Source organism: Streptomyces sp. Je 1-332, from assembly GCF_040730185.1.
Classification (GTDB): domain Bacteria; phylum Actinomycetota; class Actinomycetes; order Streptomycetales; family Streptomycetaceae; genus Streptomyces.
In genome coordinates, this window is record NZ_CP160402.1 from 3860159 (window position 1) to 4321531 (window position 461373).

General features: G+C 70.0%; 407 protein-coding genes, 19 tRNA genes, 2 rRNA genes, 1 other RNA gene, 7 pseudogenes and 2 riboswitches (2 of these 438 only partly in view). Of the genes and pseudogenes, 239 read left to right on the forward strand and 197 right to left on the reverse strand.

Annotation, left to right across the window (positions count from 1 at the left end; translation table 11 throughout):
- The 3 genes from ABXJ52_RS17390 to ABXJ52_RS17400 form a co-directional block, all read right to left on the reverse strand.
- Positions 1-790 (reverse strand): 23S ribosomal RNA (locus ABXJ52_RS17390) (it extends 2334 nt beyond the left edge of the window).
- Between the two features lie 296 nt (positions 791-1086).
- Positions 1087-2612, reverse strand: a 16S ribosomal RNA gene (locus ABXJ52_RS17395).
- Together the 16S and 23S rRNA genes form the textbook arrangement of a ribosomal RNA operon.
- Positions 2613-3276: 664 nt before the next feature.
- Positions 3277-3825, reverse strand: coding sequence for a MarR family transcriptional regulator (locus tag ABXJ52_RS17400; protein ID WP_367043520.1), 549 nt, complete (start codon positions 3823-3825; stop codon positions 3277-3279).
- Positions 3826-3947: 122 nt separating this feature from the next.
- Between ABXJ52_RS17400 and ABXJ52_RS17405 the strand changes: the two genes are divergently transcribed.
- A complete protein-coding gene (locus ABXJ52_RS17405) occupies positions 3948-5234 on the forward strand; it encodes an MFS transporter (protein ID WP_367043522.1) in 1287 nt (428 codons plus the stop codon).
- Between the two features lie 3 nt (positions 5235-5237).
- On the opposite strand, the gene ABXJ52_RS17410 is transcribed toward ABXJ52_RS17405, so the two are convergent.
- Positions 5238-6911, reverse strand: a complete 1674-nt coding sequence (locus ABXJ52_RS17410) for a SpoIIE family protein phosphatase (protein ID WP_367043523.1) — start codon at positions 6909-6911, stop codon at positions 5238-5240.
- A 142-nt stretch (positions 6912-7053) separates the two neighbouring features.
- Positions 7054-8412: an NAD(P)/FAD-dependent oxidoreductase gene (locus tag ABXJ52_RS17415; protein ID WP_367043525.1), complete on the reverse strand. Its 1359-nt coding sequence runs from the start codon at positions 8410-8412 to the stop codon at positions 7054-7056.
- A gap of 373 nt (positions 8413-8785) precedes the next feature.
- Here ABXJ52_RS17415 and ABXJ52_RS17420 point away from each other — a divergent pair, with 373 nt between their 5' ends.
- Complete coding sequence (locus ABXJ52_RS17420; RefSeq protein WP_367043527.1) at positions 8786-9559, forward strand: helix-turn-helix domain-containing protein; 774 nt, start codon at positions 8786-8788, stop codon at positions 9557-9559.
- A gap of 237 nt (positions 9560-9796) precedes the next feature.
- Positions 9797-11770, forward strand: coding sequence for a sigma-70 family RNA polymerase sigma factor (locus ABXJ52_RS17425; protein ID WP_367043528.1), 1974 nt, complete (start codon positions 9797-9799; stop codon positions 11768-11770).
- Between the two features lie 94 nt (positions 11771-11864).
- On the opposite strand, the gene ABXJ52_RS17430 is transcribed toward ABXJ52_RS17425, so the two are convergent.
- Positions 11865-15122: a BTAD domain-containing putative transcriptional regulator gene (locus ABXJ52_RS17430; RefSeq protein WP_367043529.1), complete on the reverse strand. Its 3258-nt coding sequence runs from the start codon at positions 15120-15122 to the stop codon at positions 11865-11867.
- A gap of 153 nt (positions 15123-15275) precedes the next feature.
- Complete coding sequence (locus ABXJ52_RS17435) at positions 15276-17375, reverse strand: asparagine synthase-related protein (protein ID WP_367043530.1); 2100 nt, start codon at positions 17373-17375, stop codon at positions 15276-15278.
- A gap of 700 nt (positions 17376-18075) precedes the next feature.
- Here ABXJ52_RS17435 and ABXJ52_RS17440 point away from each other — a divergent pair.
- The 4 genes from ABXJ52_RS17440 to ABXJ52_RS17455 all read left to right on the forward strand — a co-directional run bounded on the left by ABXJ52_RS17440 (position 18076) and on the right by ABXJ52_RS17455 (position 23412).
- The gene (locus ABXJ52_RS17440; protein ID WP_367043531.1) at positions 18076-19533 is read left to right on the forward strand and encodes an MFS transporter; all 1458 of its coding nucleotides are present in this window, start codon (positions 18076-18078) and stop codon (positions 19531-19533) included.
- A gap of 143 nt (positions 19534-19676) precedes the next feature.
- Positions 19677-20879, forward strand: a complete 1203-nt coding sequence (lhgO, locus tag ABXJ52_RS17445) for an L-2-hydroxyglutarate oxidase (RefSeq protein WP_367043532.1) — start codon at positions 19677-19679, stop codon at positions 20877-20879.
- A 260-nt stretch (positions 20880-21139) separates the two neighbouring features.
- Positions 21140-21925: a tRNA (guanosine(46)-N7)-methyltransferase TrmB gene (gene trmB, locus ABXJ52_RS17450; RefSeq protein ID WP_367043533.1), complete on the forward strand. Its 786-nt coding sequence runs from the start codon at positions 21140-21142 to the stop codon at positions 21923-21925.
- Positions 21926-22035: 110 nt separating this feature from the next.
- Positions 22036-23412, forward strand: a complete 1377-nt coding sequence (locus ABXJ52_RS17455) for a PrsW family glutamic-type intramembrane protease (protein WP_367043534.1) — start codon at positions 22036-22038, stop codon at positions 23410-23412.
- Here ABXJ52_RS17455 and ABXJ52_RS17460 read toward each other — a convergent pair.
- From ABXJ52_RS17460 to ABXJ52_RS17485, 6 genes are all read right to left on the reverse strand, one after another.
- On the reverse strand, positions 23409-24353 hold the full coding sequence (locus ABXJ52_RS17460; protein ID WP_367043535.1) for an aldo/keto reductase: 945 nt from the start codon (positions 24351-24353) through the stop codon (positions 23409-23411). The genes ABXJ52_RS17455 and ABXJ52_RS17460 overlap by 4 nt on opposite strands.
- 177 nt (positions 24354-24530) lie before the next feature.
- Entirely contained in the window at positions 24531-25595 is a 1065-nt protein-coding gene (locus ABXJ52_RS17465) for a M23 family metallopeptidase (protein ID WP_367043536.1), read from the reverse strand.
- A gap of 11 nt (positions 25596-25606) precedes the next feature.
- A riboswitch (cyclic di-AMP (ydaO/yuaA leader) is annotated at positions 25607-25753 on the reverse strand.
- A gap of 202 nt (positions 25754-25955) precedes the next feature.
- Entirely contained in the window at positions 25956-27110 is a 1155-nt protein-coding gene (locus ABXJ52_RS17470) for a PP2C family protein-serine/threonine phosphatase (RefSeq protein WP_367043537.1), read from the reverse strand.
- Positions 27111-27220: 110 nt separating this feature from the next.
- A tRNA-Met gene (locus ABXJ52_RS17475) sits at positions 27221-27294 on the reverse strand.
- A 75-nt stretch (positions 27295-27369) separates the two neighbouring features.
- Positions 27370-28581: an alginate lyase family protein gene (locus ABXJ52_RS17480; RefSeq protein WP_367043538.1), complete on the reverse strand. Its 1212-nt coding sequence runs from the start codon at positions 28579-28581 to the stop codon at positions 27370-27372.
- A 67-nt stretch (positions 28582-28648) separates the two neighbouring features.
- Positions 28649-28957: a hypothetical protein gene (locus ABXJ52_RS17485; RefSeq protein WP_367043539.1), complete on the reverse strand. Its 309-nt coding sequence runs from the start codon at positions 28955-28957 to the stop codon at positions 28649-28651.
- A gap of 369 nt (positions 28958-29326) precedes the next feature.
- Here ABXJ52_RS17485 and ABXJ52_RS17490 point away from each other — a divergent pair, with 369 nt between their 5' ends.
- Positions 29327-29575 (forward strand): type II toxin-antitoxin system prevent-host-death family antitoxin, encoded by a 249-nt coding sequence (locus ABXJ52_RS17490; protein ID WP_367043540.1) that lies wholly within the window; start codon positions 29327-29329, stop codon positions 29573-29575.
- Positions 29572-30015 (forward strand): PIN domain-containing protein, encoded by a 444-nt coding sequence (locus ABXJ52_RS17495; RefSeq protein WP_367043541.1) that lies wholly within the window; start codon positions 29572-29574, stop codon positions 30013-30015. Before ABXJ52_RS17490 ends, ABXJ52_RS17495 begins: the two co-directional genes overlap by 4 nt.
- A 49-nt stretch (positions 30016-30064) precedes the next feature.
- Here the strand turns inward: ABXJ52_RS17495 and ABXJ52_RS17500 are convergent, their stop codons facing one another.
- The 6 genes from ABXJ52_RS17500 to ABXJ52_RS17525 form a co-directional block, all read right to left on the reverse strand.
- Positions 30065-30223 (reverse strand): hypothetical protein, encoded by a 159-nt coding sequence (locus ABXJ52_RS17500; RefSeq protein WP_367043542.1) that lies wholly within the window; start codon positions 30221-30223, stop codon positions 30065-30067.
- Positions 30224-30720: 497 nt separating this feature from the next.
- Positions 30721-30796: transfer RNA gene (locus ABXJ52_RS17505), tRNA-Lys, on the reverse strand.
- Between the two features lie 110 nt (positions 30797-30906).
- Positions 30907-32454 carry an amino acid permease gene (locus ABXJ52_RS17510; RefSeq protein WP_367043543.1) on the reverse strand — a complete coding sequence of 516 codons (1548 nt, stop codon included), beginning with the start codon at positions 32452-32454 and terminating at the stop codon, positions 30907-30909.
- Positions 32455-32614: 160 nt separating this feature from the next.
- On the reverse strand, positions 32615-34948 hold the full coding sequence (locus tag ABXJ52_RS17515) for a DEAD/DEAH box helicase (RefSeq protein ID WP_367043544.1): 2334 nt from the start codon (positions 34946-34948) through the stop codon (positions 32615-32617).
- A gap of 290 nt (positions 34949-35238) precedes the next feature.
- Positions 35239-35814 (reverse strand): hypothetical protein, encoded by a 576-nt coding sequence (locus ABXJ52_RS17520; protein ID WP_367043545.1) that lies wholly within the window; start codon positions 35812-35814, stop codon positions 35239-35241.
- Between the two features lie 99 nt (positions 35815-35913).
- On the reverse strand, positions 35914-36264 hold the full coding sequence (locus ABXJ52_RS17525; protein WP_367043546.1) for a metallopeptidase family protein: 351 nt from the start codon (positions 36262-36264) through the stop codon (positions 35914-35916).
- 59 nt (positions 36265-36323) lie between these two features.
- On the opposite strand from ABXJ52_RS17525, the gene ABXJ52_RS17530 reads away from it, so the two are divergent.
- From ABXJ52_RS17530 to ABXJ52_RS17545, 4 genes are all read left to right on the forward strand, one after another.
- On the forward strand, positions 36324-37880 hold the full coding sequence (locus tag ABXJ52_RS17530; RefSeq protein WP_367043547.1) for a metallophosphoesterase: 1557 nt from the start codon (positions 36324-36326) through the stop codon (positions 37878-37880).
- Positions 37881-37959: 79 nt separating this feature from the next.
- Positions 37960-38032 (forward strand) — tRNA-Glu (locus tag ABXJ52_RS17535).
- A gap of 39 nt (positions 38033-38071) precedes the next feature.
- Positions 38072-38146, forward strand: a tRNA-Asp gene (locus tag ABXJ52_RS17540).
- A 27-nt stretch (positions 38147-38173) separates the two neighbouring features.
- Positions 38174-38247, forward strand: a tRNA-Phe gene (locus ABXJ52_RS17545).
- 66 nt (positions 38248-38313) lie between these two features.
- Here the strand turns inward: ABXJ52_RS17545 and ABXJ52_RS17550 are convergent.
- The 4 genes from ABXJ52_RS17550 to ABXJ52_RS17565 form a co-directional block, all read right to left on the reverse strand.
- Entirely contained in the window at positions 38314-39426 is a 1113-nt protein-coding gene (locus ABXJ52_RS17550) for an ABC transporter permease (protein ID WP_367043548.1), read from the reverse strand.
- A gap of 30 nt (positions 39427-39456) precedes the next feature.
- A complete protein-coding gene (locus ABXJ52_RS17555) occupies positions 39457-40314 on the reverse strand; it encodes a cytochrome c biogenesis CcdA family protein (RefSeq protein ID WP_367043549.1) in 858 nt (285 codons plus the stop codon).
- Positions 40311-41096, reverse strand: coding sequence for a DsbA family protein (locus ABXJ52_RS17560; RefSeq protein WP_367043550.1), 786 nt, complete (start codon positions 41094-41096; stop codon positions 40311-40313). The genes ABXJ52_RS17555 and ABXJ52_RS17560 overlap by 4 nt, the downstream gene beginning before the upstream one ends.
- A 61-nt stretch (positions 41097-41157) precedes the next feature.
- Positions 41158-41520, reverse strand: coding sequence for a hypothetical protein (locus tag ABXJ52_RS17565; protein ID WP_367043551.1), 363 nt, complete (start codon positions 41518-41520; stop codon positions 41158-41160).
- Positions 41521-41604: 84 nt separating this feature from the next.
- On the opposite strand from ABXJ52_RS17565, the gene hrpA reads away from it, so the two are divergent.
- The 3 genes from hrpA to ABXJ52_RS17580 all read left to right on the forward strand — a co-directional run bounded on the left by hrpA (position 41605) and on the right by ABXJ52_RS17580 (position 46071).
- Positions 41605-45558 carry an ATP-dependent RNA helicase HrpA gene (gene hrpA / locus ABXJ52_RS17570; RefSeq protein ID WP_367043552.1) on the forward strand — a complete coding sequence of 1318 codons (3954 nt, stop codon included), beginning with the start codon at positions 41605-41607 and terminating at the stop codon, positions 45556-45558.
- A 95-nt stretch (positions 45559-45653) separates the two neighbouring features.
- A tRNA-Asp gene (locus tag ABXJ52_RS17575) sits at positions 45654-45728 on the forward strand.
- Positions 45729-45861: 133 nt separating this feature from the next.
- Positions 45862-46071 carry a DUF6274 family protein gene (locus ABXJ52_RS17580; protein ID WP_367043553.1) on the forward strand — a complete coding sequence of 70 codons (210 nt, stop codon included), beginning with the start codon at positions 45862-45864 and terminating at the stop codon, positions 46069-46071.
- A gap of 523 nt (positions 46072-46594) precedes the next feature.
- Here ABXJ52_RS17580 and bldC read toward each other — a convergent pair.
- Together bldC and ABXJ52_RS17590 are read right to left on the reverse strand one after the other, a co-directional pair.
- Positions 46595-46801, reverse strand: a complete 207-nt coding sequence (gene bldC / locus ABXJ52_RS17585; RefSeq protein WP_003949541.1) for a developmental transcriptional regulator BldC — start codon at positions 46799-46801, stop codon at positions 46595-46597.
- A gap of 488 nt (positions 46802-47289) precedes the next feature.
- A complete protein-coding gene (locus ABXJ52_RS17590) occupies positions 47290-48168 on the reverse strand; it encodes a hypothetical protein (protein WP_367043554.1) in 879 nt (292 codons plus the stop codon).
- A 209-nt stretch (positions 48169-48377) separates the two neighbouring features.
- On the opposite strand from ABXJ52_RS17590, the gene ABXJ52_RS17595 reads away from it, so the two are divergent.
- Both ABXJ52_RS17595 and ABXJ52_RS17600 read left to right on the forward strand, forming a co-directional pair.
- Entirely contained in the window at positions 48378-49460 is a 1083-nt protein-coding gene (locus ABXJ52_RS17595) for a Glu/Leu/Phe/Val dehydrogenase dimerization domain-containing protein (protein ID WP_367043555.1), read from the forward strand.
- A gap of 290 nt (positions 49461-49750) precedes the next feature.
- Complete coding sequence (locus tag ABXJ52_RS17600) at positions 49751-50008, forward strand: DUF3073 domain-containing protein (RefSeq protein ID WP_367043556.1); 258 nt, start codon at positions 49751-49753, stop codon at positions 50006-50008.
- 150 nt (positions 50009-50158) lie between these two features.
- Here ABXJ52_RS17600 and purM read toward each other — a convergent pair whose 3' ends face one another.
- Both purM and purF read right to left on the reverse strand, forming a co-directional pair.
- On the reverse strand, positions 50159-51259 hold the full coding sequence (purM, locus tag ABXJ52_RS17605) for a phosphoribosylformylglycinamidine cyclo-ligase (RefSeq protein WP_367043557.1): 1101 nt from the start codon (positions 51257-51259) through the stop codon (positions 50159-50161).
- 37 nt (positions 51260-51296) lie between these two features.
- On the reverse strand, positions 51297-52823 hold the full coding sequence (gene purF, locus ABXJ52_RS17610; protein ID WP_363210150.1) for an amidophosphoribosyltransferase: 1527 nt from the start codon (positions 52821-52823) through the stop codon (positions 51297-51299).
- A gap of 173 nt (positions 52824-52996) precedes the next feature.
- Between purF and ABXJ52_RS17615 the strand changes: the two genes are divergently transcribed.
- The 3 genes from ABXJ52_RS17615 to ABXJ52_RS17625 all read left to right on the forward strand — a co-directional run bounded on the left by ABXJ52_RS17615 (position 52997) and on the right by ABXJ52_RS17625 (position 56016).
- Entirely contained in the window at positions 52997-53098 is a 102-nt protein-coding gene (locus tag ABXJ52_RS17615; RefSeq protein ID WP_367043558.1) for a putative leader peptide, read from the forward strand.
- A gap of 40 nt (positions 53099-53138) precedes the next feature.
- Positions 53139-54539 carry a sulfatase-like hydrolase/transferase gene (locus ABXJ52_RS17620; RefSeq protein ID WP_367043559.1) on the forward strand — a complete coding sequence of 467 codons (1401 nt, stop codon included), beginning with the start codon at positions 53139-53141 and terminating at the stop codon, positions 54537-54539.
- Between the two features lie 157 nt (positions 54540-54696).
- The gene (locus tag ABXJ52_RS17625) at positions 54697-56016 is read left to right on the forward strand and encodes an LPXTG cell wall anchor domain-containing protein (RefSeq protein ID WP_367043560.1); all 1320 of its coding nucleotides are present in this window, start codon (positions 54697-54699) and stop codon (positions 56014-56016) included.
- Here ABXJ52_RS17625 and ABXJ52_RS17630 read toward each other — a convergent pair.
- The 8 genes from ABXJ52_RS17630 to purS all read right to left on the reverse strand — a co-directional run bounded on the left by ABXJ52_RS17630 (position 55976) and on the right by purS (position 63057).
- Positions 55976-56785 (reverse strand): META domain-containing protein, encoded by an 810-nt coding sequence (locus tag ABXJ52_RS17630; RefSeq protein WP_367043561.1) that lies wholly within the window; start codon positions 56783-56785, stop codon positions 55976-55978. The two genes, ABXJ52_RS17625 and ABXJ52_RS17630, sit on opposite strands and share 41 nt — an antisense overlap.
- A 95-nt stretch (positions 56786-56880) precedes the next feature.
- Positions 56881-57675: a sterol carrier family protein gene (locus ABXJ52_RS17635; protein ID WP_367043562.1), complete on the reverse strand. Its 795-nt coding sequence runs from the start codon at positions 57673-57675 to the stop codon at positions 56881-56883.
- A 9-nt stretch (positions 57676-57684) separates the two neighbouring features.
- On the reverse strand, positions 57685-58347 hold the full coding sequence (locus ABXJ52_RS17640; RefSeq protein ID WP_367043563.1) for a TetR/AcrR family transcriptional regulator: 663 nt from the start codon (positions 58345-58347) through the stop codon (positions 57685-57687).
- Between the two features lie 5 nt (positions 58348-58352).
- Positions 58353-59192: a M23 family metallopeptidase gene (locus ABXJ52_RS17645; protein WP_367043564.1), complete on the reverse strand. Its 840-nt coding sequence runs from the start codon at positions 59190-59192 to the stop codon at positions 58353-58355.
- 82 nt (positions 59193-59274) lie between these two features.
- On the reverse strand, positions 59275-59775 hold the full coding sequence (locus ABXJ52_RS17650; protein WP_367043565.1) for a winged helix-turn-helix domain-containing protein: 501 nt from the start codon (positions 59773-59775) through the stop codon (positions 59275-59277).
- A gap of 107 nt (positions 59776-59882) precedes the next feature.
- A complete protein-coding gene (gene purL / locus ABXJ52_RS17655) occupies positions 59883-62132 on the reverse strand; it encodes a phosphoribosylformylglycinamidine synthase subunit PurL (RefSeq protein WP_367043566.1) in 2250 nt (749 codons plus the stop codon).
- Complete coding sequence (purQ, locus tag ABXJ52_RS17660) at positions 62129-62809, reverse strand: phosphoribosylformylglycinamidine synthase subunit PurQ (protein ID WP_367043567.1); 681 nt, start codon at positions 62807-62809, stop codon at positions 62129-62131. Before purQ ends, purL begins: the two co-directional genes overlap by 4 nt.
- Positions 62806-63057: a phosphoribosylformylglycinamidine synthase subunit PurS gene (gene purS / locus ABXJ52_RS17665; protein WP_135332092.1), complete on the reverse strand. Its 252-nt coding sequence runs from the start codon at positions 63055-63057 to the stop codon at positions 62806-62808. Before purS ends, purQ begins: the two co-directional genes overlap by 4 nt.
- A 344-nt stretch (positions 63058-63401) precedes the next feature.
- On the opposite strand from purS, the gene ABXJ52_RS17670 reads away from it, so the two are divergent.
- From ABXJ52_RS17670 to ABXJ52_RS17705, 8 genes are all read left to right on the forward strand, one after another.
- Complete coding sequence (locus tag ABXJ52_RS17670; protein ID WP_344522189.1) at positions 63402-63719, forward strand: Lsr2 family protein; 318 nt, start codon at positions 63402-63404, stop codon at positions 63717-63719.
- 124 nt (positions 63720-63843) lie between these two features.
- A tRNA-Gly gene (locus ABXJ52_RS17675) sits at positions 63844-63915 on the forward strand.
- Between the two features lie 79 nt (positions 63916-63994).
- Positions 63995-64070 (forward strand) — tRNA-Gly (locus tag ABXJ52_RS17680).
- Positions 64071-64222: 152 nt separating this feature from the next.
- Positions 64223-65176, forward strand: a complete 954-nt coding sequence (locus tag ABXJ52_RS17685) for an ABC transporter ATP-binding protein (protein WP_367043568.1) — start codon at positions 64223-64225, stop codon at positions 65174-65176.
- Positions 65173-65967 carry an ABC transporter permease gene (locus tag ABXJ52_RS17690; protein WP_367043569.1) on the forward strand — a complete coding sequence of 265 codons (795 nt, stop codon included), beginning with the start codon at positions 65173-65175 and terminating at the stop codon, positions 65965-65967. Before ABXJ52_RS17685 ends, ABXJ52_RS17690 begins: the two co-directional genes overlap by 4 nt.
- 14 nt (positions 65968-65981) lie before the next feature.
- Positions 65982-67274: a sensor histidine kinase gene (locus ABXJ52_RS17695; RefSeq protein ID WP_367043570.1), complete on the forward strand. Its 1293-nt coding sequence runs from the start codon at positions 65982-65984 to the stop codon at positions 67272-67274.
- The gene (locus ABXJ52_RS17700; RefSeq protein WP_367043571.1) at positions 67271-67879 is read left to right on the forward strand and encodes a response regulator transcription factor; all 609 of its coding nucleotides are present in this window, start codon (positions 67271-67273) and stop codon (positions 67877-67879) included. The genes ABXJ52_RS17695 and ABXJ52_RS17700 overlap by 4 nt, the downstream gene beginning before the upstream one ends.
- 23 nt (positions 67880-67902) lie before the next feature.
- Positions 67903-67978, forward strand: a tRNA-Gly gene (locus ABXJ52_RS17705).
- Positions 67979-68055: 77 nt separating this feature from the next.
- Here ABXJ52_RS17705 and ABXJ52_RS17710 read toward each other — a convergent pair.
- The 6 genes from ABXJ52_RS17710 to ffs all read right to left on the reverse strand — a co-directional run bounded on the left by ABXJ52_RS17710 (position 68056) and on the right by ffs (position 77787).
- Positions 68056-68952, reverse strand: coding sequence for a phosphoribosylaminoimidazolesuccinocarboxamide synthase (locus tag ABXJ52_RS17710; RefSeq protein WP_367043572.1), 897 nt, complete (start codon positions 68950-68952; stop codon positions 68056-68058).
- Positions 68953-69070: 118 nt separating this feature from the next.
- The gene (locus tag ABXJ52_RS17715; RefSeq protein ID WP_367043573.1) at positions 69071-70564 is read right to left on the reverse strand and encodes a N,N-dimethylformamidase beta subunit family domain-containing protein; all 1494 of its coding nucleotides are present in this window, start codon (positions 70562-70564) and stop codon (positions 69071-69073) included.
- Positions 70565-70849: 285 nt separating this feature from the next.
- The gene (locus ABXJ52_RS17720; RefSeq protein WP_367043574.1) at positions 70850-73084 is read right to left on the reverse strand and encodes a hypothetical protein; all 2235 of its coding nucleotides are present in this window, start codon (positions 73082-73084) and stop codon (positions 70850-70852) included.
- A gap of 409 nt (positions 73085-73493) precedes the next feature.
- On the reverse strand, positions 73494-74747 hold the full coding sequence (purD, locus tag ABXJ52_RS17725) for a phosphoribosylamine--glycine ligase (protein ID WP_367049104.1): 1254 nt from the start codon (positions 74745-74747) through the stop codon (positions 73494-73496).
- Positions 74748-75297: 550 nt separating this feature from the next.
- Entirely contained in the window at positions 75298-77646 is a 2349-nt protein-coding gene (locus tag ABXJ52_RS17730) for a DNA polymerase III subunit gamma and tau (protein ID WP_367043575.1), read from the reverse strand.
- A 42-nt stretch (positions 77647-77688) separates the two neighbouring features.
- Positions 77689-77787: signal recognition particle sRNA small type (ffs, locus tag ABXJ52_RS17735), an RNA gene on the reverse strand.
- A 142-nt stretch (positions 77788-77929) separates the two neighbouring features.
- Here ffs and ABXJ52_RS17740 point away from each other — a divergent pair.
- Positions 77930-78017: transfer RNA gene (locus tag ABXJ52_RS17740), tRNA-Ser, on the forward strand.
- Positions 78018-78130: 113 nt separating this feature from the next.
- Here ABXJ52_RS17740 and ABXJ52_RS17745 read toward each other — a convergent pair.
- Entirely contained in the window at positions 78131-78616 is a 486-nt protein-coding gene (locus tag ABXJ52_RS17745; RefSeq protein ID WP_367043576.1) for a cupin domain-containing protein, read from the reverse strand.
- A gap of 140 nt (positions 78617-78756) precedes the next feature.
- Here ABXJ52_RS17745 and ABXJ52_RS17750 point away from each other — a divergent pair, with 140 nt between their 5' ends.
- The gene (locus tag ABXJ52_RS17750) at positions 78757-79680 is read left to right on the forward strand and encodes a LysR family transcriptional regulator (protein WP_367043577.1); all 924 of its coding nucleotides are present in this window, start codon (positions 78757-78759) and stop codon (positions 79678-79680) included.
- Here the strand turns inward: ABXJ52_RS17750 and ABXJ52_RS17755 are convergent.
- Positions 79644-80195: a GNAT family N-acetyltransferase gene (locus tag ABXJ52_RS17755; protein WP_367043578.1), complete on the reverse strand. Its 552-nt coding sequence runs from the start codon at positions 80193-80195 to the stop codon at positions 79644-79646. The genes ABXJ52_RS17750 and ABXJ52_RS17755 overlap by 37 nt on opposite strands.
- A gap of 105 nt (positions 80196-80300) precedes the next feature.
- Between ABXJ52_RS17755 and ABXJ52_RS17760 the strand changes: the two genes are divergently transcribed.
- The 3 genes from ABXJ52_RS17760 (at position 80301) to ABXJ52_RS17770 (ending at position 83351) form a co-directional block, all read left to right on the forward strand.
- The gene (locus ABXJ52_RS17760; protein WP_367043579.1) at positions 80301-80555 is read left to right on the forward strand and encodes a hypothetical protein; all 255 of its coding nucleotides are present in this window, start codon (positions 80301-80303) and stop codon (positions 80553-80555) included.
- Between the two features lie 11 nt (positions 80556-80566).
- A complete protein-coding gene (locus ABXJ52_RS17765) occupies positions 80567-81805 on the forward strand; it encodes an SPFH domain-containing protein (protein ID WP_367043580.1) in 1239 nt (412 codons plus the stop codon).
- A 346-nt stretch (positions 81806-82151) separates the two neighbouring features.
- Positions 82152-83351 (forward strand): cation:proton antiporter, encoded by a 1200-nt coding sequence (locus ABXJ52_RS17770; protein ID WP_367043581.1) that lies wholly within the window; start codon positions 82152-82154, stop codon positions 83349-83351.
- Here ABXJ52_RS17770 and ABXJ52_RS17775 read toward each other — a convergent pair.
- Entirely contained in the window at positions 83348-84949 is a 1602-nt protein-coding gene (locus ABXJ52_RS17775; RefSeq protein WP_367043582.1) for an ABC-F family ATP-binding cassette domain-containing protein, read from the reverse strand. The two genes, ABXJ52_RS17770 and ABXJ52_RS17775, sit on opposite strands and share 4 nt — an antisense overlap.
- A 180-nt stretch (positions 84950-85129) precedes the next feature.
- Between ABXJ52_RS17775 and ABXJ52_RS17780 the strand changes: the two genes are divergently transcribed.
- The 3 genes from ABXJ52_RS17780 to ABXJ52_RS17790 all read left to right on the forward strand — a co-directional run bounded on the left by ABXJ52_RS17780 (position 85130) and on the right by ABXJ52_RS17790 (position 86649).
- A complete protein-coding gene (locus tag ABXJ52_RS17780) occupies positions 85130-85714 on the forward strand; it encodes an HhH-GPD-type base excision DNA repair protein (RefSeq protein ID WP_367043583.1) in 585 nt (194 codons plus the stop codon).
- A 400-nt stretch (positions 85715-86114) separates the two neighbouring features.
- The gene (locus ABXJ52_RS17785) at positions 86115-86426 is read left to right on the forward strand and encodes a hypothetical protein (RefSeq protein ID WP_367043584.1); all 312 of its coding nucleotides are present in this window, start codon (positions 86115-86117) and stop codon (positions 86424-86426) included.
- A gap of 64 nt (positions 86427-86490) precedes the next feature.
- On the forward strand, positions 86491-86649 hold the full coding sequence (locus ABXJ52_RS17790; protein WP_367043585.1) for a hypothetical protein: 159 nt from the start codon (positions 86491-86493) through the stop codon (positions 86647-86649).
- Between the two features lie 42 nt (positions 86650-86691).
- On the opposite strand, the gene ABXJ52_RS17795 is transcribed toward ABXJ52_RS17790, so the two are convergent.
- Positions 86692-88236, reverse strand: coding sequence for a helicase HerA-like domain-containing protein (locus tag ABXJ52_RS17795; protein ID WP_367049105.1), 1545 nt, complete (start codon positions 88234-88236; stop codon positions 86692-86694).
- 309 nt (positions 88237-88545) lie between these two features.
- Here ABXJ52_RS17795 and ABXJ52_RS17800 point away from each other — a divergent pair, with 309 nt between their 5' ends.
- Together ABXJ52_RS17800 and ABXJ52_RS17805 are read left to right on the forward strand one after the other, a co-directional pair.
- Positions 88546-88842: a type II toxin-antitoxin system VapB family antitoxin gene (locus ABXJ52_RS17800; RefSeq protein ID WP_003955420.1), complete on the forward strand. Its 297-nt coding sequence runs from the start codon at positions 88546-88548 to the stop codon at positions 88840-88842.
- Positions 88843-89048: 206 nt separating this feature from the next.
- Positions 89049-89696, forward strand: coding sequence for a LytR C-terminal domain-containing protein (locus tag ABXJ52_RS17805; protein WP_367043586.1), 648 nt, complete (start codon positions 89049-89051; stop codon positions 89694-89696).
- A gap of 73 nt (positions 89697-89769) precedes the next feature.
- On the opposite strand, the gene upp is transcribed toward ABXJ52_RS17805, so the two are convergent.
- The gene (gene upp / locus ABXJ52_RS17810; RefSeq protein ID WP_367043587.1) at positions 89770-90405 is read right to left on the reverse strand and encodes a uracil phosphoribosyltransferase; all 636 of its coding nucleotides are present in this window, start codon (positions 90403-90405) and stop codon (positions 89770-89772) included.
- Between the two features lie 179 nt (positions 90406-90584).
- On the opposite strand from upp, the gene ABXJ52_RS17815 reads away from it, so the two are divergent.
- The 9 genes from ABXJ52_RS17815 to ABXJ52_RS17855 all read left to right on the forward strand — a co-directional run bounded on the left by ABXJ52_RS17815 (position 90585) and on the right by ABXJ52_RS17855 (position 96352).
- Positions 90585-90770, forward strand: a complete 186-nt coding sequence (locus ABXJ52_RS17815) for a hypothetical protein (RefSeq protein ID WP_367043588.1) — start codon at positions 90585-90587, stop codon at positions 90768-90770.
- A 184-nt stretch (positions 90771-90954) separates the two neighbouring features.
- Entirely contained in the window at positions 90955-91548 is a 594-nt protein-coding gene (locus tag ABXJ52_RS17820) for a hypothetical protein (protein ID WP_367043589.1), read from the forward strand.
- A gap of 90 nt (positions 91549-91638) precedes the next feature.
- Positions 91639-92070: a tRNA adenosine(34) deaminase TadA gene (gene tadA, locus ABXJ52_RS17825; RefSeq protein WP_367049107.1), complete on the forward strand. Its 432-nt coding sequence runs from the start codon at positions 91639-91641 to the stop codon at positions 92068-92070.
- A 91-nt stretch (positions 92071-92161) separates the two neighbouring features.
- Positions 92162-92246 (forward strand) — tRNA-Ser (locus ABXJ52_RS17830).
- Between the two features lie 432 nt (positions 92247-92678).
- Positions 92679-92858 carry a hypothetical protein gene (locus ABXJ52_RS17835; protein ID WP_367043590.1) on the forward strand — a complete coding sequence of 60 codons (180 nt, stop codon included), beginning with the start codon at positions 92679-92681 and terminating at the stop codon, positions 92856-92858.
- Positions 92859-92911: 53 nt separating this feature from the next.
- Positions 92912-93205, forward strand: a complete 294-nt coding sequence (locus ABXJ52_RS17840) for a Dabb family protein (RefSeq protein ID WP_160505982.1) — start codon at positions 92912-92914, stop codon at positions 93203-93205.
- A gap of 252 nt (positions 93206-93457) precedes the next feature.
- Positions 93458-94381 carry an RNA polymerase sigma factor SigF gene (locus tag ABXJ52_RS17845; RefSeq protein ID WP_367043591.1) on the forward strand — a complete coding sequence of 308 codons (924 nt, stop codon included), beginning with the start codon at positions 93458-93460 and terminating at the stop codon, positions 94379-94381.
- A gap of 244 nt (positions 94382-94625) precedes the next feature.
- A complete protein-coding gene (locus tag ABXJ52_RS17850; RefSeq protein ID WP_367043592.1) occupies positions 94626-95501 on the forward strand; it encodes an RNA polymerase sigma factor SigF in 876 nt (291 codons plus the stop codon).
- 110 nt (positions 95502-95611) lie between these two features.
- Entirely contained in the window at positions 95612-96352 is a 741-nt protein-coding gene (locus tag ABXJ52_RS17855; protein WP_367043593.1) for a hypothetical protein, read from the forward strand.
- A 126-nt stretch (positions 96353-96478) separates the two neighbouring features.
- On the opposite strand, the gene ABXJ52_RS17860 is transcribed toward ABXJ52_RS17855, so the two are convergent.
- Entirely contained in the window at positions 96479-96685 is a 207-nt protein-coding gene (locus tag ABXJ52_RS17860; protein WP_367043594.1) for a hypothetical protein, read from the reverse strand.
- Between the two features lie 172 nt (positions 96686-96857).
- On the opposite strand from ABXJ52_RS17860, the gene ABXJ52_RS17865 reads away from it, so the two are divergent.
- From ABXJ52_RS17865 to ABXJ52_RS17875, 3 genes are all read left to right on the forward strand, one after another.
- Positions 96858-97337, forward strand: a complete 480-nt coding sequence (locus ABXJ52_RS17865; protein ID WP_367043595.1) for a MarR family transcriptional regulator — start codon at positions 96858-96860, stop codon at positions 97335-97337.
- A 14-nt stretch (positions 97338-97351) separates the two neighbouring features.
- Positions 97352-99880: an MFS transporter gene (locus tag ABXJ52_RS17870; protein WP_367043596.1), complete on the forward strand. Its 2529-nt coding sequence runs from the start codon at positions 97352-97354 to the stop codon at positions 99878-99880.
- A 185-nt stretch (positions 99881-100065) separates the two neighbouring features.
- The gene (locus ABXJ52_RS17875) at positions 100066-100884 is read left to right on the forward strand and encodes a YceI family protein (protein WP_367043597.1); all 819 of its coding nucleotides are present in this window, start codon (positions 100066-100068) and stop codon (positions 100882-100884) included.
- Between the two features lie 246 nt (positions 100885-101130).
- Here ABXJ52_RS17875 and ABXJ52_RS17880 read toward each other — a convergent pair whose 3' ends face one another.
- The 7 genes from ABXJ52_RS17880 to ABXJ52_RS17910 form a co-directional block, all read right to left on the reverse strand.
- Entirely contained in the window at positions 101131-101913 is a 783-nt protein-coding gene (locus ABXJ52_RS17880; RefSeq protein WP_367043598.1) for a TetR/AcrR family transcriptional regulator, read from the reverse strand.
- Between the two features lie 111 nt (positions 101914-102024).
- Positions 102025-103542 carry an MFS transporter gene (locus ABXJ52_RS17885; RefSeq protein ID WP_367043599.1) on the reverse strand — a complete coding sequence of 506 codons (1518 nt, stop codon included), beginning with the start codon at positions 103540-103542 and terminating at the stop codon, positions 102025-102027.
- 200 nt (positions 103543-103742) lie between these two features.
- Positions 103743-105947, reverse strand: coding sequence for a glycosyltransferase family 39 protein (locus ABXJ52_RS17890; RefSeq protein ID WP_367043600.1), 2205 nt, complete (start codon positions 105945-105947; stop codon positions 103743-103745).
- Entirely contained in the window at positions 105944-107275 is a 1332-nt protein-coding gene (locus ABXJ52_RS17895; protein WP_367043601.1) for a bifunctional glycosyltransferase family 2/GtrA family protein, read from the reverse strand. Before ABXJ52_RS17895 ends, ABXJ52_RS17890 begins: the two co-directional genes overlap by 4 nt.
- A gap of 26 nt (positions 107276-107301) precedes the next feature.
- Positions 107302-108948, reverse strand: coding sequence for a HAMP domain-containing sensor histidine kinase (locus ABXJ52_RS17900; RefSeq protein WP_367043602.1), 1647 nt, complete (start codon positions 108946-108948; stop codon positions 107302-107304).
- Positions 108949-108975: 27 nt separating this feature from the next.
- Positions 108976-109737, reverse strand: a complete 762-nt coding sequence (locus tag ABXJ52_RS17905; RefSeq protein WP_367043603.1) for a response regulator transcription factor — start codon at positions 109735-109737, stop codon at positions 108976-108978.
- Positions 109738-109935: 198 nt separating this feature from the next.
- Entirely contained in the window at positions 109936-110424 is a 489-nt protein-coding gene (locus ABXJ52_RS17910) for a winged helix-turn-helix domain-containing protein (protein ID WP_367049108.1), read from the reverse strand.
- A 168-nt stretch (positions 110425-110592) separates the two neighbouring features.
- On the opposite strand from ABXJ52_RS17910, the gene ABXJ52_RS17915 reads away from it, so the two are divergent.
- From ABXJ52_RS17915 to ABXJ52_RS17925, 3 genes are all read left to right on the forward strand, one after another.
- A complete protein-coding gene (locus tag ABXJ52_RS17915) occupies positions 110593-110886 on the forward strand; it encodes a hypothetical protein (RefSeq protein ID WP_367043604.1) in 294 nt (97 codons plus the stop codon).
- Positions 110886-111170: a hypothetical protein gene (locus ABXJ52_RS17920; RefSeq protein WP_367043605.1), complete on the forward strand. Its 285-nt coding sequence runs from the start codon at positions 110886-110888 to the stop codon at positions 111168-111170. Before ABXJ52_RS17915 ends, ABXJ52_RS17920 begins: the two co-directional genes overlap by 1 nt.
- Before the next feature lie 115 nt (positions 111171-111285).
- Complete coding sequence (locus ABXJ52_RS17925) at positions 111286-111573, forward strand: hypothetical protein (protein WP_367043606.1); 288 nt, start codon at positions 111286-111288, stop codon at positions 111571-111573.
- 153 nt (positions 111574-111726) lie between these two features.
- Here ABXJ52_RS17925 and ABXJ52_RS17930 read toward each other — a convergent pair whose 3' ends face one another.
- Positions 111727-112599: a DUF2797 domain-containing protein gene (locus tag ABXJ52_RS17930; RefSeq protein ID WP_367043607.1), complete on the reverse strand. Its 873-nt coding sequence runs from the start codon at positions 112597-112599 to the stop codon at positions 111727-111729.
- Between the two features lie 353 nt (positions 112600-112952).
- Between ABXJ52_RS17930 and sigJ the strand changes: the two genes are divergently transcribed.
- Both sigJ and ABXJ52_RS17940 read left to right on the forward strand, forming a co-directional pair.
- The gene (gene sigJ / locus ABXJ52_RS17935) at positions 112953-113897 is read left to right on the forward strand and encodes an RNA polymerase sigma factor SigJ (protein ID WP_367043608.1); all 945 of its coding nucleotides are present in this window, start codon (positions 112953-112955) and stop codon (positions 113895-113897) included.
- A 121-nt stretch (positions 113898-114018) separates the two neighbouring features.
- Positions 114019-115257: an FAD-dependent oxidoreductase gene (locus ABXJ52_RS17940; RefSeq protein WP_367043609.1), complete on the forward strand. Its 1239-nt coding sequence runs from the start codon at positions 114019-114021 to the stop codon at positions 115255-115257.
- 393 nt (positions 115258-115650) lie between these two features.
- Here the strand turns inward: ABXJ52_RS17940 and ABXJ52_RS17945 are convergent.
- From ABXJ52_RS17945 to ABXJ52_RS17960, 4 genes and pseudogenes are all read right to left on the reverse strand, one after another.
- Positions 115651-116067 (reverse strand): annotated as a pseudogene (locus tag ABXJ52_RS17945) (transcriptional regulator); the annotation flags it as partial.
- A 55-nt stretch (positions 116068-116122) separates the two neighbouring features.
- A complete protein-coding gene (locus ABXJ52_RS17950) occupies positions 116123-116881 on the reverse strand; it encodes an ANTAR domain-containing protein (protein WP_367043610.1) in 759 nt (252 codons plus the stop codon).
- A 151-nt stretch (positions 116882-117032) separates the two neighbouring features.
- A tRNA-OTHER gene (locus tag ABXJ52_RS17955) sits at positions 117033-117131 on the reverse strand.
- A gap of 54 nt (positions 117132-117185) precedes the next feature.
- Positions 117186-117917, reverse strand: coding sequence for a hypothetical protein (locus tag ABXJ52_RS17960; RefSeq protein ID WP_367043611.1), 732 nt, complete (start codon positions 117915-117917; stop codon positions 117186-117188).
- 575 nt (positions 117918-118492) lie between these two features.
- Between ABXJ52_RS17960 and ABXJ52_RS17965 the strand changes: the two genes are divergently transcribed.
- Positions 118493-118633, forward strand: a complete 141-nt coding sequence (locus tag ABXJ52_RS17965; protein ID WP_367043612.1) for a hypothetical protein — start codon at positions 118493-118495, stop codon at positions 118631-118633.
- Positions 118634-119882: 1249 nt separating this feature from the next.
- Entirely contained in the window at positions 119883-120674 is a 792-nt protein-coding gene (locus ABXJ52_RS17970; RefSeq protein WP_367043613.1) for an NUDIX domain-containing protein, read from the forward strand.
- Here the strand turns inward: ABXJ52_RS17970 and ABXJ52_RS17975 are convergent.
- Positions 120658-121791, reverse strand: a complete 1134-nt coding sequence (locus tag ABXJ52_RS17975) for a helix-turn-helix transcriptional regulator (RefSeq protein WP_367049110.1) — start codon at positions 121789-121791, stop codon at positions 120658-120660. The two genes, ABXJ52_RS17970 and ABXJ52_RS17975, sit on opposite strands and share 17 nt — an antisense overlap.
- Positions 121792-122129: 338 nt before the next feature.
- Here ABXJ52_RS17975 and ABXJ52_RS17980 point away from each other — a divergent pair, with 338 nt between their 5' ends.
- The 11 genes from ABXJ52_RS17980 (at position 122130) to ABXJ52_RS18030 (ending at position 128888) form a co-directional block, all read left to right on the forward strand.
- Entirely contained in the window at positions 122130-122489 is a 360-nt protein-coding gene (locus tag ABXJ52_RS17980) for a hypothetical protein (RefSeq protein WP_367049111.1), read from the forward strand.
- A gap of 2 nt (positions 122490-122491) precedes the next feature.
- On the forward strand, positions 122492-123847 hold the full coding sequence (locus ABXJ52_RS17985) for an FtsK/SpoIIIE domain-containing protein (protein ID WP_367043614.1): 1356 nt from the start codon (positions 122492-122494) through the stop codon (positions 123845-123847).
- 86 nt (positions 123848-123933) lie between these two features.
- Positions 123934-124101: a hypothetical protein gene (locus ABXJ52_RS17990; protein WP_367043615.1), complete on the forward strand. Its 168-nt coding sequence runs from the start codon at positions 123934-123936 to the stop codon at positions 124099-124101.
- A 251-nt stretch (positions 124102-124352) separates the two neighbouring features.
- The gene (locus tag ABXJ52_RS17995) at positions 124353-125012 is read left to right on the forward strand and encodes a DUF2637 domain-containing protein (protein WP_367043616.1); all 660 of its coding nucleotides are present in this window, start codon (positions 124353-124355) and stop codon (positions 125010-125012) included.
- Positions 125013-125033: 21 nt separating this feature from the next.
- Entirely contained in the window at positions 125034-125228 is a 195-nt protein-coding gene (locus tag ABXJ52_RS18000) for a mobile element transfer protein (RefSeq protein WP_367043617.1), read from the forward strand.
- Between the two features lie 29 nt (positions 125229-125257).
- The gene (locus ABXJ52_RS18005) at positions 125258-125413 is read left to right on the forward strand and encodes a hypothetical protein (protein ID WP_367043618.1); all 156 of its coding nucleotides are present in this window, start codon (positions 125258-125260) and stop codon (positions 125411-125413) included.
- A gap of 26 nt (positions 125414-125439) precedes the next feature.
- The gene (locus ABXJ52_RS18010) at positions 125440-125778 is read left to right on the forward strand and encodes a SpdD-like protein (RefSeq protein WP_367043619.1); all 339 of its coding nucleotides are present in this window, start codon (positions 125440-125442) and stop codon (positions 125776-125778) included.
- Positions 125779-125870: 92 nt separating this feature from the next.
- Positions 125871-126065, forward strand: coding sequence for a hypothetical protein (locus ABXJ52_RS18015; RefSeq protein WP_367043620.1), 195 nt, complete (start codon positions 125871-125873; stop codon positions 126063-126065).
- A complete protein-coding gene (gene repSA, locus ABXJ52_RS18020) occupies positions 126062-127462 on the forward strand; it encodes a replication initiator protein RepSA (protein WP_367043621.1) in 1401 nt (466 codons plus the stop codon). The genes ABXJ52_RS18015 and repSA overlap by 4 nt, the downstream gene beginning before the upstream one ends.
- Positions 127459-127665 (forward strand): helix-turn-helix domain-containing protein, encoded by a 207-nt coding sequence (locus ABXJ52_RS18025; RefSeq protein ID WP_367043622.1) that lies wholly within the window; start codon positions 127459-127461, stop codon positions 127663-127665. The genes repSA and ABXJ52_RS18025 overlap by 4 nt, the downstream gene beginning before the upstream one ends.
- A complete protein-coding gene (locus tag ABXJ52_RS18030) occupies positions 127662-128888 on the forward strand; it encodes a tyrosine-type recombinase/integrase (RefSeq protein ID WP_367043623.1) in 1227 nt (408 codons plus the stop codon). Before ABXJ52_RS18025 ends, ABXJ52_RS18030 begins: the two co-directional genes overlap by 4 nt.
- A gap of 76 nt (positions 128889-128964) precedes the next feature.
- Here ABXJ52_RS18030 and ABXJ52_RS18035 read toward each other — a convergent pair.
- Positions 128965-129037, reverse strand: a tRNA-Arg gene (locus ABXJ52_RS18035).
- A gap of 192 nt (positions 129038-129229) precedes the next feature.
- Positions 129230-129320 (reverse strand) — tRNA-Ser (locus ABXJ52_RS18040).
- 229 nt (positions 129321-129549) lie between these two features.
- On the opposite strand from ABXJ52_RS18040, the gene ABXJ52_RS18045 reads away from it, so the two are divergent.
- Both ABXJ52_RS18045 and ABXJ52_RS18050 read left to right on the forward strand, forming a co-directional pair.
- Positions 129550-129993: an SSI family serine proteinase inhibitor gene (locus tag ABXJ52_RS18045; protein ID WP_367043624.1), complete on the forward strand. Its 444-nt coding sequence runs from the start codon at positions 129550-129552 to the stop codon at positions 129991-129993.
- 391 nt (positions 129994-130384) lie between these two features.
- Positions 130385-135226 (forward strand): PAS domain-containing protein, encoded by a 4842-nt coding sequence (locus tag ABXJ52_RS18050; RefSeq protein WP_367043625.1) that lies wholly within the window; start codon positions 130385-130387, stop codon positions 135224-135226.
- Positions 135227-135298: 72 nt separating this feature from the next.
- Here ABXJ52_RS18050 and ABXJ52_RS18055 read toward each other — a convergent pair whose 3' ends face one another.
- From ABXJ52_RS18055 to ABXJ52_RS18095, 9 genes and pseudogenes are all read right to left on the reverse strand, one after another.
- On the reverse strand, positions 135299-136948 hold the full coding sequence (locus tag ABXJ52_RS18055) for a long-chain fatty acid--CoA ligase (protein WP_367043626.1): 1650 nt from the start codon (positions 136946-136948) through the stop codon (positions 135299-135301).
- Between the two features lie 234 nt (positions 136949-137182).
- On the reverse strand, positions 137183-137746 hold the full coding sequence (locus ABXJ52_RS18060; RefSeq protein WP_367043627.1) for a SigE family RNA polymerase sigma factor: 564 nt from the start codon (positions 137744-137746) through the stop codon (positions 137183-137185).
- Between the two features lie 217 nt (positions 137747-137963).
- On the reverse strand, positions 137964-138836 hold the full coding sequence (locus ABXJ52_RS18065) for a DUF1906 domain-containing protein (protein ID WP_367049112.1): 873 nt from the start codon (positions 138834-138836) through the stop codon (positions 137964-137966).
- Positions 138837-138903: 67 nt separating this feature from the next.
- Positions 138904-140070 (reverse strand): lipid-transfer protein, encoded by a 1167-nt coding sequence (locus tag ABXJ52_RS18070; RefSeq protein WP_367043628.1) that lies wholly within the window; start codon positions 140068-140070, stop codon positions 138904-138906.
- Between the two features lie 116 nt (positions 140071-140186).
- Positions 140187-140564 (reverse strand): annotated as a pseudogene (locus ABXJ52_RS18075) (MaoC family dehydratase); the annotation flags it as partial.
- A 68-nt stretch (positions 140565-140632) separates the two neighbouring features.
- Positions 140633-141712 (reverse strand): acyl-CoA dehydrogenase family protein, encoded by a 1080-nt coding sequence (locus ABXJ52_RS18080; RefSeq protein WP_367043629.1) that lies wholly within the window; start codon positions 141710-141712, stop codon positions 140633-140635.
- Between the two features lies 1 nt (position 141713).
- Entirely contained in the window at positions 141714-142622 is a 909-nt protein-coding gene (locus tag ABXJ52_RS18085; protein WP_367043630.1) for an OB-fold domain-containing protein, read from the reverse strand.
- Positions 142619-143821: an acyl-CoA dehydrogenase family protein gene (locus ABXJ52_RS18090; RefSeq protein ID WP_367043631.1), complete on the reverse strand. Its 1203-nt coding sequence runs from the start codon at positions 143819-143821 to the stop codon at positions 142619-142621. Before ABXJ52_RS18090 ends, ABXJ52_RS18085 begins: the two co-directional genes overlap by 4 nt.
- A gap of 274 nt (positions 143822-144095) precedes the next feature.
- Positions 144096-144407 (reverse strand): hypothetical protein, encoded by a 312-nt coding sequence (locus ABXJ52_RS18095; protein ID WP_160506015.1) that lies wholly within the window; start codon positions 144405-144407, stop codon positions 144096-144098.
- Between the two features lie 371 nt (positions 144408-144778).
- Here ABXJ52_RS18095 and ABXJ52_RS18100 point away from each other — a divergent pair, with 371 nt between their 5' ends.
- Positions 144779-145651: a bifunctional DNA primase/polymerase gene (locus ABXJ52_RS18100; RefSeq protein WP_367043632.1), complete on the forward strand. Its 873-nt coding sequence runs from the start codon at positions 144779-144781 to the stop codon at positions 145649-145651.
- Positions 145652-145748: 97 nt separating this feature from the next.
- Here ABXJ52_RS18100 and ABXJ52_RS18105 read toward each other — a convergent pair whose 3' ends face one another.
- The 4 genes from ABXJ52_RS18105 to ABXJ52_RS18120 form a co-directional block, all read right to left on the reverse strand.
- A complete protein-coding gene (locus ABXJ52_RS18105) occupies positions 145749-146471 on the reverse strand; it encodes a sensor domain-containing protein (RefSeq protein ID WP_367043633.1) in 723 nt (240 codons plus the stop codon).
- Between the two features lie 190 nt (positions 146472-146661).
- The gene (locus ABXJ52_RS18110; protein WP_367043634.1) at positions 146662-146886 is read right to left on the reverse strand and encodes a hypothetical protein; all 225 of its coding nucleotides are present in this window, start codon (positions 146884-146886) and stop codon (positions 146662-146664) included.
- A gap of 171 nt (positions 146887-147057) precedes the next feature.
- Positions 147058-147142: transfer RNA gene (locus tag ABXJ52_RS18115), tRNA-Ser, on the reverse strand.
- A gap of 42 nt (positions 147143-147184) precedes the next feature.
- Positions 147185-148654 (reverse strand): trypsin-like peptidase domain-containing protein, encoded by a 1470-nt coding sequence (locus ABXJ52_RS18120; protein ID WP_367043635.1) that lies wholly within the window; start codon positions 148652-148654, stop codon positions 147185-147187.
- 184 nt (positions 148655-148838) lie between these two features.
- On the opposite strand from ABXJ52_RS18120, the gene ABXJ52_RS18125 reads away from it, so the two are divergent.
- From ABXJ52_RS18125 to ABXJ52_RS18135, 3 genes are all read left to right on the forward strand, one after another.
- Positions 148839-149651, forward strand: coding sequence for a glycerophosphodiester phosphodiesterase (locus ABXJ52_RS18125; protein ID WP_367043636.1), 813 nt, complete (start codon positions 148839-148841; stop codon positions 149649-149651).
- Between the two features lie 62 nt (positions 149652-149713).
- Positions 149714-150331 (forward strand): ATP-binding protein, encoded by a 618-nt coding sequence (locus ABXJ52_RS18130; RefSeq protein ID WP_367043637.1) that lies wholly within the window; start codon positions 149714-149716, stop codon positions 150329-150331.
- A 199-nt stretch (positions 150332-150530) separates the two neighbouring features.
- The gene (locus ABXJ52_RS18135) at positions 150531-151496 is read left to right on the forward strand and encodes a DUF5926 family protein (RefSeq protein ID WP_367043638.1); all 966 of its coding nucleotides are present in this window, start codon (positions 150531-150533) and stop codon (positions 151494-151496) included.
- A gap of 204 nt (positions 151497-151700) precedes the next feature.
- On the opposite strand, the gene ABXJ52_RS18140 is transcribed toward ABXJ52_RS18135, so the two are convergent.
- Positions 151701-152345: a hypothetical protein gene (locus ABXJ52_RS18140; RefSeq protein WP_367043639.1), complete on the reverse strand. Its 645-nt coding sequence runs from the start codon at positions 152343-152345 to the stop codon at positions 151701-151703.
- Positions 152346-152402: 57 nt separating this feature from the next.
- Entirely contained in the window at positions 152403-153080 is a 678-nt protein-coding gene (locus ABXJ52_RS18145; protein WP_367043640.1) for a bifunctional DNA primase/polymerase, read from the reverse strand.
- 539 nt (positions 153081-153619) lie between these two features.
- On the opposite strand from ABXJ52_RS18145, the gene ABXJ52_RS18150 reads away from it, so the two are divergent.
- Together ABXJ52_RS18150 and ABXJ52_RS18155 are read left to right on the forward strand one after the other, a co-directional pair.
- Entirely contained in the window at positions 153620-155050 is a 1431-nt protein-coding gene (locus ABXJ52_RS18150) for a PP2C family protein-serine/threonine phosphatase (protein WP_367043641.1), read from the forward strand.
- 99 nt (positions 155051-155149) lie between these two features.
- Positions 155150-156646 carry an aminopeptidase P family protein gene (locus tag ABXJ52_RS18155; protein WP_367043642.1) on the forward strand — a complete coding sequence of 499 codons (1497 nt, stop codon included), beginning with the start codon at positions 155150-155152 and terminating at the stop codon, positions 156644-156646.
- Positions 156647-156718: 72 nt separating this feature from the next.
- Here ABXJ52_RS18155 and ABXJ52_RS18160 read toward each other — a convergent pair whose 3' ends face one another.
- Positions 156719-157258 (reverse strand): carboxymuconolactone decarboxylase family protein, encoded by a 540-nt coding sequence (locus tag ABXJ52_RS18160; protein ID WP_367043643.1) that lies wholly within the window; start codon positions 157256-157258, stop codon positions 156719-156721.
- Between the two features lie 41 nt (positions 157259-157299).
- Here ABXJ52_RS18160 and ABXJ52_RS18165 point away from each other — a divergent pair.
- Positions 157300-158735, forward strand: a pseudogene (locus ABXJ52_RS18165) (PLP-dependent aminotransferase family protein).
- A gap of 54 nt (positions 158736-158789) precedes the next feature.
- Here the strand turns inward: ABXJ52_RS18165 and ABXJ52_RS18170 are convergent.
- A complete protein-coding gene (locus ABXJ52_RS18170; protein ID WP_367043644.1) occupies positions 158790-159236 on the reverse strand; it encodes an ATP-binding protein in 447 nt (148 codons plus the stop codon).
- Positions 159237-159505: 269 nt separating this feature from the next.
- On the opposite strand from ABXJ52_RS18170, the gene ABXJ52_RS18175 reads away from it, so the two are divergent.
- From ABXJ52_RS18175 to ABXJ52_RS18215, 9 genes are all read left to right on the forward strand, one after another.
- On the forward strand, positions 159506-160336 hold the full coding sequence (locus ABXJ52_RS18175; RefSeq protein WP_367043645.1) for a hypothetical protein: 831 nt from the start codon (positions 159506-159508) through the stop codon (positions 160334-160336).
- Positions 160337-160542: 206 nt separating this feature from the next.
- Positions 160543-161268, forward strand: coding sequence for a YcnI family protein (locus tag ABXJ52_RS18180; protein ID WP_367049114.1), 726 nt, complete (start codon positions 160543-160545; stop codon positions 161266-161268).
- A 104-nt stretch (positions 161269-161372) separates the two neighbouring features.
- On the forward strand, positions 161373-162023 hold the full coding sequence (locus ABXJ52_RS18185; RefSeq protein ID WP_367043646.1) for an SCO family protein: 651 nt from the start codon (positions 161373-161375) through the stop codon (positions 162021-162023).
- On the forward strand, positions 162020-162511 hold the full coding sequence (locus tag ABXJ52_RS18190; RefSeq protein ID WP_367043647.1) for a copper chaperone PCu(A)C: 492 nt from the start codon (positions 162020-162022) through the stop codon (positions 162509-162511). The genes ABXJ52_RS18185 and ABXJ52_RS18190 overlap by 4 nt, the downstream gene beginning before the upstream one ends.
- 14 nt (positions 162512-162525) lie before the next feature.
- Complete coding sequence (locus tag ABXJ52_RS18195; RefSeq protein WP_367043648.1) at positions 162526-164529, forward strand: copper resistance protein CopC; 2004 nt, start codon at positions 162526-162528, stop codon at positions 164527-164529.
- 11 nt (positions 164530-164540) lie between these two features.
- Positions 164541-165773, forward strand: coding sequence for an iron uptake transporter deferrochelatase/peroxidase subunit (gene efeB / locus ABXJ52_RS18200; RefSeq protein WP_367043649.1), 1233 nt, complete (start codon positions 164541-164543; stop codon positions 165771-165773).
- Between the two features lie 107 nt (positions 165774-165880).
- Complete coding sequence (pheA, locus tag ABXJ52_RS18205; RefSeq protein WP_367043650.1) at positions 165881-166816, forward strand: prephenate dehydratase; 936 nt, start codon at positions 165881-165883, stop codon at positions 166814-166816.
- 572 nt (positions 166817-167388) lie between these two features.
- Positions 167389-168678: a serine--tRNA ligase gene (serS, locus tag ABXJ52_RS18210; RefSeq protein ID WP_367043651.1), complete on the forward strand. Its 1290-nt coding sequence runs from the start codon at positions 167389-167391 to the stop codon at positions 168676-168678.
- A complete protein-coding gene (locus ABXJ52_RS18215) occupies positions 168675-169499 on the forward strand; it encodes an HAD family hydrolase (protein WP_367043652.1) in 825 nt (274 codons plus the stop codon). The genes serS and ABXJ52_RS18215 overlap by 4 nt, the downstream gene beginning before the upstream one ends.
- A gap of 323 nt (positions 169500-169822) precedes the next feature.
- Here ABXJ52_RS18215 and ABXJ52_RS18220 read toward each other — a convergent pair whose 3' ends face one another.
- The 4 genes from ABXJ52_RS18220 to ABXJ52_RS18235 are packed head-to-tail and all read right to left on the reverse strand — an operon-like array spanning position 169823 to position 173367.
- Positions 169823-170542, reverse strand: coding sequence for an ABC transporter permease subunit (locus tag ABXJ52_RS18220; protein WP_367043653.1), 720 nt, complete (start codon positions 170540-170542; stop codon positions 169823-169825).
- Between the two features lie 11 nt (positions 170543-170553).
- Positions 170554-171465, reverse strand: a complete 912-nt coding sequence (locus ABXJ52_RS18225) for an ABC transporter ATP-binding protein (RefSeq protein ID WP_249588953.1) — start codon at positions 171463-171465, stop codon at positions 170554-170556.
- Positions 171462-172367 (reverse strand): ABC transporter permease, encoded by a 906-nt coding sequence (locus tag ABXJ52_RS18230; protein ID WP_367043654.1) that lies wholly within the window; start codon positions 172365-172367, stop codon positions 171462-171464. The genes ABXJ52_RS18225 and ABXJ52_RS18230 overlap by 4 nt, the downstream gene beginning before the upstream one ends.
- Positions 172357-173367, reverse strand: coding sequence for an ABC transporter ATP-binding protein (locus tag ABXJ52_RS18235; RefSeq protein ID WP_367049115.1), 1011 nt, complete (start codon positions 173365-173367; stop codon positions 172357-172359). The genes ABXJ52_RS18230 and ABXJ52_RS18235 overlap by 11 nt, the downstream gene beginning before the upstream one ends.
- Positions 173368-173641: 274 nt before the next feature.
- Here ABXJ52_RS18235 and ABXJ52_RS18240 point away from each other — a divergent pair, with 274 nt between their 5' ends.
- The 7 genes from ABXJ52_RS18240 (at position 173642) to ABXJ52_RS18270 (ending at position 181013) form a co-directional block, all read left to right on the forward strand.
- A complete protein-coding gene (locus tag ABXJ52_RS18240) occupies positions 173642-174493 on the forward strand; it encodes a M24 family metallopeptidase (RefSeq protein ID WP_367043655.1) in 852 nt (283 codons plus the stop codon).
- Positions 174490-176271, forward strand: coding sequence for an SDR family oxidoreductase (locus ABXJ52_RS18245; RefSeq protein ID WP_367043656.1), 1782 nt, complete (start codon positions 174490-174492; stop codon positions 176269-176271). The genes ABXJ52_RS18240 and ABXJ52_RS18245 overlap by 4 nt, the downstream gene beginning before the upstream one ends.
- Positions 176268-177215 carry a metal-dependent hydrolase gene (locus ABXJ52_RS18250; RefSeq protein WP_367043657.1) on the forward strand — a complete coding sequence of 316 codons (948 nt, stop codon included), beginning with the start codon at positions 176268-176270 and terminating at the stop codon, positions 177213-177215. The genes ABXJ52_RS18245 and ABXJ52_RS18250 overlap by 4 nt, the downstream gene beginning before the upstream one ends.
- Positions 177216-177446: 231 nt before the next feature.
- Positions 177447-178358 carry a MerR family transcriptional regulator gene (locus tag ABXJ52_RS18255; RefSeq protein ID WP_367049116.1) on the forward strand — a complete coding sequence of 304 codons (912 nt, stop codon included), beginning with the start codon at positions 177447-177449 and terminating at the stop codon, positions 178356-178358.
- 150 nt (positions 178359-178508) lie between these two features.
- Positions 178509-179087, forward strand: coding sequence for an RNA 2'-phosphotransferase (locus ABXJ52_RS18260; protein ID WP_367043658.1), 579 nt, complete (start codon positions 178509-178511; stop codon positions 179085-179087).
- Positions 179088-179140: 53 nt separating this feature from the next.
- On the forward strand, positions 179141-180064 hold the full coding sequence (locus ABXJ52_RS18265; RefSeq protein ID WP_367043659.1) for an LLM class flavin-dependent oxidoreductase: 924 nt from the start codon (positions 179141-179143) through the stop codon (positions 180062-180064).
- Between the two features lie 61 nt (positions 180065-180125).
- Entirely contained in the window at positions 180126-181013 is an 888-nt protein-coding gene (locus ABXJ52_RS18270; protein ID WP_367043660.1) for a Cof-type HAD-IIB family hydrolase, read from the forward strand.
- An 86-nt stretch (positions 181014-181099) separates the two neighbouring features.
- On the opposite strand, the gene ABXJ52_RS18275 is transcribed toward ABXJ52_RS18270, so the two are convergent.
- The 6 genes from ABXJ52_RS18275 to hisC form a co-directional block, all read right to left on the reverse strand.
- Positions 181100-182164 (reverse strand): M23 family metallopeptidase, encoded by a 1065-nt coding sequence (locus ABXJ52_RS18275; protein WP_367043661.1) that lies wholly within the window; start codon positions 182162-182164, stop codon positions 181100-181102.
- Between the two features lie 114 nt (positions 182165-182278).
- On the reverse strand, positions 182279-184015 hold the full coding sequence (locus tag ABXJ52_RS18280; RefSeq protein ID WP_367043662.1) for a GAF domain-containing protein: 1737 nt from the start codon (positions 184013-184015) through the stop codon (positions 182279-182281).
- A 76-nt stretch (positions 184016-184091) separates the two neighbouring features.
- Positions 184092-187634, reverse strand: coding sequence for a thiol reductant ABC exporter subunit CydD (gene cydD, locus ABXJ52_RS18285; RefSeq protein ID WP_367043663.1), 3543 nt, complete (start codon positions 187632-187634; stop codon positions 184092-184094).
- Between the two features lie 55 nt (positions 187635-187689).
- Complete coding sequence (gene cydB / locus ABXJ52_RS18290; RefSeq protein ID WP_367043664.1) at positions 187690-188694, reverse strand: cytochrome d ubiquinol oxidase subunit II; 1005 nt, start codon at positions 188692-188694, stop codon at positions 187690-187692.
- A 14-nt stretch (positions 188695-188708) separates the two neighbouring features.
- The gene (locus ABXJ52_RS18295) at positions 188709-190247 is read right to left on the reverse strand and encodes a cytochrome ubiquinol oxidase subunit I (RefSeq protein WP_367043665.1); all 1539 of its coding nucleotides are present in this window, start codon (positions 190245-190247) and stop codon (positions 188709-188711) included.
- 250 nt (positions 190248-190497) lie between these two features.
- On the reverse strand, positions 190498-191577 hold the full coding sequence (gene hisC / locus ABXJ52_RS18300) for a histidinol-phosphate transaminase (RefSeq protein ID WP_367043666.1): 1080 nt from the start codon (positions 191575-191577) through the stop codon (positions 190498-190500).
- A 385-nt stretch (positions 191578-191962) separates the two neighbouring features.
- On the opposite strand from hisC, the gene ABXJ52_RS18305 reads away from it, so the two are divergent.
- The 3 genes from ABXJ52_RS18305 (at position 191963) to ABXJ52_RS18315 (ending at position 195569) form a co-directional block, all read left to right on the forward strand.
- Positions 191963-193084 carry a LacI family DNA-binding transcriptional regulator gene (locus ABXJ52_RS18305; RefSeq protein ID WP_367043667.1) on the forward strand — a complete coding sequence of 374 codons (1122 nt, stop codon included), beginning with the start codon at positions 191963-191965 and terminating at the stop codon, positions 193082-193084.
- Positions 193085-193411: 327 nt separating this feature from the next.
- Positions 193412-194515: a metallophosphoesterase gene (locus tag ABXJ52_RS18310; protein ID WP_367043668.1), complete on the forward strand. Its 1104-nt coding sequence runs from the start codon at positions 193412-193414 to the stop codon at positions 194513-194515.
- Positions 194516-194696: 181 nt separating this feature from the next.
- Complete coding sequence (locus tag ABXJ52_RS18315) at positions 194697-195569, forward strand: hypothetical protein (protein ID WP_367043669.1); 873 nt, start codon at positions 194697-194699, stop codon at positions 195567-195569.
- A 59-nt stretch (positions 195570-195628) separates the two neighbouring features.
- Here ABXJ52_RS18315 and thiC read toward each other — a convergent pair whose 3' ends face one another.
- Complete coding sequence (gene thiC / locus ABXJ52_RS18320) at positions 195629-197437, reverse strand: phosphomethylpyrimidine synthase ThiC (protein WP_367043670.1); 1809 nt, start codon at positions 197435-197437, stop codon at positions 195629-195631.
- A riboswitch (TPP riboswitch) is annotated at positions 197430-197584 on the reverse strand. Its footprint overlaps the gene before it by 8 nt.
- A gap of 71 nt (positions 197585-197655) precedes the next feature.
- Here thiC and ABXJ52_RS18325 point away from each other — a divergent pair.
- Positions 197656-199071 carry a YibE/F family protein gene (locus ABXJ52_RS18325; protein WP_367043671.1) on the forward strand — a complete coding sequence of 472 codons (1416 nt, stop codon included), beginning with the start codon at positions 197656-197658 and terminating at the stop codon, positions 199069-199071.
- Between the two features lie 175 nt (positions 199072-199246).
- Here ABXJ52_RS18325 and ABXJ52_RS18330 read toward each other — a convergent pair whose 3' ends face one another.
- The 4 genes from ABXJ52_RS18330 to ABXJ52_RS18345 form a co-directional block, all read right to left on the reverse strand.
- Complete coding sequence (locus tag ABXJ52_RS18330; protein ID WP_367043672.1) at positions 199247-199684, reverse strand: SsgA family sporulation/cell division regulator; 438 nt, start codon at positions 199682-199684, stop codon at positions 199247-199249.
- A gap of 103 nt (positions 199685-199787) precedes the next feature.
- Positions 199788-200513, reverse strand: a complete 726-nt coding sequence (locus ABXJ52_RS18335; RefSeq protein WP_367049117.1) for an IclR family transcriptional regulator C-terminal domain-containing protein — start codon at positions 200511-200513, stop codon at positions 199788-199790.
- 289 nt (positions 200514-200802) lie between these two features.
- Positions 200803-201024 carry a DUF5326 family protein gene (locus ABXJ52_RS18340; protein ID WP_367043673.1) on the reverse strand — a complete coding sequence of 74 codons (222 nt, stop codon included), beginning with the start codon at positions 201022-201024 and terminating at the stop codon, positions 200803-200805.
- Between the two features lie 209 nt (positions 201025-201233).
- On the reverse strand, positions 201234-201551 hold the full coding sequence (locus ABXJ52_RS18345) for a cupin domain-containing protein (RefSeq protein WP_160506069.1): 318 nt from the start codon (positions 201549-201551) through the stop codon (positions 201234-201236).
- Positions 201552-201622: 71 nt separating this feature from the next.
- Here ABXJ52_RS18345 and ABXJ52_RS18350 point away from each other — a divergent pair, with 71 nt between their 5' ends.
- From ABXJ52_RS18350 to ABXJ52_RS18370, 5 genes are all read left to right on the forward strand, one after another.
- The gene (locus tag ABXJ52_RS18350; protein WP_367043674.1) at positions 201623-202003 is read left to right on the forward strand and encodes a phage holin family protein; all 381 of its coding nucleotides are present in this window, start codon (positions 201623-201625) and stop codon (positions 202001-202003) included.
- 9 nt (positions 202004-202012) lie between these two features.
- Positions 202013-202522, forward strand: coding sequence for a low molecular weight protein-tyrosine-phosphatase (locus ABXJ52_RS18355; RefSeq protein ID WP_367043675.1), 510 nt, complete (start codon positions 202013-202015; stop codon positions 202520-202522).
- Complete coding sequence (locus tag ABXJ52_RS18360; RefSeq protein ID WP_367043676.1) at positions 202519-203706, forward strand: cystathionine gamma-lyase; 1188 nt, start codon at positions 202519-202521, stop codon at positions 203704-203706. Before ABXJ52_RS18355 ends, ABXJ52_RS18360 begins: the two co-directional genes overlap by 4 nt.
- Before the next feature lie 226 nt (positions 203707-203932).
- Entirely contained in the window at positions 203933-204838 is a 906-nt protein-coding gene (locus ABXJ52_RS18365) for a LysR family transcriptional regulator (protein WP_367043677.1), read from the forward strand.
- A gap of 59 nt (positions 204839-204897) precedes the next feature.
- Positions 204898-205380, forward strand: coding sequence for an NUDIX hydrolase (locus ABXJ52_RS18370; RefSeq protein ID WP_367043678.1), 483 nt, complete (start codon positions 204898-204900; stop codon positions 205378-205380).
- 82 nt (positions 205381-205462) lie between these two features.
- Here the strand turns inward: ABXJ52_RS18370 and ABXJ52_RS18375 are convergent, their stop codons facing one another.
- On the reverse strand, positions 205463-207040 hold the full coding sequence (locus ABXJ52_RS18375) for a globin domain-containing protein (protein ID WP_367043679.1): 1578 nt from the start codon (positions 207038-207040) through the stop codon (positions 205463-205465).
- A 394-nt stretch (positions 207041-207434) separates the two neighbouring features.
- Positions 207435-208068: pseudogene (locus ABXJ52_RS18380) on the reverse strand (HAD-IB family phosphatase).
- Between the two features lie 77 nt (positions 208069-208145).
- Between ABXJ52_RS18380 and ABXJ52_RS18385 the strand changes: the two are divergent.
- Together ABXJ52_RS18385 and ABXJ52_RS18390 are read left to right on the forward strand one after the other, a co-directional pair.
- A complete protein-coding gene (locus ABXJ52_RS18385) occupies positions 208146-208697 on the forward strand; it encodes a DUF2269 domain-containing protein (protein ID WP_367043680.1) in 552 nt (183 codons plus the stop codon).
- Between the two features lie 5 nt (positions 208698-208702).
- Positions 208703-209572 carry a GNAT family N-acetyltransferase gene (locus ABXJ52_RS18390; RefSeq protein ID WP_367043681.1) on the forward strand — a complete coding sequence of 290 codons (870 nt, stop codon included), beginning with the start codon at positions 208703-208705 and terminating at the stop codon, positions 209570-209572.
- A 112-nt stretch (positions 209573-209684) separates the two neighbouring features.
- Here the strand turns inward: ABXJ52_RS18390 and ABXJ52_RS18395 are convergent, their stop codons facing one another.
- Together ABXJ52_RS18395 and ABXJ52_RS18400 are read right to left on the reverse strand one after the other, a co-directional pair.
- Positions 209685-210110 carry a heme-binding protein gene (locus ABXJ52_RS18395; RefSeq protein ID WP_367043682.1) on the reverse strand — a complete coding sequence of 142 codons (426 nt, stop codon included), beginning with the start codon at positions 210108-210110 and terminating at the stop codon, positions 209685-209687.
- 67 nt (positions 210111-210177) lie between these two features.
- Positions 210178-211386, reverse strand: a complete 1209-nt coding sequence (locus ABXJ52_RS18400) for an MFS transporter (protein WP_367043683.1) — start codon at positions 211384-211386, stop codon at positions 210178-210180.
- A 141-nt stretch (positions 211387-211527) separates the two neighbouring features.
- On the opposite strand from ABXJ52_RS18400, the gene ABXJ52_RS18405 reads away from it, so the two are divergent.
- Positions 211528-211986 carry a MarR family transcriptional regulator gene (locus ABXJ52_RS18405; RefSeq protein ID WP_367043684.1) on the forward strand — a complete coding sequence of 153 codons (459 nt, stop codon included), beginning with the start codon at positions 211528-211530 and terminating at the stop codon, positions 211984-211986.
- A 63-nt stretch (positions 211987-212049) separates the two neighbouring features.
- Positions 212050-212502, forward strand: coding sequence for a GNAT family N-acetyltransferase (locus ABXJ52_RS18410; RefSeq protein ID WP_367043685.1), 453 nt, complete (start codon positions 212050-212052; stop codon positions 212500-212502).
- A 79-nt stretch (positions 212503-212581) separates the two neighbouring features.
- Here ABXJ52_RS18410 and ABXJ52_RS18415 read toward each other — a convergent pair whose 3' ends face one another.
- Together ABXJ52_RS18415 and ABXJ52_RS18420 are read right to left on the reverse strand one after the other, a co-directional pair.
- Positions 212582-213964, reverse strand: coding sequence for a serine hydrolase domain-containing protein (locus ABXJ52_RS18415; RefSeq protein ID WP_367043686.1), 1383 nt, complete (start codon positions 213962-213964; stop codon positions 212582-212584).
- 54 nt (positions 213965-214018) lie between these two features.
- Complete coding sequence (locus ABXJ52_RS18420; protein ID WP_367043687.1) at positions 214019-214891, reverse strand: methyltransferase domain-containing protein; 873 nt, start codon at positions 214889-214891, stop codon at positions 214019-214021.
- Between the two features lie 28 nt (positions 214892-214919).
- Here ABXJ52_RS18420 and ABXJ52_RS18425 point away from each other — a divergent pair, with 28 nt between their 5' ends.
- Positions 214920-216482, forward strand: a complete 1563-nt coding sequence (locus ABXJ52_RS18425) for a PLP-dependent aminotransferase family protein (RefSeq protein ID WP_367043688.1) — start codon at positions 214920-214922, stop codon at positions 216480-216482.
- A gap of 44 nt (positions 216483-216526) precedes the next feature.
- Here ABXJ52_RS18425 and dnaB read toward each other — a convergent pair whose 3' ends face one another.
- Positions 216527-218008: a replicative DNA helicase gene (gene dnaB / locus ABXJ52_RS18430; protein WP_367043689.1), complete on the reverse strand. Its 1482-nt coding sequence runs from the start codon at positions 218006-218008 to the stop codon at positions 216527-216529.
- Between the two features lie 460 nt (positions 218009-218468).
- On the opposite strand from dnaB, the gene ABXJ52_RS18435 reads away from it, so the two are divergent.
- Positions 218469-219806: an MATE family efflux transporter gene (locus ABXJ52_RS18435; protein ID WP_367043690.1), complete on the forward strand. Its 1338-nt coding sequence runs from the start codon at positions 218469-218471 to the stop codon at positions 219804-219806.
- A 149-nt stretch (positions 219807-219955) separates the two neighbouring features.
- Here ABXJ52_RS18435 and rplI read toward each other — a convergent pair whose 3' ends face one another.
- From rplI to rpsF, 4 genes are all read right to left on the reverse strand, one after another.
- On the reverse strand, positions 219956-220402 hold the full coding sequence (gene rplI, locus ABXJ52_RS18440) for a 50S ribosomal protein L9 (RefSeq protein ID WP_190082966.1): 447 nt from the start codon (positions 220400-220402) through the stop codon (positions 219956-219958).
- Positions 220403-220420: 18 nt separating this feature from the next.
- On the reverse strand, positions 220421-220657 hold the full coding sequence (rpsR, locus tag ABXJ52_RS18445) for a 30S ribosomal protein S18 (protein WP_003949403.1): 237 nt from the start codon (positions 220655-220657) through the stop codon (positions 220421-220423).
- Positions 220658-220714: 57 nt separating this feature from the next.
- Entirely contained in the window at positions 220715-221323 is a 609-nt protein-coding gene (locus ABXJ52_RS18450; RefSeq protein ID WP_367043691.1) for a single-stranded DNA-binding protein, read from the reverse strand.
- A gap of 80 nt (positions 221324-221403) precedes the next feature.
- On the reverse strand, positions 221404-221694 hold the full coding sequence (gene rpsF / locus ABXJ52_RS18455; RefSeq protein WP_280887590.1) for a 30S ribosomal protein S6: 291 nt from the start codon (positions 221692-221694) through the stop codon (positions 221404-221406).
- 276 nt (positions 221695-221970) lie between these two features.
- On the opposite strand from rpsF, the gene ABXJ52_RS18460 reads away from it, so the two are divergent.
- The 3 genes from ABXJ52_RS18460 (at position 221971) to ABXJ52_RS18470 (ending at position 224672) form a co-directional block, all read left to right on the forward strand.
- The gene (locus ABXJ52_RS18460; RefSeq protein ID WP_367043692.1) at positions 221971-222282 is read left to right on the forward strand and encodes a hypothetical protein; all 312 of its coding nucleotides are present in this window, start codon (positions 221971-221973) and stop codon (positions 222280-222282) included.
- A 146-nt stretch (positions 222283-222428) separates the two neighbouring features.
- Positions 222429-223550, forward strand: coding sequence for a peptidoglycan bridge formation glycyltransferase FemA/FemB family protein (locus ABXJ52_RS18465; protein WP_367043693.1), 1122 nt, complete (start codon positions 222429-222431; stop codon positions 223548-223550).
- A 90-nt stretch (positions 223551-223640) separates the two neighbouring features.
- Positions 223641-224672 carry an alanine racemase gene (locus ABXJ52_RS18470; RefSeq protein ID WP_160506093.1) on the forward strand — a complete coding sequence of 344 codons (1032 nt, stop codon included), beginning with the start codon at positions 223641-223643 and terminating at the stop codon, positions 224670-224672.
- 100 nt (positions 224673-224772) lie between these two features.
- Here ABXJ52_RS18470 and ABXJ52_RS18475 read toward each other — a convergent pair whose 3' ends face one another.
- Both ABXJ52_RS18475 and ABXJ52_RS18480 read right to left on the reverse strand, forming a co-directional pair.
- The gene (locus ABXJ52_RS18475; RefSeq protein ID WP_367043694.1) at positions 224773-226320 is read right to left on the reverse strand and encodes a glycosyltransferase 87 family protein; all 1548 of its coding nucleotides are present in this window, start codon (positions 226318-226320) and stop codon (positions 224773-224775) included.
- A 134-nt stretch (positions 226321-226454) separates the two neighbouring features.
- The gene (locus tag ABXJ52_RS18480) at positions 226455-229205 is read right to left on the reverse strand and encodes a transglycosylase domain-containing protein (protein WP_367043695.1); all 2751 of its coding nucleotides are present in this window, start codon (positions 229203-229205) and stop codon (positions 226455-226457) included.
- A 373-nt stretch (positions 229206-229578) separates the two neighbouring features.
- On the opposite strand from ABXJ52_RS18480, the gene ABXJ52_RS18485 reads away from it, so the two are divergent.
- From ABXJ52_RS18485 to ABXJ52_RS18500, 4 genes are all read left to right on the forward strand, one after another.
- Positions 229579-230265, forward strand: coding sequence for a PadR family transcriptional regulator (locus ABXJ52_RS18485; RefSeq protein ID WP_367043696.1), 687 nt, complete (start codon positions 229579-229581; stop codon positions 230263-230265).
- Between the two features lie 59 nt (positions 230266-230324).
- On the forward strand, positions 230325-231407 hold the full coding sequence (locus tag ABXJ52_RS18490; protein WP_367043697.1) for an inositol-3-phosphate synthase: 1083 nt from the start codon (positions 230325-230327) through the stop codon (positions 231405-231407).
- A 78-nt stretch (positions 231408-231485) separates the two neighbouring features.
- Complete coding sequence (locus ABXJ52_RS18495) at positions 231486-232742, forward strand: MFS transporter (RefSeq protein ID WP_367043698.1); 1257 nt, start codon at positions 231486-231488, stop codon at positions 232740-232742.
- A gap of 156 nt (positions 232743-232898) precedes the next feature.
- A complete protein-coding gene (locus ABXJ52_RS18500; protein ID WP_367043699.1) occupies positions 232899-233333 on the forward strand; it encodes a hypothetical protein in 435 nt (144 codons plus the stop codon).
- Positions 233334-233444: 111 nt separating this feature from the next.
- On the opposite strand, the gene ABXJ52_RS18505 is transcribed toward ABXJ52_RS18500, so the two are convergent.
- Positions 233445-234911 (reverse strand): CCA tRNA nucleotidyltransferase, encoded by a 1467-nt coding sequence (locus ABXJ52_RS18505; protein ID WP_367043700.1) that lies wholly within the window; start codon positions 234909-234911, stop codon positions 233445-233447.
- A 192-nt stretch (positions 234912-235103) separates the two neighbouring features.
- Between ABXJ52_RS18505 and ABXJ52_RS18510 the strand changes: the two genes are divergently transcribed.
- The 7 genes from ABXJ52_RS18510 (at position 235104) to trxA (ending at position 244796) form a co-directional block, all read left to right on the forward strand.
- Positions 235104-237449, forward strand: a complete 2346-nt coding sequence (locus tag ABXJ52_RS18510; protein ID WP_367049119.1) for a DUF6049 family protein — start codon at positions 235104-235106, stop codon at positions 237447-237449.
- Between the two features lie 47 nt (positions 237450-237496).
- Positions 237497-239749, forward strand: coding sequence for a murein biosynthesis integral membrane protein MurJ (murJ, locus tag ABXJ52_RS18515; protein ID WP_367043701.1), 2253 nt, complete (start codon positions 237497-237499; stop codon positions 239747-239749).
- 118 nt (positions 239750-239867) lie between these two features.
- Positions 239868-241580 (forward strand): protein kinase family protein, encoded by a 1713-nt coding sequence (locus tag ABXJ52_RS18520; RefSeq protein WP_367043702.1) that lies wholly within the window; start codon positions 239868-239870, stop codon positions 241578-241580.
- A 33-nt stretch (positions 241581-241613) separates the two neighbouring features.
- Positions 241614-242348: an RNA polymerase sigma factor SigM gene (sigM, locus tag ABXJ52_RS18525; protein ID WP_367043703.1), complete on the forward strand. Its 735-nt coding sequence runs from the start codon at positions 241614-241616 to the stop codon at positions 242346-242348.
- Positions 242345-243277 (forward strand): hypothetical protein, encoded by a 933-nt coding sequence (locus ABXJ52_RS18530; RefSeq protein WP_367043704.1) that lies wholly within the window; start codon positions 242345-242347, stop codon positions 243275-243277. Before sigM ends, ABXJ52_RS18530 begins: the two co-directional genes overlap by 4 nt.
- Before the next feature lie 183 nt (positions 243278-243460).
- Positions 243461-244420, forward strand: a complete 960-nt coding sequence (gene trxB, locus ABXJ52_RS18535; RefSeq protein WP_367043705.1) for a thioredoxin-disulfide reductase — start codon at positions 243461-243463, stop codon at positions 244418-244420.
- 43 nt (positions 244421-244463) lie between these two features.
- Positions 244464-244796, forward strand: coding sequence for a thioredoxin (trxA, locus tag ABXJ52_RS18540; RefSeq protein WP_363210328.1), 333 nt, complete (start codon positions 244464-244466; stop codon positions 244794-244796).
- A gap of 104 nt (positions 244797-244900) precedes the next feature.
- On the opposite strand, the gene ABXJ52_RS18545 is transcribed toward trxA, so the two are convergent.
- From ABXJ52_RS18545 to rpmH, 9 genes are all read right to left on the reverse strand, one after another.
- Positions 244901-245518, reverse strand: coding sequence for a GNAT family N-acetyltransferase (locus ABXJ52_RS18545; RefSeq protein WP_367043706.1), 618 nt, complete (start codon positions 245516-245518; stop codon positions 244901-244903).
- 307 nt (positions 245519-245825) lie between these two features.
- Entirely contained in the window at positions 245826-246959 is a 1134-nt protein-coding gene (locus ABXJ52_RS18550) for a ParB/RepB/Spo0J family partition protein (RefSeq protein WP_367043707.1), read from the reverse strand.
- On the reverse strand, positions 246956-248032 hold the full coding sequence (locus tag ABXJ52_RS18555; protein WP_367043708.1) for a ParA family protein: 1077 nt from the start codon (positions 248030-248032) through the stop codon (positions 246956-246958). Before ABXJ52_RS18555 ends, ABXJ52_RS18550 begins: the two co-directional genes overlap by 4 nt.
- Positions 248033-248294: 262 nt before the next feature.
- The gene (gene rsmG, locus ABXJ52_RS18560; RefSeq protein ID WP_367043709.1) at positions 248295-249011 is read right to left on the reverse strand and encodes a 16S rRNA (guanine(527)-N(7))-methyltransferase RsmG; all 717 of its coding nucleotides are present in this window, start codon (positions 249009-249011) and stop codon (positions 248295-248297) included.
- Between the two features lie 99 nt (positions 249012-249110).
- Positions 249111-249638, reverse strand: a complete 528-nt coding sequence (locus tag ABXJ52_RS18565) for a R3H domain-containing nucleic acid-binding protein (RefSeq protein WP_367043710.1) — start codon at positions 249636-249638, stop codon at positions 249111-249113.
- Positions 249639-249652: 14 nt separating this feature from the next.
- Positions 249653-250951, reverse strand: a complete 1299-nt coding sequence (yidC, locus tag ABXJ52_RS18570) for a membrane protein insertase YidC (protein ID WP_367043711.1) — start codon at positions 250949-250951, stop codon at positions 249653-249655.
- 3 nt (positions 250952-250954) lie between these two features.
- Positions 250955-251314, reverse strand: a complete 360-nt coding sequence (gene yidD, locus ABXJ52_RS18575) for a membrane protein insertion efficiency factor YidD (protein ID WP_367043712.1) — start codon at positions 251312-251314, stop codon at positions 250955-250957.
- The gene (gene rnpA, locus ABXJ52_RS18580) at positions 251311-251682 is read right to left on the reverse strand and encodes a ribonuclease P protein component (protein ID WP_361193810.1); all 372 of its coding nucleotides are present in this window, start codon (positions 251680-251682) and stop codon (positions 251311-251313) included. The genes yidD and rnpA overlap by 4 nt, the downstream gene beginning before the upstream one ends.
- 21 nt (positions 251683-251703) lie before the next feature.
- Positions 251704-251841, reverse strand: coding sequence for a 50S ribosomal protein L34 (gene rpmH / locus ABXJ52_RS18585; protein ID WP_006381191.1), 138 nt, complete (start codon positions 251839-251841; stop codon positions 251704-251706).
- 367 nt (positions 251842-252208) lie between these two features.
- On the opposite strand from rpmH, the gene dnaA reads away from it, so the two are divergent.
- From dnaA to ABXJ52_RS18630, 9 genes are all read left to right on the forward strand, one after another.
- A complete protein-coding gene (dnaA, locus tag ABXJ52_RS18590; RefSeq protein ID WP_367043713.1) occupies positions 252209-254134 on the forward strand; it encodes a chromosomal replication initiator protein DnaA in 1926 nt (641 codons plus the stop codon).
- Positions 254135-254951: 817 nt separating this feature from the next.
- Positions 254952-256082 carry a DNA polymerase III subunit beta gene (gene dnaN, locus ABXJ52_RS18595; protein ID WP_367043714.1) on the forward strand — a complete coding sequence of 377 codons (1131 nt, stop codon included), beginning with the start codon at positions 254952-254954 and terminating at the stop codon, positions 256080-256082.
- A gap of 89 nt (positions 256083-256171) precedes the next feature.
- Positions 256172-257056, forward strand: coding sequence for a phosphogluconate dehydrogenase (NAD(+)-dependent, decarboxylating) (gene gnd, locus ABXJ52_RS18600; protein WP_367043715.1), 885 nt, complete (start codon positions 256172-256174; stop codon positions 257054-257056).
- 82 nt (positions 257057-257138) lie between these two features.
- Entirely contained in the window at positions 257139-258260 is a 1122-nt protein-coding gene (gene recF / locus ABXJ52_RS18605; RefSeq protein WP_367043716.1) for a DNA replication/repair protein RecF, read from the forward strand.
- Positions 258261-258309: 49 nt separating this feature from the next.
- A complete protein-coding gene (locus tag ABXJ52_RS18610; protein WP_367049120.1) occupies positions 258310-258846 on the forward strand; it encodes a DciA family protein in 537 nt (178 codons plus the stop codon).
- Positions 258847-259111: 265 nt separating this feature from the next.
- A complete protein-coding gene (gene gyrB, locus ABXJ52_RS18615; RefSeq protein WP_367043717.1) occupies positions 259112-261184 on the forward strand; it encodes a DNA topoisomerase (ATP-hydrolyzing) subunit B in 2073 nt (690 codons plus the stop codon).
- A 43-nt stretch (positions 261185-261227) separates the two neighbouring features.
- Positions 261228-263828, forward strand: coding sequence for a DNA gyrase subunit A (gene gyrA, locus ABXJ52_RS18620; RefSeq protein ID WP_367043718.1), 2601 nt, complete (start codon positions 261228-261230; stop codon positions 263826-263828).
- A gap of 18 nt (positions 263829-263846) precedes the next feature.
- A complete protein-coding gene (locus ABXJ52_RS18625; protein ID WP_367043719.1) occupies positions 263847-264593 on the forward strand; it encodes a DUF3566 domain-containing protein in 747 nt (248 codons plus the stop codon).
- 84 nt (positions 264594-264677) lie between these two features.
- Positions 264678-264754 (forward strand) — tRNA-Ile (locus tag ABXJ52_RS18630).
- Between the two features lie 120 nt (positions 264755-264874).
- Here the strand turns inward: ABXJ52_RS18630 and ABXJ52_RS18635 are convergent.
- Positions 264875-265285, reverse strand: coding sequence for a VOC family protein (locus tag ABXJ52_RS18635; RefSeq protein ID WP_367043720.1), 411 nt, complete (start codon positions 265283-265285; stop codon positions 264875-264877).
- A gap of 91 nt (positions 265286-265376) precedes the next feature.
- Positions 265377-265706 (reverse strand): DUF6344 domain-containing protein, encoded by a 330-nt coding sequence (locus ABXJ52_RS18640; RefSeq protein WP_367043721.1) that lies wholly within the window; start codon positions 265704-265706, stop codon positions 265377-265379.
- A gap of 336 nt (positions 265707-266042) precedes the next feature.
- Here ABXJ52_RS18640 and ABXJ52_RS18645 point away from each other — a divergent pair, with 336 nt between their 5' ends.
- Positions 266043-266171, forward strand: a complete 129-nt coding sequence (locus ABXJ52_RS18645) for a DLW-39 family protein (RefSeq protein WP_351638128.1) — start codon at positions 266043-266045, stop codon at positions 266169-266171.
- A 152-nt stretch (positions 266172-266323) separates the two neighbouring features.
- The gene (locus ABXJ52_RS18650; protein ID WP_367043722.1) at positions 266324-267697 is read left to right on the forward strand and encodes a hypothetical protein; all 1374 of its coding nucleotides are present in this window, start codon (positions 266324-266326) and stop codon (positions 267695-267697) included.
- A gap of 42 nt (positions 267698-267739) precedes the next feature.
- Here the strand turns inward: ABXJ52_RS18650 and ABXJ52_RS18655 are convergent, their stop codons facing one another.
- Together ABXJ52_RS18655 and ABXJ52_RS18660 are read right to left on the reverse strand one after the other, a co-directional pair.
- Positions 267740-269098 carry a serine/threonine-protein kinase gene (locus ABXJ52_RS18655; RefSeq protein WP_367043723.1) on the reverse strand — a complete coding sequence of 453 codons (1359 nt, stop codon included), beginning with the start codon at positions 269096-269098 and terminating at the stop codon, positions 267740-267742.
- A gap of 49 nt (positions 269099-269147) precedes the next feature.
- Entirely contained in the window at positions 269148-269696 is a 549-nt protein-coding gene (locus ABXJ52_RS18660; protein ID WP_160506124.1) for a DNA-binding protein, read from the reverse strand.
- Positions 269697-269878: 182 nt separating this feature from the next.
- On the opposite strand from ABXJ52_RS18660, the gene ABXJ52_RS18665 reads away from it, so the two are divergent.
- Positions 269879-269951, forward strand: a tRNA-Ala gene (locus ABXJ52_RS18665).
- A gap of 92 nt (positions 269952-270043) precedes the next feature.
- Here ABXJ52_RS18665 and ABXJ52_RS18670 read toward each other — a convergent pair.
- Positions 270044-270790, reverse strand: coding sequence for a 4'-phosphopantetheinyl transferase superfamily protein (locus tag ABXJ52_RS18670; RefSeq protein ID WP_367043724.1), 747 nt, complete (start codon positions 270788-270790; stop codon positions 270044-270046).
- 111 nt (positions 270791-270901) lie between these two features.
- Positions 270902-271702 (reverse strand): AfsR/SARP family transcriptional regulator, encoded by an 801-nt coding sequence (locus ABXJ52_RS18675; RefSeq protein ID WP_367043725.1) that lies wholly within the window; start codon positions 271700-271702, stop codon positions 270902-270904.
- 101 nt (positions 271703-271803) lie between these two features.
- Here ABXJ52_RS18675 and ABXJ52_RS18680 point away from each other — a divergent pair, with 101 nt between their 5' ends.
- Genes ABXJ52_RS18680 through ABXJ52_RS18690 form a run of 3 tightly spaced genes read left to right on the forward strand, consistent with a single transcriptional unit; the run spans position 271804 to position 275292 of the window.
- Entirely contained in the window at positions 271804-273336 is a 1533-nt protein-coding gene (locus ABXJ52_RS18680) for an FAD-dependent monooxygenase (RefSeq protein ID WP_367043726.1), read from the forward strand.
- A 13-nt stretch (positions 273337-273349) separates the two neighbouring features.
- Entirely contained in the window at positions 273350-274456 is a 1107-nt protein-coding gene (locus ABXJ52_RS18685) for a DUF1611 domain-containing protein (protein WP_367043727.1), read from the forward strand.
- Entirely contained in the window at positions 274453-275292 is an 840-nt protein-coding gene (locus tag ABXJ52_RS18690; protein WP_367043728.1) for an SMP-30/gluconolactonase/LRE family protein, read from the forward strand. Before ABXJ52_RS18685 ends, ABXJ52_RS18690 begins: the two co-directional genes overlap by 4 nt.
- A 10-nt stretch (positions 275293-275302) precedes the next feature.
- Here the strand turns inward: ABXJ52_RS18690 and ABXJ52_RS18695 are convergent, their stop codons facing one another.
- Genes ABXJ52_RS18695 through ABXJ52_RS18705 form a run of 3 tightly spaced genes read right to left on the reverse strand, consistent with a single transcriptional unit; the run spans position 275303 to position 277528 of the window.
- Positions 275303-276499 carry an MAB_1171c family putative transporter gene (locus tag ABXJ52_RS18695; RefSeq protein ID WP_367043729.1) on the reverse strand — a complete coding sequence of 399 codons (1197 nt, stop codon included), beginning with the start codon at positions 276497-276499 and terminating at the stop codon, positions 275303-275305.
- Complete coding sequence (locus tag ABXJ52_RS18700; protein WP_367043730.1) at positions 276496-277041, reverse strand: toxin; 546 nt, start codon at positions 277039-277041, stop codon at positions 276496-276498. The genes ABXJ52_RS18695 and ABXJ52_RS18700 overlap by 4 nt, the downstream gene beginning before the upstream one ends.
- A gap of 7 nt (positions 277042-277048) precedes the next feature.
- The gene (locus ABXJ52_RS18705) at positions 277049-277528 is read right to left on the reverse strand and encodes an XRE family transcriptional regulator (protein WP_367043731.1); all 480 of its coding nucleotides are present in this window, start codon (positions 277526-277528) and stop codon (positions 277049-277051) included.
- A gap of 329 nt (positions 277529-277857) precedes the next feature.
- Here ABXJ52_RS18705 and ABXJ52_RS18710 point away from each other — a divergent pair, with 329 nt between their 5' ends.
- Positions 277858-278892: an ATP-binding protein gene (locus tag ABXJ52_RS18710; protein WP_367043732.1), complete on the forward strand. Its 1035-nt coding sequence runs from the start codon at positions 277858-277860 to the stop codon at positions 278890-278892.
- Positions 278871-279620 carry a response regulator transcription factor gene (locus ABXJ52_RS18715; protein ID WP_367043733.1) on the forward strand — a complete coding sequence of 250 codons (750 nt, stop codon included), beginning with the start codon at positions 278871-278873 and terminating at the stop codon, positions 279618-279620. The genes ABXJ52_RS18710 and ABXJ52_RS18715 overlap by 22 nt, the downstream gene beginning before the upstream one ends.
- A 41-nt stretch (positions 279621-279661) precedes the next feature.
- Here the strand turns inward: ABXJ52_RS18715 and fabG are convergent, their stop codons facing one another.
- Both fabG and ABXJ52_RS18725 read right to left on the reverse strand, forming a co-directional pair.
- Positions 279662-280366: a 3-oxoacyl-ACP reductase FabG gene (gene fabG / locus ABXJ52_RS18720; protein ID WP_367043734.1), complete on the reverse strand. Its 705-nt coding sequence runs from the start codon at positions 280364-280366 to the stop codon at positions 279662-279664.
- A gap of 62 nt (positions 280367-280428) precedes the next feature.
- Positions 280429-281484 (reverse strand): ketoacyl-ACP synthase III family protein, encoded by a 1056-nt coding sequence (locus tag ABXJ52_RS18725; protein ID WP_367043735.1) that lies wholly within the window; start codon positions 281482-281484, stop codon positions 280429-280431.
- A gap of 278 nt (positions 281485-281762) precedes the next feature.
- Between ABXJ52_RS18725 and ABXJ52_RS18730 the strand changes: the two genes are divergently transcribed.
- The 11 genes from ABXJ52_RS18730 (at position 281763) to ABXJ52_RS18780 (ending at position 293201) form a co-directional block, all read left to right on the forward strand.
- Positions 281763-282035, forward strand: a complete 273-nt coding sequence (locus ABXJ52_RS18730; protein ID WP_367043736.1) for a phosphopantetheine-binding protein — start codon at positions 281763-281765, stop codon at positions 282033-282035.
- Positions 282028-283263 carry a beta-ketoacyl-[acyl-carrier-protein] synthase family protein gene (locus tag ABXJ52_RS18735; RefSeq protein WP_367043737.1) on the forward strand — a complete coding sequence of 412 codons (1236 nt, stop codon included), beginning with the start codon at positions 282028-282030 and terminating at the stop codon, positions 283261-283263. The genes ABXJ52_RS18730 and ABXJ52_RS18735 overlap by 8 nt, the downstream gene beginning before the upstream one ends.
- Complete coding sequence (locus ABXJ52_RS18740) at positions 283260-284402, forward strand: beta-ketoacyl synthase N-terminal-like domain-containing protein (protein WP_367043738.1); 1143 nt, start codon at positions 283260-283262, stop codon at positions 284400-284402. The genes ABXJ52_RS18735 and ABXJ52_RS18740 overlap by 4 nt, the downstream gene beginning before the upstream one ends.
- Before the next feature lie 63 nt (positions 284403-284465).
- A complete protein-coding gene (locus ABXJ52_RS18745; RefSeq protein ID WP_367043739.1) occupies positions 284466-285533 on the forward strand; it encodes an aldo/keto reductase in 1068 nt (355 codons plus the stop codon).
- 52 nt (positions 285534-285585) lie between these two features.
- On the forward strand, positions 285586-286782 hold the full coding sequence (locus ABXJ52_RS18750; protein ID WP_367043740.1) for an MFS transporter: 1197 nt from the start codon (positions 285586-285588) through the stop codon (positions 286780-286782).
- Positions 286783-286836: 54 nt separating this feature from the next.
- Positions 286837-287826, forward strand: a complete 990-nt coding sequence (locus tag ABXJ52_RS18755; protein WP_367043741.1) for an AfsA-related hotdog domain-containing protein — start codon at positions 286837-286839, stop codon at positions 287824-287826.
- An 86-nt stretch (positions 287827-287912) separates the two neighbouring features.
- Positions 287913-288611 carry an HAD family hydrolase gene (locus tag ABXJ52_RS18760; protein WP_367043742.1) on the forward strand — a complete coding sequence of 233 codons (699 nt, stop codon included), beginning with the start codon at positions 287913-287915 and terminating at the stop codon, positions 288609-288611.
- On the forward strand, positions 288608-289852 hold the full coding sequence (locus tag ABXJ52_RS18765) for a hypothetical protein (RefSeq protein WP_367043743.1): 1245 nt from the start codon (positions 288608-288610) through the stop codon (positions 289850-289852). Before ABXJ52_RS18760 ends, ABXJ52_RS18765 begins: the two co-directional genes overlap by 4 nt.
- Positions 289849-291555, forward strand: a complete 1707-nt coding sequence (locus ABXJ52_RS18770; protein WP_367043744.1) for an FAD-binding protein — start codon at positions 289849-289851, stop codon at positions 291553-291555. The genes ABXJ52_RS18765 and ABXJ52_RS18770 overlap by 4 nt, the downstream gene beginning before the upstream one ends.
- Positions 291552-292628, forward strand: coding sequence for a hypothetical protein (locus ABXJ52_RS18775; RefSeq protein ID WP_367043745.1), 1077 nt, complete (start codon positions 291552-291554; stop codon positions 292626-292628). The genes ABXJ52_RS18770 and ABXJ52_RS18775 overlap by 4 nt, the downstream gene beginning before the upstream one ends.
- Positions 292629-292787: 159 nt before the next feature.
- The gene (locus ABXJ52_RS18780) at positions 292788-293201 is read left to right on the forward strand and encodes a RidA family protein (protein WP_367049122.1); all 414 of its coding nucleotides are present in this window, start codon (positions 292788-292790) and stop codon (positions 293199-293201) included.
- A gap of 130 nt (positions 293202-293331) precedes the next feature.
- Here the strand turns inward: ABXJ52_RS18780 and ABXJ52_RS18785 are convergent, their stop codons facing one another.
- Positions 293332-294054 carry a DUF5324 family protein gene (locus ABXJ52_RS18785; protein ID WP_367043746.1) on the reverse strand — a complete coding sequence of 241 codons (723 nt, stop codon included), beginning with the start codon at positions 294052-294054 and terminating at the stop codon, positions 293332-293334.
- Positions 294055-294306: 252 nt separating this feature from the next.
- On the opposite strand from ABXJ52_RS18785, the gene ABXJ52_RS18790 reads away from it, so the two are divergent.
- Both ABXJ52_RS18790 and ABXJ52_RS18795 read left to right on the forward strand, forming a co-directional pair.
- Positions 294307-294840, forward strand: coding sequence for a peptidylprolyl isomerase (locus tag ABXJ52_RS18790; protein WP_367043747.1), 534 nt, complete (start codon positions 294307-294309; stop codon positions 294838-294840).
- 138 nt (positions 294841-294978) lie between these two features.
- Positions 294979-295875 carry a rhomboid family intramembrane serine protease gene (locus ABXJ52_RS18795; protein ID WP_367043748.1) on the forward strand — a complete coding sequence of 299 codons (897 nt, stop codon included), beginning with the start codon at positions 294979-294981 and terminating at the stop codon, positions 295873-295875.
- Between the two features lie 332 nt (positions 295876-296207).
- On the opposite strand, the gene crgA is transcribed toward ABXJ52_RS18795, so the two are convergent.
- Positions 296208-296462 (reverse strand): cell division protein CrgA, encoded by a 255-nt coding sequence (gene crgA, locus ABXJ52_RS18800; protein ID WP_160506128.1) that lies wholly within the window; start codon positions 296460-296462, stop codon positions 296208-296210.
- Between the two features lie 92 nt (positions 296463-296554).
- Between crgA and ABXJ52_RS18805 the strand changes: the two genes are divergently transcribed.
- Genes ABXJ52_RS18805 through ABXJ52_RS18830 form a run of 6 tightly spaced genes read left to right on the forward strand, consistent with a single transcriptional unit; the run spans position 296555 to position 301037 of the window.
- Positions 296555-297325: a DUF881 domain-containing protein gene (locus tag ABXJ52_RS18805; protein ID WP_367043749.1), complete on the forward strand. Its 771-nt coding sequence runs from the start codon at positions 296555-296557 to the stop codon at positions 297323-297325.
- Positions 297326-297363: 38 nt separating this feature from the next.
- On the forward strand, positions 297364-298053 hold the full coding sequence (locus ABXJ52_RS18810; protein WP_367043750.1) for a class E sortase: 690 nt from the start codon (positions 297364-297366) through the stop codon (positions 298051-298053).
- Positions 298004-298246, forward strand: coding sequence for a hypothetical protein (locus ABXJ52_RS18815; protein WP_367043751.1), 243 nt, complete (start codon positions 298004-298006; stop codon positions 298244-298246). The genes ABXJ52_RS18810 and ABXJ52_RS18815 overlap by 50 nt, the downstream gene beginning before the upstream one ends.
- A 2-nt stretch (positions 298247-298248) precedes the next feature.
- Positions 298249-298896 carry an aminodeoxychorismate/anthranilate synthase component II gene (locus tag ABXJ52_RS18820; RefSeq protein ID WP_367049124.1) on the forward strand — a complete coding sequence of 216 codons (648 nt, stop codon included), beginning with the start codon at positions 298249-298251 and terminating at the stop codon, positions 298894-298896.
- Positions 298893-300218, forward strand: coding sequence for a class E sortase (locus tag ABXJ52_RS18825; protein WP_367043752.1), 1326 nt, complete (start codon positions 298893-298895; stop codon positions 300216-300218). The genes ABXJ52_RS18820 and ABXJ52_RS18825 overlap by 4 nt, the downstream gene beginning before the upstream one ends.
- A gap of 24 nt (positions 300219-300242) precedes the next feature.
- Complete coding sequence (locus ABXJ52_RS18830; protein ID WP_367043753.1) at positions 300243-301037, forward strand: class E sortase; 795 nt, start codon at positions 300243-300245, stop codon at positions 301035-301037.
- 114 nt (positions 301038-301151) lie between these two features.
- On the opposite strand, the gene pknB is transcribed toward ABXJ52_RS18830, so the two are convergent.
- From pknB to ABXJ52_RS18860, 6 genes are all read right to left on the reverse strand, one after another.
- Positions 301152-303158, reverse strand: a complete 2007-nt coding sequence (pknB, locus tag ABXJ52_RS18835) for a Stk1 family PASTA domain-containing Ser/Thr kinase (protein ID WP_367043754.1) — start codon at positions 303156-303158, stop codon at positions 301152-301154.
- A gap of 168 nt (positions 303159-303326) precedes the next feature.
- Positions 303327-304790: a penicillin-binding protein 2 gene (locus tag ABXJ52_RS18840; protein ID WP_367043755.1), complete on the reverse strand. Its 1464-nt coding sequence runs from the start codon at positions 304788-304790 to the stop codon at positions 303327-303329.
- The gene (locus ABXJ52_RS18845) at positions 304787-306214 is read right to left on the reverse strand and encodes an FtsW/RodA/SpoVE family cell cycle protein (protein ID WP_367043756.1); all 1428 of its coding nucleotides are present in this window, start codon (positions 306212-306214) and stop codon (positions 304787-304789) included. The genes ABXJ52_RS18840 and ABXJ52_RS18845 overlap by 4 nt, the downstream gene beginning before the upstream one ends.
- Positions 306215-306240: 26 nt before the next feature.
- Positions 306241-307854 (reverse strand): Stp1/IreP family PP2C-type Ser/Thr phosphatase, encoded by a 1614-nt coding sequence (locus tag ABXJ52_RS18850; RefSeq protein WP_367043757.1) that lies wholly within the window; start codon positions 307852-307854, stop codon positions 306241-306243.
- Positions 307855-307940: 86 nt separating this feature from the next.
- On the reverse strand, positions 307941-308468 hold the full coding sequence (locus tag ABXJ52_RS18855; protein WP_367043758.1) for an FHA domain-containing protein: 528 nt from the start codon (positions 308466-308468) through the stop codon (positions 307941-307943).
- A gap of 10 nt (positions 308469-308478) precedes the next feature.
- Entirely contained in the window at positions 308479-309369 is an 891-nt protein-coding gene (locus ABXJ52_RS18860; protein ID WP_367043759.1) for a DUF3662 and FHA domain-containing protein, read from the reverse strand.
- A 457-nt stretch (positions 309370-309826) separates the two neighbouring features.
- Between ABXJ52_RS18860 and ABXJ52_RS18865 the strand changes: the two genes are divergently transcribed.
- A tRNA-Leu gene (locus ABXJ52_RS18865) sits at positions 309827-309913 on the forward strand.
- Positions 309914-310171: 258 nt separating this feature from the next.
- On the opposite strand, the gene ABXJ52_RS18870 is transcribed toward ABXJ52_RS18865, so the two are convergent.
- Complete coding sequence (locus ABXJ52_RS18870) at positions 310172-311389, reverse strand: MFS transporter (protein WP_367049126.1); 1218 nt, start codon at positions 311387-311389, stop codon at positions 310172-310174.
- Positions 311390-311622: 233 nt separating this feature from the next.
- Here ABXJ52_RS18870 and ABXJ52_RS18875 point away from each other — a divergent pair, with 233 nt between their 5' ends.
- The 4 genes from ABXJ52_RS18875 to ABXJ52_RS18890 all read left to right on the forward strand — a co-directional run bounded on the left by ABXJ52_RS18875 (position 311623) and on the right by ABXJ52_RS18890 (position 315145).
- A complete protein-coding gene (locus tag ABXJ52_RS18875) occupies positions 311623-312000 on the forward strand; it encodes an ArsR family transcriptional regulator (protein ID WP_367043760.1) in 378 nt (125 codons plus the stop codon).
- Positions 312001-312167: 167 nt separating this feature from the next.
- A complete protein-coding gene (locus ABXJ52_RS18880; protein WP_367043761.1) occupies positions 312168-313691 on the forward strand; it encodes a DUF2252 domain-containing protein in 1524 nt (507 codons plus the stop codon).
- Positions 313692-313887: 196 nt separating this feature from the next.
- A complete protein-coding gene (locus ABXJ52_RS18885; protein ID WP_367043762.1) occupies positions 313888-314775 on the forward strand; it encodes a J domain-containing protein in 888 nt (295 codons plus the stop codon).
- A 22-nt stretch (positions 314776-314797) separates the two neighbouring features.
- Complete coding sequence (locus ABXJ52_RS18890; RefSeq protein ID WP_367043763.1) at positions 314798-315145, forward strand: rhodanese-like domain-containing protein; 348 nt, start codon at positions 314798-314800, stop codon at positions 315143-315145.
- A 158-nt stretch (positions 315146-315303) separates the two neighbouring features.
- Here the strand turns inward: ABXJ52_RS18890 and ABXJ52_RS18895 are convergent, their stop codons facing one another.
- The 6 genes from ABXJ52_RS18895 to paaA form a co-directional block, all read right to left on the reverse strand.
- The gene (locus ABXJ52_RS18895) at positions 315304-316437 is read right to left on the reverse strand and encodes an acyl-CoA dehydrogenase family protein (RefSeq protein WP_367043764.1); all 1134 of its coding nucleotides are present in this window, start codon (positions 316435-316437) and stop codon (positions 315304-315306) included.
- Between the two features lie 154 nt (positions 316438-316591).
- A complete protein-coding gene (locus tag ABXJ52_RS18900) occupies positions 316592-317668 on the reverse strand; it encodes a 2Fe-2S iron-sulfur cluster-binding protein (protein WP_367043765.1) in 1077 nt (358 codons plus the stop codon).
- Positions 317668-318159, reverse strand: coding sequence for a 1,2-phenylacetyl-CoA epoxidase subunit PaaD (gene paaD, locus ABXJ52_RS18905; RefSeq protein ID WP_367043766.1), 492 nt, complete (start codon positions 318157-318159; stop codon positions 317668-317670). Before paaD ends, ABXJ52_RS18900 begins: the two co-directional genes overlap by 1 nt.
- Positions 318153-318920 (reverse strand): 1,2-phenylacetyl-CoA epoxidase subunit PaaC, encoded by a 768-nt coding sequence (gene paaC / locus ABXJ52_RS18910; protein ID WP_367043767.1) that lies wholly within the window; start codon positions 318918-318920, stop codon positions 318153-318155. Before paaC ends, paaD begins: the two co-directional genes overlap by 7 nt.
- The gene (paaB, locus tag ABXJ52_RS18915) at positions 318917-319207 is read right to left on the reverse strand and encodes a 1,2-phenylacetyl-CoA epoxidase subunit PaaB (RefSeq protein ID WP_160506146.1); all 291 of its coding nucleotides are present in this window, start codon (positions 319205-319207) and stop codon (positions 318917-318919) included. Before paaB ends, paaC begins: the two co-directional genes overlap by 4 nt.
- Positions 319204-320202: a 1,2-phenylacetyl-CoA epoxidase subunit PaaA gene (paaA, locus tag ABXJ52_RS18920; protein WP_367043768.1), complete on the reverse strand. Its 999-nt coding sequence runs from the start codon at positions 320200-320202 to the stop codon at positions 319204-319206. The genes paaB and paaA overlap by 4 nt, the downstream gene beginning before the upstream one ends.
- A 223-nt stretch (positions 320203-320425) precedes the next feature.
- On the opposite strand from paaA, the gene ABXJ52_RS18925 reads away from it, so the two are divergent.
- The 3 genes from ABXJ52_RS18925 (at position 320426) to ABXJ52_RS18935 (ending at position 323332) form a co-directional block, all read left to right on the forward strand.
- Positions 320426-321172 carry a DUF5819 family protein gene (locus ABXJ52_RS18925; RefSeq protein ID WP_367043769.1) on the forward strand — a complete coding sequence of 249 codons (747 nt, stop codon included), beginning with the start codon at positions 320426-320428 and terminating at the stop codon, positions 321170-321172.
- Entirely contained in the window at positions 321169-322446 is a 1278-nt protein-coding gene (locus ABXJ52_RS18930) for an HTTM domain-containing protein (RefSeq protein WP_367043770.1), read from the forward strand. The genes ABXJ52_RS18925 and ABXJ52_RS18930 overlap by 4 nt, the downstream gene beginning before the upstream one ends.
- A 97-nt stretch (positions 322447-322543) precedes the next feature.
- Complete coding sequence (locus ABXJ52_RS18935; RefSeq protein WP_367043771.1) at positions 322544-323332, forward strand: RNA methyltransferase; 789 nt, start codon at positions 322544-322546, stop codon at positions 323330-323332.
- Between the two features lie 15 nt (positions 323333-323347).
- Here the strand turns inward: ABXJ52_RS18935 and paaN are convergent, their stop codons facing one another.
- Complete coding sequence (gene paaN / locus ABXJ52_RS18940; protein ID WP_367043772.1) at positions 323348-325039, reverse strand: phenylacetic acid degradation protein PaaN; 1692 nt, start codon at positions 325037-325039, stop codon at positions 323348-323350.
- A gap of 195 nt (positions 325040-325234) precedes the next feature.
- Between paaN and ABXJ52_RS18945 the strand changes: the two genes are divergently transcribed.
- Positions 325235-326752 (forward strand): 3-hydroxyacyl-CoA dehydrogenase, encoded by a 1518-nt coding sequence (locus ABXJ52_RS18945; protein WP_367043773.1) that lies wholly within the window; start codon positions 325235-325237, stop codon positions 326750-326752.
- A complete protein-coding gene (locus ABXJ52_RS18950) occupies positions 326749-327342 on the forward strand; it encodes a TetR/AcrR family transcriptional regulator (protein WP_367043774.1) in 594 nt (197 codons plus the stop codon). The genes ABXJ52_RS18945 and ABXJ52_RS18950 overlap by 4 nt, the downstream gene beginning before the upstream one ends.
- A gap of 21 nt (positions 327343-327363) precedes the next feature.
- Here the strand turns inward: ABXJ52_RS18950 and ABXJ52_RS18955 are convergent, their stop codons facing one another.
- On the reverse strand, positions 327364-327930 hold the full coding sequence (locus ABXJ52_RS18955) for an Lrp/AsnC family transcriptional regulator (RefSeq protein ID WP_367043775.1): 567 nt from the start codon (positions 327928-327930) through the stop codon (positions 327364-327366).
- Between the two features lie 190 nt (positions 327931-328120).
- On the opposite strand from ABXJ52_RS18955, the gene pdhA (ABXJ52_RS18960) reads away from it, so the two are divergent.
- The 9 genes from pdhA (ABXJ52_RS18960) to ABXJ52_RS19000 all read left to right on the forward strand — a co-directional run bounded on the left by pdhA (ABXJ52_RS18960) (position 328121) and on the right by ABXJ52_RS19000 (position 338017).
- Positions 328121-329275, forward strand: coding sequence for a pyruvate dehydrogenase (acetyl-transferring) E1 component subunit alpha (gene pdhA / locus ABXJ52_RS18960; protein WP_367043776.1), 1155 nt, complete (start codon positions 328121-328123; stop codon positions 329273-329275).
- Positions 329272-330300, forward strand: coding sequence for an alpha-ketoacid dehydrogenase subunit beta (locus ABXJ52_RS18965; RefSeq protein WP_367043777.1), 1029 nt, complete (start codon positions 329272-329274; stop codon positions 330298-330300). Before pdhA (ABXJ52_RS18960) ends, ABXJ52_RS18965 begins: the two co-directional genes overlap by 4 nt.
- Positions 330300-331862, forward strand: coding sequence for a dihydrolipoamide acetyltransferase family protein (locus ABXJ52_RS18970; protein WP_367043778.1), 1563 nt, complete (start codon positions 330300-330302; stop codon positions 331860-331862). The genes ABXJ52_RS18965 and ABXJ52_RS18970 overlap by 1 nt, the downstream gene beginning before the upstream one ends.
- Positions 331863-331956: 94 nt before the next feature.
- Positions 331957-333243: an NTP transferase domain-containing protein gene (locus tag ABXJ52_RS18975; RefSeq protein ID WP_367043779.1), complete on the forward strand. Its 1287-nt coding sequence runs from the start codon at positions 331957-331959 to the stop codon at positions 333241-333243.
- A complete protein-coding gene (locus ABXJ52_RS18980) occupies positions 333240-334715 on the forward strand; it encodes a molybdopterin molybdotransferase MoeA (protein ID WP_367043780.1) in 1476 nt (491 codons plus the stop codon). The genes ABXJ52_RS18975 and ABXJ52_RS18980 overlap by 4 nt, the downstream gene beginning before the upstream one ends.
- A complete protein-coding gene (locus ABXJ52_RS18985; protein ID WP_367043781.1) occupies positions 334703-335824 on the forward strand; it encodes a potassium channel family protein in 1122 nt (373 codons plus the stop codon). Before ABXJ52_RS18980 ends, ABXJ52_RS18985 begins: the two co-directional genes overlap by 13 nt.
- Before the next feature lie 39 nt (positions 335825-335863).
- Positions 335864-336841: an NAD(P)H-quinone oxidoreductase gene (locus tag ABXJ52_RS18990; protein ID WP_367043782.1), complete on the forward strand. Its 978-nt coding sequence runs from the start codon at positions 335864-335866 to the stop codon at positions 336839-336841.
- Positions 336842-336938: 97 nt separating this feature from the next.
- Entirely contained in the window at positions 336939-337361 is a 423-nt protein-coding gene (locus tag ABXJ52_RS18995; protein WP_367043783.1) for a hypothetical protein, read from the forward strand.
- Positions 337362-337474: 113 nt separating this feature from the next.
- Positions 337475-338017, forward strand: a complete 543-nt coding sequence (locus tag ABXJ52_RS19000; protein ID WP_367043784.1) for a bacterial proteasome activator family protein — start codon at positions 337475-337477, stop codon at positions 338015-338017.
- Between the two features lie 83 nt (positions 338018-338100).
- Here ABXJ52_RS19000 and ABXJ52_RS19005 read toward each other — a convergent pair whose 3' ends face one another.
- Positions 338101-339732, reverse strand: a complete 1632-nt coding sequence (locus ABXJ52_RS19005; RefSeq protein ID WP_367043785.1) for a protein kinase — start codon at positions 339730-339732, stop codon at positions 338101-338103.
- Between the two features lie 295 nt (positions 339733-340027).
- On the opposite strand from ABXJ52_RS19005, the gene ABXJ52_RS19010 reads away from it, so the two are divergent.
- Complete coding sequence (locus tag ABXJ52_RS19010; protein ID WP_367043786.1) at positions 340028-341611, forward strand: protein kinase; 1584 nt, start codon at positions 340028-340030, stop codon at positions 341609-341611.
- 119 nt (positions 341612-341730) lie between these two features.
- Here ABXJ52_RS19010 and ABXJ52_RS19015 read toward each other — a convergent pair whose 3' ends face one another.
- On the reverse strand, positions 341731-342168 hold the full coding sequence (locus ABXJ52_RS19015) for a pyridoxamine 5'-phosphate oxidase family protein (protein WP_367043787.1): 438 nt from the start codon (positions 342166-342168) through the stop codon (positions 341731-341733).
- Positions 342169-342281: 113 nt separating this feature from the next.
- Positions 342282-342944: a response regulator transcription factor gene (locus ABXJ52_RS19020; protein WP_367043788.1), complete on the reverse strand. Its 663-nt coding sequence runs from the start codon at positions 342942-342944 to the stop codon at positions 342282-342284.
- Between the two features lie 382 nt (positions 342945-343326).
- Between ABXJ52_RS19020 and pdhA (ABXJ52_RS19025) the strand changes: the two genes are divergently transcribed.
- From pdhA (ABXJ52_RS19025) to ABXJ52_RS19035, 3 genes are read left to right on the forward strand one after another with little or no spacing between them, the layout of a single operon-like run.
- The gene (gene pdhA / locus ABXJ52_RS19025; protein WP_367043789.1) at positions 343327-344514 is read left to right on the forward strand and encodes a pyruvate dehydrogenase (acetyl-transferring) E1 component subunit alpha; all 1188 of its coding nucleotides are present in this window, start codon (positions 343327-343329) and stop codon (positions 344512-344514) included.
- 2 nt (positions 344515-344516) lie between these two features.
- Positions 344517-345497 carry an alpha-ketoacid dehydrogenase subunit beta gene (locus ABXJ52_RS19030; protein WP_367043790.1) on the forward strand — a complete coding sequence of 327 codons (981 nt, stop codon included), beginning with the start codon at positions 344517-344519 and terminating at the stop codon, positions 345495-345497.
- Positions 345498-345508: 11 nt separating this feature from the next.
- Positions 345509-347029 (forward strand): dihydrolipoamide acetyltransferase family protein, encoded by a 1521-nt coding sequence (locus ABXJ52_RS19035; protein WP_367043791.1) that lies wholly within the window; start codon positions 345509-345511, stop codon positions 347027-347029.
- Between the two features lie 85 nt (positions 347030-347114).
- Here ABXJ52_RS19035 and ABXJ52_RS19040 read toward each other — a convergent pair whose 3' ends face one another.
- Positions 347115-348005 carry a D-alanyl-D-alanine carboxypeptidase gene (locus ABXJ52_RS19040; RefSeq protein WP_367043792.1) on the reverse strand — a complete coding sequence of 297 codons (891 nt, stop codon included), beginning with the start codon at positions 348003-348005 and terminating at the stop codon, positions 347115-347117.
- Positions 348006-348163: 158 nt separating this feature from the next.
- Between ABXJ52_RS19040 and ABXJ52_RS19045 the strand changes: the two genes are divergently transcribed.
- On the forward strand, positions 348164-348850 hold the full coding sequence (locus tag ABXJ52_RS19045; RefSeq protein WP_367043793.1) for a GntR family transcriptional regulator: 687 nt from the start codon (positions 348164-348166) through the stop codon (positions 348848-348850).
- Positions 348847-350160, forward strand: a complete 1314-nt coding sequence (locus ABXJ52_RS19050; protein ID WP_367043794.1) for an MFS transporter — start codon at positions 348847-348849, stop codon at positions 350158-350160. Before ABXJ52_RS19045 ends, ABXJ52_RS19050 begins: the two co-directional genes overlap by 4 nt.
- A gap of 17 nt (positions 350161-350177) precedes the next feature.
- On the opposite strand, the gene ABXJ52_RS19055 is transcribed toward ABXJ52_RS19050, so the two are convergent.
- Positions 350178-351002 (reverse strand): maleylpyruvate isomerase family mycothiol-dependent enzyme, encoded by an 825-nt coding sequence (locus tag ABXJ52_RS19055; protein ID WP_367043795.1) that lies wholly within the window; start codon positions 351000-351002, stop codon positions 350178-350180.
- A 136-nt stretch (positions 351003-351138) separates the two neighbouring features.
- On the opposite strand from ABXJ52_RS19055, the gene ABXJ52_RS19060 reads away from it, so the two are divergent.
- Positions 351139-351966 carry a carbon-nitrogen family hydrolase gene (locus ABXJ52_RS19060; RefSeq protein ID WP_367043796.1) on the forward strand — a complete coding sequence of 276 codons (828 nt, stop codon included), beginning with the start codon at positions 351139-351141 and terminating at the stop codon, positions 351964-351966.
- 17 nt (positions 351967-351983) lie between these two features.
- On the opposite strand, the gene ABXJ52_RS19065 is transcribed toward ABXJ52_RS19060, so the two are convergent.
- The 5 genes from ABXJ52_RS19065 to ABXJ52_RS19085 all read right to left on the reverse strand — a co-directional run bounded on the left by ABXJ52_RS19065 (position 351984) and on the right by ABXJ52_RS19085 (position 359245).
- Entirely contained in the window at positions 351984-352481 is a 498-nt protein-coding gene (locus tag ABXJ52_RS19065) for an LURP-one-related family protein (RefSeq protein WP_367043797.1), read from the reverse strand.
- 314 nt (positions 352482-352795) lie between these two features.
- Positions 352796-354967, reverse strand: coding sequence for a BTAD domain-containing putative transcriptional regulator (locus tag ABXJ52_RS19070; RefSeq protein WP_367043798.1), 2172 nt, complete (start codon positions 354965-354967; stop codon positions 352796-352798).
- Positions 354968-355135: 168 nt separating this feature from the next.
- Positions 355136-355357, reverse strand: coding sequence for a DUF6458 family protein (locus tag ABXJ52_RS19075; RefSeq protein ID WP_367043799.1), 222 nt, complete (start codon positions 355355-355357; stop codon positions 355136-355138).
- 115 nt (positions 355358-355472) lie between these two features.
- Positions 355473-356777, reverse strand: coding sequence for a M18 family aminopeptidase (locus tag ABXJ52_RS19080; RefSeq protein WP_367043800.1), 1305 nt, complete (start codon positions 356775-356777; stop codon positions 355473-355475).
- 635 nt (positions 356778-357412) lie between these two features.
- Entirely contained in the window at positions 357413-359245 is a 1833-nt protein-coding gene (locus ABXJ52_RS19085) for an acyl-CoA dehydrogenase (RefSeq protein ID WP_367043801.1), read from the reverse strand.
- Between the two features lie 144 nt (positions 359246-359389).
- Here ABXJ52_RS19085 and ABXJ52_RS19090 point away from each other — a divergent pair, with 144 nt between their 5' ends.
- The 3 genes from ABXJ52_RS19090 (at position 359390) to ABXJ52_RS19100 (ending at position 362072) form a co-directional block, all read left to right on the forward strand.
- Positions 359390-359878 carry an SseB family protein gene (locus ABXJ52_RS19090; RefSeq protein WP_363210398.1) on the forward strand — a complete coding sequence of 163 codons (489 nt, stop codon included), beginning with the start codon at positions 359390-359392 and terminating at the stop codon, positions 359876-359878.
- A gap of 123 nt (positions 359879-360001) precedes the next feature.
- Positions 360002-360958 carry a pirin family protein gene (locus ABXJ52_RS19095; protein ID WP_367043802.1) on the forward strand — a complete coding sequence of 319 codons (957 nt, stop codon included), beginning with the start codon at positions 360002-360004 and terminating at the stop codon, positions 360956-360958.
- Positions 360959-361004: 46 nt separating this feature from the next.
- Positions 361005-362072 (forward strand): AI-2E family transporter, encoded by a 1068-nt coding sequence (locus tag ABXJ52_RS19100; protein ID WP_367043803.1) that lies wholly within the window; start codon positions 361005-361007, stop codon positions 362070-362072.
- A gap of 56 nt (positions 362073-362128) precedes the next feature.
- Here ABXJ52_RS19100 and ABXJ52_RS19105 read toward each other — a convergent pair whose 3' ends face one another.
- On the reverse strand, positions 362129-364297 hold the full coding sequence (locus tag ABXJ52_RS19105; protein WP_367043804.1) for a SpoIIE family protein phosphatase: 2169 nt from the start codon (positions 364295-364297) through the stop codon (positions 362129-362131).
- Positions 364298-364460: 163 nt separating this feature from the next.
- On the opposite strand from ABXJ52_RS19105, the gene aspS reads away from it, so the two are divergent.
- Entirely contained in the window at positions 364461-366245 is a 1785-nt protein-coding gene (gene aspS / locus ABXJ52_RS19110; protein WP_367043805.1) for an aspartate--tRNA ligase, read from the forward strand.
- A gap of 86 nt (positions 366246-366331) precedes the next feature.
- Here the strand turns inward: aspS and ABXJ52_RS19115 are convergent, their stop codons facing one another.
- The 5 genes from ABXJ52_RS19115 to ABXJ52_RS19135 all read right to left on the reverse strand — a co-directional run bounded on the left by ABXJ52_RS19115 (position 366332) and on the right by ABXJ52_RS19135 (position 371879).
- A complete protein-coding gene (locus tag ABXJ52_RS19115; RefSeq protein ID WP_367043807.1) occupies positions 366332-367246 on the reverse strand; it encodes a hypothetical protein in 915 nt (304 codons plus the stop codon).
- A 213-nt stretch (positions 367247-367459) separates the two neighbouring features.
- The gene (locus ABXJ52_RS19120) at positions 367460-368026 is read right to left on the reverse strand and encodes a DinB family protein (protein WP_367043808.1); all 567 of its coding nucleotides are present in this window, start codon (positions 368024-368026) and stop codon (positions 367460-367462) included.
- Positions 368027-368148: 122 nt separating this feature from the next.
- On the reverse strand, positions 368149-368334 hold the full coding sequence (locus tag ABXJ52_RS19125) for a hypothetical protein (RefSeq protein ID WP_367043809.1): 186 nt from the start codon (positions 368332-368334) through the stop codon (positions 368149-368151).
- 210 nt (positions 368335-368544) lie between these two features.
- Positions 368545-370179, reverse strand: a complete 1635-nt coding sequence (gene metG, locus ABXJ52_RS19130; protein ID WP_367043810.1) for a methionine--tRNA ligase — start codon at positions 370177-370179, stop codon at positions 368545-368547.
- Positions 370180-370259: 80 nt separating this feature from the next.
- A complete protein-coding gene (locus tag ABXJ52_RS19135) occupies positions 370260-371879 on the reverse strand; it encodes a VWA domain-containing protein (RefSeq protein ID WP_367043811.1) in 1620 nt (539 codons plus the stop codon).
- A 286-nt stretch (positions 371880-372165) separates the two neighbouring features.
- Between ABXJ52_RS19135 and ABXJ52_RS19140 the strand changes: the two genes are divergently transcribed.
- Complete coding sequence (locus ABXJ52_RS19140; RefSeq protein ID WP_367043812.1) at positions 372166-374256, forward strand: PhoX family protein; 2091 nt, start codon at positions 372166-372168, stop codon at positions 374254-374256.
- Positions 374257-374341: 85 nt separating this feature from the next.
- On the opposite strand, the gene ABXJ52_RS19145 is transcribed toward ABXJ52_RS19140, so the two are convergent.
- Both ABXJ52_RS19145 and ABXJ52_RS19150 read right to left on the reverse strand, forming a co-directional pair.
- Positions 374342-375502 carry a hypothetical protein gene (locus ABXJ52_RS19145; RefSeq protein ID WP_367043813.1) on the reverse strand — a complete coding sequence of 387 codons (1161 nt, stop codon included), beginning with the start codon at positions 375500-375502 and terminating at the stop codon, positions 374342-374344.
- A 233-nt stretch (positions 375503-375735) separates the two neighbouring features.
- On the reverse strand, positions 375736-376674 hold the full coding sequence (locus ABXJ52_RS19150) for a LysR family transcriptional regulator (protein ID WP_367043814.1): 939 nt from the start codon (positions 376672-376674) through the stop codon (positions 375736-375738).
- Between the two features lie 220 nt (positions 376675-376894).
- On the opposite strand from ABXJ52_RS19150, the gene snpA reads away from it, so the two are divergent.
- On the forward strand, positions 376895-377560 hold the full coding sequence (snpA, locus tag ABXJ52_RS19155) for a snapalysin (protein WP_367043815.1): 666 nt from the start codon (positions 376895-376897) through the stop codon (positions 377558-377560).
- Positions 377561-377668: 108 nt separating this feature from the next.
- On the opposite strand, the gene ABXJ52_RS19160 is transcribed toward snpA, so the two are convergent.
- Together ABXJ52_RS19160 and ABXJ52_RS19165 are read right to left on the reverse strand one after the other, a co-directional pair.
- Positions 377669-378061: a hypothetical protein gene (locus ABXJ52_RS19160; RefSeq protein ID WP_367043817.1), complete on the reverse strand. Its 393-nt coding sequence runs from the start codon at positions 378059-378061 to the stop codon at positions 377669-377671.
- A 121-nt stretch (positions 378062-378182) separates the two neighbouring features.
- Positions 378183-378626, reverse strand: a complete 444-nt coding sequence (locus tag ABXJ52_RS19165) for an SH3 domain-containing protein (protein ID WP_367043818.1) — start codon at positions 378624-378626, stop codon at positions 378183-378185.
- 155 nt (positions 378627-378781) lie between these two features.
- Between ABXJ52_RS19165 and ABXJ52_RS19170 the strand changes: the two genes are divergently transcribed.
- From ABXJ52_RS19170 to ABXJ52_RS19190, 5 genes are all read left to right on the forward strand, one after another.
- The gene (locus tag ABXJ52_RS19170) at positions 378782-379786 is read left to right on the forward strand and encodes an ATP-binding cassette domain-containing protein (protein WP_367049127.1); all 1005 of its coding nucleotides are present in this window, start codon (positions 378782-378784) and stop codon (positions 379784-379786) included.
- Positions 379783-380634 (forward strand): ABC transporter permease, encoded by an 852-nt coding sequence (locus ABXJ52_RS19175; RefSeq protein WP_367043820.1) that lies wholly within the window; start codon positions 379783-379785, stop codon positions 380632-380634. The genes ABXJ52_RS19170 and ABXJ52_RS19175 overlap by 4 nt, the downstream gene beginning before the upstream one ends.
- A 103-nt stretch (positions 380635-380737) precedes the next feature.
- Complete coding sequence (locus ABXJ52_RS19180) at positions 380738-381628, forward strand: hypothetical protein (protein WP_367043821.1); 891 nt, start codon at positions 380738-380740, stop codon at positions 381626-381628.
- Positions 381629-381767: 139 nt separating this feature from the next.
- On the forward strand, positions 381768-382802 hold the full coding sequence (locus tag ABXJ52_RS19185) for an endonuclease/exonuclease/phosphatase family protein (RefSeq protein WP_367043823.1): 1035 nt from the start codon (positions 381768-381770) through the stop codon (positions 382800-382802).
- A gap of 54 nt (positions 382803-382856) precedes the next feature.
- Complete coding sequence (locus tag ABXJ52_RS19190) at positions 382857-384824, forward strand: FUSC family protein (protein ID WP_367043824.1); 1968 nt, start codon at positions 382857-382859, stop codon at positions 384822-384824.
- A gap of 254 nt (positions 384825-385078) precedes the next feature.
- On the opposite strand, the gene ABXJ52_RS19195 is transcribed toward ABXJ52_RS19190, so the two are convergent.
- Positions 385079-386425 carry an SGNH/GDSL hydrolase family protein gene (locus ABXJ52_RS19195; RefSeq protein WP_367043825.1) on the reverse strand — a complete coding sequence of 449 codons (1347 nt, stop codon included), beginning with the start codon at positions 386423-386425 and terminating at the stop codon, positions 385079-385081.
- A 153-nt stretch (positions 386426-386578) separates the two neighbouring features.
- Between ABXJ52_RS19195 and ABXJ52_RS19200 the strand changes: the two genes are divergently transcribed.
- Entirely contained in the window at positions 386579-387490 is a 912-nt protein-coding gene (locus tag ABXJ52_RS19200; protein WP_367043826.1) for a LysR substrate-binding domain-containing protein, read from the forward strand.
- Positions 387491-387517: 27 nt separating this feature from the next.
- Positions 387518-388147, forward strand: coding sequence for a MarC family protein (locus ABXJ52_RS19205; RefSeq protein WP_367043827.1), 630 nt, complete (start codon positions 387518-387520; stop codon positions 388145-388147).
- Here ABXJ52_RS19205 and ABXJ52_RS19210 read toward each other — a convergent pair.
- The 3 genes and pseudogenes from ABXJ52_RS19210 to ABXJ52_RS19220 all read right to left on the reverse strand — a co-directional run bounded on the left by ABXJ52_RS19210 (position 388115) and on the right by ABXJ52_RS19220 (position 391054).
- Complete coding sequence (locus ABXJ52_RS19210; protein ID WP_367043828.1) at positions 388115-389377, reverse strand: ion channel protein; 1263 nt, start codon at positions 389375-389377, stop codon at positions 388115-388117. The two genes, ABXJ52_RS19205 and ABXJ52_RS19210, sit on opposite strands and share 33 nt — an antisense overlap.
- A 209-nt stretch (positions 389378-389586) precedes the next feature.
- A pseudogene (locus ABXJ52_RS19215) lies at positions 389587-389982 on the reverse strand (hypothetical protein); the annotation flags it as partial.
- Positions 389983-390088: 106 nt separating this feature from the next.
- Complete coding sequence (locus ABXJ52_RS19220) at positions 390089-391054, reverse strand: SGNH/GDSL hydrolase family protein (protein ID WP_367043829.1); 966 nt, start codon at positions 391052-391054, stop codon at positions 390089-390091.
- A gap of 209 nt (positions 391055-391263) precedes the next feature.
- On the opposite strand from ABXJ52_RS19220, the pseudogene ABXJ52_RS19225 reads away from it, so the two are divergent.
- Positions 391264-391398: pseudogene (locus tag ABXJ52_RS19225) on the forward strand (nuclear transport factor 2 family protein); the annotation flags it as partial.
- A 30-nt stretch (positions 391399-391428) separates the two neighbouring features.
- Here ABXJ52_RS19225 and ABXJ52_RS19230 read toward each other — a convergent pair.
- Complete coding sequence (locus ABXJ52_RS19230; RefSeq protein WP_160506205.1) at positions 391429-391794, reverse strand: PH domain-containing protein; 366 nt, start codon at positions 391792-391794, stop codon at positions 391429-391431.
- 158 nt (positions 391795-391952) lie between these two features.
- Between ABXJ52_RS19230 and ABXJ52_RS19235 the strand changes: the two genes are divergently transcribed.
- Positions 391953-392426, forward strand: coding sequence for a carboxymuconolactone decarboxylase family protein (locus ABXJ52_RS19235; RefSeq protein WP_367043830.1), 474 nt, complete (start codon positions 391953-391955; stop codon positions 392424-392426).
- Positions 392427-392462: 36 nt separating this feature from the next.
- On the opposite strand, the gene ABXJ52_RS19240 is transcribed toward ABXJ52_RS19235, so the two are convergent.
- The gene (locus ABXJ52_RS19240; RefSeq protein WP_367043831.1) at positions 392463-393293 is read right to left on the reverse strand and encodes a patatin-like phospholipase family protein; all 831 of its coding nucleotides are present in this window, start codon (positions 393291-393293) and stop codon (positions 392463-392465) included.
- Between the two features lie 105 nt (positions 393294-393398).
- Here ABXJ52_RS19240 and ABXJ52_RS19245 point away from each other — a divergent pair, with 105 nt between their 5' ends.
- Positions 393399-394064: a helix-turn-helix domain-containing protein gene (locus tag ABXJ52_RS19245; protein ID WP_367043832.1), complete on the forward strand. Its 666-nt coding sequence runs from the start codon at positions 393399-393401 to the stop codon at positions 394062-394064.
- On the opposite strand, the gene ABXJ52_RS19250 is transcribed toward ABXJ52_RS19245, so the two are convergent.
- Positions 394061-394360 carry a hypothetical protein gene (locus tag ABXJ52_RS19250; protein WP_367043833.1) on the reverse strand — a complete coding sequence of 100 codons (300 nt, stop codon included), beginning with the start codon at positions 394358-394360 and terminating at the stop codon, positions 394061-394063. The two genes, ABXJ52_RS19245 and ABXJ52_RS19250, sit on opposite strands and share 4 nt — an antisense overlap.
- A gap of 141 nt (positions 394361-394501) precedes the next feature.
- Positions 394502-394575, reverse strand: a tRNA-Gly gene (locus ABXJ52_RS19255).
- A 513-nt stretch (positions 394576-395088) separates the two neighbouring features.
- On the opposite strand from ABXJ52_RS19255, the gene dcd reads away from it, so the two are divergent.
- Together dcd and ABXJ52_RS19265 are read left to right on the forward strand one after the other, a co-directional pair.
- Complete coding sequence (dcd, locus tag ABXJ52_RS19260) at positions 395089-395664, forward strand: dCTP deaminase (protein ID WP_363210436.1); 576 nt, start codon at positions 395089-395091, stop codon at positions 395662-395664.
- 8 nt (positions 395665-395672) lie between these two features.
- On the forward strand, positions 395673-396170 hold the full coding sequence (locus ABXJ52_RS19265) for a phosphoribosyltransferase (protein ID WP_367043834.1): 498 nt from the start codon (positions 395673-395675) through the stop codon (positions 396168-396170).
- Positions 396171-396263: 93 nt separating this feature from the next.
- On the opposite strand, the gene ABXJ52_RS19270 is transcribed toward ABXJ52_RS19265, so the two are convergent.
- The 6 genes from ABXJ52_RS19270 to ABXJ52_RS19295 form a co-directional block, all read right to left on the reverse strand.
- On the reverse strand, positions 396264-397232 hold the full coding sequence (locus tag ABXJ52_RS19270) for a Yip1 family protein (RefSeq protein WP_367043835.1): 969 nt from the start codon (positions 397230-397232) through the stop codon (positions 396264-396266).
- A 136-nt stretch (positions 397233-397368) separates the two neighbouring features.
- Positions 397369-398862: an FG-GAP-like repeat-containing protein gene (locus tag ABXJ52_RS19275; RefSeq protein WP_367043836.1), complete on the reverse strand. Its 1494-nt coding sequence runs from the start codon at positions 398860-398862 to the stop codon at positions 397369-397371.
- A gap of 207 nt (positions 398863-399069) precedes the next feature.
- Positions 399070-399396, reverse strand: coding sequence for a hypothetical protein (locus tag ABXJ52_RS19280; protein ID WP_367043837.1), 327 nt, complete (start codon positions 399394-399396; stop codon positions 399070-399072).
- A 150-nt stretch (positions 399397-399546) separates the two neighbouring features.
- Positions 399547-400920 carry an FG-GAP repeat protein gene (locus tag ABXJ52_RS19285; RefSeq protein WP_367043838.1) on the reverse strand — a complete coding sequence of 458 codons (1374 nt, stop codon included), beginning with the start codon at positions 400918-400920 and terminating at the stop codon, positions 399547-399549.
- Between the two features lie 128 nt (positions 400921-401048).
- Positions 401049-402386, reverse strand: coding sequence for a VCBS repeat-containing protein (locus ABXJ52_RS19290; protein ID WP_367043839.1), 1338 nt, complete (start codon positions 402384-402386; stop codon positions 401049-401051).
- A gap of 202 nt (positions 402387-402588) precedes the next feature.
- Entirely contained in the window at positions 402589-404871 is a 2283-nt protein-coding gene (locus ABXJ52_RS19295) for a (Fe-S)-binding protein (protein WP_367043840.1), read from the reverse strand.
- A gap of 346 nt (positions 404872-405217) precedes the next feature.
- Between ABXJ52_RS19295 and dnaK the strand changes: the two genes are divergently transcribed.
- From dnaK to ABXJ52_RS19325, 6 genes are all read left to right on the forward strand, one after another.
- On the forward strand, positions 405218-407092 hold the full coding sequence (gene dnaK, locus ABXJ52_RS19300) for a molecular chaperone DnaK (protein ID WP_367043841.1): 1875 nt from the start codon (positions 405218-405220) through the stop codon (positions 407090-407092).
- Positions 407089-407805, forward strand: a complete 717-nt coding sequence (gene grpE, locus ABXJ52_RS19305; protein WP_367043842.1) for a nucleotide exchange factor GrpE — start codon at positions 407089-407091, stop codon at positions 407803-407805. The genes dnaK and grpE overlap by 4 nt, the downstream gene beginning before the upstream one ends.
- 41 nt (positions 407806-407846) lie before the next feature.
- Entirely contained in the window at positions 407847-409052 is a 1206-nt protein-coding gene (dnaJ, locus tag ABXJ52_RS19310) for a molecular chaperone DnaJ (protein ID WP_367043843.1), read from the forward strand.
- Between the two features lies 1 nt (position 409053).
- A complete protein-coding gene (locus ABXJ52_RS19315; RefSeq protein WP_367043844.1) occupies positions 409054-409518 on the forward strand; it encodes a helix-turn-helix domain-containing protein in 465 nt (154 codons plus the stop codon).
- A 100-nt stretch (positions 409519-409618) separates the two neighbouring features.
- Entirely contained in the window at positions 409619-410122 is a 504-nt protein-coding gene (locus ABXJ52_RS19320; protein WP_367043845.1) for a hypothetical protein, read from the forward strand.
- Positions 410116-410598 (forward strand): nucleoside deaminase, encoded by a 483-nt coding sequence (locus ABXJ52_RS19325; RefSeq protein ID WP_367049128.1) that lies wholly within the window; start codon positions 410116-410118, stop codon positions 410596-410598. The genes ABXJ52_RS19320 and ABXJ52_RS19325 overlap by 7 nt, the downstream gene beginning before the upstream one ends.
- A 19-nt stretch (positions 410599-410617) precedes the next feature.
- Here ABXJ52_RS19325 and ABXJ52_RS19330 read toward each other — a convergent pair whose 3' ends face one another.
- Complete coding sequence (locus ABXJ52_RS19330) at positions 410618-411277, reverse strand: helix-turn-helix transcriptional regulator (RefSeq protein ID WP_367043846.1); 660 nt, start codon at positions 411275-411277, stop codon at positions 410618-410620.
- Positions 411278-411299: 22 nt separating this feature from the next.
- Positions 411300-412283, reverse strand: coding sequence for a helix-turn-helix transcriptional regulator (locus tag ABXJ52_RS19335; RefSeq protein WP_367043847.1), 984 nt, complete (start codon positions 412281-412283; stop codon positions 411300-411302).
- 310 nt (positions 412284-412593) lie between these two features.
- Here ABXJ52_RS19335 and ABXJ52_RS19340 point away from each other — a divergent pair, with 310 nt between their 5' ends.
- Complete coding sequence (locus tag ABXJ52_RS19340; protein WP_367043848.1) at positions 412594-412965, forward strand: hypothetical protein; 372 nt, start codon at positions 412594-412596, stop codon at positions 412963-412965.
- A gap of 120 nt (positions 412966-413085) precedes the next feature.
- Here the strand turns inward: ABXJ52_RS19340 and ABXJ52_RS19345 are convergent, their stop codons facing one another.
- Positions 413086-413520 (reverse strand): pyridoxamine 5'-phosphate oxidase family protein, encoded by a 435-nt coding sequence (locus ABXJ52_RS19345; protein ID WP_367043849.1) that lies wholly within the window; start codon positions 413518-413520, stop codon positions 413086-413088.
- Between the two features lie 181 nt (positions 413521-413701).
- Here ABXJ52_RS19345 and clpB point away from each other — a divergent pair, with 181 nt between their 5' ends.
- Positions 413702-416299 (forward strand): ATP-dependent chaperone ClpB, encoded by a 2598-nt coding sequence (gene clpB / locus ABXJ52_RS19350; RefSeq protein ID WP_367043850.1) that lies wholly within the window; start codon positions 413702-413704, stop codon positions 416297-416299.
- An 83-nt stretch (positions 416300-416382) separates the two neighbouring features.
- Positions 416383-416925 carry a YbjN domain-containing protein gene (locus tag ABXJ52_RS19355; RefSeq protein ID WP_367043851.1) on the forward strand — a complete coding sequence of 181 codons (543 nt, stop codon included), beginning with the start codon at positions 416383-416385 and terminating at the stop codon, positions 416923-416925.
- A gap of 84 nt (positions 416926-417009) precedes the next feature.
- Here ABXJ52_RS19355 and ABXJ52_RS19360 read toward each other — a convergent pair whose 3' ends face one another.
- Positions 417010-418218, reverse strand: coding sequence for a pyridoxal phosphate-dependent aminotransferase (locus ABXJ52_RS19360; RefSeq protein WP_367043852.1), 1209 nt, complete (start codon positions 418216-418218; stop codon positions 417010-417012).
- Between the two features lie 725 nt (positions 418219-418943).
- Between ABXJ52_RS19360 and ABXJ52_RS19365 the strand changes: the two genes are divergently transcribed.
- The 10 genes from ABXJ52_RS19365 to ABXJ52_RS19410 all read left to right on the forward strand — a co-directional run bounded on the left by ABXJ52_RS19365 (position 418944) and on the right by ABXJ52_RS19410 (position 428388).
- A complete protein-coding gene (locus ABXJ52_RS19365) occupies positions 418944-419462 on the forward strand; it encodes a DUF2617 family protein (protein WP_367043853.1) in 519 nt (172 codons plus the stop codon).
- Positions 419463-419572: 110 nt separating this feature from the next.
- Complete coding sequence (locus ABXJ52_RS19370; RefSeq protein ID WP_367049130.1) at positions 419573-421138, forward strand: polyamine aminopropyltransferase; 1566 nt, start codon at positions 419573-419575, stop codon at positions 421136-421138.
- 46 nt (positions 421139-421184) lie between these two features.
- Positions 421185-421955, forward strand: a complete 771-nt coding sequence (locus ABXJ52_RS19375) for an SRPBCC domain-containing protein (protein ID WP_367043854.1) — start codon at positions 421185-421187, stop codon at positions 421953-421955.
- Between the two features lie 201 nt (positions 421956-422156).
- Positions 422157-422945, forward strand: a complete 789-nt coding sequence (locus ABXJ52_RS19380) for an aldose 1-epimerase (RefSeq protein ID WP_367043855.1) — start codon at positions 422157-422159, stop codon at positions 422943-422945.
- A 30-nt stretch (positions 422946-422975) separates the two neighbouring features.
- A complete protein-coding gene (gene pyrE, locus ABXJ52_RS19385) occupies positions 422976-423530 on the forward strand; it encodes an orotate phosphoribosyltransferase (protein ID WP_249588748.1) in 555 nt (184 codons plus the stop codon).
- Between the two features lie 130 nt (positions 423531-423660).
- Complete coding sequence (fbaA, locus tag ABXJ52_RS19390; RefSeq protein WP_367043856.1) at positions 423661-424692, forward strand: class II fructose-bisphosphate aldolase; 1032 nt, start codon at positions 423661-423663, stop codon at positions 424690-424692.
- Between the two features lie 78 nt (positions 424693-424770).
- The gene (locus tag ABXJ52_RS19395) at positions 424771-425184 is read left to right on the forward strand and encodes a DUF3151 domain-containing protein (protein WP_361829148.1); all 414 of its coding nucleotides are present in this window, start codon (positions 424771-424773) and stop codon (positions 425182-425184) included.
- A gap of 177 nt (positions 425185-425361) precedes the next feature.
- Complete coding sequence (locus ABXJ52_RS19400) at positions 425362-426183, forward strand: tryptophan 2,3-dioxygenase family protein (RefSeq protein WP_367043857.1); 822 nt, start codon at positions 425362-425364, stop codon at positions 426181-426183.
- A complete protein-coding gene (gene kynU, locus ABXJ52_RS19405) occupies positions 426176-427387 on the forward strand; it encodes a kynureninase (protein ID WP_367043858.1) in 1212 nt (403 codons plus the stop codon). Before ABXJ52_RS19400 ends, kynU begins: the two co-directional genes overlap by 8 nt.
- A 122-nt stretch (positions 427388-427509) precedes the next feature.
- Entirely contained in the window at positions 427510-428388 is an 879-nt protein-coding gene (locus ABXJ52_RS19410) for an alpha/beta hydrolase (protein ID WP_367043859.1), read from the forward strand.
- Between the two features lie 13 nt (positions 428389-428401).
- Here the strand turns inward: ABXJ52_RS19410 and ABXJ52_RS19415 are convergent, their stop codons facing one another.
- The 5 genes from ABXJ52_RS19415 to ABXJ52_RS19435 form a co-directional block, all read right to left on the reverse strand.
- Positions 428402-429619 carry a cytochrome P450 gene (locus tag ABXJ52_RS19415; RefSeq protein WP_367043860.1) on the reverse strand — a complete coding sequence of 406 codons (1218 nt, stop codon included), beginning with the start codon at positions 429617-429619 and terminating at the stop codon, positions 428402-428404.
- A gap of 40 nt (positions 429620-429659) precedes the next feature.
- The gene (locus ABXJ52_RS19420; RefSeq protein ID WP_367043861.1) at positions 429660-430328 is read right to left on the reverse strand and encodes a response regulator transcription factor; all 669 of its coding nucleotides are present in this window, start codon (positions 430326-430328) and stop codon (positions 429660-429662) included.
- Complete coding sequence (locus ABXJ52_RS19425; RefSeq protein WP_367043862.1) at positions 430325-431653, reverse strand: histidine kinase; 1329 nt, start codon at positions 431651-431653, stop codon at positions 430325-430327. Before ABXJ52_RS19425 ends, ABXJ52_RS19420 begins: the two co-directional genes overlap by 4 nt.
- An 84-nt stretch (positions 431654-431737) precedes the next feature.
- Positions 431738-433348 (reverse strand): ABC transporter permease, encoded by a 1611-nt coding sequence (locus ABXJ52_RS19430; RefSeq protein ID WP_367043863.1) that lies wholly within the window; start codon positions 433346-433348, stop codon positions 431738-431740.
- A complete protein-coding gene (locus tag ABXJ52_RS19435) occupies positions 433345-434265 on the reverse strand; it encodes an ABC transporter ATP-binding protein (protein ID WP_367043864.1) in 921 nt (306 codons plus the stop codon). The genes ABXJ52_RS19430 and ABXJ52_RS19435 overlap by 4 nt, the downstream gene beginning before the upstream one ends.
- Before the next feature lie 119 nt (positions 434266-434384).
- On the opposite strand from ABXJ52_RS19435, the gene ABXJ52_RS19440 reads away from it, so the two are divergent.
- Positions 434385-434912, forward strand: a complete 528-nt coding sequence (locus ABXJ52_RS19440; protein ID WP_367043865.1) for a MarR family transcriptional regulator — start codon at positions 434385-434387, stop codon at positions 434910-434912.
- Positions 434913-434955: 43 nt separating this feature from the next.
- Here the strand turns inward: ABXJ52_RS19440 and ABXJ52_RS19445 are convergent, their stop codons facing one another.
- Positions 434956-435783, reverse strand: a complete 828-nt coding sequence (locus ABXJ52_RS19445; RefSeq protein WP_367043866.1) for a diacylglycerol kinase family protein — start codon at positions 435781-435783, stop codon at positions 434956-434958.
- Between the two features lie 164 nt (positions 435784-435947).
- Between ABXJ52_RS19445 and ABXJ52_RS19450 the strand changes: the two genes are divergently transcribed.
- The gene (locus ABXJ52_RS19450) at positions 435948-437231 is read left to right on the forward strand and encodes an adenylosuccinate synthase (RefSeq protein ID WP_367043867.1); all 1284 of its coding nucleotides are present in this window, start codon (positions 435948-435950) and stop codon (positions 437229-437231) included.
- On the opposite strand, the gene ABXJ52_RS19455 is transcribed toward ABXJ52_RS19450, so the two are convergent.
- The 4 genes from ABXJ52_RS19455 to ABXJ52_RS19470 form a co-directional block, all read right to left on the reverse strand.
- A complete protein-coding gene (locus ABXJ52_RS19455; RefSeq protein WP_367043868.1) occupies positions 437228-438766 on the reverse strand; it encodes a substrate-binding domain-containing protein in 1539 nt (512 codons plus the stop codon). The two genes, ABXJ52_RS19450 and ABXJ52_RS19455, sit on opposite strands and share 4 nt — an antisense overlap.
- A 101-nt stretch (positions 438767-438867) precedes the next feature.
- Complete coding sequence (locus ABXJ52_RS19460) at positions 438868-440787, reverse strand: serine/threonine-protein kinase (protein WP_367043869.1); 1920 nt, start codon at positions 440785-440787, stop codon at positions 438868-438870.
- A gap of 79 nt (positions 440788-440866) precedes the next feature.
- Positions 440867-441364, reverse strand: coding sequence for a helix-turn-helix domain-containing protein (locus ABXJ52_RS19465; protein ID WP_367043870.1), 498 nt, complete (start codon positions 441362-441364; stop codon positions 440867-440869).
- Entirely contained in the window at positions 441361-441957 is a 597-nt protein-coding gene (locus ABXJ52_RS19470) for a DJ-1/PfpI family protein (RefSeq protein ID WP_367043871.1), read from the reverse strand. Before ABXJ52_RS19470 ends, ABXJ52_RS19465 begins: the two co-directional genes overlap by 4 nt.
- A 164-nt stretch (positions 441958-442121) precedes the next feature.
- Here ABXJ52_RS19470 and ABXJ52_RS19475 point away from each other — a divergent pair, with 164 nt between their 5' ends.
- Both ABXJ52_RS19475 and ABXJ52_RS19480 read left to right on the forward strand, forming a co-directional pair.
- Positions 442122-442787, forward strand: coding sequence for a DUF4956 domain-containing protein (locus ABXJ52_RS19475; protein ID WP_367043872.1), 666 nt, complete (start codon positions 442122-442124; stop codon positions 442785-442787).
- Positions 442784-443587 carry a VTC domain-containing protein gene (locus ABXJ52_RS19480; RefSeq protein WP_367043873.1) on the forward strand — a complete coding sequence of 268 codons (804 nt, stop codon included), beginning with the start codon at positions 442784-442786 and terminating at the stop codon, positions 443585-443587. The genes ABXJ52_RS19475 and ABXJ52_RS19480 overlap by 4 nt, the downstream gene beginning before the upstream one ends.
- On the opposite strand, the gene ABXJ52_RS19485 is transcribed toward ABXJ52_RS19480, so the two are convergent.
- Positions 443529-444869 carry a HAMP domain-containing sensor histidine kinase gene (locus ABXJ52_RS19485; RefSeq protein WP_367043874.1) on the reverse strand — a complete coding sequence of 447 codons (1341 nt, stop codon included), beginning with the start codon at positions 444867-444869 and terminating at the stop codon, positions 443529-443531. The two genes, ABXJ52_RS19480 and ABXJ52_RS19485, sit on opposite strands and share 59 nt — an antisense overlap.
- Before the next feature lie 647 nt (positions 444870-445516).
- A pseudogene (locus tag ABXJ52_RS19490) lies at positions 445517-446194 on the reverse strand (response regulator transcription factor); the annotation flags it as partial.
- Positions 446195-446266: 72 nt separating this feature from the next.
- Between ABXJ52_RS19490 and ABXJ52_RS19495 the strand changes: the two are divergent.
- The 6 genes from ABXJ52_RS19495 (at position 446267) to ABXJ52_RS19520 (ending at position 453008) form a co-directional block, all read left to right on the forward strand.
- Positions 446267-446782: a hypothetical protein gene (locus ABXJ52_RS19495; RefSeq protein ID WP_367043875.1), complete on the forward strand. Its 516-nt coding sequence runs from the start codon at positions 446267-446269 to the stop codon at positions 446780-446782.
- Between the two features lie 188 nt (positions 446783-446970).
- Positions 446971-448338 (forward strand): aspartate aminotransferase family protein, encoded by a 1368-nt coding sequence (locus ABXJ52_RS19500; RefSeq protein ID WP_367043876.1) that lies wholly within the window; start codon positions 446971-446973, stop codon positions 448336-448338.
- Positions 448339-448480: 142 nt separating this feature from the next.
- Complete coding sequence (locus ABXJ52_RS19505; RefSeq protein WP_367043877.1) at positions 448481-449194, forward strand: GntR family transcriptional regulator; 714 nt, start codon at positions 448481-448483, stop codon at positions 449192-449194.
- Positions 449191-451638 carry a dolichyl-phosphate beta-glucosyltransferase gene (locus tag ABXJ52_RS19510; RefSeq protein ID WP_367043878.1) on the forward strand — a complete coding sequence of 816 codons (2448 nt, stop codon included), beginning with the start codon at positions 449191-449193 and terminating at the stop codon, positions 451636-451638. Before ABXJ52_RS19505 ends, ABXJ52_RS19510 begins: the two co-directional genes overlap by 4 nt.
- Positions 451639-451740: 102 nt before the next feature.
- Positions 451741-452391 (forward strand): hypothetical protein, encoded by a 651-nt coding sequence (locus ABXJ52_RS19515; protein WP_367043879.1) that lies wholly within the window; start codon positions 451741-451743, stop codon positions 452389-452391.
- Positions 452392-452435: 44 nt separating this feature from the next.
- On the forward strand, positions 452436-453008 hold the full coding sequence (locus ABXJ52_RS19520) for a class I SAM-dependent methyltransferase (protein WP_367049131.1): 573 nt from the start codon (positions 452436-452438) through the stop codon (positions 453006-453008).
- Positions 453009-453034: 26 nt separating this feature from the next.
- On the opposite strand, the gene ABXJ52_RS19525 is transcribed toward ABXJ52_RS19520, so the two are convergent.
- Positions 453035-453841, reverse strand: coding sequence for an SLATT domain-containing protein (locus tag ABXJ52_RS19525; RefSeq protein ID WP_367043880.1), 807 nt, complete (start codon positions 453839-453841; stop codon positions 453035-453037).
- A 351-nt stretch (positions 453842-454192) separates the two neighbouring features.
- Here ABXJ52_RS19525 and ABXJ52_RS19530 point away from each other — a divergent pair, with 351 nt between their 5' ends.
- The 7 genes from ABXJ52_RS19530 to ABXJ52_RS19560 all read left to right on the forward strand — a co-directional run bounded on the left by ABXJ52_RS19530 (position 454193) and on the right by ABXJ52_RS19560 (position 460869).
- On the forward strand, positions 454193-454534 hold the full coding sequence (locus tag ABXJ52_RS19530; protein ID WP_367043881.1) for a YbaB/EbfC family nucleoid-associated protein: 342 nt from the start codon (positions 454193-454195) through the stop codon (positions 454532-454534).
- 67 nt (positions 454535-454601) lie between these two features.
- Positions 454602-455201 (forward strand): recombination mediator RecR, encoded by a 600-nt coding sequence (gene recR / locus ABXJ52_RS19535; RefSeq protein WP_367043882.1) that lies wholly within the window; start codon positions 454602-454604, stop codon positions 455199-455201.
- A complete protein-coding gene (locus ABXJ52_RS19540) occupies positions 455194-455997 on the forward strand; it encodes a DUF5063 domain-containing protein (RefSeq protein WP_367043883.1) in 804 nt (267 codons plus the stop codon). The genes recR and ABXJ52_RS19540 overlap by 8 nt, the downstream gene beginning before the upstream one ends.
- 271 nt (positions 455998-456268) lie before the next feature.
- Positions 456269-457540, forward strand: a complete 1272-nt coding sequence (locus ABXJ52_RS19545; protein ID WP_249588720.1) for an aspartate kinase — start codon at positions 456269-456271, stop codon at positions 457538-457540.
- A complete protein-coding gene (locus ABXJ52_RS19550; RefSeq protein ID WP_367043884.1) occupies positions 457537-458598 on the forward strand; it encodes an aspartate-semialdehyde dehydrogenase in 1062 nt (353 codons plus the stop codon). The genes ABXJ52_RS19545 and ABXJ52_RS19550 overlap by 4 nt, the downstream gene beginning before the upstream one ends.
- Before the next feature lie 376 nt (positions 458599-458974).
- Positions 458975-459634, forward strand: a complete 660-nt coding sequence (locus tag ABXJ52_RS19555; protein ID WP_367043885.1) for a SigE family RNA polymerase sigma factor — start codon at positions 458975-458977, stop codon at positions 459632-459634.
- Positions 459631-460869, forward strand: coding sequence for a hypothetical protein (locus ABXJ52_RS19560; RefSeq protein WP_367043886.1), 1239 nt, complete (start codon positions 459631-459633; stop codon positions 460867-460869). Before ABXJ52_RS19555 ends, ABXJ52_RS19560 begins: the two co-directional genes overlap by 4 nt.
- A gap of 82 nt (positions 460870-460951) precedes the next feature.
- Here the strand turns inward: ABXJ52_RS19560 and ABXJ52_RS19565 are convergent, their stop codons facing one another.
- Positions 460952-461373 carry the 3' portion of an SURF1 family protein gene (locus tag ABXJ52_RS19565; protein ID WP_367043887.1) on the reverse strand. The gene runs 358 nt beyond the window's last position, so 422 of the gene's 780 nt are visible here — the last part of the coding sequence; the start codon falls outside the window, past its right edge — the gene reads right to left on this strand; it ends in the stop codon at positions 460952-460954.

Consider the following 461373-nt stretch of genomic DNA (forward strand, 5'->3'; position numbering starts at 1 on the left):
TCACTCCGCTTCGGGTCTTGAGCGCGCTACTGAATCGCCCTATTCGGACTCGCTTTCGCTACGGCTTCCCCACACGGGTTAACCTCGCAACGCACCGCAAACTCGCAGGCTCATTCTTCAAAAGGCACGCAGTCACGACGTACAGCACAAGTGCTGCACGCGACGCTCCCACGGCTTGTAGGCACACGGTTTCAGGTACTATTTCACTCCGCTCCCGCGGTACTTTTCACCATTCCCTCACGGTACTATCCGCTATCGGTCACCAGGGAATATTTAGGCTTAACGGGTGGTCCCGCCAGATTCACACGGGATTTCTCGGGCCCCGTGCTACTTGGGTGTCTCTCAAACGAGCCGCTGATGTTTCGACTACGGGGGTCTTACCCTCTACGCCGGACCTTTCGCATGTCCTTCGCCTACATCAACGGTTTCTGACTCGCCTCACAGCCGGCAGACTGTGAAAGAGAGATCCCACAACCCCGCACACGCAACCCCTGCCGGGTCTCACACGTATACGGTTTGGCCTCATCCGGTTTCGCTCGCCACTACTCCCGGAATCACGGTTGTTTTCTCTTCCTGCGGGTACTGAGATGTTTCACTTCCCCGCGTTCCCTCCACACTGCCTATGTGTTCAGCAGCGGGTGACAGCCCATGACGACTGCCGGGTTTCCCCATTCGGAAACCCCCGGATCAAAGCCTGGTTGACGACTCCCCGGGGACTATCGTGGCCTCCCACGTCCTTCATCGGTTCCTGGTGCCAAGGCATCCACCGTGCGCCCTTAAAAACTTGGCCACAGATGCTCGCGTCCACTGTGCAGTTCTCAAACAACGACCAACCACCCGTCACACACCCTTACTTGGATGCTTCACCGGGGTCGGCATTGAAGGCAGCCATACGGCCATACCTTCAGATACCCAACAGCGTGCCCGGCCCGATCCCCTGACTTTCACGTTCCACGCCGAAGCAGTACTAGTGAAGCCAAACGATCGTGCCGAATAGTCAACGTTCCACCCATGAGCAACCAGCATCAGACATTCACTGATGAACTGGCCTCTGACCAACCGGAGTTGGTGAGAAGTGCTCCTTAGAAAGGAGGTGATCCAGCCGCACCTTCCGGTACGGCTACCTTGTTACGACTTCGTCCCAATCGCCAGTCCCACCTTCGACAGCTCCCTCCCACAAGGGGTTGGGCCACCGGCTTCGGGTGTTACCGACTTTCGTGACGTGACGGGCGGTGTGTACAAGGCCCGGGAACGTATTCACCGCAGCAATGCTGATCTGCGATTACTAGCAACTCCGACTTCATGGGGTCGAGTTGCAGACCCCAATCCGAACTGAGACAGGCTTTTTGAGATTCGCTCCGCCTTGCGGCTTCGCAGCTCATTGTACCTGCCATTGTAGCACGTGTGCAGCCCAAGACATAAGGGGCATGATGACTTGACGTCGTCCCCACCTTCCTCCGAGTTGACCCCGGCAGTCTCCTGTGAGTCCCCATCACCCCGAAGGGCATGCTGGCAACACAGAACAAGGGTTGCGCTCGTTGCGGGACTTAACCCAACATCTCACGACACGAGCTGACGACAGCCATGCACCACCTGTATACCGACCACAAGGGGGGCACCATCTCTGATGCTTTCCGGTATATGTCAAGCCTTGGTAAGGTTCTTCGCGTTGCGTCGAATTAAGCCACATGCTCCGCTGCTTGTGCGGGCCCCCGTCAATTCCTTTGAGTTTTAGCCTTGCGGCCGTACTCCCCAGGCGGGGAACTTAATGCGTTAGCTGCGGCACCGACGACGTGGAATGTCGCCAACACCTAGTTCCCACCGTTTACGGCGTGGACTACCAGGGTATCTAATCCTGTTCGCTCCCCACGCTTTCGCTCCTCAGCGTCAGTAATGGCCCAGAGATCCGCCTTCGCCACCGGTGTTCCTCCTGATATCTGCGCATTTCACCGCTACACCAGGAATTCCGATCTCCCCTACCACACTCTAGCCTGCCCGTATCGACTGCAGACCCGGGGTTAAGCCCCGGGCTTTCACAACCGACGTGACAAGCCGCCTACGAGCTCTTTACGCCCAATAATTCCGGACAACGCTTGCGCCCTACGTATTACCGCGGCTGCTGGCACGTAGTTAGCCGGCGCTTCTTCTGCAGGTACCGTCACTTTCGCTTCTTCCCTGCTGAAAGAGGTTTACAACCCGAAGGCCGTCATCCCTCACGCGGCGTCGCTGCATCAGGCTTTCGCCCATTGTGCAATATTCCCCACTGCTGCCTCCCGTAGGAGTCTGGGCCGTGTCTCAGTCCCAGTGTGGCCGGTCGCCCTCTCAGGCCGGCTACCCGTCGTCGCCTTGGTGAGCTTCTACCTCACCAACTAGCTGATAGGCCGCGGGCTCATCCTGCACCGCCGGAGCTTTCAACCCCCTCCCATGCGAGAGGGGATATCATCCGGTATTAGACCCCGTTTCCAGGGCTTGTCCCAGAGTGCAGGGCAGATTGCCCACGTGTTACTCACCCGTTCGCCACTAATCCACCCCGAAGGGCTTCATCGTTCGACTTGCATGTGTTAAGCACGCCGCCAGCGTTCGTCCTGAGCCAGGATCAAACTCTCCGTGAATGTTTACCCGTTATCGGGTGCACATCCGCGTTGAGCGGAACCAGGAAGAGGAATAATCTTCCGGTTCACAGCGTCCTCGCTGATGTTTTCTTCAAAGGAACCTCGTCCCGACCATGACGGCCGAAGACGGGGTATCAACATATCTGGCGTTGACTTTTGGCACGCTGTTGAGTTCTCAAGGAACGGACGCTTCCTTTGTACTCACCCTCTCGGGCTTTCCTCCGGGCGCTTCCCTTCGGTGTTTCATTTTATTTTGCTGTTCTTGCTGTCTTGCGTTTCCGACTCTATCAGACTCTTTCGTGTCCGATTTTCTCGGCGCCTTTCTGGTTCCCGCTCCGGCCTTTCGGCTTTCGCGTTTCCCTTTCCGGCGAGTCCGACTCTACCAGATCCTTTCGGGCCTGATTCCCAGTCAGCGGGGCTTGTCTTCGCGGCTGTTGGGCCGTTCCGACGTCTCAAACTCTAGCGGTTCGTCCCGGTTACTCATAATCGAGTCCTGGAATTGAATTCGGGCATGCCGAAATCGTTCCCGGTGGGATGTCGTGCGGAGTTTGTTTTGCCGCGTCTCAGCGGCGGGAGGTGCTGTCTCAGAACCGTTACGGCTCCGTGGCAACCCGAAGAACCTTACGGATCCACCGGGTGACTGTCAAACGCCGTGGTGGGGCGCTCAGTCCAGGTCGGTGAGGCGTCCGCCCGCGTCCGGCTGGGCGTGCTCCACCCTGCGTAGAAGACGAGTCAGTACCTCCCCGAGGGCGCCGCGCTCCTCCTGGGACAGGTCCTGGAGGAGGTCCTCCTCGAAGACCGTGGCCAGGCGCATCGCCTCCAGCCACTTCTCGCGGCCCTCGGCGGTGAGCTCGACGATGACGCGGACGCGGTTGGTCTCGTCGCGGTCCCGGGTCACCAGGCCCTCCGCCACCATGCGGTCGATGCGATGGGTCATGGCGGCCGGTGTGAGGCCGAGTCCCTTGGCGAGCTCGCCGGGGCCCATTTGGTACGGGGCGCCGGAGAGGACCAGCGCCTTGAGGACCTCCCACTCGGCGTTGCTGATGCCGAGGGTCGCGGTCTGGCGCCCGTAGGCGACGCTCATGCGCCGGTTGAGGCGGCCGAGGGCCGAGACGATCTCCTCGACCTGGGGGTCGAGGTCCTGGAACTCCCGCTGGTAGGCGGCGATCTGCTCTTCGAGAGTCGGCTCACTGGGGCCGGGAGTGTCACCCATGGCCGCAGTATGGCACGCCCTCACTTGGCGTCGAAGTCCTTCTGTGTGTACTGTTTAGACTCTAACTTTATCTTCGAAGTCTTCATACCTAACTCCTAAGGCAGGTGAAAGTGACCAGGGCGATGGGCGCAGCGATGCGTCGTATTCAGGTCGGCAGCGCGCTCAGCGCGTTCGGCGTCGGGTTCACGGTTCCGTTCCTCTACGTCTACGTGGCGCAGGTGCGCGATCTCGGGTCCAGTACGGCGGGCATCGTGCTCGCCGCCTTTGCCATGGCCGCGCTCGTCGTCCTGCCCGTCACCGGACGCGTCATCGACCGCCGCGGCCCGCTCCCCGTACTCGTGGGAGCGGCGCTGACCGCCTCGGCGGGTGCCCTCGCCCTGGGCTTCTCGAACAGTGAGCCGACGGCGATCGTCTCGGCGGCCCTCCTGGGCGCGGGCACCGCGGTGATGCAGCCGGCGCTCGCCACGATGATCGTCTGGTGCTCGACGCCCACCACGCGCACGCGTGCCTTCGCGATGCAGTTCTTCCTGCAGAACCTGGGCCTCGGCATCGGTGGGCTCTTCGGCGGTCAGATCGTCGACGAGCACGACCCGGGCAGCTTCATCACGCTCTTCTCCATCGAGGCCGTGATGTTCCTGGTGCTCGCCGCGATCGCCGTCACCGTGCGGCTTCCGCACGCGCCGTCCTTCCAGGACGCCGTGCCCAAGGACGGGTCCGCGCCGCAGCGCGGCCTGCGGGCACTGCTCCGGCACAAGGCGATGGTGCAGCTGTGCGTGCTCGGCTTCGTGCTGTTCTTCGCCTGCTACGGCCAGTTCGAGTCGGGCCTGTCCGCGTACGGCGTGGAGGCGGCCGGGATCTCGCCGTCGACGCTCGGTATCGCGCTGGCCGCCAACACGGCGGTGATCGTCATCGCGCAGTTCGCCGTCCTGAAGTTCGTCGAGCGGCGCAAGCGGTCCCGGGTGATCGCGGCCGTCGGTCTCATCTGGGCCGTCGCGTGGATCGCGGCCGGGTACGCGGGGCTCGGGCACGGCAGCCAGGCCATGGCGACCGCCGCGTTCATCTCCACGTACGCCCTCTTCGGGCTCGGGGAGGCGATGCTGTCGCCGACCGTCGCCCCGCTGGTCGCCGATCTGGCGCCGGCCGGGATGGTCGGTCAGTACAACTCGGCCTTCGCCCTGGTGAAGCAGCTGGCGCTCGCGGTCGGTCCCGCGGTCGGCGGTCCGATGGGCGCCGCGCTGCACGGGCCGTACATCGTGACGTTCCTGCTGTTCTCGCTGGGCATCACGGTGCTCGCCGTACGTCTGGGCAAGCGGCTCACCCCGCTGCAGAACCAGCCGTACGTCGCCAGGAGCCGGGTCGTCGCGCAGGGCGCCCCGGAGTCCGCGGAGCCCCAGCCCGCCAACTCCTAGGCGCTAACCGCGCGGCAGGGCGAACTCGCACCAGACCGCCTTGCCGCCGCCCGGTGTGCGCCGTGAGCCCCAGTTCGAGGCGATCGTGGCGACGATGGCGATGCCGCGTCCCGCCTCGTCCGCGGGCTCGGCGCGGCGGCGGCGCGGCAGGTGGTCGTCCCCGTCGGTGACCTCGATGATCAGTCGGCGGTCCGTGCGGCGCAGGCGCAGGCGCATGGGTGGCGTGCCGTGCTGGAGGGAGTTCGCCACCAGTTCGCTGGCCGCTAGGACCCCCAGGTCGTGCAGTTCGGGTGGGAAGCGCCAGCTGGCCAGGACGCCGGTCGCGAAGGCACGCGCGCGTGGCGCCGCTTCCACGCCACCGAGCAGCTCCAGGGCGGCGTTGCGGAACAGCTCGGCGTCCAGGCCCTTGCGTGCGGGGTGCTGGAGGACGAGGACCGCGACGTCGTCGTCATGGTCCGCCGTCACCCCCAGGGCGCGGATCAGCCGGTCGCACACCACCTGGGGTGTGCCGGTGGCGCCCGCGAGGGCGCGCTCCAGGGAGGCGACGCCTTCGTCGATGTCCTCGCTGCGCCGCTCGACCAGGCCGTCCGTGTAGAGGACGGCGGTCGAGCCGGGACCGAGCGGGACCGAACCCGAGGTGTGCAGCCAGCCGCCGGTGCCGAGCGGTGGGCCCGTGGGCTCCTCCGCGCGGTGGATCGTCCCGCCCTGGTCCCGTACGAGGATCGGCAGGTGCCCGGCGGAGGCGTACACGAGGCTGCCTTCGTTCGGGTCGTGCACGGCGTAGACCATGGTGGCGATCTGGCTGGCGTCGATCTCCGCGGCGAGGCCGTCCAGGAGCTGGAGGACCTCGTGCGGGGGCAGGTCGAGGCGGGCGTAGGCGCGCACGGCCGTGCGCAGCTGGCCCATGACGGCCGCCGCGCGGACTCCGCGGCCCATGACGTCGCCGATGACCAGGGCGGTGCGGCCGCCGCCGAGGGTGATCACGTCGTACCAGTCGCCGCCGACCGCGGCCTCCGTGCCGCCCGGTTGGTACGTGGCGGCGATGCGCAGGTCGTCCGGCTGCTCCAACTCCTGCGGCAGCAGCGAGCGTTGCAGGGTGACGGCCGTCTCGCGCTGGGAGCGCTCGCTGGCCCGCAGCCGCTCGGCGGCCTCCGCGTGGTCGGTGACGTCGGCGGCGAAGACGAGAATCCCCTCGTCCTTGAGCCCGGCGACGGAGCCGCTCACGGGGAGCGTCACCGGGGTGCAGGTGAAGGTGTACGACCGGCCGCTCGCCGCCTTGCGGGACTTGACCGTGCGCGGCTTGGAGCTGCGCAGGACCTGGTCGAGGAGCGGCAGCAGACCGAGCTCGTCGAGCTCGGGCAGCGCGTCGCGGGCGGGCTCGCCAAGGGGGCGGTCGCCGAAGGCGGTGGCGTACGCGTCGTTGACGTACGCGATGCGGTGCTCGGGTCCGTGCACCAGTGCGACGAGGGCCGGAATGCGGTCGAGCACCTCGCGGGTCGGCAGTTCGTCCACGCCTTCGGCGGCCGGGGTGAGGGTGATGTCCTCCTGGCCTCCCTCGGCGCGGGCCGCAGGGACGGAGCTTTCTGATCGCTGTGGCGGGGAGATCCCCAGGTCGGTGCGCGCCGCGGCGCGGCGCTGCGTTCCGGGGAGCCGGGCGCTCCAGCGCGTGAAGTTCACTGCGGTAGGCCTCGTGATGTCGCTTCTGGATCGGGCGGGGATTTCCGGCGGTCCTGGCCCGCCCATGGTCACACGAACAGTCTGGCCGACCGGACTGACATCCGTCAGACGCCGGTGTGGTGCGGGGAGTTCCTGCCTCCGGTCAGGAGGACTCCTTCGGGCTGCCGCCCCCGGCCGCGAGTTCGAACTCCGCACGCGGATGTTCGAGCGACCCTAGGGAGACGATCTCGCGTTTGAACAGGCCGGACAGGACCCATTCGGCGAGCACCCGGGACTTGCGGTTGACGGTGGGCACGCGGCTCAGGTGGTAGACGCGGTGCATGAACCAGGCAGGGTAGCCCTTCAGTTTCCGTCCGTAGACATGTGCGACACCTTTGTGCAGCCCCAGGGACGCGACCGAGCCCACGTATTTGTGCGTGTACTCCTTGAGGGGCTGTTCGCGCAGGGACGCGGCGATGTTGTCGCCGAGTGTCCTGGCCTGGCGTACGGCGTGCTGGGCGTTGGGGGCGCATTCCCTGCCGGGCTCGTCGGCCGTGACGTCCGGGACGGCTGCCGCGTCTCCCGCGCCCCACGCGTGCGCGTGGCCGTTCACCCGCAGCTGTGCGGTGCAGTCGAGGCGGCCGCGTTCGTTCAGCGGCAGGTCGGTCGCGGCGAGCACCGGGTGCGGTTTGACGCCCGCGGTCCACACGACCGTGCGGGTGGGGAAGCGCGAGCCGTCGCTCAGGACGGCGACCCGGTCCTCGCACGAGTCGAGACGGGTCTCCAGGCGTACGTCGATGTTGCGGCGCCGCAGCTCACTGACCGTGTACTTGCCCATCTCCTCGCCGACCTCGGGGAGGATCCGCCCGGAGGCCTCGACGAGGATCCACTTCATGTCCTCGGCCTTGACGTTGTGGTAGTACCGCGCGGCATAGCGGGCCATGTCCTCCAGCTCGCCGAGAGCCTCCACGCCCGCGTAACCACCGCCGACGAAGACGAAGGTGAGGGCCGCGTCGCGGACCGCGGGGTCGCGGGTCGACGAGGCGATGTCCATCTGTTCGATGACGTGGTTGCGCAGCCCGATGGCCTCTTCGACGGTCTTGAAGCCGACACCGTGGTCGGCGAGACCCGGGACGGGCAGGGTGCGCGAGATGGACCCGGGGGCGAGGACGATCTCGTCGTACGTGATCTCGACGGCGCCCGAGCCCTCGTCCGCGGTGGCGAGCGTGGTGAAGGAGGCCGTGCGCTTGGCGTGGTCGACCGTCTTGACCTCGCCGATGACGATCCGGCATCTGTCAAGGACGCGACGGAGGGGGACCACGACGTGGCGCGGCGAGATGGAGCCGGCGGCGGCTTCGGGCAGGAACGGCTGATAGGTCATATAGGGATCGGGCGTCACCACCACGATCTCCGCTTCGCCCCGCTTCAGCTCCGGCTTCAGCTTCCGCTGGAGGCGCAGCGCGGTGTACATGCCGACGTATCCGCCGCCCACAACGAGAATGCGCACAGGTTCCTTCACCATCCCATGACGCACGCAGCTCTTGAGTTTGTCCACAGGCTCGACAATTTGTGTGACCGGTCGTGGTGCGCGACGCGCCGTCCAGGCCTGGCCGCCGCTCGGGCCTGAACCGCAGGTCAGGAGGGGGGAAAGGGGGAAAGCACAGGGGTGCAATCGGGTCGGAATCGGTGCGTACTCCGATCGGGGGGCGGTCCGTGCGGAACCCGCCTCTTCTGAATTGACTCTGGCTCAACTATGTTCGTGTGTCGTCGGGGTGTCGGGGGATGCGCTCGTCGGGTCCAGCTACGGGACCCGGAATCGGGCTCGCTCCTCACGCTCCGGTTGCCAATGGCGGGGAGTGTCTCCGGGGGGAGACGTCATTACCGGGGGAACGCGTATGCATATTCAGGAATCTCACTGGACTTCGACTACGGCGTCGGCTTCAGCCATCGCCACCAGCGGGAACGGACGCGACATGGGGGACGGACCGCGTTCGACGCCGCTGCGGGTGGACGCACAGCGCAATCTCGAGCACGTGCTCCGCGCGGCGCGCGAGGTCTTCGGCGAGCTGGGTTACGGCGCGCCGATGGAGGACGTGGCCCGGCGCGCACGGGTCGGCGTCGGCACGGTCTACCGCCGCTTCCCCAGCAAGGACGTGCTGGTGCGGCGCATAGCCGAGGAGGAGACCTCCCGGCTGACCGACCAGGCGCGCTCGGCGCTCGGGCAGGAGGACGAACCGTGGTCGGCGCTCTCGCGCTTCCTGCGGACGTCCGTCGCGTCGGGTGCGGGGCGGCTCCTGCCGCCCCAGGTGCTGCGGGTGGGCGTCGCCGACGAGATCGCGGGCGGACGGGACGAAGAGGCGCGCGTGCCGCAGCAGCGGCAGGCGGCTCAGGCCGGCCCCGAGCTGCGGCTCGTTGAGCAGCGCTCGGCCCCGGCGCAGGAGTCGGCGGCCGTCGACCCGGGGGCGGTCGCGCTCCTGGACGTCGTCGGGCGCCTCGTGGAGCGGGCGCGCGCCGCGGGCGAGCTGCGCGCGGACGTGACCGTGTCGGACGTGCTCCTGGTGATAGCCACGGCGGCGCCCTCGCTGCCGGACGCGGCGCAGCAGGCGGCGGCGTCCTCGCGGCTGCTCGACATCCTGCTGGAAGGGCTGCGCTCGCGCCCCTCGGCCTGAGCCGGCACGGCACGGCACGCAGAGGCACACGGTCTGCACAAGTTCGTCACGGAGGGGGCTCAACTGCCGCGAGAAACACGGCGGTTGAGCCTTCCCCGAATGGGTGAACGGTAGTGCTCGGTTACGGGAAATCACCCCGGAAGGGTGGTTGCCCGTCATCGCCGTCCGTCGTGGCAAAACCGTGTGGCACTCTTTCCCGGATGGCCGGGTCCGAGTGTGCAAGCGGGGGCTTCCGCGATGAGTGGTGACGGGCGGGACGAGTCGTCCTCCGCCTTGGGCGAGGACGCCGCGGGGCTGTCTCCCCGTCAGGTTCCGAATCAGGGCGGGCCCGTGCCCGGCGACGGTCCCAACGGTGTGGGCAGCGGTCCCGGCGGCGCGGATCCGAGCGTTCCGCCACAGCGGGAGGGCTCCCGGACCGAAGCCGCGGCGCCCCTCCCGCCGACCGAGGCCGCAGCTCTCGTACCCGGCGACGGTCCGCCGGCCGACAGCGACCTGATCACCCGGATGCGGGCGGGCGACGACACCGCGTACGAGGAGCTGTACCGACGGCACGCCGAAGCCGTCCGCCGGTATGCCCGCACGTGCTGCCGGGACGCGCACACCGCCGACGACCTCACGGCCGAGGTCTTCGCGCGGATGCTGCAGGCGGTGCGCGGCGGCAGCGGACCCGAGTACGCGGTGCGCGCCTATCTGCTCACCACGGTGCGCCGCGTCGCCGCGGGATGGACGAAGTCGGCGAAGCGCGAGCAACTGGTCGAGGACTTCGCGGTGTTCGCGGCGCAGGCCTCGCGCAGCTCCGAGGTCTCCGATGACACCGCGTCCATCAGCTCCTTCGGAGCGGGCCTGGATCTGGGCGCGGACGTGCGCGCGATGCACGAGGCCGAGCAGTCCATGGCCATGCAGGCGTTCCGGAGCCTTCCGGAGCGCTGGCAGGCCGTGTTGTGGCACACGGAGATCGAGGACGAGTCCCCGAGCGACGTCGCGACGCTCTTCGGGCTCGACGCCAACGGCACCCGCGTGCTCGCCAAGCGGGCGCGCGAGGGCCTGAAGGAGGCGTATCTCCAGGCCCATGTGAGCACCACCCTCACCGAGAACGGGGAGTGCGCGCGGTACGCAGACCGCCTCGGTGCCTACGCGCGCGGCAGTCTGCGCACCCGGGCCGAGCGCGGCCTGCGCAAGCACTTGGAGGAGTGCGCCAAGTGCCGCCTTGCCGCAGGCCAGATCAAGGAAGTGGCCAGCGGTATTCCCGGCGTCGTGCCGATCGCCGTCATCGGTTGGTTCGGCGCCGCCGGGTACGCGAAGGTGGCCGCCCTCGTCGGCGGTGGTGCCGCGGGCGCCGGAGCGGCGGGCGCGGCGGCGGCCGGCGGTGGCTCGTCCGGTGGCGCGGCGGGCGGTGCGGCCGCGTCCGAGGGGCTCGGCGCGCCCGCGAAGGCCGGTATCGCGGCTGCCGTGGTCGTCGCCGCCGCGGCCGCCGCGCTCGCCCTCACCGCGGGCGGCGGGGACAAGCCCAAGGATCTGCCGAGCGCCGAGAAGCCCCCGCCGGCCGCCGAACCCGCCGAGCCGGACAAGCCGCCGCCCCCGAAGCCCAAACCGAAGCCGCCGCCCGAGCAGCCGGTCTCCGAGCCGAAGCCGAAGCCGCCGCCGAAGCCCGCTCCCGAAAAGCCGAAGCCGAAGCCGACGCCCACTCCGGAGCCCGAGCCGCCCGCCCCGAAGCCGACGCCGACTCCCACGCCGTCCGAGCCGAAGCCGAAGCCGCCTCCTCCGCCGCCGCCCGCCCCGGCCGACTACCAGTGGAGCGAGTTGCAGTACGGCATCGTCGGCGACGGCACCAAGCCCGAGATGCGGCTCGGCGAGAGCAGCTGGGTCTGGCAGCGGTCCGGCATGTCCATCGCCGACAGGCGGTACGGCCACGGCGTGACCGTCCACGGCCAGTCCTCCGTCACCATCGACCTGAACCGCGCGTGCTCGTCGTACGACGCGGTCGTCGGCGTCGATGACATGACGATGGGCCTCGGCAAGGTGCGGTTCTCGGTCTTCGGCGACAGTGCGCGGCTGTGGCGTTCGCCGCTCATCGAGGGCGGGGACCCGGCGGTGCCGGTGCAGGTGAACCTGACCGGGCGCAAGACGATCCGCCTGGTCGTCGAACCGCACACGCCGTTCCACTCGGCCGCGCTCGCGGACTGGGCGCAGTCACGCTTCCGCTGTACGTAGGCGCGGTTCGGCTGTACGGCTGTACGTAACCGCGGTTCGGCTGTTCGGCTGTACGTAACCGTGGTTCGGCTCGGTTCACACACGCACGCGCGGTTCAGCTCAGCTCCACGAGCGCGTCGGCGGCGGTGAGTTCGGCTCCCGCCGCGCGCTCGGTCTCGTACCGCGTCGGACCGAGGGCGACGAGCGCGGCCGTCTCGACCCGCTCGGCGTCGGCCAGTTCCGGCATCGGGCGTGGGTTGCCGCTCCGCAGCCGGGTGCTCAGGGCGAGCAGGCGAACCGCACGGGGATGGTCACCGAGCCTGCTCACCAGGGCGGCTCCTCCCTCCACCAACGCCGCGATGACCAGCTCCGCGCACCGGCTGTCGAGCGCCCCCCGCAGGCCGCCGGCGAGCAGCGGCAGTGCCTGCGCCGGGCCCGACTCGGCGGCCACGACCTTGGCCTCGAGGCCCCGCAGCGCCGCGATGAACTGCGGTGGCGGCGTGCCACGCTCGGCGTCGACGCGTGCCGCCTCGAACAGCGCGCGGGCCTTGGCGGCTTCGCCGTCGTCCAACGCCATCAGGGCCTGAAGCGTCCGGATGAACGCCCATGAGTCCGACACCCCGTACCGGTCGGCCTCGATGCCCGCCTCGTGGAGGGCCTTCGCCGCCAGGTCGCGGTCGCCGTCGCGGTACGCGATCTCGGCGAGGCGGGCGATCAGGAAGGGCGTCTCGGCGTAGGCGCCCACCTCGTAGGCGAGCCGCAGCGCTTCGTCGTACTCGACGCGTGCCTCCGCGTGCAGACAGCGTGCCATCGCGGCCTCGCCCGCCGCGCTGGACACCTGGGCGCGCATCCAGCGGTCGCCCGCGCGACTGCTCAGCTCCCGCAGCTCCGCGAGATCCTCGTCGACACCGGAGAGGTTGCCCGGGGCGTCGACGGCCTGATGCGTGCGGAACATCAGGCCGACGCCGATCTCCCAGTCACCGCCGTACCTCCGGCAGTTGGCGACCACGTCGTCCAGGCCGGGCCTCGCCGCGTCGGGTCCCTCCAGGAAGTACGCGGTGAACGGCCAGATCAGCCCGGGGAAGCGGGCCGCCGCCGGCACCGGCTGTGCGAAGGCGTTCCGCAGCCGCCGGACGCTCGCGCGGTCGTCCTCACTCGTCAGAGCCTCCGTCGGTTTCGACTCCGCGATCAGGAAGAAGTGCAGCAGCCGCAGGCTCATCCAGGGCCAGTGGAGCGGGTCGCCCGTGTCCTCGGGGATGCCGTCGGGCCCGTCGGGCGGCATCGGCGGTGCGAGGCGCAGGATGCCGGCGACCCAGCTCGCGCCCTCTCTGCGGTAGTTCCGCATGGACCAGAACCAGCCCACACTCAAGGCGATGGCCAGGGCGTCCTCGCCCTCACGGGACTCGATGGCGCGCTGCAGAGCCGCACGGATGTTGTCCAGCTCCGTCTCCAGGCGCTGGATCCACGGGAGTTGTTCCGCCGATCGCAGCAGCGGCTCGGCCTCTTCGACCAGCGCACGGACGTACGCGGTGTGGTGGCGGCCCGCGGCGGCGCGGAGCTCGGGGGTCTCGGCGGCTCGCTCGGTGGCGTACTCGTGGATGGTCTCCAGCATGCGGTAGCGCATGTCGCCCCTGGACGTGGGCTCGGCGATGAGCAGCGACTTGTCCACGAGGGCGCCGATGAGGTCGGCGGCGGGTCCGGTGCAGACCGCTTCGGCCGCCTCGATGTCCCAGCCGCCCGCGAAGACGGACACCTCGCGCAGCACCGTCCGCTCGGGCTCGTCGAGCAGCTCCCAGGACCAGTCGACGACGGCCCGCAGGGTCTGCTGGCGGGGCAGGACCGTGCGGCTGCCGCTGGTGAGGAGGCGGAAGCGGTCGTCGAGACGGTCGGCGATCTGCCGGGGGGAGAGCAGGCGCAGGCGGGCCGCGGCCAGCTCGATGGCGAGCGGGAGGCCGTCGAGTCGGCGGCAGATCTCGGCGACGGCCTCGGCGTCCTCCTCCGGGCTGAAGTCCGGGCGCACGGCCGTGGCGCGCTCGGTGAAGAGGCGGTGCGCCGGGTCCGGTGGCAGGGGCTCGACGGGGCGGACGAACTCGCCCGGTACGCCGAGGGGTTCGCGGCTGGTGGCGATGACCGTGAGGTCCGGGCAGTGCGTGAGGAGGGTCTGGGCCAGCTCGGCCGCGGCGCCGATGACATGTTCGCAGTTGTCAAGGAGCAGGAGCAGGCTGCGCGGGGCGCAGTACTCGACGAGCAGGGCGGCAGGGTCGTCCTGCGTGACCGTCATCTCGCTGGTCATCAGCGCGGTCTCGCGCAGACCCAGGGCGCTGACGACAGCTCCCGGAACCGCCTCGGGCCGGTCGAGCGGGGCGAGCTCGGCCAGCCATGCCTGTGGATGCCCGGCGGCGGCTTCCTCGGCGAGGCGGGTCTTGCCGGAGCCGCCCGGTCCGGTGAGGGTGACCAGGCGGGCTCGTCTCATGTCTGAACGGATGGCGGCGAGTTCGGGTTCCCGGCCGACGAAGGAGGTCAGACGGGGCCGGAGGTTGCCTCTCCGCTCCGGACGCGCGTCCCCGTCGGTGATGAGCGCGGCTGCTCCGGCTGCCCCGGCTGCCCCGGCCGGTTCGCCGGGGTCGCCCGGGTCGCCCCGGTCGCCTTGGCCGCCCGGGTCCAGCAACTCCGCGTGCAGCGCCCGCAGTTCCCGCCCCGGGTCGGCGCCGAGCCCATCGGCGAGCGTGCGGCGCGCGTTCTCGTAGGCGGCGAGGGCGTCGCCGCCGCGGCCCGCGTCACGCAGGGCGCGGATCAGCAGGGCGTGCAGCGCCTCGTCGTACGGCTGCGCGGCGGTGAGCCCTCGCAGCTCCGGTACGAGGTCGGAGGCGTGGCCCAGGAGCAGCCGCGCCTCGATGCGGGCGCGGGTCGCCTCGGCGCGCAGCGCTTCGGGGCGGGTGGCCGCGCTGCGGTCGGGCAGATCGGCGAGGGCGGGGCCGTGCCACAGGGAGAGTGCCTCACCGAGGGTGTTGGCGGCTGACTCCGGGTCGTGCTGTTCGAGGGCCGACCTCCCCTCGCGTACGAGACGTTCGAAGCGGTGCAGGTCGATGTCCTCGGGGGTGGCGGTGAGGCGGTAGCCGCCGGGGGCCGAGGAGATGGCTGCCTTGCCGAGAGCGCGTCGGAGGCGGCCGATGAGGGCCTGGAGGGCGGCGGGGGCGTCGGCCGGGGGTTCGTCCTCGGCCCACACCTCGGCGATGAGGGTCTCCACGGGGGCGGTGCGGTCGGCCCGGAGCGCGAGGGCCGCCAGCAGCGCGCGGAGTCTTCGGCCCCCCACGGGCAGGGGCACCCCTTGTTCGTCGTACGCCTCGGTGGCGCCCAGGATTCTGTACCGCACGGGGCCATTCTCGCCGGTGGGCCGGGGTGGGGCGCGGGGGTTTTCATTTCCCCAACCCCGCCCCTTCCCGAAAACCCGCTGCGCGGGGGCCTTGGGCGCCGTCATCACCGGCTCCGCCGAGTTAGTCCTCAAACGCCGGACGGGCTGAACTTCCTACCGCCCCGCCCCCAGAGCCCCCCTCTGCGGCGCGACGCTCCCCGTAGGGACAGCTCTCTGCCGCGCGGGCGTGCCCGTCCAGCACGTCCCCCGGCGGGACAGCAGGCGGCGCAGCCACAGCTCCGTGGAGACCAGGTCCGCCAGGCCGTCCAGGGGCAGTGGTTCTCCCTCTGCCGCCGCCCGCAGCGCCTTGCGGACCACGCGGGCCTCCACCAGGCCCGCCTGGGCGAGCAGGGGCGTGTCGAAGAGGGACAGCAGGTCGTCCACCGCCACTCGCAGGCCCGTCCGCGCCGCCGCCTGGGACGACGCGTGGGACGGAGCGCCCCAGCCGGACGGCAGTTCGGCCACTCCGGCGCCTTCGAGGACCGTACGCAGGATCGCCGCGCGCGCCCCCGGCTGGACGCGCAGGGCGACGGGGAGTGCGCGGCAGGCCCGGACCACCTGGTTGTCCAGGAAGGGCGCGTGCAGGCGCTGGAAGCGGACCTCGGCGGCCTGTTCCAGGACGCGCAGGTCGGCCGCGTGCCGGGCGAGTGCCGCGCGGGCACGGAACTCCCCGGGGCGCTGACCGGGCCCCGCGCCGGGACGCCCGGTCATGTCCTGGAGACGAACCGATACTTCAGCGAGGGCCTCGCCCGTGAGCCACCGCGCCGCGGGCCCCGGTCTCGCCCACGCGAGAGCGGCGAGGGACGCCCCCACCGCCCCGCCCGGCTCGTCGAAGCGGCGCTGGAGGAGACGCTCGGCGAGCGAGTCGACGCCCGCGCGGTAGGACATCCGGGAGAGCTTGCGCGCGGCGCCGTACACGCGCGCGGGGACCATGACGGAGCCCGGGGAGCCGTCCGCCTTCGCCAACGCAGCGACAGGACGCACCAGATGGCGCCGTCTGCGGTCCATCAGGAGGTCGGCGAGGCGCGCCGGATGCGCGTCGAGCACCTGCCGCGCGCCATACCCCGTGAAGTGGTCCGCGCTGCCCGAGGAGAGCCGCGCACGGTGGCGCTGGGCCGTGACGAGGGTGGCGCTCGGCTCGTCCGTCAGAGGGCCGTCCAAGTCCGCGTACGGGAGGGCCTCTTCACCGGCGGCGACCACCACGTGATGCAGGCGGGGATTGGCCGCGATGGCGCCCGCACGCTCCAGCTCGGCCTCGCGGCCGTTGATCGCGAGGTCGTTGAACGTGACGGCGAGGAGCCGCTCCCCCGCGCCCGTGCCGTGCCCGAGGACCGTACCGGGCATCCCCGGGAGGCCCGCCGCGAGCAGCGCGAGCGTGCCGGACGCGGGCCCCCCGGAGAGGTCGGCGCCGATGCCGGGCACCGGCATCCCGCGCGCCGCGCGCCGTTCGGCGGGACCCATGCCGGGCACGGGCCCGGGGTCGACCTCCGAGGCTCCGGGGACGTGCCGCGGTGCGCCGAGCCGTGCGCGTACGGCCTCCACGAGGGCGTCACGGACGCCGTCCACCGCGGCGGTGGCATCGGCGGCGGGCGCGGCGACCGCGAGGGACGCCACGTGCTCGTACCCGGCGATCTCCCTGGCGCCCGCGCGCAGGATCAGCGCGTGCCCCGGTGGCACACGGCGCACGCCCTGGTAGGGCGTCGAGTCCTGCAGCGCCTCCGGCACATCGGGCGCCGCCAGGAGCGCCGCGAGGTGGCCGATGTCCAGGTGGGCCTCGATGAGGTCGGCGAGCGGCAGCGCGGCCGTCGCGTAGGCGGTGCCCGCGGCCCAGGGGGTGTAGAAGACGGGGCGCGCGCCCGCGAGGTCGCCGGCGACCATGACGCGCCGCCCGATCTGGACCACCGCGGTGTAGCTCCCGGACCACGCGGTCAGGTGCCGCAGGGCGCCGCCCCGGGCAGCGAACAGACCGACCCTGAGCTCCTCGTCGCTCGCCCCGCAGGTGCCGAGCACCGCGATGCGCGTCTGCGCGTCGGCCTGCACCGTGCGCACCTCGTCCGCGCGCCAGTCACCCACCGCCCACAGCGGATCCGGGTCACCCCAGAGGAGTTGGGAGCCCACGGGGTGAACGGTCTCGCCGTTCTCACCGGTGGCCCCGGCCGAGCCCACCACCGAAGGCTTCGCGGCAGTGCTGCTCCACCCCACCAACCACCGCATCGTTGCCTCCACAGGCTGTGGACAACCAGTGCATCGAAGAACTGGGGTCCCATGCTGCCACGAAGGAGGCGCGCGGGAGTGGCTACGGGGGTGCTCACGCTCCCGTTGATCTGCCCCGGGGGAGCGGTACTTGAAGGGCGCGACCATGCCCTATTCGTCCTGCGGGGGCGCACTGCCCCGGCCTCCAAGGAGGCGATTTTCGGCCAAATCGGCGGATGAAGCTCGCGTGCCGGAACCGTAAAAGGCAACACACAGTCCGGGAGGCGGCGTTCGCCCCCCGGACCGGTCCGCCGCCCGCGGGGATGAAGGCGGCGGTGTCCCCCAGCCCGCTGACTCCAGCGCAGCGGGCCGACCCACGCATCGTCAATGGAAGCGCTCCCCTTATGGCCGGTGAAGAGCGCACACGCAGGCGCACGGCCACACACCCGGAGCACACCTGGCCACTCACCCGCTCCCCTACCGGCAACAATCTCGCCATACGGAACTACGCCTCTTAACGCTTGGGATTCGGCGAACTACGCTGTGTGTGCTGATGTTTTCGCGGAGGCATATACCTGGGGGCTCGGCCAAATGCTCTTGCGGCCGAGGTTCCGGGCCACGGCGGTCGTAGTCGCGGACGCCGCTGCCCCTGGGGGAACGCAGCACGAATGCCGCGCGGTCAAGCCATCGCACGGCAGCCGTCTGTGTCGAGGGGTGGCGCATGTCCAGGGAGCAACGCGGGCCGAACGAAAAACTCGGCACCGTTCTCGCCCTCGCGGGAATCAGCAATGCGGGACTCGCCCGCCGGGTCAACGACCTCGGCGCACAACGCGGGTTGACGCTTCGATACGACAAGACGTCGGTGGCCCGGTGGGTGTCCAAGGGCATGGTGCCGCAGGGCGCCGCCCCGCACCTCATCGCCGCGGCCATCGGGCAGAAGCTCGGCCGCCCCGTTCCGCTGCACGAGATCGGGCTCGCCGACGCCGATCCCGCGCCTGAGGTGGGCCTCGCCTTCCCGCGCGACGTGGGCGCCGCGGTGAAGTCGGCGACCGAGCTCTACCGCCTCGACCTGGCGGGCAGGCGCGCGGGCACCGGCGGCATCTGGCAGTCGCTCGCCGGCTCCTTCGCGGTGAGCGCGTACGCGACCCCGGCCTCGCGCTGGCTGATAACCCCGGCCGACAGCTCGGTCGCCCGCGACGTCATCCTGGACGAGCCCCGCGAGCTGGTCCATCCCGATGACGGCGCGAACAGCGGGCACCCGATGAAGGTCGGCCACAGTGACGTGGTGAAACTGCGGGAGGCCGCCGAGGACGCCCGGCGCTGGGACTCCAAGTACGGGGGCGGCGACTGGCGTTCGTCGATGGTCCCGGAGTGCCTGCGGGTCGAGGCGGCGCCCCTGCTGCTCGGTTCGTACTCGGACGAGGTGGGCCGCTCGCTCTTCGGGGCGTCGGCCGAACTGACCCGCCTGGCAGGGTGGATGGCCTTCGACACCGGCCAGCAGGAGGCCGCCCAGCGGTACTACATCCAGGCCCTGCGCCTGGCCCGCGCGGCGGCCGACGTCCCCTTAGGGGGGTACGTCCTTGCTTCCATGTCCCTCCAGGCGACCTACCGCGGCTTCGGCGACGAGGGCGTCGACCTCGCGCAGGCGGCCCTGGAGCGCAACCGCGGTCTGGCCACCGCACGCACGATGAGCTTCTTCCGCCTCGTCGAGGCACGCGCACACGCGCGCGCCAACGACGCGCAGGCGGCGGGAGCCGCACTCCGGGCGGCCGAGGGCTGGCTGGAGCGGGCCAGGGAGGGTGACAACGACCCCTCATGGCTCGGTTTCTACGGATACGACCGCTTCGCGGCGGACGCCGCCGAGTGCTATCGCGACCTCAAGGCACCCCGCCAGGTGCGGCGCTTCACGGAGCAGGCGCTGTCCCGGCCGACGGAGGAGTACGTGCGCTCGCACGGCCTGCGGCTCGTGGTGTCGGCGGTCGCGGAGCTGGAGTCGGGGAACCTCGACGCGGCCTGCGAACAGGGCACACGCGCCCTGGAGGTCGCGGGACGCATCTCGTCCGCGCGGACCACGGAGTACGTGAAGGACCTGCTGCACCGCCTGGAGCCGTACGGGGACGAGCCGCGGGTGGTGGAGCTGCGCGAGCGGGCCCGGCCGCTGCTCGTGGCCCCCGCGTAGCCCGCCCCCTCCATGCTCCACGGGCCTCCGCGCACCGCCGGATCGGCAACGGCATTTACGCCCCTTGTAACCCTGCGGTCCTCGCCGGGTTTGAGGGCGTTGTCAGTGGCGCAGTGCACTATCGGGGTGGGAGGTGATGCGGGATGGTCCGAGCCGTGGCGTACGACTGCGATGTGCTGGTGATCGGCGGCGGGATCGTCGGTCTGTCGACGGCGTATGCCATCACGCGCGCGGCGCCGGGGACGCGGGTCACCGTCCTGGAGAAGGAGTCCGGCCCCGCGAGGCACCAGACGGGCCGCAACAGCGGGGTGATCCACAGCGGGATCTACTACCGCCCCGGCTCCCTGAAGGCGCGGTACGCGGTGCGGGGCGCCGCCGAGATGGTCAAGTTCTGCGCGGAGTACGGCATCGCGCACGAGGTCACCGGCAAGCTCATCGTCGCCACGGAGCGCTCCGAGCTGCCCCGCCTGCACGCACTCGTCCAGCGCGGCAGGGAGAACGGCATTCCGGTGCGGGAGCTGGGCCCCGCCCAGATCGCGGAGTACGAACCGGAGGTGCGGGGCCTCGCCGCGATCCAGGTCGGCACGACGGGGATCTGTGACTACGGCTCGGTGGCGGAGCACCTGGCGGACGCCTCCGGGGCGGATGTGCGGTACGGGGCGGAGGTCGTCCGCATCGACCGGCGCGCGACGCTCGGGGTGGCCGTCCGCACGGCCGACGGCTCGGTGGTGCGGGGAAAGGTCCTGGTCAACTGCGCGGGACTGCACTGCGACCGGGTGGCGATGCTGGCCGGTGACGACCCCGGGATGCGGATCGTGCCCTTCCGGGGGGAGTACTTCGACCTGGCGCGGCCCGATCTGGTGCGGGGCCTGGTGTATCCGGTCCCGGACCCGGCCTTCCCCTTCCTCGGGGTGCATCTGACGCGGGGCATCGGCGGCGGGGTCCACGTGGGTCCGAACGCCGTGCCGGCGCTGGCCCGCGAGGGGTACGGCTGGGGTGTGGTGCGGCCACTGGAGGTGGCGGGCACGCTGGGCTGGCCGGGGGCCTGGCGGATGGCCTCGCGGCACTGGCGGTACGGGGCGGGGGAGCTGCGGCGCTCCTTCTCCAAGGAGGCGTTCACCACGGCCGTGCGGAGGCTGCTGCCCGCGGTGACCTCGGATGATCTTGTGCCGGTGGCGGCGGGGGTGCGGGCGCAGGCCGTCTTGCGTGACGGGACGCTGGTGGACGATTTCCTCATCCGGGAGGGTGCGCGTGCCGTGCACGTCCTGAACGCCCCTTCGCCTGCGGCGACGGCCTCGCTCCCTATCGGGCGGGCGGTGGCTCGGCGGGTGCTGGCGCTGCTGTAGGGGCGGGCCCTGCGGGGCATTCCCCAATCCCGCCCCTTCCCGAAACTGGGGGCTCCGCCCCCAGACCCCCGCTCCTCAAACGCCGGAGGGGCTAATTTTCCCGCCCACCCACCCGATTGCCCCGCAGCGGAATTCGTTCTCAGCCCGTCCGGCGTTTGAGGACGAACTCGGCGGAGCCGGTGATGACGGCCACCGAGGCCCTCGCGCCGAGCGAGTTTTCGGGAAGGGGTGGGGTTGGGGACAGATAAAATCCCCCCACTGTGTCTGACTCACCCACCACCCCCAGCGCCCCCCGCCCGAAGGGCGAGCCCCGCTTCCCCGACGGGCCCTCGCCCGACCCCGCGGGCTCACACTTCGAGCGAAGGATCCGCAGCTTCCAGCCCCGCAGGAGCCGCGTCACCACAAGCCAGGCGGACGCGCTCCAGCGGCTGTGGCCCAAGTGGGGCCTGGACATCGACGGACAGCGCATGCTCGACCTCGTCGAGCTGTTCGGCACCGAGCAAGCCGAGCTCCCCGTCGTACTGGAGATCGGCTTCGGCATGGGCGAGGCCACCGCCCAGATGGCCGCCGACGACCCCGACACCGGCATCCTCGCCGTGGACGTGCACACCCCGGGCCAGGGAAACCTCCTCGGCCTCGCCGAGCGGAACAACCTCACCAACATCCGCGTCGCGAACGGCGACGCCGTCATCCTGCTCCGCGAAATGCTCCCGCCCGGCTCCCTCGACGGCCTCCGCGTCTACTTCCCCGACCCCTGGCCCAAGGCCCGCCACCACAAGCGCCGCATCATCCAGCCCGACTTCCTCGACCTCGCCGCACCCCGCCTCAAGCCCGGCGCCCTGCTGCACTGCGCGACCGACTGGGAGCCGTACGCCGAGCAGATGCTGGACGTGCTCACCGCGCACCCCGCGTTCGAGAACACCCAGCCCGACGGCGGGTACGCGCCCCGCCCCTCCTTCCGCCCCCTCACCCGCTTCGAGGGCCAGGGCCTGGACAAGGGACACGTCGTCCACGACCTGCTGTTCCGCCGGACATCCGGCAGGTAAGGCCGAGACGCCCGACAGCAGGACTGAGATACCCGGCCAGGACTGAGATACCGGCCACCTGGCCCGAGGCACCGTCGCGGCCCACCCCCGTCCCTCGTTAGGGTCAACGGGTGGCCACCCCTTCTCCGCTCCCGCACCCGACGCCCCCCGCAGGGCCCGCCGGGCTGCGGCACGCGCGCTGGTGGCAACGCCGGGCGATACGCGCGGCCGCCCTGGTCACCCTGCTCGCCCTGTCGGGCCTCGTCATCCTGGCCCTGGTCAGGGAACAGACCGGCACCGAAGGCTTCCTGGTCGGGCTCGGCCTCGCGACGCTGCCCGTGCCGCTCCTGGTGGCCGCCTTCCGCTGGCTGCAACGGGTCCAGCCGGGCCCCTGGCGGAATCTGCTCTTCGCCTTCGCCTGGGGGGCCTGCGCCGCCGCCCTCATAGCCATCGTCGCGAACAGCTTCGCGACCCGCTGGATAGCCACCGCCACGGCTGACCCCACCAGCGCGGACACCCTCGGCGCCACGGTCATAGCGCCGATCGTCGAGGAGAGCGCGAAAGCAGCGGCCGTCCTGCTCGTCTTCCTCTTCCGCAGACGCGAGTTCACCGGCATCGTCGACGGCGTGGTGATCGCCGGAGTGACCGCGACCGGCTTCGCGTTCACCGAGAACATCCTTTATCTCGGCAGCGCCTTCGGCGCCGACCAGCTCAACGGCGGCACCGGGCTCGCGTCCGTGACGGCGGCGACCTTCTTCGTGCGCGTCGTGATGTCGCCCTTCGCGCACCCGCTGTTCACGGTGCTCACCGGCATCGGCTTCGGTGTCGCCGCCCTCAGCGCCGACCGGCAGAACTGGCGCCGCGTCGTGCTCCCCCTCGGCGGACTGCTCCTCGCGATGGGCCTGCACGCCCTGTGGAACGGCTCGGCCGGCTTCGGGGACTACGGCTTCTTCGCCGTGTACGCGACGTTCATGCTCCCCGCGTTCGGACTGCTCACCTGGCTGGTGATCTGGATCAGGCAGCGCGGCCTGCGCATCGTGCGCGCCGAACTGCCCGCGTACGCCATCGCCGGCTGGCTCACCGCGCCCGAGCCCTACGCCCTCGGCACGATGCGCGCCCGCACCCTCGCCCGCGACTACGCCTCGTACACCCAGGGCAAGGCGGCGGCGCGCACGGTCGCGCAGTACGAGACGTACGCGACGTCTCTCGCGCTCCTGCGCCACCGCGGGCGCCGGGGCAAGGCGGGCGCCGACTTCGTCGTGCGGGAGCGGGAGTTGCTGCACGCGCTGTGGGAGCGCCGCGAGGCCGCCCGGCCCGCCCTGGCCTACGCGGCGCAGGCGACGGCACCGGTGCTCGTACCGATGCCGCCTCCCTACGGATACCGGCAGCCACACGGACACCAGCAGCCGTACGGATACCAACAGCCCCACCCCCAGCAGCACCCGTACGGATATCCGTACGCCCAGCCGGCGATGCCCTACCCCGCGTACAACCCCTATCGCGGCTAGGCGGAAGCCGCCGTGAGCGCCGAGACCTCGGCCTCCGTCAGTTCGAGCTCTCCCACCGCGAGCAGCGCGGGCAGCTGTTCGACCGTACGGGCCGAGGCGATCGGCGCCGCCACCGTCGGCTGCGCGGCGAGCCACGCGAGGGCCACGGTCGCGAGCTCGGCGCCGCGCGCCTGGGCGATCTCGTCGAGGGCGGCGAGCACGCGCAGACCACGGTCGGTGTCCAGGTGCTTGCCCGCGCCCTCGGCCCGCGCGCTGTCGACCTGCGCTCCCGGGCGGTACTTGCCGGTCAGGAAGCCGGAGGCGAGCGCGTAGTACGGGACGGCGGCCAGGCCGGAGCGCGAGGCGACCTGCTCCAGCGGGCCCTCGTACGTGTCGCGCGAGACGAGGTTGTAGTGCGGCTGAAGGACGGAGTAGCGCGCGAGGCCCTCGCGGTCGGAGAAGTCGAGGAACTCCTGGAGCCGCTCGGGGGTCACGTTCGACGCGGCGATGGCGCGCACCTTGCCGGACGTCACCAGCTCGTCGAGGGCGCCGATGATCTCCTCGACGGAGACGGCCGGGTCGTCGTAGTGCGTGTAGAAGAGGTCGATGTAGTCGGTGCGCAGGCGGCGCAGCGACTCCTCGACTCCGGACTTGATGGTCTTCGCGGACAGGCCCTTGTAGTCGGGGTGTGCGCCGACCTTGGTGGCGAGCACGACGTCGGAGCGGTTGCCGCGCGCGGCGAGCCAGTTGCCGATGACCGTCTCGGACTCGCCGCCCTCGTTGCCGGGCACCCAGGCCGAGTAGACGTCGGCGGTGTCGACGAAGTTGCCGCCCGCGGCGGTGTACGCGTCGAGCACGGAGAAGGACTGCGCCTCGTCGGCCGTCCAGCCGAAGACGTTGCCGCCCAGGGCGAGCGGGAAGACCTCGAGGTCGGACGAGCCAAGCTTGCGGAGAGAAGTCATACGGGGCTCAACGCCTGTACGGACCACGGAATTCCGCCCACCGGGACGCCGATTCCATCCGTGCACGGGCAGCGGGCACGCCGAACCGGCAGCCCTGACGTCGGGGGGTTGTCGCCAGGACCGCCGGGGTTCCGGATTACCTCAGAGAGATCAGAGGGATCAGAGGGGTCAGAGGAATCAGAGGGACTGGCCCTTGCCGCGCAGCCACGCCGCCGGGTCGACCCCGGTGGCGTCGCCGCCCGGGTGGACCTCCATGTGGAGGTGCGCGCCGGTGACGTTGCCGGTGGCTCCGACACGGCCGATGGTCTCGCCGGTGGTGACCTTCTGGCCCGCGCTGACGTTCATCGAGGACTGGTGGCAGAACCAGACCTCGGTGCCGTCGTCGAGTTCGAGGACCGTGCGGTAGCCGTACGCCCCCGCCCAGCCGGCCTCCTTGATGGTGCCGGAGTGGACGGCCTTGATGGGCGTGCCCGTCGGAGCCGCGAAGTCCAGGCCGGTGTGGTAGCCGGAGGACCACATGGAGCCGGGCTGACCGAAGGTACCGGTGAGCGTGTACGAGGCGACGGGAAGGGTGTAGCTCTTCGCGAGCTTGGCCAGGCGCTCCGCCTCGGCCTTCTTCTTCGCGGCTGCCTTCTCGGCGGCGATCTTCTTCTCGGCCGCGGTCTGCTTGGCGGCGGCCTGCGCGGCGGCCTCCTTGACGGCAGCCTCTTCGGCCGCCTTCTGGACCGCGTCGTCCGCCTGGTCCTGCTGGTTCTCGGCCTGCTCCATGATGCGGGCCCGCAGTGCCTCGCCCGCGTCCGTGGTGCCCTGCTCGGCGTCGGTGGTGCTGACACCGGCGGCGCTGAGAGGCGCTGCGGCCACGGCCACGTTCTGGCCCGCGGCGGCGGAGTCGTCGGAGCCATCGGATATCAAGGCCCCCACGCCCGGAAGCGACTTGGCCTCCGGCAGCGAGTCCGTGACGGCCGAGACGTCCGGCATCTCGATGGCCACCGGGGGCTTGCCGCCCTGCGCGGTGGCCATGCCGCCCGCGCCGACGGCGGCGATGACGCCTACGCCGAGAACCGTGGAGCTGCGGGCGAGCCCGCCGCCGCCCCGCTTGTGGACGCGGTGCCTGCCGCGGACGGGACGGATGGACTCCTCGGTGGGGTTCCATTCCTCCCAGGAAGAATCATCGTCGTACCCACCGAAATCGTCATCATTCGGTACGTACACGCCTTGGGGGGCAGGGCGGTTGGACGCCACTGGGGCGCACTCCTTTCCTTCCTTCTCGCCTACCGGGTTAGCTGACGGGTTCGGAGCAGGAAGGTCTCCTACGAACATCTGGCACGGATGCACAGATGCCCGATTCACCCCAATTAGTGGTTCCCCGGCTCCCTTTCGGGATTAGGCGCGTGCGCACGGAGCCGACTCGAGTGACGGCTGGGACGACCGCGCTGCGTTATCGAACGTTAATAGACAGCAGGGCCGTATTCCAAGCTGTTCCGGCTGATCGTTAGCGGCTTCGGCCCGTACTTATCGGGACACCGGGGTCCGGAACGGGGCGAGTTGCCCTCACTTCTTCACACACCGGAGCTTCACATTTCCTTGACAGTGCGTCAGTTGTTATGCGGAGTGGTGTCCTTCGGTCACGGCTGGTGACATCGGCCGCCGCACCGCGAGCAGCGCCATGTCGTCGGTCCCTCCGCCGCCGGTGTGCCGCCGCACTTCCTCGACGAGTGTCGCCAGGAGCGCGTCGGGGCCGTGCGGCCCCGGGAAGATCCGGCCGCCGAGCCGAGCGGCGGGGTTGTAGAACTCGCCGCGGGCGTCACGCGCCTCGGAGAGCCCGTCGGTGTAGAGCAGCAGCATCGCCCCCGGCGGGAACTCCGTCTCGTCCGCGCGGTCCGGCCAGGCGCCCAGTTCTCCCATACCGAGCGGCAGCGCGGGCTCGGTGGCGGACAGGACGCACAGCCGGCCGTCACCGCGCAGGAGCAGCGGCCCCGGGTGCCCGCGGTTGATCAGGCGCACCAGACCGTCGCCGTGCGGGATCTCGGCGAGCACGGCGGTGGTGAACCCCTCGAAGGCGTCGAGCCCGTCGCGCCGCGTGCCCTCCCGCGCGAGTGCGCGCTCCAGGCGCTGTGCCACGGCTTCCAGCGTCGCCTCCTGCTCGGCGGCCTCCCGGAACGCCCCGATCACGACGGCGACGGCCGCCACCGCGCCCATGCCCTTTCCCCGCACGTCGCCGACGATGACGCGTACGCCGTGCGGTGTGTCCTGCACGGCGTACAGGTCACCGCCGATGAAGGCGTCGGCCTCCGCCGCCTCGTACCGCGCCGCGACGTCGAGACCGCCGATCCGTGGGTCCGGCTGCGGCAGTACGGCGCGCTGGGCGACCTCGGCGATGGAGCGGGCGGAGGCGAGCTGCTTGTCGCTGCGGCGCACGACGCGGTTGATGACGACGGCGAGGACGGCGACGGTCGCCACCGTGATCAGTTCGGTGACGGCCTCGACGTCGGTGGTGGTGCTGGTCTTGAAGTGCAGGGCGAGCACCGCGGCGCAGGAGCCGACGCCGATGAGGGCGGTGCTGATCAGCGAGTAGAAGGGCGCCGCGACGAGCGGGGCGGCCGTGAAGAGGGGCACGGCGGTGAACCTGGGCGGGGTCGACGCGTCGTAGACGATCCCGACGACGATGAGCAGCAGGGGGAGAGCCCGCACGAGCGCCCGCTCGTGCCGGACATCGGGACGCTTACCGCCCCCGCCGTTTCCTCCTCGCTGCCCCACTCACTCAGGGTTCCCGGCGCGGCGGCTCGGGGCGACCGGTGTGGGCCGAGCGGGTCATGAAAAGACCGAAGGCCCGGATCCATTTCTGGATCCGGGCCTTCGGTTTTTAGTAGCGGGGACAGGATTTGAACCTGCGACCTCTGGGTTATGAGCCCAGCGAGCTACCGAGCTGCTCCACCCCGCGCCGTTGAATGCAACTCTACGCCATCAGAGGGAGTGAAAGCGAACCGGCTGCGCGGCGGTCGCTCACCCAGCCCGCTCAGGCGTTCTCCGCGTGCGTCAGCGTCTCCCAGGCGACGAACAGGTCGTCCGTCCCCTCGGGCCGCTGCTCGACCGTGAGCCTCTGCGTCTGGGGCAGGTCCAGCTTCAGCCGCTCGCGCAGGTGGTTGAGGCCGACCTCCGTGTCGGGCCCCATGTCACGCTGCACCCGGCCGCCGCACAGCCAGTCGGGCGCCTTGGCGCCCAGCTGGTACGTGGAGTGGAATTCCAGCGCGGCCCGTAGCCGCTCCTTGACCTCGCCGTACAGGTCGACGCCCTGATGCCAGGCGGTCTCCGCGATGTGCGCGGTGGCCGCGAGCGAGTAGCTGGCGTGCTTGAAGTTCCGGCACGTCTCCTGGGAGAGCCCGTCGGCGAAGGTCTTCTGCCCGAACCAGTACTTCTGGAGCTTCTCCGGAGTGTTGATGCCGCTGCCCGCGGGCGAGACGGGAAGCGGGCCGTCCGACTCCAGGTAGAAGTAGGCGGGCACCCGGGTCCTGAAGTGCGTCACCGCCTTCTCGAAGGACTCGTGGTCGTCGAGGAAGACCGCCATGCTGATGGTCGCGTCCGCCATCAGGAGATCCCAGTTGCCGTTGAAATCGACGGCGCCTTCGCGCACTTGGGGCAGATAGGCGTTGCGCAGCATCCGCTCGAAGCGCAGGAGTTCGCCGTCGGTCCAGCCGTCGTAGGTGTAACGCACGGCTTCGGCGGCGCGTGCCCACGAGGAGGCTGCCCAGGCCGTCTGGAGGCCCGCGTTCGCCTCGGTGTGCCGGGTGATCACCCGCGCCCAGGCGTCCATGATCTGCACGGCCTTCCGGGCGTGCGCGCGGTCGCCGGTGACGTTGAAGAGCAGGGCCTGCGTGTACGCGGCGATGGCGTCCTCGCGCTCTTCGACGCAGCCCCGGCCGGCGCGGGCCCCGGGCGGGCACTCGACGACGGCGTACGGCTTGGCCTGGTAGTCGTCCGCGCCGTACTTGCTGTCCCGCATCCGCTCGAACGCCGTCAGCCAGGGCTGCTCGCGCGCCGCGACATGGGCGCGCACGCGGTCCAGCTGCGCCTTGCTGACGAGGACTCCGGGGTGCGCGAAGGCCAACTCCGCGGGCCGCGCCCGCGCGGTCGCCTCACCGGTCCCGCTACCGGACCCACCACAGGCCGCCGAGACTCCGACGAGCAACGGCACCAGCACCATCACGAGAGCCCGTCGTACGGAACCCATGCTGAACCTCCGGATCGGCCACCTGGCAGGCTCAGCGTCACTCGGGTCCCACGGGGGCGCAAACCGGTCACTCCTGCCAATCGAGCTGATTCACTCCCTCAATGTCTCCTCGGGAGAGCTTGAGGAGGGTTTCGACGACCTCGTCCCAGGATTCGAGCGTGACGCGACGAGGAGTGACCGAGGAATCCTCGACGTTTTCCCACCACAGCGTCCGGTCTGCGAAAACACTGAGGCACCATCCCACCTCGTGCTGCAGCGAAACGTCTGTGTGTTCGTCATCAGCCGCCGTTTCCAGACTTGCGACGAGGCCCCGAATTTGCTTCTCACTGGGATCGTCAATGTCTGACCCCATGACATCGCGCACAAAAAAGGACACCAATTCACCTTCTGCGTCGGTTTGGAGGATGTCCAGGGGGTATCGCCCACTTCGCCTCCGCCTCCCACTCCTCGTGCAGACCCTTGGTGAGCTTGGCGATGCCCTGGGTGGTCCGTGGCCAGCCCAGCCCCCGAAAACGAAGCAGCGCCCGAGCCGACTGAAGCCGACCCGGACGCTGCGTAGCAGGCCCTCGCAGTTCAAAGGCTATGTCCAGTCCATCCGGGGCAGTCTCGGGGAGCGCGCGAGGGGCCGGTCCAAGGCGGTCCGCTCCCGCAATGCTCCCGCGTCATGTGTCCCTCGACCTGCGCTTAAGGACAGATTCCCACGGGAAGTCCGCCCACCTGCCGACCATGTAGTACTCTGTAGTACATGGAGACCACCGCCCGCGAGTTCAACCAGAAGTCCTCGCAGATCCTTGCCGCCGCCGAACGCGGCGAGACGATCACCGTCACCAAGAACGGCCGCCCCGTCGCCACCATCACCCCCTACCGCGAAGCCGAGATCCCGCCCTATCCCATCGGCCCCATCGGAGACAGCATCGACATCCCCGAACTGGACCTCGGCGGCGACCTCACCAACGACGAGATGGAGGAAATCCTGAAGGGCATGGGCTCTTGAACATCGTCATCGCCGACACCAACGCCCTCGTCCGCCTCCTGGACCCGAGGATGACCGGTCACACCGAACACAAACATGCCTTCACCACCGTCGAGCATCTGGTGGTCTCTCCACTCGTCCTCGCCGAACTGGACTACATGATCACCGCACGCTCCGGCGCCCAACAGGCACTCACAGCAGCCCGGTTCGTCGAGGCCAACACCGCACGGCGCCGTTTCGAGATCCCCGACATCGCCCCCCACCTGAACACCGCCATCGCCGTCGCCGACGGCTATCAGGACGCGGACAGCGGCAAGGGCATCGGCCTGACGGACGCCATGAACGTGGCCCTCGCCGCCGCGTACCGCACAGACCTCATGTTCACCACGGACAAGCACTTCCGAATGATCCGACCCCTGACCGGGCACACGGCGTTCCGACTCTTGCCCGACGATATGTAGGTGTCGCGTCGCGCTGGTTCGATGGCGGGACGAAGTAGCCGCACTCGTGTCATACCTCCGGTCCCGCCTGCTCCTCCTGGACGTCAAAGGTGAAGGTGCGTCCGATGTGCGCCAGCCGTGCGCAGTAGGAGTCGAGGAGGTAGACCGAAGGCGTGGCGATGGTGACGTACACGCAGTAGTCATGTGGCGCCGGGATGACGAGCTGCATCGAGGCCACTGGGATCGCGAAAGGTTGCCCTGCGGGGTCGCCGGTCGGCAGGGTGAGTGACGCCGTACAGGCGGACAGTGGCACCGCCGAGACGTGCCTGGCGCTGATCGACCAGCATCGGCCGGCCGCTGCCACGCTGGTGGACTTCGGATGCGGGACCGGGCGAGACCTGGAGATCCTGGCGAAGCGGTTCGAGTGCATCGGCGTGGACCTACAGATACGCCCCTGCCCGCCGTTCGGGTGGCGCTCTGCATACGCTGCCACCGCAACACCACGGCCCCGATTCCTGTCCGATGGATCGAGAGCACCAGCGGCCCCGGAACGACGCTCTACGCCTGCCCGGACTGCGCGCCGAGCCTGGGCGCCGGGCCGACCCCGGAGGACGCGCAGACCGCTTGACCGCAATCACTCGGGCCAGCAGCGGGCCAGCAAACGATCACTGACAACAGATCAGCCCCTACCCTCCGGCTTCCGCCGCAGGTCAGGGGCTGATTGTTTGGTAGACCGTGTGGGACTCGAACCCACAACCAATGGATTAAAAGTCCACTGCTCTGCCAATTGAGCTAACGGTCCGTGCGGATGCACCCCCCGAGCATAGCCGCAGAGGTCCGGTCGTCCGATCGGGTATCGCCTCCCAGGCCCGTCGCGCGGTCGGCGCGGGGCCTGGGAGGCGCGGGCCGCGCTCAGGGATCGGCCGGGTCCGGCGCCCCTTTCCGGGCCGCGTCACGGGCCGCCGTGCGCTCGTGGTCCGGGTTGAGGAACCAGTGTCTGGCCGAGGCGAACCACCAGGTCGCGGCGAAGCCGAGGACGACCAGGACCGCGATCGGGGCGTAGTTGAAGGTCTCCCAGGTGACCGGCGAGACCTGCGGCAGCATGAAGAGCACCGTGATCACGCCGACCCAGGCCACCGCGACGATGCCGATCGGGCGTGACCAGCGGCCCAAGTGCCAGGGCCCGCGCTCGAACTGCTCCCCCTTGCGCAGCCGCAGGAGGGTCGGGATGACGTAGGCGATGTAGAGCCCGATGACGGCGATGGACGTCACCGCCGCGTACGCCGTGACATTGATCAGATACGGCAGCCCGAGGGCGAGCGCGCCGAGCGCCGCGAGCCAGACCGCCGCCACGGGGGTCCGCGTACGCGGGTTGACCGAGTGCCACACGTGCGAGAACGGCAGTGCTCCGTCCCGCGAGAAGGCGTAGATCATGCGGGAGTTGGCGGTCACGGACGCCATGCCGCAGAAGAGCTGCGCGCCGATCACGACCAGCAGGAGCAGCTTGCCCGCGGTCGCCCCGAGCGCGTCGAGCAGGATCTGCGCGGGCGGCGCCCCCGTCGCCGACTCGCGGGCCCCGTCGTACGACTGGATGGCGAACGTGAAGCCCAACAACAGTACGAAGCCCGCGATCCAGGACGTCCAGATGGACCGGACGATGCCCTTGGGCCCTGCGGTGGACGCGTCGTGGGTCTCCTCGGTCATGTGGGCGGAGGCGTCGTACCCGGTGAAGGTGTACTGGGCCATGAGCAGCCCGATGAGCACGACGTACACCCCGCTCCCCCACCCGGTGTTGTTGACGAACTCGGTGAAGACGAAGGAAGCCGACTGGTGCGAGTCGGGCGAGAAGGCGAGCGCCCCGACGATCACGGCGACCCCGACCACGTGCCACCACACACTGACGCTGTTCAGCAGCCCGACGATGCGCACACCGAAGGTGTTGAGCAGGCCGTGCAGGACGAGGATCGCGGCGAACAACAGAATCGTCCGCTCCTCGGTGACCTGGAAGTCGAACTGCAGATTCAGATACGCGCCGAGGAACGAGGCCGCCCCGAAGTCGATCCCCGCGGTGACGGCGACCTGCCCGAGCACGTTGAACCACCCCGTGAACCACGCCCAAGCGGCCGCACTGCGCGAGGGAGCAAGCCGGTGCGCCCAGAAGTAGAGCCCGGCGGAGGTCGGATAGGCGGAACAGATCTCCGCCATGGCGAGCCCCACGAACAAGGTCATGAGCCCGACCGCGACCCACCCCCAGGTGATCAGGGCGGGCCCACCGGTGTTCATGCCGAACAGATACATGGTGAGGCAGCCGGAAAGCACCGAGATGATCGTGAACGAGACCGCGTAGTTGGAGAACGCGGACATCCGACGCGCCAGAACCTGCGTGTAGCCGAGCTGGGCGAGACGTTCCTCGTCCGCGCTTGTCGCGGGGGCGGGCGGTGAGCCCGGTGGTGGTTTCATGCACGAGCGTTGCCCACGGCAGGGACATGACATGCGTCACGTTTCGCTAAAGGAGACGCGTGCGGCTGAGGAAGACGTGTGCGGGAAGACGTGTGCGGGTACGCCGACGGGCCCGCCCCAACAAAGGGGCGGGCCCGTCGGTTCAGCTGTTCAGCCGGTGTCAGCCGTTGCGCTTCCAGCGCGGCTTGTCGTCACGGCGGCCGAAGGAGCCGGTGCCGGTTCCGGTGCCGGACGTGCCCGAGTTGCGGTTGTACGACGGGCGGTCGTGGCCGCCGGAGCGGAAGCCGCCCGAGGGACGGTCGTCGCGGCGGTCGCGGTTGAACGGGCGGTCGCTGCCGCGGTGGCCGCCCGAGGGGCGGTCGTCGCGACGGAAGCCGGAGCCACCGCGGTCGTTGCGGTCACGGTTGAAGCCACCGCGGTCGCCCGAGGGGCGGTCGTCGCGACGGAAGCCGGAGCCGCCGCCACGGCTGTCGTTGCCGCGGTCGCGGTTGAAGCCGCCACCCTCACGACGGTCGCCGCCACGGAAGCCGCCACGGTCACCCGACGCACGGTCGTTGCGGTCACGGTTGAAGCCGCCGCCACCCTCACGACGGTCGCCACCGCGGAAACCACCACGGTCGCCGCCACCCTCGCGACGGTCGCCGCCACGGAAGCCGCCCGAGGGACGGTCGTTGCGGTCACGGTTGAAGCCGCCGCCACGGCTGTCGTTACCGCGGTCGCGGTTGAAGCCGCCACCCTCACGACGGTCGCCGCCACGGAAACCGCCACGGTCACCCGAGGAACGGTCGTCGCGGCGCTCGAAGGAACGGCCACCGCGGTCGTCACGGCGCTCACGCTCGTAGTTGCCGCGCTCGTCACGCTGCGGGCGGCGCTCCTCGCGGGCGGCCGGGGCAGCGGACTGCTCCGGCACGGAGACGGCGGCCGCGACCTCGGCCTCGGCGGCGGCGGTGGCCTCGGCGACCGCGGTCTCCGGGTCGTCGCCACGCTCGCGGGCGGCACGCGCGGTGAGACGCGAGGCCTCCTCGCGCAGCTCCGTCGCGCGACGGGTCGCGCGCTCCAGCTCCTTGGTGAGGTCCTTGACCTCACGCTCGGCCTGGGTCGCGGCGTTGCCCGCGGAGTCGGCCTGCACCTCGGTCATCGAACGGGCGCCGGTGATCTCGGCGACCTCCGGGTCGAAGGTGCCGCCGCCGTTGATGATGTGGCGCGTGGCGTCGACGCCCGCGTCCTCCATCAGGCGGAAGATCTGGCGGCGCTGGTGCGGCAGGGAGAGGGACACGACCGTGCCGGAGCGGCCCGCGCGAGCGGTACGGCCGGAGCGGTGCAGGTAGTCCTTGTGGTCGCCGGCCGGGTCCACGTTCAGGACCAGGTCGATGCCGTCGACGTGGATGCCGCGCGCGGCGACGTCGGTGGCGACGAGCGCGTTGACGTAGCCCTTCTTGAAGTCCTCAAGAACGCGCGTACGAGCGCCCTGCGTCATGCCGCCGTGCAGCGCGTCGGCCTTCACGCCGGACTCGCAGAGCTGTTCGGCGATGCGGTCCGCGCCCAGCTGGGTGCGGACGAAGATGATCGTGCGGCCCTTGCGGGAGGCGATGGCGGCCGTGACGGGCGCCTTGTCGCGGGGCTTCACGATCAGGATGTGGTGGGTCATGGTCGTGACGTTGCCCTGGGCGCTGTCGACCTCGTGCGTGACCGGGTTGTTCAGGTAGCGCTTGACCAGCGTGGAGATCTCGTTCTCCATCGTGGCCGAGAACAGCATGCGCTGGCCGCCGGACGGAACCTGGTCGAGCAGCTCGGTGACCTCGGGCAGGAAGCCCAGGTCGGACATCTGGTCGGCCTCGTCGAGCACCGCGATCTGGGTGTTCTCGAGCGAGCAGGCGCCACGGCTGATGATGTCGCGCAGACGGCCCGGCGTGGCGACGAGGATGTCGACGCCGCGCTCCAGCGCGTAGATCTGGTTGCCCATCGACGTACCGCCGCAGACGACCTTCATCTTCAGGCCGAGCACGTCGCCGTACGGCTGGAGCGCGTCCGCGACCTGCATCGCGAGCTCACGCGTCGGGGTCAGGATGACGCCGCGGGGCTTCTTCTTCTCCGTGCGGCCCTCGGAGGCCAGCGTGGCCAGCATCGGGAGGCCGAAGGAGAGGGTCTTGCCGGAGCCGGTGCGGCCACGGCCGAGGATGTCCTTGCCGGCCAGGGCGTCCGGGATGGTCGCGGCCTGGATCGGGAAGGGGGCGGTCACGCCGTTCTGGGCGAGCTTGCGGACGATGCCCTCGGGCAGCCCGAGGTCACCGAAGGTGGGGCCGGCCGGAGCTTCTTCGGCAGCTGCGTCGGCCTCGTCGGCCGCCTCGGTCTCGATGACCTGCTCGGCGGCTTCCACGACGTCCGCGGCCTGGACGGTCTCGACAACCTCGGCGACGGCCTCGGCCGTCAGCTCGTCGGTGCCGGTCGTCTCGTTCTCGGGCAGGACGGCGTGGTCAGAATGAGAAATGGACATGCGAAATGCGAAACCTTCCGGAGTCTCGGCACGCGCCCGTCAACTCCGTGATTTCGCAATGGACCGCCTCGATGCGGTCAGCCACGGCAAGGGAGAGTACGCGCCACGCGGCGCTCTTCTTTTTCGGCGCCGGGCAAATGGGATCAAACGATCTACCACCATACGCACCCACCCCCCCAGAAGGCAAACCGCACCCTCCGGGGCGCCTTCGATTCCACCCCTTACAGCTCGTCTCACCTGCGACGAAGTGGGTTTTCGGACAGGGCGGCCGAACTCGGCCCAACCCCGCCCTAAGCGGGCCCCGCCTCCGGTGACGGTTCACGCGACCTGAGCCCCTCCGACCGCTCCCCCAGCTGTGCGTCCTGCTTCGGCGGCTCGTGCGCCGACGACGAGGGCTCCGGAGTGGGCTCGGGAGTCGGCGTGGGCGTCGGCTTCGGGGGGTCGGGCGTCGGCGTGGGGCGCGGCGGGGCGGGCTTCGTGCGCGTGGGGGTGGGCCGCCCGTCCTTCGTCGGCGGGGCGGGGTCGCCGCCACCGCCGGACGCGGAGGCGGAAGCCCGGGCGGCGCCGGAACCGGACTCGCCCTGCTGGTCCGCGCCGCCCTTGCCCTTGCCCTTCCCCTTGCCCTTCTTGCCGCCCTTGCCGCCCTTGCCGCCCTTGGCGTCGTTACGGTCACCTCCGCCGCCGGCGGAACCGGCGCCCGGCGCGTGGCTCCCGCCGTCCGGAGCGGCCGCCGCGCTGCGGTCGCCCGCGGACCGCGCGGGCCCCGGCTCACCGCCCCCGTCGTCGCCGATGCTCATGCAGCCCGCGGTCGCCAGGACGGCCACTGCCGCCGCGGTCCACCGGACAGGAACGTACAACTGGCGCACGGCCGAGCACCTCCGAGGCGCTGAGAAGCGGGGACGCCCTACCCAACTCCCTTGCCCCGCAAGAGGACACGGACCGGTGAACGGAGCCGCCGCCTGCCGTCAGCCGTACCCCAGGGCGTGCAGGCGCTCGTCGTCGATCCCGAAGTGATGTGCGACTTCGTGCACCACGGTGATCTCGGTCTCCGCGACCACGCCCTCGCGCGACTCGCACATGCGCAGCGTCGGCCCGCGGTAGATGGTGATCCGGTCCGGCAGCACTCCCGCGTACCACTCGCCCCGGTCCGTCAGGGGCGTTCCCTCGTAGAGCCCGAGAAGCTCCGGGTCCTCGGCCGGCGGTTCGTCCTCCACGAAGACCGCCACGTTGTCCATCAACCGCGTCAACTCGGGAGGAATCCGGTCGAGCGCCTCGGCGACCAGTTCCTCGAACTCTTCCCTCGTCATCTCCAGCACGCCCCCATTGTCAGCCACGGCCCCGCATAGCCGCCCCTCCCCATGGGCATACGGCCCCAATGGTCCGGCTTCGCGACGTCCGTGCGCCCGCCGCCCTCCTGCGCCACTACCGATCCCGCCACCCTCGCCCGGTCGGCGAGCTCATCCACCCTCCCCATCCCTACGGCCGCGCCGTAGGCCTGGTCGCGGTCGTCCTGTTCGGCGCCTGGCTCGGCCTGCTGATCGTCGGCAGCGTGCACGCGCCGGTGGGGCCGATGGACACCCGGATGACGCTGCGCCCCTCGCTCACCGGCGGCACGAAGATCGACGTCTCGCCGCTCGGCGCCCTCGAACTGCGCTCGCACGTCGCGCCCATCCGCCTGGACGTGGACGTGAACCGCCTGGACCCGGTCCGCGCCCAGGCCCTGGTCGACCACCCGGAGCGGATCTCCGGCCTCCAGGACGAGGTGGCGAAGGACGTCGGGCACGGCACCCTCGACCTGGCCGTACGCTCCTGCGCCGCCGTCGTCGCGGGCGCCACGGCCCTCGGCCTCGCGGTCTACCGGCGCCCGCGCCGGGCCCTCGCGGCAGGCGGTCTCGCCCTGGCCCTGCTCGCGGCGTCGGGCGCGGCGGCGTACGCGACGTGGAACCCGAAGTCGGTCCTGGAGCCGAAGTTCTCCGGCCTCCTCAGCAGCGCACCCTCGGTGGTCGGCAACGCCCGCAGCATCGTGAGCGAATTCGACGTGTACCAGCAGGAGTTGGCACGCCTCGTCACCAACGTGACGAAGCTGTACGACGCGACGTCGACGCTTCCCGCGTACCAGCCGGACCCGTCCACGATCCGCGTCCTGCACGTCTCGGACATCCACCTCAACCCGGCGAGCTGGAAGATCATCGCCTCGCTGGTCGAGCAGTACGACATCAACGTCATCGTCGACTCCGGCGACACGATGGACCACGGAAGCGCCGCCGAGAACGCCTTCCTGGACCCGATCGAGGACCTGGGCGCTCCCTACGTCTGGGTCCGTGGCAACCACGACTCGGCCACCACCCAGCGCTACCTCCAGCGCATGAAGAACGTCCACGTCCTGGACGAGGGCAGGGCCGTGTCGGTCGCGGGCCTGCGGTTCGCCGGCACGGGCGATCCGCAGTACACCCCGGACCGCTCGGTCGCGGCGGAGGGCAAGCCCGTCGAGGAGATGGCTGGCGTCCGCCTCGCGTCGGCCCTGCGCGACCAGCAGAGCGCGGGCACTCCCGTGGACATCGCCGTGGCGCACAACCCCGACGCCGCGCGCGAGACGGACGGCGAGGTGCCGCTCGTCCTCGCGGGCCACGTCCACCGTTCGGAGATGGAGGTCATGGACCGCGGGACCCGCCTGCGCATCGAGGGCTCGACGGGCGGCAGCGGGCTGCGGGCGGTGGAGGGCAAGTACCCCGACCCGGTCGAGACGTCCGTCCTCTACCTGGACCGCGACACCCGGCGCCTCCAAGCCTGGGACGAGATCAAACTGGGCGGCCTCGGCCTGACGAAGGCGGAGGTCAGCCGCCATCTGCCGAAGGAGAACCAGCCGGGAGCGACGCCCTCGCCGCCCTCCACCGACCGCTCACCAGGGAGCGGTTCCCGGGCCCCCCGATAACCGTTTTGGCGATAGCTCCCCGCATCCCATATGCTTCTCACGTCCCCGACGCGCTGCAAAGCGCCCAGGTGGGCCCTTAGCCCTCATCGTCTAGTGGCCCAGGACGCCGCCCTTTCAAGGCGGTAGCACGGGTTCGAATCCCGTTGGGGGCACGCAACACCTTGTGCGAGACTAGTGCTCGCACAACGCTTGGTCCTGTGGAGCAGTTTGGAGTGCTCGCCACCCTGTCAAGGTGGAGGCCGCGGGTTCAAATCCCGTCAGGACCGCTTGCAGATCACTCCGGTGAACTGCGTGGCTGGGTAGCTCAGTTGGTACGAGCGATCGCCTGAAAAGCGATAGGTCGCCGGTTCGATCCCGGCCCCAGCCACTTCCCCGAAGGCCCCGTCCAGTGGACGGGGCCTTCGCCGTTCCCCAAGGGCTCCCGGACTCCGGCTCACCCGGCCGGCGCCGCCGCATGAGCCGCCGGCTTCTCGCGGCCTCCCGGGTGGCGGTGGCGCCAGAGCCAGAACACCGCGGACGCCACCACCGCCCACGCCGCCAGGACCAGGAACGGGAACGCGTGCTGGTGGCTGCCGAAGTACACCGCCGTGTGCTGCGCGTTCACCGACGCCCCGGGTGGGAGCCAGCGTCCGATGTGGCCGAGGGCCGACGGGAGCAGGGGCCAGGAGACCGCGCCGCCCGACGACGGGTTGCCGAGCAGGACCATCAGGCCCCACGTCGGGATCATCGCCCAGCGTCCGAACAGGGTGTTGAACATCGTGAAGACCATGCCCGACGCGAACATCGTCAGCGCCAGGATCAGCCACGACTCGACGAACGGCAGGTCCACCGCCCCCAGCCACCAGTCCACCACCGCCGCGATGACGAACCCGCCGAGCAGCGCGTAGAGGATGGTGAAGGCGATCCGCTCCGCCGGGTTCAGCCCACGCGCGTGCACGCTCAGCTGGATCGCCCCGACGAAGCCGATGATCACCGCGGCCAGCGAGATGTAGAAGATCGCGAGGCCCCGCGGGTCGCCCTCCTGGAGGGGCTTGATGTCCTGCACGGTCACCGGCACCCCCACCTTCTTGCCCACCTTCGGCGCCGTCTCCGCCAGGACCTGCGCGACCGACGCCCCGGACGCGCCCGAGACGTCGAACGTCACCTTGTCCCCCGACCTCGCAGCGAGGATCGCGAAGACCTTCTGCTCCTCCACGCCGCCCCGAGCCGCGGCCACGCTGTCGTACTCGTGCAGCTCCAGCGACGCGTTCAGCGCCTTTTCCATGCCGTCGAGGAACGCCTTGCCCCGCGTGGCCTCCTGGGCGCCGACCACCGCGGTGGGGATGCGGTGCGGGGTCGGGTTCGCCATGGAGAAGGTGTACGAACCCGCGAAGAGCCCCGCGGCCGCCGCCAGGATGAACACCAGGACGACCGCGGGCAGGAAGGGCGAGTCCTTGAACGCCCCCCACCGCTCGCGCCCACTGGGCGCCCTTCCGTGGGCCCCATGGGCGCCGTGGGAGCCGTGCGAGCCGTGCCGGTGTTCTTCGAGATCAGCCGGTTCAGACATACGAACCAGGCTAAAACACCGAAAACGGACTCACCCCTGCTCGGCCTCGACCGGCCCACTCCCCCCACCGGACCTCTTGCGCCACGCCCGCACCGCGAACCCCACGCCCACCAGCGCCACCACACCCACGAGCAGCACCGAGTCCGGCACAGCCCGGCCCACGTTCCCGGCCCACCGCTCCACGGCGAACGAGTCGTCCACGTCGAGCAGACCCGGCAGCGCGGTGGTCCCGTCGTACGCAAGGAAGAGGGCGCCCAGGGCCACGAAGAAGAGGCCCGACAGGAGCGAGGTCGTGTGCAGCTCGAAGCGGCCGAGACGGTAGGCGCGCCCCCGCAGCCACCTGCGCCGCCCAAGGTCGAACCGCTCCCAGAGCAACGCGAGGACGAACAGCGGAACGGCCATCCCCAGGGCGTAGACGGCGAGCAGCAGTCCCCCGTAGACGGGGCTTCCGCTCACCGCCGCCACGGTCAGGACGCTGCCGAGGATCGGCCCCGCGCAGAACCCCGCGAGCCCGTACACCGCGCCCAGGGCGTACACGGACACCGCCGTCGTCGGCCGGATGCGGCCCGACAGCTCGGCCATCTTCCGCGAGGCGAAGCCCATGCCCACGACCTGCAGCACGCCGAGCGCGATGATCAGCCACCCGGCGACGAGCACCAGCTGGTCCCGGTGCCCGAAGAAGAACCGCCCGGCGACCGAGCCCGCGGCCCCCAGCGGCACCAGGGTCGTCGCGAGACCGGCGTAGAAGATGCCGGTGCGCGCGAGCAGCCGTGAGGTCGAGTCGATCGAGTACGCGAAGAAGGCGGGAAGCAGCAGCGCGCTGCACGGGCTGATCAGGGCGAGGAGACCGCCGAGGAACGCCGCGAAGTACCCGACGTCGGCGGTCACTTGGCACCCGCCCCGGACGGCTTCGCGCTCTTCGCGGCCTGCTCGATCGCCTGGTCGAAGACCTCGTCCGGCTGCGCCCCGGAGATGGGACGCCCGTTGACCAGGAAGGACGGGGTCGACGTGGCGCCCAGGCCGTACGCCTCCTCCTGGTCCTTCTTCACGGCCGCCTTGGCCGCGGCGCTGCCCGCGTCGTCCGAGAAGCGGCCGATGTCCTTGACGCCGGCCTGCCTCGCGAGCGCCTTCAAGCGGTCGCCGCCGAAGCCCTTCTCCTTGGCGCCGTCGGCGTACGCCGCCGCGTGGAACTGCCAGAAGCGCCCCTGCTGCCCGGCGGCCCACGCGCCCCGCGCCGCCGACTCGGAGTCCGCGCCGAAGATGGGGAAGTTGCGCCACTCGATGCGCAGGGTGCCGTCCTCCACGTACTTCTTCACGAGTCCCGGCTCGGTGTCGCGGGCGAACTTCCCGCAGTAGCCGCACTTGAAGTCGGCGTACTCGATGAGCACGACCGGCGCGTCCTTGCGCCCCTGGGCGAGGGGGTCCTTGGCGTCGCGCCGGGCGAGCTCGGCCAGCTCGGGGTAGACCCCGGCCTGCGGGTCGGCGGAGACGTCCGCGGCCGGCTCCTCCTTCGCGGTGACGGAAGAAGGCTCGTCGGGCTTGGTGGCGCTGTAGGAGGCGGCGCCGAGCAGCAGCGCGGCGAGTGCCACCCCGGCCCCGATAGCGATGTTCCTCTTGCTGGATTTGCTGGACTTGCTGGACGTGCTGGATTTGCTGGGCGTCTTGGACATGGCTGTGCGTTTCTCCTGTTGCGTACGTCGATCAAGGGACCCCTGCTGAGACAGGGGCCTCCTACACGCGCAGAACGGAGAGTTCTATCGGGGAGGGCGGCGCGAGCGCAGGTGGCGCGCGGCCCGGGGCGACGGAGAGCACGGCTTGGTCGGCGCCCCAGGAGCCGGTCGCCGCGTGGGCCTCGTACAGAGCGGGGAGCAGTTCATGTGCCGAACTGGGGCGCGGCGGCGACGCCGGACGGCCCCCACTGTCCTGCTGCTCGCCCTTGCCGCAGCCGGGCACGCTGTCGGTCTCGTGGACGAAGGCGGTCGCCGCAGCTCGCGGGTGCTGCGCCGAAGCGGCGGCGGGCCCGCAGAACGCTCCGAACACGACGAGCAGCACCCCGAGGAGGGGGCACCACGACAGACGCGCACGGGACGACATGCCCAAAATCGTACGTCCCCGGGCGCCCCGCCGGAGAAATCGGTTCGCCACCTCCGAGCGGCGGGTGAGATCCTGGACGCCGTTATGTCTACGCAGCCTGCCCTCACCCTCGACACCCTCGCCCCGCGTCTGTCCGAGCTGTCGCTGCGCGACGAGCACCGGATCGGCCGCCGCCTCGAGGGTGCACGCCGGATCCGCAAGCCCGACGCCCGGGCCGCCGTACTCGCCGAGATCGCGGCGGACGTCGACAAGGCCGCGGCGCGGATGGCCGAGCGGGGCAGCCGGCTGCCCGAGATCACGTATCCGCAGGAACTCCCGGTCAGCCAGAAGAAGGACGACATCGCCGCGGCGATACGCGACCACCAGGTCGTGATCGTCGCGGGCGAGACGGGCTCCGGCAAGACGACGCAGATCCCCAAGATCTGCATGGAGCTCGGCCGTGGCGTCCGCGGCATGATCGGCCATACGCAGCCGCGCCGTATCGCCGCCCGCACGGTCGCCGAGCGCGTGGCCGACGAGCTGAAGACCCCGCTCGGCGAGGCCGTCGGCTGGAAGGTCCGCTTCACGGACCAGGTCAATCCGGACGCCACGTACGTGAAGCTGATGACGGACGGCATCCTGCTGGCCGAGATCCAGACGGACCGCGAGCTGCGCGCGTACGACACGATCATCATCGACGAGGCCCACGAGCGGTCCCTGAACATCGACTTCCTGCTCGGCTATCTCGCCCAGCTGCTGCCCAAGCGGCCGGACCTGAAGGTCGTCATCACCTCGGCGACCATCGACCCCGAGCGGTTCTCCAGACACTTCGGGGACGCCCCGATCGTCGAGGTCAGCGGCCGTACGTACCCCGTCGAGGTGCGTTATCGCCCGCTTCTCGAAGAGGACTCCGAGGACTCCGACCGCGACCAGATCACCGCGATCACGGACGCCGTCGAGGAACTCCAGGGCGAGGGCAAGGGCGACATCCTCGTCTTCCTCTCCGGAGAGCGCGAGATCCGCGACACGGCGGACGCGCTCAACAAGAAGAACTACCGCTTCACGGAAGTCCTCCCGCTCTACGCCCGCCTCTCGCACGCCGAGCAGCACCGCGTGTTCCAGCAGCACACAGGGCGCAGGATCGTTCTCGCGACGAACGTCGCCGAGACCTCCCTGACCGTCCCGGGCATCAAGTACGTCATCGACCCGGGCACGGCCCGCATCTCCCGCTACAGCCACCGTACGAAGGTGCAGCGCCTGCCCATCGAGGCGATCAGCCAGGCGAGCGCCAACCAGCGCAAGGGCCGCTGCGGGCGTACGTCGGACGGCATCTGCATCCGCCTGTACTCGGAGGACGACTTCGTCGCACGCCCCGAGTTCACCGACGCGGAGATCCTCCGTACGAACCTGGCGAGCGTCATCCTGCAGATGACCGCGGCCGGGCTCGGCGAGATCGAGAAGTTCCCGTTCATCGACCCGCCGGACCACCGCAACATCCGCGACGGCGTCCAGCTCCTCCAGGAACTGGGCGCGCTGGACCCCTCGCAGAAGGACCCGAAGAAGCGCCTCACCGAGCAGGGCCGCAAGCTCAGCCAGCTCCCCGTCGACCCGCGCCTGGCCCGCATGGTCCTGGAGGCCGACAAGAACGGCTGCGTACGCGAGGTCATGGTGATCGCCGCGGCCCTGTCCATCCAGGACCCGCGCGAGCGCCCCGCGGAGAAGCAGACGCAGGCCGACCAGCAGCATGCCCGCTTCAAGGACGAGACCTCCGACTTCCTGGCCTTCCTCAACCTGTGGCGGTACGTCCGCGAGCAGCAAAAAGAGCGCGGCTCGTCCTCGTTCCGCCGGATGTGCAAGGCGGAGTACCTCAACTTCCTGCGCATCCGCGAGTGGCAGGACATCTACACGCAGCTGCGTACGGTCGCCAAGCAGATGGGCATCCATCTCAACGAGGACGACGCCCCCGAGCAGCAGGTGCATGTCTCCCTGCTCGCCGGGCTGCTCTCCCACATCGGGATGAAGGACGTGAAGGAGGGCGCGAAGAACGAGTATCTGGGCGCCCGTTCGGCGAAGTTCGCCGTCTTCCCCGGCTCGGCCCTCTTCAAGAAACCCCCGCGTTTCATCATGTCCGCGGAGCTGGTGGAGACCTCGCGCCTGTGGGCCCGGGTCAACGCGAAGATCGAGCCCGAGTGGGTCGAGCCGCTGGCCCAGCATCTGCTCAAGCGCACGTACAGCGAGCCGCACTGGGAGAAGGACGCGGCGGCCGTGATGGCGTACGAGAAGGTGACGCTGTACGGCGTCCCGATCATCGCCCAGCGCAAGGTGAACTACGGCCGCATCGACGCCGAGGTCTCCCGCGACCTGTTCATCCGCAACGCGCTCGTCGAGGGCGACTGGCGCACGCACCACAAGTTCTTCGCCGCCAACCGCCGCCTCCTGACCGAGGTGGAGGAGCTCGAACACCGCGCGCGGCGCCGCGACATCCTCGTCGACGACGAGACGCTCTTCGACTTCTACGACCAGCGGGTGCCCGAGGACGTCGTGTCCGGCGCGCACTTCGACTCGTGGTGGAAGAAGAAGCAGCGCGAGGAGCCCGAACTGCTCGACTTCGAGCGCTCGATGCTCATCAACGAGCGCGCGGGCGACGTCTCGAAGGACGACTACCCCGACACGTGGCGCCAGGGGCCGCTCAAGTTCAAGGTGACGTACCAGTTCGAGCCGGGCGCGGACGCGGACGGCGTCACGGTCCACGTGCCGCTCCAGGTCCTGAACCAGGTCACCGCCGACGGCTTCGACTGGCAGATCCCCGGCCTGCGCGAGGAGGTCGTGATCGAGCTGATCCGCTCCCTGCCCAAGCCGATCCGCCGGCATTACGTCCCCGCCCCGAACTACGCGAAGGCGTTCCTGGAGCGGGCCGTGCCCCTCCAGGAGCCGCTGCACGTGACGCTCGCGCGGGAGCTCCAGCGGATGGTCGGCGTCCCCGTCTCACCGGACGACTTCGACCTCACGCGCGTACCGGACCACCTGAAGATCACCTTCCGGATCACCGACGAGCGGCGCAAAAAGCTCTCCGAGGACAAGGACCTGGAGGCGCTCAAGCTCCAACTGCGGCCCAAGGCCCGCAAGGCGCTCTCCCAGGCGGCCGCCGCGACGGCGGAGAAGTCGGGCGGCTCGGCGGTCGAGCGCTCCGGGCTCACGGACTGGTCCATCGGCTCCCTCAGCCGCGTCTTCGAGACGCGTCGCGCGGGCCAGCCGGTGAGGGCCTATCCGGCGCTGGTGGACGACGGCTCCGAGGCGAACACCGTCTCCGTACGCCTCTTCGACACCGAGGCCGAGCAGCAGCAGGCGATGTGGAAGGGAACGCGCCGCCTGATCCTGCGCAACATCCCGGTGAATCCGGCCAAGTTCGCCTCGGACAAGCTGACCAACGCCCAGAAGATCGCCCTGTCCGCGAATCCGCACGGGTCCATCCAGGCGCTCTTCGCGGACTGCGCGATGGCGGCGGCCGACAAGCTGATCGGCGACTTCGGCGGCCCCGCCTGGGACGAGGAGTCGTACCGCAAGCTGTACGAGAAGGTGCGCGCCGAGATCGTGGACACCACGGTCCGCACGGTGAGCCAGGTCCAGCAGGTCCTCGCCGCCTGGCAGGCCTGCGAGCGCCGCCTGAAGTCGACGAAGAGCCCGACGCTCCTGGCCAACCTCACGGACGTACGGGCGCAGTTGGACGCCCTCGTCGGCCCCGGCTTCGTCACGGCCACCGGGATCCGCCGCCTGGCGGACCTGATGCGCTACATGGTGGCCGCCGACCGCCGGCTCCAGCAGATGCCGACGAACGTCCAGCGGGACACGGCGCGCATGGAGAAGGTCCACGAGATGCAGGACGAGTACGCCTGGCTCCTGGAACAGCTCCCGCAGGGCCGCCCGGTCCCCCAAGAGGTCCTGGACATCCGGTGGATGCTGGAGGAGCTCCGGGTCAGCTACTTCGCGCACGCGCTCGGCACGGCGTACCCCGTCTCGGACAAGCGGATCGTGAAGGCAATCGACGCGGCCGCGCCGTGACGGCCTATACACCCTGGGTGAGTTCGACCGCCGGGCCTGCGCTGCTGTAGAGTCCTGTCTCGCAGCGCAACGCAGCACTGAGCGCAGCGAAACAAGGTCCTGTGGAGCAGTTTGGAGTGCTCGCCACCCTGTCAAGGTGGAGGCCGCGGGTTCAAATCCCGTCAGGACCGCAGTTGATGACAACGGGCCGCATCCCTTGGGGATGCGGCCCGTTGTCGTTCCCCGCATCTTGACTCCGTCACATTCCGCCGGTACCTAGACATCAGGGAACGGGCGGGACCGCTCCCCAGCGGGAGGTGGCGTATGACGGCTTCGGCGGCGTCCGCACGGCACGAGATACGCGCTCTGCTGCGCGCCCACCTCTCCGCGGCGACCAGCTATCGCCACGTGACCCGGCACTGCCCGATCTGCCACCGCCTCGAGCGGCTCGCCCTGGAGGCCCCGTCCGCCGCCCAGAGTGGCTGCGAGGGCGGCTGCGAGGCGAGCGAGGACGAAAGTCCCCCCGACGCATGACCAAAGCCGACCCGCGACCCACCTCCGGGGTGGGAGGCTGAACTCGTGGGCGCGGAACGCGATTCCGGCGGCTTCTCTAGCCCAGCGACATCGGCGGCAACAAGAGTGTCGTCGTGTGACGGGTGTCACCGAAGGACTTTTTGAAACCCCGGAACTTACACCCGTCCTACAACAGGTCAATTTAATATGTGCAATTGCACCATCGGGAGAGGCTCCCCCCAAGAGACGGGAGAGGCGCCTCCCAGAGAGTGGAGAGGCTCCCCCCAGAGACCAACAAGCCCGCTCACAGCTGCGCTCACCAGTGCCTTCGGAGCGCACAAAAAAGATCGCGCTGGACCCGGCGGAGTCCAGCGCGATCGAGACGACTCACCCATGAGGCTCAGGCGTGGGGCCCGTTGGGGCGGGACCCGCGTCGTGTGGAGCTAGAGGTCGGACGTTGCGGACGGGTTGGGGGACCCGGCAGCGGTCGTGCTCTTCGTCCGAGTACTGCGGTTACTGCGGATTACTGCGGTTTTGCGGTAGATCAGGCCTCGCTGCGCTGCTGCGGGATACCCGCGAGCAGTGCGCGGACCTCGGCCTCGCGGTAACGGCGATGCCCGCCGAGCGTGCGAATCGACGTGAGCTTGCCAGCCTTGGCCCAGCGCGTCACCGTCTTCGGGTCGACGCGGAACATCGTGGCAACCTCAGCCGGGGTCAGCAGCGGCTCGGCATCAGGGGTGCGAGCGGTCATGAGCGGCCTCCTCGGAGAACCGAACCTTCTCGGTTCATTCCTCTAAATTCTGCACCTTGACCCGCGTTGCCCGAAATGGCGGACGCGGGTCGAGTCGGTTATAGGACGAACGGCTTGTCCTCGGCACTACAACTACACCATCCGTCCAGCCACGTCGGCCAAACCGATGGAATTGCCCTCCCAGGTGTCTATCAGCGACGGAAGCCGATGGACCATGCCATAGCGGACAGTCACGCCACAGTGACGATCAGTCACAGAGCGATCAGGAGTCAACAGACCCCCCATAGCGTGCAATGCTGAGTATTCCGCCCTTACATGGACGGAAGGAGCCCTCCCCGGACTCCTTGTCCTATTTTGGCACGAGGAGGGGTGATGGGCGCAAGGGCCCAGTAAGTGCGGTCCGTCACGCTTGACACAAAAGCCCGGATCGGGACCTACGTCCCGTGTAGGCGCCGCGTAGGGATGACCCACCGGCAGCCTGTTGACGCTCAGTTCGAGAACTGTCGGCCCCGGACCGCCCTCCATCGCTCCATGAGCCTCGCATACGCCTCGCCGGCACCCGCGCCGTCGCCGTTGCGCAGCGCCTCGATTCCCTCCGCCACGTCCGCCGCCGAGTGGTCCTCGTCGAGCTGCTCCTCGGACAGCGCGTGCACGAGCCCGCCGTAGTCGAGCTCGACCAGGGAGCGCGGATGGAACTCCTCCAGCCACCGGCCCACGTCCGTGAGCCCCTCCACGAGCGGCCCGTCGTCCAGGGTGGCCCGCAGCGTCCTGAGCCCGCGGGCCACGCGGCGCCGCGCCTGCACCATCGGCGTCCGGTAGCGCAGCACGGGCGCGCAGGCCGCCGCGTCGGCTTCCTCGGTGCCATCGCCCCGCTTCTCGTACCCCTTCTCGAACTGCCGTTCCTCGTCCGAGACGAGCACGAACCAGTTCAGCGGCACCTGCCACGTCGACGTACGGATCCAGGGGCGCGCGTCGGGGTTCCTTGCGAGCCACTGCTCGTAGTCCGCGGCCGTCTGGCGGCGCAGCACCGGCGGCAGGACCGCGTCGAGGACCGGCGTCGGCAGCTGCCCCGGCAACTCCCCCAGAGCCTGCCAGCCGCGCAGCCGGGTGCGCCAAGGGCAGACGCACACCACTCCGTCGGCCTCCACCACGAACGCGTCGCTGCTCTCGTGCACCGGGACGGGCACCGGCGGCGTGGGCAGCAAGTCCGCCAGGGAGCGCCTCAGTTCGTCCTGGTACGAGGGGCGGTCGGCGCGACGCGCGTAGCGCGCCCAGTGGCCGCGCTCGGGCTCCGGGAAAGCGGCGAGAGGCTCATAGACGCGCAAGTAGGACGCGTAGGGGACGACCAACGAAGACACCTTGGGCACGGCTGCTCCCTCCCCCGCGTACCGGCTGGAAAACACTGCAAATCGTGCCATGGCCGAACTCAGCCGTCCTTCTAGTGCGCCAGGAGAGGGTGATCCTCGGCACTGCGCGGCCACCGGGTTCTCACAGGCTCTAGTCTCATGCCCATCGGACCCCCGCCACCCGCACGGGAGCCCGCCCCACCGCCGCCACTTGACCGGGAGTCACCACAGTGACCGAAGCAGACAACGGCGTCCTGCACACCCTGTTCCACTCGGAGCAGGGAGGCCATGAGCAAGTAGTGCTCTGCCAGGACCGTGCCAGCGGCCTCAAGGCCGTCATCGCCATCCACTCCACCGCCCTGGGCCCCGCCCTCGGCGGCACCCGCTTCTATCCGTACGCGAGCGAGGAAGCGGCCGTCGCGGACGCGCTGAACCTCGCGCGCGGGATGTCGTACAAGAACGCCATGGCCGGTCTCGACCACGGCGGCGGCAAGGCCGTGATCATCGGCGACCCGGAGCGGATCAAGAGCGAGGAGCTGCTCCTCGCCTACGGCCGCTTCGTGGCTTCGCTCGGCGGCCGCTACGTGACCGCGTGCGACGTCGGTACGTACGTCGCGGACATGGACGTCGTCGCACGCGAGTGCCGCTGGACGACCGGACGCTCCCCGGAGAACGGCGGCGCCGGCGACTCCTCCGTGCTCACCGCCTACGGCGTCTTCCAGGGCATGCGCGCCTCCGCCATGCACCTGTGGGACGTCTCGACGCTGCGCGGCCGCAAGGTCGGTGTCGCGGGCGTCGGCAAGGTCGGCCACCACCTCGTGGAGCACCTCCTGGAGGACGGCGCCGAGGTCGTGATCACCGATGTGCGCGAGGAGTCCGTGAACCGGATCATCCACAAGCACCCCTCCGTGACGGCAGTCGCCGACACCGAGGCGCTGATCCGGGTCGAGGGCCTCGACGTGTACGCCCCCTGCGCGCTGGGCGGCGCCCTGAACGACGCCTCCGTGCCGGTGCTCACCGCGAAGGTGGTCTGCGGCGCGGCCAACAACCAGCTCGAACACCCCGGTGTGGAGAAGGACCTCGCCGACCGCGGGATCCTCTACGCGCCCGACTACGTGGTGAACGCCGGCGGCGTGATCCAGGTCGCCGACGAGCTGCACGGCTTCGACTTCGACCGGTGCAAGGCGAAGGCGTCGAAGATCTTCGACACCACTTTTGCCATATTCGCTCGTGCGAAGGAAGACGGCATTCCGCCGGCCGCGGCGGCCGACAGGATCGCCGAGCAGCGAATGGCGGAGGCCCGCCTCCGCTGACCTTTCGGGCGCCGTGAAAGGGCCCCGCCGACGTGCGCGGGAGACAAGACTCACCCCCGTCGGCGGGTCGCCCGGCAAGAAGAGGTTAAAATCGCAGTTGACCAGCGAGGACAGGGCTCCTCGCGGGTTCTGCGCCGAGGCGCGTCCTGCGGGCGACGTACCGTATGGCCGCAGGAGCAGGTACCGTGGAAGCCCTACGGACCGGCCTCTCCATGGAGAGCCCGTTCCTGATCATGAACGCGTGTCAAGACTCTGGGGTCACCAAGCCCCATATCCGAGGGGGTCGAGCCATGGGGCGCGGCCGGGCAAAGGCCAAGCAGACGAAGGTCGCCCGCCAGCTGAAGTACAGCAGCGGCGGGACTGACCTCTCGCGTCTGGCCAATGAGCTGGGCGCTTCGACTTCGCAACAGCCGCCGAATGGCGAGCCGTTCGAGGACGACGACGAGGAAGACGACCCGTACGCCCAGTACGCGGATCTGTATAACGACGACGAGGACGAGGACTCCACCGACGAGTCCGGTCCTTCGTCGCAGCGCCGCGGCGCTTGACCTCGTTGCATTCGCAGCACCTGCAGTATTCGCAGTTCTCGTAGCAACTGCACCTCACCCGGTCCGGGGTGGTCACCACGCCGGACCGGGTTTTGTGCTGCTCGGAGGAGCGCCGCACGGGCGCTCTCACCGGCCTACTTGGCGGCGCATTTAATTTGAATACGTACCGATCAGCGCCGCGCCCTCGGCGTGGTCGCCCCGCTCAGTGATCTCACCGGCGATCCAGGCGTCCACACCGCGGTCCGCGAGGGTCGCGAGGGCCGCGTCGGCGGACTCCTCGGGGACGATCGCCATCATGCCGACGCCCATGTTCAGCGTCTTCTCCAGCTCCAGGCGCTCGACCTGACCGGCCTTGCCGACGAGGTCGAAGACCGCGCCGGGCGTCCACGTCTCGCGGTCGACGATCGCGTGCAGACCGTCCGGGATGACCCGGCCCAGGTTCGCCGCGAGGCCGCCGCCCGTGATGTGGCTGAAGGCGTGGACGTCCGTGGTGCGGGTGAGCGCCAGGCAGTCCAGGGAGTAGATCTTGGTGGGCTCCAGGAGCTCCTCGCCGAGCGTGCGGCCGAACTCCTCGACCTGGCGGTCCAGGGACCAGCCCGCGCGGTCGAAGACCACATGCCGGACGAGCGAGTACCCGTTCGAGTGAAGGCCGGAGGCCGCCATGGCGATGACCGCGTCACCCTTACGGATGCGATCGGGGCCAAGGACACGGTCGGCCTCGACCGCGCCGGTGCCGGCGCCCGCGACGTCGAAGTCGTCCGGGCCGAGCAGGCCCGGGTGCTCGGCGGTCTCGCCGCCGATGAGGGCGCAGCCCGCGAGCACACAGCCTTCGGCGATGCCCTTCACGATGGCCGCGACACGCTCGGGGTGGACCTTGCCGACACAGATGTAGTCGGTCATGAAGAGCGGCTCGGCGCCGCACACCACGATGTCGTCCATGACCATGGCGACCAGGTCGTGCCCGATGGTGTCGTACACGCCGAGCTGGCGGGCGATGTCGACCTTCGTGCCGACGCCGTCGGTGGCGGAGGCGAGCAGGGGGCGCTCGAAGCGCTTGAGGGCGGAGGCGTCGAAGAGTCCGGCGAAGCCGCCGAGGCCGCCAAGGCCCTCTGTTTCAGCGCGCTTCGTCTTCTTCACCCACTCCTTCATCAGCTCGACGGCGCGGTCTCCCGCGTCGATGTCGACGCCTGCGGAGGCGTAGCTGGCACCGGTGCCCGTGTGCGGAGCACGCTCAAAAGACTCAGAAGGCATGGGGGATGAGAGCTTTCGTGTCGTTACTACGGGTGGCTTACGGGCGACGGATCGCGTCGGCCGCTGCCGTGGACGCCGGACCGGCGGCCAGCTCCGTCTCCAGGAGCTGCTTGCCGAGCAGCTCGGGGTCGGGGAGGTCCATCGGGTACACGCCGTCGAAGCAGGCGCGGCAGAGGTTCGGCTTGTCGATGGTCGTGGCCTCGATCATGCCGTCGATGGAGATGTACGAGAGCGAGTCGGCGCCCATGGACTTGGCGATCTCGTCGATCGTCATGCCGTTGGCGATGAGCTCGGCGCGGGTCGCGAAGTCGATGCCGAAGAAGCAGGGCCACTTCACGGGCGGCGAGGAGATCCGGATGTGGATCTCGGCGGCGCCGGCCTCGCGGAGCATCTTGACCAGGGCGCGCTGGGTGTTGCCGCGGACGATCGAGTCGTCGACGACGACCAGACGCTTGCCCTTGATGACTTCCTTCAAGGGGTTCAGCTTGAGACGAATGCCGAGCTGGCGGATCGTCTGCGAGGGCTGGATGAAGGTCCGGCCCACATAGGCGTTCTTGACGAGGCCGACACCGAAGGGGATGCCGGAGGCTTCCGCGTAACCGACCGCGGCGGGTGTCCCGGACTCCGGCGTCGCTATGACGAGGTCGGCCTCGACCGGAGCTTCCTCGGCGAGTTTCCGGCCCATCTCGACGCGCGAGAGATAGACGTTCCGGCCGGCGATGTCGGTGTCGGGGCGCGCCAGGTAGACGTACTCGAAGACACAGCCCTTGGGCTTCGCTTCCGCGAATCGGGACGTTCGCAGTCCGTTCTCGTCGATCGCGATGAACTCACCGGGCTCGACCTCGCGGACGAAGCTGGCGCCGCAGATGTCGAGCGCCGCGGACTCCGACGCGACGACCCAGCCGCGCTCCAGGCGGCCGAGGACCAGCGGGCGGATGCCCTGCGGGTCGCGGGCCGCGTACAGCGTGTGCTCGTTCATGAAGACGAGGGAGAAGGCGCCCTGCACGTCCGGGAGGACCTTGGTGGCGGCTTCCTCGATGGTCATCGGCTTGCCGTCGTCGTCCACCTGGCCCGCGAGGAGAGCCGTCACCAGGTCGGTGTCGTTGGTCGCCGCGACCTGGGTCGCGCGGCCGTTCTCCTTGGGCAGGGCGGCCACGAGCTCGGCGAGCTGGGCCGTGTTGACGAGGTTGCCGTTGTGCCCGAGCGCGATGGAGCCGTGCGCGGTGGCACGGAACGTCGGCTGGGCGTTCTCCCATACGGAGGCCCCGGTGGTCGAGTAGCGGGCGTGACCGACCGCGATATGACCCTGGAGCGAGCTGAGAGAGGTTTCGTCAAAGACCTGGGAAACGAGCCCCATGTCCTTGAAGACAAGGATCTGGGAGCCGTTGCTGACCGCGATTCCCGCGGACTCCTGGCCTCGATGCTGTAGGGCGTACAGCCCGAAGTAAGTGAGCTTGGCGACCTCTTCACCCGGAGCCCAGACACCGAAGACGCCGCAAGCGTCCTGGGGGCCCTTCTCGCCGGGGAGCAGATCATGATTGAGTCGACCGTCACCACGTGGCACGTCTTCGAGTGTAGGCGAGATCGACCACTGGTCCGAATTGGGGATACGGGGCCTGTACGGAGCGTGATTACGGCCCTGACGCACCCCTGTGCGTACGGGGAGTACGAAGCCCGTGTGAACAGATGAGCCGGAGCGTTGACGGGGGTGGCCGGAGCCCGTGAAGCTCCTGGTCCATGCCCCCGCAGTCCCTCGGTGACCCGTCGGTCACCCTTGTGGAGCGCCGCCACGTCGACCTGGTCCGTGTCGCGAGCGCGATCTGTCGCAGCGCTGTCTGAACTCACCCTCCGTCTTCCGTGCCTGTTCAGGAGCGCAGCCATGCCCTCGTACGAAAAGTCCCCTCTGTCCCGACGTGCCTTCACCGGCGCCGTGGGAGCCGGTGCCGCCGCCGCGGTGGGGCTGCCCGCCGCCGCCGAGGCCCGGGAACAGCCCTTCCGTGCCGCCCCGCGCCCGAGCGGCCGGCGGCCGAACATCCTGTTCATCCTGGGCGACGACCTGGGGTGGGCCGACCTCTCCTCCTACGGGTCGCCGCACATCAAGACCCCGAACCTGGACCGCCTCGCGCGCCAGGGCGTGCGCTTCACCGATGCCTACGCCGGCTCCGCGACCTGCTCGCCGACCCGCTTCAGCCTCTACACCGGGCGCTTCCCCGGCCGCACGGAGGGCGGGCTCGCCGAGCCGATAGCGGACAGGTCCGTGGGCCTGGAGCCGACACATCCGACGCTGGCCTCGCTGCTGCGGGACGCGGGTTACGCGACCGCGCTCATCGGCAAGTGGCACGCGGGCTACCTGCCGGACTACTCACCGACCAGATCGGGCTGGGACGAGTTCTTCGGGAACTTCGGCGGGGCCCTGGAGTACTACTCGAAGCTGGGGCTCGGCGGTGAGTACGACCTCTACGAGGGCGACGCCGCGTACAAGGACCTGCGTTATTACACGCGCATCCTGACCGAGCGGGCGAGCGAGTACGTGCGGCGGGACCACGGCGCCAAGCCCTGGCTGCTCAACCTGAACTTCACCACCCCGCACTGGCCGTGGATCGCCGACGGCGACAAGGAGGAGAGCGCCGAGATCGTACGGAGGATCAAGGCGGGCGAGAAGGGTGCGCTCTGGCATCGGGACGGAGGCTCCGTCGAGAAGTACACGGAGATGGTGCAGGACCTGGACCGGTCGGTCGGTGAGGTCTTCAAGGCCCTGAAGAAGTCCGGTCAGGAGCGGGACACCCTGGTCTTCTTCGCCTCCGACAACGGCGGCGAGCGCTTCTCGTACAACTGGCCCCTGTCGGGCAACAAGGCCTCGCTGCAGGAGGGCGGCATCCGGGTGCCGACCATCGTGCGGTGGCCCGCGCGGATCGACGGCGGGCAGGTCAGCCACGAGCCCGTGTTCACCCCGGACTGGACGGCCACGCTCCTGGAGATCGGCGGGGCCAGGCCCAGCCCCGCGTACCTGCTGGACGGGACCAGCCTCGCGCCCTACCTCCTCAAGGGTGAGGAGCTCGCGGAGCGGGAGCTGTTCTGGCGCGTGCGCGGGGAACGGGCCCTGCGGCGCGGGGACTGGAAGTACTACCGGGGCAAGGGCGGCGAGGACCAGCTCTTCGACCTCGCGTCGGATCAGCGCGAGCAGGCCGACCTGGCGGCGCGCGAGCCGCGGCTCCTTGCCGAGCTGAAGGCGGCCTGGGAGAAGACAAACAAGGGGCTGCTTCCGTACCCGGCCGCCTGACACCGCTGTCCGGGACGAGCCGCCGCCTGAACTGAGCCTTAAGCGCGGCTCAAGAAGCCCTCCGAGGGGTTCGCGCGGGCCCGAGTGATCGCTAGCGTGCCTGGCACGCACCCGAGTTGATCTTCGGCCCGCGCGCTCCCCCACTCGGAAGGTCCCCATGAAACCGTCCCCGCGCCTCTGCCTCATACCGGCCGCCGTGGCCGCCGTCCTGACCGCTGCCGCCGCCGCGCCCGCGCCCGCCGCCGACGAGCCGGAGCGGCGCGTACAGGTCGCCATGGTCAACTTCACGGACAGCCGGATCCCGGACGCGGGCAAGCTTCAGACCGCCCTGAAGGACAACTACTTCGGCTCCGAAGGCTCCCTCACCTCGTACTACAACGAGGTCACCGGCGGCGCGACCACCTTCAAGGCAGCCGAGGGCGACGGTGTCAGCGGGCCCGTCGACATCGACCTCGCGGCCACCGGCTGCGACACCGGCAAGATCAACGACCTGACGCGGAAGGCGCTCGCCGCGAAGGGCGTACCCGAGGAGAGCTACGACCACCTGTCCCTCGTCTTCCCCTCCGAGAAGGCGGGCTGCGACTGGCTCGCCCTCGGAACCGTCGGCGGTGGCACCACCTGGATGCCGATCGGCGCCGACGGCAAGATGTCGATGACGGCCCTGGTGCACGAGTTCGGCCACAACTTCGGCTACAGCCACCACATGCGCCTGCGCTGCCCCGACGGCGACCTCGGCGCGGGCTGCGAGGAGGACGGCACCAGTCACAAGACCCCGATGGGCGGCGGCGGTTGGGAGGCCGGGCTCACCTCGCCCGAGCTCCTGCACAACAAGTGGCTGACGGGCGGGGAGCTCGCGAAGGTCGGCAAGTCCGGCACGTACGACCTGCGACCGCTGTACGGGAGCGGCGGCGGGGTACGCGCGCTCGACATTCCGCTGGGCGACGACCGCCTGGTCGTGGAGCTGCGGCACGAGTCCGGCACCGTCGACGGCGGGCTCCAGGGAGTGCACGCCTACCGGGTGCCCGACGGGGACTACACGAAGTCGGCGCTCATCGACCCGACCCCGGACGCCGACCAGGGCACCGGCGACGACGCCCCGGCCGACGCGGACGCGCTCAAGGCGGGCGCGAAGCTGACGGACGAGGCCAGGAAGGTCGAGGTCGAGGTCGTGCAGGCGGGGGCCGACACGGCGACTGTCCGGGTGAGCCTGGACGGGGTCGCGGCGCCCGCGAAAGCCGCCGAGCCCGTGCGGGAACAGCCCGTACAGGAACGGCCCGCGGCCGCCCCCAACGACGCGCGCCCCGAAGGCGACTCCACCGAACTCGCCGAGACCGGTGGCGACTCGGACACCACGCTCGCCTACTCGATCGGCGGCGGCCTGATGCTCGCCTTCGGCGGCGCGTTCCTGCTGAAGTCCCGCACCCGCCGCGCCGGAGCTACCGCTCCTTCGTCTGCTTCAGGTCGGCATTCGCGCTGACGACCGTGCCGTCGTCGGTGGTGAGCGAGAGCCCCTGGTGGGTGAGCTTGTAGGTCACCTTGCCGTCGAAGAGCTTCAGGAGCTTCTTCTCGGTCTCCGCCGCGGCTCCCTCGCACATCATCCGGGTGGTCCGCGGAGCACCCAGGGTGATGCTGTCGCCGCTGACCTCGGCCTTGGCCGAGACGTTGTTGCAGCCGAGCTTGCCGCGGACCATGCCGTCCTTGCCGAAGGTCAGATGGGCCTTGCCTGCCACCTCCTTCGGCAGGGACGCCGTGGTCCTGCCGTCGCCGACGGCGTTCACGTCCCACTTGGTGCCGGTGAGCGGGAGGTCCGGCTCCGAGGTGAGGGCCACGCGGTCTCCCTTGTCGGTGGTGAGCGTCATCCTGTCGCCGTCCACCGCGGCCTTCAGCTCGCCGTTGCCGAGGGCGCGCTTGAAGGCGTTCTCGAAGTCCTGCTTCTCGCAGGCCCGCTTGGTGGAGATGGCGTTGGCGAAGTCGACGGTGTCGCCGTCGGCCGACACGTCCGCGGTGAAGCCGTTGCAGCCGTAGTTGCCCTCGGCCTTGCCCTTGCCGATCTTGACGTAGGCATCGCCCGGGGCCTGCTGCTTCTTGCCGTTCACCGTGACGCTCTCGACGCTCCAGTGGACGCCGGTGAGCCGCGGTTGAGACCCGACGGACCCGCTGCCTGAGCCGGTCTCGGTGCCGCACGCGGTGAGCATGCCCGCGGCGGCCAGGGCCATGACGGTCGGAGTCAGTCGTTGCGTCTGCATGCCGCTGTGACGGGACAAGTGGGGGTTCTGGTTCCCCTCGGCACCCGAACGTCCCCCTCGGCACCCGAACGGCGGATCAACTCATGACCGGCGGATCAGCTCATGACCGGCAGCAGCTCCGAGAGGTCGGCCCGCTCCCCGCTCGCCCCGACCTTCGCCGCGTCGAGGGCCGTCTTCCAGTCCGTGCGCCCGGTCGCGAGGCGGATCCAGGTGAGCGGGTCGGTCTCGACGACGTTCGGCGGGGTGCCGCGGGTGTGCCGAGGGCCTGCCACGCACTGGACCACGGCGAACGGCGGAATCCTGACCTCGACGGCGCCGCCGGGGGCCTCCACCGCGAGAGCGTCGGCGAGCAGCCGGGTGCAGGCGGCCAGGGCCTGGCGGTCGTACGGGACGTCGAGGCCCGGCACGGCGTCGTTCAGGTCGTCGGTATGGACGATGAGTTCGACGGTACGGGTGACCAGGAAGTCGTCGAGGCTCATCGCCCCGAACCGGGTCGGCATGAGCCGCCCCGCCGTGACATCGGGCAGCGCGTCCTCGAAGCCGGTGAGCGTACGCGCGTACAGCTCGCCCAGGTCCTCCTGCGCGGCGAGGGCCCGCGAGGCCTCGTCGACCTGCGTCGCGGCCGACGCGGTGCCGAACGCCCAGTCGAGCAGGGCCACTTCACGGGCCGGGGGCTCCGGCATGGCGAGGAAGCGGGTGGCGCCGCCGAGCGCCGTCGTGAGGTGCGCGACCAGCTCGCGGACGGTCCAGCTGCCGAGCCTGGTCGGCAGGGCCAGCTGCTCGGGCTCCAGGGCGACGACCGCTTCCCGTACGTTCCCGAACTGGGCGAGCACGGCGGTGCGGATCTTGACGGGGTCGTAGGTGCGCGTGCGCTTCTTGGCCGGTGGCATGGGCCGAGCCTAATTCTTCCCGGGATACCCCTGGAGATTCTTCTCGGGATACCCCTGGAGACCCGTTTCCACCTGGCCGAAGACGCGCTCGGCGGACGCGGCGCAGTCTTCGGCGATCTCGTCGAGCGGGTCACCGACGAGGGTCCGCCGGTGGTTCTCCACGATGAGCGCGTTACGGGCGCCGATCAGCTGGGCGGCGGCGACGCGGGCGAGGAGCGCGTCGTCCGTCTCCTCGGCGAGCGCGTCCGCGAGCAGCTGGATGCTGCGCATGTGGAAGCTGACCACGCGGAGCGTGAGGGTCGGCGTCTCGCTGATGAGCTGGCGCAGCCTGAGGGCGCGCGGGTCGCCGCTGAGGCCGATCGACGGGTCGCGCCCGGCGATCTGCTCCAGGAACTGGCCGCGCATCGCGACGACCGCGGACTCGCCGGGCTGCCGTTCGCGCACCGCGCGGGCCGGATCACCGACGTGCTCCTCCATCGGGCCGACGATCGCGCCTTCTTTGGTGCCGAAGTAGTTGAAGACGGTCATCTTCGACACCTCGGCGGCCTCGGCGATCTCCGCCACGGAGACGTGGTCGAAGCCCCGCTCGGAGCAGAGGTCCACGGCCGCCTGCCAGATGCGCGACGCGGTCTGCTTCTTCTTGCGCGCGCGCAGCCCCAGCTCCTCAGTCATGCAGGTCACGGTACCGGGGCGGCCTCTTCCCGCACCGTGAACGTCTCGCCGTTCGCGGGCACCCCGATCCCCCGCCAGCGGAACGGCACGCCCCGCGCGGTGTCCAGATCAGGGCCGTCCATCAGCTGGAAGTGCACATGCGGTTCGGTGGAGTTCCCGGAGTTCCCACAGCGGGCCATGACCTGCCCGGCCCGCACCTTGTCCCCGGTGCGGACGGCGAGCGATCCCTGCTGGACGTGCGCGTACACGGCGTACGTGCCTTCACCGAGGTCGAGCGTGATGTGGTTGCCGACTACGCGGCGGGCGCCGCCGAGGGTCCTGCCCAAGCCCTCGGCCACGACCAAGTAGACATACGCGAGCAGGGAGTTGCGGCTGAGGTGGTCGCGCTGAGCGTCCTCCGCGTGGACGACGGTCGCGTCGGCGACCGCGAGGAGCGGCGCCCCGAACGCGGGGAAGGCCTTGTTGCCCCGCGCGATGGGCCAGAGCCAGGCGAAGGCGGGGCGGGCCCCGTCCTGCGGCTCGGCCACGATGTCGATGGCGTAGGTCTGCCCGAGGCCGTGGGTGCCGTGGCTCGGCACCTTGTCCGCGGGGCTGTTCACCGCGGACCAGCGGCCGGTGACGGGCGGGGCGATCTCCAGGGGGGCCGGGGGCTCCCTCCGGCTCCTGTCACGGCGGGCGGCCTGGCCGAGCACGATGCTGAGGGCGACGAAGCCACCGACCGGGACGAGGCCCAGCCAGGACGGGTAGGGCCGGTCCACGAAGAACCCGGTGATCACGTGGACGAGGACGATGAGCAACAGCAGCCGCTGAAGCAGCACCGCGAACTTGCGCTGACGTACAGACATGATCGTTCCCCCAGTGGTTGATTTCCCGGTGCTTGATTTCCCGGTGCTTGATTTCCCGGTGCTTGATTTCCCAGTGGCCGGTTCAGGGCCGCGAGGCGGACAGCACCACGAGCAGCGGGACCACGCGCCCCGCGGGCACTTCGTGACGGCCACGCCCCGTCGTGTGCAGCCAGCCCGCGCCGGTCAGTTGGCGCAGGTGGTGGTAGATCTGGCCGGTGGTGCCGATGTCGTCGAGCGCGGCCAGTTCGGCGGCGGTGCGGCGGCCGCCGAGGATCTCCCGCAGCAGCCGGAGCCGGACGGGGCTCCCGAGCGCGGCGAAGGACTCGGCGGCCTCGGACCAGTCGTCGCCGAGCAGCTGCTCGGTGGTGTGGCCGTACTGCCACTCGTACCGCTCGCCCGTCGGCACCCGCACCGCTCCGGTGAACACGACGGCGCCGTCCGGGAGTTGGGCTTCGGGCAGTCGCGCCTTCAGCGCCTCCAGGGCCCAGAAGTCACCTCCGTCGACCGCGGGCGCGGGGCTCCCCGCGCTCTCCAGTACGTCCATCCGCCGCTCGAGCTCGGCGACGCGCTCTTCCAGCTCCATGGGAACATCATTACGTAATTACGTAATATCTGCAAGAGGTGAGCGCGGACACGACGAAGCCCCCGCCCGGATCAACGGATCCGAACGGGGGCGGCGGCAGGAGAATCTCAGGCGAAGAGCCCCGGAAGGGTCCCCTCGTGCGCCTCGCGGATCTCGGTCAGCGGAAGCGTGAACTCGCCCTGGAGTTCCACCGCGTCGCCGTCGACCACACCGATGCGTGTCGCGGGCAGGCCCCGCGCCCCGCACATGTCGGTGAAGCGCAGCTCCTCGGAGCGGGGGACGGAGACGACCGCCCGCCCCGCCGACTCGCTGAACAGCAGGGTGAACGCGTCCAGGCCGTCCGGGACGATCAGGCGCGCGCCCTTCCCGCCACGGAGGCAGGACTCGGCGACGGCCTGCGCGAGGCCACCGTCGGAGAGGTCGTGCGCGGCGTCGATCATGCCGTCGCGCGAGCCCGAGATGAGGATGTCGGCCAGCAGCCGCTCGCGCTCCAGGTCGACCTTCGGGGGAAGCCCGCCGAGGTGGTCGTGAACGACCTGCGACCAGGCCGAGCCGCCGAACTCCTCGGTGGTGTCACCGAGCAGGTAGAGCAGCTGGCCCTCTTCGGCGAACGCGATCGGCGTGCGGCGCGCCACGTCGTCGATCACTCCGAGGACGGAGACGACGGGCGTCGGGTGGATCGCCGCCTCACCGGTCTGGTTGTAGAGCGAGACGTTGCCGCCGGTCACCGGGGTGCCCAGGATCTGGCAGGCGTCGGCGAGACCACGGGTGGTCTCGGCGAACTGCCACATGACGTCCGGGTCCTCGGGCGAACCGAAGTTCAGGCAGTCCGAGACGGCGAGCGGCTTGGCGCCGGTCGCGGCGACGTTGCGGTACGCCTCCGACAGGGCGAGCTGCGCGCCGGCGTACGGGTCGAGCTTCGAGTAGCGGCCGTTGCCGTCGTTGGCGAGGGCGACACCGAGGCCGGACTCCTCGTCGATGCGGACCATGCCGGAGTCCTCGGGCTGCGCGAGCACCGTGTTGCCCTGCACGAAACGGTCGTACTGATCCGTCACCCACGCCTTGGACGCCTGGTTCGGCGACGCGACGACCGCGAGGACCTGCTCGCGCAGTTCCTTCGAACTCGCCGGGCGGGCGAGCTTGTTGGCGTCGTCGGCCTGGAGGGCGTCCTGCCACTTCGGCCGTGCGTAGGGGCGCTCGTAGACCGGGCCGTCGTGGGCGACGGTGCGCGGGTCGAGGTCGACGATCTTCTCGCCGTGCCAGAAGATCTCCAGGCGGTCGCCGTCCGTCACTTCACCGACGACGGTGGCGATGACGTCCCACTTCTCGCAGATCGCGAGGAAGCGCTCGACCTTCTCGGGCTCGACGACCGCGCACATGCGCTCCTGCGACTCACTCATGAGGATCTCCTCGGGAGTGAGCGTGGAGTCGCGCAGGGGTACGTCGTCGAGCTCGACGCGCATGCCGCCGGAGCCGTTGGACGCCAACTCCGAGGTCGCGCAGGAGAGTCCGGCGGCGCCCAGGTCCTGGATGCCGACGACGAGCTTCTCGGCGAAGGCCTCCAGGGTGCACTCGATGAGGAGCTTCTCCTGGAAGGGGTCACCGACCTGCACGGCGGGACGCTTCGACGGCTTCGTGTCGTCGAAGGTCTCGGAGGCCAGGATCGAGGCACCGCCAATGCCGTCGCCGCCGGTGCGGGCCCCGTAGAGGATGACCTTGTTGCCGGGGCCGGAGGCCTTCGCGAGGTGGATGTCCTCGTGCCGCATGACGCCGATGGCACCGGCGTTGACCAGCGGGTTGCCCTGGTAGCAGGCGTCGAAGACCAGCTCGCCGCCGATGTTCGGCAGGCCCAGGCAGTTGCCGTAGCCGCCGATGCCCGCGACGACACCCGGCAGGACACGCTTCGTGTCGGGGTGGTCGGCGGCGCCCATCCGCAGCGGGTCCACGACCGCGACCGGGCGCGCGCCCATCGCGATGATGTCGCGGACGATGCCGCCGACACCGGTGGCCGCGCCCTGGTAGGGCTCGACGTACGAGGGGTGGTTGTGCGACTCGACCTTGAAGGTGACCGCGTAGCCGTTGCCGACGTCGACGACACCGGCGTTCTCGCCGATGCCGACGAGCATCGCGTCGTTCTCCGGGGCCTTCTCGCCGAACTGGCGCAGGTGGACCTTGCTGCTCTTGTACGAGCAGTGCTCGGACCACATGACGGAGTACATGGCGAGCTCGGCGCCGGTGGGACGGCGGCCCAGGATCTCGCGTACGCGCGCGTGCTCGTCTTCCTTCAGGCCCAGTTCGGCCCAGGGCAGCTTGACGTCGGGAGTCTCGGCTGCGTGCTTGACGGTGTCCAGAGTCATGCGTTGACCAGCTTCTTCAGGATCGAGGTGAAGAATCCGAGGCCGTCGGTGCGGCCGGTCCCGACCAGCGGCTCCACGGCGTGCTCGGGGTGCGGCATGAGGCCGACGACGTTGCCCGCCTCGTTCGTGATGCCGGCGATGTCACGGAGCGAGCCGTTCGGATTGCCGTCGAGGTACCGGAAGGCGACGCGGCCCTCGGCCTCCAGCATGTCCAGGGTCCGCTCGTCGGCCGTGTACTGGCCGTCGATGTTCTTGAGCGGGATCCGGATCTCCTGGCCGGCCGTGTAGTCGGCGGTCCATGCGGTCCGGTCCGACTCCACGCGCAGCTTCTGCTCGCGGCAGATGAAGTGCAGGTGGTTGTTCCTCAGCATCGCGCCCGGCAGCAGGTGCGACTCGGTGAGCACCTGGAAGCCGTTGCAGATGCCGAGAACCGGCATCCCCGCCTTCGCCTGCGCGATGACCGACTCCATGACGGGCGAAAACCGTGAAATGGCCCCGGCCCGGAGATAGTCGCCGTACGAGAATCCGCCGGGGAGCACCACGGCGTCGACCTGCTTCAGGTCCTTGTCCCGGTGCCAGAGCGGCACTGCTTCGGCGCCGGCGACGCGGACGGCGCGCTGGGTGTCGCGGTCGTCGAGCGTTCCGGGGAAAGTGACGACTCCGATTCGAGCAGTCACTTCTCTTCCTCCACCTTTACGAAGAAGTCCTCGATCACGGTGTTGGCGAGGAAGGTTTCCGCCATCTCGTGGATACGGGCGAGGGCGGCGTCATCGACGGGCCCGTCCACCTCGAGTTCGAAGCGCTTTCCCTGACGTACGTCGGCGATCCCCTTGAATCCGAGCCGCGGCAGTGCACGCTGCACCGCCTGGCCCTGGGGGTCGAGGATCTCCGGCTTGAGCATGACGTCGACTACGACGCGTGCCACTGGCACTCCCGGTGTGTGGTGCTGGCTGAGCGGTCCCTTCAGACTACCCGTACAAAAATTCTACTCGCGTAGATTCGTAGAAACCTACGTGAGGACGGTCACGTTCCTGCTGCTACTCGCGTATCGAACAGGGCACCTTCGCGAAAAATCCCGGAAAAGATCACGCAGCGCCATTGCGTCCGGACACGCGGGCGGATTTAGTCGGGCTTCACAATGCAATGCCAGGCACTGTACAAAGGAAAAGGCATTAGCCGATCCTTTGCACATAACAGTGCCCATAACAGCCGGACAGTCGGCATCACCGCACGTCAACGCGGTAGAGCCGCACGAAGGGACCGATATTCGTGGCGCAGCGTGTCGTAGTCACTCTCTCTGACGACATCGACGGCGGGGATGCGGCGGAGACGATCGCCTTCGGTCTTGACGGCAAGTCGTACGAGATCGACCTCAACCAAACCAATGCCAAGAAACTGCGCAAGGCACTCGCCCCGTACCTGGACGCGGCCCGCAAGCAGTCGAAGTCCGGCAAGGCCTTCAAGCACACGACGGTGGCGGCGAACCCCGCGGCCGTCCGCGCCTGGGCCCGCTCGCACCAGATGGACGTGCCGCCGCGCGGCCGCATCCCGAAGAAGGTCTACGAGGCCTTCGAGGCGGCCAACTGACCTGGGCCGACGCCTGGCCAGGAGGGCCCCTCGGCAACCGACTTGACCTGCACCCCCGCCGGTCGGCTAAAGTCTGGAGCACGCCGAGGGGCAAGGCCGAAAGGCCCGAACCTCACGGAGTCTTGCGGGTGTAGTTCAGTAGTAGAACATCCCCCTTCCAGGGGGAAGGCGCAGTGTGCAATTCCTGTCACCCGCTCTGCATCGCCGATCAGGCACTCTTTCGAGTGCGGTAGGCTGGTGCTCGCGCCGATCAGTGAGAGCTGGTCGGAGGCAATGCGAACGTAGCTCAGTTGGTAGAGCGCAACCTTGCCAAGGTTGAGGTCGCGAGTTCGAACCTCGTCGTTCGCTCCAGAGAAGAAGGCCCCGGTCATCGCGACCGGGGCCTTCTTCGTTCCCTGTCCAGGCCCCCTTGCTCCCGGCCCAGGCCCCCTTCTGACATTTGTCATGTGAGCCGGTGACAGCGCGCACTGCTCCGGCGCTCGCGGCCGGGGGACGCTCTAGTCATGACTGACCAAGTGATCGACGTGACCGATCTGCGGCGCGTGTACGGGGGAGGTTTCGAGGCGGTCCGGGGAGTCTCGTTCTCCGTCGGACGGGGTGAGCTCTTCGCGCTGCTCGGGACGAACGGCGCGGGCAAGACCTCCACCGTCGAACTCCTCGAAGGGCTCGCCCCACCCGCCGGGGGGCGGGTGCGGGTGCTCGGACACGATCCGTACGCCGAGCGCGGCGCCGTGCGCCACCGGATCGGTGTGATGCTCCAGGAAGGCGGCTTCCCTTCCGAACTGACCGTCGCCGAGACCATACGGATGTGGGGGGCGTGCACCAGCGGCGCCCGTCCCGCCGCGGAGGCCCTGGACATGGTGGGCCTCGGCAAGCGGGCCGGCGTCCGCGTGAAGATGCTCTCCGGCGGTGAGAAGCGGCGGCTCGACCTGGCCACGGCCCTCATCGGGCGGCCCGAGGTGCTCTTCCTCGACGAGCCGACGACCGGGCTCGACGCCGAAGGGCGCCGCGAGACCTGGGAGTTGGTGCGGGCCCTGCGCGACGGCGGCACGACCGTGCTGCTCACCACGCACTACCTCGAAGAGGCCGAGAACCTCGCGGAACGGCTCGCGATCCTCCACGAGGGACAGATCGCCGCCGCCGGCCGGGTCGCCGACGTGGTGGCCGAGCAGCCCTCGCACGTCTCCTTCGAACTGCCCGCCGGGTACTTCGTCGGGGATCTGCCGCCGCTCGGCGAGCTCGGGGTGAGCGAGCACGAGATCGTCGACGGCCGGGTCCGGCTGCGCACGCACGAGTTGCAGCGGGCGGCCACGGGGCTGCTGCTGTGGGCGCGGGACGCGAACGTCGAGCTCGGCAGGCTCGACGTACGGGCGGCTTCGCTGGAGGAGGCGTTCCTGCGGATCGCACGGGATGCGGAAGGTGCGGCCGCTGTGACGCAGAAGGAGACCGTGGCATGAGTACGACGACGATGACCCCCACAGCGACGACGACCCCCGCGGGGCGGATGTGGGCGCTCGCGCAGGCCGAGCTGACGTTGCTCGGGCGCGCCAAGGGGACGCTGTTCGCGGCGCTCTTCGTGCCGCTGGTGTTGCCGTTCAGCGCGCAGCAGGCCGCCAAGGGCATGGACCTCAAGGGGACCGGGCTCTCGGTCGGGACCATCGTGCTGCCCGGCGCCGTCGGGTTCTCGCTGCTCTTCGCCGTCTACACGGCGCTGACGGCCGTCTTCGTCGCCCGGCGCGAGGAGCTCGTACTGAAGCGGCTGCGCACCGGTGAGCTGCGGGACCCGGAGATCCTTGCCGGTGCGGCGCTGCCCTCGGTCGCCATCGGCCTGACGCAGTGCGTGCTCCTCGCGGTCGGCTGTGCGGCGCTGCTCGACCTCGGAGCGCCGAGCGCACTCCATCTCGCCGTGATCGGCCTGCTGTTGGGGCTCGTGATGTTCACCGCCTTCGGCGCGGTCACCGGCAGCTTCAGCAGGTCGACGGAGTCCGCGCAGGTCATGAGCATGCCTCTGATGTTCGTGTCGATGCTCGGTTCCGGTCTCGTCCTGCCCCTCGAAGTCATGCCGGACAAGCTCGCCTCGTTCTGCGAACTGCTGCCGATGACCCCGGTGATCACGCTGGTGCGCGGCGGCTGGACCGGGGAACTCTCCGCCTCCGACACCCTGGGCGCGCTCCTCACCGCTGTGGCCTGGACCGTGGTCTCGGTGTTTGCTGTACGACGGTGGTTCCGCTGGGAGCCGCGGCGCTGAGGAAGGGGTAGGACGTGGTGGTCCGGGTGCGGGGGTGGAAGCGGGAGTGGCGTGACCTCGGGAAGATCGAGAAGGTCGAGTTCCAGAGCGTGGCCATGTGGCACGCCATGCCCTGGCTCTTCTTCTTCAGCTGGATGTCGGTGCCGCTGGGTGTGAGCGTGCGGCACGAGTCCCTCCCGGTGATCCTCGGCTGCGCGCTGACGGGAGTGGCCCTCCTGCAGTGCGTGCACGTCAACCGCACGGTGCGCCGCTCCCTCGACCACTTCCTGGGGCGCGCGGAGCCACCGCGCCGCGATCTCGCCGTATCGCTCGGGCTGCTGGTCGTGACGCTGGGCCTGGTGCTCGCCCTGCAGGCCCTGGACGGGGTCAAGGAGGCGACGCTCGTCCTCGCCACGATGTTCGCGGTGATGCCCTACGGACAGTCGCTGGCCTTCGCGGTGCCGATCCGTACGTTCTTCATCCGGTTCGCCGTGATCGACGCCCTGATAGTGGCCGGGTCCGCCGCGGTCGGTGTCCGCGACGGTCAGCTCGTGGCCACGGCCCTGGTGATCGCCTTCGGCACGCTGGTCGCCCTGCTCTCCTCGCGCTGCGGCGCCTGGACGCTCTCCGTGATGTGGGAGGCCGACCGGGCCCGCGAGGTCGAGGCGCGGCTCGCGGTCGCCGAGGAGCGGCTGCGGTTCGGGCGTGACCTGCACGACGTGATGGGGCGCAACCTCGCCGTCATCGCGCTGAAGAGCGAGCTGGCCGTGCAGCTGGCCAAGCGGGGGCGGCCCGAGGCCGTGGACCAGATGGTCGAGGTGCAGCGGATAGCCCAGGAGTCACAGCGGGAGGTGCGGGAAGTGGTCCGGGGGTATCGGGAGGCGGACCTCGCGGTGGAACTCGCCGGTGCGCAGAGTGTCCTCGAAGCGGCGGGGATCGACTGCCGCGTGGCCGGGTCGTCCGCCGGGCTGCCGGTCTCGGTGCAATCCGCGCTCGGCTGGGTCGTACGAGAGGCGACCACCAATGTGCTGCGGCACGGGGACGCGCAGCGGTGCGACATCACTCTGGTGATCACCGACGACCGTACGTCGCTGGTCGTCGAAAACGACGGGGTGCCCGAGACCGCGCCGGAGGGCAGGAAGGGCTCCGGTCTCGAAGGGCTGCGTGAGCGGCTCGCCGCGGTGGGCGGGACGCTGGACTTCACGTCCGGCGACGGCCACTTCCGCCTCACCGCCGAGGTGCCGTCGGCCCGGCAACAGGACGGACACCCACAGGACGACAGCCTCCGGCAGCCCCACCATCAGGAAGTCGAAAGGGTCACGCGATGAGTCTGCGTGTGCTGCTCGCCGATGACGAGCACCTCATCCGCGGCGCCCTCGCCGCGCTCCTCGCGCTCGAGGACGACCTCGTCGTGGTCGCCGAGGCCGCCACAGGTCCCGAGGCGCTAGCCATGGCGCGGGCGCACCGGCCCGATGTGGCCGTGCTCGATCTGGAGATGCCGGGCGCCGACGGTGTGAGCGTGGCCACATCGCTGCGGGACGAACTGCCGCACTGCCGCACGATGATCGTGACGAGTCATGGCAGACCGGGCCATCTCAAGCGGGCACTCGCGGTGGGCGTACGGGGCTTCGTGCCCAAGACCGTGAGCGCGCAGCGCCTCGCCGAGATCATCCGGACCGTTCACGCAGGTAACCGTTATGTGGACCCGGAGTTGGCCGCCGACGCGATCTCCGCCGGGGACTCGCCGCTGACCGTCCGCGAGGCCGAGGTGCTCGAACTCGCCGCTGACGGGGCGCCCGTCGCGGAGATCGCCGAACGGGCCGCGCTGTCGCAGGGGACGGTCCGCAACTACCTCTCCTCTGCCGCCACCAAGATCGGTGCGGAGAACCGTCATGCCGCGGTGCGTCTCGCACGCGAGCGAGGTTGGGTATAGTTGGCATCGCGCTTCGGCGCAGCGCGGACGTAGCTCAGTTGGTAGAGCGCAACCTTGCCAAGGTTGAGGTCGCCAGTTCGAACCTGGTCGTCCGCTCCACAAGAAGAACCCCCGGTGCCTCTCGGCGCCGGGGGTTTCTTCGTGTTCCGCTTCCGCGGGGTAGGGCCGGTGTACGGCTACCAGGCCATGCCCGTCAGCCGCTCGTACGCCTCGATGTACTTGGCGCGCGTGGCGTCCACCACGTCCTGCGGGAGCGGGGGTGGCGGCCGCTCGCTCTTGCGGTCCCAGCCGGAGGCCGGCGAGGTCAGCCAGTCGCGGACGAACTGCTTGTCGAACGACGGCTGGGCGCGGCCCGGCTGCCAGCTGTCCGCGGGCCAGAAGCGGGACGAGTCCGGGGTCAGCACCTCGTCGGCGATGACCAGCGTCTCTCCCTCGAAGCCGAACTCGAACTTCGTGTCGGCGAGGATCACGCCGCGGTCGCGGGCGATGTCACGGGCGCGGCCGTAGACAGCGAGGGTCGACTGGCGGAGCTGGGCCGCGGTCTCCGCGCCCACCTGGCGGGCCACTTCCTCGTAACTCACGTTCTCGTCGTGCTCGCCGACCTCCGCTTTCGTGGCGGGCGTGAAGATCGGGGCGGGCAGCTCCGAGCCGTCGCTCAGGCCTTCGGGCAGCGCGAGGCCGCAGACGGTGCGCGTGTCGTTGTACTCGACCAGGCCCGAGCCCGTGAGATAGCCGCGGGCCACGCACTCGACCGGGACCATCGCCAGGGACTTGCAGACCGTGGTGCGCCCCTCCCAGTCGGCGGGGGCGCCGGGCGGGACGTCGGTGGAGATGACGTGGTTCGGGACGAGATCGGCGAGCTGGTCGAACCACCACAGGGAGAGCTGCGTGAGAACCCTGCCCTTGTCAGGGATCTCCGTGGGCAGCACCCAGTCGTAGGCGGACATGCGGTCGCTCGCGACCATCACGAGGTCGCCCGCCTCGTTGCGGTACAGGTCGCGCACCTTGCCCGTGTGCATGTGCACCAGGCCCGGCACCTGAAGCGGCTCGGGCTTTTCTACGAATCCGGACACGGTTCCTCCCCGTGGTTATGACTGAGTGCTGCTGATTCTCCCGCATGGGGAGGCGGCTCCCGGCCAGGGGGATGCCGGTGGGCGGTCAGGGGGCCGCCCGGCGGGACGTCGGGCGCGCTCAGTCGCGTTTGCAGATGCGGTCCAGGAGGTTGGCCGTGGCGCGCTGGACGCGGGTGTCCACATGGCCGGGGCGGTCGAGCGCCGGGGACCAGGCGAAGGTGCCCGACGCGAAGACCAGGGCGCCGGAGGGGGCGCGGTAGAGCGACGACTCCTGATGGCGCGTGACGCCCTCGGAGTCCTCGTACGGAGAGTGGGCGAGCAGGATGCGGTGCTGGTGCTCCGGGAGCGCGGTGCGCGGGAAGTAGCGGTCGGCCTCGCCCGCGACCAGGCCCTCGATCTCGTCCCCTTCGTGCGCCCCGGTCGCCTCCCACAGCCAGTGGTCGGCGTTGCGCACGACGAGGGGGGCGGGCTCGGGGACCCGGCCCGCGTACTGGATGCCGAGGAGTTGCTGCTCGGCCTTGTCCTGCTCCCGCCACAGGGCCGGCCTGCCGGGGCCGTGGCGCTTGCGGCAGGTCAGCAGGCGGTCCTCGACACCGGACGGGGAAGGGCCCAACTCCACCTGCCAGTACATGGTGTTGGCGGAGAGGAAGACCAGGGACGTGCCGTGCTCGCGGGCCTTCTCCGTGGTGCGGCGCATGTTCGCCGACCAGTACTCGTCGTGGCCCGGGAAGACCAGGCCTCGGTAGCGGGTCGGATCGATGCGGCCCGCGTGCAGGTCGCGGGTGTCGGCGTACGCGAGGTCGTAGCCGTACCGCTCGGCCCAGCGGATGAAGTCGTAGGCGTGGCCGACGTGCAGGGGCAGGCCCGCGCCCGCGTACGGACGGTCGAAGGAGACCGTGTGTGCGGCCTCGCTCTCGCCGAGGAGTCGGCCCTTCTCGTCCCACGCGTGGTAGAGACTCGCGCCCGTGCGGCCGTCCTCGGGGTAGAGGTTGTACGCCTGCCAGGTGATGTCCGGCAGGAGCAGGAGCAGATCGGCGCGGTGGTCGTCGCGGACCGTGAACGGCACGTGCGAGCGGTATCCGTCGACCGTGGTGAGGACCGCCACGTACGCGCCGACGCTCCAGTAACTCGGGATCTGCAGACGCCAGGAGAGCCACCAGTGATGGCAGGAGACCGTGCGGTCGGCGGCGAGCGGGGGCGGCTGGACGATGCCCGAGAGGCGCGGACTCGTCGTGATCTTCGAGGCGCCGTCCCCGCCGTAGTGCCCGATGCGGTAGATGTCGACGAAGAACTGCTGGGGCGGGTCCACCGTGACGTGGAAGTCGATCGCCCCGCCCGGGGCCGCGGCGCCGGTGGAGGCGAAGCCCTTGATCTGACCGTGCACGTCGTCGGCGGTACGCGGGCCGTTCGTACGGGTGCGGTGGCGGGGCGCGGGGATGTCCTGCGCGCCGGGGGACGGGGCGTGGTCGATGTACCAGGGGACGACCTGGCCCGTGTCGTCGAAGTAGTGCTCGGCACCTCGGAGCCAGGGCAGGGGGCCCTGGCCGAAGGGGTCGGTCACGGCGTGCGCCAAGGCGCCCGATTCCCACCTGCGGATCTGCTCCGACCCCATGTGTGTACCCCTCCCTCGCTGCTCCCCCGAGATTGCTCTGCGCTGTGCGGTGCGAGTTGTTGTGCGGTGCGAGTTGTTCTGCGGCCAAGTGCTGTGCGGTGCGGTGCCAGTTGCCGCGTGGTGCGAGTTGCTGTGCGGTGCGTCCCCCCGTGCGGTGCTGCTGGCAGGTCCGGACCGGCGGTCGATCCCAGCACATCACATTACGCACGCACTCCGTCACCGTTCGTCGCTAATCGACGAGAACGGAAGGGAGTGTTCCGGGTCGGACCTCAGACCAGCCGGGGCTCAGACCAGCCGGACCGGCTTCTCCGGGCGGACGCCCCAGCGGGCCAGCCAGCCGCGCAGGGGGATGGGGTCGCCGTCCTCCACGAGGCTCAGGACGTGCGGCGTGAGATCCGCCGCGCGCTCGCCGTCGACCAGGAGGGACGGACCGTCCAGCCAGTCGAGACCGGGTGCGGCGCCCGCTGTGTCCACGGCCGCGCAGCAGACCAGCGCCGTGACGTGGTCGGCCAGCAACTCCCGTCCCGTACGCGGCGGTTGGAGCGGGAAGAGCGGCAGCATTCCGTCGTCCCAGAGCGCGTCGTCCGGGCCCTGTCCCGTGGGCGCGGGGCGGGGCGGGGCGGCGGCTTCCTCGCGAGCGAGCTCCGCGGAGAGGCCTGCGGCCAGGCGACCGCCGGGCCCGTCGGAGTCCTCGGAGTCCTCGGAGTCCTCGGAGTCCTCGGAGTCCTCGGAGCTGTCGGCGTCGAAGGGGTCGGTGGCGGGGTCGCTGGGGGCGCCGGTAGCGGTGTCGCCGGGGGGAGCTGGGCTGACGGGGTTGTCGGAGGCGTTGGTGGCGGCGGTGGTGGCGGCGGTGGCGTGCGTGGGCTCTTCGCTGTACGCGGGTGAGTCGCCGTACGCGGCTGCCTCCTCGGGCACGGGTGCCTCGCCGCGCACGGGTGCCTCGCCTGGCACGGCTGCCTCGGGCACGGGTACCTCGCCGGGCACGGGTACCTCGCCGGGCACGGGTGCCTCGCCGCGCACGGATGCCTCGCCGGGCACGGGTACCTCGCCGCGCACGGGTGCCTCGCCTGGCAGCACCGCCCCTTCGCCGTACGCGGATCCATGTCCGCGCCCCGGTACTTCGCTGTCGGGGGTGTGGGCCTGAGCGCCGGCCGGGGTGCGGGCCGCAGCGCTGCCCGGGGTGTGGGACGCGTCGGGCGCCCCCGCACGGGCGGAGCCCTCCGCCGTCAGGTGGTCCAGGACGCGGCCCAGCGTCGGGCCCTTGGAGGCGGGGGCCGTCGCGTCGGTGGAGTGGCTGATGCCCAGGGAGTCCAGGACGCGGTGGAGGCGGGCCGCGTCCATGCGCCACTTGCGGTCCACGACCTCGTCCGGATACTCCTGCCACGCCACCGGCGCCCAGTCCGGGCTCTGCTCGGCGGGCCCACCGTGGAAGAGGCGGGCGGCGAGCAGCGAGGCCGCCTCGTCCACCGAACCCGGCTCCTCCAGAAGGTCACACGCGGGGCGCTCACCCAGGCGGGACGTGAAGCCCTCGGCCAGGCGGTCCCTACGGGAGAGCTCGGTGAGGGCGGAGACGACGCCCGCGTCGAGGCGCGAGGGCCAGCGGCCCATCCGCCAGGCGGGCAGCGCGACCTTGGTCAGGAGACGGTCCCACCCGGCATACGCCAGGCCCACCTGCTCCTGGGCGACGATCCGCACGCCGTAGTCCACCGCCTGGGCGCGCTCGGCGGCGGCGGCCGCGACCCCGCGCTCCATCTCGCCCGCATGCCCGCGGCAGCTGCGCAGGAGGAGCCGCGCCACCCAGCCGGCGCCGCCGAGGACCGCACGCACGAACGGACCGCGCCCCGGTGCGGAAGTGACCGCGACCGCGGCATCGAGAGCGCGGATGAAACGACGCGCCGCGGCTATGTCCGGGTGCGCCGAGGGTCCCGTGCCTGCCACGACGGGGGCGAGCACCGCGCGCAGCTCGCCGACCCGCATCCACCACAGGAACGGCGAACCGATGACGAGCACCGGAGCCACGGGTGCCTGGCGGCGCGGGGCGGGACGACTGTCCCGTACGCCATTGGTCTCTGTCGGGGCCGGGGACGCCGTCTCCGCGGGCGGCCCGTGCGCGGGGTGCGTGCGGTCCTCGAGCCAGCTGTCGCAGTCAGGGGTGAGCGCTATCGCCGACGGCGCGGGCACGTCGAGGCGGTCGGCGAGGTCCCGCACCAGGCGATACAGATCGGGGGCCGAACCCTCGGCGATCGGGACGGTCGGGCTGACGGCGGGCCTGGAGCGCGCGACGACGAGTGCGATGCCCGCGGCGGCGAGCAGGACGAGGGCGGCGACGGCCGTCACGACGCCGCGCGCGACGTCCCAACTCCCGCCGGTCATATGGCCCGTGACCCCGCCCGCGATCAGCACGACGGCGACGGCCGCGGGCAGCAGTGCGACGGCCAGCGCCCTGCTGCGGATGCGCAGCACGGCGAGCGCCTGGGAACGTGCGGACTGCACGCCCACCTCCACACCCGTACCTGACACGACCGATGTCACCCCCTGCTGCCTGCGCCGCCTGCTGCCCGGCCGGGGGCCGGGACGACGGGCGGACGGCAGCCGCCGATGGATTTGCTCACTCCCCCACTGTGGCACCCGCCACTGACATCGCAATGCCGGTGGTCTGTTTGGCTCTGGGCACCTGAACCGCTTGCGCCGCACCCTAGTTGGGGTGCCGGGCATCGTCAGCCGGATGGGCCAGCGGTCACTCGATGGAATGGCTTTGGGTAAAGGTGGGTGACGAGAAGGCCCCGGATCCATGTCAGATCCGGGGCCTGTGGGGCCTGTGAGTCCGGTGGGGCTTGCGGGGCGTTCGCGGGCGGCGCTCAGCCGCCCTTGCTCCCGCCTTCCGAGGCCGGGCCTCCGCCTTCGGAGATCGGGCCCCCGCGTCCCGAGGTCAGGCCTCCGACGCCGCCTTCGCCGCGATGTCCGTGCGGTGCTGGGAGCCGTCGAGGCGGATGCGGGAAAGGGCCGCGTACGCACGCTCGCGCGCCGCGGCCAGGTCCGCGCCGGTCGCCGTCACCGAGAGCACACGGCCGCCCGCGCTGACCACCGCGTCGCCGTCGCGCTTCGTCCCCGCGTGCAGGACGTACGCGTCCGGGGCATCCTGTGCCGCCACATCCGCGAGGCCCTCGATGGGGTCACCGGTGCGCGGGGTCTCCGGATAGTTGTGCGAGGCGATGACCACGGTGACCGCGGCGTCGTCGCTCCAGCGCAGCGGGGGCAGGTCGACGAGGGTGCCGTTCGCCGCAGCGAGCAGGACTCCGGCCAGGGGGGTCTTCAGGCGGGCGAGGACGACCTGCGTCTCGGGGTCGCCGAAGCGTGCGTTGAACTCGATGACGCGTACGCCGCGGCTGGTGATCGCCAGGCCCGCGTACAGCAGCCCCGAGAACGGGGTGCCGCGCCGCCGCAGCTCGTCGACGGTCGGCTGGAGCACGCTCTGCATGACCTCGTCGACCAGCTTCGGGTCGGCCCAGGGAAGCGGCGAGTACGCGCCCATGCCGCCGGTGTTCGGCCCTTCGTCCCCGTCGAGCGCGCGCTTGAAGTCCTGCGCGGGCTGGAGCGGGACGACGGTGACGCCGTCCGTGATGGCGAAGAGGGAGACCTCGGGGCCGTCGAGGAACTCCTCGATGACGACGCGGTCGCAGGCGAGGGCGTGCGCGCGGGCGGCCTCGACGTCGTCGGTCACGACGACGCCCTTGCCGGCGGCGAGCCCGTCGTCCTTGACGACGTAGGGCGCCCCGAAGGCGTCGAGGGCCTCGTCGACCTCGTCCGGGGTCGTGCAGACGTAGGACCGGGCGGTCGGCACGCCGGCTCCGGCCATCACGTCCTTGGCGAAGGCCTTGGAACCCTCCAGCTGGGCGGCCTCCTCGGAGGGGCCGAAGCAGGGGATGCCGGCTTCGCGCACGGCGTCGGCGACTCCGGCGACCAGGGGCGCCTCCGGGCCCACGATCACCAGCTCGGCGCCGAGGGTGGTGGCGAGGGCGGACACCGCGCTGCCGTCGAGGGCGTCGACCGGGTGCAGCTCGGCCACGTCCGCGATGCCGGCGTTGCCGGGGGCGCAGTACAGGGCGGAGACGTCGGGGTCGAGGGACAGAGAGCGGCACAGGGCGTGTTCGCGGGCACCACTGCCGATGACGAGGACCTTCACGGACGCCAGCCTAGCTGCCACGGGCCCGTGCCTTCGTACGGGAACCCCAGCTGCGGGGGCGCCTCGTCTTGTACGTTCCTCCAGCTCGGGGCGGCTTCCATCCCTCTCCGCAGCTCGCGTTCTCGCCGGGGGCGGGGGGTTCTGGGGTCGCTGTGGTCGCGGACAAGGCCGCCGCTGCGCGGCGAATCTTTCCCGCCCACCCACCCGATCACCCCGTGGCACTGCCCTGACCGCAGGACCGGTAAGCACCCGCCGGTTCGCAGCGGCACACGCCCCCGCGACGGGGCGAACGCAGACGCCCCTACGTGAGGGGTGCACCGCCGGAAAACGGGTGGGCGGGCGGGAAACACCCGCCGCGAAGCGGGCGGGACAAACCTGAAGCCGCCAAACCCGGCAGGCAAAACGCCCCCCACGTCAGGGGCGCACCGCCGGGAAACGGGCGGGGCGGGCGGGAAACACCCGCCGCGAAGCGGGCGGTACAGGCCAGAACACAAGCCGCGCACCCCGCAGCCGTCCAGTGGCCCTCCGCTCAGGCCCCTGCCAGGACCCCTCAGGGTTCGTTGTTGAATTCCTCAACGATCGTGGCGCCCAGTTCCCGGACGATGAGGTCGTGGCCGGACAGGGCCGACTCCACCAGGTCGGGGTCGTCGTCCGCCCAGGTGTCGTCCTCCGGGGAGACATGATCCGGGACCCGCCGCTCCGGGGCCGGGGCCGCAGCGGGAGCGGGCGCGGGAGCCGGGGCCGAGGCGGGCGCGGCCGGCGCCCGGCTCGCGGCGGGAGACGCGGGCGGGGGCGACTGCTGGGGCGGAGCCGGTCGCGAGGGCGGCTGCGGCGCGCCACCCCCGAAGTTCCCCGCGGCGGGCGGCGGCGCCGAGCCCCCCGAGGGGTCGACGATCGCCTCGACCTTCCACTGCACCCCGAACTGCTCGGACAACGCCTGCCGCAGCACATCCTCACTGCCGCTGCTGGCGAAGTTGTCCCGCGCCCCCGCGTTCACGAAGCCGATCTGCAGTGTCGTCCCGTCGAAGCCCGCGACCTGGGCGTTCTGGCTCAGCAGGATCCAGGTGAAGCGGCGGCGGCCCTTCACCGCCTCAAGGATGTTCGGCCACAGGGAGCGGGGATCGGGCCCGCCCACCGCGCCCGCCGCCGGAACGGGAGCCGAAGCAGGGGCAGGACCAGGAGCCGCCGCAGCAGGCCCCGCCGGAGCCGACTGCTGCGGAGCCGACGCACCGCCCCCCGCCCCCGCGGCGGCCGTGGGCCAGCCCCCCGGACGCGGGGCGCCCGAAGGAGCGGGAGCTGAGACAGCGGGCTCGCCCTGCTTCGGACCGCTGCCCGGCGCCGAAGCCGTGGGCCACCCACCAGGGCGACGCTCACCGGAAGGCACGGCAGGCGACACCCCCGCCTCCGGACCCGGAGCCTGCACCGGCGGCGCAACAGCCGGAGCCGCGGCTTCAGGCGCCGAGGGAACGGAAGCGGCCGAAGCCGCAGGAGCCGAATCACCAGCCCCCGAAGAAGCGGCACCGGGAGATCCGGCCCCCGGAGAGCCGGCACCCGTCCCCCCACCACCCCGCACAGCAGCCCGAGCCGCCGCGGCCCCGCCCCCCGGCGCCACCGGCGAACCCTGCGGATCAGCGGGCCCCGCATGGGCGTCAGGCCCCGGAACGTACGCCATCGCGGGACCAGGGCCGGCCCCAGGCCCAGGCCCGGACCCGCCCCCCACCTGCGGCCCCGCCATGAAGTTGCCGCCACGCTCCAGCCGGTCGAGGCGGGCCATGAGCGAGCGCTCGTCGTCGTACGCGGCCGGAAGCAGCACCCGCGCGCAGATCAGTTCCAGCTGCAGCCGGGGCGAGGTCGCCCCCCGCATCTCGGTGAGGCCTTCGTTCACGAGGTCGGCCGCGCGACTGAGCTCCGCGCCGCCGAAGACGCCCGCCTGTGCCTGCATCCGCTCCACGACGTCCGAGGGAGCGTCGATGAGCCCCTTCTCCGCCGCGTCCGGAACCGCGGCGAGGATCACCAGGTCCCGCAGCCGCTCAAGGAGGTCGGCGACGAAGCGCCGGGGGTCGTTGCCGCCCTCGATGACGCGGTCGACGATCTCGAAGGCGGCGGCCCCGTCCCCCGACGCGAAGGCCTCCACCACCGAGTCGAGCAACGACCCGTCCGTGTAACCGAGAAGGGACGTCGCCATGGCATACGTCACACCGTCGTCCGCCGCGGACGCGAGCAGCTGGTCCATGACGGACATCGAGTCACGCACGGACCCGGCACCGGCCCGCACGACGAGCGGGAACACGCCCTCCTCGACGGCCATCTGCTCCCGGCCGCACACCTCCGCCAAGTACTCCCGAAGCGTCCCGGGCGGCACGAGCCTGAACGGATAGTGGTGCGTACGCGACCGGATCGTCCCGATGACCTTCTCGGGCTCCGTCGTCGCGAAGATGAACTTGAGGTGCTCCGGCGGCTCCTCGACCACCTTCAGCAGGGCGTTGAAGCCCGCCGAGGTGACCATGTGGGCCTCGTCGATGATGTAGATCTTGTACCGACTGCTCGCCGGGCCGAAGAAGGCCTTCTCGCGCAGGTCACGGGCGTCGTCCACACCGCCGTGCGAAGCGGCGTCGATCTCGATGACGTCGATCGAACCCGGGCCGTTCCTCGCCAGGTCCTGGCAGGACTGGCACTCGCCGCAGGGTGTCGGAGTGGGACCTTGCTCACAGTTGAGACAGCGGGCCAGGATGCGCGCGCTCGTCGTCTTGCCGCAGCCGCGCGGACCACTGAACAGGTAGGCGTGATTGACCCGGTTGTTGCGCAGCGCCTGCTGCAGCGGGTCGGTTACATGCTCCTGCCCGATGACCTCGGCGAACGACTCCGGGCGATAGCGGCGGTACAACGCGAGAGACGACACACATACGAGGTTAATGGCGCCCACTGACAACACATACCGCGAACGCAAAGCGCCCCCCACGCACCCGCCAGAGCCAACCTACCCTTGCTGCCTTCCGGCCCTGGGGGAGTTCAGTCAGATAGCGCCACGTGAGGGGCTGAGCCCCACCTTAGCCGATCCCCCGCCCCGGAAGCGACGCCCACCCCCGCCCGGACCGCGCCCCGGAACGACCTCGGGAGCGATCTTCGGACCGGAGGCCGATCTGGTTCGCGAGCACTCCTCAACGTCTTGTATTGTTTGCGGCGGAGGATTCGCCTAGTGGCCTAGGGCGCACGCTTGGAAAGCGTGTTGGGGGCAACCCCTCACGAGTTCGAATCTCGTATCCTCCGCCAGTGCCTCACCGGGCACGAGGTTGATGGGCCCCACTGTTCGCAGTGGGGCCCTTCGACGTTGCGGGGCCCGAGCGATCGACGTTACGGGGCCCGAGCGGTCGACGTTGCGGGCCTCAGCGGTCGACGAAGAAGCTGTCGTGTTTCACGAGGAACTCGCCGAACTCCTTGCCGCCCTTCTGGGCCATCTCCGCCACCTGCTCGAAGTACTCCTCGCGCGGGGCGCCCGGTGAGAAGAGCATGATCATGGAGGCGGGTGCGTCGCTGCCGTTCTTGAAGGCGTGCAGGCCGCCGACCGGGACGTAGAGGAAGTCGCCGGGGCCGCCGGTGATCCAGCGGTCTCCGTCGTAGAGCTGGACCTGGCCGGACAGGACGAAGAAGGACTCCGAGATCGACTTGTGGAAGTGGGTGCTCGGGCCCGGGGACTTCGCGGCCAAGTCGACCTTGTAGAGGCCGAATTCGCCTCCCGTGGAGGCGTGCGTCGCGAGGTAGTGCGTGCGGTTTCCGTGGGGGCTGACCAGTTCGGGTTCCTGGTCGGACGGTCTGAACACCGCGTTGATTTCGCCCTCTTCGCCGAGGTAGCGGGGCTCCGGGTATGACATGCGCTGCTCCTTCGTTGGTGACGCGGCCTTGCGATGGGGCCAGTTGCCGCCCACTGCGGGGGCTGACTTTAGTCATGGGCCGCCCACGCGCCCTGTTAGTTGTACGTAAGGGTCCGCGGGGCAGAGTTAAGCTGGGCTGCATGCTTGATACGCGGCGTATGCAAGTCCTCCGGGCAGTGGTCACCAGTGGCTCCGTGAGTGCCGCGGCCCGCAACCTCGGGTACACGCCCTCCGCCGTGAGCCAGCAGATGGCGGCCCTGGAGAAGGAGGCGGGCATTCCTCTCCTGGAGCGCACCGGCCGCGGGGTGCGGGCGACGGATGCCGGGCGGCTGCTCACCGAGTACGCGATCACGATCGGCAAGCAGCTCGCCGAGGCGGAGACCGCGCTCGCCGCGCTGCGGGCGGGGCGGACGGGCCGGGTCTCCATGCGGTACTTCACGACGGCGGGCGCGCGGCTGGTCGCCCCGGCGCTGGCCGCGCTGCGGCGCGCGCAGCCCGGTGTGCAGGTCGAGTTGAAGCTGTCGGATCCGGACGATGCGATGCCGGACGTACGGGACCAGTGGGCGGACTTGGCTCTCGTCGTGCGACCGCCGGGACAACTCGGCGTGGACGGCGTCCGGTTCGAGCATCTCCTGGACGACCGGTTCCACGCGGTGCTCCCCGTCGGGCACCCCCTCGCGGAGAAGCGGCTGCTCGACATGGCGGACCTGGCCGACGAGCCGTGGGTCGCGAGCGAGTCGCCCGGCCCCTGCCTCGACCCCATCCTCGACGCGTGCGGCGCGGCCGGCTTCAGCCCGGACTTCGTGGTGGAGAGCGGGGACTACGCCACCGCGCAGGGTTTCGTCGCCGCGGGCCTCGGCGTCAGCCTCGTACCGGAACTCGGCCTGGACGCACCCCACCCCGGGGTTGTCGTCCGCCAGGTCCACAACCCCACGCCGGTCCGTTCGATCTACGCGGCGGTACGGGGCCCCGCGCCGGACCGCCCTGCGGTGGGTGGCCTCCTGGACGCGCTGCGGGACGCGGTGACTCAGCTCGGCGGAACCACGGCCCCCGGCGCCGCGTAACACCGCACGGTGACGATCTGCTGAGGGCTCCAGTGCTGCCGGCCCGTGCCGAGGAACTGCCAGCCCGTACGTTCGTAGAGTGCGGTCGCGAACATCTCGGACTCGACGACGTCCAGGACGGGCGACAACCCCAACTCCCGGCCCTCGGCCACGACCCGCTCCAGCAGCCGCGCCCCGACCCCGTGCCCCCTGGCCCCCGGCGCGACGAACAGCCGGCTGACGACGGCGGACTCTTCGACGGCCATGCCTTCGCCCCGGCTCCACAGCGCGGGCACCACGTCGTCGGCCCCGCTCCGGCAGAGCGCCACATGCCCCACGTCACGGTCGTCGAGCTCGGCGACCCAGGCCCCGGCGAGCGAATCCCCGGCCAGCCAGCCGGCGGGCTGCTCGGGCCAGTTGGTGGGGTAGCCGTCGGTCACGTGCACCTGAGCGAGGGCTTCCACACAGGCGGGCAGGTCGGCGTCCCGGCGGCTGCGGATGGAGGCGCGGGTGCGCGGGGCGGAGGTTTGGCTCATCGCGGTATGCAAGCACAGGCGAGCGCCGCCTCCCTGGTCCCGGGCCCCTGGCGCTATCGTCGGGATCCAGACAGAGCCTGCATGACATGGGGGAGGCGGCCGACGATGGCGCCGGATGAGGCTGTGATCGGGTGTACCGGTGAACTCGTCGTCGGTACGCGCGGATCCGCGGGGCCCGGCGAGGTCCTGGTGCGGATCCGCGGGGGGTCCGAGACGTTTCTCGCCTGGTCCGACGAACCGCTGCCGCACGGTGCCGCCGTACTCGTGATCGAGTCACGGGGCAGCCGCCAGGTCGATGTCATCAAGTGGGCGGACCCGTTGGAGGCGTTGGCCGGCGATGGTGCCGGCGGCGCCGGTTGAGGAGTCGATCGATGTTCGGTTACCGCGTTCCCGCCCCCGATGAGGCGATGCTGATCTCCGGCGGCAGGCGAGGCCTCGGCGGCGCCCCGTTCCGGGTGGTCACGGGCCACGGCAAGTTCGTGCTGCCCGTCTTCCGCAAGACCCGCTTCCTCACCCTTTCCATGTGCGAGGCGGAGGTCGTCGAGCACTGCGTGACCCGGCAGGGCATCGCCCTGAAGGTGCGTGCCGTGATCGCCTTCAAGGTCGGCAACGACACGGAGAGCATCGTCAACGCGGGCCAGCGCTTCCTCTCCGACCAGGACCAGATGTCCGTCCTGACCGGCCGCATCTTCGCCGGTCATCTGCGGTCCATCATCGGCTCGATGACCGTCGAGGAGATCGTCACCGAGCGGCAGAAGCTCGCCACCGAGGTGCTCGACACCTCGAAGTCCGAGATGGCGAAGATCGGCCTGCACGTGGACTCGCTGCAGATCCAGTCGATCGACGACGGCGACACCGGCTACATCGACGCCATGTCCGCCCCGCACAAGGCCGCCATCCAGCGCCAGGCCCAGATCGCCCAGGCGCAGGCGACCCAGGCCTCGGCCGAGGCCGAGCAGGAGGCCGCGCGGAACCAGGCCGAGTACGCGCGCCAGACCGCGATCGTGCAGGCCCAGTACTCCGCCGAGGTCGAGCGCGCCCAGGCCAAGGCGGCCCAGGCGGGCCCGCTCGCGGAGGCGCACGCGCAGCAGGAGGTGCTCGACGCGCGCACCGAACTGGCCGAGCGTGCCGCCCAGTTGCGCCAGCAGCAGCTGGTCGCCGAGGTGGTCAAGCCCGCGGAGGCGGACGCCGAGCGCATCCGGGTCCTTGCCCTCGCCGAGGCCGAGCGGATGAAGATCCAGGCGGAGGCGGCGGCGTCGTACGACCGGGTCGCGCTCGACCGGATGCTGATCGACCAGTTGCCGCTGATCGTGAAGGAGGCCGCGTCCGGCCTCTCCGGCGCGAACGTGAACGTGCTGAACGGCGCGGACGGGCTCGGCGAGATCGCGGCCGGACTCGTCGGGCAGGGCCTGACGATCCTGGACTCGGTCCGCAACAACCTCGGCTCACCCGCCGCGCAGGGCCAGGGAGAGGGCCAGGGCCAGCGTGAACCCCTCGACATCAAGCGGTACTTGGGCGCGCCCGCCGACCGCGGCCAGGCGGACGGCGGCCAGGCGGACGGCGGCAAGTGTGACGGCGGCAAGGGCGACGGCCCCGTGGAGATCCAGTAGCCCCGCGCGCGGGGGCCCGCCGCCGGAGTGCCTGAGCCCTCACCATCACCGTGGCGTAGGTGATGGCGGCCGTGAGCAGCCAGAGGGCGAGGCCACCCCAGAGGCAGCGTTTCCAGAGGCCGGGCCGCGTCTGCGGGGCGCGGTGGTCGTCGTCCGGGCTCGGGGGCCGGCTCGGTGACGTGGCCGGCGTGTGCGGCGTGTGCGGCGTGTGCGGCGTGTGCGGCGTGTGCGGCGTGTGCGGCGTGTGCAGCGTGTGCGGCTTCTGGTGCATCGGATGGGGGCCCCCTTCGGATCGCCCCGGACTGCCCGCTATCCGTTTCGCCCGACTTTAGGTTGAATACGACCTATGTCGCAGCCGGGGACGCTCATCCTGATCATGGCCATCGCCGTGCTCGCACCCCTCCTCACCTACGGCTTCAGCCGCTGGCTCCCCGTCCCCCTGGTCATCTTCGAGATCCTGCTCGGCATCCTCATCGGCCCCGACGTCCTCGGATGGGCCCACCACGACGCGGCCATCGACGCGCTCTCGGATCTCGGCCTCTCGATGCTGATCTTCCTCGCGGGGTACGAGATCCAGTTCGGCGCCGTCCGCGGGGACACCCTGCGCCGTTCGGTGCGGGCCTGGGTGATCTCGCTTGCGCTCGGACTCGGCGTCGCGTTCGCCCTGACCGCGGGCGCCGTCACCAAAAGTTTCGTCATCGGCACGGCGCTGACCAGCACCGCGCTCGGTACGGTGCTGCCGGTCCTGCGCGACTCCGGAGACCTGCGGGGCCGCTTCGGGACGGTGATGATGGCCTTCGGCGCGGTCGGGGAGTTCGGCCCGATCATCGCGATGTCCCTGCTCCTGAGCGGCCGGGCCCCCCGCACGTCGGCCGTGCTGCTCGCCGCGTTCGCCGCCGTCACGGCCGCCGCGGTCTTCTGGGCGCTGCGGCCGAGGCCTCCCTGGTTCTCCCGTGTCATCGCCAAGACCCTGCACAGCAGCGGCCAGTTCGCGGTGCGCTTTGTGATGCTGCTGCTCGCCGCGATGCTCGGCCTCTCGTACGCCTTCGGCCTCGACACGCTCCTGGGCGCGTTCGCGGCGGGCCTGCTCACCCGCCTCGTCCTGCACGGTGCGGCGCCGGAGAGCAGCGAGCTGGTCCTCGGGAAGATCGAGGCGATGGGCTTCGGCTTCCTGGTGCCGGTGTTCTTCATCGTGACCGGCATCGACTTCGACCTGGACGCCCTGCTGCACGGCGGCCGTCCACTCGTCCTGCTGCCCGCCTTCCTCCTGCTCTTCCTCGTCGTACGGGGCCTGCCCGTGTACGTCCTCGCCCCACGCGACCTGGACGTACGGGACCGGCGCGCCCTCACGCTCTACTCCTCCACGGCCCTGCCGCTCGTCGTCGCGATCACCGCCATCGGCCTGGACGACAAGGCACTGACGGCGGGTGAGGCCGCGGCGCTCGTCGGGGCGGCGATGGTGTCGGTCCTTGTCTTCCCGCTCCTGGCGCTGAGGCTGCGGGCACGCGCGCCACGCAGCCTCGAGCCCACGGGCGACGCCGGCTAGGCGAGCGCGACGAGCTCCCGGTAGTCCGGGCTCCACAGGTCCTCGGTGCCGTCCGGCAGGAGCAGCACGCGATCGGGCCGCAGCGCGTCGATGGCCCCTTCGTCGTGCGTCACCATCACGATCGCGCCCGGATACGTGCCCACCGCGCCGAGCACCTCGTCGCGCGACGCCGGGTCGAGGTTGTTGGTCGGCTCGTCCAGGAGCAGCACGTTCGCCCCCGAGTGCACGAGCCCCGCGAGCGCGAGCCGGGTCTTCTCGCCGCCGGAGAGCACCGCGGCCGGCTTGTCGGCGTCGTCCCCGCGGAACAGGAAGGATCCCAGGACCCCTCGCACCTCGCCGTCCGTGAGGCCGGGCGCGGCGGCGGCGAGATTCTCCCGTACCGTCATGCGGCCGTCGAGGGTGTCGTGCTCCTGCGCGAAGTAGCCGAGCCTGGCTCCGTGACCGTGCACCACCCGTCCGCTGTCCGGGAGTTCGGCCCCGGCGAGGATGCGCAGGAGGGTGGTCTTGCCAGCGCCGTTGAACCCGAGAACGACGAGCCGGCTCCCCCGGTCGACGGCCAGGTCGACACCGCCGAGCACCCTGCGACCCCCGTACGCCTTCACCAGACTGACCGCCCCCAGCGGCGTACGCCCGCACGGCGCGGGCTCGGGCAGCCTGATCCGCGCGACGCGCTCGTCCCTCCTGACGGGCTCGGTGGCGGCGAGCATCCGGTCGGCGCGGCGTGCCATGTTCTTCGCGGCCGTGGCGGTGGCGACGTGCGAGCGCATCTTCTCCGCCTGGCTGCGCAGCGAAGCGGCTTTCCGCTCCGCGTTGGCCCGCTCACGGCCGCGCCGCCGCTCGTCCGCGGCGCGCTGGGCGAGGTAGGTGTGCCAGCCGGTGTTGTGCACGTCGAGGGCGGCGCGGCCGGGGTCGAGCGCGAAGACGCGGTTGACGGTGTCCGCGAGCAGGTCGGTGTCATGGCTGATGAGGACGAGCCCACCGCCGTATCCCCCGAGATATCCCCGCAGCCAGCCCACCGAATCGGCGTCCAGATGGTTGGTCGGCTCGTCGAGGAGCAGGGTGTCGTGGCGCGAGAAGAGGATCCGGGCCAGCTCGACGCGGCGCCGCTGGCCGCCGGAGAGGTGGCCGACCGGCGCGTCCATCATGCGCTCGGGGAGCCCGAGACCGGCGGCCACGCGGGCGGCCTCCGCCTCGGCGGCGTACCCGCCCCGCGCCTGGAACGCGTCGTCCGCGCGGGCGTACGCGGCCATGGCCCGCCGCTGCTCCGCGGCGCCCACGGCTTCGGCCATGGCGCTCTCGGCGTTACGCAGGGCCTGTGCGGCACTGTCGAGTCCGCGGGCGGAGAGGATGCGGGCGGTGACGGTGCTGTGCGGGTCGGCGGCGGCGGGGTCCTGGGCGAGGTAGCCGACGGAACCGGTGCGGGTGAAGGTCCCCGCGGCCGGGGCGGCCTGCCCCGCGAGGGTCTTGAGCAGGGTGGTCTTCCCCGCGCCGTTACGGCCGACGAGGCCGATGCGGTCGCCGGGGGCGATGTGGAAGGAGGCGCCGGCGAGCAGAAGCCGGGCGCCGCCGCGGACGTCGATGCGTCGGGCGGTGATCATGAGGTAACGCTCCGCAGTAGCGAATGGACACACGGGTGACGTGGAGACCGGTGTCCTGGCTAGGAGATGCGGGGCGTAGACATAGGGCGAGGGTATCGATCCCGGCCCCGTGACCGCACGCGGATTTCCCCGCCGGGTGCGGGCGTGCGGAGCTCCTGCTGGGGCGGGATGATCGACTCCATGGACGTCACCTTGCACCTGGCCCAGGAACCGGAAGCCGATGAGCTCCTCGGCCGCAGTCCGCTGGCCGCGCTCGTCGGGATGCTGCTCGACCAGCAGGTTCCGATGGAGTGGGCGTTCGCGGGGCCGCGGACGATCGCGCGGCGGTTGAACGCGGACGATCTCGACGCGCACGAGATCGCGGCGTACGACCCCGAGGAGTTCGCCGCGCTGCTCTCCGCGAAGCCGGCGGTGCATCGCTATCCCGGGTCGATGGCGAAACGAATCCAGCAGCTCTGCGCGTACCTCGTGGAGCACTACGAGGGTGACCCCACCGCCCTGTGGGAGGGCGTCGCGTCCGGCAAGGACCTCCTGAAGCGCCTGAACGACCTCCCCGGCTTCGGCAAGCAGAAGTCACAGATCTTCCTGGCCCTGCTCGGCAAGCAGCTCGGTGTACGTCCTGATGGCTGGCGGGAGGCGGCGGGGGCGTACGGGGAGCCGGACGCGTACCGCTCGGTCGCGGACATCACGGGCCCGGAGTCCCTCCAGCGGGTCCGCACCCACAAGCAGCAGCTCAAGGCAGCAGCAAAGGCCTCCGGCAAGTAACCCCGGGGCCACCGAGGCCCCGCATCCGCCCCTAGCCGAACAACCTTTCCCGCCCACCCGCCCGATTGCCCCGCGGTACCTGGGCGGGGTAGGTGCGGTAGCCAGGGGCAACCCCGGGCCGGACACCGACCCCCACCCACCCGCAGCCGGCAGTGAGACGCGAGGGGACGTGCCGGTATGTCTGCCCGGAGCACGGCTCCCGAAGACTCCGGAGTCGAAGCAGCCCCGCGGCCACCGGACGATAGCGAGGACGGACATACCGGCGCGGCCCCGCACCACCACACGGACCGGAACCGCCCCGCAGCCGTCAGCCGGGAGCGCCCCTCGCGCCCTAGCCCAAGAGGGGGGATCTCTGGGGTGGGGCACAGGAAGTGGGGGTGGTCGGGGGACATGATCCCTCATGAGCCGTGCCGCCGCGCCCCGCCCCGCGTGGCTTCGCGCTGCCCTGATTCTGCTGGCCCTCCTCGGCGCCGTCCTCGCCCCCGCGTCCCCCACCGAAGCCGCCCCCGCCCCACCCGCGGCCATCTCCACCGAGCCCGCCGGTGAGGCCCACCAGGACACCGCCGAGACCGCCCTCCGCGTACCCACGAGACGCCCCACCCCCGTCTCCGCCCCGGCCGCACGCCCCCGCGACCCCCGCCGCAACCGCCCCCTCCCCACCCGCGCCCTTCACCACCGCCCTGCCCCACGCTCCGTCGTCCTCCGCTGCTGACAGGCCCGCCCCCGCGGGGCGACCACGCCACCCCCCAGCAGCGAGAGAAAGAGGACGGCACCCCATGCCTATCGACCCCTACGCAGCCCTGCACGCACTCCTCCGCGCCGAAGCCGTACGCAACGCACCCCCCACCCCCGACGCCCCCACCCCGGCAGCCTCACAGAGCGACGACGAGGACCCCGAGAAGAACGGCGGCGGCGCGGAGCAGAACGGCCGCTGAGCCCAGTCACCACGCCCCCCGCCCGGCGCAGACGCACACGACTCAGCGTCTGCGCCGAGCCGTTCCGAACACCGACCGCGAGATCTCCCGCCCGATCTGCGTCCCCAACGACCGCGCCAGCGACTTGAAGATCCCGCTCCCCACCACCTGGTCCACCACCGAGCCGGACCCCTTGCTCGTAGCCGCCCCCTTCGCCGCCGCCCTCTCCGCCTTCTCCGCCTCCGCCGCAGCCGCGACCGCCGCGGCCGCCTCCTCCGCCTCGGCCTGACGCGCGGTCAACTTCTCGTACGCCGACTCCCGGTCGACCGCCTCCGCGTACCGTCCGTACAGCAGCGACCCCTTCACCGCTCCCTCCAGCGCCCCCGCCTCCACCGGCCCCATCAACGACTCCGGCGCCCGCAGCCGCGTCACGGCCACCGGCGTGGGCGCGCCCTTCTCGCTCAGTACGGTGATCACCGCCTCGCCGGTGCCGATCGCGGTGAGGGTCTCCTCCAGGTCGTACGCGGAGTTCGGGAACGTCCGTACCGTCGCCTTCAGCGCCTTCTGGTCGTCCGGCGTGAAGGCCCGCAGCGCGTGCTGGACGCGGTTGCCCAGCTGGGCGAGGACGTCGGCGGGCACGTCCTTCGGCGTCTGCGTCACGAAGAAGACGCCGATCCCCTTCGAGCGGATGAGCCGCACGGTCTGCGTGATCGCTTCGAGGAAGGCCTTCGACGCCCCGTTGAAGAGCAGGTGTGCCTCGTCGAAGAAGAAGACCAGCTTCGGCCTCTCCACGTCGCCCACCTCGGGCAGGTCGTTGTAGAGATCCGCGAGCAGCCACATCAGGAACGTCGAGAAGAGCTGCGGTTTGTCCTGCACGGCGGGCAGTTCGAGCACCGACACCAGGCCCCGCCCGTCCGGCGCCGCCCGCAGGAACTCGCTCGTGTCGAACTCCGGCTCCCCGAAGAAGTCCCCCATGCCCTGCGCCTCGAAGGCGGTCAGCGCCCGCAGGATGACGCCCGCGGTGACCGTGGAAAGGCCGCCGATTCCCTTGAGTTCCGGCTTTCCCTCGTCCGACGTCAGGAACGTCACCACGGCCCGCAGATCCTTCAGATCGACCAGTTCCAGCCCTTTCTGGTCGGCGTAGTGGAAGATCAGGCCGAGCGACTGCTCCTGGGTCTGGTTCAGTTGCAGCACCTTCGACAGCAGCACCGGACCGAAGCTCGTGATCGTGGCCCGCACCGGAATCCCGGTGCCGATCCCGCCCAGCGCGTAGAACTCGCTGGGGAAGCCCGTCGCCTCCCACGTCTGCCCGACGTCCCGCGCCCGCTCGGCGACCTTCTCGCCGCTCTCCCCCGGCACCGAGATCCCGGACACGTCCCCCTTGATGTCGGCGAGGAACACCGGCACGCCCTGCGCGGCCAGCTGCTCGGCGATGAGCTGGAGAGTCTTCGTCTTGCCTGTGCCGGTCGCGCCCGCGACGAGCCCGTGACGGTTGAGCATGGCAAGCGGGATGCGGATCTGGGCGTCGGGGAGGCACTGTCCGTCCCACAGGAGCGCGCCGAGGTCCAGCGCGGGCCCGGCGAAGGCGTAGCCGGAGACGATCTCCATCGCCTCCTGGGGCAACGCGGCACCCCCTCGCTCGGCGCCCTCACCCGCGGCGCCGCCACCCACGGCGCCTCCACCCACGGCACCCCCACCGGAAGCTTCCCCTCCGGTCGTCACCCCCGCGACCGGCGGTGACTCGTTAGAGGGGTTCTCGCGCCCCGTCGTGGACGGCATCGGCTGGCTCTCGCTCACTTCTGCCCCTGTTCCCGGCTTGAGAGTTCCCGGTTTGCCCCGATTTCCGGCGTCATTTCCCAGAGTCGCACTCCGTCTCCATGGCTGCGCCCGGAGAGCCTCGCCCGGTAGGCTTTCCGTGTGATCTTCAAGCGCATCGGAAACGGCCGGCCGTACCCCGACCACGGCCGGGAAAGCACCCGGCAGTGGGCGGACGTCGCGCCGCGCCCGGTCCGCCTCGATCAGCTCGTGACGACCAAGGGCCAGCTGGACCTGGAGACGCTCCTCGCGGAGGACTCGACGTTCTACGGCGACCTCTTCGCGCACGTGGTGAAGTGGCAGGGCGACCTCTACCTGGAAGACGGACTGCACCGCGCGGTCCGCGCCGCGCTCCAGCAGCGCCAGGTGCTGCACGCCCGCGTACTCGAACTGGGCTGACGGCGCCGCACGGCCGTGACACCGGGCACGCATGCCTCCATGCGTGCCGCACGCGTCCCCACCTCACGGCTGCCGCACGCGTCCCCCACCTCACGTTCACAACCCGCGCCCGCAGCCGCGCCCTCGTTGGCCCTTTCGGGTTGGACCGACCCCAAGTCAATGATCATTTAGTAGGCATCACGGCGTCGTCGCACTACGCTGCGCCCATGAGCATGCTCACTCCCCCCGGCATGGGCGGCAAATACCGCATCACGGGGGCCAAATATCCGCGTATGCGCCGCCCCCGTGGCCGCCGCAGGCTCGTGCTCGCGGTGATCGCGTCCGTCGCGGGGGCCGGTCTCATCGGCTGGGGAACACTGCAGCTCATCGATGTCTTCACCGGCGGCGGCAAGGCCACGGCGGCGAGTTCGCGCAGCGACTGCGCGGCCAGGAAGCCCGGCCCCTCGGCCGAGCCCGCCCCCGCGGCGCTGCCCAAGCCGGGCCAGATCAAGGTCAACGTCTTCAACGCCACGCCCCGCTCCGGCCTCGCCAAGGACGTCGCGGCCGAGCTCAAGAAGCGCGGCTTCGCCATCGGCAAGGTGGACAACGCCCCGAAGGAGTACGACAAGAAGGTCAAGGGCACCGGGATGCTGCTCGGCCCCAAGTCCGCCACGGGCACCGCGCTGCCGGTCCTCGGGACGCAGCTCGCGGGCACCGAGAGCCGGACGGACGCCCGTAAGGGCGGCGAGGTCGACCTCATCATCGGCTCGAAGTTCAAGGATCTGGCAAAGAAAGAGGACGCCGACAAGGCTCTGGCGGTACTCGCCAAACCCAAGCCGACGTCCCCGACGTCCAACGGCAAGAAGGGCTGCTGAGAGCCGCTCCCCACAGCCGCTCCCCAAAGCCGCCGAAGCCGCCGAAGCCGCTCCCGGAAGGAGCAGCCGCGCGCTACTCCGCCGTCCCGTACATCCGGTCCCCGGCGTCGCCGAGCCCCGGCACGATGTAGCCGCTCTCGTTGAGCCGCTCGTCCACCGACGCCGTCACGACCGTCACCGGCGTGCCCGCGAGCTCGCGCTCCATGACCTCTACGCCCTCGGGGGCGGCGAGGAGCACCACGGCGGTGACGTCGTCCGCGCCGCGCTTGATCAGTTCCTGGATGGCGGCGACGAGCGTGCCGCCGGTGGCCAGCATCGGGTCCAGGACGTACACCTGACGCCCGGAGAGGTCCTCCGGCATACGGGTCGCGTACGTCGACGCCTGGAGGGTCTCCTCGTCGCGGATCATCCCGAGGAAGCCCACCTCGGCGGTCGGCAGGAGCCGCACCATGCCGTCCAGCATGCCGAGCCCGGCGCGCAGGATCGGCACGACCAGGGGGCGCGGGTGGGACAGCTTGACGCCGGTCGTCGGGGTGACCGGGGTCTCGATGTCGACCTGCTCGGTGCGCACGTCCCGGGTGGCCTCGTACGCGAGCAGGGTGACCAGCTCGTCGGCGAGGCGCCGGAAGGTCGGTGAGTCGGTGCGCTTGTCGCGCAGCGTGGTGAGTTTGTGCGCCACCAGCGGGTGGTCGACGACGTGGATACGCATGCCGTCAACGGTAACCGCGCGCGGGACCACCTGGTCTCCCCCGTGACGACCGCTTCGAACCCCCGCTTCGAACCCCTGCTTCGAACCTCCGCTTCGACCTCGCCCCGTGAAGACCCCTCGTTGGCATCAAACCCGCCGTACGGGGGAAAGTGGACGTACGACCTTGGGTGGTGTTGCCCATGCCGGACAGAGAGCCCGGCGGCCGAGAGCCGGACCGCGAGACCGAAGCCGAGCGCCGGCGCCGTCGTGCCCAGTTCCTGCACGAAAGGGCCGAGGCCCTTGAGCTCCGCGACCGTGTGAAGCCTCGCCGCGCCCGGGCGGCACGGATGCGTCAGCAGATGCGTATGCGCACGTTCCGCTGGTAGCGGCCACCTCTCACGCAGGCATCGGGGAGCTGTCCGGGAGACGCGACGCGGACACAGCGGGCGGAAGACCTCTCCTCGGGCCGTGGTTTCTGCCACGATTCCGAGTGGGCGGGGCTTGGAACAGCAACTCCCCCGCTCCCCGAACTCGCCGGGGGGACACCCAAACCGTCAACCGGCACTGTCTATGACCAGTGGGAGAGTCACGGTGTACTTCGCCGCACTGCTCGCGCGCACCGAAGACGGGTGGGAAGCGAGCGACACGGAGCTCGACGATGTGGAGACCCTGTCGGATCTGACCGACCTGGCCCGCGAGGCCACGGCCGGCAGCGCTGAGGACGACACCGTCCTCGTCTTCATCGAACAGGAGGGCGCCTGGTTCGGCGTCGTCCGCGTGGACGGGGAGGAGGACCCTCGTATCTACGTCTCGGACGCGGCCGCGGCCGCCCGGAGTTCGTACGGCGAGATCCTGCTCACCGACGAGATGCTCGGCCGCGAGCCGGGCACCGACGACCCGGGTGTCGATCTGGACGCCCTCGACCTGGACGGCACGGAGGACGGCGAACCCGCCGCGTCCGACGCCGTCCCCGATACCGCCGATGACGACGACACGGGTGACACCTCGGGCGAGGCGGCGCCCGCGGGTCCACTGGGCGACTCCGGGCTCATGGCCGACCTCGGCGTGCCCGAGAAGGAGCTGCTCGCTCTGGAGCCCGGTGACGCGCTCAGCGACATCGCCGAGATCCTCGGGGCGGCGGAGGTGCTCGAGGCCGTCCGCTAGGTTCCCGGTGTGAGCGAAACCGGCCATCCGACCGACCCGACCGATCCGAACGAAACGACCGATCCTGTACGCGACCGCTGGCGGGCGTCCATGCGGCTCGCCCTGGCCGAGGCCGAACTGGCCGCTCAGGGCGGCGATGTGCCCGTCGGCGCCGTCGTGCTGTCCCCGGACGGCACGACGGTGCTCGCGTCGGGCCACAACGAACGCGAGGCGACCGGTGATCCGACGGCGCACGCGGAGGTGCTCGCCCTCCGCCGGGCCGCGGCCGCGCTCGGGGAGTGGCGGCTCACCGGCTGCACGCTGGTGGTGACCCTGGAGCCCTGCACGATGTGCGCGGGCGCGCTCGTCCAGTCCCGCGTCGACCGCGTCGTCTACGGGGCGCGCGACGAGAAGGCGGGCGCCGCGGGCTCCGTCTGGGACGTCGTACGCGACAGAAGGCTCAACCACCGCCCCGAGGTGATCGAGGGTGTCCTCACGGAGGAGACCGCTGGGGTGCTCACCCGTTTCTTCCGGGGGCGCTGAGGAGCCGGCGGGGAGCCTCTGAGGAGCCAGTGGGAAGCCTCTGCGAGAACGGATTTCTGACCACGGGCCTCTTTGGGCTAGAGTTCCTCTCGGTAGCGTGTCCGAGCGGCCGAAGGAGCTCGCCTCGAAAGCGAGTGTGGGGAAACTCACCGTGGGTTCAAATCCCACCGCTACCGCTCTTGATACGAAGGCCCCGTCCGCGAGGACGGGGCCTTCGTCGTTTCCGGCATCTGCCGAAAGGCCGGACGCGCGAGAGAGCCCCGGCGCCGCGAAGGCGCCGGGGCTCTCTTCCGATAGGACGGGGGGAGCGGCATCGGGGGGACAAGCCACTCCCCCCGATGAGGACTGGAACCCCTAAGCCAGCGCCGTCTTTCGGGGGGAAGCCGACGGCGCGTGACCCCGCAGTGGGGCCAGTCCCTTGCCCGCGGATTCCTGCCAGATCCGCTGGGCACATCACCAATCCTGCGTGGCGCGCCACTCGGAACGGGACGGCAAAGGACCTCTGCTGCCGGGCCGTTGGTCCTTAAAAACCCTGTGAGCACGGGCCGGGTTAGACTCACCGCCGTCACAGGGGTCACAGGACGCAGCGGGTATGGGGAGGCCGAAGCATGGCGGTGCAGTGGAAGAAAGTCGGGCTCTTCGCGCTCGTCGTCTTCATGCTCTACGTGATCATCACCGACCCCGCCAAGGCCGCTGACTACGTGCAGATAGGCTTCGAGGCGGTTTCGGACGCCGCTCAGAGCATCGGCGACTTCATGACGTGGGTCGCCAACGGAGGCAAGGACTGAGCGGCTCGGCCGCCGTCCCCGACTCTCCTCTCCCCGCTTCCCAGGAGTGCGCAATGATCCGCCATCTGGTCCTCTTCAAGCTCAACGACGGTGTGGAGCGCGACGAGCCGCGCGTCGTCGAGGGCGTCAAGGCCTTCCGCGCACTCGGCGAGCAGATCCCGGAGCTCACGTTCTGGGAGTGCGACTGGAACATCACCGACCGGCCCATCGCGTACGACTTCGCCATCAACTCGGCGGTCGAGGACACCGATGCGCTGAAGCGGTACATCGAGCACCCGGCCCACCAGGCGGGCGTCGCGCTGTGGCGTGAGTTCGCCACGTGGGTGATCGCCGACTACGAGTTCTGAGCCCGCCGGCTCGGCCACCCCGCGAAAAGCGGCCCCTCACCTGGGCAGCCCCTCACCGGAACGGTGAGGGGCTTCTCTGTGTCTTATGGCCCAACTTGCCCCTCAACACGTAGTTAACGGGTGCTTGCACACAGTGCACATGTCTTGTGATGCTATGACCGCTTTTGACGGATGAGTTGACCAGGGTCGGCTGATCTTGACTGAGCTCGACAGGACTTGATTGCGCTTGACCGAGAAGGGGTGGCGTTGACCGTGCCGGCCAGTACTGCGCCCGAAGCACCACCCGTGACCCCGCAGGCGAGCAGCCCCGGCCCACCGAGCGCCCCGGGCCCGCAGGACACGCAGCCGGCCCCGAGCGCTCCCACCGCCCTCAGCGCCCCCACCGCCCCCAGCACCCCCAGCACCCCCAGCAGCAGGGGCGCCGACACCCGCGCCCTGACCCAGGTGCTCTTCGGTCAGCTCAAGGAGCTCGAACCGGGCACCCCCGAGCACGGCCGCGTCCGCGGTGCGCTCATCGAGGCGAATCTGCCGCTGGTGCGGTACGCCGCCGCACGCTTCCGCAGCCGCAACGAACCGATGGAGGACGTCGTCCAGGTCGGCACGATCGGCCTGATCAACGCCATCGACCGCTTCGACCCCGACCGCGGCGTGCAGTTCCCGACCTTCGCGATGCCCACCGTGGTCGGCGAGATCAAGCGGTACTTCCGCGACAACGTACGAACGGTCCATGTGCCGCGCCGTCTTCACGAGCTGTGGGTGCAGGTGACCGGGGCGACCGAGGACCTCACCACGGCGTTCGGGCGCTCGCCCACGACCGCGGAGATCGCCGAGCGGCTCCGGATCACCGAGGAGGAGGTCCTGGCCTGCATCGAGGCCGGACGTTCGTACCACGCGACGTCGTTGGAGGCGGCCCAGGAGGGCGACGGCCTGCCCGGCCTGCTCGACCGGCTCGGCTACGAGGACCCCGCGCTCGACGGCGTCGAGCACCGCGACCTCGTCCGCCATCTCCTCGTCCAACTGCCCGAGCGCGAACAGCGCATCCTGCTTCTGCGCTACTACAGCAATCTGACGCAATCACAGATCAGCGCCGAATTGGGCGTTTCCCAGATGCATGTGTCAAGACTGCTGGCCAGAAGCTTCGCGCGACTTCGATCCGCAAACCGTATCGAGGCGTAACCGTAACGAGTGGACTGCCCCGACGGCAGTTCCCGACGGTTCCACGAGAAGAAAAGCCCCAGACCCCCTCTTTCCTGCATCGATGTCACCCTTCTTTGTCGACATGTAACTACAGCGTGTTGCCGACATGTGACATTCTGCTGGAACCGCGTTTGCCGGAGCCCCACGTCCGGTATTCAGGTGGAGGCTGCGTTCCTCCGACGGGAACGTCCGCCGCGACCGTCCGCGACCTCAAGGGGGTGGCATGTCCGCAGACCAGGGCAGCTCGAAGGTGCTCACGCTCACGAAGAGCGAACCAGCGCCGAGCGAATCAGCGCCCGACGCGCTTGTGAGTCCAGTTGTTTCCGGGGCTTCCGGAGCCATCGACACCCGCACCCTGTCCCGCTCCCTGTTCCTGCGGCTTGCCACGCTCGACCAGGACAGCCCGGAGCGTGTCTATGTCCGAGACACGCTGATCGAGCTCAACCTCCCCCTCGTCCGGTACGCGGCCGCGCGCTTCCGCAGCCGCAACGAACCGATGGAGGACATCGTCCAGGTCGGCACGATCGGCCTCATCAAGGCGATCGACCGCTTCGACTGCGAACGCGGCGTGGAATTCCCGACGTTCGCGATGCCGACGGTCGTCGGTGAGATCAAGCGCTTCTTCCGCGACACGAGTTGGTCGGTGCGTGTGCCGCGCCGGCTCCAGGAGCTGCGGCTCGCGCTGACGAAGACGAGCGACGAGCTGGCGCAGAAGCTGGACCGCTCGCCGACCGTGCCCGAACTCGCCAAGGCCCTCGGGGTATCCGAGGAGGACGTGGTCGACGGCCTCGCCGTCGGCAACGCGTACACCGCGTCCTCGCTCGACTCCCCGGCCCCCGAGGACGACGGCGGCGAAGGCTCCCTCGCGGACCGCCTGGGGTACGAGGACAGCGCGCTCGAAGGCGTCGAGTACCGCGAGTCGCTCAAGCCGCTGCTCGCCAAGCTCCCGCCGCGCGAGCGCCGCATCATCATGCTGCGCTTCTTCGCGAACATGACGCAGTCGCAGATCGGCGAGGAGGTCGGCATCTCGCAGATGCACGTGTCCCGGCTGCTCACCCGGACTCTCTCGCAGCTGCGGGAAGGGCTGATCGCGGACTGACGGCGCTCCCCCTGTGGCTCGATGCGTCGCAGGGGGGCAGGAGTTGCCGTAGCAGGGCGGGAGTTGCTGACGGGGTTCCTAATTGACGGTCCGTCAGCCACACTTGCGCGATGCGACGTGGCATACGGAACGTACTGGGCGCGTCCACGGCTGCCCTGTGCCTGGGCGGACTGCTTGCCGCCTGCGGCAGCGGTGACGGTGACGGCTATGTGGCCGTGGGGCCTGCTGCGGCGGGCCCTGAGCGGGCGCCGGGGCAGGGTGTTGCGCCCACCGGGGACGTGGAGTTGGTCCCGTTGGACGGTACGTCGTCACCCGGCGAGAGTGGCGGCAAGGGTGACTCCCCCGAGCCGTCGGAGTCCGGCGCCGACGACTCCTCCGGCAATTCTCCTGCTGGAAAGCCCAGTTCCGCCTCTCCGGGCGCCTCGGACATCAGCAGCTCTCCGGCTGACGGCCCCAAGGCCGGTCGTACGGAGAGCAGTTCGGGAGCCAGTAACCCGGAGGGCACGCCCTCCGCACCCGGCGGCAGCTCAAGCGCCGCGCCCAGCGGGCCCGCGAAGCTGAGCGTCAGCGCGCCGGAACGTAAGCCTGCCGACGACCGGTGGTGCGAAAAGGTGACCGTCACGTTCCGCAACACCGGGGGATCACCGGTTCGGTCGGGCACGGTCACCTTCGGTACGCACGTGATCGGTGCCCTTGGCGTGGACTGGGCCACGCTTGAATCCGCGGAGAAGCTCCCCGCGCTGGATGCCGGTCAGCAGCTCAAGAAGACCTGGCCCATCTGTGTGGACCCATGGCGGGTGCCGCTGGGCATGCACGTTGAGACCCGCGACGTCTCGGTGAAGTGGAAGTAGCTGGGTTCTGATCTGCGGGCCACATGTGGCTGGTCGCGCAGTTCCTCGCGCCCCTGAACGCCCCTCCGGGGCGTCCTTGAAGCGCCCCTTCGGGGCGCTCCAGGGCACCCGCCCCGGCCGGGAGGTCTACTTCAGCGCCAGCCAAGCCACCCCCGCGATCACCACGATCGCGAGTACGACGCCGATGATCAGGCCGATGCGCGGGCCCGCGGGCGCCGCCGCCGGCTGCTGGGCTCGGCTGCCCTGCGGGGACTCGTCGACGAAGGCGCGGAACATCTGCGTGCTGCCGGCGGGGTCGGGGGTGTTCTGGGGGCCCTGGGGGTTGTGTGCCATAGCGCAGGACCCTAGCGAATCAGCGGGGGTCCGCCCAACCCCCGCTGACCACGGACTTTACGAGCCGAGCCCCAGACCTTTGCCGACTCTTTAAGGCGTTGGTCCGGTTTTAGTTTGCCTGCGGCAACCAACTGTCTCTATGGTTGCCCTAAGCAACAACATAGGAGGTGCCGTGGCCGCGCAGCGTCATTACGAGGAGCTGGCCCGACAGCTCAGCGCCATCGGCGCCGTGAAACGTGGTCTCGGAAGAGGGCTGCCGCACGACTGCCCGGCAGGTTCCGCCGCCGTACTCATCCTGCTCGACCGGCACGGAGAGATGCGGATGAGCAGGCTCGCCGAGCTGCTCGCCGTCGACATGTCGGTGACCAGTCGGCACGTGGCCCATGTCGCCGAGAAGGAGTGGATCCTGCGGGATCCCGACCCCGCCGACAAGCGCTCCCGGATCCTGCGCCTCACGCCCACGGGCAAGGCGAAGGTCAACGAGCTGTCCGACCTGTCCATCAGGACACTCACCCACTACTTGCATGACTGGTCAGACGACGAGGTCGTCCAGCTCAGCACGCTGCTCGCGCGACTGCGCGACAGCTTCGGGGACTGCCGCGCGGCTTCGGCCCGGTTCCCCTTCGAAGAGACCACCCGTACACCCGCGTAACGAAGAGGAAGCCCATGGCAACAACCACACCATCCGGTGTGCGGGGCAGCCACGCCAAGCACGGAGCGGCGTCCCACGACGCCGGTGCTCCGATGACACACCGCCAGATCATGGAGGCCCTTTCCGGCCTGCTGCTCGGCATGTTCGTCGCGATCCTGTCGTCGACGATCGTCTCCAACGCCCTGCCTGAAATCATCGGCGACCTGGGCGGCGGCCAGTCCGCCTACACCTGGGTCGTCACCGCCTCGCTCCTGGCGATGACGGCGACCACGCCCCTGTGGGGCAAGCTGTCGGACCTCTTCAGCAAGAAGGCCCTGGTCCAGATAGCCCTGATCATCTACGTCGGCGGCTCGGTCGTCGCGGGTCTCTCGCAGAGCGCCGAGATGCTGATCGCCTGCCGTGTCGTACAGGGCATCGGCGTCGGCGGTCTCTCCGCCCTCGCGCAGATCGTGATGGCCGCGATGATCTCCCCGCGCGAGCGGGGCCGTTACTCCGGCTACCTCGGCGCGACCTTCGCCGTCGCCACCGTCGGCGGCCCGCTGCTCGGCGGTGTCATCACCGACACCTCGTGGCTCGGCTGGCGCTGGTGCTTCTACGTCGGCGTGCCCTTCGCGATCATCGCCCTGATCGTCCTGCAGAAGACCCTGAAGCTCCCCGTCGTGAAGCGGGACGTCAAGGTCGACTGGGGCGGCGCCTTCTTCATCACGGCGGCCGTCTGCCTGCTCCTGGTCTGGGTGACCTTCGCGGGCGACAAGTACGACTGGATGTCCTGGCAGACCGGCGCCATGGTCGGCGGAGCGGTCGTCCTCGGCCTGCTCTTCCTGCTCGTCGAGTCCAAGGCGAGCGAGCCGATCATCCCGCTGCGGCTCTTCCGCAACCGCACCATCACCCTCGCCTCGCTCGCCTCGCTCTTCGTGGGTGTCGGCATGTTCGCGGGCACGGTGTTCTTCAGCCAGTACTTCCAGCTGGCGCGCGACAAGTCGCCGACGATGTCCGGCGTCATGACGATCCCGATGATCGGTGGCCTGTTCATCTCCTCGACGGTGTCGGGGCAGATCATCACCAAGACCGGCAAGTGGAAGGTCTGGCTGGTCTCCGGCGGCGCGCTCCTGACCGCGGGCCTCGGCCTGCTCGGCACGATGCGGTACGACACCGAGTACTGGCACATCGCGATCTTCATGGCCCTGATGGGTCTCGGCATCGGCATGATGATGCAGAACCTCGTGCTCGCCACGCAGAACCAGGTCGCTCCCGAGGACCTCGGATCCGCGAGCTCGGTGGTCACCTTCTTCCGTTCCCTCGGTGGCGCCATCGGCGTCTCGGCGCTCGGCGCCGTGATGTCGACCCGCATCACCGACTACGTGAAGGACGGCCTGGCCGACCTCGGCCCGAAGGCCGCGCAGGCGGGGCACGGCGGCACGGGTGGCGGCGCCATCCCGGACCTGGACAAGCTCCCGGCTCCGTTCCGCACGGTCATGGAGAGCGCCTACGGGCACGGCATCGCCGACGTCTTCCTGATCGCCGCACCGCTGGCGTTCCTCGCCTTCCTCATCACGATCTTCATCAAGGAGGTTCCGTTGCGTACGTCGGGTGCGCTGGCCCAGGCCAGTGAGTCCTCGGACGCCGGTGCCCCGGCGGCCACCCCGGCCGCCGCCGCGTCCACCGACGAGCAGCCCGTTCCGGCCTCCGTCGGCGCCCACACCGAGACGGGTCCCGAGGGCACGCAGAAGCTCGCCGCCGTGGCCTCGTCGGCCACCGGTGACGCCCCCCTGCAGACCACCGGCGGAACTCCCGTCCGCGGCTTCGTCCGCGGCGCGGAGAGCACGCCGGTCCCGCGGGCCGCGGTCACGCTGATCTCCCTCGGGGGACGGCAGCTGGGCCGCTCGGTCGCGCAGGGCGACGGGTCCTACGCGGTCGACGCCCCCGGCGCCGGCTCGTACGTGCTGATCGCTTCGGCCGACGGTTTCCAGCCGCAGGCCTCCACGATCGTCGTCTCCGACGAGGCCCTCACGTACGACATCCTGCTGAGCGGCACGAGCGGCCTCAGCGGTGTGGTACGGGCCTCCGACGGCAAGCTGCCCGTCTCGGGCGCGATGGTCATCGTGACCGACGTGCGCGGTGACGTCCTGGCCACCGGGCTCACCGGTGAGCAGGGCGAGTTCACCTTCGCCGAGCTGGTCCCCGGACAGGTCACCATCGCGGTGAACGCCGCGGGTCACCGTCCGATGGCGCTGCCCGTCGAGGTCGGCGCGGTCGGTGTCACCCGGGTCGAGGTCGAGCTGAACTCCGGTTCGCGGGTGCTCGGCACGGTGCGTGCGGCGGGCGGTCCGCTGAACGACGCGCGGGTGACGCTGGTGGACGCGGCGGGCAACGTCGTCGCCACCGCGACCACCGGGTCGGACGGCGCGTACGCCTTCACCGACCTCGACAGCGGCGAGTACACGGTCATCGCGACCGGTTACCCGCCGGTGGCGACGGGCCTCACCGTCGCCGGTGAGGGTGTCGGCGACCACGACATCGAACTCTCCCACCCGGGCGAGTAGTTGACCCCGGCCCGTGCGCGCGCTTCGAGCGGATGCGCGCGCACGGGCCGGTTGGGGAAAGGGCCCCCGGGCCGGCGGTGACGTACACGGCAGGGGACGGCCGTGTCACCGCCGCCGGGGGCCGCACTCTTTTTGAGACTTGTTGAGACTTTTTGAGCTCTTGAGCTCTGGCAAGGAGAAACGGGATGGGACTCAGCGCTCGGATCCGGACGCGTGACGGGTGGGCGGTATCGCACGCGGTCGTCACTCTGACGGACATGACCGGTACGCAGGTGCTGCGGGCCGCGGCGGACCAGGAAGGCGCCGTGCGTGACGCGACGGACCTCGCGCCCGGACCGTACACCGTGATCGTCACCGCGGTCGGCTACGCGCCCGTGGCCTCGACCGCGCTCGTCACGGTGAGCGGCCGTGCCGAGGTCGGCAACATCGTCCTCGCCCGGCAGGGCGGCACGGAGCTGCCGCCGCCCGGTCCGTGGACCATCGACCCGGCGCACTCCACCGTGGGCGCGGTCGCCCAGCACCTGGGGATCACCAGTGTGCACGGCCGGTTCACCGAGTTCGGGGGGCTCGTGGAGATCGCCGAGGACGTCGAGAAGTCGCGCGTCGAGGCGGTCATCAGGTCGGCGTCCATCGACACCGGCAACGGCATGCGGGACGGTCATCTGAAGTCGCCGGACTTCCTGGACGTCGAGCAGTACCCGGAGCTCGTCTACCGGTCGACGGGCCTCACGCCCGCCGGCGCGGACCGCTGGACGGTGCGGGGCGAGCTGCAGATGCACGGTGTCGTACGTCCGGTCGACCTGGACCTCAGCTACCTCGGTACGGGGGCGGACCCCTGGGGCGGTACCCGCGCGGCCTTCCGGGCCACGGCGGAGCTGCGCCGGGAGGACTTCGCCATGAACTACAACCAGGTGGTGCAGGCGGGCATCTCGGCGATCGGCACGACCCTGCGGGTGGAGCTGGACATCCAGGCTGTGCAGGGGGATGTGCTGCCGCAGGTGTAGGGCGGGGGCGGGGCGGAGGCGGGGGCGGGGCCGACTGCGGCTGATCAGTGGCTGGTCACTGCGGGGCAATCGGGCGGGTGGGCGGGAAAGGCTTGTTCGTTCAGGGGTGGATGCGGGGTGACGGGCGGGTGGGTGGGAAAGGCCTGTTCGGGCGGCGGCGGGTGCCGGGGTCAGCTGAACCGGCCGGGGGAGGTGCGCACCCCCCGGCCAAGGCGTAGCCAGAACCTGGCCGTAGCTGGTCGAGGCCTAGAGGCCAGGTCCAAGCATGGCCTCGATCCCCGCCACCATCAGATCCAGCGCCACCTTGAAGTCCAGCTCCCACATCTCCTCGACCGTGGACCCGCCCCGCGCCTCCATCATGTCGGAGGCGCTGTGCAGGGTCTTCTCCACCTCCGGGTGATCGCGCACCACGCCCATCGCTTCCTTGAAGTACTCCCCGGGAGTCAGCCCCGCCGCCGCGCACCGCGCGATGTAGTGGCCCTGCACGGTGCCGAACCCGTACACGAACTGGAAGACCGCGGCGATCGCGCCCGCCTGCTTCTGCGCGGGCAGGCCGGTCCTGCGCACCACTTCCTGCACGGTCAGGGCGAACCTGAGCCAGTTCGGTCCAATGTTCAGGTAGTTGCCGACCAGCGGTGACACCCACGCATGCCGGACCAGCAACCCCCGGTACTCCTCGGCCAGTTCGCGCAGGACCTCGCGCCAGCGGTCCTGCGTGATCGACTCGGCGTCCGGCAGGGTCATCTCCCCGGCAGCCGCGTCCAGGGCCAGTTCGAGGAGGTCGTCCTTGGTGTCGACGTACCAGTAGACGGACATCGCCGTGACGTTCAGGTCCGCCGCGAGGCGGCGCATGGAGAACTTGGCGAGGCCCTCCTCGTCCAGGAGGCGCACCGTGGCCTCCGTGATGCGGTCCCGGTCGAGGCCCGACGGCTGATCACTCCTGCGGCCCGCGCCGTTCCGGGGGGCCTTGCCCTCCAGCCAGACGCTGGTCCGCGCGGGGCGCTTCGCGCGGTCGGCTGCCTTCGCCATGGCGCACCTTCCTGGTCCTGAGTCCTGAGTCCTGAGTCTGTGTACCGGTACCTGGTCATACGGGGCGGGCGGCAAACCGGAATCGGCCGGTCCGCCGCCCGCCCGTCGATGCTATGCGGACGCGGCAGCCGGGTCCGTCTTCGCAGAGTCTGCCCTCTCCGCACGCTTGAGCAACGCGGCTGCCAGCATGCCGCCGAGGAGCACGGCCACCGCGCCCACCAGCTGACTGGTCTCCAGGCCCGAGGAGAACGCGTCGGCGATCCGCGTGCGTTCGGCGTCCGACCCGGCCGCGGCGAGCGCGGCGGGCAGCGAGACCGCGGAGACGGTGACCAGTGAGGCGAAGCGCGAGTTCAGTACGGCGCCGAGCACGGCCACGCCGAGACCGTTGCCGAACTCCGCGAGCGTGCCGTTGACGCCCGCGCCCACGCCCGCCTTCTCCGGCGGGATCGCGCTCATGATCGCGTTGGCCATGGCGGGCATGGCGAGCGCGATGCCCGCGCCCATCACGATGAGACCGGCCAGCATCCCGGCGTAGGCGTCGCCGCCGAGCACGGCGATCGCCGCGAGGCCCGCGGAGAGCAGACTCATGCCGATGGCGATCGTCGCGGGGGTGCTTGTCCTCTTCAGGAGCCGCGCGCCGAGGCCGGTGAGGTTGAGCGCGACGACGGTGACCGCGAGCGGCGCGGTGCGCAGACCCGCCTCCAACGGCTCGTAACCGAGCACGAACTGGAGATGCTGGGTGAGCAGGAACAGCGAGCCGCCCATGCCGAACGCGACCAGGATCGCGCCCGCGACGGCGCCGATGAAGCGCTGGTTGCGGAAGAAGTGCATGTCGAGCATCGGGTACGGGATGCGCAGCTCCCAGACGACGAAGACGCCGAGGACCACCACGCCCACCGCGGCCGCGACCAGCACCTGCGTCGACGTCCAGCCGTGCTCGGGGCCGGAGATGATCGCGTACACGACCGAGGCCATGCCGATGGTGGAGAGCAGCGCGCCGAGCAGGTCGGGTCGGTCGCCCTGCGGGTTCTTGGACTCGGGGACGAGCTTCACGACGGCCGCGAGCGCGACGATCACCACGGGGATGTTGATCAGGAAGATCGCGCCCCACCAGAAGTGGTTGAGCATGACCCCGCCCATCAGCGGGCCGACGGCGAAGCCGAGGGAGTTGACGGTCGACCAGAGGCCGATCGCCTTCATCCGCTCGGAGTCGTCGAAGATCTGCACGATCACCGCGAGCGTGGTGGTGATCAGCAGCGCGCCGCCTATGCCCATCCCGGCCCGCGCGGCGATGAGCTGCGTCGAGGACTGGGCGAGACCTGCGACCAGCGAGCCGATGCCGAAGAGGGCGAGACCCGCGGTGAGCATCTTCTTGCGGCCGTAGCGGTCGGACGCGCTGCCCGCGGTGAGCAGAAGGCCGGACTGGACGAGCGAGTAGGCGTTGATCATCCATTGGATGTCGGCCGTGGACGCGTCCAGCTCCTCGGTGAGGGAGGGGATGGCGACGTTCAGGACGGTGTTGTCCAGGAGGACCGTGAGCTGCGCGAGGCAGATGACGCCGAGGATCAGCCAGCGCTGGGGGTGCCCTTGTGGGGCAGTGGGGGTCTCGGCGGCCGTCGTTGCCGTCATGCCTCCCTCTCCTTCTGCTTATACGGTGTACGTGGGGTCAGCGACGTACACCGTAAAGCATCTCCCGTACGGCGTACAAGGCGGTTTTCGGCAGAGATGCGCGCGACGCGCGAAGGGGGCCGGCCGCTGGTGGCGGTCGGCCCCCTCGTCGGGTGGATTGCTGCGTCAGCTCAGCTCAGCTCAACGCAGCTCAGCTCTACTCAGCTCTTGGGCTGGGTCAGGTCGTAGAAGGTCGCGCTGCCGGCCGTCTCCTTCTTGAAGGTGTCCTCCACCCATGAGGTGATCTTGGACGCGGTGCCGCTGTCACCGCCCCTGCCGCCTGCGCCTCCCATGCCGCCGCCCTCGCCGCCGCCCGTGCCGCCGCCCGAGATGAAGTAGTGGATCCTTCCGTCCTCGACGTACTGCTTGAACTGGGCGAGGGTCGGGGACGGGTCGCTGCCGTTGAAGCCGCCGATGGCCATCACCGGTTCGCCGGTGGAGAGTTGGTAGCTCGCGGCGTTCTGCGAGCCGATGGCAGCCGCGGCCCAGGTGTAGTCCGAGGCGTTGTTCTCCAGGAGCTTCTTGGCCTCACTGCTGACCTGGGTGCCGTTCAGGAGGCCGCCCATACCACCGCCTCCGCCTCCACCCCGGAGGCCACGCTCACCGGCGCCCGGCATGTTGCCCTGCTTCTGCCCCTGTTGGCCTTGCTGGCCCTGCTGCCCTTGCTGACCCGGGGGCCGCATGCCATTGCCGCCCTGCTGGCCCGGCTGCCCCTGCTGCCCCGGCTGCCCCTGTTGCCCTTGCTGCCCCGGCGGCTGCATCCCCCCACCGCCTCCGCCCCGGCCACCCCCACCGGGGCCGCCGCCAGGTCCGCCCCTGCCGCCCGCCGCCGCGGGGCCCGCGGTCACGATCGAGCCGGTGTGCGCGCTGTTCACGGTGGACAGGGTGTACGCGACCGGCCCCGCCACGGATGCCGCGAGGCTCAGCACCACTGCCGCCAGGGCCAGTTGACGCCCCAGCCTGGCCGCGAGCAGCACCCCGAGCGCGCCCACGAGGCCGCCGACGAGCACCGCCCACCGCAGCCACGGCACGTAGTCGGGAGTCCGGCCGAGCAGGACGTACCCCCACCACGCGGTGACCGCCACGCTCACGCCGAGCAGCGCACCCGCCCACCACTTGGAGCGCTCCTCCCACAGGACCGTGGCGCCCATGCCGATCAGCGCCGCGACGTAGGGGGCGAGGGCGATCGTGTAGTACTGGTGGAAGATCCCCGCCATGAAGCTGAAGACGGCCGCCGTCATCAGGAGCGCGCCGCCCCACGCCACGAACGCCGAGCGCGCGGTGTCGGTCCTGCGGGCCTTCCAGGTGAGGACGATGCCGCCGACGAGGAGGATCAGCGCGGCCGGGATCAGCCAGGAGATCTGGCTGCCGACCTGCGAGTCAAACATCCGCCCGAGCCCGGTCTCGCCCCACTGCCCGCCGCCTCCGCCACCGCCGGGGCCACCGCCCCCGCCGACGCTGCCGGTCTCCTCGCCGTTGATGCGGCCGAGGCCGTTGTAGCCGAAGGTCAGTTCAAGGAAGGAGTTGTTCTGCGAGCCGCCGATGTACGGGCGTGAGGACGCGGGCCACAGCTCCACGATCGCCACCCACCAGCCGCCCGCGACGACCATCGCGAGCCCGGCGAGGGCGAGTTGACCGAGGCGCCTGCCCAGCCGAACCGGCGCGCACACCGCGTACAGGACGGCCAGCGGAGGCAGGATCAGGAACGCCTGCAGCGTCTTGGCCAGGAACGCGAGACCGACCGCGACGCCCGCCCACACCAGCCACTTGGTGCGGCCGTGCTCCAGGGCGCGCAGGACGCAGTACACGGTGACGGTCATCAGGAGCGCGAGCAGCGCGTCCGGGTTGTTGAACCGGAACATCAGCGCCGCGACGGGCGTCAGCGCGAGCACGGCGCCGGCGATGAGTCCGGCCGCCGGGCTGAAGCGGCGGCGTACGGCGGCATGGAGCACACCCACCGTCGCGATCCCCATGAGCACCTGCGGGGCAAGGACCGCCCAGGAGTTGAGCCCGAAGACGCGTACGGAAAGGGCCATCGGCCAGAGCGCGGCCGGGGGCTTGTCGACGGTGATCGCGTTGCCCGCGTCGAGCGAGCCGAAGAACATCGCCTTCCAGCTCTGGCTGCCCGCCTGGACGGCCGCGGAGTAGAAGGAGTTGGCGTAACCGGACGCGCTCAGATTCCAGAAGTAGAGGACCGCGGTCGCGAGCAGCAGCCCCAGGAAGGCGGGGCGTGCCCAGCGCGGGTCGTCGGGGCGTCCGCGCCAGAGCCGCGCGGGCAGGGTGCGCGCGCTCCGGTGGGCCCGCGCGCCCGGTGGGGCGTGTGGTGGCGCGGGCACGGGTGGGGACGCGTGGGAAGTCGTCGTCATCGTGCGTTCCTCGGGTCGTGTGCGTAGGTGAGCTCGTACGAGGACGAGGCGTCGGGCGGTGGTGCCGCCTCCGAGCGGCGCTCCGGGAAGACCCAGGCGCGCAGGAGCAGGAACCGCAGCACCGTCGCCGCGAGGTTGGCGGCGATCAGCACGGCGAGTTCCGTGGAGTGGGCCGGGTCGCCCGACGCGGCGCCGAGCGCGGCGAGCGAACCGCTGGTCAGGGCGAGCCCGATACCGAACACGACCAGGCCCTGTGCCTGGTGGCGCATCGCGCGGTCCCGGCCGCGCACCCCGAAGGTCAGCCGGCGGTTGGCGGCCGTGTTGGCGACCGCCGAGACGAGCAGGGCGAGGGCGTTGGCCACCTGCGAGCCCGAGAACGTACGGAAGCCGGAGTACAGGAGGAGGTAGAAGAGCGTGGAGAGCGCGCCGACGACGCAGAAGCCGACCAGCTGGCGCGCGAGTCCGCCCGGTACGCCGGTCAGTTGGCGGTCGCGCGGGTCGTCCCCGAAGGGGCGCGCGAGGCGGTCGAGCGGGAGCGCGCCGACCGCGAGCGCCCTGCCCACCCGCCACACCCCCTTGAGGTCGTCCGTGGCCGTCCTGACCAGGTGGACCGTGGAGTCCGGGTCGTCGACCCAGTCGACCGGCACCTCGTGGATGCGCAGCCCCGCACGCTCGGCGAGCACCAGCATCTCCGTGTCGAAGAACCACCCCGTGTCCTCGACCAGCGGAAGCAGCACCCCCGCCACGTCGCCCCTGATCGCCTTGAACCCGCACTGGGCGTCGGAGAAACGGGCGTGCAGGGAGCCACGCAGGATGAGGTTGTACGAGCGCGAGATGAACTCGCGCTTGGGGCCGCGCACCACGCGCGAGCTGCGCGCGAGCCGGGAGCCGATCGCCAGGTCCGAGTGCCCGGAGATCAGCGGGGCCACCAGCGGGAGCAGCGCGTTGAGGTCGGTGGACAGGTCCACGTCCATATAGGCGAGGACGGGCGCGTCCGAGGCGGACCACACGGCGCGCAGGGCGCGCCCGCGCCCCTTCTGCTCGAGCCGCGTGCAGCGGACCTCTTCGCTCGACGCCGCGAGTCGCGCCGCCACTTCGGGGGTGCGGTCCGTGGACGCGTTGTCCGCGATGGTGATGCGGAAGGGGTAGGGGAAGGTGCGGACGAGGTGGTCGTGCAGGCGCCGCACGCACGGCCCCAGGTCCTTCTCCTCGTTGTAGACGGGGATCACGATGTCCAGGACGGGCACGCCGCGCCGTCCGGCGGGAAGGTGGGCCCGCGCGGGCAGAGGGACCGAGCAAGCGCCGCCCGGAGAAGAGTCGGTTTGCATGGCACCGACATTCGCCAAGTGGTCTGTCAGGGCTGTGTGGTGAGCCTGTGGCCCGCCTGTGAGTGCCATCCGGAGCCGCTGACCTGCACGGATTCCGTAGGCGGCGTCACCGTGAAGTCCGTGGGCAACGTCACCGCGAAGTCCGTGGGCAACGTCACCGTGAAGACCGTCCGTCCCGGCACGCTGTCCACTGTCACACCGCCGCCGTGCGCCGCGACGATGGCCTGTACGAGGGCCAGGCCGAGGCCGGTGGACCCGGCGTTGCGGGAGCGTGAGGCGTCGCCGCGGGCGAAGCGTTCGAAGACGTGGGGGAGGAGGGCGGGGGCGATGCCGGGGCCGTCGTCCTCGACCTCCAGGCAGAGGGCGGGACCCGCCAGCCGCACGCGCGCGGTGACCTTCGTGCCCGGTGGGGTGTGCGTACGAGCGTTGGCGAGGAGATTGACGACGACCTGGTGGAGGCGGGCGGCGTCGGCGAGGACGAGCGCGGGCTCGTCGGGCAGCTCCAGGGACCAGATGTGCTCGGGTCCTGCTGCGCGCGCGTCGCTGACGGTGTCCACGACCAGCGGTGAGAGATCAGTGCTCTGATACGAGAGCGGCAGTCGGGACCCCGGGCCGTCGGCGGCCCCACCACCGCACCCCTCGTCGAGCCGGGCGAGCAGCAGGAGATCCTCCACGAGCCCGGTCATCCGCTGGGCCTCGGACTCGATCCGGCCGAGCGCGTGGCGCGTGTCGGGGCCGGTCGACTCCCGCCCCCTGCGGGTGAGTTCGGCGTATCCGCGGATCGACGCCAGTGGCGTACGCAGCTCATGGCTGGCGTCCGCGACGAACTGACGTACCCGCGTCTCGCTCTCCTGGCGCGCGTGCAGCGCGGAGTGCACATGGTCGAGCATGCGGTTGAGCGCGGCGCCCACCTGCCCGACCTCGGTGTTCGACCCGGCGTCCGGAACGCGTTCGTAGAGCGTCACTTCGCCGCTGTGCAGAGGGAGTTCGGAGACCCGGGTCGCGGTCGCCGCGACCCGGCGCAGCGGGCGAAGCGCGACACCGACCATGGCGGCACCGGCGAGCGAGGCGGCGACCAGGCCCGCGGCGGTGACGCTGACCTCGACGATGATCAGCGTGTTGAGGGTGTTCTGCACCTTGGCGGTGGGGATGCCGACGAGGAAGTCGCCGTGCGGACCGGTCGTGTACTCGACGCGGTACGCGCCAAGGCCCGGGATGTCGACGTTGTGGGCGTGCCCGTCACGCGGGACCGAGCCGAGCGCGGCGGACTGCCCCGCGTCGAGCTGCTCGGTCCGCGGCGCCACGTCGCCGCTGTCGCTGTCCTTGCTGACCAGTGCCTGGCCCACGGAACCGTCGTCCTCGACGACGGCGCCTATGGTGCCGATCTCCTGCGGTCCCTTGGAAACGAAGCGCAGCGGATCATCCGAGCCCTCGGACAAGCCACGAGGAACACCCTCGCCCCCACCCTCACCCTCTCCCTCACCGGGCTTGAGCATCGGCCCCGACGCGCGCATGGCCACGGCGCCGAGCGAGCCGTCCAGCTGTTCGTACAGATGGGAACGCAGCGCGATGGTCGTCACCGTGCCGATCACCGCGCAGACGACGGCGATCAGCGCCACCGCGGAGACGACGAGCCGCGCCCGCAGCGACCGCGGCTGCGACCGCCGGTTCACAGCTTCACCGCTTCACCGCTTCACCACTCATGAGGCGGCGGCCACCTCGACCGCCGGGGCGGCCTTGATCAGATACCCGGCGCCGCGGCGGGTGTGGATCATCGGCTCACGCCCGGCGTCGATCTTCCTTCGCAGATACGAGATGTAGAGCTCGACGACGTTGGCCTGGCCCCCGAAGTCGTAGTTCCACACGCGGTCGAGGATCTGCGCCTTGCTGAGCACGCGCCGCGGATTGCGCATCAGAAAGCGCAGCAGCTCGAACTCGGTGGCGGTGAGGTGGATGGAGTCCCCGCCCCGCGTCACCTCGTGGCTGTCCTCGTCGAGGGTCAGGTCCCCCACGGCGAGAACCGACTCACTGCGCCGGTCGGCGGCCCCCGCCCGACGGATGAGCCCGCGAAGCCGCGCCACGACTTCCTCCAGGCTGAAGGGCTTGGTGACGTAGTCGTCGCCCCCGGCGGTGAGCCCGGCGATCCGGTCCTCGACGGCGTCCTTGGCCGTCAGGAACAGCACCGGCACGTCGGGCAGCTCACGCCGCAGCCGCCCGAGGACGGCGAGGCCGTCCATGTCGGGCAGCATCATGTCGAGCACGACGGCATCGGGCCGGAAGGAACGGGCGGCACGCACCGCGCCGGCACCGTCCCCGGCGCTGCGGATCTGCCAGCCCTCGTAGCGCAGGGCCATGGAGAGCAGCTCGGTCAACGACACCTCGTCATCGACAACAAGCACGCGAACGGGACTCCCGTCCGCCCTGAGCAGTTCGGTACGCCCCTGGGGCGAGGTCGTAGTCATGCCACAGAGCCTGCGGGGCGGCCCTGAGAGGGGTCTTGCGGGAACCTGTGAATTCCCTGAGAAACGGGGGTGGGGTGCCGGGGCTCTTGGGGGGCTCCTGGGGGGTGGGTTGCTCCGCTGGGGTCGGGTGCTCCGCCTGGGCTGGGCTGCTGCCGGGCCTGGGATGTCGCCGCGGTTTTTAGCCGCCCGGGCCTTGAGCTACTGGCTAGGCTCCTCGGTCCGCTCGGCGACGAACGAGCCGAGGCCGACCTCGGCACGCACGAGCCCCTCGTTCTTGAGGTGGGCAAGCACCTTCTGAGCCGTGGATGTCGCGATCTCGAACTCGGCGGACAGTTCCAGTGTGGACGGCACTCGCGCCCCCACGGGATAGCTGCCGTCGGCGATACGCGCGGTGATGGTTGCGGCGACCTGGCGCCAGACAGGCTGGGTGTCCTCGCCCTCAGCGAGTCCCTCTGACCGGGAAGCAGGGGAGACGAAAGAGCCGAGACCCGGCTCGGTGTAGGTCAGCCCTTTTGCGCGTAGGCCCGTGAGCGCTTTGTGCGCGGTCGCATGGGCGATGCCGAACTCGGCAATGAGTTGCACGACGGACGGCACACGGCTGCGCGGGGGATACGTGCCGTCCGCAATCCGGTTTTGGATCACCTCGGCCACTTGGCGCCAGCGAGCCTTGTCTGGGGCGAATTCCATCACCACGCCATGATGGGCATGCCATGCACTCCAGTGCGATTCATGGGATTGCTCAGTTAGCCCTAGCATGCTCGGTGAACCTTCGATACCGTGACGAAAGCAAAGACCCCCGCGACGGGCGCAACCGTCCGGGGGCGTGGCCATCAGCCATAGCAAGGAGCTGACGACATGCCCGACCTTATCCGCCGCCTCACCGCTTGGGTGAGACTCCTCCTGATCCCCCGCCCAGTACCCACGGCAACCACCCCCGTACCGCCAGCGCAACCGAACCCCGAACCGGCAGCCCCCCGCAGCCGCTACGGCCTCGACGCCCTGCTCCGCCTGGCCGGTGAGGCGACCCGCCTCGTACGCCCCTACCTCACCGCCCACGAACAGCACAGCCGCCTCCGCGAACTGGTCCTGGCCACCTTCGGGTTGGACACCCCGGGCCCGTACTGGATCCACGGCGTGGAGGTCGCCTGATGACTGCCGACGACGACCTCTTCAGCCCCGCCCGCCTGCTTCCCTGGCCGGGCCCCGAGGGCAAGCCCTGCTACCTGATCGGCGACGCCACGGGCCCCGTGTCCCGGGTGGCCGACGCCATGGAGTCCGTCCAGCTCGGCATGGGCGGCGAGCTGCTCACGTACGCGCGCGGCATGCTCGCCGACGCTCCCGAGGGCGAACTCCGTTACCTGGCCGAGCGGTTGGCCGAAGCGCTGCAGGACGCGCTGCGGGTGGCGGAGAGCAGAGGGCTCAGGCTGCGCTGAGCAGCTCCGATGCAGGAAAGTCCCACGAACGCACGCGAAAAGCGGCGGACGAGTGGGATTTTCTTGCAGTCGACTTGACCGGCCGCCCGAGCGCCCCGCGTGAGAGCATCCGTTCATGAGCAGCGACCTGGAAGTGAGTGCTCTGGCGATCAACGTCACGATCCCTGAGGCGCTCCGCTGGACGGACACTCGTCGTGACGTCGAGTTCCAACTGACCACAGTCACCATCCGACTTCTCCCGGACGGCCACCTGGCAGCGAAGGCGTACGGCCGACCAGTAGCCGGTGGTCGGGGCGGTTACGTGTCGTTCCCCGTACCCGACGAACCAGAACTGGCAGCTCTGATCGCCGAGGCGGCCGGCCGCGCCGGAACCCTGTGGTCCGCCCACCGCGGCCTCGGCTGAGGCGAGTTCGGACACGGAGCGCGAGTTCGTCGGTCCGTGGCGGCCGATGGGCGAGACGTCCGTAACTCGGGCGGCACCGGCGGCTGTTCGAGGGTGTGAGCCGTCGATCCAGGCCGGCGAGCGGTGGCGGAGGATTCCGCAGGAGTCGGGCGCTCAGAACAGACCCCCCTGGGCCACAGGAACCTCCCGTACGGGAACAGTCGTACGCCCCTCCCCCTTCACCCCCTCCCCCTTCGCCCCCTCAAGCCGCCACCCCCGCAGCAGCCTGCTGTCCAGCACGATGAGGCGGCCGGTGTCGGCCAGGCAGATGTCCGGACCGGCCACCGCCAACAGATCCCCCCGCACCACCCCGCCGTCCACCAGCTCGGTGACCGCGAAGGCGCCGTTGCCCGCGAGGCGTTCGAGGCCGAACGTCTCCCCGTGGTCCACGACCCCGAGGGACAGCCGCTCCAGCGATTCGGGCCAGCCTTCGAGCCCGAGGGCGAAGCCGTGCGTCCGCTCCAACTCACGCCGCCGCTCCTCCGCCTCCGGCAGCGCCGCCCTGACGGCCCGCTTCCTCGCGTACGAGATCCGGTCAGGCACCCCGAGCGCGACCCGCAACAGCTCCTCGGCCCGCCGCGCGGCCATCAAGGGGCCCCGCCCCAGCCAGACGTAGGCCACGGCCCCTTGTTCGAGGAGGCGGGCGGGGCCTCGTTCCTCGCGGGTGAGGCCCACCTTCACAAGGCCCGGCCCGAACCACGCGAGGTAGACGCGGTAGGTCCGGGGATCGTCGGCGATGGTGTCGGCGGCCACCGAGTGCGCACGGTCCAGCCGCGCGCACTCGGCGCACCGGGCCTGCGTCCCCCGCCCCGGCACGGCAGCGGCCACCGGACAGGGATTGCCCCGCGCCCCCACGCACTCCCGCCGCCCGACGGCCCGGAAACCCAGCCGCCGCCCCACGACCAGCGGGCTGACGTCCCCCCGCTCCCACACGAGGGCGGGCCGCTCCGCATCCGCCCAGCTCAACCCCGCGATACGCCACTCCATGGCCCCAGTCTCGCGTAACCCGGCCCCCCGGCCGACCGGCATCGTCACGACTCCACGGCCTCCGGGCCGACCGGCATCGTCACGACCCCACGACCTCCGGGCCGACCGGCACCGCAGAGCCGCCAAAGCTCCCCCTTGCCCTTCCCAGCCCGGCCCCCTCCTCTGCGCCTCTGGTGCCGAGCGCGTGCCTGCCGCGCCCCGCCAAGTGACGCTTCCGGGAGCCCTGTTCGCGTGGCCAGCGCCCCGGCCCACGGGAGGCGTATCCGGCGGAGACCCCCGGGGCAACGCCCCCACGGGAACGCCCCCGCGGCAACGCCCACCCCGGAAGCAGCCTGCGAGCTAGGATCCAAAGCATGGCTCTGACCATGAACGACGTCGAGCGGTTCGAGGCCGCCAGGCCGCGCCTGGAGGCCATCGCCTACCGCCTCCTCGGCTCCGCGAGCGACTCCGAGGACGCCGTCCAGGACACCTTCCTGCGCTGGCAGGCCGCCGACGTCGAGCGCATCGAGGTCCCCGAGGCCTGGCTGACGAAGGTCCTCACCAACCTCTGCCTCAACCAGCTCACTTCGGCCCGCGCCCGCCGCGAGACCTACGTGGGCCAGTGGCTGCCCGAGCCCCTGCTCGCCGGGGACCCGATGCTCGGCCCCGCCGACACCGCCGAGCAGCGCGAATCCGTCTCGTACGCCGTGCTCACCCTCATGGAGCGCCTCTCGCCCAACGAACGAGTGGTGTACGTGCTGCGGGAGGCCTTCGGTCACTCCCACCGGGAAATCGCCGAGATGCTCGACATCACCGAGGCGTCGGGCCAGCAGATCTTCCACCGCGCCAAGAAGCACGTCGCGGACGGCAAGGCCCGCACGGAGATCGACGAGGCCACGGCCCAGCGGATCGTCGAGGAGTTCCTCGCGGCCGCCACCAGCGGCAGGACCGAGCCGCTCGTGCGGCTGCTCACGCAGGACGCCATCTCCATCGGCGACGGCGGCGGCAAGGTCCCCGCGCGCGCCAAGGCGTTCGAGGGCGCTGTCGCGGTCGCGACGTTCATGCGGGGCCTGTTCAGGCCCAGCGAGGCCAAGCGCGCGTACGTCGGCGGCTCCCCGGACGTCTGGGCCACGACCGCGAACGGCGGCCCCGCCGTGGTGGTGGCCGTCGAGGGCCGGGTCGTCGGCGTCATGTGCCTGGAGATCACCACCGACGGCATCGTCGCGTTCCGCAATCAGGTCAACCCCGACAAGCTCGAACGCGCGACCCAGCAGTGGGCGGCGACGGACCACGGGGACCCCCTGCTCAAAGCCTTCTGACACCCCTCCGCACGCCCTTCAAGGGTGTGAGCTGCTTCACACCACGCACCTGTCAGGAATCGCCGGGCTGTCCGGTTCAAGAGGCGAAACCCGCTGAAGAGCTGATGACAGGAGCAGGAAAATGCAGCAGCACCGCATCGTCGTCATCGGAGCCGGTTACACCGGAGCCATCGCCGCCGGGCGTCTCGCCAAGCGGCTGCGCCGCGAGGACGTCGCCATCACTCTCGTCAACCCCGAGCCCGACTTCGTCGAGCGCGTCCGGATGCACCAGCTGACGGCCGGCCAGGAGCTCACGCCCCGGCCCTTCAGCGAGATGTTCGCGGACACCGGCGTCGAACTGAAGCTCGCCAAGGTCACCAAGGTCGACGTCGACCGCAAGACCGTCTCCGTCGCCCCCGTCAGCGGTACGCAGGGCGCCGAGGAACTGGCGTACGACACCCTCGTGTACGCCCTCGGCAGCGGCTGGAACGCCCAGGGCGTCCCCGGCACCGCCGAGCACGCCCACGAGATCGCGAGCCGCCCCGGAGCGCTCCGGCTGCGCGAGCGCCTGGCCGGCCTGGGCGCCGGAGAGACCGTGGTCGTCGTCGGCGGCGGCCTCACCGGCCTGGAGGCCGCGACCGAGATCGCCGAGGCACGCCCGGACCTCGACGTCGCCATCGCCGCACGCGGCGGACTCGGCGACTGGCTCTCGCCCAAGGGCCGCGGCCACGTGCGGCAGGTCTTCGCCGCTCTCGGCATCACCGCGCACGAGCAGACGGCCGTCACCGGCGTACGGGCCGACCACGTCACCACCGCCGACGGCACCTCCATCCCGGCCGCGGTCACCCTGTGGACCACCGGCTTCGCGGTCCACCCGATCGCGGAGGCCACCGGCCTGGACGTCACCGACAGCGGCCAGATCGTGGTCGACAGGACCATGCGCTCGGTCTCGCACCCGGACGTGTACGCGGTCGGCGACGCGGCCATGGCGATGGGCCCCGGCGACAAGCCGCTGCGGATGTCGTGCGCCACCGGCACCCCGATGGCATGGCAGGCCGCCGACGCCATCGCGGCCCGCCTGACCGGCGGAAAGATCCCGAAGACGCCGATGCGCTACTTCAACCAGTGCATCTCCCTCGGCCGCAGGAACGGCCTGATCCAGTACGTCACCGCCGACGACCGCGCGGTCAAGGCGGCCCTGACCGGACGCTTCGCCGCCGTCTACAAGGAACTGGTCTGCAAGGGCGCGGCCTGGGGCGTCGCCCACCCGCTGCTCGGAATGCCGGCCAGGCCCCGCCCCGTCGTACGGGAGCCGGAGAACATCGTCACCCGGCCACAGACGGCTCCGACGGACGAGACGACCGTCGAGGCCTCGGCCTGACCCGCCCCACCCGCCTGGCCCGCCTGGCCCTACTCGTCGCGCGTCGTTGCCGCACCCTCGGCAGGGCGTCGGGGAGGGGACGCGGGTCGCGGCGGCGGCAGAGGTGGTTCGGGGAGGCTGCCGGTCGCGACGACGTGGCGCGCGACGTCGGTGAGCAGGAGGCGATGGTGGCGGGCGTGACCGCGCATGGCGGTGAAGGCGTCGCCCGGAGATGTTGCGCCGGGCGGCGAGGAAGCCTTTGGCCTGCTCGATGACGATGCGGCTGTGCAGGGCGGCGCTGAGCTGTTCGTTGACGGTTTCGGTGCGTCGCAGGGAACGGGCGTGGAGCAGGCCGATCGTGGCCGCGTCGGCGAAGGCCTGGGCCATGGCGAGGTCGTCGGCCGGCAGCGGACTGTCCGTGCCGCGCAGGAGCAGCAGGCTGCCGATGGTCTCCTCGCGCAGTCGCATGGGGACGGCACTGGCGTAGGTGTAACCGGCCTCGCGGGCCAGCCTGCTGAAATCCTGCCAGGTGACCCGGGGGTGGGAGAGATCACCGGGGCTGACGGCGGCGGAGCCCTCGTAGGCGTCCAGGGCCGGGCCACCGGTCAGCGCCAGCTCGAGCACCTTGAGCAGGGCGGGGCTGGGGTCGCAGGGGGCGGGGCTGTAGAGCTGCGGGCCCGGGTAGGCGAGCAGGACCGCCGCGTCGGCCACGGCGAAGATGTCGCGGCAGCGGACGGTCAGTTGCTGGAGGAAGTCGATGACATCGAAGTCCGCGACCAGGGTGTCGGCCAGTTCTACAAAGGTCTCGGCGATCTTTCGTTCTCGGCTCATGCCTCAACTCCTCGGCGCGAAGGCACCCTCCAAGGGGCGGCGCCTGACGGCAGGTTCACGATGGCAGGTCCCGGAGAATCTCGCGGGCGGCTTCGGTCAGGGGGCGACCGGACGCGAAGGCCCGGGCCCGCATACGGACCAGCGCCTCCTCCACCGGCACACCGAGCTGACAGCTGAGGACGCCCGTGGCCTGATGCACTTCGGCCCAGTGCAGATCGACCACGCCGGCGCCACCGGACTCATCGCGCCCATCGTGGCCGTCGTGCCCATCGTGGAAGGTCTCCTCGCCCGGCTGCCAGGCCAGCAGACGTCCTGCCAGCGCGTCGGCCACGCGCAGCCCGTCCGCCGCCTGCCCCGTGGTCAGCGGCCCCGGGCCCTTGCGGTAACCGGTCAGCGACCCGAACCGCGCCGCTCCCGTCCTGACCGGCCAGACGAACACCGCGGCGACGCCCATGGCCTGGGCCTCGGCGGCGAACTGCGGCCACCGCTCACTCGCGTACGCGCCGACGTCCGGCACCTGACAGGGCACCGCACTGAAGTCCGCCGTCACCCCGGGCCCCTGCCCCAAGGTGAACTGCGCGTCTTCCAGCCGCGCGCTGGTCTCGTCGCTGAACCAGACCAGCTCCGCCCCCCAGCGCAGGGAGACGGCGATCCCGTCCAACCCGAGCGCTCGCGCGCACCGCACCGCCCACACACGGTGCTCCCCAGGCTCCACGGCCCTCTCAAGACCGACGAGCAATTCCTTCACAGACACCCGGTACTCCATCGCCGAGCCCCCGCCCCCGAAGACGGACAGCTCTCGAAAGACGGCCACGTTCCGTATCGAAAAGGCTACGCTCCACCCTCTGCGACGCGCCCCGCCTTCCCACGGAACAACCCCCACGGGACCACGAAACCGCCAGGCCAAACGCCCGGCCGAACGCCAGAGGCCCCGTGGATCTCTCCACGGGGCCTCTGGACTGCTGTGCACTCGGCAGGATTCGAACCTGCAACCTTCTGATCCGTAGCTCTAAGTAGAACGGTCAGTGACGGCTATACAGGCCGCACTTCGGGTCTACGAGTGCGCTACGGGACGGGTCCGGTTGCTGTGGTTGCTGTACTTCGCTGCTGTACGGCTCCTAGCGCAGAGGCGAATCGAGCTTGACCTTCGGCATCACCGCGTCGGGGAGCATCCGGTCGAGCTTCACCTTCGGCATCACCATGTCGGCGAGCATCCGGTCGAGCTTCACCTTCGGCATCACCATGTCGGCGAGCATCCGGTCGAGCTTCACCTTCGGCATCACCATGTCGGCGAGCATCCGGTCGAGCTTCACCTTCGGCATCACCATGTCGGCGAGCATCCGGTCGAGCTTCACCTTCGGCATCACCATGTCGGCGAGCATCCGGTCGAGCTTCACCTTCGGCATCACCGCGTCGGCGAGCATCCGGTCGAGCTTCACCTTCGGCATCACCGCGTCGGCGAGCATCCGGTCGAGCTTCACCTTCGGCATCACCATGTCGGCGAGCATCCGGTCGAGCTTGACCCTGGACATCGCCACATTGGCCACGAGCTGGTTGTGGCTGGTTGGGGCGCAATCCGAGTCATAGGCCGGCGTCGTCAAACGCGCCAACGCTTCGCTGTACGGGATGCACTCGCAGCGGGCTAGCCGACGGGCCTTCTGCTTCAGGGAGTTGTTGCCCTGCTTGGGCATAGCTCTTCCAAACCTCAGCAAGCCCCACGTACTCGCCGGATCGAGGCTGATGCCTGGGGCGAGAAGTTGAGCGTGGGCCCCGAGGGCCTTGACCGTCAGTGCTGCTTGCGACGTGGGCGCATGCTGCTGCGGATCGGCGTACACGACTTGCCGTGACATTTACGGTACAGGATTGAGCTTTGTGGGAGTAGTGGGTCCCGAGAGGTCTAAAAGTCCTGTCGGTCAATCCACACCATGCTCGATCTTGAAAACCATCCTGGCGAGAGTCACCGTGGGTTCAAGTCCCACACCCACCGCACAGCTTTAAGACCCCTGACCAGGAACATCGGTCGGGGGCCCTTCATCATGCTCGCTCGGGACCCAACTTCCGCAGGCGCTACCGCGTGGTGGACAACGTCGTCGTGCTGACGGGGCACACCGAGTACTACGCGGAGATGCGATACGGCGCGCGCGGTGAGATCGATGCCTTCATGTCTGTCCACTACTTGCTCGTTGCCTACGCCCATGTAGTGGTCGCTGCTCTGCAAGGACTGCATCCCGCTTCGAGGCGAGACGCTGGCGACAGCGCCCTAAGTCGCCTTCGCGGAGGTCGCCTTGACCCTGACAGGCACGTGTTGTCAGCGCCTACCTATATGCTTTTGCCGTCGACTTCCGGTCCACCACGAACTTCGGCCCTCGGCGCCGAAGACCCCACGCACGCCAGGGGTTTAGCACTACCGGACTGGAAGTGTGACATGGCAGATCTGCGAAAGCCGGACGATCCAGAAGAGTCGGAGCGCGACCCGAAACGCGGCCCCACGAAGGCCGAGATTCTAGTCGTAGTGCTCTCCGCGATCACGGCACTCGCAGGCTGTGTGGAGCAGCTGGCGCGATAGTGCGCCAAACGTAGATCGGTACGCCGGACGATGTGGCAGGGCCAAGCAGAGCGGGCCCGGCCGTTAGGTAGTCGGCCGGACCCGCTCAACGACTCCACGCTTCGGCCCGGTTCTGGTGGTCAGAGACCAGAGCCGGGCCACTCTGCTTGGAGCCCGCTTGTGATCAGTGCTATGCCACGTTTCTACTGTGGAAGTAGCAGCGGAGGATTTACCTCGCTGTACTAATACCCAGACTATAGCCGCTGGCCCCCACTGGTCCTAGCTGGTCCTCACTGGTCTTCACTGGTATCGAAGCGACGGGGAGACCTGGTCAGACGCTACGCACGGCGAGAGAGAAACTAAATAAAGCGACCAGGTCGCTAGTCGGAACGAAACGTACATTTCCCCCTCGTTGGGTCATGAGCCGTGTTGACACAGTTTGGGATCAAGGGCTCTCCCTCCACTCCTTGGCTGGCCATGGTTCGCAGAGATGAACGCGGTCGGTGGAGCGGCTTTGGGCGGGAGCTGCTTTGGGGCGAGTGATCATGGCCCCTTAAGCTTCCGGCGAGTCGGGCAGTCTGTGGACCTGCCCGTTAAAGCACGACGTTGGGGCCATGATCTTCGAGGCTCGCCCCAAAGTGGCTGCGTAAAGCCGTGGAGCCGACCGCCCCAGCCACGGGGCAACGGCCCAGGTAGTGGGTTTGCCCGCCGGGTACCGCCGCCGCGATCCGGCCTTATCGGTAACACAAAGCTCTCTGTGGCCTGCTGTGCGGCAATCCCCTGTGCCCCTGTGGCTCCGTGCTTGGTTTTGGCCGCTGCCGGGGCGACGGACGGACGGCGCGCGCAGCTGGTGGCGTAGACATGGAAGCGGCGGGCGGCGGCCGGCCGGCGCCCCCGCGCTGTGCGCGGCCCCTCGGTCCTTGGATCGATCCCGACTTCGGTGGGTGGCGCGTGCCTGGTGGTCTTAATGGGGGTGTTCTTCGGCGTGCGCTTCTCGGGCCTACGGATGCTGCTGGTTCTTCTTCCCTCCCTAGGTCGGATCGCGGCGGCGGTACCCGGCGGGCTTCTCCCGCGTCACCAGGGACGGAAGATCCAGGCCAGGGGTGGTTGAAGCTCGCGGCTGACTCTGGCGGCCGCGAGCGCAGCGAGCCTTGATGAAGTAGGGAAACTCTGTCCGCGTGCTCCTCATCGGCCCTGTCCGAATGTCAACCCAGACGGCTACGCTGGTGCGGTCCAGTCATCCAGAGGGGTCTGAGGAGTTGCTGCCTGAATGGGGCCGAAGTCGGCGCGGGCGTACCGCACGATTCGCGAGTGGGTTGCGTCGGGGAAGTACCCGCCCGGTGCGAAGTTGCCCTCTGAGCGCACTCTTGAGAAGGAACTGGAGATCGGGCGGACACAGCTCCGCGTCGTGCTGGCGAAGCTCGTAGCTGAGGGCGTGCTGGAGTCACACGTTCGTAGCTCGTACCGCGTTCCTGTTCGTGCCGTGAGTGTCGAACGCCCTGAGGGCCTCGAATCCTGGCAGATCCACGGTGAGCGCACGGTCTACGACAACCGATGGGTGAAGCTGGACCTCGTGGACGTCGAGCCACCTGGCGTTGAGCGCTTCGAGCATCACGTAGTGCGACTGCACCATGTAGCGATCTCTGCCGTGATCGATGACCAGGACCGCGTCCTCATGCTCTGGCGCTATCGCTTCGTGCCGGACAAGTGGGGTTGGGAGTTGCCTGGCGGCATCGTGGACGATGGCGAGGAACCGCACGCGACCGCACTTCGCGAGTTCGAGGAAGAGACGGGCTGGCGTCCGAAGTCCCTGGACCACGTGGTCACCTATCAGCCCATGGTGGGCATGGTCGACTCACCGCATGAGATCTACGTCGGCCGGGGAGCCACACACGTCGGTGATCCCACGGATATCGAGGAAGCGGGACACGTCGCCTGGGTGCCGCTCTCGGACGTTCCAGGCCTGATGGCTCGGGACGAGCTGATGGGCTCGGGCACGCTGGTGGCTCTGCTCCACGTCCTGGCCTCACGTGCTGGTGGACCGTCTACAGCCTCTGTGTAAGTTGCTCGATTCGTCGGCGGTGTCGAACCGACCCCGTGCGGTTCGCCAGCAATCGAGCTTGCTGTAGATGCTCCCGAGCCTGACTGAACTCCCCGCGGGCAAGGTGCGCCTGCGCAAGATCGCACCGCATTCCGGATGTCGCGCGGACGAACGTCGGATCGGTCGTCCGGAGCCCGGTGTAGAGACTGTCGAGAGCGTCACCGTCACCGATCATGGCAAGCGCGTTACCTCGCCAGCGGGCAAGGTGACTGCTGTTCAGGAAGATGCTGAGCATGTCCGGATCGCGGTCTTCCTCTCCCGGCGGAAGGCAGGCGATGGCCCTGTCCAAAGCTCGTTTGCAGTCATCCGGCATGTTGGCCTTGGCGCAGAGTTCAGCTTCGGCAGCGAACAGCCAAGCTCGGAGGCGTGGTGAGGTTCGCTCCCTGCCTAGGCGCTGAGCTTCCCGAACCAGTTGGACCGCCATCTCAGGACGGCCGCCATCGTTCAGCACATACGCTTGCTCAGCAGTGGCGTGAGCCAGATACATCGGTTCTTCGGCTTCCTGCGCTGCGCGCTTTCCTAACTCGTAGTTTCGCCAGGCCCGTTCGACTGACCCGGCACTGAGGGCCTGCCAGGCTGCCAAAGTTGCGGCGCCGGCGAGTGCTCGCGCTACAGGACGGCGGGCATCAGGCAACACGGCGAAGGTCAGGGCATCTTCAAGCGCCGTTAGATGACCGGTCATTTGGTCAACGAGCTTCGCCGCGCCCATCTGACGATCGAGGGTGCGCAGAACCTCAGTTTGATCCATGAACGTCGTCACCATGGAGGTACTGACGCTCCGAGCGGAGTCGATCCGACTCATCAGCTCGGCGTATCCGCCGGCCTCGGCAACGGGAGCAATCCCGTCGTTGGTGGCGAACAGCTCCGCATCGGTGACTCCGAAGAGTGGGCGCAGGATGTGGGCGTATCGCTCGCTGATCTGGCGCTTTCCGTTCTCCCACTCGGAGACGTAGACGCGCAGGCTCGCCGTTGACGCCACATCGAGCACGTGCTGATGCGCGAATAACTCGACCTCACGGATCAGTCGATCTTGTGACCAGCCTCGTGCTTTTCGGATCTCGCGTAGCCGGTTGGACACCTGTACCGCCCTCGACTTGGCGCCGCCACCTGTTAACAGAAGCATGCCGCACATCAGTGCAGGTCGGCAGCGGGTTAACAGCATCCGCGTTAACCCCTGTTGGCTACCGGCAAGTTGAGGATCGCGGTTCTCTTGAGGTGTCGCTAGAAGACGAGTTGGAAGTCGGACAGTGGCAAGCGTTGACATCTGGTGCGCACCAGATGCAATCTGTTGGTGCGCACCAGTTTGGAACGCAAGAGCCCTGTGGAGCTGTCTCAAGCTTCGCGACACACCGCAGGAGCGGCGCCCTACCGCCAAGCAGCCCGCCGCTCCCGCCCCTCAATCAAGGGAGTTCCATGATGCAGCAGATCCCCGTAGACACCGTCGGCGCGACCCTGATGGTCGCTCAGCCTCCCCAGCCGAAGTACGCGAACCAGAAGACGCAGGAGCGTGCGGCCGACCGGCAGACCGGCGAGTTCCTGATGACCCTGGACGTGCTGTTCGTGATGAACGGCAATGCGGAGGTCGTCAAGGTCACCGTCGGTGAGTCCGCCATCTCTGGTGAGCTGACGATGGGTACGCCGGTCGCCCTCACCGGGCTGATCGCTCGGCCGTGGGAGAACGAGTTCAACGGCCAGAAGCGGCACGGCATCAGCTTCCGTGCGGTCGCGGTCACGGCACAGACCGTCGGGGCGCCCAAGAGCGTGAAGGCGGCCTGATCATGACGTGGTTAACGATCGCGCTCGTGGTCGTTGCCGGGCTGGCGCTGCTGCTTCGGTGGCGCCGCCCCGCCTGGTACTGGATGACCTTCGGCATCCTCTTCGCCACGATCAAGATCCGCATCCGGTACGCGTCCGTGATGGACGCCTGTGACCTGACCGAGCCGGCCTCACGGTGGCGGCTGGCGATGGCCCGCATGTTCAACTGGCAGACGCCTCGCCAACGCGTTCCGCGCCTGCTGTGGATCAAGCCGACACGGACCGGTCTGCGGTTGCGGATTCGGATGCTGCCGGGCCAGGACGCCTTCGACTACTCGGCCGCGGTCGACCGGCTGCGGCACGCCTTCGGCGTCCACCAGGTCACCTCACGCGAGATCAAACCCGGCGTCATGGAGATCGCCACGACCGGCTATGACGTGCTGCGGCTGGTGCAGATGCCGGCCAAGACCGACCGCCGTGAACTGCGGGTGCCGGTGGCGCTGTGTGAGGACGGCTCGGTCCACTACCGCGACTACAAACAGGTGCCGCACTCAGTCACCCTCGGGGCGGTCGGCTCGGGCAAGTCCGTCACCCAACGCAAGGTCATCAAGGAACTCGCCCCGCAGCACGTCGCGTTGGTCGGCATCGACTGCAAGCAAGGCGTCGAGATCGCCCCGCTCGCCCGCCGGTTCACCGCACTGGCCGACAACCCGGACGATGCGGCCGATCTCCTGGAAGCCCTCGTCTCCCGCATGGATGCGATCTACCAGGTCATCCGCCGCGAGCAACGGATCAGTGCGGACACCCCGGACGGTGAGATCACCGCGAACATCTGGGGCCTCCCCGAGAAGCTGCGGCCGGTACCGGTGGTGGTCACGATTGACGAGATCGCCGAACTCGCGCTGTTCACCACGACCGCGGAGAAGAAGCGTCGTGAGCGCATCATCGTCGCCCTGGTACGCCTGGCCCAGCTCGGCCGCGCAGCCGGCATCTTCCTCGACATCTACGGACAGCGCTTTGGCTCCGAACTCGGCGACGGCATCACCATGCTCCGCGCCCAGCTCACCGGCCGGATGGCACACCGCGTCAACGACGAATCTTCGGCCAAGATGGCCTTCGGGGACGTCTCCCCGCACGCGGTGTTCGCCGCCACACAGATCTCCAACGATCGCCCCGGCATGGCCGTGATCGGCCACTCCAACGGCGAGTGGACACGCATCCGCACCCCGCACACCTCGATGCGCGAAGCCGTGAGCGCCTGCAACAAGCACGCCGCTCTCACGCCAGAGATCCCGGAACTGGCCCGCTTCAAGCCGGTCATGGATCTCGACTCTCTCAAGGCGCCCGCGACCCTCGAACCTGTCGCCGAAGCCGCCTGATCCTCCCCCTCGCTCCACCGGTCGGCACGACCGTCTCGCGCCAAGCCCCTACCCCCTCCATGCCTGATCACAGAGAGGAAACCGTCATGAGGTTGCCGCGCAGGAAGCACAAGACCGAGGTCTACGACGCCGGCTTCGGCTACTACAACTTCCAGTGCTCGTGCGGTGTCACCGGCCGCGCGATCACGCACCGGGAAGAGATCGTCACCAAGGCCCGCCTGCACGTCGAAGGCGCCGCACGCCAGAAGCGGTGACGGCGATGGCCCGCAAGAAACCCCCGGCTCGCCCGCCTGCCTCCCAGCCGTGCAAGCCGTGCGAGGGCACCGGCGAAGTCCCCGTCAAGGTTCGGGTCGGCCGCCAGCAACGTGTCGTCGGCCAACAGACCGGCATCTGCCTCGGCTGCTTCGGCACCGGCCAAGCCCTCACCGACTGAAAACGCCGGGGCTGGGCGGCCGGACTCGATCCCCGCCCCGCCCCGGCCCAACCCTGAAGGAGGTGAAGCGACATGAACACTCCGATCCGCCCGGACGCTGTGCTCGTACAGGCCGTGATCGCCGGAGCACTGTCCTTCGCCCACCTGCACGACCTCGCCGCTGCTGCCGGTCAGACCGGCTGGAAAGCCTGGGCCTACCCCGTCTCCGTCGACCTGCTGCTCGTCGCCGCCTGGCGCCGGCTGCGCAGTGACGGACCCTCGCGGCTGGCCTGGTGCTGGTTCCTGGTCGCCTTGGTCGCCTCGCTCGGCGCCAACGTCGCCACCGCCGGCTTCCTGGACCTGGCCCACCCTCCGGGCTGGCTTCGCTTCGGCGTGGCCGGATGGCCCGCGCTGGCATTCCTGGGCGGCACCCTCCTCGCCCACAGCCCCGCACCGCCCCCGGCGGCTGTCGACCGCACTCCGGACCCGGAGCCCGAGCCGATCGCCGTGACCCGTGAGCGCGAACCGGCCCCGGAGCCCGAAGTACTCCCGGCTGCGGAACCTGCCGCAGCTCTGCCGGAAGCAGCTCCCGCGCCCGCCGTGGAAGCCCCGCCCGCACTGGTAGCGCATGCCCGCCGGCTTGCCGACGACCACCAGGCCCGCACCGGCAGCCCGATCGACCTCGACACCCTGCGCGCCCGCCTCGGCGTCCCCGCCCCGATGGCCGACGCGATCGCAGCCCAACTCACCTGATCCAGAAGGGAAGACCACGTCATGCCGCACGGATTCCTGTTCCAGCGCCTCATGGCCTACGGCCCCGTAGAGATCGGACGCGGCCTTGGCCGGGACGGCGACAAGGCGTACATCGCCTCCTGCACCTCTGATCGGTGCGGCTGGTCGGCGGACTTCGTCACCTACTCCGCCGTGTGCATGGCCGCCAAGGGCCACCGCTGCCGCATCAAGAACTGACCCGCCGCACAGACAAGGGAGACCCGGTCATGTCCGTCCCGCTCTGGTTCGCTCTCGCGATCATCGGCTACCTCGGCATCAAGCTCGCCCGCCCGCCGCTCTGGCTCGTCATGGTCCTGCTCCTCGGCGGCTACCTCCTCGCCGACAGCCTGCTCGCCCCCGCCATCGATCCCACCATCAAGTAACCCGCCCCGGAAGGGAGATCCACCTCATGTTCCAGCCCCGCGTACCGGTCAACGAGACCCCCACCGGAGAGATCATCCCGGTCATCACCACCCTCGGCGCCACCTTCCCGCAGCACCACATCAGTGCCCCGTGCGCCTGCGCCCAACACACTCCCGCCCCGCAGACGACCGCCGCCCGGCCGGCCGTACAGCTCACCCCCGGCGCCCTGGCGACCGTGGTCGTCGGCGGCACCGTGGCCGTTCTCGTGGTCGGCGCAGTGCTGGTCTCCATGCTCCTGGCGGTCGCCATCACCGCCGGTGCGCTCGCCATCGTCGCGCTCGTCATCCGCTCGCTCGTAAACAGCGAGCCCAAGCGCACCCGTTGACCGGCCCCGGAGCGGCCTCAACCACCAAGTCCAGTCCGCTCCGGTGCCGCGCCTCCCGCCCGAACCAAGCGATCCGGAAGGAAGACAGCATCATGACCCAGCCCACCCCTGCCCTGGCCCGCGTCTGCAGGCACTGCGACGGCTTCGGCTCCGTCAAGGTCACCCTGGGTGGCCGTGACCGGCACGGCCACCTGCGCACCATCACCGCCCACTGCAAGGCGTGCCACGGCACCGGCACCACCCGTGGCCGCCGCTTCGACTCGGCGACGTGGGAGGTGGCCGCGTGAGCGACACCGCCACCTTGGCGGGCCTGGATAGGGCCACCCTCGGCGACATGCTGAAGGTGGCCGGCTCCGACCGCTTCGATCGCTGGCAGGACCAGATCAAACGAACTGGCGGCTGCGCCGATCCGATCCACCTCACCGGCTGGTCCATCACCAAAGACCGCACCACCGGCGAAACTCTGCGCCACTACTCGACCGACACCGAACCCGGCGGCCGACTGCGCATCGCGTGCGGCAACCGCCGTGCTTCCCGCTGCCCGGCCTGCGCCTGGACCTACGCCGGCGACACCTACCACCTCATCCGTGCCGGACTCGTCGGCGATACCCGGCACGAGATCCCCGCCACCATCCGTCACCGCCCCCGCGTCTTTGCCACCCTCACCGCACCCTCGTTCGGAGCCGTCCACAACCAGCCGACTCACGGAGCCTGCCGCTGCGGCACCGCCCACCGCGACGACGACCCGAAGCTCGGCACACCGCTCGACCCCTGCGCGTACGACTACGCCGGCGCTGTGCTCTTCAACAACCACGCCGGAGACCTGTGGCACCGTTTCGTCAACCGGCTGCGCCGCGAGATCGCCGCCCAAGTCGGCATCAAACAGAAAACGTTCAAGGAGACTGCCCGCCTCTCCTACGGCAAGGTCGCCGAATTCCAGAAGCGCGGAGCCGTCCACTTCCACGCCGTGATCCGCATCGACGGAGCGGACGGGCCCGACACCCCACCCCCGGCCTGGGCGACCACTGAACTCCTCACACAAGCCATCCACACCGCCGCGACGCACCCCTACGTCACCGTGTCCGTCCCGCCCTCCCCGGACGCCGGATATCTGTACGGCTGGCAACTGCGCTGGGGTCGACAACTGGATGTGCGGCCGATCAAGGCGTTCGGAGACGGCTCTGAGATCACCGAACAGGCCGTGGCCTCCTACGTCGCCAAGTACGCCACCAAAGCAGCCGAGAACACCGGCACCGTGGACCGGCGCATCGGCAACCGCGAAGCCGCAAACCTCCTCGGCCTGCCCGAGCATCCCCGTCGGCTCATCGAAGCCTGCTTCGACCTCGCCCCCCTCTATCCCGAACGGCGCCTGATCGCCTGGGCCCACATGCTCGGCTTCCGCGGCCACTTCAGCTCCAAGTCCCGCCGCTACTCCACCACCCTCGGCACCCTGCGACAGATCAGGGCCGATTACCGAGCCGCCCAAGAACGCGAAGCTCTCGGCCTCGACGGCCACGAACCCGACACCGTGCTCGTCCTCGCCTCCTGGCAGTACGCCGGCCACGGCCACACCCCCGGCGAATCCGCCCTCGCCGCCTCCATCGCCCGAGATCTCCAGCTCAACCGCGAAACCGCACGCGAAGCCCTACAAGACCAACCCGTCCCGGAAGGAGCCGCAGCATGACGACGACAGTGATCCAACCGAAGTGGCACACGACCAGGGAGGTCGCCGCGATGCTCGGCTACGGCCTCTCCAAGACCAAGATGCTGGTACTCACCGGCGAGATCCGTTCCATCAAGGATGGGGGGAGCCGTCGCATCCTTCCCCGCTACGTGGACGAGTACGTCGAGCGTCGCGCCCGCCTGGCTGAGGAGGAAGCAGCGTGAGCGGCAAGCGAGGCAACGGCGAAGGCTCCATCTACCCGTACAAGAACGGCTACGCGGCCTACGTCTGGGTGACCAAGCCGGACGGCACACGCGCCCGGAAGTACGTCTACGGCAAGACTCGCGAGGAGACGCACGAGAAGTGGCTCAACCTCCACGCAGAAGCGAAGAAGGGACCCGTCGCCACTCGGCATCGCACAGTGTCCGTCTTCCTCACGTACTGGCTCGACTCGATCGTTAAGCCGAACCTCGCCCCGTTGTCGTACGTGTCGTACGAGGGCTGCGTGCGCCTCTACATCGCTCCCTACCTCGGGGCGAAGCGGCTGGATCGGCTGTCCGTCCGGGACGTACGTGAGTGGCTGACCAAGCTGGCGACGGTCTGCCAGTGCTGTGCTCAGGGCAAGGATGCGAAGCGCGCACCGGCACGCCGGAAGTGTTGCGCGGTCGGGGACTGCTGCGAGGCGTACCCGTCCCGCCGGGTCATCCAGGCGTCCCGCGATGCCCTGCGGGCTGCCCTGACGCATGCCGTCTCCGAAGAGGAGATCAGTAGGAACGTCGCTTCCCTGGTGAGGGTGCCCAAGCCGCGGCGCCGCCGGATCAAGCCGTGGTCGGTCGCCGAAGCCGGCCAGTTCCTCACCGACGCTGCCGCTCGGGATGATCACCTGTTCGCCGCGTGGATGCTGGTTCTCTGCCTTGGTCTGCGCCGCGGTGAGGTCCTGGGCCTGACGTGGAAGTCCGTCGATTTCGATGCTGGCGAGTTGTACGTGGATCACCAGATCCAGCGCGCCGGCCGCCAGATCCTGCACCGGGAGACCAAGACCGAGGACTCGGACGACTTCTTGCCCCTGCCCGCGCTCTGCCTCAAGGCTCTGCGGATGCGTGGGGGCCAGCAAGCCGGGGACCGTAGCGCTGCCGGTGACGCCTGGCAGGACAAGCACGGTCTGATCTTCACCACGAAGTACGGGACCCCGATCGAGCCGGGCAACATGACCCGGATGTTCGCTCTGCGGGCTCGGCGCGCCGGTCTCCGTGTGATCCCGCTGCGGAACACTCGGCACACGTGCAGCTCGCTCCTGGTGGCCCTGAAGGTGCATCCGAAAGTGGCGCAGCGCATCCTTCGGCACTCGCAGATCGCCATGACGATGGAGGTCTACGCGGAAGCGAGCGAGGAAGAAGTGCGCTCGGCACTCGACCAGCTGTCCGGCGCGATGGACGCCACCGGCTGAGGCGGTTGCTGTACTTCGCTGCTGTACGGGCAACGCAAGAGGCCCCCGGATGATCTCCGGGGGCCTCTCACCTGTGTGCACTCGGCAGGATTCGAACCTGCAACCTTCTGATCCGTAGTCAGATGCTCTATCCGTTAAGCTACGAGTGCTTGTTTTTTCTTTTGTTTGCCTTCGCTCCCCGGCCTTTCGGCCCGTTCGCGGCGACAGGAAGAACATTACATGACCGCCGCCGCCATGTGAAATCCGTTTGCCACACCGCTTGCGACCTGCGAAAACGCGCTTCTCGGCGGCGAAACGCCCGAAGCCCCGGTCCAGTGGACCGGGGCTTCGGGATCTTGCAGCGGAGGCGGAGGGATTTGAACCCTCGATGGGATTTAAGTCCCAAACCGCATTAGCAGTGCGGCGCCATAGACCGGACTAGGCGACGCCTCCAGCTTGCACACCTGCGCGAACGCGAGGGGTGCGTGCAGATGATGACACAGCCGGGCGGCGTGTCACCAATCGCGGCTTCCACGGTACTAGTCGGGCGGCCCGCAGAGCAAAGCGTCTTTCCGCGCCCGCAACGTCACGGCGTCAACGGCGTTAGACGCGGCAGAGCCGTACGTGTCCCGCGTACCCGGCCGGACGCCCCGGCCGGTTCCCGCACCCAGTGGAGCCCGTCATGCTGCGCCGTCTCGTCCTCACCGCCGCCGCCTCCGTCGCCGCGCTGTCCGTCGCACCCGTCGTCGCCCACGCCGACATGGGCCCCCTTCCCCTGCCGACGCCGGTGACCGATTCGACCCCCGACCGGCTCACCGTGAAGGTCACCGACGCCGGGGAGGGCCTGGACGGGACGTTCGAGCTGGAGTGTCACCCGGCGGGCGGCACGCACCCGCGGGCGCAGGACGCGTGCGCGCGGCTCGACGAGGGCACCTGGGGCAGGGACACGTTCGCGCCCACGCCCGCCGACACGAACTGCACCATGCAGTACGGCGGCCCCGCCACCGCGCACATCACCGGAACGTGGCACGGCCGGCCCGTCGACGCGACGTACAACCGCAGCAACGGATGCGAGATCTCCCGGTGGAACAAGCTCGTCCCGGTACTGCCCGAGACCCGCGCCTGAGTCCGGACGTTTCCGGTGCTCGGCTCCGGACGTTGCCCGGGCTCGGCTCCGGGCGACCCCGCTGCTTGGCTCCGGACGATCGACCCCGCTGCTTGGCTCCGGACGATCGACCCCGGTGCTTGGCTCCTGACGATCGATCCCAGCGCTCCGGGCGATCCGTTTCGGCCACTTCCGGGTGGGTTTCCGGCCATGGTCGTATCCGGTCGGCCGCCACCTCCTCGTGACCAGGCGGTACGGAAGCCTCACATCTTCTGCGTGCGACCTCCCTCTCATCCGGCATCGCGCGCACAACCACGCCCCGTAGACTCCCTCTCGTGACACGCTGCGGGCCGCGGGGCAAGATGGCCTGGGCGAGTCGGCAAGCAGCAGTAACCAGGGAGGAAGCGTCGTCGTGAGCAGCAGGCCATCCCGAGGCGCTGCTCGCCTCGCAGCCATACTCGACGCGCTGCCGGACGCGTTGGTCCTCGTGAACGCGAACGGGACCGTCGTGAACGCGAACGCGATCGCGCTGGAGGCGTTCGAGACGCCCGGCACCGCCCTCGTGGGCCGCGGGCTCCTCGATCTGTTGCCGGAGTTCGACTCCCGGCTCATTCCCGGATCGATGCGCAGGCCCGACTCCATCGACGAGCGCGGACGTACGAAGCCGACGCGGATGACCGCGCGCCGTACGGACGGCAGCGAGTTCCCCGTCGAGGTCACCAGCTCGAACCTCGAGGACATCCGGGACGCGTACGACAATTACGGCTACACCGGTGACGAGTTGCTCATGCTCGTCGTACGCGACCTTTCGGGCGCGGTGGACACCGAGGCCGAACTCGCGCGCTCCCAGCGGCAGACCGAGATGATCCTGCGCGCCGCCGCGGAGGGTGTCGTCGGGACCGACACCGAGGGGCGGGTCGTTCTCGTCAACCCCGCCGCCGCGCAGATACTGGGCTTCAGGGCCAGCGACCTCGGCGGGCAGGAGCTGCACAACCTGGTGCTCCACTCCCGCGCCGACGGCGAGCCCTTCCCCTACGAGGAGTCCCCGCTCGCGGACACGCTCCGCTCCGGGCGCAAGCACCGGGTGCGCGGGCAGGTCCTGTGGTCCAAGAGCGGCGACCGGGTCGCGGTCGACCTGACGACGGCGCCGGTCCGGGACGGGGACCAGCTCGTCGGCGCGGTCATGACGTTCACCGACCGGCGGCCCTACGACGCGCTGGCCGAGGAGCACGAGGCCGCGATCGCTGCGCACGCGGAGGAGATGAAGGCCGCCACGGAGCGGCGCACGGAGGAGCTGCGGGCGGCCACCGAGCGGCACGCGGCGGAGCTGGCGGCCGCCGCCGAGCAGCGCGCCGAGGAGATCGCAGCCGAGCAGGAGCGGTACGCGGCGCTCGCGGAGCGCGAGAAGGACCGGTTCGAGGAACTCTCCGAGCGCGAGAAGGAGCGGTACGACGCTCTGGCCGCGCGGCACGAGCAGTTGCTCGCCGTGCTCGGTTCGTCGCTGCGGGGTCCGCTCGACGAGCTGCGGCGCGAGCTGTCGGCTCTCGCGGCGGACGACGCGGGGCAGTTGTGGCCCGAGGCGAATCAGGTCCTTCACCACCTTTCCGCCGGTTACGCGCGCATCACGACGCTCGTCGACAACGTCCTGGGCTTCCAGCTCCTCGACTCGGGTGCGGATCAGCTGTCGTGCGTGAAGGTGATGCTGGACGCCGTCGTCGCGAACGGTGTCGAGGGCGCGGTCGAGCTGATCGGGCCCGGACGCGCGCAGTTCGCGGTGCACGCGCCGCCGATCGAGGTCGAGGTGGACCCGGGGCGGCTCGCCACGGCGCTCGCCCACCTGGTCGCCGACGTGGCGGGCATCGACGCCACGGGCAACGCACGCGCCGGTACGGGCCCTTCGGCCATGGTCGCCCCCGGTGGGTACGTGGATTCGACCGTCGTCGTGGCCGCGGCCCAGCGCGGCGAGGTCGTCCGCATCGAGGTGCGGGGTCCGTACGCCGGGGGAGACCCGGTGCACGAACCGATCGTCCGGGGCATCGTGCGAGCGCACGGCGGTGTGCTGCAGACGCATGAGGTGCCGGGGATGAGCGGCAATGCGTACGTTCTCGAAGTGCCGATCGGTGCGGGGGGCGGGGCGGTTTCCGCGGCCCCCGAAGCGCCGGCCGGCTCTGTCGGCTCAGTCCCCTCCGTCGGCTCTTCGGTCGTGGTGCCCGCGCAGGCTTCGCCCGCTACGGGTGGCGGTCGGCGGCGGGCCCGGCGGGCTGCGGGGCCCTCGGTCGACTCGTTCTTGGAGAGTTCGGTCCCCGACGGCGGCGCTTCGGGGGGCGGGACTTCGGGGGGTGCTGCCGGTACCGAGGACGCTCCCGTCGGGACCTCACCCAGCGGTACGGGTCGACGGCGTGGGCGGCGTGCGGCGGAGGCCGACGCGGCGCAGGCAGCGGAGGCACGGGCTGCTGAGGCGGGGGCCGCTGCCGAGGCGGCGGCCGGGGCCGGGGCCGGGGCGCAGCCTGCTTCGGAGGCGTCTGCGGGGGGCGAGGGTTCTGCACCGTCACGGGCTTCCGGTGGTACGGGGCGGCGGCGTGGGCGGCCGAGTCCTGCGGAGGGCCTGGCGAGCTCCGTAAGTTCTATGGGTTCCGTGGGCTCTGTGGGCTCTGTGGGTTCCGTGGTGACGGCTGCCGAGCATGCGGCCGGGTCAGCGGCGCTGGGGGAGACGGTGCCGCCGCAGGGCGTGCCGGTTCCCGCGGGGGCGGTGGCTCCTGCCGCTTCCGGGCAGCGGGCTCGACGGAACGACGAGCAGTTGGCGTTGCCGCCCGCTCTGCCTTCGGGCGGTGGCGGGCAGGAGGGTGCTGCCGCCGGGGGTTCCGGGGTCGGGACGGCTGTGGCTGTCGCCGGGCCGGGTGCTGCCGCCGGTGAGGCGGGCGAGGCCTCGCCACGTCCGACGGGACGGCGTCGCCGTGCGCTGGCTGCCGCCAAGGAGCGGGCAGCTGCCGAGGAGGCTCCCAGCGGGCGCGTCTTCGCGCTGCCGCCCGCGTCCGCGGACCAGGACGACACGGGGCAGCACGAAGCGGCTCTGCACCACCCGGCCGACGACCACACCCCGCCCCAGCCCCATCCCGCCGACGCGCCGACGGGGCGCCGCCGGTCGCGCGGGGGACAGGGGCAGGCGTCTGGGCAGGAGTTGGGTCAGGGCGGCCAGGCGTGGGGTCAGGGGCAGGGCCGGACGCCGGTGGCGGGCCAGGGCCAAGGCCAGGCGTTGGGCGAGGGGCAGGCATCCGTGCCCGGCCAGCTGCCGGGTCAGGGGCAGGGCCAGGCGTCCGCGCCTGCGTCTGGCCAACTGCCGGGCCGAGGCCAGGGCCAGGCGGCGGGCCAAGGCCAGCTGCCGGGTCAGAGTCAGGGCCAAGCGCCCGCGCCCGGCCAGCTGCCGGACCAGGGACAGGGCCAGGCGGTGGGCCAGGGCCGACTGCCGAGGCAGGGCCAGGGCCAGGCATCAGGGCCTGGGCCAGCGTTTGGGCCGGGGCAGGCTCCGGGTCAGGCACCCGCCTCGCAGGGGGTGCCAAACGCGCCGGGGGCGCCCGCAGCTCCGGGAGCACCCGCCGGCCCGGGAGCACCCGCCGGCCCGGGAGCGCCCGCCGGCCCGGGAGCACCCGCATCGCCGGGAGCGCCCACCACTCCGGGGGTTCCCGCAGCTCCGGGAGCACCCGCCGGCCCGGAAGCGCCAACCGCTCCCGCTTCTGCCGCCGCTGCGTCCCCCGCAGCCGCCGGTGCGGCGGGGGAGGCGCAGGGGGGCCCGGACGCCGGTGTTCCCTCGCAGCCCACCACGTACGCCGAAGGCACTCCGGCGCGCGGCGTCCACACACCCGGCAGGGGCGTCGCGCTGCCGCCCGAGCGCGGGGCCCAGGGGCGGGCCGCGCAGCCGTTGCCCGCCGAGGCCGCGCCCGGTGACCCCAACTCGACGCAGGGGCGCGCGATCAGCGTGCGCACGCTCGGGCAGGGCGTACCGTTCGGCCAGCAGATCGCCGAGCAGCAGAAGCAGCGCCGGCTCGGGCAGCAGCAGGGCCAGACCCCGGCGGCGGCACCGCAGGCTCCCCCGGCCCAGACGCCGCCCGCCAAGCCCCAGCCCTCCGCGCCCTCCGCGCCCACCCCGGACGCTCCGCAGCGGCCCACCGCAGGACCGCTCCCGGAGCAGGCGCCGACGCAGCCCGCGGCTCCGGGTCAGTCGCAGTCCCACACACTCGGCGGCTCCCCCGGCGGCTCTCTCGGCGGCTCCGTCGGAGGCTCGGGACGTCGCCGCAGGCTGTCCACTCCCCCCGCCCCCGCGGGCGACGACCGCCCCGAGGCCGCCGCGCGCCCGCACCCCCCGGCGCAGGGTCACCCGCAGTCCCGCATCGGGTCCGCCACGGAGGGCACGGGCCGCTCGTACGCGATAGGCGCACCGGACGAGGACGCCGACGAGGGCCCGGAGCCGTTGGACGGTCCCGGCGGCGCCGTCGAGGTCGCCAACCGGCCCCAGCCGCAGCCCATGGACGACGAACTGCCGCCCGAGCCGCTGGACAATCCGCGCCGCCTGCTCGTCTGGCCCGCGCCCGACGTCACCACCCAGCAGGCGCTGAGCGACCGCGGCTACCGCCCCGTCATCGTGAACTCCCGCGAGGAGGTCGACGCCCAGATCGCCGCGTTCCCCGCGGCCCTGTTCGTGGACCCGCTGACCGGACCGATCACGCGTACGGCGCTGCAGTCGCTGCGCACGGCCGCCGTGGCCGCCGAGGTCCCCGTACTCGTCACGGCGGGACTCGGCCAGGCGACACGCGAGGCGGCGTACGGCGCCGACCCCGCCGTACTCCTGAAGGCGCTCGCGCCCCGCGACAGCGAGCAGCACCCGCCGCGCGTCCTGCTCATCGAGGAGCACGAGGAGATCGCGCTCGCCCTGACCGCGACGCTGGAACGGCGCGGCATGCAGGTGGCGCGAGCCGAGAGCGACGCGGACGCGGTGACGCTCGCGGCGCAGATGCGGCCGAACCTGGTGGTGATGGACCTGATGCAGGTACGTCGCCGCAGGGCCGGGATCATCGACTGGCTGCGCGCGAACGGCCAGTTGAACCGCACCCCGCTCGTCGTCTACACCGCCGCCGTCGACCAGACGGAGCTGCCGCGCCTCGCGGCGGGGGAGACGGTGCTGTTCCTCGCGGAGCGGTCGACGAGCACCGAGGTGCAGGGCCGCATCGTGGACCTGCTGGCGAAGATCGGCACGAACTAGCCGGCCTCCAGAGCCCTCAGCGCGTGGCGCCGCTCCCCACGGGGGGAGCGGCGCCACGCGCACGTCGTCAGGTCAGAGCTTCGTGACGTCCAGCTCCCCGTCCGCGTACTGCCTGCGCAGCACCTTCTTGTCGAACTTGCCGACGCTCGTCTTGGGCACGGCGGGCACGATCGCCCAGCGCTCGGGCAGCTGCCACTTGGCGATGGTGCCCGTGAGGAAGTCGCGCAGGGCGGCGTAGTCGAGGCTCGCGCCCTCCTTCAACACGACGGTGGCGAGCGGGCGTTCGCCCCACTTCTCGTCGGGGACGGCGACGACCGCCGCCTCCGCGACGTCCGGGTGGGCCATGATCGCGTTCTCCAGCTCGACGCTGGAGATCCACTCGCCGCCCGACTTGATGACGTCCTTCGCGCGGTCGGTGAGCGTCAGGAAGCCGTCGGAGCTGATCACGCCGACATCACCGGTCTTCAGCCAGCCGTCCGCGCTGAACTTGTCCTCGGGCTTCAGCTCTTCGCCGCCCGCGCCGCCGTAGTACGCGCCCGCGATCCACGGCCCGCGCACCTCCAGCTCGCCCGCGGACTCGCCGTCCCACGGCAGGTACTCGCCGCCGGGGCCGACCAGGCGCGCCTCGACACCGGTGGGGAAGCGGCCCTGGGTGAGGCGGTAGGCGAACTCGTCATCGGTGCCGAGAGCCTTGGCCGGCGGCCGGGCGACCGTGCCGAGCGGGGAGGTCTCCGTCATGCCCCAGGCGTGGCAGACGCGCATGCCCAGCTTGTCGAACGCCTCCATCAGCGAGGGCGGGCAGGCCGAGCCGCCGATGGTGACCTGGCCGAGCGAACTGACGTCACGCGGCTTCGCGGAGAGCTCGGCCAGCAGCCCCTGCCAGATGGTGGGGACGGCGGCCGCGTGGGTGGGCCGCTCCGTCTCGATCATCTCGGCGAGCGGTGCGGGCTGCAGGAAACGGTCCGGCATCAACATGTTCACGCCCGTCATGAACGTGGCGTGCGGCAGACCCCAGGCGTTCACGTGGAACTGCGGGACGACCACGAGGGAGGTGTCCGCGTCCGTCAGGCCCATGGACTCGCTCATGTTGACCTGCATCGAGTGCAGGTAGATGGAGCGGTGGGAGTAGACGACGCCCTTGGGGTCGCCGGTGGTGCCGGAGGTGTAGCACATGGCGGCGGCCGTGCGCTCGTCGAGCTCGGGCCAGTCGTACGTCGTGGGCTTGGCGCCGATCAGGTCCTCGTACTCGTGCACCCGCGCCTGGATCCCGGCCAGCGGCGAACGGTCGCCGGGGCCCGAGACCACCAGGTGCTCGACGGTCGGCAGCTGCGGAAGCAGGGGCGCGAGCAGGGGGATGAGAGAGCCGTTGACGATGACGACGCGGTCGGCCGCGTGGTTCACGATCCAGGTCAACTGGTCGGCGGGCAGCCGGAGATTGAGGGTGTGCAGGACGGCGCCCATACAGGGGACCGCGAAGTAGGCCTCTACGTGTTCTGCGTTGTTCCACATGAAGGTGGCCACGCGCTCGTCGCCGTCGACCCCGAGGTCATCGCGCAGGGCGTGGGCCAGCTGGGCCGAGCGTTCGCCGATCTCACGGAAGCTGCGGCGCTGCGGGGCGGCCTCACCGGTCCATGTGGTGACCTGCGACGACCCGTGCACGGTCGTCCCGTGCCGGAGGATGCGGGTGACGGTCAGTGGTACGTCCTGCATCGTGCTCAGCACGGCGTCCTCCCGATGGGCGCGCGGCATTCATCCGGGGCGGCTCCCGAATGACCTACCTGGCAGTAGGGCTCGCCAGATTCTTGCCGCATACCGCACGGTATGTCACTAGTCAGGGAGAAGAAAGGTCCGGCACTGGCAGTGCGGCCGGCAGTGCGGAGGAGCGGCGGGGCACGGCGGGGCACGGCCGAGGAACGGCGGGGGACCCCCGAAGGCCCGGCGGCGGAACCGCGGTGATCACCGGACCGGCGTGAGCTCCGGGTCCTCGCGCAGCTTGCCGAGGGCACGCGACACCGCGCTCTTGACGGTGCCGATGGAGACCCCGAGCACCTCGGCCGTCTGCGCCTCGCTGAGATCCTCGTAGTACCGCAGGACTACCATCGCCCGCTGCCGCGCGGGCAGCTTCATGATCGCGCGCCACATCGCGTCCCTGAGCACCTGCTGCTCGGCCGGGTCCGCGACCGGCGCCACGTCGGGCTCGGGCAGGTCGTCGCACGCGAACTCGTCGACCTTGCGCTTGCGCCACTGCGAGGTCCGGGTGTTCAGCAGGGCCCGGCGCACATAGCCGTCGAGCGCGCGATGGTCCTGGATCCGGTCCCAGGCGACGTAGGTCTTGGTGAGGGCGGTCTGCAGCAGATCCTCGGCATCGCAGGGGTTCGCGGTCAGCGAGCGCGCGGTGCGCAGCAACACGGGCTGACGCGCCCGGACGTACGACGCGAACGACGGATACGCCGAAGAACCCGCTGTCCGCGTCGCGGCCTTCGATGCGCTGGTGCACATGGGCACCATGGATACGGTCATGGCTCCACGCTAGAAGCGCCCCCTACTTCAGCGGATCGGCCGCAGGTCCCGAAGCGGTGTCCGCCTCAGGTTGTACGCGGGGTGGTAGCCCCACCTCCTGAAGGTGGAGGAGGTGGAGCACACCCCTGAGGGTTCATCCCTGACAGGACGGCGAGTTGGTGGGCGGGGGAGGACGCCGGGAGGATGGAGATGGTGGCTGGAGGGGCCCGCCCCCGGGCTAGCTGACCTTGGCCACCGGCGCGTGCACGAGGTTCCGGTCGATCTTGAGCGTACGCCCGCCGTGCCGCTCCTTCACGTTCCCCGCGTACTGGTGAATGCGCCGCTCGGGGCGCCACGCGTCGCTCTTCAGCACCGGCTCGTTGTACAGGTTCGCCCGCTTGTGCCAGCGCGCGAACCACATCACCGACGGCAGATCCCGCACCCCCGCCCGCCGCGCCGTCTCCATGTGCCGTACCCCGTAGTTCGCACTGCTGTAGAACCCCGGGATGTAACCGAACCTGCGCACCTCACGGTTCCAGGCCCGCACGAAGGCCAGGGTGCCGTGCGCGCACTCCTTCTGCCGGTAGGTGTACGCCTCCATGTCCAGGTAGAGCGGGCTGAACCGCCCCATCCCGAGCGCCTTGGCCTTCGTTACCGCGTCACGTCCCTCCTGGGTTCCCTGCCGCACGGGGTACCGCCCCATGCGGACGTGCTTCTTGTGCTTCGCGATGACGCAGGGCGACTGCGACCCGACGTACACCGGCAGCACCTTCCACCCCTGCCCCCGCACCGCGCGCATCCAACCGCGGGTCAGCTGCGGTTGGCGCTTGCACGCCCGGCCGCGGCCCCCGTAGTAGATGCCCACCGCCCCGTAGGAGGAGGCCTTCCAGCGGCGCATCGTGTCGGCGGACGGTGCGAGGCAGGTGTCGAACGCCCGGCCGCGGAAGGTCGACACGCCGGCCGGCCAGCCGCTCGCACGGCTCCCCGCACCGGTACCGGCACCCGCACCGGCCGCACGGCCGTCGGCCTCGGCTCTGCTCACGGCGCCGGTCGGCGTCACGCCCATGGCCAGGGCGGTGAAGGCGACGGCGAGGACAAGTCCCATCATCAGTTTTCGGCAGCACATACGCCGAGTGAACGGCCCAGATCCTCCGCAGCCCCCGTGACACGCGCCGCGTTCAGCCGTCCGCCGCCAGAATCAACCCCGATGTGGGGACACCGGTGCCAGCGGTGACCAGCGTGCGCGCCGCGCCGGGTATCTGGTTCACGGAGGTGCCGCGCACCTGCCGGACCGCCTCCGCTATGCCGTTCATCCCGTGCAGATACGCCTCCCCGAGCTGACCTCCGTGTGTGTTCAACGGCAGCATCTCCCCGGCCACGAAATCCGCCGCCTCCCCCGGCCCGCAGAAACCGAACTCCTCCAACTGCATCAGGACGAACGGCGTGAAGTGGTCGTAGAGAATGCCGACGTCGATGTCGCCCGGCGTGAGACCGGAGCTGCGCCACAACTGCCTGGCCACCACACTCATTTCCGGCAGCCCGCTCAGGTCGTCGCGGTAGAAGCTGGTCATCTGCTCCTGTGCCCGGCCCGACCCCTGGGCCGCAGCCGTGATCACTGCCGCCGGCTTCGGCAGATCCCTGGCCCGCTCCACGCTCGTCACGACGATCGCCTGTCCGCCGTCGGTCTCCTGGCAGCAGTCCAGGAGCCGCAGCGGCTCGACGATCCAGCGCGACGCGGCGTGCTCGGCGAGCGTGATCGGCTTCCCGTGGAAATAGGCCGCGGGGTTGGTCGCCGCGTACTTCCGGTCGGTGACCGCCACATGGCCGAAGGCATCGGGTGTGAGGCCGTACGTGTGCAGATAGCGCTGGGCCGCCATCGCCACCCACGAAGCGGGGGTCAGCAACCCGAACGGCAGGGACCAGCCGAGCGCCGCGCCCTCCGCCGACGGCTCCCGATGCTGCACACCCGAACCGAACCGGCGCCCCGAGCGTTCGTTGAACGCGCGATAGCAGACGACGACTTCGGCCACCCCGCTCGCCACCGCGAGCGCCGCCTGCTGGACCGTCGCACAGGCCGCGCCTCCCCCGTAGTGGACGCGCGAGAAGAACGACAGCTCCCCCATCCCGGCCGCCTGCGCGACAGTGATCTCCGGGTTCGTGTCCATGGTGAACGTGACCATGCCGTCGACATCGGCCGGGCTCAGCCCGGCGTCGTCGAGCGCCAGGCCCACCGCCTCCACCGCGAGCCTGAGCTCACTGCGCCCCGAGTCCTTGGAGAACTCGGTGGCCCCGATCCCGACGACAGCGGCCTTCCCGCCGAGCCGGTCACGCGTGCGTACGCTCATGCCGCACCCCCTGCCGCGGGCCCGCCGACGACCGGCTCACCGGCAGTCGGCTCACCGGGGGCCGGCCCGCCTGGCGCTGCCCCACCCGAGGTGGTCCCGCCCCGGGCCACCCCGCCCGGGACCGTGACCGTGACCGTGCCGGTGACGTGCTTGCCGATGCCGTTGGCCCCGACCACCTTGACCGTGGCCGTATCGCCCTCGACCTGCTCCACGGAACCGGTCAGGACCATCGTGTCCCCGGGATAGTTGGGCGCACCCAGCCGGATCGCCACCTTGCGCAGGATCGCCCCGGAACCGAAGTGGTCCGTGATGTACCGGCCGACCAGGCCGTTCGTGGTCAGGATGTTCATGAAGATGTCGGGGGAGCCCTTCTCCTTGGCCACCGCCGCGTCGTGATGCACGTCCTGGTAGTCCCGGGACGCGATCGCACCGGAGACGATCAGTGTCCGGGTGACCGGGATGGTGAGCTCCGGCAGCTCGTCACCCACCCGCACGCCATCCCCTCCTCCGGCATACGACCTCCCCCTCACGCCGTCTCCTCCCACAGCGCCCCGTCCCCCCGTCATGCCTCCCCCTCCTGCGCGCTCCGGGCGATCAAGTCGCCCATTTCCTCCAGGACTTCGCTACCGCACCCCAAGTACGCGTCCAGCTGCCGCCCCCACAGGAAGTGCCGGTGCACGGGGTGGTCGAGGTCCGCCCCCATGCCGCCGTGCAGATGCTGGCCCGCGTGCACGACGCGCTTACCGCCCTCCGATGCCCACCACGCGGCGGTCAACGCATGCGTGCCGTACGGCAGACCGGCGTCGCGCCGCCAGGCCGCCTCGTACGCCGTGACCCGTATCGCCTCGGTGTCCATATGGGCGTCGGCCGCCCGGAGTTGCACCCCCTGCTTGGCCGCGAGCGGACGCCCGAACTGCTCCCGCTCGTTCGTGTACGCCACCGCGCGGGCCAACGACCCTGCGCACACCCCGGCCTGCAACCCCGCGAAGGCAGTCCGCGCGTCGGCCAGGACATCCTCGTACGCCCCCTCTCCTCCGATCCGCTCCCCGGGAGTCCCGTCCAGGACCAACCGCCCCGCCGCCCAAGGCGCGGTCAGATCCACGGGCTCGGTCTCCGCTTCGGCCACCCGCACTCTCCAGAGGCTGTGGCCGCCCCGCGGCGCCGGGTCGCGCACCGCCACCAGTACCTCCGTGGCATCCCGCAGCCACGGCACCCATGGCACGACCCCGGTCAGTTCCGCGGCGGACTCACCGCCCGGCGCCGCGTCCACGGAGGCCACCACTCCGCCCCGCGCCGGGAACGCCCCCGTCGCGATCGCCGTACCGTCCCGGAGACCCGGCAGCAGCCGCCCCCGCTGCTCCTCCGTGCCGTGTGCCGCCACCGCGAGCAGACCGAAGACACAGGTAGCCGCGAACGGCACCTGCGCCGTCGTCCTCCCCTGCTCCTCCAGCAGCAGCACGAGGCCGAGCAACCCGACGTCCTCCACCGCACCCGGAAGCCCCGCCGCGCACAACGCTTTCCACAGCTCGGCGTCCGACCCTGTCCCCGCCGCCGCGAGCCGCTCGGGCGTGGCCAGGTCCCCGAAGATCTCTCGGGCGAGGCCCTGGGCTGCGGCCTGCTCCTCCGTGGGCGTGAAGTCCATGTCAGACCCCGCCCCCCGCCATGCTCTCGACGGCCCGGAAGACCGGGAGCACCAACTCCGGCTCCACCTCCTGGAATTCGAGCCGCACCGGCTGCCCGATCCGCATCTTGTCGCTGGGCACCCCCACCACGTTGCTGACCATGCGCACGCCCTCCGCCAGATCGATGAGCCCGACGGCGTACGGGGGATCGAAGGCGGGGAAGGGCGGGTGGTGCATGACGACGTACGAGTAGACCGTGCCCTCGCCGCTCGCCTCGACCGTGTCCCACACGAGCGATCCGCAGGAGTTGCAGCCGGGCAGCCAGGGGAAGCGCAGTGCCCGGCAGCCGCCGCAGCGCTGGATCAGGAGCCGGTGGCGGGCCACACCGTCCCAGAACCCGGCGTTGTCCCGGTTGATCACGGGGCGAGGCCGCTTGCCCTGGGGCCTGCGCTGCCCGGGTGCGTACTTGAGGATCCGGAAGCGGTGCGTCCCCGCCGGCTCGCCGCCCGCTCTGACGTCCATCCGCGTCGTGACGAAGTGACCCGTGCCCAGCTTGGTCGTCTTGCGCTCCGACACCGACTCGATGACCGCGTCGAAGGTGATCTCGTCCCCCGGCCGCAGCGCCCGCAGATACTCCTGCTCGCAGTCCGTGGCCACGACGGAGGTGTACCCCGCGCCGTCCAGGAGCGCGAACAACTCGTCGTAGGCCGCCGAACGCCCCTGGTGCCCGGAGAGTCCGCCCATCGTCCAGGCCTGGAGCATGGTCGGCGGGGCGATCGGATCCGGCCCGGCATAGGCGGAGTTCGTGTCGCCCATCGCCTCGCACCAGTGCCGGATCATCGGTTCGTTGACCGGGTCCTTGCCCGCGCCGGACGTGGCTGCCGCCCGCCCCTCGAACGCCTTCAACGTCTCGTACGAAAGATCGGTCACCGCCGCCCCCTCCGCATCCCGAGGCGCATCGTCGCCACGATCTCCCGCTGCACCTCGCTCACCCCGCCCCCGAACGTATTGATCTGCGCCGCCCTGTTCATCCGCTCCAACTCCCCCTCAGCGGCCGTCCCGAGCGTCAGGGATCCGGTTGAACCGGCCCGGACCAGACCCGTCTCGCCCGTGACTTCCTGACATATTCGGTACACCTCCACCGCCGATTCGGTTCCCACGAATTTCACGCCGCTCGCGTCTCCCGGCGCCAGTGCACCCGCCCCGACGTCCCCCACCAAACGCCAGTTGAGCAGGCGCGTTGCCGCCAGCCGGGCCTGCGCTTCGGCCAGCCTGGATCGGACCCACGGGGCGTCAATCCGGCGTTCGCCCGTCACCGGATCGGGTGTGCGGGCGAAGGTGAGGACCGCGGAGTAGAAATCCTCGGCCTGCATGCCGATCGCCGCGAGCGCCACCCGCTCGTGGTTGAGCTGGTTGGTGATGAGCCCCCAGCCGCCGTTCTCCTCGCCGACGAGGTTCGTGGCGGGCACGCGGATCCCGTCGTAGTACGTCGCCGTCGTCGTCAGGCCACCCACCGTCTCGATCGGCGTCCACGAGAAGCCGGGCGCGTCGGTCGGCACGAGAATGATCGAGATGCCCTCGTGCTTGGGCGCTTCGGGGTCGGTGCGGCAGGCCAGCCAGATCCAGTCGGCGTTCTGGGCGTTCGACGTGAAGATCTTCTGCCCGTCGATGACCCACGCTCCCCCGGGCGTACCGGCGGGCCCCTCGATCTCGCGCACCGCCCGCGTCCGCAGCGAGGCCAGGTCCGTCCCCGCGGACGGCTCGCTGTACCCGATCGCGAAGACGAGGTCACCGCTGAGAATGCGCGGCAGAAAGGTGGTCTTCTGCGCCTCTGTGCCGTACTTCATCAGGGTCGGCCCGACGGTGTTCAGGGTGACCATGGATACGGGCGCGCCCGCGCGGTAGGCCTCGTCGAAGAAGACGAACTGCTCGTCGGGCCCGCGCCCCTGCCCGCCGTACTCGACCGGCCAGCCGAGGCCGAGCAGTCCGTCGGCCCCGATGCGCCGCAGCAGTCGGCGCTGGCCCTCCGGATCGTCCCCGCCGGGCGGCCCCTCCGGCATCAGGTCCCGGAAGTAGTCGCGCAGTTCGGCCCGCAGCTGCTGTTGGCGTTCGGTGGGGGCGAGGTGCACGGCGGCGGCCTCTCCTTCGCGTAAGGGCGTCGCACCGACAGTGATTCCTGACTTGTTTCTGACTGTCCGTCAGAAACTGCTGCGGTGTCAAGAGATCTCCCTGGACGCGGGAGCCGGACGCGGGAGCCGGACGCGCCGGACGCGGGAGCCGGACGCGCCGGTCGCGACCCCGGAGCAGGAACACGCCTGCGCGGCGGTGCAGTTGCACCGCCGCGCAGAACGTCACACACCCCATCTGAGAAGCCCCCGGGAGCTGTCCCGGGGAGCCGTCACCTCACCAGAGGTGGGTGAAGTTGACGGCGATGTTCTCGTTCGACTGGTCGATCGCCGTGAACGCCGAGCCGTTCACCTGGGCGGTGTTGTTCTGGTTCGAGGCGCCGGAGCCGACGGCCTGCTGCTGCGACGTGGACGAGTTGCCGCTGTTGTTGCCGCCGACGCCGCTGCCGTTGACAGTCGCCACGCCCGCATTCGATCCGTCGTTCGCGAAGGCGCCGTTGTCAGCCGTCGCGACACCCGAGAAGAGTGCGGCAGCCAGGGGCAGGGCCGCGGCTGCAGCGATGACGCGGGCGGTACGGATGCTTGCCATGTCAATTCCTCCGTTACGGGGGTACGCACCGGCGATACGCCGGACGTACCTGAAGTTCCGCTTGCTCCAAGGCGGTTGGCCGACCGCCTTGTGGGTTCTGCTCGACGTCGCGAGTCCAGAGTTGCCCACCGAATCCCCGGCGAACCACCCCGGAAGCCCCGATTCCCCCGCAAGCGTGAGTACAAGTCGATAAACATGCTTCGTCCCACCAAAGCCCCAGTTCAGACCCCAGGACCCGCCCCAAACCCATGCGCCGCACGCGCTGAAGCGTTCCGCCACCTCATGAAGATCGGCGCCCGCGTCCGCGTGTCATCGGCGTGCCGCACCCTCCCCCTCTTCCCTTCCTCGAACACTTGTACGAAAATGAATCCATGGCCACCATCGACCGCCATGCCACCGCACTCGTACTCGCCCACGCTCTGTCCGCCGCCGAGCGCGGCCTCGCCGTCATCCCGCTCTCCCGCGCCAAACTTCCGGCGCTCCGCTCCCCTCATCACGAGCAGCCCGAACCGTCCCCCTGCCACGGCGAATGCGGCCGCCCCGGACACGGCGTCTACGACGCGTCGACCGACCCCCGGCGCATCCGCGAGCTCTTCGCCGCCGCCCCCTGGGCCACCGGTTACGGCATCGCCTGCGGGCTGCCCCCGCACCATCTGATCGGCATCGACCTGGACACCAAGTCCGGTACGGACGCTCCGGCGGCCCTGCGCGAACTGGCGCTGCGCCACCTCTTCACGATCCCGGCCACGGTCGTCGTGGCGACCCCGAGCGGCGGCCGTCACATCTGGCTCGCCGGCCCGCCCGACGCCGTCGTCCCCAACTCCGCGGGGCGCCTGGCCCCGGGCATCGACATCAGGGGCGCGGGCGGCTATCTCGTCGGCCCCGGCTCGCGCACCGAGCACGGCGTCTACAGCGCCGTGCCCGGCACCGCCCATCTCCCGCCTGCGAGCTGCCCGACCGCACTGCTGCGCCTGCTCACGCCGCCGCCCCGCGCCCACCACCCGACGCTCCCGCAGATGCCCGCCCCGGTCCAACGAGGTCAGGGCCTGGTCCAGTTCGTACTCGCCGCGCACGAGGGCCAGCGCAACACCCGCCTGTTCTGGGCCGCCTGCCGCGCCTACGAGAACGGCATCGGCGAGACCCTGGCCGATGAACTCGCCGCTGCCGCGCTACGGGTCGGCCTCACGGAACGCGAGGCCCGCTCGACGATCGCGTCGGCGGCTCGGCTGACGGGGCACGCGTAACGGGAAGCCCAAGAGCGCACGGTAAGGGGCGTCCGCTATGGCGGACGCCCCTTACCACTGGCTGTGACGGCTACCGTGCCGACCAGCCGAACCTCGCCTATCCGAGCATCGAACGCACGGCCGCACGGTCGATGTTCGTCAGGGCGCGGACCAGCTTCGGGGTGAGGAAGACGATGGCGAGGCCGATCAGGGACGCCCCCGCGATCTGCACCGGCGACTCCAGGTAGAACTCGTGGCGCTCGCCGCCCGAGGTGTAGTCGAACACCCGGTAGCCGGGCCAGTCGAGGTAGCGCGGGAACACCCAGGAGTACACGGGAAGGAGCGCGGCGACCCAGCCGGTGACCAGGAACGTCACGCTGAGGACGAAGGACGCGACCCGCGAGGGGAACATCACGAACTGGAAGAGCAGCGCCTTCCAGCCCGCACCGTCCGAGAGCCGAGCCCGCATCCTTTCCCAGGCCCCCGCGTCCCGCCGCGTCGCCAGAGCACCGGGCCCGGCGACCTCCCATCCCAGCAACGCCCGCGCCCGCCCCCGCTCGGCGGCACCGAGCCCCCGCGCCCCGGCCAACGCGGCCGCGAGGACCGGCAGTCCGAGCACGGTGACGAACAGGCCCATGCCGAGCGAGAACATCGTCACGGCGAAGGTGAAGCCCACGATGGCGATGGGCAGCGACGTCAGCGTGTAGCCGATCTCCCGGTACGTGGAGGCGGCGAACGGCGCCCGCCAGAAGCCCGGGGATCCCGCGGAGCGCCCGCCCGGGGCCCGCTCGGAGGAGGAAGCGGTGGGAGCGGCTGCGTACGGCAGTGCGCTGGTGCTCATGACGGGCCTCGAATCTTCGCGGTGGGGACGTGCCGGGGACGTGCCGTGCTGACGTCCTCCACGTTCGCGAATCCGAGCGGCCCGGAACATACGGCGACCCGCCCTCTCCGGGGTGTTGCTGGCACCACCCCAGCAGAGGACGAGTAAGGGGCGCCTCTCAGTGAGAGGCGCCCCTTACGACCCGCAGACCTCAGCCGTCGAGGCCGAAGCCGTGGAGGGCGGTTCCGTCCCGGTGACCACCGTCGGCCTGGCCGTAGTAGGTGATCCCGTAGGGGCCGCCCAGGTTGCCGGCGACCTGGCCCGCGTAGCGGCCCTCGCTGTGGGTGGTGCTGGGGTCGTCGGCGACGGCGGTGCCGGCGGCCAGGAACCCGGCCACGGTGGCCACGGCGAGAACGGATGCGATGCGCTTCAACACGAGTTTCTCCTTGGAGACGAATCCAGTGATCTTGTAGAACAACACCGCACTCGTCTCCCACCTCCTCCTAGGCTCGCCGCACAGCGTCCACGTGGAGTATCGGGTTCATCCAGGGGCCTGAAACGCGAGAGCCCCCGACCGATTCAGCTGGTCAGAGGCTCTCAATCACTGCGGTGGGTGTGGGATTTGAACCCACGGAGGCTTGCGCCTCGACGGTTTTCAAGACCGTTCCCTTAGGCCGCTCGGGCAACCCACCCCGCACCGCCGTTCAGGGCGGTGCGGGGACAAGAGTAGCGGGTCAGCTCTCGCCCTTGCGCTGGCCCAGGACCACGTCGACCGTGTGCTCCTTGCCGTCGCGCTTGTAGGTGATCTCGACGGTGTCGCCCGGCTTGTGGGTCCAGATCTGGCCGATCAGGGTCGGGCCGCTGTCGATCACCGTGTCGTCCAGCTTCGTGATGACGTCGCCGGGCTTGAGGCCCGCCTTGTCCGCCGGGCCGTTCGGAGTGACCGCCTGCGAACCGCTCGCGCCTTCCTGGGAGATCGTGGCGCCGCCCGTGTTCTCCTGCAGGGCGACCGACGCACCGATCACGGGGTAGACGGCCTGGCCGTTCTTGATGAGCTGCTGAGCGACGTACTTGGCCTGGTTGACCGGGATGGCGAAGCCCAGGCCGATGGAGCCGGACTGGCCGCCACCGCCGAGGCCGCCGCCGCTCTCCGCGGGCTTGATGGCGGAGTTGATGCCGATGACGGCGCCGCCCGCGTCCAGCAGCGGGCCGCCGGAGTTGCCCGGGTTGATGGAGGCGTCGGTCTGCAGTGCGCTCATGTACGAGCTCTTGCTGCTCGCGCCGTCGCTGGAGGTCACCGGCCGGTCCTTGGCACTGATGATGCCGGTGGTGACCGTGTTCGAGAGGCCGAAGGGGGCACCGATGGCGATCGTCGAGTCGCCGACGGCCACCTTGTCGGAGTTGCCGAGGGGGATCGGCTTCAGGTTCGAGGGCGGGTTCTTGAGCTTGAGCACCGCGACGTCGTAACCCTCGGCGCGGCCGACCACCTCGGCGTCGTACTTCTTGCCGTCCGAGAACGTCACCGCGAGCTTTCCGCCGTCCGCCGCGGAGGCCACGACGTGGTTGTTCGTGAGGATGTGGCCCTGAGTGTCGTAGACGAAGCCGGTGCCCGTGCCGCCCTCGCCGTTCCCGCCCTGGGCCTCTACGGTGACGACGCTGGGCAGCGCCTTGTTCGCGATGTCGGCGACCGTGCCGGGGTCGCGCTTGAGGTCGGCCGGGGTGTTCGACGCCGACACCGTGGTCGAGCCCGTGCTGTTGTCGTTCCGGTCGGCAGCCCAGAAGCCGATGCCGCCGCCGACACCGCCCGCGACCAGCGCGGCCACGAGCACCGCGGCGATCAGGCCACCGCGACGGCCGGCGGGCTTGGGCCCTTCCGGGTGCTGCGCCGCATACGACGCGCCCCACCCGGAGCCGGAGCCGCCGCCCTGGGCGTACGAGGGAACGGCGGGCGGCGGCGGAGGCGGCCAGGCGCCGGCACCGGAAGCGTGCGGGGCGGCGTACTGGGGCGCGCCCGCAGTGGCACCGGCGTGTGTGGGAGCCTCGTGCGCCGCCGGTTCGTGGGCGGACGCGGCGGAAGCCGGCGCCGCGGGGGCGGGCCCGGCGGCGGGGGTCGCGGGGTCGGCGGAAGCAGCGGGAGATTCCACCGGCACAGGAGGCGCTGACGGGGCCGGGGGTACCTCGTTGCCCTCGTTCTCGGTGTTCACAGCTCTTCTCCTCGGTCCACGCTGTCGTTCTCGGTCACGGCCTGGCTGTGCCCAACTGTGCATGTGTCTGCAGTCAGCTTTTCCCATGGGCTGTCAGGGCACCATAAGCCGATCCTGTGTATCCGGCTTTGTGTGCGACACCTTGGGCAAGCCTTCGAGTACCCCGTGATGGCACCATGACGCGGTGACCCTCGCACGACAGCAGCAGATCCAGGTCGTCGCCCACCGCGGAGCCTCCGAAGACGCCCCCGAGCACACACTGGCCGCGTACAAGAAAGCGGTCGAGGACGGTGCCGACGCTCTCGAATGCGATGTGCGCCTCACGGCGGACGGGCACCTCGTCTGTGTCCATGACCGTCGTGTGAACCGGACGTCGAACGGCCGGGGAGCCGTCTCGGCCCTGGAGCTCGCCGATCTCGCGACGCTCGACTTCGGCTCCTGGAAGAGCAACCACGGCGAGGCCGACGAAGGCCCCGACTGGGCGGACACCTCCGTCCTCACCCTGGAGCGGCTCCTCGAGCTGGTCGCCGACAGCAACGCCTCGGGGCGCGACGTCCAGCTGGCCATCGAGACCAAGCACCCCACACGCTGGGCCGGTCAGGTCGAGGAAAGGCTGCTCCTTCTACTGAAGCGCTTCGGTTTGGATTCCCCTCCCGTCGACGGCCCCTCTCCCGTACGCGTCATGAGCTTCTCGGCGCGCTCCCTGCACCGCGTGCGGGCCGCGTCCCCCACCCTGCCGACGGTCTATCTGATGCAGTTCGTCTCGCCCCGCCACCGTGACGGCCGACTGCCCGAAGGCGTGCGGATCGCGGGCCCCGGCATGCGGATCGTCCGCAACCACCCCGCCTACGTGGCCAGACTCAAACGCGCGGGTCACCAGGTGCACGTGTGGACCGTGAACGAACCCGAGGACGTGGAGCTCTGCGCCGAACTCGGCGTCGACGCCATCATCACCAATCGCCCCAAGCAGGTGCTGTCCCAGTTGGGCCGTCGCTAACCGCGATCCCGTCCGTTACAGGGTGTGCACCGGCGCGTTCGGTCCGTATTCGATCGTTACGAGTGCGTCACCGCACAAGGATTGGCCGGTTTCCGGTCCAGTCCATTGGGGCATTCACACCGTGGCGTGGGGCGAAGGAGGTCTCGGGGGTGGCGTTGGTGGTGGCACGGGAGGTGCCCGCGTCGTCGAGTATGGCCGTACCCCATGGCCCGGCGGGCGTGGGAGAAGCAAGGCACCGTATGCGCGAGCAACTGCGCGGGAACGGGGTGCCGGAATCGGTCGTCGACGATGCCGTACTGATCCTTTCGGAATTGCTCAGCAACGCCTGCCGGCATGGCAGGCCGCTGGGCGAGGGAATGGTCGGCGACGGTGATGTCCGGGCCGCATGGCGCGTGGACGCGACCGGCAGGCTGACGGTCGAGGTGACGGACGGCGGTGGCCCGACCCGCCCCGTTCCGGCCACGCCCTCGGTCACCGCGCACGGCGGGCGCGGGCTCAACATCATCACGGCTCTCGCCGAGACGTGGGGCGTGCGTGACGACACCCACGGCGAGGTCACGGTGTGGGTCGTCGTTCATGCCGGGCACTGTCACGAGGACTTCGCTACGCGCGTCGCGGCCCCCGCGGGCTCCGCGATTCCGGACCTCGCGTACGCGGACCCTTTCGACGACCGCGACTGACACGGTGGTTCGGACCGTGACTGAGACGACGGATCCCGGGACCACGGTGGCTGACGAGTCCGGTGACACGTCCCGCTGACGAGTCCCGCTGACTCAGGCTGAATCCCGTCGCCCTCCGGGTGAGCGGCTAGGCTCGCGCCCGTACGCCCAAGACGTACGAAGAGCCACGCTGTAAAGCCGCATCCGGGAGACACCCAAGATGGCCAAGAAGCGCCCTCAGACCAAGGGCAAGCAGCCGCAGCTGACGGACGGGCAGGTCCCTGTCGTCGGCGCCCGCGAACCCTGCCCCTGCGGTTCGGGCCGCCGTTACAAGGCCTGCCACGGCCGGGCCGCCGCGCACGCGGTGACCGAGCTCGTGCAGCGCCCCTTCGAAGGCCTGCCCGGCGAGGGCGACTGGGTGGCGCTGCGCGAGCTCGTCCCGGCCGCGACCGTCGAACTGCCCCTCAAGGACGGGCTGCCCGACGGCGTGCCCTCCGTCTCCCTGGCGACCGTCCTGCCGATGGCCTGGCCCGCGCTGCGCCGCGACGACGGCTCGGTCCTCCTCGGCCTGCAGAACGACACCGCGTCCGGCGACATCAGCCGCGACCTCGCCGACACCCTCCAGCGCGCCCTGACCGCCGAGCCCGGCTCCCCGGTCCAGGCCCGCCGCGCCCCCGCCGACGGGCCGCGCCTGCAGGATCTCCTCGACCCCGAGGGCCCATTCGAGCCGGTCGTGCACGCGGGCTTCGAGTTCTGGGTCCCGGACTCGGAGAACGCGTCGACGGAGGTCTCCGCCTCCCTGGAGCGGGCGAACGCCGCCGCCATCCCCACCGTGAAGCTCTCCGGCGTCGACTCCGCGTACTGGTGCGAGACTCCGGAGAAGAACCACCTGCGCTGGGTCATGCCGCACCCCGAGGAGCAGCTCCTGGACGCGCTCGCCCGGCTGCACGCGGCCGGTACGTCGAGCCTCGGCGACGGCACCCGTCTGGTCGGGTCCTTCCGGGCGCACGGCCTGACGGTCCCGGTGTGGGACCTGCCGAGCGGCATGGGCGCCGAGGACATCGAGAAGCCCGCCGCGGAGTTCGCCGACCGGCTCGCGAAGGCGCTGGGCAGCGACGCCCCGCTCACGCCGGAGGAGCGCCGGGCGCGCGGCGGTCTCACCAACCGCCAGGTGACGCTGAGCTGACCCACCAGTCAGTCTGTTGGTACGGGTGACTCCCGTCACAACTCCCCGTCACCGCAGGTAAATCCCTGTCTGGATATCCGAGATCGAATTTGCCCAGAGCAGATCTCTTGTTACCGTTCAGGTAGCCCGGTTGCTGGTGCATCCCCCGTCGCCAGCAACCGGGCGCTTTCATGTCCGGCCCGCAGTCAGGCCCGACCCGCTGGCTCAACTGGCCTCCGGCCGCGCGGAATTGCTCCCGGAGCGCAGGAGCAGCGGTCCGCCGCTCCCGTCCGCGAACTCCACCACCGCCGCATACTCCTCGGCATTCCCGGCCGTACGCTCCCGAGGTGTATCGCAGGCCCCCGGTTCGTCAGCGGCGCCGACCTCGCAGTGCATCTGGACGGTGCGTCCGCCCGGCCCCATAACGGTCAGTACGGCGCTCAGCTCATCACCGGTCGTGTTGCGGTAGTACGTGCGCCCCCAGGTGTCGTGCCCCTGGGTCAGGACACACGTCTGGGCTTCGATGCCCTTGGGGGAGGTGAGTTCGGGGCCGCACTGTGCGGCGTTGTCGAGGCCGAGCCCCTTGAGCAGCGAGGCGTCGTCCGCGGCCCGGCTGCTCGAAGACCGGCCATCCGAGGGTCGCTCGCCGGAAGACGCGCCCTCCGTAGAGGGCCGTTTCGAAGTCGGCCTCTCCGTGGAGGGCTGTTTCGCGTCGGAATCCGGTACCGCCCCCGATGCCGCGTCCGCCGGCCGCTCCGGCGGCCCGGCTTCGGGGCCGCCGTCGCCCACCGGCCCCGCGGACGCGCCGGCGAGCGGCAGGAGAACCGTAATGGCCACGACGCCCATGAGCGCGATCAGGCGGGGGTTCATGGGGCCTGACACTAACGAGGTTTGCCGGGCGCCCGGCTCGCCGCGCGCCCATTTCCCCTACAACTCGGGTGCGCTCACACCCGTACGAGTGAGGGCGTCGACCACCGCGTCCACCACGGCCTCGACATCGGGCACCCACGGCGCCGCCGAGCCGGGCAGCGGAGCCCGCTCCCAGCGCACCGGTCCCTGCCCCGTCCCGGAGGGCGGCAGCGCGAGATAGCCACCCTCTCCGTGGAAGCGCAGCGAGCCCGGCACGTAGTCCTTGGCGTACAGCAGTTCGCCCAACTGCTCCATGGAGTACGGCGCTACGAGCAGGAAGAGGCGGGCGGGGGTCGCCACGACGGGGCCGAGCCTGATGCCCATCTCGTCGAGTGCGGCCAGGGCGCGCGCTCCCGCGACCGCGGGCAGGCTGACGGCGCACGGAGCGCCGACGCCGGTGGCGAGCACGATGGGGGCGTCCGGGCGGTTCGTCCACCACCAGCGCACCATGCGCTCGTCGGTCGTCGCGGTCAGCAGACCGGGGTCGAGGGGGTGGGCTCCAGGCACTGTGCAGTCGGGGTCGGGGCAGGCGCAGCGGGTGCCGTCTCGCCGGTCGAGTCCGACGCCCGGGACCACGGGCCACTTCCATGCCGTGGCAAAGGTCAGGGCCGCGCCGATCAGACCAGGACTCTGGTCAGACTTCCTGCCGGTGAGCCTGGACAGGAGCCTGCGTCGCCTTCCGAGGATCTCGCGCATGAGCGCTCGTTCCTTTCCGTTTACACGCCGAGGAACACGGCGGGCCACATCGACACCATGTGTGGATCACTTCGCTGTGCGTAGAACTGGCGCATCACACCCCAGCCTGCGGCATGGGGAACCCCTAAGGGCCGAGCGTTAGCGTGGCGTGGGGTGGCGGTGCCTGGCGTTTGCTGTCCCGCGTACTTCTTCGCCGCCTCCCCCACGGGAGGATGGGGCACGGTCGTCGTGAGTTAAGACGCCCAGGTCCGTCGCCAGGTTCCGGGCGGATCTCAACTGCCCCTGGTCATCACCGAGTACGTACCCATCACGGCCGCTGTGACGCGCCTCCCGTGCCTGAGGGCCCGGGAGTGCCCCTTGTTGAACAATCCCAGTCGATCGCAATAGGCCGTCACCTCAGGCACTTTTGAGCCAAGTTACCAAGATCGCGAAACGCCACAGAATTCCCATGGACACCAGGAATCCCAGCTGGACAATGCTGGACATCCCCTAACCAGTGCGTGTAGATGTGGAGAACATTGCTAGCGGCGCAGAATGACATGGGGGTTTGCGATGCTATTGAGCAATACGCACCGGCCGGAAAGCCGTCAGCCATGAACGCTCCGCACCTCCCGAAAGTGGCCGGAATCGATTCAACTGTTCCGCCACAAGACCACACTGTCGCGCCCGTCCCACAGGCCCAGGGCGCACCGGCCCTCATGATCCAGGACCGGCTCGCGGGCTGGATCTCCGATCTGACCACCCTGCAGGAGCTCACCGAGCGCCTCGCCCGCACGGCCGCCCTCGACGAAGCACTGCACGAACTGCTGCGCGCCGGAGCCGCCCTCGTCGGGGCGCGCCGCGGCCTGCTCGTCCTGGAGCCCTCCGACGGGCTCGGCCCCGACACCACCGTCGGCCTCGGCCTGACCCGCGCCGACCTCGGCCACATCGAGACGGTCCCCCGCGCCGCCACCGCCTTCGGGCGGCTCCTCGACGCACCGCCCGCACCCCCGGGCGCGGAGACCGGCATCGTCAACGCCGATCTGCTCGCCGACAGCACCCTCGACCCCCGGCACCGCGAGGTGGCCGCCCGGCTCGGCTACGCCGCGAGCTACGCCCTTCCCCTGTCCACCGAGGCGGGCCGGATCGGCGCCGCCGTCTGGCTGTACGACGAGCCCGCGGAGCCCGGCGAGCGACAGCGCCACCTCGTCGGCCTCTACGCGCGTCAGGCCGCCGAGCATCTGGCGCGTCTGACCGAACTGGACCGCGCCCGTACGACGGAGGTCACCCTGCGCGAAGAGCTGCTGCCCTCACGCCTGCCGCGGGTCGCCGGGGTGCGGCTCGCCGCGCGGCACCGCACCTCGGCGCTCGGAGGCGGTGACTGGTTCGACGCGCTGCCGCTGCCGGACGCCGCGCTCGGCCTCGCGGTCGGGTCCGTCACCGGGTCCGGGCCGAGCGCCGTCGCCGCGATGGGGCGCCTGCGGGCCTCCTTGCGGGCGTACGCCGTGATGGAGGGCGAGGACCCCGTCGCCGTACTGTCCGATCTGGAGCTGTTGCTGCGGCTCACCGAGCCCGCGCGGTCGGCCACCGCCCTCTTCGCGTACTGCGAACCGGCGCTGCGCAAGATCGTCCTTGCGGGAGCGGGTCACAGCCCGCCCCTGGTGATCGGGGAGCGGCGCACGGAGTTCGTGGAGACCTCGCTCTCGGCGCCGCTGGGCATGCTCGCCTGCTGGGAGGCGCCGAGCGTGGAGTTCCAGACGCAGCCGGGAGAAACGGTGCTTCTCTATACGGACGGGCTGCTGCACCGCACCGGGGACGCCATGGACCGCGCCTTCGCGCGGCTGCACTCGGCGGCGGCGAGCGTGCCGAAGCCGGTGCGCGAGGACCCGGACGCGCTGGTCGATCACGTCCTGCGGGCGGTGCTGCCGGACGGGCTCGACTCGGTCGCCAGCGACGAGGACGTGGTACTCCTTGCGGCCCGTTTCGAGTGACCCCCGCAATACGGCATGTAATGGGCCTTCCGGCTCTGGGCCCCCTTCCGTACGCCCGTACGATGGAGGGGGCCCAGTGTCGTACATAGGAGGCAGATCGTGTCGGAGGAGCTCAATCCGGAGAACCCGGAGACCCCGGAAGACCTGGAGATCGAGTCCGAGGAAGAGCCGATCAAGCAGCGCAAGAACGGCCTGTACCCGGGAGTCTCCGACGAGCTCGCCGAGAACATGAAGTCCGGCTGGGCCGACACGGAGCTGCACGACCTGCAGCCGATCGCCCAGGCCGAGCACACCGCCGCCCGCCGTGCCGCGCTCTCCGCGCGCTTCCCGGGCGAGCGCCTGGTGATCCCCGCGGGCAATCTCAAGACCCGCTCGAACGACACGGAGTACGCCTTCCGCGCCTCCGTCGAGTACGCGTACCTGACCGGCAACCAGACCGAGGACGGCGTCCTCGTCCTGGAGCCGACGGACTTCGCGGACGGCACGAGCGGCCACGAGGCCACCATCTACCTGCTGCCGCGTTCCAACCGTGAGAACGGCGAGTTCTGGCTGGACGGCCAGGGCGAGCTGTGGGTCGGCCGCAGGCACTCCCTCACCGAGGCCGGGACGCTGTACGGCATCCCGGCGTCCGACGTGCGCGAGCTGCCCGAACAGCTGCGCGAGGCAACCGGCTCCGTCCGGGTCGTCCGTGGCTACGACGCGGGCATCGAGGCCGCGCTGACCGACAAGGTCACCGCCGAGCGCGACGAGGAGCTGCGCGTCTTCCTCTCCGAGGCCCGTCTGGTCAAGGACGAGTTCGAGGTCGGCGAGCTGCAGAAGGCGTGCGACTCGACGGCCCGTGGCTTCGAGGACGTCGTGCGCGTCCTCGACAAGGCCGAGGCGACCAGCGAGCGCTACATCGAAGGCACGTTCTTCCTGCGCGCCCGCGTCGACGGCAACGACATCGGCTACGGCTCGATCTGCGCCGCGGGCCCGCACGCCACGACGCTGCACTGGGTGCGCAACGACGGCGCCGTGCGCGCCGGGGAGCTGCTGCTGCTCGACGCCGGTGTGGAGACGCACACGTACTACACCGCCGACGTGACGCGCACGCTGCCGATCAACGGCCGTTTCGACGCGCTGCAGCGCAAGATCTACGACGCCGTGTACGAGGCCCAGGAGGCCGGCATCGCGGCGGTCAAGCCGGGCGCCAAGTTCCGCGACTTCCACGACGCCGCACAGCGTGTCCTCGCCGAGAAGCTCGTCGAGTGGGGCCTGGTCGAGGGCCCGGTCGAGCGTGTCCTGGAGCTGGGTCTCCAGCGTCGCTGGACCCTGCACGGCACCGGTCACATGCTTGGCATGGACGTCCACGACTGCGCCGCCGCGCGCCGTGAGACGTACGCCGACGGTGTCCTGGAGCCCGGCATGTGCCTGACCGTCGAGCCCGGCCTGTACTTCCAGGCGGACGACCTGACGGTGCCCGAGGAGTACCGCGGCATCGGTGTGCGGATCGAGGACGACATCCTCGTGACGGCCGACGGCAACAAGAACCTGTCGGCCGCGCTGCCGCGGCGGGCGGACGACGTCGAGGCGTGGATGGCCGAGCTCAAGGGCTGACAGCCTTCTCCGTCCTCTTAGACCGGGCCTCTTCTGTAAGAAGGGGCCCGGTTTCGCGTTCTCCGGCAGGATCTAGCGCTCATCCTCGCCCGCCACCTTGGCGGTGCTCAGGGCGATGCGGTTCCAGGTGTTGATGGTGAAAATCAGGGCCAGGACGTGGGCCAGTTCCGTCTCCTCGAAGTGCGCCGCCGCGCGGGCGTAGACGTCGTCGGGGACACCACCCTGGTGGACGAGCGTGACGGCCTCGGTCAGGTCGAGGGCCGCCTGCTCCTTCTCGGTGAAGAAGTTCCTGGCCTCGCGCCATACGCCGACCATGTGCAGCCGCGCCTCGTCCTCGCCGGCCTTGCGCGCGTCGGAGGTGTGCATGTGGAGGCAGTACGCGCAGCCGTTGAGCAGCGAGGCACGGATCTGGACCAGCTCGACCAGGGCCGGGTCGAGTCCGTCGCGGGCGGCGGCGTCGAGTCCGATGACGGCCTTGAAGGCCTTGGGGGCGGCCTTGGCGAAGTTGAGGCGGGGGGTGGGGTCGAGGGTCTGCGTGGGGGTCTGTGTGGCGGTGTGAGCGGCGGTCTGTGTGGCGGTCTGTGTGGCGTTCTCGTTGTTCGTCATGACCATGAATCTACGGGTGCGATAGACCTCGGATAGGGTGCATTTCCATGGTGGAATCGTGGGTCAATCTGGCCGAGCGCATCGGGAGTGACCTGCACCTGGAGCTCTCCGGGGCGGGTGGCCGCCGCGCCGTCCTCATCCGTGCGCTGCGTGACGCCGTGCGCGAGGGGCGGCTCGCTCCGGGGACGCGGCTTCCGCCCTACCGCTCCCTCGCCGCCGACCTGGGCATCGCCCGTAACACCGTCGCCGACGCCTACGCCGAGCTGGTCGCCGAGGGCTGGCTGACCGCGCGGCAGGGCTCCGGCACCCGAGTGGCCGACCGGGCGGCGCCTCCCGCCCGCACCCGTGTCCCCAAGCGGGCACCCGCCCGGCCCACGACGCCCGCCCCGCCCGCGTACGACCTGCGTCAGGGACAGCCGGACGCGGCGTCCTTCCCGCGCACCGCCTGGCTCGCCGCGGCCAAACGTGCCCTCAACTCCGCGCCGAACGAGGCCTTCGGGCCCGGGGACCCGCGAGGGCGCGTCGAGCTGCGCAGGGCGCTCGCCGGGTGCCTGGGGCGTGCGCGCGGGTGCGCGCCGATCCGGAGCGGATCGTGGTGTGCTCCGGGTTCGCGCACGCCCTGCGGCTGCTGTACGGCAGCGGGGGAGGCGGGATGCTGCGAGGGCCCCTGTCCGTGGAGTCGTACGGGCTCGGTTTCCATCGGTCGATCCTCGCGACCGCGGGCGTACGGACGGTCCCGCTCGGCCTCGACGAAAAGGGCGCCCGGATCGAGGAGTTGACCGACAGTCAGCGAACCCGCGGTGTACTGCTCACGCCCGCACACCAGTTCCCGACCGGCGGCCCCCTGCACCCGACCCGACGTGCGGCGGTGGTCGACTGGGCGCGCACCCGCGGCGGCCTCGTCCTGGAGGACGACTACGACGGCGAGTTCCGCTACGACCGGGAGCCGGTGGGTGCCGTGCAGGGCTTGGATCCCGAACGCGTCATCTACATGGGCTCGGTCAGCAAGAGCCTCTCTCCGGGGGTGCGCCTGGGGTGGCTTGTTCTGCCCGAACACCTCATCGACGGGGTCCTCGCGGCGAAGGGCGAACGGGAGGCATGGGCGAGCGTCATCGACCAGCTCACGCTGGCCGAGCTGATCGAGTCGGGCCACTACGACCGGCACGTCCGCCGGATGCGTCAGCGCTACCGCCGACGCCGCGACCAGCTCGTCGCGGCCCTCGCCACGCACGCCCCGCACATCAGCCCGACCGGTGTGGCCGCGGGCCTGCACGCCGTCCTGCGGCTGCCGCCCGGCACCGAACAGTCCACCGCCAAGGCCGCCGCCTGGCAGGGCCTGGCGGTGGAGGGCCTGGCCGATTTCCGCCACCCGGAGGCCACCATGCCCGCGCCCGACGGCCTGGTCGTCGGTTACTCCACGCCCCCGGAGCATGCCTATGGAGGGGCGCTGGAGGCCCTGTGCAGGGCGCTGCCGCCCGGGTGAGCCCAGGGGGCTCCCGGCCTTGGGCTCAGGGGCTCCCGGCGGCCACAAGGGCTCTCAGGCGGACACGAGCGGCGCGTCCTCGCGCCACTTGAGGATCTTGTCGAAGCTGATCACCGCGCCGCCCCTGCCCCCGGGCCGCTGCCCGAAGTGCACATGATCGGCGAGCTCATGGATGAGATACAGCCCGCGCCCGTGCTCGGCGGAGTCGGATGCGGGCGTCGCGACAGGGACGAAACCCGGGCCGGAGTCGGCCACTTCGATGCGGCACTTCTCGCCGTCCAGGTACGCCGTCACCCGATAGGCACCGGCCGCGCCCTCGGGGGGCACCGCCGCGCCACCGTGCTCCACCGCGTTGGCACAGGCCTCGCTGAGGGCCACCGACAGGTCGTACGAGACGTCGGGATCCACCCCCGCGGTCTCCATCGTGCCCATCAGCAATCGGCGTGCCAGCGGGACGCTCGCAGCTTCGCGCCGCAAATGGAGTGACCACCACATGCTCATGCTCCAGCCTCCTGGCCGCGGCTCGACATACCGATACGTATTGCCGCAAGCGCCCGTGTATAAGCGCGCAGTTGACGTGATGCCGCCCATACGGCGGACGCGCGGACGGCTCGGGAGGGTGTAGACATGCCGCTCACAAGCCACTTTCAAGCCTGCCGAAAGGCACCCATTCGGTGCCGAAGGGCCTCGAACGGCGCTCAAGGGCATCCATGGGAGCTTGCGGACCTGCCGTATGCGGCGGGTAAGCCCAGTGCAATGATGTTCCGGCCATGACTGCCCCCCACCAGCGCGAAGCGCGCACCGGAGTCGACCTCCGGCTGCTGAGAGCCGCGGTGTTCGCCGTGCTCTGCGTCGTGCTGTCCGCCGGGGGCCATGTGCTCGCTTCCTGCGCCGCCGTCCCGCTGTGGACGCTGGGCGTCGGGTTCCTCGCCGTTTTCGCCGTCGCGGCGCCGCTCGCCGGGCGTGAGCGCTCGCTGCCGGGCATCGCCGCCGCGCTCGCTGCCGGGCAGGTGGGCCTGCACGCGCTCTTCGGAGTCGGCCAGCACGGCGGCATGGCCGGCACGGCGGTGACATCCGCCGAGCCCTCCCTGGTGGAGCGGGCAGCGCGCCTGGTGTGCGGGGCCGGCACCGCCAACCTCAGCCCCGCCCAGGCCCACCGGATCCTGACCACGGCGGGCGTGGAGCCGGGCGGCGGGGCCACGAGCCACGCCGTGCACCACAGCGCCCCGGCCGCGGCATCGGACACGGCGATGGACTCGATGTCGCTGCTGCCGTCGCTCCCGATGCTCCTGGGGCACGTTCTCGCCGCCGTCGCCGCCGGATGGCTGCTGCGCCGCGGTGACATCGCGCTGCTCCGACTCGTGCGGCTCTCGGCGCACGGGGCGTATGGAGTCGCCGAGGGGGCGCTCGTCCGTTCGCTGCGCGGCGCACTCGCTCTCGTACGCGCCCTTCGCGCCGGGCTGCCCGGGGCGCCCGGCGCGGATCTGCGCGCACCCCGTACTGCGTTCTTCGGACCACCGAAGCCGCACACGACCGCGCTCCAGCACTCGGTGATCAGGCGCGGCCCGCCGGCGAGCGCCGCACTCGCACTCGCTGCCTGACGCGACGCACTCCTACCGCAGCACTACGGAGAGGTGCCTCACGGCCGGCGGCGTCCACGCGCGCGTGCCCGCCCGGTTCGTCGCCGCGCGCCCTCTCCCCTGATCAGCACTGCCGACCCGTTCGGCGCTGCTGATCACCACCGCTGAAAGTGGAGTGTTCCGCCATGTCTGTTCTGCCTGCGTCCGTCCTGTCCGCGCTGTCCACCGTGAAGGCCTCCCGCGTCTCCGTCGTCGGCGGCGTGGCCGCCTCCGCGGTCCTGCTGCTCTCCGTCCCCGCCTTCGCGCACGTCAGCGTCTCGGCCGAGGGCGAGGCCGCCAAGGGCGGCTACGCCACGGTCAACTTCAAGGTCCCGAACGAGATGGACGACGCCTCGACCAACAAGCTCGAGATCTCCTTCCCCGAGGACCACCCGCTCGCCTCGGTCATGACGCAGCCCGTCCCCGGCTGGACCGCGAAGGTCACCAAGACGAAGCTCGACAAGCCGCTGGAGATGCACGGCGAGAAGATCGACGAGGCCGTCTCCAAGGTCACCTGGACCGCCGACGGCAAGGGTGTCCAGCCGGGCTCGTTCCAGAAGTTCCCGCTCTCCATCGGCGCGCTGCCCGAGGACGCCGACGAGCTCGTCTTCAAGGCCGTCCAGACGTACGACAACAAGGAAGTCGTCCGCTGGATCGAGCCGCAGCAGAAGGGCCAGGAGGAGCCGGAGCACCCGGCTCCCGCGCTGGCGCTGACCGCCCCGTCCGAGGGCCACGGCGCCGCCGCCTCGCACGACGACGCCAAGGATGACGCGAAGTCGGGCGACAAGAGCGAGTCCGCCGCCTCCGACAGCAGTGACTCCACCGCCCGCGTCCTCGGCATCGTCGGCATCGTCGTCGGCGCCGCCGGCGTGGCGTTCGGCGTCCTCGCCGGTCGTCGGCGCGTCACCAGCTGAGCCACCCTCCGGGCCGCACGCTGAGCCACCCTTCGGGGCGCACCGGTGGGCGTTTCACCCGCCCCCGGTGCGCCCGGGCCCCCTGACATCTGGGACATTTTCGTATGCGCAAGAAGAAGCTGCTCGCCGCCGCCATGCTGGCCGCGGCCGCCCTCACCCTGTCCGCCTGCGGCGGCGGTGACGAGGGCAAGAAGCCCGTCGCGGACGTCTCCGTCGAGTCCAACGGCGACAAGGCCGCGACCATCCTCGACAAGCCGTTCGAGAAGCCGGACCTCGTCCTCACGGACACGCACGGCAAGAAGTACGACCTGCGCGAGCAGACCAAGGGCAAGCCGACGCTCATCTACTTCGGCTACACCAACTGCCCGGACGTCTGCCCCCTGACGATGAGCAACATCGCCGTCGCCAAGAAGCAGCTGCCCAAGGCCGAACAGGACAAGCTCCAGGTCGTCTTCGTCACCAGCGACCCCGAGCGCGACACCCCCGAAGCCCTCGGCAAGTGGCTGAAGGCCCAGGACACCGACTTCATCGGTCTGACCGGTGACTTCGACACGATCCAGGGCAGCGCACGCACCCTCGGCATCAGCATCGAGCCCTCCAAGAAGGAGAAGGGCAAGGTCGTCTCGATGCACGGCACGCAGGTCATCGCGTTCTCGCCGAAGACCGACGCCGGGTACGTCCTCTGGGGCGAGGACGCCACGGTGGACGACTACACCAAGGACCTCCCCAAGATCATCAAGGGAGCGACCCCGTGAACCGCCGCACTCTCATCGGTGGCGCCATGGCGCTGACGGCCGGGCTCGCCCTGGCGGGCTGCTCTGACTCGTCCGGCGACAAGGGCGACGGCGCGGCTTCGGACAAGCCCGAGCTCAAGGTCGCCGGCGCCTTCATGCCCGAGCCCGCCATGGACACCATGGCCTCCGGGTTCTTCACCGTCACGAACAAGGGCGGGGCCGACAAGCTCACCTCGGTGACCAGCGGGATCGCGAAGAAGGTCACGCTGCACAGCACCAAGGGCAACGCGATGAAGGAGCAGAAGTCGTTCGACGTGCCCGCGAACGGCGAGCTCGACTTCGCGCGAGGTGCCAACCACCTCATGTTCGAGGAACTCGAGCACAAGCCGAAGGAGGGCGACAAGGTCGCGGTGACGCTGCACTTCGAGAAGTCGGACCCGATCGACATTGAGGTTCCGGTGAAGGCCGCCACGTACAACCCCAAGCCCGGCAAGCACGCGTCGCACTGAGGGACTGATCGCTGATGCAGACCATCGCTCCCCGCAGTGGAGCTCGCTCCGGGGCCTCCGGCCGCCTCGGGATAACCCCCGGCGTCGGACGGCTCCTGCTCGTCGTCGCCGTTTTCCTCGGCGCCCTGCTGGCCACGGCGGCCCCCGCCTCCGCCCATGCCGCGCTGACGGGCAGCGACCCCAAGCAGGGGGCGGTGGTCGACCAGGCTCCCGCCAGCGTGTCGCTGACCTTCTCCGAGAAGGTCGCCATGTCCGACGGCTCCGTACGGGTGCTCGACCCGGCCGGCAAGCGCGTCGACACCGGCAAGACCAGTGACCTCGGATCGAACACGTACGGCGTGAAGCTCCACAAGGGGCTGCCCGACGGTACCTTCACCGTCGCCTACCAAGTCGTCTCCGCCGACAGCCACCCCATCTCCGGGGCCTACACCTTCTCCGTGGGCGCGCCCTCCGATACGAAGGTCGCGCTGCCGGACCAGGAGGCGGGCGGCGGGTTCGTCGGCGGCCTCTACGGCTTCGCGCGCTACCTCTCGTACGCCGGGTTCATCCTCGTGGTGGGCGGGGCCGCCTTCGTGCTCGGCTGCTGGCCGGGGGGCGCCGGCGTGCGCCCCGTGCAGCGCCTCGTGGTGTCCGGCTGGGTCACGCTCACCGCGTCCACCCTCGTGATGCTGCTGTTCCGCGCGCCCTACACCGGGTCCGGGAAGATCGCCGACGCCTTCGACATGGCCAAGCTCGGTGACGTGCTCCAGACGAAGACGGGCGCCGCGCTGGTCTCACGGCTGCTGCTCCTCGCCGCCGCCGCGCTCTTCATCGCGGTGCTCTTCGGGGCGTACGAGAAGCGAACGGACCCCAAGGAACGCAAGGACCTCACCTTCGGGCTCGCAATCGGCGGAGGTGTCGTCGCCGTCGGGCTCGGCGCGACCTGGGCCATGGCCGAGCACGCCTCGACCGGTATCCAGGCCGGTCTCGCGATGCCCGTGGACGTCGTGCACCTGCTCGCCGTCGCCGCCTGGCTCGGCGGGCTCGCCGCGCTCGTCGTCGCCCTGTACTTCGCGCCGGCGGTGGAGGCCGGCGCGGTGCGGCGCTTCTCGCGCGTGGCGTTCTGCAGTGTGGTCGCCCTGGCCGCGACCGGGCTGTACCAGTCGTGGCGACAGGTCGGCTCGTGGTCGGCGCTCACCGGTACGTGGTACGGACAGCTGCTCCTCATCAAGGTCGGCCTGGTGGCCGTGCTCGTCGGCATCGCCTGGATCTCCCGGCGCTGGACGGCGCGGATCACGAGCCAGGCGGGCGACATGGCGCCGGAGGCCGCGGCGGCGACCGTCGTCGAGCAGCGTGCGCAGAAGCGTGCGGGCGAGCAGGCGGACCAGCACGCGGAGAAGCGCGTCTCCGCCAAGCGCGTGGAGAAGAAGCCGGTGACGGTGCCTGCCGGTGGCGCGGGTGAGGACACCGAGCGCTCCGCCCAACTCGCCCGCCAGCAGGCCGCCATGACCACCGCCCGCGAGAAGCGGATTCGCGACGCCGACCCGAACCGGTCCGGCCTGCGGCGCTCCGTGCTGGCCGAGGCGGGCGTCGCCGTCGTCCTGCTCGCCGTCACCACGGTCCTCACCTCCACCGAGCCCGGACGCACGGAGGAGGAAGCGGCGGCTTCGCAGACGACCGCCGCGGCACAGCGGTCAGGGCCGCTCACCCTCAAGTTCCCCTTCGACACGGGCTCCGACGACGGCAAGGGCACGCTGCAGCTCGACCTGGACCCGGGCCGCACCGGCAGCAACGAGATGCACATCTTTGTGAAGCGCCCGAACGGCAGCGCGTTCGACATCCCCGAGGTGAAGGTGTCCTTCACCCTCAAGTCGAAGGACGTCGGCCCGCTGCCGGTCGTCCCCGACCACATCGCGACCGGACACTGGAGCTCGAGCGGGGTGCAGATTCCGATGGCAGGCAAGTGGAAGATCGCGGTGACCGTACGGACCTCGGACATCGACCAGGTGACCGTGAACAAGAACGCGCAGATCGGCTGAACGGAACCACCATGGCGGACAACGGGATTTCGAGGAGGCGGCTGCTCGGCACCGCCGGCGCCACCGGTCTCGCGCTCGGCGCGGCGGGCGGTGCGGCCGGGTACGCCGCGGCTCCCTCGGACACCCCCGAGAAGGCGGCCTCGCTGGCGTCCCTTGGCGCGGACACGGTCATGTTTCACGGGAAACATCAGCCGGGCATCACCACGCCCGTCCAGTCCCGCGGCCATCTGATCGCCTTCGACCTGATGGCGGGCGCCGGACGCAAGGAAGCCGCCGCCCTGCTGCGCCGCTGGTCGGCGACGGCCGAGCGCCTGATGGCGGGCAAGGCCGCCGCGGGGGAGGACACGGATGTCGCCCGGGACGCGGGGCCCTCGTCCCTGACCGTCACGTTCGGGTTCGGCCACGGCTTCTTCGGGCGCACCGGCCTGGAGAAGCAGCGCCCTTCGGCTCTCGACCCGTTGCCGGACTTCTCGTCCGACCACCTCGACAAGGCGCGCAGCGACGGCGACCTGTGGGTGCAGATCGGTGCGAACGACCCGCTCGTCGCCTTCCACGCGCTGCGCGCGCTCCAGAAGGAGGCGGGTGACGCGGCACGGGTGCGTTGGCAGATGAACGGCTTCAACCGCTCGCCCGGCGCGACCGCGCAGCCCATGACGACCCGCAATCTGATGGGCCAGATCGACGGCTCGAACAACCCGAAACCGTCGGATGACGATTTCGACCGTCGGATCTACGTGCCCGCCACCGGGGACCCGTCATGGATGGCCGGCGGTTCGTACGTCGTCGTACGCCGCATCCGCATGCTCCTCGACGACTGGGAGAAGCTCGACGTCAAAGACCAGGAGGCGGTCATCGGGCGGCACAAGTCGGACGGCTCACCGCTGACCGGCGGCACGGAGACCACCGAGCCGAAGCTGGAGAAGGCGGGCGCGGACGGCGAGTACGTCATCGCCCTCAACGCCCATGCCCGCATCACCCGGCCCGACCAGAACGGCGGCTCCGCGATGCTGCGCCGCCCGTTCTCGTACCACGACGGCTTCGACAAGGACGGGGAGCCGGACGCCGGGCTGCTCTTCGTGTGCTGGCAGGCCGACCCGCTGCGCGGCTTCGTACCGGTGCAGCGCAAGCTCGACCGGGGCGACGCCCTGTCGAAGTTCATCCGGCACGAGGCGAGCGGTCTCTTCGCGGTGCCGGGCGGCGCCGCGAAGGGCGAGTACGTGGGGCAGCGGCTGCTGGAGGGATAGGTGCGGGCGCCGGTCTCGTACATGCGTGTCGTACGTAGGTACGTGGGGCGGGCGCCGCTTCGTGAGACGCGTGGGCCGGGGCGCGGACAGGCCATTAGGGTGACGGTATGTCGGCGATGCGCTACACCTATCTCGGCCCCGAGGGCACCTTCACCGAGGCCGCCCTCCGCACGCTCCCGGAAGCGGCCACCAGGGAGCTCATCCCGATGGTGTCCGTGCCGGCCGCGCTGGACGCGGTCCGTAACGGCGACGCGGCGGCCGCGCTGGTGCCGATCGAGAACTCCGTCGAGGGCGGCGTCACCACCACCGTCGACGAGCTCGCCAAGGGCGCGCCGCTGATGATCTACCGCGAGGTCGTCCTGCCGATCGCCTTCGCGCTGCTCGTGCGCCCCGGCACGCAGCTCAAGGACATCAAGACGGTGACCGGCCACCCGGTGGCCCAGCCCCAGGTCCGCAACTGGCTCGCCGCCAATCTGCCGGACGCCCTGTGGGAATCGGCGGCCTCGAACGCGGACGGCGCGCGCCTCGTCCAGGAGGGACGCTTCGACGCGGCCTTCGCGGGAGAGTTCGCGGCGGCGACGTACGGCCTTGAGCCGCTGGTCAGCGAGATCCACGACGCCGCGACCGCCGAGACGCGCTTCGTCCTGGTCGGCCGCCCCGCCCGCCCGGCGGCGCCGACCGGCGCGGACAAGACATCGGTGGTCATCTGGCTCGGCGACGACCACCCCGGCGCCCTGCTCGAACTGCTCCAGGAATTCGCCGTACGCGGGGTCAACCTGATGCGCATCGAGTCGCGGCCCACCGGCCAGCGCATCGGCAACTACTGCTTCTCGGTGGACGCCGAGGGCCACATCACGGACCGCCGCGTGGGCGAGGCCCTGATGGGCCTGAAGCGGATCTGTCCTCAGGTGCGCTTTCTCGGGTCGTACCCGCGGGCGGGCGTGGCACCCGCCGACGTCCGGCCGCCGCGGCCCGGGACGACCGATGGCGAGTTCCTGGCGGCGTCGGACTGGCTGACCCAGTGCCAGGACGGCCGGTTCTGACCCGACCGCCTCGTCGGGCGAGCGGTCTTACCTGCTGATTTACGTTGTCCACAAAGTTATCCACAGGGGTTGTTCTCGACCTGGGGACAAGTCGACAACGAAGCATGACATGGTCGACAAATCGGTCTACAACCCACAAGTCCGTCCACAGTCGCGCACGTCACCCCTCGTCCACCCTTTTCCATTGATCAACTCTTTGGAGCGAACCATTTCCACTCGAAAGTGGGTGTGAGGGTGGTTTGGGTCGGGAATCCTTCGTCGCGCATGCGGCTTTCGGAACGATCTCTTCCGGCATCCACAGATCTTTCGCACAGCCTGTGGATAACTTTTCGGCAGGGGACATTCCTGTGGACAAGTGCCCCTCCAAGTCCCCCTCCCCGCAAGGGGATCGGGTCAAGGGGGTGCGTCCCCTCTGCCCCTTTTCGGGGAATGAGGCCCTTTTCATTGACCCGGAAACCGAGAGCGGGCAGACCGTCCGTTTCCCAGAATTCCCATTCCGGCAAACCGGTCATAACGCTACAGACTGGAATATCGGGTCGAGAGCCGGAACCGCTCGACGGTAGCCTGGTGGGGTGATTGACCTTCGCCTGCTCCGTGAGGACCCCGACCGTGTTCGCGCCTCCCAGCGCGCCCGTGGAGAGGACGTCGCGCTCGTCGATGCCCTGCTCTCCGCCGACGAGCGGCGCAGGTCGTCCGGGCTCCGCTTCGACGAGCTCCGCTCCGAGCAGAAGGCGCTCGGCAAGCTCATCCCCAAGGCCTCGGGTGACGAGAAGGCCGAACTCCTGAAGAAGGCCGGCGAGCTCTCCGCCGCCGTCAAGGCGGCCAACGCCGCTCAGGACGAGGCCGACGAGGAGACCAAGCGCCTCCTCGGCCAGCTGGGCAACCTCGTGCACCCGGACGTCCCGGTCGGCGGCGAGGAGGACTTCGTCGTCCTCGACACGATCGGCACCCCGCGCGACTTCGCGGCCGAGGGCTTCGAGCCCAAGGACCACCTGGAGCTCGGCGAGACGCTGGGCGCCATCGACGTCGAGCGCGGCGCGAAGGTCTCGGGATCGCGCTTCTACTACCTCACGGGTGTCGGCGCGCTGCTCGAACTGGCCCTGGTGAACGCAGCGATCGCGCAGGCCACGGAGGCCGGCTTCATCCCGATGCTGACGCCCGCCCTGGTGCGTCCGCGCGCCATGGAGGGCACGGGCTTCCTCGGCCAGGCCGCCGAGAACGTCTACCACCTGGAGAAGGACGACTACTACCTGGTCGGCACCTCCGAGGTCGCGCTCGCCGGTTACCACATGGACGAGATCATCGACGCCGACAAGCTGCCCCTGCGGTACGCGGGCTTCTCGCCCTGCTTCCGCCGCGAGGCAGGCACGTACGGCAAGGACACCCGCGGCATCTTCCGCGTGCACCAGTTCGACAAGGTCGAGATGTTCTCGTACGTCGACCCGGCGGACGCCGAGAACGAGCACAAGCGGCTCCTGGAGTGGGAGAAGCAGTGGCTGACCGGCCTCGGCCTGCCCTTCCAGGTGATCGACGTGGCGACGGGTGACCTGGGCTCGTCGGCGTCGCGGAAGTTCGACTGCGAGGCGTGGATCCCGACGCAGGGCAAGTACCGCGAGCTGACCTCCGCGTCGAACTGCGACACCTTCCAGTCGCGCCGTCTGTCGATCCGGATGCGCGACGAGAGCGACGGCAAGAAGGTGACGCAGCCGCTCGCGACGCTGAACGGCACGCTCTGCGCCGTCCCGCGCACGATCGTCGCCCTCCTGGAGAACCACCAGCAGGCCGACGGTTCCGTGTGGGTGCCCGAGGTCCTGCGTCCGTACCTGGGGGGACGAGAGATCCTGGAGCCCATCAACAAGTGAGCCACCCTGCTCCCGCCACGCCGTCCTTCCCGTACAAGCTCGTCGCGACCGACCTCGACGGAACGCTGCTGCGCTCCGACGACACGGTCTCGGCGCGTACGCGCGACGCGCTCACCGCGGCCACCGCGGCGGGCGCCGCGCACATCATCGTCACCGGCCGTGCCGTGCCCTGGACCCGACACATCCTCGACGACCTGGGCTATGACGGCCTCGCGGTGTGCGGGCAGGGCGCGCAGGTCTACCACGCGGGCGAGCACCGGCTGCTCACCTCGGTCACGCTCGACCGGCAGCTGGCCGGCATCGCCCTCGCCAAGATAGAGGCGGAGATCGGCCCGCTGGCGCTTGCCGCGAGCCGTGACGGCCTGAACGGCGAGGTGATCGTGGGCCCTGGGTACGTGGTGCAGGACGGTCCGCTGCCCGCCGTCCCGTTCACCGATGTCGCCGAGCTGTGGGCGGCTCCGCTGAACAAGGTGTACGTGCAGCACCCGGGCCTGAGCGACGACGCGCTGGCCGCGGTGGCGCGTGAGGTGGCCGGCGGCCTGGTGGGCGTGACGATGGCCGGTGAGGGCATCGTGGAGCTTCTCCCCCTCGGCCTCTCCAAGGCGACGGGGCTGTCTCTCGCGGCCCGCCGCCTGGGCGTGAAGGCCGCGGACACGATCGCCTTCGGTGACATGCCCAACGACATCCCGATGTTCGGCTGGGCGGCTCATGGCGTGGCGATGGCCAACGCCCATGACGAGCTCAAGACGGTGGCCGACGAGGTGACGACGTCGAACGAGGACGACGGCATCGCGGCGGTGTTGGAAAGGCTGCTCGGCTGACCGTCGTGCCCGGCACCCATGACAGGGCCTGGCCGACGCACTGAGGCCGGGCACCGAAAGATTCGGCCCCGGCCCAGTGCAACGGGTGGGCGGCCCGCGCAGCGAAGTGCGCGCTCGAAGCGGCCGCCCCGGGCAACTCCCCCGTGGGCGGGGCTCTACGGAGTGAGTAACTACTCCGAAGCCTGCCGCGGGCTGCCCTGATGGGAACTCGACGGACTACTGATGGGCACGTCGGCTCCTCTCCCGGTAAGCGGGCGCCAGGGTCGTGGCGCGGTGACACAACTACTGTGCCCGCGCCACGGCTCGGCCCGCCACTGAATTACTCACTCTTCCCCGGCCAGCGTCAGCGACCGCAGCTTCTGTCCGGCATACCAGGTGGCGAGGACCGTGACGGCGACAAGGAGCACCGTGGCGACCGGCAGTCCGACGTCCGAGGTGACGAGGTCTCCGCCCGCGGTCTTCTGGGCGACGGCGAGCGACCACTGCTGGACGCTGAGCGTGCGCGCCCCGGAGACCAGCGACCCGAAGAGGGCCTCCCACACGAGGGCGTAGACGAGCCCGAAGACCACCGCGTGCCGGGTGATGGTGCCGAGCAGCAGGAAGATCGCGGCGTACGCGATGGAGGCGACCAGGGCGGCGATCGTGTACGCCACGGCGATCTGCTGGCCGTTGCCGTTCAGGATCATGCCCGCGATGAAGGTCGGGACCGCGGAGAAGGCCATGGTCACGGCGATGGCCACGGTGAGCTTGGTGATGATGATCGTGGGCCGCTTGACCGGCTTGGAGAGGAGATAGACGACGGAGCCGTCGTCGATCTCCGGGCCGATGGCTCCGGTGCCGGCGATGACGCCGATGATCGGCACCATCGTGGCGAGCGCGAAGCCGCCGAGGAGGTCGGAGGCGACCTGGTCGTCGGCGCCGCTGAATCCGCGGACCGCCGCGGCGATGACGATCAGCAGGACGGGCAGGGCGAAGAGGATCAGGGCCCGGCGGCGGCCGAGCAGGGCCCGGTAGGTGAGCCGGGCGACAGTGGGGTCGTACACGATGGCTCCCTTCAGGCCGCGACGAGATAGGAGAAGACCGACTCGAGGGACTCGTCCGATGGCGAGACCGTGAGCAGTCGGATGTCGTGATCGCGGGCGATGCGTGGCAACAGGGCGGTGAAGCGCCCGAAGTCGATGGCTTGGATGCGCAGGGCGCCTTCCTTGAGGTCGACTTCGATTCCTGCCGTCGACGGGTCAGCGATCAGGGCGGCGGCCAGGGCGCGGTCGTCGCTGGAACGCACGAGGTAGCGGTGCGGGCGGTCGGTCATCAGACGGCGGATCTTGCGGAAGTCGCCGCTTGCCGCGTGCCGGCCGGCCACGATCACCTCGATGTGCGAGGCCAGTTGCTCGACCTCTTCGAGGATGTGCGAGGAGAACAGGACCGTGCGGCCCTCGTCCCCCATGCGCCGCAGCAGGTCCATCAGCTGCATGCGCTGGCGGGGATCCATGCCGTTGAACGGCTCGTCGAGCAGGAGCACGGACGGTTCGTGGACGAGGGCGGACGCCATCTTCACGCGCTGGCGCATGCCCTTGCTGTACGTCGAGATCTTGCGGTCCTGTGCGTACTCCATCTCGACCGTGGCGAGGGCCTTGTGCGCCGCCCGCTCGTCCAGGCCGTGCAACTCGGCGTTGGCGACGACGAATTCGCGTCCCGTGAGGAAGTCGTACATCGCCTCGCGCTCGGGGACGATGCCGATGTCCTTGTAGATCTGTTCGTTGCGCCAGATCGGCTTGGCGTCGAGGGTGACGCTGCCGGTGGAGGGGGCGAGGAAGCCGCCCATCATGTTGATGAGGGTGGACTTCCCCGCGCCGTTCGGGCCGAGGAGTCCGGTGACGCCGGGTCCTACGTTCATCGTGATGTCGTTGACCGCCACCACGTTGCCGAACCAGCGGGAGGTGTGGTCGATGTTGATCGTGCTCACAGCCCGACCTTTCGGTAGCGGCGCAGCAGGGCGCCGTAGCAGCCCGCGATGAGGGCGAGGACGACGATCACGTAGACCACGCCTGTGCCGGACGAGGGGCCTTCCCCTCCGGGGAAGGCGGAGGTCGCGCCGAGGAAGGCGGACTGTACGCCGTCGATGAGCGTAATCGGCGAGAAGAGGCCGAGCCAGGCGATGGCGTCGGTGCTGCCCTGTTCGTAGGCGATGGCCTGGACCGTGGACACCGCTCCGTAGCTGATGGTCAGGACGGCGATGACGGCGGCGATCCCGAAGCCGCGGCGGGGTGTGACGGCCGAGACGACGAGGGCGATGCCGGAGAAGAGGAGCGAGAGCAGCGCCACGGAGACGAGGCCCTGGGCGAAGCCCTTGGTCTGGTCCGCGAAGTCGAGCTTGGCGAGCAGCGCCCCTACGTAGAGGACGAGCAGCGGTGCGGCCGTGAGGATGAAGAGGGCCGAGGCCATCGCCGCGAACTTGGCGCGTACGTAGTCGCTGTGCTCGATGGGGCGGGAGAAGTAGAGGGGGACGGTCTTGAAGCGCAGGTCGCGCGAGACGGTCTGGGGGGCCTGGGCGGCGAGGTAGAGGCTGATGACGGCCTGCAGCAGGATCGCGTATCGGGTGTATTCGACGGGGAGGTCGTTCGCCTTCGTGGTCACGGCGACCGCCACCATGATCGCGGCGGGGACGCACATCACCGCGAAGAGGATCATGGGGAGCACCTTGGACTTGGCCGAGCGGCCGAGTCCGTACGCCCCGCGCAGGCTCTGTGAGAAGAGCGAGCGGCGGGCATAGGCACGGCCCAGGCGCGGGCCGTCGTAGTTGCGATAGCCGATGTTGTGGATCTGTGTCTGTTCGCCGGCGTGTGCCGGGGGCTGCTCAACCGCCATGGCGGACCGCCTCCTTCCGCGCTTCGTCCCGGCCGGACTGCTCGGGTTGTTCCGTTTGCTTGGTCTGTTCGGACTGTTCGGACTGGAAGACCTCGGCGATGTGGTGCCTGCGCTGTTCCATCCGGACCAGCCCGAGGCCGAGGTCCGCGACCAGATCGCGGACCAGGTCGTACGTCTCGTCACCGACCGCTTCGAGCAGCACAGTGTGCCCCGCGCCGGGCAGGCCGCTTCCCTCGTGGGTGACGACCCCACGGCTCTGCAGCGCCTCGCGGAACACCTGGGTGCCGTCGGGGTGTTCGTCGGTGTCCGTCACCTCGACCGCCAGCGTCGTCGTGGTCTGCGTGAAGTCGGTGGTGGAGCTGGACCGCAGGAGCTTGCCGCCGTCGATGACGACGACGTGGTCGCAGGTGCGTTCCAGCTCGCCGAGCAGGTGCGAGGTGACCAGGACGGAGATGCCGAAGTCCGTGTGGACGCGGCGGATCAGACCGAGCATCTCGTCGCGGCCCACGGGGTCGAGGCCGTTGGTCGGTTCGTCCAGGAAGACCAGATCGGGGTCGTGGACGAGGGCCTGCGCGAGCTTCACGCGCTGCTTCATCCCCGTCGAGTAGCCCCCGATGGGGCGGTAGCGCTCCTCGTACAGGCCGACGTGCCGCAGGGTGTCCGCGGTGCGCTCACGGGCTGCCGTGGGTGGCAGGCCCGACATGCGCGCCATGTGGACGACGAACTCGGTGGCCGAGACGTCGGGCGGCAGGCAGTCGTGCTCGGGCATATAGCCGACGCGCTCACGGATCTGGCCGCCACTGGTGGCGACGTCGAGGCCGAGCACAGCGGCGGTGCCCTCCGTGGCGGGGGACAGACCCAGCAGGATCTTGATCAGAGTGGACTTGCCGGCTCCATTGGCTCCGACGAGTCCGGTCACACCGGGCCCGATGTCCATGGAGAGCCGGTCAAGCGCGGTCACCCTCGGGAACCGCTTGCTCAGGCTTTCGGTCGCGATCACAGTCACGATTCGAAGGTAGTGGCGCAGACCACACCGGGCGTCAGACCAGGGTGCTGTCCTTGCATCACTCTCGGGTATTACGGGCCCGTAGGGGTCGTCCTGAGGTCGGCCCCTGGGGGACAACCCGGAGGTTCCCCCGGAGCCCGGCCCGGCTCGTGCTCAGCTATTGACGTAGCCGCTGAGCATTGTCACATTCATCAGTGTCAAGTTACGGACGCGTACTGCGATGGACCGGACACGCGTATTGCGATGACGGACACGGACGGACGGTGGCATGACCTCAGCAGTGGCAGGTGAACTCCCCGCGGATCTGCGGGGGTTCAGGGAAGTGCAGACCCTCGCGTATGAATGCGCGGAGGCGGTCGCGGCGCAGCTCAGGCCGGGCGTGACCGAGCGCGAGGCGGCTCGGATGCAGCGTGAGTGGCTGCGTGAGCGAGGTGTGCGGGACTGGTTCCATCTGCCCTTCGCCTGGTTCGGGGACCGCACGGCGTTCGTGAACTTCCGGATACCGCTGCAGTTCTTCCCCACCAATCGCCGTCTCGAGCCGGGGATGCCCTTCATCCTCGACGTGGCCCCGATCTACAAGGGATATACGGCGGACATCGGTTACTCGGGCTGCCTCGGCCTCAATCCCGTGCACGACAAGCTGCTCGCCGACCTGGAGGCGCACCGCGAGCTGCTCCTGCGCGAGGTGCGTGAGCGCCGCCCGTTGCGCGAGATCTATGAGGACGTGGATCGGCTCATGGTCCGCCAGGGCTATGCCAACCGCCATCGTGCGTATCCCTTCGGCGTCATCGCGCACAAGGTCGACCGGGTCAAGGAGCGCCGGTTCTCGCCGAACGTCTTCGGCTTCGGCACACAGTCCTTGAAGGGGCTCGCCGGCGACGCGATCCATGGCCACCGGGACGGCTGGTCGCCGCTCTGGTCGCCGTACAAATTCTCCGACCACCCACCCCGGAAGGGGCTCTGGGCGGTCGAACCGCACCTCGGATTCCGGGGTACGGGCGCGAAGTTCGAGGAGATCCTGGTCGTCACCGACTCCAAGGACCCCGAGCAGAGCGCGTTCTGGCTCGACGACGATCTGCCGCATGTGCGGCGCTGGGCTGAGGAGAGGGCCGCCGCATGACCACGGGAGGAATCACCACGGGGATCAAGGGCGCCCGCGAGCGCTGGGTGCGTACCGGCGGAGTGGAGCTGTGCGTCGCCGAGCTCGGCGACCCCACGCAGCCCACGGTGCTGCTCGTGCACGGTTATCCGGACTCCAAGGAGGTCTGGTCCCAGGTCGCCGAGCGCCTCGCCGACCGCTTCCATGTCGTGCTCTACGACGTGCGTGGTCACGGCAGGTCGATGGCACCGCAGCCCCTGCGCGGCGGCTTCACGCTGGAGAAGCTGACCGATGACTTCGTGGCCGTCGCGGACGCGGTCAGCCCGGACAGGCCGGTGCATCTGGTCGGCCATGACTGGGGTTCGGTGCAGGCCTGGGAGTTCGTCACGGTCAAGCGCACCGAGGGCCGCATCGCGTCCTTCACCTCGATGTCCGGGCCCTCGCTCGACCACTTCGGGCACTGGATCAAGAAGCGGATGACCCGGCCCACACCCCGCAAGGTCGGCCAGCTCCTCGGCCAGGGCGCCAAGTCCTGGTACGTGTACATGCTGCACACGCCCGTGCTCCCGGAGCTGGCCTGGCGCGGCCCGCTCGGCAAGCGGTGGCCGAAGATCCTTGAGCGCATGGAGAAGGTGCCGTCGGGCGACTATCCGACGTCGTCGCTGCCCTCGGACGCCGCACACGGAGCATGGCTCTACCGCGACAACGTCCGCGCGCGGATGCGCAGGCCCCGCGCCGACGCCTATGCGCACGCCCCTGTGCAGCTCATCACGCCGTCCGGGGACATCTTCCTGTCCGAGCGGCTCTACGACGAACTGGGGCAGTGGGCTCCTCAGTTGGTGCGCCGGAGCATCCCGGCCAAGCATTGGGTGCCCCGCACCCGGCCCGACCAACTGGCGTCTTGGATCACGGACTTCGTCACCACGAACGAGGACGGCATGCCCGCCAACGACAGTGTGGCCACGGGGAAGCACGCCGACCGCTTCGGGGGTCAGCTGGTGCTTGTCACGGGCGCGGGCAGCGGTATCGGCCGGGCCACCGCCTTCGCGTTCGCCGAGGCGGGCGCACGCGTCGTCGCCGTCGACCGGGACGCGGAGACCGCGGCGCGCACGGCGGAGATGGCCCGTCTGATCGGCGCCCCCGAGGCATGGGGCGAGACGGTCGACGTCTCCGACGAGCAGGCGATGGAGAAGCTCGCCGAGAAGGTCGCCAGGGAGTACGGCATCGTCGACGTTTTGGTGAACAACGCGGGGGTCGGCCTCTCCGGCTCGTTCCTCGACACGAGCGCCGACGACTGGAAGAAGGTTCTCGACGTCAATCTGTGGGGCGTGATCCACGGCTGCCGGCTCTTCGGCAACCAGATGGCGGAGCGCGGCCAGGGCGGCCACATCGTCAACACCGCGTCCGCGGCGGCGTATCAGCCCTCCAAAGCCCTGCCCGCCTACAGCACCTCCAAGGCGGCGGTCCTGATGCTCAGCGAATGCCTGCGCGCGGAGCTGGCGCGCCAGGGCATCGGGGTCTCCGCGATATGCCCGGGCATTGTGAACACGAACATCACGGCGACCGCGCGCTTCGCCGGCGTCGACGCCGAGGAGGAGAAGCGCCGCCAGAAGAAGTCCTCGCGCCTGTACGGCCTGCGGAACTACCCACCGGAGAAGGTCGCCGACGCGATCCTGCGCGCGGTCGTGAAGAACCAGGCGGTGATCCCGGTCACCCCGGAGGCCCGTGGCGCCCACCTCATGTCGCGTTTCACGCCCAAGGCCCTGCGCGCGATAGCCCGATTGGAGCCGCCGCTGTGAGTACGGAGAAGAGCACGGGCACGGACACCGGGGAGCATGGCCTCGAAGAGCACTACACGATCGTTCCGCGCCGGGTCTCGTTCGACTGGGAGCGGACCCCCCTGCACTGGATACCGGACGAGCCCACCGCCACCCACGTGATCAACGTGCTGCATCTGCTTCTCCCCGCGGGGGAGCGGTGGTTCGTGAAGGTCTTCAAGGAAGGTCTGCCCCTGGTCACCGACCAGGTGCTGCTCAGGGACGTCAAGGGGTTCATGGGCCAGGAGGCCACGCACAGCGTGCAGCACGCGCACGTGCTCGATCACCTGGCCGCGCAGCGGCTCGACACCGCCGCGTTCACCAAGTACGTCGACTTCCTCTTCGAGAAACTCCTCGGCGAGAAGCCGCCGTTGGGTGCTCCGATACCGACGCAGGAGTGGCTGCGTTTCCGCCTCGCGGTCGTCGCGGCGATCGAGCAGTTCACGGCGGTCCTGGGGAACTGGGTGCTGCACGCCGACGGCCTGGATCACGCGGGCGCCGACGAGGTCATGCTCGACCTGCTGCGCTGGCACGGCGCGGAGGAGGTGGAGCACCGCTCTGTCGCCTTCGACATGTATCAGCACTGCGGCGGCGACGGCCTGCCCCGCTATGCCCGCCGCATCGCGGGCATGACGGTCACGGCGCCCGTGATGCTGTACCTGTGGGTCTGGGGCACCGCCTATCTGATGCGTCGTGACCCTCGGCTCGCGGGCCGCCTTCGCTACTCGCTCGGCGAGCACAACAGGGCCGTCAGGAAGGGGCTGCTGCCCCCGTGGCGGGAGCTCGGTGCGGCCATACCCCGCTATCTGCGGCGGTCGTACCATCCCTCGCAGGAGGGCTCGCTGCGCAGGGCCGTGGAATATCTGGCGGAGTCACCCGCGGCACGGGCCGCGGCCGCTGCGGTCGGCCGAGCGGCCATCGCCTAGCACGAGGGTACGGAGGCGGGGAGCGTGGACGAGCAGTCGGACGCCGGGCTGGGACCGGTGGACCAGCCCGGCGCCGGGCCGGGGCCGGTGGATCACCACGATGCCGGGCACAGGCCGGCGGATCACCACGGCGCCGGGCCGGGGCCGGCGGATCACCACGGCACCGGGCACAGGACCGGGCACAGGCCGGCGGAGCACCACGGCACCGGGCACAGGCCGGCGGAGTACCGCATCGAGGACCTGGCGCACCTCAGCGGCGCCACCGTCCGCACGATCCGCGCCTACCAGGACCGCGGCCTGCTCCCCCGGCCCGAGCGGCGCGGCCGGGCCAATGTGTACGGCGACGCACACCTGGCCCGGTTGCGGCAGATAGCCGATCTGCTCGACAGGGGGTACACCCTGGCCTCCATCAAGGAGCTGCTCGAAGCCTGGGACGCGGGCCGTGGGCTCGGCGGCGTCCTGGGGCTGGCCGCCGAGGTCGGCGGGCCGTGGACGGACGAGAAGGCCGACCGGATGACCCGGGCGGAGCTGGACGCGGCGTTCGGCGGTGAGCCGGACGAGGCGGCGGTGGCCGACGCGATCGCGCTCGGCGTGCTCGAACCCATGCCGGGCAAGGACGACGAGTTCCTGGTGCCGAGTCCGCAAGAGCTGGCCGTGGCCGTGGAGTTGCACGCCGCCGGGGTTCCGCTGTCCGCGATCTCGGGCCACCTGCGGGAGTTGAGGGGGCAGGTCGAGCACATAGCGGCCCGTTTCCTGGAGTTCACGACCGAGCATGTCTTCGCCCGCTACCTCGGCCAGCACCCGCCGAGCGAGGCGGACGCGGCGGAGGCGGCTGCGCTCGTCCGGCGCCTGCGGCCGCTCGCCCAGCAGTCCGTCGACGCCGAACTGGCCCGTGCGATGCGTCTGTTCGCCACTCGGCACCTCCAGCAGCACCTAGCCGCCGGGCAACCGGCTCAACGTACGAATGAGCCGGTTCCGGTAGCGCTGCCCGCGGCGACAATGCAGGCCGTGGAGGCGCTGGTTGGTCGGGAGAACGCTGCCGCGTTCGTAGCCGCCGCCGCTGAACAAGAGGTGCAGAAACGGACATTGGACTCCCTGGCCTCAAGTCACCTTAAACATGGATCCCTTGGTCAAATAGAGTGAACTACACCGGTGTTGTCCACAGAATCGCCAATTGGCCTGTGGATAACTGGACTTGGTTGTGGATCAAACCTGTGGGCGAAAAGTGGTGGATGAAAAGTCGGTGGACGAAAATCAAGTGCGGGGAGAACGAATCGGCGCGAGGCTGAACGGATGAATAGAGAAGCCCCCTCCGACGACGCGGCGGGCGAGCGACGCACCGTCAGGGTGTCGAAATACCTGTCCAAGCACCTGCGCCATCAGCCGGAGAGAATCGGCCTCACGCTCGACGAGGGCGGATGGGTGGAGATCGACGCGCTCATCGCGGCAGCGGCGGCGCACGGATTCCGCTTCACCCATGCCGAGCTGGAGCACGTGGTGGCCGTGAACGACAAACAGCGCTTCGCCGTGGACGGCGGCCGGATCCGCGCCAGTCAGGGGCACTCCGTCGACGTCGACCTCGATCTGCCTCCGGCGACCCCGCCCGCGTACCTCTTCCACGGCACGGTGATCCACAACATCGCCGCGATCCGCGCCGAAGGCCTGCGGCCCATGAACCGCCATGCCGTGCACCTCTCGCCCGACCGCGAGACCGCCACCCGTGTCGGCGCCCGCCGCGGGCGGCCCGTCGTTCTCTCCGTCGACACGGGCGCGATGCACCACGACGGGCATGTCTTCCAGGTCAGCGCCAACGGCGTCTGGCTCACCGCCGCCGTACCCGCCGCATACCTCCGCTTCCCCGCCGGGCACTGACCCGTCCGGGGCGAGCTGAAGGGGCGCGGCTTCTCCGGCATACGCTCTGACACATGAGTCTGCGTCTGAGCACCGTGATCCTGCCCGTCCGCCGTTGGCACGAAGGCGGAAAGGAGCGCTGGCAGCGGGCCGAGGAGCTGGGCTTCCACACCGCGTACACCTACGACCACCTCTCCTGGCGGACCTTCCGGGACGGGCCCTGGTTCGGCGCGGTGCCGACCCTGACCGCCGCCGCGGCCGTCACCGACCGGCTGCGCCTGGGCACCCTGGTCACCTCGCCGAACTTCCGGCACCCGGTGACCCTCGCCAAGGACCTGATCACGCTGGACGACGTGTCCGACGGCCGGATCACCCTCGGCATCGGCGCGGGCGGCAACGGCTTCGACGCCACCGCGCTGCTCAAGGCGGGCGAAGAGCCCTGGACTCCGCGCGCACGGGCCGACCACTTCGGCGAGTTCCTGCCGCTGCTCGACCGTCTCCTGACCGAGGACGTCGTCTCGTACGAGGGGGAGTACTACTCGGCATCCGAGGTGCGCAACATTCCGGGCTGCGTCCAGCGCCCCCGGCTGCCCTTCGCGGTCGCCGCCACCGGACCGCGCGGCCTGAAGCTCGCCGCGCGTCACGGGCAGGCTTGGGTGACCACGGGCGACCCGAAACTCTTCGAGAACGGCATCCCGGAGCAGTCACTTCAAGCCATCCGCGGACAGGCCGAGAAGCTGGCCGCGGCGTGTGACGCGATCGGCCGGGACGTCGACGAGCTCGACAAGATCCTGCTCACCGGGTTCACTCCGGACCGCCCCCTGGACTCCTTCGACGCCTTCGTCGACTTCGCGGGCAACCACGCTGAGCTGGGCTTCAACGAGATCGTGCTGCACTGGCCGCTGCCCGGCACGGATTTCGCGGCCGACGAGAAGGTCTTCGAGCGCATCGCCACCGAAGCCCTGGCCCAGCTGGGAGGCAGCACGGCGGAGGCATAAAGGCACTCAGATGTGCGCCCCAGCGCACGCCCGTGCGCTCATGTGCGGGACAATCGATGGCGTGACCTCAGCTACCCCACGGCCCAAGACCCCGGCCGCCTCCGCCCCCCACCGGCCCAAGGCCCGGCTGATCGCCACGGACCTGGACGGCACCCTTCTGCGTGACGACAAGTCCGTATCCGACCGCACCGTCGCCGCCCTCGCCGCCGCCGAGCGGGCCGGGATCGAGGTCTTCTTCGTGACCGGCCGCCCGGCCCGCTGGATGGACGTCGTCAGCGCCCACGTGCACGGCCACGGCCTCGCCATCTGCGGCAACGGCGCCGCCGTTGTCGACCTGCACGACGGATCCGGCGGCCATCGCTTCGTGAAGGTGCGGGAGCTGCGCAGCCAGGACGCCCTCGACGTCGTCCGGCTGCTGCGCGCGGCGGCCCCCGGCACGTCCTTCGCGGTCGAGCGGACCGGCGGACTGCACCACGAACCGACGTACCCGCCCCTGCACCTTGAGCCCGGCGAGAGCGTCGCCCCCGCGGAGAAGCTCCTCGCCGAGGACTCCGAGAACGCGACCCAGCCCATCCTGAAGGTCCTCGCCTTCCACCCCGAGATCGCCCCCGACGACTTCCTCGTCGTGGCCCGCGAGGCCGTGCGGGGCCAGGTCGAGATCACCCGCTCGAGCCCGAGCGCCCTGCTCGAGATCAGCGGTCCGGGAGTCTCCAAGGCCAGCACCCTGGAGCTGTGCTGCGCCGAGCGCGGCATCACTCCGGCGGAGGTGGTCGCCTTCGGGGACATGCCGAACGACATCGAGATGCTCGCCTGGGCGGGCACGTCGTACGCGATGGGCAACGCGCACCCGGACGTGCTCGCCGCCGCCTCGGGGCACACGGTCGCCAACAACGAGGACGGCGTCGCGGTCGTCATCGAACGCATCCTGCGCGAGCAACAGGATCAGTAGCGGCTCCCACTGAGCGTCAGAGACGCGACCAGTAGCCACACCCACTGAGCGTCAGAGCCGCGACCAGTAGCCGCACCCACTGAGCGTCAGAGCCTCACTCCCCGCTCGTCCAGCCACTCGACGGGGTCCACGCCCGACCCCAGCTGCGGCGTGAGCCGCACCTCGAAGTGGAGGTGCGGCCCCGTCGAGTTGCCGGTGGTGCCCGCCTGCCCGACCCACTGGCCGGGGTCCACCCGTTCCCCCTGGTCGACGGTGACGGCGGCCAGGTGCGCGTACTGCGTGTAGTAACCGTCCTCGTGTTCCACCAGGACCGCGATGCCGAAGGCGCCGCCGCACGACACGGACACCACCCGGCCCGCGCCGACCGACCGCACCGGGGCCCCGATGCCGACCGCGAAGTCCTGCCCGGTGTGCCGGTGCGACCAGCGGCCACCGGCGCTGTCGAAGCCCGCCGACAGCTCGTACGTCTCGACGGGCGCCGTCCACGCGCGCGTGGAGACCGTTTCCGGCTGATCCAGGCGTACGGCGCCTCTGCACTGACCGGCGGCGACCGCCCGGTCGGCCTCGCCCTGCAAGGTCCACTGCGCGGCTTCCAGCTTGCTCTCGATCCCCCGCTTCAGCTCCGCGAGATGCTCGCTGCGGCGGTCGAGGGTGCGTTCGGCGCGGTCCGCGGTGCGCTTGGCGTCCGCGAGCCTGGCGGCGGCCCGCCGGGTCTTGTCGACGGTGTGGGTGGCCGCGAGATCCGCCTGCCGCAGCAGCCGCCGGCCACGCATCAGCTCTTCGGGGCTCTCGGCGAGCAGGAGTTGGGCGGCCTGGGAAAGGGCGCCGCCGCTGCGGTACTGGGCGTTGGCCAGCCGGCCGAGGTCCGCGTGCAGCGCGTCGGCCGCGCGCCGCTTCTTCTTCAGGAGACGGTTGAGTTTGCGGACCTTCGCGCGCTGCGCCTCGGCGGCGTACCGCCCCACTTCGTAGCGCGCGGTAGCCAGGGAGGCCTCCTCGTAGAGGCGTGCCACTTCGGCGCTCGCGCCCGGCCCGTCGCCCGCTCCCTCGCCCGGCTCCTCGGAGGCGCCCGCGGGTGTGGGGCACAGGAGTGCGCACAGCAGCAGTGTCACGGCGACGAGCGGATGACGGGCACCGCGGTGGCTCAAGCGCATGTCGGGGATCGTTGCCGCGCGGCCGTCACCGGGTCCTGCCCGACTGGTGCACCCGGGGCACCCGATGCCCCGAACAGCCCCCTTCCGTACGGCCGAACAGGGGCCCCGCCCCTCCTAGTACGGCGCCTGCCACACCACCGTCGTACCGCCGCCGTCCTCCCCGGTGCCGGGCCCGTACCAACTGTCCCCGCCGAGCGACTCCGCACGCCTCTTGAGGTTCTTCAGGCCGCTGCGCCGGCCGCCCTCCGCGATGCCGACACCGTCGTCCGAGACCGTCAGGCGTACGCCCCGCTGCCCGTCGGGCAGGGTCACCGTCGCGTCGACGACGACATCGATCCGGTCGGCGTGCGCGTGCCGGAACGCGTTGGACAGCGCCTCGCGCAGCGCGGCGATGAGGTTCTTGCCGGATAGCTCGCCGACCACGGTGTCTACGGGGCCCACGAAGTGGTGCGTGGGCTTGAAGCCGAGCGGCACCGCGGCCATGTTGATCTCGCGAAGTACGCGCGTACGCAAGCCCGAAGGAGCCTCTGCCGGGCCCTGCTGCAAGGCGAAGATCGCGGTCCGGATCTCCTGGATGGTCACGTCCAGTTCGTCGACGGCCTTGCCCACGCCGGTCTGCACCTCGGGCACGACGGACCGGCGCTGGGCGCTCTCCAGCATCATCCCGGTGGCGAACAGGCGCTGGATCACGAGGTCGTGCAGGTCCCGTGCGATCCGGTCGCGGTCCTCGTACACGGCGAGCCGTTCACGGTCGCGCTGTGCCTCGGCCATCATCAGCGCGAGGGCGGCCTGCGAGGCGAACTGGGTGGCGAGGGTCCGCTCGGTCTCGCTGAAGTGCCGTGCGCCACGCGCGCGTGGCGTGACGAGCGTCCCCATGACGCGGCCGTCGCTCTGCAGGGGCAGCATCATGACGGGGCCGTAGCCGCGGGCGAGGTCGGTCATCACGCGGGGGTCGGTGGCCGCGTCGTCCAGGAACACGGAGTCCCCGGCGAGCAGATCGGAGATGATCCGGCTCTCCGGGGGGACGATCACGCCGAGCATGCCGGAGGGTTCGTCCGAGGAGACGGCGACGATCTCCATGCCGCCCTCCTCGTCGGGCAGGAGCACGATCCCGGCTGCCGAGTCGGCCAGATGGCGGGCCTGTTCGGCGACGACGGCGAGCGCCTCCTCCGCGTCGCTTCCCGAGAGCAGCGCCGTGGTGACCGCCACGGAGCCGTCGATCCAGCGCTCGCGCTGCATGGCGGCCTCGTAGAGGCGGGCGTTGCCGATGGCGATGCCCGCCTCCGTGGCGAGGACGCGGACCATGTGGACGTCGTACTCGTTGAAGTCGGCGCCGCCCCGCTTCTCGGTCAGATAGAGGTTGCCGAAGATCTCGCCCTGGACGCGGATGGGAACGCCGAGGAAGGTCCGCATCGGCGGGTGGTGGGGCGGAAAGCCGCACGAGCGCGGATCGGCCGAGAGGTGCGCGAGGCGCAGGGTCTCCGGCTGGTGGATGAGGGCGCCGAGCAGCCCCTTGTGGCCGTCGGGCAATCGCCCGATCCGCTCGGCGGTCTCCTCGTCGATGCCGGTGTAGACGAAGTCGGAGAGGCCCTTGCCGTCCTCGGATACGACGCCGATCGCCGCGTAGTGGGCGTCCGCGAGCTCGGCCGCCGTCTCGCAGATGCGGTCGAGCGTGGTGTGCAGTTCGAGACCCGCGCCGACCGAGCGCATCGCCTCCAGGAGCTGCGGCACGCGCGCGGTCAGCTCGGGGGAGAGCCCGTGCAGGCCACGGGTCGCCTGCTTCGCCGCCTCTGCCGAGTCCGATGTGCCGTCGGGCTGGGGAGAGGCGGCGGAGGCCGAGGGGGCTGACATGCCTTTGAGAGTAGTTAGTCCTATTTGGCGAGGAAAGTCGGGGGCCTGTGGCGCCTGGCCCAGGGCCCCCGCGCTCCTACCCGGCGGCCGTCACCAGGAGGTCCGCCGCCCGCTCCCGTTCCCGCATGTTCCGCAGCGGCCCCTCCACCAGGACAAGCTCCGCGTACGTGCCGCGCTGCACCACCCGGCCCGCGTCCAGGACGATCACCTCGTCCACCGCGTCGAGCCCGGCGAGCCGGTGCGTGATGAGTAGCGTCGTACGGCCTTCGGTGGCGGCGAGGAGGTCGCCGGTGAGGGCGTCGGCGGTCGGCAGGTCGAGATGTTCGGCCGGCTCGTCCAGGACGAGGACGGGGAAGTCGGCGAGCAGCGCGCGGGCCAGGGCGATGCGCTGCCGCTGCCCTCCGGAGAGCCGGGCCCCGTGCTCACCGACCAGGGTGTCGAGCCCTTGGGGGAGCGAATCGGTCCACTCCCGCAGCCGGGCCCGCGCGAGGGCGTCACGCAGTTCGTCGTCACTGGCACCCTTGCGCGCGATGAGCAGGTTCTCGCGTACGGAGCTGTCGAAGATGTGCGCGTCCTGGGCGCAGAGCCCGACGAGTTCGCGCACGGTGTCGCCGTCCAGCGTGGCCGCGTCCGTGCCGCCCAGGCTGTACGTGCCTTCGCTCGCCCCCAGGAAGCGCAGCAGCACCTGGGCGAGCGTCGTCTTGCCGGAGCCCGAGGCCCCGACCACCGCGACACGCCGTCCGCGCTCCAGGGTCAGGTCGACGCCCGCGAGCGCGTCCCGGCCCTGCCCCTCGTACCGGGCGTGCAGCCCCTCGACCCGGAGCGGGAAGGGCGTCTGCGGGCGCTGTGCGGGCACGGCGGGCTCGGGTACGGGTTCGGGGGCGTCGAGGACCTCGTAGACCCGCTCGGCGCTCTTCCTGACGCGCTGGCGGTACTGCACGGCGAGCGGCAGGCCGAGGACCGCCTCGAAGGCGGCGAGCGGGGTGAGGACGACGACGGCGAGTGCCACGCCGCTGAGCCGGCCGTCGTGCAGCGCCTGTACGCCGACGAGAGCGGCGGCGGCCACGGTGAGGCCGGAGGCGAGCGCGCCCAGGCCGTCGCCGAGCGCGGTGGCCGTGGCGGTCCTGGACGCGATGCGGGTCAGCTCGGCATCGGCTTCCTTCGCCCTGGCCGTACGCCGGGTCAGCGCGCCCGCGACCGTCAACTCCGCGGTGCCGGTGAGCAGATCGGCCACGCGGGTGGCCAGCACCCCGCGGGCGGGGGCGAGCTTGCGCTCCGCCCGGCGGGCGACGGCTCCGGAGAGCAGCGGTACGCCCACGCCTGCGACGAGCAGGCCGACGGCGAGGACCGCGCCCGCCTCGGGCAGCAGCCAGGCGGTGAAGCCGACGGCTCCGGCGCCCACGACAGCGGCGGCCGACGCGGGCAGGAGCCAGCGCAGCCAGTAGTCCTGCAAGGCGTCCACGTCGGCGACCAGGCGGGAGAGGAGGTCACCGCGGCGCGTCTTCCTGAGCCCGGCGGGGGCGAGGCGCTCAAGGCGGCGATAGACGGCCACGCGCGTGTCGGCCAGCATCCGCAGGACCGCGTCGTGCGAGACGAGGCGCTCCGCGTAGCGGAAGACGGCGCGGCCCATGCCGAAGGCGCGGGTCGCCGTCACGGCGATCATCAGGTACATCACCGGCGGCTGCTCGGACGCCCGGCTGATCAGCCACCCCGAGGTGGCCATCAGCCCTACGGAGCTGCCGATCGCGAGGGCGCCGAGCAGCAGGGCGAGCGCGAGCTTGCCCTTGCGTGCCTGCGCGGCACCTCGCACCCGGGCAAGGACGTCACCCTTCGGGCGGGTCGTCTCGTGCCCGTCCACGCGGTCACCGGGCACGATCGCACCGCCGCGAGACTCATCGGCAACGGCAACGGCAACGGCTTCGGCAGCAGGCACCGCTGCCGTACCCGCGGGCTCCGGCACCTCTACGGCGCGCCCACGAAGCCGAAGTTCGTCGGCGTCCAGCCGCACGACCCGATCCGCGACCGCCAACAGAGCCGGCCGATGCACCACGAGGAGCACGGTCCGCCCCACGGCCAGCCGTCGCACCGCATCGACGACGCCCTCCTCGGTCCGGCCGTCCAGAGCCGCGGTCGGCTCGTCCAGCAGCACCACGGGGCGGTCGGCCAGGAACGCCCGCGCCAGAGCGAGCCGCTGCCGCTGCCCCGCCGAGAGCCCCGCCCCGTCCTCCCCGAGCAGCGTCTGCACACCAATCGGCAGCGCGGACACGAACTCCCAGGCCCCCGCCGCCTCCAACGCGTCCCGCACGGAAGCGTCGTCCGCGTCCGGCCGCGCGAGGCGTACGTTCTCCGCGATGGAACCGGCGTACAGGTGCGGCCGTTGCGGGACCCAGGCGATCCGCTCCCGCCACCGCTCCGGCGCGACCTCGGCCAGGTCGACGCCCCCGACGCACACCCGTCCCTCGGCAGGCTCGACGAACCCCAGGATCACGTCGAGCAGCGTCGACTTGCCCACCCCGCTGGGCCCGACCAGAGCCAAGGTCTCGCCGGGCTCCACCGCGAACGACACCCCGGAGACCGCGTCCGACGACCGCCCCGGATACCGGACCGTCACGCCCTCCACGCTCAACGTCCCCGAAGGCACCGCGGCCTCCCCGGCGGCCCGTACCGGAGTCTCCAGGACCTCGAAGATCTCCTCGGCGGCCGAGAGCCCCTCCGCCGCCGCGTGGTACTGCGCGCCGACCTGGCGCAGCGGCAGATAGGCCTCGGGCGCCAGGATCAGGATCACCAGGCCCACGTACAGGTCCATGTCGCCGTGGACGAGCCGCATGCCGATCGTCACCGCGACCAGCGCCACGGACAGCGTCGCGAGGAGTTCGAGGGCGAACGACGACAGGAAGGCGATGCGCAGCGTACGCATCGTCGCCTGCCGGTACTCGCCCGTGATCTGCCGGATCGACTCGGCCTGCGCCTTCGCGCGGCCGAACACCTTCAGCGTCGGCAGCCCCGCCACCACGTCCAGGAAGTGCCCCGACAGCCGGGAGAGGAGCCGCCACTGACGGTCCATCCGGTTCTGCGTCGCCATGCCGATCAGGATCATGAAGATCGGGATCAGCGGCAGCGTCACGACGATGATCGCCGCCGACACCCAGTCCTCGGTGACGATCCTCGCGAGCACCGCCACCGGGACGACCACCGCGAGCCCCAGCTGCGGCAGATAGCGCGAGAAGTAGTCGTCCAGGGCGTCCACGCCCCGCGTGGCCAGCGACACCAACGACCCGGTCCGCTGGCTGCTGAGCCAGCCGGGACCCAACTGCCCCGCCCGGTCGAGCAGCCGCCCCCGCAGCGCCGACTTCACCGCCGCGCTCGCCCGGTGGGCCGCCAGCTCGGTCAGCCAGGCGACAAGGCCTCGCCCCGCCGCGACGACCGCGAGCAGGACGAGCGGCGTCCACAGGTCACCGAGGCCGAATCCCCGCTGGAAGGCCCCGACCACGATCTCCGCGATGAGCATCGCCTGAGCGACGACAAGCCCCGCCCCGGCGACGCCGAGGACCACCACCGCGGCCAGGAAGAGCCGGATGGCACGGGCGTACCGCAGCAGACGCGGGTCGATTGGTTTCACGTGAAACACACCCTCCGAAGAGATCAGCGACCGAAGAGATCAGCGGGCGCAAAACTCAGTGCGCGGCATCCGCAATGTGCTGCGTCCCGATCCGCTTGCGGAACACCCAGTAGGTCCACGACTGGTAGAGCAGCACGATCGGCGTCGCGATGACCGCGCACCACGTCATGATCTTCAGGGTGTAGGGACTCGACGAGGCGTTGGTGACCGTGAGGCTCCACTCGGCGTTCAGCGACGACGGCATGACGTTCGGGAAGAGCGTCAGGAAGAGCATCGCGACGGCGGCCGCGATCGTGATGCCCGACAGCGCGAACGACCAGCCCTCGCGCCCCATCTTGATCGCCCCGATGGCGCCGACCAGCGCGACCACGGCCACGACCATCGCGACCAGGCTCTTGCCGTCGCCGTTGTCCGCCTGCGTCCAGAGCAGGAACCCGAGCGCCAGGACAGCAGTTACCAGGCCGAGCCCGAGCGCCAGCTTCCGCGCCCGCATCCGGATGTCCCCCACCGTCTTGAGCGAGGCGAAGACCGCGCCATGGAAGGTGAACAGCGTCAGGGTGACCAGGCCGCCCAGGATGCCGTACGGATTCAGCAGGTCCCAGAAGGTGCCCACGTACTCCTTGTGGGCGTCGATCTTCACGCCGCGCGTGATGTTGGCGAAGGCGACGCCCCACATCACCGCCGGGATCAGCGAGGTCCAGAAGATGGCCTGCTCCCAGTTGCGCTGCCACTTCTCCTCGGGTCGCTTCGCCCGGTACTCGAAGGCGACGCCGCGCACGATCAGGCAGAGCAGGATGATCAGGAGCGGCAGATAGAAGCCGGAGAAGAGCGTCGCGTACCACTCGGGGAAGGCGGCGAAGGTCGCGCCGCCGGCCGTGAGCAGCCACACCTCGTTGCCGTCCCAGACGGGACCGATGGTGTTGATGAGTACCCGCTTCTCGGTCCGGTCACGGGCGAGCAGCTTGGTGAGGATGCCGATCCCGAAGTCGAAGCCCTCCAGGAAGAAGTAGCCGATCCACAGGACTGCGATCAGCACGAACCAGACGTCGTGAAGTTCCATGTCGATCAACTCCCTCAGTACGAGAAGGCCATGGGCCGGTCGGCGTCGGCGTCGTCATCGGAACCCGACCCCGAGCTGGGGCCGCCGATCTTGGTGGGCGGGTTGAGGTCGGCCTCGGTGAGCTCGGGCGGGCCCGCCTTGATGTACTTGAGCAGCAGCTTCACCTCGATCACGGCGAGGATCGCGTAGATCCCGGTGAAGACGACCAGCGACGTGATCACCTCGCCCTGTGAGACCCCCGGCGAGACCGCGTCCTGGGTCTTCAGGACGCCGTAGACCACCCAGGGCTGTCGCCCGGTCTCGGTGAAGATCCAGCCCCAGGCGGTGCCGATGAGGGGGAAGATCAGCGTCCACTGCGAGAGCCGCCACCACCAGTTGCCGAGCTTCGGTGTCAGCTCCTTGTTCTTGGTGAGCATCAGCTTCGGGACGTCGTCCTCGCCCGTGCGGTGCTCCGGCGCGAGCCAGAACTTCTTCCGCGTGAGGTAGAGCCCGGCGGTGCACAGCGCCATCGAGACCCCGCCGAAGCCGATCATCCAGCGGTAGGACCAGTAGGCGGTGGGGATGTTGGGCCGGTAGTCACCGGGCCCGAACTTCTCCTGCGCCTCCTTGTTGAGGTCGTTGATGCCGGGGATCTCGGCGCTGAAGTTGTTCTTGGCGAGGAAGGACAGGACCCCGGGGACCTCGATGGCGACCTTGTTGTGGCCCTCGGCGACATCGCCGTACGCGAAGAGCGAGAACGGCGCCGGCTTCTCCGACTCCCACAGCGCCTCGGCCGCCGACATCTTCATCGGCTGCTGCTCGTACATGACCTTGCCGAGGGTGTCGGCGCTGACCACGGTGAGCAGCGTGCCGACGAACGCGGTGACCAGGCCGAGCCGCATCGACATCCGCATGGTGCGGATGTGCTGCTTCTTACGGAGGTGGAAGATCGCGATACCGGTCATGAAGGCGCCGCCGACCAGGATGGCCGCCGAGATGACGTGGAAGAAGTTGACCAGCGTCGTCTCCTGGAAGAGCACCTTCGAGAAGTCGGTGAGCTCCGCGCGCTTGGTGCCGTCCCGCTCCGCGATCTTGTAGCCGACCGGGTGCTGCATAAAGGCGTTGGCGGCGATGATGAAGTACGCCGACGCGATGGTCCCGGCGGAGACGATCCAGATCGTGGCGCAGTGCAGCTTCTTCGGGAGCTTGTCCCAGCCGAAGATCCACAGGCCGATGAAGGTCGACTCGAAGAAGAAGGCGATCAGGGCCTCGAAGGCGAGCGGCGCCCCGAAGACGTCACCGACGAAGCGCGAGTAGTCGGACCAGTTCATGCCGAACTGGAACTCCTGGACGATGCCGGTGACGACGCCCATCGCGATGTTGATCAGGAACAGCTTGCCCCAGAACTTGGTCGCCCTGAGGTAGTGCTCCTTGCCCGTGCGCACCCAAGCCGTCTCCAGGATCGCCGTGAGGGCGGCCAGCGAGATCGTCAGCGGGACGAACAGGAAGTGGTAGACGGTGGTGATGCCGAACTGCCATCGCGCCAGTGTCTCGGGCGCCAGAGCCAGGTCCACGTCGACTTCTCCTTACGGCCGTGCTCACATCGGCGATGTGCCCCTTTAATCCCTCTGATCTCGGGAGCAACCGGGATACGCTTGTGAACGCGTTCACATTCACAAGCAATTATGACGCACAGCTTGTCGGCCCGGGAAGGGGGGTCCCCCTTACTCGGAGAAACGCGGAGAAACGCGAGAAGGCCCCGGGAAACACACGCCCCGGGGCCTTCTCGTGCACAGTGCGCGGAGGCTACAGCCTGCGCGGAGGCTACAGCTCCTTGCGGAACGCCTCCGCAGCCTGCAGGAAGATGTCGTTGGCCTCGGTCTCACCGATCGTGGCCCGCATCCCCTCGCCCGCGAACGGCCGTACGACCACGCCGGCCTTCTCGCAGGCCGCCGCGAAGTCGGTCGTGTGCTCCCCGAGCCGCAGCCACACGAAGTTCGCCTGCGTCTCGGGCACCGTCCAGCCCTGCCCGCGCAGCGCGTCGACCACCCGCGTGCGCTCGGCGACCAGCGAGCCGACGCGGCCCATCAGCTCGTCCTCGGCCCGCAGCGAGGCCACCGCCGCGTCCTGCGCGAGCTGGCTCACCCCGAAGGGCACCGCCGTCTTGCGCAGGGCGGCCGCCACCGGCTCATGGGCGATCGCGAAGCCGACGCGCAGGCCCGCGAGGCCGTACGCCTTGGAGAACGTACGCAGCACGGCGACATTCGGACGCTCGCGGTAGATCTCCACGCCGTCCGGCACCTCGGGGTCCCGGATGAACTCGCGGTAGGCCTCGTCGAGCACCACCAGGACATCGCTCGGCACCCGGTCGAGGAACCGTTCCAGCTCGGCCCTACGCACCACGGTGCCGGTCGGGTTGTTCGGGTTGCAGACGAAGATCAGCCGCGTCCGGTCGGTGATGGCGTCGGCCATCGCGTCCAGGTCATGGACGTCTCCCGGCGTCAGCGGCACCTTCACCGACGTGGCGCCGCTCACCTGCGTGATGATCGGGTACGCCTCGAAGGACCGCCAGGCGTAGATGACCTCGTCCCCCGGGCCCGACGTGGCCTGGATGAGCTGCTGCGCGACACCGACGGAACCGGTGCCCGTCGCCACGTGCGACACCGGCACCCCGAAGCGGTCGGCGAGCTCGCTCATCAGCCCCGTGCACGCCATGTCGGGGTAGCGGTTGAACGCGCCCGCGGCGGCGAGCGCGCTCTCCATGACGCCCGGCAGCGGCGGGTAGGGGTTCTCGTTCGAGGACAGCTTGTAGGCCACCGGACCGTCTGCCGCGGCGGGCTTCCCCGGCTTGTACGTGGGGATACCCTCCAGCTCGGCACGCAGCCTCGGGCTCGTCTCGCTCACCGCAGTCCTCCTCTTGAACACCTGCACCCTGACTTCAATGCTCCTCACCTTAAGAGGATTCAGCTCTGCTGCGAATGGGTCAGGGGTATCCACTCGTATCCGCTCCCCTGGGCGCACAACGAGGGGGGAGCGCTCCCCCCTCTGGCGCGCGCCGGTGGCTCACTCCGTGGCGCGCATCACCCGTGAAGGTGAGTTGAGACCTCTTCGAGACATCGCTCATTTAGCAGGCCTGCATACGGCGACGAGGGACCGTCCACATCAGATCCCTTCAACTCCCTTGCATTCCAAGGTGGTTGACCCGTTTCCACCATGCAGAAACGTGCCTGTCAACGAGTGAATATGCGCCCGCCCTACCCACCCTCATGAGCCCTACTATCGGCTCGCCATGACAGCAGCAGGGAAACACCAGGTGAGCCGAGCGGAGACCGCCCGCCGGGGCAACCGGCAGAGCCGAGCGGGCATCAGAGACGTCGCCGCCGCCGCCGGTGTCTCCATCACGACTGTCTCCGACGCTCTCAACGGCAAGGGCCGGCTCCCGGACGCCACCCGACGCCACGTCCGCGAGGTCGCCGAACGGCTGGGCTATCGCCCCTCCGCGGCGGCCCGAACGCTCCGTACCGGCAAGTCGGGCCTCATCGGCCTGACCGTGACGACCTACGGGGATGAACCTTTCACCTTCACCGAATTCGCGTACTTCGCGGAGATGGCCAGAGCCGCGACCTCGGCCGCGCTGGCCCGCGGCTACGCCCTCGTCATCCTGCCCGCCACCTCCCGGCGCAGCCCGGTCGACGTGTGGTCGAACGTCGCGCTCGACGGCACCGTCGTCGTCGATCCGTCCGACCACGATCCCGTCGTCAGCGAACTCGTGCGCCAGGGCCTGCCCGTCGTGTCCGACGGGCGTCCCGCCGGGTCCCTCCCGGTCACCGCCTGGGTCGACAACGACCACGAGGCGGCGGTCCTGGAGATCCTCGATCACCTCGCGGCGGCCGGAGCCCGCCGGATCGGGCTGCTCACCGGGACCACCACGGACACGTACACGCATCTGTCCACGACCGCCTATCTGCGCTGGTGCGAGCGCGTCGGCCAGGACCCGGTCTACGAGTCCTACCCGGCCCACGACCCGTGTGCCGGCGCGGTCGCGGCCGACCGGCTGCTCGCCAGACCCGACCGGCCCGACGCCGTCTACGGCCTCTTCGACCCGAACGGCACCGATCTCCTCGCGGCCGCCCGCCGGTACGGCCTGCGCGTCCCGGACGACCTGCTGCTCGTGTGCTGCAGCGAGTCCACGGTCTACGCCACCACCGAACCGCCCATCACGACCCTCTCGCTCAAACCGCGGCGCATCGGCACGGCCGTGGTCCAGCTCCTCATCGACGCCATCGAAGGCCTGGATTCGGGCCGGCCCGTCGAGCAGGTGATACCGACGGAGCTGATCGTGCGCACCTCGTCCGAGCGACGCCCACCGCGCACGACGGTCAGCCCACCGCGCTCACCCGGAACGGGTTGAGCGGTCAGCCCATCCCGCTCGCCCGGAACAGGTTGAGTCGTCAGCCCATCCCGCTCACCCGGAACCGGTTGAGCGGGCTGGTCGGCGGGGAGAACCCCCGTCGACCGGTCGACAAGCGGCCGTCAACCAACACTGCCTGGCACATCCCGGCCGTGGCGTGGGGGGAAACCCCTACCCAATTCGGGAGAAAACCTCGGTGAACTGGGGTTCAGCACTGATTCACCACCCCTGGTGCACCACACAGCGCGAGCCGCATTCCTATGATGGGCGGACGACACCGCGGGCCGCTGCGACCAGGCAGTCCGATCTCGGTGCAGATGCGGCGCAATGGTGGTGGAGGGGTCGATGACTCAGGGGGCCGGTCAGGGACCCGATGTGCGGACGGCGACGTTGCGCGACTTCCGCGTTCCGGCGTACGTCCATGAGACCGGTCCGGTCCCGGGGGACCCGGCGGGCGTGGCGGTTCCCGGCGCCCCGGCGGAGGCCCCAGGGGCGCCGGACGACGGTTACACCCCCACCCAGCGCGACCTGCCCGTCATCAACCGCGGCGACACCGTGCAAGTGGAGGTGCAGGCCATGCCCGAGCCTCCGCAGGCGCCGGCGTCCGACGAACACGGCCCGCTGTTCGTGGTGGGCGATGTGCACGGCTATCTGGACGAGCTGCTCGCGGCGCTCCAGGCGCAGGGCCTCATCGACGCGGAGGGCGACTGGTCCGCGGGCAACGCGCGCCTGTGGTTCCTCGGCGACTTCACCGACCGCGGCCCGGACGGCATCGGCGTCATCGACCTCGTGATGCGCCTGTCCGCGCAGGCGGCCGCGGCGGGTGGCTACTGCAAGGCGCTGATGGGCAATCACGAGCTGCTGCTGCTCGGCGCGAAGCGGTTCGGCGACACCCCGGTCAACTCGGGCGCGGGAACGGCCACCTTCCAGGCCGCCTGGCTCCTGAACGGCGGCCAGAAGACCGACATGGAGCGCCTCGAGGACCACCATCTGCAGTGGATGGCCCGCCTCGACGCGATCGAGTCGGAGGACGGGCACCTACTGATGCACTCCGACACCACCGCCTATCTGGATTACGGCGACTCGATCGAAGCCGTGAACGACACGGTCCGCGAGACCCTCACGCGCAACGACGCCGACGAGTGCTGGGACCTCTTCCGCAAGTTCACCAAGCGCTTCGCCTTCCGCGACGAGTCGGGCCCCTCGGCCGTACGCGAACTCCTCGACATGTACGGCGGCCACCGCATCGTGCATGGCCACAGCCCCATCCCGTATCTGCTCGGTGACGTCGGCTCCGAGGATGACTCGGACGGCGGCGGTCCGGTCATCGAGGGACCGCACATCTACGCAGGCGGACTGGCCATCGCCATGGACGGCGGAGTGACCATGGCCGGAAAACTGCTGGTCTGCCAACTTCCCCTGGATAACTGAGCGTTCGCCGGGCAGGCGCACCTCTACAGGATCACGCTGGCCAGGGGGCCTATTTCTGGAAACCCCCTGTCACCGCGTGCCTCCACGGCTCTACCATCGGCTTATCCGTAGCAGGCTCCCCTCCGTTTCTGCCCGACGGCTCGCACCCATGCGAGCCCCAAGCCCTACGGAGCATCGGGGGATGCACATGAACAGCGCTCCACACCTGCTCAATGAGGACCGCCCCGAGTACGAGCGGATCCTCGATGAGGCGCTGCGCACGGCACCGAATCGTCCTGATCTCGCCGCAGTGGGCGAGCGGCTCAATCCCGAACAGCTGCGCACCATGGCCCTGAACGCCACTGCGCTGATCACCGCAGCCGCCACAACCGAGTACACGCACTATGTGAAGGTCCGCGAGGAACTGCGCGAAAGCGGATCTGCCGCACCATCGATCCGGGAGCGGAGCACCGAGGGCCCGGCGGAAGCCGGCTCCGGTGGCCTCGGTCTCGCCACCACGATGGGGGAGGTCACCGCCCAGGCTTCGGGTGCGGGGGCCATCGCCGTCGTCGCGGTGCTCGCACCGGTTCTCGCCGGGGCCGCCGCCGCGATCTTCCTGCTCGTCGGCTACATCCTGAAGATGCTCAACCCCGAGCCCGCCTTCGCGGACACCATGCTCACCGCGGGGTGGCTGTTCGGCGCGCTCACCGCAGGGGGCATCCTGATCGCCGCGATCGGCCTGCTCCTGACCGCCCTGCGCAACGGCGCCACGTCGCTCCAGGCCGGTTCGTACGGAGAACGGAACGAGGAGGTGGTCCGCGCCAGGGAAGCCTGGGGCGAGGCCCTCATGGAGCGCGGCGTCCTGCCGTTCCTGCGGGAGGCGCTCGCGGATCCGGCGGCGCACGCGGCGCGCACGACGTCGACGGATCCGGGCAGCCGCATGCCCCAACTCGGCTACAACCGGCCGGGATTCAGCAGCCCGGACGGCGGCCCGGCGGCGGGACCGCGCCCGAGCTTCTCGAGCCCGGACTTCTCAAGCCCGGAATTCGGCGGTCCCGACCACAAGCCGGAGTAGTACGCGACGCTGCTTCGGGCGGGCGCGGTGCCCGCCCGAAGCGCGGCGCGAACCGTGCCTCAGTCGGCGATGGGCAGATACACCCGGTTTCCTGCTGCCGCGAACTCCTTGGACTTCTGGTCCATGCCCGCCGCGATCTCCTCCTGCGTGCCGCCGTGCTCACGCCGGATGTCGTGCGAGATCTTCATCGAGCAGAACTTCGGCCCGCACATCGAGCAGAAGTGCGCCGTCTTCGCGGGCTCCGCCGGCAGCGTCTCGTCGTGGAACTCCCGTGCCGTGACCGGGTCGAGGGCCAGGTTGAACTGGTCCTCCCAGCGGAACTCGAAGCGGGCGTCCGAGAGCGCGTCGTCCCAGTCCTGCGCGCCCGGGTGCCCCTTGGCGAGGTCCGCCGCATGGGCCGCGATCTTGTACGTGATGACGCCGGTCTTCACGTCGTCGCGGTTGGGCAGGCCCAGGTGCTCCTTGGGCGTGACGTAGCAGAGCATCGCCGTGCCCCACCAGCCGATCATCGCGGCGCCGATGCCGGAGGTGATGTGGTCGTACGCGGGCGCGATGTCGGTGGTCAGCGGGCCCAGCGTGTAGAACGGCGCCTCTTCGCAGATCTCCTGCTGGAGGTCGATGTTCTCCTTGATCTTGTGCATCGGGACGTGACCGGGGCCCTCGATCATCGTCTGTACGTGATGACGCTTGGCGATCGTGTTGAGTTCCCCGAGGGTGCCCAACTCGGCGAACTGCGCCTCGTCGTTGGCGTCCGCGATCGACCCTGGGCGCAGGCCGTCGCCGAGCGAGTACGTCACGTCGTACGACGCGAGGATCTCGCAGAGCTCCTCGAAGTTCTCGTAGAGGAAGCTCTCCTTGTGGTGCGCGAGACACCAGGCCGCCATGATCGAGCCGCCGCGCGAGACGATGCCGGTCTTGCGATTGGCGGTCAGCGGGACGTACGGAAGGCGCACGCCCGCGTGCACCGTCATGTAGTCCACGCCCTGTTCGGCCTGCTCGATGACCGTGTCCTTGTAGATCTCCCAGGTCAGCGCCTCGGCCTGGCCGTCGACCTTCTCCAGGGCCTGGTAGAGCGGCACGGTGCCGATCGGCACGGGGGAGTTGCGCAGGACCCATTCGCGGGTGGTGTGGATGTTGCGCCCGGTGGACAGGTCCATGACCGTGTCGGCGCCCCACTTGGTCGCCCAGGTCATCTTGTCCACCTCCTCCTCGATGGAGGAGGTGACCGCGGAGTTGCCGATGTTGGCGTTGACCTTCACCAGGAACTTCTTGCCGATGATCATCGGCTCGATCTCCGGGTGGTTGACGTTGGCGGGGATCACCGCGCGGCCCGCGGCGACCTCCGCGCGCACGACCTCGGGGTCGAGGTTCTCGCGGATCCCGATGAACTCCATCTCGGGTGTGATCTCGCCACGGCGGGCATACGCGAGCTGCGTCACCGCCTGGCCGCCGCGGCCCCGGCGGGGCTGGCGCGGGCGGCCGGGGAAGACCGCGTCGAGGTTCTTCAGGCCTCCGCGCGGCGAGGTGTGCTTGATCCCGTCGTCCTCGGGGCGGGGCGGGCGGCCCACGTACTCCTCGGTGTCGCCGCGGGCGATGATCCAGTTCTCGCGCAGCGGCGCGAGGCCCCTGCGGACGTCGGTGTCGATGGACTCGTCGGTGTAAGGACCCGAAGTGTCGTACAGGGTCACGGCCTTGCCGTTGGTGAGGTGCACCTGGCGGACCGGCACCCGCAGGTCGGGGCGCGAACCCTCGACATACGCCTTGTGCCAGCCGATGGACTTCCCGGCCTCGTCGCTCTGGTTCCGCGCGTTCTGCGTGTTCTGCGCGTTCTGCGTCGAGGCAGGCGTGCGTGCGTCCGATGTGGTCATGAGACCTACTCCCTACGCCGGCATTACCCGGTAACAGGTTCGGCGGTCGACGCAGCGGATTCCGTACTGTTCGTGCACTCTTGTGCCGATTCGTACGGAGGTCAGCGCCCTCTCAGCCCGGTGCTCCGAGCTCCCGCGATTGCAAAGGTGGCTCCACGCTAGCGTCATGTCGGGCGCGCTGAACAGAGGGCCCTCTCCGTTCTTGCGATGATCGGGCAGTGACCTCGACACAGCCGCCGTCCCAGCCGCCCGTCCCGAACGTGCCTCCGGACCCGCATGGGCACTCCCACAGCCACGGTCCGGCCGCGCCCGTCTCCAAGCATCTGCGCAAGGTCATCGCCGCCGTGCTGATCCCTTTCGCGACGGCGGTGGTCGTGGGCCTCGTGGTGCTCTGGCCCGGTGGCGCGCCGGGCCACGAACGCACCGGAGTCGGCTTCGACCGGCAGACCCAGTCGGCGGACGTGACGAAGGTGCAGGAGCTCCCCTGCAAGGACGTGAACGCCTCGCAGACCCCGCCCAACGGCGACACCTCCACCGCCGAGGGGCAGTCCGCCCAGTCTCGCGCGGAGGGCATCTGCAAGAAGGCCACGATCGAGGTGACCAGCGGCAAGGACAAGGGCCGCACCTTCACCGAGATCGTCCAGCCGGACTCACCGCGGCAGTTGCGCCAGGGCCAGGAGGTGGTGGTCGCCTATGAGCCGACGGCTCCCGAGGCGCTCCAGTACTCGGTCACCGACGTGAACCGCAAGCTCCCCATGGCGCTGCTCGCCGGGATCTTCGCGCTCGCCGTCGTCGTGGTGGGGCGGTTGCGCGGTGTCATGGCCCTGGTCGCCCTGGCGTTGAGCTTCCTCGTCCTGACGTTCTTCATCCTGCCCGCGATCCTGCAGGGCTCGAACCCGCTGGTCGTGGCGGTGATCGGGGCCAGCGCCATCATGTTGATCGCGCTCTATCTGTGTCACGGCCTGACGGCGCGAACATCGGTCGCGGTCCTCGGCACGCTGATCTCGCTGCTCCTCATCGGCCTCCTCGGCTCGCTCTTCATCGGCTGGGCCTCGCTGACCGGCAACACGGACGACAACACCGGCCTGATCCACGGTCTGTACCCGTCCATCGACATGAGCGGCCTGCTGCTCGCCGGCGTCATCATCGGCTCGCTCGGCGTGCTCGACGATGTGACGGTGACGCAGACGTCCGCAGTCTGGGAACTGCATCAGGCCAACCCCACCATGGGTTGGCGCGGTCTGTACGGCGCGGCCATCCGCATCGGCCGCGACCACATCGCCTCGGTCGTCAACACCCTCGTCCTGGCCTACGCGGGCGCCGCGCTGCCCCTCCTTCTGCTCTTCTCGATCGCCCAGAGCAGCGTGGGCACGGTGGCCAACAGCGAGCTGGTCGCCGAGGAGATCGTCCGCACTCTGGTCGGCTCGATCGGCCTGGTCGCCTCGGTGCCGGTGACGACCGCGCTCGCGGCCCTGGTGGTCTCGGCCGACCGCTCGTCTCCCGCGGGCCGGGCGGTGACTGCGGGCAGGATGGGGGCTGCGGACCGGACGGCAAGCGCGGGCGGACCCGGGAGCGGTGCCACCCCCGCCGCCAAGCAGGGCCGCGGCGGAAAGGGCCGCCGCCGCAAAGCCTGAGAGCCGGCGGCCGATGCGGAGGGCGGCGGCGTAAGACCCGGGCAAGCAGACGCGGAGGGCGGCGGCGCAGAGCCTGAGCGGCCGATGCGGAGGGCGCCGCCGCAAAGCCTGAGCGGCCGATGCCACGAAATGCAGCAATCTGCCGTACGGCTGGGCCTCTTGGCTGTCGGAGGCTTCAGCCCGCGCTCTGCTCCTCGGCGAGGATCCGGTCAAGCGCTTCGTCCAAGTGCGTCTCGAAGTCGGCGAGTGCCCGCTCCTGCCCCAGCGGCACCAGCTTGTCCGTACGGTCCAGGAAGGCGAGCAGCGGCGGGATCCCCACCCGGAACAGCGCGTGGTCCGGGCCGACCTGAAGCCGGATGAGCACCTCGTCCAACAGCTCGGGATCGGTGGGAGCGATGTGCACATCCCCGTCACCGCACGCACCGCCCACCCCGTCGACCAGCAGCTCGCGCCCGAAGGCCCAGGTCACAGGGGCGTCGCCGGGAAGGTGGAAGGTCAGCCGGACGGCGTAGGGATCGCCGGTTTCATAACGCAGCTCCACCGGGATGCGAAACGACAACTCCTCGGAAACGAGGAAGCTCATCATGACCTCTGCCTGGACCGACTCGCGCATCGCCCGCCTACCCCGTCGCTAAAGCTCGACTGGCCAGGAACCAACTCCCTGACACCCTTGGCATCTTGCTTAACGTACACATCAGATCACAAGGAGTGAGTTTTCAGATGCTGATAGAGAAAGCAAGTGTCCCTAGTAGCTTTCCGATCTCGTCCTGCAACCGCTCCGCCGCAGGCAGCAGGCGGTCCGACTGATAGGCGGGAACGGAAATCGCCATCGTGGCCGCCGTGTTGCCCGCAGTGATCGGAATCGCGGCGCAGACCGTTCCCAATGCGTACTCCTGCCGCTCCACCACAGGCTTCATCCGGCCCATGCCGTCGAGGCGGCGGATGAAACTCCGGTCGTCGCGGACCGAGTACCGAGTGATCGACTGCACCGGATAGCGGGAGAGATGATCTTGCCGCTGTTCATCGTCGAGTTGGGCGAGCAGACATTGCCCGATCGCATGGGCGTGGCCCGTCTCGCGGAAGTCCGCCCACTCCTCCACCGCTGGATTGCCCGGCGTGTCCGCGACGGCCACGACCTCGATCTCGCCCTCGCGGTAGACGGCGAAGTACACCGGTGCGCCGATGGCGTCGCGCCAGTGCTCCAGGGCCTCGTCGATCATGCCGCGACGATTCTGCTGCGCCCCGCTGGCGCTCAGCCGCTCGGCCTCCTCACCGAGCACGAACACGCCCTTCTCCCGGCGCAGATAACCCTCGTGGGTCAACGTACGCAACAGGTGATACGCCGTGGGCAGTGCGAGCCCGGCCTCCCGGGCCAACTGCTTGGCGGGCGCTCCCTCCTGATGCGCGGCGGCGGCCTCCAGCAGGCGCATCGCCCGCTGCACCGAGCCAATGAGCGTCGGCGCGGCGGCAGTTGCAGCGGAGACGGCCGGCGACGCCTCGTACGGAGGATCGTTGGACGAGATGTCGGCGGGTGTGGCGTCAACCGTGGCCAAGGTTCACTCCCGAAAACGCGTGGGGGTTCCGCCCGTGCCCCGGGATACACGGGTGGGAGCGCAGTGCGCCCGTACGCGGGGCTCACCCCACGTCGGTTTTCGGACTCTAACCGTTGGCCGTCGGCCTAAGGCGTCGCGCCAGGAAACTTCCCCCACCCGAGCGAACTGTTGCGAGAAGTCACCAATCGCTGCGCGAAGAGGTCGAGCCGGATATGAACTTCCGTACGACGTAGATGAGTCCACCCACCAAGGCGACGAAAATCAGTGCCTTGAACAGGAGGCCGACCACGAATCCCACAACGCTCGCTATCAAACCGCCGAACACGACCAGGGCGACGACCGGCACCGCGATCCACTTCACCCACCACGGCAATCCCGAGAAGATCTCCTGCGCTGCCATCGTCCTTACCTCTCTCCGCATCCGTCCTACTTCTTGCATTCGATGCTAGGGCGGCGGAGGGCCCGACGGGGGCCTCGCATCCCTTGTCCTCCCCTGATCCGTCCCCTAGGGAACCCCGAGGTCGGAGCCCCGAGAAGTCAGCCCAGGGGCGTAGCGGACCAGCCCTCCAAGAGGGCCGAGTTCTTCGACGGAGCCCGGCAGCGCGGGGCTCAGCCCTCCGGCGGCGAGAAGACGACGAGCACCCGCAGGTCCTCGCTGATGTGGTGGAACTTGTGGGCCACCCCGGCCGGCACGTACACCACGCTGCCGCGCGCGACTTGGGTGGTTTCCATGCCGACGGTGATCGACGCCCGGCCGCTGACGATCATGTACACCTCGTCCTGCTGGTGAGGCTGTTGCGGATCGGACTCCCCGGCATCGAGCGCGTACAACCCGACCGACATGTTCCGCTCGCGCAGAAACTGCAGATACGCACCGTCGTTCGCGGCCCGCTCGGTCTCCAGTTCGTCCAGCCGGAATGCCTTCATCGTCCTCGTACGCCCCTTGCCTCAGGCAGCGGTCCGACCGCTCTGGCCGTCCGTCTGCAACGATCAGACACATGAAGAATTTCGTAGTCAAGACGATCGCCAACGCGGCGGCCCTGGCCGTCGCCGTGTGGCTCCTCGACAAGATCACGCTGACCGGCGACAACACGGGCAAGAAGACGCTCACGCTGATCGTCGTCGCGCTGCTCTTCGGCTTGGTGAACTTCCTGGTCAAGCCGGTCGTGAAGGTACTCACCTTCCCGCTGTTCATCCTGACCCTCGGCCTGATCACGCTGGTGGTCAACGCCCTGATGCTGCTGCTCACGTCGTGGCTGGCCGACAAGCTCGACGTGAGTTTCCACGTCGAGGGGTTCTGGACCGCCGTCCTGGGCGGCCTGATCATCTCGATCGTGTCCTGGGCGATGAACGTCATCCTGCCCGACGACAAGGACTGAGCCTTCCCCATGGCCCTCCCCACCGCCTTCTCCGTGTGCTTCGTCTGCACCGGCAACATCTGCCGGTCCCCGATGGCCGCGTCCGTCTTCCGCGCCCGGGTCGACGAGGCCGGACTCGGCGGCCTCGTCCGCGTGGACAGCGCGGGCACCGACGGCTGGCACGAAGGGGACGGCGCCGATCCGCGCACCGTCTCCGTCCTGGAGGCAGCCGGTTACGAGAGCGGTCATGTGGCGCGCCGTTTCCAGGTCTCCTGGTTCTCCCGGCTCGACCTGGTGATCGCCCTGGATTCCGGGCACCACCGCACCCTGCGCCGCCTCGCGCCCACCCCGGACGACGCGGACAAGGTACGGCTGCTGCGCTCGTATGACCCCGTGGCCGTGAGCCTCGGCGACCTGGACGTCCCCGACCCGTACTACGGGGACGACGAGGGGTTCGACGCGTGCCTGAGAATGGTGGAGGCGGCGAGCGACGGTCTGCTCGGCGCCGTACGCGAAGCAAGGGAAGGGCGGGCGGCATGACGGACTCCGCAGCGATAGCCGCAGGTAGCGGCGCAGGCACCGGGATGGGCGACGGCACGAGAGCGGTGCGGGCCGGGCTGCCCGAGCCGGTGAAGCACGAGCCGACCCTGCCGGGCCCGGTGTTCGCCGCGCACTTCCACCTGCCGGGCGATCCCACAGGCCCGTACACCTACGGGCGGGACTCCAACCCGACGTGGACGCTTCTCGAACAGGCCATCGGCGAGCTCGAGGCACCGGAAGCGGCCGGTGACGCGGCCGCCGCTACGGACGTCGAGACCCTGGTCTTCGCCTCCGGCATGGCCGCGATCTCGGCGGTGCTCTTCTCGCAGTTGCGCGCCGGTGACGCGGTGGTCCTGCCGGACGACGGTTATCAGGCGCTGCCGCTGGTCAGGGAGCAGCTCACCGCGTACGGCATCGAGGTGCGCACCGCCCCGACCGGCGGCGACGCCCAGCTCGACGTCCTGGACGGCGCCAAGCTGCTGTGGATCGAGACACCGTCGAACCCGGGCCTCGACGTGTGCGACGTGCGGCGCCTCGCCGACGCTGCACACGCGCGTGGAGCCCTCGTCGCGGTCGACAACACCCTGGCCACGCCGCTCGGCCAGCGCCCCCTCGAACTCGGCGCGGACTTCTCCGTGGCCAGCGGCACCAAGATGCTCACCGGCCACGGCGACATCCTCCTCGGTTACATCGCCTGCCGCGACGCCGAGTTGACCGACTCCGTGCGGCGCTGGCGCAAGATCGTCGGGGCCATCCCGGGGCCGATGGAGGCCTGGCTCGCGCATCGCTCGCTCGCCACGCTCCAACTGCGCGCCGAGCGCCAGAACGCCAACGCCCTGGCCCTGGCCGAGGCGCTGCGCGCCCGCGGCGAGGTGACCGGGCTCCGCTATCCGGGGCTGTCCGACGACCCGTCGTACAAGATCGCCTCACAGCAGATGCGGCGCTTCGGATGCGTCGTCTCCTTCACGCTGCCCTCACGCGTGCGCGCCGACCGTTTCCTCGACGCCCTGCGTCTGGTGGACGACGCGACGAGCTTCGGCGGCGTGCGTTCCACCGCCGAGCGGCGTGGCCGCTGGGGTGGGGACGCCGTCGCGGAGGGCTTCATCCGGCTTTCCGCCGGGTCCGAGGACCCGGACGACCTGGTCGCGGACGTGCTGCGCGCGCTGGACGAGTCGGCGTCGTAACGGCGCCGCGTGCGTGCGGACCGCTCCCGGCTAGTACCGCGCTACGCACAACGAACGGTCCGAGCCTCCCCCCTCGTGGCTCGGACCGTTCCGGTTCTGCGCGCGAAGAACCGCGCGCACAAGGCTAGTTGACTCTGTGTCAGTGTCCAATCACAGTAGCGACAGAGACCTATCGACATATTTATAGTTGGGCGCGGCCCCAGGGCCGGGAGGGGAGGGCACCGCCGTGGATCTGGCCCTGCTGCGCACGTTTGTGACCGTGCATCGGGCCGGTTCCTTCACGCGTGCGGCAGCCCTGCTCGGCCTCTCCCAGCCCGCCGTCACCTCACAGATACGGACCCTCGAGCGGCAGCTCGGCCGCCCCTTGTTCCTGCGCCAGGCGCGCGGCGTGACCCCCACGACCATGGGGGACGAGCTCGCCCACAAGGCCGCGCCGCATCTCGACGCCCTGGTGGAGATCGCCGAGACGGGGCTCGAAGAGGACTCTTCGGTACGCACGCTCCACCTTGCGGGGCCACCGGAATTCACCGCGGCCCGCGCATTGCCCGCTCTCACCACGCTGACCGGGCAGGACGGGCAGAGCTTCGCGCTGCGCGCCTCGTTCGGCAACGCGGAGGAGGTGCTCGAAGGCCTCTCCGCCGGGCACCACGACCTGGCCATCACCACCGCAAGGCCCCGGGGCGCGCTGCTCACCGCGAAGCCCCTCTGCGACGAGGAGCACGTCCTGGTCGCCAGTCCGCGCTGGGCGGCCCACATCGGCCCCGGCAAGCTGCGCCGCAAGGGCGCGTCCGTCCTGGAGAGTCTGCCCGTGGTGGAGGTGCACGAGTCGCTGCCGCTGGTTGCCCGGTACTGGGCCGCTGTCTTCGACGCCCGTCCGGCCGCATCCGGCGCCGTCATTGTGCCGGACCTGCGGGCGGTGCTCGCCTGTGTCGCCGCCGGGGCGGGGCTCGCCGTGCTGCCGCGCTACCTCTGTGCGCCCGCCTTGAAGAGTGGCGAGGTCGTGGCCCTGCTGGACCCGGCGGTGCCGCCTCTGCGCACCTATTTCCTCGTCGTACGCACCGGCACGCTCGCGATGCCGCACATCGCGCGAGCGCACGAGTGGCTGCTGCATGCTGCCGCTGACTGGGCTTGAGCGGTACTCCGGCTCATTCGCGATGTTTCACGTGGAACAGTCCGGGCCACATTCCTCCCATGACCGTCCGACCCGTGGTCAAGCGCACCGCACGCGCCGTCCTGCTCGATGGCGACGACCTGATTCTGATCAAGCGGACCAAGCCCGGCGTCGATCCGTACTGGCTCACCCCTGGTGGTGGCGTGGAGCCGGAGGACACGACCGTCGTCGACGCCCTCCACCGTGAGGTGCACGAAGAGCTCGGCGCCAAGATCTCCGATGTGGTGCCCTGCTTCGTGGACACCGTCGAGCACATCGGCGAGGACGGAGGCGCGACCGGCGTCAAAGTCCAGCACTTCTTCGTCTGCCGGCTGGAGTCCATGGACCTCTCCCTGCGGCACGGCCCGGAGATCGAAGAGCCGTGCGGCGAGTACGAGATCGTCCACGTGCCCTTCACCCGGGTCGGGATCGCCTCGGTCCACCTCGTACCGCTGTCCCTGCGGCACTACCTGGACGGCAACATCGAGGGCGTACGCGCGATGCACGCCCCCGATCTCGGCTAGGTGCCCCTTGGGGCTAGGGGCTTCCTGGGCTAGGCGCTTCTTGGGCTAGGGCCTTCCTGGGCTAGCTGCTCCTTGGGCTGAGCTAGTCGCCCACGGAGACCAGTTCCTCCACGGAGTCGTGGCGGATGCGTCCTGCCGGGATACCGACGTCCCGCAGCGCGTCCACCCCACTGCGGATCATGCCGGGCGGGCCCGAGAGATAGGCGTCGTACTCGTTCCAGGGGCCGTACTCGCGCACGGCGTCCGGGAATTGAGCGTGGCCGTCGACGACCGGGCGGACCGAGAGCCAGGGGTGGGACTGCTGGAGCCGCAGCATCGTGTCGATGTCGTACAGGTCGTGGTCGGTGCGGGCGCCGTAGAAGACCTCGACCGGCCGCCGTTCGCCGTGCTCGGCCACGTCCTCGACGAGCGCCTTGATCGGGGCTATTCCGGTGCCACCGCCCAGACAGAGCAAGCCGCTGTCGGTGGTGTGGTCGACGGTCATCGAACCGGCGGGCGCGCCGAGGCGCAGGACGTCACCGGGGCGTGCGTGATGCACCAGCGCGTTGGAGACCCAGCCCGCGGGGACGGCCTTCACGTGGAACGAGAGCAGCCCGTCGGAGCGCGGCGCCGACGCGAACGAGTAGTGCCGCCAGATCCGCGGCCACCAGGGCGTCTCCAGGCTCGTGTACTGGCCTGCCAGGAAGGGGTAGGGCTGGTCGGGGCGGACGGTGACAACAGCGATGTCGGGCGTCCTGAGGTCGTGCGAGACCACCTCGGCGAACCACCAGGCCGGGGCACGCAGTTCATCGGCGGCAGCCGCGTCGATCATGATCTGGGAGATCGTCGTGTACGTCCGGACCCAGGCGGCCTCGGTCTCCTCGTCCCAGATCGCGCTCGCGTAGCGGCTGAGCGAGCCGATCAGGCACTCGCCGACGGCCGGGTAGTGCTCGGGCCGGGTGCCGTACTTGCGGTGTCCGCGGCCGAGGTTCTTCAGATACGCGGCGAGCACGTCGGCGTGGTCGATGTGCTCGGCCGCGGTCAGCAGCGCCTTCAGCAGCCGGTCGCGCTGGGTGTCCATCGCGGCGGGGAACAGGGGGCGCAGGTCGGGGTGCCGGGTGAAGAGCAGCGCGTAGAAATACGACGTCACCTTGTCGGAGACGGGGGCTATCTCAGCCATCGTGCGCTGGACGCGTATCGCGTCGGGGGAGCCCGAGGGGGACGACGTCCGCGGTTCCGGCATGCCCTCGGAGCGCGGCTCGGGGCGTGCTGCGGGGGCGGCGTGAGGTGCGCTCCGGGGCGCGGCCTGTGACGCGTGCTGGTGCGGCGGGGCCTGGGGTGCGCTCTGCGGCGCGGCCTGAGCGGGCGCCGGCGATGGTGCCGGTGCTATGGCTGCTGCGGCGGCTGTCCGGCCTGCCGGTATTCGTTCCTCGGCCGCGCGTTCCGGCTCGGGCACGTGCCGTGCCTCCTGTGCGGGCGCAGCCGCGCCGGGCCTGCCCACCGGACGTATGGCCGACACCCGGCGTCCCTCGGTCACCTCGGGCTCACCGCCCTCGGGGGGTGTCGGCTGCTCGCCGCTCTCCGACGGCTTCGGCGCCTTCCGTGGGGTGAACCAGCCGCCTCCACCGCCGCTGTCGCCGGAAGTACCGTTGCCCGCCGACGTGGTGGTCGGAGCGTCCATGCTGTGCCTCGCCTCGAACATCTCTCAGTCGGTCCGTGCACTTCCCTGTGGGAAGCCGCTTACTTTCCCCGCTCTGCCTCGGCAGCCAATGTGGCCACATTGAACCTCGGATTACCGGACCCTACGGACAAGTAGGTAGTAAATGTGACATTGCCCGCAGTCAGCTCACCGCAGCGTCCCACCCCTCACCGTCACGCCGGTCGCATAACGGAAAGTTCAGGTCTTCGATCTCTTCGCCCCGTTAGGCTGCGTTGACCTCCGTCCGCGCCCCCCAGAGATGCGCTGCGATACACCCGGCGCGAACCGGACTCGACCATACCGGCAGCCGTCCGGCGCACAAGTCCCGCCGCCCTTCACCGGGAATTCAGCGACCCACGCCAGCCAATTGCCCCAATTACCGGGCGCCACGCACCAATTCATACGCCTTACGCAGATCACGCCCGACATAAGAGTGGGTCGCGAGCCCGACCAGCCGCTGATCCCGCATTGACAGCGACCGAAACAGGCACCGCTCCGAACAGCTCCAGGTCCGAGAGCGAGTCGCCATAAGCGATGCAATCGGACCGCCCGACCCCGAACTCTTCACAGAGCCGGTCCGCGATCTTCACCTTGGCCGCGGCGTTGAGAATGCCGGTCGGATTCACCGGCTCGGTGAACGGCACTGAGGGGAAACGCGACCCGTGCGCGGCATGCGCACCCCAGCCGAGCAACCGTTCCACGAAGAACGACGGCGACAGTGAGATCACCGCGCAGTAGTCGCCGCCCTCCCGGATCTCGGCCCAGGTTTCCCGGATCCCCGTCAGCCACGGCGCCCCCTCGAAGGCGGCGGTGACCTGCATGTCCGTGAGGTCCGCCCACAGGGCGTGCACCCGGGCCGCGTACTGCGGTGAGTCGATCCGCTGCGCCACGAAGTCCCGTTCCAGCTCCGCGATCTCCGCGTCGAGGCCGAGCTGGCGCGAGATCTCCACGGGAGCCGCCGTGCCGTGCAGCAGCGTTCCGTCCAGGTCGAAGAGGTGAAGGCGTGCCATGTACGCCGAGGCTAGTACCCGCGGTTACTCCCGCTGTAAGACGCCTTCCGTCGCGACTCCCGGGCACCGTGTTTCACGTGAAACTACGCCGCCCCGCTCGCCGGGCCACCCTCGTCGTCCATGTCATCGCCGCCGCAGGCTGGCTCGGGCTCACGCTCGGCCTGCTCGCGCTTGCGTTCGCGGCCATCACCACCGATTCCGCCTCGGTCACCGAGGCCGCCGCTCGCTCCATGAAGCTCTTCGCGGACTGGCTGGTACTGCCGCTCGCGCTGCTCACCCTGCTGAGCGGCCTGCTGCTGTCCCTCGGGACTCCCTGGGGGCTCGCCAGGCATCGCTGGGTCTACACGAAGTTCTGGCTGACCCTCGCCACGACCGCCGCGTCGGCGTTCGCCCTGCGTCCGGGCATCAACGACACGGTCGCCACCGTGTCCGCCGGCGCCCCGGTGACGGATCCCACCGGCCTGATCGCCGGGCCCATCGTCTCCCTGAGCGCCTATCTCTTCATGATGGTCATCTCGGTGCTCAAGCCCTGGGGCCTGACCGGCCGTGGCCAGAAGCAACGCAACCAAAAGAACCGTGCCTCTGCCCACAAACCGGTGGACGCCAAGGTCATGCGTCAGACAGCCTGAACCGAGTGTCGACACCTACCCTTTCCGCTCTGCCCATCCGCCGGCTGACCCTCCGCGATCTCAACGCCTGCGCCGACCTGTCGCAGGATCGAGGCTGGCCACGCGAGGACCACAAGTGGGGGCTACTGCTCTCGGCCGGTACGGGCTACGGCATCGACGACCCGGACGGCAACGGCCTCATCGCCGCCTGCGTGGTGACCGAGTACGGCCCGTATGAAAGCCCCGGCCTCGGAGCGATCGGAATGGTCCTCGTCGCTGAGCGGCACACCCGCCAGGGCCTGGGCCGCCGCCTCATGCACTTCGTCGTCGAGGGTGCGGGCACCACACCGCTCACCCTTCACGCGACGCCCACCGGCCGCCCCCTCTACGAGCAGCTCGGATTCAAGACCACGGGCAGCGCCGAGATGGTCCGCGGCCGGTTCATCTCCGGTGGCACCTTGCCGGATGTCGCCACCCGGCCCGCGACCGCGGAGGACCTGCCCGCGATCATCCGGCTCGACACCGAGGTCTTCGGCCTCGACCGTACGCACGTCCTCACCCGGCTTCCCGCCTTCGTCGACCAGCTGCGGGTCGCGGAGACGGACGGCACGATCACCGGCTACGCGGGGGCCTGGCCGAACATGGAGACCCATGTCATCGGCCCCCTGATCGCCCGGGACACGGAGACGGCGAAGGCCCTGATCGCCTCGCTCGCCGCCGGCTCGGACCGGCCGCTGCGCACAGACATCGACGTACGTCACGAAGAGCTGCTCGCCTGGGTGAAGGAGCGCGGCCTCGCGCCGATCGCCTTCAATGCCGTGATGACGTACGGCATCCCCGAGCTGCCCGGCGACTGGACCCGTCGCTTCGCGCCGCTGACGGTCGCGGCCGGCTGACCACACAGCGGCCCGCCCCCGAAGACCGGCTGGTTACCGGCACTTGGGGGCGGGCCTTCGTCACGTCCTCTCGCGCGGCCTCGTACTACCTACGCACGCGGTGTCGTACGTACTACGCGAGGGCCTCCACGGCCGCCGTGGCGAACCCGTGGTCCTGTTCGGGTGCTCCGCCACCGACACCGACGGAGCCGATCAGGCGGCCGTCCCGGTGGACGGGCACACCACCGGCGATGAAGAGCAGCGGCCGGTCGAGAGCGGTGGGCAGGGTGTGGAAGGGCCCGTCGGGCTTGACCAGGTCGACGAGGTCGGCGGTGGGGGCGTTGAGCTGAAGCGCCGTGTACGCCTTACGGGTGCTGGTCTCGCCGGAGATCAGCACAGCCCGGTCGTCGCGCCGGAAGGCGAGCAGATGGCCGCCCGCGTCGAGGACGGTGACACTGACCGTGACATCGGCCGCCTCGGCCGCACGGCCGGCCGCGGTGACGAGCGCCTCGGCGTCCTGCGTGGTCAGCGGGGCGACGGCGGGGGTGGTGGTGCTCATGGGGTTTCTCCTTGTGCGGTGGTGCTGATGAGGGGGGCTGGTGGGGTCGGTGGGAGAGGTCGGCGAGTCAGTGGTGGACGGGCGTCGCCTGCTCGACGGGGGCCACGCCAGCGACGACCCGGCTGGGAGCGGTCGTGCGGCGCTCGAGCGTGGCCGAGACCACGGCCAGCAGGAGCGCGGAGGCCGCGAGTGCCGCGCCCACCCAGTTCGGGGCGGTATAGCCGAGGCCCGCGGAGATCACGAGGCCGCCGAGCCAGGCCGAGAGCGCGTTGCCGAGGTTGAAGGCGCCGATGTTCATGGCCGAGGCGAGCGTGGGCGCGCCGGAGGCCTGGTCCAGCACCCTCTTCTGCAGGGGCGGCACGGTGGCGAAGCCCAGCGCGCCGATCAGGGCGATGGTCACAGCTGCCGCGATCTTGTTGTGCGCGGTGAGGGTGAAGAGGGCGAGCACGACGGCCAGCGCGCTCAGCGAGATGTAGAGCAGCGGCATCAGGGCTCGGTCCGCGAACTTTCCGCCGATCAGGTTGCCCGCGACCATGCCGAGGCCGAAGAGGACGAGAAGCCAGGTCACCGAGGAATCCGCGTATCCGGCGACGTCCGTCATCATCGGCGCGAGGTAGGTGACAGCCGCGAAGACTCCGCCGAAGCCGAGGATCGTCATCGCCATGGCCAGCAGCACCTGGACATTGCGGAATGCGGCCAGCTCGTGGCGCAGCCTGACGCCCTCGGGCTTGGGCAGGTCGGGAACGAGCTTGGCGATACCGGCCAGACCGATGACGCCGAGCCCCGCGACGACGGCGAAGGTGATGCGCCAGCCGAGGGTCTGCCCGACGAGCGTGCCGAGGGGGACACCGACCACGTTGGCCACGGTCAGGCCCGTGAACATCATGGCGATGGCTCCGGCCTTCTTCTCCGGCGCGACCAGTTCGGCCGCGACGACCGAGCCGATGCCGAAGAAGGCACCGTGGGCGAGCGAGGCGACGACTCGTCCCGCCAGCATGACGCCGAAGACCGGGGCCACGGCGGAGAGCAGATTGCCCGCGATGAACAGGCCCATGAGCAGCATCAGCATCCGCTTGCGCGAGATACGGGTGCCCAGGACCGTCATCAGGGGAGCGCCGAGCACGACGCCGAGTGCGTAACCGGTCACGAGCAGACCGGCCGTGGGGATGGAGACGCCGAAGTCACCCGCGACCTCAGGGAGGAGTCCCATGATCACGAACTCTGTGGTCCCGATTCCGAAGGCCCCGATCGCGAGGGCCAATAGCGCGAGAGGCATGGTTCTACCTTCCAAGGCGATTGCAGGTGCGCTTAGCTGGCGTCCACAATAATTGCATGCGCGGGTTAATTGCAAGCGCCGGATATTGCGCTGGTGGCCTATCCTGGTTCTCAGCAGCTCCGGGACGGAGGAACAAGAGCCATGACAGCGACAGACCCCGCACTGACAGCCCTTGCGCAGGGCTGGTGCGCGCTCTCCCTGCTCCACGGGAAGATCGAGACCCACATCGAGCGCGCCCTGCAGGCACACCACGACCTGAGCGTGCGCGAGTACTCCCTGCTGGATGTCCTCAGCCGCCAGCACGACGGGGAGGGTGGCCATCTGCAGATGAAGCAGGTCGCCGACGCCGTCGTACTCAGCCAGAGCGCCACCACGCGCCTGGTCACCCGGCTCGAGGACCGCGGGCTCCTGTCCCGCTACCTGTGCCCGACCGACCGCCGGGGCATCTATACGGACGTCAGCGACTCGGGCGCCGCACTCCTCGCCGAGGCACGCCCCACCAATGACGCCGCGCTGCGCGAGGCGCTCGACGAGGCGGCGCTGAACCCGGAGCTGGCGCCGCTGGTCAGGGCCGTGGAAGCGGTCCGGGTACCGGCGTAGGCCCTCTGTGGGTCGAGTGACCTGCCCTGCCTGAACGGCGATCGCCTGCATAGGCTGCGTCTCATGGGAGATCTTGAGATACGCCCGGCGGTCGCCGACGACATCCCCGCCATCGTGGAGATGCTCGCCGACGACCCCCTGGGCAGCACACGCGAGTCACCGGACGACCTCACTCCGTACCTCGCCGCGCTCGAACGCCTCGACGCGGACCCGAACCAGCAACAGGTCGTCGCCGTGCGCGAGGGACGCGTCATCGGCACACTGCAGCTCACGATCGTTCCGGGCCTGTCCCGGAAGGGAGCGCTTCGGTCGATCATCGAGGGTGTACGCGTCCACGCCGACGAGCGCGGCAGTGGTCTCGGCACCCGCTTCATCGAGTGGGCCGTCGATGAGTCCCGGCGCCAGGGCTGCCAGTTGGTGCAGCTGACCTCCGACGCCACCCGCACCGATGCCCGCCGCTTCTACGAGCGGCTCGGGTTCACGGCATCGCACGTGGGCTTCAAGCTTCAGCTCTGACGCCACCGTCGAAGCGTCATACCGCTTGGGCGTTGTGTTTCACGTGAAACACGACGCCCAAGCGGGCTCACACGAGGTCTTACTGGGGCAGCCCGCGCCATCCCTCCGGATCCACGCCGCCCGGCACGGGAGCCCCCGCGTCGTACGGCTCCCGGGTGAAGAAGAACGACCCCAGGTCGAGATGGCTCACCGTCCCGTCGGGCCGCCGCACCGCCCGCAGCTGCTCACCGGCGAAGTAACCGTCGAGTCCCGTCCACGCACCGTCGCCGTCCGGCAGGAATCGCGATCCGCGGCCCCCGCCCGCGAGGGGCGCCAGAACGAGTGCTCGCTCGGCCTGCGGGCGCAGCACGAAGGTGCTCGTCCCCCAGTACCAGGGCCCCGCCAGCTTCAGGAGCCCCTCGTCCAGCTCGGGCAGGGGGCGCCACGCCTCGGGAATCCGCGGCTCAGCCTCGGCCACGATCTTCAGCAGGTCCAGAGCCAGCCCCGTCACAGCAGGACCGGAAGTGCAGTTGGTCAGCGTTACCGCCACCAACCCGTCCTCCGCACTCGCCCACAACCCGGCCATGAAGCCCGGCAGCGAGCCCCCGTGCCCGACAAAGGTGCGCCCCTCCCCCCGGAGCAGCTGCGTTCCCAGGCCGTACGACACATCCCAGTCCCCCGCGGGCAGGGGTGACCCCGGCGTACGCATCTCCCGCACGGAATCGGCGGACAGAACCCGGTCGTCGCCCTCCAGGAGGAAGGCGGCGAAGCGTCCCAGGTCCGCCGTCGTGGACCACAGCTGCCCGGCCGCAGCCATGAGGCCCAGGTCCTCGGCGGGTTCGGGCATCATCACGTCGGCCCACGGATGGACGGCCCAGCCACCCGCGTGCGGGGCCTGCGGCTGCGCACTCGTCCGGTTCAGGCCCAGCGGCTCCAGGACCTCACGGCGCAGCACGGCTTGCCAGGAGTCCCCTCGCAGCACCTCGATCAGCGAACCGAGCAGTGTGTAACCGGGGTTGGAGTAGTGGAACCGTCGCCCGGTGGGATGCTTGAAGGGCTGCTCGCCGAGTACGTCCCCGAGCTCGGGGCGCTGCGACGCGGGCGTACGCTCCCACCACTCACCGGGGGTCTCGGCCGCCAACCCGCTGGTGTGCGCGAGGAGTTCCGCGATGGTGACATCGCCCGCGGCCGTCCCCGGGAGATGCTTCTCCAGGGGGTCGGAGAGGTCGAGGACGCCCTCGTCGCGCAGCCGCATCACCAGTACGGCGGTGAAGGTCTTGGTGATCGAGCCGATGCGGTACTGGACGTTCTCGTCCGGTGCGTGCCCCTCGACGCAGGTGCGCCCCTCGGTCCACACCAACTCGCCGTCCCTGAGCACCGAGGCGACGAGCGAGGGCGCCCTCCCCTCCGACTGAGCGGTGGCGACGCGGTGCAACAGGGCTCGACGGGTACTGGGCAGCAATTCTTCACGCGGTGATGTCATGGCCCCAGTCCACCGTCGGAGAAGCCGCCCGTCGAGCGAATTCCGCCGGTCGCGCTATGCGGCGCGCGTGCCCGTCGCTTTGAAGAACGTGTAGTGGAAGGTCCCGCCGTCGTCCGCGGTCCTGCGCAGGTCGTCGATCCCACGGTCCCAGTCGGCCTCGGTGATGAGGGACGAGGCGAGCGCGTCACCCCTGACGGATTCGATCATGGCGATGAACGTGCTGCGGGTGAAGCCCTCGACCAGGTGGGGCCGGGTCCGGTCCGCGTACACGGTGCGGGGCCGCACCCGGACACCGTCGTAGCCGGCCTGTGTGAGGAGCGGCTGCAGCTGCCGCCCGACCAGGGCGTTTCCCCCGCCGTCGACCTGGAGCTGGACGAGGCAGTCGATCGCCGCGCTGGCGTAGGCGCTGTCGGGATGGAAGAGCGCCGACCCGTGGTCCCCTTCGATCACGGTGATGGTCCCGCCGGGACGCAACAACCGCCGCAGTCCGGCGAGCGCGCGTTGGGCTGCCGCCAGATGCTCCAGGACGAAACAGACGAAGATGTGGTCGAACTCGGCGTCCGGGAAGGGGAGAGCGAAGAGGTCGGCACGGCGCCACCGCACGTGCGCGTCGGGCGCGTGTGCCGCCACGCGGGCGGCGGCCGTCGCGAGTGAGTCCGCCGACCGGTCGACGGCCACGAAGTGGGCCCCGGGACTGGAGTCGATCAGGTGGACCGTCTGGGCGCCGACCCCGCATCCGACCTCGAGAACCCGGCTCCCCGCTGGATACGCCGTGCCCTCGTGCAGCAGGGCGGCGAGGGTGTCCGCTTGGTCCCCCAGCCTGCGGGCCTCCTGAGGCGAGTATCCGTGGACGTACTCAACTGCCGGTCCCAGGGCGGGATTCGAGGGGGCGGTGGTGTCGGTCGCTGCGGTTGCTGCTGTCTGCATGCCTTCACCCTGGTGTCACTATGGCCCGGTGAACAGGTCCAATGACGGCGCCTCTGACCGGTCCATAAGCCGCGGAGCAGGGCGCCCGGTACACAGGCCCGCAGCGCGCGAGTTGGCGGTCGGAGCCGACTTTCTCCAGCTGAACATCGACGACGCCCCCGCGGGTGGCCGCGCGGACTGGCTGGCCCGGCAGCTGCGCCTCGCGATAGCGAACGGTCTCCTGCCGGTGGGCAGCAGGCTCCCGGCCACCCGCGTCCTCGCGGGCGAACTCCGCGTCTCCCGCGGCCTGATCACCGAGGCCTACCAGCGCCTGAGCGAGGACGGACACGTCGCCGGGCGCGGACGGAACGGCACCGTAGTGGTCGCCGCTCCGGCGAAAGCCCGGCCCGAAGCACCCGCGGGCCCGCCCCAGCCGCCCCAACCGCCCCAACCGCCCCAACCGCCCCCGAGCAGCCTGTTCGCAGCCCCACCCGGCACAGACATCTTCGACGCCCTGCGCGCCACCCCGGCCCGGATCGATCTCTCCCCCGGCATGCCCGACCTCGCTGCCTTCCCCCGCGCCGCCTGGCTGCGCGCTGAACGCACCGTGCTCAAGGACCTATCGGCGTCCGCCTTCGGCTACGGAGACCCGCGCGGAGCCCCGGCGCTGCGCAGAGTCGTCGCCGAGTGGCTGGCCCGCAACCGCGGCATCCGTGCCGACCCGGGTGATGTCGTCATCGCCGCGGGCACCGCCCAGACCCTCACCCTGCTCGGCCAGGTCCTGCACGGCGACGGCATCCCCGCGGTGGCCGTCGAGGACCCCGGGTCGCTCGGCGCCCGCCAGCATCTGCGCAACGGCGGCCTCTCCACCCCACCCGTCACGGTCGACGCCGAGGGCATCCGCGTCGACGAGCTGCGGGCAACGGACGCCCCCGCGGTGCTGCTGACCCCGGCGCACCAGTTCCCGACGGGCGTGGTGCTCGGCGGTGAGCGGCGGCGGGACCTGATGCGCTGGGCCACCGAGCGCGACGGGCTGATCATCGAGGACGACTACGACGCCGAGCACCGCTACGACCGCGCTCCCGTCCCCGCCCTGCGCTCCCTGCTCGCAGAGCACGTCTGCTACGCGGGGAGCGTTTCCAAGCTGCTGGCTCCTGCACTGCGGATCGGCTGGGTCCTCGCGCCACCGCGGTACCAGGAGGCGCTGGTCGCCGCCAAGCGCTTCGCCGACCTCGGCAACGCCGTACTGCCCCAGCTCGTCCTGGCCCAACTGATGGAATCGGGCGCCCTGGAACGCCAGTTGCGCCTCCTGCGCCGCCGCCATCGCCGCCACCGGGACGCGATGATCGCCGCGGTGAGAACTCATCTGCCGCGGGCCATCGTGCACGGCGCAGCGGCGGGCCTGCACCTGACGATCACTTTCGAGGCGGACTTTCGCGACACCGACCTCGCGGCGGCCGCCCTGACCCGCGGTGTGAAGGTCCAGCCCCTGTCCTGGCACAGCCAACGGCCGCACCGCCCCGGCTTGGTCCTCGGCTACGCCGCACCCACCGCCACGGAGATCGCCGAGGGCATGGCAAGCCTCGGAGAAACCTTGCGACAGCTGTCCTGACGGAGCGGCACCACTTCCGACGTACCCGCCGGAGCTGTTGCCCGCTACGTCTGCGCCATGTCCACGAAGCGCGAGTAGTGACCCTGGAAGGCGACCGTGATCGTCGCCGTCGGGCCGTTACGGTGCTTGCCCACGATGATGTCGGCCTCGCCCGCGCGCGGCGACTCCTTCTCGTACGCGTCCTCGCGGTGCAGCAGGATCACCATGTCCGCGTCCTGCTCGATCGAACCGGATTCACGCAGGTCCGAGACCTGGGGCTTCTTGTCCGTGCGCTGCTCGGGACCACGGTTCAGCTGCGAGAGCGCGATGACCGGGACCTCGAGCTCCTTGGCGAGGAGCTTCAGGTTTCGCGACATGTCCGAGACCTCCTGCTGGCGGCTCTCGGCGCGCTTGGAACCACCGGACTGCATCAGCTGCAGATAGTCGATGATCACCATCTTGATGTCGCTGCGCTGCTTGAGACGGCGACACTTCGCGCGGATCTCCATCATCGACAGGTTCGGGGAGTCGTCGATGTAGAGCGGCGCCGCCGACACCTCGGGCATCCGACGCGCGAGTCGTGTCCAGTCCTCGTCCGTCATCGTGCCGGACCGCATGTGGTGCAGCGCCACCCGTGCCTCTGCGGACAGCAGACGCATCGCGATCTCGTTACGCCCCATTTCCAGGGAGAAGATGACGCTGGGCAGGTTGTGCTTGATGGAGGCGGCGCGCGCGAAGTCGAGCGCCAGCGTGGACTTACCCATGGCGGGACGTGCCGCGATGACGATCATCTGGCCGGGGTGCAGGCCGTTCGTCAGCGAGTCGAAGTCGGTGAAGCCCGTCGGCACACCGGTCATCTCTCCGCTGCGCGATCCGATCGCCTCGATCTCGTCGAGCGCGCCCTCCATGATGTCGCCGAGCGGCAGATAGTCCTCGCTGGTGCGCTGCTCGGTGACCGCGTAGATCTCGGCCTGGGCGCTGTTGACGATCTCGTCGACGTCGCCGTCGGCCGCGTATCCCATCTGTGTGATGCGTGTGCCGGCCTCGACGAGGCGGCGCAGCACCGCGCGCTCGTGGACGATCTCCGCGTAGTACTCGGCGTTCGCCGCCGTCGGCACCGTCTGCACCAGCGTGTGCAGATACGAGGCCCCGCCGACCTTGGTGATCTCGCCGCGCTTGGTGAGCTCGGCCGCCGCGGTGATCGGGTCGGCCGGCTCCCCCTTGGCGTACAGGTCAAGGATCGCCGTGTAGATCGTCTCGTGCGCGGGCCGGTAGAAGTCGTGGCCCTTGAGCACCTCGACGACATCGGCGATGGCGTCCTTGGACAGCAGCATGCCGCCGAGCACCGACTGCTCGGCATCGAGGTCCTGCGGCGGTACACGCTCGAAGGCGGTTCCCCCGCCGTCCCAGCCACCGCTTTCACGGCCGCGCTCGTGCTGCTCGTCGCGGCCTCTGCCGCCCCCGTCGCGGCGCTGTCGGGAGGCGGGCAGACGGTCACTGGGACCGCTGTCGGCCCAGGGGTCGTCCAAGGGCTCGGAAATACTCACCGGGCCACCTCCCTCACGTCCGCCGCGCGGACCTCGCCGTGCCCCTCTTTCTTACGGCACGACACTGACAAATAAGCGGCCCAACTCCGGTTCTGGCGCGTCGGATTTACGGGCGTTCCGAGGCAGGATCACGAGGGGGGCGCCGCCCCACGGTAGGCCCGTGGCCACCGTCAGCCAATCTGGTTATCCACAGGCGGTGTGGATGACGGGCGCGTTGCTGTGGAGAACCCCGCCAAACCTGTGCACGGCTCGGTGGACAGGCCTGTGAACAAGCACTCAGCCTTCTCCACAAAGCGCCTCTGACCTGCACCTTTCGCATCCACCGGCTGTGCAGAAGAAAAACTTCCCCAGTCGGCCCAAGATCCTGCCGAACAGCACCCCGGAGAGCGCCCGACTCGTGACCAGGTAAGGGTCCTAAAGGCATTGCATCTCTTACCTGTGGAAGATTAGATTGGTGCCCATGACACCGGCTCCCGCGGCGACCAAGGTCGCTCGGCGACAGCATGACCGAGAGATCATCGCCCTCGCTGTTCCCGCCTTCGGCGCACTCGTCGCCGAGCCTCTCTTCGTGATGGCCGACAGTGCCATCGTGGGCCACCTCGGCACCGCACAACTTGCCGGTCTCGGCGTCGCCTCGGCCCTTCTCACCACCGCCGTGAGCGTCTTCGTCTTCCTCGCCTACGCGACCACGGCCGCCGTCGCCCGCCGAGTGGGCGCCGGAGATCTCCAGGCCGCCATCCGCCAGGGCATGGACGGCATCTGGCTCGCCCTCCTGCTCGGCGCCGCCGTCATCGCCGTCGTCCTTCCCACCGCACCCGCCCTAGTGGAACTCTTCGGCGCATCGGACACCGCGGCCCCGTACGCGATCACGTACCTACGCATCTCCTCGCTCGGCATCCCCGCCATGCTCGTCGTGCTCGCCTCCACCGGTGTCCTGCGCGGACTGCAGGACACCAAGACCCCGCTGTACGTGGCGGTCGGCGGCTTCGTCGCCAACGGCGTCCTCAACGTGGCCCTCGTCTACGGCGCCGGCCTGGGCATCGCCGGCTCCGCCTGGGGCACCGTCATCGCCCAGTGCGCGATGGCCGCCGTGTACCTCTACGTGGTCATCCGCGGAGCCAGACGCCACGGCGCCTCCCTGCGCCCCGACGCCGCCGGCATCAGGGCCTGTGCCCAAGCCGGCGCACCGCTCCTCGTCCGTACGCTCTCGCTGCGGGCGATCCTGATGATCGCGACCGCAGTGGCGGCTCGCCTCGGCGACGCCGATGTGGCTGCCCACCAGATCATCCTGTCGCTATGGAGCCTGCTGGCCTTCGCGCTCGACGCCATCGCCATCGCCGGCCAGGCGATCATCGGCCGCTACCTGGGCGCGAACGACGCCCAGGGCGCCCGCGACGTCTGCCGCCGCATGGTGCAGTGGGGCATCGCATCGGGGGTCGTGCTCGGAGTCCTCGTCGTACTGGCCCGCCCACTGTTCATCCCGCTCTTCTCCAGCGACTCCGTCGTCCAGGACGCGGCCCTGCCCGCCCTCGTGGTGGTGGCGATCTCCCAGCCGATCTGCGGCATCGTCTACGTCCTCGACGGCGTCCTGATGGGCGCGGGAGACGGCCCGTATCTGGCCTGGGCGATGTTGGCCACACTGGCGGCCTTCGCTCCGGTGGCCCTTCTCGTGCCCACCCTGGGCGGCGGACTGACCGCGGTCTGGGCAGCGATGACCCTCATGATGGCGGTCCGCATGGTGACCCTCTGGCTGCGCATGCGCTCCGGCCACTGGATCGTCACCGGCGCGACCCGCTGAGCCTGCGCCTTCCCGCTGACCACCGGACGCTGTTTCACGTGAAACAGCGGCTGTGAAGCAGCGTCCGTGACACACCACCTCGGAAACACGTTGGGCCGCACCCTGAGGGTGCGGCCCAACGGTTGCTTCAGCCCTGCCAAGCGCAGTGCTTAGGCGGAGACGACCTCGATGTTGACCTGAGCGGCAACCTCGGGGTGCAGACGCACGGACGTCGCGTGGGCGCCCAGCGTCTTGATCGGCGAGCCCAGCTCGACACGACGCTTGTCGATCTTCGGGCCGCCGGCGGCCTCGATCGCCGAAGCGACGTCAGCCGGGGTGACGGAACCGAAGAGACGACCGGCGTCGCCGGAGCGGACGGCCAGACGGACCTTGACGCCCTCGAGCTTGGCCTTGACCTCGTTGGCCTGCTCGATGGTCGCGATCTCGTGGATCTTGCGAGCACGACGGATCTGCTCGACGTCCTTTTCGCCACCCTTGGTCCAGCGGATCGCAAAGTTCCGCGGGATCAGGTAGTTGCGGGCGTAGCCGTCCTTGACGTCTACGACCTCGCCGGCGGCGCCGAGGCCGGAGACCTCGTGGGTGAGGATGATCTTCATTAGTCGGTCACCCTTCCCTTATCGCGCGGTGGACGTGTAGGGCAGCAGCGCCATCTCACGGCTGTTCTTCACGGCCGTGGCGACGTCACGCTGGTGCTGCGTGCAGTTGCCGGTCACGCGGCGGGCACGGATCTTGCCGCGGTCGGAAATGAACTTCCGCAGCATGTTCGTGTCCTTGTAGTCCACGTACGTGACCTTGTCCTTGCAGAATGCGCAGACCTTCTTCTTAGGCTTGCGCACAGGCGGCTTCGCCATGTGTTCTCTCCTGTTTGATCAAGAAGTGTGGGAACGGCCCACCCTTGGCCCTGAGGCCTAGAAGGGGGGCTCGTCCGAGTAGCCGCCGCCAGAGCCGCCGGAGCCACCGGAGCTTCCGCCCCAGCCACCGCCGCCGCCCTGCTGGCCGCCGCCGGCCGGCGCACCGGTCGCCCAGGGGTCGTCGGCGGGAGCACCGCCACCGCCACCCTGCTGCTGACCGCCACCGGAGCCGCCGCCCCAGTTGCCGCCGCCCTGGTGGCCGCCGCCACCGCCGCCGAATCCGCCGCCCTGGCCACCGCGACCGGTGGTCTTGGTGACCTTGGCCGTGGCGTTCTTCAAGCTGGCGCCGACTTCCTCGACGTCCAGCTCGTAGACCGTGCGCTTGATGCCCTCACGGTCTTCGTAGGACCGCTGCTTCAACCGGCCCTGCACGACGACGCGCATGCCTCGCTGAAGCGACTCCGCGACGTTCTCCGCCGCCTGACGCCAGACCGAGCAGGTGAGGAAGAGGCTCTCGCCGTCCTTCCACTCATTGGTCTGACGGTCGAAGGTGCGGGGAGTGGACGCGACACGGAACTTCGCGACCGCCGCACCGGACGGGGTGAAGCGCAGCTCGGGGTCGTCGACAAGATTGCCGACTACCGTGATGACGGTCTCGCCTGCCATGGGGGAACCTCTCGGCGGGTTTGCTGCTGGCTGCTTTTGCTGCTGCTACTCGGATCCCGAGTGCCGCTGAGCTAGGAAGCTCAGTGGGTCTCGGGACGGAGGACCTTGGTCCGGAGGACCGACTCGTTCAGGTTCATCTGGCGGTCGAGCTCCTTGACGACCGCAGGCTCGGCCTGCAGGTCGATGACCGAGTAGATGCCCTCGGGCTTCTTCTTGATCTCGTACGAGAGACGACGACGGCCCCAGGTGTCGACCTTCTCGACCTTTCCGCTGCCCTCACGGACGACGGAGAGGAAGTTCTCGATCAACGGGGAGACAGCGCGCTCCTCGAGATCGGGGTCGAGGATGACCATCACTTCGTAGTGACGCATGTGGAACCCACCTCCTTTGGACTCAGCGGCCACGGTCGTTCCGTGGCAGGAGGGTCGTGATGCGTACGCAACGGTATCGGCAGCCACTGACAATCGGGCTCCCCGATCAGTAGGCCGATCGGGAGTCCCTGCCATGGCCTGGGCAGACACCGGTGCAGACGGTACACAGTACCCGCACCGGGGCTTCCGGTTGAAATCCGGCCGCGGAAGGGCAGAATCTGTACACATCGGGTGTGTATGGCGCTACAGTGCGCCGCCTTCCGCAGGAGGTGCCTTATGGCACAGACATTGCGACCGAACACCGCCGGCTCTCTCTTCGCCACGGACGGCAAGGCCCATCCCATGCAGGACACGCTGCTCGGCGTGACCCTGATCCTGGGTGTGATCGCCTTCGTCACGGCGATGTTCCACAACCTGCACCTGCTCAGCTCATGGGCCGGCCTGGTGGGAATCGCCACGGGTGCTTGGGGACAGTTCATCTCCGAGACGACCCGCGAACGCTTCGGCCTGATCCTCGGCCTCGGCGCATCGGCGGTCGGATTCTTCCTGGGTATGGCCCACGGCGGACTCTTCGGCGGGCTTTGGTAGCCGCCCCTCGACGCCCCCGCCGCGCCTAGGGCGGGGGCGTAGGTCCCGTACGCCCAGACGGGGCGCTCTCGGGGCACAGTAGGCTTCGGCGCGAGAGCCGGAGCCCCTGTACCCATGGGGACACACCAGCCCGAGGAGCGCCCCGAATGAGTCTGACCCTGAGGACCATCAGTCGCGAGCAGCATCTGGCGTATATCCAGAGCCTGCCGTCGGCAAGTCATTGCCAGGTCCCGGCATGGGCGGATGTGAAGAGTGAATGGCGTTCGGAGAACCTGGGCTGGTTCGACGACCGGACCGGCGAACTCGTCGGTGCGGGCCTGGTGCTCTACCGGCAGTTGCCCAAGGTGAAGCGCTATCTCGCGTACCTCCCCGAGGGCCCGGTCATCAATTGGTACGCCCCGAACCTGGACGACTGGCTGCAGCCGATGCTCGCGCATCTGAAGCGGCAGGGCGCCTTCTCCGTGAAGATGGGCCCGCCGGTCGTCATCCGGCGCTGGGACGCTCCCGCGATCAAGTCCGGCATCCAGAACCCGGACGTGAAGCGCCTGCGGGACGTCGAGGCCTCGCACATCGAACCGCGCGCCTTCGAAGTCTCCGACCGGCTGCGGAAGATGGGCTGGCAGCAGGGCGAGGACGGCGGCGCCGGCTTCGGTGACGTCCAGCCGCGTTATGTCTTCCAAGTCCCGCTGGCCAACCGCTCCTTGGACGAGGTCCTCAAGGGCTTCAACCAGCTGTGGCGACGCAACATCAAGAAGGCCGAGAAGGCCGGCGTCGAGGTCGTCCAGGGCGGTTACGAGGACCTCGCCGAGTGGCAGCGCCTGTACGAGATCACCGCTGTCCGCGACAAGTTCCGTCCGCGGCCGCTGGGTTACTTCCAGCAGATGTGGCGGGCCCTCAACTCCGAGGACCCCAACCGCATGCGGCTGTACTTCGCGCGGCACAACGGCGTGAACCTGTCCGCGGCGACGATGCTCGTCGTCGGCGGCCATGTCTGGTACTCCTACGGCGCCTCGGACAACATCGGCCGTGAGGTCAGGCCCTCGAACGCGATGCAGTGGCGGATGCTCCGGGACGCCTACGCACTCGGCGCCACCGTCTACGACTTGCGGGGCATCTCCGACTCCCTGGACGAGACGGACCACCTCTTCGGACTGATTCAGTTCAAGGTGGGCACGGGTGGAGAGGCTGTCGAGTACATCGGCGAGTGGGACTTCCCCCTCAACAAGCTGCTCCACAAGGCGCTCGACATCTACATGTCGCGCCGCTGACCGCACCGCCCCGGCACAACTCGCACCACCCGACATAGTCTTCATATCTCTGATACACCGCAGCCACGAGAAAGGTTCCGGGATCCGGCCATGGCGCTCACGCTCTATGTCGACACCGCGCGCTGGCGGGCACACCACAAGCACGTGCTGGAGCAGTTCCCGGGAATCGTCCCGGTCTGCAAGGGCAACGGCTACGGCTTCGGTCATGAGCGCCTCGCGGAAGAAGCGACCCGCTTCGGCTCCGACGTCCTCGCCGTCGGCACCACGTACGAAGCAGCCCGGATCAAGGACTGGTTCAGCGGTGACCTGCTGGTCCTGACCCCGTTCCGGCGGGGCGAGGAGCCCGTGCCGCTGCCCGACCGCGTCATCCGCTCCGTGTCCTCCCTGGACGGCGTACACGGCCTCGTGGGCGCCCGCGTCGTCATCGAGGTCATGTCCTCGATGAAGCGGCACGGCGTGAGCGAGCAGGAGCTCTCACAGCTCCACGCGGCCATCGAGGACGTACGGCTCGAGGGCTTCGCGATCCACCTGCCGCTGGACCGCACCGACGGCTCGGACGCCGTCGAGGAGGTCATCGGCTGGATGGACCGGCTGCGTGCCGCCCGTCTTCCGCTGCACACCATGTTCGTCAGCCACCTCAAGGCCAACGAACTCGCCCGCCTGCAGCAGCAGTTCCCTCAGACGCGCTTCCGCGCACGCATCGGTACGCATCTTTGGCTGGGCGATCACGAGGCCACCGAGTACCGCGGCGCCGTCCTTGACGTCACGCAGGTGACGAAGGGCGACCGCTTCGGCTACCGCCAGCAGAAGGTCGCCTCCGACGGCTGGCTGGTCGTCGTCGCGGGCGGCACCTCGCACGGCGTCGGCCTGGAGGCACCGAAGGCGCTGCACGGGATGGTCCCGCGGGCGAAGGGCGTGGCCCGCGCGGGCCTCGCGACCGTCAACCGCAACCTCTCGCCGTTCGTCTGGGGCGGCAAGCAGCGCTGGTTCGCGGAGCCGCCGCACATGCAGGTCTCCATCCTCTTCGTGCCCTCGGACGCTCCCGAGCCGAAGGTGGGCGAGGAATTGGTGGCCCATCTGCGGCACACCACCACGCAGTTCGACCGCATCGTCGACCGCTGATCACGGGCAGGACGAGCCGAACACAGTCTGAAGGGCCGGGAGCGACAGTTGTCGCTCCCGGCCCTTCAGTCGTTCCAGGCCACCTCGCTGGCGCGTTCGCTCAGGGCGAAACGTCGGTCGACGCCGATCCCCACCGCACCTGGGGGCCCTCGGTGGAGTGCACCGTCTGCCGTGGCGGATGAGCCGCCTGGCCGAGGACGAAGACGTCCTGTGCGCCGTCCAGGACGCCTCCTGAGGGGTCATCGTCACCGGACCGCCGCACCGGGTCCCGCTCCGGCATCAGGATGTCGCGTACGACCACGGCGCACAGGTACAGCGTCCCCAGCAGGTGGACCACGATCGCGAGTTGATAGCCCTCGGTCGGCAGGCCCTTGTGGGCGTCTCCGCTTGTCGTGTACGCGAGGTACAGCCAGATCCCCAGGAAGTACCCGACCTCGCAGGCCTGCCAGATCAGGAAGTCACGCCAGCGCGGCCGGGCAAGCGCCGCGAGGGGGATCAGCCACAGTACGTACTGCGGCGAGTAGACCTTGTTGGTGAGGATGAACGCGGCGACCACCAGGAAGGCGAGCTGCGCGAAGCGCGGTCGACGCGGCGCCGTCAGGCCCAGCGCGCCGACCCCGAGGCAGGCAAGCAGCATCAGAGCGGTCGCCAGGGTGTTGACCGTATCCGTGGACAGCGGGTCGTCCATGCGCTGCGAGAGAATCAGCCAGAACGAGCCGAAGTCGACGCCTCGCTCCTGGCTGAAGGTGTAGAACTTCGCCCAGCCCTCGCGGATGTGAAATCCCGTCGCGTCGTGCGTGATCATCACGGGCAGGTTCACCACGAGCCAGGCCCCAACCGCGGCCCCGGCCGTCGTGAGGAACGGCCTCCAGCGCCCTGCCCGCCAGCACAGGATGAGCAGCGGGCCGAGCAGCAGCGCCGGGTAGAGCTTCGCGGCGGTGGCAAGGCCCAGCAGGACGCCCGCCGAGAACGTGCCCCCACGCGCCCACATCAACATCGCGGCGGCCGTGAGAGCGACGGCGAAGAGGTCCCAGTTGATGGTGGCCGTCAGCGCGAAGGCGGGCGCCAGGGCGACCATCAGGCCGTCCCAGGGACGGCGCCTGTGGGTGCGGGCGACACAGACGGCGATGACCGCCGTGCAGGCCATCAGCATCCCGGCATTGACCATCCAGTAGAACTTCTCCTGGTGCTGGATGCTGCCGCTGCCAGGGGTCAGCCAGGAGGCCACCTCCATGAACACACCGGTCAGCACCGGGTACTCGAGGTACTCCATATCGCCGGGCAGCTTGTCGAAGTAGGGCACGAGCCCGTCGGCGAAACCGCGCCCCTGGTAGAGGTGCGGGATGTCGGAGTAGCAGGCATGCGTGTACTGCGAGCTCGCACCCTGGAACCATGCGCCGTCGTAGCAAGGCATCTTCTGCACCATGCCGAGTGCGAACATCCCGATGGCCACGAGCGCGATGACGCGTACGGGGGTCAACCGTGTCGCCGCGTACAGCACTCTGCGGCCGATGGGTCCACCGATCAGCTCGCTGCCGGCCGCGGCGACCTCATCCTCCTTGGTCGGCTGTACCGGCTCCGGCTGTTGTGCACTGGGGTTCTTGTGCACGCTCGTGCGCGTCGTCTCTGCACTGGGCATGCCGCACATCCTGCCGTACGCACCTGAGAACACGGCGAGGGCCGCCACACCGGTGCGGTGTGGCGGCCCTCGTCAACGCTCAGTGGCGCATGTTTCACGTGAAACAGCGCGTTTCACGTGAAACATGCTCACGGGGGAGCAGCTCAGCCTCCCGGGCCCCCGAGCCAGCCTCCGTTGTCGTTTCCGTTGTTGCCTCCGCCACCGGTCGGTTCATCGGTGGCCGGTGGCGACTCCCCGCCAGTACTGCCCTCGTTCTCCCCGCCTCCCGACACACCACCGTTGTTGTTGCACTGCCAGTCCCAGTCAGCACAGGACTCACCGGGATCAGGGCTGTCCGACGGGCTCGGGGACGGCCCACTGTCCGAAGGACTCGGCGTGGGTGACGTCTCCGGCTCCTCGGTCTTCGACGGGGTCGGGCTCGGGGCGGGCGGCGGGGTCTCACCGACGACCGAACCGATCGGCTCCGGGACGGGGAAGGGGATCACACGAGCGCCCTTCAGGGCCTGCTCCATGTAGCTCTTCCAGATCTGCGCGGGGAACGAGGCACCGTGGATCTTCTCCTCGCCACCCGTGCCGAACATCTCCAGGAACTGGCGCTTCTTGTTCCCCTCGTTGTCGTCGAGGCGGTACATGCTGATGGCGGTCGACAGCTGCGGGGTGTACCCGACGAACCAGGCGGACTTGTTGCCATCGGTCGTACCGGTCTTACCCGCCACCTGGCGGCCACTCAGCTGGGCCGAGGTGCCCGTGCCCTTCTCGACGACGGTCCTGAGCACGTCGGTGACGTTGTCGGCGACCGACTGATCGAAGGCCCGCTTGGGCAGCGCGTCGTGCTGATAGACGGTGTTGCCCTTGTGCTCGACCTTCGTGACCGAGTACGGCTCGTTCTGCTTGCCGCGCGCCGCAAAGGTGGAGTACGCGCCGGCCATGCGGATCGCGCTCGGAGAGGACGTACCGAGGGAGAAGGACGGGTAGTTGGCGCTGGCCAGGCTGTTCTCCTTGATGCCGGAGGCGATGGCAGCCTCCTTCACCTTGTCCAGGCCGACGTCCATGCCGAGCTGCACATAGGCCGAGTTGACGGACTCCCGCATCGCTTCACGGAGGTCGATCTGGTAGGTCGGCGCGTTGTACGACTGGTCACCGTCGTTGGTCTGCAGCCACTCCTTGCCTTCTCGGTCCGTCCAGATACTGCCGTCGTAGTTCTTGATCTTGAGCTTGTTCTTGCCGCTGTAGAGGCTCTTGGGGTTGACGATCGTGCGCTGGCCCTCGCCTTGGTCCGGCAACCCCTCCTTGTCGCGGGTTCCGTCCTTGAAAGCCGCTGCCAGCACGAAGGGCTTGAAGGTCGAGCCGACCTGCGCACCGGTCTGGTCCGCGTTGTTGGTGAAGTGCTTGGTCGCGTCCTCACCGCCGTAGATGGCCTCGATGGCCCCGTCCTCGGGATTCACGGACGCGCCGCCGAACTGGACGTGGGTGTCCTTGTCCGGTCGCTGTTTGGGCTTGATCTTCGCCTTGCGGACCTTCTCCACGGACTTCTCGAGCTTGTCGACCTTGGACTTGCTGAAGGTCGTGTGGATCTCGTAGCCGCCCCGCTGGAGGTCGTTGGCCGTGATCTCGCCGTCGCTGTTGTTGATCACGTAAGCCTTGGCAAGGTCGACCAGGTAACCGACCTGACCCCCCAGCAGCGCATTGGAGCGCGGGTTCTCCAATTCCGGGAAGTCCTCGTACTTCTTCCGGACCTCGGCGGTCAGGTGACCGTCCTTGACCTCTTCGTCGAGGATCCAGTTCCAACGCTTCTTGGCCCGCGCGGTGTTGGCTTCCCGCGAGGCCGCGGGGTCGACCTCCGGAGAGCCCGCCGGGTCGTAGTACGTGGCGCCCTTGAGAACCGTCGCCAGGAGTGCGCACTGGCTGGGGTTCAGTTCGGCGGCGTCCTTGCCGAAGTAGGCGCGGGCGGCGGCCTGGATGCCGTAGGCCCCACGACCGTAGTAGGCGGTGTTCAGATACCCCGCCATGATCTTCTCTTTGGACTCGGTCCTGCCGACCTTTATGGAGATGAAGAGCTCTTTGAACTTACGCGTGAACGTCTGCGACTGGTCGCCCAGGCGCGCGTTCTTCACGTACTGCTGGGTGATGGTCGAGCCACCCTGGGTCTCCCCGCCCTTGGCCATGTTGACCAGGGCGCGCGTGATGCCCATAGGGTCGATGCCCTTGTCGTCCTCGAACGACTTGTTCTCGGCCGAGATGACGGCGGTCCGCATCTCCTTGGGGATCTTGTCGTAGTCGATGATCTGGCGGTTCGTCTCACCACCGGTCGCGACCATCTGCTTGCCGTTGGCCCAGTAATAGACGTTGTTCTGCGCCTTGGCCGCTTCGTCGACCTTCGGCACCTCCACCAAGGCGTACGCGATTCCCGTGACCGCCATCAGGCCGCCGAGGAAACCGACGAACAGGCCGGTGACCAAACGCCATGACGGCACCCAGCGGCGCAGACCGTCCTTGTCCGCGCGCGGGTAGTCGATGAACCGCTTCTTGCGGGGCTCGTGGCCGCCACGGCCTCGGCCGCGACCAGGCCCGTTCGGGCCGCCGCCACCGCGCCGACCACCGCCGCCGGCGCCTCCGCGCCCGGCACCGGATCCGTCGGCTGCTCTGCGTCGGCCTCCACCCGCGCCGACTGCGCCACTGCGCTGCGCGGCACGACGAGCCTCGGCACGGCCGCCGTAGGAGCGGTCCCCGTCGTCAGGGGCCCCTGCTCCGTGCGAGCCGGTTGAGGAAGTGGGCGATCCAGTGGCGCCACGCGGTGCCGCGCGGCGACCCGACGACGCGCCTGGGACGCCGCGTCTGGCCGCGGCGCGTCCACCGCCCTGCGGCTGCGGCGGTTTGCGACGGTGCTCGCTCATCGAACGATTACTCCTCGGGCAGGCGCAGGTATCCGCGCCTGGAAACGGCGGCTGGTTTCCGGTCCCCCCGAAGTACGGATGCGCCCTTCTCAGCGCTCACCCGCACTACACCAGGGTCAACGACGCCCTCACGCGTCACTTGGTTCCCGGCGGTCTGCATGGCGCACAGACTACGCACCGTCAAAACCCTCTTAGGGCAGAAGTTCACCCCAAATCAGGCAAGTCACTTCCTACGAATCGGTGATGTGACGCCGTTCACCGTTTCCCCTCTTGTCTCAACAGGCGGGCCGTTCTATCGTCTCGATGTATCGAGTCGATACATCAGCTCGGCATAAAGACCGTGTCGACAGACGCTGGCAGACGGGAGGCGAAGATGAGCAGACGCTCCGGCATCCTCGAGTTCGCCGTGCTCGGCCTGCTGCGCGAGTCCCCGATGCACGGCTATGAGCTGCGTAAACGGCTCAATACTTCACTGGGAGTGTTCCGCGCCTTCAGCTACGGGACGCTCTACCCCTGCCTCAAGACGCTGGTCGCCAACGGCTGGTTGATCGAGGAATCGGGCGGCACCCCCGAGGAGGCCCTCGCGGCCCCCCTCTCCGGGCGCCGCGCCAAGATCGTCTATCGGCTGACGGCGGAAGGTAAGGAGCACTTCGAGGAGCTGCTCTCCCAGACCGGCCCCGACGCGTACGAGGACGAACACTTCGCCGCCCGCTTCGCCTTCTTCGGGCAGACATCGCGGGACGTACGCATGCGGGTCCTCGAGGGGCGTCGCAGCCGCCTCGAGGAGCGTCTGGAGAAGATGAGCGCCTCCCTGGCCCGAACCCGGGAGCGCCTGGACGACTACACGCTTGAGCTGCAGCGGCACGGAATGGAGTCCGTGGAGCGCGAAGTGCGCTGGCTGAACGAGCTCATCGAGAGCGAGCGCGCGGGGCGGGATCAGCAACGGTCCGCCCCGGACGGCTCCGCTCAGCACGACAGCACATCTGGGGAGTCGGGCGGCCTGCCCCGGCGGCGGGACACGAACCCGCCGCCGGATCCGTCCGATGACACCGCCAAGTGAGGCACCGCGGTCCGCGGGGTCTCATCCGGAATACACAGATCACACAGGGAGCAACCGGAATGGGTTCGGTTCGCGTAGCCATCGTCGGCGTGGGCAACTGCGCCGCCTCGCTGGTCCAGGGCGTCGAGTACTACAAGGACGCAGACCCGGACGCCAAGGTCCCGGGCCTGATGCACGTCCAGTTCGGCGAGTACCACGTCGGTGATGTCGAGTTCGTCGCCGCCTTCGACGTCGACGCCAAGAAGGTCGGGCTCGACCTCTCCGACGCCATCGGCGCCAGCGAGAACAACACCATCAAGATCTGCGACGTGCCGAACAAGGGCGTCGCCGTCCAGCGTGGCCACACGCACGACGGCCTGGGCAAGTACTACCGCCAGACCATCGAGGAGTCCGCCGAGGCTCCCGTGGACGTCGTCCAGATCCTCAAGGACAAGCAGGTCGACGTTCTCGTCTGCTACCTGCCGGTGGGTTCCGAGGACGCCGCGAAGTTCTACGCGCAGTGCGCCATCGACGCCAAGGTCGCCTTCGTCAACGCCCTCCCGGTCTTCATCGCCGGCACCAAGGAGTGGGCCGACAAGTTCACCGAGGCGGGCGTCCCGATCGTCGGCGACGACATCAAGTCCCAGGTCGGCGCCACCATCACGCACCGCGTGATGGCGAAGCTGTTCGAGGACCGCGGTGTCCGTCTTGAGCGCACCATGCAGCTCAACGTCGGCGGCAACATGGACTTCAAGAACATGTTGGAGCGTGACCGCCTCGAGTCGAAGAAGATCTCGAAGACGCAGGCCGTCACCTCGCAGATCCGCGACCGCGAGTTGGGCGAGAACAACGTCCACATCGGCCCGTCGGACTACGTCGCGTGGCTCGACGACCGCAAGTGGGCGTACGTCCGCCTCGAGGGCCGCGCCTTCGGTGACGTCCCGCTGAACCTGGAGTACAAGCTCGAGGTCTGGGACTCCCCGAACTCGGCCGGTGTCATCATCGACGCCCTGCGCGCCGCGAAGATCGCCAAGGACCGCGGCATCGGCGGCCCGATCCTCTCCGCGTCCTCGTACTTCATGAAGTCCCCGCCGGTGCAGTACTTCGACGACGAGGCCTACGAGAACGTCGAGAAGTTCATCAAGGGCGAGGTCGAGCGCTGAAGCCCGCCGCTTGAACAGCTGTTGAGGGTCCCCGGGCAATCCGCCCGGGGACCCTCCTCGTATGTGAGGCTGTGCCCCATGGCTGTCGTCGGTGACCTGCGCGTACTGCTGCGCCTGCGGGACTTCCGGCGCCTGCTCGCCGTGCGGCTGCTCTCCCAGGGCGCGGACGGCGTCTACCAGGTGGCCCTCGCCACGTACGTCGTCTTCTCGCCGGAGAAGCAGACCTCGCCAGGTGCGATCGCCTCCGCGATGGCGGTGCTGCTCCTTCCGTACTCCCTGATCGGCCCCTTCGCCGGGGTCCTCCTCGACCGCTGGCCGCGCCGACAGGTTTTTCTGTACGGCAACGTGCTGCGGGCCGCCCTTGCCTCGGTGACGGCGGTGCTGATGCTGGGCGGCGTGCCGGACTGGCTCTTCTACGCCTCCGCTCTCTGCGTCACGGCCGTCAACCGTTTCGTCCTCGCCGGACTGTCGGCGGCGCTGCCGCGCGTGGTCGACGACGAGCGTCTGGTGATGGCCAACTCCCTCTCACCGACCGCGGGGACACTGGCCGCCACCGTGGGCGGCGGTCTGGCGTTCGTCGTACGCCTGGTGGGCTCCGACTCGGACGCGGCGGTCGTCCTGCTCGGGGCGGCTCTGTACCTCTGCGCGGCGCTCGCCTCACTACGGATGGCGCGTGACCTCCTCGGCCCGGACCCTGAGCTGGTGCGGCCACGGCTCGGTGCTGCGCTCTCCGGTACGGCGCGGGACCTGGTCGCCGGGGTGCGCCATCTGTCGCAGCGGCGCCCGGCCGCCCGAGCGCTCCTCGCGATGACGTTCATGCGGTTCTGTTACGGCGCCCTGACGGTCATGGTCCTGATGCTCTGCCGGTACGCCTGGGCGTCCTCGGAGCCCGACGGGCTCGCCCTGCTCGGGCTCGCCGTGGGGATCTCGGGGGCGGGCTTCTTCGCGGCGGCCGTGGTCACTCCCTGGGCAGTGAACCGACTGAGCGCCGCGGGCTGGATCGTCACCTGCGCGGGGGCCGCGATGGTCCTGGAGCCGGCGCTTGCCCTCTCCTTCACCCCGGCCCCGCTGCTCATCGCCGCGTTCCTGCTGGGCCTGGCGACACAGGGAGCCAAGATCGCCACGGACACGGTGGTGCAGTCAGCAGTGGACGACAGCTTCCGTGGCCGGATCTTCTCGCTCTACGACGTCCTGTTCAACGTCGCCTTCGTCGGCGCGGCAGCAGTAGCCGCACTGATGCTGCCGCCTGACGGTCGATCGGTTCCACTGGTGGTCACGGTGGCCGTTATCTACGGAGCAATTGCTGCCGCTATGGCCAGATTTGACGCGCAGTAAGTGTCACATCAATGCCACAGAGGCCCTCTGAGCTACAGAGATGTCGTCGCGTCCCTATAACTTACGGACGTCGTATCCGCGCCATAGCGCTTCCGTTCGAGGGGGACCCCCAAAGTGACTACTCCGCCCCAGGGCCAGAATCCGTACGGTCAGGCCGTGCAGCCGCAGCCCGGCCAGCCGGGACAGCCCGGCCAGCCCGGTATGCCGCAGCAGCCCTACCCGCCGTACAACCAGGGGGCGCCGGTTCCTCCTCCGGCCGCTCCGAGCGGTGGCGGCCGCAGCAAGAAGCTCATGCTGCGCATCGGTGGCTTCATCGTCGTCGCCATCATCATCGCTGTCGGCAAGTTCTACCTGGGACAGAATGACGCGGAGACCACGGCCGTCGGCGACTGCCTGCACAACAAGGGCACGCAGACGCAGCCGGACATGAAGGACGCCGACTGCTCTTCGAGTGACGCCGATTTCGAGGTCATCGAGAAGTTCGACGACACGAGCAGCGTCAGCAAGTGCGACGCGGTCAAGGGGACCGAGGTCGCCTACTACCAGACCGGCAGCGGCCACAACATGGTGCTCTGCCTGAAGAACAAGTAACGGCATGTAGCGGCGTACGCGAAGGGGCACTGTTTCACGTGAAACAGTGCCCCTTCGCGTTTTCCGGATCCGGTGCGATGTTTCACGTGAAACATCGCACCGGGCCTCACCTCACTCCTGCGCGGCCCACCATTCCTTGAGCGCCGCGATGGCCGCGTCCCGCTCCATCGGCCCGTTCTCCAGCCGCAGCTCCAGCAGGAACTTGTAGGCCTGGCCGATCACCGGCCCCGGGCGCACGTCCAAGATCTCCATGATCTCGTTGCCGTCCAGGTCGGGCCGGATCGAGTCCAGCTCCTCCTGCTCCTGAAGCCGCGCGATGCGCTCCTCCAGGCCGTCGTACGCACGCGACAGCGCATTGGCCTTGCGCTTGTTACGCGTCGTGCAGTCGGACCGGGTCAGCTTGTGCAGCCGGTTGAGGAGGGGGCCCGCGTCGCGTACATAGCGACGTACGGCCGAGTCCGTCCACTCACCTGTGCCATAGCCGTGGAAGCGCAGGTGCAGCTCCACCAGGCGTGAGACGTCCTTCACGAGCTCGTTCGAGTACTTGAGCTCCGTCATCCGCTTCTTGGTCATCTTGGCGCCCACCACCTCGTGGTGGTGGAAGGAGACCCGGCCGTCGTCCTCGAAGCGCCGCGTCCGCGGCTTCCCGATGTCGTGCAGCAGTGCCGCGAGCCGCAGCGTCACATCCGGGCCGTCCTCCTCCAACGCCATCGCCTGCTCGAGAACGATCAGCGAGTGGTCGTAGACATCCTTGTGACGGTGGTGCTCGTCACTCTCCAGACGCAGCGCAGGAAGCTCGGGCAGCACACGCTCGGCAATGCCTGTGTCGACAAGTAGAGCCAGTCCCTTCGCCGGGTACGGCGAGAGGATCAGCTTGTTCAATTCGTCACGGACACGCTCCGCGGAGACGATGTCGATGCGCTCGGCCATCGCCTTCATCGCGGCGACAACCTCAGGAGCCACCTCGAAGTCGAGCTGCGCGGCGAACCGCGCGGCACGCATCATCCGCAGTGGGTCGTCGGAGAAGGAGTCCTCCGGGGTACCGGGGGTGCGCAGGACACGCTCCGCCAGGTCCTTCAGGCCTCCGTGCGGGTCGATGAACTCTTTCTCCGGCAGAGCGACGGCCATCGCGTTGACGGTGAAGTCGCGACGTACGAGGTCTTCCTCGATGGAGTCGCCGTACGACACCTCGGGCTTGCGCGAGGTTCTGTCGTAGGCCTCGGACCGATATGTCGTGACTTCGATCTGAAAGCTCTGATCAGCGTCTCCGACGCGGGCATCCTTCTGGCTCCCGACCGTGCCGAAGGCGATCCCGACCTCCCACACAGAGTCCGCCCACGGCCTGACGATCTTCAGTACGTCCTCGGGTCGGGCTTCGGTCGTGAAGTCCAGGTCATTGCCGAGCCGACCAAGGAGCGCGTCCCTGACCGACCCACCGACCAGGGCAAGGGAGAACCCGGCCTCCTGGAAACGGCGTGCAAGATCGTCCGCGACAGGGGACACCCGCAGTAGTTCACTGACCGCGCGGCGCTGCACCTGGCTCAGGGCGCTGGGATTTTCTTCATTGGCGTTCGGCACAACAGAAAAGGGTACGTGCCCCGGACGCCCCCTACCGCCCGGTTTTCGGCGGGGCCCCGACGCCGCGCGCCCCTCTCCGGCCAGGTCTTCCGATCATGTGGAGCAGTCCGCGGCACTTCGCCACAGCGCACCTCGTTACCATGCGTGGACGCACAACCGACGACCACTGACGACGACGAGGACGGGCAACGCGTGGCCGAGGCGGCAGACTTCCCGGGGACCAGTCCCTCACCTGCCCGCCGGTGGCTGCGGCGTACGGCAGCGTTGCTGGCGGGCGCCCCATTGCTGGCCGGCATGCTGCAGCTGTCGGCGGAGCCGACGGCACACGCCGCGACGCCGAGCGCGCCGGCAGACGCCGCCGGGTCCAGAACCGTCGATGTCTCGCTCAACAAACTCACACCCACCGCCCCGTCGGACGGAGACACGGTCACCGTCTCCGGCACCGTCACCAACGAGGGCAAGCAGGCGGTGACCGGCGCCCAGGTCGGGCTGCGCCTCGGGCCGGCCCTGAACGGCCGGAGCCAGATCGACTCCGCCGCCAAGCGCACCGGCTACCAGCCGGGAGCCGACGGCACGGAGGTCGGCGGCAAGTACGTCGAGAAGTTCTCCAAGCTCGCCCCCGGGGTCCGCCAGGACTTCAGCATCTCCGTCCCGGTCAAGGCCCTGGACCTCGGTGCCGACGGGGTCTACCAGCTCGGTGTCTCGCTCACGGGCCGGACCACCGCCCAGCCCTGGTCCCAGGTGCTCGGCTTCGAGCGGACCTTCCTGCCGTGGCAGCCGGACGCCGCGGGCACGAAGACCCGGACGACCTATCTGTGGCCGCTCATCTCCACCTCGCACCTCACGGCGGAGACCGGGTCGGACGAGCAGCAGACGCCCGTCTTCACGGACGACGAACTTGCCAAGGAGCTCGCGCCCGGCGGTCGCCTGGAGCAGATGCTGTCCCTGGGCCGCCAGCTCGACGTCACGTGGGTCATCGATCCGGACCTGCTGGCCTCGGTCGACGCGATGACGCGGAACTACCGGGTGCAGACCGCCGACGGCAAGGGCACCACGGCGGGCAGGAACCAGGCGGTCGCCAAGGAGTGGCTGAACAAGCTCGAGCAGACCGTGAAGGACAAGAAGGTCGTCTCGCTGCCCTTCGCCGATCCCGACCTGGCCTCGATCGCCCACAACGGCAGGACCGTCACCGGCTCCCTGGGCCGGCTCAAGGACGCCACCGATGTGGGGGCGCAGGCCGTCGAGGTCATCCTCCACGTCAAGCCGCAGTCGGACTTCGCGTGGCCCGTGGACGGCGCCCTCGATCCGTCGATCGTCGACGTCTCCACCTCGGCTGGTGCCCACTCGGTGATCGCCCGCAGCGACAGCCTGCGTGAGGGCGACGCGCTGCCGTACACGCCCAACGCCGCCCGGCCCATCGGCGGCGGGACGACGGCAGTGGTGGCCGACGCACGCCTCTCCACCGCCTTCCAGGGCGACATGACGGGGGCCGAGAGTTCCACCCTCGCCGTGCAGCAGTTCCTCGCCCAGAGCCTGATGGTCACGCTGCAGGACCCGGACAAGCAGCGCAGCATCGTCGTCGCCCCGCAGCGCATGCCGTCCGCCAGCCAGGCCCAGTCGATGGCGAAGGCCCTGACCGGCCTGTCCGACGAGCGCTGGTCGGAACCACAAGCCCTGTCGACGGCGGCAAAGGCGAAGCCGGACCCGTCCGCCACGACCCAGGTGCCGTCGGCCAGGTCCTACCCGGCGGCACTGCGCAAGCAGGAGCTGCCGAAGTCGGCCTTCCAGTCCATTCAGAACACCCAGAGCAAGCTCGACCGCTTCCAGACGGTCCTCAGCGAGCCCGACCGCGTCATCACACCCTTCGGGCGCGCCATAGACCGTGAGATGTCCACGTCCTGGCGAGGCAGGGGCGCCGAGGCGGCGACATACCGCCAGGGCGTGGAGAACTACCTGACCACGCTCATCAAACAAGTGGCGCTGATCAAGAAGTCCGACGCGAAGCTCTCGGGGCGCAGCGCGACGATCCCGGTGACAGTGCAGAACAACCTGGTCCAGGGCGTCGACCACATGGTCCTGCGCCTGACATCGGAGAACCCCACGCGTCTGAAGATCGACGGCAAGGCCTACGCGGAACAGCCGGTCAAGATCGCGGGCGGGCACGCCCAGTCGGTGAAGTTCACCACCACCGCCAATGCCAACGGCCCGGTCCCGGTCTACGCCCAGCTCTACACCGAGGACGGCCAGCCGTACGGCAAGCCGGTCCGCTTCGACGTGAACGTCACCGAGATCACCCTCACGGTGATGCTGGTCATCGCCGGCGGTGTGCTGCTCCTCGTGCTCGCCGGATTCCGGATGTACACCCAGCGCAAGCGGGCCGCCCGGCAGCAGGCCGAGGAGGGCCCGGAGGACGGCCCCGACGGCGAGTCCGGCACGGAGTCGGGGGAGGACAACCCCGAGCAGCCGAGTGACCCGACACCGGACACCGCTCCGGAAAGCACCGACCCGTCGGACACGGGTGAGAGAGTGGACCGTTGAGCGATGTCGTGGCCGGTGGGCCCGGGGACGATGAGGTGGGGTAATCCATGAACGCGCCGTACGACGGTGACCGTGGCCAGGGCGCGGGCGGTTCCGGTCCCCCCGACGACGGGCAGGTGCCACCCCAGCCCGCCCCGGATGTGTATCTCCAGGACGCCTACGACCAGGACCCCTACCGGGCGCAGGACCTCGCAGCACAGGACCCGGTGACGGAGGCGCTGTACGACCGCGCCGCTCACCCCCCGCCGCCGCCCGGCTACTACCAGGACCCTCAGCCGCTCTACGCCCAGCCGCCCTCTCCTCAGCACGCCCCCGACCCCCGCGTGTGGGCCCAGACCCCGGCCCCCGAGCCCGAAGGCCCGACCCGGCACCTCCCGTACGGCGACGACGCCCGTACGACGCAGTTCGTGGGCGTCGACGACCTGGTCACGCATTCCGGCGAGGAACGCCACGAGCCGGACGCCTTCGCTCACCTCTTCCGGGACCAGCAGCCGAGCGGCTACCGCGAACAGGCCGGCGCCTACCAGCAGGACGGCTACCCCCAGAGCAACGGGTACCCCCAGGGCAACGGCTACCAGCAGCCAGGCGGCTACCAGCCCCCCGAGCCTCCGATGGTCCCGGCCCCTGCGGCTCCCCCGGCCCCCGCGCCGGCCCCGAAGTCGGGCGGCGGCGGACGGGCGGCGAGTCTGCTGAAGTCGAGCGCGGTGATGGCAGCGGGAACGATGGTCTCCCGGCTCACCGGTTTCGTACGCACCATGGTGATCACCGCGGCCCTCGGCGCCGCGACGCTCGGTGACGCTTGGACCGTCGCGTACACGCTGCCGACGATGATCTACATCCTGACCGTCGGCGGAGGTCTCAACTCGGTCTTCGTGCCGCAGTTGGTTCGCGCCATGAAGGACGACAAGGATGGCGGCGAGGCCTACGCCAACCGCCTGCTGACCCTCGTCATGGTCGCGCTGGGCCTCATCGTGGCCCTGGCCGTCTTCGCGGCGCCGCTACTGATCAAGCTCATGTCGACACCCATCGCGAGCAATCCCCCGGCCAACAACGTCGCGGTCACCTTTGCCCGCTACTGCCTGCCCACCATCTTCTTTATGGGCGTGCACGTGGTGATGGGCCAGATCCTCAACGCCCGCGGGAAGTTCGGCGCGATGATGTGGACCCCGGTCCTCAACAACATCGTCATGATCTTTACGTTCGGCCTGTTCATCTGGGTCTACGGAACGTCCGGTGACTCGGACATGCTGGTCGAGAACATCCCGGCGGACGGTGTCCGACTCCTGGGCATCGGCACCCTGCTCGGGCTGATCGTCCAGGCCCTGGCGATGATCCCGTATCTGCGCGAGACGGGCTTCCGATTCCGGCCACGCTTCGACTGGAAGGGCCACGGACTCGGCAAGGCGGTCAAGCTCGCCAAGTGGACGGTCCTCTTCGTCCTCGCCAACCAGGCCGGCGTGCTCGTCGTCACTCAGCTGGCCACCGCCGCGGGCAAGGCCTCCGGCAAGGACGGCACAGGCATCATGGCCTACTCCAATGCCCAGCTGATCTGGGGCATGCCACAGGCCATCATCACCGTCTCGGTCATGGCAGCCATGCTGCCCCGCATCTCCCGGGCGGCTCACGACAACGACCCCGGGGCAGTCCGCGACGACATCTCGCAGGGCCTGCGCACCTCCGCGGTGGCGATCGTCCCGGTCGCCTTCGCGTTCGTCGCCCTCGGCGTCCCGATGTGCACCCTGCTGTTCGCCTCCAGCGGCAGCCAGGCCGCCCAGTCCATGGGCTTCGTCCTGATGGCGTTCGGCCTGGGGCTGATCCCGTTCTCGGTGCAGTACGTCGTTCTGCGCGGCTTCTACGCCTATGAGGACACCAGGACGCCGTTCTACAACACGGTCATCGTGGCTGCCGTCAACGCGGCGGCAAGCGCCCTTGCCTACGTCCTCCTGCCCGCCCAGTGGGCTGTGGTCGGCATGGCCGCCTCGTACGGCCTCGCCTACGCGGTCGGCGTCGGTGTCGCCTGGCGCAGGCTGCGCAAGCGCCTCGGGGGCGATCTGGACGGCACCCAGGTCCTGCGTACGTACGCCCGGCTCGCCATGGCGTGCATCCCGGCAGCGATCCTCGCCGGCGCCGCCGCATACGGGATTCTCAAGGCTCTGGGGGACGGTGCCGGGGGTTCGCTGATCGGCTTGGTGGTCGGTGGGATCATCCTCGGAGGCGTCTTCTTCGTGGCCGCCCGAAAGATGCGGATTGCGGAGCTCAACTCCATGGTCGGGATGGTCCGCGGCCGTCTCGGACGGTGAAATCCGGGGGTGCGCACAACCATCACCGGCCACCGCGTGTCGTGCATAGCGCCGGACTGTGGGCACAATTGGCTTTGGCGTCTGACGAAGCGCGATGGATGGGGAGGCAGGAACGACGGTGGCGGAACGGAGCACGGCTGCCGTCGACGTGGCAGACAACAGTGGCGACGAGCCGCTGACCGCGAAGGCGGACGAGGCCACGGCCGACGGGGTGGCCCAGACCCGGGAGCGGGAAACGGCAGAAGAAGGCACAGCGGAGACCGGTGAGTCCACCGGCCCGGGGGCGGCATCACCCCCCGAGCTGCACAGCGGTCACAAGCTCGCCAGACGCTATCGACTCGAAGAGTGCGTCACCCGTCTGGACGGTTTCAGCAGCTGGCGTGCGGTGGACGAGAAGCTCCGCCGGGCCGTCGGCGTGCATCTGCTGCCCGCCGACCACCCGCGAGCCCGATCGGTACTGGCAGCGGCCCGCTCGTCGGCGCTGCTCGGCGACCCCCGCTTCGTCCACGTCCTGGACGCGGTCGAGGAGAACGACCTCGTCTACGTGGTGCACGAGTGGTTGCCCGACGCCACGGAACTGACCGCGCTGCTCGCCGCCGGTCCTCTCGAGGCGCACGACGCGTATCAACTCGTCAGCCAGGTCGCCCAGGCCATGGCGGCCGCCCACCGTGAAGGCCTCGCCCACCTGCGGCTGACTCCGAGCGCGGTGCTGCGTACGTCCTCCGGCCAGTACCGCATCCGCGGCCTCGCCGTGAACGCGGCGCTGCGCGGCATCAGCTCCGACACCCCGCAGCGCACGGACACCGAAGCGGTCGGCGCACTTCTGTACGCCTCGCTGACTCAGCGCTGGCCCTACGAGGACGACGCGTACGGCCTCTCCGGCCTCCCCAAGGGCGTCGGCCTGATCGCCCCCGACCAGGTGCGCGCAGGCGTACACAGGGGCCTGTCCGAGCTCGCCATGCGCGCGCTCGTGAACGAGGGTGCGACCGCCTCCCGACAGGAGCCGCCGTGCACGACTCCGGAGGAGCTGGTGAAGGCGATCGGTGAGATGCCGCGCATCCGCCCGCCGGAGCCCGCGTTCACCGCACCGCCCGAGTACCAGCGCACGACCTATCAGCAGGGCACCTACGGCCGTACCGCGCCCCGTCCCGGTGGCGCCACCCAGCCGATCGCGCCTCCGCCGCCCCCACTGCAGAGCCGTACCGGAAAGGCACTCAAGTGGGCCGTGTCCGCGCTGCTCATCGCCGCTCTGGGCCTCGGCAGCTGGCAGCTCGCTGACGCGTTGATGGACCGGAAGAACTCCGATGACCCCGGCAACGCGGACACCTCCGACGAGGGCGACAAGAACAAGCCGCAGCCCACGCATCCGATCAAGATCGCGGGCGCCGAAGAGTACGTCCGCGATGACCGCCCCCAGGACCTCCAGGGCGTCCCCAACACGTACGACGGCGACGACTCGACGTTCTGGCGGTCGAAGAGCTACATAGAGGGCCCCGAGCTGGCCCCGTACAAGCCCGGAGTCGGCATCGTCTACGACCTCGGCACGGAGCAGGACGTGTCGACCGCGTCGCTCGGTCTCCGCTACCCCGGCGACCACACGACGGTCGAGCTGTACGCGGCGAACTCGATGTCCTCGTCGACTCCTCCGAGCGCGATGAAGAAGATCGGCACCGTCACGACCACGGGTCAGAGCGCGAAGATCAAGGCGAAGAAGCCGGTCGCGACGCGGTACGTACTGGTCTGGCTCACCGATGTACCGCAGTCACCGCGTGATGAGTACAGCAGCGCCGGGTACAAGCAGGCCATCACGGATGTGAAGTTCACGGGCTGAGGCCGAGGCTCACCGGGGGGAGGGGGTTCGACGGTGGATGACACCACACACAGCGAGATGAGCGACCAGGACCTCCTGGCCCGCCATGTGTCAGGGGACAAGGACGCCTTCAGCGAGCTCGTCCGACGCCACCGCGATCGACTGTGGGCCGTCGCCCTGCGCACGCTGGGCGACCGCGAGGAAGCCGCTGACGCCGTCCAGGACGCTCTTGTCTCCGCCTATCGCGCCGCGCACACCTTCCGCGGACAGTCGGCCGTCACGACGTGGCTGCACCGGATCACCGTGAACGCCTGCCTCGACCGAGCTCGCAAGGCGGCGTCACGGAAGACGTCGCCCATCGACGACACCGAACGTCTGGAGCAGCTCCTCGAACCGCATGAGTCAGCGGCAGCCCCCGTAGAGCGGGGCGATCTGCAGCGCGAGGTCGTCGAGGCGCTGGGTACCCTGCCCCACGACCAGCGCGCCGCCCTCGTCCTGGTGGACATGCAGGGTTATCCGGTGGCCGAGGCTGCCCGCGTGCTCGAAGTGCCCACCGGCACCGTGAAGAGCCGCTGCGCGCGCGGCAGAGCCAGACTGCTGCCGCTGCTCACCCACCTTCGCCCGGAGCGCCGTACGAAGCGCGAAGACGGCGACGACGACACGGAAGACAAGAAGTCGGGCCCGGGAAGGAACCGGACGCAGGGGACATCCGTCCCACCTGCAGCGGGACCACGGGATGCGGGACCAAGCGATTCAGCTGCTGTGAAGGGCGGAGGTGGGCGAGCGTGACAACCACGACCGATTCGGCCGGGCACCCGGAAGTCGCCGAGCTCTCCGACCTCACGGAGGGGCTGCTCACCCCGACCCGAACCGTCGATGTGCGGCGGCACCTGGATGACTGCGCGCTCTGTGCCGATGTCTACGACTCCCTGGAGGAGATCCGCGGCATGCTCGGCACCCTGCCGGGGCCGCCACGGATGCCGACCGATGTCGCCGGGCGTATCGACGCGGCTCTGGCTGCTGAAGCGCTGCTGGACTCCATCACACCCGGGTCCGTCGAGAGCTCCCCGCACCCGAAGGCCGCCGCACGTGTTTCACGTGAAACAACGCCCGCCCCCGGGGGGCGCGCTGACCCCGCCGACAGGCCCGCAGGGCACGCCCGCGCCTCCACGGGGCCTGGACGCGGCAGCCGGTTCCGGAGTGGCCGTCGGCGCAACGTAGTGCTGGGTGCCGTCTTCACTGCGGCCGCGATCGGTCTCGGTTCCTTGTTGGTCCAGAACGTGGGCGGCGACTCGGACGGTACGAGCGGCACCGCTTCGGGTCACACCGAATCCGCGCACGCCTTCTCCGAAGACACCCTCAAGGGCCAGGTGACGGATCTGCTCGCCAAGGCACCCACTAAGAAGCCCGAGTCCGCCGGCAGCGATGAGCCGTCCTTCGGTGTGCGCTCCAGCCCGGAGTCGCCGAAGAACCAGAAGATGCGCGAGGACGCGGTCACCGTCCCGGAGTGCATCCAGCTCGGCATCGGCGACAGGACACCGCTCGCCGCCGAAGAAGGCACATATAAGGGGAAGGACGCCTACCTCGTTGTGGCGTCCCACGACTCCGACACCTCGAAGGTCTCCGCGTACGTCATCGACGCGACGTGCGTGGACAAGGGGTCGTCGGCCACCGCTGCCGGCAAGGTCCTGCTGACCGACTCCTACGCGCGGCCCTGACCCCTCTCACCGCTGCGACGGGATACTCGGCTCAGCGTGGCATCCTGACGTCCCTGGCATGCTTCCGTGCGCTCTGACACGTCGGGAATGCATGCCCCGTAGGATCCGTTGGGTGGGGTGAGAGACCTGAGACAGGCACCCGCCAGCAGTACGCAGCAGTCTCCAGAGACGAGGAATCAAGCCGTGACCGACGTCCGTAACGTGATCATCATCGGCTCCGGGCCCGCCGGCTACACGGCGGCGCTCTACACCGCGCGAGCGTCGCTGAAGCCCCTGGTGTTCGAGGGCGCCGTCACCGCGGGCGGTGCGCTGATGAACACCACCGAGGTGGAGAACTTCCCCGGCTTCCAGGACGGCGTCATGGGCCCCGAGCTCATGGACAACATGCGGGCCCAGGCCGAGCGCTTCGGCGCCGAGCTGGTGCCGGACGATGTGGTCTCCGTCGACCTCAACGGCGAGATCAAGACCGTGACGGACACGGCGGGCACCGTGCACCGCGCGAAGACCGTCATCGTGACAACGGGGTCCCAGCACCGCAAGCTCGGCCTGCCGAACGAGGACGCGCTCTCCGGCCGGGGTGTCTCCTGGTGCGCGACGTGCGACGGCTTCTTCTTCAAGGACCAGGACATCGCCGTGATCGGCGGCGGTGACACCGCGATGGAGGAGGCCACCTTCCTCTCCCGCTTCGCCAAGTCCGTGACGATCGTGCACCGCCGCGACAGCCTGCGTGCGTCGAAGGCCATGCAGGAGCGTGCCTTCGCCGACCCGAAGATCAGCTTCGTCTGGGACAGCGAGGTCGCCGAGATCAAGGGCGAACAGAAGCTCTCCGGCCTGACGCTGCGCAACCTGAAGACGGGCGAGACCTCCGAGCTGCCCGTGACAGGCCTGTTCATCGCGATCGGCCACGACCCGCGCACAGAGCTCTTCAAGGGCCAGCTCACCCTGGACGACGAGGGCTACCTGAAGGTGGACGCCCCGTCGACCCGGACGAACGTGCCCGGCGTGTTCGCCGCCGGTGACGTCGTCGACCACACGTACCGCCAGGCGATCACGGCGGCCGGCACCGGCTGCTCCGCCGCCCTCGACTCCGAGCGGTTCCTCGCTGCGCTCGTGGACAACGCGGCCGCCGCCGCCACCGTCTGACATCCCATCCTCCCCACCGCACCACCGAGTTAAGGAGCCCGCCGTGGCCGGCACTCTGAAGAACGTGACCGATGCCTCCTTCGAGGAAGACGTCCTGAAGAACGACAAGCCCGTCCTGGTGGACTTCTGGGCCGCCTGGTGCGGACCGTGCCGCCAGATCGCGCCGTCCCTCGAGGCGATCGCGGCCGAGCACGGCGACAAGATCGAGATCGTCAAGCTCAACATCGACGAGAACCCGGGCATCGCGGCCAGGTACGGCGTCATGTCCATCCCGACCCTGAACGTCTACCAGGGCGGCGAGGTGGCCAAGACGATCGTCGGCGCCAAGCCGAAGGCTGCTCTGGAGCGCGACCTCGCGGACTTCATCGCCGAGTAACGAGCGGCGCCGCAACAGGCGACGCGTTGTTTCACGTGAAACACGAATGGGCCGGCCCTCCGGGGCCGGCCCATTCGCATGCCTAGGACGTAGACCATGGCGGGTCACAGAGGCCGGAGCACAGGTTCCTTCTGGACGGCCCCGAGCAGTCGGTCGAGCGCCAACTCGACGTCCTCCTTCCAGGAGAGCGTCGTTCGCAGCTCAAGCCTCAACCGCGGATACGAGGGGTGCGGACGGACCGTCTTGAAGCCCACCGCCAGCAGATGATCGGCGGGCAGTACGCAGGCGGGCTTCTCCCATCGGGCATCCCCAAAGGCTTCGATCGCCTTGAACCCGCGGCGCAGTAGATCCTTGGCGACCGTCTGGACGATGACCCGGCCAAGCCCCTGGCCCTGATAGCCGGGCATGATCCACGCAGTCATCAGCTGGACGGCGTCGGGGGACACCGGGCTCGTCGGAAAGGCGGTGGCCCGAGGCACATACGCCGGCGGCGCGTACAGCACGAAGCCCACCGGCACATCATCGACGTAGACGACCCGACCGCAGGAGCCCCACTCCAACAGGACGGCGGAGATCCACGCCTCCTTCTCGAGATCGGGCGTACCGGCCTTTACCGCGGCCTGGCCACTGACCGGGTCCAGCTCCCAGAAGACACACGTCCGGCAGCGCTGGGGAAGGTCCGGAAGGTTGTCCAGCGTGAGCGGTACGAGCCGACGCCCCATGAAGGCTGTTCCTCACTTCCTTCGCCCGCCGCATCACGGGCGGCAGTCAGAGCGCTCCGTTCCTTCAGCAAGCTGCCGACGAATCCGCCGACGGCTCCCAGCCCAAGGCCCGCAGTCATCAGTCCGGTGCGGCTCACCGATCGCATGGCCCTCCCCTCCCCAATGAGGCGCCGTCAGCTGGATGTGCCATACCCGTACGCATCGTATCCACGATGCGATTGCACCGATACCGTAAGAAAGCAAAGAGCGGGCCGTGTTCCGGTACACACCGGACACGGCCCGCTCTCTGCGGACTGGGTGATGAGGCTCAGGCCACTTCGCCCTCGGACGTGTCGTCCTCCGCGGAGCCCGTCGCAGGGTCCGTCGCGGAATCCTCGGCGAGGCCGTTCTTCAGGACCGGCCCCTCACCCGGAGCGAGCGTCGCGAGGATGCGCTCCAGGTCCTCCAGCGAGGCGAAGTCGACGACGATCTTGCCCTTCTTCTGCCCCAGGTCCACCCGCACCCGGGTCTCGAACCGGTCGGAGAGACGAGTGGCAAGGCTGGTCAGTGACGGCGACACCCGAGCACCCGCCCGCGGCCCCTTGGCCCGCGGAGCGCTCTGCGGCCGCGAACCCATCAGGGTCACGATCTCCTCGACGGCCCGCACCGAGAGCCCCTCGGCCACGATCCTGTGCGCGAGGCGATCCTGCTCCTCCGAGTCCTCCACGGACAGCAGTGCGCGAGCGTGGCCCGCGGAGAGCACACCGGCAGCGACCCTGCGCTGAACCGCCGGCGACAGCTTCAGCAGCCGCAGCGTGTTCGAGACCTGCGGACGGGACCGCCCGATGCGGTCCGCCAGCTGGTCGTGCGTGCAGTTGAAGTCCTTGAGCAACTGGTCGTAGGCGGCCGCCTCTTCCAGGGGGTTCAGCTGCGCACGGTGCAGGTTCTCCAGGAGCGCGTCCAGGAGGAGCTTCTCGTCGTCCGTCGCGCGGACGATGGACGGGATGCGCTCGAGTCCTGCCTCACGGCAGGCCCGCCAGCGCCGCTCGCCCATGATGAGCTCGTAGCGCGAGGCCCCTACCTGCCGTACGACGACAGGCTGAAGAAGCCCGACCTCCTTGATGGAGGTCACCAGCTCGGCGAGGGCATCCTCGTCGAAGACCTCACGCGGCTGCCTCGGGTTGGGCGTGATGAAGTCGAGAGGCAGCTCGGCGAAATGTGCACCGACCGGGTTCTCCTCGGCCTCCACCGCTCCACTCAGCGGCTCCGTTTCATGTGAAACGGGGCTCTGCGGGAGCGCCGCCACCTTCGCGGCCGCCACTCCCCGCTCGGCGGTGAGTACCGGTACAGCGCTGGGTGAAGCCGTAGCTCCCCCCATGGCCTGGGCGGCCGACTTCTCCGTCGGGGCCGCAGGGATCAGGGCGCCGAGGCCACGACCCAGCCCTCTCCGTCGCTCGCTCACTGCATCCCCTCCGTCGTGCTGTGCTGATCATTCTGAGCGCCCGCGTGGGCGTGCTGTACGTCGTAGCGAATGCCGACGCCGCGGAGTGCGATCTCCCGCGCCGCCTCGAAGTACGAGAGGGCACCGCTCGACCCCGGATCGTAGGTCAGTACGGTCTGCCCATAGCTCGGCGCCTCGGAGATACGGACCGAGCGCGGAATGCTCGTCCGCAGGACCTCTTCGCCGAAGTGGCTGCGTACCTCGTCCGCCACCTGTGAGGCGAGCCGGGTCCGGCCGTCGTACATGGTGAGCAGGATGGTCGAGACATGCAGGTGAGGGTTGAGGTGCCCCCGCACCAGGTCGACGTTGCGCAGGAGCTGACCGAGGCCCTCCAGTGCGTAGTACTCGCACTGGATGGGGATCAGTACCTCCGCGCCGGCAACCAGAGCGTTGACCGTCAGCAGGCCGAGTGACGGCGGGCAGTCGATGAGGATGTAATCCAGCGGCTGCTCGTACGCCTGGATCGCCCGTTGCAGACGGCTCTCCCGTGCCACCAGCGACACCAGCTCGATCTCCGCACCGGCGAGATCGATGGTGGCCGGGGCGCAGAAGAGACCCTCGACATCGGGGACCGGCTGTACGACTTCGGAGAGTGGCTTGCTCTCCACCAACACGTCGTAGATGGACGGGACTTCGGCGTGGTGGTCGATACCCAGAGCCGTGGAGGCGTTGCCCTGTGGGTCGAGGTCGACAACCAGGACGCGCGCGCCGTGCAGAGCGAGCGAAGCGGCAAGGTTGACGGTTGTCGTCGTCTTGCCCACTCCGCCCTTCTGGTTGGCGACCACCATGACTCGGGTCTGCTCGGGTCGTGGCAGGCCCTCGCCTGCACGGCCCAGGGCTTCCACCGCCAGTTGGGCAGCACGACCGATAGGGGTGTCGTCCATCGGGGGCGGTGTTTCACGTGAAACATCCTCCCCCGCCGACTCGGTACGGGGACCGGGGACCGGATCGGTCATCGGTCCCGCGATGTTGGCGTCGGACCGCAAGGATTCACTCTCCTCGACTTCAGGCTCGCAATGAACAGAGCCTCCCATGCTTTGAGGGTCGTGAACCAGCGAGGCCCGGTCTTCTGTGGACGAATCCACCTCTGTGGACAACTCCGTTCCCTTATCGAGGGAACCGAGTGGCCGACGCTCGCGAGGTTCCGCAGCGCGGCCGCGACTGATGATGCCATGCAGCAGTGAGCGACGTTTCACGTGAAACACGATGCACGGCAGCCGGGGTGCCGCTTGCGCGACACCCCGGTATGCGTACGTTTGGCAGCTTTTGTGGAGTACGGCTCGTCGTCAGGACGGATCAACGACGACGCCGAGTCCGTCCCGTGCGTGCGGCCTTCGCGCGCTTCGCCGCGAAGCGCACACCGCCGGGGCTCTCCCCGACCTCGACCCGCACGACCGTGGACAGCGGGTCCACCACGCCCTCACCGACATGCAGCACCGACGTGGTCACCGCACCGAGCTTGCTCAGCGCTGACCCCGCGGCCTTGACCTCTTCCTCCGCCGTGTCGCCCTTGAGCAACAGCATCTCCCCGTAAGGGCGCAGGAGCGGCACGCCCCAGGCCGCGAGGCGGTCCAGCGGCGCCACCGCTCGCGCGGTCACCACATGGACGGGAGGCAGCTTGCCAAGGACCTCCTCGGCGCGCCCCCGCACGACGGTCACATGGTCGAGACCGAGCAGCTCGACGACCTCGGTGAGGAAGGTGGTCCGCCGCAGCAGCGGCTCGAGCAGCGTGATCTTCAGGTCCGGGCGGACGAGAGCCAGCGGAATGCCCGGCAGGCCCGCACCCGAGCCGACATCGCAGACCATCACGTTCTCGGGCACGACCTCGGAGAGAACCGCGCAGTTCAGCAGATGCCGCTCCCACAGCCGAGGCACTTCGCGAGGGCCGATCAGGCCACGCTGCACTCCCGCGTCGGCCAGCAACTCCGCGTACCGGACCGCGTCCGAGAAGCGCTCACCGAATACCGCCCGGGCCTGCTCGGGCGCCGAGGGGAGCTCCGCTGCCTCCGTCACGGGGACCGTCCTTCCGTACCGCACTGGGGTGGCTGACTATCAGGCTGACAAAGACCGGCCCCGCCTGCGAACAGACGGGGCCGGGGAAACAACGTGCGATCAGGCGGGAAGCACGACGACGAAGCGCTGCGGCTCCTCGCCCTCGGACTCGCTGCGCAGACCGGCGGTCTTGACCGCATCATGCACGACCTTGCGCTCGAAGGGCGTCATCGGCTTGAGGTTGACCGGCTCACCGGAGCTCTTCACCTCGGCCGCGGCCTTGGCGCCCAGCTCGGAGAGCTCCTCGCGCTTCTTGGCGCGGTAGCCCGCGATGTCCAGCATCAGGCGGCTGCGGTCACCGGTCTCGCGGTGCACCGCGAGGCGCGTCAGCTCCTGGAGCGCCTCCAGGACCTCACCGTCACGGCCGACGAGCTTCTGCAGATCGCGGCTGTTGGAGTCACTGATGATCGAGACAGCGGCGCGGTCGGCCTCGACGTCCATGTCGATGTCGCCGTCGAGATCGGCGATGTCCAGCAGACCCTCGAGGTAGTCCGCCGCGATCTCACCCTCCTGCTCAAGACGGGTGAGAGTGTCGCCGGCCTCGACCTCGGTCTCGACCTCGGCGGGGGCGGTGGTGCCTTCCGTCACGGGATGGACTCCTTCTACTTCTTGGTCGGGTGCTTGGGGCGCTGCTGGCCCTTGCGCTGCCCGGACTTGGCTTGGCTGCGTGCGTTCCCTGAACCGGTCTTGCCGCCCGCGGCCTTGCCCTTGGGAGCGGCGTCCTCAGGCTCGTCCGGAGTCTTCTCCAGCGACGTCTTCGCATCCGAAGGCGTTTCCGCGTCGCTCTCCGCCTTGCCGTGTGCGGCGGCGGACTGGCGCTGCGACTTGCTCTGCCGCTTGGGCTGCTGCCGCTTCGGGGCACCGCCGCCCGCGGCTGTGGCGCCGCCCTCGGTGTCCGTGGCGACAGCGGAGTCGCTCTGCGCGACGGTGCCGTCGGCCTGGGCCACCAGGCCTTCCTTGCTCAGACCGTTGATGAACTTGCGCTCGAACTCGTTGCGGTCGCGGCCCTTGGCGACGATCGCCTTGATGACGTTCGTGTTGCCACGCCCCCGCACCTTCCTGGAGTGCGTGAGCTGCTTCTGCAGGCGCTCCAGGAACGCGGCCTGAGCCTTGGAGCCGGGGGTCGGGTTCCGGCGGATCACGAACATCTGCTGGCCCATGGTCCACACGTTGGTGGTCAGCCAGTAGACGAGGACACCGACGGGGAAGTTGATGCCGAACACGGCGAACATGACCGGGAAGACGTACATCAGCATCTTCTGCTGCTGCATGAACGGCGTCTTGACCGTCGTGTCCACGTTCTTCGTCATCAGCTGGCGCTGCGTGTAGAACTGCGAGAACGACATCAGGACGATCATGATCGCGGTCACGACGCGGACGTCGGTCAGCGAGGCGTGGAGCGCCGCGACCTTTTCCTCGCTGTCCATGAACTTCGCGGCCAGCGGGGCGCCGAAGATGTGCGCCTTCTGCGCGCTCTCCAGGAGCGGCTTGTCGATGACGCCGATGGTGTCGTTCGACGCGATGCCGGAGAGCACGTGGTACAGGGCGAAGAAGAACGGCGACTGCGCCAGGATGGGAAGGCACGAGGAGAGCGGGTTCGTACCCGACTCCTTGTACAGCTTCATCATCTCTTCGGACTGGCGCTGCTTGTCGCTCTTGTAGCGCTCCTGGATCTTCTTCATCTCGGGCTGCAGCGTCTGCATCGCCCGGGTCGCCTTGATCTGCTTCACGAAGAGCGGGATCAGGCAGATACGGATCAGGACAACCAGGGACACGATGGACAAGCCCCAGGCCCAGCCCGTGTCAGGACCGAAAATGGCCCCGTACAGCGAGTGGAACTGGACGATGACCCAGGAAACGGGTGTCGTGATGAAGCTGAACAGACTGGCAATCGTGTCCACTAATCAGGCTCCTTGAGCATGGGACGGGGTCTCGGCGGCCGGGCCAGGGGTATCCGGGGAGGCATCCCCGGAGGGCACGCCAGCGGCGGAGGGCCCGCCCTTGCGTTCACGCCACATGGCGCGCAGCATCTCGTGCCACCGCGGACGCTTGCGCGGCGGGACATGGTCGACGCCACCGAGCGACCACGGATTGCACCGCAGGATGCGCCAGGCAGTGAGCGCCGTTCCCTTGATCGCACCGTGCCGGTCGATGGCCAGGTAGCCGTAGCGGGAGCACGACGGGTAGTACTTGCACACCGGGCCGAGCAATGGACTGATCGTCCACTGGTACAGCTTGATCAGAGCCAGCAGTGGGTACTTCATCGAGCGCCCCCTCCCAGCAGCCGCTGTAGAGCGGCATCCAGGTCTTGGGCCAGCTGTGCATGGGCGGCGTCACCCGCACCGGGCAACGCTCGTACGACTACCAGGCTACCGGGGGGCAGCTGAGCCACCCGGTCACGCATCAGATGGCGAAGCCTGCGCTTCACCTTGTTGCGTACGACTGCTCCGCCAATGGCCTTGCTCACGACGAAACCCGCACGCGTCGGGGAAACGCTCTCCCCAGGCGCGTGCGGGTCCGTTGCACCGCTACGTAGATGGACGACGAGAAGCGGGCGTCCGGCCCGTCGTCCTCGGCGTACCGCGGTCGCGAAGTCTTCGCGCCGCCTCAGCCGATGCTCGGTAGGCAGCACGACGTCATGACCTTAATGCGATTAAGCGGAAAGGCTGGCGCGACCCTTGCCACGACGGTTCGCGAGGATCGCGCGGCCGGCACGGGTGCGCATCCGCAGGCGGAAGCCGTGGGTCTTGGCGCGACGGCGGTTGTTCGGCTGGAAGGTGCGCTTGCTCACTCGGGGGCTCCAGAAATGATTGTGTGGTGGCGGGACATCGCCTGGCTGTCACCGTGCGCCCACGAGAAGCTCGCGAATACGCACCGAGTGCACCGCTTCACAATCACAGATCGTGATCTTTGCCCATCGGAGGCAGGCGGCAGCAGCCATCGACAACTCGACCTGGTCACGGTACGCGGGGCTACGCCATCCGGTCAAACCGACCGCCAGGGGGAGACACTGTGCACAGCCTGTGGACAACAACTTGAACCGCAGCCGTTGCCCTGACTACCGTGGCCAAACTCCGATTCATTCCCTTCTCCCTCCCCATCCCGATTTCCGTCCCAAGAACCACACCTTCGTGGGACCCCGTGAGAGAGCGTGCCTTGTGGCTGACGTACCTGCCGATCTTGCCGCAGTGTGGCCACGAGTTCTGGAGCAGCTGCTGGGTGAGGGGCGGGGGCACGGGGTCGACGCGAAGGACGAGCGCTGGATCAAGCGCTGCCAGCCGCTGGCGCTGGTCGCCGACACCGCACTGCTCGCCGTACCGAACGAGTTCGCCAAGGGCGTGCTCGAGGGACGCCTGGCACCCATCGTCAGCGAATCGCTGAGCCGCGAGTGCGGCCGCCCCATCCGTATCGCCATCACGGTGGACGACTCGGTCGGCGATCCCATGGACCGGCCCGGCCCGTCGGCGCCGCCGTACCAGCAGTCCGGCCAGCAACAGCAGCAGCGCTATGAGGAGCCCGAGCAGCACCCGGGCCCCGGTCAGGGACACGAGTCGTACGACGGTTACGGCCGTCGCACCCCGGACGAGCACGCCCCGGGCCGTGGGCCCGACCAGCTGCCGACCGCCCGCCCCGCCTACCCCGACTACCAGCGCCCCGCGCCCGGCGCCTGGCCGCAGCAGCAGCAGCAACCCCAGCAGCAGGACGACTACGGCTGGCAGCAGCAGCGGCTCGGCTTCCCCGAGCGCGACCCGTACGCGAGCCCCCAGCAGCCCCAGCACGACTACCGGTCGCAGCCGCCGCAGGGCCACTCTCCTTACGACCAGCACCGCCAGGACCGCCAGGACCGGCAAGAGCGCCAGGACCGCCAGGACCAGCAGGACCGCCACGATCGGCACGACCGCCATGACCGGCGCGAGCGTCACGACCAGTCACCGGGCCCCGGCGGCCACGACCCGAGGGGCGGCGGCGGCAACGGCCACGGCGTCCACGGCAGCGGCGCCCCCGGCCCGCTGGCCGCGCAGCCGGCCCCCGCGTCGGCACCCGGCGAGCCCACCGCGCGCCTCAACCCGAAGTACCTCTTCGACACCTTCGTGATCGGCGCCTCGAACCGTTTCGCGCACGCGGCGGCCGTCGCCGTGGCCGAGGCGCCCGCCAAGGCGTACAACCCCCTCTTCATCTACGGAGAGTCCGGGCTCGGCAAAACGCACCTGCTGCACGCCATCGGTCACTACGCCCGCAGCCTCTACCCCGGCACGCGCGTGCGCTACGTGAGCTCCGAGGAGTTCACGAACGAGTTCATCAACTCCATCCGCGACGGCAAGGGCGACACCTTCCGCAAGCGGTACCGCGAGATGGACATCCTGCTCGTCGACGACATCCAGTTCCTCGCGAGCAAGGAGTCGACGCAGGAGGAGTTCTTCCACACCTTCAATACGCTCCACAACGCGAACAAGCAGATCGTGCTCTCCAGCGACCGGCCGCCCAAGCAGCTGGTGACCCTGGAGGACCGGCTGCGCAACCGCTTCGAGTGGGGACTGATCACCGACGTCCAGCCGCCGGAGCTGGAGACGCGTATCGCCATCCTTCGTAAGAAGGCGGTGCAGGAGCAGCTCAACGCCCCGCCGGAGGTCCTGGAGTTCATCGCGTCCCGCATCTCACGCAACATCCGTGAGCTCGAGGGCGCGCTGATCCGGGTCACGGCCTTCGCCTCGCTCAACCGGCAGCCGGTGGACCTGGGTCTGACGGAGATCGTCCTGAAGGACCTGATCCCCGGTGGCGAGGACGCTGCTCCGGAGATCACGGCGACGGCCATCATGGCCGCGACCGCGGACTATTTCGGCCTCACCGTGGACGACCTCTGCGGATCCTCGCGCAGCCGCGTCCTGGTGACGGCCCGCCAGATCGCGATGTATCTCTGCCGGGAGCTGACGGACCTCTCCCTGCCCAAGATCGGCGCGCAGTTCGGCGGCCGCGACCACACGACGGTCATGCACGCGGACCGGAAGATCCGCGCGCTGATGGCTGAGCGGCGCTCGATCTACAACCAGGTCACCGAGCTCACCAACCGCATCAAGAACGGCTGACAGACGCCGGCAGAACACCTCTGAAGGGCGCCCCGGGACAACTTCCGGGGCGCCCTTCGCCGTTGTGCACGCGCGCGTGGAGCCCGTTCGTCCCTCTCCACTGTTCGATTTCCCCAGCTGAGAGGCCTGTTCTCCACAGATGTGCGCACTTTTTCCCCTCCACACCCTGGGGACCGGGAAGTTGTCCAGATGCTGTCCACAGGGGACCCTGCTGAAGGATCATCAAGCCAGGTCAGGTGGTTGTGGATTGGTGGACGACGGCCCTCCACAGGGTGTGGAAGAAAATCTCGTCCACAGGGTGTGCATGAACTTGTCCACCGGCAACCCACAGGCTCGGGCCGGTTGTCCCCAGCTTTCCCCAGCTTCTCCACACGGCTGTCCACTGTTCGGCAACGCAACGCGCCCTGTCACCGTGCCGAGTGAAAGGCGTCACACCAAGGTGGTCGGTTGCCCTGTGCAGAAGGTGGGTAAAGCTGGGGACGGCGCTGGGGAGAAGCACCCCTTCCCTGTGCATCGGGTGTGCAGAACTTTCGCCCGTCCACAGAAACCACCGGTTGTCCACCGCCTCCGCCCACAGGCGCAGTGGATAAAAAACCGGCACTGACCTGCACATACGCGGTTATCCACGGTTTCCACAGGCCCTACTACTACTGCCCCCTAGAGTCACCGGGGAATTGGCTTCGAAGAGGGGCCTGTGCACAACTCGCGCTCCGGAGCTCCGGCACCGCTCGTCACGACTTGACCCCGACGGGCACCCACTGTCAGTGCGGTGCGTCAGACTGGTCCCCAGTGCCAGCAACAGCAGGAGGGCGGCTAAGTGAAGATCCGGGTGGAACGCGACGTACTCGCGGAGGCAGTGGCGTGGGCGGCGCGCAGTCTCCCGGCCCGGCCACCGGCACCTGTCCTCGCGGGCCTGCTGCTGAAGGCCGAGGAAGGCGCACTGAGCCTTTCCAGCTTTGACTACGAGGTCTCGGCACGCGTCTCCGTGGACGCCGAGATCGACGACGAGGGCACGGTCCTCGTCTCCGGCCGGCTGCTCGCCGACATCTGCCGCGCCCTTCCCAACCGCCCGGTGGAGATCTCCACAGACGGTGTGCGGGCCACGGTCGTCTGCGGCTCCTCGCGATTCACACTCCACACACTTCCTGTGGAGGAGTACCCCGCGCTGCCGCAGATGCCCACCGCGACCGGCACGGTCCCCGGTGAGGTCTTCGCCTCCGCCGCCTCCCAGGTGGCCATCGCCGCGGGCCGCGACGACACGCTGCCCGTCCTGACCGGCGTCCGCATCGAGATCGAGGGCGACACCGTCACGCTGGCCTCCACCGACCGCTACCGCTTCGCGGTCCGCGAGTTCCTGTGGAAGCCGGAGAACCCCGAGGCGTCCGCGGTCGCCCTGGTGCCCGCCAAGACGCTCCTGGACACCGCCAAGGCGCTCACGAGCGGCGACACGGTCACTCTGGCGCTGTCCGGCTCCGGTGCCGGTGAGGGTCTGATCGGCTTCGAGGGCGCAGGACGGCGTACGACCACCCGTCTGCTCGAGGGCGACCTGCCGAAGTACAAGACGCTCTTCCCTACCGAGTTCAACTCGATCGCGGTCATCGAGACCGCCCCGTTCGTCGAGGCGGTGAAGCGCGTGGCCCTGGTGGCCGAGCGGAACACCCCGGTGCGGCTCAGCTTCGAGCAGGGTGTGCTGATTCTTGAGGCTGGTTCGAGCGACGACGCACAGGCTGTGGAGAGGGTCGACGCCCAGCTCGAGGGCGACGACGTCTCCATCGCCTTCAACCCGACGTTCCTGCTCGACGGCCTGAGCGCGATCGACTCGCCGGTCGCCCAGCTGTCGTTCACGACGTCGACGAAGCCCGCGCTCCTGAGCGGCAGGCCGGCCCTGGACGCGGAGGCCGACGAGGCCTACAAGTACCTGATCATGCCGGTACGTCTGAGCGGCTGAGCCCACAGGTGTGAGCGGGCGTCCGGGCGTAGGCTCGGACGCGGGTACGAAGGTGCCTCCACGCCACATCGCTACTTAAGGAACCACTGATGGAGCTCGGTCTCGTCGGCCTCGGCAAGATGGGCGGCAACATGCGCGAGCGCATCCGCCGCGCAGGCCACACCGTCATCGGATACGACCGCAACCAGGACGTCGCGGATGTCCACAGCCTCGAAGAGCTTGTGGGCAAACTCAAGGGTCCGCGCGTCGTCTGGGTGATGGTTCCGGCCGGAGCCGCGACCCAGTCCACCGTCGACGAGCTCGCCGAGCTGCTCCAGCCCGGCGACGTCGTCGTGGACGGCGGGAACTCCCGCTGGACGGACGACGAGAAGCACGCCGAGGAGCTGAAGGCCAAGGGCATCGGCTTCGTCGACTGCGGCGTCTCCGGTGGTGTCTGGGGCCTCAAGAACGGCTACGCCCTGATGTACGGCGGCGACGCCGAGGACATCGCGAAGGTCCAGCCGATCTTCGACGCCCTCAAGCCCGAGGGTGACTTCGGCTCCGTGCATGCCGGCAAGGTCGGTGCGGGCCACTTCTCGAAGATGGTCCACAACGGCATCGAGTACGCCATGATGCAGGCCTACGCCGAGGGCTGGGAGCTCCTGGAGAAGGTCGACTCCGTCACGGACGTGCGCGAGGTCTTCCGCTCCTGGCAGGAGGGCACGGTCATCCGTTCCTGGCTGCTCGACCTCGCGGTCAACGCCCTGGACGACGACGAGCACCTGGAGAAGCTGCGCGGCTTCGCGCAGGACTCCGGAGAGGGCCGGTGGACGGTGGAAGCCGCCATCGACAACGCCGTTCCGCTGCCCGCCATCACGGCCTCGCTCTTCGCCCGTTTCGCCTCGCGGCAGGACGACTCCCCGCAGATGAAGATGATCGCGGCGCTGCGCAACCAGTTCGGCGGCCACGCCGTCGAGTCCAAGAGCGAGAACTGATCCACAGCCTGTGGGGAACTCCAGCGGTTTCCCACAGGTCTCTCAGCAAGTGAAGTAAGGCCGGGGGAGGTCGGCGCACACCATGCACGTCACGCATCTGTCGCTGGCCGACTTCCGCTCGTACGCCCGGGTCGAGGTCCCTCTCGATCCGGGCGTCACCGCGTTCGTGGGCCCGAACGGCCAGGGCAAGACGAACCTCGTGGAGGCCGTCGGCTATCTCGCCACGCTCGGCAGCCACCGGGTCTCGTCGGATGCCCCCCTGGTGCGTATGGGCGCCGAGCGCGCCGTCGTCCGGGCCGCGGTCCAACAGGGCGAGCGCCAGCAGCTGGTCGAACTCGAACTCAATCCGGGCAAGGCGAATCGCGCCAGGATCAACAGGTCATCCCAGGTCAGGCCGCGTGACGTGCTCGGGATCGTACGCACGGTGCTGTTCGCCCCCGAGGATCTGGCGTTGATCAAGGGCGACCCGGGCGAGCGGCGGCGCTTCCTCGACGAGCTGATCACGGCGCGCTCCCCGCGCATGGCGGGCGTCCGCTCCGACTACGACCGCGTGCTCAAGCAGCGCAACACCCTCCTGAAGTCCGCGGCCCTCGCGCGGCGGCACGGCGGCCGCACCATGGACCTGTCCACACTCGACGTCTGGGATCAGCACCTGGCGCGCGCGGGCGCCGAACTGCTCACGCAGCGGCTGGACCTGATCGCCGCACTGCAGCCGCTCGCCGACAAGGCGTACGAACAGCTGGCACCCGGCGGCGGCCCCGTCACCCTGGAGTACAAACCGTCGGCGCCGGGCGACGGCCACACGCGCGAGACGCTGTTCGAGCAGCTGATCGCCGCCCTCGAAGAGGCACGCAAGCAGGAGATCGAGCGGGGCGTCACGCTGGTCGGCCCGCACCGCGACGACCTGCTCCTGAAACTGGGCCAGCTCCCCGCCAAGGGGTACGCGAGCCACGGCGAGTCCTGGTCGTACGCCCTGGCGCTGCGCCTCGCCTCGTACGACCTCCTGCGCGCCGAGGGGAACGAACCGGTGCTCGTCCTGGACGACGTGTTCGCGGAGCTCGACGTGCGCCGCAGGGAGCGGCTCGCGGAGCTGGTGGCGCCGGGTGAGCAGGTGCTGGTCACGGCCGCGGTGGACGACGACGTGCCGGGCGTGCTCGCCGGGGCGCGGTTCGCTGTGGCGGACGGCGCGGTGGAGCGCGTATGACCTGCCTGAGCCGGGAGCGCGTATGAGCGCCGAAGAGCCCGCCAAGGACATGCCTCGGGACACCCCCAAGGAGACGCCGAAGACGCCCGAGCCCTCCGGCGTCGACCTCGCCAGGGTCGCCCTGCGTGCCGCCAAGGAACAGGCACGCGCGCGTGGCGACGCCGCGCAGCAGAAGAAGCAGGCCCGCAGGGGCGGCCTTCGCTCCGGCGCGCGCGCCGACGGACGTGACCCCCAGCCGCTCGGCTCCGCCATCAACCGCCTGATCACCGAGCGCGGCTGGGAGACGCCGGCCGCGGTCGGCGGGGTGATGGGCCGCTGGCCGCAGATCGTCGGCGAGGACCTGGCCAACCACTGCGACCCGCAGCGCTACGACGAGAACGAGCGCGTCCTGACCGTCCAGTGCGACTCCACGGCCTGGGCGACGAACCTGCGCCTCCTCGCCCCCCAGCTGGTCGCGCGCCTCAACGAGGACCTCGGCCACGGCACCGTGCGCCTCATCAAAGTCCTCGGTCCCGGCGGTCCCGCGCGCCGCTTCGGACCCTTGCGCGCGCCGGGCAGCACGGGCCCCGGGGACACCTACGGCTGAGGCCGTACCGGGTGGTAGCTCAAGGTTGACACCTCGAAGCGCTGAGTGCCGCTGTGAGCCTCTTAGAGCCCCGGGCCGCATATGGGGAGTCGGATGATGCCGGTTCAGGACGGCACATGCGGACTCAGGTACCGGCAAACCCCCATCACTGTCGGCGCTACCGGTAGACTGGAAGCTAATCCCGCCCCACTTGTGGGTCGCACCGAGCAACGCTGACTATCGCTGAACGACGCAGCCGCTCCGGCCACCGCCGGTTGCTTGGCTTGTGCTGTGCCAGAAAGGGCGCTTCGTGGCCGATTCCGGCAACCCCAACGAGAACATCCCGTCCACCGTCGCTGGCGAGAAAGGCGAGGTCACAGCCTCGTACGACGCCAGCGCGATCACCGTCCTCGAGGGTCTGGACGCGGTCCGCAAGCGACCCGGCATGTACATCGGTTCGACCGGTGAGCGCGGCCTGCACCACCTCGTGCAGGAAGTCGTCGACAACTCCGTGGACGAGGCCCTGGCCGGCCACGCGGACACGATCGACGTCACGATCCTCGCCGACGGCGGCGTGCGCGTGATCGACAACGGCCGTGGCATCCCGGTGGGCATCCACCCCGTCGAGAAGAAGCCGGCCGTCGAGGTCGTGCTCACCGTGCTGCACGCGGGCGGCAAGTTCGGCGGCGGCGGTTACGCCGTCTCCGGTGGTCTGCACGGCGTCGGTGTCTCCGTCGTGAACGCCCTGTCCACCAAGCTCGCCGTCGACATCAAGACCGACGGCTACCGCTGGACTCAGGACTACAAGACGGGCGCCCCGACCGCCCCCCTGGAGCGGCACGAGGCCACCGAGGAGACCGGCACCACGGTCACCTTCTGGGCCGACCCGGACGTCTTCGAGACGACCGTGTACTCCTTCGAGACGCTGGCCCGGCGCTTCCAGGAGATGGCGTTCCTCAACAAGGGACTGACCATCAAGCTCACCGACGAGCGCGAGTCGGCGAAGGCGACGGCGGGTGCGGACTCGGCCGAGGCCACGGACGACGAGACCGCCCCCGAGGCGCGCACGGTGACGTACCACTACGAAGGCGGCATCGTCGACTTCGTGAAGTACCTCAACTCCCGTAAGGGCGAGGTGATCCACCCGACCGTCATCGACGTCGAGGCCGAGGACAAGGAGCGCATGCTCTCGGCCGAGATCGCCATGCAGTGGAACTCGCAGTACACCGAAGGTGTCTACTCCTTCGCGAACACGATCCACACGCACGAGGGTGGTACGCACGAGGAGGGCTTCAGGGCCGCGCTGACGGGCCTGGTCAACCGGTACGCGCGCGAGAAGAAGCTGCTGCGCGAGAAGGACGACAACCTCACGGGCGAGGACATCCGCGAGGGTCTGACGGCGATCATCTCGGTGAAGCTGGGCGAGCCCCAGTTCGAGGGGCAGACCAAGACCAAGCTGGGCAACACCGAGGCGAAGACCTTCGTACAGAAGGTGGTGCACGAGCACCTCACGGACTGGTTCGACCGGAACCCGAACGAGGCCACGGACATCATCCGCAAGGGCATCCAGGCCGCCACGGCCCGCGTCGCCGCCCGCAAGGCGCGCGACCTGACCCGCCGCAAGGGCCTGCTCGAATCGGCCTCGCTGCCCGGAAAGCTCAGCGACTGCCAGTCGAACGACCCGACGAAGTGCGAGATCTTCATCGTCGAGGGTGACTCCGCCGGTGGTTCGGCGAAGTCCGGCCGTGACCCGATGTACCAGGCGATCCTGCCCATCCGAGGCAAGATCCTGAACGTCGAGAAGGCGCGGATCGACAAGATCCTGCACAACCAGGAAGTCCAGGCCCTCATCTCGGCCTTCGGCACGGGCGTGCACGAGGACTTCGACATCGAGAAGCTCCGCTATCACAAGATCATCCTGATGGCGGACGCCGACGTCGACGGTCAGCACATCAACACCCTGCTCCTGACCTTCCTGTTCCGCTTCATGCGGCCGCTCGTCGAGTCCGGCCACGTGTACCTCTCGCGCCCGCCGCTCTACAAGATCAAGTGGACGCGGGACGACTTCCAGTACGCGTACTCGGACCGCGAGCGCGACGCCCTGATCGAGATCGGCCGCCAGGCCGGCAAGCGCGTCAGGGACGACTCGGTCCAGCGATTCAAGGGTCTCGGCGAGATGAACGCCGAGGAGCTGCGCGTGACGACGATGGACCAGGATCACCGCGTTCTCGGCCAGGTCACCCTGGACGACGCGGCACAGGCCGACGACCTCTTCTCGGTGCTGATGGGAGAGGACGTCGAGGCACGGCGCTCGTTCATTCAGCGCAACGCCAAGGACGTCCGCTTCCTCGACATCTGAGTCGGCCCGTACAAGCCGCACCTCGAAAGGACTTTGACCAGCAATGGCCGACGAGAACACCCCTGTGATGCCCGAAGAGGAGCCCGCCGTCCCCGGCGTGGGCATGCGTGTCGAGCCCGTCGGGCTCGAGACGGAGATGCAGCGCTCCTACCTCGACTACGCGATGTCCGTCATCGTGTCGCGCGCGCTGCCCGACGTACGGGACGGCCTGAAGCCCGTGCACCGCCGCGTCCTGTACGCGATGTACGACGGCGGGTACCGCCCCGAGAAGGGCTTCTACAAGTGTGCCCGCGTCGTCGGTGACGTCATGGGCACCTACCACCCGCACGGCGACTCCTCCATCTACGACGCCCTGGTCCGCCTGGCCCAGCCGTGGTCGATGCGGATGCCCCTGGTGGACTCCAACGGAAACTTCGGCTCTCCGGGCAACGACCCGGCGGCCGCTATGCGGTACACCGAGTGCAAGATGGCGCCGCTGGCCATGGAGATGGTCCGTGACATCGACGAGGAGACCGTCGACTTCACGGACAACTACGACGGCCGCAACCAGGAGCCGACGGTCCTGCCGGCGCGCTTCCCGAACCTGCTGATCAACGGCTCGGCGGGCATCGCGGTCGGCATGGCCACCAACATCCCGCCGCACAACCTCCGCGAGGTCGCGGCGGGCGCGCAGTGGGCGCTGGAGCACCCGGACGCCTCGCACGAGGAGCTGCTCGACGCGCTGATCGAGCGCATCAAGGGCCCCGATTTCCCCACCGGCGCACTAGTAGTGGGCCGTAAGGGCATCGAGGAGGCGTACCGCACGGGCCGTGGCTCCATCACGATGCGCGCGGTCGTCGCGGTCGAGGAGATCCAGAACCGCCAGTGCCTGGTGGTCACCGAGCTCCCCTACCAGACCAACCCCGACAACCTCGCGCAGAAGATCGCCGACCTGGTCAAGGACGGCAAGGTCGGCGGCATCGCCGACGTCCGCGACGAGACGTCGTCGCGCACGGGCCAGCGCCTCGTCGTCGTCCTCAAGCGGGACGCGGTCGCCAAGGTCGTGCTGAACAACCTCTACAAGCACACCGACCTGCAGTCGAACTTCAGCGCCAACATGCTGGCCCTGGTCGACGGCGTGCCGCGCACCCTCTCCCTGGACGCCTTCATCCGCCACTGGGTGACGCACCAGGTCGAGGTCATCGTCCGGCGTACGAAGTACAGGCTGCGCAAGGCCGAGGAGCGGGCCCACATCCTGCGCGGCCTGCTCAAAGCCCTGGACGCGATCGACGAGGTCATCGCGCTCATCCGGGCCAGCCAGACGGTCGACGTCGCGCGTGAGGGCCTGATGGGCCTGCTCTCGATCGACGAGATCCAGGCCAACGCCATCCTCGAGATGCAGCTGCGCCGACTGGCCGCCCTGGAGCGCCAGAAGATCGTCGCCGAGCACGACGAACTGCAGGCGAAGATCAACGAGTACAACGCGATCCTGGCCTCGCCCGAGCGGCAGCGCCAGATCATCAGCGAGGAGCTCGCGGCGATCGTCGACAAGTTCGGCGAGGACCGTCGCTCGGCGCTCGTGCCCTTCGACGGCGACATGTCCATGGAGGACCTGATCGCCGAGGAGGACATCGTCGTCACGATCACGCGCGGCGGTTACGTCAAGCGGACGAAGACGGACGACTACCGCTCCCAGAAGCGCGGCGGCAAGGGCGTGCGCGGCACGAAGCTCAAGGAAGACGACATCGTCGACCACTTCTTTGTGTCGACGACCCACCACTGGCTGCTGTTCTTCACCAACAAGGGCCGGGTCTACCGCGCGAAGGCGTACGAGCTCCCCGATGCCGGACGCGACGCGCGCGGCCAGCACGTGGCGAACCTGCTCGCCTTCCAGCCGGACGAGCAGATCGCCGAGATCCTCGCGATCCGCGACTACGAAGCGGTGCCCTACCTGGTTCTCGCCACCAAGGGCGGCCTCGTGAAGAAGACGCCGCTCAAGGACTACGACTCGCCTCGCTCCGGTGGCGTCATCGCCATCAACCTCCGTGAGACGGACGACGGCAAGGACGACGAGCTGATCGGCGCCGAGCTGGTCTCGTCCGAGGACGATCTGCTGCTCATCAGTAAGAAGGCGCAGTCGATCAGGTTCACCGCAACGGACGATGCGCTGCGTCCCATGGGCCGCGCGACCTCGGGCGTGAAGGGAATGAGTTTCCGCGGTGGCGATGAACTGCTCTCGATGAATGTCGTCAGGCCGGGTACTTTCGTCTTCACCGCAACCGACGGTGGGTACGCCAAGCGCACCAACGTCGACGAGTACCGCGTCCAGGGCCGTGGTGGCCTCGGCATCAAGGCCGCCAAGATCGTGGAGGACCGCGGCGAACTCGTGGGCGCGCTGGTGACGGAGGAGACGGACGAGATCCTCGCCATCACCCTGGGCGGCGGTGTGATTCGTACGCGAGTCAACGAGGTCAGGGAGACGGGCCGTGACACCATGGGCGTCCAACTGATCAACCTGGGCAAGCGCGATGCCGTGGTCGGTATCGCTCGTAACGCCGAGGCCGGGCGCGAGGCTGAGGAAGTCGACGGTGACATCGTCGTCGAATCGGCCGACGACGAGCCGGCCGCCGGTACGGACGAGGGCACGGAGTCCACGGCCGAGTAGCGCGAGGAGAGAGTCATCGTGAGTGGAGCCACGGGCGCCGGAGCAAGTGGAACCGGCCAAGCCGCCGGTACAGACGGTGTCCGTGGCTCCGCCACTGATTCTCCCGACTCGCATGAGCCTCGTGGATCCCAGGGGGGAACCGTGACCGACACCCGAGGGCCGCAGCCGGCTCAGTCAGCGCAGTACGCGGGCGAGGCCGGGGCCCAAGGGGCCCAGGCAGGCCAGGGAGCCGCGGGGGCTCAGGGGCCCCAGAACGCCACCGGTGCGCTGCCCGGTGAGCGTCAGCCCCAGCAGCAGGCGTCCCAGCCGTACCACCCGCCGCAGGCCTATCAGCAGGGCGGCGCTCAGACGGGTTCCGTGCGCAGGCCGCGGACGGGGGCCCGCACGATGCCTCGTACGCGCAAGGCGCGACTGCGGGTGGCCAAGGCCGACCCGTGGTCGGTGATGAAGGTCAGCTTCCTGCTCTCCATCGCGCTCGGCATCTGCACGATCGTCGCGGCCGCCGTGCTGTGGATGGTCATGGACGCCATGGGTGTCTTCTCCACGGTGGGCGGCACGATCTCGGAGGCGACGGGCTCGAACGAGTCCAACGGCTTCGACCTGCAGTCCTTCCTGTCGCTGCCGCGCGTCCTGATGTTCACGACGATCATCGCGGTCATCGACGTGGTCCTCGCCACGGCGCTCGCGACGCTCGGCGCGTTCATCTACAACCTCTCCGCGGGCTTTGTGGGCGGCGTCGAGCTGACGCTGGCCGAGGACGAGTAGTTCTTCGAAGGTATCGATTTTGGGACTGGCCCGCACGTGCGCTAATCTTCAGAGGTCAGCGCGCGGGACACACCGCAGCGCGGCGGGGCTATAGCTCAGTTGGTTAGAGCGCATCCCTGATAAGGATGAGGCCACAGGTTCAAATCCTGTTAGCCCCACCAGCCAAAGACCCCCAGTCGATCACGACTGGGGGTCTTTGACATCCACGGGTGACATCAGCCGATGAGTGGTTCTCCCAACAGGTCCGCAGGATCGCTCCCGCTGGACGCCTGGGCGGCCAATCAGTCGTGCTTGGGCCAGCTCGGGCCCTGGTCGGTCCAGACGACGCCCTTGTTGCGGCACAGGCAGAAGGGGTGGCCGACCGGGTCGGTGAAGACCTGCCAGCCGTACCCGTTGGGGCCGATGAAGTCCTGCCTCAGCGTCGCCCCGAGGTCGAGGACGCGGCGCTGCTCGGACTCGATGTCGTCCACTTCGAAGTCGAGGTGGAACTGCTTGGGGTGCTCGCTGTCGGGCCACTGCGGAGCGCGGTAGTCCTCCACCCGGATGAAGGCCAGCTCGATCTCGCCGAACTGGATGCCGGCCCAGTCCGCGGAGCTGCCTTCCTTGACCGGACGGCCCGTCACCTCGGAGTAGAAGGCCGCCAGCTTCATAGTGTCCGGGCAGTCGACGATGAAATCGGTGAGTCGCAGCATCCCGCGATCTTGGCACAGACGCGAAGAAGACCCCCAGCCGATACGGGCTGGGGGTCTTCTGAGGGCGGCGGCCGGGGAGGCCGGGGCGTGACTACGGCTCCGCGGCGAGCCTGCCCGGATGGGCCTCGGCCTCAATGGCCGTCTCCGTGTCGTCCGTGGGGAGGTGGCGGCAGCTGGGGGACGAGCCGTGGGCCTCGGCGCGGATGCGTTGCTTCATCGTGGGCGGCAGGGACCGTTCGTACGCTGCTGCCCAGTAGGCCGCGAGTGGCGCCGTCATGGTCGGCGTGCTCTTGCACGTTTCCGTGGCCTGCTGTACCGGCGTGGCCGCCGCTGCCGTCGTCGTGAATCCCAGTGTGGCGAAGAGCGCGAGGAAGGCGGTGATGAGCGTGGTCCACAGCTTCATGGCCTTGGTGCCGGTCATGGCTTCTCACTTTCGGGTTGGGCGATTTGCGTACTTTCCTCATGATGTGTATGTGGGGCCGGGAGTGGGGGACCGACGCTCGTGGCGCGTCGATGTTCAGATGAACACCACACGAATGGCCGTATATGGCCTCTGAAGGGCCTGGGAGAGGCCCGGGTGAGGACAGGAGCGGCGAATGTCGCGGCGGGCCGTGAGCGGCCTGGGAGTGGCGATGCCCGATTCGACTGCTGTGTTCGGGGCGGGAGTTGGGGTGGATCCAGGTCACCGATCGGTATCGATCGGTGTGTATAGTCGGGCGCCAGAGGTCCCTTACGTCAAGAAAGACGAGGTCGCGCGGTGAAGAAGCTTCTCCTGGTCACACTGGCCGCCATCGGCGGGCTCCTCGTGTACCGCCAGATCCAGGCGGATCGCGCCGAGCAGGATCTGTGGACGGAGGCGACTGACTCCGTGCCCACGGGTTCGTGAGTACCGACAACAGTCTCTTAACAAGGCCCCGACCGCTTCTGCGGTCGGGGCCTTGTGCTGTCCGGATCTCGTTGGTCACCCGACTCGTTGGTTTGCTCACGCAAGCTCTTGCCTTGCGTGAGCAAAGGTTGTCGGGACGTCGCGTGGGCATCGTGGGCGACAACTGGGGCTCAGGGGAGGGGTGGCACGTGATGGGGCGGCTGCGTGGAGGCCGGGCGTTGCAGGCCATGGGGGCGGCGCTGTGCGCGGTGATGGCGCTGCCCGGGCAGGCCGTGGCGGAGGGCACATCGGAACCGAGCCCGTACGTGTTCGCTGAGGGGGCCGTGGCGGTCGACGGCGCGCGGAACAGCACGGACAGCGCGAGGCTGACGCCCGGGTCGACGTACAAGAGCTCCCTCGCGCGTGGGGGCAAGGTCTACTACCAGCTGCAACTCGACGGCAGAGAGACCGTGTACGTCTCCGCCACCGCCGTCCCCGGGCTCGACGCCAAGGTCGCCTACGGGGACGGCGTCGAAGTCTCCTTGGAGGACACGAACGGCAACACCTGCAACTCCGGGGACGCGCGGTTCGGTACGTCGCAGAGTCCGCGGCCCATCTCCGCCTGGGCGGTACGGACGGTCGGCCCCACCGAGAACAGGTGCAAAGCGGCCGGCACGTACTACGTAGTGGTCGAGCGGAACAGCGAGCCCGGTTCCGGTACGGAGACGTGGGACACGGAGCTTCGCGTCGTCTCGGAACCCGGAGTGGCCAAGAACGCCTCCACGACGCCGCCCGAGTCGTGGAACTCCGCCTCGCCCACGCCGCCCGGCGAAGCCCGCAAGGTACGCAGAGGCGGCACGGGCTTCAATGACGCCCGGGCGCTGGACGCAGGCGTCTGGGGTGATCGGATCAAGCCCGGCCAGACCCTCTTCTACCGCGTGCCGGTCGACTGGGGGCAGCGGATCTCCGCCGGGGTCGAGCTGGGCAGTGCGAGCGGGGGCCGGGGCGAGTACGTCACGTCGGCGCTCGTGATGTCACTGGCCAATCCGGTTCGCGCACGCATCGACGACGCCGACACGGCGTACGACGGCCGGCAGAAAACGACCGCGTTGAAACCCCTGGCCCCTGTGGCGTACGAGAACCGCTATTCCCCGGTCGACGGCGTGACCGGCACGCGGTTCGCCGGGTGGTACTACCTCTCGGTCCACCTCAATCCGGAGGTCGCCCGGGAGTTCGGCGATGACCCGCTGGATCTGACTTTGCGGGTGAACGTCGACGGTTCGGCGAAGGAGGGGCCCGCGTATATGGGGGCGGCGCGGCCGGCGGGCGAGTTCAGCGTCACCGGTGAGGACCAGGACGCGGCGGCGCGGGGTGAGACGGGCGCGGGTGCCGGGAGCGGTGATGGGGGCGGGGGCGGAAACGGTGGTGGGGACGGCATGCGGATCGTCGCCGCCGGTGGGTTCGGCGCTGGGACCGTGCTCCTGGCGATCCTTGGCGTGTGGACGCTGATCGGGCGGAGGAAGGCGGTGGGTCGGGTGGGCGGCTGACTCGTGGGCCGGGTTCGTTTGTGCTCCGAATCCATTGAGGGGTCAGATCTGGGTCAGGGCCCAGATGCCCACCGCGAAACACGCCAGAGAGGCCAGCAGCATCGGGATCGCCACCTTCGGGGGCGGTCCCGGTCGTTTCTGCCGGTGCGGAACTGGTCCGCGCTGGAGTGGAACCTGCGGGGCGTGAGCGGTGTATGGATAAGTAGGGGCGGATACGCGATGCGCCGCTGGCGTCACAGAGGGTGATGGATCGTAAGCCGGGTGGGGGGAGGGGACATGCGGGGGCTGAGCAGGGGGCGAGGGGGGAGGTGGCGGCGTTGCCGGTTGCTGCATTGGCTGGACCTGCGCTTGTTGTGCTGGCTGCGCCTGTTGCGCCTGCTGCCCGGAAGGTGGCGTGGCCTGTCCCGACGGTGGCGTGGCCCGCGGTGGTGGCGGCGTGAGCGGGAAGGTGTCGGTCTGGGGTGCGGAGAGGGGCGGGGGCGGTACGGAAGGGGGAGCGAAGCTCGGCTGGGGCGGAGCCGTGAGGGGCCCGTCCGGGCCGAAGCCCTGGGGAAGGGGGCCCAGTTGGTCGAAGATCTCGACGATCTCGTCGTCGGGTCCAGGTTCCGGCAGCAGCTCGACGGCCGCATTCAACGCCTTGCGCGCGCCCGTGGCGGTGCGGAACCGCGCTTGCGGATCCGGCTGGAGGAGCGTGGCGACGACCTGCCAGAGGGGCTCGGGAACACCACGCGGGGCCCGGGGTGTGCCGTGCTCGGCGAAGCGCTCGATCAGGGCCTTGGCGTCCGGCCTGGCTCCCTGCAGCAGATAGAGGGCCACCAGGCCCACGGTGAACAGATCGGCGGTGAAGTCCGGCTCCGCGCCCAGCATTTGCTCGGGCGCGAAGTAACCGGGCGTCCCCACGACGTAGTTGGTCTCGGTCAGCCGTGGCTCGCCCATCCGCATCGAGATGCCGAAGTCGGAGAGCCGCAGATGCGGCCGTGCGATGCCGGTCGCCTCGAGCAGGATGTTCGCGGGCTTGATGTCACGGTGCACGACCCCCTCGGCGTGCACCGCCGTGAGCCCGGAGAGCAGCTGGTCCAGGAGCGTGCAGACCAGGCGGGGCGGCAGCGGGCCGTAGTCCCCGATCACGTGGGCCAGCGAGCCGCCGGCGACCAAGGCCATGGTGAACAGGACCTTGTCGTCGTCGGCGGCCCAGCTGGCGGGCGCGAGCACATGGGGGTGGTCGATCCGCAGCGCCTGCTCCCGCACGAAGCGCAGCAGCGCGTGCGCGTCGCTCTGTTGCAGGACCTTGGCCGCCACATATCGGCGCCGCCGGTGGTCCCAGGCGCGCCAGACCGCTCCGACTCCCCCGCGGCCGACCGGGTCGACCAGTTCGTAGCGGCCGGCGAAGACCTCACCCATGGTCGCGCATCGCTCCCCCTCCGGGCCGCCCGGTGGCCCGGCCGACGGCTCAGTTCTGGTGCGCCTCGTAGTGGGCGACCGCGTCCGCGGTGCGTCCGGCGCCGTATACCCGGAGGAACTCTGCCAGTTCCGGGTGGGTCGGTGCGAGGGAGTCAGCGGCATCGATGATGTCGCCCGCCGCCGCGACGGAGCGCAACAGCGACTGGATCTCACGCACCACGCGTTTCACCGTGGGCGCACCCGAACTCGTCGTCGACTGCGAGGTGTTGGTCAGGACGGAGCCGCCCTGGGACTTCTTGATCTCGTCCATGCGGTCGGTGGCCTCGGCGGCGCTCACACTGCCGTCGGCGACCTGGCCCGCCAGCTCCTGGAGGAGCTGGACGCGCTGGACGACCGCAGGGTTGCCGATCTTGGCGCGCTGTCCGCTCATCAGCTGGGACAGCATGGGCGCGGACAGACCGAGGACGCCGGCGAGGCGTGCCTGGTTGAGGCCCAGATCATCGATGAGACGACGGAAGAGCGCCCCCAGCGGCTCCCCGTACCAGTTCCGCTGGAGCTCTCGAGCTCTCGCGGTCGTCTCTTGTTGTGCGGCGTCCATTGCGTCTCCCCATCGCTTCCCCAAAAACCGCGGTTCGCTGCCGCGAACCACGCCGAGCATCTTACGGAGCGTGGTCGTTCACCGGGAGCCCCAATCCTTTTGCGAGATCTGGGGGGTGACCCGGTACTCTGGTCTGCGTCGCCCACCGGAGCGAGGTTCTTCCGGCTGGGTGCACCGTTTTCGGGGCCTTAGCTCAGTTGGTAGAGCGCTGCCTTTGCAAGGCAGATGTCAGGAGTTCGAATCTCCTAGGCTCCACATCATTAGACCCCTCTGACCTGCGGGAATGCAGGCGGGGGGTCTTTTTTTGCCGATGTGCCCCTCGTGCTGGCGTGCCACCGCCGTGGCACTCATGAGGGGCTGCCGCCGACCTGGAGCAGCACTGTCGTCCAGACGTACGGGCCGACGGATCGGACCTGGCCCCGGACGGTACATCCGTCGGGGAGGAGCCCTGGGGAGGGCGTCAGGCACAGGCCGTTGCCGTTCGCGAGGTCGGGGTCCGGGATGACCTCGAGATCGTGGAAGACCGGATCGCGGGGGAGGTACAGGGCGGCCGCCGCCTTGTAGAAGGCTTCCTTCGCCGAGAACATCACCGTCAGGAGCCGTCCGTCGGCGTCTCCGCGGGCCACCAGGGCGCGCTCCGGCGGTGTGCAGACGAGACCGGCGGTCTCCGGCGAGAGCCTGCCGACGCGTTCGACGTCCACACCCACGGCCGGCACGTCCCCCCGGGTGGTGGCCAGGCAGGTGGCGACCGCGCCCCGGCAGTGGCTGATGGATCCCCTCACCCCTGTCGGGAAGCGGGGGCGCCGGCCCTCGCGCAGAACCGGCCCGGACCGACCGAGCAGCCGCAGGGCGTCGGCGGCCGCGAAGCGCCCCGCGGCGAAGTCACGGCGGCGGTCCGGCGGTCTTCCCCGCATCAGGGTCCGCTCTGCCGGATGCAGGCCGCCCCCGTCCTCATGTCCGTACTCGTCCCCGTCCGCATCCGTCAGGCGCAGGACCGCGACCACGTCCCGCGCGGGGCGCGCGGCCAGGACCGAGGTCCCTGTGCTCCCAGAGAAGGGGGCGCCGATGCCTCCAAGGTGGCAGATTCCGTCCATCCGGCAGTCCTCCCCCTCGCTTTTATCGGGCTTTCATGGCGGCGTCCCACCATCGGGAATCCAGGCAGAGCGAGGAGGAAGACCATGTCCATCGGGGGGTGCACGATCCCGTCACGCAGGCACGCTCCACGACGGGCCGTCGACGGGTTCGAGACCCAGCTCGTCCCGGAGCATGGTCCTGAGCGCCTGGAACGCGCTGAGAGCGTCACCACGCCGGCCCGACTCCCGCAGGGACTCGATCAAGGAGTGGTGGAACCACTCGTTCAAGGGGTGCGCGGCGACCAGGTCGCGCAGTTCGGGTACGAGGTGGGTGTGGCGGCCGCGGCGCATCTCCGCCTCGACGCGCACCTGGTGCGCCCTTACCCGCATCTCTTCCAGGTACTGGACGTGACCGGTGAGGACCCTCCCCGGACGCACCGTGGACAGGGCGCGCCCCTGCCAGAGCGCCAGACCGTCACGGCAGGCGGCGGCCGCCTCGTCCGGCCGGCCCTGCGCCAGCACCCGCTCGCTGTCCCGGAAGAGCCGCGTGAACCGGGTGGCGTCCAACTGCTCGGGATCGATGTCCAGGAGATAGCCGGACCGGCGGGTGTGCAACAGCCGTTGGGCCGGAAACTCCAGGACCTCGTCGAGCTGACGGCGCAGGTGGTAGACGTGCGTGCGCAGGGTGCTGAGCGCCCAGCGCGGGGGCCGCTCGTCCCAGAGCTCGTCGACGAAGGCGTCGACCTCCACCACCTGCCCCGCTCGCAGCAGGAGCAGGGCCATCACCTTGTTCACCATCGGGCCGCGCAGGGTGTGGGGGGTGGTGCCCGTGGAGACGCCGAGGGCTCCGAGCACCGAGAAACAGATCTGGTCGGCCACCGCTGCCAGCACCTCCGTCAGTCCGTCGGCGACACCGTGCGCATCGCCGTTCACGGGCTGGAATACAAGCACGCACGCGGGCCGTGTCCGGCAGTTCTGCTCCGCAAGAAGCGCATGGCTGCGCCTAAAGAGACATCCGCACAGAAGGTGGAATCATGACCGAATCGTCGCAGGTGCTCATCGTCGGAGCGGGCCCGGTCGGGCTCGTCACGGGGATCGAACTCCTCAGGCGAGGCGTGCCGGTGCGTGTCGTCGACCGCTCCGAGCGTCCCAATCCCCACTCCAAGGCGATCGCTCTGTGGCCACGGGGCATCGAGGCACTGGCCCGGTTCGGTGCCGCGGACGAACTGCACCGGCGCGGAGTGGTGTTGCGCGCGCAGAACTACCACTCGCAGGGGGAGCGTGTCGCCCGGCTGGCGTTCGGCGGAATGCGCCGCACACGCTACCCGTATGCCTTGTCGATTCCTCAGCAGGAGACGGAGGCGGTCCTGCGGGACACCTTCCGGGAGCTGGGCGGGACGATCGAGTTCGGTGTGTCCCTGACCTCCTTCACCCAGGACGGCGCCGGCGTGAACGCCGAGTTGGAGACGGCACGGGGCCGGGTGACGGAACGCTTCGGCTGGCTCGTCGGCTGTGACGGCGCGCACAGCAGGGTGCGCGAGGTGCTGGGAGTGCCCTTCCGAGGCAGTTCGTATCCGCAGCAGTTCCTGCTCGCGGATGGTCCGGTCCGCACCTCGCTGGCCCATGACGAGGTCCACTACTTCATGTCGTCCGCCGGGGTGCTGGTAGTGGTGGGGCTGCCGGGCGGCATGTACCGGACGTTCGTGAGCGCGGCGCCCGGCCTGGCGGTGGAGGACGCACGGGACGCGGTGCAGCGCGCGGCATCGGAGCGGTGCCCGGTGCCGATCGAGCTGATCGGCGAGCAGCGCACCGGGGTGTTCCGGGTGCACGCCAAGGTGGTCGATCAGCTGCGGGCCGGCCGGGTGCTGCTGGCGGGAGACGCCGCGCACATCCACAGCCCGGCGGGCGGTCAGGGGCTGAACACCGGTATCGAGGACGCGGCCTCGCTGGCCTGGCGGCTTGCCGGGGTGCGCGAGGGCCGGTGGGGCGACGAGGTCCTTGCGCAGTGGGAGGAGGAGCGGCTCAGGGTCGCGCGCGCCGTGGTCAGCGACACTGACCTCCAGACGCGGATGTGGATGATGAACGGTTGGCGCGCGCGGGCCCGTGACGTGGTGCTCGGGGCAGCGGGACGCAGCGGAGTGCTGAACCGCGTCGTCGTGCCGCGCCAGGCGCAGTTGTCCTTCGCCCACCCGGGGAAGGTGCAGCAGGCAGGCCACCTGCGGACCGGGATGCGACTGCCGGACGTACCGCTCGACGCGGAGCGTGCGCGCTGGCTGCGGGACGAGCTGGGTGCCCCGGCGCCGCTGTTGCTGCTGTTTCCCGGAACGGGCAGGCACCGCAGGGACGTCGAAGGCGTGGCCGACATTTTCCGGAAGGCACACGAGAGCATCCGCGTCACCGTGATTTCCGACGCGGACAATCTCGGCCACGCCTTGCTGCGGCTGAACCGCCCGTGTGCCGCTCTCGTACGGCCCGACGGGACAGTTGCCGCGCTGAGCGATCCGTTCCGTGAGGAACTCCACTTGATGGTCCAGGATTTGACCGGGCAAGCCGTCCCGGTGCACTAGTTAGGATGGCTCGGTGCTTCTTTCAGAGTTTTCGCAATTGCCGCTGCCCGCGGTTCTGTTCGCCGACGGGGTATTCGCCCACCCCGAGGGAAAGACCGTCCAGGGGGTGATCCGGCACAGTACGGTGCTCCGGCCCGTGGCGGTCGTCGACCGCTCTCACCCCCACCCGACCTCGGCCTCCGTGCTGCCGGGCACGGACATCCCGGTCGTCGGGTCCGTCGCCGAGGCCATGAAGTACGGCCCAGAGGCGTTCGTGATGGCGCTGACCGAGTCCGATTTCGGTGAGGCGGTCGACGGCAAGTTCCTGCATACGCCGAGAGATCCGGGCGACCTTCCTGACCACTGGTGGGACGAAATACGCACCGCCATTCGCGGTGGCCTGCACGTCGTTTCATGTCTCCATGTGCGGCTGCTCGAAACGGAACTCGCCGGGATGCTCTCGGAAGGCCAGCGCATTGTCGACGTGAGGCGTCCGCACGACGTACTGCCCAAGTATTCCGGGCGGGTAACCAGGAAGCGCGCCAAACTGATACACGTCGCCGGCAGCGACTGCGTCGTCGGAAAGCGCACCACCGCTCTCCAGATGCACCGGGAAGCCCTTTCCCGCAAGATCGACTCTGGCTATGTGGGAACCGGCCAGACCTGTCTGCTCGCCGGATGCACCGAAGGCGCGATCATCGACCGCACACCGGTGTTCCAGGCGGCAGGCCTCGTCGAGCATCTGGTCCAGCGGGCGGACCCCCGCCACGACCTGCTGATCATCAAGGGTCAGGCATCCGTCATGCACCCGGCGTTCGGCGGTCTGGCGAGCGCGATACTTCAGGGCTCGCAGCCCGACGCGGTCGTCTTCGTGCACGATGCCGAGCGTGTCTCGCGCTACCACTGGGACCATCTGCCCCTCGCCGACCTGGAGACGGAGATCCGAACGGTCGAAGCCCTCGGCGGCGCCCCCGTCGCCGCCATCGCCACCCGCGGCCGGGAGAACGTACGCCGCCTGCGCCATCTGGGCCTCCCGGTCGCCGACGTCCTGGACGGAGACGGCGCGGCGGTGCTGCTCGACGCGGCCGAGGCCGTGATGTCCGGAGCGGACGACGCCGGCCGGGCAGGGACGGTGCGGTGAGCGTGGAGGTGGTGCTGCGCGCGGTGGCCGCCTTCGCCGAGTGCCCGACCTGGGACACGGCCGACGGAACGCTGCTGTGGGTCGACATGAACCGCAGCGAGGTGCACCGGCTGTGCCCCCGGGACGGCACCGACACGGTCCTCCGCTTCGAACAGCCTGTCGCCGCCGCCAAGCCCCGCGCCGGCGGTCTGGTGCTCAGCATGCGCGACGGTGTGAGCGTGCTTGAGTCCGATGGGTCGCTGCGCTCGCTCACCGACTGGTCGGAAGAAGGGGTTCGGGGCAACGACGCGGGTGTCGACGGACGGGGCCGTCTCTGGGTCGGCACCATGGCAGGCCCCTCCGCCCCGGGCTGGCTGGGCCGTGTCTCCCTCCAGGGTGAGACACACCGCGCGCTCTCGGGCACCCGCCTGAGCAATGGCATCGCCTGGAGCCCGGACGGCCGGAGGATGTACTTCGTCGACACCCCCACGTGCCGCATCGACGTGCTCGACTACGACCTGTCCACGGGGGAGGCTTCCAACCCGCGTCCGTTCGCCGAGCTGACCGGCACGTCCGGCGTGCCCGACGGGCTGTGCGTCGACGCCGACGGCGGTGTGTGGGTGGCCCTCTTCCGCGGCGGCGCGGTGCGCCGCTACACGCCCCGGGGCATGCTCGACCAGGAGATCCGTTTTCCCGCCGCGCTCACCACGGCGTGCGGCTTCGGCGGGGCCGACCTGACCGACCTCTACGTCACCACGGCACGGCGTGCGCTCGAACACGACGAACCGCTCGCGGGCAGCGTTTTCGTCGTGCCCGGGGCGGGCCAGGGCATGGCTCCCACGGCGTTCGCCGGCTGAGGCCGGACGGTCACGGGGCGGGCGCGCGCTCGGGGTCCGGGCACGCGGCGGGGACGGCGGCGAAGGCCTGGGAGACCTGGACCAGCCACCGCACATCGGCGGAGAAGTCCAGGTTGTCCGTGCTCATCACCGGCACGGGTCCGGTGTCGGCCTCCGTGTCCTCCTTCGCCCCCGTCGTCCCGCCCCGGCCGGGCCGCGCCGCAAGGGCGGCCGCGATGCGTGCCGCCTCCCATCGCGCCCGGTCCTCCTCGCTCCCGTCCGGGCCCGGGGCGGGCGCCAGGCCGGGGGCGGTCTGCCCGCCCAGGGCCAGACAGCCGTCCCTGATCTCGATCACCCGCCGGTGCAGGCGGAAACGCAGGTCCCACAGGGCGAAGAGGTCGCTGCCGGGCACGGGCTGAAGGGACGTCTCGGGGTGGGCCCGGTACAGGGCGTACCAGAGCGGGCGCAGTCGGCGGAAGCGGCGGTAGTCGGCCCACCACGCCTGTGCCGCCTGCACCCGCGGCCCCCACAACGGCGCCGTCCAGCCGACGGTGTTCAGGGTCAGCCCCAATGTCAGACAGGTCCGCGTGACGTCCGCCCAGGTGGACGGGTCCCATCCGCGGTGTACGAGGAACACGTCCGCGAACCGCCCCAGGGCGTAGACGAGGTCGAGGCACGCACCGACCGCCGCGGTCCGCAGCCCGCGCCGTACCCAGACGTCCTCGGTCAGCCGGGCGTAGAACCAGCACGCCTTCGCCACCACGGCCTTCCCGAGGGCGAAGGCCGTGAGGTAGACGACTTCGTAGGCCACGAAGTACGGCTGTTCCCGCGGGTGTACGAAAGTGTTCCGGGGGTGCCCGTGCAGCACGGCGAGTTCGAAGAGGGCGGCCATCGCCAACGGCACACAGGCCAGCAGGGCCAACCGGCGGCGCGCGCGGACGCGGGCCTCCTCCCGCGCGTGCAGCCAGTGGATGAGCAGTACCTGCTGACAGGCGATCGCCGCGATGTTCCACATCTGGACGGAGACGTTGTACCAGGTGACCGTGCCGAAGAGCGTCCCGGTCAGGCGGGAGGGGGCGGACATGGCGAGGTACATGCCCTGACAGCCGAAGGACGCGCACAGGGCGACGAGCGCCGGTTGCGGTCCGCGCCGCAGGATGGGCGGGAGGGTCCGGGCGAACGCCAGCCAGCAGACCACCGCGCCCAGCGGGTAGCGCAGACTGTTCATGCCCTGCCCCGGCGACGCCAGTCGAGGGATCCCTGGATACGGCCGAGTACCCCGTCCGTCTCGGCGGCGGCTGTGCCGGGCTGTGAGCGCAGGCCCTCACCGAGGAGGAACGCCATCACCTCCGCCTCCCGCTCCTGGGTGTCGGAGTAGTTGTCCCGGCACAGCAGGTCCTGCACCAGCGACGGATCGAGGTCCGGGAAGAGCGTGGCGACGGCTGCCGAGTCGGCGGCCCCGCTGCGGTGACCGCACAGGATGTGCGCCAGCTCGTGAGCGATGATGTGCTCCTGGTGGTGCCGGCTGGTGTGCTGCTCGTGGACGACGTAATCGGCGTCGGAGAAGGCAAGCCACAGCCCGCACGGACCGGAGGCTCCCAGGGGCATGGGCAACAGATGGATCGGCCGCCCCCGGGAGTCGCTGAGGCGATCGCACAGGGTCATGAGGTCGTAGGACTCGGGCAGTCCGAAGGAGGCCAGCCGCTGGCGGCTCTCCCGGCGCAGGGCCTGGAGGTCGGACCGGAGCCGGTGTCGGTGGAGGAATCGCATCGGCGGTCTAACCCCCGGCGCCCGCGGTGCCGCTGGTGTCTCTGCCCTCCGGGGCGTCGGCCGTCCCGTGGCCGCGGCCCGACTGCCCGCGGGAGGAGGCAGCGGAGTGCAGCAGGCTGACCTCTCGGATGATGCGCGCCAGATGCTTGCGGCCGGAGTCGTCCATGCTCATGGCCCGCAGGGCGATGTCACGGACCTCGGCGTTGCCCATCGCCGAGGCGATGGCGAGCTGTGCGTCGACCCGCTCGGCGGTGTCCTCGTCGAAGAAGTACGCGGCCGGCACACGGAAGAACGCCGCCAGCGCCTCCAGATGCCGCTTGGTGGGGTTGTCGCGCTGGCCGGTGCGCAGTTGCCAGACGTACGTCTTGGAGAACGTGCCGCCGCTCAGTTCGCTGCAGCCTCGCGCGACCTCCTCGTAGGTGTACTCCCGGCCGTTGGTGCGGATGGTTCTGAAGAGTTTTTCGATCTTGTCGGCCAAGGGGGACATCCATACTCCTTCCGTCCGCCAGCGTGAACCGGCAGGGCGATGGCGACCAATGCTAGTTGACAGCCGTCAGTACCGCACCTACGGTCGGTGCGTTAGCTGAGATGAACAAGCGGGTGGGTGCTGGCAGCCGTCAACAAACGGCCGACCGGTGCGGGGGCCCGATTCGGGAGGCTTGGGTGGGGAACATCTCTGTGCCGGAACGGACCGTCGCACACTGCGCGCCGGACCGCGCGGTCCGTCCGGATCGTCCGGGTCGATGGCTCAGGCGAGCCGCCGACGAAGTACTGAACCGTTACGCGGACTCCCTGCGGGACGAGAGACATCCGCTCGTGGAGCGTCCCGAACTGTGGCGGGACACCCGCGCCCAGGCCGCGCTGCTCCTCGCCGAGTGCGCCCGCGCCCTCGACGCACCCGGCCGCTCCCGGGCGGCAGGGCATCTGGGACCCGTACGGCCCGCGGAAACGTCCTTCCGCGCGCTCGGCGCACGGTGGGCCGCCGCGGACCTCGGGCTCGCCGACGCTCTGGCCGCCATGGACCGGCTCACGGACACCCTCGTCGAGGCGGTGGAAACAGTGGGCCGCAAGACGGGTGCCGTCCGTGCGGCGGACATCGTGCGCCGGGTGTCCGCCCGCCACACCCGGGCCGCGGCCCACGGCTACGAGACCCGGCTGCGGGCACACCGGCAGGCCCCGGGCGACGACTGCTGCGGTCGCCTGGCCCGCGACGTCCACGACCACCTGGGCGGCAGCCTCGCCCTGGCCTTCCGTCACGTGGAGCTCCACCGGCTCAAGGCCTCGACCGCGGGCTCCGACGAAGCTGGAACAGAACGGCACCTGGCGGCGATCCACGACGCACTGGAGGAGGCCATTGCCGTCACGCGAGGCCTGGTGACGGGATTGCGCGACACACGTGACGCCCGCGACGCCACGCAGGGAGGGCTTGAGGAATCGCTGCGACGCCATGCGGACCGGCTCAACCTGGCCGGGCTTCCCGTGCGGCTGACAGTGGAGGGAGACGAGGCGCGCGTGCCGCAGGATCACCGCCGGGAGATCCTCCTCGTCGTCGGGGAATTCCTGCGCAACTCCTTCGCCCACGCCGATCCCCGGACCATCACGATCGGTGTACGGATCTCACACCACCGCGTCGAGGTCCAGGCCACCGACGACGGGCGGGGCTTTTGCCATGACCCCCTCGGTGAACACCCCGGAGGGCTCACGGCCATGCGTGAGCGGGTGGCGCAGATGGGCGGGCGCTGCGTGCTGTTCAGCGCTCCGCGGAAGGGCACCCGGCTGCTGCTGTGGGTGCCGCTGACCAGTGGCCACGGGCCGCGCCCGGGGGAGACATGGAACTCATTCGCATCCTGATAGCCGACGATCACAGCCTGCTGCGCGACGCCTTGGCGGAACTCCTGGACGCGGAAGCGGACTTCGACGTCGTGGCCGTGGCAGGCAATGCCGCCGAGACCGTGCGCCTGGCCGCCGAACTCCGGCCCCACGTACTCCTCCTGGACATCGAGATGCCCGGCAATCAGGACCCGGTCGCCACCGTCCGGCACCTTCGCCAGGCCGCGCCGGAGACTCAGGTGATGGTGCTGACCATGCATGACGACCCTGGCCTCGTCCAGGCGTTGCTGCCCCTCGGCATCCGGGGGTTCCTGCACAAGACCGTGAGCCATCAGTCGCTGGCCGGCACGGTGCGCGACGTGTGCGCCGGCGGCAGCAGGGTCACCATCTCGCTCTCCGCCCGGAGTCTGGCCGCTCCACCACCCGCCGGCACCGGGCCGCTCTCTGTCCGCGAGACGCAGGTCATGGAGCTGGCCGCCGACGGCCTGAGCAACTACCGCATCGCACGCCGACTCGACATCGCCGAGGGGACTGTGAAACGCCATATGCGCAAGATCTTCGACAAGTTGGACGCGGGGTCCCGGGTGGAGGCGGCCAACAAGGCTGTGCAGCGCGGCCTGATCGCTCCTCCCGTCACCGCCCCCGGGGTACGGAACATCCGTGCCCCTCGCGAGGTGCGGGACCCCCGCGGTCGGCCGGACGTCGTACTCCGGGGCCCGCACAGCGTGCCGGACGCCGTCCTGCGGTAGAACAGGCCGTCGCGCCGGCAGCCGCTGCGGTCGTGGACGGCTCAGATGCCCATGCCGATGCCGCCGCCCACGGGCAGAACCGCGCCGGTGACGTACCCGGCCTGCTCCGAGGCGAGGAAGCGGACCGCCGCGGCGACCTCGTCGGCCGTACCGGGGCGACCGAGCGGAGTCATCCCCATGACCTCCTTCATGCGCCGCTCGGTCAGTCCGCTCGTCATGTCCGTGTCGATGATGCCGGGCGCGACGAGGTTCACGGTGATGCCACGAGAGCCCAGTTCCCAGGCGAGCGAGCGGGCGAAGCCCAGCAGCGCGGTCTTCGCCGCGGCGTAGTTGGTCTGCCCCGGGGAGCCCAGGAAGCCAAGTGCCGACGACACCAGCACGATGCGGCCCCGGCGGGCGGCGAGCATGCCGCTCGCCGCGGCCCGTACGGTACGGAACACGCCCTTGAGGTTCGTCTCAAGGACCTCGTCGAACGTGGCGTCGTCCATACGCAGCAGCAGGGTGTCCCGGGTGATGCCGGCATTGGCCACCAGCACCTCCACGGGGCCCTGTTCCTCCGCGACGGCGGCGAACGCGGCCCTGACCGAAGCGTCGTCCGTCACATCACAGCGCACCCCCGTCAGCCCGTCCGGGGGCGTCCCGGTCCGATGGCCGACCGCCACCCGGTCACCATCGGCGGCCAGGGCCCGTGCCACGGCCAGACCGATTCCCCTGTTGCCGCCGGTGACGAAGACAGAACGTGACATGTGTTTCTCTCCTTCCGGGACACCGGGCGGCTCCCGCCCGGTGTCGTGAACGGCGCGAAGTGTCATCGCGCCGGAGACTCCACCAGCAGGCACGACCAGGTGAAGCCGGCCCCCGCGCTGAACACGAGGGCACTGGACCCGGGTGCGGGCAGGCCCCGCGCCACCAGGTCGGCGAGCCCCGCGACCGCGTCACCCGCACCCAGATGTCCGGTCTCCCGGCCGGGGTCGAGCAGGCGTGCCCCGCCCACCTGCTCCGCCAGGACGGGGATCCACGACTCGGCCAGCGTCTTGGCACCGAACCGGGGCAGCACGACGTGGGTCAGGCGCGGGTCGTGTCCGTCCATGCCCCCGTCGGCCAGCGCCTGCGAGACGACCGCCCGGATGGCCCGGCGGTTGGAGGAGTTGAACGGCCGTATCCCGTGGGTGTGCAGGTACGCCCGTTTGGTGGCGCGCATGTCGACCTGGTCGCGATGTCCGCGGGCGACCCGCGAGAAGGGGTCCGTGCCGCGGTGCATCTCCTCCAGTAGGGGGTCCGCGACCGTCGCGACCGACCGCAGCAGCAGTGCGTCGCCGTCCGCGGCCGGACGGCGGAGCAGCACGGCCGTACCCGCGTCGCCGTACGCCACCCCGAAGTCGCCCGCCCAGCGGTCGAATCCGGGCTCCGCGAACCGGTCCCCCGTCGTCACCATGCCGAGCCGCGGCCGCGCCGAGGGAGCCGGGTCCGATGAGGCGAGCCACGCCATGACGAGACCCATGGCGGCGGCACCGCCGTTGCACACCTGCTGGATGCCGATCGGCAGGGCCCGCAGGGCTTCGAGACGGCGGGCGATGTAGTGGGCGGGCGACCACAGGTCGTGCCCTTGGTAGTACATCCACGCGTGCGCGAGCACATCAAGTCCGCCCGCTTCCACGCCCGCCGCGTTCAGCACCCCGCGGGCCGCGAGGACCGCGGCGTCGGGCGGGGCGACCTCCCCCGCGTCCGGGACGCTCTCGTGGCCGAGGGCAGCCGCGTCACGCTCACGCAACCTCCCCGCGGCGACCGCGTCCGAGGCGCGTGACCGCTCCCCGGGCAGCCACAGCCCGGCCGTCACTATGCCCACCGGCTCGGTCGGTCTCATCCCCCGCACCACCTGTCCGCACATCGGATCGTCTGCATCGCCGGAATGCTCGAGCGCCCCGATGAAAGTGCGGGCAAAAAACGGTCGGAAACCTGCGCACCCGGCGCGGAGCGACCCCATGGGCGGATGGGACGGGCCCGGCGGAGGCACCACCGGTGTCACTTTCGGAGTGCTTGCCGCTGCCTCCAGACCTGGGATTGGTTGGTCGAGGCCGCACGGGTGATGCGTAGTTGCCCCCGCTTCGGCCTCCCACAACCGGTGAATCGAAGGGGAATCAGATGAGTGACATCGCGATATCCGAGGACCGGCGCGCGCAGGTGCGGGCCATCGTCGCGGACGTCCTCGAAGTGGACGAGGCCGCTCTGACCGACGAGAGCAGCTTCGCCGACGACTTCGACGCGGACTCGCTGCTGATCATCGAGATCTTCTCCCGCTTCGAGCGCGACCTCGGTATCCGGATTCCGCAGGAGGACCTCACGGAGCTCGACGAACTGCCGAGCGCCTACCTCCTGGTCGAGAAGCACAGCACCCCGGAGGCGCTGGGTGTCTGACGAGGCCTCAGCCGCCGGGCGCCGGGTTGTGGTCACCGGGCTCGGCGCAGTGAGCAGCCTCGGGCTCGGCGCGCGTGCGGTCACCTCGGCGATCCGGGCCGGGCGCAGCGGCATCGGCCCGATCGGACAGTTCGACGGCACGGGCTTCGAGCGCTCCCTCGCCGGTGAAGTGCGCGGATTCCACGCGGAGATGCACCTGCGGGGAACCGACCCGGCGCGGTGGGGGCGCAGCGGCCGCTTCGCCGCCGCGGCGGCGCGGATGGCGGTCACGGACGCCGGAGCGAACCCCGCCGCGCTGTCCGCGGGACGCACCGCGAGCTGCTTCGGAACGACCAACGGTGAGTCACAGGTCCTGGAAGAACTGACCCAGCAGTGGGTCGACGACGGCCTCGCCGCGCTCGACCCGGTGCTCGCCGGTCGGGGCGACGCCGGCCGGATCGCCGCCGCCGTCAGCGCCGAACTCGACCTGAGCGGCGAGTCCGTCACCCTCGGCACCGCCTGCGCCGCAGGCAACTACGCCATCGGCTACGGCTTCGATCTGGTCCGCACGGGAGAGGCGGACGCCGCACTGTGCGGCGGAGCCGACGCCTCCAACCGGGCCACCCACGCCGGGTTCCACCGTCTCGGAGCTCTCGCCGCCGACGTGCCCCGCCCCTTCGACGAACACCGCGACGGCATCGTCACCGCGGAGGGCGCAGCGGCACTGCTCCTGGAACCCCTCGACACGGCGCTGGCACGCGGGGCCCGGATCTACGCCGAGGTCCTCGGGTACGGCATGACCTGCGATGCCCGCCACATGACCAATCCGGACGCCGCGTCGATAGCCGAGTGCATCCGGCGCGCCCACGACCACGCCGGCATCAAGCCCGGCGACGTGGACTACATCTGCGCACACGGCACCGGCACCAAGGCCAACGACTCCACGGAGACCGCCGCCGTGCGCGAGGTGTTCACCGACGGCCCCCCGCCGATCAGCTCGATCAAGTCCATGCTCGGCCACACGATGGGGGCGGCAGCCGGCTTCGGCGCTCTGGTGTGCTGCGCCGCCCTGTCCGAAGGCTTCCTGCCGCCGAGCGCCACGCTCCGCGAGGTGGATCCGGCGCTGGGACCGGGACTCGACTGCGTTCAGGGGCGGGCGCGGGCCACCCGGCCGCGCATCGTGCAGAACCACGGCTTCGCCTTCGGCGGGAACAACGCCGTCACGATCTTCGGGGAGTTCACCGCATGAGCATCGTGGACGAACAGCAGCGTCCGGCCGCCACCTCGCGGACGGTGGTCCCCGTGGCACTGGACACCGTCGGCGTCGTCAGCGCCGCCGGCGTGGGCCTCGGGCCCCTCGCCGACGCCCTGCGGCGTGGCGGCGCGGACGGCGGACAGCCGCCCGCCACCGGCGAGGCAGAGAGCTACCCGCCCCTCACCCTGCGCCCGGCCGACTTCCCTGCCGCCGACCTCCTCGGCACCAAGGGACTGAACCGGCTGACGAGGGCCGAACAACTGGGTATGGCCGCGTGCACCCTGGCGCTCGAACCGCTCTCCGACCGGTCCGGGACCGGCGTCGTCCTCGGCAGCGCCGTCGGCAGCAGCGGCGGCGTCGGCCGCTTCACCCGGGACACCTTCGTCCAGGAACGCCCCTACCTGGTGAACCCGTCGGCCTTCCCGGGCACCCTGATGAACGCGGCGGCAGGACGCACGGCCATCCGCCACGGGCTCACCGACGCGAACGCCACCGTCTCCGGCGGACCGCTGGCCTCACTGCACGCGCTGCGTTTCGCCCGGAACACCCTGGTGGCAGGACACGCACGCCGACTCCTGACCGGAGGCGTGGAAGAGCTGTCGCCCCAGAGCGCCTGGGTCTGGTACCGGGCCGGATCGCTCGCACCGAGGGTCGCACTCGGCGAAGGTGCCGCGGTGTTCGCCCTGCGGACCGTCCCGGACGGCGCCACCGGTGTGAACCCCCTCGCCCATGTCATGGCCGTCGAGACCGGGTTCGCCGCAGGCGGCCCCCTCGCCGTCGCCCGTCGCCTCACCATCTGCGTACGGGATGCCATCGCCCGCAGCGGTCTCGGCGCCGCCGACATCGCCGTGGTCGCACCCGGCGCGGCCGGGCGACGCGGCTGGGCGGCCGTGGAGGAACGCGCCCTGGGTGCGGCCCTCGACGGCCCCGGCCACCGGCATCAGCTGCGCGTGCAGGAGGTGCTCGGCGAGACCCACGGAGCGAGCGTCGCCCTTCAGGTCGCCGCCGTCGTCGCCCGCTGGCACGACCCGCATCTCGACACCCGCGGCGAGCGGGCCGCCCTCGTCACCTCCGTCGGCCCGGACGGCTCGGCCGGCTGCGCCGTTCTGCTGCACCCGCACGCGGGCGCCTGACGCTCTCGCCACCGCTCCCGCCCGCTCCACCGATCCACACACACCAGACAAGGAAACATCCCCATGCGTTACCGCTACCTCGGCCGAACCGGCCTCCAGGTCTCCGAGCTGTCCTTCGGGGCGGCCACTCTCGGCACCCCCGGCGCGTTCGGTGGACTGCCCGGTGCGAACTGGTCGCAGTTCGGCGTCAACGCGGGTGACGACGCCGTCCGCCTCGTCCACGCCTGCCACGACGCGGGCGTCAACTTCTTCGACACCGCCGACGTCTACCGGGACGGCGAGTGCGAGGAACTGCTCGGTCTGGCACTCAAGGACCGCCGGGACAAGGCTGTCATCGCCACCAAGGCCCGCTTCTGCACGGACCCCGACGACATCAACGCGGCCGGCTCTTCCCGGCACCACCTGGTGCGCGCCGTCGAGGCAAGCCTCCGTCGCCTCGGCACCGACTACATCGACGTGCTCTACCTCCACGGCACCGACCCGCGAACCTCCCTGGAGGAGACCCTCGGCGCCCTCGACGACCTGGTGCGCGCCGGAAAGCTGCGCTACATCGGCTGCTCGAACTTCCCCGGCTGGCAGCTGATGAAGGCACTCGACATCTCCGACCACCGCAACCTCACCCGCTTCGCCGCCTACCAGGGCTACTACAACCTGGGAGCCCGCGAACTGGAGCACGAGATCGTGCCCGCCGCCGCCGACCAGGGCGTGGGCATCACCGTCTGGAGCCCGCTGGCGGGCGGCTTCTTCAGCGGGAAGTACCGACGCGGGCAGGACGTCTCCGCGGACTTCCGGCTGGCACACGAGGGCCCCGCCTCCATCGCCCCGCTCACCGACCGCGAGCAGGCCTACGACGTGGTGGAGGTGCTCGACGGCATCGCCCGCGAGCGCGGTGTCTCGATCGCCCAGGTCGCACTCAACTGGGTGCTGAGCAAGCCCGCCGTGACGTCCGTGGTCTTCGGCGCAAGCCGCCCCGACCAGCTCAAGGACAACCTCGGCACCGTCGAGTGGGAGCTCACCGCCGAGGAGCGTGTGCGCCTGGACGCCGCAAGCGACCGGCCCGCGCCCTACCCGTACTGGCACATGCGCGCCATCGCCGGCGACCGGGACCTGCCCGGAGACATCCAGCCCTGACCGCGGGCGCGCCCCCCACAGTTCTGCCCGAGCCCGACCCAGGAGCACAGCCGTGCCCATCGCCGTCATCGCCCTGTCACTCAGCGGATTCGCCATCGGAGTCGCCGAGTTCATCATCGCGGGGATCCTCCCCGACATCGGAGCCGACCTCTCCGTCTCCATCCCCACCGCGGGACTTCTGGTGTCCGGATACGCACTCGGCGTCGTCATCGGCGCCCCCGGCCTCACCGTTCTGTGCGCCCGCACCGAACGCAAGAGCCTGCTGATCCGGCTCATGCTGGTCTTCCTCGCCGGAACGGTTCTGTCCGCCCTCGCCCCCACCTACGGGCTGCTCATGGCGGGCCGGGTGCTCTCCGCCCTCGCCCACGGCGCGTTCTTCGGTGTCGCGATGGTGGTCGCGTCCGATCTCGTCGCCGAGGACCGCAAGGGCCGCGCCGTGTCCATGGTCGCCGCGGGGCTCACCCTCTCCACGATCCTCGGCGTCCCGGCGGGCACCTTCATCGGCCAGCACTTCGGCTGGCGGTGGGCCTTCTGGATGGTCGTCCTGTTCGCCGCGGTGGGCCTGGCGGGCATCGCCTCGCTCGTGCCCCGGACGCCGGCGCCCAAGGGCACCGGGCTGCGCTCCGAACTGAAGGTGCTGCGCCGCCCGCAGGTCCTGCTGGTCCTGCTCACCACCGTGCTCGGCTTCGGCGGCGTCATGACCTCGTACACCTACATCGCGGAAATGGTCACCGGCGTCACCGGTTTCGCCGACAGTGCCGTCACCCTGATCATGGTGCTGTTCGGTGTCGGCATGTTCGTCGGCAACCTGATCAGCGGCCGCATCGCGGACCGCGCCCCCAGGAGCGCCATGTGCGGCGCACTGGCGCTGCTCACCCTCGTCCTCGGGGCGTTCACCTTCACGGTGCACGACAAGGTGGCCACCTGCGTGACCGTCTTCCTCTTCGGGGCGGCCACCTTCGCCACCATCTCCCCGCTCCAGATGCGGATCATGGCCAAGGCCGAGGGCGCCCCCACGCTGGCCTCGGCGTCCAACATCGCCGCCTTCAACCTCGCCAACGCCGCGGGCCCGCTGCTCGGCGGCAGGATCATCGGCGCCGGCCTCGGCTACCCCGCCCTCAACTGGGCCGGGGCCCTGGTCACCTTCGTCGGACTCGTGCTCGCCGCCCTCGGCGTGGCAGCCGAGCGCAAGGAGCGCGCCGTCGCGCCCGCCGTCACCTCACCCAGCGAGAGCGCCGCCGCGCACTGAACCCCATGGGTACGAGCCGCGCACTGAACGCCATTGGTACGAAAGGAAGTCACCGTGGAAGCCTCCGTCCTCGACGCGCCCGCCAGCCCCGCCACCCCTGTCACCTCCGCCTACGACCGGACCGTGTCCCGCGCGCTCGTCCACCGCTGGGCCCTGTCCGAGGTGTTCCTCACTGATTCGGTCGCCACCGGCGAGGGCGTCTTCACCGCGGCCGCGCAACTGCCCCTCTCTCACGGCTACTTCCGTGACCATGTGCCGGGGCGGGGCTTCCACGACCCGCTGCTCGTCCTGGAGAGCTGCCGCCAGGCGGTCACCTACGCCTCGCACCTCCATGAGGAGGTGCCCCGCGACACCACGTTCATGGTCACGTCCTGGACGCTCGACATCACCGATCCACAGGCGCTGCGATGCGGCGAACGGCCCGGGGAGCTGCGCATGGACGCGGAGGTCACCCAGCGCGTCCGGCGCGGCGGACGGCTGCGCCGACTGGCCTTCGCCATGGACCTCACGCTCGACGGCAGCACCCTGGGGCGGCTCACCATGGACACGAACTGCACCCCCACCGACCAGTACCACGCACTGCGCCGCATGCAGCGCGGCACCACCGTCCCCACGGCGTTCACCCTCCCCGCGGAGCCCGCCGGAGCACCGGTCGACCCGGCCCGGGTACGCCGACTCGACCCGGCGAACACCGTCCTCGACGCCGTACAGCTGGCCCCGGACAGCCTCACCGCTTCACTCAGCCCTCGTACGCACCGCAATCGCAGCATGTACGACCACCCCTACGACCACGTCCCGGCCATGGTCTTCAGCGAGGCGGCGCGCCAGTGCGCCCTGCTGCTCGGCCTGGAGGACACCGCCACGCCGGAGACCGACGCGGGGCGCGTGCTGCGGCTGCACGGCCGCTTCCTGAAGTTCGCCGAACTGGACGACTCGGTGCAACTGACCGCCGTACGCGAGGAAGACGGCAGCCAGGAGTCCTTCCGCATGAACGCCGTCCAGCAGGACGAGACGGTGGCCGAGGTGCGCGTGGCTCTGGGCTGAGCCTTCCACCCGCCCCTCCACCCGCCTCTTCCGGCCCGGCCCCTCACCTTCCGCTCTCCTCTCCCTTCTCGCCCCCGGAGTCCCCCGTGACCACGGCACTGCCGACGACCACTCACGCCGTCGCGTTCTTCGACGTCGACGAGACGCTCACCACCGTCAAGACCATGTTCGATTTCTACGACTTCTTCCTGGAGGCCGTCGGGCACACCCCGCAGGAACAGCAACGGCTCCAGCGGGACGCCCGCGACCTGCTGCGCCCCGGTATGCCCCGGGAAGAGGGCAACCGGCTCTTCTACCGGCGATTCGCCGGCTACCGGGCCGAGCAGACGGAGGCCACTGGCCGGGCGTGGTTCGCGCGGCACCTGCGGCAGGGCGGCTTCTTCCACCAGGACGTCCTCGAAGCGCTCACGGCACACAAGGAGCGGGGGCTGGCCACCGTCCTCGTCTCGGGCTCCTTCGCCCCCGCCCTGGACCCCGTGGCCGCCCACGTCGGTGCCGACGTGGTGCTGTGCACGCGCCCGGAGATCCAGGATGGCGTGTACACCGGGGAAGTGCTGACGACGATGATCGGCGACGCCAAGGCCCGGGCCGCCCGAGAGCTCCTGTCCCAGCGGGGCATCGCGTCCGAGGAATGTCACGCCTACGGCGACCACGTATCCGACCTGGGGCTTCTCCGCCTTGTCGGCCACCCGGTCGTCGTCGGCGACCACCCGGACCTGCTGGCGGAGGCCGGCCGGTACGGCTGGCACCACTTGACGGGCACCAAGGGACTGACTTCAGCGTGACCAATGCCTTTGTCGTGATGGGCTACAACAACACCCGTCTTGGCGACGTCAAGAAGATCGAGTCCTACGCCAGAGAATTCCACGACGCAGAGCTGATCCTGTGCAAGGGCGGAATCTCCGCCGGGGACCGGGAAGCCATCCGGAACTGCATCGAATGCGATTTGTCGCCGACCGGCGAGAACGTGGACTTGATCGTCACCTACCTCAAGGATCGCTCTCTTGATCTTGTCGGAGTGCTGCCGTTCTCCGACAAGGGGGTACAGATCGGCGCCCTTCTCGCGGAGAGGCTGGGCCTCCCGGGGTGCGATCCTGTCCGGGCCGCCGGTGCGGCGGACAAGTACAGCTACCGAATGGCCGAGGCGGAGTTCGGGGGCCTGCCCGACTCGATGTGCCGCGTGCGGGCCCAGGAGATCGACGACGCGCAGGACATCCGCGGCTTCTGGGACTCGGTGGCACCGAGCAAGGTGTTCCTGAAGCCGAGGGGTGAAGGGAACAGCCGCGGCTGCACCCGGGTCGACCGGCGCGAAAGCATCGACGCCGTCTTCGCCGAGCTCCAGCCCTACCTGGCCGGCGGGGTGATGGCCGAGGAGTGCGTCGACGACGCCCGCGAGTACAGCGTGGATCACGTGGCCGGGTTCTCCTGGGTCACGGAAAAGGTCACCACGACTGGTGCCTTCCGCGCCGAGATACAGCAGATCGTGCCCGCCCCGCTGGACCCGGCCGTCGAGTCCCGTGTCCGGCAGGCCGGTTTCACCGCGGCCGAGGTGTGCGGTCACGCCGACGGCGCCTTCCACAACGAGATATTTCTCTTCCCCGGCGGAGAGAAGGCTGCCGTGGTCGAGCCGAATTCCCGGCCCGCGGGCATGCGTATATGGGACCTCGCCGCGCTCGCTTTCGATTTCGACCCGTGGGCGGCGTGGCTGCACTACAGCCGCGAGGGAAAACCTGCTCCGGAGTTTACTGACCAACGGGGGTACGCGGGAATCCGCATGATCCCGGCACCGGCCGACGGCGTGCTGTCCTCACTTCCTGCCGTCGCCGGAATGGAAGACGAATTCCCGGAGCTGAAGGAAGTCGTCATCACAAAGAAGCCCGGCGATGTGCTGGCCACTCAGGCAGCAGATAATGCCGGATTCATCGGGTATGTCATTTGCTCCTCGCCGACGTACGAGGGGACTCAACGGGCCCTGATTTCCTGCGCCAGTCATATACAGAACTCCGTGGGGGTCGAGGCCGCATGAGTCGAGTCATCATCGTCGGTGCCGGTGGCGCCGGTCTGACCGCCGCCATCGAGGCCGCCGAGGCCGACGCGGATGTCGTACTGGTGACGAAGGCGATCTACCAGCAGTCCTCCTACCGCTGGGCGTCGGTCGGCGGCTGCACCTGGAAGACGCACGCCTTCAACGCAGCTGTGGCGGAGGGCGACAGCGTCGAGGCCCACATCCGTGACACGATCGCCGGCGGCGCGGACGCCAATGATCCGCAGCTGGCACAGACGCTGTGTGAGGGCTCCCGGGAGCTCGTGTTCTGGCTGGAGAGCATCGGCCTGAACTTCGAGAAGACCGACAACGGTTTCGCGACGCGGCCCTTCGGCGGTTGCGGCGCGCCCCGTGGCGTCCACCTCGAAGACCGTCTGGGATTCCACATTCAGCGAAAGCTGGACGAGAAGGTGGCCCGCCTCGTCGCCGCGGGCAGAGTCACCGTCTACTCCGGGCTGCGCGGCACCAGACTCCTCCTCAACCCCTACGGGCAGGTGTGCGGCCTTGAGGCCATGTCGGTCGACAGCCTGGAGTTGCTGGAGATCCCCGGCGAGGCCGTGATCCTGGCAGACGGCGGCGGCGCATCCATGTACGCCCCGTCAGCCGCGTCGATGGACAAGACCTGCGACGGCCTCGCGCTGGGTCTGCAAGCGGGGGCGGACGCCGTCGACATGGAGTTCGTCCAGTTCCACCCCACCGGTCTCGCCTCGAACGTCCTCACCTTCGACGGGACCCTGGTGGAAGAGGCAGTCCGCTTCGACGGTGCCATCCTCCTCAACCGTCATGACGAGCGGTTCATGTTCCGGCATGACGAGCGGGGCGAGCAGGCGACCCGCGACGTGGTCTCGCGCGGTATCTACCGGGAGCTGATCGAGGGCCGTGCATACGACGACGGGTCCGTTCACCTCGACATCAGTGCCTGCCGGGACGTGATCGCCACGCAGTACCCGGCGCTTCTCGAGCGCCTGGTCCAGGCAGGATTCGACCCCCGTCGCGAGACGGTCCTGCCGATCCGGCCGACGGCCCACTTCCTGATGGGCGGGCTACGGATCGACACGAAGGCCCAGACCTCCGTACCCGGCCTGTACGCGGCGGGGGAGACCGCCGGTGGTGTGCACGGCGCCAACCGGCTCGGCGGCAACGGCCTCTCCGAAGCGCTCGTGTTCGGGCGTATCGCCGGCCGTCACGCCGCGACCTCCGGTTCCCCGGCGACGGACGACGGCATCACGGTCACCGGCGCATACCGTGCCCCCAGCACAGGAACCGAATCCGTCGACAGCGTGCTTCAGGCCCTGCGCCAGAGCATGTACCTCCACGCCGGGCCGATCCGCAGCCACCGCGGACTGATCAAGATGCTCGGCATCATCAGCGTGCTCGAGGACCGCACGCGGCACATCGGCCTCGGCACCGGTTCACGGGCCGCCGGGCAGGTGCAGACCTACCTCGATCTCCAGAACCTGCTCCTGGCCTCCAAGACGATCGTGGAAGCGGCGCTGCGGCGCGAGGAGTCGCGCGGATCCCACTTCCGAGAGGATTTCCCCCAGCGGGAGGCAGAGTTCGAGGGGTTGGCCACGCGGTTGAAGGAGGGCCAGCTCGCATGGGAGCCGTACATGCACGTCGGCGGTATCCACCCCGGCGGTATCCGCCCCGGCGATGTGCACGCTGACGCGCGCGCGATGTCATGACGTACGTCCTGCGATTCCTGTCGGCCCTGTGCCTGTTCGCGATACTCGCCAAGGGCAATGTGCTCCTTGACGCCTACTCCAACACCGTTCTTGTGCTGGGCTACCGCGTGCTGTTGGTGTTCTCGCCCCTGTTGATCCGGTGGGTCGGGCACTCGGCTGGAGGCGTCTGCTTCCTGGCCGCGGCGGGCGGTGCCGTTCTCTGGACCGTCCCGGGAACTCCGGTCCACCTGATGGCGGCACTCCTTGTGGGGCTCGGCCTCAGCGTGGGTGGCTACGTCCTCAAGGCCACTGCCGCCGAGAGCCCCTCCGGAGCCTCCTGGAACAAGATCGCCCTGAACGGCGGCTCGCTGCTGGCCGGTGTGTACGTGGCGCTCATGGACCCCACCTGGGGTGTGATCGGCTTCCTGGCGCCACTCATCGCCGTCCTCGCACTGTCCGGCGCCCTGTCCTTGTGGGCCGTGCGGGGAGACACCGGCCGGCTCGGTCCGCGGCACGACGTGGGGCCGGAGACGACAGGGCGGCACAAGGCCGGCTGGAGCCTGCTCGGTATCGCCATCGGCATCAAACTCTTCGCGGTGTTCTCCATCCTCCCGCAGTACCTGCTCCTTACGTCCGGTGAACTCCCGGCCTGGTATGGCTACCTGATCAGCCTGAACGCGGCCGTGGTGATCCTGCTGCAAAAACCGGTCATGTCGCTCATCACCGCGGGGGGCAGCACTCAGGCCCGCGAGAAGTTCGTCCTGGCGCTGCTGGCCGCGTGCATGGTCGTCCTGGCGACGCCGAGTCTGTTCCGCGTCGAGCTGCTGCCGGGAGCCCTGTTGTGGATCACGCTGTGCTCGGTGATCGAGTGTGCCGCGAGTTACCTGGATGTGGCCGCCTCGCGAGCGGCATGCCTGTTCCACAAGGAAGCGGCGGCCGGAGTGGGCGCCGGGTTGTGCGTGGCCCTGTCCCGGTTCGCCGGTGACATCGGGCCGGAGCTGATCGGTGGCGTGGGTCTTGCCTGCATCGCGGGCGGCGCCCTGTGCCTTTACGGCGGAAGGGCCCGCGCCGACCAGGTCGCGGTCGCCGCATAGGCCCCTACTTGGCCCCTACTTCCCCACGGTGAGAGTGCGGGCCCCTGAAGGCCCGGCGCGCCCCACGGACAGACCACGGCACGTCCGTTCTCATATCCGACCGACCCCGCCTCGAGGTGATGCACCATTTCCCGCGCCCACGCCGTCACAGGCCCCGACCTGCCCGTCCACGGCCCGTACTCGCCGGCCGTGCGCGTGGGGGACTTCCTCTTCGTCTCGGCGCAGTCCGGTGTCGACCCCGCGACCGGTACGGTCCCCGCCGACGGAGCTGAAGCAGAGTGCCGTCAGGCCCTCCTCAATCTGGAACGCGTCCTGCACGCCGCGGGCACCGACCTGCGCGCGGTGGTGAAGACGACCGTCTTCTACAGCGACCCGGATGACCTGCCCGCGATCAACCGCGTCTACGCCGAGACGTTCCGCGTCGATCCGCCCGCACGAGCAGCTGTGATCGTCCGCCTCGCGGGCGGCCGGAGCGTTTCCATCGAGGCGATCGCCGACACGGCCGGCCGGGGGCAGGAGATACCCGACAGCCGGACTTTCGCGGCCGAGGGCGAGCAAATCGCCGGCCGGTGAAAGCGCGCTGACCCGGCTTCACTGGCAACACCGTGGGGCGGAACACCTCAGCCGAGGTGTTCCGCCCCACGGTGTTGCCAGTGCTCCCGCGCTGCCGCGTGATGACTACGGACGCGCGGGTCGGCGGTGGTCAGCGCAGGTCGTCGCGCTCAGAGGCCTCCGACTCGGCCTGCTTGGCCTGGACCTCGGGGTCGAGGGAGGCCTGGCCGCTGCCGTCGACCGAGGTCAGCGGCGCGCTGTCGGGGATCTCCGTGGCGGCCGGCGGCTCGACGAGCCAGTCCGGGTTGGCCTGCTTGTCCCACCACTTCCAGGCGGCGACCGCACCACCTGCCACCACGCCCAGGACGACGAGGCCCTTGGCGAGGCGGCCGGCGCGGGCCCGGCGGTTGTGCTTGCGTACCAGCCGCTGGATCTCCTTGGGAGAGACCTCGCCGCGCAGTGCGGCGAGCGCCGCGGCCCCTCGGGACGCCGCCTCCTCGCGGACGGGCTGCGCCACGGCCACGGCCTGCTCGATGCGGGGCTTCGAGTAGTCGGCGGCCTGCTGGGCTGCCTTGCGGGTCTGCTTGGCAGCCCTGCGGGTGCGGACAGCGGCCTCGTGCGCGGCGTGGTCCACCTTCGGCGGCACATGCGTACGAGCCTGCTCGAGGCGCGGGCCGACGTGAGCGCCGTACTGGACACGGGCTTGCTCGGCGGCCTGCGACACCTTGGGTGCGAGGCGTGCACGGCTCTCGTGTGCGTAGTGGACGGCCTGGTCCTTGGCCGTTCCGGCGTAGGGGGCCACCGCCTCCGCGGCATGCCGCACGCTGTCCCTAGCCGAACCGGTCGCGGCGCGCACGCTGTCGATGCGGGTCACAGGATCCTCCTCCTCGGTGGCTTATAGGTATGTCACCTTTCCACCCTTTCAAGGATCATGCCTTCCGGATGGCTCCGAGGCATGACGCAGCCGGGCATCCGGGTGCGATCATTTTGATCAAATCGGTACAAGGAGAGTGCTTTGCCGACAATGCCACGGATCGTCGTGGAGCGCGCCCACTCCGTGACTACTCGTCGCAATCCGGTCCATGGGAGGATCGGGGGCGTCACAGAAGACAACGGAAGGCAGACCGTGGCCGAGCGGCTTTACGCCACCCTGAAGACCAACCGAGGCGACATCGAGGTGCTGCTGCACCCCAACCACACGCCGAAGACGGTCAAGAACTTCGTCGAGCTCGCTCAGGGCGAGCGCGAGTGGGTCCACCCGGAGACCGGCAAGAAGACCACGGACCGGCTCTACGACGGCACGGTCTTCCACCGCGTCATCAGTGGCTTCATGATCCAGGGCGGCGACCCGCTGGGCAACGGCACGGGCGGCCCCGGCTACGAGTTCGAGGACGAGTTCCACCCCGACCTCGCCTTCGACAAGCCCTACCTGCTCGCCATGGCCAACGCCGGCCCGGGCACCAACGGCTCCCAGTTCTTCGTGACGGTCTCCCCGACGGCCTGGCTCACCCGCAAGCACACCATCTTCGGCGAGGTCACGAACCCGGCGAGCCAGAAGGTCGTCGACGACATCGCGGCCACGCAGACCAACCCGCGCACCGACCGCCCGGTGAACGACGTGGTCATCGAGTCCGTCGTCATCGAGACCCGCACCGCCTGACACCGGCGCGCATCGCCTGACACCGGCGCACCTCGCCAGGGAACCAAACCGCCCCGCCCATCCGTAAAAGGAGGGCGGGGCGGTGCGTTCGCGCGCGTGGGCGCGACCGTGCCGTCGTACGGACATTGAGGGGACCCCATGGACCAGGCACCAGGCAGCCCGCAGGGGCCACAGGACGCATCGAGCCTGCCCCGTTGCTACCGCCACCCGGACCGCGAGACCGGCATCAGCTGCACGCGCTGCGAGCGTCCGATCTGCCCGGAATGCATGATCAGCGCCTCGGTCGGCTTCCAGTGCCCCGAGTGCGTGCGCGAGGGCTCGGGCACCGGACACGCGCCCGCGGCGAACCAGCCGCGCACCATCGCGGGGGGCTCGATCGCCACCGACCCGCGGCTGATCACCAAGATCCTGCTCGGTCTGAACGTCGCGGTGTTCATCGCGGTCCTTGCCATGGGGGACCGTCTGGTCAATGAGCTGGTGCTGGTCGGCCAGTGGCCTCCGTACCCCTATGTCCCGGAGGACGGTGTCGCCGAAGGCCAGTGGTATCGCCTGGTCACGTCGATGTTCACGCACCAGGAGATCTGGCACATCGCGTTCAACATGCTCGGCCTGTGGTGGCTCGGCGGCCCCCTGGAAGCGGCACTCGGCCGCGCCCGTTTCCTCTCGCTCTACGTGCTGTCCGGCCTGGCGGGCGGCGCGCTGACCTACGTCGTCGCGGAGCCGGGCCAGGCCTCGCTCGGGGCGTCCGGGGCGATCTTCGGTCTGCTCGGCGCGACCGCGGTCCTGATGCGGCGCCTGAACTACGACATGCGCCCCGTCATCGCGCTGCTCGCGCTGAACATGCTCTTCACCTTCACCTGGAGCGGCATCGCCTGGGAGGCGCACGTCGGCGGTCTGGTCGCCGGTGTCGCGATCGCGTACGGGATGGTGCACGCGCCCCGCGAGCGGCGAGCGCTCGTGCAGTGGGGGACCTGTGCCGTGGTGCTGGTCGTGGTCCTGGCGGCTGTGGTCATCAGGACCGCGCAGCTCGTCTGAACCCCGCCGTTGCCATCCGATGGCCAAAGTTGTCCACAGCGTGTGCCCGCGGCTGTGCATTCCGTGGGGAACAACAGTGCCCCTTGTTGCTGACCTGGGTTTCCCCAGGAAGGACAAGGGGCCTGTGAGGGCTTGCATGGCGATCAGCCAGTCATACCGGCGTCAACGCCCCGAGAGTTATCCACAGATCGTCTTTCTTTTCCCCAGCCGGGGCCGGGGTGTGGATAGCGCTGTGGATAACTCAGGGCAAGGCTTGCGCGCAGCGCCGCGGCTGTGGCCCCCGAAGGGGCGCTACTTCCACAGCGTGAGGCGCTACTTCCACAGCGTGGGCACTACTTCCACTGCGTGGAGACGCCGAACCCCGCGGCGATGAAGCCGAAGCCGACCACGATGTTCCAGTTGCCCAGCGGGTCGATCGGCAGCTTGCCGTCGGTGACGTAGAAGACGACGATCCAGGCGAGCCCGATGAGGAACATCGCGAGCATCACCGGAGCCACCCAGCTTCGACTGGTCAGCTTGATGTTCGTCGCCTTCTTCGCGGGCGGCGTGTAATCGTCGGCCTTCTTGCGGATCCGTGACTTCGGCACGAGGGTCTCTCCTGTCGATACGGGGAGCTGAGCCCTCCCCCGGGCGTCCGTTAGCGTAGTGCTTCCGCGGCGCTGAAGGAGATAAGGGTACGTTGAGCAATTCCGCCGACTCCCCCACAGGTCCGGGTCGCCGTCCCCGTTGGCGGCCGGTTCGGCTCCTGACAGCCGCCGTTTTCGCGCTCGCGGGCCTCATCTTCTTCACCAGCTTCAACACGGCCAAGGGCACGAACATCCGCACCGACGCCTCGCTCCTGAAGCTCTCCGACCTGATCGAGGAGCGCAGCCACAAGAACGGCAAGCTGGACGAGTCAAACGGCACGCTGCGCGACGACGTCGAATCCCTGGCCGAGCGCGACAACGGCGGCACGAAGGCCGACGACGCGCGGCTCAAGGCCCTGGAGAAGAACGCGGGTACGAAGAAGCTCAGCGGCGACGCCGTCTCCGTCACCCTCGCCGACGCCCCGCCGAACGCCACCGCCAAGCTCCCCGGCTACCCCGAGCCGCAGCCCAACGACCTCGTCATCCACCAGCAGGACCTCCAGGCCGTGGTCAACGCGCTCTGGCAGGGCGGCGCCGAGGGCATCAAGGTCATGGACCAGCGGCTCATCTCCACCAGCGCCGTGCGCTGCGTGGGAAACACCCTGATCCTCCAGGGGCGCGTCTACTCCCCTCCGTACAAGGTGACCGCGGTCGGTGACCCGGAGAAGCTCAAGACGGCGCTCGCCGCGTCCCCGGAGATCCAGAACTACATGCTGTACGTCAACGCCTACGGCCTCGGCTGGAAAGTCGACGACGATGGGGCGGTGACTCTTCCCGGCTACTCGGGCACAGTGGATCTCCACTACGCGAAGCCCGTGGAGTAAGCCGCCTGTGGAGTAAGCCGCTGGGGGAGCCTGTGTCGGTGCGAGTGCTGTTGAGAACGTTCAGCGAACTGTGCATCACCGTCGGCACGTTGATCGTGCTCTTCGTGGCGTACGTCCTGTTCTGGACCGGTGTGAAGGCCGACAACGCCATGGACAGCCAGATCGACACCCTGCAGGACCGGTGGGCGCAGGGTTCGGTGCCCTCCGGGACGGACGACAAGCCCACCGAGAGCACTCCGAAGAAGCCCGGCCCCTACGAGGACGGCAAGCCCTTCGCCGTCATGTACATCCCGCGGCTTGGTTTCACGTGGAACAAGCCGGTGCTCCAGGGCACCGGAACCGAAACCCTCAAGAAGGGCCTCGGTCACTACGGGGACACCGCGCAGCTCGGCCAGAAGGGCAACTTCGCCGTGGCGGGCCATCGCCGTACCTACGGAGACCCGTTCAAGGACTTCCCGAAGCTGCGGCCGGACGACGCCGTGGTCCTGACCGACGGCACCACGTGGTTCACGTACCGCATCGACAACAAGCCCTACAAGACGCTGCCCGGCGACGTAGGGGTCATCGACGCGGTACCACGCAAGTCCGGATACGACGGGCCGGGCCGTTACCTCACCCTTACCACCTGTGAGCCAGAGTGGGGTCACAGCCACCGGTTGATCGTCTGGGCGCACCTCGATGGCACCCAGCCCGTCGAGGCCGGGAAACCGGAGGCACTGCGCCGTTAGTCTGGTGCCGTACGGCTACGGAAGGGACGGCATGTACGGCTGGATCTGGCGGCATCTGCCGGGAAACGCATGGATTAGGGCACTGCTTTCGCTGGTGCTCGTCTTCGCTGTGGTCTACGTGCTCTTCCAGTACGTCTTCCCCTGGGCGGAGCCGCTGCTTCCCTTCAACGATGTGACGGTGGACGGCCAGTGAGCATCGTCGGGCGGCCGGGCCGCATCCTCGTGGTCGACAACTACGACAGCTTCGTCTTCAACCTCGTCCAGTACCTCTACCAGCTGGGCGCCGAGTGCGAGGTCCTGCGCAACGACCAGGTCGAGCTGCGGCACGCGCAGGACGGCTTCGACGGCGTCCTGCTGTCCCCGGGACCCGGCACGCCTGAGCAGGCGGGCGTCTGCGTCGACATGGTGCGTCACTGCGCCGACACCGGGGTGCCCGTGTTCGGCGTCTGCCTCGGCATGCAGTCGATGGCGGTGGCGTACGGCGGAGTGGTGGACCGGGCGCCGGAATTGCTGCACGGCAAGACGTCCCCGGTGGTCCACGACGGCAAGGGCGTCTTCGCCGGGCTGCCGTCGCCGTTCACCGCGACGCGCTACCACTCGCTGGCCGCCGAGCCGGCCACGGTTCCGGCCCAGCTTGAGGTGACCGCGCGTACGGACGACGGCATCATCATGGGCCTGCGCCACCGTGAACTGCTGGTCGAGGGCGTGCAGTTCCACCCCGAGTCGGTGCTCACCGAGCACGGTCACCGCATGCTCGCCAACTGGCTGGTCGAGTGCGGGGACACGGGAGCCGTTGGCCGATCGAGTGGTCTTGCCCCGGTGGTGGGCAGGGCCACGGCGTGACCGCCTTGCGTCCCGAGCGCGATTCCTCCGGAGTTCCGTACGACGAGCAGTACGCGTCGTACGGGGAGCCCGGGGCTTTCGAGCAGCCAGGGGCGTTCGAGGCGGCTGTCGATCACCTCGCCGATCCGCTGACCGACCCGCTGCCGGGTCAGCGGGGGCAGCATCCTTCGCCGTGGTTCCGCAGCGGGCCTGCCGAGCCGCAGCCGCAGCCGCATCCGCAGCTCCAGGAGCAGGAGTGGTACGACCCCGAGGGGTACGCCCGCGACTGGCAGGTTGAGCAGCAGCAGCAGCAGCAACAACAACAGCAGCAACAGCAGCCGCAGGAACCGACGTACGAGGAGCTGTACGGCGCGTACGCCCCGCGACGGACCGCGCCGCCGGTGTACGAGCCGATAGCGGAGGCCGCACAGCCCCAAACCCAGCCCCACACGCAGCCTCCGGTCGACGACGAAACCGTCGGGCTGCGGACCTCGGACACCCGCCGAATAGTCGAGCCCTCCGCGTACGAGCCCGAGCCGGAACGCCCCACGGGAGGCCGGGCCGCCCGCCGCAAGGCCGCCAAGAAGGGCGCCCCTCAGCAGCCCGCCTCAACAGCGCCCGCCGCCCCCCTCTCCCGCGTGGAGGCACGTCGCGCCGAGCGTGCCCGTAAGCCCTCCGCGGGCGCCGTGGCGAGCCGGGGAATCGGTGAACTGTTCATCACCGTCGGCGTCCTGATGCTGTTGTTCGTGACCTACCAGCTGTGGTGGACGAACATCCGCGCCAACCAGCAGGCCGACGGCGCGGCCAGCGACCTCCAGGAGAGGTGGGCGAACGGCAAGGGCAAGCCGGGCGCCTTCGAGCCCGGACAGGGCTTCGGGCTCCTGCACATCCCCCGCCTCGACGTGGTCGTGCCGATCGCCGAGGGCATCGACAAGTCGAAGGTCCTGGACCGCGGCATGGTCGGCCACTACAACGAGGGCGGCACCAAGACGCCCATGCCGGACGCCAAGAAGGGAAACTTCGCGGTCGCCGGGCATCGCAACACCCATGGTGAGCCGTTCCGTTACATCAACCAGCTCGAACCGGGCGATCCCATCGTCGTCGAGACGCAGGACAAGTACTACGTCTACAAGATGGCGAGCATCCTGCCCCAGACCCAGCCGAGCAACGTCTCGGTGATCGGGCCCGTTCCGCCGGGATCGGGCTTCACCAAACCGGGCCGGTACATCACACTGACCACCTGCACCCCGGAATTCACGAGTAAGTATCGAATGATCGTCTGGGGCAAGATGGTCGAGGAACGACCGCGCAGCAAGGGCAAACCGAGCGCGCTCGTCAACTAGAACGGTGAGAACGGGGCAGATCCAGTGGCAGCCACGACCGACCACGACGAGGAGCAGGCCGGGAAGCGGACCGGGGGGCGGACCGACGAGCAGGCCGATACGCAGGAGAAGCAGGCCGAAGCGCCCGCGCCCGCCCGCACGCGACGGCCACGGGGACGAGGCCCCATCGCCACGGCGGTCAGCGTCTTCGGCGAACTCCTCATCACCGCGGGCCTGGTGCTCGGCCTCTTCGTCGTCTACTCCCTGTGGTGGACCAACGTCGTCGCGGACCGCGAGGCGCACAAACAGGGCGACAGGGTGCGCGACCGCTGGGCGGGCGGCCCGGGGGACCTGAACACCAAGGACGGCATCGGCTTCCTGCACGTGCCCGCGATGGGCAACGGCGACATCCTGGTCAAGAAGGGCACGAGCAGCAAAGAGCTGAACAACGGCATCGCGGGTTACTACCAGGACCCGATCAAGTCGGCCCTTCCCCAGGACAAGGAAGGCAACTTCACGCTGGCCGCGCACCGCGACGGCCACGGCGCGAAGTTCCACAAGATCGACAAGATCAAGAAGGGCGACGCGATCGTCTTCGAGTCCCGGGACAAGTGGTACGTGTACAAGGTGTACTCGACGCTGCCCGAGACCTCGAAGTACAACGTGAAGGTCCTGAACCCGGTCCCGAAGGAATCAGGCGCGAAGAAGCCCGGCCGCTACATCACCCTGACGACGTGCACGCCGGTCTACACGTCCAACTACCGCTACGTGGTGTGGGGCGAGCTGGAGCGCATCGAGAAGGTCGACAACAAGAGGACGCCGCCGGCCGAGCTGGAGTGAGGCCGAGCCGGAGCGAGCCCGGCGCCGCGTATGAAGAAGGGCCCCGGACACCGCCAGGCAGGCGGTGTCCGGGGCCCTTCTTCGTGTACTGAACGAGGACGGGCCCGGAAGGGGCTAGTCCTCGTTGTTGCGGGAGAAGCCGGCGTTGCCTCCGATGAAGCCTCCGCCGTCCTCCCCGCCGTTGCCTCCGCCGTTGTCGCCCGGGTTGCCGCCCGCCGTGGTCAGGTTGATCGCGGTGTCGGGTGCGACCTGCTGACCCGCGGGCGGATCCGAGAGGACCACGAGGGCCTCGTCATCCTGCGGACCGGTGATGGTGCCGACCGTCAGACCGGCGTCCTCGACCGCCTTGCGGGCGTCCTTGAGCTTCTGACCGGTGAGGGCCGGGACGGATGCCTGCTCGGCCTTCTTGGCGACCTGCAGCTTCACCGTCGAACCCCGGTCGGCCTGGCTCTGCGGGGTGAGGCTCTGCGAGATGACCTTGCCGGCCTCGACCGTGTCGCTCTCTTCCTCCTCGCAGGTGCCGACGAGGTCATTGGACTCCAGCTGCGCCTTGGCCTCTTCGCAGGTCTTGCCGGTGACGTCGGGGACCGTGGCCTTGTCGGCCTCCTTGGCCACCTCAAGGGTGATCTTGCTGCCCTTCTCCACCTCGCTGCCGAAGACCGGGTCCGAGTCGAGGACCTCGTCCGGCGTACCGGAGGACTCCACAGGCTTGATATTGACGTCGAACTGGTACTTGGGGCTCTCGAGCTTCTTTGTGGCGGTGTCGACGTTCAGGCCGATGACCTTGGGCACGGAGACCTTGGGCGCCCCCGTGGAAACCGTCACGGAGATCGTGTCGCCCTTGTTGACCGTCGCGTTGGCGCCCGGGTCCTGGGTGCAGATCTCACCCTTCGGGTACTTCTCGCACGGCTTGTGCTCGGAGGCGTCGAGTACGAGATCCACGTTCTTGGCGGACTTCTTGGCCTCCGCCAGCGTCTCACCGACGAAGTTCGGAGCCTTGATCGAGTCGTTGCCGCCACCGCCCCCGGTGAACGCCCACTTCCCGATCAGGATCGCGCCCACCAGGACCAGCAAGCCCGCCACGATCAGCAGAATCGTAGAAGTGTTGCTCTTCTTCTGTCGGCGGCGCGAATGATCGTCATAGCCGTCGTCCGGGCCGACCGGCGGCATCATCGACGTCTGGCCGCCCCCGCCGTTCTGCGGGCGCAGCATCGCCGTCTGCTGGTCGTCCGGGTGGCCGCCGTAACCGACCGCACCCATGGCCGCGGTGGCCTGGACGGGCTGGCCGTCGAGGCAGGCCTCGATGTCGGCGCGCATCTCGTCGGCCGACTGGTAGCGGTAGTCCGGGTCCTTGGTGAGGGCCTTCAGGACGATGGCGTCCATCTCGGGCGTGATCTCGCCGTCGAAGACGCTCGGGGCCTGCGGTTCTTCCCGTACGTGCTGGTAGGCGACCGCCACCGGGGAGTCCCCGACGAAGGGCGGGCGCACCGTGAGGAGCTCGTAGAGCAGGCAGCCGGTCGAGTAGAGGTCGCTTCGCGCGTCCACCTGCTCGCCCTTGGCCTGCTCCGGCGAGAGGTACTGCGCCGTGCCGATGACCGCCGCGGTCTGCGTCATCGTCATCCCGGAGTCGCCCATGGCGCGGGCGATACCGAAGTCCATGACCTTGACCTGGCCGTTGCGCGTCAGCATGACGTTCGCGGGCTTGATGTCGCGGTGGACGATGCCGTTGCGGTGGGAGTACTCCAGGGCCTGGAGGATGCCGATGGTCATCTCCATGGCGCGCTCGGGCAGCAGCTTGCGCCCGGAGTGCAGCAGCTCACGCAGGGTGGAGCCGTCGACGTACTCCATCACGATGTACGGGATCGAGACCCCGTCCACGTAGTCCTCGCCGGTGTCGTAGACCGCGACGATCGCAGGATGGTTGAGCGAGGCGGCCGACTGGGCCTCACGGCGGAACCGGGCCTGGAACGACGGGTCACGCGCGAGGTCGACCCGCAGCGTCTTCACCGCCACGGTGCGCCCGAGGCGGGTGTCGTGCGCGAGGTAGACCTCCGCCATCCCGCCTCGGCCGAGCACCTGACCCAGCTCGTACCGCCCGCCGAGGCGACGCGGCTCTTCCATAGCTAATCCAGCCCTCTCCGTCAGTCCCGACCGCACCCTTGTGTGGTCCGGCGGTGTGCTGTCCGGGCATACCGTACCCGGCTCGCCTTACGTGACCCGGCCACGACCGTCACCCGATACAGGACCGGTATCGCAACGTGCACTGATGTGAAGAGGCCGTGACGGGGGTCACTTCTTGCTGTCCAGAACCGCCTTCATCACGTCCTTGGCGATCGGGGCGGCCAGACCACCACCGGAGATGTCGTCGCGGCTGGCCTTGCTGTCCTCGACGACCACGGCGACGGCCACCGGCGAACCGGAGTCGGTCTTGGCGTAGCTGATGAACCAGGCGTAGGGGTTCTCGCTGTTGTCGACGCCGTGCTGGGCCGTACCGGTCTTGCCGCCGACGGTGACGCCGTCGATCTTGGCGTTGGTGCCGGTGCCGTCGTTGATGACGGTCTCCATGATGTCCTGGAGCTTTTGGGCGTTCTCCTCGGACAGCGGCCGGCTCATCTCCTTGGGCGCGTGCTTCTCGATCACGTCGAGGTTCGGCGCCTGCAGCTCGCTGACCATGTACGGCTCCATCAGCTTGCCGTCGTTGGCGATGGCCGAGGCGACCATGGCCATCTGCAGCGGCGTCGCGGCCGTCTCGAACTGGCCGATGGAGGAGAGCGCGGTCTGCGGCCTGTCCATCTTCTTGGGGAAGACGGAGGCGTTCGAACGGACGGGCACGAACTGCTCTTCATTGAAGCCGAACTTCTCGGCCGTCTCGAGCATCTTGTCCTTGCCGAGGTCCGAGCCGATCTTGCCGAAGACGGTGTTGCAGGACACCCGCAGCGCGTTACGCAGCGAGGCGTTCTTGCAGGGAATGTCGCCCTCGTTCGGCAGCGGCGTCTGGGAGTCGGGCAACGTCCAGGGCAGCGGGGACTCGGTCGGCGCGTCGACGTCCTTGTACAGATCGTGCTCGAGGGCCGCCGCGGCGGTGACCGCCTTGAAGGTGGAGCCGGGCGGGTAGGTCTCGCGCAGGGCGCGGTTGAGCATCGGCTGGTCTTTGTCCTTGTCCAGCTTCCCGAACTCCTCGGCCTCTTCGTTCGTGTTGCCCGCGAAGGTCGAGGGGTCGTACGAAGGAGCGGAAGCCAGGGCCAGGATCGCGCCGGTCGACGGGTCGAGCGCGGCGACCGCGCCCTTGCCGCGGCCCTTCAGACCGTCGTACGCGGCCTTCTGCGCGGCCGCGTTCAGGGTGGTGACGGCGTTGCCGCCCTCCTTCTTCTTGCCCGTGATCATGTCCAGGCTGCGGGTGAAGAAGAGCCGGTCGTCGTTGCCGGTGAGGATGCCGTCCTCGATGGACTCGATCTGCGTGGCGCCGATGCGCTGCGAGGCGAAGCCGGTGACGGGGGACCACATGGGCCCGTTCTTGTACGTCCGCTTGTACTTGAAGTCACCGCTGCCGGCCTCTTTGGACCCGGTGATGGCCTTGCCGTCGACGATGATGTCGCCGCGCGGCTGGGCGTACCGCTCGATGGAGACGCGGCGGTTCTTGTCGTGCTCGGCCAGCGTGTCGGCCTGTACGTACTGAAGCCAGTTGTCCCTGGCGAGCAGGGCGAGGACGAGCAGCCCGCAGAAGACCGCGATCCGGCGCAGGGGCTTGTTCACGGTCGGACCACCTGCGTCATTTCGGCGTCGGGGTTGGGGGCGGGAGCCGGTGCCGGGCGGCGGGCGGTGTCGCTGATGCGGATGAGGATCCCGATCAGCGCCCAGTTGGCGATCACGGAGGAACCGCCGTTCGCGAGGAACGGCATGGTCATACCGGTCAGCGGGATCAGGCCCATGACGCCGCCGGAGACGACGAACACCTGGATCGCGAAGGCGCCGGACAGGCCGATCGCCAGAAGCTTGCCGAACGGGTCGCGGGCGGCGAGCGCGGTGCGTACACCGCGCTCCACGATCAGCCCGTAGATCATCAGGATCGCCATGACGCCGGCGAGACCCAGCTCCTCGCCGAAGGTGGCGAGGATGAAGTCGGAGTTGGCGGCGAAGCCGATCAGGTCGGAGTGGCCCTGGCCGAGGCCGGTGCCGAGTACGCCGCCCGAGCCGAACGCCATCAGGGACTGGGCGATCTGGTCACTGCCCGTCGAGGCGATGACGGCGTCGGAGAAGGGGTTCAGCCAGGCGTCCACACGCTCCTGCACGTGCGGCTCGAACGTGGCCACGCCCACGGCGCCGACCGAGGACATCACCAGACCGAACACGATCCAGCTGGTGCGCTCCGTGGCGACGTACAGCATCACGACGAACATGCCGAAGAACAGCAGTGACGTACCGAGGTCGGTCTCGAAGACCAGGATCAGGATGGACATCGCCCAGACCACGATGATCGGACCGAGGTCACGGCCACGCGGCAGGTAGATGCCCATGAAGCGGCGGCTGGCCAGGGCGAGCGCGTCGCGTTTCACCATGAGATAACCCGCGAAGAAGATCGCGATGACGATCTTCGCGAACTCACCGGGCTGGATGGAGAATCCGCCGACGCTGATCCAGATCCTTGCGCCGAAGACGTTCATGCCCAGACCCGGCACGAGCGGCAGAAGCAGCAGGACGAGTGCGGCGACCATGGAGATGTACGTGTAGCGCTGCAGGACGCGGTGGTCCTTGAGCAGCAGCAGCACGCCCACGAAGAGCGCGATGCCGATGGCCGAGTACATCAGCTGCTTCGGCGCCGAAGGGCTGAAGGAACCGGTTGCCGCCTTGGCGAGGGCCTGCAGTTTCTCCGACTGGTCCAGGCGCCAGATGACCACCAGACCGAGGCCGTTGAGCAGCGTCGCGAGCGGCAGCAGCAGCGGGTCCGCGTAGGGCGCGAACTTGCGCACCACGATGTGGCCGACGGCAGCGAGCAGCCCGATGCCACAGCCGTAGCCGAGCATGCCGGGCGGCAGTTCGCCGTCGATCGCAAGGCCCACGTTGATGTAGGCGAACAGCGGGATGACGACGGCGAACGCGAGGAGCGCGAGCTCGGTGTTGCGCCTGCTCGGCGCTCCGATCGCGCCGATGGTCGACGTGTGTGTAGTGCTACTGCTCATGGCGTGCAAAGGCCCCCAACGGCTGCTTACTGCTTACCGCACAGTGGGACCAGCTTCTCCTCGTCCTCGGAGAGGCTGGGGCCGGGTGTGGGAGTCGGTGCGGTCTTGGACTTGTTCTTGTCGGTCGAGCTGTTCTTCTCGTCGGTCGAGTCGCTCGGGTTGTTCGGGTCGTTCTTGTCCGCCGGGTCGGTCGGATTGTCGGTGGGCGCCTTGGCCGAAAGGCCGGTCGTGCCGCCCGCCTCACCCTCGCCCGGCTTGGCGTTCTCGCGCTCGGCCTCGCGGCGCTCGGCGTCCTTCTCACAGGCGGATGCCTGCAGGCCGAGCTCCTCGATCTTGCTCTTGGCGTCGTCGAGATTCCCCTCGGGGATCGTCCCCTCGACCTGCTTGCGCTGGTACGGCGGCAGGTACTTGAGTTCGATCTCGGGGTGGTTCTCCTCGACCTTCGACAGGCTGACCCACGCCAGGTCCTGGTCGATGCCGCGGTACAGGGCGACGTTCTCGTCGTTCGTGCCCACGTAGTACTGGGTCTGGGTCCAGCGGTAGCCGCCGTACAGGCCGCCGCCGATGACCGCCAGGGCGAGCACGGTGTAGAGCGATCTCTTGAGCCACTTGCGGCCGCCGCCGGGCTTCACGAAGTCCTCGTCGCTGTACGCGCCGAAGCTCCCCTCGGGGGCGTAACTCGCCGTGTCGCCGCTGCCGGGCGGCCCGAAGCCGCCTCCGGAGGGCTGCGGCGGCACGGGGCGGCCGAGACCGGAAGCGCGGCCCGCGGGGGTCTGCATGGCGCCGTCGTCCTGCGCCTGGAGCTGGTTCTCCGCGACCGCGCCGACGACCACCGGGGTGTCGGAGAGCTGGCCCGCGAGGGTGTCGCCGCTGTCGATGTCCAGGACATCGGCGACGATCACCGTGATGTTGTCGGGGCCGCCGCCGCGCAGCGCGAGCTGGATGAGCTCCTGCACGGTCTCCTGGGGGCCCTGGTAGCTCGCGAGGGTGTCCTCCATCGTCTGGTGGGAGACGACGCCGGAGAGACCGTCGGAGCAGATCAAGTACCGGTCACCGGCGCGGACCTCGCGGATGGAGAGGTCCGGCTCGACATGCTCACCACTTCCAAGGGCGCGCATCAGCAAGGAGCGCTGCGGGTGGGTGGTGGCTTCCTCTTCGGTGATCCGGCCCTCGTCGACCAGGCGCTGCACCCAGGTGTGGTCCTGGGTGATCTGCGTGAGGACGCCGTCCCGCAGGAGATAGGCGCGCGAGTCGCCCACGTGTACGAGACCGAGGCGCTGTCCCGTCCACAGCAGCGCGGTCAAGGTCGTCCCCATGCCCTCGAGCTGGGGGTCCTCCTCGACCATCAGGCGCAGCTGGTCGTTGGCGCGCTGCACGGCCGTGCCGAGCGACGTGAGGATGTCCGACCCCGGCACGTCGTCGTCGAGGGTGACGAGCGTCGAGATCACCTCGGAGCTCGCCACCTCACCCGCGGCCTGGCCCCCCATGCCGTCGGCGATCGCGAGGAGACGCGGACCGGCGTAACCGGAGTCCTCGTTCCCCTCCCGGATCATGCCTTTGTGCGATCCGGCGGCGAAGCGCAAAGACAGACTCATGCGCACCTCGCCCGTCGGCTCCGGGTACATCCGCACGGTGCCCACCCTCCGGTCGGGAGCGCGCCGGCGTCCAGTGTCTGGACCGCCGTTTCGGCTCGCTCGCTCCGCTCGCGCTCTGTCATGACGTAGTACTACTTCCGCAGCTCGATGACGGTCTTGCCGATGCGGATCGGCGCGCCCAGCGGAACGGGCGTCGGGGTGGTGAGTCGGGTCCGGTCGAGATACGTGCCGTTGGTGGACCCGAGATCCTCGACGATCCACTGGCCGTCACGGTCCGGGTAGATCCTGGCATGCCTGCTGGACGCGTAGTCGTCGTCCAGGACGATCGTCGAATCGTGCGCACGGCCCAGCGTGATCGTCTGGCCCTGCAGGGCGACCGTCGTGCCCGCGAGGATCCCTTCGGACACGACCAGCTTGCTGGGGGCGCCACGGCGCTGCCGGCCGCCGCCCTGCTGCTGGCGCTGGGGAGGCGGTGTGGCGGCCGCCTGCTGTTGCTGGCGTGCGGACTGCTGCGGTCGCGCGTTCTCACGGCGCGAGCCGCGCTGTGTGACGCGCGTACCGAACAGGTCGCTGCGGATGACCTGGACGGCCACGATCACGAACAGCCACAGAACGGCTAGGAAACCCAGCCGCATGACCGTCAGGGTCAGCTCTGACATTGCCCCCGCTTCACCCTTCGGCTTGCCGGTAAACGATGGTGGTTTGGCCCACGACGATCCGCGAGCCGTCGCGGAGCGTAGCGCGGGTGGTGTGCTGCCCGTCTACCACGATGCCGTTGGTAGACCCGAGATCCTGGATCGTCGAGGGCGTTCCGGTCCGGATCTCACAGTGCCGGCGCGATACGCCGGGGTCGTCGATCCGCACATCGGCGTCGGTGCTGCGTCCCAGCACCAGCGTCGGGCGGGAGATCTGATGGCGATTGCCGTTGATCTCGATCCAGCGCCGCACCTGCCCACCCGGAAGAGGTCCCGCGCCGGGCCCCTGAGGACGGCTCGGCACCGGTGCCGGCCCGCCCGCGTGGCCACCCGGGGGCGGCGCCGTGGGCATGGGGGGAGGGCCTGCGGGCTGGGCGGGCTGTGGATAGCCGTAGCCACCGCCTCCGCCCGCGGGGGGCCTGGCGGGGCTGTGGCCGGCGCCCGCGGGGCCCGTGGGGGCTGCCGGGGCGCGCTCGGGGCTCTGCGAGGTGCTGGACGCGAGCGTGCGGCTGCGCACCCGGTACAGACCCGTGTCGAGATCCTCGGCCTTCTCCAGATGGACCTTGATGGGGCCCATGAAGCTGTACCGCTGCTGCTTGGCGTACTCGCGCACCATCCCGGACAGCTCGTCGCCGAGCTGTCCCGAGTAGGGGCTCAGCCGCTCGAAGTCGGGCGCGCTGAGCTCCACGATGAAGTCGTTGGGGACGACGGTCCGCTCGCGGTTCCAGATCGTCGCGTTGTTGTCGCACTCGCGCTGCAGGGCGCCGGCGATCTCGACGGGCTGGACCTCGGACTTGAACACCTTGGCGAAGGTGCCGTTGACGAGACCTTCGAGTCGCTGCTCGAACTTCTTCATGACTCCCATGGGGCACCTCCTCCGTCGTAGTCATCCTGGTACTGCTTACTGATCGTATCCACGCACCGGGAAATCGGCTGGTTCCCCCTGTCCGCCCAGTCGATGAGTGTCGCCTCTCACAAGGCATGCCCGCACCAGGGCTCCGGGATCCTTCCGGGCTCCTCTCAGGCTCCTCCACCAGGGATCGTAGAGGGGCGGCAAAGAGGGGGCCTCAAACCAGTGTCCCGCACCTGACTGCGGACCATCGCCGGGCACGGCGCAAGTCGGTCGGTCCTGGTTCTCTCCGGTTCCGTCCGGATCTACTGGGCAGGTGCCCCCGGATCACTTGGGCAGGTGCCCCCGAATACGGATGTGAATCCACCCTCGGCAGCGTGCTAATCTTCTGGATGTCGGAAGGCGCTCGCACCACACAGTGTTCACACACAGTGTCTGCGCGAAGCGGTGAGAGACCCAAGACAACACCCATGCGCGGGTGGCGGAATAGGCAGACGCGCTGGATTCAGGTTCCAGTGCCCGAAAGGGCGTGGGGGTTCAACTCCCCCCTCGCGCACCATGTGGAGCGCGCCTCCATCAGGATGCAAGTCCTGGTGGGGGCCCGCTTTCGCGTTCCGGGCCGGGTGGGTTCGGGGCTCGCAGGAGTACTCACGGGAGTGCTCACAGGAGTGGGGCCCGGCGGTGAGATAGGTCACTGCCGGGCCTGTTCTGTATGTGCGGTCGGCGGGGCTCGGGGAGGTGATCCCGGGGCGTTCGGGTGGGGCACTCGGGCAGGCGTTCGGGCGGGGCGTTTGGGCCGGGGCGTTTGGGCCGGGGCCTATGCGGGTTCGGTGGCCTGGCGGCGGGCCAGTACCACCAGGCCGCCGGAGACCGCCATGGCCACCAGGGCGATGCCGAAGATTGTCGCGCCGCTGGTCAGGCCGACCGCGTCGCTGAGGAACCCGGCTGCGACCGGGAGGATGCCGGCCGGCACGTAACCCCCGACATTGAGCGCCGCGTTGGCCTCGGCCAGCCGTTGCGAGGGCACCACGGCGTTGAGCAGGGAGAGCCCGCCGAGTTGGCCCGTGCCCTGGCCGGCCCCCGCGAGCAGGGCAGCGGCGATCAGCAGTCCGACCGACGAGGTGTGCACGGCGGCCATCAGGGCGGCCATGCCGACCGTCGTACTCATCGCACCGGCGAGCAGGATGGTGCGTACCCGCAGCTTCTGTACCGCGAACTGGACCCCGGTCGCGGCCAGGAACATCACGAAGGCCATGGCTCCGGCGACGATGCGGCTGGTGGTGCCGAGGAGACCGGAGAGCAGGGAGGGGCCCAGCGACAGCACGAACGATGTCGCGGTGATGCCGGGGGCGAACACGGCGATGCCGAGGAGGAGTTGGCTGCCGTTGCCGCGCGGGACTGCCGGGACGCGGAGCCAGGATGCCTTCCGGGTGGGCGCCCCGGCCGTGGCGGCGCCATCGAGGGCACCCTCGGTGACGCCCTTGGCGGAGCGGGACTTCCTCGGCAGCGGCATGCGCAGGACGGCCATGAACGCCGCAGCGAGGAGGACGATCTCCACCACGAAGACCGTCACGGTCGGCGCGGGGGCCGTCTCTGAGAGCACGCCGGCCAGGAGCGGGCCGAGGCCCGCGCCCAGGACCATGGCGCACGACGCGAGCAGGGCGCCGAGCCGCTTACGAGCCGGGCCTGCCACATCCGAGACCGCCGCCATGCCCGCGGAGACCACGGCTCCGACCGCGATACCGGTGAACAGCCTGGCGATGATCAGGGCGACCACTGACGACGCGGTCGCGAAGATCAGGCAGGCCACCGCGGCGAGCGCCATGGCGGGAAGCAGGACGGGCTTGCGTCCTACGCGGTCCGAGACCACTCCCGAGACCAGCAGCGAAGCGATCAACCCCACGATGTACCAGGCGAAGATCACGGTCAGCATGCCCTTGGAGAAGCCGATGTCACGCTGCCAGAGCACGTACAGCGGTGTCGCCGCGTTGGAGAGGACGAAGACGGCGGTGACGGGCCACGCGGCCAGCCAGATCCACCACCGGGGGGCGGCCGTCGCGCTTCCCGAGTCCCTACCCGCCGTGCCCCTGCTCCCGGTGCTTGCGCTCTTCGGCTGATGCGGCGGCGTTAGCTGATGTGGCGCCGCTTGTACGTCCGTCACTGCGTCTCCCCTGCTTGTCTCCAGTACGAGTTGAGTCGAACATACCTCCTGTACGATTGGAGTCGTACATAGGGACCGCGCTTGTACCGCGTTACAGGAAGATGCCGATGGCCACGTTCAACATCCCGCCCGCCCTCACCGATCCGCCCCCGCCTCTCGCTGAACCGGCGGTCGAAGAGCTGCGCCTCGAGGTCGTGATGGGGGCGCTGAGCGATCCGCTGCGGATGGGGATCGTCCGCAAGCTCCTCCTCGACTCCGAGGACTTCGACCACTCCTGCGGCTGGTTCGGCCTTGCCCGGCCGAAGTCCTCACTCACCCATCACTTCCGCGCACTCCGGGACGCGGGCCTCACCCGGCAGCGCCAGTACGGACTGGAACGCCGCAGCCAGGTACGGATCGACGATCTCAACGCACGTTTTCCCGGGCTGCTCGACCTGGTGGCCGCATGGCAGCCGGCGGAGGGCGCAGAGAGCGGCGGTGCGTAGGCGTAGGCGACGGGAGGGAGTAGGGGGAGGAAGAGGGAGGAGGGGGGATTGGTGAGCGGAAACGAGGTTATCCACAGGCTCTGACGCCGTCCGGCGCCCAGGGGTACCTTCGATTCCAGGCGGGTCCACGAGGGCCTGCCGGACGCGGGGGATGCGGGGGCGAGGCAATGGTCAGGGCTGGTGTCGACAGTGCGGGGACCGGCGGGGCTGGCACGGACAGCGCGGGGCCCGGTGGTTCGGGGGCAGCTGGGGCGCGGCTTCCGTACGTCAAGGGGTTCGCTCAGCGGTCCTTGCAGGGCGGGTCGGGGTCGGCGGGACCGGTGGGGGCGGTCGGTTCGACGGTTTCGCCGAAGCGGGAGGGCAAAGCGCTGCGGGCACGCGTCAGCCGTGCCTCGCACGAGCGGTTCGTCGAGGACGAGGGCCGTCCCGATCCCGTCGACGCCGTGGAGGAGTCCAACCGCTGCAGACTCCCCGAGCTCACGCCCATCCGGATGGGCAGGATGGCCGCGTCGCCCTTCGCCTTCCTCCGCGGAGCCGCCGGCCTGATGGCGTACGACCTCGCGCGAACCCCCGTGACGGGGATCGGCGCCCAGATATGTGGTGACGCCCACGCCGCGAACTTCGGTCTGTACGGCGATGCGCGGGGCGGCCTCATCATTGACCTGAACGACTTCGACGAGACGGTGCACGGGCCCTGGGAGTGGGACGTGAAGCGTCTCGCGGCCTCCCTCGTGCTCGCGGGGCGAGAGGCGGGGGCGAGCGAGGACGTCTGCAGGGAAGCCGCGTTCGACGCGGTGGGTGCCTATCGGCGCACGATGCGGCTGCTCGCGAAGCTCCCCGCGCTCGACGCGTGGAACGCCATCGCGGACGAGGAGTTGGTCTCGCACACCGACGCGCGGGACCTGCTCGGCACGCTGGAAAGCGTCTCCGAGAAGGCACGGCAGAACACGAGCGCCCGGTTCGCCGCCAAGTCGACCGAGCGCGTCGAGGACGAGGACGGTCTCGTGGGGCGCCGCTTCGTCGACGCCCCACCGGTGCTCCGGCGAATACCGGACGCGGAGGCGGCCGAGGTCACCTCCGCCCTCGAGGAATATGTGGGCACGCTCTCCGAGGACCGGCTGCCGCTGCTCGCGCGGTACGCGATCCAGGACGTGGCGTTCCGCGTCGTGGGCACAGGCAGCGTCGGCCTGCGGTCGTACGTGGTGCTGCTGCTCGACCACCGGGGTGAGCCCTTGGTGCTCCAGGTCAAGGAGGCGTGTCCCTCCGCCCTGCTTCCGCATCTGCCCACGGTCGGCTTCACGGCGCCTTCGGTCACGCACGAAGGACACCGGGTGGTGCTGGGGCAGAAACGGATGCAGGTGGTCAGCGACTTCCTGCTGGGGTGGACGACGGTGGCCGGGCGGGCTTTCCAGGTACGGCAGTTCAGGAACCGCAAGGGCAGCGTGGACCCGGCGGCGCTGGCAGCCGACCAGATGGACGACTACGGCCGGATGACGGGAGCTCTGCTGGCCCGCGCGCACGCGCACAGCGCCGACCCTCGGCTCATCGCTGGGTACGTCGGCAAGAACGACGAGCTGGACACGGCGGTGGCCGCGTTCGCGGTGACGTACGCGAACCGCACGGAGGCGGACCACACGGAACTGGTCCGCGCGGTCAAGGAGGGACGGGTGGCGGCGGAGGCGGGGGTGTGAGGAGGGAGTGAGGGGGTGGGGAGGGGGAGGGAGGGGGGAGGGCCCCCAGTAGAAGGCCACCGGCAAGGGCGTCCGGCGAGGCCGAGCTAGGCCCCAGGCGGCGTGGCCCCGATGGCCCGGTGGCGGTGTCCGGTCAGCCCGGCGGCGTTGCCTGCCGCTCGGTCGGGGTGGTGGCGCGGTGGCCTAGGCTGGACGGGTGACGACCCCGGAAGCCGAGCCCACGCAGCCCCAGACGCCCGACCCCGGGCCCGCGACCGCCGGTCGCGAGGCTCCTGACGGGGCCGGGACGGCGGCGGGGCAGGAGGGCGCCGCGCGGCCGGAGGACCGTCTTGAGAAGGCGGTCCGGGCGGCGGAGCAGGCGCTGATCGAGTACGAGATCGCCGTCGAGACGTTCCGGGTCGAGGTGGAGAACTTCTCCCGGCTCCACCACCAGAAGCTCGGCCCGATGTACGCGCGCCTCGACGAGCTGGACGCCGAGATCGCCGAGGCTCTGGCCGCCCGCAGTGGTGACCCCGAGGACCGGCGCAGGGCGGACGAGGCACGGGCGCGGGTCATGCCGATGCCGGGGGTCGAGGAGTTGTTCCACGGCTGGATGGACGGCGACGGTCTGTATCCGGAGGCCGCCGCGATGCTGACCGATCAGTCGGTGCGGCCGCCGCAGCGGGTGCGGCCCAGCGACGAGGCCCGCAAGCTCTACCGCGAGCTCGTCCGCAAGTCCCACCCCGACCTGGCTCAGGACGACCAGGAACGTGGCCGCCGCGAGGAGTTCATCACGCGGGTGAACGCCGCCTACGCGCGTGGGGACGAGCCCCTGCTGCGGGAACTGTCCGACGAGTGGGCGGCCGGCCCGGTGGCCGAGCAGCGGTGGCCGAGCAAGAGCGAAGAGCTCTACGCACGCCTTGAGTGGCTCTCCCAGCGCAAGGAGCTGCTCTCCGTGGTCGCACGCGAGCTGGAGGAGGGTGCGATCGGCGCGATGCTGCGGATGGCGCCGGACGATCCGGACCAGCTCCTCGACGAGATCGCCGAGCAGCTGCTCGCCCAGGTCACCGAGCGCGAGGCGGAACTCGCGCGGCTGACCGCCTAGCCCGTCGGGTAGCGTCGGAGGCATGGCTTTCGGATCTCACGTGCCCACGGTCGGCGTCGACGACCTCGCGAGCGGCGACTTTCTTCTTGATGTCCGCGAGGACGAGGAATGGCAGGCAGGGCACGCAGAGGGCGCGCTGCACATCCCGATGAGCGAGTTCGTCGCCCGTTACGGGGAGCTGACCGAGGCCGCGCCGCAGGACGGCAAGGTCAACGTCATCTGCCGGGTCGGCGGCCGCTCGGCGCAGGTCGCCATGTACCTCGTCCAGCAGGGTGTCGACGCGGTGAACGTCGACGGCGGCATGCAGAGCTGGGAGGCCGCGGGTCGACCTGTCGTCGACGACAAGGGCGGCCCGGGCGTCGTGATCTAGCTCAGCGACGCCGTCAGCCGGTCAAATTCCAGCGGCTCGACACTCCAGCGGTTCGACACTCCAGCGGCTCGACACTCCAGCGGTTCGACACTCCAGCCGTTCGCGTCTTCTGGCGTTCGCGTCTTCAGCCGTACGAGGCTTCGGCCGTTCCCGCGTCCTCAGCCGAGTGGGTGGGCGGCCAGTAGTTCGCCCAGTGCCTCCTCGTGTGCCGCTGCCGGGCCGAGGGACAGCTCCAGTTGTTTGGCCCACGCGTGGTAGCGGTGCAGGGGGTAGTCGGTGTCGGATCCGAAGCCGCCGTGCAGGTGCTGCGCCGTCTGCACCACTCTGCGTACGCCGTCCGACGCCCAGATCTTGGCGACGGCGACGTCTCCCGTGGCGGGCAGGGCGCCGCTCGCGCCGGTGCTGATGCGCCAGGCGGCCTGCCAGAGGGTGACCTCCATGGCGCGCAGGTCGATGTAACGGTCGGCTGCCTGCACGGCCACCGCCTGGAAGGTCGCGACGGGGAAGCCGAACTGCTCGCGTTTGCCGGTGTATTCGCTGGTCATGCTCAGCACGCCCTCGCCGAGACCGAGCGCGAGGGCGCAGGTCCCGGTGGTGAGCAGATCGCGCAGCCAGTCCCAGGCCCCTTCGGCCTGGATGACGTCGGCGTCGCCGATCCGTACGGATTCCAGGCCGAGCTCGCCCAGGTGCTCACCGCTCGTGGAGACCTGCTCGGCGAGGGTGGGGCCTTCGTGCGCGCGGGGGATCAGTGCGAGGACGGTCCGGCCGGCCGATGTGTGGGCGGGCACCACGATGAGGTCGGCGTTCTGTGCCCAGGGCACGGCTGTCTGGGTGCCGTCGAGCAGCCAGTCCTCGCCGTCCTGCCGTGCGGTGACGGCGAGTTCGGCGGGGTCGTGTCCGCTGCGGCCGTTCGACGCGATGGTCAGGACGAGGTCCCCGCGGGCGGCTCCCGGCAGGAGACGCTGCTTCAACTCCGCGCTGCCGTATGTCTGTACGGCATAGGCGGCGGCGCTGCTTTCCAGGAGTGGGACCCGCGCGAGCTTCTTCGCGGACTCGCGCAGGATCAGGCAGAGGGCGATGACGTCCAGGCCCGCGCCGCCGTACTCGGGGTCGAGGAGCAGGCTCAGCAGGTCCGCTCCGGCGAGCTTGGTCCACAGCGCGCGGTCGAAGTCCTCGGCGACGGCGCCCGGTACGAGGGCGGGGCTCGGCACGCCGTCGGGCGCGACGGAGGCGAAGAGTGCCTTCGCCGCCTCGACGGCTGCCTGCTGTTCCTCGGTGAAGGTGAAGTCCACTGCTTGTCCTCCCGCGCACCGGCCAGGCTTCTGTCTCTTGTCTGTATCTGGTCTGTCTCCGGCTACTGCGCCGATGGGTCTGACGAACCGTCAAGATAAGACGTCAAGATAGAACAGGTTCTACGGGAAGGGAACACGCCTGCGCTCGGGGCTCTCAGCGGTCGAAGTCCAACTCCACTGTGGCCGTGGCCGGATGGGACTGACACGCGAGCACATATCCCGCCTCGGTCTCCTCCGGCTCCAGCGCGAAGTTGCGGTCCATCCGCACCTCACCCGAGACCCGGAAGGCCCGGCAGGTCCCGCACACCCCGCCCTTGCAGGCGTACGGCGCGTCCGCGCGGTTGCGCAGCACGGTGTCGAGGAGGGACTCCCCGTCCTGGACCGGCCAGGTGCCGGAGCGGCCGTCGAGCGTCACCGTCACGGTGCTGTGCGCGGGGGCGGTCGCCGTCGCGGCGGGTATCGGAGAGGCGAGGCCGCCGTCCACGTGGAAGATCTCCTCGTGGATGCGCTGACGCGTCACGCCTAGCCCGCGCAGTGTCTTCTCCGCACCCTGCACCAGACCGAACGGACCGCACAGGAACCAGCCCGCGACCTCATCGACCGGCAGCAGTGCGGGCAGCAGTCTGCCCAGCCGCTCCTCGTCGAGCCGTCCGGAGTCGAGCCCCGACTGCTGTTCCTCGCGGGAGAGCACCGTGACCAGCTGGAAGCGGTCCGGCCAGCGGTCCTTGAGGTCGGCGACCTCCTCCAGGAACATCGTCGACGCGGCGGTGCGATCGCTCCGGATGAGGCAGAACGTGGCCTGCGGGTCGCGCTCCAGGAGCGTCGTGACGATGGAGAGCACCGGTGTGATCCCGCTGCCGCCGACGACTGCCGCATAGCGCCCGGGCGCAGGCTCCAGTGTGAAGCGACCGGCCGGGGTCATCACATCGAGAACATCGCCGACGGCGACTTCCTTGAGGGCGTACGTCGAGAAGGCGCCGCCTTCGACGAAGCGCACCCCGACCCGCAGGGTCCGTGGCTCCGAGGGGCTCTCGGGGTGGGGCGCGGGCGCGCAGATCGAGTACGTACGCCGGATTTCCGTGCCGTCGACGAAGCGGCGGACGGCGAGATGCTGGCCCGCCACGAAGTGGTACTCCTCGCGCAGGTCGGGGGGCACCTCGAAGGTCAGCGTCACGGAGTCGTCGGTGAGCTGCTCGACCGCCGCTACCCGGAGCTGGTGGAAGCGGGCCATCACAACTCCTTGAAGTGGTCGAACGGTTCACGGCAGGCGGCGCACCTGCGCAGCGCCTTGCAGGCGGTCGACGAGAAACGGCTGAGCAGTTCGGTGTCGGTCGAGCCGCAGTGCGGGCAGCGGACGGAGAGGGTGAGGGGTATCGGTCCGTCGGCGCTGTGCGGGCGCGGGGGCGCGATGCCGAACTCGGCGAGCTTGCGGCGGCCCTCGGCGCTGATGTCGTCCGTCGACCAGGCGGGGGAGAGCACGGTGCGCACGGAGACCTCCGCCATGCCGCGCTCACGCAGGACCTGCTCGATGTCGGCGATCATGGTCTCTATGGCCGGGCAGCCGGTGTACGTGGGGGTCAGCTCGACGTCGACCTTGCCGATGCCGCGGACGTGCACGCCGCGCAGGACTCCGAGCTCGGCCAGCGTGATGACCGGTAGCTCCGGGTCGGGCACGGAGCCCGCGAGGGCCATGAGTTCCTCTTCGAGGGCGGTGGTCACCATGACGCCCCCGGGTGGCTGCGGTGCAGGTGCTGCATCTCGGCGAGCATCCGCCCGAAGGATTCGGTGTGCAGGCCCTGGCGTCCCGCGCCCGCGGCCCAGGCCCCTTCCTGGGGGCCGACGGGCACGGTCAGAGTCGCCTTCTCGATGACGGCGGTCACCGAAGCGGTCCAACTCGTGCGCAGGGTCTGCCAGTCGACGCCCGCTCCTTCGTCCGCCCCGTCCAACCCGCCCGCCCCGTCGAGGCCTTCCACCGGCTGGAACATCTCACCGGTGAATCGCCAGAGCGCGTCGAGTCCGCGCTCCATCCGCTCATGGCTCTCCGCCGTACCGTCACCGAGCCGCAGCGTCCACTGCCCCGCGTGGTCCTGGTGATAGGCGACTTCCTTGACCGCCTTCGCCGCCAGCGGGGCGAACGTGGAGTCCCCGCTCGCCAACTGGCCGTACAGCAGGGTTTGGTACGTGGAGAAGTAGAGCTGGCGGGCGATGGTGTGGGCGAAATCGCCGTTCGGCTGCTCGACCAGCTGGAGGTTGCGGAAGGCCCGTTCCTCGCGCAGGTAGGCCAGTTCGTCCTCGTCCCCTGCCAGGGAGAGCAGGACGCGTGCCTGGCCGAGCAGGTCGAGGGCGATGTTCGCGAGGGCGACCTCTTCCTCCAGGACGGGCGCGTGGCCCGCCCACTCCCCCAGCCGGTGCGAGAGCACCAGCGCGTCATCACCCAGGGCGAGGGCGGCTGCGGTGGCCGTCGGGGCCGGCGGCGGGGTCACAGGTGCTTCACCCCGTCCGGGATGTCGTAGAAGGTCGGGTGGCGGTAGGGCTTGTCGCCCGCCGGTTCGAAGAAGGAGTCCTTCTCGTCGGGCGAGGAGGCGGTGATCTGTGTGGACGGCACGACCCAGATCGAGACGCCTTCGCTTCTGCGGGTGTACAGATCGCGGGCGTTGCGCAGGGCCATTTCCGCGTCCGGCGCGTGCAGGCTGCCCGCGTGAGTGTGGGAGAGCCCGCGGCGGGAGCGCACGAACACCTCCCACAGCGGCCAGTCGGTCGAGCTGCTCATGCCTTCGCCTCCCCGTGCTTGGCGGCGAACGCCGCTGCTGCCTCGCGCACCCAGGCTCCTTCTTCATGCGCGGTCCTGCGCTGCGTGATCCGCTGTTCGTTGCAGGGGCCGTTGCCCTTGAGGACCGCCCAGAACTCCGTCCAGTCGATCGGGCCGAAGTCGTGATGCCCTCGCTCCTCGTTCCACACCAGGTCCGGGTCGGGGAGCGTGAGACCGAGGGACTCGGCCTGGGGGACGCAGATGTCCACGAAGCGCTGGCGCAGCTCGTCGTTCGAGTGGCGCTTGATCTTCCAGGTCATCGACTGCTCGGAGTGCGACGACTCGTCGTCGGGCGGGCCGAACATCATCAGGGAGGGCCACCACCAGCGGTCCACCGCGTCTTGCGCCATCGCGTGCTGGGCCTCGGTGCCCCGGCTGAGGGCGAGCAGGGATTCATACCCCTGGCGCTGGTGGAACGACTCCTCCTTGCAGACGCGGACCATGGCGCGGGCATAGGGGCCGTAGGAACAGCGGCAGAGAGGGACTTGGTTCGTGATCGCGGCGCCGTCCACCAGCCAGCCGATCGCGCCCACGTCGGCCCAGGTCAGGGTGGGGTAGTTGAAGATCGACGAGTACTTCTGGCGGCCCGAGTGCAGCTTGTCGAGCAGCTCGTCGCGGCTGGTGCCGAGGGTCTCGGCGGCGCTGTACAGATACAGGCCGTGACCGGCCTCGTCCTGCACCTTGGCCATCAGGATCGCCTTGCGCCGCAGGGAGGGGGCGCGCGTGATCCAGTTGGCTTCCGGCTGCATGCCGATGATCTCGGAGTGTGCGTGCTGCGCTATTTGCCTGACCAGCGAGGCGCGATACGCGTCGGGCATCCAGTCCCGCGGCTCGATGCGTTCGTCGGCCGCGACGGCGGCGTCGAAGGCCGCTTCATGGGCCGCCGTGCGTGCGTCATCGCCCGCTGCCCGGTCCGGCTCGGACCGGGCCGTCTGATGCTCGGCTGCTGTCGCCATCGCGGTCCCCCTCGACCTCTAGCTGGCTACCGACCGATCGTTCGGTTCGTGGAATTCAATGGTGCGGCTCAGCGCCATAAGGTGTCAACCCTGTGGATAACTTCACGGACGCTGTAACTGGCGCGTCGGCATGAGTACCGTTCCGCTGCGACGGGCGGTAGAGAGCCGTGTGACGGGCGGGCCGACGGGCGCACCACCGTGCGGGATCGGGAATCGGGGCGGAATGGACGCGAAAGACAACAACGCGAACGAGCCGCCGCCCCCATCCTCGGAGTCCGTGACGGCCCCGCCCCCGCCCCGCGCCGGTATCGCAGCCCTCTCCCCGCGCTACCAGGTGGTCGCCGCGCTCGCGCTCGCGCTCATCGCCGTCACGGCCTGCGTCCACGTCGGGATGCTCTTTCTCCATGTCGCCCCCGCGAACACCATGACCAAGCAGCACGGGCAGGCCGTCGACGACTGGATCTATCCCGAGTTCGAGCAGAACTGGAAGCTCTTCGCCCCGAACCCGATGCAGCAGAACATCGCGGTGCAGGCCCGTGCCGAGATGCGCACGGACAGCGGAACGACCCGGACCACCGGCTGGTACGACCTCTCCGCGCGCGACGGCGCCGCCATCGACGGCAATCTGCTGCCCAGCCACACGCAGCAGAACGAACTGCGCAGGGCCTGGGACTTCTACGTCGGTGCTCATGACGCGCAGAATCGTCCCCGCGGTCTGCGCGGGGAGCTCTCGGAGCGCTACATCCGCCGCATCGTGATGATGCGCATCGATCGTGAGGAGCCACTCGGCAAGGGCGCCACCATCGACCGCGTCCAGGTCCGCTCCAGGACCACGAACGTGCCGCCCCCCGAGTGGAGCGATGAGAAGGTCTCGACGAAGCCGGTGCTCCGCCAGCTGCCGTGGTGGTCCGTGGCGCCCGACGACATGCCTCTGGGCGAGGCCTGGAAGTCCGAGAGGGATGCCCGATGAACCGCTTCGGCTCCCTGCTCGGGCGCGGCATGGAACGGGTCACGGCGTCCGCTCTCGGCCCCTACCAGACCGCCGTGGTCCGCATCGGGTTCGCCGCCACCTGGCTGCTCTTCCTGCTGCGCGAACTCCCCCACCGCCATGAGCTGTACGGGCCCGAAAGCCCGTGGAGCTGGGACATGGCCCAGCAGCTCATCGCGGAGAACGACGCCTTCACGGCCCTGATGTGGTCCGACGGACGCATCTGGTTCGAGGCCGTGTACGTACTCGCCGTCCTGAGCAGCGTCCTGCTGATGCTCGGCTGGCGCACGCGCACGATGTCCGTGCTCTTCATGATCGGTGTGCTCTCGCTGCAGAACCGCTCCATCTTCATGGGCGACGGCGGCGACAACGTCATCCACCTCATGGCCACCTACCTGGTGTTCACGCGCTGTGGCCAGGTCTGGTCGCTGGACGCCCTGCGAGCGGCACGCGCGCGTGCCGCCTCCGTCGACCAAGGAACGACGCCGGTCGATCCGGCCAGGACGGCACAGCCCGTCGACAAGGCCGGGCCCGTGCTGTGGTGGCTCCTCGGGCTCGGCCTCTCCTTGGTGACGTTCATGGGGGAGCTCAGCGGTGGCTGGCTGCTGCTCTTCTGGGGTCTGTGGCTCGCGCACGGCCTGTGGTGGGCCGTCGGACGGCGCGCGCCCGACGGTGAGGCGCGCAAGCTGCTCGACGTCATCGTCAAGCTCGCGCACAACGCCGCGCTGCTGGTGATCATGGTCGAGGCGTGTCTGATCTATGCGACGGCCGGCTGGTACAAGATCCAGGGCAGCCGCTGGCAGGACGGCACGGCCATCTACTACCCGCTGCGTCTCGACTACTTCTCCCCCTGGCCCGCGCTCTCCGACCTGCTCGCCTCACACGGCCTCATGGTGATGCTGGTGACGTACGGGACGGTCGCCGTGCAGGTCGCCTTCCCCTTCACCCTCTTCAACAGGCGGGTTAAGAACGTCCTCCTGGCCGCCATGATCTTCGAGCACGCGGTCATCGCGGTCGTTCTCGGCCTGCCGTTCTTCTCGCTGGCGATGATCGCGGCCGATGCCGTGTTCCTGCCGACGTCATTCCTGCGCCGCGTCGGCGGATGGACGGCACGCGCGCGTGGAGCGCTGTTGTCGCGGTTTGGTCGGGGTGGCGAGGTGCCGGGGCAGCGCGGGGCGGACGAGGAGCCGGCCGGGGAAGCCACCGAGCACGCGCGCGTAGGCTTTCCGTTCATGAGCGGGACGTACAAGCGATGAGCGGGACGTACAAGCGATGAGCGGGACGTACACGGGATGAGCGGGACGTACACGGGATGAGCGGCGCCGTACCAGCGGTGAGCAGGGCGTACGCCGGATGAACGCGACGCGCCGGCGTGATCCGGACGGGGCCGTGCGTGACTGGCGGACGGCCGCCGAGGCCTCCGTGCTGCTCGACGGCTTCCACGCCATCAAGCACGCGCTGCGCTTCGGAGCGCTGATTCCCTCGGCACTGACGAGCGACAGGGCCGCTGTCCATGCCCTCGCCGACGAGCTCGCGCCCGACGTGAAGGATGTCCTGGACGAACTCCTCGTCCAAGTCCCGGACAGCGCTCTGCGCGCCCTTGTGCCGCGTCTGCATCCCACGGGCGTGGCCGCCCTCGCGGTACGCCCTTCCCGGACGGCCAACCTGGACGCGCTGGCCCGGATGCCGAGGGCCGCGCCGGTCGTCGTCCTCGACGACCCCCGCAATCTGGGCAACGCCGGGGCCGTCATCCGGCTCGCTGCGGGGTTCGGGGCGACGGGAGTCGTCACGACGGGCACGCTCGACCCCTGGCATCCCACGGTCGTACGCGGTGGCGCGGGCCTGCACTTCGCCACGGCCGTCGAGCGGGTGGACGTCGCCGAGCTGCCGCCGGGGCCCGTCTTCGCGCTCGACGCGGAAGGCGAGGACATCCGCGGTCTCAAGCTGCCGGACGATGCCGTACTGGCCTTCGGGTCGGAGCGCAGTGGCCTGTCCGCGCGGCTGCGGGAGCGCGCCGACCATCTGGTGTCGCTGCCGATGCGGCCCCAGGTCTCCAGCTACAACCTGGCCACCAGCGTCGGAATGACGCTCTTCCACTGGTCGGCGGGGTCGGCGGGCAGGCCTCCGGGCACGGAGGCCTGAGCCCGCCGCCGGACATCAGGCGTCCCTGCGCACCTCCACCACGCGGAAGCGGTTGGCCACGAAGGCGCCGTCGCACAGGGCGGCGTTCGCTGCGGGGTTGCCGCCCGAGCCGTGGAAGTCCGAGAAGGCCGCCGTCTGGTTCACATAGACGCCGCCCGTGAGGTTCAAGGAGAGCTGGGCGCACTCCTCCAGGCAGGTCTCCTCCACGGCGCCGGACACCTCCTCCGACGTCGTGTACGCGCCGACCGTCATGGCGCCCTTGTCGCGCACCGTGCGGCGCAGCAGCTCCACGGCGTCCGACGCCGAGTCGACCGCGACGGCGAACGAGACGGGGCCGAAGCACTCGTTCAGATAGACCGCCTCGGCGTCCGGCTTCGCGCCGTCCAGCTTGACGATGACGGGGGTGCGGACCACGGCGTCCGGGAACTCCGCGTTGTTGATCTCCCGTGAGGGGAGGGCCACTTCACCGAGACCGGCCGCCGCCTCCAGGCGGGCCTTCACGTCCGGGTTGACCAGGGCGCCGAGGATGCCGTTCGCCCTGGCGTCGTCGCCGAGCAGGCCGTTCACCGACGCGGCGAGGTCGGACACCACGTCGTCGTACGTCTTCGCTCCGGCGTCCGTCGTGATGCCGGCCCGGGGAATCAGGAGGTTCTGCGGGGTCGTGCACATCTGGCCGCTGTACAGCGACAAGGAGAAGGCGAGGTTGGCCAGCATTCCCTTGTAGTTGTCCGTCGAGTCGACGACGACCGTGTTCACACCGGCCTTTTCCGTGTAGACCTGCGCCTGGCGGGCGTTGGCCTCCAGCCAGTCACCGAAGGCGGTCGAACCCGTGTAGTCGATGATCTTGATCTCGGGGCGCACGGCGAGGGTCTTGGCGATTCCTTCGTCCGGTCGCTCGGCGGCCAGGCACACCAGGTTCGGGTCGAAGCCCGCGTCGGCGAGGGCCTCGCGCGCGATGCGCACGGTCAGCGCGAGCGGGAGCACCGCGCGTGGGTGGGGCTTGACCAGGACCGGGTTGCCGGTGGCCAGGGAGGCGAACAGGCCGGGGTAGCCGTTCCACGTCGGGAAGGTGTTGCAGCCGATCAGGAGCGCGATGCCGCGGGCCACGGGCGTGAAACGCTTGTTCAGGCCGATCGGGTCGCGCTTGCCCTGGGGCTTGGACCACTCGGCGTTGTCGGGGGTGCGGGACTGCTCGACGTACGCGTACGCCACCGCTTCGAGGCCGCGGTCCTGGGCGTGGGGTCCGCCCGCCTGGAAGGCCATCATGAAGGCCTGGCCGCTGGTGTGCATGACCGCGTGCGCCAGCTCGTGCGTGCGCGCGCTGACGCGCGACAGGATCTCCAGGCACACCATCGCGCGCACTTCCGCGCCCGCGTCGCGCCAGGCGCGCATCCCGGCACGCATCGCAGGCAGCAGTGTGTCGATGTCCGGGTGGGGATAGGTGATGCCCAACTCGGGGCCGTACGGCGAGACTTCCGCGCCGGTCCAGTCGTCCGTGCCCGGCTGGTCGAGGTCGAATCGGCTGCCCAGGAGCGCGTCGAAGGCGGCCTTGCCCTCGGGCAGGCTCAGGCTGCCGTTCTCTCCATAGGCCTTGGGGTGCTCGGGGTGCGGCGACCAGTACGCGCGCGTGCGGATCGTCTCCAGCGCCTGGTCGAGTGTGGGCCGGTGCGTGGCGATCAGCTGGTGCGCGGTGAGTTCGGCGGCCATAGGGGACCAACTCCTCGTCGAGCCGGCTCTTCGTCGAGCCGGCGAGCTGGGCAGGGCGGTGGGCAGGAACGGACAGACAGAGCTAGAGTAACCGAACGATCGGTCGGGACAAGGGGGTCCGCCGAACCTGTGGACAACTTCTCGCCGGGCACCCCGCACCCTCCGGCGGACACCTCGTGCGGGAGGATCGCGAGCATGACAGCACTCGAGCTCAGCAGCCCCGTTGCCGTGGTCGGCACCGGCACCATGGGGCAGGGCATCGCCCAGGTAGCCCTGCTGGCGGGCCACCCCGTGCGGCTGTACGACGCCGTCGACGGCCGGGCGAAGACCGCGGCCGCCGCGATCGCCGCACGCCTCGACCGGCTCGTCGACAAGGGCAGGATCACCGCCGCCGACCGGTCCGCCGCGGGAGACCGGCTCGCACCGGTCGCCGGCCTCGCCAAGCTGGCCGGGTGCGGACTCGTCATCGAGGCGATCCTGGAGGAACTGTCCGTGAAGCAGCGCCTCTTCGAAGAGCTGGAAGAGATCGTCGCCGAGGAGTGCCTCCTCGCCACGAACACGTCGTCCCTCTCCGTCACCGCCATCGCCGGCACGCTCAAGAAGCCCGGACGCTTCGTCGGCCTGCACTTCTTCAACCCCGCGCCGCTCCTCCCCCTCGTCGAGGTCGTCAGCGGCTTCGCGACCGACGAAACGGCCGCCACGCGCGCGTACGAGACGGCCCGGACCTGGGGCAAGACGCCTGTACGCAGCGCGGACACCCCCGGCTTCATCGTCAACCGGATCGCCCGGCCCTTCTACGCCGAGGCGCTGCGCGTCTACGAGGAGCGGGCCGCCGACCCGGCCACCATCGACGCCGTCCTGCGCGAGTCCGGCGGCTTCAAGATGGGCCCCTTCGAGCTGACGGACCTCATCGGCCAAGACGTGAACGAGGCCGTCACCCGCTCCGTGTGGGAGTCCTTCTTCCAGGACCCCAAGTTCACCCCGGCGCTCGCCCAGCGCCGCCTCGTCGAATCACGCCGCCTGGGCCGCAAGTCCGGGCAGGGCTGGTACGCGTATGGGGACGACGCCCCGCGCGCGGAGCCGCACACGGCGGCGCCCGCACCGGCCCCGGCGTCCGTCGCGGTGCACGGCGAGCTGTTTCAGGCGCACGCCCTTGCGGAGCTGATCGACGGCTCCGGGATCGACGTCGCGTACAAGGAGCCGATCGACCCCGACTTCCCCGGCTGGATCGAACTGCCCAGCGGTGTGCGGCTCTTCCTGGCCGACGGTTCCGCGGCGGACGACGCCGAGGCGCCGGTGATCCACTTCGATCTGGCGCTCGACTACCGTTCCGCGACCAGGATCGCCCTGGCGCCCGCCGTGACGGTGAGCGAGGACCAGCTCCGCGAGGCGGTGGGCCTCTTCCAGGCGCTGGGCAAGCAGGTCAGCGTCGTCGCCGATGTCCCGGGGATGATCGTGGCCCGTACCGTCGCCATGCTCGTGGACTTCGCCCATGACGCCGTCGCGCGCGGTGTCGCCAACAGGGAGGACATCGACACGGCGATGCGCCTGGGGGTCAACTACCCACGCGGGCCTCTCGCGTGGGGCGAGGAACTCGGCGCGAACTGGGCCGCCGGCACCCTGGAACGCCTGCACCTGGAGTACCCCACCGGCCGCTACGCGCCGTCCCAGGCGCTACGCCGGGCGGCAGCGCGAGAGGACCACTTCGCATGACCACCACCAGGCGCGACACGTACACCCCGGACACCCTCCTGTCGGTGGCGGTCCGGGTCTTCAACGAGCGCGGTTACGACGGCACGTCCATGGAGCACCTCTCCAAGGCGGCCGGCATCTCCAAGTCCTCGATCTACCACCACGTCTCCGGCAAGGAGGAGTTGCTGCGCCGCGCGGTGAGCCGCGCGCTCGACGGGCTCTTCGGAATCCTCGCCGAGGACCACGCGCGCGTGGGCACCGCGGTACAGCGCCTGGAGCACGTCACGCGCCGCACCGTCGAGGTGCTGATCGCGGAACTGCCCTATGTGACGCTGCTGCTGCGCGTGCGCGGCAACACCGACACCGAGCGGTGGGCGATGGAGCGGCGCAGGGAGTTCGACCAGCAGGTCGCCGACCTGCTCAAGGAGGCCGTGGCCGACGGCGACCTGCGCTCGGACGTCGAGCTGCGCCTCGCCACCCGGCTGCTCTTCGGGATGATCAACTCCATTGTGGAGTGGTACCGCCCGGACGCCCGTGGTGCCTCCTCGGGCGAGCAGGTCGCCGACGCCGTCGTGCAGCTGGCCTTCGCGGGGCTGCGCAGCGGCGGCTGACGGTTCAGCTCCCCGGCCCGGTCAGCTCTCCGGATCCAGGTCGTCCTCCTCGAAGACCAGCAGCGTACGCGTGCTGAGCACTTCGGGGATGGACTGCAGCCGGGTGAGGACCAGCTCGCGCAGCGCGCGGTTGTCCGGCGTGTGCACCAGGAGCAGTACGTCGAAGTCCCCACTGACCAGCGCGATGTGCGAGGCGCCCGGCAGGGTGCGCAGATGTTCGCGGACCGTGCGCCAGGTGTTCTGGACGATCTTGAGCGTGATGTAGGCGGACGCGCCCTGGCCTGCCCGCTCGTGGTTGATCCGGGCTCCGAAGCCACGGATGACGCCGTCGTCGATGAGCCGGTTGATGCGTGCGTAGGCGTTGGCCCGGGACACATGGACGCGCTCGGCCACGGACCGTATCGACGCGCGACCGTCCGTGTGCAGGATGTGCAGGATGTCGCGGTCGATCGAGTCCAGCGGGCGGGGCAGGGGCTCCTGGCGGTCGCCGGCCGCGTCCCTCGGACGGGGCAGGCCCTCCTGGCGGTCGCCGGACCGGTCTTCGGGACGATCACTGTCGCGCCCGTCGGCCATTCGTTCAGATGCCATGTCCCCCCGCCTCCCTACCATGGACGTACTGCATCCATCCCAGGCTGTGCAGAACCGTTTGTCCACAGCCTGGAGGTGCCTGTAGCCAAAATGTGCCGACGACCGAACAATCGGTAGGTGAGGCGCCTCACATTGCCGCGCCTCCTTTGCCGCTCCCACGAGGAGACCGCTTCCACACGGAGGTGCCGACATGACGGTCATGGAGCAGCGGGGCGTCTATCGGCCCACCCCGCCACCCGCATGGCAGCCGAGGACCGATGCCGCGCCGCTGCTGCCCGACGCGGAGCCCTATCGCGTCCTGGGCACGGAAGCCGTCGGCAAGGCCGACGAGGAGCTCCTGGAGCGTCTGTACGCCCAGCTGGTGCGCGGACGGCGGTACAACACGCAGGCGACGGCCCTGACCAAGCAGGGCAGGCTCGCCGTCTACCCCTCCAGCACCGGCCAGGAGGCATGCGAGGTGGCCGCCGCGCTCGTCCTCCAGGAGCAGGACTGGCTCTTCCCCAGCTACCGGGACACGCTCGCCGCGGTCGCCCGCGGTCTCGACCCCGTCCAGGCGCTGACCCTGCTGCGCGGCGACTGGCACACCGGCTACGACCCGCGTGAGTACCGCATAGCGCCCCTGTGCACCCCTCTCGCGACCCAGCTCCCGCACGCCGTGGGGCTCGCGCACGCCGCGCGCCTGAAGGGCGACGACGTGGTGGCGCTCGCCATGGTCGGCGACGGCGGCACCAGCGAGGGCGACTTCCACGAGGCACTGAACTTCGCCGCCGTCTGGCAGGCGCCCGTCGTCTTCCTGGTGCAGAACAACGGCTTCGCCATCTCCGTGCCGCTCGACAAGCAGACGGCCGCCCCGACCCTGGCCCACAAGGCCGTCGGGTACGGCATGCCGGGACGCCTGGTGGACGGCAACGACGCGGCGGCGGTGCACGAGGTGCTGAGCGAAGCGGTCTCCCGCGCCCGCTCGGGCGGCGGCCCGACGCTCGTCGAAGCGGTGACGTACCGCATGGACGCCCACACGAACGCCGACGACGCCACGCGCTACCGCGGGGACGCCGAGGTCGAGGCCTGGCGCGCGCACGACCCGATCCTGCTCCTGGAGCGGGAGCTGACCGAGCGCGGCCTCCTCGACGAGGAGCGGATGCGGGCGGTCCGGGACGACGCCGAGGCCATGGCGGCCGACCTGCGGCAGCGCATGAACCAGGACCCCGAGCTCGACCCCATGGACCTCTTCAGCCATGTGTACGCCGAGCAGACCACCCAACTGCGCGAGCAGGCGGCCCAGTTGCGGGCCGAGCTCGAGGCGTCGGAAGAAGCCGGCACGGACGGCGAGGAGAACGCGCGATGAGCACGGTCGCGGCCGAACGGGCCGCCAAGAAGGCAGCCAAACCGGCCACCATGGCGCAGGCGCTCGGGCGCGCGCTGCGTGACTCCCTGGCCGAGGACCCGGCCGTACACGTCCTCGGAGAGGACGTCGGGGCGCTCGGCGGTGTCTTTAGGGTCACCGACGGACTCACCAAGGAGTTCGGCGAGGACCGCTGTACGGACACTCCGCTCGCCGAGGCGGGCATCCTGGGGACGGCCGTCGGCATGGCGATGTACGGGCTCCGGCCCGTCGTGGAGATGCAGTTCGACGCGTTCGCCTACCCCGCCTTCGAGCAGCTCATCTCCCACGTGGCGCGGATGCGCAACCGCACCCGGGGCGCGATGCCGCTGCCCATCACGGTGCGCGTGCCCTACGGCGGCGGCATCGGAGGCGTCGAGCACCACAGCGACTCCTCCGAGGCGTACTACATGGCGACTCCGGGGCTCCATGTCGTCACGCCCGCCACGGTCGCCGACGCCTACGGCCTGCTGCGGGCCTCCATCGCATCCGACGACCCGGTCGTCTTCCTGGAGCCCAAGCGCCTGTACTGGTCCAAGGCCGACTGGAACCCGGACGCGCCCCAGAGCGTTGAACCGATAGGCAAGGCAGTGGTGCGGCGCACCGGCCGCAGCGCCACCCTCCTCACGTACGGGCCGTCCGTGCCCGTCTGCATGGAGGCGGCCGAGGCGGCCGTCGCCGAGGGGTGGGACCTCGAAGTCGTCGACCTGCGCTCCCTCGTGCCCTTCGACGACGAGACGGTGGCGGCCTCCGTGCGGCGGACCGGGCGCGCGGTCGTCGTGCACGAGTCGGGAGGGTTCGGCGGACCCGGCGGGGAGATCGCCGCCCGCGTCACCGAGCGGTGCTTCCACCACCTGGAGGCGCCGGTCCTGCGCGTCGCCGGATTCGACATCCCCTATCCGCCGCCGATGCTCGAACGGCATCATCTGCCGGGCGTGGACCGGATCCTGGACGCGGTCGCGCGGTTGCAGTGGGAGGCGGACAGCTGATGGCGCCCGGTCTGAATGTGAACAGCCTTGAGTTCAAGCTGCCGGATCTCGGCGAGGGGCTCACGGAGGCGGAGATCACCCGCTGGCTCGTGCAGGTCGGCGATGTCGTCGCCGTGGACCAGCCCGTCGTCGAGGTGGAGACGGCCAAGGCGATGGTGGAGGTTCCCTGCCCGTACGGGGGCGTGGTGACGGCCCGCTTCGGTGAGGAGGGGACGGAACTGCCGGTGGGAGCGCCGCTGTTGACGGTCGCGGTCGGCGCCCCCGGCGGGAGTGGAGCCGCGGATTTCGCCACGGCCCCGGCTCCGGAAGAGCCCGCGGAACGAGCCCTGCAGGCGGCTGCCGCCGAGGAGTCCTCCGGCAACGTCCTGGTCGGGTACGGCACGGCCGCGGCGCCGGCGCGGCGCAGGAGGGTGCGGTCGGCGGGGGCGGTCACGACGACGGGTTCGGTCGCGAAGACAGCGCCGGTCGCGAAGACAGCAGCGGTCGCGAAGGTGGCGCCGAAGCCTGCCGCGCAGCCTGTTCCGCAGGTTCCGGTGGCGCACGAGTCCGCTGGGCCACCCACGGCCGCGGGTGCGGGCGCCACGTTGCCGGGCGGGGCTCCTCACCCGGGCGGGCCGATACCGGTGATCTCCCCCCTCGTACGCAAGCTGGCCCGTGAGAACGGGTTGGAGCTGCGGGAGTTGACGGGCACGGGCCCGGACGGGCTGATCATGCGGGCCGACGTGGAGGCCGCCATCGCGCCCGCGCGCGCGAACGGGAAACCCTCGCCGACCACGACCACGACGGCTTCCGCGACCGCCGCAGTGGACGCGCAGGCGCCGGTGTCGGCGGGTGAGGAGACGCGCGTCGCGTCGGCAGGGGCGGAGGTCCGCTACCCGCTGACCGGCATCCGGGGCCTCGTCGCGGACAAGATGTCCCGCAGCAGGCGTGAGATACCGGAAGCCACCTGCTGGGTCGATGCCGACGCGACCGAACTGCTCGCGTCACGCGCCGCGATGAACGCCTCCGTGAAGGACGGAGGCGGGCAGAAGATCTCGCTGCTCGCGCTGTTCGCCCGCATCAGCGTGGCCGCGCTGGCGCGCTACCCCATGCTCAACGCCACCGTGGACATGGAGGCGCGCGAGGTGGTGCGGCTCGCCGACGTCCACCTCGGCTTCGCCGCGCAGACCGACCGCGGCCTGGTCGTCCCCGTGGTCCGGAACGCGCACACGCGGACCACCGAATCGGTCAGTGCCGAGCTGGTCCGGCTCACGGAGTCGGCGCGGGACGGAAAGCTGACGCCGGGGGAACTGACGGGCGGCACGTTCACGTTGAACAACTACGGGGTGTTCGGGGTCGACGGCTCCACGCCGATCATCAATCACCCCGAGGCGGCCATGCTCGGCGTGGGGCGCATCGTGCCCAAGCCCTGGGTGCACCAGGGCGAGTTGGCGGTGCGGCACGTCGTGCAGCTCTCCCTCACCTTCGACCACCGGGTGTGCGACGGCGGCACGGCGGGCGGGTTCCTGCGGTTCGTGGCGGACTGCGTGGAGCAGCCCGCGGTGTTGCTGCGGGGAGTGTGAGGAGGCCCGGGGCAGAGGGGTGAGTCCTGGTGCGGTGATGTGAGACCCCGTACAGAGGGGTGGCAATGATCCTTCGTGCGCCCATACTCGGGGGATGACCGCGCAGAGGGCTCCGGGTGGCGCCGAATCCGCCGCATCGGACGCCGCCCCGACCGATCTCCCGCACGACACCCCGCCCGACAGTCCGCACACTGCTCCGGCCGACACCCCGACCGCCTTCCCGAGCGCCACCCCATACGACGCCGTAGTGCTCGCGGGTGGTGGCGCCAGGCGGCTCGGCGGTGCGGACAAGCCGGGGCTGCGGGTCGGCGGCCGTGCGCTGCTCGACCGGGTGCTCGGCGCGTGTTCCGGCGCCGGGACGACCGTGGTCGTCGCCGAGCCCCGGCCGACCGCCCGCCCCGTGGTGTGGGCGCGCGAGGAGCCCGCGGGGGCGGGTCCGCTCGCCGCGCTCGACGCGGGGCTGCGGCGTACCGGGGCGGAGCACGTGGTGGTGCTCTCCGCCGATCTGCCGTTCCTGGAGGCGCGGACCGTGGGCGCCCTGCTCGCCGCGCTGCGGGAGAGCGGTGCGGACGGTGCGGTGCTGAGAGATGCCGACGGCCGGGACCAGCCGCTGGTCGCCGCCTATCGCAGTGCCTCGCTGCAGCGTGAGACGGCGCAGCTCGCCGCCGAGCACGGCGGTCTGACGGGGCTTCCGCTGCGGGCGCTCACGGCGCGGCTCCAACTCACCCGGGTCACCGACGCCGTAGCGTCCTTCGACTGCGACACCTGGGATGACATCGCCGCCGCCAGGGCGCGTATCAGGGAGCATGGTCACGTGTTGGATGAATGGATTTCCGCGGTCAAGGACGAACTGGGCATCGAGCTCGACGTCGACACCGGCTTGCTGCTCGACCTCGCCCGCGACGCCGCGCACGGCGTGGCAAGGCCTGCGGCTCCGCTGACCACTTTCCTGGTGGGGTACGCGGCGGCGCGGGCCGCGGAGGGCGGTGGCCCCGAAGCGGTGGCCGATGCGGCCCGCAAGGCTGCGGCGCTGGCCACGCGGTGGGCGGAGGAGAGCGAATCCGCCTCCGCGCCCGAGGGGACGCCGCCGCGCACCGCCTCCGCGTCCGAGGGGACGCCGCCGCGCACCGCCTCCGCGTCCGAGGCGACGCCTCCGCGCACCGCCTCCGCGTCCGAGGCGACGCCGCCGCGCACCGCCTCCGCGTCCGAGGCGACGCCGCCGCGCACCGCCTCCGCGTCCGAGGCGACGCCTCCGCACACCGGCTCCGCGCCCGAGGCGACGTCACCGCACATCACCTCCCCACCCGAAGCGACACCACCCCACGCCAGCCCCGACCCTGGGCAGGGCGCCAGGGACGACATGCGGCCGGACGCCGGATGAGTGGGCAGCCCGTGCCGGACGCCGAGCTCGACGAGGCTCTCGCCCTGGTGAACGACGACCATGGCCGCAGGACCGGCAGGCGCCCCGTCGCCGAGTCCGTAACCAGCGACCCCCGAAACAATCCAGGCCCCTCAGGCACCCCGGGCCCCTCAGGCGCACCAGATCGCGACACCGTGCCCCAGCCGCAGTCTCAACCCACACCCACACCCGAGCCCACCCCCCAGCCCCCCCACCGCGACATCACCCCCTGGCCCGCCGCCCGCACCACCGCCGCCCGCGCCCCGCGGCCCGTGACCACCGCCCCCGAACCCGCGTCCGCCACCGCGCCCGCCACCGCCCCCCTGGGGCAAGCCCTCGGGCTCGTTCTCGCCGCGCCCCTCGTCGCCCTCACCGATCTGCCCTCCTTCGACACCTCCGCGATGGACGGCTGGGTCGTCGCCGGGCCAGGGCCCTGGAATGTTCGGGCCGAGGGGATTCTTGCCGGGCACGGGCGTCCGGAGCCGCTCTCCGACGGGGAAGCCGTGCGGATCGCGACCGGGGCGCGCGTCCCGCAGGAGGCCACCGCCGTCATCCGCAGCGAACACGGCCTCATCGACGACAAGGGGCGGCTGCACCCCCGGCGTGACGTCACCCACGGGCAGGACATCCGGCCGCGCGGCCAGGAGTGCCGCTCCGGTGACCACCTTCTGCCGCCCGGGTCACTGGTGACCCCGGCGGTGCTCGGGCTCGCGGCAGCCGCCGGGTACGACGAGCTGCCCGTGGTGCCGAGGCCCACGGCCGAAGTGCTGATCCTGGGCGATGAGTTGCTGACCGAGGGGCGCCCCCACGAGGGCCTCATCCGCGACGCGCTCGGGCCCATGCTGCCGCCCTGGCTGCGCTCGCTCGGCGCCGACGTCATCGCCGTACGCAGGCTCGGTGACGACGCCGAAGCGCTCCACCAGGCGATCACCACCTCCGCCGCCGACCTCATCGTCACCACCGGCGGCACCGCGTCCGGCCCGGTCGACCACGTCCACCCCATCCTGAGCCGTATCGGCGCCGAGCTTCTCGTGGACGGTGTCGCGGTGCGCCCGGGGCACCCCATGCTGCTCGCCCGCATCCGCCCCGACCAACACCTCGTCGGCCTGCCCGGCAACCCGCTCGCCGCGGTCTCCGGCCTGCTGACCCTGGCCGAGCCCCTGCTGCGTGCGCTCTCGCGGCGCCCCGCCCCGTCGGCGTACACCGCTGTCCTGCGCGAGGACGTGCACGGGCACCCCCACGACACCCGGCTCGTTCCCGTGACGCTTCGTGCCGACCACGCAGTGCCCCTGCACTACAACGGCCCGGCGATGCTGCGTGGGATCGCCGTGGCGGACGGGCTCGCGGTCGTCCCGCCGGGGGGCGCGCGGCACGGTCAGGAAGTGGAGGTCCTCGACCTCCCGTGGGCCGGGCCGGAGCTGCATACCGACACGGCCGGGGAGTGTTTCACGTGAAACTTCCCGGCCACGACCCCCTCGCCCGCAACCCCGACGAACACCTCGTCACCCACCGGATCAAACTGCCGCGCCAAATCGTCGAACGCCCCCTGCGGCAGGTCGCCAAGCGTCTCCTCATGGCGCTCGCGGTGCTCGCCCTGACGACGTTCATCGTCTGGATCGACCGTGCCGGCTATCACGACAACTCCGACAACAAGCTCGACTTCCTCGACGCCGCCTACTACTCCACCGTCACGCTCTCGACCACCGGATACGGCGACATCGTCCCGTACAGCGACAGCGCGCGGCTCTGCAACATTCTCCTGATCACGCCGCTGCGCGTGCTCTTCCTGATCATCCTGGTCGGCACCACTCTCGAAGTGCTCACGGAACGTACGCGCGAGGAATGGCGTCTGAACCGCTGGAGGTCCAACTTGCGTGAACACACCGTCGTCGTCGGCTTCGGCACCAAGGGTCGCTCGGCGATCCAGACCGTCTGCGCGACCGGTCTCAAGCCCGAGCAGATCGTGGTGGTCGACCCGAGCGCGAAGGTCGTCGACGCCGCCACCGCCGAGGGGTACGCGGGCGTCATCGGCGATGCGACGCGCAGTGACGTGCTGCTCCGCGCCGAGGTGCAACGCGCCCGGCAGATCATCATCGCGACCCAGCGCGACGACACCGCCGTCCTGGTCACGCTGACCGCCCGGCAGATGAACCGCGGGGCGAAGATCGTGGCCGCGGTGCGCGAGGAGGAGAACGCGCCGCTGCTCCGCCAGTCCGGTGCCGACGCGGTGATCACCAGTGCCAGCGCGGCGGGCAGGCTCCTTGGTCTCTCCGTGCTCAGTCCCAGCGCGGGCATGGTCATGGAGGATCTGATCCAGCAGGGCAGCGGGCTCGACCTCGTGGAGCGGCCGGTGATAAAGGCCGAGGTGGGCCTGGGAGTCCGGGAGACGGACGACCTGGTCGTCAGCGTCGTACGCGGGCACCGGGTGCTCGGTTACGACGATCCCGCCGTCGGGAAACTGCAGTTGATGGACCGTCTGATCACCATCGTGCGGGCGACGAAGACGTCACCGATGGCGCCGGACGCCAAGTCGAGTCCGCCGCGCGGAGGTCTGCGCACGTAGTCGGACCGACGGGAAGGGGCAGAGAGTAGCCTCGCCCGCATGCATGCGATCACGATCCCCGAAGCCGGTGGACCCGAAGCGCTCGTATGGGCCGAGGTCCCCGATCCCGTACCCGGCGAGGGCGAGGTGCTGGTCGACGTCGTCGCCAGCGCCGTGAACCGCGCCGACCTGCTCCAGCGCCAGGGCTTCTACAACCCGCCACCCGGATCGTCCCCCTACCCGGGGCTGGAGTGCGCGGGCCGCGTCACCGACATCGGTCCCGGCGTCTCGGGCTGGAAGATCGGCGACGAGGTGTGCGCGCTGCTCGCCGGCGGCGGCTACGCCGAGCAGGTCGTCGTCCCCGCCGGGCAGTTGCTGCCCGTGCCGGACGGCGTCGACCTCGTCACCGCGGCGGCGCTGCCCGAGGTGACGTCCACCGTCTGGTCCAACGTCTTCATGATTTCCCACCTCAGGCCCGGCGAGACGTTCCTCGTGCACGGCGGCTCCAGCGGTATCGGCACCATGGCGATCCAGCTGGCGAAGGCCGTCGGCGCCAGGGTGGCGGTCACGGCGGGCACCAAGGAGAAGCTCGACTTCTGCGGGGAGCTCGGCGCGGACATCCTCGTCAACTACCGCGAGCAGGACTTCGTCGAGGAGGTCAAGAAGGCCACGGACGGCGCGGGCGCTGACGTCATCCTCGACAACATGGGCGCCAAGTACCTGGACCGGAACGTGCAGACCCTCGCCGCCAACGGCCGTCTCGCGATCATCGGCATGCAGGGTGGCGTCAAGGGCGAGCTGAACATCGCCACGCTCCTCGGCAAGCGTGCCGCCGTCACCGCGACCTCCCTGCGGGGCCGTCCCGCCGAGGAGAAGGCGGCGATCGTAGCGGCGGTGCGCGAGCACGTGTGGCCGCTGATCACCTCCGGACACGTACGGCCGATCGTCGACCAGACGGTGCCGATGAGCGACGCGGCGGCCGCCCATCGCGTACTGGAGGAGAGCTCGCACATCGGGAAGGTGCTGCTGGTCCGCTGAGCGCGGCACGGTCGAGATGCCGGACAAGCAACACCATGTGACGCTTGCTCCAGCTTCAAGTGATCTCTCCGACCGGTAGCGGGAGGGAGTCAGCGCGGTGACTCCATGGCTTCGCCCCTTGTTGATGGTGACGGTGCTGATGGCCGTCTCCCCTGTCTCCCTCTCGTACGCGGGCGTCTCATACGCGGGCGTCCCGTACGCCGCCGAGCCCTCGCCCAGTGCGACGCGCGCCGGCAGCGCCCCCGGCGAAGGCCGAGCCAGGCCCGGCCGGGACGAACCCGCGCCGCCCGTCGAGGCGTCCGTGCCGCCCCGCGAGCCGCTGCGGCAGCTCCCCACGCCTCCCCCCGTCCCGCCCCCTGCCGTGCCGCCCCTCGGCGAGACGACCACCGCGTCCGACGCCACCCGGCGCACGGCCGCCGAACCCGCCCTGCCCGGACTTCGCGTCCTGCCGCTCGGCAGCGGCCTGGTCCTCATCGGCCTCGGCCTCGGGTTCTTCGCCGTACGACTGCGCCGCGGCTGACCGGCCACGCAGACACGGCCACGCAGACACGGCCGGGTGCTCCGTACGCGGTGGATCAGCGGCAAATGGGGGCACCACCGATGTGTGACGTACGGGTGCGAGAGAATGGCGGCATGGAGATGCCGAGGAACGAAAGGTCGCCCGAGAGCCCGCAGGTCCTGGTCGTGGGCCAGGACGGAATGGCACTCGGCGGCGGCGGAGACGACGAATCCCGCGAGGTCCCGGTGACGGACATGGTCGAACAGCCGGCGAAGGTCATGCGCATCGGCAGCATGATCAAGCAGTTGCTCGAGGAGGTGCGGGCGGCACCTCTCGACGAGGCGAGCCGGGTGCGGCTCAAGGAGATCCACGCCAGTTCGGTCAAGGAGCTCGAGGACGGCCTCGCCCCCGAGCTCGTCGAGGAACTGGAGCGTCTCTCCCTCCCCTTCACCGACGACGGAGTACCCAGCGACGCCGAACTGCGCATCGCGCAGGCCCAATTGGTGGGCTGGCTCGAAGGGCTCTTCCACGGGATTCAGACGGCCCTCTTCGCGCAGCAGATGGCGGCGCGGGCGCAGCTCGAATCGATGCGGCGCGCACTGCCGCCCGGTGTGGGCGGCGGCGAGGAGGAAGAGGAGGGCGGCATCGCGGGGCGGACCGGAGGGCCTTACCTCTAGGCGGTAGCCGGATACGACAGCGTGAAGGGCCCGGTCACGAGGTGACCGGGCCCTTCACGTGGTGACTGCGCCACCGCGTCCGATCAGGAGGGGTTTCCCGTGGAGACGGTGAACTCGATGTCCACGTCGTCCGGATCGACGTCAGATTCTTCCTTGGGGGACTGCTGCATGACCGTGTCCTCCCCGTAGGTGTTCTCGTCGATCGTGCGCTTGTCGTACTGCCAGCCGGCCGCCTGCAGGCACTTCTGCACGGACTTCCAGTCCTTGAACGTGAAGTCAGGGACCTTGATCTTGGTCTCGTCGTTGTACGCCGTGTCGGGTTCGAGGCACTCTTCGGTCTCGATCGTGTTGGTGCGGTCCGGACCACGATGCCCCGCCACCGGCGCGTTCGACTCCTTCTCCTCCTTGCCGCCCTTGCCGCCGTCGTCCCCGCTCAGCGACACCGCGGCGATCACACCGCCGATGGCGAGCAGCGCGACGACGATCGAGCCGACGACCATCGGCATGTTCCGCTTGCCGCCGCCCGAACCCGATCCGCCGCCCTGCACGGACGTCTGCGGGGGCTGCGGCGAGAGGGTGTACGGCGGCGGGGTCTGCGAGGCCTGAGGGGCGTACGCGTTCGTGGGCGCAGGGGTGTGGTAGCCGCCCTGCTGCGGGTAGCCGTACCCCGGCGTGGGGGCCGGCGTGGGCGGACCGTAGGGACCCGGCTGGTACGGCGTCTGGACGCCGCCCTGCTGCGGCAGCGAGGAGTCGACCGGCGGGAAGACCGCGGCACCGACGCCCGCACCGCTCGCGGTCTGGGCGCCCGGCACGATGCTCGGCGCGGCCGCCTGCAGGGACTGGGCGACGCGCAGGCACTCGTCGCGCATGGCCTCGGCGGTCGGGAAGCGCTCGTTCGGGTTCTTCTTCAGCGCACGGGCGACGATCGCGTCGACGGCGGGCGGCAGCGAGCGGTTGATCGAGGACGGAGCGACCGGCTCCTCCTGGACGTGCGCGTACGCGATGGCCAGCGGGGAGTCCGCCTCGAAGGGCAGCCGCCCGGTGGTCAGCTGGAACAGCATGATGCCGACGGAGTAGAGGTCGGACCGGGCGTCCACGCCACGGCCGAGCGCCTGCTCCGGCGAGAGGTACTGGGGGGTGCCGACGACCATGCCGGTCTGCGTCATGGAGGTGACGCCGGACTGCATGGCGCGGGCGATGCCGAAGTCCATGACCTTGACGACGTTGCGCTTCGTCATCATCACGTTGCCGGGCTTGATGTCGCGGTGGACCAGGCCCATCTCGTGGCTGATCTCAAGAGCGGCGAGCACATCGGCGGTGATCTTCAGCGCCTGGTCGGTCGGCATCGCGCCGAACTGGGTGACGGACGCGTCGAGCACGGAGCCGAGCGGCTTGCCCTCCACGTACTCCATGACGATGTACGGCATCGTCGCGCCGTCGAGATCGTCCTCGCCGGTGTCGAAGACCGAGACGATGTTCGTGTGCGTGAGCTTGGCCACCGACTGGGCCTCGCGGCGGAAGCGCTCGCGGAAGGACTGCTCGCGGCCGAGCTCGCTGTGCAGCGTCTTGATGGCGACCTGACGGTCGAGTACGGAGTCGTACGCCAGGTGAACGGAGGCCATGCCGCCTTCACCGAGAAGATCACGCAGCTGGTACCGGCCACCGGCCAGCGAGCGCCCCGCATACCGTCCCTGTGCGCCGTCCTGGCTGCTCATGTCGTGCGTCCCCCATCGGCGCGGTCTGCCGGACGGCTCCGCGGTCGGTGATCGATTCCCGCTATTCCTGGCCAAGTCTGCCCGAGGGCACCGACACGTCAAGCTCGATGCCCGTTCCGTGACCGTACGCGCAAGAAGCGTCTCGGAAGCGTTACAAGTTTGCGCGTGAGGGCACCCGGCGGGTTTGATGTCCGGTCCACCTCGAACCGCCGCGCCACGCGAAGGCTGTAGCGTGGCCCGGCGGGGTTCCCCCGGTACCACCGAGCACCACGACCAGAAACGACGGCGAGGACTGATGGCACAGACGCAGCGCGCTCAGGGCCCGTCCGACCCCGAGGCGAGTGGCGGCGGTATGTCAGACGCGCCGGAGTTGTGGGGTAACGGCGGCCTTGTGGGAGATGGCCGGTATCGGCTGACCCGCAGACTCGGCCGGGGCGGCATGGCCGAGGTGTTCGCGGCCGAGGACGTACGTCTGGGGCGCACGGTCGCCGTCAAGCTGCTCCGCTCCGACCTCGCGGAGGACCCGGTATCCAAAGCCCGCTTCACACGCGAGGCCCAGTCGGTGGCGGGGCTCAACCACCACGCGGTGGTGGCGGTCTACGACTCCGGTGAGGATGTCGTCGGGCCGAACGTCGTCCCGTACATCGTCATGGAGATCGTCGAGGGACGGACGATCCGCGATCTGCTGCTCAACGCGGAGGCGCCGGGTCCCGAGCAGGCCCTGATCATCGTCTCCGGGGTGCTCGAGGCGCTCGCGTACTCGCACCAGCACGGCATCGTGCACCGCGACATCAAGCCCGCGAACGTGATCATCACCAACACCGGCGCGGTCAAGGTGATGGACTTCGGCATCGCCCGTGCGCTGCACGGCGCCCAGTCGACGATGACCCAGACCGGCATGGTCATGGGCACGCCTCAGTACCTCTCCCCGGAGCAGGCGCTCGGCAAGGCCGTCGACCACCGCTCCGACCTGTACGCGACCGGCTGTCTGCTCTACGAACTTCTCGCCCTGCGGCCCCCGTTCACCGGTGAGACGCCGCTCTCCGTGGTCTACCAGCACGTCCAGGACATCCCGGTGCCGCCATCCGAGACCTCGGACGCGGCGCCGCCGGAGCTGGACGGCCTGGTGATGCGTTCGCTCGCCAAGGACCCGGACGACCGGTTCCAGACGGCCGAGGAGATGCGCGGCCTGGTCCAGTACGGGCTGCAGATGCTGCACGAGCAGGGCAGCCACACCGGGACCTGGAACACCGGCCCCGTCGACGTGGCGGGCATGCACGAGGGCGGCAACACCCCGGCGATGGGCGTCGCGGGCACCGCCGCGATGCAGCACCCGGGCGACTCCGGCACCGCGCAGATCCCGGGCGCCATGCTGCGTCCTCCGGGTGGCGACGACGGCGGCTTCGACGGCAGCCACCGGGACGGCAACGGCCGGGGCGGCCGCGGCAAGGTGTGGATCCTCGCCGTGCTGGCGGTCATCGCGATCGCGGTGGGTGTCGCGTACGCCCTGACGGCGGGCGACGGCAAGACGAAGGACAAGGACACCCCGACGAAGGCGCCGACGAAGCAGTCGGAGACGAAGAAGCCGAGCAAGAGTCCCGAAGAGGACACCTCCGAGGACGAGACGCTGCCCGGCGACGGCTCCGGCGGTCAGGGCAGCTACACGCCGGAGCAGCCGAACACCACCGGCCCGACGACGCCCACGACGCCGACCCAGAGCGAGCCGACGGACGACCCGACGGAGCCGACGGACGAGCCGACCGAGCCGACGGACGACCCGACCACGCCGACCGACGACCCCACCCCCACCGATGGCGGTGACGAGTCGCCGGTGACCGGCGGCCCGGAGGGCGGGGCCAACACCGGCGCCGAAGGCTGAGCCGAGGCGTACAGCCCGTAGTACAGGCCCGTCGTACGGGACCGTGAACGAGACGCACGCGCGCGTGGAGCCCGAAAGGGCCCCACGCGCGCGTGCGTCGTTTTAGCCGCCCCAGTCGCTCAGATGGTGCGCTGAAGCTGCCGCTGCCGCCCGCCGTGGAGGGTGTGCACGGTGGCCACCTGCGGCTCGATGCGCATGTAGACCGGGTCGTAGAGCTCGCCGTCCACGTAGTGCGGGCCCGAGCCGAAGAGCTCCAGTTCGGCGGTGGTCGGCTCGATGGCCTCGCACAGGCCGACGAACTGCACGGTCCACTGCCCCGTGCGCGCGGTCTCGGCGCTGAGGTTGTCCGCCCCGTAGGCGACGACACTGCCGATGCAGGCCTCGTGGTAGCCGTACCCCTTGTGCATGCGCAGCAGGATGCGGCCGTCCACGGTTATGTGGCGGGCCGCGGCGAGGAAGGGCAGCGCGCGCATGCTGGTCGCGACCCGGCCGTAGGCGGTGCGGCCGAGCAGTTCGAAGGCGAGGCGTTCGTCCTGTTCCTGATCGTCGGAGGGCATGCGTCCACCCTCTGCCACCGGCGGGCGGCCGGGGAAGGGGATCCCGCCCCTAGGGGACGGGGACGTAAGTCCCGTTTACGGTCACGAACCGTGCTGCCGGATGACGCAGCGTGTCAGTGCTGCTGTTCCGCCTGCATACGGGCCACGTACGCGGCCGCCTGGGAGCGTCGTTCCATGCCGAGCTTGGAGAGCAGGCTGGAGACGTAGTTCTTGATCGTCTTCTCGGCGAGATGCAGCCGTTCGCCGATCACCCGATTGGTCAGGCCCTCACCGATCAGGTCGAGGATCTTGCGCTCCTGGTCCGTGAGGTTCGCCAGCCGCTCGTCGCCCTTGGGGGTGTTCCCGTCGCGCAGCCGCTCCAGTACACGGGCCGTGGCGACGGGGTCGAGCAGGGACTTTCCCGCTGCCACGTCGCGTACGGCGGAGAGCAGTTCATTGCCGCGAATGGCTTTCAGGACATAGCCGGAAGCGCCCGCCATGATCGCGTCGAAGAGCGCCTCGTCGTCCGCGAACGAGGTCAGCATCAGGCATTTGATGTCCTCGTTCCGTGAACGGATCTCGCGGCACACCTCCACCCCGCTGCCGTCCGGGAGCCGCACGTCGAGAACGGCCACGTCCGGCCGGGTCGCGGGGATCCTGACCAGGGCGTCCGCCGCCGTTCCCGCCTCTCCGACGACCTCGATGTCGGATTCCACGGAGAGCAGCTCATGGACTCCTCGCCGCACCACTTCATGGTCGTCGAGGAGAAATACCGTAATTTTTCCGTCTTCGCGCACGGGGTCAGTCTCACACACGATCTCTCGCAGTGCCCGAGCTGAACTCTTCCCGTCCATGGGGTGGCCGGGATAACGTGCCGGTGTTCCGGCCCCCTGCCAGGCTGTGATCAGTGCTGTGACCAGGAACTGTTCCCGAATTTCTGCGTTTACTCGGAAATCCAAGCAGTCAGATACTTGGAAATCCAAGCAAATTCGCAGGTCAGATGGGGTTTCACAGAATTGGGAAGCACTGGGTAACGTGCATTGTGCAGGGCGCTCGCCGGGGCACCTGTCACGCCTGTTTCCCGGCCGAGTCGCACCCACCCCGTGCGCGGGCACGGATCAGGCGAGCCGCACTGGCTTACCCGGTAATCCCGGGGGCCGGACCGACGGAGGAGCACACGTGACCGTGGAGAGCACCGCCGCGCGCACACCGCGCCGCAGCAGTACCAGCGGCGGCAAGCGCGCCGGCGCCAAGAAGGCCGCGCCGAAGAAGAGCACGGAACCCCAGCTTGTCCAGCTGCTGACGCCTGAGGGCAAGCGGGTCAAGCACGCGGAGAACTCCGTGTACGACGCGTACGTCGCGGACATCACCGCCGACGAGCTGCGCGCCCTGTACCGCGACATGGTCCTCACCCGCCGCTTCGACGCCGAGGCCACCTCCCTGCAGCGCCAGGGCGAGCTGGGCCTGTGGGCGTCGCTGCTCGGCCAGGAAGCCGCCCAGATCGGCTCGGGCCGCGCCACCCGCGACGACGACTACGTCTTCCCGACCTACCGCGAGCACGGCGTGGCCTGGTGCCGCGGGGTCGACCCGACCAACCTGCTCGGCATGTTCCGCGGCGTGAACAACGGCGGCTGGGACCCGAACACCAACAACTTCCACCTGTACACGATCGTCATCGGCTCGCAGACCCTGCACGCCACCGGTTACGCCATGGGTGTGGCCAAGGACGGCGCGGACTCGGCCGTGGTCGCGTACTTCGGTGACGGCGCCTCCAGCCAGGGCGACGTCGCCGAGGCGTTCACCTTCTCCGCGGTCTACAACGCGCCCGTCGTGTTCTTCTGCCAGAACAACCAGTGGGCCATCTCCGAGCCCACCGAGAAGCAGACCCGGGTGCCGCTCTACCAGCGCGCGCAGGGCTACGGCTTCCCGGGTGTGCGGGTCGACGGCAACGACGTCCTCGCCGTGCTCGCCGTCACCAAGTGGGCCCTGGAGCGGGCGCGTACGGGCGAGGGCCCGGCGCTCATCGAGGCGTTCACCTACCGCATGGGCGCGCACACCACGTCCGACGACCCGACCAAGTACCGCAACGACGACGAGCGCGAGGCCTGGGAGGCCAAGGACCCGATCCTGCGCCTGCGGACCTACCTCGAGACCGAAGGTCACGCGGATGAGGGATTTTTCGCGGAACTCGAGGCGGAGAGCGAAGCGTTGGGAAAGCGAGTGCGAGAGGTGGTGCGGGCGATGCCGGATCCGGATCTGATGGCGATCTTCGAGAACGCGTATGCGGACGGGCATGCGCTGGTCGACGAGGAGCGCGCGCAGTTCGCCGCGTACCAGGCGTCCTTCGCGGACGAAGGCGGTAAGTGACCATGGGCGTACAGAAGCTTCCCCTTGCCAAAGCGATCAACGAATCGCTGCGTACGGCGCTCGACACCGACCCCAAGGTCCTCATCATGGGCGAGGACGTCGGCAAGCTCGGCGGCGTCTTCCGGGTGACGGACGGGCTGCAGAAGGACTTCGGCGAGGACCGGGTCATCGACACCCCGCTCGCCGAGTCCGGCATCGTCGGCACGGCCATCGGCCTGGCCCTTCGGGGTTACCGCCCGGCGGTGGAGATCCAGTTCGACGGCTTCGTCTTCCCGGCGTACGACCAGATCGTCACGCAGCTCGCGAAGATGCACGCCCGCGCGCTCGGCAAGATCAAGATGCCGGTCGTCATCCGCATTCCGTACGGCGGTGGCATCGGCGCCGTCGAGCACCACAGCGAGTCGCCCGAGGCGCTGTTCGCGCACGTGGCGGGGCTCAAGGTCGTCTCGCCCTCGAACTCGTCGGACGCCTACTGGATGATGCAGCAGGCCATCCAGAGCGACGACCCGGTGATCTTCTTCGAGCCGAAGCGGCGTTACTGGGACAAGAGCGAGGTCGACACCGAGGCCATCCCGGCGCCGCTGCACAAGGCCCGGGTCGCCCGCGAGGGCACCGACCTCACCCTCGCCGCGTACGGCCCCATGGTGAAGGTCTGTCTGGAGGCCGCCGCGGCCGCCGCCGAAGAGGGCAAGTCCCTTGAGGTCGTGGACCTGCGCTCCATGTCGCCGATGGACTTCGACACCGTGCAGACGTCCGTCGAGAAGACGCGGCGGCTCGTCGTGGTCCATGAGGCCCCGGTCTTCTTGGGGACGGGCGCGGAGATCGCGGCACGCATCACCGAGCGCTGCTTCTACCACCTCGAAGCTCCCGTGCTGCGGGTCGGCGGCTTCCACGCGCCGTATCCGCCGGCGCGGTTGGAAGAGGAGTACCTGCCGGGCCTCGACCGGGTGCTCGACGCTGTCGACCGCTCGCTGGCGTACTGAGGGAGAGGGTCGTGACGACGATGACAGACGCTGCGCTGGCCGAGTTCAAGATGCCCGACGTGGGCGAGGGGCTCACCGAGGCGGAGATCCTCAAGTGGTTCGTGGCGCCCGGCGACACGGTCACCGACGGGCAGGTGGTGTGCGAGGTCGAGACGGCCAAGGCCGCCGTCGAGCTGCCCATCCCGTTCAACGGCGTGGTGCACGAACTGCGCTTCCCCGAGGGCACGACGGTCGATGTCGGCCAGGTGATCATCGCGGTGGACGTGTCCGGCACAAGCGCCGCAAGCGCGCCCGCCGCACCTGCGGAGGCCGCCGCGCCCGCGGAGGCCGCCGCTCCGGAGCAGCCCGCCGCCCCGGTGGAGAAGCCCGCCGCCGCCGAGCCCGAGCAGGAGGCCGCTCCCCAGGGCCGCCAGCCCGTGCTCGTCGGCTACGGGGTCGCCGAGTCCTCGACGAAGCGCCGCGCACGCAAGGCGGCTTCGGAGCAGGCCGACGCCGCCGGGACGTACTACGCGGCGGCGGTCCAGGCCGAACTGAACGGCTCCGGCACGGCTGCCGCCTCCGCCACGGCCCCCGCGCCCGCACCCGCTGCCCCCGCGGGTGACCGCCCGCTGGCCAAGCCGCCGGTGCGAAAGCTCGCCAAGGACCTGGGAGTTGACCTCGCGGCCATCGTCCCGTCCGGGGCCGGCGGGATCATCACGCGCGAGGACGTGCACGCGGCGGCGGCTCCGGCGGCCGCGGCCACCGCCGCCCCGCAGCCGGCAGCCGCCGAAGCCCCCGCTCCCGGGACCGCCACAGCCACCGGCGCCCCCGCCCCCGCGGCGGGCGCCGGCGCCCGTGAGACCCGTATCCCCGTCAAGGGCGTCCGCAAGGCGATCGCCCAGGCGATGGTCGGCTCGGCCTTCACGGCGCCGCACGTCACGGAGTTCGTGACGGTGGACGTGACGCGGACGATGAAGCTCGTGGAGGAGCTGAAGCAGGACAAGGCTTTCGCCGGCCTGCGCGTCAATCCGCTGCTGCTCATCTCCAAGGCGCTGCTCGTGGCGATCCGGCGCAATCCGGACGTCAACGCGGCCTGGGACGAGGCGAATCAGGAGATCGTCCAGAAGCACTACGTGAATCTGGGCATCGCCGCCGCGACACCGCGCGGCCTGGTCGTCCCGAACATCAAGGACGCCCACGCCCAGACGCTGCCGGAACTGGCCGCGTCCCTGGGCGAGTTGGTGTCCACCGCGCGCGAGGGCAAGACGTCGCCGGGCGCGATGCAGGGCGGCACGGTCACCATCACGAACGTCGGCGTCTTCGGCGTCGACACCGGTACGCCGATCCTGAACCCCGGCGAGTCCGCGATCCTCGCGGTCGGCTCGATCAAGCTCCAGCCCTGGGTCCACAAGGGCAAGGTCAAGCCGCGCCAGGTGACGACGCTCGCGCTCTCCTTCGACCACCGCCTGGTCGACGGCGAGCTCGGCTCCAAGGTGCTCGCCGACGTGGCGGCGATCCTGGAGCAGCCCAAGCGGCTCATGACCTGGGCGTAGATCCGGGAAGTACGTCAACAGCACGTCGAAGGGGGCCCGCCGCGTACAACGCGGCGGGCCCCCTTCGACGTGAGTCCACGAGTGCTTACTTCTTGAAGCCGTAGTCCATCAGCTTCTTCGCGTCCTTCGTGCGGTTGGTCGACGAGGTCGAGGTGAGGACCGTACCGATGACCGTCTTGCCGTTCCGGGTCGCGGCGAAGACCAGGCAGTACTTGGCCTGCGGTCCCGAGCCGGTCTTCACGCCGATCGCGCCGCTGTAGCTGCCGAGGAGGTTGTTCGTGTTCGACCACGACATGTAGCGGTAGCCGCCGCTCTTCGTGGTGACCTTCTGCTTCGTCGACTTCGTCTTCACGACCGTACGGAACGTGGAGCTCTTCATCGCGCTGCTGGCGAGCTTCGTCAGGTCGCGGGGCGTCGAGTAGTTGCCCGCGCCGCCGATGCCGTCGAACGAGTCGAAGTGGGTGTTCGTCAGGCCGAGGCTCCTGGCCTGGGCGTTCATCTTGCCGATGAACGACTTCACGCGGGCGGAGCGGGTGGAGCCCTTGCCGAACTTGTCCGCGAGCGCGTACGCCGCGTCGCAGCCGGACGGCAGCATCAGGCCGTACAGGAGCTGGCGGACGGTGACCTTGTCGCCGACGATCAGCCGGGCGGACGAGGCGGTGTTCCTGACGATGTAGTCGCTGTAGGCCTTTTCGATCTTGACCTTGGAGTTGAGGTTCAGGTTCGACTGCGACAGCACCACTTTCGCCGTCATGATCTTGGTGGTCGAGCCCGTCGAACGGCGGGTGTCCGCGGACTTGGTGAAGAGCGTCTTGCCCGTGCCGTTGTTCATCACGAAGCCGCCCTTGGCGGCGATGGACGGCTTCGGCAGCGCGGCCGCCTGGGCCGGGGTCGTGAGGGCTCCGCCCGCGACGACGGCGCCCGCGGTGACGATAACGACCGACGCGCGGCGAATGCCCTTAATGGGGGTTTTCAAGTTCAATGCTCCAAATGCCCCTGGAATGCGGCCACATGAGGGTGCCGCTCGACAGGTAAGACACTCCAGGGAAGCAAATGGATGCACGGTGGCGGGGGTGATGTCCGGATCGTGAAATGGACGACCTCATGGGTACGTGTTGTATCTATGCTGTGCGCATGCCTGTCGCACCCGCCTCGTCCCCCTCCCGGACCCCTGCTCGCACCCTGAAGCGGCCACCCGCCGCGGAGCGGGTGTACGCGCACGTCAAGCAGGGGGTGCTCGACCGCCGGTACGAGGGCGGCACGCTGCTCACCGAGGGCGAGCTCGCCGAGGCCGTCGGGGTGTCCCGCACTCCGGTGCGCGAGGCCCTCCTGAAGCTGGAGGTGGAGGGGCTCCTGCGGCTCTACCCGAAGAAGGGTGCGCTGGTCCTGCCGGTGTCCGTGCAGGAGATCGCCGATGTCGTCGAGACGCGGCTCCTGGTGGAGACCCACTCGGTGCGCAAGGCGGTGCCCGCGCCGCGAGGTCTCATCGCCCGCCTCGAAGAGCTGCTCGCCCAGCAGCGGGAGCAGGCCGCCGCGGGGGATTTCTCCGCTGCCGCCGTGACCGACCGGTGCTTCCACGCGGAGATCGTGCGGAGCGGGGGGAACGAGATCCTCGCCCGGCTGTACGACCAGCTCCGTGACCGGCAGCTGCGGATGGGCGTCGCCGTGATGCACTCCCATCCCGACCGGATCGCCAAGACGCTCGCCGAGCACGAGGAGATCCTGAACGCGTTGCGCGCCGGGGACGCTGACGGGGCGGTCTCCGTGGTCACCCGGCACGTCGGGTGGTTCCAGAACCTGGCCAGGGGCGAAGTCCGATGAGCGCGACCTCCGCCTCCGCCCCCCTCTCCCTCCCCGGCGATCCCCCCGGCGGCAGGAAGGCCATGCTCGTCTGGGGCATCGGCGTCGCCGTCTACTTCGTCGCCGTCATCTTCCGGACCTCGCTCGGCGTCGCCGGACTCGACGCGGCCGACCGGTTCCACGTCAACGCCTCCGCGCTCTCGACCTTCTCGATCCTCCAGCTGCTCGTCTACGCGGGCATGCAGATACCCGTCGGCCTGATGGTCGACCGGCTCGGCACCAAGCGCGTGCTGACCATCGGAGTCGTGCTCTTCACGCTCGGACAGCTCGGCTTCGCCTTCTCGCCCTCGTACGGAATGGCGCTCGCGTCCCGCGCGCTGCTCGGCTGCGGTGACGCGCTGACCTTCATCAGCGTGCTGCGCCTTGGCACCCGCTGGTTCCCCGCTCGCCGCGGCCCGCTGGTCGCCCAGCTCGCGGGCCTGGTCGGCATGGCGGGCAACCTCGTCTCCACCCTCGTCCTCGCCCGGCTGCTGCACTCCGTCGGCTGGACCGCGGCCTTCGCGGGCAGCGCGCTCTGCGGCGTCGTCGTCCTCGTACTGATGACGCTGTTCCTCAAGGACCACCCCGAGGGGCACGCGCCGGAGCCCGCGCGGCACACCGGTGGGGCCTTCGTGCGCAAGCAGATCGCCCTGAGCTGGCGCGAACCCGGCACCCGGCTCGGCCTGTGGGTGCACTTCACCACGCAGTTCCCCGCGATGGTGTTCCTGCTCCTGTGGGGCCTGCCGTTCCTCGTCGAGGCGCAGGGGCTCACGCGCGGGACGGCCGGAGCGCTGCTGACCCTCGTCGTGCTCTCCAACATGATGGTGGGCCTGGTCTACGGCCAGATCGTCGCCCGCCACCACGCGGCCCGCACACCGCTGGCCATCGGCACCGTAGCGATGACCGCCGTGATGTGGGCGGCCACGATCCACTACCCCGGCGACCACGCCCCGATGGGGCTGCTCATCGCGCTGTGCGTCGTGCTCGGCGCCTGCGGCCCCGCGTCCATGATCGGCTTCGACTTTGCGCGGCCCGCGAACCCGCCGGAGCGGCAGGGCACCGCGTCCGGCATCGTGAACATGGGCGGCTTCGTCGCCTCCATGACGACGCTGCTCGCGATCGGCGTGCTCCTCGACGCGACCGGCGACAACTACCGGATCGCCTTCTCCGCCGTCTTCGTCCTGGAGGCGGTCGGCCTCAGTCAGATCCTGCGCCTGCGGACGCGTGCGGTGCGCCGCGAGAAGGAGCGCCTGGTCGCCAGCCGCGTGGAGGCCGTGCACGTACCTGTGTGAACCAAGGGCCCGGAGGGCTACGGCGTGACCGCGAACTCCCGCAGGATCGCCTCGCCCAGGCCGTGATCGCCCTCGACCTTGATCCGGTCGGCGACCGAGGCGTACGAGACACGGCCGCACGCCAGGCGGAAGTACGTCTCCCAGTCCAGGCTCAGCGTGGCGAGCGGACCGAGGGAGGGGGCGCTGTCGACCGTGGCGTGGCCCTCGGCGTCGACACGGACCGTGCGCAGGAACTCGACGGGGCCGCTCACGTCGAAGACGACCGCCGAGTTCGCCGGGGCGGCGGCCTTCTTGGCGACGACCTTGGGCAGTCCGTGCAGCAGGAGGTCCCGCGCCACGAGCGCCCCCTGGGAGTCCAGATTGCCGGGCTTCCGCAGCGTCGTCCGCAGGTCCTGCTCATGGACCCAGACGTCGAACGCCCGCATCCGCGTGGCCAGTTCGAGGGTCTGCTCGGTGCCGAGCGGGCCGCGGATCTTGTGGGAGGGGTCGCGCGACTCGTTCCGCAGCTGCCGCGAGCGGCGGATGATCGTGTACTCCAGCTCGGAGGTCATCTCGGGCGCGGTGTGGTGGCGCCGGACGTCGACCTGCACCTCCATATAGCGCTGGCCCTCGGTCTGTACGTGGTACAGGTCGCGGGGCAGGGTGTGGATGGGGCGCGGGTCGCCCAGCATCTCGCAGTCCAGGCCTATGACATGGGAGACGACATCCCGGACCGACCAGCCGGGGCAGGGCGTGGCCCAGTTCCACTCTCCCTCGGCGAGCGGTGACACCAGCTCGGATATGGCTGATACGGATTGGGTCCAGGCGTCGGCGTAGGTTTGCAGGCTGGGATGGAGACTCACGGGACCCCTCGACGGTCGTACGCGGGCGGTGGGTGTCTGAGACGTTAAGTTACGCTGCCCGCAGGCACCCCGGCAGTGCTTTCGTGTGACGATCGTAGGCCTGCATTGACGGCTCGAATGCCAGGACGGTGGTAGTGTGCGCGCCTCCCTCATCCAGATCGCCGTAGACGAGGGCGAATCGGTCAATTTCCGCCGGTCACGGGTCTCTTCACTGGTATGTGAGGTAGCGGAGCGTGAGCGGCCGGATCTCGTCGTTCTCCCCGAACTGTGGACAACGGGCGCATTCGCGTACGAGTCGTTCGCGGACGAGGCGGAGCCGCTCGAGGGGCCCACGTACGAGGCGATGGCCAAGGCCGCGAGGGACGCGGGCGTCTGGCTGCACGCGGGGTCGATTCCGGAGCGTGCCGCTTCGGAAGACGCCACGGAGGGATCGGCCGATGACCTCTACAACACCTCGCTCGTTTTCTCGCCCGAGGGCGAACTGGCCGCCTCCTACCGGAAGATCCACCGCTTCGGCTTCGACAAGGGCGAGGCCGTCCTGATGGGGGCGGGCAGCGAGCTGGTGACGGTGCGGATGCCCGACACGGTGATCGGGCTCGCCACGTGCTACGACCTCCGCTTCCCCGAAATGTTCCGTGGGCTCGTCGACGCGGGCGCCGAGATGTTCGTCGTCCCCGCGGGCTGGCCCGCGCGGCGGCGTGAGCACTGGACGCTGCTCGCACGGGCGCGGGCGGTCGAGGACCAGGTGTACGTCCTGGCGTGCGGCACGGGCGGTACGCACGCCGGGGTTCCCCAGGCCGGGCACAGCATCGTCGTCGACCCGTGGGGCGCGGTGCTGGCCGAGGCGGGGGACGGCGAGGAGGTCCTCACCGTCGAGCTCGACCCGGCGAAGGTCGCGGCCACGCGCGAGCAGTTCCCCGCGCTGAAGGACCGGCTCCTCGGGCTGGACGCTCCTCGGCGCTGAGGGCGCGCCCGCCCCGCTCAGTCGTCGTCGCCCCGCTCCTTCTCGGCCAGGCGGATCACGCAGACCGCGACGGCCAGGAGGAGGGACGCGTCGGCGTCGTCCCGGACGATCTGGAGGCCGTACGTGTCACGGACCCGGAACCAGCGGCGGGAGATGTCGGCCAGGAGTTCGCCGTCGTACTCGATGGCGAACTCGCGGTCCAGGATCTTGCCGCTCACGTCGAGCTCGGTGCCGTCGACCAGGTCCACGCGGTAGTGGTTGCGCAGCAGCGAGAGCCGTTTGCGCTTGATCGTGGCCAGCGCTTCGCCGTCCCGCTCGATCACCATCGTGTCGCGCAGCGAGAGCATCTTGGCGTGGATGTCGATGAGGACGCGGCCCTCCATGTCCTTCAGCTCGAAGGTCTCGCGCAGCCGCATCGCCTTGCCGTCGACGAGGAAGACCTTCTGTCCCTGGTCGTCCTCGATCCAGTAGTCGTCACCGATGCCGAGCAGCCGGTCGCGTACGAGAAGTTTCATGGGGCGATGCCTACCCCGTGGCGGGCATGACACAGCCGGCCCGTGCCACTCGGGGGAAAGTGGGGCACAGACCGGCTGTGGATCAGGGGAGGACGCGCAGTCTCTATGACGTGGCGCCGTCGGTACGACGTGGTGTCGTCGTTATGACGTGGCGCGTCCTCGGTTGCGGGCGACGCGAGCGGTACGAGCGGTGGTGCGCATGGCGGTGACTCCCCCGTGAGCGGCGGTCGTTCGGGCTTGCTCCGATGAGCCTGCCGCTTGCCGCTGGCGTTCCGCTAACACCTGGCTAATGACTCGGCAGCGCCGGACCGGGGTCAGGCGGAGGAGTCGGGGACGGACCGCCGCAGCTCCTCGGGCCGGGGCCGGCGGAGCGTCGTGGTCACGGGCCCGTCCAGGACGCGGGCGAACAGCCGCACCAGATCGGGCAGGACGTAGCGTCCCGCTCCCTCTTCCCGGATCAGGTGGACCGCGGCGAGGCGGTCGAGGCCTTGGCGCGCGGTGGACACGTTCGTGCCCGCGAGCGCCGCCGCCGCGGGCGCGTCGACCTCCGCGGTGGCGGACCGGGTGAGTGAGGAGAGCAACCAGGTGTCGCTGCCGGGGAGTTGGGCCACCGACGTACGCAGGGCGGCCGCGACGCCGGTGTCCTCGGCGGAGAGCAGGGCCAGCCGCTGCTCCTCGTCGGCGAGTTCCGCGGCGAGCCCGGCCACGGTCCGCTGGGGGCGCCCGATGAGCCTGGCGGCGGCGATGCGCAGGGCTAGCGGGAGGCCGTCGCACAGACGGGCGACCTGGCGTACGTCCTCGGGGTCGGCGGCGTCGGCACTCTGCCCCAGGGCGCGCAGGAACACTTCGGCGCCGTCACTCTCGCTGAGCGGGTCGATGTGCACCGGGCGGGCGCAGTCGGACGCGACGAGGCCGTCGAGACGGACGCGGCTGGTGATGAGGGTGGTGCAGCGCGTCGCGCCCGGCAGGAGGGGGCGGACCTGGGCGGAGTCGTGGGCGTTGTCGAGTACGACGAGGAGACGCCGCTCGGCGAGGAGCGAGCGGTACAGGGCCGACGCCGGTTCGATGCCGGCCGGCACGTCCTGCGATCGCACTCCCAGGGCGACGAGGAACTCGCGCAGGATGCGTTCGGGGTGGGCGGGGGAGCCGCCGCTGAACCCGCGCAGGTCGGCGAAGAGGTGCCCCTCCGGGTGGAGGGCCGCGTGCTGGTGCGCCCAGTGCAGGGCGATGGCCGTCTTTCCCACGCCCGCGGCGCCGGTGAGGACGACGATGGGCGCTTCCGTCTCCTCGGCGAGTACGGCTTCCAGGGCGGCGAGTTGTTCTTCGCGGGCGGCGAAGGCGCGGGGCGCTCTCGGCAGGAGGCGGGGGATCGTGGGGCCGTCCGCCGGGGCGGGGGCGTCGGGAGCGCCGGGTGCTGTGGGCGAGGCGTGTGTGGTGGATGCGGTGGACGTGCTGGCCGTGGCGAGGGGGGCGTTCTGGCCTCTGACGCCCTGGCGTTCGGCGCCCGGCGTCGAGGTCCGCGCCTGCGCCTGCCCGCCGCCGGACTCGCGGCTCTGCCCGGCCGGGGAGGCTCCCGCTCGCTGCGGCGGGCGGCTTCCCTCGGCGGCTCCGGCGGGGACGGGGGCTCCGGCCCCGGAGGGCGTCGCGGACGCCGCGGGCGCCGCCTTCGCGCCGCCCAGGCCCAGGTCGTACCGCCCCCGGCGGCGCGGCGGAGGAGCGCCGAGCGTCGGGTGGGCCCCGGTGTCGGGCTCACCGGCGAGGATCTCCTCGTACGCCCGGCGCAGCTTCTTGCCGGGGTCCACGCCGAGCTCCTCGGCGAGGAGCTCCCGCGTCCGGTTGAAGTACTCCAGTGCCTCGGACTGCCGGCCGCACCGCTGCAGCGCCCGCATCAGGGCCGCCACCAGGCTCTCCCGCAGCGGGTGCCGGACCGACTCGGCGCTCAGCAGACCCACGGCCTGCCCGTGCGAGCCGAGGCGCCCGTACGCGTCCGCGAGCTGTTCGACGGTGACGAGGCGGCTCTCCTCAAGGCTCCGCGCGGCGGCCAGCATCGGCTCCGTGGCGACGGTGCCGGTCAGCGCGGGCCCGTTCCACAGCGCGAGCGCCTCCCGCAGCATCAGGGCCGCGTCCGAAGGCTCCTTCTGCCGTCCGGCGAGTTTGACGAGGTCCTCGAAACGGCTGACATCGAGCAGGGATTCCGGGAGCTGGAGGGCGTACGCACCGCCCTGCGTGGCGAGTTCCACGCCGTACGCGTCCAGGCCCGCCTCGACGAGCAGGGCGCGCAGCCGGGAGATGTGGCCCTGGATGACGGTGCGTGCGTGCAGCGGCGGTTCGCCGTCCCACAGGGTCTCGGTCAGGGCGTCCACCGAGACCGGGGTGCCGGCCCGCAGCAGCAGCGCGGCGAGCAGACTGCGGCGCTTGGCGGGGCCCAGGGGGACGGCTCCGCTGCCTCCGGCGACGCTCACCGGTCCGAGCAGCTGGAACTCCACCTGGCCTCAACTCCTCTGCCGCGCCTGCGACTGCGCCTGCGCCTCGCGCTTCGAATCACGCTTCGAACAAGGCTCAAGAGTATCGCCGGGCCCGGCGGCCATGGAGGCGGCTGCCGGGCCCGGCGACGAGGCGTGGCTGAAACGTCCCCCCGCGAGCGGGAGCGGACGTCAGTAGCGGTGGTGGTGGTCGTCTTCCGTCTCGACCACCGTCGCACCCGGCGGCACGACCGTCTTGCGGCGCGCGTTGGTGAACGCGGCGACACCGATCACGCCCACAGCCATCATGATCAGACCGGTGACGGTGAGGTTGATGCCTTCCATCTCCCAGTCGGTGGCGAACGCGAGGATGGCGCCCGCGGCGATCAGAATGATGCATCCGCCCAGGCCCATGAGGACCGCCTCCCTAAGTCGTGGCAGGGCAACCGGGTACCCGGACCTCGCACAGTCACACGGAGAAGCGGAAATCGGCGTTCAGTTCACGGAACTCGGCCCTCGTTCGCGGAACTCAGCCTTCCAGGAAGGCCACCAGGGCGTTGGCGAGCAGGTGCGGGTCGTCCGCGCCGCACAGCTCGCGCACGCTGTGCATGGAGAGGATCGCGACGCCGATGTCGACGGTCTTGATGCCGTGCCGGGCCGCGGTGATCGGCCCGATCGTCGTGCCGCAGGGCATGGCGTTGTTCGAGACGAAGTTCTGGAAGGGCACCCCGGCCTTCTCGCACGCGGCGGCGAACACGGCCCGTCCGGCGCCGTCCGTGGCGTACCGGTTGTTGACGTTGACCTTGAGGATCGGGCCGCCGTTGGCGCGCGGGTGGTGCGTCGGGTCGTGCCGCTCGGCGTAGTTGGGGTGCACGGCGTGGCCCGTGTCGGAGGAGAGGCAGACGGTGCCGGCGAAGGCGCGGGCCCTGTCCTCGTACGTGCCGCCGCGCGCGAAGACGGAGCGTTCGAGGACGCTGCCGAGGAGCGGGCCGTCCGCGCCGGTGTCGGACTGGGAGCCGTTCTCCTCGTGGTCGAAGGCGGCGAGCACCGGGATGTACGGCAGGGCGTCGGCGTCGTCCCCGGTGGCGACGGCGGCGAGCGCCGCCGTACAGGCGTGCACGGACAGGAGGTTGTCCATCCGCGGGCCCGCGATGAGGTCGCTGTCGCGGCCGAGGTAGGAGGGCGCCTCGATGGGGTGCGTCATCAGGTCCCAGCCGGTGACGTCGCCGGCGGTGAGCCCCGCCTCCTCCTCCAGGAACTGGATGAGGTCGCCGTCGTGCACGTCGTCGCCGAGGCCCCAGATGGGCTGCATGTGCTTCTGCTTGTCGAGCTTGAGGCCGTCGCTGACGACTCCGCGGTCCATGTGGATCGCCAGCTGCGGGACGCGCAGCAGGGCCCGGTCGACGTTCACCAGGCGCGTGGTGCCGTCCCGCAGCGAGAGCCTGCCCGCGAGGCCGAGGTCGCGGTCGAGCCAGGAGTTGAGCAGCGGGCCGCCGTAGATCTCGACGGCGACCTGCCGCCAGCCGTGCGCGCCCGCGTCCGGCCGGGGCTTGACGCGGAGGTTCGGGGAGTCGGTGTGGGCGCCGACGATGCGGTACGGGGTGTGCGCGGACGCCCCTTCGGGGACGAACCAGGCCACGATCGCGCCGCCGCGCTGCACGTACTTCCCGCCGGTCGATCCGTCCCAGGCGTCGGTCTCGTCGACCTGCCGGAAACCGGCCTTCTCCAGCCGCTCCGCGGCGGACGCCACGGCGTGGTACGGCGAGGGGCTCGCCGCGAGGAAGGTCAGCAGATCGTCGGAGTGGCCGCGGTCGAAGCGGGCAGGTGTGCTCATGGCTTCCAGCCTAGCTAGCGGTTACCCCCTGGCGAGGGGGGCCTTTTCCGGGAGTTTCCGTACCGGATCTGCCCGTATCCCGGGCCGGAGTACCGCGCTCCACCCGCCACGCCGCCCGGTCCGCCGCCGCGCGCCGGCCTCATCCCCCGGCCGTCGGCTGCCTGCGGCGCCGTCGCCACCTGGCCCGGCGCTGCGCGCCGGATCTTTCCCGCCCACCCGCCCGATCACCCGGCATCCTGCCCGTTGCCCGTTGGCGGCCGGTGACCTGCGGCGCCGTCGTCACCAGGCCGGGCGCTGCGCGCCGGATCTTTCCCGCCCGCCCACCCGATCACCCGGCATCCTGTCCGTTGCCCGTTGGCGGGCGCTCCGCGCCGGATGTTTCCTGCCCAGCCGTCCGATTGCCCGCCATCCTGTCTTGGCCGCTGGTGAACGGGTGGGTGGGCGGGGGAGAACCGCCGAAGCGGTGGTGCAGGTGGGAGCGGTGCCGCTGGCGAAGGGCGGTCAGCCTAGGGCGCGGGGTGATCGGGTGGGCGGGTGGGAGGGAACGGACCCGCAGCGGCGCCTCAGCCGGGGAGAGAGCGGAGTGGCCCGCCCCCGGAGCGGGAGCGGGCCACCCTCACAGTGACGCTGAGGGACTAGAACGCCGCCTCGTCCAGTTCCATCAGGCCCAGGTCGACGCCCTCGGCCAGCTTCCGCTCGGCCGAGACGCCCGGCAGGACGTTCGCGGCGAAGAACTTGGCCGCCGCGATCTTGCCCTCGTAGAAGGCCTTGTCCTTGGCCGAAGCCGTGCCCGACTCCAGCTTCTCCGCGGCCACCGCCGCGCCCCGCAGCAGCAGGTAGCCGACGACCACGTCGCCCGAGACCATCAGGAGACGGGTCGTGTTGAGGCCCACCTTGTAGATGGACTTGACGTCCGACTCCGTCGCCGCGAGGTCCGTCAGCATGACGCCGACGATGGCCTCAAGATCGACCGCGGCCTTGGCCAGCTCCTCGCGGGCCCCGGCCAGCGCGTCACCGCCCGTGCCGACCGCGAGGAACTTCTTGATCTCCTCGGCGAGGCCGTTCAGCGCGGCGCCCTGGTTGCGGACGATCTTCCGGAAGAAGTAGTCCTGGCCCTGGATCGCCGTCGTGCCCTCGTAGAGAGTGTCGATCTTGGCGTCACGGATGTACTGCTCGACGGGGTACTCCTGGAGGTACCCCGAGCCGCCGAACGTCTGGAGCGACTGCGCCAGCTGCTCGTACGACTTCTCCGAGCCGTAGCCCTTGACGATGGGCAGCAGGAGGTCGTTCAGGGCGATCAGGGCCGACGCGTCCTCGCCCGCCGCCTCCTTGACCTGGATGTCGTCCTGGACGGCCGCGGTGTGCAGCACCAGGGCGCGCATGCCCTCCGCGTACGCCTTCTGCGTCATGAGGGAGCGGCGGACATCGGGGTGGTGGGTGATCGTCACCTTCGGCGCCGTCTTGTCCATGAACTGGGCCAGGTCGGGGCCCTGCACGCGCTCCTTGGCGTACTCCAGGGCGTTCAGGTAACCCGTCGAGAGCGTCGCGATGGCCTTCGTGCCGACCATCATGCGGGCGAACTCGATGATCATGAACATCTGGCGGATGCCGTCGTGCTTGTCGCCGATCAGCCAGCCCTTGGCGGGGTGCTGGTCGCCGAACGTCATCTCGCACGTGTTGGACGCCTTGAGGCCCATCTTGTGCTCGACGTTCGTCGCGTACACGCCGTTGCGCTCGCCTAGCTCGCCGGTCTCCCAGTCGAACTCGTACTTCGGGACGAGGAAGAGCGAGAGGCCCTTCGTGCCGGGGCCGTGGCCCTCGGGGCGGGCGAGGACGTAGTGGAGGATGTTCTCCGACATGTCGTGCTCACCGGACGTGATGAAGCGCTTCACGCCCTCGATGTGCCAGGAGCCGTCCTCCTGCTTGATGGCCTTGGTGCGGCCCGCGCCGACGTCCGAGCCGGCGTCCGGCTCGGTCAGGACCATCGTCGAGCCCCACTGCTTCTCGACGGCGATCGCGGCGATCTTCTTCTGCGCGTCGTTGCCCTCGTCGTGCAGGATGCCCGCGAACGCGGGGCCCGAGGAGTACATCCACACGGCCGGGTTGGCGCCGAGGAGCAGCTCCGCGTAACCCCAGATCAGGGAGCGGGGCGCGGTCGTGCCGCCGATGCCCTCGGGCAGGCCGAGGCGCCAGTACTCGGAGTCCATGAAGGCCTGGTAGCTCTTCTTGAAGGACGCGGGCACGGGAGCGGTGTTGGTGGCCGGGTCGAAGACCGGCGGGTTGCGGTCGGCGTCCTCGAAGGACTCGGCCAGCTCGTTCTCGGCGAGGCGGCGCAGCTCTTCGAGGATGCTCTTGGCGGTGTCGACGTCCATCTCGGCGAACGGGCCGGTGCCGTACAGCTTGTCGCGGCCGAGCACCTCGAAGAGGTTGAACTCGATGTCGCGGAGATTCGACTTGTAGTGCCCCATGGCGACGGCTCCGTAAGCAGAAAGGGATCAACAGGATCTGTACCAGCAAGTAGCTACGATGATGCTACCCGCCAGTAATAAGAAGCAACCCCTAATAGGGCATCTGTGACTCAGTCCTCGTGCGGGCTCAGTAGTCTTGCGGGCATGTACGGCTACGACCAGAGCCCAGGCGCCCAGCAGCAGTACGCCCCGCCCGGGGCCCAGCCGCCGCCGCAGCAGATGCCAGGCGGCGCGCAAGGGTACGCACAGCAGCCTCCGCTCTACCCCGAGCCGTCGCCCCCGTCCCTGGCGGACGCGGTGCGCGCCTTCACCACGGGCTCGATGTCCGCCGAGGACTTCCAGCAGGCCTTCGCCACCTCGAAGGTCTACTGCCCGCGTGGCGACAACCCCGGCTTCCTCGCCCTGCACAACACCCAGCAGCCGGTCATCCCGATGTTCACCTCCCTCAAGGAGCTGCGCCGGTACGCGGGCAAGGAGTCCAAGTACTTCGTGATCACGGGCGCGGAAGTCATCGACCTGCTCCCCACCGGCTACGGCTTCGTCCTCGACATGGAGGGCGAGCACCGCATGGTCTTCGACGCGAAGGCGGTCGAACAGATGGTCGACTTCGCGATGCGAAGGATGTACGGCTAGCCGCCGTCCGCGACATCAGGCCACCCGGGACGCCCGGAGGGAATTCCCTCCGGGCGTTCCGCGTTCCCGGTGGCAAGAAGTTCTACGTTCAACTAAAGTGGACGTACGAAGAAGGAGGCCGACATGCCCGCTGTGACCGTCGAGAACCCGCTGACCCTGCCCCGTGTGGCCGCGTCCGGCGACGCCGTGGCCCGCCCCGTGCTCGCCGTGACGACCGCGCCCAGCGGCTTCGAGGGCGAGGGCTTCCCGGTGCGCCGGGCCTTCGCGGGGATCAACTACAAGTACCTCGACCCGTTCATCATGATGGACCAGATGGGTGAGGTGGAGTACGGAGCCGGGGAGCCGAAGGGCACCCCCTGGCACCCGCACCGCGGCTTCGAGACGGTCACGTACCTGATCGACGGCACCTTCGTGCACCAGGACTCGAACGGCGGCGGCGGCACCATCCAGAACGGCGACACCCAGTGGATGACGGCCGGCAGCGGCCTCCTGCACATCGAGGCGCCGCCGGAGTCCCTCGTCCAGTCCGGCGGCCTCTTCCACGGCCTCCAGCTGTGGGTGAACCTGCCCGCGCGGGACAAGATGATGGACCCCCGCTACCAGGACATCCGCGGCGGCCAGGTGCAGCTGCTCACCTCGCCCGACGGCGGCGCGCTCCTGCGCGTCATCGCCGGTGAGCTCGACGGGCACCAGGGCCCCGGCATCACGCACACGCCGATCACGATGATCCACGCGACGGTCCGCCCCGGCGCGGAGGTCACCCTGCCCTGGCGCGAGGACTTCAACGGCCTCGCGTACGTCCTGGCCGGGCGCGGCACGGCCGGTGCCGAGCGCCGCCCGGTGCACATGGGCCAGACGGCCGTCTTCGGCGCGGGCTCGTCGCTGACCGTCCGCGCGGACGAGAAGCAGGACGGGAACACCCCCGACCTGGAGGTCGTGCTGCTCGGCGGACAGCCGATCCGTGAGCCGATGGCGCACTACGGCCCGTTCGTGATGAACAGTCAGGCCGAGCTGCAGCAGGCCTTCGAGGACTTCCAGAAGGGGCTGCTCGGCAAGGTGCCAGCGGTGCACGGCATGTAGCCGCGCACAAGGTGCGGCGCCGCCCGCGCCATGCTCGGGTAGGAGGGTGAGCACCCTTCTGCCCGAGCCCGTACGCCGCGCCGCCGCCTGGTGCGTCGTCCTCCTGCTCGTCGCCGGCGTGGCCGGCGTGGCGATCTGGCTCTTCGTCACCTTCAAGACGGCCGTCACCCCGGTGCTGCTCGCCCTCCTCGGCACGGCGCTCCTCGGGCCCGTCTACCGCTGGCTCCTGAAGATGAAGGTGCAGCGGTCGCTGGCCGCCGGGCTGACCTGCGCGGTCATCGTCGCGGTCGTCGGCGGCGCCATGTACATCGTGGTCAAGGCCCTGATCGACACCGGCGACCAGATCGTCGCCTCCCTGAAGCAGGCCGCGGCCGACCTCACCGAACACTTCGGTGCGGCGGGTACCTCCCTGGACGACATGGCGTCCAACGCCAAGGAACTGCTCGGCAAGTTCGGCGGCTCGGCCGCGTCCGGGGTGATCAGCGGGCTCAGCGTCGTCGGCGAGATGATCGCGATGGCCGTCCTCGCGCTGCTGCTCGTCTTCTTCTTCCTGCGCGACTCCGAACGGGCCCTTGGCTCCATGCGCTCGCTCGCGCCGCGCGGCAGCGCCGACACCGTCGAGGCGATGGGGCGGCGCGCCTTCGAGGCCGTCGAGGGGTTCATGCGCGGCACCACGTTCATCGCGCTGATCGACGCCATCTGCATCACCGCAGGGCTGCTGATCCTGCGGGTGCCGGGGGCGTGGGGGCTCGGCGCGCTCGTGTTCATCGGCGCCTACATCCCCTACCTGGGGGCGTTCATCTCCGGCGCGGTCGCCGTCCTCGTGGCGCTCGCCGACCGGGGCTTCGTCATCGCCTTGTGGGCGCTCGGCGTCGTACTCGCCGTGCAGGTCCTGGAGGGGCACGTCCTCCAGCCGGTGATCCAGTCGCGGACCGTGCAGATGCATCCGGCGGTCGTCATGCTGGCGATCGCCGCGGGGGCGTCCGTGGCGGGGATCTTGGGGATGCTGCTCGCGGTGCCGGTGACGGCGGCGGTCTTCGGGGTGATCTCCGAGCTGCGGGAGCGGAACGCGGCGGGGGATGTCGCGGGGGGATCAAGCCCGTCCGGCGTCTGAGGACGAACTCGGCGGAGCCGGTGACCGACGGCTCGCGAAGCCTCGGGCGCCGTCGCTCACTCGCCCGCGGCACCCTCGTACAGCTCGAACCAGATGCTCTTGCCCTCGCCCCTGGGGTCCACCCCCCACTCGTCGGCGAGGAGCTCCATCAGGACCAACCCCCGCCCCGACGAGGCCAGTTCACCGGGGTGGCGCTTGTGCGGCAGGTCGTCGCTGCTGTCGGAGACCTCGGCCCGCAGACGGCGCGAGCCCGGCTCCCCGATGACCTCGGCGACCAGCAGGGCGTCGCCGTCCGTGTGCACCAGTACGTTCGTGATCATCTCGGAGACCATCAGGACCGCCGAGTCGACCTGATCGGCCACGGCCCAGTCGTGCAGCAGCTCCCGCACATGGCGCCGCGCCCCCGCGATGCGCTCCGGCTCGGCCTGCGCGACGGTGAGGACGGTGCGGCGGGCGGGCGTGCGATGGGCGGGGTGGCCGGCCCTGCGCAGCAGCAGGACCGCTATGTCGTCCTCGCGGCGGTCCACGAGCGGCCCGGTGTTCTGGTGCGACGAGGGCCCGTGCACGGCCTGCACGAGGGTGTCGGCGAGCTCTTCGAGGCCGTCGTCGCCGTCGCCGCCGTCCTCCTCAAGGATCTTGCGGATCCGCTTCCAGCCGCTGTCCAGGTCGTGGCCGCCGGTCTCGATGAGGCCGTCGGTGCAGACCAGCATCGTCTCGTCCGGCTCCAGGACGAGGCGGGTCGTGGGGTAGTCGGCGTCCGGGTCGATGCCGAGCGGCAGGCCGCCCGCCGTGGGGCGCAGCAGGACCGTGCCGTCGCTCATCCGTATCGCGGGCTCCGGGTGGCCCGCGCGGGCGATCTCCAGGACGCCGGTGGCCGGGTCGGCCTCCACGTAGAGGCACGTCGCGAAGCGCGGGTCGGTGGGGTCGGTCGCGTCGTCATCGGAGGCGCCGTCCGAGCCCATCACGATGCCGTCCGTGATCCCCGACAGGAAACGGGTGGCCCGGGAGAGCACGGCGTCCGGCCGGTGGCCCTCGGACGCGTACGCGCGCAGGGCGATCCGCAGCTGCCCCATGAGCCCGGCCGCGCGCACGTCATGTCCTTGCACGTCACCGATGACGAACGCGATGCGGCCGTTGGGCAGCGGAATCATGTCGTACCAGTCGCCGCCCACCTGGAGCCCGCCGCCGGTCGGCACATACCGCGCCGCCACGCTCATCCCCGGGATACGCGGCCCGAGCAGCGGCAGCATCGAGCGCTGCAGCCCCTCGGTCAGCTCCCGCTCCGACTCGGCGACCCCGGCCCGCGACAGGGCCTGGGCCAGCATCCGGGCCACCGTCGTCAGGACGGAGCGCTCGTCCGGCGTGAACGACACGGGGTAGGCGAAGGCCGCCAGCCACGCGCCCATCGTGCGGCCCGCGACGGTCAGCGGCAGGAACGCCCACGACTGCCGGTCGAAGGGCTGGGCCAGCGGCCAGGTGGCGGGGTAGCGGCGGTGGTACTCCTCGGGCGAGGAGAGATAGACCGCGCGGCCCGTGCGGACCACCTCGGCGGCCGGATAGTCCGTGTCCAGGGTCATCGCCGAGAAGGGCAGGTCGTCCCCCGGCTGATGCCCGTAATGCCCGATGATCTTCAGCCGGTCGCCCTCGACCCCGAAGACACCGAGCCCGTCCGGCGAGAACCCCGGCATGGAGAGCCCGCTGGCGACCCGGAGCACCTCCTCCGTCGACCGCGCCTCGGCGAGCGCGCGCCCCGCGTCGAGCAGGAACGCCTCGCGGGAGCGCCGCCAGTCGCCGGTGACCGGGCTGCGGGCGGCGGCGCCCGGCGGCGGCTCGGTGACCTCTTGCAGGGTGCCGATGAGCTCGTACGTGTGCGCGGCCGCGTCCACGACGGGCTTGGAGCGGCTGCGCACGATGCGCACCACCCGGCCCTGGTCGTTCATGATCCGCAGCCGGGCCTCGGCGAGGGTGCCCTCGGCGACGGCGAGCTGGACGATGCCGTCGATCTCGTTCCAGTCGACGGGGTGGAAGCGGGAGCGCACGCCCGCCTCGGTGAGCGTCTGGGGGTGCGGGGGAAGCCCGAGGAGCCGGGCCGCCTCCGCGTCGAGGGTGACGGTGCCGGCCGCGTTGTCCCAGCGCCACAGGCCGGTGGCGATGGCCGCCAGGACGTCCCCTACGGGAGGCAGGGGTTCGTCCCCCGCCTGCTGCAAGGGATCATCGGTGCGCATTGACCCACTTTAGGAAGATCGACGGACAAGTCGCCACCGCCGGGGGTGGCGATGAGCGCTCCGGGGTGATCCGCGAAGTAATCCGGAAAGCGATCTCCGCCCGGACGGTAGCCTTAAGGCCTGTCTGCTCTCTCCCCTATTCGCGAAGACTGGATGAACGAAGATGCATCGGTACAGGTCCCACACCTGCGGCGAGCTCCGCGCCTCTGACGTCGGCTCCGACGTCCGGCTGAGCGGCTGGCTGCACAATCGCCGAGACCTGGGCGGCATCCTCTTCATCGATCTGCGCGACCACTACGGCATCACGCAGCTGGTGGCCCGCCCCGGCACGGCCGCCGCCGAGACGCTCGACAAGCTCTCCAAGGAGACGGTCGTCCGTATCGACGGCAAGGTCGTCTCGCGCGGCGCGGAGAACGTGAACCCCGAGCTGCCCACCGGCGAGGTCGAGATCGAGGCCGCCGAGGTCGAGGTGCTCGGCGCGGCCCAGCAGATCCCCTTCACGATCAACGCGGACGACGGCGTGAACGAGGAGCGGCGCCTTGAGTACCGCTTCCTGGACCTGCGCCGCGAGCGCATGCACCGCAACATCATGCTGCGCTCGTCCGTGATCGCCTCCATCCGCTCGAAGATGGTGGCCCTCGGCTTCAACGAGATGGCGACGCCGATCCTCGCCGCGACGTCCCCCGAGGGCGCCCGCGACTTCGTCGTGCCGTCCCGCCTGAACCCGGGCAAGTTCTACGCGCTGCCGCAGGCCCCGCAGCAGTTCAAGCAGCTCCTGATGATCTCGGGCTTCGACCGCTACTTCCAGATCGCGCCGTGCTTCCGCGACGAGGACGCGCGCGCGGACCGCTCGCCGGGCGAGTTCTACCAGCTCGACGTGGAGATGTCCTTCGTCGAGCAGGAGGACGTCTTCCAGCCGATCGAGAAGCTGATGACGGAGCTCTTCACGGAGCACGGGGGCGGCCGCGAGGTCACGTCCCCGTTCCCCCGCATCCCGTTCCGCGAGTCGATGCTGAAGTACGGCAACGACAAGCCGGACCTGCGCGCGAAGCTCGAACTGACCGACATCACGGACATCTTCGCCGACTCGGAGTTCAAGGCGTTCGCGGGCAAGCACGTCCGCGCCCTCCCGGTCCCCGACACGGCGTCGCAGTCCCGCAAGTTCTTCGACGGCCTCGGTGACTACGCGGTCGAGCAGGGCGCGAAGGGCCTCGCCTGGGTGCGGGTGGCCGAGGACGGCTCGCTGACGGGCCCGATCGCGAAGTTCCTGACGGAGGCGAACGTCGAGGAGCTGACGAAGCGCCTCTCCCTCGCACCCGGCCACGCGGTGTTCTTCGGGGCGGGCGAGTTCGACGAGGTCTCCAAGATCATGTCCGCCGTCCGCGTCGAGGCCGCGAAGCGCGCGGGCCACTTCGAGGAGGGCGTCTTCCGCTTCTGCTGGATCGTCGACTTCCCGATGTACGAGAAGGACGAGGAGACGGGCCGCATCGACTTCTCCCACAACCCCTTCTCGATGCCGCAGGGCGGCATGAAGGACCTGGAGGAGAAGGACCCGCTCGACATCCTCGCCTGGCAGTACGACATCGTCTGCAACGGCATCGAGCTGTCCTCCGGCGCGATCCGTAACCACGAGCCCGAGGTCATGCTGAAGGCCTTCGCGATCGCGGGCTACGAAGCGGAGACCGTGGAGCGGGAGTTCGCGGGCATGCTCCGCGCCTTCCGCCTCGGCGCCCCGCCGCACGGCGGCATCGCCCCCGGCGTCGACCGCATCGTCATGCTCCTCGCGGACGAGCCGAACATCCGCGAGACGATCGCGTTCCCGCTGAACGGCAACGCCCAGGACCTGATGATGGGCGCCCCGTCGGAGCTGGAGGAGAGCCGCCTGCGCGAACTGAACATCCAGCTGCGCAAGCCGGTTGCTTCCGGCAAGGGTGAGACGGAGAAGTAGCGCTGCAAGCAGCAGAGTCGAGGGCCCGGAACCGCTCTGGTTCCGGGCCCTTTCCGGTCTTGAGAGCCTCCACCGAGGCCGTGGTGCTACTCGCTCCGGTCCGACGTCTCGACGAACAGCTCGTCGGCATCGTCGACTGTGACGGCCCGGACGAGCCAGCGGTCGAGGGTGGCCAGGTCGGTACAAGCGTGGATCCGCTGGAGGGAACTGTCCGGGATCAGGATGCCGCGCACTTCCAGGAAGAGCAGGAGCGCCTCGACCTTGCCCTCGGCTTCGCCTTCTGCCTTGCCCTCCGCCTTACCTTCGAGGTACTTCTCCTCAGCGAGGGTCCCCTGACCCGGAAAGTAGATCGTCACGCCCATCACGTCCCTCCATGTCGCTCTGGCCGGGGTGTCTCCCAGACCGACGTCGAGCAGTTGCCAGTAGTAATCGATGGACCCGTCGTCGGCCGACCTCAACGCAACGGCCAGTGCGTCCAGTATGGCCAGGCAGTCGGGACTGCGCCCATGCATCAACGCGGAGAAGGCGGCGAAGGCGAGGTTCTGTGCGACTTCGTCGGGGTCGGTGATCATCGGTACGTTGTCAGGGCCTACGACCATCGGATGCACGCTGAGGGCTGTCCAGCCGTCGAGGCCGATCCTAAAAGGGCCCGCGGCCCATACGGACGTGGCCTTGTCCTGGCACACGACGAGTAGCAGTGCGGGGATGTTGTACTTCGAGTAGAGATACGAGAGGTAGTACCCCCAGCTCGCGGCCTTCTCCGGGTCCCGGCGCCCCTGAGCCTCGATGGCCAGCAGAAATGCGCTGCCGTTCGGTGCGCTGATGCGGAGCACGGTATCGATCCGGCGCTCTGGAGGCCGGATCTCGGTGACGTCCGGCGAGAGCACCTCGACGGATGGTCTCTCAGGAAGCGGAACGCCCAGGATCCGGAAGACCGGTGCCAGCAACTCCGGCCGCTGCTGGAAGATCCGGTGCGAGGCCTCGTGTTGTGATGTGACCATGTGGCGAAACTAAGCCGACCAAGGCCGGGGTTTCCGGTCAGCGGAAGGCGATCACTCCTTCGAGCGCGGACGAAACGTTCACGCCGCCGAGCGCGGACGAAACGTTCACGCCGCCGCGGCGCCTGATCGTACCGAGCCGGAGGGCGGGCGGGGTCGGTCGGTTAGGGGGTACCTGTTTTCAAGTTGGAGAGGACTGCTGCCAGTGCCCACCGCCTACCTTCCCGTCGCTCCATCGATCCGCTCCCTCAGCAGGTCCGCGTGGCCGTTGTGGCGCGCGTACTCCTCGATCATGTGGAGCAGGATCCTGCGGAGAGAGACTGGCTCCCCCGTGGATCTGCGGATCCCCGTCACGTCCAGCGACTCCGCCGCTTCCACGATCCGCCGCGAGCGCCCGCACTCCTCGTGCCACACCGCGAACGCCTCCCCGACGTCGCCGGCCAGGTCGTCGAAGTCCTGGTTCGGTTCGTCGTCGGAGTAGTACAGCAATGGGACGTTCTCACCGCTCAGTTGGGTGCGGAACCACCAGCGTTCCGCACCCGCCAGATGACGCACGAGGCCGTGCAGCGACATCCCGGAGGGCGGCACCGAGCGCTCGGACAGCTGCTCCTGCGTCAGGCCCTCGCACTTGAGCTCGAAGGTCGACCGGAGCCAGTCCAGCGAGGTCACCAGCGCCTCGCGCTCGCCGCCCGTGTCCGGCGGCGCCTCGCGGGTGTCGCCGCTCCAACGGGGCGCGTAGTGGAGGGGAGTTGGTGTGGGCGCGTCGCTGCCGGGATCCGTCATGCGCGGGAGTCTGGCACCTCGCACTGACAGTGGCCGTTCAGCTCGCGGGTGCCGTTGTTGGATTGCGTCGCCGGTGGCTTGCGACGCGCGCTGATTTCGCGCGGCTGGATGGTGGCGGGGGCTTAGACCGCCGGCGAGTGCGAGGCTGCCGCGGCTGTGGCCTCGGCCCACTCCGCTACGAGCTTCTCGTACTCAAGGTGTTGTTCGGGACGAAGATATCCGCCCGTCCGCAACCAGAGCGCGCGTATCTCCTCGTTCACCTCGGCCGCTGAGCGCGGCCTGTCGGGGGTGTCGGGAGTCGTGGTCATACAGTGAAGCGTACGTATGAAGATGTGAAGACGGCGTGAGTTCTGGTCGAATGTGATCGGTATCGCTATCGGACCCGCATGAATCAGCCAAGTTGGGCAAGAAGCAGGGGCCCGCGACGTGAATCGCGGGCCCCTGTGGGTCAGTTCAGGTCCGGGGTCATAGCCGGACAGTTCAGCCGATTACGAATGGTTGCGGCTGATTGCGACTGCTTACGACTGCTTCGGCTCCTCCAGGCGCGGGAACAGCACCGCACCCTTCGTGACCGTCGCGCCCACCGGCAGCTGGCCCCACGTACCCGCGTCCTGGACCTTCTGCTCGGCGAGCGCGCCCAGCGAGGCCTCCGCGCCGAGCGAGTCCCACAGCTTCTGCGAGGTCTCCGGCATGACGGAGTTGAGGAGGACGGCCACCGCGCGCAGCGACTCCGCCGCCGTGTAGAGGATCGTCGCCAGGCGGGCCTGGCCCTCCGGCGATTCGTCCTTGGCCACCTTCCACGGCTCCTGCTCCGTGATGTAGCCGTTGACCTGCTTGACGAAGGCGAAGACCGCCAGGATGCCGGCCTGGAAGTCCAGCTCCTCGCCGATCTTCGCGTCGGCCGTCGCGACGGCCTTGGCCAGACCTTCCTGGACGGCCTGCTCAGCCGCGCCGACCGCCGTCGCCTCGGGCAGCGCGCCGCCGAAGTACTTGCCGACCATGGCGGCCACGCGCGAGGCGAGGTTGCCGTAGTCGTTCGCGAGTTCGCTCGTGTAGCGGGCGGTGAAGTCCTCCCACGAGAACGAGCCGTCCTGGCCGAACGCGATGGCGCGCAGGAAGTACCAGCGGTACGCGTCGACACCGAAGTGCGAGGTGAGGTCCTGCGGCTTGATGCCCGTCAGGTTCGACTTCGACATCTTCTCGCCGCCGACCATCAGCCAGCCGTTCGCCGCGATACGGCCCGGCAGCGGCAGACCCTGCGCCATCAGCATCGCGGGCCAGATGACCGCGTGGAAGCGGAGGATGTCCTTGCCGACGAGGTGGACGTCGGCGGGGAAGGTTGACTTGAACTTTTCCTCGTCCGCGCCGTAGCCGACGGCCGTGGCGTAGTTCAGGAGGGCGTCGACCCAGACGTAGATGACGTGCTTGTCGTCCCACGGGACCTTGACGCCCCAGTCGAACGTCGAGCGCGAGATGGAGAGGTCCTGAAGGCCCTGCTTGACGAAGTTCACCACTTCGTTGCGGGCCGACTCGGGCTGGATGAAGTCCGGGTTCGCCTCGTAGTGGGCGAGGAGCTTCGGGCCGTACTCGCTCAGCTTGAAGAAGTAGTTCTCCTCCTTGAGGAGTTCCACCGGCTTCTTGTGGATCGGGCAGAGCTTCTGCCCCTCGAACTCGCCGCCGGCCTCGCCGTCGATGAGGTCGCCGGGGAGCTTGTACTCCTCGCAGCCCACGCAGTACGGGCCCTCGTAGCCGCCCTTGTAGATCTCGCCCTTGTCGAAGAGATCCTGGACGAACTCCTGGACGCGGTCGGTGTGACGCCTCTCCGTCGTGCGGATGAAGTCGTCGTTCGCGATGTTCAGGTGCTCCCAGAGAGGCCGCCAGGCCTCGTCCACGAGCTTGTCGCACCACGCCTGGGGCGTGACGTCGTTCGCCTCGGCAGTGCGCATGATCTTCTGACCGTGCTCGTCCGTGCCGGTGAGGTACCACACCTTCTCGCCGCGCTGACGGTGCCAGCGCGTGAGCACGTCCCCTGCAACGGTCGTGTAGGCGTGGCCCAGGTGAGGAGCGTCGTTTACGTAGTAGATGGGGGTCGAGACGTAGAACGCCTTCGCGTTCTCGCCCGCTCCCTGCTTCTCGGATCCAGTGGCCGCCATGGTCGAAATCCTAACGGCCCCGGAGCGGGCGATTCACCTCGATTCCAGGGGGTGGACCCCAGAGGGTCCACCCCTCGGGGTTACGGGCGCCAGGCCGCCAGCAGGCCCTCGTACAGCTCCGCGTCCGTGAGCTCGCGGGGGGTGGGGCCCGCGTGGAAGAAGGCGGCGTTCTCCGCCTTCAGCTTGCGGAGGTAGTCGAAGCCCTTCGCCTCGTGCTCGCCGAACGCGACGAACTGGAAGAAGAGGGGGTGCTTGGCCGCGTCCGCGAGGGCCTGGTTGGCGGGGCCCTTCGCGTCCGGGGGGCCGTCCGTCTGGAACACGACCAGGGCGGGGCTGCCCTTGTGGACCGACTTCTCGTAGTGGGACACGACCTCTTCGATCGCGGCGTGGTAGCTGGTGCGGCCCATGCGGCCCGCTGCCGCGTGCAGCTCGTCGATACGGCCCTCGTGCTGGGGGAGGGTGAGGGTGCCGGTGCCGTCGATCTCGGTCGAGAAGAGGACGACGTGGACGGTGGCTTCCGGGTCGGTGTGGGCCGCCAGGGCCAGGACCTGTTCGCCCAGGCTCTGGGCTGAGCCGTCCTTGTAGTACGAGCGCATGGAGCCGGAGCGGTCCAGTACGAGGTAGACGGGGGCGCGGACCCCCGTGAGCTCCCTCTTCTGGAGGGCTTCGGCTGCCGCCTTGTACGCGGCAGCGAGGGCTGGCTGCGCCAGGGCTTCGGCGGTCTCTTCCTCTCCCGCAGCTTCGGGCTCCGCCGGGGTGACGGGGGCTTCGGGTGCCGCCGCTTCCTCGGCCACCGGAGCTTCGGGCTCCGCCGGGGCTTCGGGTGCCGCCGGCTCCTCGGCGAGGGCGGCTTCCGGCTCCGCCTCGGCCACGTGTACTTCCGCCGCTTCATCGGCACCCGGCGTCAAGGGCTGTGCCCACCCGTCCCGCCCAGCGGGACGATTGCCCACAGCGGCGGCGTCGACATCCTCGGCCCCGGCTTCGGGCGTGGGCACAGCGGCGGCGTCGACATCCTCCGCCTCGGCTTCGGGCGTGGGCACAGCAGCGGCGGCCTTGTCGTCTTCCGCCTCGGCCTCGGGGCTCGTGGGGGTCGCCTGTTGTGGGCATTCGTCCCGCTGGGCGGGACGGGTGGGCACAACTGACGGTTCCGGTTCAGCGGCGTCGGCGACAACCGCGTCGGGGGCGACAACCTCGGGGGTCACGACCTCGGCTTCCGGGGCTTCAGCCTCGGGCGACGGAGCTTCAGCCTCGGGGGTCACGACCTCGGCCTCGGGGGCTTCAGCCTCGGCCTCGGGGGCTTCAGCCTCGGGCGACGGGGCTTCAGCCTCGGGCACAGAGGCTTCAGCCTCGGAGGCCGTGGGCTCGGGCTCCGGAGTGGAAGGGGCCGGGACCGAGACCCGGTCCCGGTCGAACGCCGCTGCGACGAGATCGTCCACCGCCGAAGGCGAAGGCTCGGACGACGGAGCCGGAACCGTCGCCTTCGGCTCGACCGCCGGAGGCACCCGCTCGGACGAGGGCGCCGGCACGGTCGCGGACGCGGACGCCGACGCGGCAGCCTCAGGAGCCCCCGAGGCATCGGAGGCATCGGAGGCGTCGGAGGCGTCGGAGGCCTCCGGGGGCGCCGCCTGAGGCTCCGGAGCCTGATCCCCCTTGCGTGACGACCGTCCGAACGCATTCCGCAGGACACTCAGAATGCCCATGGGTGCACCCCTTCGCGTGAGTTGATTCCCGATAACCCCTGGCCAGGGCGGACACGTAAGGTTAGCCGCCGCGACAGGCGATCTTGGTGAGGGTCACCCAAGCGTCACCCTCGCCACGCCCACGCAGCTCAACTGCCCTCTGTGCGCTCCCGGTTCACCTTCCGTTCACTCTCACGCCGTTGCCCTGCCGACCACCGCGCCTAGCGTCTCGGCGGAATCAAGCCACGCCAGGCACCCAGGCACACGCCAGACACCGCCCGGCACACGCCACACAACGGAGGAACCCGTGCGCAAGCTGCTGCCGATCATCACCTCGCACCAGGGGAGCGGCAACCGTTCCGCCCTGACCTGCCGGTTCCGTTGTGGTGACGCCTGCTTCCACGAGGTGCCCAACACCAGCGACAACGAGTACGTCGGCGACGTCATAGCGGGAGCCCTCAGCCGCCGCTCCATGATGCGGGCCGCCGCGGTCGTCACCGTGGCGACCGCCGCGGGCAGTGCCGTCGTCGCGGGCCCCGCCGCCCCGCAGGCGGCGGCCGCGCCCCAGAAACCGGAGTCGCACACAAGCAAAAAGGGGGCGCGCGGTCTCCGCTTCACGCCCGTCGCGCCCAACACCACCGACTCCGTGACGATCCCGGACGGTTACGCCCAGAACGTCGTCATCCGCTGGGGAGAGCCCATCCTCCGCGGCGCCCCCGCCTTCGACGCCGACCAGCAGACCGCGAAGGCGCAGGCCGGGCAGTTCGGCTACAACAACGACTTCCTCAGCCTCCTGCCGCTGCACCGCGAGCGCGGGCGTCAGGTCCTCGTGGCCAACCACGAGTACACCGACGAGGTCCTGATGTTCAAGGGATACGACGCCGCGAACCCCACCCGCGAGCAGGTCGAGATCGCCTGGGCCGCGCACGGCCTCTCCGTGGTGGTCGTCGAGGAGGAGCGCAGGAGCGGCAAGCTGTCCGCCGTAAGCCGCCACCAGCTCAACCGCCGCCTCACCGCCACCAGCGAGTTCCGGCTCACCGGGCCCGCCGCGGGCAGCAAGTACGTCCGTACGAAGGCCGACCCGCGCGGCACCAAGGTCCTCGGCACGCTCAACAACTGCGCGGGTGGCACCACCCCGTGGGGCACGACCCTGCACGGCGAGGAGAACTTCAACCAGTACTTCGCCAACGCCGAGAAGGTGACGGACCCGGCCGCCGCCGCGCGCCTCAAGCGCTACGGCGTCGTCGGCGCCGCGTCCGAGCGCAAGTGGGAGCGGTTCGACGACCGCTTCGACCTGGTCAAGGAGCCCAACGAGGCCAACCGCTTCGGCTGGGTCGTCGAACTCGACCCGTACGACCCCGAATCGACCCCGCGCAAGCGCACCGCGCTCGGCCGTTTCAAGCACGAGGCCGCGCAGCCGCGCCTCACGCACGACGGGCGCCCGGTGGTCTACATGGGCGACGACGAGAAGTTCGACTACTTCTACAAGTTCGTCAGCAGCAAGCGCGTCGACAAGGGGAAGTCGCGTGCCGCGCACGCGCACAACCTCACGCTCCTCGACGAGGGCACCCTGTACGTCGCCAAGCTCACGGGCGACTCCCCCGCCGGTGACATCGACGGCACCGGCAAGCTGCCCGCCGACGGCGAGTTCGACGGCAGCGGCGTCTGGATCCCGCTCGCCACCGCGGGCCCCAAGGGTCACGCCGTCTCGCACGTCGACGGCATGACCGCCGAAGAGGTGTACGTCTTCACGCGCCAGGCCGGTGACAAGGTCGGCGCCACGAAGATGGACCGCCCCGAGGACGTCGAGCCGTCGCCCCACACCGGCAAGGTGTACGTGGCGCTCACGAACAACTCCGACCGCGGCAAGGAGGGCAAGGCCGGTGCCGACGAGGCCAACCCGCGCAACCTCAACAAGCACGGGCAGGTCCTTGAGCTGACCGAGCGCCGCAACCGGGCCGAGTCGACGTCCTTCGCCTGGTCGCTCTTCCTGGTCGCGGGCGACCCCGAGGACCCGGCCACGTACTTCGCGGGCTTCCCGAAGGACAAGGTCAGCCCGATCTCCTGCCCGGACAACGTCGCCTTCGACCCGCACGGCAACCTGTGGCTCTCGACGGACGGCAACCAACTCGGCTCGCACGACGGCCTGTTCGGCGCCGCGGTCAAGGGCGAACGGCGCGGTGAGCTCAAGCAGTTCCTGACCATGCCGAAGGGCGCGGAGACCTGCGGACCGCTGATCCAGGACAACCGCGTGCTCGTCTCGGTGCAGCACCCGGGCGAGATCGACGGCGCGTCCGTCGAGAAGCCCGCGAGCGCGTGGCCCGACGGCCCCGGCAAGATCGTCCGTCCTTCGGTCGTGTCCGTGTGGCGCAAGGACGGCTGCGGCATCGGCGTCTGAGGTTCGTACGGTACGTACGTACGTACGCGATGGGGCACCCCGCGCCCGCGGGGTGCCCCATCGTCGTACCGCCGCTCGTGCGACGTCAGTTGTTCTGCTTGCGGCGGTACAGCGCGAAGCCGAGGCCTGCCGCGCCGAGCGCCGCCATGCCGCCGCCCGCCGCCATCAGCGGGGCGCTCTCACCGGCGGGGGTCATCCCCTCGGAGCCGGCCTTGACGCCGCCCTTCGGGACGACCTGGGAGGTGCCGTTCTTCTGCTGGGTGTGCGACTGGGTGTGCGGCTGGGGCTTCGGCTGCGGCTTCGGCGTCGCCTTGCCCTCGGTCCAGCCCTTCATGGTGCCGTCCGGGTTGAGCACGAAGTGCGCGCCGTTGTGCTGGCCGTACGCGGGCTTGTCGCCCGACTGCTTGAGGGTGTCCCAGACGGTCTTCTTGCCGGTGTCGGGGGCCTTGGCGATCATGTCGGCCTCGTAGCCGCTCTTGACCTTGTAGACCTTCGCGTCGAAGCCGGAGCCGCCGAGGTTCGTGTACTGGCGGACCAGGACGCGCTGGTGGTCGGGCTTGGGCTGCGGCTTCGGCGGGGTCGGCTTGCCGCCCGTCTTGGTGATGGTGCCGTCCGCGGTGAGCTTGAAGGTGCAGCCGTCGATCTTGGCGGTCGCGGGGTTGATGTAGGACTTCAGGGAGCCCTTGACGGCCTTGTGGAGGTAGATCTCCGCCTTGGCGCTGCGGGCGGACGCGTTCACGTCGACCTTCGCCGACCAGCCGTTCCCGAGGTCGGTGGTGCCCTTGGAGACCCAGCCCCCGGGGACGGGCTTGTCCTTGTCCTTGTTCACGAGCTTGGCGGTGACCTGGCCGTCGGGCGTCAGGGTGAAGGTGTTGCCGTCGATGGTGGTGCTCGCGGACTTCTCGTACGCGGTCAGGGAGCCCTTGGCGGCGCCGTCGAGGGAGATCGCCGCCTTGGCGGTGCGTGCGGACGCGTTGACCTCGACCTTCGCGGACCAGCCCTTGCCGAGGTCGACCGTGCCCTTGGACTCCCAGCTGCCCGGCTTCGGCGTCTCGTCGTCCTTCTTCTCGTCCTGGTCCTTCTTCTGATCCTGGTCCGTGGCGCCGTTCTCGTCACCCGGGGCGACCTGGCCCTGCGGGTTCGACGGGGCGTCGGCTGCGAAGGACGCTGTCGTCGGGACGGCGAGAGCGGCGATCGCTCCGGTGGCGACGGCGGCGGTGCGGAAGGTACGGCGGGTGGCGCGCATAGCGGATCCCTTGTGACTGGTCGGTCGAACTGTCCGTCTTTGTGCCTGTTTGCGGCGGCGACAGACATGAAGCTACGGGCGCCGTGTGTGCGTCATCCGTAGAGAACGTAACAATCAGCCGCATACGGTGATGCATTGCCGTGAAACAGGCAAAAGTGCAGGTCAGGCGGGGTGAGGCCGAAGGTCACCGGTTCTCCGGGACCTAGGTCACGCCGTCTTCTCCGGGGCCTGGCTCACGCCGCCTTCGCGCGCCCCGCGAGCCACTCCCCGTAAGCGGGCGACTGGCGCGCCGCCTCCCAGTACGAGGCCTCCAGGTCTCCGTACACCGCGTCGAGCTCCCCCTCCGTACGGGCCGCCACGAGCAGCCGCACGCCGAGCGGGTCGCCGTGCAGCGGCCTGACCGCCATGTCGGGTCTCGCGTGCGAGGTCGGCTGGCAGACCGTGACGACCTCGCCGGTGGCGACGAGGGAGGACGCGGTGAGGTAGTCGCCGTGCAGGACACGGGGGTTGAGCCCGGCCGCCCGCAGGACCCTGAGCAGTCCATCCCACTCGCCGTCCACCGTCGGGTCCACCATCCACCGGTCGGCGGCCAGATCGGTGAGGCGTACGACGGGCTGCGCCGCCGCCGGGTGGTCGGCGGCGAGGAAGACGAACTGCGGCTCACGGTCCACCAGTACGCGCCGCCGCAGCCCCTCCGGCATCCGCAGCGGGCTGCCCTCCACCTCGTGCACGAAGGCCACGTCGAGCTGCCCGCCCGCGACCATCCGCAGCAGCGCGTTAGCGGAGACGTCCATCTGGAGCGAGGTCTCGGTGCCGGGCAGCCGCAGTCGCAGCCTGCGCAGCCAGCCCGGTATGGCACGGCTCGCCGTGGAGCCGATGCGCAGCTGCGGGCCCTCGGACGCGCGGGCGGCGGCCGCCTTGGTCTCGTTGACCAGCGCGCGCATCTCACTGACGAGGGGGCGGGCGCGGCTGAGGGCGACGCGGCCGAGCGGGGTCAGCCGGCAGCCGGTGCGTTCGCGGGCGAAGAGCTGGCCGCCGATCTCCTGCTCGATGCGGCGCAGTTGTGTCGTCAACGACGGCTGGCTCATGCCGAGTTGGCGCGCCGCCTTGTGCAGGCTGCCGGTGTCGGCGATGGCGCACAGCGCGCGGAGGTGTCTCACCTCGAGCTCCATGGCTGTGAGCGTAGAGCGGCGGCGGGCGCCGCACCAGACTCACAAATCCCACGGGAACCACCTGAGTTGGGCGCCGTCGGGACTCGCCGTGAAGTTGGCGAAGGGCGGGCGATAGTCCGGCGCTATCGCCACTTGCCATCATCCCCAGACGCCCCTGGCTCCCCGACACTCCCGGTACCGAACCGTTCACCTTTCACAGAACGAGTAGGGAGCCCCCCACATGAACAAGCGTTACCTGTCCGCCGCAGCCGTCCTCGGCCTCACCGCCGCCGGCCTCGGCACGACATCGGCGACGGCCGCGACCCCCACCGCGCCGTCCACCACTGCCGCGTACGCCAACTACGCGGGCTCCGGTGAGGAAGCCGCCGCCAACAAGGCGTTCTTCGAGGCCGTCCTGAAGTCGGTCGCCGAGAAGCGCGCGGCCAACCCGGGCGCGAAGCAGGTCACGGTGGTGTACGACGCCTCCGGCGCACCGACCTTCGCGCAGCAGATAGCCAGCAGCACCTCCATCTGGAACAGCGCGGTGTCCAATGTGAAGCTCCAGGAGGGGAGTGGCGGTGCGAACTTCGAGTACCGCGAGGGGAACGACCCGCGTGGCTCGTACGCGAGCACGGACGGCCACGGCAGCGGGTACATCTTCCTGGACTACGCGCAGAACCAGCAGTACGACTCGACGCGTGTGACGACGCACGAGACGGGTCACGTCCTCGGCCTTCCCGACCACTACGAGGGCCCGTGCAGTGAGTTGATGTCCGGAGGCGGACCGGGCCCGTCGTGCACCAACTCGCAGCCCGACGCCAACGAGCGTTCCAGGGTCGACCAGTTGTGGGCCAACGGTCTCGCGAAGGCGCTGGACAAGCTGGACAGAATGGAGAAGGTCGGCTGACCTTCCGCTCCACGCACTGTGCCCCTCGGCGTCGCTCGACGCCGAGGGGCACAGTGTCGTGAAGGGGGCAGCCGCGTACGGAGGGTCAGTGGCGCCCGGGGCGGGAATCTACTCGTGCGTGTAGTACCGGTAGAACATCATCGCGAGGACGCCGCCCGCCACGCCGAGCGACATGAACACGGACCGCAGGATCGTCGCGTCGGTCAGGCTGTAGAGATAGCCGAACGCGATACCGGCGAAGGCCGCCCAGGCCGCCGCCCGCAGCTCGCGCGGCAGCCGCGGTGCGATGGTGCGCAGCCCCATGAACACCGCGCCGGCGACGATTCCCGCCACGATGCCGAGCAGTACGTTCCCGGTGGTGATGGGGCCCGCGTCCCGCGCGATGCCCGCCGCCCAGATGCCGTAGACGACGGTGAGGAGCGCGGCGGCCGTCGCGGCTCTGGAGGTCGCGGAGCCGCCGAGTACGCGCGGTCCTGCCGAAGTGGATGCCACGTGAGCCATGACGGGTTCCTCCAGACAGTCCGGAATCAGCCGGAATCAGCCGCCCCCGGGGGGACGGTGCAGCACACCCGCCCCACCATCCAGGGCACACCCACCGGCGCCGCCCGGCAACTCGGCGGCCTCAGCGGTAGCGGTTGTAGCCGCCCTGGCACGTGTCCCAGCACGGCTTGTACTCCTGGCACGGGTCCGACTTGGCGCAGCTCGGCACGTGCTGTCCGCCGGTGTCCACGTAGGCGGCGCTGGCCCAGCCCTGCACCCCGCCCAGCCAGTACCACGTCGTGTCGCCCCAGACGCTGGAGCCGCGTGTCTGGCACTCGACGCGGTCCTGGCTCTCCGCGGGCAGCTTCGCGACGATCGAGGCGCTGGTGGAGGGCGCGTCCCGGATCTTCAGGTCGACGGGGGCGGTGATCGTCCCCCAGACCACATCGTGGGTGTTGTGCGTGGGTGGCGCGGTGGCGGATGCTGGTGATGCACCTCCGAGGGACAGCGCGCCCGCGGTCAGGAGCGCGGTGACGAGAGTTCCCAGGGCGGCCGGAGTGGCCCTCAGGGCCGGAGTGGTCCGCATGTTCGACCTCCTCTTTCCCCCCGTCCCCCCACCCCTCTTCCCTCCTCCAGCAAACACCCGTTCGGTCTAAGGCTCCACCGGACGATGAGTTTGCGCCGCGGCGAGGGTCTGCCCTCGTGACGGACGACGACCGATCGGGAGAGGGCGTACACGACATGAACAGCGTGGCCATCGAGACCGCGGGGCTGGTGAAGACCTTCGGTGACAACCGCGCCGTCGACGGCGTGGACCTCACCATCCCGGCCGGCACGGTCTACGGCCTGCTCGGGCCGAACGGCGCGGGCAAGACCACCACCGTGAAGATGCTCGCCACCCTGCTGCGCCCGGACGGCGGCGACGCCCACGTCTTCGGTCACGACGTCGTGCGCGAGGCCGACGCCGTACGCAGCAGGGTCAGCCTCACCGGGCAGTACGCGTCGGTGGACGAGGACCTGACGGGCACCGAGAACCTCGTGCTCCTCGCCCGCCTCACCGGACACGGCAAGAAGGCGGCGTACGACAGGGCGGCGCAGCTCCTGGACGCCTTCGGCCTGAGCGACGCGGCCACCCGCCAGGTGAAGCAGTACTCCGGCGGCATGCGCCGCCGCATCGACATCGCGGCGTCCATCCTCAACACCCCCGACCTGCTCTTCCTCGACGAGCCGACGACGGGCCTCGACCCCCGCAGCCGCAACCAGGTCTGGGACATCGTCAGGGCGGTCGTCGCGCACGGCACGACGGTCCTGCTGACCACGCAGTATCTGGACGAGGCCGACCACCTCGCCTCCCGCATCGCCGTCATCGACGACGGCAGGGTCATCGCCGAGGGCACCAAGGGCGACCTGAAGGCGTCGGTCGGCGCCGGCTCGGTGCACGTCAGGCTCCGGGACCCGGAGCAGCGCGACGACGCCGCGCGGGCGCTGCGCACCGCGCTCGACGCGGAGGTCCAGCTGGAACCGGACCCGGTCGCCCTCACCGCCCGCGTCGGCAACGGCGGGGCGAACGGCTCGGGCGCCGCGGAGAAGGCGTCCCGCGCCCTGGCCGAACTGGCCCGCGCGGGGATCATCGTGGACAACTTCTCCCTCGGCCAGCCCAGCCTGGACGAGGTGTTCCTCGCCCTCACCGGCACCCCCCATCACGCGACGGACATGGCGGAGAAAGAGAAAGAGGCACAGGCATGAGCACCGCGACCACCACATCCGAGGCCCAGGACCTGGCGCCCGTCAGCACCGAGTCCCTCGCCGAACTGCTCATCGCCGGCGAGCGGCCGGCGCGCCCCAGCGCGTTCTCCGCGTCCCTGACGTTCGGCTGGCGCGCCATGCTCAAGATCAAGCATGTGCCGGAGCAGCTCTTCGACGTGACGGCGTTCCCGATCATGATGGTGCTGATGTACACGTACCTCTTCGGCGGCGCGCTCGCCGGATCGCCGGGCGAGTACATCCAGTACCTGCTGCCGGGCATCCTCGTGATGTCCGTCGTCATGATCACGATGTACACGGGCGTCTCGGTGAACATCGACATCGAGAAGGGCGTCTTCGACCGCTTCCGTACGCTGCCGATCTGGCGCCCGTCGGTGATGGTCGGCTACCTCCTGGGCGACGCCCTGCGCTACGCGATCGCCTCCCTGGTCATGCTGGCCGTCGGCATGATCATCGGCTTCCGCCCGGACGGCGGCGTCCTCGGCGTAGTGGCCGGGGTGCTCCTGCTCCTGGTCTTCTCCTTCGCCTTCTCGTGGGTGTGGACGATGTTCGGCCTGCTGCTGCGCACGGAGAAGTCGGTGATGGGCGTCAGCATGATGGTGCTCTTCCCGCTGACGTTCCTCAGTGACATCTTCGTGAAGCCCGAGACGATGCCGGGCTGGCTGCAGGCCTTCGTGAACAACAACCCGATCACCCATGTCGCGTCCGCCGTCCGCGATCTGATGGCGGGTACGTCACCGGGCTCGTCGCTCATGTGGGCGCTCGGCTGGGCGGTGCTGCTCGTCGCGGTCTTCGGCCCGGTGACGATGCGGCTCTACAACCGCAAGTAGCGAGGCGGCTCTACAACCGCAAGTAGGAGTTTCTTGCCCCGTATGCACTCGTCCCGGTCGCGCCAGGCGTGACCGGGACGTCGAACGGCGTCTCCTGGGAGACGTGTTCAGACGCCCGCTGTCCGCCGTCCTCCTCGTCGTCGCCGTACTCCTGGTGCCGCTCGGCGCGCTCTCCACCTGGGCGAAGTACGAGATCGAGGACGCCGACGCGTACGTCGCCACGATGGCGCCGCTCGCCTCCGACCCCGACGTACGGGACGCGGTGGCCGGGGCGGTCACCGACTCGGTGATGAAGGAGATCGACGTCGGCCCGTTACAGGGCACCGTCGAGTCGTTCGTACGGGACGCGGTGGGTTCCTTCACCGAGACGAAGGCGTTCAAGACGGCCTGGAACGCGGCGAACCGCGCCGCGCACGACGCGGTGCAGGACGCGCTCCGCGACCGGTCCGACGGTGGCGCGGTCACCATCGACCTGGCGCCGATCACCGAACAGGTCAAGCGTCAACTGGGCGCGGACGGCGTGCCGTTCGCGGACCGCATCCCCGTCACGCACACCGAGGTGACCCTCATGGAGTCCTCGGACCTCGGTCCCTTCGGGAAGGGTTTCCACATGCTCCAGGTGGCGGGCCTCTGGCTCCCGGTCGCGGCGGTACTCCTCGCGGTGGCGGGCATCTCCCTGGCGGTGCACCGCCGCCGCGCGGTCATCCGCACGGCGCTGGGCGCGGCCCTCGGCGGGGCGGTCCTCGGCGTCGCGGTCATGGTGGGCCGAGGGCTGACCCTGGACGACCTGCCGAAGGACGTCTCCCGCCCTGCCGCGGAGGCGGTGTACGACGCGTTGACGCTCACGCTGAGTGTGGCGGGGTGGGTGATTCTGGGGGTGGGGCTGTGCGTTGCGCTTGCCGCGGCGTTGCTTCGGCGCCGTCCATCACCGGCTCCGCCGAGTTCGTCCTCAATCGCCGGACGGGCTGGAAATTCCAGCCCGTCCGGCGATTGAGGACATCTTGTACGGGGGGCCAGGGGGCGGAGCCCTCTGGTCTCGGGAAGGGGCGGGATGGGGGAAACGCAACCCTCTCCCCACCTCCAGCCGTCTCTCAGGGAGGATTCGAGATCCCATCAGACGGAGAGGCCGGTCCTTGGACAGCGCAACGGCAGCTGAGACAGTCCCGCAAGGGGACTGGCCAGAGCCGCAGGCATGGCAACGGCGCCCCCGGCACCGCCCCTCCGCCTGGCTTGCGGCCCTCCTCCTGGCCGGCGTCAGCACCATCCTCGGCTTCCGGATCGCCGACTCCGACGGCCCCACCCCCGTACCGCAGATCCTCGCCTTCCTGCCCTGGCTCCTCGCCCCCACCGTCGCCGGACTGCTGCTCGCGGCGCTCGCACGCTGGCGCGTCGGTCTCGTCTGGGGCGTCGTCGCGCTCGGCGGCGTCGCCTGGTTCATGGAGCCGTACGGCAAGACGGACGACCCGGAAGGGCCCGCCGTCGCCGAGCTCCGCGTCATGGCGTCGAACGTCGAGTTCGGCCAGGGCACCCCCGGCCTGCTCAAGGCCGTCCGCGAGGAGAAACCCGACCTCCTCTTCGTCCCCGAGTGCGACTACACCTGCTCGGACACCCTGCGCGACGAACTGCCCCGCTCCGACTACCCCTACCGCACCGCGAGCGAGGCGAGCGGCGCCGAAGGCTCGGTGATCGTCAGCAAGCTGCCCCTGAAGAAGGCGAGCGGCCTCGCGGGCACCCTCGGCATGCCCGGCGCGGTGGCCGAGCTGAAGAGCGGCCACCAGGTCCGCGTCCAGCTCGCCCACCCCATGCCGCCGCTGCCCAAGCAGCTCGGCACCTGGCGCACCGAACTCGCCGAACTGCGCGACTACGCCGCCGAGGGCAGGCGCGCGAACCGGTCCACCATCATCGCGGGCGACTTCAACGCCACCCAGGACCACGCGGCCTTCCGCGACATCCTGGACACCGGCGGTGTACGCGACGCCGCCCACCTCGCCGGATCCGCCCGCGCGCCGAGCTGGCCCGCCGACCTGATGTCACCGCTCGGCACCCAGATCGACCACGTCCTCGTCACCCCGGACTTCGCGGCCCACGATGCCCGCTTCCTGGACATCGGCGGCACGGACCACCGGACCCTGGTGGTGGACCTGACGCTGCACGGCCAGCAGCGGTAGAACGCAGGTCAGGCAGCCGGGCGCAGCGGCAACGGGCGTAGTGATAATGGCCGCATGCGCCCCCGCGAGTCACCCGCACCACCGGGCCCTCTGAGCGCCCTCGCCCCACCTCCCTGGCTGGTCAGGACCCTCAAGCCGCAGGCGGCGCCGATCCCGTGGGCCGCGGTGGCGCGCGCGTCCGTCGCCATGGCGCTGCCCCTCCTCATCGGCCTCGCGGCGGGACAGCCCGCGTACGGGGCGCTGGCGTCCATGGGCGCGCTGTCCGGCGTCATCGGCGACACCGCCGACGCGTACCGCATGCGGATCTTCAACATCGCCGTGCCGCAGCTGTTCGGCGCGCTCGGCGTGACCATCGGCTCGCTCGTCTTCGGCCACGGCTGGGTCGCGGTCGGCGTGGTCACCTTCGTGGCGCTGGTCTCCGGGATGATGTCCACGATCGGCGCCGTGGCGTCCGTGTCAGGGCTGCTCCTGCTGCTCAACTCCGTGGTGGGGGCCGGGCTTCCGATGCCGGGGCAATGGTGGCTGGCCCCCGCCCTCATGACGGGCGGCGGCCTCCTGGTCCTCACCCTCGCGCTGCTCGCCTGGCCGCTGAGATCCGGCATCCCGGAGCGGGCGGCCGTCGCGGCGACCTACCGCAGCGTGGCGGCGCTGCTCGAAGCGGCGGGCACCGAGCGGTACGACGAGGCGCGCGCCGCGGTGACGACCTCGCTCAACCAGTCGTACGACCTGGTCCTCGCCCGGCGCACCCGCGCGCACGGCCGCAACCCGGACCTCGTCCGCCTGGTGGCCCAGCTGAACGCGATCACGCCGGTCGTCGAGGCCGCGCCCGCCGCGCACCAGTGCGGGGTCCCGATGCCGCCGCAGTACCCCGCGGAGGTGCGGCGGCTCGCGGAAGCGGTGGCGGCGCCGGGGGAGACTCCGGTCCCCGAACCCGACCTCCCCGCCCCACCGGACCCGTCGGCCGACGCGGTCGACCATGCCCTGCGGCACGTGGCGGAACTCCTCAACGACTCCGACCCGCACGGCGCCGTCAACGTCGACGACCGCCTCGGCCGCCCCGCGGCCCTGCGCGTGCGGGCCCGCAGGGCGACCCGCAACGTCCTGCTGTCCAGCACGTCCTGGCGCTACGGCCTGCGCCTCGCGCTCTGCATCGGCATCGCGCAATCCCTGGTGTCCCTGATCGACGTGCCCCGCTCGTACTGGGTGGCGCTCACCGTCACGTTCGTCCTCAAGCCCGACTTCGGCTCGGTGTTCTCACGGGCGGTGCTGCGGGCGCTGGGTACGGCGGCGGGCCTGGTCGTGGCGGCGGCGGTCCTGTCGGAGGTGCCGCGCGGCTGGTGGGACGTGCCGGTGATGTTCGTCCTCGCGGCCCTGATCCCGGCGCTCACGACGCGGGGCTACGGCTTCCAGACGGCCGCGATCACCCCGGTGATCCTGCTCCTGTCGGACGTCCTGAACCACCAGGGCTTCGGGCTCGTCGTGCCGCGCCTCGTGGACAGCCTGATCGGCTGCGCAATCTCGCTGGTCGCGGGGTACTTGCTGTGGCCGGAGAGCTGGCACACGCGGATCGGCGACCGACTCGCGGACACGGTGGCCGACACGGCGTCGTACGTCGAGAGCGCGTTCGGCACGGCGGTGGACGTGGCCGAGCGGGCCCGCATGCGGCGCGGCCTGTACCGCGACCTCTCCGTCATCCGCACGGAGTTCCAGCGCGCCCTGACGGAACCGCCCCCGATGGGGGCGCGGGCCGCGGCGTGGTGGCCGCTGGTGATCGCCGTCGAACGCATCGTGGACGCGACGACCGCTGCGCGGGTGCGGATCCGCCATGGGGCGGGGGAGCCGAGCCTGACGGAGGTGGGGGAGGTGGCTCGCCAACTTCGGGAGTTGGCGGAGGGTTTGCGGGGGTCGGAGACGCTGGAGGAGGTCCCTGCGGAGTTCTCCGGGCCCCAGGACAGCGTCCTGGAGCCACTCCGCCAGGAGGTGGTCGCTGCGAGGGCGATCGCGTCGCCGGGGAGGGGGTGAGGGTTCAGGCGTTCCCTGCGGGGCTCTCCCCAATCCCGCCCCTTCCCGGCTGTATCTATTGGCGGCTCCGCCGCGCAGGGGGCTCCGCCCCAGACCCCGCTCCTCAAACGCCGGAGGGGCTGGAAGATTTCCCCGGGCCGGGGGTGAATCTTCAGCCCGTCCGGCGTTTGAGGACGAACTCGGCGGAGCCGGTGATGACGGCCACCAAGGCTCTCGCGCCGGAGCGAGTTTTCGGGAAGGGGCGGGGTTGGGGACTAAAGCTGTTCGAGGTCCACCGCGCGGGCCATCGCCCGATACCCCGCATCGTTCGGATGCAGATGGTCGCCACTGTCGTACTCAGGGGCCATCCGCTCCCCGTCGGCGGAATCCGCCAGAGCCCGGTCGAAGTCCACGTACGCGTCGTACTCCCCAGACGTCCGCACCCACTCGTTGAACTCATCGCTCACCTTCGCCGCCCGCTCCCCGTAGTGATCAGAACCCCCCAGCGGCAGCAACGTCGCGCCCACCACCCGCACGCCCTTCTCTTTCGCGGCCCGGATCAACTCGCGGTGGCCCGCGATGAGTTCAGCCGCGCTCACCTCCGGCGCGGGCTTGTAGGTGGGCGTATCGCTCTCGCTGAAGCCGATGTCGTTCAGGCCCTCCAGGACGACGACCGTCCCCACCCCCGGCAGATCCAACGCGTCCCGCCCGAAGCGGGCCGTCCCCCGCTCCCCGTACCAGGCGGAGTCGTTGAGGACGAGGTTGCCGCCGATACCGGCGTTCAGGACCGGCCGGGGCGTCCCCGCCTCGGCGAGCCGCTCGGCGAGGGCGTCGGACCAGCGGCGGTCGAGGTCGGTGGAGGAGGCGAAGCCGTCGGTGGTGGAGTCTCCGAAGAGCACGACGCCTCCGCTCCGGCGCGGCTTCTCACCAGTACCGCCCCCCGCGACATCCACCCCCGACAGGAAGTACCAGGACTCCGTCGACTCGTCGAACGCCCCGGCTCCGGCGTCCGCCACATGATTCCCGTCCGCCCGGTAACTCGTCGCGAACGACTGCGCGTGGAACGTGGCGGGCCCCGTCGTGCGGGCCAGATGCAGGGTGACCGTCACCGACTCGAAGGGCTTGAGGTCCAAGCCCGCCTGGTCGCTGGAGAGTTGGCCGTGCGCCGGGATCGCCACCGACCTCCTCCCCTCGAAGGTGAGGCGCCGCACCGAGCCGCTCTCGACCGCTGCCCCGCCCCCCTTCTTCGTCCGCGCGATGGTCGCCCCCGCTATGTGCAGCGGCGACGTGCCGTACGCGTTGGAGAGCCGGATGCGGGCTCTGTCGCCGCCCTCGGTGACGCGGACGACCTGGCGCAGGGTCTGGCCGGAGAAGCCGTCCTCCGACCAGTTGGGCTTGAAGCCGGTGCTGGCACGCTGCGGCGACGCGGCCCAGGCGGCGGTCCAGGCGGAGCCTTGCGAGGACTCCGACGAATCCGACGGCCCCGTCGACCCCGACGGCCCCGACGATCCCGACGGCTTCGAGCCCGAGGCGTGGGCCCCCGTGACGGTGAGACCGAGACCGGCCGTCAGGGCGAGCGCGGCGGTGGCGGCGAGAACGGAGGTGCGAGTACGCGAGAACACAGGGGTCTCCCGGGAGTTGGAGGAAGCGGTGCATGCCCCGGAGGGGGACTCCTCCAAGATCCGCCCCCACCGCCCCCCGATCAACGGCGATCCGTGAAACGATCGGTGCGTTCAGCTTATCGATGCAGGTCAGACGGACGGGGCGGCGGAGGAATGGAACGGCAGGAGCTCGAGACCTTCCTGACTCTCGCCGAAGAGCTCCACTTCGGCCGCACCGCGGACCGCCTCCTCCTCTCCCAGGCCCGCGTCAGCCAGACCGTGAAGAGACTGGAGCGCAAGATCGGCGCCCCGCTCTTCGAGCGCACGAGCCGCAGGGTGGAGCTGTCCCCGCTGGGACGGCAGTTGTACGACGACCTGGCGCCCCTGCACCTGCGGATGGAGGCCGCCGTCGCCCGCGCCAAGGACGTGGCGCGCGGCGTCGACGGCGAGTTGACCGTGGCCTTCCTCGGGGCGGGTGCGGGCACGCTGACCTCCGCGATCCTGACGACGTTCCGCGAGCGCTGCCCGCGCTGCGACGTCCGGATGCGGGAGACCCAGGTCGGTGACCCGCTCGGCGCGCTCCGGAGCGGTGAGGCCGACGTCCTGTTCACCTGCCTCCCCGTCGAGGAGCCGGACCTTACGGTTGGGCCCGTGGTCATCAACGAAACCCGCATGCTCGCCGTCCCGCTCGGCCACCGCTTCGCCGGGCGCGACAGCGTGTCCCTCGAAGAGTGCGCGGGCGAGACCTTCTTCGGTCTCGTGAACGGCGCGCCCGCCTACTGGTGGGACTTCCACATCCCGCCCCGCACCCCGAGCGGCCTCGCGATCCGCCGCGGCCAGGCCGTCGCCGGGTTCCAGGAGCTGATGACGCTGGTCGGCGCCGGGCAGGGGGTCTCGCCGGTGGTCGCGTCGGTGGAGAAGTACTACGCGCGGCCCGGCATCACCTTCGTACCCCTGACCGACGTACCGTCGGCCGACGTCGCGCTGATCTGGCGCACGGCCGCCGCCGGGACCCCCCGCGTCGAGGCCTTCGTCCGCGCGGTGCGCGACACGGTCGCGGCGAACGGCGGGCCCGCCGCGTTCTAGGGCGCGGCGCGGTACAGGATGCCGTGCGTGACCGCTGCTCTGACCTATTCCGCCGCTTTCATCACCTTCTTCTCCGTCGTCGGGCCGCCCAAGGTGCTGCTCGCCTTCGGCGGCCTCGCGCAGAACCATCCGGTCCGCGAGCTGCGGTTGATCGCGCTCGTCTCGTCCGGTGCCGCCATCGTGGTGGGGCTGGTCGCGGGCTTCACCGCGCCGTGGCTCCTGGAGCTCTTCCACATCTCGACGCCCGCGCTCCAGCTCGCGGGCGGCGTCATCTTCTTCATCTACGCCGTGGGGCTCGTCCTCGGCGTCCACCTCGGCTCGGACCGCGCGGACCTGGACGCGCCCGATCTCGTCAGCGGCGTACGCGAGTTGCTCATGCCGTACATCGTGAGCCCGCTCGCCATGACCGCCGTACTGATCGAGGCGGCTGCCCGCGACACCTGGACCTGGCGCTCCACGGTCGTCGGCGCGTACGTCACCGTCATCGCCCTGGATCTGCTCTGCGTGGCCCTGCTCGCGCGCATCCTGCGCGGTACGCACCACGCGACGATCGAACTCCTCGGCAGACTGCTCGGCCTGCTGCTCGCCGCGGTCGGCGTGGACCTGGTCCTCGACGGGCTCGCGTCACTGGGCGTGCCCGGCCTCGACCGCACCTGAGTCGTCCTTCTCGATCAGCATCTCCGGGCGCCCCGTCACCAGCAGCCAGGCGGGCAGGGCCGCGACGCACAGGAGCGGCAGCACGGCGAGGTCCATCACCACGACCGCCGCCGTGAACAGGCTCAGCCAGCCCTGCCGTGTCGTGGCGAGCAGCACGCCGAGGATGGCGCAGGCGATCCCCAGGGCGGGCGGCACCGAGTCGACGAGGGCGTGCGCGAGCATGCCGAGCGCCACGCCCACGAAGACCGCGGGGAAGATCCGCCCGCCCCGGAAGCCGCAGGTGGCGGCCACGCAGAGCGCGAGCAGCTTGACCACGGCGAGCAGCAGCAGATCGCCCGCGTCGTGGTCGGCGGCGTGCGCGGTCAGCTCCTTCATCTCCTCCAGGCCCTTGAAGAGGGTGAGATGGCCGCCGAGCGCGCCGAGAACGCCCAGCACGAGGCCGCCCACCGTGAGCATCAGTACGGGGTTGCCCAGCTGCCGGAAAGCGCGGTGGAGGTGGGGGAAGGCGTACACGGCGCACAGTGCGACGGCCGCCGCCGCCGTACTGATGACCATCGCGGAGAGTACGTCGCCCCAGTGCGGCCCCGTGTACGCGGGGACGTCGATCTGGAACGTCGGGTGCGCGATGAGCACCGTGGTCAGCGCGCCCGCGCCCGCCGCGACCAGCGGCGCGAACAGCCGGTCCCACAGCGGTCGCGGGTCGGGGGCGACCATCGTCTCGGAGAGGATGAGCGCCGCCGCGACCGGCGTCCCGAACAGGGCGCCGATCGTGCCGGCGGCGGCGAGGGCGACCCACTCGGCGGCCGGCGTCCGCGGCATGGCCTGCATGCCGAGCGTGTACGCGAGGGCGATGTTGATGGCCGTGATCGGGTTCTCCGGGCCGAGGCTGACGCCGCCCGCGAGCCCCACGACGACGGCGAGCGCGAGACCGGGCAGTACCCGGACGGGCAGGGGCGGATCGACCAGGCCGAGCGTCGCGGGGTCGGGCCCGGCGTGCCCCGGGATCTTCCACACGATGAGGCCGACGACGAACCCGGCCGCGGTCAGTACGCCGACGATCCACCCCGCCGACGTACCGGACACACCGACCGCGTCCGGCAGCGTGTCCCACAGCAGATCCTGCAACCGCTCGGCCACGAGGCTGAGCAGCAGCAGGATCAGGCTGGACCCGACACCCACGAGCAGGGCGGGCAGGACGAACGGAAGCAGGGCGCGGGCCTGCGGTGTCATGGGCCCTCCGGGGGCGGCCGCTGCCTCGCGTCCGGTCAGGTCGTGGGCGGCGGAGTGCGGTCGGAGCCGCGGGGCGGGCCGGGGTCGGCGCCACGTGCGCCCTCGGCGAACGGGCCGGGCCCGCTGGAGGTGGCCCGGGGGCCCCAGCCGCCCGCTGCCGCCTCGCCGCCCGGCGGTACGCCATGGCCGTCGCCGCGTCCGGCACGGCCCGAGTGGTCCGTGCACAGCGCCCAGATGACGAAGATGCCGATCGCGATCGCGATCAGCGCCCAGATCGGCTGGTACGGCAGCCACATGAAGTGCAGGACGACGGAGATCGAGGCGAGCGCGACACCGCACGCCTTGCCCCAGGTCGCGCCCTTGAGGATGCCGTAACCGGTGACCGCGACGAGGATGCCGAGGACCAGGTGGATCCAGCCCCACGTGGTGAGGTTGAACTTGTAGACGTAGTCCCCGATGCGTGCGTAGACGTCGTCCTTGGCGATGCCCGCGATGCCTTCGAGAATGCCGAGGATGCCGCTGACCAGCATCAGGACACCCGCGAACATCGTGCCGCCCGACGCCCAGGGGCTGGTGCCCCGCGGGTTGTTCGCTCCGCTGCTCATGGGCTCCCTTTCTTCGTCGGTCAGGAGTTCACAGCGTGTGACAGCCCTGAGGGACGCGCGAGCGGGATTAGCCCGAATGATGTCGCCGCCGGCGATGGGCGCGACGTCAGCCCGCCTCGCCCACCGCCCGGGTGATCTCCGCGGTCATCCGGCGGATGCTGGGGGAACGGGCCGGGCAGGGGCGGGACTTGGCCGTGGTCGGCGCCAGGCAGAAGTGCAGGTAGTCGTCACCGCGGTGCAGGGCGGTGCGACCGCTGCCCGGCTCCGTGCAGTACGCCGGGTTCTTCTTCTCGTACGCCGTGCACGGCAGCTGCTCCACCCACGTGTAACGGCCATCGGCCGGAGCGACCGCGCCGCCCGCGTCGGCGACGATTCCGCCCGAGGCCCGCGCCTGCGCCGCGTAGATGCCGTTGACGCGCCGCACGCGGTCGGGCGTGATCGGGTCGGGGCCCTGGAGGACCCACACGATCCGCGGCCGGTCCGCACCGCCGGCCTCACCGATCTGCGCGGCCAGCGCCTTCGCGTCGGCGGCGTACCGGTCGAAGTACTTCTGCCGCTCCTTGTCGTACGTGATGCCGTCCATGCACGGCGTGTAGCCCCAGGCATTGCCCCAGAACTGCAACACCACGAAGTCCGGACGCTCCTCGCGGACCAGCGCGGCGGCCTTGTCCTTGGCGGGCACGAGGGAGTCATCGCCGGTGCCGTCGAGGTAGTCGCAGAGGGTGGTGCCGGAGTAGGGCGCGCTGCGGTAGCGGGCGCCGAGGTCGGTGCGCAGGAGGTCGCCGAGGACGGTCTGGTTCTCCATCGCGAGGGAGTCCCCGAGGTAGAGGACCTTCGGGGCCTTCGCGTGGGCTTTGTCGGCGACGCGCTGGCGGGTCGTGGGGGAAGCGGAGGGGGAGGAGGGAGACGCAGGCGCGGACCGCGACTCGGAGGACTCGGGGGACTTGGAGGGGCCCGCGGCCGGCGGAGGCTTCGGAGCGGCCTCGTTCGACGTGCCCCCGGAGCCCGGGTCGCCGCATGCCCCGAGGAGCAGCACAGCGGCCAGCACCCCACCGATCCACGGCTTGCGCATACGCCAACTCCCGTCCAGGCAACCGAAAGAGCCCCTTAGGCAAGCACAGACACCCGCCCGTGAGAAGACCGCATTACCTCGGACGTAATCGACCCCCGGCGGCCCGCACGGCAAGCTCAAGTCATCGAAGGAACAACCCCGTTGGGTGAAGCAGTCCCGTTGGCCGAAGCAACCCCGTCGGCCGAACATCCGAGCCCCAGGAGGCACCCGCCCGCTTCGGCTGGGAGCTGGTGTCGCTCGCGGACGGCTCCGCTCCCGTCGCCGGCTTCGACGTCATCACACTCGCCGCCGACGGCCGCATCCGTGCGGTGCACGGCTTCCTGGACCGCGTGCCCACGGCCTGACCGCGGGCACGCGCCCCGAAGGGCCGCCCCTCAGCGCGCCACGTACTGCGTGAGGATCGCCTGCACCTCGTAGATGTCGACGCCCTTGGTGAAGGTCTTCTGGATCGGCTCGGGGGTCCCGGAGATCCAGATCTTCAGCTCGGCGTCGAGATCGAAGTGCCCGGCGGTCTCCACGGCGAAGTGCGTGATGCTGCGGTACGGGACCGAGTGGTACTCGACCTTCTTGCCGGTTATCCCCTGCTTGTCGACGAGGACGAGGCGGCGATCGGTGAAGAGCATGGTGTCGCGGATCAGCAGGAACGCGGCCTGCACCTGCTCCCCGTGGCCCAGCAGACGCGCGTAGTCCTGCTGCGCGGTCATTGGATCGATGGTGTGCGCGTTTCCGAACAGCGCCATGAGAAACCCCCCATTTTGTTGAATTCGCAGGAACGTCCGACTGTAACGCGCGCCCTGTGGGGGCGGGCCGCCGAACGTGGTCCTGCTCCTCCTGTCACGTCTTGGCGCGCGCCTCCGTCACAGGAGTGCAAGCATCGGCAATGGCAAGGGAGATCACCATGGACGCTCGGCTGAACCTCTTCGGCAGCCCGCTGGCGGGCAAGGTCCTGAAGCACATCAACGCGGCGAGCAAGGTCGTGTCGGACTCGACCCTGCCCCCCGCGACGCAGGAACTGGTGAAGATCCGCGCGAGCCAGATCAACGGCTGCGGGTTCTGCACCGACATGCACACCAAGGACGCCACGCACGCGGGGGAGACCGCGACGCGCCTCAACCTCGTCGCCGCCTGGCGCGAGGCCCAGGTGTTCACCGACGCCGAGCGCGCCGCCCTCGAACTCACGGAACAGGGGACGCGCGTCGCCGACGCGGCGGGCGGGGTCACGGACGAGGCATGGGCGGACGCCGCCAAGCACTACGACGCGGACCAGCTGGCCGCACTCGTCTCGCTCATCGCCCTCATCAACACCTACAACCGCGTGAACGTCATCGTCCAACAGCCGGCGGGCGACTACCAGCCGGGCCAGTTCGGCTAACACCCCTCGTCACCCTCGTCACCCTCATCAGCCTCGTCACAGGGGCTTGAGCGCGGGCGCGAGCGTGGTGGCCTGGCGGTGGCCGGCGCGGGCCGCGGCGGGGCGGCGGGTGTCGGCGGTCATGTCGCGGCCCATGGCGCGGCGGGCGGCGGGATCCGGGGTCAGGAGGGTGATGTCGGTGCCCTCCGCGGCGAGTTCGGCCGCCTCCCGCCGCGCACTGGGGTGCGGACCCACGGCAGAGGGGATCGGGGAGAGCGCCAGGACGCGCCGGTAGCCGCGGGCCAGGTGGATGTTGGTGGTGGAGCGGCTGCCCCCGTCGATCCAGCGGCGGCCCGCGACCGTGACCGGCGGCCAGACCAGGGGCACCGCACAGCTGGCGGCGACCGCCTCGACGAGCGTGGGCCCCGAGCCCTCGTCGAACGTCTCCACGGCTCCGGTCACGGCGTCGACCGAGGCGATCCGCAGCGCCTGCTCGGGCCAGGTCCGCGCCCCGCGGAGCAGGCCCCCCACGGTGTCGAACACCTCGGCCTCGGGCCTGGTGCGTGCCGCGAGGGCAGCGCGGCCCAGGCGTCGCACGGAGCGCTCGGGGTCACGGGAGCCGAGCGCCGCCCACAGGAAGCGGAGCGTCTGGGGCACGGAGACCCCCAGGTCCACCTGGTCGGCCCCGGCGAGCTGGCGTTCGTACAGCTCGCGCGCCGGTTCGCCGCTCGCGAGCCGGGAGCCGAATATCGCGCCCGCCGAGGTGCCGATGACGACGTCCGCCCGGCCGGGATCGATCCCGGCGTCCGCGAGGCCGGCCAGCACGCCGACCATCCACGCGCCGCCGACCGGCCCGCCGCCGCCGAGCACCAGTGCTGTCCCGCCCATGCCGCGCCCTCCCAGATAATCAAATGGGGAGTGCTCCCCACTTCTTGTCGCGACGATAGCATCACTACCGGGGATGACTCCCCATATGGCGCAGGGAGAGTGACGATGACCGGCGGCTCACACCGCGTGACGCCCCCGCGGCGACGCGACGCGCGGCGCAACTGGGACCTCCTGGTGGGGGCCGCCCGCGAGGTGTTCGCGGAGCAGGGCCTTGAGGCGCCGCTGGACGTGATCGCCCGCCGGGCGGGCGTGGGGAACGCGACGCTCTACCGCAACTTCCCCACCCGCGCCGCCCTCGTCGACGCCGCCTTCCACGACCTTCTGACCGGCACGATGGCCGCGGGCGAGCAGGCCAGGACCGCCCCGGACGCCTGGGCGGCGCTGAACGAGTACCTCCGGGCCGTCTTCGTCACGCTGGCCGCCGACCGCGGCACCAACGACCTCATGACCACCCGCCTGGAGGGTGTCGAAGCGCTGCGGGCCGTGCACGCCCACAACCGCGAGACGATGGACGTCCTGCTCGGCCGCGGCCGCGACCAGGGCACGGTCCGCGCAGACGTGACCACCGAGGACGTTCTGTTCGCACTGGCCGCCCTGGGCCGCGCCATCCCGGCGCTGAGCACCGCGACCACCCCCGACGCCTGGCGCCGCCCCCTGGCCCTGTTCCTGGACGGCCTGCGCGCCGCACCGGCCGCGCCACCGCTCCCGGGCGCCGCCTTGACCGCCGACCAACTCGACCGGTCACTCCATGAGTTGGGCCGAAAACCCTAGGTTCGGGTGCGCCGTGGAGGCCTGCGGGTGAGGTGGTACATGGCGTATGTCACAGCGATGATGAAGTCGGTCGCCAGCCAGACCGCGACGATCAGGCCGACCCCGATCGTGGTGCCTGCGGCGTCGGAGTCCTCGCACAGCTTCAGGGCGTCGCCCCTCAGACCCGAGCAGGAATCCGGCGTTCCACTGCCGGTGGCGGCGCCTGCCACGACCCAGGCGAGAAAGACGACCTGGATCGCCAGAAAAACCCAGAAGACGGCGCGATGACCCTTCCTCGGAGAGTGGATCTCGCTCATGGCCTCGTCCTTCCAAGAGGCACTACTCCCCATTGTGCTCTTGTGGCCCAGGTGGGATCGAGGAGGGATCGAGGCGGGACCGGCCCCCCCGGGACAGTAAAAAGGCCCAGGTCACCGACCTGGGCCTCTGGGCCTCAACTGTGGAGCGGGTGACGAGAATCGAACTCGCACTCTCAGCTTGGGAAGCTGATGTTCTACCACTAAACTACACCCGCGAAAGACACCGTCTGTGGCGGTGTCGTAACGTCGCACACTCTACCTCATCCCAGGCCCCGGGCGCTTTTGCCGCGGGGCCCGCGTGCTGTCCGGGGCATGGATGGCGCTTCGGGACGCGGGAGTTGGGGCGTACGGTGAGAGACCGGAGTGCCGCCTGGAGGGGCGCCCCTTTCGTCCCGTAATGTGGCCTTTCGTCGTCAGCTCGCGTACGAGCAGGTGCGGGACGCTGCGAGCTCAACTACGGCTTTGGGGAAGGGACTCGAGGACTTGATGGAGCGCACCGTCGTCCGATGTGCCGAAGGGCACGTGTTCAGCACTGCTTCGTTCCCGATGCAGAAGGCCGACCGGCTCGGACCCGGCCGTCTCATCCGCTGTCCACGATGCGCCCGATTGCGGCATGCCGTGCCGGTCGCGTCGCAGAAGCGGTAGCGCGGGCACGGGAGAGCAGCGAACAGGAGCGCGCGGGACCGTCCGATTGGGGCGGGCCCGCGCGCTCTGCGTATCCTCGGTGCGTGCTTCTCTCAGACAAGGACATCCGGGCCGAGATCGACACCGGACGAGTGCGGATCGATCCGTACGACGAATCCATGGTGCAGCCCTCGAGCATCGACGTGCGGCTCGACCGTTACTTCCGGGTGTTCGAGAACCACCGCTACCCCCACATCGACCCCTCCGTGGAGCAGGCCGACCTGACGCGGCTCGTGGAGCCCGAGGGCGACGAGCCGTTCATCCTGCACCCTGGCGAGTTCGTGCTGGCCTCGACGTACGAGGTCATCAGCCTGCCCGACGACCTCGCGAGCAGGCTGGAGGGGAAGTCCAGCCTGGGGCGGCTCGGCCTCGTGACACATTCCACGGCCGGTTTCATCGACCCCGGCTTCTCCGGGCACGTGACGCTCGAGCTCTCCAACCTCGCGACGCTGCCCATCAAGCTCTGGCCGGGCATGAAGATCGGGCAGCTCTGCCTGTTCCGCATGACCTCGCCCTCCGAGGCGCCCTACGGCTCGGAGCGTTACGGGTCGCGTTACCAGGGGCAGCGAGGCCCCACCGCCTCCCGCTCCTTCCTCAATTTCCATCGGACACAGGTGTGACATCCAGCATGAGTGACGTGCGCGAGAACCTTACGTACGAGAATTTCGGCGGCGCGGTGCGTGAGCTCGCGCAGATGATCGCCGACGACGGGTACCAGCCCGACGTCATCATCTCCATCGCCCGCGGTGGCGTCTTCGTCGCGGGCGGTCTCGCGTACGCGCTCGACTGCAAGAACATCCACCTGGTCAACGTGGAGTTCTACACGGGCGTCGGGACGACCCTGGAAATGCCGGTCATGCTGGCGCCGGTGCCGAACGCGATCGACTTCACCGACAAGAAGGTGCTCATCGCGGACGACGTCGCGGACACCGGCAAGACGCTGAAGCTCGTGCACGACTTCTGCCTCGACCACGTGGCGGAGGTGCGGTCCGCCGTCGTCTACGAGAAGTCGCAGTCGCTCGTGAAGTGCGAGTACGTCTGGAAGCGCACCGACGAGTGGATCAACTTCCCCTGGAGCGTCGAAGCTCCCGTCGTGAAGCGTGCCGGGCAGGTTCTCGACGCCTGAGCGGCGGGAGACGAACGTAGAGGAGAAGGGCCCCGGTGGAGTGATCCGCCGGGGCCCTTCTCCGTCTCAAGTACTAGAAAGCTCTCTCAAGTACTAGAACGTGCCGAGCTTGATGATCGCGAGCAGCGCGAGCAGCTGGATCGATGCCGCGCCCAGCGCCTTCGGCCACGGCAGGTCATGCGACTTGCTCACCATCACCGTGAGCAGCGCGCCCGCGGCGACCCAGGTCAGCCAGCCGAGGAGCTGGACGAAGGGCTGGCCGCCGCCGAGGAACATCGCGACGACCACGCGGGGCGCGTCCGTGAGGGACATGATCAGCATGGAGAGGCCGACCGTCGGCTGCCAGGCGCCGTCGCCGCCGAGCTGGCGGGCGAGGGTGTGCGTGACCACGCCCAGGACGAAGGCACTGATCGTGATCGCGACGGCCGTCGTCAGGACGTACGGGACGGCCGTGGAGAGCGTGGCGCTGATGGCGTCCTCGCGGGCGCCGTCGAAGCCGAAGATCGCGAGCAGGCCGTAGAGGAACGTCACGATGACGGCCGGGGCCCACATCGCGTAGTCCCGCATCTGGAGGAAGGTCGGACCCGGGCGCAGCACGATGCCGCGCAGGAGGTCCTTCCAGTGCAGGCGCGGGCCCACCGGTGCGGGGGCCTGGCCCGCGCGGTAGGTGTCGCCCTGGGTGTACGGGTCCTCGCCCACGGAGAAGGCCTGGGTGTGACCGGGGTTGTTGGCGGCGTACGGATCGAAGCCGCCCTGACCGCCTCTCTGGCCACCATGACCGGGATCACCCGGCCCGCCGAAGTACTCCGGCTCCCCGTGGTTGCCGCCCGCCTGCGGCCATTGCTGCCCGCCGTATCCGCCCTGGCGGCCTTGGCCGCCCTGGCCCTGGCCGTACGGGGGCTGCTGCCCGCCGTACTGCTGGGAGGGCGGCTGAGGGTAGCCGTACGGAGGCTGCTGGCCCTGGGGGGCCTGCTGTCCGTACGGCTCCTGCCGCGGTCGTTGTTGGGGTCGCGCTTGCGGGGTGCGGTTGTCCCGGCCGCGTCCGATCCTGAATCCAGCCACGAATCGAACGTACCTGGTCTGAAGGGCCCGGGTCGTCCCTCCCCGGGAGGAGAGCGGCTTTGCCGCTGACCTGTGACAACCCCTAGGGGGACCCTGAGGGGTTTTCCGCAGGGTCCCCGGTGCCGCGCGGGAGCGGCTACTCGCCGAGCACCGCTCCGTACGCCAGCGGGTCGGAAGAGGCGGGCAGACCAAGGGAGTTGGGGGTGACGACCGAGCCGCCGGCCTTGGCTCCCGGCAGATCCCAGACACCGCCCGCGGCGGAGTTCTCGCCGGGCGCGGCGACGGACAGGTCCGGGGCGCCGTCGCCGTTGTGGTCACCGAAGGCGAGCGCCCCGCCGAAGAGGTCGCCCGCCTGGGCGACGCCCAGGATGCCGGGTGAGTTCTGCTGGTAGGCGACCGTGCCCGGGTTCGCGGCGCCCGCCGGGTCGAGCAGGCCCATCTCGCCGCCCTTCAGGACGGTGACGCTGCCCGCCTTCGCCGCGCTGCTGATGGCTTCGCCCCGGGCGCCCGCGATCAGGTCGTCGTGGCCGTCGGCGTCGATGTCCGCCGCGGCGAGCGCGTCGCCGAAGCCGTCTCCGGTCTCGGCGACTCCGGGCATGCCCGCGGTGTCCTGGTTGAACGTCTGCTGTTCCCAGCCGAAGCTGCCGTTCGGGCCGCCGAAGCGGATGTGGATGGCGCCGCCCTTGGTGAGCTCCTCCGGGCCGCACGGGTCGTCGATGTTCTCGTCGGCGATCTCGCGGCAGTTGCCGACGGCGAGGTCGTCGTAGTTGTCGCCGTCGAAGTCGCCAACCGCGAGGGCGTTCGCGGCGCCGTTGGAGTTGTTCCAGAAGTTGCCCATGGAGCCCTCGTCCTTGTTCCAGCCGTAGAGGCGGAGGTGGGACTGGGTGTAGGGCTGGTTCTGCGTGTAGTAGGCGAGGGCCAGGTCGGGGAGGCCGTCGGTGTCGAAGTCCCCGGTGGCGAGGATGGGGGCGCGGCCTCCCATCCGGTCGCCCATGAGCGGCTCGGTCCGGGCGGCGAGCGGGTTGAAGTTGGCGACGACCTGGTCCTTGCCGCCGATGGCGAGGTCGACGTCCGTGTCGCCGGTGAAGTCGGCGGCGGCGAGGGCGTTCCCGTACACGTCACCGGACTTCGCGCCGCGGGCGGCGGTGTTGGCCTGGGCGAAGCCGTCGCCGGTGCCGTAGAGGACGGTGACGGAGCCCGCGTCGGTCTTGGCGTCGATGTCCTCGCCGGGGGCGCCGATGACGAGGTCGGCGTACGGGTCGTCGTCCACATGAGCGGCCACGACGGACCCCCCGAACCGGTCACCGCCCTCCGGGGTGCCGGGCACCTCGACGGTGGCCTGGGTAATCCGCCGCACACCGTGCGGCCCGGGCCCGTACTCCCCACCGAACACGACGCTCACGTACCCGGCCTTGCCCTTGCCGCTGACACTGCCGGTGGGCACCCCGACGAAGAGGTCGTCGTAGCCGTCGCCGTTGAAGTCGGCGGTGAGGGGAGCGGGTTCGGGCACGGGGGCGGCGGTGGCGGTGGCCGCGAGGGGGAGAGTGAGGCCGGTGGCGGCGAGGGGGAGAGTGAGGCCGGTGGCGGCGAGGGCGGTGGCGGCGGCGAGGGTGAGGGCACGTGTGCGCAACGGAGCTCCAACTTGTCTGGGAACGCCGGGTGTTGGCTGGGTGCCGGCTCGGCGTCGGCTGATGTGGGTGCCACCGTCCACGGGGACGGCGGCACCCACACATGTGACACACGGTGCGAACAGAAGGTTGCGGACGGCTTACGTCAGGGGACGAGGACGTCCTGCTTGTTCCGTGCACGTCCTCGCCAGGCGCCCCGACGACCAGGTTCAGCGGTCGAGGTCACTGGTCGCGAGCGTCTCGCCGAATCTGTCGCCGGTCTCGGCCGCGTCCGGAATCCCGGCACTCGACTGCGAGACCGTCTGGCGGCGACCGGCGCTGATGCCGTGCGCGGAGCCGTAGAACACGACGACCGCGCCGGCGGATTCCTTGCCGGAGACAGAGGCATCGAGGACGGTGACGGCCAAGTCGCGGTAGCCGTCGCCGTTGAAGTCGTCGGTGTGTTCGGCGGGGGCCGCGGTGGCCGTTGTCGCGGGGAGGGCGAGCAGGCCGGTCGTCGCCAGGGACGCGGCCAGGACGAAGGTGCGGATGCGCACGAAAATCTCCGGGGGAAGGGCCGCCCTCGAACGCACGGAAGGGACCGGAGATGTCTCCGGTCCCTTCCATGCGTGCGTGCAGTGCTCCGGCCTGAGGCCGGTCGGCGGCCAGCAGTTGGCGGTCAGCGGCCAGCAGTCAGCGGCCAGCGGTCAGCGCAGCGTCTCGCCGAAGCTGCCGCCGCCGAGGCCGAAGTCCGTGCCGTTGAAGGACGCCGCGTACGACGACGTCAGGCCCGTCGTCGTGCCGCGCAGGACCCACACCGCGCCGGCGTCCACCGTCGTGCCGATGTCCTCGCCGATCGCGCCGGCGGCCAGATCCGCCTTGCCGTTCCTGTTGATGTCCTTGAGGCGTACGGACGCGCCGAAGCTGTCGCCCGCCTCGGCGACGCCGGGTACGCCCGCGGTCTCCTGGTGCCAGGCCTTGCCCGAGGTGAACGTGCCCGCGGTGGACTTCATGAGCGTCACGCTGCCGGTGCCGCCCACCGTGCCGACCTCCTCGCCGGGCGCGCCCACCGCGAGGTCCGCGAGACCGTCGCCCGTGACGTCGCCCGCGGCCACGGACCAGCCGAAGCCGTCGTCGGCTTCGTCGGCGCCGGGGATGCCGGTGGAGGACTGGTCGTACGTCACGGGAGCGCCGAACTTGCCGTTGCCGCCGAACCGCACGGTGACCGAACCGCCCTTGGCGGCACGGGGGTTGCCGGTGACCAGGTCGGCGTAGCCGTCGCCGTTGACATCACCGGTGGCGGCGGCGTCGCGCGTGGCCGTCGGGTCGGCGCCCTCGCCGAGGACCTCGGCCCCGTAGCCGTAGTCACCGGCGCCGCCGTTCATGTGCGCGGTCCAGGCGCCGCCGTCCGCACGCTCGCCGTACAGGACGAGGCCGATGCCGTCCTTGCGCTTGAAGTTGCCCGAGACCATTCCGTCGAGGTGGGCGCCCTCGGGGATGAAGTCGACCTCCAGGCCGAAGGCCTGGCCCTGCGCCTCGGAGTAGTACCACCAGTTGTCACCGCTGATCACGGCCAGCTGGGGCGCGCCGTCGTCGTCGAGGTCGCTCCAGGTGGTGGCCTCGCCGAAGCGGCCCGTGGTGTCGGCGGGGGCGTTGAGGACGTGGCCGCCGGAGGTGAAGGCGCTCCTGCCGCCCTTGATGACCGTGACCGAGCCGGACGGCTTGCCGTCGACCTGCTCGCCGGGGGCGCCCACGATCAGGTCGGCGTAGCCGTCGCCGTTCGTGTCACCGCTGGTGACGTTCTCGCCGAACTCGTCCTCGTCCTCCAGGACTCCGGGCACTCCGGCCGTGTCCTGGGTGACGGTGACGGAGCGGCCCTCGGAGAGGCCGGAGGCCGAACCGAACGTCACGGTAACGGAGTTGGAGCGGGGCGTCCCGACGGCCAGGTCGCGGTAGCCGTCCCCGTTGTAGTCGTCCTGGAGCGTCGACGCGGCGCTCGCGGTGCCCGCGAGGGGCAGCGTCAGACCCGTGGCGGCGAGGGCCGCGACGCTCGCGGCGATGGCCAGATTACGTACGCGCACGTGGGGCTCCCGGGAGTGGGGGAATTCTTCCGGGGGTGTGACTTGTGGAGCGTACGAATGGTTGTGCGACGGAGGAGTCGGGGTGACGTTCAGGTGAACCAGAGGCCCCGCCCCCTACGGCCCGCCCGCTACGCCCCGCCCTCCAGGGCCAGGAACTCCTGAGTCGAGAACGTGAGCCGAGGCTTGCGCGCGACCAGATCGCCCTTCACCCCGGGGTACACCCCCACCGTGTCCTCGCCCTCTCCCCGGTAGGTCCGCAGGACAAGATCGGCGAGCTTGTCACCGTCGAAGTCCGCGATGCTCAGCACCTGCGTGGTCCCTTCCGCGGACGCGGAGGGCGCCACCGTCGCCGTCGCGTTGGCCGAAAGACCGCCCGCGCGCCCCCGGAAGACCCGCACCTCACCGACGCCGCCACCACTCCCGCTGCCGCCCCCGCTCAGGACGAGCTCACTCAGGCCGTCGCCGTCGAAGTCGCCCGCGTCCACGGCCACGTCCTTCGCCTCCAGCGTGGAGCGCAGGGTGCCGGGCACGTCGTACCGGAGCGCGACCCCCGCCGGGCCCGCGACGGCCGCGTCCATGCCCTTGCCCTTGCCGAAGCGGCCGAACGCGGTGTCCGTGCCCGCGGGGAAGAGCACCCCGGTCTCGACGGGACCCCTCGGGCCGCCCAGGACGAGGGCCCCGGCGGCGGCGCCGGACGCGTTCGCCGGCTTGCGGACGAGGACGTCGTCGTAGCCGTCGCGGTCGACGTCCGTGGCTCTGCCGGTCACGAGGTCGTTGCCGGGCGCGGCCAGCGGCTTGCCCGCGGCGCGCGGGGCGCCGGTGCGCTTGAAGGGGCCGCGCAGGAAGGTGAGCCGGGCGCCGCTCGCGTGCAGGACGAGGTCGCTCGCGCCGTCACCGTCGAAGTCGCCGCACACCGGCTGGTCGGACCAGTCGTTGCCGATGCGGGACTGCTTGGGCACCTGCACCTTCACGGCCTTGCCCGTCAGGCCCTGGGGCGAGCCGAAGAGGATCTGCAGGGGCACGGGCGGCTGGCCCTGTCCGTCGTAGGGCGGGTCGGTGGAGACCAGCAGATCGGTGAACCCGTCCTTGTCGAGGTCGCAGGCGGCCTCCGACTCGAAGGCGGCGGGCAACTCGCCCTTCGTACGTGCTCCGTTGGTCTGCGCGCTCAGCAACTGCCGTGCTCCGGGGCGTAGCCCGCTCTTCGACCCGTAGACGACACCGATGCCCGCGTCGTCGCCATGGCCGCTGTGCACCAGGTCGTCGAGTACGAGATCGGGGGCGCCGTCACCGTTGAAGTCGTCGTCGGCCTTGCTGCCCTTGCCCTGGGGGACGGGCTGCTGGGGAGCGCCCTTGCCGGCCATGCTGACGGGCTTGTGCCGGGCGTCGGGCTTGCCCGCCTCGTCACCGCCGCCCCCGCCACACCCGGCGAGCAGCAGCGCACAGCTGACGACGGCTGCCGTGCCCATGACACCCCCGCGGGTCGCGACACCCCCGCGCCGCGTCCGTCTGCCCTCGCGCACGCCACGTATCCCGGCACTCCGCATGCCCATCACCCACCCCGACCGCCCCAACCGACAACAACCAGCACATGATGCTCCCCCATGCGTCACAAACGAAAGGCCGGTCCCGCCCAAGGGGCGGAACCGGCCTGAAGCCGAACAGTTTTCGCTACTTCACCGGCTCGGGCTCCGGCTCGTCCGCGGTCTCGGACTCACCGGCGGGGTCCACCGGGGTCTTCACGGAGTCGAGCAGCAACTGCGCGACGTCCACGACCTGGAGGGACTCCTTCGCGGCTCCGTCGTTCTTCTTGCCGTTGACGGAGTCGGTGAGCATCACCAGGCAGAACGGGCAGGCGGTCGACACGATGTCGGGGTTGAGGCTGAGCGCCTCGTCGACCCGCTCGGTGTTGACGCGCTTGCCGATCCGCTCCTCCATCCACATCCGCGCACCACCGGCACCGCAGCAGAAGCCGCGCTCCTTGTGGCGGTGCATCTCCTGCTGACGCAGGCCGGGGACGGCGGACATGATCTCGCGCGGGGGCGTGTAGATCTTGTTGTGCCGGCCGAGGTAGCACGGGTCGTGGTAGGTGATGAGGCCTTCGACGGGCGTCACCGGGATCAGCTTGCCCTCGTCGATGAGGTGCTGGAGCAGCTGCGTGTGGTGGATGACCTCGTAGTCGCCGCCGAGCTGCGGGTACTCGTTGCCGAGCGTGTTGAGGCAGTGCGGGCAGGTCGCGACGATCTTCTTCGCGGTCTTCGGCTTGGCCGAATCGGGCGTGACCTTGCCGTCGTCGTCCAGCTCCTCGCCGAACGCCATGTTCAGCGCCATCACGTTCTCCTGGCCGAGCTGCTGGAACAGCGGCTCGTTGCCCAGACGGCGTGCGGAGTCACCGGTGCACTTCTCGTCGCCGCCCATGATCGCGAACTTGACGCCCGCCATGTTGAGCAGCTCGGCGAAGGCCTTGGTGGTCTTCTTCGCGCGGTCCTCGAGGGAGCCGGCGCAGCCGACCCAGTACAGGTACTCGACCTCGGTGAGGTCCTCGATGTCCTTGCCGACGACCGGCACCTCGAAGTCGAGCTCCTTGAGCCACTCCAGGCGCTGCTTCTTGGCCAGGCCCCAGGGGTTGCCCTTCTTCTCCAGGTTCTTGAGCATCGTCCCCGCCTCGGACGGGAACGCGCTCTCGATCATCACCTGGTAGCGGCGCATGTCGACGATGTGGTCGATGTGCTCGATGTCCACCGGGCACTGCTCGACGCAGGCGCCGCAGCTGGTGCAGGACCACAGGACGTCGGGGTCGATGACGCCGTTCTCCTCGGCGGTGCCGATGAGGGGGCGCTCGGCCTCGGCGAGAGCGGCGGCGGGAACGTCCTTGAGCTGCTCCTCCGTCGCCTTCTCGTTGCCCTCCATGTCCTTGCCGCCACCGGCGAGCAGGTACGGGGCCTTGGCGTGCGCGTGGTCGCGCAGCGACATGATCAGGAGCTTCGGGGAGAGCGGCTTGCCGGTGTTCCAGGCGGGGCACTGCGACTGGCAGCGGCCGCACTCCGTACACGTACTGAAGTCGAGGAGGCCCTTCCAGGAGAACTGCTCGACCTGGCTGACGCCGAAGACGGCGTCCTCGGCCGGGTCCTCCCAGTCGATCGGCTTGCCGCCGGACGTCATGGGCTGCAGCTCGCCGAGGGTCGTGGAGCCGTCCGCGTCGCGCTTGAACCAGATGTTCGGGAAGGCGAGGAAGCGGTGCCAGGCGACGCCCATGTCCGTGTTGAGCGCGACGGTGATCATCCAGATGAAGGACGTCGCGATCTTCACCATGGCGAAGAAGTACGTGAGGTTCTGCAGCGTGGAGAGATCCATGCCGCCGAACCACGAGACGAACGGGTACGAGATGAAGAACGACGCCTCGTAGCTGTCCACGTGGTGCTGGGCACCCTCAAGGGCGTGCAGCGTGAAGATGCAGACGCCGACGATGAGGATGACGGCCTCGACGAAGTACGCCTGGCCCTTCTTGGAGCCCGCGAACCGGGACTTGCGGCCCGGCTTGTCGGGGTTGCTCAGCTGCCGGATGACGATCAGCGTCAGGATGCCGACCACCGTCATGGTGCCGATGAACTCGACGAACATGTTGTACGGGGCCCACTCGCCGATGATCGGCAGCATCCAGTCGGCCTTGAAGAGCTGGCCGATGGCGTTGACGATGGTCAGGAGCAGCGAGAAGAAGCCCACCGCCACGAACCAGTGCGCGACGCCGACGACGCCCCAGCGGTTCATGCGGGTGTGGCCGAGGAACTCCCTGGCCACGGTGACGGTGCGCTGCACGGGCTGATCGGTGCGGGTACCGGCGGGAACGGGCTGGCCGAGCCGCATGTACTGGTAGATCTGCACGATGGCACGGCCGAACAGCGCGACGCCGACCGCGATTAGGACCAGCGACACGATGATCGCGGCGAGTTGCATTTGGGGGCTCCTCGGGCCTGCGAGGCGAACTATTACTAAGCGGTAACTTATGCAGTCCGTCTGAGACTACCCACTTACTCAGCCGCACTGTAGCCAGCAGGGCGGTGATCTGCGTCGCTCAGGCAACCCTTCCCGAGTCGTGGCCGCCGAGGTGCCCCAAAGGGGCGCGGGGAACTGCGCGCCCAGCCGCAGCGGACCCGCAGGCGGCGAACCGGCGGGGGACCCGGGTTGCGCGTAAGCCCGAGATAAGAGTTGAGCCCCCCACGCTCAGCTCTGTTGACGCCAGCGCAGCGCTCATGCATTGTTGAGTCAGATCCACTCAAGAGTTACATCTGGAGGAACCGAAATGGCACGTGCGGTCGGCATCGACCTGGGCACGACTAACTCTGTCGTCAGCGTTCTTGAAGGCGGCGAGCCCACCGTCATCACCAACGCCGAGGGCGCCAGGACCACGCCGTCCGTCGTCGCCTTCGCGAAGAACGGCGAGGTGCTTGTCGGCGAGGTCGCCAAGCGCCAGGCGGTCACGAACGTCGACAGGACCATCCGCTCGGTCAAGCGCCACATGGGCACTGACTGGAAGGTGGACATCGACGACAAGGGGTTCAACCCCCAGCAGATCTCGGCGTTCATCCTGCAGAAGCTGAAGCGCGACGCCGAGTCGTACCTGGGCGAGAAGGTGGCCGACGCGGTCATCACCGTCCCGGCGTACTTCAACGACTCGGAGCGCCAGGCGACGAAGGAGGCCGGCGAGATCGCGGGCCTGAACGTCCTGCGCATCGTGAACGAGCCGACGGCCGCCGCTCTCGCGTACGGCCTCGACAAGGACGACCAGACGATCCTCGTCTTCGACCTCGGTGGCGGCACCTTCGACGTGTCCCTCCTGGAGATCGGCGATGGCGTCGTCGAGGTGAAGGCCACGAACGGCGACAACCACCTCGGTGGTGACGACTGGGACCAGCGCGTCGTCGACTACCTGGTCAAGCAGTTCAACAACGGCCACGGCGTGGACCTCGCCAAGGACAAGATGGCGCTCCAGCGTCTGCGCGAGGCGGCCGAGAAGGCCAAGATCGAGCTGTCCTCCTCCACGGAGACCACGATCAACCTGCCGTACATCACGGCGTCCGCCGAGGGCCCGCTGCACCTGGACGAGAAGCTCACGCGCGCCCAGTTTCAGCAGCTCACGTCCGACCTTCTGGAGCGCTGCAAGACGCCGTTCCACAACGTCATCAAGGACGCGGGCATCCAGCTCTCCGAGATCGACCACGTCGTTCTCGTCGGTGGCTCGACCCGTATGCCCGCCGTCGCGGAGCTCGTCAAGGAGCTGACCGGCGGCCAGGACGCCAACAAGGGCGTGAACCCGGACGAGGTCGTCGCCATCGGCGCCGCGCTCCAGGCCGGTGTCCTCAAGGGCGAGGTCAAGGACGTCCTGCTCCTCGACGTCACCCCGCTGTCCCTCGGCATCGAGACCAAGGGAGGGATCATGACCAAGCTCATCGAGCGCAACACCACGATCCCGACCAAGCGCTCCGAGATCTTCACGACGGCCGAGGACAACCAGCCGTCCGTCCAGATCCAGGTCTACCAGGGCGAGCGCGAGATCGCGGCGTACAACAAGAAGCTCGGGATGTTCGAGCTCACGGGCCTGCCGCCGGCCCCGCGCGGTGTCCCGCAGATCGAGGTCGCCTTCGACATCGACGCCAACGGCATCATGCACGTGACCGCGAAGGACCTCGGCACGGGCAAGGAGCAGAAGATGACCGTCACCGGCGGCTCCTCGCTGCCGAAGGACGAGGTCGACCGCATGCGCCAGGAGGCCGAGCAGTACGCGGACGAGGACCACAAGCGCCGCGAGGCCGCCGAGTCCCGCAACCAGGGCGAGCAGCTCGTCTACCAGACGGAGAAGTTCCTTAACGACAACGCGGACAAGGTCCCCGGTGACGTGAAGACCGAGGTCGAGTCCGCCGTCGAAGAGCTGAAGGAAAAGCTCAAGGGCGAGGACACCGCGGAGATCCGCACGGCCACCGAGAAGGTCGCGGCCGTCTCGCAGAAGCTCGGCCAGGCCATGTACGCGGACGCGCAGGCCGCCGGCGGCGAGGGCGCTGCCCCCGGTGCCGAGGGCGACGAGGCCCCGAACATGTCCAAGGACAAGGACGACGACGTGGTCGACGCCGAGATCGTCGACGACGAGAAGCCCGGTGACTCGAAGGGCGGCGCCGCATGACCGAGGAGACTCCGGGCTTCGGCGACAACGCCGAGAAGCCTGACGTCCCCTCCGGCGCCACCCCTGATGACGCGGCGCCGCAGGCCGCCGAGCCCTCCACCGAGGAGGGCCCGGCGGCCCCGGCCGGGGACGCAGCAAGCAGCACGACGGACCAGTCCGCCCAGGACGTGGGTCTGATCGCCCAGCTGGACCAGGTGCGTACGGCGCTCGGCGAGCGCACGGCGGACCTCCAGCGGCTCCAGGCGGAGTACCAGAACTACCGCCGCCGTGTGGAGCGGGACAAGGTCACGGTCAAGGAGATCGCCGCGGCGAACCTCCTGTCCGAGCTCCTCCCGACCCTCGACGACGTCGGCCGCGCCCGTGAACACGGCGAGCTGGTCGGCGGCTTCAAGTCGGTCGCGGAAGCGCTGGAGACGGTCGTCGCCAAGATGGGCCTTCAGCAGTTCGGCAAGGAGGGCGAGCCCTTCGACCCGACGATCCACGAGGCCCTGATGCACTCGTACGCGCCCGACGTCACCGAGACGACGTGCGTCGCGATCCTGCAGCCGGGGTATCGCATCGGCGAGCGCACCATCCGCCCCGCGCGGGTGGCCGTGGCCGAGCCGCAGCCGGGCGCGCAGACGGTCAAGGGTGAGTCCGAGACCGCTGCTCCCAAGGACTCCGCCGACGCGGCGGAGGACAAGGAGACCGGTGGCGGCCCGGACGAGGGCTGACACATCGGAGTTGTTGTGAAGCGAGAGGAGGGACGTCGGGGATGAGCACCAAGGACTTCATCGAGAAGGACTACTACAAGGTCCTCGGCGTCCCCAAGGACGCCACGGAAGCCGAGATCAAGAAGGCGTACCGGAAACTCGCACGCGAGAACCACCCGGACGCCAACAAGGGCAATCCCAAGGCCGAAGAGCGCTTCAAGGAGGTCTCCGAGGCGAACGACGTCCTCGGCGACCCCAAGAAGCGCAAGGAGTACGACGAAGCGCGTGCCCTCTTCGGCAACGGCGGCTTCAGGGCCGGCCCCCCGGGCGCGGGCGGCGGCGGTTCGTTCAACTTCGACCTGGGCGACCTCTTCGGAGGCGGCGCCCCGGGCGGTGGAGCGGGCGGCGCCGGCGGCGGCTTCGGGGGCGGTCTGGGTGACGTCTTCGGGGGCCTGTTCAACCGAGGCGGCACGGGCGCGGGCGGCGCGGGCACGCGTACGCAGCCCCGGCGCGGCCAGGACATCGAGTCCGAGGTCACGCTGAGCTTCACGGAGGCGGTGGACGGGGCCACGGTCCCGCTCCGGATGTCATCGCAGGCTCCCTGCAAGGCCTGTTCCGGCACCGGCGACAAGAACGGCACACCGCGCGTGTGCCCGACCTGCGTCGGCACGGGCCAGGTCACGCGGGGAGGCGGCGGCGGTTTCTCCCTCACGGACCCCTGCGTGGACTGCAAGGGGCGTGGGCTCATCGCCCAGGACGCCTGCGAGGTCTGCAAGGGCTCGGGCCGCGCGAAGTCGTCACGCACGATGCAGGTGCGGATCCCGGCGGGCGTCTCGGACGGCCAGCGGATCCGGCTGCGCGGCAAGGGCGGTCCCGGTGAACGGGGCGGTCCGGCGGGCGACTTGTACGTGGTCGTGCACGTCGACACCCATCCGGTCTTCGGCCGCAAGGGCGACAACCTCACGGTCACGGTGCCGGTGACGTTCGCCGAGGCTGCCCTGGGCGGCGAGGTGAAGGTTCCCACCCTGGGCGGGCCGCCGGTCACCCTGAAGCTGCCGCCGGGCACCCCCAACGGTCGTACGATGCGGGCGCGGGGCAAGGGCGCGGTCCGCAAGGACGGTTCGCGGGGCGACCTGCTGGTGACGGTGGAGGTGTCGGTCCCGACATCCCTGTCGGACACGGCGAAGGAAGCCCTGGAGTCCTACCGCGAGGCGACTGCGGACGACGATCCGCGGGCAGAACTGTTCCAGGCCGCGAAGGGAGCATGAGATGGACGGCCGTCGTCGACAGTCCAATTTCGGGCGGGCGTACCAACTGACCGATGAGACGCCGGTCTACGTCATCTCGGTGGCCGCCCAGCTTTCCGGCCTGCATCCGCAGACCCTGCGCCAGTACGACCGCCTCGGTCTGGTCTCCCCGGACCGCACGGCGGGTCGTGGCCGGCGCTACTCGGCCCGCGACATCGAACTGCTGCGCACGGTGCAGCAGTTGTCGCAGGAAGAGGGCATCAACCTCGCCGGCATCAAGCGCATCATCGAGCTGGAGAACCAGGTCGCGGCGCTGCAGGCGAGGGTGGTCGAACTGTCCAGCGCCGTGGAGGGCGCCGCCGCGGCGATGCAGCAGCGCGAGGCGGCGGTGCACGCTTCGTACCGCCGCGACCTGGTCCCGTACCAGGACGTGCAGCAGGCGAGCGCGCTGGTGGTGTGGCGGCCCAAGAGGTCGTCGGAGCAGTAGATTTCTCGTGTTGTGAGTGTCGGGGCCGGGAGGTGAGAACCTCCCGGCCCCGCCGTCTTGATGTCTTGCTGTTTCTTCAGGGGGAAGTGGAGGACTCACCATGGCCATGGTGGGACTGTTCTGGATCGCCGAGGGCGATGTGTACGTGGGCGCGAAGCCGTCGGGGCTCGCGGCGGGGGTGCGGCTGACACCGGAGGGCGTGGTGGCCCTGGGGGACAAGCAGGGCGGCCTGTGGCCCTGGGAGGACGTCCACGCGCTGGTGGCGCGGGACGTCCCCGTGAAGTCCCTCAAGCGCAACGTGGGTGTGCTGGTGGACCTGGCGCTGACGGTGGGCCTCGGCGGGGGCGACGAGGCACCGACGATGACGCTGCGCGTCTCGGACGCCGGTGGCGACACGGACCTTACGGTGTACACGGCGGCGGCGACGGGTTACTCCCAGGCGGAGTACGAACTCTCCCGCGAGCTCCTGTCGCGCCTGACGCAGGGCGCGGGCACGCTGCTGACGACGCTGGCGGCGATGGCGGAGTGGGGCAGGCGCCACGAGGGCGGGACGCCGAGGGCGGCGGAACGCGAGAACCTACTGCGAACGTGGACGGAATCCTGATGGACGAGCGGGACCTGAAGCATCTGCGCCGCTGCGTGGAACTGGCGCGGGAGGCCCTGAAGGTGGGCGACGAACCCTTCGGCTCACTCCTGGTGTCGGCGGACGGCGAGGTCCTGAAGGAGGACCGCAACCGCGTGGCGGGCGGCGACCACACCCGCCACCCGGAGTTCGAACTGGCCCGCTGGTCGGCGGACCACCTGACGCCTCAGGAGCGGTCGAGGGCAACGGTCTACACCTCGGGCGAACACTGCCCCATGTGCGCGGCGGCACACGGCTGGGTAGGCCTGGGCCGCATCGTGTACGCGGCATCGTCGGAGCAACTCGGCTCATGGCTGAGGGACTTGGGCGCCCCGCCGCCCCCGGTCAACCCCCTCCCGATCGGGGCGATCGCCCCGGGAGTACGGGTGGAGGGCCCGGCCCCGGAACTGGCCTCGGAGATCAGGGAGTTGCATCGGCGGTTGCACGCGGGCGGCTGAGGCGTGACGTCCTGCCACCTCAGTTGTCGGTGTCCAGTATTCCTGACTGCCCGATGAGATAACCGAGTTGCCCGCGGCTGTGGCTGCCGAGGGTGGAGGCGAGCTTGGCGATGTGGACGCGGGCGGTGCGGATGTTCATGCCCAGACGGGCGGCTATCTCGGAGTCGGTGTGGCCTTCGATCAGCAGGCCGGCCACGGCCCGCTGGCGGGTGGTGATGCCGTTGTCCGAGGGCTGTGGTGCGGCTCGGGGAAACATGGGTGTGGCCATGTGCCATTGGCGCTCGAAGGCTGTCACGAGGTAGCCGACCAGGGCGGGGTGGCGGACTTCGAGGGCCCGGGTGTTGCCTTGGTGTCCGGGGATGAACGCCACCGCGCGGTCCAGGATGACCAGGCGGTCGGTGATCTCGTCGAGGGTACGGACCTCGACGTCCCCGTCCAGTTGCTCGTAGTGCGCGAGGACGGGCAGCGAGTGCCGTGAGGTGTGCTGGTAGAGCGTACGCATCCGGCAGCCTCGCGAGAGCATGGCCTGCTCGCGAGGCAGGGCGGCGGCGAGGACCTCGGGCGGTCGGCTCCCGCCCGGTTGTACGGTCAGCAGTTCCTCCGTGGCCTCGGCCGCTGCGCGTGCGATGGCGTCGTTGATGCGGGGGAGGCCGTCGAGCGCGGTGATCGCAGGCGGCATTCCGCTCACTCCCTGACCGATTTCAGTGATCTCTCTCGAGGATCCCGGACTGTGCGATCAGATAACCGAGTTGCGCTCGGCTTCCACTGCCCAGGGCCGCGGCGATCTTTGCGATGTGGGAGCGGCAGGTGCGGACGTTCATGCCGAGGCGGCGGGCGATGGCCTCGTCCACGTGTCCCTCGATGAGGAGCCTGGCTATGGTGCGCTGGACGCCGGTGATGCCGTCGGTGGCGGGGGCGTAGGGGGTCTCTTCGAGGAGGGGAGCCGCGCGTTGCCAGAGTTGCTCGAAGACGTTCGCCAGGTACTCGACGAGCCCCGGGTGCCTGAGTTCCAGGGCTACTTGGCGATCGTCCCGCGCGGGTATGAAGGCAACGGTGCGGTCGAAGATCATCAGGCGTTCGATGAGTTCCTCCAGGGTCCGCACCTCCACCTTGCCTTGTTTCATGTACTCGGCATAGGCGATCGTGCCTTGGCTGTGCCGAGCGGTGTGCTGGTAGAGGGTCCGCATGGTGATGCCGCGCTCGATGATGCCCTGGCTTCGCTCCACGGCCTCGGTGAGGATGGCCTCGCTCCGCCCGCCGCCGGGTTGCACCGTGAGGATCTCGGTCTGGCACTCGGCGGTGGCGACTCCTATGGCCTCGTTGATCCGCTTGACGCCCTCCAGAACCGTTATCGCATGGACCGGCGTCCTGTCCTGAGCGGTGATGGCCATGAATGGCTCGAAGGTTTCGGTCAGTTCGACTGCGCGGGACCTGCGTTCCTGGATCTCACGCTCAAGAGGCCGCAGGCGCTGAGCGAGTACGGCCGTCGGCGGAAGAGGGCGGAGCCAGCCGGCGTCATCGGGATCAGGGTGCAGGAGGGCGAATTCCACCAGGCAAGGAGCCAGTGCGACTTCAGTGCGCGCTATGCGCCCCGAGCGCAGAGCGCTGGCGTAGAGCCTCTTTCCCTCGTCGCACAGGTCAGCCATGGAATGAGGATGTGCCCGAATTGGGCTGCTTGTTGTCATATCTCCATCCCCCAGGGTCCTGAACGTGCAGGAACATGATGCATCGCTCCTGTGGTGTTCGCATGGCTGAATGAGCCATCGTCTTGGAAGGCCGGGGGAGAGTCGCTATGGAAGTGAGGACGAAGCGCGCTATGTGCAAGGGAATGCTTCGCTCGGTACTTGTCGGTGCCTTCTCCATTGGGTTGGCCATCAGTGCGTGGAGTGCTCTCGACACGCTGGGGAGTTCCGAGCCCGCGGCCACTCATATCTCGGTGCCCAATGCGGCGCCCCCGGACATCATTTGGAACACCGCCCCGGCGGGAGCAAGAGCATGAGTACTCCCCCCGACGACCGCACCTTCCGCCGGGAAATGGCCACCGCCTACCGCTCCGGTTGGCACTTCATCGATCTCGCCACCGCGATACCCCACGCCGGCGACTCGTTGATGGTCACGCTCCTCGGTGAGCCAGTAGTCGTCACCCGTGACGACGAGGAGGAGATCCGGGCCTACCGGTGCCTCCGCAAGCCGCGCGGCGCCCCCCAGCCCGTGCGGTGTGCCATTCGGTACGGGATGGTCTTCGTCAATCTCGACCGGCGTGATCACCAGCTGGTCGGTGAGCCGGGGCAGCCGGGCGGCCGGCAGCAGGACCAGCAGAGTTCCACCACTACAAGAGCCATCACAGCCACCCCCCGCAGCGCCTGACGCGATCCCCCGTCGTTGTACATCGCGCAGGTGCTTCCCCCAGCAGCGGCGCCACCGTGGACCTGAACACGGTGGCGCCGCTGTGGTGTGTGCGGCAGGGACGCCGCCGTGGGCACGTGGTCAGCGGGCGGTCAGGGCCTTCTGCCCCATCGCCCGCGTCAGCGTGATCTCGATCAGCGCCCGGTGCGGATTCGGCCTCGGCGGCCGCCCGTACCGCTCCTCGAAGCGACGCTCGCCCTCCGCGATCTCCGCCGGCTCGGTGCGCACGCGCGCGTGCCCTTCCAGCGTCGCCCAGCGCCGCCCGTCGACCTGGCAGACCGCCACCCGCGCCCCCGCGCCCGTGCCGTCCGGCCCCTCCGCCGCCAGGACGTGGCGGACCTTCGCGCTCGACCTGCTCGCCAGTACGCGGGCCACACCCGCCTCCGGGTCGTACGTCACGCAGACCGGGACGACGTGCGGGGTGCCGTCGGGGCGTGGTGTCGTCAGCGTGCACAGGTGCCGTTCACGCCAGAAGCTGAGGTAGGCGGGGGTGGGGTGGTGTGGGTCCATGGCCATGGAGTGGAACCTAGCCGCTCGAACGTCCCCCGCTTCCCTTGAGTGGAATAGACTCAACTTTATGTACGCTGTTTAGGTCAGGTGGGTTCGCGGAACCCGCCGACCGTAGGCAATGCGGATCGCAAGGACGCAAGGTCTCAAGGACGCAAGGTCTCAAGGACGCAAGGAGGAGACGACACCCGTGGACGCCGAGCTGACCAACAGGAGCCGGGACGCGATCAACGCGGCCAGCAGCCTGGCCGTGAAGGACGGGCACCCCGACCTGACCCCCGCGCATCTGCTGCTCGCGCTGCTGGAGGGGCAGGACAACGAGAACATCACCGACCTGCTCGCCGCGGTCGACGCCGACCAGGCCGCCGTCCGCGCCGACGCCGAGCGGACCCTGAGCGGCCTGCCCAGCGTCACGGGATCCACCGTCGCGCCGCCGCAGCCCAACCGCGACCTGCTCGCGGTCATCGCCGACGCCTCACAGCGGGCGAAGGAGCTGGGCGATGATTACCTCTCCACCGAACATCTGCTGATCGGCATCGCCGCCAAGGGCGGCCCCGCCGCCGAGGTCCTGGGCAAGAGCGGGGCCACCGACAGGAAACTGCTCGACGCGTTCGAGAAGGCAAGGGGAGGACGTCGGGTGACCACACCGGACCCGGAGGGTCAGTACAAGGCCCTGGAGAAGTTCGGCACCGACTTCACCGCCGCCGCCAGGGAGGGGAAGCTCGATCCCGTCATCGGGCGGGATCAGGAGATCCGGCGCGTGGTGCAGGTCCTGTCCCGGCGCACCAAGAACAACCCCGTCCTCATCGGCGAACCCGGCGTCGGCAAGACCGCCGTCGTCGAAGGGCTCGCGCAGCGCATCGTGAAGGGCGACGTCCCCGAGTCCCTGAAGAACAAGCGCCTCGTCTCGCTCGACCTGGGCGCCATGGTCGCGGGCGCGAAGTACCGCGGTGAGTTCGAGGAGCGCCTCAAGACCGTCCTCTCCGAGATCAAGGAGAGCGACGGGCAGATCATCACGTTCATCGACGAGCTGCACACCGTCGTGGGCGCCGGAGCCGGCGGGGACTCCGCCATGGACGCCGGCAACATGCTCAAGCCCATGCTCGCCCGCGGCGAGCTGCGGATGGTCGGCGCGACCACCCTCGACGAGTACCGCGAGCGGATCGAGAAGGACCCCGCCCTGGAGCGGCGCTTCCAGCAGGTGCTCGTGGACGAGCCGACCGTCGAGGACTCCATCGCGATCCTCCGCGGGCTCAAGGGGCGGTACGAGGCCCATCACAAGGTCCAGATCGCCGACAGCGCCCTCGTCGCCGCCGCCGCGCTCTCCGACCGGTACATCACCTCGCGCTTCCTGCCCGACAAGGCCATCGACCTCGTCGACGAGGCCGCGAGCCGGCTGCGGATGGAGATCGACTCCTCCCCTCTCGAGATCGACGAGCTCCAGCGCTCCGTCGACCGGCTGAAGATGGAGGAGCTCGCCCTCAGCAAGGAGACCGACCCCGCGAGCAAGGAGCGCCTCGAAAGGCTGCGGCGCGACCTCGCCGACAAGGAGGAGGAGCTGCGCGGGCTCAACGCGCGCTGGGACAAGGAGAAGCAGTCCCTCAACCGCGTCGGTGAGCTGAAGGAGAAGCTCGACGAGCTGCGCGGCCAGGCCGAACGCGCCCAGCGCGACGGCGACTTCGACACCGCGAGCAAGCTGCTCTACGGCGAGATCCCCACCCTCGAACACGACCTGGAGGTCGCCTCCGAGGCCGAGGAGGAGGTCTCCAAGGACACGATGGTGAAGGACGAGGTCGGCCCCGACGACATCGCCGACGTCGTCGGCGCCTGGACGGGCATCCCGGCCGGGCGGCTCCTCGAGGGCGAGACGCAGAAGCTGCTCCGCATGGAGGACGAGCTCGGCAAGCGCCTCATCGGCCAGACCGAGGCCGTACGGGCGGTGTCCGACGCCGTGCGCCGCACGCGCGCCGGGATCGCGGACCCCGACCGCCCCACCGGGTCCTTCCTCTTCCTCGGGCCGACCGGCGTCGGCAAGACCGAGCTGGCGAAGGCCCTCGCGGACTTCCTCTTCGACGACGAGCGCGCCATGGTCCGCATCGACATGAGCGAGTACGGCGAGAAGCACAGCGTGGCCAGGCTGGTCGGCGCCCCGCCCGGGTACGTCGGCTACGAGGAGGGCGGCCAGCTCACCGAGGCGGTGCGCAGGCGCCCGTACAGCGTGGTGCTGCTCGACGAGGTCGAGAAGGCGCACCCGGAGGTCTTCGACGTCCTGCTCCAGGTCCTCGACGACGGACGGCTCACCGACGGGCAGGGCCGGACGGTGGACTTCCGCAACACCATCCTCGTCCTGACCTCCAACCTCGGCAGTCAGTACCTGGTCGAGCCGCTGACCTCCGAGGAGGAGAAGAAGCAGCAGGTCCTCGAAGTCGTACGGGCCTCTTTCAAGCCGGAGTTCCTGAACCGGCTCGACGACCTCGTCGTCTTCACCGCCCTCGGCAAGGACGAGCTCGCACACATCGCCCGGCTCCAGATCGACCGCCTCGCGAAGAGGCTCGCCGAGCGCCGGCTCACGCTGGAGGTCTCCCCCGAGGCCCTGGCATGGCTGGCGGACGAGGGCAACGACCCGGCCTACGGCGCCCGCCCGCTGCGCCGCCTCATCCAGACCTCCATCGGTGACCGGCTCGCCAAGGAGATCCTTTCGGGCGAGGTGAAGGACGGCGACACGGTCCGCGTGGACACCTTCGAGGATGGCCTGATCGTCGGACCGGCGACGGCCGAGAGGGCATAACCCGGTCACATCGGGGGCGGGGGTTGCGGGCCCCCGCCCGACATGGGGCAGGATGGCGGAATCCGTACGAAGGGACTAAGCACGTGAGCATCGACCCGTCCTCGATTCCGAATTTCGGGGGACAGCCCGAACCGCAGCAGGGCGATGGACCGGCGGGCCCCGTTGTCCCCGACCAGGACCTGGTCAAGCAGCTCCTGGACCAGATGGAGCTCAAGCACGTCGTCGACGAAGAGGGTGACCTCGCGGCGCCGTGGGAGGAGTTCCGCACGTACTTCATGTTCCGTGGCGAGGGAGACCAGCAGGTCTTCTCGGTGCGGACGTTCTACGACCGCGCGCACGGCATCGAGGAGAAGCCCCAGATCCTCGAGGCGATCGACGACTGGAACCGCCGCACCCTGTGGCCGAAGGTCTACACGCACACCCACGACGACGGCACCGTCCGCCTCATCGGCGAGGCGCAGATGCTGATCGGCACGGGCGTCGCACTCGAGCACTTCGTGTCGTCCACGGTCAGCTGGGTGCGCGCCGCGATCGAGTTCGACCGCTGGCTCGTCGAGCAGCTCGGCCTGGAGGCCGAGGTCGACGGCACCGAGGGCGAGGAGAAGCCCGGCGACGACCAGGCCTAGGCCTGGACCACGCGAGACCGAGAGCCCGGCCGGATCACCCCGGCCGGGCTCTCGTCGTGACGGTCGCGACGGTCGTGACGGGGACTACAGCGACTTGAGCCGGGAGACCGCCTCGGCGAGCACCTCGTCCTTCTTGCAGAACGCGAAGCGCACGAACGGCGCCCCCGCCTCCCTGTGGTCGTAGAAGACCGCGTTCGGGATGGCGACCACGCCGACGCGCTCGGGCAGGGCCCGGCAGAAGGCGAAGCCGTCCGACTCGCCCAGGCGGCGGATGTCGGTCGTGACGAAGTACGTGCCCGCCGGGCGGTAGACGTCGAAGCCCGCGGCCGTCAGGCCCTCGCTCAGGAGGTCCCGCTTGGCGCGCATGCCCTCGGCGAAGGACGTGAAGTACGCGTCGGGCAGGGCCAGGGCCTCCGCGATGGCGTACTGGAACGGGCCCGCCGACACGTAGGTGAGGAACTGCTTCGCCGAGCGGACCGCCGTCACCAGCTCCGGCGAGGAGGTGATCCAGCCGACCTTCCAGCCGGTGTACGAGAACGTCTTGCCGGCCGAGCCGATCGTGACCGTGCGCTCGCGCATACCGGGGAAGGAGGCGAGGGGGATGTGCTCCGTGCCCTCGCCGTCGTCGAAGACCAGGTGCTCGTACACCTCGTCCGTGATCACCAGAAGGTCCCGCTCGACCGCGAGCTTCGCGATCTCGGTCAGCTCGGCGCGGGTCAGGACGGTGCCGGTCGGGTTGTGCGGGGTGTTCAGGAGCAGCAGCCGGGTGTGGGGCGTGATCGCGTCGCGCAGCTCGTCCAGGTCGAGGCGGAAGCGGCCCGCTGCTGCGTCCGGGCGCAGCGTCACGGGGACCCGCTTGCCGCCGGCCAGGGCGATCGACGCCGCGTACGAGTCGTAGTACGGCTCCAGGGCGATCACCTCGTCGCCGGGCTCGACCAGGGCGAGCAGGGACGCGGCGATCGCCTCGGTGGCGCCCGCCGTGACCAGGACCTCGCGGTCGGGGTCGTACGCGAGGCCGTACCTGCGCTGCTGGTGCGCGACGATCGCCGCGCGGAGCTCGGGGACGCCGGGGCCCGGCGGGTACTGGTTGCCGCGGCCGTCACGCAGGGCGCGGACCGCGGCCTCGCGGATCTCCTCGGGGCCGTCCGTGTCGGGGAAGCCCTGGCCGAGGTTGATGGCCCCCGTTTTCACCGCCAGTGCGGACATCTCGGCGAAGATCGTCGTACCGAACTCGGTGAGGCGGCGGTTGAGCAGCGGGCGCCCGCTCCCGGATGTGGAGGTCATGGCCGCCATCCTGCGCCGAACCTCTGGACTTCCTCAACTCTGCTTTGGGCCGACGCCCACGGGGGCATTTCCCTTCCACGCAAGAACAGCGCACGAGAACAACACATGCGAACGCGGACCCACGGGGGGCCTGCTTCGGGGGAATGGAAAGGGGCGTGGACGTCATGACTGGGGTCTTCGTGGTGGTCGGTCTGGCCGTAGTCGTCATGGCACTCGTGGCCATGGGCAGCTCCCGTGGACGCGGCGGTCGCTCGCGCGGGGCCGGTGGAGCCGGTGCGGCGAGTTCCGGCGGCGGCTGGTGGGCCGGCGGAGGGCACGGCGGTGGTCACGGAGGTGGCTCCTGCGGTGGTGGTTCGTCCTGCGGCGGCAGCTCTTCGTGCGGCGGCGGTGGCGGTGGCGGTTGTGGCGGTGGCGGAGGCAGCTGACACGGGGCAGCTGGTCCGTCCATCTGTTGAAGTGCCCGGCAGGAGGCAACTCCTGCCGGGCACTTCGTCGTTGAGTCATTGAACAGTTGAACTGTGCAGCCCCCGCAGGGGTGGAAACCCTCCGAAGTTGGGTAAAAGCGCAGTGGCAGTGCAGCAGTCCATGATTCCCTCTTAACCGTCAGCACCGCCCTCGGACGGACGACTTGGACATCAAGGACGTTCGCGTGGGCACGAGCCGGCATTCCGACCGCCCGGTCTCCGACCGGGTGCGCCGGCACCACCTCCATTGCGTGTTAGCGGAGCCGACCCATGCTCACGACCCTGAAGACTGTCTATACCGACACGTGCGCCGCGGACCTCGCCTGGACCCTGGGGCGCGAGCCGCTGCCCGCGCTCGCCACACTCGAACTGGACCTTGTCGACGCGAAGATGGAGCTGCGGCTCCTCGGGGCATCGCACCAGGTGCTCCTCGAAGAGGAGCAGGGCACCTGTTCCGAGACCGTCGCCTGTATCCCCGGCAGCAGTACGCCACTTCCGCTCGGCGTCTCCAAGCGCCTCGGCGAGTGGGAGTACGAGTTCGCGGCGCGCGTCGAGACCCTCTCGCGGGGTCAGTTCGCGGGCCGCGCACAGGAACTGCTCGCCCTGGTGGCCGAGCATCCGCACGGTCTGGCCGGGGTCTTCCCGGGCAGTCCGCACGCGTTCACGGCCATGTTGGCGCAGCGGCACGAAGGGGCGGTGCAATGGCGCACCTGGCACGCCTACCCGCAGGACGGGCAACTCGTGGCGACCCGCACCCGGGTGGGTGTGCGCATGCCGGCAGTGCTCTGACGGTTGCCGGCCGCTCCTGACCGTCGCGCCCCATCTACACCTCTAACGCTCAGTTGCACCCTTGTGGGTGACCTGATGTGTGTGTTCGGTGACGTAGCGTTCCCAAGGTGATGGAGCCGTCAACGCACTTACCGGTGACGCCCCGGACAGGACGGTTCTTCGTCCTGGCGGGCGTCTTCGTCTGCGCGGCCTGCGGTCTGGTGTATGAACTCGAACTCGTCGCCCTCGCCACGTACTTGATCGGGGACTCGGTCACCCAGGCCTCGGTGGTCCTCTCGGTGATGGTCTTCGCCATGGGTCTCGGCTCCCTGCTCGCCAAGCGGCTGCGGCGCCGGGCCGCGGCCGGTTTCGGCCTGGTCGAGGCGGCACTCGCGCTGGTCGGCGGACTGAGCGCCATGGCGTTGTACGCGGCGTTCGCCTGGACCGGCGACCGGGGCGAGGTCTGGGCGGGCGGCTCGCGCTATCTCCTCGTCGCCTTCTCGCTCGCCATCGGTCTGCTCATCGGCGCCGAAGTGCCGCTGCTCATGGTGCTCATCCAGCGGATCAGACGGCAGGACCCCAGCGGCGCCGTGTCGGACCTCTTCGCCGCGGACTACGTGGGCGCGCTGGTGGGCGGCCTCGCCTTTCCCTTCCTCCTGCTCCCCCTGCTCGGCCAGCTGACCGGGGCGCTGGTCACCGGCGCGGTCAACGCGGTCGCGGGCGGCGCGCTGGTGTTCGGCCTGTTCCGGCACGACTTGAGCGTGCGCGGCCGGTGGATCCTGATCGTCGCGAACGTCACCGTCCTCGGCCTGCTCGCGTCGGCCGCCGTCCTGGTCGGCGACTTCGAGGCGGCCGCGCGCCGGGCGGTCTACGGCAAGGACGTACGGGTCGCCGTGCAGACCGGCGTCCAGGAAGTCGTCCTGACCGGTGGCAGGCACGATTCTCTCGACCTCTACCTCGACGGTCGCCTGCGGGTCAGCGGCCGTGACGAGCACCGCTACCACCGGGCGCTCGTCGGCCCCGCGATGAGCGGCCGCCACGCGCGCGTGCTGATCCTCGGCGGTGGCGACGGCCTCGCGGCGCGCGAGGTGCTCCGGCATCCGGGGGTGCGGCGGGTGGACGTCGTCGAACTCGACCCGGGAGTGGTGCGGCTGGCGCGCCGTGACCCGGCGCTGAGCGAACTGAACGGGCGGGTCTACGACGACCCCCGGGTGCGGGTGGTGCACGCCGACGCGTTTCACTGGCTGCGCTCACCCCCTCGTACGTACGACGTGGTGATCTCCGATCTGCCCGACCCCGGCATCACCGCGAGCACCAAGCTCTACTCCCAGGAGTTCTACGGCCTCGCGTCGCGGGCCCTGGCCAGGGGCGGACGCCTGGCCGTGCACGCCGGGCCGATGACGTCCAGGCCCCACGCCTTCTGGACGGTGGAGGCCACACTGCGGGCGGCGGGCCTGCTGACGGAGCCGTACGGCGTCGGGGGCAGGCTCTCCGCGTTCGCCGCGGGCCCCGGCCGGGCGGCGGACGGCGCGTCCGCGCCACGCGACTGGGGCTTCGTCCTCGCGGCGAGATCCCGCCCGGTCCTCGATCCGCCCGGGAAGGCGGCGCTGCCGCGGGTGGCCGTCGCCTCCGCCGAACGGACGCGGATGCGGGGCCTCGCACCCTCCACACTGGTGCACCCGCGGTACACGAACTGACGAACTGACGTACATGTTCTCGGCCACGTGGGTAGGCTCGACTGCCATGGAGCATGAGGTGTTCGTTCCGGTTACCGCCGACCGTCTTCAGCAGGTGCTGAGCGACCCCGAGCAGGTCGCTGGGGCGGTGCCCGGACTGCAGCGCGACGCGGACGGGACCGCGGCGCCGCTCTCCGGCCGGCTCAAGGTGCGAGTCGGTGGACACGCCATCACGTATCGCGGTGCGGCGCGGGTCGCTCCGCGCGGCGACGGTTCCTACGCGATCGAGGGCGAGGGCGTGGAGGTGCGGGGCGGCGGCTCCGTGAAGCTCTCGCTGACGGTGCGGCTCGAATCCGCCGAGGAGGACGAGGCCGGGACCCGGCTGGTCTTCGCCGGGACGGGTGCGGGGGAGGGGCGCGTCACGGAGGCGTCCGCACAGGCTGTGGAGGGGGCGGTGAGAAGGCTCCTGGAGCGGTTCGCTGAGGGGCTCGGCCGGGCGGCCGAGCCGGAGCCGGAGCCTGCGGCGCCCGAACCCGAGCCTGTCGAGGTGACCCCCGTCTTCGAGACGGAGGTGCCGCCGTCGTCGTTCGACGAGGAGGACGACGTCGACGTCGAGGAGATTCTGGTGCCGCCCGCGGAGGCGGCGCACGCGCGGCGGACGATGATCGGCCGGAGCGCCGAGGAGGTCGACCACGCGCCGCCCCGGGGGCGGTACGCCCCCGCGCCCGCCGCGGAGTCGCTGTCCACCTCCGCCACGTTGCGCTGGGCCGCGCCTGCCGCCGCGGTGGTGCTGGCCTCGGCGATCGTGGCGGGGCGCGCGCTTCGCCGCAGGCGCTGATTTTTCCCCAACCCCGCCCCTTCCCGAAAACCGTGCCTGCGCCCCGGGCCTACCTGGGGCTCCGCCCCAGACCCCGCTCCTCAAACGCCGGAGGGGCTGAAAGATTCAGCCCCTCCGGCGTTTGAGGAGGGCCCTCGCGCCGAGCGAGTTTTCGGGAAGGGGCGGGGTTGGGGAAATGTCCCTGCCCGTAGGGTCACATCCGTGAGTATCGAAGACGTGACACTGACCGCGGGCGACGCGGAAGTCGTCCTGCAGCCGGGCAACGGCTGCCGAGTGGGAAGCCTCAAGCTCGGCGGCAAGGAACTGCTGAGGCAAGGTGCCAGATACGGCTGCTTCCCCATGGCCCCCTGGGCCGGCCGCATCCGCGAGGGCAGCTTCCGCAACGGCGGCACGACCCACCAGATGCCCCTCAACTCCCCGCCCCACGCCATCCACGGCTTCGCCAGGGACGCCGCGTGGCGCACGGCCCGCGCCGGCAAGAGCGAGGCCGTGTTCACGTACGACCTCACCGACCCCTGGCCCTACGAAGGCCGCGTCACGCAGATCGTCGCCCTCACCGAGGACTCCCTCACCCTCACGCTGGGCATCGAGACGTACGGCGACAGCTTCCCCGCCCAGGTGGGTTGGCACCCGTGGTTCAACCGCAGCATCGGCGGCGAGAACGTCCAGGTGGAGTTCAGCCCCGCCTGGCAGGAGGAGCGCGGTGACGACCACCTCCCCACCGGCCACCGCATCGCCCCCACCCCCGGCCCCTGGGACGACTGCTTCGGGATGCCGGACGGCGTCGACGTCACCCTGACCTGGCCCGAGCAGCTGGCGCTCACGGTGAAGAGCCGCGAGCAGTGGGTCGTCGTCTACGACGAGCAGGAAGCCGCCGTGTGCGTGGAGCCGCAGACAGGGCCGCCGAACGGGCTCAACACCCTGCCCCGCCTCGTCACCCCCATCGAGCCCCTCGAAGCGTCGACGACCTGGACCTGGACGCGGCTCTGAGCCCCTGGAGGCGGCTTTAAGCTGGCAGGCATGACTGACGACGTACGTGGCGCCCTGCTGCAGCAGATCAAGGACAAGGCCGTGGTGCACGGCAAGGTGACCCTCTCCTCGGGTCTCGAAGCCGATTACTACATCGACCTGCGCCGCATCACCCTCGACGGCGAGGCCGCCCCCCTGGTCGGCCAGGTGCTTCTCGACCTCACCGCCGACCTCGACTTCGACGCCGTGGGCGGCCTGACCATGGGCGCCGACCCCGTCGCGGGCGCGATGCTGCACGCCTCCGCGGCGCGCGGCAAGCGCCTGGACGCCTTCGTCGTGCGCAAGGCCGCCAAGGCGCACGGCATGCAGCGCCGGGTGGAAGGCCCCGACATCAAGGGGCGTCGCGTACTCGTCGTCGAGGACACCTCCACCACCGGCGGCTCCCCGCTCACCGCCGTCGAGGCCGTGCGTGAGGCGGGTGCCGAGGTCGTGGGCGTCGCGACCATCGTGGACCGTGCCACCGGGGCGGGCGAGAAGATCACCGAGGGCGCCGGGGTGCCGTACCTCTTCGCGTACTCCAAGGACGATCTCGGCCTCAGCGACTGAGGGCCCGAGCGACTGAGGATCCACGTCCGGGCCGAGCCGCCCGGTGGATCTGGAAAGATGGGGGCGACGATGACGTCGCCCCCTTAGGTCAGGGCCAAGCACACACCCGCACATCACAAGGAGCGGACACATGCCCATCGCAACCCCCGAGGTCTACGCCGAGATGCTGGACCGGGCGAAGGCAGGCAAGTTCGCCTACCCGGCCATCAACGTGACCTCCTCGCAGACGCTGCACGCCGCACTGCGTGGTTTCGCGGAGGCCGAGAGCGACGGCATCATCCAGATCTCCACCGGTGGTGCGGAGTTCCTGGGCGGCCAGCACAACAAGGACATGGTGACGGGCGCCGTGGCCCTCGCCGAGTTCGCGCACATCGTCGCCGCGAAGTACGACATCACCGTCGCGCTGCACACCGACCACTGCCCCAAGGACAAGCTGGACACGTACGTCCGTCCGCTGATCGACGTCTCCGCCGAGCGCGTCAAGGACGGCCGTAACCCGCTCTTCCAGTCGCACATGTGGGACGGCTCAGCCGAGACCCTCGCCGACAACCTGGCCATCGGCCAGGAGCTGCTCGCGAAGGCCGCCGCCGCGAAGATCATCCTCGAGGTGGAGATCACCCCGACCGGTGGTGAGGAGGACGGCGTCACGCACGAGATCAACGACGAGCTCTACACGACCGTCGACGACGCGCTGCGCACCGCCGAGGCCCTGGGCCTCGGCGACAAGGGCCGCTACCTCCTGGCCGCGTCCTTCGGCAACGTCCACGGCGTCTACAAGCCGGGCAACGTCGTCCTGCGCCCCGAGCTCCTCAAGGACCTCCAGGAGGGCGTCGCCGCCAAGCACGGCAAGACGGCCGGTTCGCAGCCGTTCGACTTCGTCTTCCACGGCGGCTCCGGCTCGACCGCCGAGGAGATCGCGACCGCCCTGGAGAACGGCGTCGTGAAGATGAACCTCGACACGGACACGCAGTACGCCTTCACGCGTCCCGTCGCGGACCACATGTTCAAGAACTACGACGGCGTCCTGAAGGTCGACGGCGAGGTCGGCTCGAAGAAGACGTACGACCCCCGCACCTGGGGCAAGGCCGCCGAGGCGGGCATGGCCACGCGCGTCACCGAGGCGTGCGCGAACCTGCGCTCCACGGGCACGAAGCTGAAGTAACCGCCCCGGCGGTCCGCACGGGCCCGGCACCCTTCCCTGGGTGCCGGGCCCGTGCGCGTATGGAGCAGACTGGAACCCATGGCCATTCACAAGGATCTGCTCGGGGGACCGCCCCCGACCCACCTGCCCGACGACCCGGAGCCGCGCGAGCTGCTCGCGAACGGTGCGGCGCCCGCCGACGTCGCCGCGAAGTACCCCACCTCCTCCCTCGCCTGGGCACAGCTCGCCGACGAGGCGTTCGAGCGGGGCAGCGTCGTCGAGTCGTACGCGTACGCCCGCACCGGCTACCACCGCGGCCTCGACTCGCTGCGCCGCAGCGGCTGGAAGGGCCACGGCCCGGTGCCGTGGGAGCACGAGCCGAACCGCGGCTTCCTGCGGGCCCTGCACGGCCTCGCACGCGCCGCGCAGTCGATCGGCGAGCAGGAGGAGTACGAGCGCTGCGCCGGTTTCCTGCGGGACTCCTCCCAGACGGCGGCGGACACCCTGGGTTAGCCCCCGGACCGCCCCGCACACGTGCCTGACGTGCCTGACCTGCCTGGACGCCGCTGTGACCAGGCAGGTCTTGCCGTTTTGTGGGATGTTGCGGAGGATGCCGTTGGGGACCGGGGCCCCCGTGTCGGTAACGGCAGGGGCGGACCGCTACCCGGAGTACGTATCAAGGAGATCGCGATGTCCCAAGAGGCGGACACCCCGAACCTCGACTTCGCAGGAACCACCCCTTACGAGGACTACGTGCAGGCGGACGTCCTCACGCACCTCCAGCACCTGCGCTCCGACGATCCCGGAGAGATGGTCTTCCTGGTCACCACCCAGGTGATGGAGCTGTGGTTCACGGTCATCGTGCACGAGTGGGAGACCGCGTCGCACGCCCTGCGCCGCGACGACATCCCCACCGCCGTGGCCGCGCTCAAGCGCAGCCTGCGCGAGCTGGAGGCGCTGAACGCCTCCTGGCGCCCGCTGGCGCAGCTCACCCCCGCCCAGTTCAACTCCTACCGCGGTTCGCTCGGCGAGGGGTCCGGATTCCAGTCCGCGATGTACCGCCGCATGGAGTTCCTGCTCGGCGACAAGTCCGCGTCGATGCTGGTGCCGCACCGGGGCGCGCCGCGCGTCCACGCGGAGCTGGAGAAGGCGCTCCAGGAGCCGAGCCTGTACGACGAGGTGCTCGCCCTGCTTTCCCGCCGCGGCCACGCCGTCCCGGACGCCGTCCTGCAGCGCGACCTGACGAAGAAGTACGAGCCGTCGCCCGAGGTCGAGAAGGTGTGGACCGACCTCTACTCGGGTGACGAGAGCTCTGAACTCGCCCGCCTGGGCGAGGTGATGACGGATGTCGCCGAGCTCGTGTGGCGCTGGCGCAATGACCATCTGGTGGCGACCCGGCGCGCGATGGGCTCCAAGACGGGCACGGGCGGCTCGGCGGGCGTGGCGTGGCTGGAGAAGCGCGCGCAGAAGAACGTGTTCCCCGAGCTGTGGACTGCGAGGAGCCATGTCTGAGGCCGACCTCAAGGCGATAGCGGCGAAGCGGGATGCTGAGGATGAACTCCGGGGCAAGAGGGACGAGTTCGTCCTGGATGACTCCGTCTACCTGGACGGAAATTCGCTGGGCGCGCTCCCGGCGGTCGTCCAGGCCCGCGTGGCAGACGTCATCACCCGCCAGTGGGGCCAACTCCGCATCCGCTCCTGGGACGAGAGCGGCTGGTGGACCGCCCCCGAGCGGATCGGCGACCGCATAGCCCCGCTCGTGGGCGCGGCGCCCGGCCAGATCGTCGTCGGCGACTCGACGAGCGTGAACGTCTTCAAGGCCCTGGTGGCCGCCGTACGCATGGCCCGTGACTCGGGCGAGGGGCGGGACGAGATCGTCGTTGACGCGACGACGTTCCCCACGGACGGGTACATCGCCGAGTCCGCGGCGCGGATGACGGACTGCCGTCTGGTGCCGGTCGCCCCGGGCGAGGTGCGCGGTGTACTCGGCCCGCGCACGGCCGTGGTCCTGCTCAACCACGCCGACTACCGCACCGGCCGCCTGCACGATCTGCCCGGCCTGACGGCGGCCGTGCACGACGCGGGCGCGCTCGTGGTCTGGGACCTGTGCCATACCGCCGGTGCGCTGCCCGTCGGGCTCGACGCGCACGGTGTGGACCTCGCGGTCGGGTGCACCTACAAGTACCTGAACGGGGGGCCTGGTTCACCTGCCTACATCTACGTACGGGCGGATCTTCAGGCCCGCTTCGACTCCCCGCTGCCCGGCTGGAACTCGCACGCCGAGCCCTTCGGGATGCGGCCGGAGTTCGAGGCGGCGGACGGCGCCGTGCGGGGCCGGGTCGGTACGCCGGACATCTTGTCGATGCTGGCCCTGGACGCCGCCCTCGACGTGTGGGACGGGGTCTCCATCGACGCCGTACGGGCCAAGTCCCTTGCCCTGACGGACTTCTTCGTCGAGTGCGTGCGCGCCTACGTCCCCGAGGGCAGGGTCGAGGTGCTCACCCCGGCCGCCCACGAGGAGCGCGGCAGCCAGGTCGCCCTGCGGTGCCACGACGCGGGTGACGTGATGCGGCGCCTGGTCGAGCAGGGCGTGGTCGGCGACTTCAGGGCGCCGGACGTGCTCCGCTTCGGCTTCACGCCGCTGTACGTCGGCTTCGCCGATGTGGAGCGGGCGGCAGGGGTGTTGGCGCGGACGCTGGGCGACTCCGCGAGCTGACGGCGGCAGCCGTTACCGGGCAGGGGCGGGGTAGGGGAAGATCAAACGGACACCCCGCTGGGGAGACCGGACGAACACCCCGCCCCAGCTCCTGGCACCCAACCCCGCAGAGAGGTCCTCGTATGCCGGACGACGCCGCCGCAGTGGCCCGTGATGCCGCCGAGGCCGACGCCGCCTTGTCGCACCCCGCGGTGACGCCCGACGCCACCGCCGCGTACGGCGAGCACCCCGACCAGGTGGTCGACTTCTACGAGCCCCGGACCGGCGGTGACGCCCCGGCCCCGCTGGTCGTCGTGCTGCACGGGGGCGCCTGGCGTGCTCCGTACGACCGCCTGCACATCACGCCCTTCGCGGACTTCCTCGCCCGGCGCGGCTTCGCCGTGGCCAACGTCGAGTACCGCCGCGGTGGTTCCATCCCCACTCAGGGCGAGGGGCTCGTCGCGGGGCGCTGGCCCGAGACCTTCGACGACGTGGCCGCCGCCTTCGACGCGCTGCCGGATCTCGTACGGGAGCATCTGCCGGTGGCCGACACGCGCCGCACCGTCGTCACCGGCCACTCCGCGGGCGGCCACCTCGCCCTGTGGGCCGGGGCCCGGCATGTGCTGCCCGAGGGCTCCCCCTGGCGCATCGGCAGGCCCGCTCCCTTCCGGGGTGTCGTCGCTCTCGCGCCCATCGCCGACTTCCGCGCGGCGCAGGAGCTGGGCGTCTGCTCGGACGCGTCCCTGCAACTGCTCGGCGGCAGGGACAAGTTCGAGGAGCGGCTGCCGCACGCCGACCCCGCGGCCCTGCTGCCGACCGGCATCGCCACGACCGTCGTCCAGGGGCGTACGGACATCGTCGTGCCGGAGGCGGTCGCCGAGGCGTACGCCGACGCGGCGGCCAAGGCGGGCGAGGTGGTGGGGTTGACGCTTCTGGAGGACGTGGGCCACTTCCCGCTCATCGACCCGGCGGCCGACGCGTGCGCGGTGGTGGCGGAGGAGATCTCGCAGCTGGCGTTCTGAGTCTTCGGGGGGCTCAGACCTCCACGAGCAGCTCCCGCAGCCCCCGGATCACGAAGTTCGGCTTGCGCTCCGGCTCGGCGGCGAGCGTCAGGCCGGGCGCCCTGCGGAGCAACGCTCCGAGCGACGCCGCGAGTTCGATGCGGGCCAGGGGTGCGCCGATGCAGTAGTGGATGCCCGCGCTGAAGGAGATGTGCGGGTTCTCGGCGCGGGCCAGGTCCAGTTCGGCGGGGGCGGAGAACAGCGCGGGGTCGTGGTTCGCCGATCCGAAGAGGAGGGCGACCTCGCTGCCGCGCGGGATCACGGTGCCGTCGATCTCGATGTCGTCCAGAACCCACCGCTCGAAGAGCTGGAGCGGGGTGTCGTACCGCATCAACTCCTCGACGGCGGTGGGGATCAGGCGCTCGGGGTCCGCGCGCAGGGCGGCCAGTTGCGCCGGGTTGCGGAACAGCGCGTACCAGCCGTTGACGGTGGCGTTGACCGTCGCCTCGTGCCCCGCGTTGAGCAGCAGCACGCAGGTGGAGATCATCTCCTGCTCGCTCAGGGACTCACCTCCCTCGTACGCGGCGATGAGCCCCGAGATCAGGTCGTCGCCGGGCTTCTCGCGGCGCACGGCGATGAGTTCGCGCAGGTACGCGGAGAATTCGAGCGAGGCCGTGACGGCGCGGGCCGCGGTCCCCTCGGACGGGTTCAGCTCGTACATCCCGCAGATGTCGGCCGACCAGGGCCGCAGCTGCTCCCGGTCGGCCTCCGGGATGCCCAGCATCTGTGCGATGACGGAGACCGGCAGCGGCTCGGCGACGCGGGCGGCGAGGTCGCCGCCCCCCTCGGCCACGAGGTCCCGTACGAGCCGGTCGGCCAACTCCTCGACGTACAGCCTGAGTTGCTCCACGGTGCGAGGCGTGAAGGCCTTCGACACCAGGCGGCGGATGCGGGTGTGGGTTGGGGCCTCCAGGTCGAGCATGCCGTTGTCGTTCAGGACGTGGAACGGCTCGTGCTCGGGCGGCGGCGCCTGCCGCCCGAACTCCTCGTGCGTGAAACGGTGCAGATAGGTCCGCCCGAGCCGCCGGTCCCGCAGCAGCGCGGAGACGTCCGCGTGGTGCGGGATCAGCCACTGGTCGGTGGCCCCGAAGTAGTGCACGCGCCCGGTGGCCCGCAGTCGCGCATAGGCCGGGTAGGGGTCGGCGATGAACTCCGGGGACCAGGGGGCGAAGTCGGCGAGAGGGGCGTCCATGGAGGGACGCTAGTCGCAGGCGGGCCCGCTCCGGAAGAGGTCAGCCCGGCGTGACCAGCCGCGCCTCGTACGCGAAGACCGCCGCCTGGGTGCGGTCCCGCAGGCCCAGTTTCACCAGGATGCGGCTCACGTGCGTCTTGATCGTGGACTCGGCGACCACGAGGCGCGAGGCGATCTCCCCGTTGGACAGGCCCTGGGCGATGAGGACGAGCACCTCGGTCTCGCGCTCGGTGAGCTCGCCGTACGCCTGCGCCTGCGCGGTCGCCGAGAGGCGCGGCGTCTCGCCCAGCTTGGAGAACTCCGTGATGAGGCGGCGCGTGACGGAGGGCGCGAGCAGGGCCTCGCCGGCGGCCACGACCCGTACACCGTCCGCGAGTTGGCGCGCCGAGGCGTCCTTGAGCAGGAAACCGGAGGCCCCCGCCCGCAACGCCTGGTAGACGTACTCGTCCAGGTCGAACGTGGTGAGGACGAGGACCTTCGACGTGACGTCGGCGGCGACGATCTCGCGGGTGGCCTCGATGCCGTTCAGCACGGGCATGCGGATGTCCATCAGGACGACGTCCGGGCTGAGCTCGCGGACGCGGTCGACCGCCTCGCGGCCGTTGACGGCCTCGCCGACGACCTCGAAGTCCGGCATGGCGTTGAGCAGGACGGAGAAGCCTTCGCGGACCATCATCTGGTCGTCGGCGATCAGTACGCGGATCGTCATTCCTGGCCTCCGGTGGGCTGCGACGCGGACACGACCGGCAGGAAGACGGTGACTTCGTAGCCACCGTCGGCGGTCTCCGCCGTCGTCATCTCGCCGTCCAGCATCGTGACACGCTCCCGCATGCCGGTGAGTCCGTGCCCCGCTCCGGGCGAGGGCTTGACCAGGCCGGTCGCGGGCCCGTTGACGATGCGCAGTCCAAGGCCGCCCAGCACGTAGCCGACCTCGACGCGGGCCGTGGCGCCGGGCGCGTGGCGCAGGGTGTTGCTCAGCGCCTCCTGCACGATGCGGTACGCGGAGAGCTCGACGCCCTGCGGGAGTTCGCGGACGGCTCCGGTGACGACCTTCTCGACGTCGAGGCCGGTCTCGCGGACGTTCGCGATGAGCCGGTCGAGGTCGCCGAGGGTGGGCTGCGGGGCGTCCGGAGCCTCGTAGTCCTCCGCGCGTACGACACCGAGGACGCGGCGCAGCTCCGTCAGGGCGGCCACGGCGTTCTCGCGGATCGTGACGAACGCCTGCTCCAGCTCCGGGGGCGGGTTCTCGACGCGGTAGGGCGCGGCCTCCGCCTGGATGGCGACCACCGACATGTGGTGCGCGACCACGTCGTGCAGTTCGCGCGCGATGTTCGTCCGCTCCTCCAGGAGGGTGCGCTTGCCGCGCTCCATCTCGGTGACCGTCCGCTGGACGCTGACCTCGTGCTTGGCCTCGCGGCGGATGTGCACGAGGGAGGCGGCGAGGAGGGCGAGCGCGGAGAAGAACAGCATCTGCGGCAGGTTGGTCGAGTACCCCGGGCTGAGGAAGACCTCGGCGGCGATGCCGTAGAGGGCCGTGCCCACCCACATCCAGGCGCCGGTGCGGGGGCGGGTCCGCAGGGTGATCACCGTCATCACGGCGAGGTGCGCGATGAAGACGCTGTCGGCCCACGGATAGCCGCTGTCCCAGTGGCTGCCGATGGCGCCGGAGAAGGGCGTGCTCGCGACCAGGACCCACCAGGCGGCGATGGGCCTGAGCAGGGTCATGGCGACGGCGGCGGCCGGGACGAGCCCGGTGAGGACGTAGTCGAGGCCGCCGGAGTCGTCCGCGTACGCGACGAGGAAGGTGAAGAAGGCGGCCGTCAGGACCGCCGCGTGCGGGGCCCAGCCGGCGTACTGGCGTATGCGGGCCGGGAGGCGCCGGGTGAGGGCCCCGTCCGTACGCATCGCTTGCAGCGGTCGGTAGTCGAAGGCGCCCCGGAAGAGGTCCTGCCGAAGCCCCCCGAGCGCGCCCACGGCCAGGCGGTACTCCGGGCTGCGGTTGCTGCTGGGGGCGTTCTTGGTCGCGTCAGTCACGTCTACGAAGGTACGGGGGCCGGAGAGGGAGGTCGTCCCGCCAGGGAGGGGTCCTCGGGGGTCCGTCGCAGGTACTACGTGGGGCTACGTGGTCAGGTCCCTGCGGCGCAGGCTCGCCAGGCCCGTGGCCGTCAGGGCCGCGGCCAGGGCGAGGAGCGTCCACACCGGCCCCCAGGCCATCGCAGATCCCGGCACCTTCGGGAGGTGGCCGAAGGGAGAGACGTCCATCGCCACCGGGGGGAGATCCAGCGCCGGGCCGATCCAGCCGATCGCCAGGCAGAGCCCTGCCACCCCCCAGGCCCCCACCGCCGCCCGGGGGAAGGCCCCCACCAGCAGTACCGCGAGCCCGCCGAGCACCCAGACCGCCGCCACCTGCACCAGGCACGCCCCCAGGATCGGCCCGAGGTCCTTCCCGTACCCGAGGGCGAGACCGAGCCCGCCCACCAGCATCAGCAGCACCGCACCGCCGAAGGCGATGACCAGGTGGCCCCCGGCCCAGCGGAGCCGTCCCACCGCGCCCGCGAGCACCGGCTCCGCCCGCTGCGACGTCTCCTCGCCGTGCAGCCGCAGGACGGAGGCGACGACGTACAGCGAGGCGACCATCCCGAGCAGGCCGACCATCGTGGCGAGGAAGGCGTCCGTGAGGCCGGACTGGCCGCCCATCCGCTCGATGACGTCCCGGGTACTGGCGTTGTCGCCGACGATGTCCGCCGCCCCCTCGACCATCCCGCCGAAGACGACACCGGCGACCAGATACCCGAGCGTCCAGCCGAGCACACTGCCCCGCTGCAACCGCCAAGCGAGCCCGCCCGCCGTGCCGATCACACCCTTCGCCGGCCCCGGCCGGGTCGGCAGGAAGCTCATCCCGACGTCCCGCCGCCCCGCCAGGCCGTACGCGCAAGCCCCCTGCGTCACGATCGCGGCGGCGATCAGGAGCAGCACCCACCACCGCTCACCGGCGTAGGCCCGCAGGTTCTCCGTCCAGCCGAGGGGCGAGAGCCAGGTCAGCACGGACTCCCCGCGCTCGCTCCCGGCGTCACCGGCGGCCTTGAGTACGTAAGCGGCCCCGAGGACCCCGGACGTCAGCCCCTTGGCGAGCCGCGCGCTCTCCGTGAGCTGGGCGACGATCGCCGCCGCGGTGGCGAAGAGCATGCCGGTGCCCGCCACGCCGAGCCCCAGCGCGAGCGCCCCCGCCGAGCCCTGCCCGGCCATCCCGCCCGCGACGAGCAGCCCCACGGCCGCGTTCGCCACGAACGCGGCGAGCAGCGCGGCGGTCAGCGGCGCACGCCGCCCCACCATCGCGGCGGAGAGCATCTCCTGGCGGCCGGTCTCCTCCTCCTCGCGCGTGTGCCGGACGACGATGATCAGACTCATCACGGCGGCGAGGATCGCGGCGTAGACCCCGATGCGCCAGGCGGACAGCGCGCCGACGGAGTCACCGAACACCGGCGAGTACAGCGCCCGCATCGAGGAATTGGCGTTCATCGTCCGCATGGCCTCGGCCCGCTCGACGGCCGTTCCGTACGTCTTCTCCAGGGAGCCCGGCATCGCGAGCACCATCCCCGCGACGACGATGACCCAGACCGGCATCATGACGCGGTCGCGGCGCAGGCCGAGCCTCAACAGGGCTCCGGTGCCCGCGAGTTGACGGGAGGCGCGGGGAGCGAACCCCGGAGCTCCGGTGACGGCAGTCATCGCGCGACCGCCCCCGTGTCGTCCTGGTAGTGCCGCAGGAAGAGTTCCTCCAGCGTCGGCGGCGTGGAGAGGAGCGAGCGGACCCCGGATTCGGTGAGCGAACGCAGCACGGCGTCCAGCTTGTCGGTGTCGACCTGGAGCGTGACGCGATGCCCGCCCGCGTCACCCTGTCCGGACACGTCGATGTCGTGGACGCCGGGCAGCCGCGCGAGCCCGTTGGGCGGCCCCGCAAGATCGGCGGTGACGCTGGTCCGGGTCAGATGGCGCAGGTCGGCGAGCGAGCCGGACTCGACGGTCTGCCCCTTCCTGATGATGCTGACGCGGTCGCAGAGCGTCTCCACCTCGCTGAGGATGTGCGAGGACAGGAGGATGGTGCGGCCCCGCTCCCGCTCCTCCTCGACGCACGCCTGGAAGACCTCCTCCATGAGCGGGTCGAGCCCGGAGGTCGGCTCATCGAGGATCAGCACGTCGACGTCCGAGGCGAAGGCGGCGACGAGGGCGACCTTCTGCCGGTTGCCCTTGGAGTACGTGCGGCCCTTCTTGGTCGGGTCGAGTTCGAACCGCTCGACGAGGTCCGCCCTGCGCCCCCGGTCGAGGCCGCCGCGCAGCTTCCCGTAGAGGTCGATGACCTCGCCGCCGGAGAGGTTGCGCCACAGGGTGACGTCACCGGGGACGTACGCAACGCGCCGGTGGAGTTCGACCGCGTCGCTCCACGGGTCCTTGCCGAGGAGCTGTGCGGCGCCGGAGTCGGCGCGGAGCAGGCCGAGCAGGACGCGGATGGTCGTGGACTTCCCGGAGCCGTTGGGGCCGAGGAAGCCGTGGACCTCGCCGGTCTCGACGTCCAGGTCGAGACCGTCGAGCGCGTGTGTCCGGCCGAACGACTTGTGCAGCCCGGAGACGGTGATTGCCTTCGTCATGTTTCAGAACGTACGCGACTTTCACAAATTTGTGAAGTTAAGGAAGCGTATAAACTCGGCGGCGGAGGGATCGCACGACCCGCACGACCGCACGACCACACAGGGGAGATGATCAGCAGATGCCCAAGGAGTCACCGCCGCCGCCGAGCGATCGCGACCGCGACCGTGACCGTGACCGTGACGGCGAGCGCGTCGGCCGCTTCGTCGAACAGTTCGCCTCGCAGCTGGTCGAGGCCGGAATGCCGAGGATGCCCGCCAGGATCTTCGCGGCGCTCCTCGCCGCGGACTCGGGCGCGCTGACATCGGCGCAGCTCGGCGAGCAGCTCCAGGTGAGCCCGGCGGCCGTCTCGGGGGCGGTCCGCTATCTCACGCAGCAGCACATGGTGTCCCGGGAGCGCGAGCCCGGCTCGCGCCGGGACATCTTCCGGGTGCACAGCAACCAGTGGTACGAAGCGCTGGCCAACCGTGACGGCATCCTCAAGCGCTGGGAGAGCGCCCTGAGCGACGGTGTCGCCAGCCTGGGCGCCGACACCCCGGCGGGCCGCCGCTTGGCCGAGACGCTCGCCTTCTTCGAGTTCGTCGAGCACGAACTGGCGCAGATGCTGGAACGCTGGCGGGTGCACCGGGAGAGCTTGTTCGGCAAGTAGGCCGCCACCCGCCACCCGCTACCCGCCACCCGTCGCCTCGCGCTCAGCGAGGCAGCGTCAAACCCCACGCACTGGCCCGCACCGCCCACGTACGCGTGCGCACCGGACCCCCCACCACCGCGTCCGCCCGGTAGCGGAAGTCCGCCCCCGACACCGTCACCGTCCGGGCCCGCACCCGCAGCGGCGACGCCTCGGCGCCCACCGACGAGGGGCGCACCTCCACCTCGGCGAAGCCGTCGGCGGCGGGGTTCACCGCGACCCCCTCCACCGGCTGGTCCAGGTCCACCACGACCACCCCGTCGGCCTCCACCCGCAGCCGCGCCGGAGCGGGCCCCGGCGCCGAAGCGACCCGTGAGGGCCGCGCGGCGAGCGTGCGCACGAAGGACTGGCAGGTCCGCAGCCACGGGTGGCCGTCCATCGGCACGCCCCCGGCGACCGAGGCGGCGACCGGCGGGATCCGCAGCTCCCCGAGGACCACCCCGTCCCGGTCGTCGACGAGCAGATCCAGCCGCCGCTCGGCCCCTTCGAGCACCGCCCGCGCCGCCGCGACCGCCCCGGCGGGCACTCCGAGCGCCCGCGCGAGAGTCTGCGACGCCCCCACGGGAACTACGGAGAGTGCGCATCGAGCGAACTCCCGCTCCCGGTGGAGGAACCCCACCGCCCGCGCGAGAGCACGGTCGTCCCCGATCACCACAGGACGCCGCGCACCCCGCCTGGCCAGGGCTTTCGCAAAGTCTTCGGGGCTTTCGGGCAGGCAGACGCGAACGGAGGCGCCCGCGCCGAGCACATCCTTCGCGATCCTTACCGACTCACCGTCCGTGCGCCGGGCGACCGGGTCGATGACGACTAGCAGCTGGTCGCGAGCCGACAACGTGCGCCCCTTTTCTGAGACCTCGGGTAGCATCTTTGTGCAAGAGCCCCTTGCGCTATTGCGCCAGGGGCTTCGTCTATTCCGGGGCAGCATCCAAGGCACACCCATATGGCGGCTACGGCCCCTGACCTTGGACATGCCCCGCCCGGAAGGGGTGTACGCCTGTGCCCGCACTTGTGCTGCTCGGTGCTCAGTGGGGTGACGAAGGCAAGGGAAAGGCCACCGACCTGCTCGGTGGCTCCGTGGACTATGTAGTGCGATACCAGGGCGGCAACAACGCCGGCCACACGGTCGTCGTCGGCGACCAGAAGTACGCGCTGCATCTCCTCCCTTCCGGGATTCTCTCCCCGGACTGCGTGCCTGTCATCGGCAACGGAGTCGTCGTCGACCCGTCGGTCCTGCTCTCCGAGCTGAGCGGTCTGAACGAGCGCGGCGTCGACACGTCGAAGCTGCTGGTCAGCGGTAACGCGCACATCATCACGCCGTACAACGTGACCGTCGACAAGGTGACGGAACGCTTCCTCGGCAAGCGCAAGATCGGCACGACCGGCCGTGGCATCGGCCCGACGTACGCCGACAAGATCAACCGCACCGGCATCCGCGTCCAGGACCTCTACGACCAGTCGATCCTGGAGCAGAAGGTCGAGGCGGCCCTCGAGGTCAAGAACCAGCTCCTCACCAAGCTCTACAACCGCCGCGCCATCGAGGTCGGCCAGATCGTCGAGCAGCTCCTGGAGCACGGCGAGAACATCAAGCAGTACGTCGCCGACACCACGCTGATCCTCAACAACGCGCTCGACGAGGACAAGGTCGTCCTGTTCGAGGGCGGCCAGGGCACCCTCCTGGACGTGGACCACGGCACGTACCCCTTCGTCACCTCCTCGAACCCGACCGCGGGCGGCGCCTGCACGGGTACGGGTGTCGGCCCGACGAAGATCAGCCGCGTCATCGGCATCCTGAAGGCGTACACCACGCGTGTCGGCGCGGGCCCGTTCCCGACGGAGCTCTTCGACCAGGACGGCGAGGACCTGCGCCGCATCGGTGGCGAGCGTGGTGTCACCACCGGCCGTGACCGCCGCTGCGGCTGGTTCGACGCGCCGATCGCCCGTTACGCGACCCGCGTGAACGGCCTGACGGACTTCTTCCTCACGAAGCTGGACGTCCTGACGGGCTGGGAGCAGATCCCGGTCTGCGTGGCGTACGAGATCGACGGCAAGCGCGTCGAGGAACTCCCGTACAACCAGACGGACTTCCACCACGCGAAGCCCGTCTACGAGTACCTCCCCGGCTGGTCCGAGGACATCACCAAGGCCCAGACCTTCTCCGACCTGCCGAAGAACGCGCAGGGTTACGTGAAGGCCCTGGAGGAGATGTCCGGCGCCCCGATCTCCGCGATCGGCGTGGGTCCGGGCCGCACGGAGACGATCGAGATCAACTCGTTCATCTAGCGGTTCTCCCCGCACATCCGCAGTCCCACGGGCGTCTGGCACGGCAGGTGCCCGTGGGTGCGGACCACGTCCTGGCCGTTCCCGCGGATCGCGTACGCGAGGAAGCTCGACGCCAGCGAGTCGGCGGGCGGGCTGCCGTAGGTGTAGGCGTACTCGATCTCGCGGTACGGGTAGCCGCTGGACTGGATGGAGTCGACGGACGGCGTGTGGCCGTCCAGGCTCACGCGGTGCACGCCCTTGAGGGTGGTCGTGTCGCGCAGCTCGCTGTAGCCGACCGCGCCCGGAGTGGCGGCGACCGTGTCCAGGACCTGTTCCGTGGAGTCGAGTTCGCAGCGGATCACCGGCGCCCGGGGGCCGATGTCCCTCGTCAGGCAGTCGCTGGAGGACTCCTGGATCTCCGGGGCGCCCCCCAGGACCCGCTGCTGGAGGGTGACCCGCGTGCCGGAGCTCGACCCCCGGCTGACCAGGACCACCGGCAGGTCGGGGCCGCCCCGCAGCTCCTTCCAGTTGCGGATCTCGCCGGTGAAGAGGCGGCGTACGTCCCTCGTGGAGAGGTTCTTGACCGGCACCTTGTCGTTCAGGACGACGGCGAACAGGGAGACCGCCACCCGCGTCTCGCTCAGCTGCGTATAGCTGCCGGGGCGCGGCCCGTCGGAGAAGGCGATCACCGGCGGTGAGCCCTCGCCGGGCCCGGTGTCCGTCGCGGCCAGCTCCCTGACGCCGCCCCGGCTCCCGTGCGCGCTCACCTCGATGTCGGAGCCCTCGCAGGCGTTCATGTACTTCTTCGCGAGCTCGGTGGCCACCGGCTCGAAGGCGGTCGACCCGGTCAGGGTGAGGCTGCCCGTCTCGCAGTACGACGGCGGCGGCTCGGCGTCGGGGCGCAGGATGAGGCCCGCGAGGCAGAGGATCACCAGGCTCAGGGCGATGGCCACGCCCTGCGAGAGCCTGCTGAACACCGGCGGCTTCTCGTCGGGCGCCGCGCTGTGGTTCTCGTGGGTCTCACCGCCCTGGATGCCGCCGACGACCGTGTAGCCGCTGTCGACGGGGCCGCCGGTCAGCAGGACGAGGAGCTTGTAGTACTCGCCCCGGTTGAGCGGCACGCGCGGGATGTGCAGCCTGCCGGACTCGTAGCCGAGACCCGTGCCGGGTGCGAAGTGCTCCATCAGATGGTCCGCTTCGGGCGGCAGTGTCACCGCCACCGCGCGGATGGTGCGGTCCTCGAAGACCGCCGTCAGACCGTGCGGCGAGCGGCCCGTGTAGTCGGCGACGTCGATCGGCAGCGAGCCGTCGTTCTCGACGCGGAGCAGCACGAGCGTCGCGTCCGACATCTCGGGGGCCTCGTCGAAGAGGCCAAGACGCGCGTTCGCGTCGCCCGTACGGACGTTGTCGCCTATCGCCGTGTCCATCTGCTTGCGGTAGCCGATGCGCTTGCGGCGCGGTACGCGGCGTTCGACCAGCACGGGGACGAACGCGCCGGCGATACCGACCACGATGGCGAGCACGGCGACGACGTCTTCGGTGCTCAACCAGTTCATGGGCGGCACGGTAGGCGGCGGTGCCGGCCGCCGGACGGCGGTTGTCCGTCCGGACGGGATCTGTTCGCCGACGGTTCAACTGACCGTGCCAGCAGGCTCGTTCAGCCCTCCTTGTCGTACGTCAGGCCCTTGTCGGTGCCCGTGTTCTCGCGGTGCAGCCTGCCGTTCGAGAGCAGCGTCACCGTGCTCGGCTGGCCCGGCCTGCAGGAGCTCGCGGGCTGCCCGACGACCACGTCCGTCGGGCCGATGCGCAGGGTGTTGCCGCTCGCCGACACCAACGTGCCCTGGAACACGCAGTGGTACGTGCCGCCCGTGTCGGTCGGGCCGTCGGCCGTGATCGAGACGACGGTGTCGCCGACGTCGCCCTGCTGGAGGACTAGGCGCCGTGAGTTGCTGCCCAGGTTGTTCTGGATGGAGCCGTTCCAGGTGCCGAGGAACTTGTCGGGGATCGTGCCCTCGTCGTTCTTTTCGTCGTCCTTGGACGCCGGGGAGGTGGGCGTGGTCCCGGGCTCCGACGACCCGTCATCGCTCGGCGTGCCCGGGGTCGAAGGCGCGTTGCTCGACGGAGACTTGGAGTTCGTGCCGCCCGCCTTGGGGGAGCCGTCGCCCTTCATCACCGCGTACACCGTGCCGCCCGCTCCTATGGCCACTATGACGGCCACCGCGATGAGCGCAGCGGTGGACCGGCCGCTGCGGCGCGGGGGCTCGCCCTGGGGGTGGACGAGGGGGCCGTACGGAGGCGTGGGGCCGTACGGGCCCTGCTGGGGGTAGCCGTAACCGGGTGGCGGTTGGTGGGGGTGTTGCTGGGGCTGCGGGTGCTGCTGGGGGTAGCCGTACGCCGGGTTCGGCGGGGGAGTGGGCGGTGGTGTCTGGCCGGTGATCATCGTGGGGAGGTGGTCCAAGGGGGCCGCCTCGCCCGGTCTGCCGGGCGGCGGCGGAGTGTCGCCGGCGGCGGGGGCGGGCCTGCCTCCGTTGTCGCCGGGGGAGGCAGCGGGCGGGGGAGGGGGAGAGGCGGCTGCGGCCGCAGCGGCCGCCGCTGCCTCCGCGACGGCCGCCTTGGGCGCGCCGGGCCCGACTGCGCCTGCGCCCCCGCCCTCGTCCGGGTTCTCCGTGTCGAGCAACTGCACGGCATGGCGCCCCAGTTGGGCCACGAGCGCGCCCGGAAGCCACGGGTCGCGCGTCCGGCCGCCGTCGCCGAGTGTGTCCTCCGCCCCCGTCCGCTCGAGGACCTGCTCCAGCGAAGGGCGGTCCGCGGGGTTCTTGCGCAGACAGTCGCCGACCAGCTCGGCCAGCTCCTCCGGCAGCCCCTGAAGGTCCGGCTCCTCCTGCGCGATACGGAACATCAGCGCGTGCACACCGCTGTTGGCCGTGCCGAACGGCAGCGCGCCCGAAGCCGCGTACGCGAGGACCGACCCCAGGCAGAACACGTCGCAGGCCGGGGTGATCCGGTCGCCGCGCACCTGCTCGGGCGCCATGAAGCCGGGCGAACCGACGAGCGCTCCGGTGCGCGTCAGGCCGCCGTCGGTGACCGTTTCGAGCGCGCGGGCGATGCCGAAGTCGATGACGCGGGGCCCGTCGATCGTGACGAGGACGTTCGACGGTTTGAGGTCGCGGTGGATGAGGCCCGCCGCGTGGATGTCCTTGAGCGCGTTGGCGAGCCCGGCCGCCAGTATCTTCACCGACCGCTCGGGCAGCGGCCCGTGGTCGTGCGAGACGACGCTCTGGAGGGAGGGTCCCGCGACATAGCCCGTGGCCAGCCAGGGGATCGTCGCCTCGGTGTCCGCGTCGAGCACCGGCGCTGTCCACGCGCCGCCGACCCGCCGTGCCGCCTGCACTTCCTGCCGGAAGCGGTTCCTGAACTCCTCCTGCTCGGCGAGCTCTTCACGCACCAGCTTCACCGCGACCGTACGTCCCCGGTCGGACCGGGCGAGATAGACGTGCCCCATGCCGCCCGCGCCGAGTCGCGCGAGCAGCCGATAGGCGCCTATTCGCTGTGGGTCCCCGGGCCCGAGCTTCTCCATCGCCGCGCCGACCTCCCCCGTTGGTGTGCAACAGATCGAGGATAGTGCGGCGGTAGGACATCGGGGCACGGACTGCCTGCTACGGCTCCGTAACGGGTTGTTCCGTATCCACGTCGGACAGGACGTCGGAAAGCCGCTCCAACACTCGTACGGTCTCGGCGAACTCCTCGTCGCCGAGCGCTTCCGCGAGCCGGGCGGCCCATTCCGCGTGGCCGGGGCCGATCTTCCTGACGGCGGCCAGGCCCTCGTCCGTGGGGCGCAGGAGCTTGGCGCGGCGGTGGGCCGGGTTCGGCACGTACTCGGCGAGGCCGCGCCGCACGAGCAGGTCGGCGACGCGCTGCACGCTCTGCCGGGTGATGCCCATCGCGCGGGCGATCCCGGCGACGGGCAGCGGCTCGCGCAGGACGGCGCCGAGCACCTGCCACCAGGCGGCGGTGAGTCCGCCCGCTGTGGCCAACTCGTCGGCCACGGAGAGGAACTGGCCGTTGAGCCGGAAGACGCCGAGGGCGGTGCGGGAGAACAGGTCCTGCTGCTCCCGCACCCGCTCCTCATGAACTCGCTCGCGGTCGGCGCTCACGATTCGAGCACCTCGTACGCGGACGCGTCCGAGTCGTGGAACAGGCGGTACCAGGCGTCGAGCTTCGCGCCCTCGAAGGCGCCGAGCCGCCCGAGGATCTCGCGGGCGAAGGCCACCGGCTCGGTCGGTCCCGCCGTGGTGAGCCCGCCGTCGGTGACGGCGTCCGCCTCCACGTACCGCTCGCCACCCTTGTATCCCGTGGCCGCGAGGTAGAACGACACCGCGCTGGTGTGCGCGCGCTCGTCCAGGAGCCCCTCCCGGGCGAGCCCGGCGGTGGCCCCGCAGATCGCGGCGACCGGCACGTCCGCGTCGAGGAAGGCGCGGGCGGTGCGGCCGAAGGGTGCGAGGTCGTCGCCGGTGTCCCACAGGTCGGCTCCCGGCAGGATCAGGAGCGCGCTGTCCTCGGGCCGCAGTTCGGCGAGGGTCAGGTCGGGCTGGACGCACATGCCGCCCACCGTGGTGACGGGGTCGAGCGAGTCCGCGGCGACGGTGCGGATCTCGTACCCGGCGCGGGCGAGGAACGCGGTGGCGAATCCGGGCTCCCAGTCGGCGAGGGTGTCGTAGACGGCGAGGTGCACGGGCTTGCGGGACATGGCTGCCTCCGTTGGGACGGGCTCCGTGATGCGCTTATGTAAGCATGCTGTCATCTCGACAGTATCCTGTCAATGATGCTGTCAATGAATGACCGCGGGTCGGCTCCGGCTCGTTAACCCTCACCGGGGGCGGCCTTAACCCGTCGATCCCTAGCGTCCTGGTCATGGACAGCGCAGAGAACCTCGGACAGATGGCGGCCCACCTCGGCCTCGACCTGGTGGCCGTGACCCTCCTGACCCTCGGGGTCTTCTATCCACGCCACCGCAGAAGGGAGCTGGTCCCCGCCTATCTCGCCCTGAACGTCGCGCTCTTCGCGGTCGTCTCCGCCCTCGCGAGCGCCGGCGGCAACGGCGGGCTCGCGCTCGGCTTCGGGCTCTTCGGGGTGCTCTCGATCGTGCGGCTCCGCTCGGACGCCGTGCAGCACCAGGAAGTCGCGTACTACTTCATCACCCTCGTCCTCGGCCTCCTCTGCGGCCTTCCGGGTCTCGACCTGCCGGTCGCCGCCGGGCTCGCGGCCGTGCTGCTCCTGGTGATGTACGGGGCCGACCACCCCCGCCTCTTCGCCGGTGACCGGCGCGCGGTCATCACCCTGGACGCCGTGTACCGCGAGGAGAGCGCGCTCCGTGCCGAGCTGGCGCGGCGCCTGGGGGAGCCGCTCGGCTGGACCGTCCAGGAGGTCGACTACGTACGCGACCTGATGGTTCTGGAAGTCCGCTTCCGGCAGCCGGAACCTTCCGAGCGGGCCGGGGAGTTCATACGGACGACACCACGACGCCGCACGACCCGGTCACGCACGCCTGCCGTCCCCCACCAGAAGGAGACCGTGTGAACCCCGCCGTACGCGCCATCGGACGCGCCGCGCTCGCCGCGCACCCCATCTCGCTCGACGAGGTCAACGCGCGCGCGGAGCTGCTCGCCCGCTTCGACAACAGCTATCTCGTACCGGTCGAGATCTTCGACGACCTGGCGGCGCTCCTGACGGACCCGCGCCGCGCGTCGGGGCCCTTCCGGGCGCTGAGCATCGGCGGAAAGCGCTGGTTCAGCTACCACTCGACGTACTACGACACTCCTGAGCTGCTCACCTACCACCACCACCGGCAGGGCAGGCGGCTGCGCTACCGCATCCGGGAGCGGGTCTACCAGGACAGCGGTGAGCGGCAGTTCGAGATCAAGCTGAAGAGCGGCCGCGGTGAGACGGTCAAGCACCGCCAGCGTCTCGAAGGCGAGGACTGCGTCCTTGACGCCGAGCGGCAGGGATTCCTTTCCGGGGTGCTGCGGGGGTCGTACGGGATCGAGGCGCCGGGCGGGCTGACCACGGCGCTGGTCACCGAGTACCAGCGGGCGACCTTCGTCGCCGACGGCCAGCGGATCACGTGTGACGCGGGGCTCGTGGTGCGGGACGTGGCCACGGGGCGTTCGGTGGAGGCGGACTCCGGTCTCGTCCTGGTGGAGACCAAGACCCAGGGACACCTGACGGAGGCGGACCGGGTCCTGCACCGGTACGGGGTGCGGGCCGCCGAGTTCACGAAGTACTGCGGTGGGTTCGCGGCGCTGCGGCCCGAGTTGGGGATCAATCGGTGGGCTCGGGCCGTCCGGGTCGCGTTTCCGCGGGCGCCTGGGGGAAAGTGAGGGACACCTCGGTGCCGCGGGCCGCGTCCGAGGTGATGGCGAAGGTGCCGCCCGCGTCCTGCGCCGTCCGGCGTGCGATGTCGAGGCCGAGTCCCGTGGAGCCGCCGCCGCTGGTGCCGCGTTCCGCCGCGTAGGTCGGCGGGAGGCCGGGGCCTTCGTCGGCGACGGTGAGTTCGGCGGTGCCCTGCGGGGTGGTGCGGACGGCGATGCGGAAGGGGGTGCCCTGGGGGGTGTGGTCCAGCACATTCCCGATGAGGGCGTCGATGGCCGCGGTGAGGTCGTCCTCGGGGACGGGCACGGGGATCGGTTCTCGCCCGGCCGACGTCGCCGCCTCCCGCCCCTGGTCCTCCGCCAACGGCATCCAGAATGTGGCGCGTTCGCGGGCCACGGCTGCCAGGTCGGCGTACGGGGCGTCGCGGAAGGGGCGGCGGGCCTTGCGGATCACGTCGTCGACACTGCGCTCCAGGGCGGCGACGTCCACGGCGATGCGGTGCGCCTCCTTGGAGTCGCGCAGGGTCTCGGCGTCCAGGCGGAGGGCGGCGACGGGCGTGCGCAGGCGGTGGGCGAGGTCGGCGGCGTTCTCGCGTTCCGCGGTGAGGAGTTCGTCGATGCGGGCGGCGAGGCGGTTCAGCTCGCCCGCGACCAGGCGGAGTTCGGGCGGCCCCTCGGGTGTGGCGCGGGCGGTGAGGTCACCGGCGGCGAGGCGGTCCGCGGTGCCGGCGAGCCGTCGGGTGGCGCCGACGAGGCGGGTGCCGAGGCGGTCGGCCAGAAGCAGCCCGATGAGAACGAGCCCGACCCCGATCCCGGCGAGTACCAGCCAGGAGGTCATGGTCCCGGCGTACAACTGCCGCTCGGTTACGGAAACTTGCACGACGGCGGTACCACCGGCCGCACCCTGCACGGGGACGAGAACCTGCCGCCCGCCGGTCGAGGGCTCGTAGGTGAAGGCACGCCCGGTGCGGGCGAGCCGGATGGCATCGGTGACGCGAGCCCGGTGCCGCCCAGGGTTCGGCCCGATGACGGTCCCGTCCCCGAGCACGAGCGAAGTAACGGGCAGATTCCGCGCGTTGACGCTCTCCACGGTCTGCTCGGCGGTCTCCCGCTCGTCCACCGTGGCGAGAGCGGGCCCGAGCGCATGCGCCACCCACTGGGCACGGGCGGTGGCCTCGGCGGTGGTGCGGTCGGCGGCGTGCGAACGGGTGAGGAGGGTGAGGGGAACGAGGAGGGCGGTCAGCACGAGGGCGGTGGTGGCAGCGGCAAGAAGAAGAAACGTCCGCCGCATCAGCTGGCCCCTGGGCCTTGGGCGGGGGCCTCGCTGCGGGTGCTGGCCCCTGGGCCCTGAACCGAGGACTCGCTACGGGTGCTGGCCCCTGGCCCTTGGGCGGACCCGCTGCCGCGGTTGCCGGCGCCCGGACCGCGCGAGGACTCGCCACCGCGGCTGCGCGCCTCGTGGGTGCTGGGCCCCTCGGCGCCGTCGGGCGCCGGGTTGTGGCCGGGTGCTGCGGGGCCGGGCGGCTGGGTGGTTGCGGGTGCCCCGCCGGGGGCGGAACTCGTGTCGTCGGACGCCTGGTCGTCGTTGGGCCCCCCGCTGAGGCAGGGGCCTTCGTCGCTGGGCGGCTGGCTGTTGGTCGGTTGTTCGGCTTCGGGTGTCTGCTCGTCGCCGGTCCCGTCGGGGCTGGGCGGCTGGGTTGTTGCGGGGCTCCCGATGTGGTGGGGGGCCTCGTCGGCGTGGGGGGCCTCGCGTTCGTTCTGGGGCGGGCCGTTGTCGTGGGGGCGGGGCCGCGCCGGTATGTCCGTCCTCGCTATCTCGGTCCGGGCGTCGCGTACTTCGGCTGGGGGGTCCTGCTTGCTGTGCTCCGGGCGGACATACCGGCCCGTCCCCTCGCGTGCGTCGCGCGGCTGCGGGGGCGCGGGGGTCGGGGGCTCGTCGGGGGGTGTGAGTTTGACTCCCACTGTGCGGACCGTGTGGAGGTAACGGGGGGACTGGGCCGTCTCGCCGAGTTTTCTGCGGAGCCAGGAGAGGTGGACGTCGACCGTCTTGTCGGCGCCGCCGAGGGGCTGTTGCCATACCTCGGCGAGGAGTTCGCGGCGGGAGACGACCTGGCCGGGGCGGTGGGCGAGGTAGGCGAGGAGGTCGAACTCACGGGGGGTGAGGTCCACGGGGGCGTCGTCCAGGGTGACTTCACGGGAGGCGGGGGCGATGGCCAGGCCCCCGACGCGCAGGGGCTCCTCCGCGGCATCGGCGGCGCCCAGGCGCCGCAGGACCGCCTTGACGCGGGCGTCCAGCTGGGCGGCGCCGAACGGTTTGACGATGTAGTCGTCGGCCCCGTCCTCCAGGATCGCCACCATCTCCGGTTCGTCGTCGCGCGCGGTCGCGACGATGACGGGTACGTCGCTGACGGCGCGGAGCATACGGAGGATCTGGGCACCGTCCACGTCCGGCAGCCCCAGGTCGAGCACGACGAGGTCGGGGCGGTTGGTGACCGCAGCGTCCAGACCTGCCATGCCGCTGGGCGCGGTGGCGACAGCGTGCCCTTTGTCGCGCAGAGCCCGCACCAGGGCGCCGCGCAGCTGGGGATCGTCCTCCACGACGAGAAGGTGGGCCATACATCCACCGTAGTCAGGTGCTTTGGGCAGCCCTTAACCGGGCGTTAGGAAACTGTGCGGCACAGTGGCCGGATGAGGAAGTGGCGGAGCGCGGTGGTGACCGCGGCATGGGTGGCGGTGGGCACGGCTGCCGGGGCGCTGGGCGCCTGGCAGTTGGCCACGTCGGACAGCGGGGGCGGCGCGGCGCACAGCCGCCCCCTGGACGAGGGCGCGGTGGAGAGGGCGTTGGCGGCGACGTCGGCGTCACCGCGGACCTCCTCCCGGCCCACGTCACCGACACCGTCACCGTCACCGTCCACGACGCCCTCGAAGACGCCCTCGAAGACGTCCCCCGACCGCTCCACCCTCCGGTTCACGGGCGGGACGGCGACGGTCGAATGCAGGGACGACGGGACGGTCTACCTCGTCTCGTGGAGCCCGGCGGACGGTTTCCACATCGACGACGACGTGGAACGGGGCCCGGCAGCGGTGGCCCGCCTGGAGGCGGAACCGAGCGACGACGACGAGCGGGACGATCTGCCGTACGAGATCCGCTGCGGGGAGGGGGGCGAGCCGCGGGCGAGGGTGGTGGCGGACGCGGACGACTGACGCAGCCCGTCCGGCGGCTGGTTTCCCAGCCCGTCCGGCGTTCGAGGACGAACTCGGCGAAGCCGGGGATGAGGGCACGCAAGGCCCCCGCGCCAGAGAGTGCCCCGACACACTGTCCAGAACCCCCCGCCCCCACAAAACAGGACGCCCATGTCGAGTCCACACCCTGGACACTTACCCTCGCCCACATGACCCCTCAGCCGAACCCGAACCCCCAGGTCGGCGCCGCCGTAAAGGCGGCGGACCGCGCGCACGTGTTCCACTCCTGGTCCGCACAGGAGCTGATCGACCCCCTCGCCGTAGCCGGCGCCGACGGCTCGTACTTCTGGGACTACGACGGCAACCGCTACCTCGACTTCACCAGCGGCCTCGTCTACACCAACATCGGATACCAGCACCCGAAGGTCGTCGCCGCGATCCAGGAGCAGGCGGCGAAGATGACGACCTTCGCGCCCGCCTTCGCCGTGGAAGCCCGCTCGGAGGCCGCACGCCTCATCGCCGAGCGGACCCCCGGCGACCTGGACAAGATCTTCTTCACCAACGGCGGCGCGGAAGCCGTGGAGAACGCGACCCGCATGGCGCGCCTCCACACCGGCCGCCCCAAGATCCTCTCCGCCTACCGCTCGTACCACGGCGGCACCTCCACCGCGATCAACCTCACCGGCGACCCCCGCCGCTGGGCCTCCGACACGGGCTCGGCGGGCGTCGTCCACTTCTGGGCGCCGTTCCTCTACCGCAGTGCCTTCTACGCCGAGAACGAGCAGCAGGAGTGCGAGCGCGCCCTCCAGCACCTCGAGGAGACCATCGCCTTCGAGGGCCCGCAGACGATCGCTGCGATCATCCTGGAGTCCGTCCCCGGGACCGCCGGCATCATGATCCCGCCGCCGGGCTACCTCAAGGGCGTACGCGAGATCTGCGACCGGCACGGCATCGTCTTCATCCTGGACGAGGTGATGGCGGGCTTCGGCCGCACCGGCAAGTGGTTCGCCGCCGACCACTTCGACGGCGGCATCGTGCCCGATCTCCTCACCTTCGCGAAGGGCGTGAACTCCGGTTACGTACCGCTCGGCGGTGTCGCGATCTCCTCCGCCATCGCCGAGACGTTCGCCCGCAGGCCCTACCCGGGCGGTCTCACGTACTCCGGGCACCCGCTGGCCTGCGCCGCGGCCGTCGCGACGATCAACGTCATGGAGGACGAGGGAGTGATCGAGAACGCGGCCCGCGTCGGCTCGGAGATCATCGCCCCCGCCCTCGCGGACCTCGCGGAGCGGCACCCGAGTGTCGGCGAGGTCCGTGGCCTCGGCATGTTCTGGGCCCTGGAGCTGGTCAGGGACAAGGCGACCCGCGAGCCGCTCGTGCCGTACAACGCCACGGGCGAGGCGAACGCCCCGATGGCCGCGTTCGGCGCCGCCGCGAAGAAGCAGGGCCTGTGGCCCTTCATCAACATGAACCGCACCCACGTGGTTCCCCCGTGCAACATCACGGACACGGAGGCGAAGGAGGGCCTCGCGGCGCTGGACGCCGCGCTGAGCGTGGCCGACGAGTACACGGCGTAACCGCTCCTCGTCGTCCCCCTGTGGGCGCCCCGCCCTCGGGCGCCGGGAAACCGGGTACCCGAGGGCCGGAACCCCGACCGCGTAGTCTGACGTGCTCGTAAGCGAACGACGACCGCCAAGACGACTCCGCGAGGGAACCCAGATGCCCGGCACCGACGGCTCCGCCGTCATCCGCAGCACTCTGCGCCAGCAGATCGCCGACGCGCTGCGCGACGAGATCCTCGGCGGCCGTCTGGAGCCGGGCCAGGAGTTCACGGTCAAGGAGATCGCCGAGCAGTACGGCGTCTCCGCGACCCCGGTGCGCGAGGCCCTGGTGAACCTCGCCGCCCAGGGCCTCCTCGACGCCGACCAGCACCGCGGCTACCGCGTCCGCGAACACTCCCTCGCCGACTACCGCGGCATGCTGGAGGCCCGCGGCCTCGTCGCCGACGGAATCTTCCGCGACCTCGTGAAGAAGGGCACCCCGCTCGGGCCCAAGGGCCAGCAGGAAGCTTCCGCCGCCCTCGTGTCCGTACGCCGCCGTGGCGAGGAAGCCACGCGCGCCGCCTGCGCGGGCGACCTGAACGTCCTCATCGGCTACGACCTGCGCTTCTGGCGCGAGCTCAGCGCCCTCTTCGGCAACCCCTACCTCTCGGACTTCCTGCACCGCATCCGCGTCCAGGCATGGGTCTGCGCCGTCACCTACCTCCGCCGCGCCGCCGAACGCGGCGACGGCGACCTGCGCGGCACCCTCTGGGCCCGGCACACCGAGCTCGTCGACGCCCTCGCGAACCGCGACCCCAAGGCCGCGCACGCGATCGTCGAGGAGTACAACGCCCACTCCCTCGCCCTCATCGAGCGGCTGGCCGCTGCATGAGCGTGGATCTGACCGTCGTCGTCCCCGCCTACAACGAGGAGCGGCGCCTGGCCCCCACGCTCGCCGCGATACGGGCGTATCTGGAGGGCGGCTCCGAAGGGGGCGACCGGGACCTCCGGTGGGAGCTGATCGTCGTGGACGACGGCTCCACCGACGGCACCCTGGACATCGCCGCCGACGCCGAGGCCGCCGACCCCCGCGTGCGGCTCATCCACTCCGAGCGCAACCTCGGCAAGGGCCACGCCCTGCGCATGGGAGTCCTCGCCTCGCACGGCGACCGCGTCCTGGTCACCGACGCCGATCTGGCCACCCCCATCGAGGAGCTGGAGTGCCTCGACAAGGCGCTCACCGACGGCCACGCGGCGGCGATCGGCTCCCGGGCGGGAGCGGACGCCACGATCGAGACGCACCAGCACCGCCTGCGCGAGCTCCTCGGCCGCAGCGGCAACTTCCTGATACGGACGGTCGCCGTCCCCGGAGTCCGCGACACCCAGTGCGGCTTCAAGCTCTTCGACGGCGACCGTGCCCGTGAGGCCTTCGCCGCGTCGCGCCTGCGCGGCTGGGGGATAGACGTCGAGATACTGCAGTACTTCCGCCGCTCGGGCTGGCCGGTCGCCGAGGTGCCGGTGCGCTGGGCGCACCAGGAGGGCTCGAAGCTCCGGCCGTTCGACTACGTGAAGGTCCTGGCGGAGCTGACCGCGCTCAAGGCCCGCGCCGTCCGCCCGAAGGACCTGCTCGTCGCGGCGCTCTTCCTGGCCATGGCGATCACCCTCTACTCGGGCCGCTGGGTGGCACCGGGCGAGCGCTACCTCCCGGACTCGCTCCAGGACCAGAACCAGTGGGAGTGGTTCTTCGCGGTGACGGCGGACAACATCCGCCACCTCCAGAACCCCCTCTTCACGACCCTCCAGAACCAACCCGACGGCGTGAACCTCATGGCCAACACGGTCATGCTCGGCCTCTCCGGCCCCTTCGCCCCCGTGACCTGGCTCCTCGGCCCCGCGATCGCCCTGAACGCGGCGATGACGCTCGGCCTGGCCGCGACAGCGGTCGCCTGGTACTGGCTGATCCGCAGGCGTCTCGTACGGCACCGGGGCGCGGCGGCCGTCGGCGCGGCGCTTGCCGCCTTCGCGCCACCGATGATCAGCCACGCGCACGCGCACCCGAACTTCATGGTCCTGTTCATGATCCCGCTGATCATCGACAGGGCGCTGCGGCTCTGCGGGGGCGGGGGCGAGGGCGCGGGCGGCCGGGTCGTACGCGACGGAGTCGTGCTCGGGCTCTTCACGACGTACCAGATCTTCCTCGGCGAGGAGCCGCTGCTGCTCGCCGCGGTGGGCATGCTGCTGTTCGCGGTGGCGTACGGGGCGGTGCGCCGTGATGTGGCGAGGGAAACGTTCCGCCCCTTGGCGCGCGGCCTCGGGGTGGCCGTGGCGGTCACCGTCCCCTTGGTGGCCTTCCCCCTCTACTGGCAGTTCTTCGGGCCGCAGAGTTACACGAGCGTGCTGCACGGCGACAACGCGGGCAACAGCCCGCTGGCGCTCATCTCCTTCGCGGAACGCTCGCTCGCGGGCAACGAGGAGACGGCGAACGCGCTCTCCCAGAACCCCACCGAGCAGAACGCGTTCTACGGCTGGCCCCTGGTCGCGCTGGCCTTCGCGATCGTCGTACGTCTGTGGGAGCGGGCGGTGGTGAAGGCGCTGGCGTTCACGGTCCTCGCGGCGGCCCTCCTCTCGCTGGGCCCGAAGTTCCGCATCCCGCTGACGGACGTCGTGCTGCCCGGACCCTGGGCGCCCCTCTCGCACGCCCCGCTCTTCGAGTCGGTCATCGAGTCGCGGGTGGCGATGGTGTGCGCCCCGGCGCTCGGCATGCTGGTGGCGCTCGCGCTGGCCGGACTCCTCCCCGCGGCACGCGGGATGACGGCCGCGCGGTACGCGGGCGTGGCCGCGGTCGTCCTCGCGCTGCTTCCGATCGTGCCGGCGCCGCTGCGGGCGGTGGAGCGGGCCAAGGCTCCCGAGTTCATCGCCGACGGGACCTGGCGGCAGTACCTGGGAGAGGGCGAGTCGCTCGTACCGGTACCGCTGCCGGACCCGGGGGGCGCGGAGGCCCTGCACTGGCAGACCACGGCCGACCTGGGCTTCTCCCTGCCCGGCGGCTACTTCAACGGGCCGTGGGGCCCGGACCGCGTGGGCATCTACGGGGCGCCGCCCCGCAACCTGTCGAACCTCCTGCGGGACGTCCGCTCGGCGGGCCGCGCCCCGCAGATCACCGACGCGTGGCGCCGGGCGGCGCGGGCGGACCTGGCGCACTGGAACGCGGGCGTCGTGGTCCTCGCGCCGCAGGAGCACGACGCGGAACTGCGGGTGACGGTGCAGGAACTCCTTGACCGGCCCGGAAAGTGGGTAGACGGGGTGTGGATCTGGGATCTGCACAAGGGGAGCTAGGGGCGACCGCCCGCACTACGCTGCCTGAACGCGAGGCACATCCGACGTCCGATATGCCGTCCCGGTACGAGACCGCTTGTGAGCCTGACCTGAGGAGCACCCTTGGCCTGTGATTTGTGGCTGGTCCCGCTCGTCGACGTGCTGTGCCACAGCCCCGACAATCCCTTCGCGGAGGAGATCGCGGCGTACGACAAGGCGCTGCACGAGGCAGGACTGCCCCCCGTCCCCGTCTTCGCCTACATGCCGGGCCTCTCCGGAGACGTGGCCCCGGTCGCGGGCTTCGACTACGACGCGCTGCATTTTCTGCGCCGGGCGTATCTGCTCCAGGTCTGCGGCCTCGAGGTCACGCCGGTGGACGAACTGGGCGGGGACTACGAGCAGTTGCTGGAGATGTTCGACTCGACGGCTCAGCAGTCGCATCTGGTCTGGCACTACGACCACGCGGGGGCGTACGTTCCTGTCGACTTCCCCGCGCCGCTCTCGAACGACGAACTTCTGTCGGGCGGCGGCCCGTTGGGCTCCTCCCAGGCGTTGCTGCGGGAACTGGAGTTCGTGGCTCCGTCGATCGGCATCGACGCGGCCAACCCTCCTCGCCCGCCGACCCCGCCTCAGGCGCCGACGTCCCTGGAGGAGCCGGCGGCTCCGGCTCCGCCGGACGACAGCCCCTTCGCGAGGGAACGCCACGTATGGCTGGGCCTGCACGCGGCGACGACGCGAAGCCTGGCGCAGGGTTCAATGATCATCTACAGCTAGTGCTGCCGGCGGACAGCGTCATGGTCAACGGCGATGGGGGTTTCGTGATCAAGGAAGAGCGTGTGGCTCCGCCTCGCGTGGTGGCCGCGGAGCGTATCGCCTCCGAGGCGGGTTTCAAGAAGAGCTGCATTCCTGAGGTGGGCAGGTTGCTCAGGCTGGCCGCCGCTGCGAAACCCGACGGGGTGATCGCGGAGAGCGGCACCGGCTCGGGCGTGGGTACGGCCTGGCTGCACAGTGGGCTCGGCGCCGGTGCCCGCCTGGTCACCGTGGAACGGGACGAGGAGCTCGCGCGTCGAGCGGCTGGTGTCTTCGCGGACGACGACCGCGTCAGCGTCCTCACCGGGGACTGGCGGCTGCTCGAGCAGCACGCCCCCTTCGATGTCTTCTTCTGCGACGGCGGAGGCAAGCGCGACGACCCCGAGCGGGTCGTCGAGCTGCTGGCTCCCGGTGGCCTTCTCATCCTGGACGACTTCACCCCGTCGCCCCATTGGCCGCCTCGTTTCGGCGGCGAAGTGGATGAGCTCCGCCTGTTCTACCTCACTCATCCAGTCCTGGACGCCACCGAAGTACTCACAACGCCCGCCAGCGCAGCGGTCATTGCGGCACGCCGCCTCTAGCGAGGCAGACGCGCTGGGGGAGGCCCTCACCGCGGCTCCGGCGGCCGCTGGCGGGGCATGTTCGGGCGCGCCCCCGGCGGCAACGCGGCCCGTACGGGGGCAGCCCCTGCCTCCCCGCGGGAGGCCGGGACCATGGCCTGCATGGCCAACGGCGCGGGGCCGGACCGGAACTCCACCATCCAGTCCGCGGTCTCGGCCCGCACAAGCTCCGTCACATCCTCCGAGAACCGCCGAAGCACCCCAAGACACCGGTCGGCAGCCTCGCTGGCGGTCCCCTCGGTGGGCCCGAGAACCTCCCGCACACTCTCCGACGCCCAGTCGAACTGCAGCACCTGCAGCCGCCGCTGCACGGCCTGCGCGGTCGCCACGTCCCGCATCCACCCGGACGTGAGGCCGAAGAAGCGATCGCACGCCACGCATGCCGCCCCCGCGAGCAGCGAGACGTACCCCCAGTTCGCGACGCCCCCCACCGCCCCGGCAAGATCGAGCAGCGGAAACACCCCCGCGCCCACGACCCCCACCGCCGCCCCCGCCCGCGAGACCCGCGCCCCGCGCCGTTTCCACGCCCGGTCGGACAAGTACCACTCCGCGGTGTTGAGCGCCCCCCGCTCCACCCACCGGTACAGCTCGTCGAGCCGCTGCGCCGGTTCACCCCAGTCGCCGAGGGGAAAGGCCCGCCCCGTCAGATCCCCGAGCCGAGAGCCGCCCCCGCCACCGGGACCCCCACCAGGACCACCACCAGGATCACCACCGGGAACGCCCTGCTGCGCACCCGCCCCGGCACCCTGCTCCTCATGGGGCACCCCCTCGGGCTGCATCTCCGGCTGGCTCACCCGGCACTCCTACCTCTACGAGATCCCTGACTGTTCCTGCGGCACTTCCTGCGGCACGGTTCCTTGCGGCACTGTCCCCCGCGGTGATTCCGTACGGTGCGCGCGCTGTGACAGCTGGTGCTGATGATGCTGACGCGGCTGAAGTCATCTGCTCATGCGCAGCCCCAGTCCTACCGCCCAATGGGTGGCCATGAGCCCCTTTTCGCGGTATTTCCGCCCGGAAGAGCTGCTTGATCAGGTATAGGAAGACGGCCGATCTCACTCGAAAGAGTGCTGGGGCGAGGCCACCCTCAACCACGTAGGCTCATTGGAGGTGGAAAAACCGACGACCTACCGAGACAGGAGCTGATCGTGATCCCCGGTGGTGGCCAGCCCAACATGCAGCAGCTGCTCCAGCAGGCCCAGAAGATGCAGCAGGACCTCGCTACCGCGCAGGAAGAGCTCGCGCGCACCGAGGTCGAAGGCCAGGCGGGCGGCGGCCTCGTCAAGGCGACGGTCACCGGATCCGGTGAGCTGCGCGGCCTGGTGATCGACCCCAAGGCGGTCGACCCGGAGGACACCGAGACCCTCGCGGACCTGGTGGTCGCGGCGGTCCAGGCGGCGAACGAGAACGCGCAGGCGCTCCAGCAGGAGAAGCTGGGTCCGCTCGCGCAGGGCCTGGGCGGCGGAGGCATCCCGGGCCTTCCCTTCTAAGAGGGCGACGGGCCAACTACCGTACGTACCAAAGCGTGAGCGAGAACAGGAAAGGGCAAGGCACCCCGTGTACGAAGGCGTGGTTCAGGACCTCATCGACGAGTTGGGCAGGCTGCCCGGCGTCGGTCCCAAGAGCGCGCAGCGGATCGCCTTCCACATCCTGCAGGCGGAGCCGACGGACGTGCGGCGTCTCGCGCACTCCCTCCTCGAGGTGAAGGACAAGGTCCGCTTCTGCGCGACCTGCGGGAACGTCGCGCAGGAAGAGCTCTGCAACATCTGCCGCGACCCGCGCCGCGACCTCAGCGTCATCTGCGTGGTCGAGGAGCCGAAGGATGTCGTGGCGATCGAGCGTACGCGCGAGTTCCGGGGGAAGTACCACGTTCTGGGCGGAGCGATCAGCCCGATCGAAGGGGTCGGTCCGGACGATCTGCGGATACGGGAACTGCTCGCGCGCCTGGCGGACGGCACGGTCACCGAGCTGATTCTGGCCACGGACCCGAACCTGGAGGGCGAGGCGACGGCGACGTACCTCGCACGGATGATCAAGCCCATGGGCCTGAAGGTCACCCGCCTGGCCAGCGGGCTCCCTGTCGGGGGAGATCTGGAATACGCGGACGAGGTCACCCTGGGCCGCGCCTTCGAGGGGAGACGACTCCTAGATGTCTAAGAAGCAGCAAGAGAAGTCAACGAAGCCGGAACTGAAGCCGGAACTGAAGGCGGAGTCGCTGCCGGAAGCGGCGCCTGTCGCGGAGGTGATCGCCGCCCCGGAGTCGATCTTCGCCCCCGAGCCGATCATCGCCCCCGAGGCGACGGTCCTCCTGCACGCGGCCGCCCAGGACCCGGACTCCTTCGCGGTGCAGATCTCGGACCAGATCGAGAGCTTCATCGTCGCGGTGACGGAGGTCGCGAAGGGTGACGAGCCCGACTCGGCCGTTCCCTTCCTCCTCCTGGAGGTCTCCCAACTCCTCCTGGCCGGCGGCCGCCTGGGCGCGCACGAGGACATCCTCCCCGAGGAGCGCTACGAGCCGGACCTCGGCCCGGAGCGCGACGTCGACGACCTGCGTGAACGCCTCGCCGCCATGCTGGAGCCGATCGACGTCTACTCCGAGGTCTTCGACCCGTACGAGCCCCGCAAGGCCCCGGTGGCGGCCCGCATCTCGGACGACCTCGCCGACGTGGTCGCGGACCTCTCCCACGGCCTGGCCCACTACCGCGCGGGCCGCACGACCGAGGCCCTGTGGTGGTGGCAGTTCTCGTACTTCTCCAACTGGGGCTCCACGGCCTCGGCCACCCTCCGAGCCCTCCAGTCCCTGGTGGCCCACGTCCGCCTGAACCAGCCCCTCGAGGACCTCAACGGCCTGGACACGGACGAGGACCTCGCCGAGGACGCGCTCGCGGAAGCCGCGGGCAGGGTGATGGCGGAGGAGATCGCCGGGCCCCTGGGCCTGCGCTCCGTGCAGTGACCTCGCTGCGGTGACCTTGCGGCTGTGACCCCGCGGCTGTGACATGCGGTTGTGACCCGCCCCACTTTCCGGAGTGGCCGACTCCCCGCTGGGCATGTGCCAAGCCGAGCGGTCGGAACGTACGCCCCGAGCAGCGGGAGCGTATGCCGACGTTGATCACGTAGTGGGCGGGACATCTCACCATGTGATATTCGTGAGGCGAATTTCGGCCGCTCGTTAGACTGAGCCGACCGCAGCAGTGCGGTGAAGACGGACTGAGCGAGGAGCGCACGTGAGCCTTGTCGTGCAGAAGTACGGAGGCTCCTCCGTAGCCGATGCCGAGGGCATCAAGCGGGTCGCCAAGAGGATTGTCGACGCCAAGAAGAACGGCCATCAGGTCGTTGTCGTGGTGTCCGCCATGGGTGACACGACGGATGAGTTGATCGATCTTGCCGGGCAGGTATCCCCGATCCCTGCCGGGCGTGAATTCGACATGCTGCTGACCGCCGGGGAGCGGATCTCCATGGCCCTTCTTGCCATGGCGATCAAAAACCTGGGTCACGCGGCCCAGTCGTTCACGGGCAGCCAGGCCGGTGTCATCACCGACTCCGTCCACAACAAAGCGCGGATCATCGATGTCACGCCGGGCCGCATCCGGGCCTCCATCGACGAGGGCAACATCGCCATCGTCGCGGGGTTCCAGGGTGTCAGCCAGGAGGGCAAGAACATCACCACGCTGGGCCGCGGCGGGTCGGACACGACCGCTGTCGCCCTCGCCGCCGCGCTCGACGCCGAGGTCTGCGAGATCTACACGGACGTGGACGGCGTTTTCACCGCCGACCCCCGTGTGGTGAAGAAGGCCCAGAAGATCGACTGGATCTCGTTCGAGGACATGCTGGAGCTCGCGAGCTCCGGGTCCAAGGTGCTGCTCCACCGCTGCGTGGAGTACGCCCGCCGTTACAACATCCCGATTCACGTGCGCTCGTCCTTCAGTGGACTTCAGGGCACGTGGGTCAGCAACGAACCGCAAGGGGACCGCAAGGTGGAGCAGGCCATCATCTCCGGTGTCGCGCACGACACCTCGGAGGCCAAGATCACGGTCGTCGGCGTGCCGGACAAGCCGGGTGAGGCCGCCTCGATCTTCCGCGCCATCGCGGACTCCGGGGTCAACATCGACATGATCGTCCAGAACGTCTCGGCCGCTTCGACCGGACTCACGGACATCTCGTTCACCCTGCCCAAGGCCGAGGGCCGCAAGGCGATCGACGCGCTCGAGAAGACGCGCTCGGCCATCGGCTTCGACTCCCTGCGCTACGACGACCAGATCGCCAAGATCTCCCTGGTCGGCGCGGGTATGAAGACGAACCCCGGCGTCACCGCCGCCTTCTTCGAGGCGCTCAGCGACGCGGGCGTGAACATCGAGCTGATCTCGACCTCCGAGATCCGCATCTCGGTCGTGACCCGCGCCGATGACGCGAACGAGTCCGTGCGCGCCGTGCACACCGCCTTCGGCCTCGACTCCGACACGGACGAGGCAGTGGTCTATGGGGGCACCGGGCGATGACCGGAAAGCCGACGCTCGCGGTCGTCGGAGCGACCGGGGCCGTCGGCGCGGTCATGCTCCAGATCCTGTCGCAGCACGCCGACATCTGGGGCGAGATCCGACTCGTCGCCTCACCGCGCTCGGCCGGCAGGAAGCTGGCCGTGCGCGGTGAGGAGGTCGAGGTCATCGCGCTGAGCGAGGACGCCTTCGACGGCGTCGACGTGGCGATGTTCGACGTTCCCGACGAGGTCAGCGCGCAGTGGGCGCCCATCGCCGCGTCCAAGGGCGTCGTGGTGGTCGACAACTCCGCCGCCTTCCGGATGGACCCGGACGTGCCACTGGTCGTCCCCGAGGTCAATCCGCACGCCGCGCGCGTGCGCCCGCGCGGCATCGTCGCCAACCCGAACTGCACGACTCTCTCGATGATCGTGGCCGTCGGCGCGCTGCACGCCGAGTTCGGTCTGCGTGAGCTGATCGTCTCCTCGTACCAGGCCGTGAGCGGCGCCGGGCGGGACGGCGTGGAGACCCTGCGCCGCCAGCTGAAGCTGGTGGCGGGGTCGGAGCTCGGCACGAGCCCCGGTGACGTACGCCGTGCTGTCGGTGACGACACCGGGCCCTTCCCGGAGCCCGTGGCGCTGAACGTCGTGCCGTGGGCCGGGACGCTGCGGGACGACGGCTGGTCGTCCGAGGAGATGAAGGTGCGGGACGAGTCCCGCAAGATCCTCGGCCTGCCCGACCTGAAGGTCGCGGCGACCTGCGTACGTGTGCCGGTGGTGACCACGCACTCCCTGACCGTGCACGCGCGCTTCGAGGACGAGGTCACGGTGGACCGCGCGCGCGAGATCCTGGCCACCGCTCCGGGAGTCGTGCTGTTCGACAACCCGGCCGCGGGTGAGTTCCCGACCCCCGCCGACGTGGTGGGGACCGACCCCACGTGGGTGGGCCGGGTGCGGCGCGCCCTGGACGATCCGACAGCCCTTGAGCTCTTCGTGTGCGGGGACAACCTCCGCAAGGGAGCCGCCCTGAACACGGCCCAGATCGCGGAGCTGGTGGCCGGGGAGCTCACCGGACGTCAGTAGTAGGTACAAAAACCCGCAGAAAGGTGCATGCGGGCGGGCAGAACAAGCCCCGAAGGCTCCCCGAGGCGGAAGACTTTGAGGGGTCTGTGTAAGTTCTGTGTCCAACTTGGTGGCCAGAATCGCTTGATCTGGACCATTGCCGCGTTCGAAGATTCGCAATATTCGTCCCCGTCCTCTGCAACCGGCAGCAGGGCGGGGCGCGTCTTTGCGATCGCCCTCCAGGGGGCGTGACCTGAGCGCTGCGAAAAATGGGCATAGGGGAAGAGCTGGTACGCATGGGGGCATTTGATGCATCGTCACCAATGGCGACGATGCCCGCCGCAAACGCGCCGCGCGATGCGTACAACCCTCAAGGGGGTAGGCGTGTCCAACAGGCGTGGCAGAGGTTCTCGATTTCACAGCGGTTCAGGCGAGGGGCGCGGCCCTGCGCCCGCCTCGCCGTCCCCGTGCGCCCGCCGGCATGCCGGTGATCGCCCCCATGCCCATCACGAGATCGGCCCGCATCCCGACGCAGCGCGAGGGCGCTGAGGAGGCGATGAGCGCGGGCACCACAGTCGACCACCTGACCGAGACCTACCGCGCCCACTACAGGTCGCTCCTCGGCCTGGCGGCGCTGCTTCTCGATGACACGGCCTCGTGCGAGGACGTCGTGCAGGAGGCGTTCATCCGGGTGCACTCGGCGCGCAAACGCGTGCGGGACCCGGAGAAGACGCTCGCCTATCTGCGGCAGACGGTCGTGAACCTCTCGCGTTCCGCGCTGCGTCGCCGCATCCTCGGGCTGAAGCTGCTCTCGAAGCCGATGCCCGACATGGCGAGCGCCGAGGAGGGGGCGTACGACCTCCTTGAGCGTGACGAGTTGATCAAGGCGATGCGCGGCCTCCAGCGCCGCCAGCGCGAGGTCCTGGTCCTGCGGTACTTCGCGGACATGACCGAGGCGCAGGTCGCCGAGACCCTGGGCATATCGCTCGGGTCGGTGAAGGCCTACGGCTCGCGCGGGATCGCGGCTCTGCGGGTCGCCATGGAGGCACCGGCATGAGCAAGCACGAGTACGGGCGCGAGCATGACGATGACAAGAGCGCCGAGTTTGAGCAGCACGCTGGGGACGGAACTGTGAACCACGGCCAGGGCGACGAGCCCACCGCACCCGAGCCCGACGAGCCCACGGCGGCGGAGCCTGCTGAGCCCGCCGCGGCCGAGCCCGGGGAGCCCGCCGCGGCTGAGCCCGAGGAGTCCGCCGCGGCCGAGCGTCGGGGCGGTGAGGCGCCGGGTTCCGTCTTCGGTGGTGAGGACGGCTCCGACGAGCTGGCGCTGCGCAGGATGATGCGTTCGGCCGTCCAGGAGATCGAGCCGGGCGACCGCGCTCTGGAGCGACTGCGGCACGCGGTACCGGCGCGGCGTCAGCGCAAGCGCCAGGCCGTGGTCGGCATGGCGGCCGCCGCGCTCTTCATCGGCACCGCCATCCCCGCTCTGGTGCACGTCACGAACTCCACCGGGGGCTCGGACGACCGGCCGTCGATAGCGGGCAACAGCGAGCAGACGCAGGGCGGTTCGAGCGAGGGCGGCAAGGGCCCTGACGGTGGGGAGAAGGGCAAGAGCGGCGACTCCGGCCCCTCCAAGTCCAAGGACAAGAAAGACAAGAAGGACAAGAAGGACGGCAAGGGGAAGGGTGAGGCCAGCGGCGGCGCGACCGGTGGTCCCGACCCGGCGGGTACGGAATCCGCCGGCTCACCCGCCTGCGCGGTGGACCAGCTCGGCGGCGCGAGCGGTAGCGCGGGCGCGCCCGAGGCCGACGGCAAGGTGTACGGCAGCTTCCGCGTCGCCAACGTCTCCGGCAGCAGCTGCACGGTCAGCGCGCCGGGCAGCGTGAGCACGGCGACGACGGGGGCGGCCGACCCCGGGAAGATCCTCATCTCCGACCATGTCGCGGGCGACGCGGCGACGGGCCTTCCGGACCCGGCGCAGGCGGTCAGCTCGCTGGTCCTCCAGCCGGGCGCCGCGTACGAGGTGAAGTTCGCCTGGGTGCCTTCGGAGGCGTGCCCGACGGACAGCGGTGAGCCTTCGCCCGACCCGACCCCCACGGAGGGCGGCGGCGCGGACAGCGGCGCACCGGGCGGCACGGAGCCGCAGATGGTCCGCGAGGAGGGCGGCGTCCTTGACGGCGGCGTGACGGTGTCCCTGACGGCCGCCGAGGGTTCGCCCGCGGCGGGCGCGACGATCACCAACGCGTGCGCGGGGACGGTCTACCACACGGGGATGCTGTCGGCGTCGTAGCGCGACGCGGTCGACGTCCGGGACGGGCTGGAATGTCCAGCCCGTCCGGCGTTCACGGCCATCGTGTGACAGGTCGTGAGAGCTATGACTCGGGCAGCAGCCCCAGCTGAGTGTCCCGCGCGAACTCCCGCTCACGCCGGAACAGCCGGAACCACATGAAGACGACGAACCCCGCGAAGACGAACCACTCCCCGGTGTAGCCGAGGTTCTGGAAGGCCTTGAGGTCGAGCCCGGAGTTGGCCGGCTCGGACGCCGGAACCGCCTTCATCCCGGAGTCACCCTTGGCCAGCGTGACCCAGGCGTCGTACACATCGCCCCGGACCACGTTCACCAGCGAGGCCGCGCTGATGGCGCCCAGCTGCCCGGTCGGCAGTCCGCCGGCCGAGCTGACCCCGTTCGAACCAGGGCTCTCGGACGCCTGGAGCGCGCCCGTCACGGTGACCTCACCGGAGGGCGCCGCGGGAGCCTTCGCCGCACTCGCCTTCCCGGGGAGCCAGCCGCGGA

Bases quoted from the DNA above. Each gene is read 5' to 3' on its own strand.
- aspS (WP_367043805.1), top strand. From the start codon at position 364,461: ATGCATCGGTACAGGTCCCACACCTGCGGCGAGCTCCGCGCCTCTGAC.
- ABXJ52_RS17400 (WP_367043520.1), bottom strand. From the start codon at position 3,825: ATGGGTGACACTCCCGGCCCCAGTGAGCCGACTCTCGAAGAGCAGATC.
- ABXJ52_RS18660 (WP_160506124.1), bottom strand. From the start codon at position 269,696: ATGGACGCCGCACAACAAGAGACGACCGCGAGAGCTCGAGAGCTCCAG.
- ABXJ52_RS19125 (WP_367043809.1), bottom strand. From the start codon at position 368,334: ATGACCACGACTCCCGACACCCCCGACAGGCCGCGCTCAGCGGCCGAG.
- ABXJ52_RS17440 (WP_367043531.1), top strand. From the start codon at position 18,076: ATGTCCAGGGAGCAACGCGGGCCGAACGAAAAACTCGGCACCGTTCTC.
- ABXJ52_RS19510 (WP_367043878.1), top strand. From the start codon at position 449,191: ATGAGCGTGGATCTGACCGTCGTCGTCCCCGCCTACAACGAGGAGCGG.
- ABXJ52_RS17615 (WP_367043558.1), top strand. From the start codon at position 52,997: ATGCCCCCGCAGTCCCTCGGTGACCCGTCGGTCACCCTTGTGGAGCGC.
- ABXJ52_RS17500 (WP_367043542.1), bottom strand. From the start codon at position 30,223: ATGCAGCTCGTCATCCCGGCGCCACATGACTACTGCGTGTACGTCACC.
- pheA (WP_367043650.1), top strand. From the start codon at position 165,881: ATGTCGGCGATGCGCTACACCTATCTCGGCCCCGAGGGCACCTTCACC.
- ABXJ52_RS17990 (WP_367043615.1), top strand. From the start codon at position 123,934: ATGAGGTTGCCGCGCAGGAAGCACAAGACCGAGGTCTACGACGCCGGC.
- ABXJ52_RS19045 (WP_367043793.1), top strand. From the start codon at position 348,164: ATGCCTGTCGCACCCGCCTCGTCCCCCTCCCGGACCCCTGCTCGCACC.
- ABXJ52_RS18875 (WP_367043760.1), top strand. From the start codon at position 311,623: ATGGCCACGTTCAACATCCCGCCCGCCCTCACCGATCCGCCCCCGCCT.
- ABXJ52_RS19015 (WP_367043787.1), bottom strand. From the start codon at position 342,168: ATGCCCTCCGACGATCAGGAACAGGACGAACGCCTCGCCTTCGAACTG.
- dnaK (WP_367043841.1), top strand. From the start codon at position 405,218: ATGGCACGTGCGGTCGGCATCGACCTGGGCACGACTAACTCTGTCGTC.
- ABXJ52_RS19395 (WP_361829148.1), top strand. From the start codon at position 424,771: ATGGCCATTCACAAGGATCTGCTCGGGGGACCGCCCCCGACCCACCTG.
- ABXJ52_RS17910 (WP_367049108.1), bottom strand. From the start codon at position 110,424: ATGGAATTCGCCCCAGACAAGGCTCGCTGGCGCCAAGTGGCCGAGGTG.
- ABXJ52_RS18405 (WP_367043684.1), top strand. From the start codon at position 211,528: ATGACAGCGACAGACCCCGCACTGACAGCCCTTGCGCAGGGCTGGTGC.
- ABXJ52_RS17850 (WP_367043592.1), top strand. From the start codon at position 94,626: ATGTCCGCAGACCAGGGCAGCTCGAAGGTGCTCACGCTCACGAAGAGC.
- ABXJ52_RS19500 (WP_367043876.1), top strand. From the start codon at position 446,971: ATGACCCCTCAGCCGAACCCGAACCCCCAGGTCGGCGCCGCCGTAAAG.
- ABXJ52_RS17980 (WP_367049111.1), top strand. From the start codon at position 122,130: ATGCAGCAGATCCCCGTAGACACCGTCGGCGCGACCCTGATGGTCGCT.
- ABXJ52_RS17880 (WP_367043598.1), bottom strand. From the start codon at position 101,913: ATGGCGAAGGCAGCCGACCGCGCGAAGCGCCCCGCGCGGACCAGCGTC.
- ABXJ52_RS18375 (WP_367043679.1), bottom strand. From the start codon at position 207,040: ATGGACGCTCCGACCACCACGTCGGCGGGCAACGGTACTTCCGGCGAC.
- ABXJ52_RS19120 (WP_367043808.1), bottom strand. From the start codon at position 368,026: ATGACGGATCCCGGCAGCGACGCGCCCACACCAACTCCCCTCCACTAC.
- ABXJ52_RS19370 (WP_367049130.1), top strand. From the start codon at position 419,573: ATGGAGCCGTCAACGCACTTACCGGTGACGCCCCGGACAGGACGGTTC.
- ABXJ52_RS19540 (WP_367043883.1), top strand. From the start codon at position 455,194: ATGTCTAAGAAGCAGCAAGAGAAGTCAACGAAGCCGGAACTGAAGCCG.
- ABXJ52_RS18950 (WP_367043774.1), top strand. From the start codon at position 326,749: ATGACCACCACCAGGCGCGACACGTACACCCCGGACACCCTCCTGTCG.
- ABXJ52_RS19090 (WP_363210398.1), top strand. From the start codon at position 359,390: ATGTACGGCTACGACCAGAGCCCAGGCGCCCAGCAGCAGTACGCCCCG.
- ABXJ52_RS19240 (WP_367043831.1), bottom strand. From the start codon at position 393,293: ATGGGCGGGACAGCACTGGTGCTCGGCGGCGGCGGGCCGGTCGGCGGC.
- ABXJ52_RS18945 (WP_367043773.1), top strand. From the start codon at position 325,235: ATGACAGCACTCGAGCTCAGCAGCCCCGTTGCCGTGGTCGGCACCGGC.
- gnd (WP_367043715.1), top strand. From the start codon at position 256,172: ATGGAGCTCGGTCTCGTCGGCCTCGGCAAGATGGGCGGCAACATGCGC.
- ABXJ52_RS17870 (WP_367043596.1), top strand. From the start codon at position 97,352: ATGGCAACAACCACACCATCCGGTGTGCGGGGCAGCCACGCCAAGCAC.
- ABXJ52_RS19085 (WP_367043801.1), bottom strand. From the start codon at position 359,245: ATGGGGCACTACAAGTCGAATCTCCGCGACATCGAGTTCAACCTCTTC.
- ABXJ52_RS18245 (WP_367043656.1), top strand. From the start codon at position 174,490: ATGACCACGGGAGGAATCACCACGGGGATCAAGGGCGCCCGCGAGCGC.
- ABXJ52_RS18095 (WP_160506015.1), bottom strand. From the start codon at position 144,407: ATGGCAAGCATCCGTACCGCCCGCGTCATCGCTGCAGCCGCGGCCCTG.
- ABXJ52_RS18640 (WP_367043721.1), bottom strand. From the start codon at position 265,706: ATGACCGGCACCAAGGCCATGAAGCTGTGGACCACGCTCATCACCGCC.
- ABXJ52_RS17915 (WP_367043604.1), top strand. From the start codon at position 110,593: ATGCCCGACCTTATCCGCCGCCTCACCGCTTGGGTGAGACTCCTCCTG.
- ABXJ52_RS18060 (WP_367043627.1), bottom strand. From the start codon at position 137,746: ATGACCGTATCCATGGTGCCCATGTGCACCAGCGCATCGAAGGCCGCG.
- ABXJ52_RS19505 (WP_367043877.1), top strand. From the start codon at position 448,481: ATGCCCGGCACCGACGGCTCCGCCGTCATCCGCAGCACTCTGCGCCAG.
- paaN (WP_367043772.1), bottom strand. From the start codon at position 325,039: ATGGCCGCCGAACTCACCGCGCACCAGCTGATCGCCACGCACCGGCCC.
- pknB (WP_367043754.1), bottom strand. From the start codon at position 303,158: ATGGAAGAGCCGCGTCGCCTCGGCGGGCGGTACGAGCTGGGTCAGGTG.
- ABXJ52_RS17715 (WP_367043573.1), bottom strand. From the start codon at position 70,564: ATGGGGTCGGAGCAGATCCGCAGGTGGGAATCGGGCGCCTTGGCGCAC.
- ABXJ52_RS19560 (WP_367043886.1), top strand. From the start codon at position 459,631: ATGAGCAAGCACGAGTACGGGCGCGAGCATGACGATGACAAGAGCGCC.
- ABXJ52_RS18080 (WP_367043629.1), bottom strand. From the start codon at position 141,712: ATGGACTTCACGCCCACGGAGGAGCAGGCCGCAGCCCAGGGCCTCGCC.
- rpsR (WP_003949403.1), bottom strand. From the start codon at position 220,657: ATGGCGAAGCCGCCTGTGCGCAAGCCTAAGAAGAAGGTCTGCGCATTC.
- rpsF (WP_280887590.1), bottom strand. From the start codon at position 221,694: ATGCGTCACTACGAAGTGATGGTCATCCTCGACCCCGATCTCGAGGAG.
- ABXJ52_RS19345 (WP_367043849.1), bottom strand. From the start codon at position 413,520: ATGGCCATGGACCCACACCACCCCACCCCCGCCTACCTCAGCTTCTGG.
- fbaA (WP_367043856.1), top strand. From the start codon at position 423,661: ATGCCCATCGCAACCCCCGAGGTCTACGCCGAGATGCTGGACCGGGCG.
- ABXJ52_RS19410 (WP_367043859.1), top strand. From the start codon at position 427,510: ATGCCGGACGACGCCGCCGCAGTGGCCCGTGATGCCGCCGAGGCCGAC.
- ABXJ52_RS19375 (WP_367043854.1), top strand. From the start codon at position 421,185: ATGGAGCATGAGGTGTTCGTTCCGGTTACCGCCGACCGTCTTCAGCAG.
- ABXJ52_RS18010 (WP_367043619.1), top strand. From the start codon at position 125,440: ATGTTCCAGCCCCGCGTACCGGTCAACGAGACCCCCACCGGAGAGATC.
- ABXJ52_RS18745 (WP_367043739.1), top strand. From the start codon at position 284,466: ATGCGTTACCGCTACCTCGGCCGAACCGGCCTCCAGGTCTCCGAGCTG.
- ABXJ52_RS17650 (WP_367043565.1), bottom strand. From the start codon at position 59,775: ATGGAGCTGGAAGAGCGCGTCGCCGAGCTCGAGCGGCGGATGGACGTA.
- ABXJ52_RS18635 (WP_367043720.1), bottom strand. From the start codon at position 265,285: ATGCTGCGACTCACCGATTTCATCGTCGACTGCCCGGACACTATGAAG.
- ABXJ52_RS17425 (WP_367043528.1), top strand. From the start codon at position 9,797: ATGAGTGGTGACGGGCGGGACGAGTCGTCCTCCGCCTTGGGCGAGGAC.
- ABXJ52_RS19335 (WP_367043847.1), bottom strand. From the start codon at position 412,283: ATGACAACAAGCAGCCCAATTCGGGCACATCCTCATTCCATGGCTGAC.
- ABXJ52_RS17625 (WP_367043560.1), top strand. From the start codon at position 54,697: ATGAAACCGTCCCCGCGCCTCTGCCTCATACCGGCCGCCGTGGCCGCC.
- ABXJ52_RS17895 (WP_367043601.1), bottom strand. From the start codon at position 107,275: ATGCAAACCGACTCTTCTCCGGGCGGCGCTTGCTCGGTCCCTCTGCCC.
- ABXJ52_RS17515 (WP_367043544.1), bottom strand. From the start codon at position 34,948: ATGTCCATTTCTCATTCTGACCACGCCGTCCTGCCCGAGAACGAGACG.
- ABXJ52_RS17905 (WP_367043603.1), bottom strand. From the start codon at position 109,737: ATGACTACGACCTCGCCCCAGGGGCGTACCGAACTGCTCAGGGCGGAC.
- kynU (WP_367043858.1), top strand. From the start codon at position 426,176: ATGTCTGAGGCCGACCTCAAGGCGATAGCGGCGAAGCGGGATGCTGAG.
- ABXJ52_RS17405 (WP_367043522.1), top strand. From the start codon at position 3,948: ATGGGCGCAGCGATGCGTCGTATTCAGGTCGGCAGCGCGCTCAGCGCG.
- ABXJ52_RS17645 (WP_367043564.1), bottom strand. From the start codon at position 59,192: ATGTCTGTACGTCAGCGCAAGTTCGCGGTGCTGCTTCAGCGGCTGCTG.
- ABXJ52_RS18930 (WP_367043770.1), top strand. From the start codon at position 321,169: ATGAACCGCTTCGGCTCCCTGCTCGGGCGCGGCATGGAACGGGTCACG.
- ABXJ52_RS17565 (WP_367043551.1), bottom strand. From the start codon at position 41,520: ATGTCGTCCCGTGCGCGTCTGTCGTGGTGCCCCCTCCTCGGGGTGCTG.
- ABXJ52_RS17790 (WP_367043585.1), top strand. From the start codon at position 86,491: ATGCCTATCGACCCCTACGCAGCCCTGCACGCACTCCTCCGCGCCGAA.
- ABXJ52_RS18175 (WP_367043645.1), top strand. From the start codon at position 159,506: ATGACTGCCCCCCACCAGCGCGAAGCGCGCACCGGAGTCGACCTCCGG.
- hrpA (WP_367043552.1), top strand. From the start codon at position 41,605: ATGTCTACGCAGCCTGCCCTCACCCTCGACACCCTCGCCCCGCGTCTG.
- ABXJ52_RS18025 (WP_367043622.1), top strand. From the start codon at position 127,459: ATGACGACGACAGTGATCCAACCGAAGTGGCACACGACCAGGGAGGTC.
- ABXJ52_RS19165 (WP_367043818.1), bottom strand. From the start codon at position 378,626: ATGCGGACCACTCCGGCCCTGAGGGCCACTCCGGCCGCCCTGGGAACT.
- ABXJ52_RS19330 (WP_367043846.1), bottom strand. From the start codon at position 411,277: ATGCCGCCTGCGATCACCGCGCTCGACGGCCTCCCCCGCATCAACGAC.
- ABXJ52_RS17785 (WP_367043584.1), top strand. From the start codon at position 86,115: ATGAGCCGTGCCGCCGCGCCCCGCCCCGCGTGGCTTCGCGCTGCCCTG.
- ABXJ52_RS19200 (WP_367043826.1), top strand. From the start codon at position 386,579: ATGGAACGGCAGGAGCTCGAGACCTTCCTGACTCTCGCCGAAGAGCTC.
- ABXJ52_RS18700 (WP_367043730.1), bottom strand. From the start codon at position 277,041: ATGCGATTCCTCCACCGACACCGGCTCCGGTCCGACCTCCAGGCCCTG.
- ABXJ52_RS17885 (WP_367043599.1), bottom strand. From the start codon at position 103,542: ATGACGGCAACGACGGCCGCCGAGACCCCCACTGCCCCACAAGGGCAC.
- recF (WP_367043716.1), top strand. From the start codon at position 257,139: ATGCACGTCACGCATCTGTCGCTGGCCGACTTCCGCTCGTACGCCCGG.
- gyrA (WP_367043718.1), top strand. From the start codon at position 261,228: ATGGCCGACGAGAACACCCCTGTGATGCCCGAAGAGGAGCCCGCCGTC.
- ABXJ52_RS17640 (WP_367043563.1), bottom strand. From the start codon at position 58,347: ATGACTGAGGAGCTGGGGCTGCGCGCGCGCAAGAAGAAGCAGACCGCG.
- ABXJ52_RS19430 (WP_367043863.1), bottom strand. From the start codon at position 433,348: ATGACTGCCGTCACCGGAGCTCCGGGGTTCGCTCCCCGCGCCTCCCGT.
- ABXJ52_RS19420 (WP_367043861.1), bottom strand. From the start codon at position 430,328: ATGACGATCCGCGTACTGATCGCCGACGACCAGATGATGGTCCGCGAA.
- ABXJ52_RS17920 (WP_367043605.1), top strand. From the start codon at position 110,886: ATGACTGCCGACGACGACCTCTTCAGCCCCGCCCGCCTGCTTCCCTGG.
- ABXJ52_RS18900 (WP_367043765.1), bottom strand. From the start codon at position 317,668: ATGGCCCGCTTCCACCAGCTCCGGGTAGCGGCGGTCGAGCAGCTCACC.
- ABXJ52_RS17770 (WP_367043581.1), top strand. From the start codon at position 82,152: ATGTCGCAGCCGGGGACGCTCATCCTGATCATGGCCATCGCCGTGCTC.
- lhgO (WP_367043532.1), top strand. From the start codon at position 19,677: ATGGTCCGAGCCGTGGCGTACGACTGCGATGTGCTGGTGATCGGCGGC.
- paaB (WP_160506146.1), bottom strand. From the start codon at position 319,207: ATGAGCAGCTCGACCGACTGGCCGCTGTGGGAGGTGTTCGTGCGCTCC.
- ABXJ52_RS17760 (WP_367043579.1), top strand. From the start codon at position 80,301: ATGGCGCCGGATGAGGCTGTGATCGGGTGTACCGGTGAACTCGTCGTC.
- ABXJ52_RS19115 (WP_367043807.1), bottom strand. From the start codon at position 367,246: ATGGTCACATCACAACACGAGGCCTCGCACCGGATCTTCCAGCAGCGG.
- ABXJ52_RS17420 (WP_367043527.1), top strand. From the start codon at position 8,786: ATGCATATTCAGGAATCTCACTGGACTTCGACTACGGCGTCGGCTTCA.
- ABXJ52_RS18395 (WP_367043682.1), bottom strand. From the start codon at position 210,110: ATGAGCACCACCACCCCCGCCGTCGCCCCGCTGACCACGCAGGACGCC.
- ABXJ52_RS19030 (WP_367043790.1), top strand. From the start codon at position 344,517: ATGGGCGTACAGAAGCTTCCCCTTGCCAAAGCGATCAACGAATCGCTG.
- ABXJ52_RS19435 (WP_367043864.1), bottom strand. From the start codon at position 434,265: ATGACGAAGGCAATCACCGTCTCCGGGCTGCACAAGTCGTTCGGCCGG.
- ABXJ52_RS18005 (WP_367043618.1), top strand. From the start codon at position 125,258: ATGTCCGTCCCGCTCTGGTTCGCTCTCGCGATCATCGGCTACCTCGGC.
- ABXJ52_RS18495 (WP_367043698.1), top strand. From the start codon at position 231,486: ATGGCTGTCGTCGGTGACCTGCGCGTACTGCTGCGCCTGCGGGACTTC.
- ABXJ52_RS18555 (WP_367043708.1), bottom strand. From the start codon at position 248,032: ATGGGAGGCTCTGTTCATTGCGAGCCTGAAGTCGAGGAGAGTGAATCC.
- ABXJ52_RS19190 (WP_367043824.1), top strand. From the start codon at position 382,857: ATGCGCCCCCGCGAGTCACCCGCACCACCGGGCCCTCTGAGCGCCCTC.
- ABXJ52_RS17925 (WP_367043606.1), top strand. From the start codon at position 111,286: ATGAGCAGCGACCTGGAAGTGAGTGCTCTGGCGATCAACGTCACGATC.
- ABXJ52_RS18105 (WP_367043633.1), bottom strand. From the start codon at position 146,471: ATGAGCACCAGCGCACTGCCGTACGCAGCCGCTCCCACCGCTTCCTCC.
- ABXJ52_RS18740 (WP_367043738.1), top strand. From the start codon at position 283,260: ATGAGCATCGTGGACGAACAGCAGCGTCCGGCCGCCACCTCGCGGACG.
- ABXJ52_RS18100 (WP_367043632.1), top strand. From the start codon at position 144,779: ATGGCCACCATCGACCGCCATGCCACCGCACTCGTACTCGCCCACGCT.
- thiC (WP_367043670.1), bottom strand. From the start codon at position 197,437: ATGACCACATCGGACGCACGCACGCCTGCCTCGACGCAGAACGCGCAG.
- cydB (WP_367043664.1), bottom strand. From the start codon at position 188,694: ATGGAACTTCACGACGTCTGGTTCGTGCTGATCGCAGTCCTGTGGATC.
- pdhA (WP_367043776.1), top strand. From the start codon at position 328,121: ATGACGGTCATGGAGCAGCGGGGCGTCTATCGGCCCACCCCGCCACCC.
- ABXJ52_RS17805 (WP_367043586.1), top strand. From the start codon at position 89,049: ATGAGCATGCTCACTCCCCCCGGCATGGGCGGCAAATACCGCATCACG.
- ABXJ52_RS17510 (WP_367043543.1), bottom strand. From the start codon at position 32,454: ATGAAACCACCACCGGGCTCACCGCCCGCCCCCGCGACAAGCGCGGAC.
- fabG (WP_367043734.1), bottom strand. From the start codon at position 280,366: ATGTCACGTTCTGTCTTCGTCACCGGCGGCAACAGGGGAATCGGTCTG.
- ABXJ52_RS18890 (WP_367043763.1), top strand. From the start codon at position 314,798: ATGGCTTTCGGATCTCACGTGCCCACGGTCGGCGTCGACGACCTCGCG.
- ABXJ52_RS19295 (WP_367043840.1), bottom strand. From the start codon at position 404,871: ATGCAACTCGCCGCGATCATCGTGTCGCTGGTCCTAATCGCGGTCGGC.
- ABXJ52_RS19065 (WP_367043797.1), bottom strand. From the start codon at position 352,481: ATGAAACTTCTCGTACGCGACCGGCTGCTCGGCATCGGTGACGACTAC.
- ABXJ52_RS19360 (WP_367043852.1), bottom strand. From the start codon at position 418,218: ATGGCGGCCATGACCTCCACATCCGGGAGCGGGCGCCCGCTGCTCAAC.
- ABXJ52_RS18340 (WP_367043673.1), bottom strand. From the start codon at position 201,024: ATGGCAGCGCAGGAGATCTTCTCGGGATTGCCGTGGTGGGTGAAGTGG.
- ABXJ52_RS17835 (WP_367043590.1), top strand. From the start codon at position 92,679: ATGGCGGTGCAGTGGAAGAAAGTCGGGCTCTTCGCGCTCGTCGTCTTC.
- ABXJ52_RS18460 (WP_367043692.1), top strand. From the start codon at position 221,971: ATGGCACAGACATTGCGACCGAACACCGCCGGCTCTCTCTTCGCCACG.
- ABXJ52_RS17690 (WP_367043569.1), top strand. From the start codon at position 65,173: ATGAGTACGACGACGATGACCCCCACAGCGACGACGACCCCCGCGGGG.
- ABXJ52_RS19265 (WP_367043834.1), top strand. From the start codon at position 395,673: ATGAGTGACGTGCGCGAGAACCTTACGTACGAGAATTTCGGCGGCGCG.
- ABXJ52_RS17965 (WP_367043612.1), top strand. From the start codon at position 118,493: ATGGCAGATCTGCGAAAGCCGGACGATCCAGAAGAGTCGGAGCGCGAC.
- ABXJ52_RS18855 (WP_367043758.1), bottom strand. From the start codon at position 308,468: ATGTCAGAGCTGACCCTGACGGTCATGCGGCTGGGTTTCCTAGCCGTT.
- ABXJ52_RS17490 (WP_367043540.1), top strand. From the start codon at position 29,327: ATGGAGACCACCGCCCGCGAGTTCAACCAGAAGTCCTCGCAGATCCTT.
- ABXJ52_RS18135 (WP_367043638.1), top strand. From the start codon at position 150,531: ATGGCCAAGAAGCGCCCTCAGACCAAGGGCAAGCAGCCGCAGCTGACG.
- ABXJ52_RS19105 (WP_367043804.1), bottom strand. From the start codon at position 364,297: ATGCGCACCGATGATCCCTTGCAGCAGGCGGGGGACGAACCCCTGCCT.
- metG (WP_367043810.1), bottom strand. From the start codon at position 370,179: ATGGCGGCCACTGGATCCGAGAAGCAGGGAGCGGGCGAGAACGCGAAG.
- ABXJ52_RS18350 (WP_367043674.1), top strand. From the start codon at position 201,623: ATGAAGAATTTCGTAGTCAAGACGATCGCCAACGCGGCGGCCCTGGCC.
- ABXJ52_RS18345 (WP_160506069.1), bottom strand. From the start codon at position 201,551: ATGAAGGCATTCCGGCTGGACGAACTGGAGACCGAGCGGGCCGCGAAC.
- ABXJ52_RS19475 (WP_367043872.1), top strand. From the start codon at position 442,122: ATGGACAGCGCAGAGAACCTCGGACAGATGGCGGCCCACCTCGGCCTC.
- ABXJ52_RS18490 (WP_367043697.1), top strand. From the start codon at position 230,325: ATGGGTTCGGTTCGCGTAGCCATCGTCGGCGTGGGCAACTGCGCCGCC.
- ABXJ52_RS18330 (WP_367043672.1), bottom strand. From the start codon at position 199,684: ATGCGCGAGTCGGTCCAGGCAGAGGTCATGATGAGCTTCCTCGTTTCC.
- ABXJ52_RS19175 (WP_367043820.1), top strand. From the start codon at position 379,783: ATGAGCACCGCGACCACCACATCCGAGGCCCAGGACCTGGCGCCCGTC.
- ABXJ52_RS17795 (WP_367049105.1), bottom strand. From the start codon at position 88,236: ATGGAGATCGTCTCCGGCTACGCCTTCGCCGGGCCCGCGCTGGACCTC.
- grpE (WP_367043842.1), top strand. From the start codon at position 407,089: ATGACCGAGGAGACTCCGGGCTTCGGCGACAACGCCGAGAAGCCTGAC.
- ABXJ52_RS18695 (WP_367043729.1), bottom strand. From the start codon at position 276,499: ATGAACAGTCTGCGCTACCCGCTGGGCGCGGTGGTCTGCTGGCTGGCG.
- ABXJ52_RS19235 (WP_367043830.1), top strand. From the start codon at position 391,953: ATGGACGCTCGGCTGAACCTCTTCGGCAGCCCGCTGGCGGGCAAGGTC.
- dnaJ (WP_367043843.1), top strand. From the start codon at position 407,847: ATGAGCACCAAGGACTTCATCGAGAAGGACTACTACAAGGTCCTCGGC.
- ABXJ52_RS19005 (WP_367043785.1), bottom strand. From the start codon at position 339,732: ATGAGCAGCCAGGACGGCGCACAGGGACGGTATGCGGGGCGCTCGCTG.
- ABXJ52_RS17560 (WP_367043550.1), bottom strand. From the start codon at position 41,096: ATGTCCAAGACGCCCAGCAAATCCAGCACGTCCAGCAAGTCCAGCAAA.
- ABXJ52_RS19010 (WP_367043786.1), top strand. From the start codon at position 340,028: ATGGCACAGACGCAGCGCGCTCAGGGCCCGTCCGACCCCGAGGCGAGT.
- ABXJ52_RS18485 (WP_367043696.1), top strand. From the start codon at position 229,579: ATGAGCAGACGCTCCGGCATCCTCGAGTTCGCCGTGCTCGGCCTGCTG.
- ABXJ52_RS19095 (WP_367043802.1), top strand. From the start codon at position 360,002: ATGCCCGCTGTGACCGTCGAGAACCCGCTGACCCTGCCCCGTGTGGCC.
- ABXJ52_RS18185 (WP_367043646.1), top strand. From the start codon at position 161,373: ATGCGCAAGAAGAAGCTGCTCGCCGCCGCCATGCTGGCCGCGGCCGCC.
- ABXJ52_RS18265 (WP_367043659.1), top strand. From the start codon at position 179,141: ATGAGTCTGCGTCTGAGCACCGTGATCCTGCCCGTCCGCCGTTGGCAC.
- ABXJ52_RS18275 (WP_367043661.1), bottom strand. From the start codon at position 182,164: ATGCGCTTGAGCCACCGCGGTGCCCGTCATCCGCTCGTCGCCGTGACA.
- ABXJ52_RS19550 (WP_367043884.1), top strand. From the start codon at position 457,537: ATGACCGGAAAGCCGACGCTCGCGGTCGTCGGAGCGACCGGGGCCGTC.
- ABXJ52_RS19290 (WP_367043839.1), bottom strand. From the start codon at position 402,386: ATGGGCACGGCAGCCGTCGTCAGCTGTGCGCTGCTGCTCGCCGGGTGT.
- ABXJ52_RS17765 (WP_367043580.1), top strand. From the start codon at position 80,567: ATGTTCGGTTACCGCGTTCCCGCCCCCGATGAGGCGATGCTGATCTCC.
- sigJ (WP_367043608.1), top strand. From the start codon at position 112,953: ATGGCTCTGACCATGAACGACGTCGAGCGGTTCGAGGCCGCCAGGCCG.
- ABXJ52_RS18980 (WP_367043780.1), top strand. From the start codon at position 333,240: ATGAGTGGGCAGCCCGTGCCGGACGCCGAGCTCGACGAGGCTCTCGCC.
- ABXJ52_RS18655 (WP_367043723.1), bottom strand. From the start codon at position 269,098: ATGGGTGAGGTCTTCGCCGGCCGCTACGAACTGGTCGACCCGGTCGGC.
- ABXJ52_RS17630 (WP_367043561.1), bottom strand. From the start codon at position 56,785: ATGCAGACGCAACGACTGACTCCGACCGTCATGGCCCTGGCCGCCGCG.
- ABXJ52_RS18400 (WP_367043683.1), bottom strand. From the start codon at position 211,386: ATGCCTCTCGCGCTATTGGCCCTCGCGATCGGGGCCTTCGGAATCGGG.
- ABXJ52_RS19245 (WP_367043832.1), top strand. From the start codon at position 393,399: ATGACCGGCGGCTCACACCGCGTGACGCCCCCGCGGCGACGCGACGCG.
- ABXJ52_RS18070 (WP_367043628.1), bottom strand. From the start codon at position 140,070: ATGAGCGTACGCACGCGTGACCGGCTCGGCGGGAAGGCCGCTGTCGTC.
- ABXJ52_RS18015 (WP_367043620.1), top strand. From the start codon at position 125,871: ATGACCCAGCCCACCCCTGCCCTGGCCCGCGTCTGCAGGCACTGCGAC.
- tadA (WP_367049107.1), top strand. From the start codon at position 91,639: ATGCGGCTCGCCCTGGCCGAGGCCGAACTGGCCGCTCAGGGCGGCGAT.
- ABXJ52_RS19320 (WP_367043845.1), top strand. From the start codon at position 409,619: ATGGCCATGGTGGGACTGTTCTGGATCGCCGAGGGCGATGTGTACGTG.
- ABXJ52_RS18240 (WP_367043655.1), top strand. From the start codon at position 173,642: ATGACCTCAGCAGTGGCAGGTGAACTCCCCGCGGATCTGCGGGGGTTC.
- ABXJ52_RS18730 (WP_367043736.1), top strand. From the start codon at position 281,763: ATGAGTGACATCGCGATATCCGAGGACCGGCGCGCGCAGGTGCGGGCC.
- ABXJ52_RS18310 (WP_367043668.1), top strand. From the start codon at position 193,412: ATGGTGGTGGAGGGGTCGATGACTCAGGGGGCCGGTCAGGGACCCGAT.
- ABXJ52_RS18480 (WP_367043695.1), bottom strand. From the start codon at position 229,205: ATGAGCGAGCACCGTCGCAAACCGCCGCAGCCGCAGGGCGGTGGACGC.
- ABXJ52_RS19145 (WP_367043813.1), bottom strand. From the start codon at position 375,502: ATGCGCGCCACCCGCCGTACCTTCCGCACCGCCGCCGTCGCCACCGGA.
- ABXJ52_RS19470 (WP_367043871.1), bottom strand. From the start codon at position 441,957: ATGTCCCGCAAGCCCGTGCACCTCGCCGTCTACGACACCCTCGCCGAC.
- rplI (WP_190082966.1), bottom strand. From the start codon at position 220,402: ATGAAGATCATCCTCACCCACGAGGTCTCCGGCCTCGGCGCCGCCGGC.
- ABXJ52_RS19170 (WP_367049127.1), top strand. From the start codon at position 378,782: ATGAACAGCGTGGCCATCGAGACCGCGGGGCTGGTGAAGACCTTCGGT.
- ABXJ52_RS18725 (WP_367043735.1), bottom strand. From the start codon at position 281,484: ATGAGACCGACCGAGCCGGTGGGCATAGTGACGGCCGGGCTGTGGCTG.
- ABXJ52_RS18955 (WP_367043775.1), bottom strand. From the start codon at position 327,930: ATGGCATCTGAACGAATGGCCGACGGGCGCGACAGTGATCGTCCCGAA.
- ABXJ52_RS17815 (WP_367043588.1), top strand. From the start codon at position 90,585: ATGCCGGACAGAGAGCCCGGCGGCCGAGAGCCGGACCGCGAGACCGAA.
- ABXJ52_RS18230 (WP_367043654.1), bottom strand. From the start codon at position 172,367: ATGGCGGTTGAGCAGCCCCCGGCACACGCCGGCGAACAGACACAGATC.
- ABXJ52_RS19340 (WP_367043848.1), top strand. From the start codon at position 412,594: ATGAGTACTCCCCCCGACGACCGCACCTTCCGCCGGGAAATGGCCACC.
- ABXJ52_RS18705 (WP_367043731.1), bottom strand. From the start codon at position 277,528: ATGTCCCCCTTGGCCGACAAGATCGAAAAACTCTTCAGAACCATCCGC.
- ABXJ52_RS18845 (WP_367043756.1), bottom strand. From the start codon at position 306,214: ATGAGCAGTAGCACTACACACACGTCGACCATCGGCGCGATCGGAGCG.
- ABXJ52_RS19440 (WP_367043865.1), top strand. From the start codon at position 434,385: ATGCCCAAGGAGTCACCGCCGCCGCCGAGCGATCGCGACCGCGACCGT.
- snpA (WP_367043815.1), top strand. From the start codon at position 376,895: ATGAACAAGCGTTACCTGTCCGCCGCAGCCGTCCTCGGCCTCACCGCC.
- ABXJ52_RS18280 (WP_367043662.1), bottom strand. From the start codon at position 184,015: ATGTCAGCCCCCTCGGCCTCCGCCGCCTCTCCCCAGCCCGACGGCACA.
- ABXJ52_RS18775 (WP_367043745.1), top strand. From the start codon at position 291,552: ATGACGTACGTCCTGCGATTCCTGTCGGCCCTGTGCCTGTTCGCGATA.
- ABXJ52_RS18610 (WP_367049120.1), top strand. From the start codon at position 258,310: ATGCCTCGGGACACCCCCAAGGAGACGCCGAAGACGCCCGAGCCCTCC.
- pyrE (WP_249588748.1), top strand. From the start codon at position 422,976: ATGACTGACGACGTACGTGGCGCCCTGCTGCAGCAGATCAAGGACAAG.
- ABXJ52_RS19230 (WP_160506205.1), bottom strand. From the start codon at position 391,794: ATGGCGCTGTTCGGAAACGCGCACACCATCGATCCAATGACCGCGCAG.
- ABXJ52_RS18160 (WP_367043643.1), bottom strand. From the start codon at position 157,258: ATGGTCATGACGAACAACGAGAACGCCACACAGACCGCCACACAGACC.
- ABXJ52_RS17930 (WP_367043607.1), bottom strand. From the start codon at position 112,599: ATGGAGTGGCGTATCGCGGGGTTGAGCTGGGCGGATGCGGAGCGGCCC.
- ABXJ52_RS17480 (WP_367043538.1), bottom strand. From the start codon at position 28,581: ATGGGTTCCGTACGACGGGCTCTCGTGATGGTGCTGGTGCCGTTGCTC.
- ABXJ52_RS19210 (WP_367043828.1), bottom strand. From the start codon at position 389,377: ATGACACCGCAGGCCCGCGCCCTGCTTCCGTTCGTCCTGCCCGCCCTG.
- ABXJ52_RS18195 (WP_367043648.1), top strand. From the start codon at position 162,526: ATGCAGACCATCGCTCCCCGCAGTGGAGCTCGCTCCGGGGCCTCCGGC.
- ABXJ52_RS17685 (WP_367043568.1), top strand. From the start codon at position 64,223: ATGACTGACCAAGTGATCGACGTGACCGATCTGCGGCGCGTGTACGGG.
- ABXJ52_RS17435 (WP_367043530.1), bottom strand. From the start codon at position 17,375: ATGCGGTGGTTGGTGGGGTGGAGCAGCACTGCCGCGAAGCCTTCGGTG.
- bldC (WP_003949541.1), bottom strand. From the start codon at position 46,801: ATGACCGCTCGCACCCCTGATGCCGAGCCGCTGCTGACCCCGGCTGAG.
- ABXJ52_RS19075 (WP_367043799.1), bottom strand. From the start codon at position 355,357: ATGGGCCTGGGCGGATGCATCATTCTGATCGCCGCGGGCGCCATCCTC.
- ABXJ52_RS17550 (WP_367043548.1), bottom strand. From the start codon at position 39,426: ATGTCTGAACCGGCTGATCTCGAAGAACACCGGCACGGCTCGCACGGC.
- paaA (WP_367043768.1), bottom strand. From the start codon at position 320,202: ATGGCGACAGCAGCCGAGCATCAGACGGCCCGGTCCGAGCCGGACCGG.
- ABXJ52_RS18450 (WP_367043691.1), bottom strand. From the start codon at position 221,323: ATGGCAGGCGAGACCGTCATCACGGTAGTCGGCAATCTTGTCGACGAC.
- ABXJ52_RS18670 (WP_367043724.1), bottom strand. From the start codon at position 270,790: ATGGACGGAATCTGCCACCTTGGAGGCATCGGCGCCCCCTTCTCTGGG.
- ABXJ52_RS19000 (WP_367043784.1), top strand. From the start codon at position 337,475: ATGGAGATGCCGAGGAACGAAAGGTCGCCCGAGAGCCCGCAGGTCCTG.
- ABXJ52_RS19135 (WP_367043811.1), bottom strand. From the start codon at position 371,879: ATGGGCATTCTGAGTGTCCTGCGGAATGCGTTCGGACGGTCGTCACGC.
- ABXJ52_RS19455 (WP_367043868.1), bottom strand. From the start codon at position 438,766: ATGAACTGGTTGAGCACCGAAGACGTCGTCGCCGTGCTCGCCATCGTG.
- ABXJ52_RS18470 (WP_160506093.1), top strand. From the start codon at position 223,641: ATGGCGCTCACGCTCTATGTCGACACCGCGCGCTGGCGGGCACACCAC.
- ABXJ52_RS19495 (WP_367043875.1), top strand. From the start codon at position 446,267: ATGAGGAAGTGGCGGAGCGCGGTGGTGACCGCGGCATGGGTGGCGGTG.
- ABXJ52_RS18975 (WP_367043779.1), top strand. From the start codon at position 331,957: ATGACCGCGCAGAGGGCTCCGGGTGGCGCCGAATCCGCCGCATCGGAC.
- ABXJ52_RS18370 (WP_367043678.1), top strand. From the start codon at position 204,898: ATGACCGTCCGACCCGTGGTCAAGCGCACCGCACGCGCCGTCCTGCTC.
- yidD (WP_367043712.1), bottom strand. From the start codon at position 251,314: ATGAAGTACCCACTGCTGGCTCTGATCAAGCTGTACCAGTGGACGATC.
- ABXJ52_RS17775 (WP_367043582.1), bottom strand. From the start codon at position 84,949: ATGATCACCGCCCGACGCATCGACGTCCGCGGCGGCGCCCGGCTTCTG.
- ABXJ52_RS17530 (WP_367043547.1), top strand. From the start codon at position 36,324: ATGGTCCGGCTTCGCGACGTCCGTGCGCCCGCCGCCCTCCTGCGCCAC.
- ABXJ52_RS19460 (WP_367043869.1), bottom strand. From the start codon at position 440,787: ATGGAGAAGCTCGGGCCCGGGGACCCACAGCGAATAGGCGCCTATCGG.
- ABXJ52_RS17855 (WP_367043593.1), top strand. From the start codon at position 95,612: ATGCGACGTGGCATACGGAACGTACTGGGCGCGTCCACGGCTGCCCTG.
- ABXJ52_RS19220 (WP_367043829.1), bottom strand. From the start codon at position 391,054: ATGCGCAAGCCGTGGATCGGTGGGGTGCTGGCCGCTGTGCTGCTCCTC.
- ABXJ52_RS17460 (WP_367043535.1), bottom strand. From the start codon at position 24,353: ATGACTTCTCTCCGCAAGCTTGGCTCGTCCGACCTCGAGGTCTTCCCG.
- ABXJ52_RS18860 (WP_367043759.1), bottom strand. From the start codon at position 309,369: ATGGGAGTCATGAAGAAGTTCGAGCAGCGACTCGAAGGTCTCGTCAAC.
- ABXJ52_RS18420 (WP_367043687.1), bottom strand. From the start codon at position 214,891: ATGCAGACAGCAGCAACCGCAGCGACCGACACCACCGCCCCCTCGAAT.
- ABXJ52_RS17820 (WP_367043589.1), top strand. From the start codon at position 90,955: ATGACCAGTGGGAGAGTCACGGTGTACTTCGCCGCACTGCTCGCGCGC.
- ABXJ52_RS18715 (WP_367043733.1), top strand. From the start codon at position 278,871: ATGGAACTCATTCGCATCCTGATAGCCGACGATCACAGCCTGCTGCGC.
- ABXJ52_RS17620 (WP_367043559.1), top strand. From the start codon at position 53,139: ATGCCCTCGTACGAAAAGTCCCCTCTGTCCCGACGTGCCTTCACCGGC.
- ABXJ52_RS18410 (WP_367043685.1), top strand. From the start codon at position 212,050: ATGGGAGATCTTGAGATACGCCCGGCGGTCGCCGACGACATCCCCGCC.
- ABXJ52_RS18140 (WP_367043639.1), bottom strand. From the start codon at position 152,345: ATGAACCCCCGCCTGATCGCGCTCATGGGCGTCGTGGCCATTACGGTT.
- purM (WP_367043557.1), bottom strand. From the start codon at position 51,259: ATGCCTTCTGAGTCTTTTGAGCGTGCTCCGCACACGGGCACCGGTGCC.
- ABXJ52_RS18315 (WP_367043669.1), top strand. From the start codon at position 194,697: ATGCACATGAACAGCGCTCCACACCTGCTCAATGAGGACCGCCCCGAG.
- ABXJ52_RS18475 (WP_367043694.1), bottom strand. From the start codon at position 226,320: ATGTGCGGCATGCCCAGTGCAGAGACGACGCGCACGAGCGTGCACAAG.
- ABXJ52_RS18415 (WP_367043686.1), bottom strand. From the start codon at position 213,964: ATGACATCACCGCGTGAAGAATTGCTGCCCAGTACCCGTCGAGCCCTG.
- ABXJ52_RS17750 (WP_367043577.1), top strand. From the start codon at position 78,757: ATGCTTGATACGCGGCGTATGCAAGTCCTCCGGGCAGTGGTCACCAGT.
- ABXJ52_RS17780 (WP_367043583.1), top strand. From the start codon at position 85,130: ATGGACGTCACCTTGCACCTGGCCCAGGAACCGGAAGCCGATGAGCTC.
- ABXJ52_RS18680 (WP_367043726.1), top strand. From the start codon at position 271,804: ATGACCGAATCGTCGCAGGTGCTCATCGTCGGAGCGGGCCCGGTCGGG.
- ABXJ52_RS18795 (WP_367043748.1), top strand. From the start codon at position 294,979: ATGGACCAGGCACCAGGCAGCCCGCAGGGGCCACAGGACGCATCGAGC.
- ABXJ52_RS18305 (WP_367043667.1), top strand. From the start codon at position 191,963: ATGACAGCAGCAGGGAAACACCAGGTGAGCCGAGCGGAGACCGCCCGC.
- ABXJ52_RS19365 (WP_367043853.1), top strand. From the start codon at position 418,944: ATGCTCACGACCCTGAAGACTGTCTATACCGACACGTGCGCCGCGGAC.
- ABXJ52_RS18925 (WP_367043769.1), top strand. From the start codon at position 320,426: ATGGACGCGAAAGACAACAACGCGAACGAGCCGCCGCCCCCATCCTCG.
- ABXJ52_RS17940 (WP_367043609.1), top strand. From the start codon at position 114,019: ATGCAGCAGCACCGCATCGTCGTCATCGGAGCCGGTTACACCGGAGCC.
- ABXJ52_RS18145 (WP_367043640.1), bottom strand. From the start codon at position 153,080: ATGCGCGAGATCCTCGGAAGGCGACGCAGGCTCCTGTCCAGGCTCACC.
- ABXJ52_RS17600 (WP_367043556.1), top strand. From the start codon at position 49,751: ATGGGGCGCGGCCGGGCAAAGGCCAAGCAGACGAAGGTCGCCCGCCAG.
- ABXJ52_RS19250 (WP_367043833.1), bottom strand. From the start codon at position 394,360: ATGAGCGAGATCCACTCTCCGAGGAAGGGTCATCGCGCCGTCTTCTGG.
- ABXJ52_RS18815 (WP_367043751.1), top strand. From the start codon at position 298,004: ATGGCACCCAGCCCGTCGAGGCCGGGAAACCGGAGGCACTGCGCCGTT.
- ABXJ52_RS18465 (WP_367043693.1), top strand. From the start codon at position 222,429: ATGAGTCTGACCCTGAGGACCATCAGTCGCGAGCAGCATCTGGCGTAT.
- ABXJ52_RS18935 (WP_367043771.1), top strand. From the start codon at position 322,544: ATGAACGCGACGCGCCGGCGTGATCCGGACGGGGCCGTGCGTGACTGG.
- ABXJ52_RS19485 (WP_367043874.1), bottom strand. From the start codon at position 444,869: ATGCGGCGGACGTTTCTTCTTCTTGCCGCTGCCACCACCGCCCTCGTG.
- ABXJ52_RS18880 (WP_367043761.1), top strand. From the start codon at position 312,168: ATGGTCAGGGCTGGTGTCGACAGTGCGGGGACCGGCGGGGCTGGCACG.
- ABXJ52_RS18770 (WP_367043744.1), top strand. From the start codon at position 289,849: ATGAGTCGAGTCATCATCGTCGGTGCCGGTGGCGCCGGTCTGACCGCC.
- ABXJ52_RS18990 (WP_367043782.1), top strand. From the start codon at position 335,864: ATGCATGCGATCACGATCCCCGAAGCCGGTGGACCCGAAGCGCTCGTA.
- ABXJ52_RS19160 (WP_367043817.1), bottom strand. From the start codon at position 378,061: ATGGCTCACGTGGCATCCACTTCGGCAGGACCGCGCGTACTCGGCGGC.
- ABXJ52_RS17875 (WP_367043597.1), top strand. From the start codon at position 100,066: ATGGGACTCAGCGCTCGGATCCGGACGCGTGACGGGTGGGCGGTATCG.
- ABXJ52_RS17890 (WP_367043600.1), bottom strand. From the start codon at position 105,947: ATGACGACGACTTCCCACGCGTCCCCACCCGTGCCCGCGCCACCACAC.
- ABXJ52_RS17700 (WP_367043571.1), top strand. From the start codon at position 67,271: ATGAGTCTGCGTGTGCTGCTCGCCGATGACGAGCACCTCATCCGCGGC.
- ABXJ52_RS18045 (WP_367043624.1), top strand. From the start codon at position 129,550: ATGCTGCGCCGTCTCGTCCTCACCGCCGCCGCCTCCGTCGCCGCGCTG.
- ABXJ52_RS19050 (WP_367043794.1), top strand. From the start codon at position 348,847: ATGAGCGCGACCTCCGCCTCCGCCCCCCTCTCCCTCCCCGGCGATCCC.
- upp (WP_367043587.1), bottom strand. From the start codon at position 90,405: ATGCGTATCCACGTCGTCGACCACCCGCTGGTGGCGCACAAACTCACC.
- ABXJ52_RS18545 (WP_367043706.1), bottom strand. From the start codon at position 245,518: ATGGGGCGTCGGCTCGTACCGCTCACGCTGGACAACCTTCCGGACCTT.
- ABXJ52_RS18435 (WP_367043690.1), top strand. From the start codon at position 218,469: ATGACACCGGCTCCCGCGGCGACCAAGGTCGCTCGGCGACAGCATGAC.
- ABXJ52_RS17995 (WP_367043616.1), top strand. From the start codon at position 124,353: ATGAACACTCCGATCCGCCCGGACGCTGTGCTCGTACAGGCCGTGATC.
- ABXJ52_RS18170 (WP_367043644.1), bottom strand. From the start codon at position 159,236: ATGAGCATGTGGTGGTCACTCCATTTGCGGCGCGAAGCTGCGAGCGTC.
- ABXJ52_RS19315 (WP_367043844.1), top strand. From the start codon at position 409,054: ATGGACGGCCGTCGTCGACAGTCCAATTTCGGGCGGGCGTACCAACTG.
- ABXJ52_RS17745 (WP_367043576.1), bottom strand. From the start codon at position 78,616: ATGTCATACCCGGAGCCCCGCTACCTCGGCGAAGAGGGCGAAATCAAC.
- ABXJ52_RS18965 (WP_367043777.1), top strand. From the start codon at position 329,272: ATGAGCACGGTCGCGGCCGAACGGGCCGCCAAGAAGGCAGCCAAACCG.
- ABXJ52_RS18970 (WP_367043778.1), top strand. From the start codon at position 330,300: ATGGCGCCCGGTCTGAATGTGAACAGCCTTGAGTTCAAGCTGCCGGAT.
- ABXJ52_RS19150 (WP_367043814.1), bottom strand. From the start codon at position 376,674: ATGGAGCTCGAGGTGAGACACCTCCGCGCGCTGTGCGCCATCGCCGAC.
- ABXJ52_RS18260 (WP_367043658.1), top strand. From the start codon at position 178,509: ATGAATAGAGAAGCCCCCTCCGACGACGCGGCGGGCGAGCGACGCACC.
- ABXJ52_RS17755 (WP_367043578.1), bottom strand. From the start codon at position 80,195: ATGAGCCAAACCTCCGCCCCGCGCACCCGCGCCTCCATCCGCAGCCGC.
- ABXJ52_RS17970 (WP_367043613.1), top strand. From the start codon at position 119,883: ATGGGGCCGAAGTCGGCGCGGGCGTACCGCACGATTCGCGAGTGGGTT.
- ABXJ52_RS17415 (WP_367043525.1), bottom strand. From the start codon at position 8,412: ATGGTGAAGGAACCTGTGCGCATTCTCGTTGTGGGCGGCGGATACGTC.
- efeB (WP_367043649.1), top strand. From the start codon at position 164,541: ATGGCGGACAACGGGATTTCGAGGAGGCGGCTGCTCGGCACCGCCGGC.
- murJ (WP_367043701.1), top strand. From the start codon at position 237,497: ATGAACGCGCCGTACGACGGTGACCGTGGCCAGGGCGCGGGCGGTTCC.
- ABXJ52_RS19080 (WP_367043800.1), bottom strand. From the start codon at position 356,777: ATGAGCACACCTGCCCGCTTCGACCGCGGCCACTCCGACGATCTGCTG.
- ABXJ52_RS17580 (WP_367043553.1), top strand. From the start codon at position 45,862: ATGACGGCTTCGGCGGCGTCCGCACGGCACGAGATACGCGCTCTGCTG.
- ABXJ52_RS18150 (WP_367043641.1), top strand. From the start codon at position 153,620: ATGGGGGTTTGCGATGCTATTGAGCAATACGCACCGGCCGGAAAGCCG.
- ABXJ52_RS18360 (WP_367043676.1), top strand. From the start codon at position 202,519: ATGACGGACTCCGCAGCGATAGCCGCAGGTAGCGGCGCAGGCACCGGG.
- purL (WP_367043566.1), bottom strand. From the start codon at position 62,132: ATGACTCTGGACACCGTCAAGCACGCAGCCGAGACTCCCGACGTCAAG.
- paaD (WP_367043766.1), bottom strand. From the start codon at position 318,159: ATGGTGACCACCGCCCTCGAAGAGGAACTCATGGCCCTCGCGGGCTCC.
- ABXJ52_RS17985 (WP_367043614.1), top strand. From the start codon at position 122,492: ATGACGTGGTTAACGATCGCGCTCGTGGTCGTTGCCGGGCTGGCGCTG.
- ABXJ52_RS18000 (WP_367043617.1), top strand. From the start codon at position 125,034: ATGCCGCACGGATTCCTGTTCCAGCGCCTCATGGCCTACGGCCCCGTA.
- ABXJ52_RS18355 (WP_367043675.1), top strand. From the start codon at position 202,013: ATGGCCCTCCCCACCGCCTTCTCCGTGTGCTTCGTCTGCACCGGCAAC.
- ABXJ52_RS17840 (WP_160505982.1), top strand. From the start codon at position 92,912: ATGATCCGCCATCTGGTCCTCTTCAAGCTCAACGACGGTGTGGAGCGC.
- ABXJ52_RS17960 (WP_367043611.1), bottom strand. From the start codon at position 117,917: ATGTCACGGCAAGTCGTGTACGCCGATCCGCAGCAGCATGCGCCCACG.
- ABXJ52_RS17860 (WP_367043594.1), bottom strand. From the start codon at position 96,685: ATGGCACACAACCCCCAGGGCCCCCAGAACACCCCCGACCCCGCCGGC.
- ABXJ52_RS19415 (WP_367043860.1), bottom strand. From the start codon at position 429,619: ATGGACGCCCCTCTCGCCGACTTCGCCCCCTGGTCCCCGGAGTTCATC.
- ABXJ52_RS19400 (WP_367043857.1), top strand. From the start codon at position 425,362: ATGTCCCAAGAGGCGGACACCCCGAACCTCGACTTCGCAGGAACCACC.
- ABXJ52_RS17635 (WP_367043562.1), bottom strand. From the start codon at position 57,675: ATGCCACCGGCCAAGAAGCGCACGCGCACCTACGACCCCGTCAAGATC.